We start from the raw sequence: 327,782 nt of genomic DNA, 5'->3' as shown, positions 1-327,782 counted from the left end.
GGCCCGGCCTCTTCGCGGGTGAACCCGCTCCTACAAGGCGACGCGGCCCGGTGTAGGAGCGGGTTCACCCGCGAAGAGGCCAGCACAGGCAATGCAAAGCTTCAGGGCCGCTCAGCTGCGGAGTGTTCCTCCGCCACCGGCGTCCCCCGCCCGGCTTCCTGATGCCACTGCAGGGCGATCAGGATCAGCGTAGGCACCCCCAGCAAAGCAGTGATCAGGAAGAAGTCGTGGTAGCCGAACTTCTCCACAATAACGCCCGAATACCCGCCGATCAGCCGCGGCAACAGCAGCATGATCGAACTGAGCAGCGCGTATTGGGTCGCCGAGAACTTCAGATTGGTCAGGCTTGACAGGTAGGCCACAAAGGCCGAGGTAGCCATGCCGGAGCTGAAGTTGTCCAGTGAGATGGTCACCACCAGCATTTCCAGGTTCGGCCCCATGTCAGCCAGCATCAGGAACAGGATGTTGGTGCCGGCAGAGGCTACGCCGCCGATAAACAGGATGGGCATGATGCCGAAACGTACGATCAGCAGACCGCCAACCCCGGCGCCGACCAAGGTCATGATCAGACCGAAGATCTTGCTGACGCTGGCAATCTGGTCCTTGGTGAAGCCCATGTCGATATAGAACACGTTGGCCATCACCCCCATCACCGTGTCCGACATGCGATAGGTGGCGATCAGGCCTAGCAGCAGCAGAGCCTGCCAGCGGTAGCGGGTGATGAAGTCGTTGATCGGGGTCAGCACGGGGGCCAGGCCGCGACGACCGAGGCTCGACAGGCAGGCCCAGGACAACAGCACGTAGAGGATCAGGCGCAGGAAGGCGCGGTCTTCCAGCAGCAGGTCAAGCGGCGTGGCATCACCGGAGATCACACTGGACCAGCCGGTATTGAACATCTGGGTGAAGCTGGCCGGTACCGAGACCAGCAGGATGATCAGCACGAACACCGAGGCCATCTGGTGCACCAGCCCGTAGCGCGCGGCCGACAGTTGGGTGCGCATGGGCACTGACGGTTCGCGCATGACCAAGGTGGTGAACAGGGCGGGCAGCATCATCACGCCGAACATCACGTAAGTACCGGCCCAGGCCTTGTGCAGGTAGCTGAAGCCGGTAGAGCCGAACCACTCGGCGAAGAACAGGGCACCGGCCGTGGCGAGCAAGGCAGCCACCCGATAGCCGGCCATGTAGCTGGCAGCAAGCGCGGCCTGGCGCTGGTCGTCGGCAATTTCCAGGCGGTAGGCGTCGACAGCGATGTCCTGGGTAGCCGAGGCGAAGGCCACCAGTACGGCCATGGCAATCAGCCAGGAGAGGTGTTGTTGCGGGTCGCACAGGCTCATGCCGACCAGCCCGATTACCACCAGCGCTTGCGACAACAGCAGCCACGAACGCCGGCGCCCGAGGCCGCCAAGCAACGGCAGACGCCATTGGTCGAGCAGCGGTGACCAGACCCACTTGAAGGCGTAGGCCAAGCCAATCAGGCTGGCATAACCGATGGTTTCACGGGCAACGCCGGCTTCGCGCAACCATACCGACAGGGTCGAGAACACCAGCATGTAGGGCAGGCCGGCGGCGAAACCGAGTAGCAAAAGTACCAAGGTTGACGGGCTGGCATAGGCAGCAAGCGCAGCGCGCCAGGTTTTACGGGGCATGGGCCAACATCTGCCTCAAGTTTTCGAAAACAAAGCGCGCACTCTAACCGCTGTGCTCCATTGGGCGCCAGCCATGGCGCGTCATATCCACACGATTGTTGCTTACATTCACACCTTCCTCGCGTAACCGCGCCCGTTGTTCATCGCCCGACGGCGTGCCCAGCGCCAGGCTCAGCCGGCCACCTGCGCCAAGCACCCGATGCCAAGGCAGGCGAGTGTCTGCAGGCAACTGCCCCAAGGTGCGCCCAACCCAGCGCGCCGCACGGCCAAGCCCAGCCAGTTCGGCCAGTTGGCCATAGCTCACCACCTTGCCGGGTGGCACTTGGCCAAGTACCGAATACAGCGCCGTTCGTCGGCCCTCGGCCGAATCAAGGGCGTGCTCATATCCATCAGACATCTCGCCCGCCTTGGGCTGCAGATGAAACCGGACCGGTGGTCCGGCAAATGAGAGTTGAACTCAACGGCATGCTCCCGGTCTGTCCTTGCTCTGGTCGTCGGTATCTGGATAATGCCCGGCTTTTTCGTCAAATCGAACCCTAGTCCGCAACCAAAGTCCGTTTATGAATTCTAGATTCTTGTTGTGCCTTCTTGCTGTTTCCCTGTGCGCCTCTCCGGTGTTCGCCGACACTGTGTGGATGAAGAACGGTGACCGGCTGAGTGGCAAGATCAAGGTCTTCGACGGCGGCAAGCTGCTGCTGGAAACCCCTTATGGCGGGTCAATCGCCCTGGACTGGAAACAGGTCCAGACGTTGGAAAGCGACCAGCAGATGCTGGTCAAACAGGACGCCTACAGCGGAGAGAAAGCCAAGTCGCTCAAGGCCGCCGAGCCAGGCAAGGTGACCTTGGCCAATGGCGATTCACCGAAGACGGTGGAGCTGGCCAGCATCGAGCAGATCATGAAGCCCAGGCCGCTGATCGAGGATTTCGTGTGGAAAGGCAATGTCGACGTGGCGCTGGACTACAAGCGCGCCGAGAACGACACCGACGATTACGACGTGGGCTTCAAGACCACTGCCCGCCATGGCCGTTGGCGGCACAACGCCGAGGGTGAGTACAACCGCGAGACCAAGAACGACATCACCACCACCAACAACTGGAGCGCCGAGTACGCTCTGGACCGCTTTATTACCGAGAAGTGGTTCTGGCAGGGGCGTGCGGAATACAAACGCGATCACATCGAAGACCTGGCCCGCCAGCGCACCGTGGGTACAGGCCCGGGTTACCAGTTCTGGGACGATGAGCTGGGTGCGTTCTCGCTGGGTTCACTGATCAACCGCACTGATTTCGAGTATCGGGACGGCGGAAAGGATAATTTCTATTCTGCGGCCGTGAAGTGGGATTACACCCGCTACCTGATCGGCAAGAACGTGCAGCTGTTCACCAACGGCGAGTTCGCCAAGCCGCTGGGTGGCGTGGCCGACTATTCGCTGGATGCCGAGGTTGGCCTGCGCTACAAGGTCACCGAGTGGGCTTCGCTCAACCTCAAGGCAGAGAAGGATATCATCACGGGCACGCGTGAGAGTGACCTGGACAAGACACGCTATACCGCGGGCTTTGGCGTTACCTGGTAAGGCGTCTGGATGCAGGTCAGTGGCACAGGCAGCGGATAATGCTTATCTTGTCCCCAACCCGTCCGCCAGGAGCCGCCCTCAAGTGAGTACCAACGCCATCCGCCCCGCCCGGGAACTGCTGCTCAAGGAATACCGCGGCGTGCTTTCGACACATTCCAGGTCGATGCCTGGCTACCCCTTCGGTTCGGTCGTGCCGTACTGCCTGGACGCCCAGGGCAAGCCGCTGATCCTGATCAGCCGCATTGCCCAGCACACCCACAACCTGCTGAAGGACCCCAAGTGTTCGCTGCTGGTGGGTGAGCGCGAGGCCGAGGATGTGCAGGCGGTAGGGCGCCTGACGGTGATGGCCGAAGCGCACAAGCTGGTCGACGAGGCCGTCATCGAGGCCGCCGCCGAACGCTATTACCGCTATTTCCCGGACGCGGCCAACTACCACAAGGCCCACGACTTCGATTTCTGGGTGCTGCAACCGGTGCGCCACCGCTACATCGGCGGTTTCGGTGCGATCCACTGGCTTGACCATGTTACCTTGGCCAACCCGTTCGCCGGCAAGGCCGAGGGGAGCATGATCGAACACATGAACAGCGATCACGCCAATGCCATTGCCCACTACGTCGAACTGGCCGGGTTGCCACAGCATGTAACGGCGCAGATGGTCGGGGTAGACAGCGAAGGCATGCACCTGCGCATCGGCCAGGCAGTGCACTGGTTGCCTTTCCCGACAACTTGCAACACGCCGACACAAGTCCGCGAGGCCTTGGTTTTGCTGGCTCGCGCTGACAAATGGCCGGTTGTGATGCAAACCGAGGGTTGAAATCCGGAGCGCAGGCATCCATCTGAGGTCTTATTGGAAGGTTATCTTCCGTCGAGGAACCCTTGATGCGTGCTTTTCTACTGCTGTTTCTGATTTTTCCTGTGCTGGAGCTGTTCGTCTTCGTGAAGGTCAGCGCGGCAATCGGTTTCTTTCCGGCGTTGCTGCTGATCATCGCCGGCTCCGCCTTGGGTGTGCTGGTCATGCGGGTAGCCGGCTTGGCTACCGCATTGCGCGCCCGTGAAAGCCTGCAGCGCGGTGAATTGCCCGCCGAGGACATGTTCCAGGGCATGATGCTGGCCGTGGGTGGTGGCCTGTTGCTGCTGCCAGGCTTCATCAGCGACGTGTTGGGTGTGCTGTGCCTGTTGCCGTTCACCCGCCGCCTGGCTGCGCGCAAGATGCGCGAGCGTGCCGAGGCCCAGGCCATGCGCCAGCGTGCGTTCCAGGATGACCCCTTCCAGGCGCAGCCGCGAGATGGCGGCCACCGCCCGAACGTGATCGAAGGCGAGTACGAGCGCCGCGACAAGTAAAAAGGACCGGGGCCGCGCAAGCGGCCCCGGTTTTTTTCGGCCTGATGAAAAATTTTCTATCTCGAGCCTTGTAATTGAATATGGCGGCCTCATGTATGTGGTCACCGCAAGGTTTCTGGTGGCAACACCAGACATTACACAGGTGGTTCGCTCACAGCGGGCCGCCCCCGGCAACGCCGGACAGCATCAAAACCGCCGGTGTCGAACCGGCCGATGAAAACCACAATTTGGGAGAGATCGACAATGAAACTTCGTCCTCTGCATGACCGCGTAGTCATCCGTCGCAGCGAAGAAGAATCGAAAACCGCTGGCGGTATCGTCCTGCCGGGTTCGGCCGCTGAAAAACCAAACCGCGGCGAAGTTGTAGCCGTCGGCACCGGTCGCGTCCTGGACAACGGCGAAGTTCGCGCGCTGGCCGTGAAAGTGGGTGACAAAGTGGTTTTCGGCCCGTACTCGGGCAGCAACACCGTGAAAGTCGATGGCGAAGACCTGCTGGTCATGGCCGAGAACGAAATCCTCGCCGTTGTCGAAGGCTGATTTCCCCCCCGACTTCCCGTTACTCCAAAGTTTTTCAAGGATTAAACGATCATGGCTGCTAAAGACGTAAAATTTGGTGATTCCGCTCGTAAGAAAATGCTGGTTGGTGTCAACGTTCTGGCTGACGCGGTAAAAGCGACCCTGGGCCCGAAAGGCCGTAACGTGGTACTGGCCAAGAGCTTCGGCGCGCCGACCATCACCAAGGACGGCGTTTCCGTCGCCAAAGAAATCGAGCTGAAAGACGCTTTCGAAAACATGGGCGCCCAGCTGGTCAAGGAAGTTGCTTCCAAGGCCAACGACGCTGCCGGTGACGGCACCACCACCGCTACCGTTCTGGCTCAGGCCATCGTCAACGAAGGCCTGAAAGCCGTCGCTGCCGGCATGAACCCGATGGACCTGAAGCGCGGTATCGACAAGGCAACTGCTGCCGTCGTTGCCGAGCTGAAGAACCTGTCCAAGCCATGCGCCGACTCCAAGGCCATCGCCCAGGTAGGTACCATCTCTGCCAACTCCGATAGCTCCATCGGTGAAATCATTGCCGAAGCCATGGAAAAAGTCGGTAAAGAAGGCGTGATCACCGTTGAGGAAGGCTCGGGCCTGGAAAACGAACTGTCCGTCGTAGAAGGCATGCAGTTCGACCGCGGCTACCTGTCGCCGTACTTCGTCAACAAGCCGGACACCATGGTTGCCGAGCTGGAAAGCCCGCTGCTGCTGCTGGTCGACAAGAAAATCTCCAACATCCGTGAGCTGCTGCCAGTTCTGGAAGCCGTTGCCAAGGCCGGCCGCCCACTGCTGATCGTTGCCGAGGACGTTGAAGGTGAAGCGCTGGCTACCCTGGTAGTCAACAACATGCGCGGCATCGTCAAGGTTGCTGCAGTCAAGGCTCCGGGCTTCGGCGATCGCCGCAAGGCCATGCTGCAGGACATCGCCGTCCTGACTGGCGGCCAGGTCATCTCCGAAGAAATCGGCCTGTCCCTGGAAACCGCTACTCTGGAGCACCTGGGTAACGCCAAGCGCGTCATCCTGTCCAAGGAAAACACCACCATCATCGACGGTGCTGGTGCTGATACCGAGATCGAAGCACGCGTCAAGCAGATCCGTGCCCAGATCGAAGAAACTTCCTCGGACTACGACCGTGAGAAGCTGCAAGAGCGTCTGGCCAAGCTGGCTGGCGGTGTTGCCGTGATCAAGGTGGGTGCCGGCACTGAAGTTGAAATGAAAGAGAAGAAAGCCCGCGTTGAAGACGCCCTGCACGCTACCCGTGCAGCCGTTGAAGAAGGCGTGGTGCCTGGCGGTGGTGTTGCCCTGGTTCGCGCCCTGGCAGCCATCATCGACCTGAAAGGCGACAACGAAGACCAGAACGTCGGTATCGCGCTGCTGCGTCGCGCTGTTGAATCCCCGCTGCGCCAGATCACTGCCAACGCCGGTGATGAGCCAAGCGTGGTTGCTGACAAGGTCAAGCAAGGTTCGGGCAACTTCGGCTACAACGCCGCTACCGGTGAATACGGCGACATGATCGAGATGGGTATCCTGGACCCAGCCAAGGTTACTCGCTCGGCGCTGCAAGCTGCTGCTTCGATCGGCGGTCTGATGATCACCACCGAAGCCATGGTTGCCGACCTGCCGGAAGACAAGCCAGCTGCTGGCATGCCTGATATGGGCGGCATGGGTGGCATGGGCGGCATGATGTAAGCCAGCCTTACCCCCTGCACCATCAAAAAGCCCCGGCTCGCGAGAACCGGGGCTTTTTTTATTGCTGTCGGGGCCTCTTCGCAGCACAAGGCTGCGCTTGAGCCTTGTGCTGTGAAAGAGTGGATCAACCGACCAGCGGATCACCGACGTGCAGAATCTTCATGCCGTTGGTGCCACCGATGGTGTGGTAGCTGTCACCCTTGGTCAGGATCACCCAGTCACCTTGCTCCACTAGGCCACGTTTGAGCAGCTCGTCGACCGCCGCCTGGCTCACCTTGTCGGCCGGCAGCGCGGCCGGGTCGAAGGCAATCGGGTACACGCCACGGAACATCGAGGCGCGCGCCTGGGTGGCGCGGCGCGGCGACAGGGCGAAGATCGGTACATGCGAGCGCAGGCGCGACATGATCAGCGGGGTGTAGCCGCTTTCGGTCAGGGCGATGATCGCCTTTACGCCCGGGAAGTGGTTGGCAGTGTACATGGCCGCCAAGGCGATGCTTTCGTCGCAGCGCTCGAAGGTGGTGTGCAGGCGATGGCTGGACTTCTGGCTGGTCGGGTGCTTTTCGGCACCCAGGCAGATGCGTGCCATGGCCTGGACCGCTTCGATCGGGTAGGAACCGGCGGCGCTTTCGGCCGACAGCATCACCGCATCGGTGTTGTCCAGCACGGCGTTGGCCACGTCGGACACTTCAGCGCGGGTCGGCATCGGGTTCTGGATCATCGACTCCATCATCTGGGTCGCCACGATGACTGCCTTGTTGTTGCGGCGGGCGTGCTGGATGATCTTCTTCTGGATGGCGATCAGCTCGGCGTCGCCGATTTCCACGCCCAGGTCACCACGAGCAACCATCACCGCGTCGGAGGCGGCGATCAGCTTGTCGAGGGTCTCGTCATCGGCAACTGCTTCGGCGCGTTCGATCTTGGCCACCAGCCAGGCGCTGCCGCCGGCTTCGTCACGCAGCTTGCGCGCGTATTCCATGTCGCTGGCGTCACGCGGGAAGGACACGGCCAGGTAGTCCAGGTCCATTTCCGCAGCCAACTTGATGTCGGCCTTGTCTTTTTCGGTCAGGGCCGGTGCGGTCAGGCCACCACCTTTACGGTTGATGCCTTTGTGGTCCGACAGCGGGCCACCGATGATCACCACGCAGTGCAGGGCGTCTGCCGTGGCGGTTTCGACGCGCATGACCACACGGCCATCGTCGAGCAGCAGTTCGTCACCAACGCCGCAGTCCTTGACCAGGTCGGGGTAGTCGATACCGACGATGTCCTGGTTGCCTTCGGTCAGCGGGTGGGCGGTGGAGAAGGTGAACTTGTCACCGATCTTCAGTTCGATGCGCTTGTTGGCGAACTTGGCGATGCGGATCTTCGGACCCTGCAGGTCGCCCAGCAGTGCAACATGGCGGCCGTTCTTGGCGGCGATGTCACGAATCAGGCGCGCGCGGGCCTTGTGCTCGTCCGGCGTGCCGTGGGAGAAGTTCAGACGTGCCACGTCCAGGCCGGCGAGGATCAGTTGTTCGATCACTTCCGGCGAGTTGCTGGCGGGGCCAAGGGTGGCGACGATTTTGGTGCGGCGGATGCTCATGCACAGACTCCTATAGTGAAGCGCAGCGAAAGGCTACTCCTGAATCTCGCTGTAGTCATTGTTCCGTTGCACTACCTACGCCCAGGGCAGGGTGGCATTTGAACGGCGCAGGGTATCCTTGCAAAAGGGTGTGAAGATTTGCAGGCAAACGCCGATACACTGGCATCAAAGGAGATCCCCATGCGAGCCCTGATCGTTTTAGCCCTGGCCGCCAGCGCCGTCGGCTGCACCCGCTGGTCCATGGACCACCACTTGAACAATGCTTACCGCGCTTACGACCGCGGCGATTGCGCGCGGGTCATGCTCGAACTGTCGCAGGTTGATCGCACCAGCCGGGCCCGGCCGTTCATCCATCCCGAAGTGTCACTGCTGCGCGGCCAGTGCCTGGAGCGTCAGGCGTTGTACGTGGACGCGGCGCAGACCTATCAGTACCTGATCCAGCAATACCCAGGCAACGAATATGCCTATCGCGCCCGAGCGCGTCTGCAGACACTGGAAAAACTCGGCCATTTGCGCGGTGCAGAAACGGCCGTGGCCAACCCGGTGACGACCGTACCTTGGCGCTAACACAAAGGTGTGGTTTATTTCACGAGATTTGCTGCGCGTGCTGCGCTAATCTGTAACTCAGTTGTTACAACAACCGCCAGTACCTTGTATTCCTGGCATCAGGTACGGAATACACCCGCGATCATGTTCAACAAGCGCAACATCGAACGTCATCAGCTACCTTGTGTCCTCAAGGTGTTCAACCGCTTTACCGGTCAGGAGATCGGTCAGCTAGGCAATGCCTCTGAAAATGGTCTGATGGTCATCAGCCAGCTACCCGTGCTGGTCGGGCCCGATTACGAGCTGCAGCTGCGTATGCCCCTGCATGGCGGCGGGCACCAGTTCGTCAACCTCACTGCCAGTTGCCTGTGGTGCCGCGAGGACCAGACGCCTGGGCACTACGATTCGGGCTTCATGCTGTTGCAGTCTCCGCGCGAGTACGATGATTTCGTCCGTTCGTTGCGCGATTATTTCAGTTTCCGCCCCGCCAACGCGCCCGTCTGAACGTTCGTTCTTCACAATCGCGCTAGAATCGGGTCGACCTCGATACAGGACGACCCCGTGACCTCCAGCATTTTCTGGCACGACTATGAAACCACCGGCATCAACCCGCGCTGCGATCGGCCGCTGCAGGTGGCCGGCGTGCGCACTGACTTCGACCTCAACGAGATCGACGAGCCGATCAGCCTTTATTGCCGGCCGTCGGACGACATCCTGCCGCACCCGGCGGCCTGCCTGGTGACAGGTATCACGCCGCAGCTGCTGGCGGAGCAGGGCCTGTGCGAAGCCGAGTTCATGACTCGTGTGCATGCCCAGCTGGCGCAACCGGGCACCTGTGGTGCCGGCTACAACACCCTGCGCTTCGACGATGAAGTGACCCGCTACAGCCTTTACCGCAACTTTTTCGATCCGTATGCCCGTGAATGGCAGGGAGGCAATAGCCGCTGGGACCTGATTGATATTGTGCGCACCGCCTATGCCCTGCGACCGGAAGGCATTCAATGGCCACAACAGGACGGGCGCACCAGCCTGCGTCTGGAGCTGCTGAGCAAGGCCAATGGCATTGACCACGGGCATGCCCACGAAGCGCTTTCCGACGTGCGGGCAACCATTGCCCTGGCCCGCCTGATTCGGCAGAAACAACCCAAGTTATATGACTGGCTGTTTCAGTTGCGCAGCAAGCATAAAGTGATGGAGCAGATCCGTTTGTTGCAGCCACTGGTGCATATATCCGGGCGTTTTTCGGCGGCGCGCAATTACCTGGGGGTCGTATTGCCATTGGCCTGGCACCCGCGTAATCGCAATGCACTGATTGTCTGCGACCTGCATCAGGAAACCCTACCGTTACTGCGGGAAAGTGCTGAAGTTTTACGTCAGCGCTTGTACACCCGGCATGATGAATTGGCTGAAGGTGAATTACCGGTACCGCTCAAATTGGTGCAGATCAATCGTTGCCCGGTAGTGGCGCCGCTGTCGGTATTGCGCCCGGTCGATCAACAACGATTGGGCCTGGACTTGACGTTGTTACAGTCGCGCGGCGAACAATTGGCCAGTCAGCAGGGGCAATGGCAGGAAAAGCTGGAACACATCTATGGCAAGGACGAGTTCGCCCCGAGTGAGGACCCGGAACAGCAGTTGTATGATGGTTTTATAGGTGACCGCGACCGGCGCTTATGCGAGCAAGTGCGTGCGCTGGAACCGGCGCAGTTGAGCCATGGCCACTGGATGTTCGATGATTCGCGTTTGCCGGAGCTGTTTTTCCGCTATCGGGCACGTAACTTCCCTGAAACCTTGACCCGCGAAGAGCGGCAACGTTGGTATGGCTTCTGCCAGCAACGCCTGAGCGACCCGCAGTGGGGCGCGCCGAATACCTTGGGCGACTTCGAACGAGCACGCCAGCAAGCCTGGGAGGGCGCCGACGAGGCGGGCAGGCGGGTGTTGGAGGCCTGGCAAATGCATGCTCGACAATTGCAGGAAAACTATTCAATCGGCTGATGGCTGGTAAACAAAAACGCCGGCAATGTGCCGGCGTTTTTGTTGTGCGAAGCAAGAGGGCGTATGCGGATAATCAGTCCAGCAGGGTTGCCCAGCTTTCAACCACGTCGCCGCCCCAAGTGGCTTTCCACTCTTTCAGGGTCTTGTGGTTGCCGCCTTTGGTTTCGATCACTTCACCGTTGTGCGGGTTCTTGTATTGCTTGACCTTGCGCGCACGCTTGGTGCCGGTAGTCTTGACCGAACCACGAGGTGCCTTGCTCAGTTTCGACTCTGGGTCGAGCAGGGCAATCACGTCGCGCAGCGACTTGGAGTACTCGCCCATCAGTGTGCGCAGTTTGCCTTCGAACTCCAGTTCTTTCTTCAGCTTGTCATCCTGCGACAGATTGGCCAGGCGGGCCTGAAGTTCCTTGATGGCTTCTTCGGTAGCGCGGTACTCGTTGATCAGGGACATGGAGTGTTCCTTAATGCGTGTTCAGAAATGTGTGGGCCAATAATAGACAGGCAATACTCGCAAGTAAACATAAGAATGGGCAATTAACTGTTAATTAAGCTGTGACAGCATTTCTCTACGTGAACAAAATTTTACATACGGCCCAGGCGATTCGTCATGTCTGTCAGACAGCGCCCTTGCAGCGTTTCGCGCCTGCATATGCCATCGCGGCAGCGATCAATACTGCGTTTTTTCTGGCGGACCGCTAGAATAGGCGCCTTTGCGAAGTTCTGGAGTCTCATTCATGCGCACCTATCGTCTGGTGATCGCCTGCCCCGACCGTGTAGGCATCGTGGCGAAAGTCAGTAATTTCCTGGCCTTGTACAATGGCTGGATCAACGAAGCCAGCCACCACTCCGATGAGCAGAGCGGTTGGTTCTTCATGCGTCATGAAATCCGCGCTGAGTCGCTGCCGTTCGGTATCGAAGCTTTCCGTGAGGCGTTTGCGCCGATCGCTGAAGAGTTCTCCATGACTTGGCGCATTACCGACTCGGCACAGAAAAAACGTGTGGTGTTGATGGCCAGCCGCGAGTCGCACTGCCTGGCAGACCTGCTGCACCGCTGGCACACCGATGAACTGGACTGCGAGATCCCTTGCGTGATTTCCAACCACAACGACCTGCGCAGCATGGTCGAGTGGCACGGTATTCCGTTCTTCCATGTACCGGTCGACCCTAAGGACAAGGCCCCGGCCTTTGCCGAAGTGTCGCGTCTGGTGCAGGAGCATGCCGCCGACGTCGTGGTACTGGCCCGCTACATGCAGATCCTGCCGCCACAACTGTGCCAGGACTATGCCGAGAAGGTGATCAACATCCATCACAGCTTCCTGCCGTCGTTCGTCGGCGCCAAGCCATACCACCAGGCCGCCCTGCGTGGGGTGAAGCTGATCGGCGCGACGTGCCATTACGTCACCGAAGAGCTGGACGCCGGCCCGATCATCGAGCAGGATGTGGTGCGAGTCAGCCATGCCGACAGCATCGAGGACATGGTCCGCTTTGGCCGTGATGTGGAGAAGATGGTGCTGGCCCGTGGCCTGCGTTATCACCTGGAAGACCGCGTGCTGGTGCATGGTAACAAGACGGTGGTGTTCGACTGACGCCATCGGGCTTGCTGTGAGATTCTGGGTTGCTGTGCAGCCCCGTCGCGACAGGGGCGCAAAGCGCCCCGGCAATCTTGGGTGAAACGCTAATGGCCAGGCAACGCAACAACCCCGCCGCCTCACCTCCACCGACCCTTGGCGAAGGCTGCCTGGCCCGCTACGACCCTGAAGCCCTGGATGACACGGATGGCACCGACTTCCCCGGCGCCGCCGAACTCTGGCAGCAGCTCAACCCGCCTGACGCCGCCAGCGTTCCAGCAGCGGACGCCCCAGCAGGCAGACAAACACCGGCCCCCCAGCCAGCAGATAAAAGTAGTAAGTAACCGCCCGCCATATCAGGATTGCCGCAGCGGCGGTCGAACTGCCCACCAAGGGTGTCAACAGGCTGGCCGACGTCAGCTCGGCGGCCCCGGCCCCACCAGGCAGCAGGCTGAATTGGCCGGCGCTGAGCGACAGCATCTGCACCAGGAAGCTGGGAATCCACTGCAGGTCTACCCCCAAGCCTCGCAGCACCAGGTACAGCACGCTGTAGCGCAGCCCCCAGTGGGCGCAGGTCAGGGTGAACACCAGGCTCAGCGTGCGCTTGGGCAGGCGCCAGGTCTGCGCCAGTGCTGCGACGAAGTGCAGCAGTTTGCGCGCCCAGCGACGTTTGCGCGGGTGGCCCATCCCCATGCGCTGCAACAGCCTGCCGTTCATGCGCATTATCGGGCGCCGGTAGCGCAACAGCCCGATCACCCCGGCCAACGCTGTGCACAGCAGTAACGCACTGCCAAGCAACATGCTTTCCTGACTGCGACCCAGGCTGTGGAACAGCGCGTAGCCGGCAATTGCCAGCATTGCGCAGAAGAAGAACACCAGGTCGTTCAACTGGTCCATGGCAAAGACGGCGCCGCTGCGCGCCGGGCAGATGCGGTCTCGCGCCAGCAGGGCCATCAGGGTAAGCGGCCCACCACTACCGCCAGGGGTGGTGCAGATGGCAAACTCGGTGGCCATGACAACGCCCAGGCTGCGAGCATGGCTCAACTGTTTCGCCTGCTCACCCAGCAACAGGCGCAGGCGCAGCGCATTGATGACCCAGCACAACAGAATCATGCCTAGCAGCATGATCATCAGGTGCGGGTCGAACCGGCTCAGCCTCGGCAGCAGTTCGCTACCACCCAGCAACGCTGGCACCAGTGCTGCACCCAGCAATGCCAGCGCCAGCCAGGCCCAGCGCTTCATGCGGCCCCCTGGCGCTCCAGCCAGGCGGATTTGGTCAGCGGTTCACGGCCCTCCTTGAGCAGTTTTTCCAGCGTGCGCAGCCAATAGTCGCGGGATGAGCGATGACGCATGTCTACAGGGTGCAGTCCCATGCGCAACGTGCTTGCACCCCGCCAGCGCTGGCATTGCCAGTCGCAGAGCGTGCGGGACAGTTTGCGACGCCATGCGCTCCGGGCGCTCCAGACCAGGCCTGGCGCATCAATGGCCGTAAAGTCCGGCAAGCGGTACAGATGCTGCGGTGTGCTGGTGTATTTCAGTGGCAGGCGGCACAGCGCTTGCCGTGTGCCCTGGCTCATGAGCCAGGCTGGTGCGACAAACCCTGCCACCGGCCAACCTTGGCCCTCGAACAGTGCCAGGCCCTCCTGTAGGCGGGCCAGCGCTTCGGCCTCATCAAGGCTGTAGAACTCGCCTTCATGCGTATAGATGCGCCGCATGAAGTAGTCGACGGGGCTGCGCGGTGTGGGTCCTTCGTCAGCATGGGCATAGCCATGAAGTGCCAGCTCGTCGCCTTTGGCCAGGCGTGCATCCAGGAGGCGGCAGAACGTAGGTGCCCGGTGCAGCGGATTACGCCGATGGAAGTCCGGGACCACCAGCCATGTCATTGGCACGTTGCCCAGCGCGTCCACGGCCTCTACGAACGGTTCATAGTCCGGCCAGGTTTCCGGGGCAACATCATGCAACACCAGCATGAGGCTGCGCTGGCTCGTGGAGGGCTCAAGCATGGGCGCGCACCTGTGGCTGGTGGCCGAGCACGGCCTGGTAGTGCTGCAGCAGGCCAGCCACCACGTTGTCCCATGAATAATGTTGCTCTACATGGTGACGGGCCTGCACACCGAGCTCGCGTACACCTGCCTCGAACGCCTCGCGCACGGCTGACGCCATGGCCCGACCATCGTTGGGCATGCACAGGCGGCCGCACTGTTCGTTGATGATTTCAGGGAACGCACCGGCGCGCACGGCCACCACGGGCGTGGCGCTGGCCATCGCTTCGAGAATGACCAGGCCGAATGTTTCCTGGTCGCCAGCATGCACCAGCAAGTCGGCGCTGGCCATCAGCCGGGCCACCTCTGCAGCCGGGCAGAAGTGATCGATGACGCTGACGTTGTGCGGCACGCTGGCCGGCATGTTCGAGCCTACCAGTAACAGGTGGTAGGGGGCGCCGAGTTGCTGCATGCAGTCAAGCAGCACCGGCAGGTTCTTTTCCCGCGAGCCGCGGCCGGCAAAGATCAACAGGCGGCTGGTGTCGGCAATGCCCAGTTCGGCACGTACATGTGGGTCGCGCCGGGCGGGGTGGAAAGTGGCAAGGTCAACGCCCAGTGGCTGCACATGGACATCGCGCACGCCCAAACGGCGTAATTTGTCGGCCATCACCTGGCTGGGGGCCAGTACCCGGTCAAAATTGCCGTATAGCTTGCTGACGTAGGCCTCGACATTGGGGGCGAACCAGTTGCCCATGCGGTTGCTGACGAGTAACGGCAGGTCGGAATGGTAGAAACCGATCACTGGTACGTCGAGTTGGCGCCGTGCTTCCAGCGCCGCCCAGGCGGTCAGGTAGGGGTCGCCGACTTCGATCAGGTCGGGCTTGAGCGTGCGCAGTGTGTTGCACCAGGGGGCCAGGCGTACCGGAAAGCGGTAGCCTTTGCCAAACGGCAAGGGCGGCGCAGGCACCTGGTAGATGCCATCGGCGTGTTGGGCGCTGGCACCGGGAATCAACAGGCTGTGGCGTACGCCATGAATGGCGTCGAGACGGTGATGTTTGGCATCAAGATAGGTACGTACGCCACCGCTGGCCGGGGCGTAGAACATGGTGATGTCGGCGATGTGCACGATCAGCATCCCTCCGGGATCGTCTTCGGGTCTGTCATCCAGCGTCGAATTGCCGGCGATGACACGCCTAAAGATGGACCTATCAGAAGGATAGTTTGTTCGATCAGTTTGAGAGGGGGAAATGCGCAGTGCCTGGCGCAGCAAGAAGGCTGCGCCAGGCGAAGGTGTAGCAGCTATCAGATACGGAAGCTGCCCACCAGGTGCTTCAGGCGGCCAGCCTGCTGCTCGAGGTCGGAGCACGCGCGCAGGGTCGCTTGCAGGTTCTCCACGCCTTCCTGGTTGAGCATGTTGATCTCGCTGATGTCCATGTTGATCGCCTCGACCACGGCGGTCTGCTCCTCGGTGGCAGTGGCCACTGACTGGTTCATGCCATCGATCTCGCCAATGCGCACGGTAACGCTGTCCAGTCGCTCACCCGCCTGGTTGGCGATCTGCATGCTGTCCTGGCTGTGGCGCTGGCTCTGGTCCATGGTATCGACCGACTCGCGGGCACCGACCTGCAGCTCTTCGATCATGGTTTGCACTTGCTGCGCCGATTCCTGGGTGCGGTGCGCGAGGTTGCGCACCTCGTCGGCGACCACGGCAAAGCCACGCCCGGCCTCACCGGCGCGGGCTGCCTCGATGGCAGCATTCAGCGCCAGCAGGTTGGTCTGCTGGGAAATGCTGGTGATCACTTCGAGGATCTGGCCGATATTCACGGTCTTGCTGTTCAGTGTTTCGATGTGCGCGCTGGATGTAACGATCAGGTCGGACAGGCGGTTCATCGCGGCAATGTTGCGCTCGACCACTTGCTGGCCTTCTTCTGCCAGCAGGCGCGCGGAGGTTGCGTGCTGCGAAGCCTGGGCGGCGTTGCCGGCAATTTCCTGAGCTGCAGCTCCCAGTTCGTTGATGGCGGCAGCGACACTGTTGGTGCGGTTCGACTGCTCGTCGGAGTTGGTCATCGACGAGTTCGAAGCACTGATCACCCGCAGGGCCACTTCGTTGACCTGTTCGGTGGCCGAGGACACTTCTCGAATGCTGCTGTGAATGCGTTCGACGAAGCGGTTGAAGGCGTTGCCGAGGACACCGAACTCGTCGTGGTTGTGGATGTGCAGGCGCTTGGTAAGGTCGCCTTCACCTTCGGCAATGTCTTCCATGGCGCGGGTCATGGTGTGCAGCGGTTGCATCAACACGCGGATCAGCAAGCCGAGCAGGCCGATGATGATCACCACCGCCACTACCGTGGCGATCACCGCAGAGGTGCGGAAGGTGCTGAGCATCGAGAAGGCCTTGTCCTTGTCCACCGAAAGACCGATGTACCAGTTCGCCGACGGCAGGCCGGTGATCGGGCTGAAGGTCAGCAGGCGGGTCTGGCCATCGCTTTGCACTTCGGTCAGCTCACCGGTCAGTTTCGGCGTGTGCTGCGGGAACAGGTCCGACAACGACTTCATGACCAGATCTTTATCGGGGTGCACCAGGATCTTGCCCTGGTCGTTGACCAGGAAGGCGTACCCCATGCCGCCGAAGTTCAGCGAGTTGATGATCTGCACCAGGCCGTCCAGGGCCAGGTCGCCGCCGACCACGCCAACGCTGCTGGAGACCTTGTTGAGGATGCCAATGACCATCTTGTTGGTGGTCATATCGATGTAAGGTTCGGTCAGGGTCGCGCCGCTGGCGTTCATGCCGTCCTTGTACCAAGGGCGGGTGCGCGGGTCGTAGCCGTCGGGCATCTTCGCGTCCGGGCGCACGCTGAAACCGCCGTCGACTTTGCCCAGGTAGACCGTGAGGAAGCTGGAGGTCAGCGCATTCTGGCCCATCAGGGTTTCGGCGCTGGCCGGGTCCTGGGCAATGTTCTGCGCCAGGTTCTCCACCAGTTTTATCCGGCCCTCGAACAGGTTGCGAATATTGGTCGACGTGGAGGTGCCCATTTCAGCCAGATAGTTTTCCAGGTCCTCGCGAATCGCATTACGCTGGAGGTAATCGTTGTAGAGGGTGAAAAGGCTGAAGGCGAGGATCACGATCAGTGATGCCGCCAAAAGAATCTTGTGGCTGAAACGAAGGCTTTTGTTCATGGGCGTAATCGGTTCCGCTAAGGTTCTATATCAGGCGTTCGCACGAGTGGAGCCGTAGGTTGTGCAACATCCCGAGAAGTCCCCTTTCGGTTGTTCCTCTCTATTAAGGCGAATATCACCCACAGGTATCGGCCGAATTAAGCTAAAGCTTGAGCAGAGGATTAAAAAGATGTCGGAATATTCGACCATCGTTGTAGGAGCGGGGCCGGATGGCCAGCCAGTCGGGCAAGCGATGCGCCTGGCCAACCGCCACGGTCTGGTGGCTGGCGCAACCGGTACCGGCAAGACCGTCACCCTGCAGCACTTGGCGGAGGTGTTCAGCGACGCAGGGGTGGCGGTGTTCGCCGCCGATGTCAAAGGCGACCTCTGTGGTTTGGGGGCTGCCGGTGCGCCACAGGGTAAGGTGGCTGAGCGTATCGCCGGCATGCCGTGGCTGGGGCATACGCCCCGGGCCTATCCGGTGAGCTTGTGGGATATCGAGGGGCAGTCTGGCCACCCGCTGCGCACCACCCTCAGTGAAATGGGGCCGTTGCTGCTGGGCAACTTGCTGGAACTGACCGACAGCCAGCAGGCTGCGCTATATGCAGCATTCAAGGTGGCCGACCGCGAAGGCCTGCTGCTGCTGGACCTCAAAGACCTCAAAGCCCTGCTGGCGCATCTGAAGGACAACCCGCAGCTGCTCGGCGAAGACAGCGCGCTGATGACCACGGCTTCCACCCAGGCCTTGTTGCGCCGGCTCGCTACTTTGGAGCAGCAGGGCGCCGAGGCACTGTTCGGCGAGCCGGCATTGCAACTGGAGGATCTGCTGCGCACTGATCCGGATGGCCGTGGGCGTATCCACCTGCTCGATGCCAGCCGATTGGTGCACGAAGCACCTAAGGTATACGCGACGTTTCTGTTGTGGCTGCTGGCCGAACTGTTCGAGCAGTTGCCCGAGCGCGGTGATGCCGACAAGCCGGTGCTGGCGCTGTTCTTCGATGAAGCACACTTGCTGTTCAACGGCACGCCCAAGGCCTTGCAGGACCGTCTTGAGCAAGTGGTCCGGCTGATCCGCTCCAAGGGAGTGGGGGTCTATTTCGTTACCCAATCGCCGGGAGACTTGCCCGACGCGGTGCTGGCCCAGTTGGGCTTGCGCATTCAGCACGGCTTGCGGGCGTTCACTGCCAAGGAGCAGAAGTCGCTGCGGGCGGTAGCCGATGGTTTCCGCCCCAACCCGGCGTTCGACACCCTGGCAGTGCTGACCGAACTGGGTATTGGCGAAGCGCTGGTGGGTACATTGGAGGAAAAGGGGACGCCGGCCATCGTGCAGAGGGTGTTGGTTGCACCGCCGCAGTCGCGTATAGGGCCGCTGAGCGCGACTGAGCGCAGTGCGCTGATTGCCGCTTCGCCATTGGCGGGGCGCTATGACAAACCGGTGGACCGTGAGTCTGCCTATGAAATGCTGAGCCAGCGTAAGGGCGAGCCAGTGGAACCGGCGCCACAACCGAAGGCGGATGAAGAGAGTTTTGCCGACAAGGCTGGCGAATTCTTGCAGAGTGCAGCGGGGCAGGCGATCAAGTCGGCAGTGCGCCAGGCAGCTAACCAGTTGGGGCGGCAGTTGGTGCGCGGGTTGATGGGATCGTTGTTAGGGAGCAAGAAAAGGTAGTCTTCCTGCGCCGCCCCATGCCTTCAGGAGCGCAAGGCTGCTTCGGCAAAGAACAGGGCGGCACAGGAGCAACGGCTATGAAAAAGGCGCCCGGAGGCGCCTTCATTCATCGCGGTGTCACTCAGCCAATGGCTTTGGACGCCAGCCAGAACAGGCCGGCCGCCAGGCCCATCGAGGCAGGCAGGGTCAGGACCCATGCCAGCAGGATGGTCTTCACAGTACCGCCTTGCAGGCCACTTTTGTTGGCGACCATGGTGCCGGCCACGCCGGACGACAGCACATGGGTAGTCGACACCGGCAGGGAGAATACGTTGGCCATGCCGATGGCGCAGGCTGCGGTGATCTGGGCCGACATGCCTTGTGCATAGGTCATGCCTTGCTTGCCGATCTTCTCGCCTACGGTCAACACGACGCGCTTCCAGCCAACCATGGTGCCCAGGCCAAGGGCCAGGGCAACGGCCACGATCACCCAGAACGGGGCGTATTCGGTAGTGGCGGTGAGGTCTTTGCGCAGTTTTTCAAGGTCGGACTTTTCACGAGCATCCAGGCCTGGCAGCTTGCCAACCTTCTTCGCGGTGTCATCCAGGCACAACAGGTAGCGGCGTACTTCAACGCGCTTATCGGCATCGAGGCTGTGGTAGTCCGTCACGCCCTTCAGCGAGGTCTGCAGCGCAGCGATGGTCGGCTCGGTCTGCTGAGGGTTGCAGCTGAACTGCTCCGGCAGGTCGCTGGCCTTGGCCTTGCCCAGTGCCAGGAACTCGCCCAGGGTGGCGGCGTTGCGCTGGTAGAACTGGCTCATGTGCAGCGTGGCGTCGCGAGTACGCTCGATCTGGTAGGTAGTGCTGTTCAGGTCGAGTACGAACTTGGCCGGGACAATACCGATCAGCACCAGCATGATCAGGCCGATGCCTTTCTGGCCGTCGTTGGAGCCGTGCACGAAGCTCACACCCATGGCGGAAACCACCAGGACCAGACGGTTCCAGAAGGGCGGGTGCTTCTTGTCGTCGAGCTTGCGGCGCTGTTCCGGGGTCTTGTGCATCTTCGACAGCGGGCGCCACCATTTCAGGCCGATCAGCACCAGGGCAGCAACGGCGAAGCCGGCCATTGGCGAGACCACCAGCGACATGGCGATATCGATCGCTTTCTGCCAGTTGACGCCGTCGCCCAGCGGAATGTCGTTGATCAGGGCGTTGGCCAGGCCGACGCCGAGAATGGAGCCGATCAGCGTGTGCGAACTGGAGGCGGGGATGCCAAAGTACCAAGTGCCCAGGTTCCAGGTGATGGCCGCGGCCAGCAACGAGAAGACCATGGCCAGGCCGTGTCCGGTGTTCACATTGATCAGCAGCTCTACCGGCAACAGGTGCACGATGGCATAGGCCACCCCTACACCGCCGAGCAGAACGCCAAGGAAGTTGAACACGCCGGAGAAGAACACGGCGAGGTGCGGTGGCATGGCTTTGGTATAGATGACGGTAGCTACCGCGTTGGCGGTGTCATGAAAGCCATTGATGAACTCGAAGGCGAGTACGAAGGTCAAGGCGAGCAGCAGGCTCACCAACACCCAGGCATCCAGTCCGCTGAATAAATCGATCATGAAGGTTGTCTGGCGGGTCATAGGGGGGCGGGATTATGCCAGAAAACCTTTGCAATCGATGCACTTGCAACAGACAGATGACAGCCTTCATGGTGCAAGCGTGTCGTGCAGAGGGGGGCGTTTAGTGGGGTAAATGGCGGCTAAAAGTCGAAAATCATGGCGAAAAATGGCCTAAATGTTGAGAAATGTCCATTTTGCAGAATTTCAAACGGCCGTATGAAATTTGTGTAATTCCATTTCATCATCGGCCAGACAGTAAAGATCGACCTCGCCCGGGCTGACCGGGCGACGACGCGCAGGGGCCCCGAGACTCAGGGGTTGTCGCTGCGCAGTTCTTTTTCGATGCGTTCCAGTTCCTGGCTGAAGGCCTGGTCGCGAACGCTGGCACGCTTGCGCCAGGGTTTGCGTTCCGGATCCGGTTGTGCGGCGTAAGTGGTGACTTCGCCACCATAAACATCCTTGTAACGTTCAGCCTGGCGCTCGAGTTCCGCGCGCAGTTCATCTTTCGTCACGTGCAGTACCTGAAAAAAAGTGTAATGACTGTTGTCATGCATTGTGCCACATGCATATTGCCTTGCTGGCCGCAACGGCTTGATAAAGCGGAAGGTTCTATGACCACGGTAAGCGGAGGGCCTGCGCAATCGATTATAGCAACCGATAATTCGCCGAACATCGTTAATTTACTCAACCCTGACATCATCTGGCGTAACTAGCAGGATGTGCCCGCGAACAGTTGGGACCTTTCGTACAAGTTTGAAAGGATTGACAGATAGAAGTTCGCTGCATTGTCAGGGCAGGGCGTAATGAAAAACGGCCTCGCCCGAAAAGGCGAGGCCGTTGCCTGGGGACTTCTACGGTGGGTACCTGACCAGTCTCTCCAAAGAAGCCACAAGTGGCATGGGAAAGGTATAAGCAAACGTGTCGGCGGTCAATTGCGATTATCGGCCGTTTGTTCGATAATCGCACGAACCGGTGTTTTTTTTGAGGTGTGCGATGAGTGACGAAACCCTGGACAATGATTCCGGCAGTGCGGAAGTGGCGCGACCTGCTTCGGCTGCCATGGCGCCGCCGATCGTGGCTTCCCCGGCCAAGCGCATCCAGGCCTTTACCGGTGACCCTGACTTCATGACCTCTCTGGCACGTGGCCTGGCCGTGATCCAGGCATTCCAGGAGCGCAAGCGTCACCTGACCATCGCCCAGATCAGCCACCGTACCGAAATCCCTCGCGCAGCCGTGCGCCGGTGCCTGCACACGTTGATCAAGCTGGGTTACGCCACCACCGACGGGCGTACCTATTCGCTGCTGCCCAAAGTGCTGACCCTGGGGCATGCCTACCTGTCGTCGACGCCGCTGGCAATTTCTGCCCAGCCGTACCTGGATCGCATCAGCGACCAGTTGCATGAGGCGGCCAACATGGCCACCCTCGAAGGTGACGACATCCTTTATATAGCCCGCTCGGCCACGGTCGAGCGGCTGATCTCGGTCGATCTGTCGGTGGGTGGGCGCCTGCCGGCCTATTGCACGTCGATGGGGCGCATTCTGCTGGCGGCCATGGACGACACCAGCCTGCGTGAGTACCTGGAACGTGCCGACCTCAAGGCGCGCACCAGCCGTACCCTGAATGACCCTGAGTCGTTGTTTGCCTGCATCCAGCAGGTGCGCGCCCAAGGCTGGTGCGTGGTGGACCAGGAACTGGAACAGGGGCTGCGATCGATTGCAGTGCCGGTGTACGACGCTTCGGGGCAGGTGTTGGCTGCGTTGAATGTAAGTACCCATGTCGGGCGGGTGACCCGCAGTGAGCTGGAGCAGCGGTTCTTGCCGATTTTGCTGGCAGCCAGCCGGGACCTTTGCCATCAGTTGTTTGGTTGAGACCGCAGGGAGCACTTTGCGGCCCCGGATCAGAACAGGCAAAACCGTTTCTTGTGCGATAAACGCACAGTGTCGTGCCGGGTGAATTGCGTCACCCCGGCCCGCTGATTAATGTCTCTCGCAACGGTCGGCTAGCCGACCGAACAAGAAAAACACAAGAGGCACTTACGCATGAATACTGTCATCTCGCTGCTGCGGCCGCACCCGCATGCAGTACCGTTGTATCCAGGCTGACCCAGGCCATATACCCCAATCATCGCCCTTGTACCGGTTGCCCGCGTGCAATGGCCTGACTGTGCCCCACATTCTGGATAACAATAATGAACCAAGCGCAAACCAACGTCGGCAAAAGCCTCGACGTTCAGTCGTTCATCAATCAGCAGCCGCTGTCCCGCTATCAGTGGCGGGTCGTGCTGCTGTGCTTCCTGATCGTCTTCCTCGATGGCCTGGACACCGCTGCCATGGGTTTCATCGCCCCGGCACTGTCGCAAGAGTGGGGGATCGATCGCGCCAGCCTTGGGCCGGTCATGAGTGCCGCGTTGATCGGCATGGTATTTGGCGCCCTGGGGTCCGGGCCGCTGGCTGACCGTTTTGGCCGCAAAGGCGTGCTGGTGGTGGCCGTGCTGGTGTTCGGTGGCTTCAGCCTGGCCTCGGCCTATGCCTCCAACGTCGACCAGTTGCTGGTGCTGCGTTTTCTGACTGGTCTGGGGCTGGGTGCAGGCATGCCCAACGCCACCACGCTGTTGTCCGAATACACCCCGGAGCGCCTCAAGTCGCTGCTGGTGACCAGCATGTTCTGTGGCTTCAACCTGGGCATGGCGGGTGGTGGCTTCATTTCCGCCAAGATGATCCCGGCCTACGGCTGGCACAGCCTGCTGGTCATCGGTGGCGTGCTGCCGTTGCTGCTGGCGCTGGTGCTGATGGTCTGGCTGCCGGAGTCGGCGCGGTTCCTGGTGGTGCGCAACCGCGGCACCGACAAGGTGCGCAAGACCTTGTCGCCAATCGCGCCGCAAGTGGTGGCCGAGGCAGGCAGTTTCAGCGTGCCGGAGCAAAAGGCGGTGGCTGCACGCAACGTGTTCGCGGTGATCTTCTCTGGCACGTACGGTTTGGGTACCGTGCTGCTGTGGCTGACCTATTTCATGGGTCTGGTGATTGTCTACCTCTTGACCAGCTGGCTGCCAACCCTGATGCGTGACAGTGGTGCGAGCATGGAACAAGCCGCATTCATTGGCGCGCTGTTCCAGTTTGGCGGAGTGCTAAGTGCAGTCGGCGTGGGTTGGGCCATGGACCGTTTCAATCCGCACAAGGTGATCGGCATTTTCTATCTGCTGGCCGGGGTGTTCGCCTACGCAGTGGGGCAGAGCCTGGGCAACATCACCGTGTTAGCCACGCTGGTACTCGTCGCCGGTATGTGCGTGAACGGTGCGCAGTCGGCAATGCCATCGCTGGCGGCACGCTTCTATCCCACCCAGGGCCGGGCCACGGGTGTATCGTGGATGCTGGGTATTGGCCGCTTTGGTGCGATTCTCGGGGCCTGGAGTGGCGCCACGCTGCTGGGCCTGGGCTGGAACTTCGAACAGGTGCTGACGGCGTTGCTGGTGCCGGCGGCGCTGGCGACCGTGGGTGTGGTCGTCAAGGGGCTGGTCAGCCACGCTGACGCGACCTGAGGGCAAGGGCCGCGTTGCGGCCCATTTGCAGCACAAGGCTGCTCCGGCAGAGCGGCGTTGTGCTGCGATCAGGGCGCACAGCTGCCCTGGATAGCCGCGCAACAAATGGTTCGTTAATCGCACAGATAGTCGATTATCGGATTGTAAGGTACCTACCAGTCTCCTTAATCTGGGTTCACCGAAGCACCCTGACCAGGAGCCTCCAAATGCCACGCGCAGACCATTTCCGAACCCACCCCAATCGAGCTGTCCACCATGTGTGACCTCGACGCCCGTACCGCCGCGGCCCATGGCCAGCTGGCAGGAGAAGCCTGATGCACGACGTATTCATCTGTGATGCCATCCGTACCCCGATCGGCCGCTTCGGCGGCGCCCTGGCCAGCGTACGGGCCGACGACCTGGCAGCCGTGCCGCTGAAGGCGCTGGTAGAGCGCAACCCAGGCGTGCAGTGGGACCAGGTAGACGAAGTGTTCTTTGGTTGCGCCAACCAGGCCGGTGAAGACAACCGCAACGTCGCCCGCATGGCGTTGCTGCTGGCCGGCCTGCCGGAAAGCATCCCGGGCGTCACCCTGAACCGCCTGTGTGCATCGGGCATGGATGCCATCGGCACCGCTTTCCGCGCCATCGCCAGCGGCGAGATGGAACTGGTGATTGCGGGTGGCGTCGAGTCGATGTCGCGCGCTCCGTTCGTCATGGGCAAGGCTGAAAGCGCCTATTCGCGCAACATGAAGCTGGAAGACACCACCATTGGCTGGCGTTTCATCAACCCGCTGATGAAGAGCCAGTATGGTGTGGATTCAATGCCGGAAACCGCCGACAACGTGGCTGACGACTATCAGGTTTCGCGTGCTGACCAGGACGCGTTCGCCCTGCGCAGTCAGCAGAAGGCTGCCGCTGCGCAGGCTGCCGGCTTCTTCGCCGAAGAAATTGTGCCGGTGCGTATCGTTCACAAGAAGGGCGAAATCATCGTCGAACGTGACGAACACCTGCGCCCGGAAACCACGCTGGAGGCGCTGACCAAGCTCAAACCGGTCAACGGCCCGGACAAGACGGTCACCGCCGGCAACGCCTCGGGCGTGAACGACGGTGCTGCGGCGATGATCCTGGCCTCGGCCGCAGCGGTGAAGAAACACGGCCTGACCCCGCGTGCCCGCGTTCTGGGCATGGCCAGCGGCGGCGTTGCTCCACGTGTCATGGGCATTGGCCCGGTGCCGGCGGTGCGCAAGCTGACCGAGCGTCTGGGGGTGGCGGTAAGTGATTTCGACGTGATCGAGCTTAACGAAGCGTTTGCCAGCCAAGGCCTGGCAGTGCTACGTGAACTGGGTGTCGCTGACGATGCGCCACAGGTAAACCCTAATGGCGGCGCCATTGCCCTGGGCCACCCGCTGGGCATGAGCGGTGCGCGCCTGGTGCTGACTGCGCTGCACCAGTTGGAGAAGAGTGGTGGGCGTAAAGGCCTGGCGACCATGTGTGTGGGTGTCGGCCAAGGTCTGGCGCTGGCCATCGAGCGGGTTTGACCTGTACCGGCCTCTTCGCGTGCAAGCCAGCTCCCACAGGGATCCACGCAATCCCCTGTGGGGGCTGGCTTGCCCACGAAGAGGCCTGTCCTGTGAGACATAAGGCCAATTGCCAGCCAGATAGCGGAACGAGTGTGTTACCAGGTATGTCTAGATTTACCTGGTACCCACCAGGAGTAAAACCCTCATGACCTCAACCTATTACACCGGCGAAGAGCGCAGCTCGCGCATCTTCGCTATTGTCGGTGCCTCGTCAGGCAACCTGGTGGAATGGTTCGATTTCTACGTCTACGCCTTCTGCGCGATCTACTTCGCCCCAGCCTTCTTCCCCTCCGACGACCCCACCGTGCAACTGTTGAACACGGCGGGTGTATTTGCCGCAGGCTTCCTGATGCGCCCCATTGGTGGCTGGATCTTCGGCCGTCTCGCCGACCGTCATGGTCGCAAGAATTCCCTGATGATCTCGGTGCTGATGATGTGCTTCGGCTCCCTGATGATCGCCTGCCTGCCCACCTATGCCAGCATCGGCACCTGGGCCCCGGCGCTGCTATTGCTGGCCCGGCTGATCCAGGGCCTGTCGGTAGGAGGCGAATACGGCACCACGGCCACCTACATGAGTGAAGTGGCCCTGCGTGGGCAGCGTGGTTTCTTTGCTTCGTTCCAGTACGTCACCCTGATCGGCGGCCAGTTGCTGGCGGTACTGGTCGTGGTGATCCTGCAACAGCTGCTGACTGAAGATGAACTGCGGGCCTGGGGCTGGCGCATTCCCTTCGTGGTGGGGGCCATCGCCGCCCTGATCTCGCTGATGCTACGCCGTTCGCTGCACGAGACCAGTAGCGCCGAAGCCCGTAATGACAAGGATGCAGGTTCGATCGGTGGCCTGTTCCGCAATCACGCAGCGGCGTTCATCACGGTGCTTGGCTACACCGCTGGTGGCTCGCTGATTTTCTATACTTTCACCACCTATATGCAGAAGTACCTGGTCAACACTGCGGGCATGACAGCCAAGAACGCCAGCTACGTGATGACCGGGGCGTTGTTTCTGTTCATGGTGGTGCAGCCGTTCTTCGGCATGTTGTCCGACCGCATCGGTCGGCGCAATTCGATGCTGCTGTTCGGTGCGCTGGGTACCCTGTGCACAGTGCCGCTGCTGATGGCACTGAAAACCGTGACCAGCCCGATCATGGCCTTCGTGCTGATCAGCCTGGCCCTGTGTATCGTCAGTTTCTACACCTCGATCAGCGGTCTGGTGAAGGCTGAGATGTTCCCGCCACAGGTGCGGGCACTGGGTGTGGGCCTGGCCTATGCGGTGGCCAACGCAGCATTCGGCGGTTCGGCCGAGTATGTGGCCTTGGGCCTGAAAAGCCTCGGGATGGAAAACACTTTCTACTGGTACGTGACGGCGATGATGGCGATTGCCTTCCTGTTCAGCCTGCGCCTGCCGAAGCAGGCGGCGTATCTGCACCATGATGATTAAGGACGCTGCATGAGCAACCAACTGTTCGACGCCTATTTCACCGCGCCGGCCATGCGCGAGATTTTCTCCGACCGTGGCCGCCTGCAGGGCATGCTGGATTTCGAAGCAGCGCTTGCCCGTGCCGAAGCCTCTACCGGTTTGGTCCCGCACAGCGCGGTGGCGGCCATCGAGGCGGCCTGCCAGGCCGAGCGCTATGACGTTGGCGCGCTGGCCAATGCCATTGCCACCGCGGGTAACTCGGCAATTCCGTTGGTGAAAGCGTTGGGCAAGGTGATCGCCACTGGCGTGCCTGAAGCTGAGCGCTATGTGCACCTCGGGGCCACCAGCCAGGATGCGATGGACACCGGTCTGGTTCTGCAGTTGCGCGATGCTCTGGACTTGATCGAGGCCGACCTCGGCAAGCTGGCTGATACCCTGTCGCAGCAGGCGTTGAAGCATGCCGATACGCCACTGGTGGGGCGTACCTGGTTGCAGCATGCTACCCCGGTGACCCTGGGCATGAAGCTGGCCGGTGTACTGGGCGCTTTGACCCGCCACCGTCAGCGCCTGCAGGAATTGCGCCCGCGCCTGCTGGTCCTGCAATTCGGCGGTGCCTCGGGCAGCCTGGCGGCCTTGGGCAGCAAGGCGATGCCGGTGGCCGAAGCGCTGGCCGAACAGCTCAAGCTGTCCCTGCCCGAACAGCCCTGGCACACCCAGCGTGACCGCCTGGTGGAGTTTGCCTCGGTACTGGGCCTGGTTGCCGGCAGCCTGGGTAAGTTCGGTCGCGATATCAGCCTGCTGATGCAAACCGAGGCGGGGGAGGTGTTTGAGCCTTCTGCGCCGGGTAAAGGTGGTTCTTCGACCATGCCACACAAGCGCAATCCGGTGGGGGCCGCCGTATTGATCGGTGCCGCAACCCGCGTGCCGGGTCTGCTGTCGACGCTGTTCGCGGCCATGCCCCAGGAGCACGAACGCAGCCTGGGCCTATGGCATGCCGAGTGGGAAACCCTGCCGGATATCTGCTGCCTGGTCTCTGGCGCCCTGCGCCAGGCTCAAATGATTGCCGAGGGCATGGAGGTGGATGCCGCGCGCATGCGCCGTAACCTCGACCTGACACAAGGTCTGGTGCTGGCCGAAGCGGTGAGCATCGTCCTTGCCCAGCGGCTGGGGCGCGACCGTGCCCACCACCTGCTGGAACAATGCTGCCAGCGCGCGGTGGCCGAACAGCGGCACTTGCGTGCCGTGCTGGGTGACGAACCGCAGGTCAGCGCCGAGCTGTCTGGCGAAGAACTCGATCGCCTGCTCGACCCTGCCCATTATCTGGGCCAGGCCCGCGTCTGGGTGGCGCGCGCCGTATCCGAACATCAACGTTTTACTGCCTGAAGGAGACTGCTGTGGCGCACTTGCAACTGGCCGATGGCGTTTTGAATTACCAGATCGATGGCCCGGAAGACGCCCCGGTGCTGGTCCTGTCCAACTCGCTGGGTACCGACCTGGGCATGTGGGACACCCAGATTCCGCTCTGGAGCCAGCACTTCCGGGTGCTGCGCTACGACACCCGCGGTCACGGTGCATCGCTGGTCACTGAAGGCCCTTACAGCATCGAACAGCTGGGCCGAGACGTGCTGGCCCTGCTCGATGGTCTGGACATCCAGAAAGCTCACTTCGTCGGCCTGTCGATGGGTGGCCTGATCGGCCAGTGGCTGGGCATCAATGCAGGTGAGCGCCTGCGCAGCCTGACCCTGTGCAACACGGCCGCCAAGATCGCCAACGACGAGGTGTGGAACACCCGTATCGACACTGTGCTCAAAGGTGGCCAGCAGGCCATGGTCGACCTGCGCGATGCCTCCATCGCCCGCTGGTTCACCCCAGGTTTTGCCCAGGCACAGTCGGAGCAAGCTCAGCGTATCTGCCAGATGCTGGCGCAAACCAGCCCGCAAGGCTATGCCGGCAACTGCGCAGCGGTACGTGACGCTGATTATCGTGAGCAACTGGGCCGCATCCAGGTGCCCGCGCTGATCGTTGCCGGTACTGAAGACGTAGTGACCACCCCTGTGCATGGCCGCTTCATGCAGGCCGGTATCCAAGGTGCCGAGTACGTCGACTTCCCGGCGGCGCACCTGTCCAACGTCGAGGTTGGCGAGGCCTTCAGCCGCCGCGTGCTCGATTTCCTGCTGGCTCACTGAGGACAACGCCATGGACGAGAAACAACGTTACGACGCTGGCATGCAAGTGCGCCGCGCAGTGCTGGGCGATGCCCATGTGGACCGCAGCCTGGAGAAGCTCAACGACTTCAATGGCGAGTTTCAGGAAATGATCACCCGCCACGCCTGGGGTGACATCTGGACCCGCCCGGGGCTGCCGCGTCATACCCGCAGCCTGATCACCATCGCCATGCTGATCGGCATGAACCGCAACGACGAGCTGAAGCTGCACCTGCGTGCGGCGGCCAACAATGGCGTGACCCGCGACGAGATCAAGGAAGTGCTGATGCAGAGCGCGATCTACTGCGGCATTCCGGCGGCCAATGCCACGTTCCACCTGGCTGAGTCGGTGTGGGATGAACTTGGCGTAGAGTCGCGCCAGTAAATCGTGTTCGCGGGCAAGCTCCTTGCCACAGGTCCTGCATAACCCTGCAGACCTGTGGCAGGGAGCTTGCCCGCAATGGCCCTTACACCGACGCCTTTTTCTCCCGCATGGCAACCGGGCCGGCTTTGGTTTCCACGGCATGCTTCAGTGTCGGGCGCAGGCCCAGCATGAACGCAGCTTCCGCCACCACGAACAATGGCCCGATGATCAGGCCGCTCACATCGTCGACAAATGCCGGTTTGCGGCCTTCGTAGTAGTGGCCGATGAACTGGATGATCCAGCCCACCACGAACGCCCCCAGCCCGGCGCCGAGCCATAGTGTTGTCGACTGCACTGCCAGCGCCTCACCGACCCACAGGCACAGGCCCAGCAACAGCCCCATCACCAGCCCGAAGCGCAGGTCCAGGCGCAGGTAGAACCACACCGACGCCGCCGCTGCCAGCAGGGCGGGGGACAGCCAGATGCCAGCTATCTCCCAGCCTGGACGTGACAGCAGGATGGTGACTGCCAGCACGATCATGGGGATGCCGATGAAGTGGGTGAAGATGTTGCGCGGGTCGCGGTGATAGTTGGCGTATTGGCTCAGGTGGTCGACGAGGGTTTTCATTGTTGTGCCTCCCTGTTCAGCTTGGTTTCACCTGTAGCGGATAGTGATCAGGATAGCCTGCAGTCGCCACTATCATCATCTCAGCGAATGGCGGCAGCTCGCACTGGCAAATTCATGGCAGGGTTTTATTCAGCTGTAGCAAATCATGCCCTCAAAGAAGGTGCATGAATGTTTATAGCTTTAGGTCACTTGAGGGGCATCTGGCCTCTTCGCGTGTTCATCCGCGAAGAGGCCATTCGATTCACAGAAGGTTCAGCGGGTAACTCACAATCAAGCGATTCTCATCGAACGCGTTGGTGCTGAAGTCGCGACGCATGGTCGAGTTGCGCCATTTCACCGACAGGTCCTTGAAGCTGCCCGACTGCACCACATAGGCCAGCTCTGTTTCCCGCGCCCATTCCTTGCCATCGTCCACGCTGCCCGCGGTGACGTTTTCACCCTTGATATAACGGTTCATCAGGGTCAGGCCGGGTACGCCGACGGCGGCGAAGTTGAAGTCATGGCGAACCTGCCAGGAACGCTCCTTGGCATTGTCGAAGCTTGAATTGTAACTGTCGTTGGCCAGGCTACCGCCACTGGTGCCATTGACCCGCATCCAGGCGTCATCGCCGCTGACCTTCTGCAGGCCAACGTAAAAAGTGTGGCCTTGGTAGCGCGCTGAAAGCAGGGCGGAGGCGGTGCGGTTGTCCAGCTTGCCGGCACGTTCGGCGCCATCTTCCTTGCCGATGAAGTAGCCCAGGTTGGCGCCCAGCGTCCAGTCGCCCAGCGGCTGGCTGTGCGTCAGGTTGAGGTACTGCTGGCGGTAGATGTCCTTGAGCTGGGCATCCCACAGGCCGATCATGGTGCGCTTGTCGTTGAAGCTGTACTCACCGCCGCCAAAGTTGAAACGGTCGGAGGTGAAGGCAGCTTTGCCGTTGAGCGACATGTCTTCCATGCTGGCATCGTTGCGCGGGCTATTGCCGCGGAACTGGCCGGCGTACAGGGTCAGGCCGGCGATTTCCCTGGAGGTCAGTTGACCACCGCGGAAGGTTTGCGGCAACGAGCGACCATCGTCTGAACGCAGGATTGGCAGTACCGGCATCCATTCACCGACTTTCAGCTCGGTTTCGGACAGCTTGGCTTTCAGCGCCACACCCAGCCTGCCGAAGTCATCGGCCGGGCGCCCGTCGTCATGCACAGGTAGCAAGTGAGTGTTGGTGGTGCCTCTGCCGCCGTCGAGCTTGACCGAGTACAGCCCCAGTACGTCCACGCCGAAGCCGACCGTACCCTGGGTGAAACCGGAGCGGGCATCAAGGATGAAGCTTTGCGTCCATTCCTCGGCCTTGCCCTGTGGGTGGGCCGGGTCGACGAAGTTGCGGTTGATGTAGAAGTTGCGCAGGTTGAGGTTGGCCTTGGCGTCCTCGATGAAACCACCTTCGTTGGCGGCGAACACGGGGAGGGCGCAGGACATGGCCAGCAGGCCGGGCAGCAGCTGGCGTGCGGGTAGCGAAATGCTCATCTGTCGTGAATCTCTTGTTTTTATGGTCGAGCCAGTGCACTGCGGGATCGGGCCTGCAGGTGCGGGTGTTTTTTGATGAACTTGGGCAACGTTGCGTGGGGGGGATGGTGCGGGGTTGTGCGGGGGTGAGGCAATTCGCCGCAAACGGAACGGGGCGATAATCGAACGGAATGTTCTGGTTGGTTAATAAGTCTCCTGTGCTGGCCTCTTCGCGGGTAAACCCGCTCCTACAACGGCTTGCGCCCAACCACCGATATGTGTCCACCACCGATCAGTGTAGGAGCGGGTTCACCCGCGAATACGGTGGTGGCTGCGACGGTGAATCACCAGGGGATACTGGCCGGCACAGGCAGTAAAAAAGCAAAGCCCACCGCTAAGGGTGGGCTTGTGCTGTAACAAGGCCGATCAGCCTTTCGGTGTTTCCACCGATGCTTGCTGGTTGGCCTGCCCGGTCTGCTCGTACCAGCCACCGCCGAGCGCCTTGTACAGGTTGACCTCGCTGGTCAGCTGCGACAGGCGGTCTCCGATCAGTGCTTGCTGGGCACTGAACAGGTTGCGTTGGGCGTCGAGGAAGGTCAGGTTGCTGTCAATCCCGATGCGGTAGCGGCGTTCGGCCAGGCGGTAGTAGTCCTGGTTTGCCTGCACCAGGTCGCGCTGGGCTTGCAACTGCTCGTCGAAGGTCTTGCGCGCCGCCAGGCCATCGGAGACTTCCTGGAAGGCCGTCTGGATGGTTTTTTCGTACTTGGCGACGTTGATGTCCTTCTGGATTTTCGAGTAGTCCAGGCTGGCTTTCAGGCTGCCGGCGTTGAAGATCGGCAGGTTGATCTGCGGCTGGAACAGCCAGGTGCCCTGGCCGCCCGCGAACAGGTGGCCCATGTCGGGGCTCAGGCTGCCGGCGTTGGCGGTCAGGCTGATGCTCGGGAAGAACGCTGCGCGGGCTGCGCCAATGTTGGCGTTGGCGGCCTTGAGCAGGTGCTCGGCTTCCTGAATGTCCGGGCGACGCTGGAGGATATCCGATGGCAGGCCGGCCGGTACTTCGGCCAGTTGGTCGTCATCGAGCGCCAGCGGCTTGGCCAGGTCGGCAGGAATGCCGGTACCCAGCAGCACAGTCAGGCTGTTGACGTCCTGGGCGACCAGGCGCTGGTACTGCGAGTACTTGACCCGGGCGCCTTCCACGGCGGTGCGCGCCTGGCTGACGTCCAGGGCCGAGGCCACGCCGACTTCATTGCTGCGACGGGTGAGGTTGTAGCTTTCCTCGTAGGTCTTCAGCGTTTCTTCGGTCAGCTTGAACAGGGCCTGGTCGGCCTGCCAGGTGTAGTAGGCGTTGGCCACGCTGGCTACCAGGGCGATCTGCGTGGAACGACGCGCCTGCTCGCTGGAGAGGTAGGTTTCCAGGGCCTGCTCGGTCAGGCTGCGCACGCGGCCGAACAGGTCCAGCTCGTAGGCGCTGACGCCCAAAGTGGCCGAGTACTGGCTGGTGATGCCAGATTCACCTGTTTGCGACATGTTCGCCGGGACACGCTGGCGGCTGCCGCTGCCGGTGGCCGAAACCGCCGGGAACAGGTCGGCGCGCTGAATGCGGTATTGCGCACGGTAGGCGTCGAGGTTCAGCGCCGCAACGCGCAGGTCGCGGTTATTGACCAGCGCGGTCTGGATCAGCTGTTGCAGCGCTGGGTCGTGGAAGAACTGACGCCAGCCCTGTTCAGCAGCGGCGACATCCGCCGATTGCGTCGGCGAATAGGCAGGGCCTTGTGGCCACTGCGCAGCCACCGGCGCTTCCGGGGTCTGGTAGTCAGGGATCAGCGAGCAGCCGCCAAGAATGAAAGCGGTTACCGCCAGGGACAACAAAGACTTGGTCATTGCCCAGCCTCATAACGTGGATTTTCAGGGGTGACGTCTTTTTCCGGCTCTTTGCTGCCGAACAGCGACGACACTGCGACGAAGAACAGTGGTACCCAGAAGATAGCCAGCACGGTCGCACTGATCATGCCGCCGATCACGCCAGTACCGATGGCGTGCTGGCTGCCGGCGCCGGCGCCGCTGGCGATGGTCAACGGCACCACGCCCAGGATGAACGCCAGCGAGGTCATGATGATCGGGCGCAGACGCATGCGGCACGCTTCGATCGCTGAGTCGTACAGGCTACGGCCTTGTTCGTGCAGCTCCTTGGCGAACTCGACGATCAGAATGGCGTTTTTCGCCGCAAGACCGATGGTGGTCAACAGGCCAACCAGGAAGTACACGTCGTTGGACAGGCCGCGCAGGCTGGCGGCGATCAGTGCACCGATGATACCCAACGGTACTACCAGCACCACGGCGATCGGGATCGACCAGCTTTCGTACAGGGCTGCCAGGCACAGGAACACGAACAGTACCGAGAGAGCGAACAGCGCCGGCATCTGCGAGCCGGAGAGTTTTTCCTCGTAGGACATGCCGGTCCAGGAGAAGCCGATACCGCTTGGCAGCTCGCCAGCAATGCGCTCGACCTCGGCCATGGCTTCACCGGTACTGTAGCCAGGCGCCGGTGCACCGAGGATCTCCATCGCTTCGACACCGTTGTAACGCGACAGCTTTGGCGAGCCGTAGGTCCATTCGCCTTTGGCGAAGGAGGAGAACGGCACCATCTCGCCTGCGCCGTTGCGCACGTACCATTTTTGCAGGTCTTCCGGGCTCATCCGCGCGCTTGGTTCGCCCTGGATGTACACCTTCTTGACCCGGCCACGGTCGATGAAGTCGTTGACGTAGCTGGCGCCCAGCGCAATCGACAGGGTGTTGTTGATGTCGGCAATGGTCACGCCCAAGGCGCTGGCACGTTCGTCATCAATGGTCAGCTGGTACTGCGGTTCATCGTTCAGGCCGTTCGGTCGCACGGCGCTGAGGATCTTGCTCTGCGCGGCTTTGGCCAGGAACTGGTTGCGCGCCTCCATCAACTTCTCGTGGCCGACACCGCCGCGGTCCTGAAGGAACACGTCGAAGCCGGTGGCGTTACCCAGTTCAAGCACCGCTGGCGGGGCGAAGGCGAACACCATTGCATCGCGGAAGGTGAAGAAGTGCTGCTGGGCACGCTGTGCCAGGGCGAACACGCTGTTCTCCTTCGAGCGTTCATCCCATGGTTTGAGCATGATGAATGCCATGCCCGAGCTCTGGCCGCGGCCTGCGAAGTTGAAACCGTTGACGGTGAATACCGACGATACGGTATCGGCTTCGTCCTTGAGCAGGTATTCGCGCATCTGGTCGACCACAGCCTGTGTACGCTCGGCGCTGGAGCCGGCCGGGGTCTGCACCTGGGCGAACAGTACGCCCTGGTCTTCTTCCGGGAGGAACGCGGTAGGGATGCGGGCGAACAGCCAGATCATGCCGACCACGATCAGCGCATAGGCCAGCAGGAATGGCACCTTGTTGCGCAGGATGGTGCCTACACTGCGCTCGTAGCCATTGACGCTGCGGTCGAAGTTGCGGTTGAACCAGCCGAAGAACCCGCCTTTGGCGGTGTGGTGCTCGCCCTTCTTCAGCGGCTTGAGCATGGTAGCGCAGAGCGCCGGGGTGAAGATAAGCGCAACCAGCACCGACAGGCCCATGGCCGAGACGATGGTGATGGAGAACTGCCGGTAGATCACACCCGTGGAGCCGCCGAAGAACGCCATGGGCAGCAGTACGGCCGAGAGCACCAGGGCGATACCCACCAAGGCACCCTGGATCTGTTCCATCGAGCGCTTGGTAGCCTCCTTGGGCGGCAAGCCTTCCTCGGACATTACCCGCTCGACGTTCTCCACCACGACGATGGCGTCATCCACCAGCAAGCCGATGGCCAGGACCATGGCGAACATGGTCAGGGTGTTGATGCTGAAGCCCGCGGCGGCAAGGATGCCGAAGGTACCCAGCAATACGACCGGTACGGTCATGGTGGTGATGATGGTGGCGCGGAAGTTCTGCAGGAACAGGTACATCACCAGGAACACCAGAACCACGGCTTCGATCAGGGTGTGGATCACGCCGCTGATCGATTCGGTGACCACTGGGGTGGTGTCATACGGGAATACCGCTTTCACTCCAGGCGGGAAGAACGGTTCCAGGTCGGCGATGGTCTGGCGCAGTGCCTTGGCGGTGTCCAGGGCGTTGGCGCCGGTTGCCAGTTTTACCGCCAGGCCGGAAGCCGGCTTGCCGTTGAACTGGGCGCTGACTGCGTAGTTTTCACCCCCCAGGCCCACTTGGGCGACGTCACCCAGACGCACCTGTGAACCGTCTTTGTTGACCTTCAGCAGGATATTCTCGAACTGCTCGGCGGTTTGCAGGCGGGTCTTGCCGATGATGGTGGCGTTCAGCTGGGTGCCCGGCAGGGCTGGCAGGCCGCCGAGCTGGCCGGAGGACACCTGCACGTTCTGTGCGGCCACGGCGGTCTTGACGTCGACCGGGGTCAGCTGGAACTTGTTCAGCTTGGCCGGATCGAGCCAGATACGCATGGCGTACTGCGCACCGAACACCTGGAAGTCACCCACACCCGCAGTACGCGAGATCGGGTCCTGCATGTTCGAGACGATGTAGTTGGCCAGGTCGTCCTTGGTCATGCTGCCGTCTTCGGAGACCAGGCCGATCACCAGCAGGAAGTTCTTCACTGCTTTGGTGACGCGGATACCTTGCTGCTGCACTTCCTGCGGCAGCAGTGGGGTGGCCAGGTTCAGCTTGTTCTGTACCTGTACCTGCGCGGTGTCGGGGTTGGTGCCCTGTTCGAAGGTGGCGGTAATGGTCATGCTGCCGTCGGAGTTACTTTCCGACGACACATAACGCAGGTTGTCGATACCGTTGAGCTGCTGCTCGATCACCTGCACCACGGTGTCCTGCACGGTTTGCGCCGAGGCGCCCGGGTAGGTCACGGCGATGGCGATGGCCGGCGGCGCGATACTGGGGTACTGGTTGATCGGCAACTTCAGGATCGACAAGGCCCCGACCAGCATGATCACCAACGCGATCACCCAGGCGAAGATCGGGCGATCGATAAAGAACTTCGACATGGTTTACTCCGCTTTGGCGTCTGCTTTCGCCGCGTTGGCCTGAACAGGGCCGGCCGGCTTCTTGACGTTGGTGGCTTCGCTGACCTTCACCTCGACGCCCGGGCGCACGTACTGCAGCCCTTCGGTGATCAGGCGGTCACCCGGGTTGAGGCCTTCCTCGATCAGCCAGTCGCTACCCAAGGTGCGGCTCGCCTTGAGCTGGCGCAGTTCGACCTTGTTCTCCTGGTTGACCACCAGGGCGGTTGGTGCGCCCTTGAGGTCGCGGGTCACGCCTTGTTGCGGTGCCAGGATGGCGTTGGCGTTGACACCGGCCTTGAGCCGCGCATGCACGAACATGCCTGGCAGCAGGGTGTGATCGGGGTTGGGGAACAGGGCGCGCAGGGTCACAGAGCCTGTGGTCTCGTCGACCGCGACTTCGGAGAATTCCAGGCGGCCTTCCTGTTTGAACAGGCTGCCGTCCTCCAGCACCAACTGAACCGAGGCGGCGTTGTTGCCAGCCTTCTGCAACTGACCGCTTTCCAGGTCACGGCGCAACTTGAGCAGCTCGGCGGTGGACTGGGTAACGTCGACATAAATAGGGTCGAGCTGCTGGATGGTGGCCATGGCATCGGTCTGACCATTGCTCACCAGTGCACCTTCGGTGAACGAAGAACGGCCGATACGGCCGCTGATCGGCGCCAGAACCTTGGTGTAGCGCAGGTCGATCTGTGCGCTCTTGAGCGAAGCCTCGGCCTGCAATCGTTTGGCATTGGCGTCGTCATATTCCTGTTTGGAGACGGCCTGTTCGTCAATCAGTTGCTTGTAGCGTTCGGCCAGCGAGCGTGTAGCCAGCAGGTTGGCCTTGGCATTGGCCAGGGTGGCTTCGTACACGGCAGGGTCGATCTGATACAACTGCTGGCCTTCCTTGACCTCACTGCCTTCCTTGAACAGGCGCTTGAGGATGATGCCGTTGACCTGCGGGCGCACTTCGGCGACGCGGTAGGCACTGGTACGCCCCGGCAATTCCGAGGTGAGGGTGAAGGCTTGCGGCTGGATGGTCACGACGCCGACCTGAGGAGCCTGCGCCGCTGGCGCTGCTTCTTCTTTCTTACAGCCACTGAGCAGTGTTGCCAGGGCGACGGCGGAAACCAGAGCGGTAACGGCTGGCTTGAATTGCATGAGGATCCTCGGGTCGCTGGAGCAGGGAGACGCTCAAGAGTAATGGAAGAGATCTTGATCTGGAAAAAATGCTATCCGGTGGATAAATAGCTTGCTAAGAAATATACTTACATTCATGGTTGTTTGTAAATACTGCTGGGCTGTACTCCGGTACTGCCTCAGCGTTTGATTAGCTCATCCGAGAGGCCCCTGCAGAGGTTCCCCGGAGCGTTTCCCGCACGCGCTGCGCGTTCGGGCCAGATGAGGTTGTACTGCCATGGTCCGTAGAACCAAAGAAGAAGCCCAGGAAACCCGCGCCCAGATCATCGAGGCGGCGGAAAGGGCTTTCTACAAGCGCGGGGTTGCGCGAACCACCCTGGCCGACATCGCCGAACTGGCGGGTGTGACGCGGGGGGCGATCTACTGGCACTTCAATAACAAGGCCGAGCTGGTGCAGGCGTTGCTCGACAGCCTGCACGAGACCCATGACCATTTGGCGCGCGCTAGCGAAAGCGAGGATGAAGTCGACCCGCTTGGCTGCATGCGCAAGCTGCTGTTGCAGGTGTTCAACGAGCTGGTGCTCGATGCCCGAACCCGTCGTATCAATGAAATCCTGCATCACAAGTGCGAGTTCACCGATGATATGTGTGAAATTCGCCAGCAGCGCCAGTGTGCGGTGCTGGATTGCCACAAGGGCATCACCCTGGCGCTGGCCAATGCCGTACGCCGGGGCCAGTTGCCTGGCGAGCTGGATGTCGAGCGCGCGGCGGTGGCCCTGTTTGCCTATGTCGATGGCCTGATCGGGCGCTGGCTCTTGCTGCCTGACAGTGTCGATTTGTTGGGTGATGTCGAAAAATGGGTCGACACCGGGCTGGATATGCTGCGCTTGAGCCCGGCTCTGCGCAAATGACACTTTGTGAAGGATTGTGAGGGAGTGTTTCCCGTTTGTGTTAAGGGGGGATTAAGGGCGCGGCTGCCTTGCGGCTGTGCGCAGCACAAGGCGGCTCTTGCAGCGATTGCGCAACTTTCAGCGGCCGCGCAATTGCCGGTCGGGTAGAGCGAATGCCGCAAACAGGCCCAGCACCGCGACAAGCGCACTCCCCATCAACAGTTGTCTGAACGTCTCCAGCAACCGTCCCTGAGTCACCAGGTCCACCTCTGCGGCCTTCAAGCTCCCCAGCAACGGATTGACCGACAGTTCGAAACCACCCTGATGCAGCAGTGCCAGCAACAGGCTGGACATGCACGCCACGCCCATGGCTCCGCCCAGCGAACGGAACAGGTTGGTGGTGCTGGTGGCCACGCCGATGTCCTTGCTGGCCACCGCGCTTTGTGTGCCCACCAGCGAGGTCGGGAATTGCAGCCCGCAGGCTATGCCGGTCAGCAGCATGAACAGCGCAGCGAGCAACGCGGATTGCGGCGGAGTCAGTGCCATCGCGAAAATGGCCACTGGCATCAGCAGTGCACCGGCCAGGATCTGCGGCTTGTAGCGCCCGGTCCGGCTGGTCATGCGGCCTCCTGTGAAGGCGCCCATGGGCAGCCCCATGGCCAGCGGCAGCAGGTGCAGGGCGGCGCTGTCGGCACCGGCGCCGGTGATGCCTTGGTAACGCAAGGGCATGAGCATGGTCAGGGAAATGGACTGGAAACTGGCGAAAAAGATCACTGCCCAGCACAGCACTGCCACTCGGTTGCTGAACAGGCTGAGCGGCAGCAGCGGCTCCGGGCAGCGCCGTTCGTGGGCGATGAAAAGCGTGAGGCCAAGCAGGGCGCAGCCGAACAGCGCCAGCACGGCCGGGTCGGCCCAGGTGTGGCCCTGGCCCACCATGGTAATGCCCAGCAGCAGGCTGCCAAGGCCGAGAATCAATAGCATGGCGCCAAGGTAGTCCACCTGTGCCTCGCGACGCTGCACCGGCATGCTGCCGAGCGCACGGCGTATGGCCCACAAGGCGACCAGCCCCAGCGGCAGGTTGATCCAGAACACCCAGCGCCACGACAGGTACTCGGTCAACCAGCCGCCCAGCACTGGCCCAGCCACGCTGGCCGCGGCGTACATGCTGCTGAAGTAGCCCTGGTAGCGGCCGCGTTCGCGTGGGGGCACGAAGTCGCCAATGATTGCCTGGCTCACCGAGACCATGCCGCCTGCGCCGATACCCTGCAGTACCCGGGCCAGCACCAGTTGCGGCATGTCCTGGGCCATGGCGCAGGCAATGGAGGCCAGGGTGAACAGGCTGATGCCGGTGAGGATCATCCGGCGCCGGCCATAAAGGTCGCCCAGTTTGCCGTAGATCGGCACGGCCACGGTCATTGCCACCATGTACCCGGAAATGACCCAGGCCAGCATGCCGACATCGCTGAACTGTGCCGAGATGGCGGGCAGCGAGACGGCGACGATGGTCTGGTCCAGAGCGCCAAGGAAGATGGCGAGCATGAGGGCGGTGAGCACGTTGCGCAGGGAGGTGGGGGGCAGGGCGGCGGTCACGGGAATACCTTGTTTTGTCTATGGCAGCCTCTTCGCGGGCAAGCCTGCTCTCACAGAAGCCCCCGAATTGTACCCTGAGTTAGGTAGCTTCCTATGTACTATCTGCATCCCCTATGCAATATCGGCATTGGCGCATTCATCCAGTGCTGCATGGCTGCGTGATATCGTTGGTATGCCACAGAGGCTGAAATCCGGGGCTTGCACCAGCTTGGTGCAACATATTGCCGCAGGTTTTTCAGTCCACTGTCTCCCACACCTTTTATTCCTCTGCCTGCATGTCGAGCATGACCGCCCAGATGGCGACGGTTGGAACAGGTCAGGTAGACCCGATTACAGGGGTCGGTAGTTACCGTTCAAATTTCAACATTATTGCGGAGTGATCATGCCCAAGGCTTCCCACCAAGATCTGCGTTTTGCCTTCCGCGAGCTGCTCGCTTCAGGTTCCTGTTTCCACACTGCCTCGGTGTTCGACCCGATGTCGGCACGCATTGCCGCAGACCTGGGCTTCGAAGTCGGTATCCTCGGCGGTTCGGTCGCCTCGTTGCAGGTGTTGGCTGCTCCGGACTTCGCTCTGATCACCCTCAGCGAGTTCGTCGAGCAGGCCACCCGCATTGGTCGGGTCGCGCAACTGCCGGTACTGGCCGACGCCGACCACGGCTATGGCAACGCACTGAACGTGATGCGCACGGTGACCGAACTGGAGCGCGCCGGTGTGGCCGCGCTGACCATCGAGGACACCCTGCTGCCTGCCCAGTTCGGGCGCAAGTCTACCGACCTGATCCCGGTCGAGGAGGGGGTTGGCAAGATCCGCGCGGCGCTGGAGGCACGAGTCGATTCGTCCCTGTCGATCATTGCCCGTACCAACGCGGGCGTACTCAGCACCGAAGAAATCATCGTGCGTACCCAGAGCTACCAGAAGGCGGGCGCTGATGGTATTTGCATGGTAGGGGTCAAGGACTTCGAGCAGCTCGAGCAGATTGCCGAGCACCTGACGGTGCCGCTGATGCTGGTCACCTATGGCAACCCGAACCTGCGCGATGACGAACGCCTGGCGCGTCTGGGCGTGCGCATCGTGGTCGATGGCCATGCGGCTTACTTTGCCGCGATCAAGGCCACTTACGACTGCCTGCGGCTGCAGCGTGGCCGGCAGAACAAGTCGGAAAACCTCAGTGCCACCGAACTCTCGCACACCTACACCCAGCCTGAAGACTACATTCGCTGGGCCAAGGAATACATGAGCGTCGAAGAGTGATCGGCAGGGCGCCGTCCATTCAACGGACGGCGCTCAAGGTTGCACTCCACAGTCGGCCATTGAGTCGCCTGCTTCGCGGGCATGCCCGCTCCCACTGGTACCGCACAGATCCCAAGGCATGTGCATACCTGTGGGCGACCCCGCGAAAGGGCTGTCACAGGCTGGCCTGGCCCTCCAGCCAGTCCAGTAATTCGAGCAACCCCGGCGGCAAGCTTCTGGCCTGGCTCACCAGGTAATACCCCTTGCCCGTCAGCACCTTCAGCGCAAACGGCATGCACAACCGCCCACCGCGCAGGTCATCGCCAATCAGCGACCAGTCACCGATCGCCACCCCTGTGCCCTGCGAAGCCATGGCCATCGCCATGTCCAGTGTCTCGAAATGCTGTTTGGGTCCATGTGTGGCCAGCGTCACTCCAGCCGCCTGCAACCACAACCGCCAGTCGTGTTCATCCCGCGAGGGGTGCAGCAGCATGTGCCTGGCCAGGTCTTCCACCTGCTGCAACGGCACTGGCCCTTCACGCAGTGACGGTGCGCACACCGGGGTCAGTTGCTCATCGAACAGTTTGCGCACGTGTAGCCCGTGGTTTGGCGCATTGCCATAGACCACCGCTGCATCGAAGCCCTCGCGACGCAAATCCACCCCGTGCTGCACGGTCGTGGTCAGCTCAACCGGCACATCCGGGCGCAGTGCCTGCCATTCCATCAGGCGCGGCAGCAGCCAACGCATCACACAGGTGGGGGCCTTGAGCTGCAGGGTGGTGCTGTGCTCGCCCACTTCGCGCACCCCTTGTTCGATCAGCGCGAACACCTGCTGCACCCGCGGCAGCCAGTCCAGGCCTTCACGGGTCAGGCTTAACCCGCGTGCCTCGCGCTTGAACAGGGCATAACCCAGGTGTTCTTCGAGGGATGCAATCTGGCGGCTGACAGCGCCTTGGGTGATGTGCAACTGCTGCCCGGCGCGGGTGAAGTTGCACTGCTGGGCGGTGACCAGAAACGTGTGCAGGGCAGGCAGGGGCGGGAGGCGTTTCATTGCAGTAAGCCATGATCACAGGACATGGCTAGTATGTGTTTTTTTACATTGTGGCGATAGCCGTGGCTTGGGTCCAATAAGGGCATACCCCAACACGATTCATGGTGATCCCTGATGGCAACCTGCGGCGAAGTACTGGTCAAACTCCTTGAAGGCTATGGCGTCGATCATGTCTTCGGCATCCCCGGTGTACATACCGTGGAGCTCTATCGTGGCCTGGCGGGCTCTTCCATTCGCCACATCACCCCACGTCATGAGCAAGGTGCCGGGTTCATGGCTGACGGCTATGCGCGCACCCGCGGCAAACCCGGGGTGTGCTTCATTATCACCGGGCCGGGCATGACCAATATCACCACTGCCATGGGCCAGGCCTATGCCGACTCGATCCCGATGCTGGTGATTTCCAGCGTGCAGTCCCGTGACCAGTTGGGCGGTGGCCGTGGCAAGCTGCACGAGCTGCCCAACCAAGCGGCGCTGGTATCGGGTGTGGCAGCGTTTTCCCACACTTTGATGAGTGCAGCCGACTTGCCGCAAGTGCTGGCCCGGGCATTTGCCGTGTTCGACAGTGCCCGGCCGCGTCCGGTACATATCGAAATCCCGCTCGATGTGCTGGTTGAACCGGCCGACTTCCTGCTGCCGGGACGCCCTGTACGGGGTAGTCGGGCAGGGGCTGCACCTCAGGCCGTGGCGCAGATGGCTGAGCGACTGGCCAGTGCACGTCGGCCGCTGATTCTGGCCGGTGGCGGGGCGTTGGCTGCGGGCGCTGCGCTGGCACGCCTGGCCGAACACCTTCAGGCCCCGGTGGCGCTGACCATCAATGCCAAAGGCTTGCTGCCTGCCAGCCACCCATTGCAGATCGGCTCGACCCAGTCGTTACCGGCCACACGGGCGCTGGTGGCCGAGGCTGACGTGGTGCTGGCGATCGGCACCGAACTGGCCGAAACCGATTATGACGTGACCTTCAAGGGAGGCTTCGAGATCCCGGGCAGTCTGCTGCGCATTGACATCGACCCGGACCAGACCGTGCGCAATTATCTGCCGGAGCTGGCGCTGGTAGCCGATGCCGAGCTGGCTGCCGAAGCGCTGCTCGGTGCCCTGCAAGCCCAGCCGCAGCCAGTGTACGAAAGCACTTGGGGCGTGGCCCGCGTGGCCAATCTGCGCAAGGTCCTGGCGGCAGACTGGGACCAGCCCACCCTGAGCCAGACGCGCTTGCTGAGCGCCATACTAGAGCGCCTGCCGAATGCGATTCTGGTGGGCGACTCGACCCAACCTGTGTACACCGGCAACCTGACACTTGACATGGAGCAGCCACGCCGCTGGTTCAACGCCTCGACCGGTTACGGCACTTTGGGTTACGCGTTGCCAGCAGCCATGGGCGCCTGGTTGGGCAGTGCCGAGCAGGCCGTCGAACGCGCCCCGGCGGTGTGCCTGATTGGTGATGGTGGTTTGCAGTTCACCCTGCCGGAACTGGCCAGTGCAGTGGAGGCGCAGGTCCCGCTGATCGTACTGCTGTGGAATAACCAGGGGTACGAGGAAATCAAGAAATACATGGTCAATCGGGCGATCGAGCCGGTCGGGGTGGATATCCATACCCCGGATTTCATCGGCGTGGCGCGGGCGTTGGGCGCGGCAGCAGAGAACGTGGCCGATATCGCCCAATTGCAGGCCGCGCTCGGGCAAGCGGTGGAGCGCACGGGGCCGACCTTGATTCAGGTGGATCAGAATCAGTGGCAGGCCGCGGTGTTGGGTTGAAGCATTGCGATTGCCTGTATCGGCCTCTCGCGCCTGCAGGCAGCGCGCAATTTTCGCATCTGTGCAAAAACCTGTAGGAGCGGGTTTACCCGCGAAAGCGCCGGTGCAGGCGAATGTTGAGCTTCAGACCGCAGTAGCCCGCAACCGAGCCACATCACGAATCGGCGGCGCGCCGTAAAGCCGGCTGTATTCACGGCTGAACTGCGACGGGCTTTCATAACCCACCCGATAAGCCGCCACCGCCGCCTCCAGCCCGTCGTTCAACATCAGTCGCCGGGCTTCCTGCAGGCGCAGTTGCTTCTGGTACTGCAATGGGCTCATCGAGGTCACCGCCTTGAAGCGGTGGTGCAAGGTCGAGGTGCTGAGGTTGACCTCACGTGCCAGGTCCTCGATACGCAGCGGCTGTTGGAAGTTGTTGTTGAGCCAGGTGATGGCCTGGCAAACCCGATGGGTCTGGCTGTTGGCCAAGGCAATTTCATACAGCCGGTAACCCTGCGGCCCACGCAGCAGGCGGTAGAGAATCTCGCGGCGGAACAGCGGCGCCAGCATTGCGATATCGCGGGGGGTGTCAAGCAGGCGCAGCAACCGCAGCAGGGCATCGAGCAATGCGGCATCTGTCCTTTCCACGTACAAACCACGGCCGGAAGGTCGATTGGGTACCAGCATCGGTCCGCTCTCGGCGATCAGTTGGCTGATCTCGGCCGGGTCCAGGTCCATGCGCAGGCCCAGGCTTGGGTTCTCGGGGCTGGCATCCAGCCTCACGGCACTGAGCGGCAAGGTCACCGAAACGACCATGTAATGCAGTGGGTCGTAGGCGTACTGCTCGTCACCCAGGAACAGGCTTTTGCTGCCTTGGGCAAGGATGCACAGGGCAGGCTGCGCCAGGGTGGGCACAGAACGCACATTTTCGGTGTAGCGCACCAGGTGCAGGTCATCGATGGCCGATGCCGGGCCATGGGGCTCGCCCGCGTGGCGGTTGATCAGCTCGGCCAGCTCCAGGCGCTGCAGTTCCAGGGTCGGTTCGGTGGACGTGGCGGTGGTCATGATGGCTTTCCTCTGCTGACCGACGCAGCATAGGTTTGGGCAAAGACGGGCGCTAGTCGAAAGCTGCATGTCGATTGCCTGATCCTGCCGCGCTGCAGGATCAGGCAATCGACGTGCAGTAATGGCCTAACGCGCCGCGCGGGTGAGCGCCTAACCTTGGCAGCCTGGCTTTTCCGTCCGCCTGCTTCAAGGAGATTGTGCAATGACCCTTAACCAACCGGTCACCCACCTTGCTTTCATCCGTGCCAGCAGCGGGCGCTCGGCAGAGCTGGGCGCGCGCCTGCGTGACCTGCTTGAGCCCTCGCGGCGTACACCGGGTTGCCTGAGTTTTACCGTGCAGCGTTCGCAGGCTGATGCTGACCTGTGGTTGCTCAGCGGAAGCTGGCAGGACCAGCAGGCGATGAGTGGTTACTTTGCTTCGCCGACACTGGAGGTGTTCGGTGAGCTGGTGCAGGCCCAGGTGGTCAGCAGCCTGGACTTGCATACCTTCGATTGAGCGTGGATGAGGTAAAGTGACGCCCTTGTTCAATCACGCGGACAGCAACATGGCACGTAGGGAATTCACTCATTTCGAAGCGGTATCGGCGATGGTGCCGGTGGAAGGTGGCGGCTACAACGCAGCCATCGCGGTCAAAGCCTTGGGTATGGGCGGCGCACCGCGCTTTCACAAGGTTCTCGACGGGCAGGTGTTCAAGGGCGCCGTGGCCGCCGACGAAGCGGCCACCGCCGAGCTGCAACGCCTGCAGGGCGTCAGCGAAGAGGGTGAGCTGGTCTGGTGATCAGGCCGGTGGCCGGGCCATCTTGAACAGGTTGCCCAGCTCGAAATAATCCGCCGGGCCACCCCCCCGCAGAATAGGCTCGGCGGCAGCGGTATCGTAGATGCCGTTGTTCAGCAGGTGTTCGGCAATGTGCACCGCCACCACTTCCCCGAGGATAAGCCAGCTGGGCACCTGTTCCTGGTCGGCGCGCTTGAGCTGGACGATCTGGCTGACCTTGCACTCGAAGGCTACCGGCGTTTCACCCACGCGCGGCACCTTGACGATGCTCGACGGTGCGGCAGTGAGGCCGCTCAATTCGAATTCGTTTACTTCGGCAGCAACCGGTGCGCAGCTCAGGTTCATTTGCTCGGCCAGGGGGCGGGTGGCCAGGTTCCAGACGAACTCACCGGTCTGCTCGATGTTGTTCAGGCTGTCTTTGCGCCCGACGCTGCAGAAACCGATGATCGGCGGGATGTAGTTGAACGCATTGAAGAAGCTGTAAGGCGCCAGGTTCAGGCGGCCTTCGCGGTCCTGAGAGGAGATCCAGCCGATCGGGCGGGGACCGACGATGGCATTGAACGGGTCGTGCGGCAGGCCGTGGCCTTTGGCGGGTTCGTAGTAATACATCTGTGCTGGCCTTGTTGGCCCTACCTCCTGGTGGACAAGGTGCCTAGTGTGCCAAGCCTGAGCTCGCGTGCAAATGATCAAGCCCGGCCGAAGCCGGGCTGGGTGCTCGCAATCAGGTATCAGCTGATGCGGTGCGCGTTGGTGCGGTTGAAGCCATCTTCGGCAAAACGTTGGCCGCCGGTGCGATCAAAGCCGTCTTCGGCGAAGCGTTGGCCGCCGGTGCGATCGAAGCCGTCTTCGGCGAAGCGTTGGCCGCCGGTGCGATCGAAGCCGTCTTCAGCGTAGCTGGCGGGCTGGGTTTGAGCCGCGGCAAAGGTGTGAGCGTCGGTCCGGTCGAAGCCATCTTCGGCGAAGGCGCCAGCTGCGAAAACCGAGAGGGCCAGGGTAAGGATCAGTTTGTTTTTCATGGTCGTTGCTCCAGGGGTTTGTGAGTTGTTTGTTTCTATGGTTTTAATCCTACGCCGAATAATTTGATTAAAAAGAGCAAAAAACAGCGCTTAATAATCTATTTATTCGATGTGTTTGGGCGCGTATGTCGTGCTTCAGGCCGCAAGCCTGGCTAGGGAGCGTCCTTGCGGGCGCCAACGTTCTGCCAGCCATTGCAGCTTGATGAGGTGGAATTAATAGGGCGTTAAGAAGGAAAAGTCTGAATAGAAAAGGGGCGCTCCATGCAATGGAGCGCCCCTTTTAGTACTGCCAGGCCAGCGTTACTCAGTGGTAATCCGCGAGTGCTGCTTGGTGTCCTTCATGGTCGCGTAGACCAGCAGCGAGCAGGCGATACAGGCGGTGACGTACCAGTAGAAGCCGCTCTCCATCCCAGCGCTCTTGAACCACAGGGCCACATATTCGGCGGTGCCACCGAAGATCGACACGGTCAGGGCATACGGCAGGCCCACGCCCAGGGCGCGAATCTCGGTAGGGAACAGCTCGGCTTTGACCACGGCGTTGATCGAGGTATAGCCGCTTACGATGATCAGCGCTGCCATGATCAGGAAGAACGCACCCCACCAGCTCTGGATGGTGTGCAGGGTGCTGAGGATAGGGACGGTGAACAGGGTGCCGAGCACACCGAAGGCGATCAGGATTGGACGGCGGCCGATCTTGTCGGAGAGACCACCGATCACCGGCTGCAGGCACATGAACAGGAACAGCGTGGCGGCCGAGATGGTGGTCGAGTCACTGATGCTCATGCCTACGGTGTTGACCAGGTACTTCTGCATGTAGGTGGTGTAGGTGTAGAAGGCCAGGGTACCGCCCATGGTCAGACCGACGACGGTCATCAGTTCCTTGGGGTGACGCAGCAGGGTGCGCATCAGGCTTTCCTTGGCCTTTTCCTTCTTGGTGAACGAGGCGGTTTCTTCCATGCCGCGACGCAGGTACAGGGCCACCACCGCGCACAGCGCACCGATCACGAACGGCACGCGCCAGCCCCAGGCGTACAACTGCTCGGTGGTCAGGGTCTGTTGCAGGACGATCAGTACCGCCAGGGCGATGAGCTGGCCGGAGATCAGGGTCACGTACTGGAAGCTGGAGAAGAAACCACGGCGCTCCTTGCTGGCCATTTCGCTGAGGTAGGTGGCCGAGGTGCCGTATTCACCACCCACCGACAGGCCCTGCAGCAGGCGCGCGATGACCAGCAGGACAGGTGCGGCGACGCCGATGGTTTCGTAACCCGGGGTCAGGGCGATGACCAGCGAGCCGGCGCACATGAGCAGGACCGACGCCATCAGCGCGGCCTTGCGGCCCTTGCGGTCGGCGTACAGGCCCATCAGCCAGCCACCGATCGGGCGCATGAGGAAGCCCACGGCGAAGATCGCGGCGGTATTGAGCAGTTGTGCGGTGGAGTCGCCGGCCGGGAAGAAGGCCTTGGCGAAGTACAGCGAGAATGCGGCGTAGACGTACCAGTCGTACCATTCGACCATGTTGCCGATGGACCCGCTGAAAATCGACTTCAAGCGGCTGGCGGTGGTTTTTTCTGCGGCAGGCGCGGTGGCCGCCCCGGCGGGCAGGGAGGTGGCGTTATCCATCAGGGATACCTTCTCGTTGTTTTTGTGGAGCGCGCCGTGGCGCAGCTTGCCAAGGCAATTGCAGAAGGTGTGCCAAATGGGTGCGGGCTGATTCATTTGAGGGCATCAAATACCCCAAGCCGGCACAGTAGTGGGCCTTGCGCCGCCCTATGCAGGCGCGGGCCTGACCGCGAAGGGCTGCAAAGCAGTCCGAAATCTCGATGTGATGAGCAGTTTTTCGCCTACCAGGTCCTGGTCATAAGCGGATTTCCGCTCATGCCTGCCCAATAAAATCCTCGCGCACCAGCCCATGCCGTTGCATCTTCTCGTTAAGCGTGCGCCGCGGCAGTTGCAACGCCTCCATCACCGACTTGATCTCGCCCCCATGCTGACGCAAGGCCGCACGCAGGCATTGCGCCTCGAATGCTTCCATTTGCTCGCCCAGCGACTGCCCGGCAGGTGCAACCTCGATGTTTGGCGAACCCAGCCCCAACGCATGCCGCTCCGCCGCATTGGCCAGCTCACGCACGTTGCCAGGCCAGTCATGTGACAGCAGCTGCGCCAGCTGTGCACCCGATAGCGGCGGGGCAGCGCGACCAAGCTTTTCACCGGCAGCACGGGCAAAGTGTTCGAACAGCAGCGGAATATCCTCCCGCCGCTCGCGCAGCGGTGCCAGGCGCAATTCGGCCACATTCAGGCGGTAGGCCAGGTCTTCGCGGAAGCGCCCGGCACGAGCCTCCCCGAGCAGGTCGGGCTTGGTCGCCGCAATGATGCGCAGGTCCACGCTGATGCTCTGGTTGGCCCCCAGGCGCTCCAACTTCTGCTCCTGAATCACCCGCAACAGCTTGGCTTGTTGGGCCAGTGGCATGCTCTCGATTTCGTCGAGGAACACGGTGCCACCGTTGGCGTACTCCAGCTTGCCGATCCGTTTACCCTGGGCGCCCGTGAAGGCACCGCTCTCATGGCCGAACAGTTCGGCCTCGAACAGCGATTCGGGGATGGCCGCGCAGTTAAGGGCTACAAAGGGCTTGGCGGCGCGAGGACCAAAGTCGTGCAGGCAGCGGGCCACCCGCTCCTTGCCACTGCCGGTTTCACCGCGGATCAGTACGTTTACCGGCAGGCTGGCCAGGTCCAGGACTTGCCGGCGCAGCTGTTGCAGGCCCTGGGACATGCCCAGCAGCGTGACTTCCAGGCGTGACTTGAGGTCGGCCTGCTCGTGGAGCCGGCGGTTCTCCAGCACCAGCTGGCGCTTTTCCAGGGCGCGATGCAGGCTGCCCAGCAAGTCTTGCGGCGTGAAGGGTTTTTCCAGGAAGTCATAGGCCCCGCTGCGCATGGCTTCTACCGCCATCGGTACATCACCGTGACCGGTCAGCAGAATCACGGGCAGGTCGGGGTCGTTCGCTTGCAGGCGTTCGAGCAATTGCAGGCCATCCATACCCGGCATGCGTACATCGCTGATGATCACCCCAGGGAAGTGCTGCGGCAGGTGCGCCAGGCACTCTTCGGCGCGAGCGAACAACTGCACGCTGAAGCCTGACAGGCTCAGCCATTGCTCGACAGCAGTGCGGATACTGGCTTCATCATCGACGACGATCACCGAATTCAACATACAGGCTCCAGGTCACGGGGCAGGGTAAGGCTCAGGCGCGCGCCGCCAGGCAGGTTTTCGGCCCGCAGCTGGCCGCCGGCCTCATGGACGATGCCGTAAGAAATGGCCAGGCCCAGCCCTAGCCCTTCCCCCACCGGTTTGGTGGTGAAGAACGGGTCGAAGACCTTGGGCAGGTCGGCTTCGGCAATGCCGCCACCCGAGTCGAGCACGCTCAGGCGCCATAGCTCTCCGTCGGGTTCGATGCGGATCTCCAGGCGTTTGTAGCGCTTGTCGATCATCGCGTCGAGTGCATTGTGCAGGAGGTTTATCAGCACCTGCTCCAGGCGTATGGCATCGCCGCGTACCCAGGCCGGGCGTGCCAGGTACAGAGCCACCTCCACTTCCTCGCTGCGAATGCGCGCTTCCAGCAGGTGCAAGGCCTGATCGACCACGGTTGCCAGGTCGAGGCGTTCGCGCAGGCCCATCGGGCTGTTGCGGGCAAAGGTTTTCAGGTGGCTGGTCAGTGCTGCCATGCGCGTGAGCATCTGTTCCAGCGGCTCCAGCGCTTGCCGTGCTTCGTCGTGGCGACCATGGTCAAGCAGCAGGCGCAGGGTCTCCAGCTGCATACGTTGGGTGGTCAGCGGTTGGTTGATTTCGTGGGCCATGGCCGCCGACATCTGCCCGAGTGCGGCCAGCTTGGCTGATTGCACCAGGCCTTCCTGGGCAGTGCGCAGCTCGCGGGTGCGCTCCTCGACCTGGCGTTCGAGTTCTTGCCGGCTGCGCTGGCGCAGGCGTGCCAGGCGCAGGCGTTGGCTGACGAAAAGGACGGCGAACACCAGGCTCAGCCAGACGGCGGCGGCGCCAAGCGCGGCATTACGGCCGTCGGCAGCGACCTGCGGTTTGCGCAGCAGGTGCAAGGTCCAGTTTTCGCCTTCCAGCGGCAGGCTTTCCCACAAGTACTCGGTGCTACCCTCGGGGCCTTGCACGCGGCTAAGGGTGCTGTAGGGGGCAAACCGCGTCAGCACCTGATGCTGGAGCGGCACCAGCGGTTGCTTGTCGTACTGACGGGTTTCGGCCAGCTCGGCACGGTCGGCACCACTGAGCGGCTGAAGCTCGCGGTAGCGCCAGCCATCCTGGTTTGCAATGAAAGTAATACCGCGGGCGTCGCTGACCAACAGGATATCGTTGCCCTGTCGCCACTCGCGTTCCAGCTCGGGGAATTCCAGCTTCACCACCATGGCGCCAAGGAAGCGGCCGTGCTCGTCGTTCACCGCGCTGGCGAGAAAGTAGCCCGGCACGCCACTGGTCACGCCCACGGCATAGAAGCGGCCACTGCCCTGGCTGCGGGTTTGCTTGAAGTAGGGACGGAAACCGTAGTTGGAGCCGACGTAGCTGCTGGGCAGCCGCCAATTGCTGGCGGCAATGGCCAGGCCGGTGCGGTCGAGCAGTTCGAGGGTGGAGGAATTGGCGGCGCCATTGATGCGTTCGAGCTTGTGGTTCAGGGCGTTCTGAACGCCTTCATCGATCGGGCCGCGCAAGGCTGCGATCAGCTCCGGGTCCAGCGCCAGCACGGCGGGGAGGGCGCGGTAGCGCTCGATCAGGGTGTGCAGTGCGTTGGCGTACAGGCCCAGTTGCTGGCTGGCACGCTTGGCGTCGTCTTCCATGGCCTGGCGCTTGGCCTGGTGCATGGCCCAGCCGGCGCTGAGTGCGGTACCCAGCACGATCAGCAGGGTGATCAGCCCCAGACGCAGGGCGCGAAAGGAAAAGGGCATTGGGGGCGGATCCGGTGGTGGGATATCGGGGCCGGCCTCTTCGCGGGTAAACCCGCTCCTACAGGTACTCTGCAGCACCTGCAGGAGCGGGTTTAGCCGCGAAAAGGCCGGAACAGGCGGCCATTTTCAGTCAAAGCAATTCGAAGCTCTGCTGCTGCACCGCCTGGGAATCCAGCCCTACCTGGACATTGAACTCCCCAGGTTCGGCAACCCGCTGCAACTGGCCATTGTAGAACTTCAGGTCGTCCTCGCTGATGCGGAAGGTCAACGTGCGGGTTTCACCTGGTTCAAGCATCAGCTTCTGGAAGTTTTTCAGCTCTTTCACCGGGCGGCTCATCGACGCCGACACATCCTGCAGGTACAACTGCACCACCGTCTCGCCTGCAACCTTGCCGGTGTTCTTGACCGTTACCTTGGCTTCCAGCGTATCGCCGCGCTTGAGATCCTTGCCCGACAGCTTCAGGCCCGACAGCTCGAAGCTGCTGTAGCTCAAGCCATAGCCGAACGGGTAGAGCGGCCCGTTGGGTTCTTCGAAGTATTGCGAGGTGTAGTTGCCCGGCTTGCCCGGCGTGAACGGCCGGCCGATGCGGGTGTGGTTGTAGTACATCGGGATCTGCCCCACCGACCGTGGGAAGGTAATGGCCAGCTTGCCGGAGGGGTTGTAGTCGCCAAACAGCACGTCGGCGATGGCATTGCCGCCTTCGGTGCCGGCGAACCAGGTTTCCAGGATGGCGTCGGCCTGCTCGCGCTCCCAGCTGATCGACAGCGGACGGCCGTTCATCAGCACCAGCACCAGCGGTTTGCCGGTGGCCTTGAGCGCCTTGATCAGCTCGCGCTGGCTGGCCGGGATCTCCAGGGTGGTACGGCTCGACGACTCATGGGACATGCCGCGGGACTCGCCAACTACAGCGACCACGACGTCGGATTGCTTCGCCGCCTTGACTGCTTCATCGATCAGCACGGCAGGCGGGCGTGGGTCGTCGACGATTTCCGGGGCATCGAAGTTGAGGAAGTTCAGGTAATCGAGGATCGCCTTGTCGCCCGTGACGTTGGAACCTTTGGCGTAGACCAGCTTGGCCTTGCCGTCCACGGCGCGGCGCAAGCCCTCGCGCACGGTCACCGAGTGAACGGGCTTACCGTCGGCGGCCCAGCTGCCCATCATGTCGATCGGGGCATCGGCCAGCGGGCCGACCAAGGCAATGGTGCCGGCCTTTTTCAGCGGCAGGGTCTGGTTGCGGTTTTCCAGCAGCACCAGGCTGCGGCGTGCCACGTCACGCGCAGCTTCGCGGTGCAGGCGGTCGTTGCCGTAGTAGTCTTTCAGGTCGGTTTCGGCCTTGCCGATGCGCACGTAGGGGTCTTTGAACAGGCCCATGTCGTACTTGGCACCAAGCACCTCACGCACCGCCTGGTTCAGTTCGCGCTGGCTCACTTCGCCGGACTTCAGCAGGCCCGGCAGCTCCTCGCCGTACAGGGTATCGTTCATGCTCATGTCGATGCCGGCCTTGATCGCCAGCTTGGCGGCTTCACGGCCATCACGGGCGACGCCGTGGCGAATCAGCTCCTGGATGGCGCCGTGGTCGCTGATGGTCACGCCCTTGAAGCCCCACTCCTTGCGCAGCAAGTCGTTCATCAGCCAGGTGTTGGAGGTGGCTGGTACGCCGTTGATCGAGTTCAGCGCGACCATCACGCCACCGGCGCCCGCATCGAGCGCGGCGCGATAGGGTGGCAGGTAGTCGTTGTACATTTTCGGCAGGCTCATATCGACCGTGTTGTAGTCGCGCCCGCCTTCCACTGCGCCGTACAAGGCGAAATGCTTGACGATGGCCATGATGCTGTCGGGGTTGGCCGGGCTGCTGCCCTGGAACGAGCGCACCATTACCTGGCCGATTTTCGAAGTCAGGTAGGTGTCTTCGCCGAAACCTTCACTGGTGCGGCCCCAGCGCGGGTCACGGGCGATATCCACCATTGGCGCGAACGTCATGTCCAGGGCGTCGGCCGAGGCTTCGATCGCCGCGGTGCGGCCGACCTTGGCGACGGCCTCCATGTCCCAGGTGGCGGCCATGCCCAGGCCGATCGGGAAGATGGTGCGCTCGCCGTGGACGGTGTCGTAGGCGAAGAACATCGGGATTTTCAGGCGGCTGCGCATGGCCGCGTCCTGCATCGGTCGGTTTTCGGGGGCTGTGCGAGAGTTGAAGGTGCCACCGATGCGGCCGGCGGCGATTTCCTCGCGGATCTTCTCGCGGGGCATTTCCGGGCCGATGCTGATCAGGCGCAACTGGCCGATTTTCTCGGCTTCGGTCATCTGGCTGATCAGATGCTCGATGAATGCCTGCTTGTCCTGCAGGGGCGGCGCGGAGGGGGCGGCGAGGGCCGCCTGACTGGCAAGGCCCATGGCCAGGCCCAGCAAAGACAGTTTCATCATCAATTCCGTTATGGGGCCGCTGCCGTATCCACCGTGATACGTGCGCGACCGAAGTTTTCAGGCGGCTATTGTTGTACGATTTGCGGGCAATTCTTCCAGCGGCGGATTATGCCTGAATATATCGCCTGCGGATGAAGCCCCGAATGCCGGGATAACAACTATAAGAACGCTCAAGAGACCGACGGCATGACGCCCTTCGACGAATACCATCAGCGGCAGATTGCCGAAGCCATAGCCCGTGCCGAACGGCGTACCGATGCCGAACTGGTGACGGTGCTGGCCCGCCGTGCCGACGACTACGCCTATTGGCCGTTGCTCTGCGCCGCTGTGCTGGCGCTGTCCGTACCGGGTCTGTTGCACTGGCTGCTGGCTTGGCCCAGCGTGCGTGGTGTGCTGCTGGGCAACGTGCTGTTGTTCGTCGGTCTGTGCCTGCTGCTGCGCAACGCGCGCCTGGCCGACTGGCTGATCCCCCGTGCCTTGCGCCGCTGGCGAGCCTCACGCCTGGCCCGCCAGCAGTTTCGCGAGCAGAACCTGCAGCGCACAGCAGGCGCCACGGGCGTGCTGATTTTCGTCAGCGAGGCGGAGCGGCATGTGGAAATCTTGGTCGATCGGGGTATCGAACACTGCCTGGATGCCGAGGCCCGCGCGGCCATCGGTGCCCGCTTTGCCGAGCAGGTGCGCCAGGGCCGGACCTTGCAGGGCTTTGTCGAGTGCATCGAGGCGTGTGGCGAGCTGCTTAGCCGGCACGTGCCGCCAACCCATGCCCGCAACGAGTTGCCCAACCGCTTGGTGATTCTCGACTGAAGGAGCACCAGCGTTTCTGGAGAGCGCTCCCACAGGGTGCTTGGGGCACGTTAGAATAGGCGTTCCGCTACCCAAGGCCCCCTTTTTCATGCCCGCCAGTACTTCTGCCTCTTCCGCGCCGGATGCGCGCGCTCAGTTTCTCGACCTGCTGAACGCCGCCCTGCACGGCGAAACCCTGGTCAAACTGGTGCTGGCGCGCCATGTCGGTGCCGACCAGACCTTGCAACGGATCATTGCCAAGCCGCTGCAGGTCAAGGGCCAGCCGTGCCTGTCGCTGGTCTACCGCCACCAGACCCGTGACATCACCCGCAACCTGCCGCTGGACCAGGCTCAGGTGCTGGTTTCCGAACTGCTGCCGGACAGCTTCCGCAATGCTCACCTGTTCGATGTTGACGGCGAAGTGCAGCTGACCTTCAGCAAGAAGGGCAAACCGATGCTCCAGCGCCACGGTGCCCAGGCGCCGCGCGTGGCCGACGCGGGCAGTGGGCATGACCGCGAGAAGAAGCGTTATCTGGAGCTGTCGCGGCCGTTTCTGCGCGACCTCGGTGTGACCGATGCACAAGGCGCACTGATCCCGTCCATGTCGCGCAAGTGGAAGCAGATCAACAAATTCATCGAGGTGTTCGACCACGCCCTGGCCAGCGCCCCGGTGCCGGCCGAGCAGGCACTGCGGGTGGCCGACTTCGGCTCGGGCAAGGGCTACCTGACCTTTGCCATGCACGATTACCTGCGCAACAGCCTGGGCCGCGACGCACAGGTGACTGGCGTGGAACTGCGCCAGGACATGGTCGACCTGTGCAACACCGCAGCCGCACGCCTGGACCACCCGGGCCTGGAGTTCCAGTGTGGTGACGTACGCAGCGTGGTGCCTGAGGCCATCGAGGTGATGATCGCCTTGCATGCCTGTGACATCGCCACCGACTACGCCATCCACACCGGCATCCGCTGCAACGCCGCAATCATCATGTGCTCGCCGTGCTGCCACAAACAGATCCGCCCGCAACTGCACAGCCCGGGGTTGCTGCAACCCATGCTGCAGTACGGCCTGCATCTGGGCCAGCAGGCCGAAATGCTCACCGACAGCCTGCGCGCGCTGTATCTGGAAGCCTGTGGCTATGAAACCAAGGTGTTCGAGTTCATCTCGCTGGAGCACACCAACAAGAACAAGATGATTCTTGCGGTGAAGCGGCGCCAAGCGGGGGATAACGGGGCGTTGCTGGAGAAGATTGCCCAGCTCAAGGCGTTCTATGGGGTGCAGGAGCATTGCCTGGAAACATTGTTGCGGGCGGATGGGTTGCTCTGACGCCACCCACCGGCATGCCTGCAGGGGACGCTGTCAGCGCCGAGCTGAGGGCACTTCGACAGCCAATGCTGCCTGCCCCAGCGGATGGGTGCTGGCATCGAAGAAATGCAGCGTCGTCCCCGGCAAATCCCCGAAACGATCTGCAAAATGCTGCTTCTGATTGATCACCGAAGCCTCGCCTAGCGGCCGAATGGCAATGGAGAGCTGTTGCGGACGGGCTTGGCGCACTGCGTCGAGCAGGTGCCGGTCACTGCTGTCCAGGTGCTGCCCGAACAGGCATAGCCCCTGGCTTTCCCTTGCCAGCTGCCCCAGGCACCAGCTCAGATAGTCCGAGTTGCGGATCGCGCGCAGTTTCTCGTCGCTGCGGTCTTCGTTGACGAACAGCGGTACTTCACCCGGGATGTTCACGGCAAACCCATCGAGCAGTTCGGCACTTTCAGCGCTGCGCTGGCGGGTGGTGCCGTCGGGCAGCTTGAGCAGGTGCAGGCCGCCGTGCAGGTGCAGCACCCGGGTGCCTTCGCTGCCGGTGCGTCGAACGTCGAAATAGCCTTGTTCGTCGAACAGTTCGGCGAAGCCATTCGGGGCGTGCTGCACGGCCCATGGCAGCAGCAGGTCGTAGTTGCTGGTGTAGACGCTTCGATAGCCGCGCAGCGCCTGATTGAGGGTTGTCAGTGTCGCCTTCGGCATCAGCGGCCAGGGCAGATGCACCGTGCGCACGGCGTGGATCAACGCTTCCTTGATCGAGTAGTAGCGGTTCAGCGGCGCGGTGGAGTTGATGGCCAGGGCGGCATTGGTACGCACGGTGGTGTTGAGGGCGCTGAGCACCGGCTCGAACAGTTCCGTGGCCAGGGACTTGAACAATGCCTGGTCACTGACCGCCAGGCCTTTCTTGCGGCCCGCGCGTTGCGCTTGCTCGAACAGCGAGAAGTAGCCGAACGGCTTCCATACTGCGCGGCTGGCGCCGTTGCCCAGCAGCAGGGCGTCGCAGGGGTGGCGGGCGGCGAGTTCTGGCCAGGGGGTAAGGGTGGCATCGAGTGCGGGCATGCTGGGTCCGTTGGGTGGTGCGGGGAACGGGGCGACTTTAGCATGTCATGCGAGGTGTGCGAGGGTTGGTGTCAAGGCGATGGTTTTGGGTTGTCTGTGCTGGCCCTTTCGCGGGTAAACCCGCTCCTACAAGTCCATGTAGGAGCGGGTTTACCCGCGAAAGGGCCAGCACAGTCGCAGCACGTTGAACAGGATGAAAGCCGCTCAACCCTGTTCTGTCACTTGCACACTGCGGTTTCGGTTGCGCCACACGCGGTACGCGCGAATTCCCGCGCGGACCGAGCCGAATAGCAGTTTGTCTTCCATGTCCCGCGCCATCCCCGAGCGCACCAGCATGCGCAGGAAGGTGCCTCGGGCGCGGGCGATGGCGAAGAAGATGCCTTGGGCCGCCAGGGTGTCGCGGACTTCGCGCAGGGCGGCCATGCCGCTGACATCGATGCTGGTTACCGCTTCGGCATCGAACAGCACGGCTTTAGGCTGGTCCTGGCTTTGCACGGCTTCCAGCAGGCGCATCTTGAAGTAGTCGGCATTGAAGAACAGGATGGCGTCGTCGAAGCGGTACACCACCAGGCCAGGCACGGTGCGGGCGTCCTTGAACTTGCGGATGTCCACCTGGCCTTCGGTGCCCGGCAGCCAGCCCAGTACGGCATCGGTGGGCTGGTAGATGCTGTAAAGCAGGCGCAGGATCGCCAGGGTCACGGCAAACACGATGCCGGGCAGCACGCCCAGGCCCAGTACGCCCGCCGTGGTCAGCAGGCACAGCCAGAACTCGAAGCGGCTAAGGCGCCGGATGTGCCCCAGCGACTTGATGTCGATCAGCCCCCAGCCAGCCATCAGCAACACGGCGCCCAGCGCAGCCTGCGGGATCCACGCCATGGGCGCGGTGAAGAACAGCAGAATCAGGGCGATGACCAGTGCAGCGATGATGCCCACCAGCTGGCTTTTGCCACCAACCATGTCGTTGACTGCCGTGCGCGAGTCGGCGCCGCTGATGGCAAAACCCTGGGAAACCCCGGCCGCCAGGTTGCTCACGCCCAGGGCGACGAATTCGTGGTTGGCGTTGATCGCATAGCCATGCCGGGCGGCAAAGCTGCGTGCGGTAAGCATGGCGCTACAGAAGCTGACGGTGGCGATACCCAGGGCGTCGCGCAGCAGGCTCTTCATTTCTGCCAGGTTGCTGTGTGGCCAGGCCAGTTGCGGGATGCCTGCAGGTACCGGCCCAAGGACGGCGACGCCGAAGCGGTCGAGGCCGAACAGGCCAACCAGCAGCATGAACAGCGCCACTACCGTGAGGGCGGCGGGCAGGCGCGGGTAGCGCCGTGGCAGCCAGATGAGCAGGCCCAGGGCGGCCAGGCCGATGATCAATGTGACCCAGTGAATTTCCCCCAGGCGCTGGAAGAAGTTGATCAGGCTGAGGATGAAACCGTCGCCCTCGATCTTGAAGCCCACCACCTTGGACAGCTGCCCGGCGATCAGGCTCAGGCCGATACCGTTGAGGTAGCCGATCAGGATCGGCCGCGAGAAAAAGCTGGCGATGAACCCGGCCCGCGCCAGGCCGGCGGCAATCAGCATCACGCCGACCAGCACGGTGACGATCACCGACAGTTCAGCGATGCGCTGCGGGTCGCCCATGGCCAGCGGTGCCACGGCACCGGCGATCATCGCGCAGGTGGCGGCGTCGGGGCCGACCATCAACTGGCGCGAGCTACCGATCAGCGCGTAGACGATCATCGGTAGCACACAGGCGTACAGGCCATATTGCGGCGGCAGCCCGACGATCTGCGCATAGGCAATGGCAATGGGAATCTGGATCGCGGCTACCGACAGGCCAGCTTGCAGGTCGGCGTGGAACCATTCACGGCGGTAGTGCAGCAGGTTGGCAAGGCCCGGTAGCCAGCGGGAGAGAAACATGCGTTGTCCTTTCGAATGGTTTCACGAATCCATTGAGCATATCCGCCACAAGCCGTTTCGCTTGCACGTGCTGAGGCCCGATGCGCATTGAAGCGGATCGGCGGGTAAATGGCCATGGGCCAGATCACGGGAGGGGGGAAAACGAAAAAAGGAGCCAAGGCTCCTTTTGACTGCGATGACGTTGCTGGAACGCCATGCGGGAATGCGATGTGGAGCGGGTAGAGGGAATCGAACCCTCAACTAAAGCTTGGGAAGCTTTCGTTTTGCCACTAAACTATACCCGCATCTGAGCTCGACTTTTTACCAGAACCTTCAGCGAATTAGAAGCCCAAGTTATAAAAAAGCTTGTCGGCGCCCCATGGCTTGCGGGTATTTGCTACAAGGCGCCGAGCCGCTCAGATGGCAAATGCATGCTGCCCCTGTTGCACAGGTTGGTAACGGTGACGGGGTTCACGCACGGTTGGCTTGAGGAACCCCAGCATGACACTGCGGGTGTTCTCGCAGGCGGTCTTGTTCTCCATGTCCAGGAAGTGGCCCGCGTCGCGGATCACGCTGAACTGGCTTCTGCCCACATGCTTGCTGAACTGCCGCGCATCCTCGACTGTGGTGTACTCGTCGCGTTCGCCGTTGATGAACAGTACCGGGATGTTGATATTGCGCGCGCCTTGCAGCGCTCGTTCCAGGTCGTGCTCCAGCACCTGGTTGATGTGGAAGTGCATCTGTGCGTACTCGTGGCTGTCCAGGCTGCTCACATGGCGGTAGTTGAAGCGCTTGAACAGCGACGGCAAGTGCTTGCCGATGGTGTCATTGACCAGGTTGCCGACCTGATAACGGTCGCAGGCGGCCAGGTACTGGCAGCCACGGTCCAGATAGTCGCGCATCGGCTCGTTGATCACTGGCGAGAACGAACTCACCACTGCCTTCTTCACGTACCGCGGCTGGTGCGCCAGCGCCAGCAGCGTGCTTGCGCCACCCCACGAAAAAGACATCACGTGGTCTGCCTGGAAGTGCTCGATCAGCTCAAGGAGGATATGCGCCTCGGTCTCCTTGCTGATCAGCCGTTCCTGACGGTTGTGCGGTTTGGACTTGCCGGCATACGGCTGGTCGAACAGTACCACGTTGAACTGTGGGTGCAGGTTACGTACCGTCTGGGCGAAAGAGGCCGTGGTGGCCAGCGAGCCGTTGATCAGGATGATCGTGTTTTCGGCCGCATCCGCGCGATAGAACTCCGTGTAAACCCGATACTGACCTTGGATATCAAGTACAGCGATTTCTGGCCTCATGTCATCGACTCCTGGCGCAAAAAGGGTATTCGCGTCACCTAGGGTGCACGTGCTTTATGACAGGTAGGCATTTGCCTGAAGATAAAACCGGGGGCCCTGTGTCGATCCTTGGCACTTGCGTCGACGGTATTTTTTTTGGCGGGCAATTTGCCGTGCCCCAAGGCATCTAGGCCTTGGGTGGCCGACAAAAAGTGTCATCGACCGCGGGTGTGACCTGGTAGTCACATGCAGACTGACGATTTGGATTCAAGCAGTGGGTTGGGGATCGCGCAAGTGCCGTTCGGTAAGTAATGTGACTTTTGTCGCTGAGCGGTCGTATGACGAGCCGGGCTGTCTGTTGCGGCCTAGACAGTGGCTATCTCATTGGCCGTCAGTTCACGGTACTCTCCCGGCGCCAACCCCGGATCCAGCCGGATCGCCCCCATGCTTTCCCGGTGCAGCCCCACCACTTTGTTGTTGAAATGCCCGAACATGCGCTTGACCTGGTGATAGCGCCCTTCGACGATCGCCAGCCGGGCCTGGTGGGGGCCGAGGATATCCAGCTGGGCAGGCTGGGTGGTGAGGTCTTCGAAGGCGAAATAGAAACCCTCGCGAAACTTGGCCACATAGTGCTCGCCAATCTCGTCCTCGGTGTCCACCAGATAATGCTTGGGCAGTTTGGTGGCAGGCTGGGTCAGGCGCCGTGACCACTGGCCATCGTTGGTCAGGATCATCAGCCCGGTGGTGTTGAAGTCCAGGCGCCCGGCGATGTGCAGGTCATCTCGCAACGCCGTTGGCAGCAGGTCGAGAACAGTACGGTGTTGCGGGTCGTGGGTGGCGCTTACGCAGCCAGTGGGCTTGTACAGCATCAGGTAGCGGGCCGGGCGGCCGGCCTGCAGCAGTTGCTCGTCCAGCTCTACGCGGCTGAACTCACGTACTTCGGTCAGCGGGTCGCTGACGATCTGGCCGTCCACCCGCACGCGGCGTTGCGCCAGCATCAGGCGAACTTGCTGGCGGTTGTAGCTGGGCAGGTTGGCGAGGAAACGATCAAGGCGCATGGAAACGATCAGTGGGCAGCGGATGGACGGAGCTGTTCTTCAATGGCGGCGCAGCGCGGGCACAGACAGGCCTTGTTGCGCAGCTCGGCGGGCAGCGCCTGGAGCACGGCCGGGTCGATGGTCACGCTGTAGCACCAACAAGCCTGGGTGGCACGGCGTGGGTCGGCCAGGCTGCACTGGTTGAGGGCACCGCAAGCGGGGCAATGTTGCTTGTCATTCATGGCGGGTTTCACTGCAGACGCGGTTGCGGCCAGCCTGCTTGGCACGATAAAGCGCGCGGTCGGCGCGGGTCAGCAGGGCGTGCAGGGTATCCCCCGGTTGCAGGCTGCTCAGGCCGATGCTGGTGGTCAGCCGCAGCGGCTTGTTGTCGTAACTGAAGGTCAGCTGCTCGGTGCGTCGGCGGATCTTTTCCGCCACCTCGATGGCCTGGCGGCCTTCAGCTTCGCGCAGTAGCACGATGAATTCCTCACCGCCCCAGCGGCACAGTATATCTGACTGACGCAGGCTGCCTTGCAACACATTGGCGAATTGGCGTAGCACTTCGTCACCTGCCAGGTGGCCGTGGGTGTCGTTCAGCGCCTTGAAGTGGTCCAGATCGATCAGCAAGGCCACCAGTGGGCTGCTGTCGCGCCGGGCTTCGCGCAACGCCTGGGCGGCGAGCAGGTCGAAGCTGCGCCGGTTGTGCAAGCCGGTGAGGCTGTCGAGCGTGGCCAAGGCTTCGGTGCTGGCCTGGTGGCGGCGGACCATGGCATGCACCAGTGCCAGCACCACCAGGGTGATCATCGTACAGATCGCCAGGTTCAGGTACAGGGCCTGGCGAATGCGGTCGAGGACGCCGGTTTCGCGTTTGTCCACCAGCAGGTACCAGTTCAGTTCGGGGAGGTGACGCACGTTGAGAAAGTGGCTGTGGTTTTCGCTGTCATGGTACTCGTGGCTGCCTTCGCCTGGCACCCACTGCTCGGCCAGCAGGGCCTTCAGCTCAGGGTTTTCCTTAAGTGGCTGGCCGACTTGCAAGCCATGCGGGCCGCCCCCGGAGCCGGTCAACAGCACCTTGCCTTTGGCATCCGTGAATAGCACCGCGCGCTGGTAGCGGCGTTGGTACTGATCGATCAGCTCGACCACCGACGATACGCTCAGGCCTACGCCTGCCGCACCGATGAAGCGCTGCTGGTAGTCGTGCACCTGGTAGTTGATGAACACAGTCAGGCTGTCCTGGTTGGCCATGTCCAGGTCGACGTTGATCTCATAAGGGGCCTTGAGTTCACGCAGACGGAAATACCAGGCATCACGCCAGGTGCCCGGTTCGACATGCTTGAGCACACCTTTGGCCTGGTAGTAGGTCAGCGTGCGATCGGACACGAAAAAGGACGTGAATATGTCCTGCTTGCCCATGACCTCGCCCAGGTAGCGCGTCATGCGTTCGGTATCCTGCTCGCCGGACAGCACCCAGTCGCGCAGGAAGGTGTCCTGGGCCATCATCGAAGCGATCAGCACCGGGCGGATCAGGTCTTTCTGGATTTCCGAGTAGACAGTGTCGGAGGTCAGCGGCAATTCGGTATTGATGATGCTGTCGCGGATGGCGCTGCGCGAGGAGAAGTAACTGAGCAGCGAAGTGGCCAGGAAGCCGCAGGCCAGTAACACGAGCAGGGTAACGATCAGCGAGCGCTGCGAGAACAGAGCGGAACGTAAGGGCATGATCTTCCCATGATGTGTGCCGAGCCGCTTATTCTATTGAGATGGCGGGCAAATGACTGCAAGTTTTCAGGGTTATTTCACCTGTATCAAGTTATTGCAGGAATGGCACTGCACCTGCGCGCCACTGTCTTATTCAGTGTCGATCTACACATCTTGCATCGATGCTCGCCAGCGCCGCTGTTCGGGCACTCCAGCGGTCCAGGAGGCCGCCATGTCCTATCGAATCCTGTTGATCACCCTGCTGGGGCTGATGACTTCGGCCTGTGCCCCGTACCATGACCGCGGAGGCTATTACCGTTCGGACTACTATTCTACCGACCGCTATGTGGCGCCGGGGTATTACCGCCATGACCGGTACTATGTGGCGCCTGCGCCGCGCTACTACTATCAGCCTGCTCCCCGCTACTACAATCGGTCGGCCCCTGTGCCCCATTACCGGCCCTATTCGCGGCCGGGGATGAACCAGTGGCATGGCAACCCGCGCCATGACTATGGCAATCGCCAGCGGCAAGACTACCGGCAGGACCGGGATCGCCATGACTATCGCAATGGCAGCCAGCGTTACCGGCAGGGCGATCGGCACTCCAATCGGCAGGTGGACGACCGCGGTCGCTGGGACGGGCGGCGCGGGCAGGGGCGAGGAGGAAACTGGCAGCGCTAGCTGAGCGGAGGCGGGGGCTGAAAAGAAGCCCCCGGATCAGCAAGCTAACCCACATCCGCCAATGGGTGCCGCCCTTCCCACGCCTTGGCAAAATGCGCCTCGACTACCGCCGCCGGCACTTGCGCCACATCAGGCCAGTGCCAGCGCGGCTGGTTGTCTTTGTCCAGCAGGCGAGCGCGCACGCCTTCACTGAATTCAGGGTGGCGGCAACAGTTCAAGCTCATGCTGTATTCCATCTGGAACACTTGCGCCAACGACAGGTACCGCGCCCGGCGGATCTGCTCCCAGACCAGATGCGCCGTCAGCGGGCAACCCTCGTGCAGGCGTTGGCCGGCATCTGCCAGCAATGGGTCGTCATGCTGCTTGAGCCTTTCCAGTGCGCGCCAGGCTGAGGCAGCATCAGCCACGTCGAGTAACTGATCGATCTCATGCCGTCGCGGCAGCCACTGGGCATCCGGCAGCTCGGCCCAGGCACGATGCTGTTCGGCCTTGAGCAGGCTGTTCAGTTGTATGGCGGTCTGCTCCTGCCAGTTGAGTTGCAGTAACTCCTCGATCAAGGCCTCTTGCTGGTGCTCGCCCAGGAAACGGTCAGCCAGGCCCAGGTCAAGGGCATCGCGGGCGTTGATTGGCGCACCTGTCAGGCCGAAGAACAAACCCAGCTTGCCCGGCAGCCGGGTCAGGAACCAACTGGCGCCTACGTCAGGGTACAGGCCGATGCTGATTTCCGGCATGGCCAGCCGGCTGCTGGGGGTCACGATGCGTACATTGGCGCCTTGCAGCAGCCCCATGCCGCCACCCAGCACATGCCCATGCCCCCAGCACAGTAACGGCTTGGGGTAGGTGTGCAGGGCAAAGTCCAGGCGGTATTCGGCGGCGAAGAAGGAGGCCGCCAGCGGCGGAACGCTACCGGGGTGGTCGCGGCAGGCTTGCGCCAGCGCACGTACATCGCCGCCTGCGCAAAAGGCTTTTGCCCCGTTGCCGCGCAGCAGCACGCAGACGATACCCGGGTCGCGGGCCCAGGCATGCAGCTGTTCGCCCAGCACCTCGATCATCGGCAGGTTCAGGGCATTGAGCGCCTTGGGCGCATCCAGTGTGGCGATGCCGATGCGGGCGCCATCGACGCCGGTGAGTACCTCGCAGTGAATGGTCATGGACTACCTCTCGCAAGTCATCGCTCAAGTATGGCTTGCCTGGCCGATCATGCCTGTCGTCGGTCGGATCGTTTGACAAGCGCGAAGGGCTTACCTAGTGTCGCGCCATTGTTTATGGAAGGCCCCATGACTGACGACGATCGCATCAAACTCGAACCCAGCTGGAAGGCCGCATTGCGCGGTGAATTCGACCAGCCTTACATGCATCAACTGCGCGAGTTCCTGCGTGGCGAGTACGCTGCCGGCAAGGAGATCTACCCGCCAGGGCCGCTGATCTTCAATGCGCTCAACTCGACGCCGCTGGACCAGGTGAAGGTGGTCATCCTCGGTCAGGACCCGTATCACGGGCCGGGGCAGGCACATGGCTTGTGCTTCTCGGTGCAACCGGGCGTGGCCACACCGCCGTCGCTGGTCAATATCTACAAGGAATTGCAGCGCGACCTGAACATCCCGATCCCCAGCCACGGCTACCTCCAGAGCTGGGCGGAACAAGGCGTTCTATTGCTCAACACGACCATGACCGTCGAGCGCGCCAATGCCGCGTCGCATGCCAAGAAAGGCTGGGAATTGTTTACCGACCGGGTCATCCAGGTGGTCAGTGAGCAATGCCCGAACGTGGTATTCCTGCTATGGGGGGCTCATGCGCAGAGCAAGCAGAAGCTGATCGACGGTACCAAGCACCTGGTATTGAAGTCGGTCCATCCTTCACCGCTGTCGGCGTATCGCGGGTTCATCGGTTGCGGGCATTTCAGTCGTGCCAACAGCTTCCTCGAGCAGCGGGGGCTCGGGCCCATCAACTGGGCACTGCCCCCACTGTGAGAAACCGCGGGTGGGGTACGCAATCGCTCAGGGCGTCATGCTGATGCGCGGCTCGCTGCGCTGGCCAATTGCAATACCCCGCTCATGGTTCTGGCGCACATACTCCACCAAGGCTTCCAGGTCGGAAATGCCGGTGTCCTGACGTCGCCTTCCTTCTTTGAACGTGGCCAAGCCACCGCCACCATCGGCCAGGAACAGGTTGCTGACTACGCGATAATGGGTCAACGGCTCAAGGGGTTTGCCGTGCAGACGTACACTCCCGTCGACCACACGGCTGCCGACAGGCCGTGAACCGTCCCATTCATAATGGAAACCCTTCGATACCTGCAGCGGGTTGAAACTGCCCCTGTTCCATTGAAGGTTGAGCAGTTCGGTAATCTGCCTGCCTGTCAATTCCTGAACTACCAGAGGGTTATTGAACGGTTGTACGGCGAATAATTGTTCGTAGGTCAGGTCGCTATCGGCAGGCTGGATAAGATCACTGCGCAGCCCACCCAGGTTGAGAAAGGCAATCTGTGGCTGAAACGCTTGGGTCATGGCCAATTGGGCATCCGTGACCAGGTTTCCCAAGGTTGTTTCACCGGCGGCATTTTCTTCGCGGTCAAGTTCTGTCGTCGAGATGCGTCCTATGGGTTCGAGCAGTTTTTCCCCGGACCGCTGACGCACTTCCTCCAGCAGACTGGCCAACTTGGCGTTCGGCAGGTAGTTCTGCGGGTCAGCAGGAATATTGCGGGCAGTGATGTTTGTGACGTGATGGGTGCCTGGCGTTACCTGCAACTTCAACTGAGTCAGGAAGTGGCCGTACTTGCCAGCCTGAGTGATGCTCAGGTCACCCACCTTGCATTGATAGCTGGCATGCGAGTGACCGCTGATGACGGCATCTACCGCAGGATCCAGCCGCTTCGCCACGTCGACGATCGCACCACCCAGCTGGCTGCAATCCTGTGTGTCGAACGGCTCGGCGGTATCCCCTCCTTGGTGCATGATCGCAATGATTGCATTGACACCTTTGGCTTTGAGCTCCGGAATCACGTCATTGATGGCTTGCGCTTCATCTGTGGCTTTGAGCCCTGCGAATGCTCTGGCCGAAACCACTTTTTCCATGTTGCGCGGTACTGCACCGACGAACGCTATCTTGACCCCTTTTACCTGCTCAATGTGATAGGCCGGTAGCAAGCGCTTGCCCGTAGTGGTATCGATCAGGTTGGACGCTATGTAAGGGAAGCCACTTCCAGGATAATTGCCGCGAAACTTGCAAGCCTTTTCAGGGCGTGTTGACTCGCACCCTCCGTGGATCTGACGAAGGAACTCGGCCTTGCCTGCATCCAGTTCGTGGTTTCCGGATGCGCTGACAATCATGCCCATCGCGCTCAGGGCCTCAAGCACAGGCTCGTCAGCCCAGAGTGCAGAAATGGCGGGGCTGCCCCCTATCAAGTCGCCAGCCCCGATGAACAGCAGATCGGGGTCCTGGGTTCGCAGTTCATCGAGCATGGCGCCGAGTGTGGCGATGCCGCCGTAGGTCAGGCGGGTAGCGCCTTGCGCGCCGGCGTAGTCTTGGGGGGTGGGTTCCAGGTAGCCGTGAAGATCATTGATGGCCACGACGTTGATCTGGACGGGGGCAGGTGACTCTGCGGCAAGACTGCCTGCGCTGATGGCAAGGCATGCCCAGGCAATAGCCGAGCGACAGTTGCAAGAAAGACGGACTTTCATCATTACCTCTTGAATGCCGGGAAGTTTGGGTTTGCTGGCGATCAGGGCAGCAAACCGACTCTATTCACCCGGGCATTGGGCAAGTGGTAACTATCTATCTTCAGGGAGATTGCAGCTTGAATGCCTGTTGTCCCACCACCGGAAAAGCGGTTCTGCAAGAAACAACACCAAAATCAGGCGCATCACCTGCAGCGCCGTCACCAGCGGCACCGACAATTGCAACGTTTCGGCCGTGAGGCTCATTTCGGCGATCCCGCCAGGCATCATCCCCAGTGTCAGTGAGCGCAAGTCCAGTGCAGTCATCATGCTCAGTAGCCACGCGGCACTGGCGGCAATCGCCATGCACAATGCCGTGGCCATCAAGGTGCGCCCCAGGAACGACGGTGCGCGGCGGAAGAACGCGCGGTTGAAGTGGCAGGCCAGGCCGCTGCCGATGAGCCACTGGCCGATCTGGCTGGCGCCATTGGGCAGGGCGATCTGCAGGTTGCCGGCCAGGCTGACCGTAGCCGCTACCAGCAATGGCCCGAACAGCCATGGGTTGGGCTGGCGCAAGCGCTGCCAAAGCAAGGCAACGGCAACGCCCAAGGGCGCAATCAGTGCCAGCCAGCCCCAGCTCACGCTACCGGTGTGGTTCAGTGGTACCCCGTCACCCAGCAAGAACTTGAACAGCGCCGGCACGCACAGCACCACTGCCAGCACACGCAAGCTCTGCGCTGCTGCCACCTGGCTGAGTACCGCGCCATTGCGCGCCCCAAGGTTGACCATTTCTCCCGAACCGCCTGGCATGCTGGCAAAGAACGCGGTGGCACGGTCTTCGCCGGCTCGCCGCAGCAGCCATACGCTGATCACGCTGGACAGGGTGGTGAACAACGCGCCGAAGAGGATCAGCGCGAAATGGCTGGCCACTTGCTCGATCACCGCTGGCGTGAAGTGCAGGCCAATACCGATGCCGATGATCCACTGCCCGCACTTGCGGCCGTTGGGGATTTCCGAAAGTTGCCAGGGCGTCAGGCAGCGCACCAGGATGATCGCCAGCAATGAACCGACCATCCATGGCAAAGGCCAGCCGACCTTGCTGGCGGCAAAACCGCCAGCAAGGCCGACCAACCCGGTCGCGACGAACCATGGCAACGACCGATCAGGCATCGGCCAAGGCCCGGCGCTGCAGGCTGCGTTTGCGCCAGATGCGCAGCAGCGGCAGGGCGAGCATTGCCACAACCAGCGCCCAGATGCCCATGCTGATTGGGCTCGACCAGAGGATGCCCAGTTCACCGTTGGAGATCGACAGCGCCCGGCGCAGGTTCTGCTCCATCAGCCCGCCGAGGATGAAGCCCAGCAGAATCGGCGACAGAGGGAAGTCCAGCTTGCGCATGATGTAGCCCATGATGCCGATGCCGACCATGAGGAACAGGTCGAAGGTAGTGGCATGCACGGCGTACACGCCGATCGCGGTGATGATGGCGATCACAGGCACCAGCGCCCAGTTAGGCACGGCGAGGATGCGGGTGAAGATGCGGATCATCGGGATGTTGAGGACCACCAGCATGATGTTGGCGACGAACAGCGAGGCAATCAGGCCCCAGACGATATCTGGCTGCTGCTCGAACAGCAGTGGGCCAGGGGTGATGTTGTACAGGGTCAGGGCGCCGATCATCACCGCCGTGGTGCCGGAGCCGGGTACGCCCAAGGTCAGCATCGGTACCAGGGCGCCACAGCAGGACGCACCAATGGCAGTTTCCGGCGCTGCCAGGCCACGGGCATCGCCCTTGCCGAACTTGCCGCTTTCACCCGCCAGCCGCTTCTCGGTCATGTAGGCCACGGCGCTGGCCAGCGTTGCACCGGCGCCGGGTAGAACACCCATGATGAAGCCGAGCAGGCCGCAACGGATGTTGACCAGGAACACCGAGGCCGCTTCCTTGAAGTTGAACAGCATGCGGCCGGTGGCCTTGACCGCCTGGTGGCCATGGTGGGTCTTTTCCAGCAGCAGGAGGATTTCGCTGATGGAGAACAGGCCCAGCACGAGCACCACGAACTGAATGCCGTCGGCCAGGTGCACGCTGTCACCGGTGAAACGGTACACGCCGCTGTTGGCGTCGATGCCGACCGCCGACAGGAACAGGCCGATGAGTGCGGCAATGAAGGTTTTCAGTGGCTTGTCACCGGCCATGCCACCCAGCGCGACGATGGCGAACACCATCAGCACAAAGTACTCCGCGGGGCCGAAGGCGATGGCCCATTTCGCCAGCAGCGGGGCGAACAGCACCATGCCGCAGGTGGCGATGAAGGCGCCGATGAACGAACTCCAGGCCGACAGCGACAGGGCAACACCGGCCAGACCCTGGCGGGCCATCGGGTAACCATCGAGGGTGGTCATGACGGTCGAGGCTTCGCCCGGGATGTTCAGCAGGATCGAGCTGATACGCCCGCCATATTCACAGCCCAGGTACACCGCGGCCAGCAGGATCAGCGCCGATTCCGGCGGCAGCCCGAGGGCAAAGGCGATGGGGATCAGCAGGGCCACGCCGTTGATCGGGCCCAGGCCCGGCAGCAAGCCGACCACGGTGCCGATCAAGGTGCCGGAGAGGGCGGTGACCAGGTTGTAGGGGGACAGGGCGATGCCGAAGCCCTGGCCCAGGTAGCTCAAGGTATCCATGTGTCAGTTCTCCAGTACGCTCAGCAGGCCAAGGGGCAGGGGCACGTCCATCACGCGGTCGAACAGCCAGTAGAGGAAAATGCTCATGCCGACCACCACGATGGCGCTGCGCAGTCCGCGGCCACCGTACAGCCGGGCCATGGGCAGGCCGACCAGGACAGCGCTGAGGATGAAACCGAGGGCTTCGAAGGTGGCGGCGAAGACGAGCAGCAGGCCGACACAGGCGGTGATCTTGATCAGGGTCTCGCGATCCAGTTCTGGTTCGTCATCCTTGCGCACGATGGGCGTTGGGCGGAACACCAGGTACAGCAGGCCCAGCCCCATCAGGCCGAGCACCAGCAGCGGGTAGGCGCGCGGGCCCACCGGTTCATAGGAAAATGCAGCCTGGTAGGGCCAGGCCATGACGGCCAGGGCGGCACACACCGCAAGCAGGGCCAGGGCGAAAATGCGTTGAAGGATCATTGGGGAATCCTCGATTGTGGGCGCGGGTAAACCCGCACCCACAAGGGCTATGAAAGGTCGTGGAAGGCTTACTGGATCAGGCCGAATTCCTTGGCCAGTGCCTTGTAGTCAGCCACTTGCTTCTTCACATAGCCGTCCAGCTCTTCGCCGGTCATGGCGAACGGGAACAGCTCGCGCTGGTCTCGCAGCTTGGCGAAGTCCTCTGAGGCCAGCATCTTGTCGAACGAGGCCTTCCACCAGGCGTAATCCTCGTCGCTCACCTTTGGCCCCAGGTAGAAACCACGCACCACCGGCCAGACGATGTCGTAGCCCTGCTCCTTGGCCGTCGGGATGTCTTTCATTTCCGGCTCGTCCAGGCGGTTTTCCGAGAACACTGCGAGGAGGCGCATGTTGCCGCTCTGGATGTGCGGCATGGAGTCGGAAATGTCGGTAGAGCCGACCTGAATGTGACCACCCAGCAGTGCCGTGGCGATTTCGCCACCGCCTTCCAGGGCCACGTAGCGCAGGTCGCGCGGGTTGATGCCTGCGGCCTTGGCGATCAACGCGGTCTGCATCCAGTCCTGGCTGCCTACGGTACCGCCGGAACCGATCACGACCTTGCTCGGATCTTTCTTCAGCGCTGCGACCAGGTCATCAAGGGTCTTGTAGGGCGAGTCGCTCTTCACCGCGATGGCACCGTAGCTGGTGCCGACGGCAGCCAGCCATTTCACCGCATTCTCGTCGAAACGGCCGAACTTGCCCTGGGCCAGGTTAAGCAGCGAGCCGCTGGACCAGGCCACCAGCGTGCCGGCGTCTGCCGGGCGCTGGGCGACCACGGCGTTGTAGGCTACCGCGCCGACACCGCCGGGCATGTAGGTGACGCGCATTGGCTTGCTGAGGATCTTTTCTTGCACCAGTGCGCTTTGCACCAGCTTGCAGGTCAGGTCAAAGCCACCACCGGGTGAGGCGGGTGCGATGCATTCGGGGCGTTTCGGTTCTGCAGCGAGGGCGTTGCCGGCCAACAGCAGGCAGCCGGTAGCGAGGACGAGGCGGCGCAGTGAAAAGGTCATCGTCGATCTCCGTGAGCGTTGTTGTTATCGGATTACCGCTATGGGGTTACCACAGCGCCACGCTGTAGCTGACCAACAGCCTCACTTCATCCGCGTCACGGGCGAAGTTGGAGCGGAAGGTGGCGTTGCGCAGGCGCACGGCGACGTTCTTCAACGGGCCGCTTTGTACCACGTACTTCAGTTCGGTGTTGCGTTCCCACTCTTTGCCTTCGCCACCGGCAGCCCGGCTGACGTTGTCACCGCTGACGTAACGGGTCATGAAGGTCAGGCCCGGTACGCCGAGCGCGGCGAAGTTGTAGTCGTAGCGCGCCTGCCAGGAGCGTTCGTCGGCACCGGCGAAGTCGTTGATCTGGACGAAGTTGACCAGGTACGGGTTGGCGCCATCCACATACGGGAAGGCGCTTTCGCCAGACAGCTGCTGCCAGGCAGCGCTGACCTTGTGCCCGCCCAGGGCATAGCTGAGCATGCCGTTGAAGGTGGTGTTGTCGATGTTGCCGGCCTTGGCGGCGCCAGCGTCGTCACTTATCGCAAGGCGCAGGTCGGCACCCAAGGTGCCCGGGCCCCAGGGTTGGGTGGCGACCATGCCGATGAAGTGCTGGCGGTAAATATCGTCGAGCTGGGCGAAGTGGTAGCTGCCGGTGATGCGGTCGGTGAACTGGTAGTCGAGCCCGCCCAGAGCCAGGTTGTCAGCGCTGAAAGTGCCACCGAAGCGGCCGTTCTTGTTGTTCAGCGTCAGGTCTTCCCAGTTGGTGTCGTTGCGGTCCTTGGCTTTGTCTATGCGGCCACCGGTGAAGGTCAGGCCCTTGATCTCCTTGGAGGTGAGCAGGCCACCCTCGAAGGTTTGCGGCAGGATACGCCCATCGTTGGGCTGCAGCGTCGGCAGGTCGGGGATCAGGGAGCCGATCTTGAGTTCAGTCTGGGAGATCTTCACCTTGCCGGTCAGGCCCAGCTTGGAGTACTCGTCGGCAGCCTTGCCGTCATCGTGGGTCGGCAGCAGGCCGCTGTTGGCACGGTCCGGGCTGGAGTCGAGCTTGATGCCGAGCATGCCCAATGCGTCCAGGCCAAAGCCCACGGTGCCATCGGTGTAGCCAGACTCGAAATTGAGCATGAAGCCCTGGGCCCATTCATCGCGCTTGGATTGCTGCGCGCTGGTGCCGTCGCGGAAGTCGCGATTGAAGTACATGTTGCGGGTTTCGAAGGTGGCCGTGCTGTCTTCAAAGAAGGCGGCCTGGCTCATCGGGGCGACACCGGCAAGCGCGAGGGCGCTGGCGATGGCCGAAGGGCGTGCGATAAAGGAACGGGTAGGCGCGAACGCCTGCGGCTGCGATGACAGCATCGTCGATGACTCCGTTTATTGTTCTTATTCGTCGCACCTTGCTGGTGCTTTTTTCGGCGCGAAGGGCGACCGTGGTGCGATGCTAGGCAACGAACCTTTCGCTAACCTTTCAGCGTGAAAGGTTTGTCACGAGGGGCTTCACAGGCGTGGTGACAGCGGTACACTCCGCGCCACCGTCCCACCCGAGCAGGGAGAATCCGATGCGTGTACTGCTGGTCGAAGACCACCTGCAACTGGCCGAAAGCGTGGCCCAGGCCTTGAAAAGCCATGGTCTGACCGTAGATGTGCTGCATGACGGCGTGGCGGCCGACCTGGCGTTGGCCAGTGAGGAATACGCTGTGGCAGTGCTGGATGTCGGCCTGCCGCGCATGGACGGCTTTGAGGTGCTGGCGCGTCTGCGAGGACGTGGCAAGACTTTGCCGGTGCTGATGCTGACTGCGCGCAGCGACGTCAAGGACCGGGTCCATGGCCTGAACCTGGGCGCCGACGATTATCTGGCCAAGCCGTTTGAGCTGACCGAGCTGGAAGCGCGGGTCAAGGCCTTGCTGCGTCGTAGTGTGCTCGGTGGCGAGCGCCAGCAACGCTGTGGGCCGTTGGTGTATGACCTGGACACCCGGCGCTTCACCCTCGGTGACGACAACCTGGCGCTGACTTCGCGCGAGCAGAGTGTGCTGGAAGCGCTGATCGCTCGTCCGGGCCGGGTGATGAGCAAGGAGCAGCTGGCTGCCCAGGTGTTTGGCCTGGACGAAGAAGCCAGCCCTGACGCCATCGAAATCTACATTCACCGGCTGCGCAAGAAGCTCGACGGGCACCCTGTGGCCATCGTCACTTTCCGCGGTCTGGGCTATTTGCTCGAGCACCGCGATGCGTGACAACGGCAGCCTGCGCGGGCGCTTGCTGGGTAATTTGGCACTGTTGCTGGTGGTGCTGATGCTGGCCAGCGGCCTTAGCGCCTACTGGAATGGCCGCGAGGCCGCCGACACCGCCTACGACCGCACCCTGCTGGCTTCGGCGAGGACCATCGCCGCGGGCCTGTCGCAGCGTGATGGTTCGTTGAGCGCGGATGTGCCTTACGTGGCGTTGGACACATTCGCCTATGACAGTGCGGGGCGCATTTACTATCAGGTGCTGGATATCAAGCAAAGGCTGATTTCTGGCTACGAGAACCTGCCGCCACCGCCGCCTGGCACGCCGCGCACCGATGACTATCCGGCATTGGCGCGTTTCTACAACGCCACTTACCTTGGCCAGGACGTTCGTGTGGTCAGCCTGCTTAAGCCGGTAAGCGAGCCGAACATGAACGGCATGGCAGAAATCCGCGTAGCCGAAACCGAGGAAGCGCGGGTGCGTATGGCCCGAGGGTTGATGGCCGATACCCTGCTGCGTCTGGGCATGCTGGCACTGGCGGCGTTGGTGATGGTGTGGTTTGCCGTGAGCGCCGCGTTGCGGCCTTTGGAGCGCCTGCGCACAGCGGTGGAAGAACGCCAGCCGGACGACTTGCGAGCGTTGCCGGTGGTACAGGTACAGCGTGAACTGAGCCCGTTGGTGCGCGCCTTGAACCACTTTACCGAGCGCTTGCGCGGCCAGTTCGAGCGCCAGGCGCAGTTCATTGCCGACGCGGCCCACGAACTGCGTACGCCGCTGGCGGCATTGAAGGCGCGGGTCGAGCTGGGCTTGCGCTCGGCCGAGCCGCAGGAGTGGCGGCAGACCTTGGAGTCTGCAGCCCAGGGTACCGACAGGCTGACCCATCTGGCCAACCAGTTGTTATCGTTGGCGCGGGTCGAGAATGGCGCACGGGCAATCGCTGAAGGCGGTGCGCAGCGTCTGGACTTGAGCCAGTTGGCCCGCGAGCTGGGCATGGCCATGGCGCCTTTGGCGCACAAGCGCGGGGTGGCGCTGGCGCTGGAGGCCGAGGCGCCGGTATGGCTGAAAGGGGAGCCGACGTTGCTCAACGAGTTGTTGAGCAACCTGGTGGACAATGCCTTGGCGCATACGCCAGCGGGTGGCAATGTGATTTTGCGGGTAATGGCGCCGGCAGTGCTGGAAGTGGAAGACGACGGGCCAGGTATTCCCGAGGCCGAGCGCGAACGGGTGTTCGAGCGCTTCTACCGGCGAAGTGCGCAGGGCAGTGGATTAGGGCTGGCGATCGTTGGCGAGATCTGTCGGGCGCACCTGGCTCAGGTGAGCCTGCATGATGGCGAGAAGGGCGGGTTGCGGGTACGGGTGAGTTTTATAGCGGATTGATGGCTTGCCTGTGTCGGCCCTTTCGCGGGCTCACCTGCGAAAGGGCCCTGGCAGGCTGTTACAGCTCAGCGCAACATGCTCCGCGCCTCTAGCAGTTCATCGACCTCCAGCTCGGTGCCAAACGGCAGCCCCAGATGGCGGTAAGCCGGTAGCGCAGCCAATGGCCGGTGGCGCCCGCGCTGGCTGATGCAGCGGGCGATCTGCACGATGTCGATGTAATCGATCTTGTCCGTCTGGCGGTCCAGGTCATGAACCTGGCTTGGCAGGTGGACCAACTGCTCCGGAAACTCCCAGGCCTTGAGGATCTTGTCCCCCAGCACCGGCTGGAGTTGCTCGATCACGTAATGCAGGCAAACCGGGTCGGACAACAGTTCGTTGTGCTCTTCGGCATAGATGAGTACCGGCAGCGCGCCAATCTGGTTGACCAGCCCACCCAAGGTGGCCTGGTCAGGCTTGAGGGGTGTAAAGCGGCGGCAGATTTCGTAGCTGATGCCCGCCACTTCCAGGCTACTGGCCCAGATATCGCGCAGTTTCTGCTCGACTGCGGACGAGCGGGCATGGAAAATCTGCTCGATCACCAGGCCGATGGCCAGGTTGCAGCTGTAGTTGATGCCTAGCCGCGTGATGGCGGTATGCAGGTCGGTAACCTCGACCGCAGCACGCAGCAGTGGGCTGTTGACGACCTTGATCAGGCGCGCTGAAAGGGCCGCGTCGCGACCGATCACCTTGCTCAGGGCCGCTACGCTGATCTCGCTGTCTTCCGCTGCTTCGCGGATGCTCAAGGCAACCTCGGGCAGGGTTGGCAGGACCAGGTCATCCTTTTCGATGGCGTCGAGCAATTGTGCTTGAACCAACTCGGCCAGCTTGTTCATGGGCATGTCTACCGCAGTGGTGGTGCGGCCCCGCCACAAGGGTGGGGCAGGCTGGTCAGCGCTGGATTTCCCGGTCGCGGTCCAGTTCGTAAGGCAGGGTCAGTACCTGCAGGCGCGGGCCTTCGAGGCTGCCCAGGTGCAGGTTGCCGTCTTCCACCGCCTCGGCGCTGAGCACCGCGAGCAGTTCGCAGCCCGCGCCGTTGCCGGCAGCAATGACCACTTCACCGACCGACGAACCATGGGTGGGCGAGAAAATCTCGGCGCCCGGGGCCGGAATGGCCTGCTGGTCCAGTGCCAGGCGGTACTGGCGGCGTTTGAGTTTGCCCAGGTACTGCATGCGGGCGACGATTTCCTGGCCGGTGTAGCAGCCTTTCTTGAAGCTGACGCCGTCGACAGCCTGCAGGTTGATCATCTGCGGAATGAACAGCTCACGGGTCGGGCCCATGACCTGGCCGATACCTGCGCGAATCTGCCCCAGCAGCCAGTCGTTGATACTGCCTTCGGGCAGCGCTGCGGCAAGGGCCTGGCGTACAGGCTCGGCTTCAGTTGCCGGCACCCACAGTTCAACCCGGCCAGCGGATGCGGTGATGGCGATCAGCCTATCATGGCGCACGGTGCTACCGGCGGCTGCGGGCACGACAAGCCCCAGCGCCTGCAGTGCAGAGTCGCCACCTTGCAGGCCGAAGCGTACCCAGGCTGTGCTTTCGTCGGTCAGCGTGGCCTTGGAGAACACGGCGTACTTTTTCAGGTCGGCCAGTTGTGCGTCGAGCAGTTCGCTGGCCATGGCCAGCAGGTAGCCGTTGCCTTCGGGCACTATACGGAAGCTCGACTGCATGCGTCCCTTGACCATGCAGCGGGCGCCGAGGCTGGCGTATTCCTGGCTGAGGTAGTTGATGTTGCAGGTCAGCTGGCCTTGCAGGAACTTGCCTGCATCGGAGCCGCGGACGGCGAGGATGCCCTCGTGGGACAGGGGGCAGAAGAAAGCGGAATCGGCCATGGGTCATCGCGGTGGCTAAAGACTGGCGGCCATCATAGAACGCCGGTAACAAAATAGGTAGGTGACTAGACCAACGCCCGGTGTCGCTTCGCGCGCCTGGCTGTATACTGGCGGCCCATTCGAGGAGGGCCCCATGGTCGAACAAACTGAACTCAACCGGCTTTTCTGGCACAGCCGCCGCGGCATGCTGGAACTGGACGTACTGCTGGTGCCTTTCACCCAGGAAGTCTACCCCACCCTCAATGAGACCGACCGTGAACTGTACGTGCGTCTCTTGAGCTGCGAGGATCAGGACATGTTCGGCTGGTTCATGGAGCGCACCGAGTCCGAAGACCCGGAACTGCAGCGCATGGTCCGCATCATTCTGGACCGTGTCCAGCCCAAGTGAGTGCTTCGAGTGCCGCTGGCAAGGCTCGCGCCTGCTGCTGGCGGTCTACCTGGCTTGTCAGGTTCTGGCGTGGCTTGCCGTGTGGGCGAGCCCGCTGCCCGGGTGGTTGGCCTTATCGGTTGTCGCCGCCTGCTCGGCCCACGCTTGCTGGGCCATTCCCCGACGTATTCTGCTGACCCATGACCATGCTGTTGTCGGCCTGCGCCGTGATGTGCGGGGCTGGCAGGTGCTCAGCCGTGCCCGTGGCTGGCAGCGGGTTCGGTTGTGCCGGGACAGCGTGGCGTTGCCACGGCTGGTGGTTTTGCGCTTTGAGCGGGTGGGGCGTTGGCTGGGACAAAGCCAGTGCATACCTCAGGATGCGCTAGGGGCTGACGAGCATCGGCGCTTGCGGGTGCGGTTGAAGTTCAGCCGGCGGCGCTGGGCCGAGGTGAGCCGGGCATAGATCAAGACCGGGTCAGCTTCTTCGCGGGCTCGCCCGCTCCCACAGGTACCGCGCAATGCTGCAAGGCAGTCAAATTCCTGTGGCAGCGGGCGAGCCCACGAAGGCCGCGACGCCGTTTTCAGAGCGGGCTGAGGATGGTGTCCTTGGCCTCGTCCAGCATCCCCGGATAATCCAGTGTGTAATGCAACCCACGGCTTTCCTTGCGCTGCATGGCTGACAGGATCATCAGCTCGGCCACCTGCGCCAGGTTGCGCAGCTCGATCAGGTCACGGCTGACCTTGTAGTTGCTGTAGAACTCGTCGATTTCATCCAGCAGCAGGCGAATGCGGTGCTGGGCCCGCTGCAGGCGCTTGCTGGTGCGTACGATGCCGACGTAGTCCCACATGAAGCGCCGCAGTTCGTCCCAGTTGTGCGCAATGATCACATCCTCGTCCGAGTCGGTCACCTGGCTGGCGTCCCAGCCGGGCAAGGCCTTGGGCAGGGCCACTTGCTCCAGGTGCGCCTGGATGTCGGCAGCGGCGGCGCGACCATAGACAAAACATTCCAGCAGCGAGTTGCTGGCCATGCGGTTGGCGCCGTGCAGGCCGGTGAAACTGGTTTCGCCGATGGCATACAGGCCAGGCACGTCGGTGTGGCCGCAGTCGTCGACCATCACCCCGCCGCAGGTGTAATGCGCCGCAGGCACCACCGGTATCGGCTGACGGGTGATATCGATGCCAAAGGCCAGGCAGCGCTCGTACACCGTGGGGAAGTGGCTCTTGACGAAATCAGCAGGCTTGTGAGTGATGTCCAGGTATACGCAGTCCACGCCCAGGCGCTTCATCTCGTGGTCGATGGCGCGGGCCACGATGTCCCGGGGGGCCAGCTCTTCGCGCGGGTCGAAGCGCGGCATGAAACGTTCGCCGTTGGGCAGGCGCAGCAGGGCGCCTTCGCCGCGCAGGGCTTCGGTGATCAGGAAGCTCTTGGCCTGCGGGTGATACAGGCAGGTGGGGTGGAACTGGTTGAATTCCAGGTTCGCCACCCGGCAGCCGGCCCGCCAGGCCATGGCGATACCGTCGCCGCAGGCACCATCCGGGTTGCTGGTATAGAGGTAGACCTTGGCCGCACCGCCAGTGGCCAGCACGGTGAAGCGCGCGCCGAACGTGTCTACCTCACCGGTGTTGCGGTCGAGCACGTAGGCGCCCAGGCAGCGTTCGCCGGGTAGGCCCAGACGGCGTTCGGTGATCAGGTCGACCGCCACCCGCTGCTCCAGCAGCTGGATGTTCGGGCGCTGGCGAGCCTGTTCCAGCAGCGTGGTGAAAATTGCCGCGCCGGTAGCGTCGGCGGCGTGGATGATGCGCCGGTGGCTATGGCCCCCTTCACGGGTGAGGTGGAACTCGAAGCCACCATCGTCGACGCTGTAGTGCTCATCGCGGGTGAAGGGCACGCCTTGCTCGATCAGCCACTGGATCGCTTCGCGGCTGTGCTCGACGGTAAAGCGCACCGCGTCTTCATGGCACAGCCCGCCGCCAGCATTGAGGGTGTCCTCGACATGCGACTGCACAGTATCGGTATTGTCCAGCACGGCAGCGACGCCGCCCTGGGCCCAGAAGGTCGAGCCATTGGCCAGGTCGCCCTTGCTCAACACGGCAACGCGAAGGTGGTTGGGGAGGTTAAGTGCCAGGCTGAGACCGGCGGCACCGCTGCCGATCACCAGGACATCATGTTGGAATTGTTGGCTCATGTCGGGACACTAGTAATCTTTGGGAGGGGCACGGCACAATGGTCACGCGCGGATGGCATTGTGAAACTATCGTTAAACGTGGTCGGATGCCTTTATAGCAGCCCCAGGTGGCCAATTTCCATGCTGCCTGCCAGGTTGCGATAACCTTTGTGGGAACTTTCCGACATGGCCGGAAATCCTATGAAGGCTGCCCGCACGCCACAATTTGCCGCGGCGACGCAGGGCGGCAGGCCTTTCCGGGCTTTACCCCTGCGTATTTGAAACCTGATTATCGACGTAGCCGGCCGTGACCGCGCCGCGTCTTCCGTGCAAGCCGACCAAGGGCTGCAGGAAACTTGCTTGGAGGGGAGAACTTTTGCGCAAAGCCCGAGTCTATGGTTGCAAGCCTGAACGATGGCTGATGCAACGCTCCTTCGAGTTCACTGAGGAGTGTTCATGCTAACCCAGGAAGAGGATCAGCAACTTGTCGAGCGCGTTCAGCGCGGCGACAGGCGAGCTTTCGATCTGTTGGTGCTGAAGTATCAGCACAAGATTCTCGGGTTGATCGTGCGGTTTGTCCACGATACCCACGAGGCCCAGGATGTAGCACAGGAAGCCTTCATCAAGGCCTATCGTGCGCTTGGCAACTTCCGCGGCGACAGTGCGTTCTATACGTGGCTGTACCGCATCGCCATCAACACGGCGAAGAACTACCTGGTGTCCCGTGGAAGACGGCCGCCAGACAGTGATGTGAGCTCCGAGGATGCGGAGTTTTACGACGGCGATCATGGCCTCAAGGATCTCGAGTCACCAGAGCGCTCGTTGTTGCGGGATGAAATCGAAGGCACCGTCCATCGCACCATCCAGCAACTGCCCGAAGACCTGCGTACGGCATTGACGCTACGCGAGTTCGACGGGCTGAGTTATGAAGACATTGCCAGTGTCATGCAATGTCCGGTGGGTACCGTGCGCTCTCGAATCTTCCGCGCTCGGGAGGCCATAGATAAAGCCCTGCAGCCGTTGTTGCAGGAAACCTGAGACAGCGGCGACAGCGCCAAGAGAGGAACCGCCATGAGTCGTGAAGCTTTGCAGGAATCGCTGTCCGCGGTGATGGATAACGAAGCGGATGAACTGGAATTGCGTCGGGTGTTGAACGCCGTCGACGAAGCCGAAACCCGTGCCACCTGGTCGCGTTACCAGGTTGCCCGTGCAGCCATGCACAAGGAGCTGCTGCTGCCTAATCTGGATATCGCCTCGGCGGTGTCTGCTGCACTGGCCGACGAAGCCGTGCCAACCAAGGTCAAGAAAGGCCCCTGGCGCAGCATTGGCCGTCTGGCGGTAGCGGCCTCGGTTACCGTGGCGGTGCTGGCTGGTGTACGTATGTACAACCAGGACGAGATCACTGGGGCTGAGCTTGCTGCCCAGCAGCCAGTCCAGCAAGGCCTGAGTGTGCCACAAGCGCAAGGCCCGGCCGTTTTGGCAGGCTATAGTGAGAGCAGTGAGCAACCGACCGGGCCAATGGCCAATGGCGTGCTGCAGAACCAGGCCGGCTGGGATCAGCGTCTGCCAGGCTACCTGCGCCAGCATGCCCAGGAATCTGCGCTCAAGGGCACTGAAACCGCATTGCCGTATGCCCGCGCCGCCAGCCTGGAAAACCGTTAAGTAAGGAGGATCATGCGCGCGCTACCTCTCCTGTCGCTGCTGATTGGCAGCTGCATGACGGTGCCAGCATTGGCGGCCAATTCTTCGCCTGAGGCGAGTGAGTGGCTGAACAAGCTGGCACAGGCCGAGCAAAAACAGAGCTATCAAGGTTCGTTCGTCTACGAACGCAATGGCAGTTTCTCCTCTCACGACATCTGGCACAGGGTCGAGGACGGCAAAGTCAGCGAGCGGCTGTTGCAGCTTGATGGCACCGCCCAGGAAATCGTGCGCGTGGATGGCAAGGTGGAGTGCGTCAGTGGGGCCTTGGCCAGCGGTGTCATGGCGCCGCCGGACACCGCACCGCGTGTGCTTGATCCGCTGAAACTGATGGGCTGGTACGATTTGAGTGTGGCAGGCAAGTCGCGGGTCGCCGGGCGCGATGCCGTGATTATCACGCTCACTCCACGCGATCAGCACCGCTATGCTTTCGAATTGCATCTGGACCGTCACTCGGGCTTGCCGCTGCGTTCGTTGATGCTCAACGACAAGGGGCAGTTGCTGGAACGCTTCCAGATGACCCGTCTCGATATCGATGACATCCCCAGCGACGCAGACCTGCGTCCAGGTGCTGCTTGCAAGCCAGTGCAGCACCTGGCGGCCGGGAGCAATGATAGCGCCGCGGGTTGGCGTTCGGACTGGCTGCCACCCGGTTTCGAGCTGGTCAACAGCTCGGTACGCCGCGATCCCAAGCGCAACAGTTCGGTCAGCAGCCTGATGTACGACGACGGCCTGGCGCGTTTTTCGGTATTCATCGAGCAAGTGAGCGATGATGGCGGCACCGACATGCGCACCCAGTTAGGCCCGACTTCGGCGGTTTCGCGTCGCCTGAATACACCAAAGGGCAAAGTGATGGTGACCGTGGTTGGCGAAATCCCGCTGGGTACGGCAGAGCGCGTCGCCCTGTCGATGCGCCCCCAGGATGCCCAGGCGCGCCAGTAATGGCACGTTTTTGCGGGTTGAGCCAAGGTGGGCGGTCATGCGGCTGAAATGAAATTAAAGCATTGTCATTTGCAATCTATCGGCAAATTTTCTATAGGTCAGGCTTTGAAGAGCCTGGCCTTTTCTGCTTTGTGCAGGGGTCTTTCTAAACTACCGCTCGTTGTGACGGGAGTCGTATGTCAATACCACGCTTGAAATCCTACCTAATAATGTTCGCTGCTGTGCTGATGCTCGGCCAGGTACTCACCGCCCAGGCCGAGGAAGCTCTGCCGGACTTCACCACCCTGGTGGAGCAGGCTTCGCCGGCGGTGGTCAACATCAGTACCAAGCAGAAGCTGCCTGACCGCCGGATCGCGGCAGGTCAGATGCCGGACCTGGAAGGCCTGCCGCCGATGTTCCGTGAATTCTTCGAGCGCAACATGCCACAGCAGCCGCGCTCGCCGCGCGGCGACCGCCAGCGCGAGGCGCAGTCGCTGGGCTCGGGCTTCATCATTTCCAGTGATGGCTATGTGCTCACCAATAACCATGTGGTGGCCGATGCCGATGAGATCATCGTCCGCCTGTCGGACCGCAGCGAGCTGAAGGCCAAGCTGGTTGGCACCGATCCGCGTACCGACGTGGCGCTGCTGAAGGTCGACGGCAAGAACCTGCCGATCGTGAAGCTGGGGGATTCCGAAAAGCTCAAGGTGGGCGAGTGGGTACTGGCCATCGGTTCCCCGTTCGGCTTCGACCATTCGGTGACCAAAGGTATTGTCAGCGCCAAGGGCCGGACCCTGCCCAATGACACCTACGTACCGTTCATCCAGACCGACGTTGCCATCAACCCGGGTAACTCCGGCGGCCCGCTGTTCAACATGAAAGGCGAAGTGGTGGGTATCAACTCGCAAATCTTCACCCGTTCTGGCGGTTTCATGGGCCTGTCGTTCGCCATCCCGATCGATGTGGCGATCGATGTCTCCAACCAGTTGAAGAAAGACGGCAAGGTCAGCCGCGGCTGGCTGGGCGTGGTGATTCAGGAGGTCAACAAGGACCTGGCTGAATCGTTCGGCCTGGACAAGCCGGCGGGTGCCCTGGTGGCCCAGGTGTTGGAAGACGGCCCGGCGGCCAAAGGCGGCCTGCAGGTGGGCGACGTGATCCTCAGCATGAATGGCCAGCCAATCGTCATGTCGGCCGATCTGCCGCACCTGGTTGGCAGCCTCAAGGATGGCGAGAAGGCCAAGCTGGAAATCATCCGCAATGGCAAACGCCAGACCCTGAACATAAGCGTTGGCGCACTGCCGGACGACGATGTCGACATCGGCACCGGTGCCGACGGCAGCGCTGAGCGTAGCAGCAACCGCCTGGGTGTATCGGTCGCCGACCTGACCGCCGAGCAGAAAAAGTCGCTGGAGCTCAAAGGTGGCGTGGTCATCAAGGAAGTGCAGGATGGCCCGGCAGCCATGATCGGCTTGCGCCCGGGTGATGTCATCAGCCATCTGAACAACCAGGCCATCGGTTCGGCCAAGGAATTCACCGAAATCGCCAAGGAACTGCCGAAGAACCGTTCTGTGTCGATGCGCGTGCTGCGTCAGGGCCGCGCCAGCTTCATCACCTTCAAGCTCGCTGAATAAGCGGTTTCGCAAGGCGAAAGGGCAGCTTCGGCTGCCCTTTTTCATGAATATTCACAATTGCGGGAATGATTGCTGTGTACAGTCGGACAGAGGAATCTCCCATAACCCAGCAGCTTAAGGTACAATTCCCGGCTATTTTTCGGCGGGCGTCCGGCTCGCAGCCTTTTCGAGTGTTGACCCGTGAGTGATTTGAGTCATATCCGCAATTTCTCCATCATCGCCCACATCGACCATGGCAAGTCGACGCTGGCTGACCGTTTCATCCAGATGTGCGGCGGCCTGACGGCGCGCGAGATGGAAGCCCAGGTGCTCGATTCCATGGACCTGGAGCGTGAGCGCGGTATCACCATCAAGGCCCACAGCGTCACGCTTCACTACAAGGCGCAGGACGGCAAGATCTACCAGCTGAACTTCATCGATACCCCCGGCCACGTCGACTTCACCTACGAAGTCTCGCGCTCGCTGGCGGCCTGTGAGGGGGCGCTGCTGGTGGTCGACGCCGGCCAGGGCGTGGAAGCCCAGTCCGTAGCCAACTGCTACACCGCTATTGAGCAGGGCCTGGAGGTCATGCCGGTCCTGAACAAGATGGACCTGCCCCAGGCCGACCCTGACCGTGTCAAGGACGAGATCGAGAAGATCATCGGTATCGACGCCACCGACGCCGTAGCCTGCAGCGCCAAGAGCGGCATGGGCGTGGACGAGGTGCTCGAGCGCCTGGTGCACACCATCCCCGCGCCGAAAGGCGAGATCGATGCACCGCTGCAAGCCCTGATCATCGACTCCTGGTTCGACAACTACCTGGGTGTGGTCTCGCTGGTGCGCGTGCGCCAGGGCCGCGTCAAGAAAGGCGACAAGATCCTGGTCAAGTCCACCGGCAAGGTGCACCTGGTCGACAGCGTCGGTGTCTTCACCCCGAAACATACCCAGACTGCCGATCTGAAAGCCGGTGAAGTAGGCTTCATCATCGCCAGCATCAAGGACATTCACGGCGCCCCGGTTGGCGACACCCTGACCCTGTCCTCGACCCCTGAGGTCGAAGTGTTGCCAGGCTTCAAGAAAATCCAGCCGCAGGTCTACGCCGGCCTGTTCCCGGTCAGCTCCGACGACTTCGAGGATTTCCGCGACGCTTTGCAGAAGCTGACCCTGAACGACTCCTCGCTGCAGTACATGCCGGAAAGCTCCGACGCGCTGGGCTTTGGCTTCCGTTGCGGTTTCCTGGGCATGTTGCACATGGAGATCATCCAGGAGCGCCTGGAGCGCGAGTACGACCTGGACCTGATCACCACCGCACCAAGCGTGATCTACGAGCTGGAGTTGAAAACCGGCGAAACCATCGTCGTCGACAACCCGTCCAAGCTGCCGGACGTCTCGGCTGTAGCCGACTTCCGCGAGCCGATCGTCACCGCGACCATCCTGGTCCCGCAAGAGCACCTGGGCAACGTCATCACCCTGTGCATCGAGAAGCGTGGCGTACAGCGCGACATGCAGTTCCTCGGCAGCCAGGTGCAGGTGCGTTACGACATGCCGATGAACGAAGTGGTGCTCGACTTCTTCGACCGTCTCAAATCCACCAGCCGCGGCTATGCTTCGCTGGACTACCATTTCGACCGCTACCAGTCGGCCAACCTGGTCAAGCTGGATGTACTGATCAACGGCGACAAGGTCGATGCCCTGGCATTGATCGTGCACCGCGACAACGCGGCCTACAAAGGCCGTGCGTTGACCGAGAAGATGAAGGAACTGATCCCTCGGCAGATGTTCGACGTAGCGATCCAGGCAGCCATTGGCGGCCAGATCATTGCGCGGACAACCGTCAAGGCGCTCAGAAAGAACGTACTGGCCAAGTGCTACGGCGGTGACGTCAGCCGTAAGAAAAAGCTGCTGGAGAAGCAGAAGGCCGGTAAGAAACGCATGAAACAGGTGGGCAATGTGGAAATTCCACAAGAAGCCTTCCTCGCCGTGCTCAGGTTGGATAGCTAGGTCCTATGTCGCTAAATTTCCCGCTGTTGTTAGTCATCGCCGTCTTCATCTGCGGTCTGCTGGGCTTGATCGACCTGCTGTTCCTGGCTCCGCGCCGGCGTGCGGCAATCGCCAACTATCAAGGCAGCGTCAGCCAGCCTGAGATGGCGGTGGTCGAACGGCTGAACAAGGAGCCGTTGCTGGTCGAGTACGGCAAGTCGTTCTTCCCGGTGCTGTTCATCGTGCTGGTGCTGCGTTCGTTCCTGGTCGAGCCGTTCCAGATCCCTTCGGGATCGATGAAGCCGACCCTGGAAGTGGGCGACTTCATCCTGGTGAACAAGTTCTCGTACGGCATTCGCCTGCCGGTGATCGACAAGAAGGTCATTGCGGTCGGTGACCCGCAACGCGGGGATGTGATGGTGTTCCGCTACCCGAGCGACCCGAATGTCAACTACATCAAGCGTGTGGTCGGCCTGCCGGGTGACGTGGTCCGCTACACCAACGACAAGCGGCTGTTCGTCAACGGTCAGTCCGTTGCCGAACAACTGGTGGGCAGCGAGCCGGGTACCCTGGGCAGCGCTCAGCTGTACAAGGAAAAGCTCGGCGAGACCGAGCACCTGATCCGCAAGGAAATGAGCCGTTATCGCATGCCGCCGGACCAGCAGTGGACCGTGCCAGCGGGCCATTACTTCATGATGGGCGACAACCGCGACAACTCCAACGATAGCCGTTTCTGGGATGACCCAAACATTCCCAAGGAACTGCACGGCATGGTTCCGGACCGGAACATTGTCGGCAAGGCCTTCGCGGTGTGGATGAGCTGGCCAGAGCCCAAGCTCAGCCACTTGCCCAACCTGTCGCGGGTTGGCCTGATCCATTGATACCCATCGGCGCTGTCCAGCAGGCAGCGCCGAATGCATTTCTGACATAGGCTGTGTTCTCAGGGATCGGGAGATTCGCCGCAGATCGATCGGCGGACCACAGCCAAACAGTCTTTCAGGATGTTGATTTGAACAACGCGTTGAACAACGATCGGGTGGCCGCATGAGTGCTTCCCTTGCCGGTCTGGAGCGAAAGCTCGGTTACACCTTCAAGAACCAGGACCAGATGCTCCTGGCGCTGACCCATCGCAGTTACGCCGGGCGCAACAATGAGCGCCTGGAGTTCCTCGGTGACGCCATTCTCAACTTCGTTGCCGGTGAAGCGCTGTTCGAGCGTTTTCCGCAGGCCCGTGAAGGCCAGTTGTCGCGGCTGCGTGCGCGGCTGGTCAAGGGTGAGACCCTGGCCCGTCTGGCCCGTGGATTTGACCTGGGCGATTACCTGCGCCTGGGTTCCGGAGAACTCAAGAGCGGCGGCTTTCGCCGCGAGTCGATCCTGGCCGACGCCCTGGAGGCACTGATTGGTGCCATCTATCTGGACGCTGACATGGACACCGCCCGGGAGCGCATCTTGGCCTGGCTGGCCGATGAGTTTGAAGGCCTGACACTGGTCGACACCAATAAAGATCCGAAAACCCGCCTGCAAGAGTTCCTGCAGTCGCGCAGCTGTGAGCTGCCGCGTTACGAAGTAGTGGATATCCAGGGTGAACCACACTGCCGGACCTTCTTCGTCGAATGCGAAGTGGTACTGCTGAACAACAAGAGCCGTGGTCAGGGCGTTAGCCGGCGTATTGCCGAGCAAGTCGCCGCCGCGTCTGCACTGATCGCCCTGGGCGTGGAGAATGGCAATGACTGATAGCAACCCGACCCGCTGCGGCTACGTAGCCATTGTCGGCCGCCCCAACGTCGGCAAGTCGACCCTGCTCAACCACATCCTCGGTCAGAAGCTGGCGATTACCTCGCGCAAGCCCCAGACCACCCGCCACAACATGCTCGGCATCAAGACCGAAGGTGATGTGCAGGCGATCTATGTCGATACCCCGGGGATGCACAAGGCCAACGACAAGGCGCTGAACCGCTACATGAACCGCAACGCCTCGGCAGCCCTCAAGGACGTCGACGTGGTTATCTTCGTGGTCGACCGTACCAAGTGGACCGACGAGGACCAGCTGGTTCTGGAGCGCGTGCAGTATGTGACCGGCCCGCTGATCATCGCAGTCAACAAGACCGACCGCATGGAAGAGAAAGCCGAGCTGATCCCGCACCTGCAGTGGCTCCAAGAGCAACTGCCGAACGCCGAGGTGATGCCGATTTCCGCGCAGCAGGGGCACAACCTTGAAGCGCTGGAAGCACAGATCGCCAAGCACCTGCCCGAGAACGATCATTTCTTCCCCGAAGACCAGATCACCGACCGTAGCAGCCGCTTCCTCGCCGCTGAACTGGTACGCGAGAAAATCATGCGCCAGTTGGGTGCGGAGCTGCCGTACCAGATCACCGTCGAAATCGAGGAATTCAAGCAGCAGGGTCATGTGCTGCACATTCACGCGCTGATCCTGGTTGAGCGCGACGGCCAGAAGAAAATCATCATTGGTGACAAGGGCGAGCGCATCAAGCGCATCGGGTCCGAGGCGCGCAAGGACATGGAAGTGCTGTTCGATTCCAAGGTCATGCTCAACCTGTGGGTCAAGGTGAAGGGCGGCTGGTCCGACGACGAGCGTGCACTGCGTTCGCTGGGCTACGGCGACCTGTAATTACCTGACCGGTCGGTTATTGCTGTGGGAGCGGGCGTGCCCGCGAATGCGATAGTGAGTTCACTGACGCTTTCGCGGGCACGCCCGCTCCCACACGTACATCAGGCCCCAGAGATAGTGCATGGACCAACCCACCCCCCAGCCAGCCTACGTACTGCATAGCCGTGCCTACAAGGAAACCAGCGCGCTGGTGGACTTTTTCACCCCGCAGGGCCGCATGCGTGCCGTGTTGCGTCGCGCACGGGGTAAGGGCGGCAGCCTGGTGCGACCGTTCGTGTCGCTGGAGGTGGAGCTGCGTGGGCGCGGCGAGTTGAAGAATGTCGGCCGTATGGACAGCACCGGCATCGCCGCCTGGCTACACGGCGATGCCCTGTTCAGCGGGTTGTACCTCAATGAGCTGCTGATGCGCCTGCTGCCTGCCGAAGCGCCGTTCCCGGCCCTGTTCGAGCACTACGCCTTGACCTTGCAGGCACTGAGCGCCGGGCGCCCGCTGGAACCCCTGCTGCGCTCGTTCGAATGGCGGCTGCTGGACGAACTCGGTTATGCGTTTTCCTTGCACCATGACGTCGACGAGCAGCCCATTGCCGCCGATGGCCTGTACCGCTTGCGCGTCGATGCCGGCCTGGAGCGGGTAGAGCTGGCGCAGCCCGGTTTGTTCCGTGGCACCGAACTGCTGGCCCTGGCCCAAACCGACTGGGACGCCCCTGGCGCCTTGCTTGCCGCGAAGCGGCTGATGCGCCAGGCACTGGCGGTTCACCTGGGGGCAAAACCGTTGGTCAGCCGGGAACTGTTTCGCAAGCGCTGATCAGGACGTATGCTGTTGGGCTCAATCTTCAGGAGAGCCTTTCGTGACTCACAGCAACCGCATGCTTCTTGGCGTAAACATCGACCACGTGGCGACCCTGCGCCAGGCCCGTGGCACGCGCTACCCTGACCCGGTCAAGGCAGCCCTGGACGCCGAGGAAGCAGGCGCCGATGGCATCACCGTGCACCTGCGTGAAGACCGCCGGCACATCCAGGAGCGTGATGTCTTGCTGCTCAAGGATGTGCTGCAAACCCGCATGAACTTCGAGATGGGCGTCACCGAAGAGATGATGGCCTTTGCCGAGAAGATTCGCCCGGCGCACATCTGCCTGGTTCCCGAAACCCGTCAGGAGCTGACCACCGAAGGCGGCCTGGATGTGGCGGGGCAGGAAGCGCGGATCAAGGCTGCAGTGGAACGGCTGGCGCGTACCGGTGCCGAGGTGTCGCTGTTCATCGACGCCGACGAGCGGCAGATCGAGGCCTCGCGTCGGGTTGGCGCACCGGCCATCGAGCTTCACACCGGCCGTTATGCCGATGCAGAAACCCCTACCGAAGTGGCTGAAGAGCTCAAGCGGATCGTCGATGGTGTGGCGTTTGGCGTGGGGCAGGGGCTGATCGTCAATGCGGGTCACGGGCTGCACTACCACAACGTCGAGGCGGTGGCGGCGATCAAGGGTATCAATGAGCTTAACATTGGCCATGCACTGGTGGCGCATGCCCTGTTTGTCGGCTTCAAGGCTGCTGTGGCTGAAATGAAGGCGCTGATCGTGGCGGCTTCGCGCTGATTGTTGGTCACCTGTACCGGCCTCTTCGCGGGCTTGCCCGCTCCCACAGGGGCTGCACAGCCTCAAGGCCTGCGGGGTATCTGTGGGAGCGGGCAAGCCCGCGAAGAGGCCGGTACAGGCGGCCGATCACTCGGCAGGAAACACCAAGGTAAACCGGGTAGGCCCCAGGGGGCAGCTGCTGACCTCGACCCGCCCGCCATGCAACTGCATGATCGACTTCACGATCGCCAACCCCAGCCCGGTCCCGCCCTCCAGCCGCGAACGCCCCGAACCTACCCGGTAAAACCGCTCGAACAAGCGCGACTGTTGCTCTGCCGCCACCCCCGGCCCCTGGTTCTCCACGGATAGCCGTACTTCGCTGCCCGAGCGTTCGATGCGCAGAGCTATGGGTTTACCCTCCGGACTGTGCCGTATGGCGTTGCTCAACAGGTTCGACAGTGCCCGCTGAAACATCAGCCGGTCTCCCTGCGCTGTTCCCCAGCCTTGAACGCTTAGCTCAATTTCTTTCAGCTCGGCACTGTAGGCAAACAGCTCGACAACCCGCGCTGCCTCGTCGGCCAGCGCCAAGGGCTTCAATGCGACCTGCGTATGCGGCTGGCTGACTTGGGCAAGAAACAGCATGTCGTTGATGATGCGGTTGAGCCGGGTCAGCTCTTCGATACTGTCTTCCAGCACTTCCCGATAGTTGGCGTTGTCCCGCTCACGGGCCAGTGTCACCTGCGCCTTGCCCATCAGGTTGCCCAAGGGTGTGCGCAGTTCATGGGCCAGGTCGTCAGAGAACTGCGACAACTGCCTGACACCTTGGTCGAGGCGGTCGAGCATCACGTTGATACTGCCGGCCAGTTCCGCCAGTTCCTGTGGCAAGCAGGTAGCGGGCAGGCGATGCTGCAGGTCCTGGGCCGACACCTGCCCGGCAATGCGCCGGAAGTGCCGCAACGGTTTCAGGCCGCGCTGCATCAGCCACCATGCCCCCGCACCAATCAAAACCAGTAGCAGTGGCAATGCGAGCAACGTGGAGTGCAGGTAGGCTTGCAGCAGGGCGTTGTCGTCGGCGCGGTTGAGCGACATCATCACCTTGACGGGGGTGTTGTCGCGCAGGTGCATCAGCCGGGTAACGGTGAGGATCTGGTTACCGCCGCTGTCACGCCAGGCGTGAAAGGCCAGGCGCGCATCGGTGTGCAGTTCACCGACCCGCGATTCCAGGGCCGGGCCAAGGCTGAGCAGGTGGGGGTGGCGGCCGTCGAGGGCCAGTACACTGAGGCTCAGGTTGTCATGCCCCATCACCAGGTCCAGCAGTGGATGAGCGCGGCTGCCCAGATCCTCGCTGCGCAGGTCGACACGCAGGTTGTGCTCGACCTGAAGCATCTTGCGCGCCAAATCCTTGCGCGCGCGGCTGTCCAGTTCGTGATCCAGGGCAAACACGGCCAGGCAGGCCAGCAGCAGCACCAATGCGGCGCCCATCACTGTCACGCTCAGGCCCAGGCGTAACGACAGGCTGGCGTTTTTCAAAGGCGAGCCTCAAGTACGTAGCCCACACCACGCAGGGTATGGATCAGCTTGTTGTCGAACGGGTCGTCGATCTTCGCCCGCAGGCGCCGGATCGAGACCTCGACCACGTTGGTGTCGCAATCGAAGTTCATGTCCCACACCAGTGAGATGATCTGCGTGCGCGACAACACTTCGCCAGTCTGGCGCATTAGCAGGTGCAGCAGGGCGAACTCCTTGGCGGTCAGGTCGATGCGTTGCCCGGCGCGGTAGGCGCGGTGGCGGCCGGGGTCCAGTTCCAGGTCAGCGACGCGCAGGGTGCTGGGTTGCAGTTGCTGGTCGTTGCGGCGCAGCAGGCTGCGGATGCGCGCCAGTAGCTCAGGAAACTCAAAAGGCTTGAGCAGGTAGTCATCCGCGCCCAGGTCCAGGCCTCTTACCCGATCGGCCAAGCGACCGTGGGCGGTAAGCATCATGATGCGGGTGGCCGATTCGGCACGTAGCCGCTGCAGCACGGTCCAGCCATCGATTTCGGGCAAGTTGACGTCGAGGATGATCAGGTCATAGGCCTGTTGGCGGGCCAGGTGCAGGCCGTCGGTGCCTGTGCGGGCGCAGTCGACCACGTAACCGTTTTCGCGCAGGCCTTGTTGCAGGTAGTCGGCGGTACGCAGCTCGTCCTCGATGATCAGTAGGCGCATTGGGGGCTCGGTGTGTTGAAAGGGGGCGATTCTTGACCCTGTAGTGACATCAGGGTCAAGGGCCCCCATGTTACGGCATGAAAAAAGGCCTGCGATGCAGATAACGGATTTGTAATTCTGCTGTTATCTGGCGGTCTGTTCGGGCCTCTTCGCGGGTAAACCCGTTCCTGTAGGAGCGGGTTTACCCGCGAAGAGGCCCGAAAAGTCCACACAAGGCCACATTGCAGGACTGTAATCCCCGCCTCACCTTGCCGTTAGCCAGCCCTCGCTAGGATGGCCGTGTCCGATCGGTTATTACGAGGCAAACACGATGAACCTGACCAAATACCTGCTGTTGGCCACCCTTGCCCTGGGCAGCGCCAGTGTTTATGCCGAGGGCGGTGCGGAGCGCTCCAGGCAGTTCTGGCAAGCCTTCCGCGAAGACCAGCAGCGACTGCACGGCGACAAGCAACAGGCTGTTGCAGAGCGCGAGCGCAATGCGCAAGAGAAGGCGCGTGAGGTGGCCAAGGATTGAGGTAACAACACCTGCGCCGCGACGGCTCCTCGCCGCAGGTGTATTCAGGCGCCCGTGCGGGCGCCTTTTTTATTTGCGCGCCAGCAGGGTGGCGCGGCGTGGGGCTGGCAGGCCTTCGACGGTCTTGCTGTGGTCGTTCGGGTCGAGGAAGTCGCTCAGCGACTGGTAGCGCATCCATTCGGTGCTGCGCTGTTCCTCGACGCTGGTCACGCTTACGTCGACGCAGCGCACATCGCTGAAGCCGGCACGGCGCAACCAGCGTGCCAGCGCCGGTACCGACGGCAGGTACCAGACATTGCGCATCTGTGCGTAGCGGTCCTCAGGCACCAGCACCTGGTTTTCGTCGCCCTCGATAACCAGCGTTTCCAGTACTAGCTCGCCACCTTTGACCAGGCAGTCCTTGAGCGCCAGCAGGTGCTCGATGGGCGAGCGGCGGTGATAGAACACGCCCATGGAAAACACGGTGTCGAAACCTTCCAGGTTGGCGGGCAGGTCTTCCAGGGCGAATGGCAGGTGCCAGGCCGGCAACTCCGGCAGGTACTGCTGCACGGCCTGGAACTGGCAGAAGAACAGCCAGTTGGGGTCGACCCCGATCACCATGTCCGCGCCGGCACCGAGCATGCGCCACTGGTAGTAGCCATTGCCACAGCCCACGTCGAGTACGCGCTTGCCCTTGAGGTCCAGGTGCGGGCCAACCCGCGACCACTTCCAGTCCGAACGCCATTCGGTGTCAACGTGCACGCCAAACAGGTCGAACGGCCCTTTGCGCCAAGGCGACAGGCCCATCAATGCCTGGCGCATCTGCGCGCGGGTGGCGTCGTCGCACTCGCAATCCAGACGTAACCCGTTGACCAGGTCGATCTCACTGGGTTGCAGGGCGGGCAGGGCTTCCAGCGCCCCGCGCCAGCGGTCGAGGTCACCGTGGCCCTTTTCCAGCTTGGCGTCCAGTTGCGCTTGCAGGCCTTGCGACCAGGAAGCCAGAGGCGTGCCCGCCAGGCGGCGGACGAGGGGAGACAGATCGATCATGGCAGGGCTATCAACGAGGCGAAGTTAAGGCATTGGAACCAAGGCACCACTTTCGAGAAGCCGGCTGCGCGCAGGCGTTCCTGGTGGGCTTCGAGTGTATCGGGCTTCATCACGTTCTCGATGGCGCTGCGCTTCTGGGCGATCTCCAGTTCGCTGTAGCCATTGGCCCGTTTGAAATCCAGGTGCAGCTCATTGAGCAGGTCCTGCTCTTGCTCATCGGCGAAGCGCAGCTTCTCCGAGAGAATCAGCGCGCCGCCGGGCAGCAGCGCCTGGCGGATTCGCCCGAGCAGTTCAAGGCGCTGGTCAGGGGCGATGAACTGCAGGGTGAAGTTCATCGCCACTACCGAGGCGGGCTCGAAGGGCAGGGCAAGGATATCGGCCTCCAGCACGTGCACTGGCAGCAACTCCTGGAACATCGAATCTTGTGCAGTGAGGTACTGGCGGCAGCGCTCGACCATGGCGGCGGAGTTATCCACCGCGATTACCCTGCAGCCGTCGCTGCGTACATGACGACGCAGCGACTGGGTAACGGCACCCAGCGATGCGCCCAGGTCGTACAGCGCGGTGCCTGGCTGGGCGAACCGAGCGGCCAGTACGCCGAGGTTCTCGACGATGGTTGGGTAACCGGGCACCGAGCGCTTGATCATGTCCGGGAACACACGCACGACGTCTTCGTTGAAGACGAAGTCGGGCACCTGCTCCAGGGGTTGGGAGAAAAGGCGGTCGGGTTGTTTGCTCACGGCGAATCCAGGCGGCTGGTGATAGGCAGGGGGCGCATTCTAGCCAAACCGCAGCCTGGATGCATGGTTGGCTGACCAGCGCTTTGCGTTCAATTGACCCGAATGGCGCAATCGAAGGTCTGCACCGGGCGCACTTCCGGGGCCCAGGGTTGCTGGTAGACCAATACCAGGTTCCCTTCGCCAGTCGCGCGGGCCTGGAAGCGCCAGGTCGACATGCCCGAGCTGCCGACGATACCGGTGTCTTCAGGCGCGCTGTAAACCTCGGGACCAAGGCTTTGCAACACGTTGGGCGCCGGGTTCTGTACCAGCCAGCGGTAGCCGGTGGTGGGGTTGCTGGGCAGGGTAAGCGTGAGGATCTGGCCGACCTGCAGGCGCTTGGGGCATTCGCTTTCGGCGTCCAGGTCAACGGGCTGTGACGGTTGTTGCGCGCAAGCAGAAAGCAGGGCAAAGCTCAGGGGAACGAGCAGACGAGGAGAGGTCATGGTGGCTCCGAAGGCTGGCGATGGCCTGAGGATAACCGATGATCGAGGAAATTTGTGTTGCCTGTGCCGGCCCTTTCGCGGGCAAGCCCGCCCCTGCAAGGGTTCGCTATCCCTGTAGGAGCGGGCTTGCCCGCGAAGAGGCCGGTGCAGGCTAGAACAGCACTTTGGCCACGTCGGCAAAGCGTTTGGCGAAGTGAACTGTCAGGCCTTCGCGCAGGTACTCCGGCAGTTCTTCGAAGTCGCCGCGGTTAGGCTCAGGCAGGATCAGTTCGAAAATCTTCTGTCGCCGCGCCGCAATCACCTTCTCGCGCACGCCGCCAATCGGCAGTACCTGGCCGGTGAGGGTGAGCTCGCCAGTCATGGCGACACCTTTTTTGGCAGGCTGGTCGCGGGCCAGTGAAAGCAAAGCGCTGGCCATTGTGATGCCGGCACTCGGGCCGTCCTTGGGCGTGGCGCCTTCGGGTACGTGCAAGTGGATGAATGCTTCGTTGAAGAAACCTGTATCACCGCCAAATTGCTTGAGGTTGGAGCTGATGTAGCTGTAGGCAATTTCGGCAGACTCCTTCATCACGTCACCCAGCTTGCCGGTCAGCTTGAAGCCGCGGTTGTGGGTGTGGATGCGGGTCGCCTCGATCGGCAGTGTGGCACCGCCCATGCTGGTCCAGGCCAGGCCGGTGATCACGCCTTTGCCAGCCAGAACCTGTTCGCTGCGGAACACCGGCATGCCGAGTGCTGTTTCCAGGTCTTTGGTACCGATCTTCAGCTTGGCTTCGGGGTTCTCCAGCAGCTTGACCACAGCCTTGCGCACCAGTTTGCCCAGTTGCTTCTCCAACTGGCGCACGCCGGCTTCGCGGGCATAGCCGTCGATCACCATGCGCAGCGCGCTGTCGCTGATGCTGAGGCTGGTCTTGGAAACGCCGGCCTTTTCCAGCTGCTTGGGCCACAGGTGGCGCTTGGCGATGGTCAGTTTTTCTTCGGTGATATAGCCGGACAGGCGGATCACTTCCATGCGGTCGAGCAACGGCCCGGGTATTGAATCAAGGGTGTTGGCAGTGCACACGAACAGCACCTTGGACAGGTCCAGGCGCAGGTCGAGGTAGTGGTCGAGGAAGTCAACGTTCTGCTCGGGGTCGAGGGTTTCCAGCAACGCTGATGCCGGGTCACCCTGGTAGCTCTGGCCCATCTTGTCAATTTCGTCGAGCATGATCACCGGGTTCATCACTTCGACGTCTTTCAAGGCCTGCACCAGCTTGCCGGGCTGGGCGCCGATGTAGGTGCGGCGGTGGCCCTTGATCTCGGCTTCGTCACGCATGCCGCCGACGCTGAAGCGGTAGAACGGCCGGCCGAGCGATTCGGCGATGGACTTGCCGATGCTGGTCTTGCCCACCCCGGGCGGGCCCACCAACAGCACGATCGAGCCGCTGATTTCGCCTTTCCAGGCGCCCACGGCGAGGAACTCGAGGATGCGCTCCTTGATGTCGTCGAGGCCGGAGTGATACTGGTCGAGGACTTTGCGCGCATGCTTGAGGTCGAGCTTGTCTTTGCCGTACACGCCCCACGGCAGGGCGGTGGCCCATTCCAGATAGTTGCGGGTGACGGCGTATTCGGGCGAGCCGGTTTCCAGGATGGCCAGTTTGCCCATCTCTTCATCGATGCGCTTGCGTGCCTGCGGTGGCAGGGTCTTGCCTTCCAGACGCTGTTCGAACTGTTCGAGGTCGGCGCTGCGGTCGTCCTTGGTCAGCCCCAGCTCCTGCTGGATGACCTTGAGTTGTTCCTTGAGGAAGAACTCGCGCTGGTGCTCGCCGATCTGCCGGTTGACCTCGGCCGAAATCTCGTTCTGCAAGCGTGCGACTTCCACCTCTTTGCGCAGCATTGGCAGTACTTTTTCCATGCGTTTGAGCATGGGGACGCAGTCGAGCACTTCCTGCAACTGGTTGCCGGTGGCCGAGGTGAGCGCGGCGGCGAAGTCGGTGAGCGGCGAAGGGTCGTTGGGGCTGAAGCGGTTGAGGTAGTTCTTCAGCTCTTCGCTATACAGCGGGTTGAGCGGCAGCAGCTCTTTGATCGCGTTGATCAGTGCCATGCCGTAGGCTTTGACCTCGTCGGTCGGCTCGGCGGGCTGGCGCGGGTATTCGACTTCGACCAGGTAGGGCGGGCGGTGGTGCTTGAGCCAGTTGCGGATACGCACCCGGGACAGGCCCTGGGCGACGAACTGCAATTTGCCGTTTTCGCGGCTGGCATGGTGCACCTTGACCAGCGTGCCGTACCGCGGCAATGCCGAGGTGTCGAAGTGGCGGTGGTCTTCTGGCGGGGTGTCCATGAAGAACAGCGCCAGGCAGTGGTCCGGTGACTTGGCCACCAGGTCGAGCGTTTCGGCCCAGGGCTCTTCATTGACGATGACCGGCAGTACCTGGGCCGGGAAGAACGGGCGGTTGTGGATCGGGATGACGTAGACCTTGTCCGGCAGCTGCTGACCGGGCAGGGCGAGGGCGTGGCCGGCTTCGGCCTGGAGGGTGTGTTCGACTTCGCTGTGTTCGTCAGGGTGTTCGGGGAAATCCTGCTGGTCGCTCATGGGGCACCTGCGTGAATGACTATGGTGCTTAGATGGGGCGGGGAGGGATGGGTTTCAATGGTTCGGGCGCAGCCTTGTGTCGCGATTGGGCTGCGCAGCAGCCCCAGAATCCATCCAGCATTCTAGATCGTTGGGGCAGCTGCGCGACCCAATCGCGACACAAGGCCGCTCCCACAGGGTTGAGCCTGCGGGAGCGGTGTAGCTTACTCAGCTAATTTGTAAGCGATGATGTAATCGCCCATCTTGGTGCCCAGCGAGCCATGGCCGCCGGCAGTCACCAGCACGTACTGCTTGCCGTCCTTGCCGGTGTAGCTCATCGGCGTGGCCTGGCCACCCGCTGGCAGGCGCGCTTTCCACAACTCCTTGCCGTTGTTCACGTCATAGGCGCGCAGGTACTGGTCGAGCGTGCCGCTGAGGAAGCCGACGCCACCGGCGGTGACGATCGAGCCACCCATGCTCGGCACGCCAACCGGCAGGCCGATCGGCAGCGGGGTGCTGTCGCGGGTGGTGCCGTTCTTGTGTTTCCACACCACCTTGTTGGTGAACAGGTCGATGGCGGCGACGTAGCCCCAGGCGGGTGCCTGGCACGGTACGCCGAGCGGCGACATGAACGGGTGCATGATCACTGCATACGGTGCGCCGGTGTTCGGCTGCACGCCGCTGGTCTCGCTTTCGCGCTTGCTGCCTTCGGCAACCTGCTCACGCGGGACCATCTTCGACACGAAGGCCATGTAGTTGGGCGAGGTGAACAGCAGCTGGCGCACCGGGTCTACCGACACGCTGCCCCAGTTGAATACACCGACGTTGCCGGGGTAGACCAACGAGCCTTGCTCGGATGGCGGGGTGTACTGGCCTTCGTAGCGCAGCTCGCGGAACTGGATGCGGCACAGCATCTGGTCGAAAGGCGTGGCGCCCCACATGGCCTGTTCGGTCAGCTCTGGGCCGAGCAGGTTGAGGTCGGAGCGGGCCTGGGTTGGCGAGGTGTGATCGCCTTCCACTGCACCTTGTGGGGTGGGGATCTCGCGGATCGGCACGATTGGCGTGCCGTCGCGGCGGTCGAGCACGTACAGGCTGCCTTGCTTGGTCGGTACGATGATCGCCGGTTTCACACCATCGTCGGTTTTCAGGTGTACCAGGGTCGGCTGGCTGCCGACGTCCATGTCCCACAGGTCGTGATGGGTGAACTGGTAGTTCCAGCGTGCCTTGCCGGTGGCCAGGTCAAGTGCGACCACGCCGGCGCTGTACTTCTCGGCGCCCGGGGTGCGGTCGGCGCCCCACTGGTCCGGGGTCTGGTTGCCCAGCGGCAGGTAGATCATGCCAAGGTCTTCGTCGACGCTGGCGATCGACCACATGTTGGCCGAGTTGCGGCTATACATTTTGCCGGCAGCCAATGGCTTGGTGTCGTCCGGGTTGTTGCTGTCCCAGTTCCACACCAGGTGGCCGTCGTGCACATCGTAGGCGCGGATCACCCCGGACGGCTCATTGGTCGACTCGTTGTCGGTGACGTGGCCACCGATGATCACCAGGTCACGGGTAATCGCAGCAGGCGAGGTGGAGTAATAGCCGCCGGCAGTGAACGGGCCAATGCCGGTGGTGAGGTCGATCACGCCCTGGTTGGCGAAGCCTTCGCAGACCTTGCCGTTGTCGGCGTTGATGGCGATCAGGCGGGCATCTGCGGTAGGCAGGTAGAGGCGACGTGGGCAGGCTTGGGCCACGGCCTGGCCTGCGTCGGTAATTTTCGGCGCCGGGCTGCCGTCGCGGCTGACGTAGCGGTTTTCGTCATAGTACGAGACGCCACGGCACGTCATGTGGGCAAAGCCCTTGAAGGTGCCGGTCGGGCTCTTGACCTGCGGGTCGTAGCGCCAGATTTCCGCGCCAGTGTCCGGGTCCAGCGCCAGCAGGCGGCTGTGCGCGGTGCAGGCGTACAGCATGCCGTTGACCTTCAGCGGGGTGTTCTGGTTGGTCAGCTCCACCGGGTCGTTTTCGGTTGGCAGATCACCGGTGCGAATGCGCCAGGCTTCTTCCAGGCGGTAGGCGTTCTGCGGGGTGATCTGGCGCAGCGGCGAGTAGCGGTCGCCATGCTCGGTACGGCCGTAGGCCTGCCATTCGCCGTCGGGCATGGCCGGGGCGGCGCTGGCCATTTCGCTGCTGTCGCGGCCCAGTTCGCCGAACACTTCACCGGGATGGGTGAACTGGCTGGCCAGCGCGCAAGCGCCCGAAGCGACCACCGCCACGCTGAGCAGTGCAGTGTTGGCTTTGCTGGCTGGGCCGATCAGCGGGCGACGTGCCCACGGTAGCAGCAGCACTACGCCGATGGCGAACCAGATGGCCAGCCGTGGCACCAGTTGCCACCAGTCCAGGCCTACTTCGAGCAGGGCCCAAACGGTGCTGCCGAGCAGCACCAGGCCATACAGGCCCAGGGCGATCCGGCGTTGGGCCAGCAGCAGGATGCCCGACAGGGCAAAGCCGATACCGGCGATCAGGTAGTACAGCGATCCGCCTAGCTGGCTCAGCTTGATACCGCCGGCCAGCAGGGCCAGGCCCATCAGCAACAGCAGCGCGCCAACCAGGCGCGGTAGCCAGCGGCTTCCTTGGTTCGCACCTTCAGTGCTCATCGTAGGTTCTCCGTCAGGTCAAAAAAGGGGTTAGAAACTGCTCTGGATCTTCAGGCCGCCGATCAGGGCGCCATCGACCTGCGACACCCCGCCCGGGTGGCGGATGTATTGCAGGTTGGGGCGTACCGTGAGCCAGTCGGCCAAATGGATGCCGTAGTACAGCTCGGCGCTGTACTCGGTGTCCTGCACTGGCAGGAAGCCCGGGTTGTCGTAGTCGTAGAGGCCGGCGGCCTGGTTGGCCAGGCGGGCGTTCTTGCGATAGGCAGGGTTGACGTGCACGCGGGCCAGGGCGAAACCGATGTCGTCCTTGGCGCGGGCATCGAAGGGCCCTTTGAATACCAGTCCTGCCTGCACATAGTTGTCGATGGCATTGGTCTTCTTGTCATGCACCGTGGCGTTGGCGAACACGCTCAAGCCGCGCGACTGGTCGGACGCCAGCGAGGTGACCTGCTGCTGGGCGCCGATCCACAAGCCGTGCTTGCTCGAGCTGCTGCGGTAGGCGGCGCCGCTGATGGCGGCCGGCTGACCGTTGCTGTCCTTGAGAACATCTTGTGCCTTGGCATTACTGTAGTAGTAGCCGGCACGATATTCCCCTTTCAAACCTTGGATACGTGGGGTCCATACCAGTTCGAACGGCATTACCGCACCTTGGGTGCCGCTGCCGCTGAGCTTGAAACCATTGCCAGATTCGAGGTTGGAAGGGTTCTGCTCGAAGACGCCGACCTGTGCGTACAGCTCAGGGGAAAGGTTGTAGCGCACGCGCAGGGCCCACTGGCTGACTGGCCAGTTGTACCAGATGCCACCCACCCAGTTGCCCACCTGCGAGCCGCAGAAGGCCAGGTTCTGGAAGTCGCAAGGGAAGCTGTTGAAGTCTTCGCCTTCACCGAAGCGGCCGAATTTCACATCCAGCGCACCATCGAAGTACTTCTGCTTGATCCACATCTGCGTCAGCCGCCAGGTTTCGCCTCGGCCCCAGACTTCCTGGGCGGAGGTGAAGCCGCCGACACGCGGGTCGTTGATGCGGTCGTTGCTGATGTTGTCGCCGTGGCGCTCGGTGATGGTCAGCTGGAGTTCGGTGTCGTGCCAGCCGAGGATCTTGTCCAGGTCCAGGTGGCTGCCAAAGGTGAACTGGTCGCTGTAGCGCGCGGTGCGGTCGTGGTCGTAGCCGCCGTGCAGGTTGCTGCCCATCTCGCCGGTATAGCCAAGGGTGAAGTCGTAGCCTTTTTCCAGCAGTTCGCTGCGGGTTCCACCCCAGTCGCCGAGCATCCACGGAGAGTCGCTGGCGAACATTTCGCTGGCGCTGGCGGGGGTTGCCAAGGCACTGAGGGCGAGGCCGATGTAACAGGTTTTAGGCAGTTGGAGCATGAGATAGCGCTATCTTTTGATTATTGAAAAAACGGCAAGCGCATCGAAGGGCGGGCCCCTCAATGGATATGGCGACAAGATTGTTCGATGAAGCGTTTCAGCTTGCGGCGGGGAGGATATAGGGGAAACTATAAGAAAAAAAGACAAATTGTCGCAGATGACTGTTGCTGAACGGGCAACAGTCGTCATTAATCGAGGCAGGTGTAGGAGCGGGTTCACCCGCGAATGCGCCGGTTGCCCTGCCATCGTATTCGCGGGTGAACCCGTTCCTACACCGATCTTCGTCGCTTGTGGTTCAGAAGGTGGTACGCAACCCGACTTCCACACTGCGCCCCGGCGCTGGTGCGATATCGCGCAGGATCGAACTGGCGTAGCGCACGGTCTGGTCGGTCAGGTTTTCGCCGCGCACAAACGCCAACCACTGGCTTTGACCAATGTCGAAGCGGTAGCCAACGCTCGCGCCCAAGGTGGTGTAGCCATCGGTGCTGGTTTCGTTGGCGGGTTTGCGGTGCTGCGACGCAGCGTGCTGCACGTCTACTCGCGCCTGCCAGCGGTCCAGCTCCCAGACCAGGCCGCTGTTCAGGCGTAGCGGGGCGATACGGGGCAGGGGCTCGCCACTGTCGAGGTTCTTGGCCCGGGTATAGTCACCGGACAGCTCCAGCGCGAAGCTGCCGTAACGATTCTCGGCCAGCTGCCAGCGGTCCTGGGCCTCGATGCCGTAGAAGCGCGCCCGCACGCCTTGGTACTGGTATTCCGGGAAGCCTTCATGGTCATGATCGTGATCGTGGTCATCCTCGTCATGGTCATGCCCGCCCTCGCGGGTGTTGCCGGTACCAATCAGGCCGATGTAGTTGCGGAAGTGGTTGTAGAACACCCCGACACTGCCTTTATGGGTGCCATTGTCGAAGCGTAGCGCCAGGTCGGCGGAAATGGCCTTTTCCTTGTTCAAACTGGCGTCGCCGACTTCAAAGGCGCCAGTGGCTACGTGCGCGCCATTGGCGTACAGCTCGTAAAAGGTCGGGGCACGCTCGGTGTAGCCGAAGTTAGCGGCCAGCGACCAGATGGGGTCGAGCTGGTACACAGCCCCCGACGACAGGCTGAAGGCGTTGAAGCTGCTGGCGCTGTCGGCGTCGACGAAGTTCTCGTTGCCTTTGGCGTCAGGATCTACGCGGGTGTGCTCCAGGCGCGCACCCAGGCTCAGGTTCAGGCGCTCGTTGGCTTGCCACTGCTCGAGCATGAACAGTGCCACGCTGTCGGTATCGGTATGCGGGACGAAGGCTTCCTCGCCGAGGGCCGAAAACTCGTTACGGCTGACCTGGGCCCCAATGACCCCTTCCACTGGTCCGAGCGGTTGGTGGCGGGCTTCGATACGCGCTTCGTAGCCTTTGTTCTTGAAGGTGGTATGGACCTCGCCTTCTTCGATTTCTTTGTGCTCGTAGTCGGTGTAGCCGGCATCTACCTTGACCGAGCTGAATGGGCCGTCCAGATCGCGCAGTTCGGAGGCGAAGGCGTAGTGATCCTGTTTCATGTCCAGGCGTACGCCGGACTCGGCCACCGAGCCATAGTTGCTGTCGTAGCCGCTGTACGACAGGCCGGCGTAACCGTGGTCCCAGTGGTAGGCACCACCGATTGCGCCGCCGTCCTGGCGACCGTCGCTGTTTTCCAGGCGGTGTTTGCTGCCGGGCTCGTCGGCATCGCGCACCTTGGCGCTGCGGGCGTAGCCAGGGATGCGCAGATCGTTGAACTGGCGACTGTTGGCGTCCAGGTGCAGGGCGAAGGCACCGTTACCGGCCTCTAGCTTGCCGGCACTGCTGCGGGTGGTGTCGGCACCGCCGTAACGCAGTTCACCGGCACCGTGAATGCCCTCGATCGGCGAGTCCGGGATGCGGTTGTCGAAGGTGTTGACCACCCCGCCAATGGCGTTGCCTCCGTAAAGCAGGGCGGCCGGGCCACGGACGATTTCGACGCGCTCGACGGTTACCGGGTCCAGCGGCACGGCATGATCGTAGGACAGTGACGAGGCATCCAGGGCGCCGACGCCATTGCGCAGGATGCGGATGCGGTCGCCATCCAGGCCGCGGATCACCGGGCGGCTGGCGCCAGGGCCAAACCAGGTAGAAGCGACACCGGGCTGCTTGTTCAGGGTTTCACCCAGGCTGCCGTGCTGCTGTTGCAGCAGGTTCTCGTCTTCGAGCACGGTGCTGGGGACGGCCAGTTGGCGGTTACCCAACGGGTTGGCGGTGATGACCTGTGGTTCGAGTTCTACGGCCTGGCTGGGGGATGCAGCCAGCCAGAGTGCGACGGCAAGGGGGGAGAGGCGAAGCGGTGTGTACAGCATGGGGATGAGGCGTTCCTTGGCAGATGCTCTTTAGTGTTACAACATAACATAACTATTCCATCACAGAGGTTTTGCCTCTGACCAGCGATTTTTCTGTCGACTCGACTGATCCCGCCCACCACTACACTCGTGTAAGGTGCGCATCTTTCCTACGGAGCACAGCATGAGCACGGCCCAACACAACGCGCTGCACGGCAAGACCCTTGAACAGATCCTCACCGAGCTGGTGGCGCATTACCAATGGCCTGGCCTGGCCGAGCGTATCGATGTGCGCTGCTTCAAGAGCAACCCGACCATCAAGTCGAGCCTGACGTTCCTGCGCAAAACACCGTGGGCGCGGGAAAAGGTCGAGCAGCTGTACGTGAAGCTGCAGCGCCAGGCCTGACATGTCGCGTCGCCCCTGGCTGACCGGCATGGCTGTGCTGGGCTGGTTCGGCCTGGCCGTGCAGGTGAACCTGGTGCTGCTGGCGCGTTGGCAAGAGCAGGCCAGCCTGATTGGCGGCCTGATCAATGTGTTCGGCTACTTCACCGTGCTTACCAATACCCTGGTGGCGACGGTGCTCAGCTATGCCGCGTTCGGTCGGGAAGGTCGTGGCAAACGCTTTTTCCTGTCGCCCTCGGTAAGCTCTGCAGTGGCCGTCAGTATCGTGCTGGTGGCGCTGGCCTACAGCGTGCTGCTGCGCCATTTGTGGCAACCACAGGGTTGGCAATGGCTGGCGGACGAGTTGCTGCACGACGTGATGCCGGTGCTGTATGCCTTGTACTGGTGGTGCGAAGTGCCCAAGGGCAGTTTGCGGCTATGGCATTTGCTGGTATGGGCGGTGTACCCGGCGGTCTACTTTGGTTATGCGCTGTGGCGGGGGAGCGAGATTGGCGTGTATGCCTACCCGTTTATCGATGTGGCGAGCCTGGGGTATGGGCAGGTGATGCTCAATGCGCTCGGGGTGCTGGCGGGTTTCTGGGGGATAGGGCTGGTGTTGCTTGGGCTGGATCGGTGGCGGGGGCTGCACAGACTGGCTTGACCTGTGCCGGCCTCTTCGCGGGCAAGCCCGCTCCCGCAGAGAAATCACAAGCCCAGGGGCTGTGGTATTCGCTGTGGAAGCGGGAGACACGCGGCCGGGGTGTCAGCAGCAGGGCACAAGATTTCTGACATCCCCAAATGGCCTGGGCCGCGATGGCGTCTTAGTGCTTCTTGCCCTGCATGCTCGAAACCCATTGCTCGCTGCGACTATGCCCACTGGTCCTCAACACGCCCAGGTCCAGCGCATTTTCGCCATCCGCCGCCATTTTGCTTTTGGCTATCTCGGCGATTGCCGTGCCCAGATCCACCGGTGAGTTGGACGCATCCAGCGACAGGTCTCGGCGATAGTCATTACCGCTTAGCGTTTCCTGGGTGACCGAGTTGGCGTCGAGCCTCACGTCACCCTTGGCCGACTGCAAGCGTGCCCCCACCAGATGAGCGTTGCCACCGACCTGCAGGTCTATGCCGTCGCTGCTTTTAAGCGTGGTCTGACGCGCCACGTTGTCGCGCTGTGCATGCGACACGTCGAGGCTGACGGTCGGCGAGAACCCTGGGTCTGCCTTGCTCAGGGCCGAACCGGCCGTTTTCTCGACCTTGCCTCCCAGCGGGCCAGCCACCGATTTGGCCGCGTTGACATAGCCCTGCGGGTTTTTCTCCTGGCTTAGCCTGACATCGCCCTTCACGCTCAGGGTGTCGACGCTGTCCTTGAGGCTGGCGATGCGCAGGTCACCGTCGATTGTGCCGCCAATATGCCCTGCATCCAGGGTGGCACTCTCGATGCGGGTATCGCCACGGCTTTGCAGGTCGATGCGCTCGGCGCGCAGGTCACTGGTATTCCAGGTGAGGTTGTCGCGCTTGTCGAGCTCAACCTTGAGCCGGCCATGCAGACCGCGGGTGTCCAACGCGCCCTTGGCCATGTTGAAACCGGCGCCGGCCGAGATGTCGAGGTTGTCGCGTCGCTCCTGGCTGGAAGAGGCTTCAACCAGCATGCCGCCATTCGAGGCGTCGAGGGTTATCTGTTCGGCCGAGGCCTGCAGACCTTGCAGGTGCAGGGCGATGTCCTCGCGGGCGCTGCTGCTCAGGGTCAGTGTGCCGTTGCTGGCAAACTGGGCATCGACCGCCTGCCGTGCTTGTTCGTCTTGCTTGCCGTGGCTGAAGTGGCCGCCGATGGCTCCCCCCTTGGTCTGGCCAGCCTTGGCCGCCAGCTCCATGCCGCCACCCAGGTTGCTGCCTGCGGCTTGCTGGGTATTGCTGGCCGCCTTGACCTGCAACTGGCCGCCACTTTGCACCTGTATGTCGCCGGCCTTGGCCTCGCGGCTACCAATGCGCGTGCCTTCGAGCAACAGGTCGCCTGTGCTGGTCAGCTTTACCTCGCCCTTGGCGTCGATTTGTGCCACTTGAGCCTTGCCCTGCGTGCTCAGCTTCTGGCCATGCTCCAGATAACCCCGGCCATCGACACCGGTGCTGCCCGGGCGGTTGCCGACTTTGGCCCAGGCATTGCCATCGAGCTGGCGTGACTGCTGTTCGGCCTGGTCGGTCGCCTGGGGAAAGGCCAGCGACCCGGCACTGTGCATGACCACGCTGCCTTCACCGCCATCGATGTGGGCCCCTTCGTAGCGGCCATCGCTGCCCAGCTGTACCTGAATACCCTGTTGCCCGTAAAGGCTACCGGGCACAGCGCTGCTGGCAATATCCTTTTTATCCAGCGAACCCCCTTTGCCGGCGGCGCGAACATTCAGGTCCTCGCCGGTGCTGGTGTCCAGGCGCGCGTCGCCACCATAGGCCAGACGTTGAACGGTGGTTTCCTGGGTATTTTCGGCGGCGTTCATCTGGTGTTGCTGCGCCTCAATCTTCAGCGAGCCGGCATTGGCCCGCCAGGCTGTGCCCTGGTCGGCCAGTGTCTCAGCCTTGACCTCGACCTTTGCTGCGGACAACTCGCTGACCTGAGCAATGCCACGGCGCTGGTTTTCCAGGCGCTTGAGGTGTTCGACCGTCATGTCGGCACCCACGCTGGGCGGCGCCATGGCGTCTTCGGGTGAGGCTTGCTGGAAGCGCGGGGCTTCCTCACCCAGCACCAGGCGCTCGATAGGGCGGGTCAGGTCGCGGTATTCGATGCTGGCGCCCAGGCTACCCGACCAGTCGTCACGGGTTTGTTCATGTTCATGGGTATCCTGCACCGCACGGTTGTCGATGCGTTCGGCGGTCACCTGCAGGGTGTTGCCGGCCTCGACGTGCGCGGCCTCGGTGAGCAGTGAATCACTGCGCAATTTCAGATCGCCGCTGGCCTGCAACTCGCTGCGCTGCACCTTGCTTTCGCGTTCGGCTTGCACCTCGCGATTGTGATGGCCTTCGAACAAACTGCCCAGACGGTCGATGCCACCGGTTACCGTCAACCCGCCACCGCTTTCGGTGGTGCTGGTGGCTGTGTCACGGTCGTTGCGGGTCGCCCCCAGTGTCACTTCCCGCGCCTGCACATCGAGGTCGCCGGCAGTGGCCTGGACCTTGCTGCCGTTGACCTGCAGGTGCGCGCCGCTGCTCATGCCCACCGAGGCGCCTTTGAGCTCACTGGCAACCTGGGTGGTCGCGCGCTGCTTGCCGGTGGTGGTAACGACCTCATAGGCCACGCCAGCCGCATACTGGCGGGACTCGGGCTTGCCATCCTCGGCTTCCTGGGTCTGTCTGGCGCTGGCCGTGAAACCCCGTTGTTGGTCGCGGGTTTCGCGTTCATCGACCGATTGCGCACTGCCAATCAGCAGGTCGCCTTTGGCCTCGACTTGCAGGTGCTTGCCAGCTTCGACCTTGGCGCCCTGGATGCGCATCTCTTCGGCGCTGGCCAGGCGCAGGTTGCTGGTCGAGCTGACGTCGCTGACCAGTACCTGCTGTTTGCGGTCCGTGCTTTCGTGCTTGCTGCCGATCAGGCCGAACAGCTTACTGTCGCTGGTGCGCTGGGTGGAGGTCGTGCTGCCATGGTCTGCCTCGATGGCCAGCGAGCCGTTCTCGCTGTAGAGCACCGCGTCCTGTTTGCCGAACACGGTGCTGCCTTTGATGGCAACCTGGTCGGCTCTCACGGTGAGCTCGCCATCGCTGGTTACCGTGCTGCCCGCGACGACCTGGCCCTCGGTGTCGTTACCTTTGCGGTCACCAAAGAATGTGCCGGACACCAGGTCGCCTCGGTAGTCGCGTTGGGTGCCGTGTTCCTGCAGGGTGGTGGTGCCGATGTCTGCCTGTTTTGCCTGGATAGCCAGATCGCCGCGGCTGTGCAGGCTGCTGCCCTGCACGTTGAGGTTGTCGCTTGCCTTTATCGACATGTGCCCGGCGCTCAGGGTACTGCCCTTTGCGGTTTCCTTGAGCTGGTTGCTATCGCTGTCACCGCGCCATAAGTCCTTGCGATGACGCACCTGCTGTTCGATGCGCTTGCTGTCGATGCCGGCGATGATGTCCAGGCCGGCACCGCTGTCGACCGTCAGCTCGTTACCGGCGTCCAGCTTCGCTGCGGTCATGCGCATGTCGTCGCCGGACTGCAGCAGCACGCTGTCAGTGCCCAGCAATTGACTGCCCTGTTGCTGTTGGTGGGTGGTGGTGGTTTTGCTGTTGTAGGTTTCGCGGGTGACGAACCAGAACTTCTTGTTCCAGCTATCACTGTCGTGCTTGATGTGCTCGATTGTCTTGGCATCCAGTGTGAGCTTCTTGCCGGCCCTTGCTTCGATTCGCTGGGCCTGGCCGTCAACCGTTTCAAGCATCAGGTCATCGGCAGCGGTGAGTTTCAGTAGGCCACGCTCGCTGCGCAGCTCGGTCGGGCGGTCGCCAGTGCCGCTGACATGCAGGCCCCCGGCCGAGCTGATGTCGACCCCCTCGGTGCCCAGAATCTGCGAGGCCCCCACACGCACACCCGCGCCTTCGGCAGTACTTACCACACGGATACGCCCGGCGCGCATGGCGCCGAACAGGCTGGCGTCAATGCTCGAAGAGGGGCTGGGCAGGTGTTCGACCACCTCGCCGCTGCGGCTGTCGATACGGTTGCGACCGACGGTGATGTCGAGCGTTTCGCTGGCCATGAGCAGGCCTTTGCTGTCTACGCGCGGTGCGATCAGTTCGAGCGCGCCACCGGCATTGTCCTGACCACGCTCCAGTACCTGCAGGGTGCCACTGGCAGTGAGCGTATCGAGGTACCTGAGTTGCTGTTCCTCGAATTGCGGTGTGCCCACCACGAAGCCCGCGCGGGTGGTATTGATGAAACTGCCGCCATTGAGGGTGATGCCATTGGGGTTGGCCAGTATGTAGTCGGCCGGGCGCCCGAAGATTTCCTGTGGCCCCTCGATCAGCGAGGCGTTGCGGCTGACCACTTCGTTAAGAATGGTCGAGGCGGCCTGGCCCTGAAACTGCGGGTTGGCCGCCAGGGCACCGGCCAGTTGCGATTGCCCGGCTGCGGTGGCGTTGTTCAGCACCAGGCCTGGGGTGCCAACGTTGTAGTCGATGAACTGGTTATGTGACAGCCCCCTGGCGTTGGGCGGCACGATGTCGATGACCGGCACCCCGTGGCCGTTGTGGATGACCGGGGTACCCCCGGGGCCGCTGGCTGCTTCGAGCCCAGTCTGAGCCAGTGCGGCGCTGGGCCCGAACACAGCGAAGAAGATTGCCCAGCGCAAGGTATCCGGGCGAACAGGCGGTAACTGCGAGAGTGTTTGCATTTTCTCGTTCTCTTTGTTGTGGGTGAATCAGATGTTCAGGGTCCAGTCCAGCACCCAGAAGCCGGGCTCCAGCCGCGGGCGGGGCAGGTCGCTGGTGTACAAGGCGCGTTGGTAGTCCAGGCGCAAGCGGCTGCCGGGCAGGCTCAGTTCCAACCCTGCGGCGGCCCCGGCCAGGCGCTGTGACGGTTTGCCTTCGGCGGTACGAACCCAGCCCTGGTCCAGGCCGATGTAGGGGCGTATCTCGAAGGGGTGGGCCCAGGTCAGTGGCAGCGCTTGGCTGAACGTATTGCGCCAGACGGCGCTGCTGGCACCGGAGTAAGTGTGCAGACGAAAGCCACGGACAGCCGAATCGTCGCTGACCAGCAGTTGTTCGACGGCAGGTAACGGGTCGCTGCTGTACTGCATGGCCAGCTCGCTCTGCCAGCGCCAAGGGCTGGGTGCCGGACCTTGACGCAGGTGCAGCAGGTTGGCGCGGTACTTGCGAAAGTCCGGGCGCAGGCGTTGAGCACCTAGTGGCGAACGGTCGGCACCCAATGCGTCAATGCCTTGGGCAACGCCGAAGTAGCCGTTCCACAAGCCACTCTCGAGCCACAGCAGGTTGATGCCGGCCTCTACCGTGGTCAGCGTCGGGCTCTGCTGGACGATAACCGCGCCTGCGCTGCGGTTGACCAGTTGCTTGCGGTCCAGCCGGGCGCTGGCGCTGAGCATGCCTTGCTGGTTGCGCCACAATACCCGCTCGATACTCAGGCCCTGATAGCTGCTGCTGCCGTCGGCAGCCTTGTCGCTGTAGGGGAGGGGGGCTTGATAACTTAGCTGGCTGGCGCTGAGGGCAAAGGTCCAGGCGCCATAGGGGATGCTGTAGTACAGCGATATGCCTTGGCTTTGGCCGGGCGTATCGAGCACCGTACGGGTCAACGACAGGCGCAGCTCATCATTGAGGCCAAGCGGGCTGTCCAGGCCAATACCGAGGTTGAGGCGGTGGCGGCCGGTCAGCTCGCTGCCCCGGTTGTCGAAGCGGCTGTCCAGGTGCCAGCGTGAACCAACCTTGCCTGGCTGCACGACCGCGCGGGTGCCGCCCTGCAGTTCGCCGGGCAGCAGGGTGGCGCCCAGCTCATAGGCGCGTAGGCGGTTGAGCTGGTCCAGGCCTTGCTCAAGGTCGGGCAGGTACAGTGGCTGCCCGAGCAGGCCAGGGAAGGCGCTGGAGAGGGACAACGGCAAGTCGGGGCCTGCCAGTTCGATGGTTTCGACAAAACCTTCGACAATGACGATGTCCAGCGGCATGCCCTCTTCTGGGGGCTGCCGCAGGTAGGGTCGGCTGGTTGGGTAGCCGGCTTGAACATAGCGTTGGGTGATGGCTTTGAGCAGCCGGTTGATGTCGGCGATGCCCATGCAGGCAGGTGTGAAAGCACGGAGCGTCGGCGCCAGTGCCGAGCTCGAAAGCCGGTGCATGCCAGCCACGCGCACGCCATCGACTGCCCAGCAGTGATCGTCGTGCGGGCGGCGGGAAGTGGTGGTGTTGGTCGGTTCAACCGGGGCGGGTATACGCTGCCAGCGTTCCAGCCGCTGCTGTTGCTCCAGCTGCCGCAGCCCCTGCTGTTGATCGCGCAGCTGCTGGCTGGCAGGGTCGTCGGCCAGCACCTGGGGGATGGACAGCAAGCCAGAAAGGCAACCGGCCGACAGCCAATGGGCGATGCGGTGAATCAGGCACGGCATTGAAGCACCCCGCAAATGATGTACGGTTTTCGTACTCGTCTGCGTGGATGCTAAAAATTAAGTCATTCGCCTGGATGCAGTACCCTGCCTAAGCACCTGTAAGGCAGGTTCTCGCAAAACGGTGGGAAGGTTCCTACAACCTTTACCGGAAGGCTCTATATCAAGGCCGGATCTCGATCAGCGTTCCATCCCGTACCAGATCCCACACTTCCTGCATGTCGCGGTTGCGCATGGCGATGCAACCATCCGTCCAGTCCAGGGTATGGAAGTACCATTCCGGGTATTCATCGTTGATCGGCGTGCCGTGAATCATGATCATGCTGCCGGCATTCACCCCTGCCCGGGTCGCGCGGGCGGCATCGCTGATGTTCGGATAGTTGATGTGCATGGCCAGGTTGAAGCGGTCGCTCTGCTTGCGCCAGTCCAGCCAGTACAAGCCCTCTGGGGTTTTCTTGTCGCCTTCGCGTTCCTTGGCACCCTTGGGCTGCTTGCCCAGCGAGATGCGGTAGGTTTTCAGCGGCTCGCCACGGCTGATCAGCTGCAGCCGGCGCTCGGACTTGATCACCAGCACCTTGTCGATCAACGGTTGCATGGCTTGCTGCGAAGGCGATGGGGATTGCGCTGCCGGCACGGGCTTGCGGATGATGGTTTCGGTGAAGGCCGCCTGGGACACCGAGGTAACGCAAAGGCAGAAGAAGGCAAGCAACCAGCGCATGGAACAGTATCCCTGAAGGCTTTTAGGTGTGTGGCGACACGTTCATCGGCGGCAGGTATTCATGGCCTATGGGGTAGTGCTGGCCGATGCGGTCGCGATAGTAGCATTCTAGTGTGCGGGTGACGGTGCGGAAAGCCAGCTCGTCCCACGGTATCTCATGTTCTTCGAACAGGCGTACCTCCAGGCTTTCCACACCGACGGCAAAGTCCAGGTCCGCCAACTCGGCGCGAAAGAACACATGCACCTGGCTGATGTGCGGTAGATCGAACAGCTGGTACAGGGATGTCGGCCCGACCCGGGCGCAGGCTTCCTCGACGGTTTCGCGACGCGCGGCCTGGTCGAGGGTTTCGCCGTTTTCCATGAAACCGGCGGGCAGGGTCCAGAAGCCCCGGCGCGGTTCGATGGCGCGGCGGCACAGCAACACCTGGCTACCCCAGGTCGGCAGCACACCGGCCACGATGTTGGGGTTCTGGTAGTGGATGGTCTGGCAAGAGCCGCAGACGTACCGCAGGCGGCTGTCGCCCTCGGGGATCTGCTGAGTGACCGGTTGGCCGCACGCGCTGCAGAATTTCATGTGTGGTTCCTTATGTTCAAGGCTATCTTGGCGCGGCCACCGTGCCGCCGCAAGCGCTGGGGCTTGGGTGCTTCGCGGCTTTGGTGCATCATGCAACACAGGACCTGGATACGAGCGTGCGCAATGCTGGACGAGCTACTTCGCCGAATGAGCAACCACCAACCCGCGTCATTGGAAACCGACAGACGGTTCCCTGAAGCGGCGGTCCTCTTGCCCATTACCCGCAGCGAAGCGCCCGAACTGGTTTTGACCCTGCGCGCCAAGGGTCTGTCTACCCACGGTGGTGAAGTGGCCTTTCCCGGTGGCCGTCGGGACCCGGAAGACCCGGACCTGGTGTTTACTGCCCTGCGCGAGGCTGAAGAAGAAATAGGCCTGCCCCCTGGCCTGGTGGAGGTGATTGGCCCGCTCAGTCCACTGATCTCGCTACATGGCCTGAAAGTGACGCCATTCGTCGGGCTTATTCCCGACTTCGTCGAATATCGCGCCAATGATGCCGAGATTGCGGCAGTGTTCACCGTGCCGCTGGAGTTCTTCCGCCAGGACCCGCGTGACCATACCCACCGTATCGATTACCAGGGCCGTAGCTGGTTCGTGCCAAGCTATCGCTATGGCGAATACAAGATCTGGGGGTTGTCGGCGATCATGATCGTCGAGTTGGTCAACCTGCTGTTCGATGCCGGTATCAGCCTGCATCAGCCGCCGGAGCGTTACATCAAAAATTGAGCGGGGCCTGACCCGCCGTCTGCGTCGCAGCCTGAGGAATAAGCATGAAATATCGCCTGGGTGACCTGCGGGTCGAGAGCCACCCCACCAGTTGGACCGCACCCAACGCCACGCTCATTGGCAGCGTGCGCCTGCAAGCCAATGCCAGTGTGTGGTTTGGCGCGGTGTTGCGCGGGGATAACGAGCTGATCGATATCGGCGAAGGCAGCAACGTGCAGGATGGCACGGTGATGCACACTGACATGGGCTCGCCACTGACGTTGGGCAAGGGCGTGACCGTTGGCCACAACGCCATGTTGCATGGCTGCACGGTGGGCGACTTCAGCCTGGTCGGTATCAACGCAGTGATCCTCAATGGTGCGCGCATCGGCAAACACTGCATCATCGGCGCCAACGCACTGATTGCCGAGGGCAAGGAAATCCCGGATGGTTCGCTGGTGATGGGCTCGCCGGGCAAGGTGGTACGCGAACTGACCGAGCAGCAGAAGCGCATGCTTGAAGCCAGTGCCGCACATTACGTGCACAATGCCCAGCGCTATGCGCGGGATCTGGTGGTTGATGATGAGTGAAGTGGTCGAGCGGCCGGTGGCTTCGCCGTGTGTGAGCATTTGTGCGCTGGACGAGCAGGATATCTGCACCGGCTGCCAGCGTACCGTGGCGGAGATTGGTCGCTGGGGGCGGATGGGCAATGATGAGCGTCGGGCGGTGCTCAAGCGTTGCCATGAACGGGCAGTAGAAGCCGGCCTCATCTTGCAGGCCTGACGCGAACCTGTGGGGGCGGGCGTGCCGGCGAACACCGGCGAAGCCGGTGCCATGCACCGCAGTGGCAGCTTCGCGGGCACGCCCGCTCCCACAGGTACAGCGTCAGCCTTTCGGGCCTCACAACATCTGTGGGAGCGGGTTTACCCGCGAACGGCCCAGCGGTAATCTGTGCGGCTTGCCCACAGACTGCCCGCCATGTTCTATCTGATTGCCTACATCAGCAGCGTAGTACTGATCAACTACGCTTTCTCCAGTGCCCCGCACCTGGACATCATCTGGTCCGCCTGGGGCGGCCTGGTGTTTATCCTGCGCGACATGGTACAGACCCGTTTCGGTCATGGCGCCCTGTTCGCCATGCTGGTGGCACTGGTGCTGTCCTACGTCACTTCGGAGCCGGCGATCGCGCTGGCCAGCGCCAGCGCATTTTTCATTTCCGAACTGATTGACTGGCTGGTGTTCAGCATCACCCGTCGGCCGTTGCGCGACCGCCTGTGGCTCAGCTCGGCGCTGAGCATCCCGGTGGATACCTTCATTTTCTTCGGCATGATCGGCGCTCTGACCCCGGCAGTGATCGGCACCGCGATGGCCTCGAAGTTCGCCGGTGTAACGGCGGTGTGGCTGGCCATGGCATTTCGTGCCCGGCGGGCCGCCGTCGCCGGTTGATGGTGTAGAATAGCGGTCCTTTTTCAGCGGGTGGCGCCTAGCCTGGTGCGGCCCCGGATGCCTTCGAGGACCTGAAATGACCCGTATCGGAACCCCATTGTCGCCTACCGCGACCCGTGTACTGCTCTGCGGCTGTGGCGAGCTGGGCAAGGAAGTGGTAATCGAACTGCAGCGCCTGGGCGTCGAAGTAATCGCCGTCGACCGGTACGCCAATGCTCCGGCAATGCAGGTGGCGCACCGCAGCCATGTGATCAATATGCTCGATGGCGTTGCCCTGCGCGCGGTGATCGAAGCCGAGAAGCCGCATTACATCGTTCCGGAAATCGAAGCCATCGCCACCGCCACCCTGGTCGAGCTGGAAAACGAAGGTTTCACCGTGGTGCCGACCGCCCGCGCCACCCAGTTGACCATGAACCGCGAAGGCATCCGCCGCCTGGCTGCCGAAGAGCTGGACCTGCCAACCTCGCCGTACCACTTCGCCGACACCTATGAAGACTACGCCAAGGCCGTAGCCGACCTGGGTTACCCGTGCGTGGTCAAACCGGTGATGAGCTCGTCGGGCAAGGGCCAGAGCCTGCTGCGCAGCGATGCTGACCTGCAGACGTCGTGGGACTATGCCCAGGAAGGCGGCCGCGCTGGCAAGGGCCGGGTGATCGTCGAGGGTTTCATCGACTTCGAATATGAAATCACCCTGCTGACCGTGCGCCACGTGGGCGGCACCACCTTCCTCGAGCCCGTCGGCCACCGTCAGGAGAAGGGCGATTACCAGGAGTCCTGGCAGCCACAGGCCATGAGCCCGAAGGCGTTGGCCGAATCGCAGCGCGTGGCCAAGGCGGTCACCGATGCCCTCGGCGGTCGCGGCCTGTTTGGTGTAGAACTGTTCGTGAAGGGCGACCAGGTGTGGTTCAGTGAAGTGTCGCCGCGCCCGCATGACACCGGTCTGGTCACCCTGATTTCCCAGGACCTGTCGCAATTTGCCCTGCATGCCCGCGCCATTCTCGGCCTGCCGATTCCGGTGGTGCGTCAGTTCGGCCCGTCGGCCTCGGCAGTGATCTTGCCCGAAGGCCAGTCCCAACAGGCCAGCTTCGCCAACCTGGGCGCAGCGCTGAGCGAGCCGGATACCGCCATTCGCCTGTTCGGCAAGCCGGAAATCAATGGCACCCGCCGCATGGGTGTGTGCCTGGCGCGTGACGAATCGGTCGAACTGGCGCGGGCCAAGGCGACCCGTGCTTCGCAGGCGGTCAAGGTCGAGTTCTGATCCGAGAGTGCTGGGGCCGCAAAGCGGCCCCAGTGGCTTACAGCGCGGTATTGCGCGTCTCTTTCAGGCACAGCACGGCAATCAGGCTGATCACCGCCGCTACCGACACATAGCCCCCCACCCAGCTCAACCCGCCCATGCTCACCAGCTTCTGGGCAAAGAACGGAGCCGCCGAGGCGCCGACGATACCGCCCAGGTTATACGCCGCCGAGGCACCGGTATACCGCACGTGAGTCGGGAACAGCTCTGGCAGCAGTGCCCCCATCGGCGCAAAGGTCACGCCCATCAGGAACAGCTCGATGGCCAGGAACAGCGCCACACCCGTGGTCGATCCCGAAGTCAGCAGTGGCTCCATGGTAAAGCCCGACGCTATCGCCAGCAGGCCGCCGACGATCAGTACCGGCTTGCGCCCGTAACGGTCACTGAGCCAGGCCGACAATGGTGTGGCCAGGGCCATGAACACCACCGCGAAGCACAGCAGGCCAAGGAACGTTTCGCGGCTGTAGCCCAGTGTGGTCACGCCGTAGCTCAACGAGAACACCGTGGAAATGTAGAACAGTGCATAGCACACCACCATGGCCGCAGCGCCCAGCAGGGTTGGCAGCCAGTATTTGGAGAACAGGTCGACCACCGGCATTTTCACCCGCTCGTGGCGGGCAACGGCCTTGGCAAACACCGGGCTCTCTTCGAGCTTCAGGCGCACATACAGACCAACCAGTACCAGTGCGGCGCTGAGCAGGAACGGAATGCGCCAGCCCCACTCGCGGAACTGCTCGTCGCTGAGCACCAGGGCCAGAGTCAGGAACAGGCCGTTGGCAGCCAGGAAACCGATTGAAGGGCCCAACTGTGGGAACATGCCGAACCAGGCACGCTTGCCTTCCGGAGCGTTTTCGGTGGCCAGCAGGGCCGCTCCACCCCATTCGCCGCCCAGGCCCAGGCCTTGGCCAAAGCGCAGCAGGCAGAGAATGATCGGCGCCCACACGCCAATGCTGTCATAGCCCGGCAGCACGCCGATGGCGGTGGTGGATACGCCCATCAGCAGCAGCGAGGCAACCAGCGTCGACTTGCGGCCGATGCGGTCGCCAAAATGGCCGAACAATGCCGAGCCCAGTGGGCGGGCGAGGAAGGCGATACCGAAGGTGAGGAAGGCGGCCAGCATTTGCGCGGTGCCCGACCCGGACGGGAAGAACACCGGGCCGATCACCAGGGCTGCGGCGGTGGCGTAGACATAGAAATCATAGAACTCGATGGCGGTGCCGATGAAGCTGGCAGTGGCTACCCGCGCAGGCGAGTTGACTGGCGCGGCAGGCGCTTGGGCGTAAGTACTGCTTGTCATTGAGTAAGTCCCTGACAGTCTGGTCCGGCTCCATGGGCTTGGCCCGCGATGGCTTGCCATGTAAAAGGCACGGTTACGCGGACGCCGGAGCGTTTCGTTGTGTGCGCCCGACTGACGATGGCCCAAGGGGGGGTAGGGGCGGGGCGGGTACTGTTCGGGGTATTGACGCAGGACCGCAGGGCGTATCAGTGGAGCGGACTGGCCGTGGAGCGCCGGGTGCGGGTAGCAGGCGTGACGGCGGGGCTGGGTAAGCGTGACCCGAGTATAGCTATCGGGTCACGGTCCACACCAGTACCTTGCTGGCACAATTGTCCTCTGTTTCAAGGATTTCCAGGCGATAGCGGCCTATCTTCAGGCAAACAGCGCTTTCCGGGATGCTTTCCAGCGCTTCGGTCACCAGCCCGTTGAGGGTTTTCGGCCCGCCGTCGCAGGGTAGGTGCCAGCCCAGGGTGCGGTTGATTTCGCGTAACGAAGCGGTGCCATCGATGACGAAGGTGCCATCGGGCTGCGGGTGGACATGCGGGTTATCCAGGCTTTGCTCGTCCTCGAACTCGCCGACGATCTCTTCGAGAATGTCTTCCAGGGTGACGATACCCAGTACTTCGCCGTACTCGTCCACTACCACGCCCAAGCGGCGTTGTTGCTTGTGGAAGTTCAACAACTGCATTTGCAGGGGCGTGCTTTCCGGTACGAAATAGGGCTCGTAGCAGGCGCCGTGCAGCGCTTCGAGGGTCAGCCCGGCCTTGGGCAAGAGGTGGCTGATCAGCTTGGTGTTGAGGATCGCTTCGACCTGGTTGATATCGTTGTGGTAGACCGGCAGGCGGGTGTGGCGGCTGACGATCAACTGCTCGATGATGCGCTCGATCGGCTCGTCGAGGTTGATGCCATCCACTTCGTTGCGCGGCACCAGGATGTCGTTGACGGTGATCTTGTCCAGCGATTGCAGGCCGTCGAGCAGGCCATGGCGAGGCGCTTCGTGCTGTTCATCCTCATCGAAGTCATCGCTATCCTGCGTGTGCAGGGCCACCGCTGTGGGCTGTGCACGGAACGGGCGCAAAATCAGCTTGGCGGTGCCGTCCAGCAGGCAGGCCAGTGGCTGCAGCAGTGCGAGGGGCACTTTCAGCAGGCTGGCGCCAAGGCTCACGAACGCCTGCGGGTTACGCCGGGCCAGGCGTCGCGGCAGGTATTCGGCAAAAACCAGCAAGGCAAGGGTGGCGGCCAGGCCTGCCAGCCAGAAGCCGTGCTCGCCACTCTGGCGCTGGCCGACCAGGCAGGCCAGCCCCAGTACCAGCAGCTTGCCCAGGCTGGCGCACAGCACCAAGGCCTGGGCTGGCAGTACGGGCTGGCCGTCTTCGCCGGCGCGCAGTGCGCCATTGAGCTGCAGGCGGGCAGCATCCACTGCGGTGAACAGCGCTGACCACAAAAGGGCCAGTGCCAGAGTGCCGAATAGCGGTGCGTACGGCAGGGTATCCATGGGCGGCCGTCAGATATGCAAGATGAATTCGCGAACCAGCTTGCTGCCGAAATAGGCCAGCATCAGCAGGCAGAAACCGGCCAGTGTCCAGCGGATGGCCATGTGGCCTCGCCAACCCAGGCGGGTGCGGCCCCACAGCAGCACGCTGAACACCACCCAGGCGACACAGGCCAGCAAGGTCTTGTGCACCAGGTGCTGGGCGAACAGGTTGTCGAGGAACAGCCAGCCGGAGATCAGCGACAGCGACAGCAGGCACCAGCCGGCCCAGAGGAAGCCGAACAGCAGGCTTTCCATGGTTTGCAGTGGCGGGAAGTTACGGATCAGCCCGGACGGGTGCTTGTTCTTCAATTGGCGGTCCTGCAGCAGCAACAGCAGCGACTGGAACACCGCGATGGTGAACAGCCCGTAGGCCAGGATCGACAACAGGATGTGCGCAAGGATGCCGGGTTCTTCGTTGATCAGCGGTACCGTGCCGGGTGGTGCGAACTGGGCCAGCAGCGCGGTCACCGCACCCAGCGGGAACAGTAGCACCAACAGGTTTTCCACGGGTATGCGCAGGCAGGCCAGCAGGGTCAGGGAGATGACGGCCACGGCGATCAGGCTGGCGGCGCTGAAGAAGTCCAGGCTCAGGCCCAGCGGGGTGATCAGCTGGAAGAACAGTGCGCCGGCCTGGGCCAGGACCGCGATGACACCCAGCAGGCCAAGCAGGCGCTTGTCGGCCTTGCGGCCCTGGGACAGGTATGAGCCCTGGTAGATGGCCGCCGCTATATATAGGCCGGCAGCGATCAGGTTGGGGATGAGGCTGGGAGAGGAGACCATAAGTCCTGGTTGGCGAGCCTTAAAGAGACGGAGTTTGGCATAGATTCCGCTGATCAAGGAAGACTGAAGGCTTGTGTCAGGGCATTCGCGGGCACGCCCGCTTCCGCAGGTATGGCGCAGGCCTGCAAGCAGTGAGGATCCTGTGGGAGCGGGCGGGCCCGCGAAGAGGCCAGCACAGCCACCGAATATCTACCAAGGTGTGCGTCGCCGCTGCACTTCGCTATAATCGCCGCCTTGCTGTGCCCGGCGGGTGGGTAGTTCCCCCCTGGCACCTGACAAACCTCGGCTTTACTGGGCCTGAAAGGATCACCATGTTCGAAAACCTGACCGACCGCCTGTCACAGACGCTGCGCCATGTCACCGGCAAGGCCAAGCTGACCGAAGACAACATCAAGGACACGCTGCGCGAAGTGCGCATGGCCCTGCTCGAGGCCGACGTCGCCCTGCCGGTAGTCAAGGATTTCGTCAACAGCGTCAAGGATCGTGCGGTCGGTACCGAGGTGTCGCGCAGCCTGACCCCGGGCCAGGCCTTCGTGAAGATCGTCCAGGCCGAGCTGGAAAGCCTGATGGGCGCGGCCAACGAAGACCTCGCACTGAACGCCGCCCCGCCTGCTGTCGTACTGATGGCGGGCCTGCAGGGCGCCGGTAAGACCACCACCGCCGGCAAGCTTGCGCGCTTCCTTAAAGAGCGCAAGAAAAAGAGTGTGATGGTGGTATCTGCCGACGTCTATCGCCCTGCGGCGATCAAGCAGTTGGAAACACTGGCCAACGATATTGGCGTCACCTTCTTCCCGTCCGATATCAGCCAGAAACCGGTGGCCATCGCCGAAGCTGCCATCCGTGAAGCCAAGCTGAAGTTCATCGACGTGGTCATCGTCGACACCGCCGGCCGTCTGCACATCGACGCCGACATGATGGACGAGATCAAGGCGCTGCACGCGGCCGTCAAACCGGTCGAGACGCTGTTCGTGGTCGACGCCATGACCGGCCAGGACGCCGCCAACACCGCCAAGGCGTTTGGCGAGGCGCTGCCGCTGACCGGTGTGGTGCTGACCAAGGTCGACGGTGACGCCCGTGGCGGTGCCGCGCTGTCGGTCCGTGCAATCACCGGCAAGCCGATCAAGTTCATCGGTATGGGTGAGAAGACCGAGGCACTCGAGCCGTTCCACCCCGACCGCGTCGCTTCGCGCATCCTCGGCATGGGCGACGTGCTCAGCCTGATCGAGCAGGCCGAGCAGACCATCGACAAGGCCAAGGCCGACAAGCTGGCCAAGAAGCTGAAGAAGGGCAAGGGCTTCGACCTCGAAGACTTCCGCGACCAGTTGCAGCAAATGAAGAACATGGGCGGCCTCGGCGGCCTGATGGACAAGCTGCCGAGCATCGGTGGGGTCAACCTCTCACAAATGGGCAACGCCCAAGGCGCGGCCGAAAAGCAGTTCAAGCAGATGGAAGCGATCATCAACTCCATGACCCCGGCCGAGCGCCGTGACCCTGACCTGATCAGCGGTTCGCGCAAGCGCCGTATTGCATTGGGTTCCGGTACCCAGGTGCAGGACATCGGGCGGCTGATCAAGCAGCACAAGCAGATGCAGAAGATGATGAAGAAGTTTTCTGCCAAAGGCGGCATGGCCAAGATGATGCGCGGCCTCGGTGGGATGCTGCCAGGTGGCGGCATGCCAAAGCTGTAACCCCTGATCCGGGTGCCTGCCTTTTGTCTGGCAAGCGCCCAGAATCCCCGCTGTAGCGGGGCAACGGCCGCGAATTTCGCGGCGCAACCGGCAAATCTGGACGGCAGGGCGAGGTCTTGCCGAAAAAGTCATTTGCAAATGTCCGTGTATTCCCCGAGAATATGCGGCCTTTTGGGCACCCGTGTGCCTATTTGGCATTCAGATTTGCAGTACCAGCTGCTGTATCAACTGCAGCACCGACTATAGGAACGATGTTCACATGGTAACCATTCGTCTGGCCCGTGGCGGCTCGAAAAAGCGCCCATTCTACCACCTGACCGTGACCAACTCGCGTAACGCCCGTGACGGCCGTTTCGTTGAGCGCGTAGGTTTCTTCAACCCGATCGCTGCTGGCGCCGAAGTCAAGCTGTCGGTCAACCAAGAGCGCGTCACCTACTGGCTGAGCCAGGGTGCACAGCCGTCTGAGCGTGTTGCTCAGCTGCTGAAGGAAGCTGCCAAGGCCGCTGCCTGAATAGTATGAACGCGACGCCAGAAAAGGCTGACGACCTCATCGTCGTTGGCAAGATTTTTTCGGTTCACGGCGTTCGCGGCGAGGTGAAGGTGTATTCCTTTACCGATCCGATTGAAAACCTGTTGGATTATCCGCGCTGGACGCTTCGGCACGAAGGCAAGGTAAAGCAGGTCGAGCTGGTCAGCGGTCGTGGCTCCCAAAAGGGCCTGGTCGTGAAGCTGAAAGGTCTCGAGGATCGTGATGAAGCCCGTCTTCTGAGCGGTTACGAAATCTGCATCCCGCGGAGCCTTTTGCCCAACCTGGCTGCCGACGAGTACTACTGGTACCAGTTGGTAGGTCTGAAGGTCATCAACCAGGACGAACAACTGTTCGGCAAGGTCGATCACCTGTTGGAGACCGGTGCGAACGATGTAATGGTGGTCAAGCCCTGCGCAGGCAGCCTGGATGATCGCGAGCGTCTGTTGCCCTATACGGAGCAATGTGTGCTGGCAATCGACCTCGAAGCAGGCGTGATGCGGGTCGAATGGGACGCGGACTTCTAAACGATGGGTAACCTTCGCGTAGACGTCATCACGTTGTTCCCCGAGATGTTCTCGGCCATCACGGAGTACGGCATTACCAGCCGCGCGGTGAAACAGGGGTTGCTTCAGGTGACTTGCTGGAACCCGCGGGACTACACCACAGATCGTCACCACACGGTAGATGATCGGCCGTTTGGCGGTGGTCCGGGCATGGTGATGAAAATCAAGCCTCTGGAAGACGCCCTGGTTAGCGCCAGGCAGGCGACCGGAGCAGCGGCGAAGGTGATCTACCTTTCGCCACAAGGCCGCAAGCTGACTCAGCAGGCGGTCAAAGGCCTGGCCGAACAGGAATCGTTGATCCTGATCGCCGGTCGTTATGAAGGCATCGACGAGCGCTTTATCGAGGCTCATGTCGATGAGGAGTGGTCGATTGGCGACTATGTGCTTTCCGGTGGCGAGCTGCCGGCCATGGTACTGATCGATGCGGTTACGCGGCTGCTGCCCGGAGCTTTAGGGCATGTGGACTCGGCGGAAGAAGATTCCTTCACCGACGGTCTGCTCGATTGCCCGCACTACACCCGGCCTGAGGTGTATGCGGATCAGCGTGTTCCCGACGTGTTGCTAAGTGGCAACCATGCACACATCCGGCGTTGGAGGATGAAGCAGTCCCTTGGTAGGACCTTCGAACGACGCGCCGATCTTCTGGAAAGTCGCTCGCTTTCTGGAGAAGAGAAGAAGCTGCTCGAGGAATATCTCCGCGAGCGGGACGATAGTTAAACGTATCGATGGTGGATCGCGTATCCATCTTAGGAGCACAGCATGACCAACAAGATCATCCAGCAGCTCGAAGCCGAGCAGATGAGCAAGGAAATCCCGACCTTCGCACCAGGCGACACCGTTGTCGTTCAGGTTAAAGTGAAGGAAGGTGAGCGTTCCCGTCTGCAGGCGTTCGAAGGCGTCGTTATCGCCAAGCGTAACCGCGGTCTGAACAGCGCCTTCACCGTGCGCAAGATCTCCAGCGGCGTTGGCGTAGAGCGTACCTTCCAGACCTACAGCCCGCAAATCGACAGCCTGGCCGTGAAACGTCGTGGTGACGTGCGTAAAGCCAAGCTGTACTACCTGCGCGACCTGTCCGGCAAAGCCGCTCGCATCAAGGAAAAACTGTCCTGAGTGCAGTTTGCCCGGTGGCCGAGGCCGCCTAGCGAGAAAGAAGCAGCCTTCGGGCTGCTTTTTTGCGTTTTGAATCCCCGAAAATGTGAATGCCATGACGACCCGAGACCAGGAAATCCAGCGCCGCACCGAACTGTCGGTGACCCGCGTGACCAAGGCGGTGTTCCCCAATACCACCAACCACCACAACACCCTGTTCGGCGGCACCGCCCTGGCCTGGATGGACGAAGTGTCGTTCATCGCTGCCACGCGCTTTTGTCGCCTGCCGCTGGTGACCGTGTCTACCGACCGCATCGATTTCAAGCACCCGATTCCGGCGGGCTCGATCGTCGAGCTGGTGGGTACGGTGATCAAGGTCGGCAATACCAGCTTGCAGGTGCAGGTGGATGTGTTTGTCGAGAACATGTACCTGGATGGCCGTGACCGGGCGATCCATGGGGTGTTCAGCTTCGTCGCCATCGACGAGGACAAGCGCCCGGTGCCCGTGCTTCCAGGCGCCTGAGTATCACGGCTCCGGTGCTCGCTCGATCAATGCCACCAAGGTCCATCCCGGTTGCGGCTGCAACGGGTTGTCAGGGCTGGCTACATGGACCCAGCCATGATCATCGCGCGCGAACAGCAAGTGTGCACGCTCGCCATGCAGCGCCTGGTAGGCGTCCCAGCCAAAGCCTTCGGTCAGGTTGGTACTGTACAGCTCGGCGCCCTGATGCATGCGGTTGGCCAGTTGCAGATAGGTCATCGGCTTGGCCCCCAATAGATGCCCGCGGTGCTCTTCGGCCGCCCGATGCTTGTCGCTACGTTGTTTTTCCAGGCCACTGGCAAGCACGAACAGCCGGCTGTGCCCGAAATCATGACGGAACCTGGCGCAGGCCAAGGCATTGATTTCGCCGGCAGGAGAGAGGCCCAGCAAGTGCCCGAGGCCGACCAGGTCCAGATGGGCGTCGGCATGCTGCGAGGCCGGGTTGCCAAAATAGGTCGTGAGCCCGTCCATACGCGCGGCGCGGATGTTTTCCCAGCTGGAGTCCGTCAGCAAAACCCGGCAGCCCAATTGCTGGAGGGTTTTGGCGATGGCCCGGGCCGGCTCGTTGGCACCGACGATGAGAAACCCGCTGGGAGCCGGTTCGGCAACCTTGAGCAAGCGTGCCAGCGACCTGGCTGTGGCGCTTTGCAGTACTACCGTGCCGATGATTACCGCGAAGGTCAACGGTACCAGCAGCAAGGCATCCTGGTGGCCGGCCTGGTGCAGACGGATGGCAAAAATGGCTGAAACGGCTGCGGCAACGATGCCGCGTGGAGCAATCCAGGCCAGCAGCGCGCGCTCCCGCCAGTTGAGTGTCGAGCCCAATGTGGCCAGCCAGACGCTGAGCGGGCGTGCCAGCAGTTGGATCACCAGCAACAGTGCCAGGACGGCAGGGCCAAGGCCTAGCAGGGCATGCAGGTCAAGGCGTGCAGCCAGCAGGATGAACAGGCCGGAAATCAGCAGCACACTGAGGTTTTCCTTGAAGTGCAGGATCTGTCGCACATCAACCCCGCGCATGTTGGCCAGCCACATCCCCATCACGGTCACTGCCAGCAGCCCGGACTCGTGCATGATCTGGTTGGCGGCGATGAAAATACCCAGTACCGCCGCCAGTGACGCGAGGTTGTGCAGGTATTCTGGTAGCCACTGTTCGCGCATGATTTGCCCCAGCAGCCAGCCCCCAGCCGCGCCCAGAGCGGTACCGCAGAAGAGCACACCGGCGAAGGTGATAAGGCTCTGGCTCAGGCCGTTACCCTCGGCGCTGGCGATGATGAAGCTGTATACCACCACAGCGAGCAGCGCGCCGATCGGGTCGATCATGATCCCTTCCCAGCGCAGGATGTTCGCGATCGCTGCCTTTGGCCGCACCACGCGCAGCATGGGCACGATCACCGTTGGGCCGGTCACCAGGGTCAGGGTGCCGAAGAGAATCGCCAGCGGCCAGTCGAACCCGAGCAGCCAGTGGGTTGCCAGTGCAATCACCAGCCAGGTGACCAGTGCGCCCACCGTGACCAGGCGATGCACCACGCTGCCGATCTCGCGCCACTGGGACAGGTGCAGGGTCAGGCTGCCTTCGAACAGAATCAGCGCCACCGCCAGCGACACCAGCGGCATCAGCAATGGGCCGAACAGCGCCTCGGGGTCGAGCCATCCCAGCGCTGGGCCGGCAAGGATCCCGGCCAACAACAGAAACAGAATCGCCGGCAGCTTCAGGCGCCAGGCCAGCCACTGGCAGGCGAGCGCTGCGGCGCCGATGCCGCCCATGCTCAGAAGGATCTGCTGTTCGTTCATGCGGGCTCCCTATGCCGGCGTTGTTATGAAAGACTAAGCGCCATTTCGTCGTTTGCCACCGAGATTTCATGCCCGCCCTCGACCACCCCTTGATCGACCAGTTCCTTGACGCCTTATGGCTGGAAAAAGGCCTGTCCGACAACACCCGCGTGTCCTACCGTAGCGACCTGGCCCTGTTCAATGGCTGGTTGCAGGAGCGTTCGGTATCGCTGCCAGACGCCGGCCGCGACCTGATCCTCGATCACCTGGCCTGGCGCCTGGATCAAGGTTACAAGCCACGTTCCACGGCGCGTTTCCTGTCTGGTTTGCGCGGTTTCTTCCGTTACCTGCTGCGGGAAAAGCTGGTGGCGATCGACCCGACCCTGCAGGTCGACATGCCGCAATTGGGCAAGCCGCTACCCAAGTCGCTGTCTGAAGCCGACGTCGAAGCCTTGCTGCAGGCTCCGGACCTGGGCGAAGCCATTGGCCAGCGCGACCGTGCCATGCTCGAAGTGCTCTACGCTTGCGGCCTTCGGGTCACCGAACTGGTCAGCCTGACCCTCGACCAGGTCAACCTGCGCCAGGGTGTGCTGCGGGTGATGGGCAAGGGCAGCAAGGAACGCCTGGTGCCTATGGGGGAAGAGGCGGTAGTGTGGCTGGAGCGCTACCAGCGCGATGGGCGCGCCGAACTGCTCAATGGCCGTCCCAGCGATGTGCTGTTCCCCAGCCAGCGCGGCGAGCAGATGACCCGCCAGACCTTCTGGCACCGTATCAAGCACCACGCACGGGTTGCCGGCATCGACAAGCCGCTGTCGCCACACACCCTGCGGCATGCCTTCGCCACCCACCTGCTCAACCATGGTGCCGACTTGCGTGTGGTGCAGATGCTGCTGGGGCACAGTGACCTGTCGACCACGCAGATCTATACCCACGTCGCCAAGGCCCGGCTGCAGCAGTTGCACGCCCAGCACCATCCGCGTGGATGAATGTTACTCATGTTCCGCCGACCGGTCCTTGCGAGCCCCTTCACTGGCAGCGTGATGTGGTAGGCTTGAGCGGTTTGCACCACGGGCCGCACGGTCACCGCGTATTTTCCGCAGGTGGCGCCCTCCGGCCCCTGTCCGCCTTCAGGAGTTCCCATGCGCGTGACCCAGTTTTTCGCCGCCGCCGCGTTGGCGCTGGCCAGTACCTTTGCCGTTGCCGCGGCAACCGATAGCAACGCCGGTGCGGAGCAGGCCATCCGTAAATCGTTGCAGAACCTCGAACTGGAAGTGCCCGTGGAAAGCGTGGCCAGCAGCCCGCTCAATGGCCTGTATGAAGTCAAGCTGCAGGGCGGGCGCGTGCTGTACGCCAGCGCCGACGGTCAGTTCGTGATGCAGGGCTACCTGTTCCAGATCCAGGACGGCAAGCCGGTCAATCTCACCGAGAAAGCCGAACGCCAAGGTATCGCCAAACTCATCAACGGCATTCCAGCCGCCGAGATGGTGGTTTATCCTGCCAAGGGCGAGACCAAGTCGCACATCACCGTGTTCACCGACACCACCTGCCCGTACTGCCACAAGCTGCACGCCGAAGTGCCCGAGTTGAACCGTCGCGGTATCGAAGTGCGCTATGTCGCCTTCCCGCGCCAGGGCCTCGGTTCGTCGGGTGACCAGCAGTTGCAGGCGGTGTGGTGCTCCAGTGACCGCCGTGGGGCGATGGACAAAATGGTCGAAGGTAAAGAAATCAAGGCCGCCAAGTGCACCAACCCGGTCAGCAAGCAGTTCCAGCTGGGTCAGTCGATCGGGGTCAACGGCACGCCGGCCATTGTTCTTGAAAGCGGCCAGGTCATTCCTGGCTACCAGCCGGCACCGCAGGTCGCCAAGCTGGCACTTGCCAAGTAATTCAGTTCAGTACGCCGTCGTCATGGGGTGACGGCAAGTTTCACGGTCGGCAAACGTGTCGGCCGTTCAATGGGGAGTTCACAGTGAAACCGGTCAAAGTAGGCATCTGTGGGTTGGGGACCGTCGGTGGCGGAACCTTCAATGTACTTCAGCGCAACGCCGAGGAGATTGCCCGCCGTGCCGGGCGCGGTATTGAAGTGGCACAGATCGCCATGCGCTCGCAGAACCCGAACTGCCAGATTACCGGTACCCCCATTACCGCTGACGTGTTCGAAGTTGCAAGCAACCCGGAGATCGACATTGTCATCGAGCTGATCGGTGGCTATACCATCGCCCGCGACCTGGTGCTGAAGGCCATCGAAAACGGCAAGCACGTGGTCACCGCCAACAAGGCGCTGATTGCCGTGCATGGCAACGAAATCTTCGCCAAAGCCCGCGAGAAGGGTGTGATTGTCGCGTTCGAGGCGGCCGTAGCCGGTGGCATCCCGGTGATCAAGGCCATTCGCGAAGGCCTGTCGGCCAACCGCATCAACTGGCTGGCTGGCATCATCAACGGCACCGGCAACTTCATCCTCACCGAAATGCGTGAGAAGGGCCGTGCCTTCCCGGACGTGCTGGCCGAAGCTCAGGCGCTGGGCTACGCAGAAGCCGACCCGACCTTTGACGTAGAAGGCATCGACGCTGCGCACAAGCTGACGATCCTGGCGTCCATCGCGTTCGGTATCCCGCTGCAGTTCGACAAGGCCTACACCGAAGGTATCACCCAGCTGACAACGGCAGACGTGAACTACGCCGAGGCCCTGGGCTACCGCATCAAGCACCTGGGCGTGGCGCGTCGCACCGCCGAAGGTATCGAGCTGCGCGTGCACCCGACGCTGATCCCGGCCGACCGCCTGATCGCCAACGTCAACGGCGTGATGAACGCTGTCATGGTCAACGGTGATGCTGCAGGCTCCACCCTGTACTACGGTGCCGGCGCGGGTATGGAGCCTACCGCTTCGTCAGTGGTCGGCGACCTGGTCGACGTGGTCCGTGCCATGACCTCCGACCCGGAAAACCGCGTGCCGCACCTGGCCTTCCAGCCAGACTCGCTGTCGGCCCACCCGATCCTGCCGATCGAAGCCTGCGAAAGCGCCTACTACCTGCGCATCCAGGCCAAGGATCACCCGGGCGTACTGGCCCAGGTCGCCAGCATCCTCTCGGAGCGTGGTATCAACATCGAGTCGATCATGCAGAAGGAAGCCGAGGAACAGGATGGCCTGGTGCCAATGATCCTGGTGACCCATGGCGTGGTCGAGCAGCGTATCAATGATGCCATCGTCGCTCTGGAAGCCCTGCAGGACGTGGTCGGCAAGGTTGTGCGCATTCGCGTCGAACAGCTCAACTAACAAGTATTTGCCGACGGGCCGCCTGCGCGGCCCCGGCCCCAGCATCGAAGGTTTGCACCCATGCGCTATATCAGTACCCGCGGCCAGGCACCGGCCCTCAATTTCGAAGACGTGCTGCTGGCTGGCCTGGCCAGCGACGGCGGCCTCTACGTGCCGGAAAACCTGCCACGCTTCACCCAGGAAGAAATCGCCTCGTGGGCAGGCCTGCCTTACCACGAGCTGGCCTTCCGCGTGATGCGCCCGTTCGTCGAAGGCAGCATCGCCGACGCCGACTTCAAGAAGATCCTCGAAGAAACCTACGGCGAGTTCGCCCACGCCGCGGTCGCCCCGTTGCGTCAACTGAACAGCAACGAGTGGGTGCTGGAACTGTTCCACGGCCCGACCCTGGCGTTCAAGGACTTTGCCCTGCAGTTGCTCGGCCGCCTGCTGGACCATGTGCTGGCCAAGCGCAACGAGCGCGTGGTCATCATCGGTGCCACCAGCGGTGATACCGGTTCCGCCGCAATCGAAGGCTGCCGCCGTTGCGACAACGTCGACATCTTCATCCTGCACCCGCACCAGCGTGTGTCGGAAGTGCAGCGCCGCCAGATGACTACCATCTTTGGCGACAACATCCACAACATCGCCATCGAAGGCAACTTCGACGATTGCCAGGAAATGGTCAAGGCCAGTTTCGCCGACCAGTCGTTCCTCAAGGGCACCCGCCTGGTCGCCGTCAACTCGATCAACTGGGCGCGGATCATGGCCCAGATCGTCTACTACTTCCATGCAGCCCTGCAGCTGGGTGGCCCGGCGCGCTCGGTGGCGTTCTCGGTACCAACCGGCAACTTCGGCGACATCTTCGCCGGCTACCTGGCGCGCAACATGGGCCTGCCGGTCAGCCAATTGATCGTCGCCACCAACCGCAACGACATCCTGCACCGCTTCATGAGCGGCAACCAGTACGTCAAGGAAACCCTGCACGCCACCCTGTCGCCGTCGATGGACATCATGGTCTCGTCCAACTTCGAGCGCCTGCTGTTCGACCTGCATGGCCGCAACGGCGGTGCGATTGCCGAGCTGATGGCCAACTTCAAGCAAGGTGGCGGCTTCAGCGTCGAGCAAGACCGCTGGACCGAAGCCCGCAAACTGTTCGACTCGCTGGCTGTCAGCGACGAGCAAACCTGCGAGACCATCGCAGAAGTGTTCGCCGCCACCGGTGAAGTTCTCGACCCGCATACCGCAATCGGCGTCAAGGCTGCCCGCGAGTGCCGCCGCAGCCTGGACACGCCAATGGTGGTGTTGGGTACCGCGCACCCGGTCAAGTTCCCGGAAGCGGTGGAGAAGGCCGGTGTGGGCAAGGCGCTGGAGCTACCCGCACACCTCAGCGACCTGTTCAGCCGTGAAGAGCGTTGCACGGTACTGGCCAATGACCTGAAGGCTGTACAGGGCTTTGTCAGCCAGCACGGCAACCGCGGCAAGCCGCTGTAATAGCATTGCGTTTGGGGCTGCAGAGCGGCCCCGACGTCTCAGCCTTTTCCCTCAGGCCTATCAGAAACATCCTATTCGGCCCGCCGAGCTTCAAGCATAAATTAGCCGGTCCTCCCACCAGGAGCGGCTCATGCACCAGCCCTATGTGTTGATCCACCAGGCTCGCCCATCCCACCAGATCCTCTTGCATCAGGCCCTCAACGGCCAAGGCGTCTTCAACGTACGCATCAGCGAGAGCATCGCTGACCTCGACGCCTGCCTCTGTGCTGAGCGTCGCCCCGACCTGCTGATCCTCGACCACGCCATGCCAGCCCGGGCCGGCCTTGCCCTATTCGCCCAGCGGCAGCGAGCGCGCGCATTGCTGTTCGTCGGGCAGCCTGCCCCAACGCGTCAAAACCTTGCCCAAGAGGCCAGAAAGCGCGGCATGTGGGTGCTCGACGAGTTGCCCTGGCCGCTGTCGATGCCACGCCTGCAGCATGCCTTGCAAACACTGCAGGTGCGCCCAGGGTCGCGTATTCAAACTGTCACGCCAGCCCCGCATGCTCACTGAAGCGGGCGCGGTTTGACGAACTTTATGCGGCGCCTGCTGGTCAGTCACTTTAGGTCCCACCACGCAGCGAGTGATCCGGATGGAAAGAATCTGCAGCCTGCTCAACGAAGCCCTGACGCCCTATCAGACCCACCTCGGCATCGCCGATCCCGGCGGTAATCGCCAACTGACCGTTCACGATCCCCTCTCAGGTATTACCTTGCAGCGCACGGTCAGCGAGCGCCAATTGCAAGAGCAACGCCTGCTGATCGACCTCGTGGACGGCTTGCACCGAGACCTGCAGATAGCTGAGGGGCGGTTGCAGCCTTGTGTGATCGCGGCATTGCAGCATCGTCAGCAACCGCAGGGAACCTTTGCCTGAGTGGCTTATCAGACAGTGTAGGGGCAGCCAGCCAGTGCTTTGCTCCAGCGCTGGCAAGGCTGTCACGGGAAGTCCTCAAGGGCTTTCGCTTGGCCCCGGGCGTCTTCCCCAGCGCCCGGGGTTTCTTTTTCCGGGCGGGCACTTACCCCCAAGGCTGCTCCTGCAACGACGGTGCGTGCCGGGTGGGCTTATCTGTCCTCAAAGAAAAGACTGCTGTCCTTCAGGTAGTCTTCCCGCAATGCCATGTCCAGCCAGCGGGCATACAACCCTGGCAACACATCCCGGCGCAGGGCAGGCAGCAACTGGTCGATGTGTGCAACTGCCGCACGCCCCCGTTCGTTATCTGAACATCCCACATGCAGAAACTGGTAGCGCTTCACGCCCTGCACAGTATGAAACTGGTAGTCAGCCAGTGACCCGCCTTGTTGTTGGATCAGGTAGCGCACCTCAGGCCAGTAGCCGAGCACCAGGCGCAGGCGCCCCAGCTGCTGCATCTGCAGCAGGTTGGCGGTGGCCTCGTTGCCGTAGTGCCGGCTGAGCGTGCTTTCGGGCAACTGGCGCAGGATGCTGTCAATTTGCGTACCGTAGCTGCGCTCGGCGACAACCCCCAGCTTCAGCGGGGCCTTGCTCAGCAGGCCATGCAGGTCCACCTGCTGGCCGTCGAGGTAGGGTGCCACCAGCGCCTGGTTTTCCTTGCGCAACACCAGGCCACCGCTGAGCGCGCCCAGCGATGGGACGGAAAAATGCACATACCCGGCCCGTTTCGGGGTCCACAGCACGGTTGGGTCGCAGGTGAAGGTGTCACGGTCTTGCAGCATCTGGAGGCTGCGGGCGCGGTTGACCCGCACGATGCTGTGTTCGTACTCGGGCATCTGCCTGATCAGCAGCGGTAACAACTGATCGATCACCCCCCGGCCTTCTTCCGGGCCATCAAAAATGGTGAACGGTGGCAGGTCACGCACCAGCCAGAAGAGGTGCTCCTTGGCGTTCGCTGGCTGCAACAGCAACGCAGGCAACAGCCCGCAGAGCAGGACCAGATGGCGTAGGCAGCGGGTCGCGTACATGGAACCGGTAGCGCCAGGGTCAGACCGTGCCCGCTGCGCGCAGGCTGGCGATGGCCGCTGCGTCGTAGCCCAGGCTGCCGAGGAGCGCATCGGTATGCTCGCCCAAGGCCGGGCCGACCCATTCGCTAGAGCCGGGCGTTTCCGACAGCTTGGGCACGATGCCGGGCATGTGGAATGGCTTGCCATCCGGCAGCTTGGCCTGCAGGAACATCTCGCGCGCCAGGTACTGGGGGTCGTTGAACATGTCTTCGGCCGAATAGATACGGCTGGCCGGCACTTCGGCGGTGGTCAGCACCTGCATCAGTTGCTCCAGTGGCAGGCTGTTGGCCCAGCGGTCGATTACCCCGTACAGCTCGTCACGACGCAGGTCGCGGCCGTCGTTGCTGGCCAGGGTCGGGTCATTGGCCAGGTCGTCACGACCGATGGCCTGCATGAAGCGCTTGAAGATCGCATCACCGTTGGCGCCGATCTGCACATGCTTGCCGTCGGCGCTTGTGTGGATGGAGGAGGGCGTGATGCCTGGCATGATGTTGCCGGTGCGTTCGCGGATAAAACCGAACACATCGAACTCCGGGACCATGCTCTCCATCATGGCAAAGATCGCCTCGTACAGGGCCACGTCCACCACCTGGCCCTGGCCGCCATTGACTTCCCGGTGGCGCAGCGCCATTAGCGCGCCGATCACCCCCCACAGGGCAGCAATCGAGTCACCGATGGAAATCCCCGTGCGCACCGGCGGGCGGTCATCGAAACCGGTGATGTAGCGCAGGCCGCCCATCGACTCGCCTACGGCACCGAAGCCTGGCTGGTCTTTCATCGGCCCGGTCTGGCCAAAGCCCGACAGGCGCACCATCACCAGGCGCGGGTTCAGCGCATGCAGTACATCCCACCCCAGGCCGAGTTTCTCCAGCACACCCGGGCGGAAGTTTTCGATCAGGATGTCGGCCTCGGCCAGCAGGCGCTTGAGGATATCGCGGCCCTCAGGGTGCTTGAGGTTGAGGGTGAGGGACTGTTTGTTGCGGGCCTGCACGAACCACCACAGCGAGGTGCCCTCGTACAGCTTGCGCCACTTGCGCAGCGGGTCGCCGCCGTCGGGCGATTCGACCTTGACCACTTCAGCGCCGAATTCGGCACAGATACGCGAGGCGAACGGCCCGGCGATCAGGGTACCGAGTTCGACAACTTTAAGGCCGGCGAGGGGTTTGCTGGGCGTCGACATGGGGTATCCGTGGCAGTTGGGCAGAGCCGTGGTTTTATCACACGTCGGTTTCGCCGGGTACTGCTGCGGGGCATGGAAGGTGCGGATGGGTTAGACTGTGCCACTTTCTTTTGCACGAAGCCCGTCGACCATGGCCCAGCCGTCCACCACCTACAAGTTCGAATTGAATCTCACCGACCTTGATCGCAACGTCTACGAAAGCGTCAAACAGACTATCGCTCGGCACCCTTCGGAAACCGAAGAGCGCATGGCCGTTCGTTTGTTGGCGTACGCGCTCTGGTACAACGAGAACTTGTCGTTTGGCCGCGGCCTGTCGGATGTCGATGAACCGGCGCTGTGGGAAAAGAGCCTGGACGATCGCGTGCTGCACTGGATTGAAGTTGGTCAGCCCGATGCCGATCGCCTGACCTGGTGCTCGCGTCGTACCGAACGCACCAGCTTGCTGGCTTACGGCAGCCTGCGAGTGTGGGAGGGTAAAGTGGTGAGCGCGGTAAAGAACCTGAAAAACCTGAGCATTGCCGCTGTGCCGCAGGAGGTGCTGGAAACCCTGGCGACCGACATGCCGCGTAGCATCAAGTGGGACGTGATGATCAGTGAAGGTACGGTATTCGTGACTGACGACCGTGGCCAGCATGAAGTCCAACTGCAGTGGCTGCTCGGCGAGCGTGGTTGAAGCAACCCATGCGTATCGAACCTCGCCCGCTGCCGCCGACCCTGCCATTTCTGGGTAACCTGCCACCCTTGCTGACCCGCCTTTACGCCGCGCGCGGCGTGCAGAGCGAGGCCGAGCTGGACAAAAGCCTGGCACGCCTGCTGCCGTACCAGCAGCTCAAGGGCATCGAGGCCGGTGTGGACCTGCTGGTCGAAGCCATCGACCAGCGCCAGCGCATCCTCATCGTCGGCGACTTCGATGCCGACGGTGCCACCGCCAGCACCGTCGGGGTGCTGGGCCTGCGCCTGCTGGGTGCGACCCATGTCGATTACCTGGTGCCCAACCGCTTCGAGTACGGCTACGGCCTGACCCCGGAAATCGTCGAGGTGGCGCTGCAGCGTCAGCCGCAGTTGCTGATTACCGTGGACAACGGCATTTCCAGTGTCGACGGGGTGGCGGCGGCCAAGGCCGCCGGGCTCAAGGTGCTGGTCACCGACCACCACCTGCCGGGCGAGCAGTTGCCCGACGCCGATGCCATCATCAACCCCAACCAGCCGGGCTGCAGCTTTCCAAGCAAGTCACTGGCCGGAGTAGGGGTGATCTTCTATGTGTTGATGGCCCTGCGCGCTCGCTTGCGCAGCCTTGGGCGCTACGAGGCGCAGCCACAGCCGAACATTGGCGAGCTGCTCGATCTGGTGGCGCTGGGCAGTGTTGCTGACGTGGTGCCGCTGGATGCCAACAACCGCATCCTGGTGCACCAAGGCCTCGAGCGCATCCGCGCCGGCCGCGCCCGGCCCGGCCTCAAGGCCATCCTTGAGGTGGCGCGGCGCGATCACCGGCGCATCACCTCGACCGACCTCGGTTTCATCCTCGGCCCGCGGTTGAACGCTGCGGGGCGGCTGGACGACATGAGCCTGGGCATCGAATGCCTGCTGTGTGAAGACGCGGCGCTGGCCCAGGACATGGCCCAGCAGCTGGACGACCTGAACCAGGACCGCAAGTCCATCGAGCAGGGCATGCAGCGCGAAGCCCTGGCCCAACTCAAGGACCTGCCGGTCGAGTCGATGCCGTATGGGTTGTGCCTGTTCGATGCCGACTGGCACCAGGGCGTGATCGGTATTCTGGCTTCGCGCTTGAAGGAGCGTTACCACCGGCCGACCATCGCCTTCGCCGATGCTGGTGATGGCATGCTCAAAGGCTCGGCGCGTTCGGTGCCGGGCTTCCATATTCGCGATGCGCTGGATGCCGTGGCGGCGCGCCATCCGCAGTTGATCAGCAAGTTCGGCGGCCACGCCATGGCGGCAGGGTTATCGTTGCCCGAGGCCAATTTCCCGGCATTTGCCGAGGCGTTCGATGAAGAGGTGCGGCGTCAACTGCGCGAAGAAGACCTGACCGGCCGGCTGTTATCCGACGGTAGCCTGGCGGTCGAGGAATTCCACCTCGACCTGGCCAAGGCCCTGCGCCACGCCGGGCCTTGGGGCCAGCACTTCCCGGAGCCGCTGTTCCATGGCGTGTTCCAGTTGGTGGAGCAGCGTGTGGTTGGCGAACGGCACCTGAAAGTGGTGCTCAAGAGCGAATGTGGCTCGGTGCGGCTGGATGGCATTGCCTTCGGCATTGACCGCGAAGTGTGGCCAAACCCGACGGTGCGCTGGGTGGAGTTGGCGTACAAGCTGGATGTGAACGAGTTTCGCGGTAATGAGAGTGTGCAGTTGATGATTGCGCATATGGAGCCGCGCTGAGTTTAGCGTCAGGTGCCTGCCTTGGATCTTGCGCTGGGGCACAAATCGAGCGCAGCCCGCGCGGCGCTCGATCTCCCAGGTGCTGCTCAGGTTCAGTTGCACTCCTTTCTGGGGCGGTAGTAGATCGCCGCTGCCGCAATCAAGATGCTGATGCCGCTAAATGAGAAAATGATAACTGCTAGTGTGGTCTCCCGGTTTCTTACATTGGTGACATGTGCCGCCATTGCAGAATCATAAAGAACCATTCCATTAGGAGCGATTAAGCGCTGAGCCGTTGCAGCGCTTTTAGAGGTTGCTATGTCAACAAAGAGTGGCGTATTTAGGTCCAGGCTCGCTGCATCATAGTATATTTTGTCTGCATAAAGATGAACGTTGTGGTGCTTTCCATTTGAAGTTTTAAACTTGATGCTGAACGTATAAAGAGATTTGTCGCTATCCCAGGTTTCAGGCTTGGAGGTGAGAAAGGCTGGAACTCGCGACCATAACTCTTCATTGGTGTTTTTGTGTTCGCGCCACATGAATGTGAAGCTGGTGCCTAGGGTGAGATTTATAAGTCCGCCTATTAATAGCGCTTTGGCTTGTTTGTGAGGCGGGAGTTCACGTATGAGTTTTAGCGATTGCTGCCAGATATTCATATCGGCTCGTTACGGCGTGGAGGGTTTTACAGGTTGGCTAGAAGTACTGATCCTGCTGCGCGCTGCTACAGCATATGTAGTTATCTTGATTGTCCTGGTTGTCGTCAATAGGTACGGTAATTGATAGTGCTTGGTCGGGTGGCTTTATACCATCTATACTTTCTATGCTTATAGTCAGTGTTGCGTCAGGGGCAGGTATGTCAGGGGTAGATGTCACCGCTACTGAGTTGCTGCTGGAGTTTCCGCTAAGGGGAGGCGGTTGCGTTGAATTGAAAGTCTCGCTCCCTGTTGGGGCGGTGTGAGCCTGGCTGCTATCTGGAAAACTTAGTGGTTCGGTGCCTAGGGATATTTCTGAAGAGTCAGGGTTCCAGTTAACGGTTGTGATCATTCCCTGGTGGGTGGAAAGTATCTGGTCAGGTGAAGCGAGTGTGAAGTCAGGCGCAATCCGTGGCGCGGTAAAACCAGTAAGGTCACCTTGACTCAGCAGGCTGGTAAAGAGTGGAGCCATCTTGTCGTAAGCTGCTTTAGCCAGGTCAGAATTGAAGATGCTATAGAGTGTGGCGGTTACGCCCACGACTGTGGCCCCTCCAGCAATTAAAGGTGCTCCGGCCAGAATGGCGAACGAGGCCACGATGCCTGCGACGTTGCTTGCCAAACTTATGACATCTCCGCTCTTAATTTCCGCGCCCTCTTTGAGGTCTGCCGCGACTTTCAGGAAGGTCACGGTGCCAGAAAGGGTATTGGTAACAATGTTAATGAAGGGTACAGCACCTATCGGGAGGTGAGTGACGGAGACTACTGAGGCTATCGCCGTAGTTGTCTGTGCTGTTTGGATGACTAGTGAAAATCCGGTTTTATCTGTGTTGAATTGGTCGTGGATTGCTGCTGCTCCCCCAGTTTGATTGATGGGTTTTGCCGTTTTATCTATTACTGCTACTATCAGTTCGGCGCGTGTGCTCATTGTTTAATATCCTTATTCATGGTCTTAAAAGCGATAGTGATTCGCAATTTGTCGCAGTCAACGGTGGGCGCTCTGGCTCTGTGCGGTATGTGTCCGTCGAAAATCGCTATGCGTCCCGGCTTTGGTTGTATGGCAGCGATGGTGTCATTCTTCTGCTGATCGAATAGAATCAGTTCGCCGCCCCATGTGGTTTCCCACTGGGCATTGCAGAAGAGGACTGCGGTTTTTCCTGGTTCAATTGATTTGTTATCTCTATGAATAGGACTGTCTTGGCCGAAAGTCTGGCCGTTTGCGTAAACACCCAGCAGCAAACAGTCACGCATGTGAGCAAGCTGCGTGCGCCTCCAAATATCAAGTAGAAAGCCCCAATGGCTGTCGCTGGCCAGTTCATGCTCGCAGCACTCCAGTGAGGTACGTTTGCTACCGGCTATGAAGATGTGCCAGCAAGGACGTGCGAGGGGAATTGTATTAATGGGCCAGCCATATCTCCATATTGCACCCGAAAATGAATTTGTGAGTAAATTTTGCTCGTGTTCAGTAATGAACTTATCTAATACTTTCGGTTTTTCTGTAAAGGGGATATCCGTCATTGACTCAACTCGCGAGCGTGGAGGTCGGGTTTGTGCGAACTGTGTGATTGGCTTCATTGGTCGCCGTGACGTGATGGACAATAGTATTTGAGAGGCAGAACAGCGATAGGAGGAGGGAGATGTTGCTTGAGAAGAATTTCCCAAGAGAACGTAGAACTTTAAGTAATAGGCTGTAGGATTTTTCTAAGATGCCCGGTAGGCCGGGTGGAAAGGGTTGTCGTGGGTGGTACTACCCTAGCGCTTAAAGGGCGGTCGACTTTTGCTGATTACAGTCAGACCGCGGAATGAAGGAGGTTTCAGTCACCCAACGGTTTATGCGTCATGCCCAGCTCGGCATCATCCATCAGTGCCTTGGCCATGGCACTCAGGTAATGGGATGCCCAGATCATCATCGGTTTTTCATCCATCAGACCGATGATGGTCAGCTCTCTTACATAGCCCATCAACTCCGATGCCTGCTCGCGGGCATCCCGGCAGGGAATGCCTGGCTCGATGCGGAACAGGGGATGGGTCTGGTGTTCGCCTTGGAAGAAGGTGGTTTTGCCGACAGTGAATTGGGTGTCGTCTGTGGTCATCGATTCCTCTCCTGAAATTTCCTGATTGCCTGTTCTGGCCTCTTCGCGGAGGTTCGACGCCTCGATGAACCCGCTCCCACAGGTCAGGCGCAAGCCTTGGAGCCTGTGATGACCCTGTGGGAGCGGGTTCATCGAGGCGTCGAACCGCCGCGAAGAGGCCAGCAAATCTAACCTCAATGAAGGCTGGTACTCCGCTCCAAGGCGAGTGACAGCGCATCCGCCTGACCCCAGGCAATCTGCATGGCACGCAGCCCATTCACCAGCGATTCCCGGGTGCGGTCATCTTCGATGGCATCGAGGGTTCGGTGGCAATGGTTATAGGCGAGCATCAGGTAATGGGTGATCTTCACCACATGATCGATGGGCACGATGCCATCGCTGACGGCGTTGGTGAGGGTCTTGTCGGAGGGAAGGTCGAAATGATGGGGTGGGTCGGGGACGATCTTTTTCATAGCAATTCCTTGAAGATTTAAGGAGTTGCCACCGCCGTTTCCACACGAAGGGCGGCAACTGTACACGGGGTGGAAAACCGGTCTTCAAGGAACCCCGGTAGGCCATACGGCCTCCCGTGTACAGCTGCCATTACGACAGGCACTTGAAGATTGACCGGGTTTCCACACCCGCATCGCTGATGCTTTCAGCGACACGAAAAGCCTAAAGGGCGGTGTTTCCAGGAACAATCAGACGCGAGTCGACAGGGTCTGTAGGATATTTTCCTCAGCTAGGCATCGCCAGCTCATATGTGTAGGAAACGTCTGATACATGCGTCGGACCATTCGGAAATCCCGGGGCCGTACTAAGGCCATTAAGTGCCTGCCTTGATTCTTGCAGGAGCGCCGCCCGCGCGGCGCATCGCGGATAAATCCGCTCCTACAGTTTGTTTCGGGCCAGTCACTCCTGTGAGGCCACCGCTGTTCGCCTTGTTTGTTCCCTTCGATATCGAGGTGGGCACCACTGCTTTTCATCGGTCTTCAGCCATGCATCAAGGCGGTCCCTGTTGGCGGCACAGGAGTGATTGGCCCGAAACAGATGTAGGAGCGGATTTATCCGCGATGCGCCGCGCGGGCGGCGCTCGATCTCACAGGCGCTGCAAACCTTTCGGCGAACCCCTCGCCATCCCACAGAACCTTCCCCCCCACCAATCTGGTCTAGTCTCATTAATGACCGGCACCGGGCCAGGGATGTGCACTTGAGTGTCCAGGCCGGATCACCATTGGAGTCCTTGGGAGGTGCCCTCATGAGCCTGCTGCTCGAGCCTTACACCCTGCGTCAGCTGACCTTGCCCAACCGCATCGCCGTGTCACCAATGTGCCAGTATTCCGCCGTCGATGGCTTGGCCAACGACTGGCATCTCGTCCATTTAGGCAGCCGCGCCGTAGGTGGCGCGGGCCTGGTGATTACCGAAGCTGTGGCGGTTACCGCCGATGGCCGCATCACCGCCGAAGACCTTGGCCTGTGGGACGACGCGCAGATCGCCCCGTTACAACGCATCACCCGCTTCATCACCGCCCAGGGCGCCGTGGCTGGCATTCAGCTGGCTCACGCCGGGCGCAAAGCCAGTACCTACCGCCCGTGGCTTGGCAAACCAGGCAGCGTCAAACTGGAGGAGGGCGGCTGGCAGCCGGTGGGGCCATCGAGGATCGCCTTCGATCCGCAGCACACGCCTCCACGCGAGTTGAGCCAGGACGAGATCCAGGATGTAATCGCCGCTTTCGTCGCCTCGACCGAACGCGCCTTGAAGGCTGGATTCAAGGTGGTGGAAATCCACGCTGCCCATGGCTACCTGCTGCACCAGTTCCTGTCACCGCTGAGCAACCAGCGCCGTGACGAATATGGCGGTAGCTTTGAAAACCGTATCCGCCTGACCCTGCAGGTGGTCGAGGCCGTGCGCAAGGCCTTGCCTGCCGAATTGCCGCTGTTCGTGCGGGTATCGGCTACCGATTGGGTAGAGGATGGCTGGAATCCGGATGAAACCGTCGAACTGGCACGCCGCCTGCGGGAGTTGGGCGTGGATCTGATCGATGTCTCTTCAGGCGGCACCTCGGTCAACGCCGAGATCCCTACCGGCCCCGGCTACCAGACCCGCTTTGCCGAGCGCGTGCGCAAGGAATCGGAAATTGCCACCGGCACCGTGGGCATGATCACCGAACCGGCCCAGGCCGAGCACATCCTGCGCACCGGCCAGGCCGATATCATCTTCCTCGCCCGCGAACTTTTGCGCGATCCGTACTGGCCACTGCATGCCGACGACGACCTGGGCGGCAACAAGGCCACTTGGCCGGCGCAATACCAGCGCGCGACCAGCCGCGCCAACCCGATTCACGAGTCCGATTTGCGCGACTGACCCAAGCCTTGCGCGGCCCTTGCAGGAGCGGCCCTGTGTCCCGGCAACAGTTGCCGGGGCTGCCGCGCAGCCCATCGCGATACAAGGCCGCTCTTGCAACGCCGGCGTTGGTAGCTGGGTTCAGCTATAGGTAGCCTTGCTGAGAATATCGCTCACCCATTGATTGATGCTCTTTTCGGCCAGCTCTGCCTGGGCCGCCACACTGGCGTGAAGGGTAGGCTCAAGGCGTAGGCTGAGCTTGCCGGAGTACGTTTTCTGCGGTTCCCGCCCGAGGCGTTGGCAAGTCTCAAGATAATCGTCAACGGCTTCTTCAAATGCCTGGCGCAACTCACTGATCGATTCGCCATGAAAACCAATCACGTCACGAACACCGGCGACATGGCCGATCAGCAACTGGTCTTCGTCGCTGTATTCGATACGAGCGGCGTAGCCGCGGTAAGTCATTACATTCATGGTAATACTCCTGCCTGCTCAAGGAACTGGCGGGCGTCTCTGAGTTGATAGGGCTTGGCGTGCCTGTCCGGATGAGGGCGGTGGAAGGTTGCCACTGCTCCATTGAGTTCAAAGCGAACCCGCGATCCTCTTCCTTCTATGACCCTGGCACCCAGCGATACCAATAGAGACTCCACTCGCGCCCACTCCAGTGTTCTGGGCACCGGCCTTTCAAGTAATGCTTCAAGTGTGGCTTTCTGATGATTATTCATGGTATCAGATTATGATACCAAGCATGAGGGCTCAATGGATGTGCAGTAGGAGGGAGTGGATCGGGGTTGAAGGAAAATTCTGAGGCGTTGACCGAGGGGCATTCAAGACCCTCGGTCAACGCGAGCACTTAGTGCTTGATCATCACATGGCGCACACAGGTGTAGTCCTCCAGCCCATACATCGACATGTCCTTGCCATACCCCGAATGCTTCTGCCCGCCATGGGGCATTTCGCTGACCAGCATGAAGTGGGTGTTCACCCAGGTGCAGCCGTACTGCAAGCGCGCCGCCAGGCGGTGGGCGCGGCCGGTGTCGCGGGTCCATACCGATGAGGCCAGGCCGTAATCGGAGTCGTTGGCCCATTCCAGCGCCTGCGCTTCATCGGTGAAGCGGGTGATCGAAATCACCGGGCCAAACACTTCGTTGCGCACGATCTCGTCATCCTGAAGGGCATCGGCCAGTACGGTAGGTTCGAAGAAATAGCCATCGCCCTCAATTGCCTTGCCACCGGTAACCAGACGAATGTGCGGCTGGGCGATGGCCCGCTGCACCAACCCGGCAACCTTGTCGCGGTGCTGGGCACTGATAAGCGGCCCCAGTTCGGTTTCTTCAGACTCCTGCAGGCCCGGTTTGAGGCTGGCTACGGCTTTACCCAGGCGCTCGACGAAGCGCTCGTAGATCCCGTCCTGCACATACAGGCGGCAGGCTGCGGTGCAGTCCTGGCCGGCGTTGTAAAAGCCGAAGGTGCGGATGCCGTCGATAGCGGCATCGATGTCAGCGTCATCGAACACCAGCACCGGCGCTTTGCCGCCCAATTCCATGTGCATGCGTTTCACGCTGTCGGCGGTGGCGCTGATGATGTGCGCGCCGGTGGGGATCGAGCCGGTCAGCGATACCATGCGCACCTTGGGGTGGGTAATCAACGGGTTGCCGACCGTCTGGCCGCGGCCGAAGAGAATGTTCAGCACGCCCGGCGGGAGCAGGTCCTGGGCCAGCTCGCCCAGGCGCAGGGCCGTCAGCGGCGTCAGTTCGGACGGCTTTATCACCACCGTGTTGCCGGCAGCCAGGGCCGGGGCGATCTTCCAGGCCAGCATCATCAGCGGGTAGTTCCACGGCGCGATGGAAGCCACCACGCCCAACGGGTCGCGGCGAATCATCGACGTGTGGCCCGGTAGGTACTCGCCTGCCGCCGAGCCGCCCAGGCAGCGCGCCGCACCGGCAAAGTAGCGGAACACGTCGGCAATCGCCGGGATCTCATCGTTCAGTGCAGCGCTCAGGGGCTTGCCGCAATTTTGCGATTCCAGCCGGGCCAGTTCATCGCCATGGGCTTCGATGGCGTCGGCCAGCGCCAGCAATGCTTGCGAACGTTCTTTAGGGCTGGTTTGCGACCAGCTGTCGAAGGCCTGGTCGGCAGCGCGTACGGCGCTGTCCACCTGTGCCTCAGTGGCTTCGTTGATCTGCGCCAGGGCAGTGCCCAGCGCCGGGTTGAGCACGGTCCAGGCCGGGCCTTGGCCAGCGACCAGTTGGCCATTGATCAGCATCTGCGTTTGCATCGGGGGCTCCTCCAGGGTCATTTGCCACCGCCCGCGACGCTATCGCCGCCACGGGTCAGGTAATAGGCGCCAAGAATCGGCAGCATGGTCACCAGCATCACCAGCATGGCGACAACGTTGGTCACGGGTACGTCGCGCGGGCGGCTGAGCTGGTTGAGCAGCCAGATCGGCAGGGTGCGCTCGTGGCCGGCGGTGAACGTGGTGACGATGATTTCATCGAACGACAAGGCAAAGGCCAGCATGCCGCCCGCCAGTAGTGCCGAGCCGAGGTTGGGCAGGACGATGTAGCGGAAGGTCTGCCAACCGTCGGCGCCGAGGTCCATCGAGGCTTCGATCATGCTTTGCGAGGTACGCCGCAGGCGGGCGATCACGTTGTTGTAGACGATCACCACGCAGAACGTGGCGTGGCCGACTACGATGGTGAACACCCCGGGCTCTATCCCTAACGTCTTGAACGCCGAGAGCAGGGCGAGACCGGTGATGATGCCTGGCAGGGCGATGGGCAGGATCAGCACCAGCGAAATGCTCTCCTTGCCGAAAAAACTGCGCCGGTACAGCGCCGCCGAGGCCAGCGTACCGAGCACCAGTGCGATCAATGTGGCCAGGCAAGCCACCTGCAGCGAAAGCTTGATTGCCTCAAGGACATCGGGCCGGGCGAAGGCGACGTCGATCCACTTCAGGGTAAAGCCCTTGGGCGGGAAGCTGAACGCGGCGTCTTCGGTGTTGAAGGCGTACAGAAAGATGATCAGGATCGGGAAGTGCAGGAACAGCAACCCGCCCCAGGCCGCCAGGCGCAGCCCCGCAGACGCTTTTTCAGAGTGCATCGAAAGCCCCCAGGCGTTTGACGATGGCCAGGTACACCGCGATCAGCACGATGGGCACCAAGGTGAACGCGGCGGCCATCGGCATGTTGCCGATCGCCCCTTGCTGGGCATAGACCATGCTGCCGATGAAGTAGCCGGGCGGGCCGACCAGTTGCGGCACGATGAAGTCGCCCAGGGTGAGCGAGAAGGTGAAGATCGAGCCGGCGGCGATACCGGGGATCGACAGCGGCAGGATCACTTGCACGAAGGTTTGCCCTGGCCGGGCGCCCAGGTCCGCCGAAGCCTGCAGCAACGACGGTGGCAAGCGCTCCAGCGAGGCCTGGATTGGCAGGATCATGAACGGCAGCCAGATGTACACGAACACCAGGAAGCGCCCCAGGTGCGAAGTCGACAGCGTGCTGCCGCCCACGCCCGGCACGGCCAGCACCGCTTGTAGCAGGCCATCCAGGTGCAGCTGGTGGACGAACCATTGGGTCACGCCGCCCTTGGCCAATAGCAGGGTCCAGGCATAGGTCTTGACGATATAGCTGGCCCACATCGGCATCATCACCGCGATGTAGAAAAACGCCTTGGTCTTGCCGCTGGTGTAGCGCGCCATGTAATAGGCGATGGGGAAGGCCAGTACCGCGCTGGCCAGCGACACCGCTGCCGCCATGCCCAGGGTGCGCAGGATGATGTCGAAGTTCGACGGGTTGAACAGCGCGGCGAAGTTGCCCAGGGTCAGGTCCGGGGTCACCGCCATGGTGAAATCGTCGAAGGTATAGAAACCCTGCCACAGCAGGTTCAGCAACGAGCCCAGGTAAATCGCGCCGAACCAGGTCAGCGGCGGGATCAACAGCAGTGCCAGGTAGAGGTTGGGGCGCCGGTACAGCAGGCTGGACAGGCTGCGCAGTGTGCTCATCTCAGCAGGCCTCGGTTTCCTGCAGCACCGTCATGGCCTCGCGGGGCCAGTGTACCTGCAGCCGTTGCCCGGGCTGCCAGCTCTGCACCTGCTTCTGCCAGCGGTCATTGGCCTGGCTGACTGCCAGCAGTTGGCCGTTGTCCAGTTGCAGTTCGTAGCGGGTGGCGCTGCCTTGGTACTGGACATCACGCAGCACGCCGCTGACCTGTACCTCATGGCTGGTCACTACCGGGTCGCCCAGGCGAATGTGCTCGGGGCGGATGGAGAAGGGCGCAAGGCTGCCGTTGAGCTGCATGGCCAGCTCGCCACGCACCACGTTGGACGTGCCGACGAATTCAGCGACGAAGGTTGTGCTGGGCTTCATGTACAGGTTGCGCGGGGTGTCGACCTGTTCGATACGACCGCGGTTGAACACCGCGACCCGGTCGGACATCGACAGCGCTTCGGTCTGGTCGTGGGTGACGAAGATGAAGGTGATGCCCAGTTGGCGTTGCAGCTTTTTCAGCTCGCCTTGCATCTGTTCGCGCAATTTCAGGTCCAGCGCGCCCAGTGGCTCATCCAGCAGCAGCACCCGCGGCCGGTTGACCAGCGCCCGGGCCAGGGCCACGCGCTGACGCTGGCCGCCAGACAGCTGTGCCGGCTTACGCGCGCCATAGCCAGCCAGGGCCACCATGGCCAGGGCTTCTTCGGCACGGCTGTGGCGTTCGGCCTTGCCCACGCCTTTTACCTTCAGGCCATAGGCGATGTTGTCCAGCACGTTCATGTGCGGGAACAGCGCATAGTCCTGGAACACTGTGTTGACGTCACGTTGGTAGGGCGGCATGCCTGCGGCCTCGATCCCTTGGATGCGGATCGACCCGCTGGAGGGTTGCTCGAAGCCTGCGATCAGGCGCAGGCAGGTGGTCTTGCCTGAGCCGGAAGGGCCGAGCATGGAAAAGAACTCGCCATCGATGATGTCGATGCTGACCTGGTCGACGGCCTTGACCTCGCCAAAGGTGCGGGAAACCTGGGTGAACTGGACGGCTAGGGGCATGCTGGGCTCCGGACAACAAGGGTTCTCCTGTGCCGGCCTCTTCGCGGGTGAACCCGCTCCTACGGGAGACGCGCCACCCTTACAGGCGGTGAAGAACCTGTGGGAGCGGGCTTGCCCGCGAAGAGGCCAGCACAGGCATTCAGACAACCTCAGCGACCACCCATGATCGCAATGTAGTCCTGGGTCCAGCGGCTGTACGGCACGAACTTGCCCCCTTGAGCCTGCGGCGTTTTCCAGAAGGCGATCTTGTCGAAGTTGTCGAAACCGTTGGCCTTGCAGCCCTCTGCCCCCAGCAGCTCGCTGGCGGTGCACGCCGCCGGCACAGCCGGCAACGAGCCGAACCAGGCTGCCACATCGCCTTGCACCTTAGGTTGCAAAGACCAGTCCATCCATTTGTAGGCGCAGTTGGGGTGCTTGGCCTCGGCGTGCAACATGGTGGTGTCAGCCCAGCCGGTTGCGCCCTCCTTGGGGATGGTCGAGGCAACTGGCTGGTTCTCGGCCTTGAGGCCATTGACCATGTAGCCCCAGGAACTGGAGGCAACCACGCCTTCATTTTTCACATCGCTCATCTGGACCGTGGCGTCATGCCAATAGCGGTGGATCAGCGGTTGTTGCTGGCGCAGCAGTTCCAGCACGGCCTTGTATTGCTCCTCGTTCAGTTCGTAAGGGTCCTTGATACCCAGTTCGGGCTTGGCCGACTTGAGGTACAGCGCTGCATCGGCGATGTAGATCGGCCCGTCATAGGCTTGCACGCGGCCCTTGTTCGGCTTGCCGTCGGGCAGGTTCTGCGGCTCGAACACCACGCTCCAGCTGGTCGGTGCCTGCTTGAAGGTGTTGGTGTTGTACAGCAGCACGTTTGGCCCCCACTGGTACGGCGTGCCGTACACCTGCTTGTCGACCACATACCAGTCACCGTTCTGCAGGCGCGGGTCGATGGTCTTCCAATTCGAGATCAGGGCGGTGTTGATCGGCTGCACGCGTTTGCCTGCGATCAGCCGCAACGATGCATCGCCCGAGGCGGTGACCAGGTCATAGCCGCCCTTGGCCATCAGGCTGACCATCTCGTCCGAGGTGGCGGCAGTTTTCACACTGACCTTGCAGCCGGTTTCCTTTTCGAAGCCGGTTACCCAGTCGTAGGCCTTGTCGCTTTCACCGCGCTCGATGTAGCCGGGCCAGGCGATGATGTCCAGGCGCCCCTCGCCGGCCCCGAGGGCCTTGGGCGGTTCGGCGGCCTGCAGGCTGGCGCTGGCCAGCATGGCGCAGGTGGTGGCGCCGAGCAATGCGGTCTTGTGCACTGACATGGTGTTCCCTCTTCTTGGCGATCCTGTTCTGGCAGTCATGAGGCAAGCAGTGAAGCAATCGTTATAAGCGTAGTGCGTGGGTGCGAGGTATTGGCGATATCGAGTCTAGTTGGCTTTTTGCCAGCTAATGCAACATCCGGAAGCAAATCCCTTCATGGCGTGTGCTCCGCCAAGCCTTACTCTGGCGTTTGAATCTTCTTACGTGGAGACGCGCGAATGAATACCCGGGGCTTGCTTGATCAACTCCTCAAATCTGGCCAGCAATTGCTCGAGAAGCAGGGAGGCGCCACCAAGCCTGGCAGCGCGTCAGGCGGGCTTGGCGGGCTATTGTCCGGAGCAGGGGGCGGCCTGTTGGGTGGAGGCGCTCTTGGCCTGTTGCTGGGTAGCAAGAAGGCCCGCAAGTACGGTGGCAAAGCCCTGACATACGGTGGCCTCGCCGCGCTGGGGGTGCTGGCCTATAAAGCTTACGGCAACTGGCAGGCAAACCAGCGGGTGGCCGCCGCCGAGCCTCAAACCATCGACCGCCTGCCGCCAGCCCAGGCCGAGCAGCACAGCCAGGCAGTACTGCGCGCGCTGGTGGCGGCCGCCAAGTCCGATGGGCATATCGACGAGCGCGAACGGGCGCTGATCGAGGGCGAGTTCACGCGCCTGGACAGCGACCGCGAATTGCAGCACTGGCTGCATGCCGAGCTGAACAAGCCGCTGGACCCGGCCGAAGTGGCCCGCGCGGCGCAAACGCCGGAGATGGCTGCCGAGATGTATCTGGCCAGCGTGATGATGGTCGATGAGGATAACTTCATGGAGCGTGCCTACCTGGATGAGCTGGCCCGCCAGCTGCGGCTGGGCCCGGGCTTGCGCCAGGCGCTGGAGACCCAGGTGAGGGAGGCCGTTGCGCAGTAGCAGCGTTTGTCACGACATTTTCTGCGTTCGTCAAGCCGAGCGCCGAAAATGTCACGACAAGCACTTGCCAGCTTTTACCCAATCCGCGCATTTCGCCCGATAAACCGTAAGACCTCTGGGCTATACTTCGGCGATTTTTCCCGCTCGTTGTGAATTCCTGAGGGCTGAATGTGAAGAACTGGACCTTGCGCCAACGGATCCTGGCAAGTTTCGCCGTGATCATCGCCATCATGCTGCTGATGATCGTGGCCGCCTACTCGCGGTTGGTGACTATCGAAACCGCCGAAGAGGCGGTGGGGACCGACAGCATTCCCGGCGTCTACTACAGCTCGATGATCCGCAGCGCCTGGGTCGACAGCTACGTCACCAGCCAGCAACTGGTGGGCCTGTCCAACCATCGTGAAATCACTTCGGCCGACCTGGAGCTGTTCAGAAACTTCGATAACCGGCTGAAGCAGTTCATGGCCAGCTACCAGGGCACCATCCGGGACAAGGACGACCAGGCCCGATTTGACAGCTTCGTGCAACTGGAAGAAAACTACCTCAAGATCGTCAACCAGGTGCTGGATACGTACGGCCAGCGCAACTATGACGAGGCCCAACGTTTGATAAACGAGGTCCTCACCCCGGCCTGGATGGAGGGGCGTGAGCACCTGAACGAGGTGATCGAGAACAATCGGGCCTCTGCCGGTGCCGCCACCAATGAGATCGTCGACGCCGTCAGCACGGCCAAGGGCAGCATGGTGGTTTCACTGTTGTTGGCAATCATCGCTGCCGGCATCTGCGGCCTGCTGCTGCTACGTGCTATCACGGCGCCCATGCAGCGTATCGTGCATGCCCTCGACAAACTGCGCTCGGGTGATTTGAGCATGCGCCTGAGCCTGGACCGCAAGGACGAATTCGGCGCCATCGAAAGCGGCTTCAACGAAATGGCCGAGGCACTGGCCAACCTGGTGGCCCAGGCCCAACGTTCGTCGGTGCAGGTGACCACTTCGGTCACCGAGATTGCCGCCACGTCCAAGCAGCAGCAGGCCACCGCCACCGAAACGGCCGCCACCACCACCGAAATCGGCGCCACCTCGCGGGAAATCGCCGCCACTTCGCGGGACCTGGTGCGCACCATGACCGAAGTGACTACGGCTGCTGATCAGGCATCCAGTCTGGCAGGCTCCGGGCAGCAGGGCCTGGCACGCATGGAAGAGACCATGCATCAGGTGATGGGCGCTGCCGACCTGGTCAATGCCAAGCTCGGTATCCTCAACGAGAAAGCCAGCAACATCACCCAGATGGTGGTAACCATCGTCAAGGTTGCCGACCAGACCAATCTGCTGTCGCTCAACGCCGCCATCGAAGCGGAAAAGGCCGGCGAATATGGCCGCGGCTTTGCCGTGGTTGCTACCGAAGTGCGCCGCCTGGCCGACCAGACCGCCGTGGCCACCTACGACATCGAGCAGATGGTGCGCGAGATCCAGTCGGCAGTGTCGGCCGGTGTCATGGGGATGGACAAGTTCTCCGAAGAAGTGCGCCGCGGCATGTTCGAGGTGCAGCAGGTGGGCGAGCAACTCAGCCAGATCATTCACCAGGTGCAGGCCTTGGCGCCGCGCGTATTGATGGTCAACGAAGGCATGCAGGCCCAGGCCACCGGTGCCGAGCAGATCAACCAGGCGCTGGCCCAGCTCAGCGATGCCAGCACCCAGACTGTCGAGTCGTTGCGCCAGGCCAGCTATGCCATCGATGAGCTGAGCCAGGTGGCCGCGGGCCTGCGTGGCGGCGTGTCGCGCTTCAAAGTCTGACCGCGATGAACGACTTGCAACTGCGCAGCGCGGGGGCGGAGAACACCAAAGGGGTGTTGTACCTGCAGTTTCGCATCAGAGAGCAGCGGTTTGCCCTGAGCGTGCACGAGGTGGTCGAAGTGCTGCCCCGTCAGCCACTCAAGCCGATCGCCCAGGCTCCCGCCTGGGTCGCGGGTATCCTCGCCCATCGTGGCCAGTTGGTACCGGTGATCGACCTTGCCGCACTGAGCTTCGGCCAGCCGGCGGTGCAACGCACCAGCACCCGCTTGGTGCTGGTGCGCTACCGAGGCAGCCTGCAGCTGGGCCTGATCCTGGAGCAGGCCACCGAAACCCTGCGTTGCCAACCCGACGAGTTCCAGCCCTATGGGGTGGACACAGGCGAAGCGCCTTATCTGGGCCCAGTGCGCGAGGATGCCCAGGGCCTGCTGCAGCGCATCGAAGTCAATGACCTGCTGCCCGACACCGTGCACGCATTGCTGTACACGCAATACCCGACAGGGATGCCCACATGAACGAACAGCGTTTCTTCCGCTTCTTGCGCGAGCGTATTGGCCTGGATGTGGAGTCGGTGGGTGCGCCCATGGTCGAACGCGCGCTGCGTCAACGTTGCGTGGCTGCGGGCGCGATGGACCTGGACGATTACTGGCTGCGCCTGCAGCAGTCGGCAGATGAGCAACAGGCGCTGATCGAAGCGGTGATCGTCCCGGAAACCTGGTTTTTCCGTTACCCCGAATCCTTCACTGCGCTGGCCAGCCTGGCCCATAAACGGCTTGCTCAACTGGCTGGCGCGCGCCCGCTGCGATTACTCAGCCTGCCATGTTCTACCGGCGAGGAGCCCTATTCGCTGGCCATGGCCTTGTTTGACGCCGGGATGGGGCCAGGGGCATTCCTTGTCGATGGAATGGACATCAGCCCCAGCTCGGTAGCCAAGGCCGGGCAGGCGGTATATGGGCGCAATGCGTTCCGGGGTAGCGAACTGGGCTTTCGCGAGCGCTACTTCGATGCTCAGGGCGAAGGCCACCGCCTGCATGAACGGGTACGCCAGCAAGTCAGCCTGCGGGTGGGCAATGTGCTTGATCCGGCGCTGGCCAGCCGCGATGGCCTGTATGACTTCGTGTTCTGTCGCAATCTGTTGATCTATTTCGACGTCCCGACTCAACAGCGTGTGTTCGAAGTGCTCAAGCGCTTGCTGCATCCGCAGGGTGTGCTGTTCATCGGCCCGGCTGAAGGCAGTTTGTTGGCGCGCATGGGCATGCGTCCATTGGGAATCGCCCAGTCGTTTGCCTATGTGCGTCACGAAGGCGACAGCCCCCCCTTGGCGGCGGCACCTGCCCAACCCGCCAAGCGTACGTTCACCAGCTTGCCGGCACCGGGTTTTTCGCAGCCCAGTGTGCCGTTGTCTCGTCCTCTGCGTGTGCTGCCGGTGGCGGCCAGGCCAGCGCCAGTCCGCGAGCACAGGCACGAGGGGGCCAGCGAGTTGCTGGCCGACATTGCCCGGCTGGCCAATGCCGGCGCCAGCGAGCAGGCCCGTAGCGCATGCCAGCGCTACCTGAGCCAGTACCCGCCGTCGGCACAGGTGTACTACTGGCTGGGTTTGCTCAGTGATACCGAAGGCGATGCGCAGCAGGCGCTGAACCACTATCGCAAGGCCCTGTACCTGGATCCACAGCACCCCGAGGCGCTGGTGCACCTGGCCGCCTTGCTGGCGGCCCAGGGTGACATGGCCGGCGCTCGGCGCCTTCAGGCGCGCGCGGCGCGGGCTGGCCGGGAGTCTGAACGATGAACAGTGAATCCGCGATGCAGTTGCTCGCCGAGGATGACGCGCACATCGACGACTGTTGGAACCGCATTGGTGTGCGCGGCGACAAGCAGTGCCCACTGCTGGAGCGGCATGTTCATTGCCGCAATTGCGAGGTGTATGCCGCTGCGGCCACGCGTTTGCTCGACCGTTATGCGCTGACGCAGGACCACCAGGCTGCAGCGGTGCAGCCGGACGAGGAAAACACCGGCCATTCCATGCTGCTGTTCCGTCTGGGCGAAGAATGGCTGGCGCTGGCTACCGCTTGCCTGGTCGAGATCGCCCCCTTGCAGGCGGTGCATTCTTTGCCGCACCAGCGCTCGCGGCTGCTGCATGGGGTTGCCAATGTGCGCGGCGCGTTGGTGCCGTGCCTGTCACTGGCTGACTTGCTGGGGGTGCAGGGCGGCGCCCCCGAGCAACGCAGCGTACGGGCGATGCCACGTATGCTGATTCTGGCCGCCGAAGGTGGGCCGGTGGTGATGGCTGTCGAGGAAATCGACGGTATTCACCGGCTCGACCCGCAGTTGCTGGGCAGTGGCCGGGACGCCACACGCTTTACCGCCGCAGTCCTGCAGTGGCGCGGCCGCAGCGTACGGGTTCTGGACGATCAACACTTACTGTCTGCCCTGCAGCGGAGCCTGTCATGACCCCAGAGCAAATGCGCGACGCATCGTTGCTCGAACTGTTCAGCCTGGAGGCCGAGGCGCAGACCCAAGTGCTCAGCGCTGGCCTGATGGCACTGGAACGCAACCCCACCCAAGCCGACCAGCTCGAGGCGTGCATGCGCGCAGCGCACTCGCTCAAGGGGGCAGCGCGCATTGTCGGGGTGGATGCTGGCGTCAGTGTCGCCCACGTCATGGAGGATTGCCTGGTAGCGGCTCAGGAAGGCGGACTGCGGCTGACCGCCGAGCATATTGACGCGTTGTTGCAAGGTACCGACCTGCTGATGCGTATTGCCACACCCGGCGATGCCGGGGCGCAGGCGACCTTGCCGGTGTTTCTTGCGCAAATGGCCAGCCTGCTCGACGCGGGCGCTTCCGCCATGCCTGCAGTGCCGCTGGCTGCACCCGTGCTGCCGGAGCCGCCGCCGGCAACCCTGCCGCCTGCACCCTTGCCATTGCCAGCCCAGGTGCCGGAACCAGAGCCCGAACCAGCCCTGCGGCGCAAGGCTGGCAAGCGCGCTGGCGAAGGTGCCGAGCGGGTTCTGCGTGTCACCGCCGACCGCCTCAATAGCCTGCTTGACCTGTCCAGCAAGTCGCTGGTGGAAACCCAGCGGCTCAAACCGTACCTGGCTACCCTGCAGCGCCTCAAACGCATGCACGGCCAAGGCATGCAGGCACTTGACGGCTTGCGCATGCAACTGGAAGACAGTGGTCAGGGCAGCGAGGTGCTCGAAGCCTTGGCACAGACCCAGCGCCTGCTGGCAGAGACCCAGCAGATTCTGCAGCAGCAGGCGGCCGATCTGGATGAGTTCGGCTGGCAGGCCAGTCAGCGTGCACAGTTGTTGTATGACACTGCCCTGGCCTGCCGGATGCGGCCGTTTGCCGACGTGCTGACCGGGCAAAGCCGCATGGTCCGCGACCTGGGCCGTTCGCTGGGCAAACCGGTGCGGCTGGTGGTGGAAGGAGAGAAGACTCAGGTCGACCGCGATGTGCTGGAAAAGCTCGAAGCCCCGCTGACCCACTTGTTGCGCAATGCCGTCGACCACGGTATCGAATTGCCCGAGCGGCGCTTGCTGGCGGGCAAGCCGGACGAGGGGGTGATCCGACTGCGGGCTTCGCACCAGGCGGGCATGCTCAGCCTGGAACTGATCGACGATGGCGCCGGTATCGACCTGGAGCGCCTGCGCAGCAGCATCGTCGAGCGCGCCCTGTCGCCTGCTGATACGGTGGCGCGGATGAGTGAGGCGGAACTGTTGACGTTCCTGTTCCTGCCTGGTTTCAGCTTGCGTGACAAGGTTACCGAAGTGTCCGGGCGCGGTGTGGGGCTGGATGCGGTGCAGCACTTGATCCGCGAGCTGCGCGGCTCGATCGAGTTGACCCAGGTGGCAGGGCAGGGCTGCCGCTTCCATCTGCAGGTGCCGCTGACCCTCTCGGTCGTTCGCAGTCTGGTGGTCGAGGTGGGTGGTGAGGCTTACGCCTTCCCGCTGGCCCATATCGAACGCACGCTGGAAGTGACCGCCGAGCAGATCGTGCAGATCGAAGGGCGGCAGCATTTCTGGCACGAAGGCCGGCATATTGGCCTGGTGGCGGCCAGCCAGTTGCTCAATCGACCGGCCGGGCAAAGCGACGAAACCAGCCTGCGGGTAGTGGTGATTCGTGAGCGCGAGCAACTGTACGGCGTGGCCGTGGAGCGGTTGGTGGGGGAGCGGGTGCTGGTCGTGATGCCACTCGACCCGCGCCTGGGGAAAGTGCAGGACATTTCCTCCGGTGCCTTGCTCGATGATGGCTCGGTGGTCCTGATTGTCGATGTCGAAGACTTGCTTCGCTCGGTGGAAAAACTGCTCAGTACCGGCAGCCTGGAGCGTATCGAACGCGGCAGCAGCGGAGCCCGTGGTGTGGTTCGCAAACGCATCCTGGTGGTCGACGACTCGCTGACCGTGCGTGAACTGCAGCGCAAGCTGCTGGGCAACCGTGGCTACGACGTGGCGGTGGCGGTGGATGGCATGGATGGCTGGAACGCCCTGCGCAGCGAGGACTTCGACCTGCTGATCACCGACATCGACATGCCGCGCATGGACGGTATCGAGCTGGTTACCTTGGTGCGCCGCGACCAGCGCCTGCAGTCGTTGCCGGTGATGGTGGTGTCCTATAAAGACCGTGAGGAAGACCGACGGCGAGGCCTGGATGCCGGCGCCGACTACTATTTGGCAAAGGCCAGTTTCCACGACGATGCGTTGCTGGATGCTGTGGTGGAGCTGATCGGAGGTGCTCAGGGATGAAGATCGCCATCGTCAATGACATGCCCCTGGCCGTCGAAGCGTTGCGCCGTGCGGTCGCCCTGGAGCCCGCGCACCAGATCGTGTGGGTAGCCAGCAACGGTGCCGAGGCGGTGCAGCGTTGCACCGAGTTGTTGCCGGACCTGATACTCATGGACCTGATCATGCCGGTGATGGACGGTGTCGAGGCGACCCGACGGATCATGGCCGAAACCCCGTGCGCCATTGTCATCGTCACGGTCGACCGTAAGCAGAACGTACACCGGGTATTCGAGGCCATGGGCCATGGCGCCCTCGATGTGGTCGACACCCCTGCGCTGGGGGCTGGCGATGCCCGCGAAGCGGCGGCGCCATTGCTGCGCAAGATTCTCAATATCGGCTGGCTGGTCGGCCAGCAGCGTACACCTGCCGCAAGGTCGGTGGCGGCACCACTGCGCGAGGCTTCCCAGCGCCGCGGGTTGGTGGCAATCGGGTCTTCGGCGGGGGGGCCAGCAGCACTGGAAGTGTTGCTCAAGGGCTTGCCGGTCGCGTTTCCGGCGGCCATCGTGCTGGTCCAGCATGTGGACCAGGTGTTTGCCGCAGGCATGGCCGAATGGCTCAGCAGCGCAGCAGGCCTGCCGGTGCGACTGGCCCGTGAAGGCGAACCGCCGCGGCCAGGGCAGGTACTCCTGGCCGGTACCAACCACCACATTCGCCTGCTACAGAGCGGCCAACTGGCCTACACTGCCGAACCTGTGAATGAAATCTACCGGCCCTCGATCGATGTGTTCTTCGAGAGCGTGGCACGTTACTGGAATGGTGAAGCCGTGGGCGTGTTGCTCACCGGCATGGGCCGCGACGGTGCCCAGGGCCTGAAGCTGATGCGTCAGCAGGGCTTTCTGACCATTGCCCAGGACCAAGCCAGCAGCGCGGTGTATGGCATGCCCAAGGCTGCTGCGGCTATTGATGCCGCCGTGGAAATCCGCCCGCTGGAACGCATTGCCGGGCGCCTGACTGAATTTTTCGCAAAATGACGAAATGTATTGAATCACGCCGCCAGGCCGGTAGTGATCGGGTGAACAATGATGAATGATTTACCGATCGAAGGTTTCGCGACCACCAACGAGAACTCGGCGATGGTGCTGTTGGTTGACGATCAGGCAATGATCGGCGAAGCGGTGCGGCGTGGCTTGGCCGATGAAGACAACATCGACTTCCACTTCTGTGCCGACCCGCACCAGGCGGTGGCCCAGGCCATGCGCATCAAGCCCACGGTCATTCTTCAAGACCTGATCATGCCAGGCCTGGACGGCTTGACCCTGGTGCGCGAGTACCGCAACAACCCGGTGACCCAGGACATCCCGATCATCGTCCTGTCGACCAAGGAAGACCCGTTGGTCAAGAGTGCGGCATTTGCTGCCGGGGCCAACGATTACCTGGTCAAGCTGCCTGACACCATCGAGCTTGTGGCGCGCATTCGCTACCACTCGCGCTCCTACCTGACACTGTTGCAGCGCGACGAGGCCTACCGTGCCTTGCGCGTCAGCCAGCAGCAGTTGCTGGATTCCAACCTGATGCTGCAGCGGCTGATGAACTCCGATGGCCTGACTGGGCTGTCCAACCGCCGCCACTTCGATGAATACCTGGAGCTGGAGTGGCGGCGGGCGATGCGTGAACAGCAGCAGTTGTCTTTGCTGATGATCGACGTGGACTTCTTCAAAGTCTACAACGACAGCTTTGGCCACCTGGCCGGCGACGAGGCCTTGCGCCAGGTGGCCGAAGCCATTCGCGGCTCGTGTTCGCGGCCGACCGACCTTCCGGCGCGCTATGGCGGTGAAGAGTTCGCCCTGGTGCTGCCCAACACCTCGCCAGGCGGGGCGCGGCTGGTGGCCGAGAAGCTGCGCCAGACCGTGCTGGGCCTGGGTATCCCGCATACTGCGCCAACGGCTGATGCATTTTTGACCGTAAGCATCGGCCTGGCCACCCAGACGCCTGCTATCGGCAGCCACTGCCGGCAGCTGATTTCGGCGGCCGACAAAGGTCTTTACCTGGCCAAGAACGGTGGGCGTAACCAAGTCGGCATCGCCTAAGCACTTGGAGAGGGCGCGGCCGCTCTCACATGAGACCGCGCAGGTTGCCCTAAATACATACGACCGCCCGGCGGGTCTGCCGCCATGCTGCGGACTCGGTTATACTCGCGGGCTTTTCACCGAATTCGCACGAGTAGCCCGCCCATGGAAATCCAACCGATCCTGAACACCATCAAGGACCTCACCGAGCGTTCCCAGTCAATTCGGGGGTATCTTTGACTACGATCACAAGCATGACCGCCTGATCGAAGTCAACCGCGAGCTGGAAGACCCCAACGTCTGGAACAAGCCTGAGTACGCCCAGGCACTGGGCCGCGAGCGTGCCATGCTGGCCCAGGTCGTCGAGACCCTGGACAAACTGTCCAACGGCCTGGGTGACTGCCAGGACCTGCTCGACATGGCCGTCGAAGAAAATGACGAAGGCGCCGTCGGCGACGTCGTGACCGAGCTGGAAAGCCTGGAAGAAAACCTGGCCCAGCTTGAGTTCCGTCGCATGTTCAGCGGCGAGATGGACATGAACAACGCCTACCTGGACATCCAGGCCGGTTCCGGTGGTACCGAAGCGCAGGACTGGGCCAACATCCTGCTGCGCATGTACCTGCGCTGGGCCGACAAGCGTGGTTTCGACGCCACCATCATCGAGCTTTCCGAAGGTGAAGTGGCCGGTATCAAAGGTGCAACCGTGCACATCAAGGGCGAGTACGCCTTCGGCTGGCTGCGCACCGAAATCGGTGTGCACCGCTTGGTGCGCAAGAGCCCGTTCGACTCCGGTGCCCGTCGCCACACGTCGTTCTCGGCGGTATTCGTATCGCCCGAGATCGACGACAAGGTCGAAATCGAGATCAACCCGTCCGACCTGCGCATCGACACCTACCGCTCCTCCGGTGCCGGTGGTCAGCACGTGAACACCACCGACTCGGCGGTCCGTATCACCCACGTGCCGACCAACACCGTGGTGGCTTGCCAGAACGAACGTTCCCAGCACGCCAACAAGGACACCGCCATGAAAATGTTGCGGGCCAAGTTGTACGAGCTGGAAATGCAGAAGCGCAATGCCGCCTCGCAGGCGCTGGAAGACAGCAAGTCGGACATCGGCTGGGGTCACCAGATTCGCTCCTACGTACTGGATGACTCGCGCATCAAGGACTTGCGTACCGGTGTCGAGCGTAGCGATTGCCAGAAAGTCCTGGACGGCGACCTCGACCAGTATCTGGAAGCGAGCCTCAAGCAGGGCCTGTAATTCGCACCCCCATGCCGCGCTACCTGGCCAGCCGCCGGTAGCGCGTGCCCTGCCCGGAACGGGCAACGAATACCTGATGGAAAGAATGACGACATGAGCGACCTCAAGACCGAATCGCAAGACCTGCAACAGGAAGAAAACGCCCTGATCGCCCTGCGCAAGGAAAAACTTGCCGCCGAGCGTGCCAAGGGCAATGCCTTCCCCAACGACTTCCGTCGCGACAGCTACTGCAACGACCTGCAGAAGCAGTATGCGGACAAGACCAAGGAAGAGCTGGAAGCAGCCGCGATCCCGGTCAAGGTCGCCGGCCGCATCATGCTCAACCGTGGTTCGTTCATGGTTATCCAGGACATGACTGGCCGTATTCAGGTCTACGTCAACCGCAAGACCCTGCCGGAAGAAACCCTGGCCGCGGTCAAGACCTGGGACCTGGGCGACATCATCAGCGCCGAAGGCACCCTGGCCCGTTCCGGCAAGGGCGACCTGTACGTCGAGATGACCAACGTACGCCTGCTGACCAAGTCGCTGCGCCCGCTGCCCGACAAGCACCACGGCCTGACCGACACCGAGCAGCGCTACCGCCAGCGCTACGTCGACCTGATGGTCAACGAAGAAACCCGCCACACCTTCCGTGTGCGTTCGCAAGTGATCTCGCACATCCGCAAGTTCCTCATCGAGCGTGACTTCCTCGAAGTCGAGACGCCGATGCTGCAGACCATTCCGGGCGGCGCCGCTGCCAAGCCGTTCGAAACCCACCACAATGCCCTGGACATGGCCATGTTCCTGCGTATCGCGCCGGAGCTGTACCTCAAGCGTCTGGTGGTTGGTGGTTTTGAGAAAGTGTTCGAGATCAACCGCAACTTCCGTAACGAAGGCGTTTCGACTCGTCACAACCCTGAATTCACCATGCTCGAGTTCTACCAGGCCTATGCCGACTACCGTGACAACATGGACCTCACCGAGGAACTGTTCCGCGAGCTGGCGCAACTGGTATTGGGTTCTACGGACGTGCCGTACGGCGACAAGGTATTCCACTTCGGCGAGCCGTTCGCACGCCTGTCGGTGTTCGACTCGATCCTCAAGTACAACCCGGAGCTGACCGCTGCCGACCTGCAGGACGTCGACCGCGCCCGCGAGATTGCCAGGAAGGCCGGCGCCAAGGTGCTGGGCCATGAAGGCCTGGGCAAGCTGCAGGTGATGATTTTCGAAGAGCTGGTCGAGCACAAGCTGGAACAGCCGCACTTCATTACCGAGTACCCGTTCGAAGTGTCGCCGCTGGCCCGTCGCAACGACGACAACCCGGCCGTTACCGACCGTTTCGAGCTGTTCATCGGTGGCCGCGAAATCGCCAACGCCTACTCCGAGCTCAACGATGCCGAAGATCAGGCCGAGCGCTTCCTGGCCCAGGTGGCCGAGAAGGACGCAGGTGACGATGAAGCCATGCATTATGACGCCGACTTCGTTCGTGCGCTGGAGTACGGCATGCCGCCGACCGCCGGTGAAGGCATCGGCATCGACCGCCTGGTGATGCTGCTGACCAACTCGCCGTCGATCCGCGACGTCATCCTGTTCCCGCACATGCGTCCGCAGGCCTGAGTGAGCTGAACGAGCCGCCTTTCGAGGCGGCTTTTTCTTGCCTGAAGCTTTATGTTGTCAGGGCTGGCCCCTTCGCGGGTGAACCCGCTCCTACAAAGGCCTCAGCAGGCCCTTGCAGGAGCGGGTTTACCCGCGAAGAGGCCGGTACTGACGAAACACTGCCCATGAGGTATCCCCCGTGACACCCGCCATGCCTGACCAAGGCGCCGCCGGCATCGCCACCGCCGTCGCCGAAAGCGTGCAATACCAAGGCCGCAAGACTGCCCGCCAAGGCAGCGAACAGCGTCGCCAGTTGATTCTCGATGCCGCCATGCGCATTGTCGTGCGCGATGGCGTGCGCGGTGTGCGCCACCGGGCAGTGGCCGCCGAGGCCGGCGTGCCATTGTCGGCCACCACCTACTACTTCAAGGATATCGAGGACCTGCTCACCGATACCTTTGCCCAGTACGTCGAGCGCAGTGCGGCCTACATGGCCAAGCTGTGGGCCAACACCGAGGTGGTGTTGCGCCAGTTGCTGGCACAGGGCGATGGCAGCCCGCAGTCACGTGCGCGGCTGGCTGACGACGTGGCGCGCATGACCGCCGACTACGTTCAGCGGCAACTGCTGAACCGCCGTGACTTCCTGATGGCCGAACAGGCCTTCCGCCAGGAGGCGTTATTGTGCCCACGGCTGGCAGAGCTGGTGTGCGCCCATGAACAGATCCTGCTGCACGGCACCCGGCAATTGCTGCAGGTAGTAGGCTCGCGGCAGCCGGAGCAGGACGCACAGATGTTGACGGCGATTATCGAGCAGTTGGAATATCAAGGCCTGCTCAAGGATGCGAATGCGCAAGCCGATGGGCAGATGCTCGCTATGCTTACCCGATACCTGCAGCTGGTGCTGGCATCGGCCTGAGGCGAGAACGACCTTCTCAAGGAGAACCTGATGAAAGCCTGGCGTGTGGTGTTGTTGACTTTGTCATTCCTGCTGCTGGGCGGTTGTCTGGTGACCTTCCATGAGCCCTTGCCCAGCAACCAGGCAGCGCCCAAGGCCCTGCTCGGCAAGTGGAGCAGCAAGGACGCCTGGGGGGAGCCGCTGAAACTGGTGATCAGCCGTAGCGGTGGCGACGCCTACAAGGCGGTGGCCACGGCCAAGGGCAAGGCCCCTGAAGAATACGTGTTCACCGTGTCGCGTCACGGCAACCGCTGGTACTTGTCGGCCGGCGTGCCCAAGCGCCTGGGCGGCAATTTCCTGATTGGCGGCTTCGATATCGTCGATGGCAAGGAACTGGTGGTCTACAACCTGGATGTCGAGCAGGTGCAGCAGGCGGTGGACAAGAAGGAACTGAGCGGTCGTAGTACCGAAGTGCCGGAGGACAACGGCGACGGCGTGCTGATCGACAGCCCGGCGGCGCGGGTGCTGGCCTACCTGGACGACCCGGCCAACTCCGACCTGTTCGTCGAAGTGGCGCGGTTCCAGCGCTCGGGCAAATGACCGTGTTGGCGTCTTCGCGGGCTTGCCCGCTCCCACAGGTATTTCACAGGTATCTGATCCTGTGGTGTCCCTGTGGGAGCGGGCAAGCCCGCGAAGAGGCCGGTACAGGTTTCGTGTACTAGAAAGGAGTCCCCGTTGGACGAATACCAGCAAACCATCCGCGCCCTGTCCGACCGCATCGTCGCGGCCCAGACGCCTATCCGGGTCCTGGACGCGGTGAAGTGGGACGACAACATCCGCTTGGGCTTTCTCAAGGCCAAGGGCAAGGAGCCGCCGGCGGTTGATCGCGCCTACTACCAATCGCGCCCGCTGTCGTTCGACTCCAGCGCGGTCAAGGCCGAGTTCCAGGGCATCGAGCGCGACATCATTCGCCAGTTGGGCCAGTTCAACCCGGTCGGGCAGATCATGAAGCGCATGTGCCGCGAGTACCGCATGGTGGTGCGCATGCTCGAGGCGCGCGGCACCGAGGATTTCGGCCTGATCTCCCAGGAGCTGTACGGCGCCGCCTCGGATGCCTTCCACGCTGGTGACCCGACACTGGCCGACCTTGGGCTGATGCTGTCGGATTACCTGAACAACATCGATGGCCGTGGTGACCTCAAGGATGAGCCAAAGAACCTCACCGCCAAGGAGGCCGTGGAGATCCTCCAGCACCGGCTGAACAGAGTGTTCGGCGAGGCCGAGGGAACCATTCGTGTGTTCGAGTCAGACGGCATCGTCGCTGACGCCGCAGCCGGTGCCGACTACATCAAGGTGCGTGCCGATGCCATGTTCAACACCCGCGATGTGCGCGCCCTGGAGGTGCACGAAGGGTTGGTGCACGTCGGGACCACGCTCAATGGCCTGAACCAGCCGATCTGCACCTTCCTGGCCAAGGGCCCGCCCTCGTCGACGGTAACCCAGGAGGGCCTGGCCATCCTCATGGAGGTGATCGCCTTTGCCTCCTACCCCAGCCGCCTGCGCAAGCTCACCAACCGCACCCGAGCCATCCATATGGTCGAGGAGGGCGCAGACTTCATGCAGGTCTACGGTTTCTTCCGCGAGCAGGGCTTCGAGATGGCGCAGAGCTACAGCAACGCCAGCCGGGTGTTCCGCGGGTCGGTGCCCAACGGCTTGCCATTCACCAAGGACTTGTCCTACCTCAAGGGCTTCATCATGGTTTACAACTACATTCAGTTGGCCGTGAAGAAGGGCAAACTGGAACAGATCCCGTTGCTGTTCTGTGGCAAAACCACCCTGGAAGACATGCGCACCCTGCGCCAACTTGTCGAGGAGGGGCTGGTCGAGCCGCCCAAGTACCTGCCCGAACAGTTCCGCGACCTTAACGCGCTGTCGGCCTGGATGTGTTTCTCCAACTTCCTCAACCACCTGAGCCTGGACCGTATTGAAGCCGACTACGCGAACATTCTCTGAGCACTGCCGTCTGCTGGTCCTGGGCCTGGTCCTGCTGAGCCTTGGGGGCTGCAGCAGCCTGCTGTTCTACCCCGAGCGTGGTCAGGCCTTCACCCCTGAGCGGGCCAAGCTGGAATACCGCGACGTCACGCTGACCACTGCTGATGGCATCCGCCTTCACGGTTGGTGGCTGCCGGCCAAGGCCGGGGTGGAGGTCAAGGGCACGGTGCTGCACCTGCACGGCAACGGCGGTAACCTGCCTGGGCATCTGGGGGGCAGCTACTGGCTGCCGGAGCGGGGCTACCAGGTGTTGATGATCGATTACCGCGGCTATGGCTTGTCTCAGGGCCAGCCAAGCCTGCCGCAAGTGTACGAGGACATTGCCGCAGCCATGGCCTGGCTGGAGCAGGCCCCCGAGGTCAGGGGCAAGCCGCTGGTACTGCTGGGGCAGAGCCTGGGTGGTGCCATGGCCATTCATTACCTGGCGGCACACCCGGAGCAGCGCCAGCGCTTCAGCGCCCTGGTGTTCGATGGCGTGCCGGCCAGTTACCGCGCGGTGGGGCGCTTTGCTCTGAGCACCTCCTGGATGACCTGGCCACTGCAGGTTCCGCTGTCGTGGCTGGTGCCGGACGGCGACAGCGCGATCCACTCGATCGAGCGACTGAGCAGCCCGCCCAAGCTGTTTTTCCACAGCATCGACGACAACCTGGTCCCGATGGACAACGGCATCCGCCTGTATCAGCACGCGCCACCCCCTCGGGTGCTGCAACTGACCCGAGGTGGGCACGTACAGACCTTCGCCGACCCTACCTGGCGCCAGGTGATGCTGCGGTTCCTCGATGACCCCAGCCATTTCAACGGCCTGCGGCGGCTAGCCGAAGTGCCCAATTACCCTGACGAGAAGAACAAGCAATGAGTGAAGAACGCAACGCCATCCCGCTGATCCTGACCGGCGTCGGCAGCATCATCGTGACGGTGGGGGCCTTGTGGTACTACGGTTACCTGCATTTCGCCAAGCCCGAAGATGCCCTGCTGCTGCAGGATTTCACCATGCTCAAGACCATCCCCGGCGAGGACTACAAGGTATCGCTGGACCCGGCGCCGCAAGTGGCCCAGTGCGTCGACGGCGTGCTGGTGCTGTTCGACACCCAGCAGAAAGGCCTGACCGGCGTGCTGGTGGACAACCGCAAGCGTGCGGTGCGCTGCATGGGCGAAGAAACACCACAGCAGGTGCAGTGAGCCATTATCCCTGCTGCCTGTTCTGGCCTCTTCGCGGGCACGCCCGCTCCCACAGGGTCGCGCAAAACTCGAGACTGGCGCCGTACCTGTGGGAGCGGGCGTGCCCGCGAAGAGGCCAGAACAGGCAAAAGAAAGCCCCGCGTCGATCGCGGGGCTTGTCATTTCAGCTAACCAGCCTTACTGCTGAGCCTGGCTCACCGAGCGCGGTGCCACCGGCTGGTTGTCGTTGGAGATGGTCACCTCCACCCGACGGTTCTGCGCACGGCCCGAGTTGCTCGAGTTGTCCGCTACCGGGTACGCCTTGCCATAGCCCTGGGAAACGATTCGCGCCGGATCTACCCCGGCACGTACCAGTGCCATGCGCACGCTGTTGGCGCGGCGCTCGGACAGTGTCTGGTTGTAGTTGGCCGAGCCGACGCTGTCGGTGTAGCCCTCGACGATCACCTTGCGTTCCGGGTTTTCCTGTAGGAACCGCGCCAGCTTGGTGATGTTCGGGTAAGCGCTGCTCTTGAGTTCGGCCTTGTTGAAGTCGAACAGTACATCGCCGAAGGTCACCAGCGTTCCGCGGTCGGTCTGCTTGGCGTTGAGGCTGTCCTGCAGCTTGGCGATCTGCGCGTCGCGGGCATCCAGTTTGGCCTGGGCGCGCTGGGCCGAGGCGTTCTTCAGCTCGGCTTCGGCGGTGCGCAGGGCAATGGTCTGCTTGGCCACTTCGACGCGCTGGTTGGTCAGGTAGGCCAGTTGGTCGACTTTCTTCTCGTCTTCACGGTCCATGTACGCCTTGTCGGCCTTGTTCAGCCAGTCCTGGGCGTCCTTGGTCTCCAGTGCCGCGACCTTGCTCGCTTGCGGGTTGCTCTGCAGCGAAGAGAAGTTGGTGCGGGCCGCTTCCAGATTGGCATTCGGATCGTGCGAGCAGGCAGCAAGACCGACGCTCAGGGCCAGCAGGGCGGGAATCATGACGTGTTTGCGCATAGTGTTCATCCTTTGATCGTGTGCGAAGGCTAAGGTTGGCGGGGCAGGGCTCACTGAACGCTGCGCAGGCCTTCCTCACGTACGTCCTGAACGCCCTGGCGGGCATCCTGCACGGCCTTCTGGGCTTTGGCTGCCTGGGCCTTGCGTTCGGCGAGGCGGGCATCCCACTCGGCCTGTTGGGCCAGGCGCTTGGCCTCGTCGTACTTCTTGTCGTGCATGGCGATTTCGGCTTGCTTGAACTTGTCCTGAGCCGCTTTCATTTCCACGGCGGCGAACTCTGTACCGCCGGCGCTGACGGCGGAGTTCACGGCGGACTGGGTAACGGCATACTGCTCGGTGGGCGGATTGCCCGCACAGCCGGCCAGGACCAGGCTACTGCCCAGTGCCAGCGCGGCCAGCTTGAACCCGCGCACATGAGTGGATGACAGTTTGCTAGTGCGGGTCTTCATGGTGGTCAGCTCCATTGGATCACTCCTGATAACGACGATGTCCGTAGCAGTCCATCGCTCAATCCCTGACAAAACCGCGCGCTTCAGCTCAACGGTGCACGAGGGCAGTGTGCAGGGTTTTAGCGTGATGGCTATTGGCTCCGACTCGGACGTTTTTCGAATAGTTCAGAAAAAAGCGCCGGAATCGGATAACTATTTCTGACTGATCGGTCAGTGCGAATTGCCTGGAACTTTCCCAGGCTGGAGCTGTATTCCGGGCCTTCAGCAGGCCCGGAACGCAGGAGCGCAGGATTATTTGTCGCTGTCGACTGTAGCGTTGCTCAAGTTGTGCAGGTGCTGGCGGGACAGGGAGAGAAAGCGCGGCGTAGGACCGACGTCCTCGTACAGCGGGTCGCCTTCTTCGTCGGTAGCGATGACCTGGCGTCCCTGCACATAGGGGAAGCTGGCCTCCAATTCTTCAAGGGCGGCTGCGACCAGTTCGCCGAGCAGTTCTTCGGCCGTGCGTTTGGGGTACATGTCGATCAGCGCGGCCAGGCGCGCTTCTGACTCCAGGTCCAGGTGCAGGACATGGCCGGTACGGCTAAGGGTACCGGCGGCATTCTGTTCCCAGTGCTGGGCGAGTTCACGGATTTTCATGATGACCTCTGTTGACGCCTGGAAAGGCTGCACTGCATGGGAGTGCTGTGCTTTCACTTTAGTTTGGTTTGGCCGATCACGGCTTGCCATCGTCGCCCGGCTGTGGGCACTCTTGGGGGATACCGCCCCCCCCTGTAGGAGCGGGTTTACCCGCGAACACCGGCAACGCCGGTGCCAGGCACCGCCTTGGGTTGTTCACGGGTTAACCCGCGCTTGCACAGGGCGCGCTGAGGCTGATAGGGATGCAACGGAGAGAGCGCCAATGACCGATATCGATGTGCGTTTGCGTGAAGATGTCCATGTGTTGGGTGAACTGCTTGGCGAAACCATTCGCCAGCAGCATGGCGATGCGTTCCTGCAGAAAATCGAGGACATCCGCCACAGTGCCAAGGCCGACCGCCGCGGCCCTGGTGAGCAACTGAGTTCAACCCTGGCGGACCTGGCCGAAGAAGACCTGCTGCCTGTAGCGAGGGCCTTCAACCAGTTCCTCAACCTGGCCAACATGGCCGAGCAGTACCAGTTGATCCGCCGCCGCGACGCTGACCAACCCGAACCTTTCGAAGCGCGGGTACTGCCCGAGCTGCTGGGGCGCCTGAAGCAGGCCGGCCACAGCAACGACGCCCTGGCCCGGCAACTGGCCAAGCTCGATATCCAGTTGGTGCTCACCGCACACCCCACCGAAGTGGCCCGCCGCACACTGATCCAGAAGTACGACGCGATCGCCGGCCAACTGGCCGCACAGGACCATCGTGACCTGACCCCGGCAGAACGCCAGCAAGTGCGCGAACGCCTGCGCCGGCTGATCGCCGAGGCCTGGCATACCGAAGAAATCCGCCGCACCCGGCCTACGCCGGTAGACGAAGCCAAGTGGGGTTTCGCAGTGATCGAGCATTCGCTGTGGCACGCCATCCCCAGCCACCTGCGCAAGGTCGACAAGGCCCTGCTGGAGGCCACTGGCCTGCGCCTGCCGCTGGAGGCCGCGCCGATCCGCTTTGCCTCGTGGATGGGGGGGGACCGGGATGGCAACCCCAATGTGACCGCTGCCGTCACCCGCGAAGTGCTGCTGCTGGCGCGCTGGATGGCCGCCGACCTGTTCCTGCGCGACATCGATGCACTGGCCGCCGAGTTGTCCATGCAGCAGGCCAGCGACGCCCTGCACAAACAGGTCGGCGACAGTGCCGAACCCTACCGCGCAGTGCTCAAGCGACTGCGCGACCGCCTGCGTGCGACACGCGCATGGGCGCATTCGGCCTTGACCAGCAACCAACCAGCCGGTGCCGACGTGCTGGTGGACAACCGCGACCTGATCGCGCCACTGGAGCTGTGCTACCAGTCGCTGCACGAATGCGGCATGGGCGTGATCGCCGAAGGCCCGCTGCTTGACTGCTTGCGTCGCGCGGTTACCTTCGGCCTGTTTCTGGGCCGCCTGGACGTGCGCCAGGACGCTGCCCGTCACCGTGATGCGCTGACCGAGATTACCGACTACCTGGGCCTGGGGCGTTACGCTGACTGGGATGAGGAGCAACGCATCGCGTTCCTCCAGGCCGAGCTGAAAAACCGCCGGCCCCTGCTACCTGCGCATTTCAAGCCGCAAGCGGACACCGCCGAAGTGCTGGCGACCTGCAGGGAAGTGGCCGCTGCACCGGCCGCCTCGCTGGGGTCTTACGTCATCTCCATGGCGGGGGCCGCCTCGGATGTACTGGCGGTACAACTGTTGCTCAAAGAAGCCGGCCTGACCCGCCCCATGCGTGTGGTGCCACTGTTCGAGACCCTGGCCGACCTCGACAACGCCGGCCCGGTCATGCAGCGCCTGCTTGGCCTGCCGGGCTACCGTGCGGGCCTGCGCGGCCCGCAGGAAGTGATGATTGGTTACTCCGATTCGGCCAAGGACGCCGGCACCACGGCTGCTGCCTGGGCGCAGTACCGGGCTCAGGAAAACCTGGTGCGTATCTGTGCCGAGCATCAGGTCGAGCTGCTGCTGTTCCACGGCCGTGGCGGTACGGTCGGGCGAGGCGGTGGCCCGGCCCATGCCGCGATCCTGTCGCAGCCACCGGGTTCGGTGGCGGGGCGTTTCCGCACCACCGAGCAGGGTGAAATGATTCGCTTCAAGTTCGGCTTGCCGGGCATCGCCGAGCAAAACCTCAACCTGTACCTGGCTGCCGTGCTTGAAGCCACGCTGTTGCCACCGCCGCCCCCGCAGCCGGCCTGGCGTGAGGTGATGGACCAGTTGGCTGCCGATGGTGTCCAGGCCTACCGCGGCGTGGTGCGGGATAATCCCGATTTCGTCGAGTACTTCCGCCAGTCGACGCCAGAACAGGAGCTGGGGCGCCTGCCGCTGGGCAGCCGCCCGGCCAAGCGTCGCGCCGGGGGCATCGAAAGCCTGCGCGCCATCCCGTGGATCTTCGGCTGGACCCAGACCCGGCTGATGCTGCCGGCCTGGCTGGGCTGGGAAACCGCGCTGACGAATGCCTTGGCCCGGGGACAGGGTGAGTTGCTGGCGCAGATGCGAGAGCAATGGCCGTTCTTCCGCACCCGCATCGACATGCTGGAAATGGTGCTGGCCAAGGCCGATGCGCAAATTGCCGAGGCCTACGACGAACGTCTGGTGCAACCGCACTTGCTCCCTTTAGGTGCGCACCTGCGCGACCTATTGTCGCAGTCATGCCAGGTGGTGTTGGGCCTGACCGGGCAGCCGGTGCTACTGGCGCACAGCCCCGAGACACTGGAATTCATTAGCCTGCGCAATACCTATCTGGACCCGTTGCACCGCCTGCAGGCAGAGCTGCTGGCTCGCTCGCGCAGCCGCGAAGCCGCTCTGGACAGCCCGTTGGAGCAGGCCTTGCTGGTGACCGTGGCGGGTATTGCCGCTGGGCTGCGCAACACCGGCTAAGGGCAAGCCCGGGTCGTGTCTGGCGAGTGCCATACAGGCCCGGCACAATGACGGGGAGGGTGGTTGCGCCGGGCGCAACCGCCTGCCCGGTCAGCCGCAAGTGGCGCATTCCTGCAACTTTGGGACGCTTGTCTGGCTGCCGGGCGCTGTGTATCTTGAGCAGCCTTCTGACCGATTTATGGTCATACCCGATTTTCCGGACTTGGCCCTGGTCGCCGAATCCATTGAATTTCATAAAAAAATTTGAGGAGCACAAGATGCGCGTAATTCTGCTGGGAGCTCCCGGGGCCGGTAAAGGTACTCAGGCAAAGTTCATCACCGAAAAGTTCGGTATTCCACAGATCTCCACCGGTGACATGCTGCGTGCCGCCGTCAAGGCCGGCACCCCGCTGGGCCTGGAGCTGAAGAAAGTCATGGATGCAGGCCAGCTGGTCTCCGACGAGTTGATCATCAGCCTGGTGAAGGAGCGCATCGCTCAGCCTGATTGCGCCAACGGTTGCCTGTTCGACGGCTTCCCACGCACCATCCCGCAAGCCGAAGCCATGGTCGCTGCCGGTGTCGACATTGATGCCGTGGTTGAAATTGCCGTGGACGACGAAGAAATCGTCGGCCGCATGGCGGGCCGCCGCGTGCACCTGGCCTCGGGCCGTACCTACCACATTCAGTACAACCCGCCGAAAGTGGAAGGCAAGGACGACGAGACCGGTGAAGACCTGATCCAGCGTGACGACGACAAAGAAGAAACCGTTCGCCATCGCCTGTCGGTCTACCACAGCCAGACCAAACCGCTGGTGGATTTCTACCAGAAGCTGTCGGCTGCCAATGGCGGCAAGCCGAAGTACAGCCACATCGAAGGTGTCGGCTCGGTTGAAGCCATCACCGCCAAGGTCCTGGCAGCCCTGAGCTGAACCGGCGCCTGACGCACCTCGACAACGGCCCGCTTGCGGGCCGTTGTCGTTTGTAGGCCGCACAGCGGCCCCCTCGGGACACAACGCCGCTGCTGCTCTATACTGCCGCTCTTTTTCATTCGCACCTGGATACCCGTTCGATGACCACCCTGCTGGCCCTGGATACCGCCACCGAAGCCTGTTCCGTCGCGCTGCTGCATGACGGCAAGGTAACCAGCCACTACGAGGTGATCCCGCGCATGCATGCCCAGAAGCTGCTGCCGATGATCAAGCAACTGCTGGCCGACGCTGGCGTGGCACTGAATGCGCTGGATGCCATTGCCTTTGGCCGCGGCCCGGGCGCGTTCACTGGCGTGCGTATTGCCATCGGTGTGGTGCAAGGCCTGGCCTTTGCCCTCGAACGCCCGGTGCTGCCGGTGTCCAACCTGGCCGCACTGGCCCAGGGTGCATTGCGCGAGCATGGTGTGCAGCAGGTGGCAGCGGCCATTGATGCACGCATGGATGAAGTGTACTGGGGTTGCTACCAGGCCACGGCGGGCGAAATGCGCCTGGTCGGCCGTGAAGCCGTGTTGCCGCCCGAGCAGGTGGCGCTGCCGGCAGGCAGCAATGGCGAGTGGTTCGGTGCCGGTACCGGATGGGGCTATGCCGAGCGCCTGGCGGTTCAGGTGGCCGCGAGCAACCCTGGCGCCTTGCCCAATGCCCTGGACGTCCTCAGCCTGGCCACCTTCGCCTGGGCGCGTGGCGAGGCAATCGTCGCCGAGCAGGCGCAGCCGGTTTATCTGCGCGATAATGTAGCCACGCCCAAGAAGCACTGAGTGCTGTTCGTCGGTTATCGCCGAACACACTAAAACCTTTTGCGCGATCTGTGGTCCAGTTATCACTCAAGCATTAGCGACGGAACCCTGATGCTGCTAAATTGCCATCATTGGTCCTGAGTGCTCATGCCATGCGTATCGACGGTTTCTCATCGCAGTCCTACCCGCTCAAGCGCACCTCGCGCAAAGCAGCGGTGCGTGACCAGGCCATCGACGATGCCGAGGTAATCGAGGAGGCAGAAGCCGCCCCGCAGGAAACCACCGCCCGCCGCCCTGGCGGTGGCCTGCCAGCCCGCCAGCAGGACATGGTTTTCCCTCGTGCCCGTGACCGCCGCACCGCCACCGCACTGGCCAGCTACCTGAGCACTGCCGGTTTTACCGACTGGGACATGGAAGTACTGGGGCTCGACCTGTACATTTGATGGATGAATCCGTCACCACTGCCTTACTTTCTCGGTTGCCCGTCGTGGAGCGAAAACGCCTGGCGCGACTACCTGTACCCCGCCGACGCCAGCAGTAATCAAATGCTTGGCTTCTACAGCCAGGTCTTCAACGCCGTCGAAGGCAACACCACTTTCTATGCACGTCCCGCGCCCGGTACCATTGCCCGCTGGGCGCAAGTCATGCCCGAGCACTTTCGCTTCACTGCCAAGTTTCCGCGGGATGTCAGCCATGAGGGCGACCTGCGTGACCAGCTTGAGCCTGCCTTCGACTTCACCCGGCTGATGGCCCCGCTGGGCCAGCGCGTGTCACCCTACTGGCTGCAGTTGCCGGCCCAGTTTGGCCCGGCGCGCCTGGGTGAGCTTTGTCACTTCCTCGATCAGATCGCCGTGCCCGTGGCCGTGGAAGTGCGCAACCAGGCCTTTTTTGCCAAGGGTGAGGAAGAACGCCTGCTCAATCGCCTGCTGCACGAACGCGGCGTGGAGCGCATCTGCCTCGACCCGCGCGCGCTGTTCAGTTGCACCTCGCGCGACCCTGCCGTGCTGCATGCGCAGTCGAAGAAGCCCAGGGTGCCACCGCGTCCGGCAGCCTTCAGCCAGCACCCTCAGGTTCGCTTCATCGGCCATCCGGAACTGGAGGCCAACCACACCTTCCTCGGCCCTTGGGTAGAAAAAGTCGCCGCCTGGATCGAAGAAGGCCGCAATCCCTATATCTTCCTGCACACCTCGGACAATCGCCTGGCTGCGGCGCTGGCCCAGCGTTTCCATCAGCGGCTGATGGCACGGCTGCCGGGCCTGGCACCTTTGCCGGAATTGCCGCGCGCCCCTGAGGTCGAACAATTAGGGCTACTCTGACCTTTCCCTGACTGCCGGAGGTTGAACCATGGATGTGCAAACCCTGCGAGCTGAGGCCTTCAAGGCTTTACACGAGCGCGACGGCGCGTTCGTCATCCCCAACCCGTGGGATGCCGGCTCCGCCAAGTTGCTCGCCAGCCTGGGTTTCGAGGCACTGGCCACTACCAGTGCAGGCCTGGCCTTCAGCCTGGGCCGGCCAGACGCCGAAGGCGCCTTGAGCCTGGACGATACGCTGGACAATGCCGGCGAGATCGTCGATGCCACCGCGCTGCCGGTGGCCGCCGATCTGGAAAACGGTTTTGGCGATTTGCCCGAAGACTGTGCCCAGACCATTCTGCGTGCCGCCGAAGTCGGCCTGGTAGGCGGCTCCATCGAAGATGCCAGTGGCCGCAGTGATGCGCCCATCTATGACTTCGGGCTGGCCGTGGAGCGCGTGCGCGCCGCTGTGCAGGCGGCGCGTGGCCTGCCATTTCCGTTCACCTTGTGCGCCCGGGCAGAAAACCTGCTGCACGGGCGCATGGACCTCGATGACACGATCTTGCGCCTGCAAGCCTACGCCGAAGCCGGTGCCGACGTGCTCTACGCCCCGGGGCTGCGTACCGTGGAGGAAGTCCGTGCCGTGGTGCAGGCAGTCGCACCGCGCCCTGTGAATGTGCTGATGGGCATGGCGGGCGTGCAGCTCAACGTCAACCAGTTGCAGGACCTGGGCGTGCGTCGCATCAGTGTGGGCTCCTCGCTGGCCCGTGCTGCACTCGGGGCCTTTCACCGAGCCGCGCTGGAAATTCGCGATGAGGGCACGTTCGGCTACGGTGAGCAGGCCATGCCGTTTGCCCAACTGAACGACCTGTTCCGCCGCTGATGCGGGCATTGCTGGCGATATTGGCCGGCCTGCTGACGGTGGCCGGCCTGGCCTGGCACTTCGGCTGGCGCCTGCCTGCCCTGTGGAACCCCTGGGCGCCGCTGGACGTGCGCCAGCCGCCCAACCTGCTGACCCCCTACAAACTGTCGCGCCTGCGCAATGACCCGGCGCTGTGCCGGCAGGCGCTGGAAACCAGCCACCTGCGTTACCGGGCACAAGCCGACAGCCCGGCGTCGGCCAACTGCCCGCTGCAGAACGTCTGGCGCATCGAGGGCGGCCAGGCGCGGCTGAGCAGCAGCTTTCTGGCCAGTTGCCCGCTGGCGGTGGCCTATGCACTGTTCGAGAACCATGGCTTGCAGCCGGCGGCGCAGGAAGTGTTTGGGCAATCGGTGACGCAGGTCGATCACCTGGGCAGCTTTGCCTGCCGCAATGTCTACCATCGCAAGCAGGGCCGATTGAGCCAGCACGCCACGGCCAATGCGCTGGACATCAGCGGATTTCGCCTGAAGGACGGCCGGCGCATTATTCTGGCGCGTGACTGGCAGGCAGGTGGACAGAAGGCGGAATTCCTGCACCGGGTGCAGCGGGCAGCTTGCGAGAGCTTCAGCACGGTACTGGGGCCGGACTACAACGCTGCGCACCGCAACCACTTCCATCTGGACATGGGGCGCTGGCAGATCTGTCGTTAGCTTCAGGCGTACGCGCGCACGTTGTTCAGCACCACTGGGCGCGCCCAGTGGATGTCGAACTCCAGGTCATTCTGCTGCTTGGCCAGGGTGGCTTCGTCGAACGGCTCGGGTGCCGGGTCCAGCAGGTTGGTCTCGAGCTCGGCAATGGGCAGGAACAATAACCGTGGTGTGGGGCCCGGGCCAGGCTCGGCAATGGGCTGGCCCTGGCTCATTACCACCGGACGCAGCCAGCTGTTGTTGATGTCGAGCTGACGCTGCTGCTCGATCAGTTCAATGGCGCTGAACGGCTCGGGCGCGGGTGGCAGCAGCTTGGCCTCGAGCTCGGCCTTGGGCAGGAAAAGCGGCTCGGGCGGTGCCACCACGGTGTCTTGCACCGGGCAGGCGCGCTGGGCGTCGATCAGGGCCAGGGCACGGGCCCCGCCGATGGGTTCGCCGCTGTCCTGATCGTACTGCACGAACGACTGGCTGACGCCGTCTACGGGCTCTTCCTGCTGCTCGGCCATGGCCCGGGCAAAGAAATCCTGCCACAGGTGGCTGACGCCCCCGAGTGCCTGGGTGTTGTGCTGACTGTAGTTGCCGACAGGCGACAAATAGGTCAAGCCGATGGGAAGAGTATCTGACATGGCAGTCGTGCGCGCTGTGCTCTGGCAGAATAGCGGGATATTGCCTGTATCGGCCGTGGTTGCCGATTCATTAAGGGCTTGGTTTGATTTTTCGGGTGTGAACGATGGAAGAGCAAGGCACGGGTATCAGGGTCGAGACAATGACAGCTGAGTATGCGCAACAGGCCAGGGCGTGGGCTGAACGCCTGGGCCTGCCGCTGCAGGACGATACCGCCGGCTTCGCTGTGCAGGTGGGCGCCGACGGCTTGCAGATTCAGCAACTGGGCCCGCAGGCGCCCGGGCCGGTGCGCGTGGACTTCGTCGAAGGCCAGGCTGCGCATCGCCGCCAGTTTGGCGGTGGCAACGGGCAGATGATCGCCAAGGCCGTGGGCATTGCCCAAGGTATCCGGCCGCAGGTGCTGGATGCCACGGCGGGGCTGGGCAAGGACGCGTTCGTGCTGGCCAGCCTTGGCTGCCAGATGACCCTGATCGAGCGCCAGCCGCTCATTGCCGCGCTGCTGGAGGACGGCCTGGCGCGGGCGCGAGCGGACGAAGAAGTGGGCCCGATTGTCGGGCGCATGCGCCTGCTGACCGGCAACGCCATCGAGCGCATGCGCGCCTGGGAAGGGGAGGCGCCGCAGGTGATCTACCTCGACCCGATGTTCCCGCACCGCGACAAGAGCGCCCTGGTGAAAAAGGAAATGCGCGTGTTCCGGCCTTTGGTGGGCGATGACCTGGATGCCCCGGCGCTGCTCGAAGCCGCCCTGGCGCTGGCCAGCCACCGGGTGGTGGTGAAGCGCCCGCGCAAGGCACCGATCATCGACGGGCCGAAGCCCAGCCACAGCCTGGAAGGCAAGTCGAGCCGCTATGACATTTATCCGAAGAAGGCGTTGAAGGCCTAGTCTCCACGCAGGCGCCTCAGGCGTTCTTTCAACTCTTGGTCTACAAAGTCTTCCGGGATTGAAGGGTCAATGGTTGAAGGGCCGCCAAGTATATCTTCAGCGGTTTTACGGCTAGGGCCGGAGTAGACTGGAATTTCACCATGTAGCTCTTGAGTAAGTGTAAAGTTAAAACGACCGTTCTGGTCAGCTGACAACTTTTTCAATGTTGCGTGTTGCCGATCAAGCGTGCTTAATTCTTGGAGCACATTTTCCGTTGTATGAGGAGCGTCATATTTAAGTCCAAGTTCTAGTTTTTTTTCAGATCTGAGTTGGCGCTTGCTGATGGATTTTGAGAGCTTATTGTATTCATTTCTAGATAGGTTAGGTCTGCGCTCATCCAGACGTGGAGCCAGCTTCTTGTATGAGTAGCCACCATTTAACTTTTTGTACAGCCTTCCGAAAAATCTGCCGCTAGGGTCCACTCTGTTGATGGGGTCGTTACCGCAATAGGCATAGGCATTGAGACCACCTTTTCCGAACGGGGAAAAGCTGTCCGCACTGTGAAAGCGCATCAGTCTTGAATTGAACAGACGGTGACCATTACCTAGCAAGTAACCTATGGCAGAGGGTAACCAACTCTGGCCTGTGAATCGAGATAGTAAGGGGTTGGTAGGCGGGCAATTGTCATTGCCGTAAGGGCTGTAGTTAATGTTCCTCTGGCTTTTCGAGCCAATGCTGACTGTTGACTCTTGTGCGTCGGTGGCCAATAGACGTACTTGTGGAGGGGTATTTGTCGTTTCGCTTAGATTCCGGTTATTGGCGCTGAGCAATGTCTGGTGAGTACTCCCTGTATGCCAGGTTGAAAGCTTATTATCCTTATAGAAAAAAATCAGTGTGTGCGCTGGCATGGTGATGCGTTCATGTTAATGAGTTAGATATGAACCTACCGGGAGTTTTTCTGTTTGGCTACTGGCAGAAATGCTAGGTAGGGGCATTGGTTAAACAGGTTCGGCTGATTGGCGAATATGGCCCGTTGTGCGCCTCTATCGCGACACAAGGCCCCCTACAATGGCCTGTGTCCAACATCGATCAGTGTGTAGGAGCGGGTTTACCCGCGAATATGGTGGCGGCAGCAACGGTGAACGGCTGGTAGAAATTGGCCGGCAGACCCGGCCCTTTCGCGGGTAAACCCGCTCCTACAGGGAGACGTGATAGGTGTTTTCAGGGTGGAAAGCCCGCAAGAATACTTCTACCACCTCTCGCACATGCGCCTCGGCCTCATCTCCCTCCAGCGGCCCCGCACAACCCAGCAGCAAGCGGTAATCTGGCGCCCCCTTGACCAGGCAGAAGAAGTGCTCCGCCGCCCTCAATGGGTTGTCGATGCGCAGCAGCCCGCGCTCGTGGGCCCCGCGCAGCAGGGCTTCCATCCCGGCCAGCACGCGCTTGGGCCCGGCCTCGTAGAAGTACTCGCCAAAACTCGGGTCCAGGCTGCCCTGGGCCATGATCAGGCGGCTGAGCTTGATCGCTTCGTCACTGCTGATAAGCGCCTGGAAGTTGCGGGCAATGGTCAGCAGCACTTCTTCCACCGGTACCCCCTCGGGATACTCGAACAGCAGGTCAGGCAACTGGATCTGGCAGGTGGCCATGACCGCCGAGCAGAACAGGGTCTGCTTGTCGGTGAAGTGGCTGTACACGGTGAGCTTTGAAACACCTGCCGCCGCAGCGACCGCATCCATGCTGGTGTTGGCGTAGCCAAGGCTGAGGAACAGCGTCTTGGCCGCTTCGAGGATCGCCTCGCGCTTGGCCAGGTCCTTGGGCCGGCCTGGGCCGATGGGTGCGTCGTTGGACATTGTGGTCTGCATCTGGTTGAAGGATCACCATCTTAACGGGTCAGGCGCCATCCGGCGAAAGCCAGGCTGCATTACCTGCTCACCGCACGCTTGAAAAACCAGCGCACACCCTTCCCGCCATCCTTTCGCTGACTTAATATACCCGTCAGTACAAATATTAAATGTGCACTCCGCGAAAGGATTCATCATGTTGCGCCATGCCTTGTCCATCGCTCTGCCCGCCGCTGCTGCCCTGCTTCTGGCGGCGTGTGGCCAGGAAGCCGCCCCACCCGCAGCACCGCGCCCGGCACTGGTGGTTCAGCCACAGCCGGCCGAAGCCGCTGCCGACAGTTACCCCGGTGAGGTGCGTGCGCGTTTCGAACCGGAGCTTGCCTTCCGCATTGGCGGCAAGGTCAGCAACCGTTTGGTCGAGGAAGGGCAGCGGGTCAAGGCCGACCAGCCGCTGGCCGAACTGGACCCGCAGGACGTGCATCTGCAGCTGGAAGCCAACCGCGCCCGGGTGGCCGCTGCGCAGGCCAATCTGTCGCTGGTGCGCGCCGAGCGCGACCGCTACCAGAAGCTGCTGGAGCGGCAGATGGTCAGCCATTCCCTGTACGACAATGCCGAAAACCTCTACCGCGCAGGCCTTGCCCGTCTGAAGCAGGCCAAAGCCGAGTTCGATGTGGCTGGCAACCAGGCCGAATATGCCGTATTGCGTGCGCCGCAGGCCGGGGTGATCGCCAAGCGCCAGGTTGAAGTGGGCCAGGTGGTCGCCGCCGGGCAGACCGTGTTTACCCTCGCCGCCGATGGCGAGCGAGAAGTGGTCATCGGCCTGCCGGAACAGCAGTTCGCTCGCTTCGCTGTGGGTCAACCGGTGAGCGTGGAGCTGTGGTCGCACCCGCAGGCACGTTTCCAGGGGCGCATTCGCGAGCTGTCACCGGCTGCCGACCCGCGCTCGCGCACGTTCGCGGCGCGCGTCGCCTTTACCACGGCCGCCGTTCCGGCTGAGTTGGGCCAGAGCGCCCGGGTGTTCATCGCCAAGGATGGGCTGATCCCGCTGTCGGTACCGCTGTCGGCAGTGACTGCGGAAAACGGTCAGGCCTATGTCTGGCGGGTGAACAAGGAAAGCCGCCTGGAGCGGGCGACCGTGCGGCTGGGGGCATATGGCAGCGACAGTGTGCCGGTGCTCGAAGGCCTGGACCCGGGTGACTGGGTGGTTGCCGCTGGTGGCCATGTACTGCGCGAGGGCCAGGAGGTACGCCCCGTGGACCGCAGCAACCGTGTAGTGAACCTGGCGGCCAAGGAGTAAGTCCCGATGGGTTTCAACCTTTCTGCCTGGGCGCTGCGCAACCGCCAGATCGTCCTGTTCCTGATGATCCTGCTGGCCGCCATTGGCGCCATGTCGTACACCAAGCTTGGCCAGAGCGAGGACCCGCCATTCACCTTCAAGGCTATGGTCATCCGCACCCTGTGGCCAGGCGCCAGCGCCGAAGAAGTGTCGCGCCAGGTGACCGAGCGCATCGAGAAGAAGCTGATGGAAACCGGCGAGTACGAAAAGATTGTCTCGTTCTCTCGCCCCGGTGAATCGCAGGTCACTTTCATGGCCCGCGACTCGCTGCATTCCCAAGACATCCCTGAGCTGTGGTACCAGATTCGCAAGAAGGTTGCGGACATTCGTCATACCTTGCCACCGGAGATCCAGGGCCCGTTCTTCAATGACGAGTTCGGCACTACCTTCGGCAATATCTATGCGCTGACTGGTGAGGGTTTCGATTATGCGCTGCTCAAGGACTACGCCGACCGTATCCAGATCCAGCTGCAGCGGGTCAAGGATGTGGGCAAGGTCGAGCTGATCGGCCTGCAGGACGAGAAAGTCTGGATCGAGCTGTCCAACCTCAAGCTGGCGACCCTCGGGGTGCCCCTGGAAGCTGTGCAGAAGGCGTTGCAAGAGCAGAACGCGGTGAGCACCGCCGGTTTCTTCGAGACGCCCAGCGAGCGCCTGCATCTGCGGGTGAGCGGGCGTTTCGACAGCGTCGAGCAGATCCGCCAGTTCCCCATTCGCGTGGGTGATCGCACCTTCCGGATTGGCGATGTCGCCGAGGTGCACCGTGGCTTCAACGACCCACCCGCACCACGCATGCGCTTCATGGGCGAGGATGCCATTGGCCTGGCAGTGTCGATGAAAGACGGTGGCGACATCCTGGTGCTGGGCAAGGCCCTGGAAGGCGAGTTCGAGCGCCTGGCGCACAGCCTGCCGGCCGGCATGGAGCTGCGCAAGGTCTCGGATCAACCGGCGGCGGTGAAGGCTGGCGTGGGGGAGTTCGTCCAGGTGCTGGTCGAGGCGCTGGTCATTGTGCTGTTGGTGAGCTTCTTCTCGCTGGGCCTGCGCACCGGCCTGGTGGTGGCGCTGGCCATTCCGCTGGTGTTGGCCATGACCTTTGCCGCCATGCATTACTTCGGCATCGGCCTGCACAAGATTTCCCTCGGCGCACTGGTGCTGGCCCTGGGCTTGCTGGTGGATGACGCGATCATTGCCGTGGAGATGATGGCGATCAAGATGGAGCAGGGCTACGACCGGCTCAAGGCGGCCAGCTATGCCTGGACAAGTACGGCCTTCCCGATGCTCACCGGTACGCTGATCACGGCAGCAGGCTTTCTGCCGATTGCCACCGCGGCCTCCAGCACGGGCGAATACACCCGGTCGATCTTCCAGGTGGTAACCATCGCTCTGCTGACCTCGTGGGTGGTGGCCGTGGTGTTCGTGCCTTATCTGGGCGAGCGCCTGTTACCCGACCTGGCCAAGCTGCATGCCGCGCGGCATGGCAAGGACGGCCATGCGCCAGACCCATACGCCACCCCGTTCTACCAGCGCGTGCGACGGCTGGTGGAGTGGTGCGTACGGCGGCGCAAGACGGTAATCCTGCTGACCATCGCTGCCTTTGTCGGCAGCATCCTGCTGTTCCGCTTCGTACCCCAGCAGTTCTTCCCGGCTTCCGGGCGCCCGGAGCTGATGGTTGACCTGAAGCTGGCCGAAGGCGCCTCGCTGGCCAATACCGCCGAGCGGGTCAAGCAGCTGGAGGCGCTGCTCAAGCAGCAGGACGGTATCGACAACTACGTGGCCTATGTGGGCACCGGTTCGCCGCGCTTCTACCTGCCGTTGGACCAGCAACTGCCGGCAGCCAGCTTTGCCCAGTTCGTGGTGCTGGCCAAGTCGATGGAAGACCGCGAGCGCCTGCGCAGTTGGCTGATCAGCACTGTGGACCAGCAGTTCCCCGACCTGCGTGCCCGGGTCACGCGCCTGGAAAACGGCCCGCCCGTGGGCTACCCGGTGCAGTTCCGGGTCACTGGCGAGCATATCGAGAAGGCCCGTGCACTGGCCCGTGAAGTGGCTGACAAAGTGCGCGAGAACCCGCATGTGGTGAACGTGCATCTGGACTGGGAGGAACCCAGCAAGGCGGTGTTCCTCGAAATCGACCAGGACCGCGCCCGGGCGCTGGGTGTGAGCACCGCGCACCTGGCGAGCTTCCTGCAAAGCTCGCTGATCGGCACCACGGTCAGCCAGTACCGCGAGGACAACGAGCTGATCGAGATCCTGCTGCGCGGCACCCCCCAGGAACGCAGTGAGCTGGGCAACCTGGGTAGCCTGGCGTTGCCCACCGACAATGGCCGGAGCGTGGCGCTGTCGCAGGTGGCGACCCTGGAGTACGGCTTTGAAGAAGGCATCATCTGGCACCGCAACCGCTTGCCGACGGTGACCGTGCGTGCCGATATCTACGACCAGGAGCAGCCGGCGACGCTGGTGAAGCAGATTCTGCCGACCCTGCAGGACATCCGCGCCAAGCTGCCCGATGGCTACCTGCTGGAGGTGGGCGGCACGGTGGAGGACTCCGAACGGGGGCAGAAATCGGTGAATGCCGGCATGCCACTGTTCGTCGTGGTAGTCCTGAGTTTGCTGATGATCCAGCTGCGCAGTTTTTCGCGCACGGTGATGGTGTTCCTCACCGCGCCGCTGGGGCTGATTGGTGTGACCCTGTTCCTGCTGGTGTTCCGTCAGCCGTTCGGCTTTGTCGCCATGCTTGGCACCATTGCCTTGGCGGGGATGATCATGCGCAACTCGGTGATCCTGGTGGACCAGATCGAGCAGGACATCGCAGCGGGGATGGAGCGCTGGCAGGCGATCATCGAAGCCACCGTGCGGCGCTTCCGGCCGATTGTGCTGACCGCGCTGGCGGCGGTGCTGGCCATGATCCCGTTGTCGCGTAGTGTGTTCTACGGGCCGATGGCGGTGGCGATCATGGGCGGGTTGATCGTGGCCACGGTGCTTACACTGCTGTTCCTGCCGGCGTTGTATGCGGCGTGGTTCAGGGTGAAGAAGGGCTGAAGGCCGCAGGGGGAGGGCTTGGCCCTCCCTTCGCGGGTGAACCCGCTCCTACGACGGCCTGTGTCCAACCCCGCCGCCGTGTAGGAGCGGGTTTACCCGCGAATACGGTGGCGGCAGCAACGGTGAGCGGCTGGTGAAAATTGGCCAGCAGGCCCGGCCCTTTCGCGGGTGAACCCGCTCCTACAGCGCGCCGAAGACCTTCTTGGCCAGGCTGGTAGCCGCGGCTGCCGGGTTCTGGCGAATGCTCTGCTCCTGTTTGCCGATCATCTCGAACAGGCCATCCAGTGCCTTCTCGGTCACGTAGTTCTCGATATTGGCGTCATCCTTGACCAGCCCCAGGCCTTTGGCCTGGGCAGCGAAGGCATTGTACTGCTGGGCCACGCCGACCTTGTCGGTGGCCTGCTTGACGATTGGCAGGAACTTGGCGCGGATCTGCTCGCGGCTGCTCTTGTTCAGGTACTGGGTGGCCGAGTCGTCACCGCCGCTGAGAATGCCCTTGGCATCGGTCACGCTCATGTTCTTCACGGCATCCACCAAAATCGCCTGGGCCTGCGGCACGGCAGCCTCGGCGGCCTTGTTCATGCTGGTTTCCAGGGCTTCGACCTGTTCACCCTTGCCGAACATTTTCATCGCCTTGGCAGCTTTGCCCAGATTGCCTGGCAGCTCGATGCGCACGTCCGGGTTGTTGCTGAAGCCGCCTGGGGCACTCAGTTGCTTGACGGCCAGTTGCGCACCTTGGGTCAGGGCGTCCTTCAGGCCGCCGGTGGCGTCTTTCTGGCTGAGGTCGCCCAGCGACAGGGCCAGGGCACTGGCCGACAGCAGCAGGCCGGCGCACAGGGTGGTGAAGCGCAGGGAAGTGCGGATCATGAAGCTTTCCTTGTAAACGGATGAGGACGGGTATCAGCGAACCTGGTCTACCTTGATGCGTACCGATTGCGGGTCACTGCCATCGAGCGCGACACCGTGGTGTTCGGTATTGATGAACAGCAACTTGCCATTCAGCTCGATGCGCGCGCTCACCGCGTAGCGGTGGCCAGGCTTGACCTGCGCGGGGTCATAAGTGAGATGGAAGGGCAGCGGCACGTTGCCTTTGACCGGGCCGGCCTGGCGCGCCAGTGTCACGGCAGGGGCGTCCATCAGCGACACATCCTGCAGTTCCACGCTCAGGGTGGCGGCAGGCGGCAGGGCAATACGCTGCAGGTAGAAGACTTCTCCGTCCAGACTGGCCTGGTTGTGTGGCGGTTGACTGGAACAGGCTGCAAGCAGGGATGCGCAACACAGCATAAAGAGTTTTTTCATGGAATCTCCGGTGTCCTTGGAGCTGGCTTGTGGCCAACCCCAGGGACTTTAGCGGATTTTACCGACCGATGAACCGTTAGAGGGTCGAAGTTTCCAGCCCGTCCTCCCGGTGCAGGGCCACCTGGCGGATCGACAGACGCAGCTCGGCCGACAGCACACGCTTGGCCACGCCCTCGGCCAGCTCGCCGAGCTTGTCGTGATAACCCAGCTTGCCTTGCGCGTCGGCGTGCAGCACGCCTTGCTGAAGCAGGGTCTGGATGAAGTGGCGGAACAGCGTCTTGTCGAAGAACTCCGGCGCGTTCAGGCCATGCAGGATCGACAGGCGCTGGGCCATCATCACGCACAAGTCTTCCAGCGCTTCGGCGCTCAGGCTGTTCTGCCCGCTGTTGATCAGCAGCGAGGTGGCCATGTAGAAGCGCTGCAGGGTCTGGGTGATGGTGCGGGCAAGCAGGGTCAGCAACACGAACTGCCGCGAGCTGGGCGCCGGGCGCACGTACAGGTCGTTGTCCTGGCGCAGCAGGCCCTGTTCCACCAACGCGACCAGCCATTGGTCGATGACCTCGTCCAGCTGTTCTGGTGTCCAGCGCAGGAACAGTTCGGCCTGCAGGTAGGGGTAAAGCGCGTGCACATACTGGCCCAGCAGTTGGCGGCTCATGCGTGAACTGCTGAGGAAGAAGCTGGCCAGCAGCGCCGGCAGGGCGAAGATGTGCAGCACGTTGTTGCGGTAATAGGTCATCAGTACCGCATTGCCTTCATCCAGATAGAGGATGCGGCCCAGGGCGTCCTTCTGCTCGGCCACCAGGTTCATGCTGCGTACATGTTCGATCAATGCCTGGCCGTCGCCCTCGGGCAGGGTGGTGTGCGGCGAGTAGGGCACTTGGCGCAGGAGCGCCAGGTACAGGTCGAGTACGCGGGTCAGGGCGCGTTCGTCCAGGGCAAGGCGGCTGGTGGACAGCAGTGCCAGGGCCACCAGGTTGACCGGGTTGATGGCGGCTGCCTCGTTGAGGTGACGGGCCACGGTTTCTCCCAGGCGAGCGGTGGTAGCGTTGAGCCAGTCCGGACGGTACTGCGGACCGTGATCCTGGTCACGCCAGCCGGGCTGCTGCTGGTCGAGGAAACCAGCCAGGCGGATGGGTTCGCCGAAGTTGACGTAGACCTGGCCAAAGCGCTGCTTGAGTGCGCCGAACACCTTGAAGATGTCGAACACCGACTCCTTCTTCTTGCTGGCGCCGCGCAGTTCGCCCAGGTAGGTACGGCCTTCGAGCACGCGCTCGTAGCCGATGTACACCGGCACGAACACGATTGGTGTACGCGACGAACGCAGGAAGCTGCGCAGGGTAATGGCCAGCATCCCGGTGCGCGGCTGCAACATGCGCCCGGTGCGCGAGCGGCCGCCTTCGACGAAGTACTCGACCGGGAAACCCTTGGTGTACAGCGTGTGCAGATACTCGTTGAACACTGCCGTGTAAAGCGGGTTGCCCTTGAACGTGCGGCGCATGAAGAAGGCGCCGCCACGGCGTAGCAGGTTACCCACCACCGGCATGTTGAGGTTGATGCCCGCCGCCACGTGCGGCGGGGTGAGGCCGTTGCGGAACAGCAGGTACGACAGCAGCAGGTAGTCGATGTGGCTGCGGTGGCACGGCACGTAGATCACTTCATGGCCAGGGGCGATACCCTGTACCTGTTCGATGTGGTTGACCTTGATGCCGTCGTAGATCTTGTTCCAGAACCAGCTGAGCACCACTTCGAGGAAGCGGATGGCGGTGTAAGTGTAGTCCGAGGCTATCTCGTTGCCGTAGCGCAGTGCCTGGGCCTCGGCTTTGGCCAGCGGCAGGTTCTCGCGCTGCGCTTCGTCGGCAATCGCCTGGCGCACTTGCGGAGCATGGACCAGGCCTTTGACCAGGGTGCGCCGGTGCGAGATGTCCGGGCCGATGACAGCAGTCTTGAGGTTGCGAAAGTGCACGCGCATCAGGCGCTGGGCCATGCGCACGGTGCGCTCGTGGCCTTTGTTGTGCTGCACCAGTTCGCGCAGGTGGATTGGCGCGGAGAATTGTACCCGGGTCTTGCGCCCCAGGATCAGTACGGTCAGCAGCCGGCGCAGGCGCCCGGTTACCGCCCAGCTGTCGGCGAACAGCAGCTTCCAGGGGCTGGACTCGCTGGCCGGGGTCTGGCCCCAGAACACGCTGACAGGAATGATCTGCGCATCTTCTTCGGCATGCTGTCTGACGGCAGCCACCAGGCGCTCGAGCGTGGGCGGGGCGCCACTTTTGTCCTGCCGGCCGAGCCAGTCCGGGTCGGGGGTCAGGTAGAAGAACGCGGCGGGTTCCTGCAGTGGGCCGACGGCTACCGGCAGCACCGGGCGCGGCAGCCCCGCCTTGGTGCACTCGTGGTCGAGCACGGCCAGGTCGGTGAGCGCGGGCGAGGGCAGCGCATAGAACACCGGCCGACTGCGGTCCAGGTTGAGGGTCATGGAAGACTGGTTGATGGTCTCGGAGCGCACCCACAGGTACAACAGGCGACGCAGGCCGCCGAAGATCAGGCGGCGCAGGGGGGAACGGGTCATGGGGTGTGTGCCCTGGGTGTGATTATCAGGTGAGTATCCTGCTATTTAGTCTGCCGTATCGGCGTAAGTTCAGCAAAATTCGGCCAACAGCGGGGCCGTCATCAATTTTTTTTGTTCTGTGTCATATACTCGGCCTGCCACTTGCAGGATATTTCGGCAAGCGGCGTTGGCATGGGGCAGGTGACCTCATGCCTGCAAGGCGATCTTCACAATAAAAATCCGGAGTAGTTCAGATGTCGTCTCGTGAGACTGGGAATGTAAAGTGGTTCAACGATGCCAAGGGTTACGGCTTCATTCAGCGCGAAGGTGGTGCAGATGTGTTCGTCCACTATCGGGCGATTCGCGGTGAGGGGCATCGTACCCTGGTCGAAGGGCAGCGGGTGGAGTACGCCTGCGTGCAGGGCCAGAAAGGCCTGCAAGCCGAAGACGTAGTGGGCCTCTGAGCCTCTGGTTTCAAGCCGTAGGAGCGGGCTTGCCCGCGAAGCAGCCACCACGGTGGCTGCCACGGGCATGGCCCGTGTTCGCGGGTAAACCCGCTCCTACAGAAACGAGCAAGGCTGCCGTTTCATGATGTACGCCAGGTGATTTCCTCCTCACCGTCGGCGCTGATGCGGACCCAGCGGTCGGCATCTTCTTCCCCGTCTTCCTCAACCCAGCCACCCGGCGCACAGCGCACTTCCACACCCAGCGCGGCAAATGCAGCCCTGGCGCAGGCAACGTCATCGGCCCACGGCGTCTGGTCGCTTTCCAGGTACAGGCTGTTCCATTTCCCTACAGCCTTGGGTAACCAAGTGACCGGAATGTTACCGGCATGGCATTTGAAGGTCTGGCCTTTCTGCTTCCATTCAGTGCACGGGCCGATTGCCTGGGCAAGCCACTCGGCAATCTGCTTGTGGTCGACGTCGGCGTCCTTCAGGTAGATCTCGATATCAGGTTGACGCATAAGGGCTCCGGTGTGCTCAGTCTTGGCGCACGAAATAGTCATAACGCATGGAAACCGTGACCTCGAACGGCTCGGGCTGGTCGATCACCCGGGCACGTTTTTCGGCGCTGGCGCGCCAGCCGTGTGGGGTCATGGCCAGCAGGTCGGCGCGGGCCTTGGGCGCGGCCAGGCTCAGGCGGAACTCGAGGGTTTCGCTGTGGGCATGGGCCATGCCTTCAGGGACCAGGGCCAGGTGCTTGTCGTCGGCGTAAGGGCGTACTTCATCGTAGAGCACTTCACGCAGTTCCATCAGATGGCCGCTGGTCGGGCCGACCCGCATCAGGCCGCCGCCGGGGCTGAGCAAACGCTTGGCCTCGGCCCAGTCCAGCGGGCTGAAAACGCTGGCGATGAACTGGTAGCTGGCGTCGGTCAGCGGTACGCGGGCCATGCTGGCGACCATCCAGGTGACCGCCGGTGCTCGGCGGCAGGCACGCTTGACCGCTTCGCGGGAGATGTCCAGCGCATAGCCGTCGGCGGCCGGCAAGGCCTGGGCGACCTGTGCGGTGTAGTAACCCTCGCCGCAGCCGATGTCCAGCCAGGCGCCAGGCTGGCGCTCGGCGGCCAGCTCGGCCAGGCGGCGGGCGACTGGCGCGTAATGGCCGGCGTCGAGAAAGTCGCGGCGTGCCTCGACCATGGCCTGGTTGTCACCGGGGTCGCGGCTGTTCTTGTGCTGCACCGGCAGCAGGTTCAGGTAACCCTGGCGGGCGCGGTCGAAGCGGTGGCCAGCCGGGCACACCACACCATTGTCGAGCCGGCTCAGCGGCGCCTGGCAAAGCGGGCAGGCAAGCATCAGGCGAGCAACCGGACCAGGGTCTGGTAGTAGATTTCGGTCAGCAGATCGAGGTCGCTGGCAAGGATCCGCTCGTCAACCTGGTGGATGGTGGCGTTGACCGGGCCGAGTTCGACTACCTGGGTGCCCATGGTTGCGATGAAACGGCCATCGGAGGTGCCGCCGCTGGTGGAGGGCTGGGTTTCGCGACCGGTGACGCCCTTGATGCTGGCCGCCACGGCGTCGAGCAGCTCGCCTGGTTCGGTCAGGAATGGCAGGCCCGACAGTGCCCAATCGACCGACCAGTCCAGTTCATGCTTGTCGAGAATCGCCGACACTCGGGCCTGCAGGCCTTCGACGGTGGACTCGGTAGAGAAGCGGAAGTTGAACAGCGCGGTCAGCTCGCCCGGGACCACGTTGGTGGCGCCGGTGCCGGAATTGACGTTGGAGATCTGGAAGCTGGTTGGCGGGAAAAACGCGTTGCCTTCGTCCCAGTGCTCGGCAGCCAGTTCCGCCAGGGCCGGGGCGGCCAGGTGGATCGGGTTGCGCGCCAGGTGCGGATAGGCCACATGGCCCTGCTTGCCGCGTATGGTCAGCTTGGCGCCCAGTGAACCACGGCGGCCGTTCTTGACCACGTCGCCCAGCAAGGTGGTGCTGGACGGTTCGCCGACGATGCACCAGTCCAGGCGCTCGTTGCGCGCTTTCAGGCGCTCGACTACCGCCTTGGTGCCGTGGTGGGCCGGGCCTTCCTCGTCGCTGGTGATCAGAAACGCGACCTTGCCGCGATGGTTCGGGTAGTCCTGCACAAAGCGCTCGCTGGCGATGACCATGGACGCCAGGCTGCCCTTCATGTCGGCGGCGCCACGACCGCAGAGCATGCCGTCGGCGTCGATCAGCGCCTCGAACGGTTCATGCTGCCATTGCTGGACCGGGCCGGTGGGCACCACGTCGGTGTGGCCGGCAAAGCACAGCACCGGGCCTTCCTGGTTGCCGTGGGTGGCCCAGAAGTTGTCGACGTCTTCGATGCGCATCGGCTCCAGCTGGAAACCAACGGCGCCCAGACGGTTCATCATCTGCGCCTGGCAATCGGCATCGACGGGGGTGACCGAGGGACGACGGATCAGGTCGCAGGCCAGTTGAAGGGTAGGCGAGAGCTCGGCAGGGGCCGTCATGGGGGACTCCGGGGCAAGGCAAGGCGGGGAAATCTGAGGGGCGTTATCTTATATCAAATGGTTTCGGGCAGCACGGCCCATTCGCGGTCGTGCCCGCGAATGGGCTGCACAGGTCAGCCCAGGCAACTTCAAGCCTGCTGCGCTTCGGCAGCCTTTTCTGCGGGCTTGGGCAGCGACGACAGGAACGCCATCACCAGCGCTGCCACATATGGCAACGACTGCACCAGCAACATCGCCACCCAGAAGCGCATGTCCGAGCTCGGCAGCCCCTGCACCAGGTAGATGCCCAGCGCCGCGCCCCACAGCAGCACCATGATGAACAGCTCTTCACGCGCTTCGGAAATTGCCACCAGCAACCCATGGCTGTCAGCATTCTTCGGCGTGCGGAAGAACGGCATGCTGCTGGTGAAGAAGCCATACAGGACCGCCTTGGCGATGGTGTGCGACAGTGCCAGCCCGGCCAGTGCAGCTGCGAAGGCATCCTTGAGGTTCACCCCCACCGCTCGGCGGTACAGGAAGACGATCTTGCCGACTTTGAAGAAGAACAGCGCCAGCGGCGGGATGGCGAAGATCATCAGTGGCGGGTCGACCCGATGCGGCACGATGATCATCGCCGCCGACCACAACAGCGCGCCGATGGTGAAGAAGATGTTCATGCCATCGGCGATCCACGGTAGCCAGCCGGCCAGGAAGTGGTAGCGCTGGCCACGGGTCAGCTGGCTGCCTTTGCCGCGCAGCAGCGCACCGGCGTGGTGCTTGATGATCTGGATGGCGCCGTAGGCCCAGCGGAAGCGTTGCTTCTTGAAGTCGATGAAGGTGTCGGGCATCAGGCCCTTGCCGTAGCTGTTGTGGGCGTAGGCGGCGGACAGGCCTTTCTCGAACACGCGCAGCCCCAGCTCGGCATCCTCGCAGATGCACCATTCGGCCCAGCCCAGTTCTTCCAGCACACTGCGCCGGGTCATGGTCATGGTGCCGTGCTGGATGATCGCGTCACGGTCGTTGCGGGTGACCATGCCGATGTGGAAGAAGCCCTTGTATTCGCTGTAGCACAGCTTCTTGAAGGCACTCTCGTGCTGGTCGCGGTAATCCTGCGGTGACTGCACCACGGCAATTTTCGGATCGGCGAAGTGCGGCACCATGTGCTTGAGCCAGTTGCGGTCGACGCAGTAGTCCGAGTCGATTACCGCGATCACTTCGGCGTCCTTGGCCGTGTGCGGGATCAGGTAATTCAGTGCACCGCCCTTGAAGCCGGCCAGAGGCGCGACGTGGAAGAACTTGAAGCGCTCGCCAAGCTTCTCGCAGTGGGCCATGAGCGGCTCCCACACGGCCGGGTCCTTGGTGTTGTTGTCGATCACCAGTACTTCGTAGTCGGGGTAGTCCAGGGCGGCCAGGGCGTCGAGGGTTTGTTTCACCATCTCAGGTGGCTCGTTGTAGCACGGCACGTGCACCGACACCTTGGGCCGGTAGGCACTGTCGGCCTGCACGGGCAGGAATTCGCGGCGGCGCTTGTGTATCCAGACCGCCTCGGCCAGCTCGTGGGCTTCGGTGAGCAACACGATGAACACGCCCAGCGCGCCGAGGGCCAGCAGCACGCCCACGGTCAGGCTGAACCAGGTGCTGTATTGCTGGCTGTAGTCATAGGCGATCCACACCAGTACCGACCCGCACAGGAAGGTGATGAACGTCAGGAAGGTACGGCCACGCTGGCGCAGGGCCGAGCCATCGATGAACAGCACCATCAGGGCGATCATTGCCAGCACCACCGACGCCACTGCCAGGGCCCGCCACTGCGGGATCGCCACCACGGGGCCGTCGAAGTTGAACTTCTGCTGGCGCTCGGCGTTGTAGACGCCCCAGTAGGCGCCTACCGAGCCTTCGTCGCTGGCCTTCCAGGGTTGGTCATAGGCTTCAATGACAAAGTAGTTGTAGCCACGGCGGTTGAGGGTATTGACCAGGGTGCGCAAGTAGATGGCCTGGTCGGCCTGTGTGGCATCGGCACCACCGCGCATGCGGCCGTTGCTCGGCCAGCCGACTTCCGACAGCAGCAGGGGTTTGCGCGGGAACTGGTGCTTCAGTTCACGGGCGCGGTCGAGGACGAACTCGACCGAGTCCTTCATTGGCACGAACTCCCAGTAGGGCAGGATGTGCGCGGCAATCAGGTCGACGTGCCTGGCCAGCTCAGGATGTTCCTTCCAGATGTGCCATTGTTCACTGGTGGTCACAGGCACCTTCACGGCTGCGCGTACCTGGTCCAGGTATTTGATCAGGTTTTCCGGTGTGACTTCTTCACGGAACAGCGCCTCGTTGCCGACCACCACCCGCACCACGCTGCGCGAGGTATTGGCCAGCTGGATGGCCGTGGCGATCTCGCGCTCGTTGCGCTCCAGGTCCGGGCTGATCCATATCCCCAGCGTCACCCGCAGGCCGAACTCTTCGGCCAGGCGCGGGATGTCGGCCTGAGTGCCCTCCACGGTGTAGATACGGATGCTGTCGGTCAGTTTGCTCAGTTGCTCCAGGTCCTGGCGCAGTTCTTCGTCAGTGGGGTACTGACCCTTCTGCGGGCTTTCGCCCAGGCGGAACGGCGAATACGAAAAGCCAGAAATCTGTTCTGGCCAGGCGGGGGCGAAGACCGGGCGGTTGATCAGTGCCCAGAACCCGGTGAACAGTGCGGCGATGGCCAGCACCACTACCAGGTTCAGGCCGAATTTACGTGAAGACATCGTCGTCCATTCGTGGCGAAGTGATAGGACATTAAAGCAGTGTTGGTAGTCTCTTTCCTAACGATGCAGGCCTTGGGGCTGCTGGCATATAATGCGTGCCGGTTTTTTGGGGTATGAACATGAGCACAGAAGATCCACGCTTTGCCGGCGTTGCCCGGTTGTATGGCGACCAAGGGCTGCAGCGGCTGGGCCAGGCCCATGTGGGCGTGGTCGGTATCGGCGGGGTGGGCTCGTGGGTGGCCGAAGCGCTGGCCCGCAGCGGCGTGGGCGAAATCACCCTGTTCGACCTGGACGATGTCTGTGTCAGCAACACCAACCGCCAGACCCATGCGCTGGAAGGGCAGGTGGGGCGGCCCAAGGTCGAGGTCATGGCCGAGCGCCTGCGGGCGATCAACCCCGGGTGCACGGTGCATGCGGTGGCCGACTTCGTCACCCGCGAGACCATGGCCGAATACATCACCGAGCACCTCGACTGCGTGATCGACTGCATCGACAGCGTCATGGCCAAGGCGGCGCTGATCGCCTGGTGTCGGCGGCGCAAGATTGCCATTGTCACTACCGGTGGCGCGGGTGGCCAGATCGACCCGACGCAGATCCAGATCGCCGACCTGAACAAGACCTTCAACGACCCGTTGGCGTCACGGGTGCGTTCCACCCTGCGCCGCGACTACAACTTTTCGCGTAACGTCAGCCGCAACTATGGCGTGCCGTGCGTGTTCTCCAGCGAACAGCTGCGTTACCCCAAGGGTGATGGCAGCGTTTGCTTGCAGAAAAGCTTCGTGGGTGAGGGCGTGCGCCTGGACTGCTCGGGTGGCTTTGGTGCAGTGATGATGGTGACCGCGACCTTTGGCATGGTAGCGGCGAGCAAGGCGATCGAGAAGCTGGTGGCTGGAGCGCGCCGGCCGTCGGAACGGGTCAAGCCTGAATAGACCGCGTGGGCGTCTTCGCGGGCCCGCCCGGTCCCACAGGTACTGCATCTCTCTCAAGCATGACGCCGTACCTGTGGGAGCGGGCAGGCCCGCGAAGAAACCGGCGCCGATTCAGCGGTTGGACGCCAACTCCGCCATCCGCTGCAACACCGCATGCAGCCCATTGCTGCGCGACGGCGACAATTGGCGTTCCAGCCCGAGCTGGGTAAACCACTCGCGCAGATCAATCCCGGCCAGCTCCTCACTGGCCAGTCCCTGCACCCGCACCAGCAACAGCGCCAGCAGCCCACGCAACAAGCGGGCATCGCTGCTGGCCTTGAACCGCCATACTCCCTCGATCTGCTCGGCCACCAGCCACACCAGGCTCTCGCAGCCATGCACCCGGTTGGCCTCGGTCCTTTCGGCATCAGCCAGCGGCTCCAGGCGGTCACCCCACTGCATCAGCAACCGAGCACGCTGTTCCCAGCCTTTGCCCTGTTGAAAAGCTACCAGCGCTTGATGCGCCTGTTCCGGCAGGCTCATCGCAACAGCTCCAGGCCTTGATCCAGCGCGTCGAAGAAATGTTGCAAGTCATCGCTGTCGTTGTACAAACCCAGCGACACCCGTATCGCGCCCTCTAGCCCCATCCCCTTCAGCAGTGGCATGGCACAGTGGTGACCGGCACGCACGGCAATGCCCTGTTCAGTCAGCAGATGAGCGATATCGGCGTTGTGCACGCCCTCGATGACGAAACTGGCCAGGGCCGTCTGCGGTGCACCCAACACCCGCACACCTTCGCGGTCGCCCAGGCCACGCAGCAGGTGCTGGTGCAGGTTGGCTTCATGCGCTGCGACCGCATGGGCATCGAGGCTGGCCAGGTAGTCCAGTGTTGCGCCCAGGCCTATCACTCCGGCAATGGGCGGCGTACCCGCCTCGAATCCCAGGGGCGCGGGGCGGAAGCTGGCGCTGTGGTATTCGGCCAACTGCACCATCTCGCCACCGAACTGCCAGTGGCGCAACAGCTCCAGGGCCTGGGCGCGACCATAGAGCACGCCGACGCCGTCTGGACCGTACAGCTTGTGGCTGGAAAACACATAGAAGTCGCAGCCCAGTTGCTGCATGTCATGGCGACCATGCACCACGCCTTGGGCACCATCGACCACAGTCAGCGCGCCCTGGGCGCGGGCATGGGCCAGTAGCGCTGGTAGCGGCTGCCAGGTACCCAGCACGTTGGACAGCTGGCTGACGGCGAGCACCCGGGTGCGCGGGCCGATCAGTTGCAGTGCCTGTTCCTGGTCGATACGGCCATGGGCATCCAGCGGCAGCACCACCAGGCGCAGGTTGCGCCGGTGCGCCAGCTGTTGCCAGGGCAGCAGGTTGGCATGGTGCTCCAGGGCACTGACGGCAATTTCGTCACCGGCTTCGAGGCGGTGCTCCAGGCCATAGGCCAGCAGGTTCAGCGCCGAGGTAGCACCGTGGGTGAACACGATCTGCCGCGAGTCTGCGGCATTGAGCCAGGCGGCGACCTTGTCGCGGCTGGTTTCGAAGGCCTGGGTCGCCAGCGCGCCGGGCAAATGTTGGGCGCGGTGCACGTTGGCCGCGCCATGGCCGTAGTAATGGCTCAGGGCGTCGAGCAGGGCTTGCGGCTTCTGGGTGGTGGCTGCGCTGTCCAGGTATGTCTGGTGCTGCCGTTGCAGGGCGGCGATGGCGGGAAAGTCGGCACGCCAGGGAGAGGGCTGAAACATGTTTGCGAGGCCTGGAATGAAAATCGGGTCTGGTGCATTGGCGCCAGACCCGATCTTAACACCTCAAACCCGGCAAGGTTCTCAGTTGTGAGCGTGCAGCGCTTCGTTCAGCTCGATGGCCGACTTGTGGGTCTTGCACTCAACTGCGCCGTTGAGCGAGTTGCGACGGAACAGAAGGTCGGTCTGGCCGGCCAGATCGCGGGCCTTGACCACTTTGACCAGCTCGTTGTTCTCGTCCAGCAGGTTCACCTTGGTGCCTGCGGTGATATACAGGCCGGCTTCGACGGTGTTGCGGTCGCCCAGCGGAATACCGATGCCTGCGTTGGCGCCGATCAGGCAGCCCTCGCCAACCTTGATGACGATGTTGCCGCCACCGGACAGGGTGCCCATGGTCGAGCAGCCGCCGCCCAGGTCCGAACCTTTGCCAACGAATACGCCAGCGGAAACGCGGCCTTCGATCATGCCCGGGCCTTCGGTGCCAGCATTAAAGTTGACGAAGCCTTCGTGCATGATGGTGGTGCCTTCGCCGATGTAGGCACCCAGGCGCACACGGGCGGTGTCGGCGATACGCACGCCGGCCGGTACCACGTAGTCGGTCATTTTCGGGAACTTGTCCACCGAGAACACTTCCAGCAGCTCGCCCTTCAGGCGTGCTTCCAGTTGCAGCTCGGCCAGCTCGCCCAGGTCGACTGCGCCCTGGTTGGTCCAGGCCACGTTCGGCAGCAGCGGGAAGATGCCGGCCAGGCTTACGCCATGCGGTTTGACCAGTCGGTGCGACAGCAGGTGCAGCTTGAGGTAGGCCTCTGGAGTCGAGCTCAGAGCGGCGTCTTCGGCCAGCAGGGTGGCGACCAGCGGCTTGTGGCTCTCTGCCAGGCGGGTCAGCAGGGCGGCCTGGGCGGCGTCCACGCCTTTTACGGCTTCGGCCAGTTGCGCGGCCTGGGCGTTGCTGAAGGCGATGGCCTGGTTGCCACCTTCGTAACCGAGAACAGGGGCGACTGCAGCAACCAGTTCGGCGCTCGGGTTGAGCAGCGGTTGTGCGTAGAACACTTCCAGCCAGGCGCCCTGGCGGTTCTGGGAGCCGACACCGAAGGCCAGGCTGAACAGGGTATTGGACATGTGATTACCTCGTGCGAAATAGGGTGGGGGCTCAGGCCAGGGCAGCGGCGTACAGGTCGGGCTTGAACCCGACCAGGGTACGCGCGCCAAGGTCGAGCACCGGGCGTTTGATCATCGACGGCTGGGCCAGCATCAGCTCGACGGCCTTGGCCTGGTCGAGGTCTGCCTTGCTGGCGTCGTCCAGCTTGCGGAAGGTGGTGCCGGCACGATTGAGGATGACTTCCCAGCCGTGTTCGGCGCACCAGCGGTTCAGGCTGTCACGGTCGATGCCTTGGGTTTTGTAATCATGGAATTCGTAGGCGATGGCGTTGTCTTCGAGCCAGGTACGCGCCTTTTTCATGGTGTCACAGGCTTTGATGCCGTAGAGCGTGTAGGTCATTGTGTACATTGGGGTTACAAGTCGCCCCAATCTCTCCGTTTTCCGATGTCAGTCGCGGGATTATGCGGGAACGATCCTCGCGGCGCCACGCCCGTGGCGCCCCTGTTTATTGATCAGGATGTGTTCAAGCGACCAGGCGCTGGACCGACCCGATGATCTCATCGCCGTGTTGCTGTTCGGCTGTGCGCAGGTCGAAGGCCGTCTGCAGGTTGAGCCAGAACTCAGGGGTGGTGTCCAGGCAGATGGACAGACGCAGTGCCATGTCGGCGGATACACCGCCCCGTTCGCGCAGGATGTTGTTGACGGTTGGCGTTGCTACACCCAACGCCCTGGCCAGAGCCGCGGCGCTGAAGCCCATTTCCTTCTGGAAGTCCTCCCGCAGGATTTCACCCGGATGGATTGGACGCATACCGTTCTTGAGCATGATGCACCTCAGTGGTAATCGACAATTTCAACGTTAACTGGCCCGTGTTCTGTCCAGGTGAAGCACAACCGCCATTGGTCATTTACACGGATACTGTGTTGGCCGGCGCGGTTGCCGCTCAGTGACTCGAGGCGATTGCCAGGTGGCGACCTAAGGTCTCGCAACTCTGTTGCGGCATCGAGCATGGCCAGTTTGCGCTCCGCGACTGACTTGATATCTGACCAACGCCGTGTCTTTCCCGTTGTGAAGAGCGCTTCCGTGTCGGCACAGCTAAAGCTTCGAATCATGAGCCTGAATGCTTAACGTTATTCGTTAATGTCGATTATACGACGGGATCGCTGTAGTTCAAGTCTTCAATAACGGGGCACGCCACTCGCAAGCTCCGGTCACATCTGCTGGGTATCATCATGTTACATATTCACCCGTCACCTGCGACTATCGTGCAGCGGCCCCGAACCGTCGGTCGCCGCTAACATATTGTTCCAATGGCGATGTCTCGCCTTGATATAGTTTCTGGTTCACAAAGGAAGCTTTCCCGGATGCAGTCCGCCTACACCGTTCTCATCCTGCTGACGCTGGTCAGCCTGTCGAAGCTGGTCGGCCGTGTGATTCCGCTGCCATTGCCGCTGGTACAGATTGCCGCCGGTGCCTTGCTGGCGTGGCCGACGCTGGGCCTGCATGTAGCCCTTGACCCCGAATTGTTCCTGTTCCTGTTCCTGCCTCCGCTGCTGTTCGCCGACGGCTGGCGCATCCCCAAGCGTGAGTTATGGCGCATTCGTGGCCCGGTAGTGGCGCTGGCCGTGGGGCTGGTGTTGTTCACCGTGGTCGGCGCCGGTTACTTCATCCACTGGTTGTTGCCGAGCATCCCGTTGCCGGTGGCCTTCGCCCTGGCCGCAGTGCTTTCGCCGACCGACGCCGTGGCCGTTTCGGCCATTGCCCAGGACCGCCTGCCCACTCCCCTGATGCACATGCTGCAGGGCGAGGCGCTGATGAACGACGCGTCGGGCCTGGTAACCTTCAAGTTCGCCTTGGCGGCGGCGATCACCGGGGTGTTTTCGTTGGCTGACGCCGGCTTCAGCTTCGTGTTGGTCGCACTGGGCGGCCTTGCGGTGGGCGTGATACTGAGCTGGTTGATCGGTCGCCTGCGCATGTGGATGATCACCCGGGGCTGGGACGATCCGGCTACCCATGTGGTCTTCATGCTGCTGCTGCCGTTCGCCGCCTACGTGCTGGCCGAGCGTGTGGGTGTTTCGGGCATTCTCTCGGCGGTGGCGGCCGGCATGATGCAGAGCTGGCTCGACCTGCTGCCGCGTCAGACCAGTACCCGCCTGCTCAACCGCAGTGTGTGGTCGTTGCTGGAGTTTGCCTTCAATGGCCTGATCTTCCTGTTGTTGGGCTTGCAGTTGCCAAACATCATCAAGGCTGTGGTCAGCCACGAAGCGACCCTCTGGCCGACATTGGCCTACCGCTGCCTGGACGTGGTGGCGATCTTTGCCGCACTGATTCTGTTGCGGTTCATCTGGGTCCAGAGTATCTGGCGCTCGATCGGTGTGGTCCGTCGCTGGCGCGGCAAGCCGGCACTGGTGCTGATGCCTACGGCGCGTTCCTGCTGGTTGCTGACCTTGGGTGGTGTGCGCGGCGCTGTCACCCTGGCGGGTGTCATGTCGATCCCGTTGCTGATAGGGGCTGGTACAGCTTTCCCGGAGCGTGACCTGCTTATCTTCATTGCTGCGGGGGTAATACTGCTGTCGTTGATCAGTGCCTGCCTTGCCCTGCCGCTGTTACTGCGAGGGGTGACCAAGAGCCCTGACGAGCGCTTGCACCAAGAGGTGCAGGAAGCCTGGCGGCGCACAGCCGAGGCGGCGATTCATGCCTTGGAGGCAGAAGAGGTGATCGACAGCAACGCACCGCAGGATGCTGCGCAGGCAACCTTGGCGACCGAGTTGAAGGCGCGCTTGATGGCTGAATACCGGGATGAGCTGGAAAGCTACGACGACAGTGCCGAAGCCAAGGCCCTGGCCGCACAGATGGACTTGCTGGAGCGGCGTTTACGCTTGCGTGCCCTGAGGGCCCAGCGGCTGGAACTGTACAACCTGCATCGTCAGCACCTGGTGGGCGATGAGGTGGTGCGGCAAGTACTGGGTGAGCTGGATATGAGTGAGGCGAACCTGGGTTCAGTCAAGTAGACCCTATCAAGGCCCTTCGCGGGCGTGCCCGCGAAGGGGTTGATCAGCGGTTTTGCAGGAAGGCGCGAATCCGCTCCGCCGCCTCGATGCATTCGGCCAGTGGCGCAACCAGTGCCATGCGCACGCGCCCGGCACCCGGGTTCACCCCGTCCACTTCACGCGACAGGTACGACCCCGGTACCACGGTCACATGCTGGGCTTCGAACAGGTCACGGGTGAACTCGGCATCGTCGCCCGGTACCTTGGCCCACAGGTAGAAACTGCCGTCCGGGCGTTGCACGTCCAGTACCGGCTGCAGAATATCCAGCACGGCATCGTACTTGGCCCGGTATTGGTCGCGGTTGTCGCGCACATGCGCCTCGTCCTGCCAGGCGGCGATGCTGGCCAGTTGGGTTTGTACCGGCATCGCGCAGCCGTGGTAGGTGCGGTACAGCAGAAACGGCTTGATGATCCGGGCATCGCCGGCGACGAAGCCCGAGCGCAGCCCTGGCAGGTTGGAGCGCTTGGACAGGCTGTGGAACACCACGCAGCGCGCAAAATCGCTACGGCCTAGCTCGGCGCATGCCGTCAACAGGCCTGGCGGTGGCGCGTCTTCGTCGAAGTACAGCTCGCTGTAGCACTCGTCGGCGGCGATCACGAAGTCGTGCTCGTCAGCCAGGGCAATCAGCTTCTTCAGGGTGTTCATCGGCACCAGCGCACCCGTAGGGTTGCCCGGCGAGCACAGGAACAGGATCTGGCAACGCTTCCACACTTCGGCCGGTACGGCGTCGAAGTCCGGGTTGAAACCGTTGTTCTCCAGGCACGGCAGGTAGTGCGGGGTGGCGCCGGCCAGCAGCGCTGCGCCTTCGTAGATCTGGTAGAACGGGTTGGGGCTGATCACCAGGCCGTCATCGGCGCGGTTGACCACGGCCTGGGTGAAGGCGAACAGCGCTTCACGGGTGCCGTTGACCGGCAGGATGTGGCGGTCGGCGTCCAGCCAGCCGGCTGGCACACCAAAGCGTCGTTCGCACCACTGGCCGATGGCCTGGCGCAGGGCTGGCAGACCGATCGTGCTGGGGTAGACCGCCAGCTTGTCGAGGTTGTCGGCCATGGCCTGGGCGACGAACGCCGGCGATTCGTGCTTCGGCTCACCGATCGACAGGGCGATGGCGCGTTTGTCCGCCGCGGGCTTCACGCTGCCCAGCAGGGCACGAAGCTTTTCGAACGGATAGGGCTGAAGCTGGGTCAAGGCATGGTTCATCGGCGCGAGGTCTCGTCAATCGTCTAATCGTTAAATGGTCACGCGGGTCTGGCTGGTGTCGCTACCTTGGCCGGCCTGCAGTTGCTGCACGATGGCTTCCTGCAGGCGGCTGCACAGTTGCGGGTCTGACAGCGGCTGGTTGTCGGCATCGGTAATGAAGAACACGTCTTCAACCCGCTCGCCGAGGGTGGCGATCTTGGCGTTTTGCAGCGACAGGTCGAACTCCAGGAAGATCCGCCCCAGTCGGGCCAGCAGGCCCGGGCGGTCTGGCGCGGTGATTTCGAGGATGGTCACCGGCCGCTGGGCATCGTTGAGGATGGTCACTTGCGGCGGGAAGTCGAAGTGCTTGAGCTGCCGCGGCACCCGGCGCTGGATGATGGTCGGGTAGTCCTCGGGGTTGCGCAGCGCTTCGGTCAGGCCGTCGCGAATCTGCTTGACCCTCTGCGGGTTGTCGCCGATCGAGCCACCGTCGTTGTCCAGCACAATGTAGGTGTCGAGGGTGAACTGGCTGCTCGACGTGATGATCCGTGCGTCGTGGATGTTCAGGTTCAACTGTGACATGGCCGCCACCGTCACGGCGAAGAAATCGTGCTGGTCGGGGGCATAGATGAAGATCTGCGTGCCGCCTTCGAACTCGCGCTGGGTGGTTTCCTTGATCAGCACCAGCGGCCCGCCGTCGGCCGGTTGCTGCAGGATCGCATCCGTGTGCCAGGCCACGTCGGCGGCTGTGTGCTTGAGGAAATAGTCATCGCCCAGTTGCGCCCATAGCTGCTCGACGTCGTCCGGGTCGGTGCCCTCGCGCACCAGGATATCCAGCGCTGACGACTGGGTCTGGCGAATCTGCTCTTCGCGGTCCAGCGGGTTTTCCAGGCCGCGGCGCAGGGCGCGCTTGGTCTCGGTATACAGCTGGCGCAGCAGGCTGGCCCGCCACGAGTTCCACAGGCTCGGGTTGGTGGCGTTGATGTCGGCCACGGTCAGCACGTACAGGTAGTCAAGGCGCGTCTCGTCGCCCACGTGCAGGGCAAAGTCGTTGATCACCTGTGGGTCGGACAAGTCCTTGCGCTGGGCGGTAGTCGACATCACCAGGTGGTTCTGCACCAGCCAGACGATCAGGCGGCTGTCCCAGGCCGGCAACTGGTGCCGTTCGCAGAACTTCTGCGCGTCCACCGCACCGATTTCCGAGTGGTCGCCCTGGCGACCCTTGCCGATGTCGTGGTACAGGCCGGCCAGGTAGATCAACTCGGGTTTGGGCAGGCGCCCCATGAGCTTGCTGGCCAGCGGGAATTTCTCGGACACCGGCGTGTATTGCAGCTTGCGCAGGTGCTTGATGAGGTTGAGGGTGTGCGCGTCGACCGTATAGATGTGGAACAGGTCATGCTGCATCTGCCCGACGATCAGGCCGAACTCTGGCAGGTAGCGGCCAAGAATGCCGTAGCGGTTCATCCGGCGCAGGTTGCGGTGGATGCCGATTTCGCACTTGAACAGCTCGATGAACAGGCTGGTATTGCGGATATCAGTGCGGAACGTGTCATCGATCAGGTGGCGGTGTTCGCGCAGCAAGCGCACGGTATCGGCACGCACCCCCTTGATCTCGGGGTGTTGGGCCATCAGTACGAAAATTTCCAGCATGGCGAACGGCGTGCGCTTGAACACGTTCGGGTTGGCGGCCTCTATATAGCCGTCATGCAGGCGGAACCGCGCGTTCAGCGGCTGGGTGCTGCCACTCTCCTCGTCGGCGAGGATAACTTCTTCGAAGTGCTGGATGATCAGGTCGCACAGCTGGCTGATGCTCATCACCACCCGGTAGTACTGCTGCATGAACTGTTCGATCGCCCGCTTGGGGTTTTCATCGCTGTAGCCCAGCAGCGTGGCGATGCTGCGCTGGTGGTCGAACAGCAGGCGGTCTTCGGCGCGTCCGGCCAGCATGTGCAGGGCATAACGGACTTTCCAGAGGAAGTCCTGGGACGAAGCCAGCAGTTCATTCTCGCTTTCCAGCAAGAAGCCTTCGCCGGCCAGTGCATGCAGGTTGAGCGTCCCGTACTGGCGGCGGGCCACCCAAAGGACCGTCTGGATGTCACGCAGGCCGCCTGGCGAACCCTTGACGTTGGGTTCGAGGTTGTACTCCGTGTCGTTGTACTTGTGGTGGCGGGCCTTGAGTTCGGCGCGCTTGGCCAGGAAGAATTCCTTGCTCGGCCACATTTGCGCGGTGCTGGTGACTTCCAGCATGCGCTGGCGCAAGGCCTCGGGGCCGGCGATGGTGCGGCTTTCCATCAGGTTGGTGATTACCGTCAGGTCGGCGCGGGCCTGTTCGGCGCACTCGTCGACGGTGCGCACGCTCTGGCCGACTTCCAGGCCAATGTCCCACAGCAAGGTCAGAAAGCGCTCAATGGCGTCGCGGTACTGTTCGTGCTCGGCCGCGCCCAGCAGAATCAGCAGGTCGATGTCCGAGTGCGGGTGCAGTTCACCGCGCCCGTAGCCGCCCACCGCAACCAGGGCAATGCCGCTCTGGTCGCCCCAGTCGAACTGGTTCCACGCCTGTTGCAGGATATTGTCGACGAGCCAGGCGCGGGCCTCGATCAGCGGGCGGATGTCGCTGCCGGCGCTAAAACGTTTGTCGAGCACCTCGCCGGCCAGGCGGATGGCTTTCTTGAAGGCGGCGATGGGGCTCGCCTTGAGGGCCAGTTCCGCCTGGAACTGGCCACGGTCGAACAGCTCGGGGTCCACCTGGGGCATCGCGTCACGTTCCTGTCGTGGGGTGGCCTGTCGGGGTGCGGTCAGGCCGAAGTGCGCGGGATGGTGTCGTCCTTGCGCAGGGTGAAGATTTCGTAGCCGGTCGCGGTCACCACCAGGGTGTGTTCCCACTGGGCCGAGAGCTTGCGGTCCTTGGTGATGGCGGTCCAGCCGTCGCCCAGCACCTTGGTGTCGGCCTTGCCCTGGTTGATCATCGGCTCGATGGTGAAGGTCATGCCTTCCTTCAGCTCCATGCCCGTGCCAGCGCGGCCGTAGTGGAGGATCTGTGGCTCTTCGTGGAACACCTTGCCAATGCCATGACCGCAGAACTCGCGCACCACCGAGAAACCGTTCTTTTCCGCGTGCTTCTGGATCACTTCACCGATGTCGCCCAGGCGGCAGCCCGGCTTGACCAGTTCGATGGCCTTGTACATGCATTCCTGGGTGACCTTGGACAGGCGCTCGGCCCAGACCGGCACGTTACCGACGTGGAACATGCGGCTGGTGTCGCCGTGGTAGCCGTCCTTGATCACGGTGATATCGATATTGAGCGTGTCACCGTCCTTGAGCGGCTTGTCGTTGGGGATGCCGTGGCAGACCACATGGTTGATCGAGGTGCAGATCGACTTCGGGTAGCCCTTGTAGTTGAGCGGTGCCGGAATGGCCTGCTGGACGTTGACGATATAGTCGTGGCACAGGCGGTCGAGCTCTTCGGTGGTGACACCGGGCTTGACGTGCTCTTCGATCATTTCCAGCACTTCGGCGGCCAGGCGGCCAGCGATGCGCATCTTCTCGATGTCTTCTGCGGTCTTGATGGTGACGGTCATTACAGGCTCTCTACGGCGCCGTGCACGGCGCGAACAAACGGGAAAGGCCGGATTCTAGCAGAGCAGGGCGCCGATCGGTCGGGATAAAGGCGGCCATGCTGTTGTCTACAGCTGGCATTCTGGCGCGAAAGCCGGGGTGCTGCAAAAAGTGCTGACAGACGCAACAGTATCCGGGTTCCGTTCGCTCGCGGTCTGTGGTATAAAATGCGCCGCTTTCGGGGACGACCCCGTCAGCACTTAACCCACACACGTGTCGACACGATGACCTGGGTGCCCCGAGTTGCAGAATTCGCGGGTTGGTCATTGGGATACGTGGAGGCCCAACCCGACTTATCAAGGAACTATCATGTCCCAAGTCAACATGCGCGATATGCTGAAGGCCGGTGTGCACTTCGGCCACCAGACCCGTTACTGGAACCCGAAAATGGGCAAGTACATTTTCGGCGCGCGTAACAAGATCCACATCGTCAACCTGGAAAAAACCCTGCCAATGTTCAACGACGCTCTGTCGTTCGTAGAGCGCCTGGCCCAGGGCAAGAACAAGATCCTGTTCGTCGGCACCAAGCGTTCCGCCGGCAAGATCGTTGCCGAGCAAGCAGCTCGTTGCGGTTCGCCGTACGTTGACCACCGTTGGTTGGGCGGCATGCTGACCAACTACAAGACCATCCGCGCTTCGATCAAGCGTCTGCGCGACCTGGAAACCCAGGCCGAAGACGGCACTTTCGCCAAGCTGACCAAGAAAGAAGCCCTGATGCGCTCCCGCGACCTGGAAAAACTGGATCGCAGCCTGGGTGGCATCAAGGACATGGGCGGTCTGCCAGACGCTCTGTTCGTTATCGACGTTGATCACGAGCGCATCGCGATCACCGAAGCCAACAAGCTGGGTATCCCGGTTATCGGCGTTGTCGATACCAACAGCAGCCCGGAAGGTGTTGACTACATCATCCCAGGTAACGATGACGCCATTCGCGCTATCGAGCTGTACATGACTTCGATGGCTGACGCAGTCATTCGCGGCCGCAACAACGTTGCCGGCGGCACCGAAGTTTACGCTGAAGAAGCGGCTGCACCTGCTGCTGAGTAATAGGCGCTAGCGTCTACTTGGCACGCAAAAAGGGGGCTTTGCCCCCTTTTTGCCACCTTGAAATCCTGCTGTCAGCATCGGCCCCGCATCATGGGCCTGCTGAAATGAAAGCAGCGGATTTGCAGAATTGAACGCCCGTGATTGACGGGTGGAATGGTTGAAAAACTTTCCAAGAGGATTTTGAAATGGCAGCAATTACTGCAGCGCTGGTAAAAGAACTGCGCGAGCGTACCGGCGAAGGCATGATGGATTGCAAAAAGGCCCTGGAAAAGGCCGGCGGCGACATCGAGAAAGCCATTGACGACATGCGTGCCTCGGGCGCCATCAAGGCCGCCAAAAAGGCTGGCAACGTCGCTGCTGAAGGCGCTATCGCCGTCAAGACCGACGGTACATCCGCCGTCCTGCTGGAAGTGAACTCGCAGACCGACTTCCTGGCCCTGCAAGACGACTTCAAGAACTTCGTGGCCGAAAGCCTCGAAGAAGCCTTCGCCCAGAAGCTGACCGACGCCGCTCCGCTGATCGCCTCGCGTGAAGCTGCTCGTGAAGCCCTGGTTGCCAAGTGCGGCGAGAACGTCAACATCCGTCGCCTAGTGCGCGTTGAGGGTGACGTTGTCGGTGCCTACCTGCACGGCAACAAGATCGGCGCTGTCGTCGTTCTGAAAGGCGGTGACGTGGAGCTGGCGAAGAACATCGCCATGCACGTCGCAGCTTCGAACCCTGAGTTCCTGGATTCGTCGGAAATCTCCGCCGAGGCCATCGAGCGCGAGAAGAATGTCTTCCTGCAGCTGAACGCCGACAAGATCGCCGGCAAGCCGGAAAACATCGTTGAGAACATGATCAACGGTCGTATCACCAAGTTCAAGGCAGAAGCCTCGCTGAAAGAGCAAGCTTTCGTCATGAACCCGGAAGTCAAGGTTGGCGAGCTGGCCAAGAAAGCCGGTGCTGAAATCGTTTCCTTCACCTACTTCAAGGTAGGCGAAGGCATCGAGAAGCCAGTCGACGACTTCGCTGCTGAAGTTGCCGCTCAGGTAGCTGCTGCCAAGCAGTAAGACAGCCCCGTCTGTCGCCCCAAAGAGGCTGCCCGCTCACGCGCGCAGCCTCTTTGTCAAAACGGGGAGGGGTTTATACGACTCCCTCTTCGCTGGCACCGAAGCGGTGCCACGCTACAGTTAGCAGGCTGCAAACAGCCCGCACGAATTTTCTAAAAGTACGCCGCAGGAGAGACTCGCAATGGCTCAGCAGGTGAGTGGTCGCCAACCTCGCTATAAACGCATTTTGCTCAAACTTAGCGGCGAGGCCCTGATGGGGTCGGAAGACTTCGGGATCGACCCGAAAGTGCTGGATCGCATGGCGCTTGAAGTTGGCCAGCTGGTAGGGATCGGTGTACAGGTCGGCCTGGTCATCGGTGGCGGCAACCTGTTCCGCGGCGCCGCGCTCAGCGCAGCCGGCATGGACCGCGTCACGGGTGACCACATGGGCATGCTTGCTACCGTGATGAACGGCCTGGCCATGCGCGATGCGCTGGAGCGCTCGAACATCCCGGCGCTGGTCATGTCGGCCATTTCAATGGTGGGTGTCACCGATCATTACGATCGCCGCAAAGCTATTCGTCACCTCAACTCCGGGGATGTGGTAATTTTCTCCGCCGGTACCGGCAACCCGTTCTTCACCACCGACTCCGCGGCCTGCCTGCGCGCCATCGAAATCGATGCCGACGTGGTGCTGAAGGCGACCAAGGTCGATGGCGTGTACACTGCCGATCCATTCAAGGACCCGCATGCCGAGAAATTCGATCACCTGACCTACGATGAGGTTCTGGATCGCAAGCTGGGTGTGATGGACCTGACCGCAATCTGCCTGTGCCGTGACCACAAGATGCCATTGCGGGTATTCAACATGAACAAGCCTGGCGCCCTGCTGAACATCGTGGTGGGTGGCGCTGAAGGCACACTGATCGAGGAAGGCCAAGCATGATCAACGACATCAAGAAAGACGCGCAGGAGCGCATGGGCAAGTCCATCGAAGCCCTGTCCCGCAACCTGGCTGCAATCCGCACCGGTCGCGCTCACCCAAGCATCCTGGACAGCGTCAAGGTTACCGCCTGGGGTAGCGAAATGCCGCTGAACCAGGTCGCCGCGATCACCGTCGAAGATGCGCGCACCCTGAAGATCGTCGCTCACGACAAGAACCTCAGCGCTGCCATCGAAAAGGCCATCCTTACCTCCGATCTGGGCCTTAACCCGTCCAGCGCCGGTACCACCATCCGAGTACCGATGCCGGCCCTGACCGAGGAAACCCGCAAGGGCTACACCAAGCAGGCCAGCGGTGTTGCCGAGGATGCCAAGGTAGCCGTGCGCAACGTGCGCCGCGACGCCCTGGCTGACCTGAAAAAACTGACCAAGGACAAGGAAATCAGCGAAGACGAAGAACGTCGCGCCGCTGACGAGATCCAGAAGCTGACCGACAAGTTCGTCGCCGAAGTGGATGCTGCCTTCAAAGCCAAGGAAAAGGACCTGATGGCCGTTTAAGGCCGGGGTTTTTTAATGGAAAAGACCAAGCCAGCGGCGCCGTCCTCGGTGCCGCGTCATGTCGCGATCATCATGGATGGCAACAACCGCTGGGCGAAAAAACGCCTGCTGCCCGGCGTGGCCGGGCACAAGGCGGGTGTGGATGCCGTTCGCGCGGTCATCGAAGTCTGTGCCAAGTCCGGGGTCGAGGTGCTGACCCTGTTCGCCTTCTCCAGCGAGAACTGGCAGCGCCCTGCCGAAGAGGTCGGGGCGCTGATGGAGCTGTTCTTCTCGGCGCTGCGCCGTGAGGCCAAGCGCCTTGACGAGAACAATATCAGCCTGCGCATCATCGGCGACCGTTCGCGTTTTCATCCTGAGCTGCAGGCCGCCATGCGCGAGGCCGAGGCAGTGACCGCTGGCAACAACCGCTTCATTCTGCAGATAGCAGCCAACTACGGTGGCCAGTGGGACATTGCCCAGGCTGCCCAGCGGTTGGCGCGGGAAGTGCAGGCCGGGCACCTGCGCCCGGAAGACATCACCCCGGGTCTGCTGCAGACCTGTCTGGCAACCGGCGAGCTGCCGTTGCCGGATCTTTGCATTCGCACCGGTGGCGAGCATCGCATCAGCAATTTCCTGCTGTGGCAACTGGCCTATGCCGAGTTGTACTTCTCCGACCTCTACTGGCCGGACTTCAAACACGAGGCCATGCGCAATGCCCTGGCCGATTTCGCTTCGCGCCAGCGCCGCTTCGGTAAGACCAGCGAGCAGGTCGAGGCTGGAGCTCGTGCTTAATGCTTAAACAACGCATCATTACTGCGCTGATCCTGTTGCCGGTCGCGCTGGGCGGTTTCTTCCTGCTCAATGGCGGGGACTTCGCCCTGTTCATCGGATTCGTAGTGACCCTCGGTGCCTGGGAGTGGGCGCGCCTTGCCGGGCTGATGGCCCAGCCGCTGCGCATTGCCTATGCAGCGGTGGTCGCCGGAGCGCTGATGCTGCTGTACATCCTTCCGGAGCTGGCGCCCTGGGTGCTGGGCGCTGCGGTTATCTGGTGGGGGCTGGCTACCTGGCTGGTGCTTACCTATCCGCGCAGCAGCGAGCTGTGGGTCAGTGCTGCCTGTCGGCTGTTGATCGGCCTGCTGGTGCTGTTGCCGGCCTGGCAGGGACTGGTGCTCCTCAAGCACTGGCCCCTGGGGAACTGGCTGATCCTGTCCGTCATGGTGCTGGTGTGGGCCGCCGACATCGGTGCGTACTTCTCTGGCCGGGCGTTCGGCAAGCGCAAGCTGGCCCCGCAGGTCAGCCCGGGCAAGAGCTGGGAAGGTGTGTATGGTGGGCTGGCAGTCAGCCTGTTGATCACCCTGGGTGTCGGCATCAGTCGCGACTGGGGCTTTGGTCAGATCCTGCTGGGCCTGCTGGGCGCTGCGTTGCTGGTGATGTCCTCGGTGGTCGGTGACCTGACCGAGAGCATGTTCAAGCGTCGCTCCGGCATCAAGGACAGCAGCAATCTGCTACCTGGGCACGGTGGTGTGCTCGACCGCATCGACAGCCTGACAGCGGCAATTCCGATCTTCGCGGTGCTGTTGTGGGCTGCCGAATGGGGTGTGATGTGAGTCGCCCGCAACGTATTACCGTGCTCGGGGCGACCGGCTCCATCGGCCTGAGCACGCTGGATGTGATTGCGCGCCATCCCGACCGTTATCAAGCGTTTGCCCTCACCGGCTATTCGCGCGTCGACGAACTGTTGGCGCTATGTGTGCGTCATCGTCCGGCATTCGCTGTGGTGCCGAGCACCGAGGCGGCGGTGAGGTTGCGTGCAAGTCTGGCTGCAGTTGGTTGTACCACCGAGGTGCTGGAGGGCGAGGCAGGGCTTTGCCAGGTGGCGTCGGCCGCTGAAGTGGATGCGGTGATGGCAGCCATTGTCGGTGCTGCCGGCTTGCGCCCCACGCTGGCGGCCGTCGAGGCAGGCAAGAAGGTGTTGCTGGCCAACAAGGAAGCACTGGTAATGTCGGGCGCGCTGTTCATGGAGGCGGTGCGGCAAAAGGGTGCCGTGCTGCTGCCGATCGACAGCGAACACAACGCTATCTTCCAGTGCATGCCAGGCGACTACGCCCGTGGCCTGAGCGCCGTCGGTGTGCGTCGGATCCTGCTTACCGCTTCCGGCGGGCCATTCCGCCAGACGCCGGTCGAGGCGCTGCTGGACGTGACCCCGGAGCAAGCCTGTGCGCACCCTAACTGGTCCATGGGGCGCAAGATCTCCGTGGATTCGGCCAGCATGATGAACAAAGGCCTCGAGTTGATCGAGGCCTGCTGGTTGTTCGATGCCGCGCCGTCCAAGGTTGAGGTGGTGGTGCACCCGCAAAGCGTGATCCACTCGCTGGTCGACTACGTGGACGGTTCGGTGCTCGCGCAGTTGGGCAACCCGGACATGCGTACGCCGATCGCCAACGCGTTGGCTTGGCCGGAACGGATCGATTCCGGGGTCGCCCCCCTGGACCTGTTCGCCATCGCCCGTCTGGATTTCCAGGCGCCCGACGAACAACGCTTCCCTTGCCTGCGCCTTGCGCGGCAGGCTGCCGAGGCTGGCAACAGTGCGCCAGCGGTGCTCAATGCAGCCAACGAAGTGGCGGTCCAGGCATTTCTTGAACGGCGCATCCGCTTCCCGGAGATCGCGGGTATGATCGAACAGGTACTCGACCAGGAACCCGTCGTACCGCTGCCGTCGCTGGATGCGGTATTTGCCGCCGATCAGCGTGCCCGGGAGCTTTCCCGAGAGTGGCTGAGGCGTCACGGCCGCTGATGCAGGCCCGCCAAGGTTCGTGAGGGGGCTGGGGGATGCCAGCCCGCTGAACATCATTCGGAGATGGACATGACAGCGCTCTACATGATTATCGGCACCCTCGTGGCTCTGGGTGTGCTGGTCACTTTCCACGAATTCGGTCACTTCTGGGTGGCGCGCCGCTGCGGCGTCAAGGTGCTGCGTTTTTCGGTGGGTTTCGGCACGCCGCTGCTGCGGTGGCATGACCGCCACGGCACCGAGTTCGTTGTTGCGGCCATTCCTCTGGGTGGCTACGTCAAGATGCTCGACGAGCGCGAAGGCGATGTGCCGCCAGCGCTGGCCGGGCAGTCGTTCAACCGCAAGTCGGTGCGCCAGCGTATTGCGATTGTCGCGGCAGGCCCGATCGCCAATTTTCTGCTCGCTATCCTGTTTTTCTGGGTACTGGCGATGCTGGGTACCCAGCAAATCCGCCCGGTTATCGGTGCGGTCGACAGTGGCAGCCTGGCAGCATCGGCCGGGCTGACCGCGGGTCAGGAAATCGTCTCTGTCGACGGTAAGCCGACCAACGGTTGGTCGGCGGTCAACCTGCAGTTGGTTCGTCGTCTGGGTGAGAGCGGTACCTTGCAGATTGGCGTGCGCGATGAGGGTGCCAGCGCCGAGCGCCAGTTGCAGGTCAAGCTGGACAGCTGGCTCAAGGGCGCCGACGAGCCGGACCCGATTCAATCCCTGGGGCTGCGCCCCTGGCGCCCGGCGATCACCCCGGTGCTGGCCGAGATCGACCCGAAGGGGCCGGCTGCCGCTGCTGGCCTGAAAACCGGTGACAAGCTGCTGGCTCTGGATGATGTGGCGGTGACCGAATGGCAGCAGGTTGTCGACCGCGTGCGCGCCCGCCCTGATGCCAAGGTAGTGGTGCGAGTGGAGCGCGATGGAGCTGCCCTGGAGCTGCCGGTGACCCTGGCCCGCAAGGGTGAGGGCAAGGCAGTCGGTGGCTATCTTGGTGCTGGCGTCAAAGGTGGCGAATGGCCTGCCAACATGCTCCGCGAAGTCAGCTACGGCCCGCTGGATGCGGTGGGTGAGAGCTTGTCGCGTACCTGGAGCATGAGCGTCCTGACCCTTGAATCGCTGAAGAAAATGCTGTTCGGGGAGCTCTCGGTAAAAAACTTGAGTGGACCGATAACCATTGCTAAAGTGGCGGGCGCTTCAGCCCAGTCCGGCGTGGGGGATTTCCTGAATTTCCTGGCCTACCTGAGCATAAGCCTGGGGGTTCTTAACCTGCTGCCCATACCCGTACTGGATGGGGGGCATTTGCTGTTTTACCTGGTCGAGTGGGCGCGCGGTCGTCCGCTGTCGGATCGGGTGCAAGGTTGGGGGGTTCAGATCGGTATCAGTTTGGTCATAGGGGTGATGTTGCTCGCCCTGATCAACGATCTGGGTCGACTATAAAGCTTCGCTCAATTGCGAACCTGCCGTTTTGTGACGGCAGGTTGTTTATTGCCAGTTGGAATAAAAGGACTTCATGAAACGTCTGCTGCTAACTGCGGTCATGTCCGCACTGATGATCGCTGAAGTTCACGCCGAGTCCTTCACCATCTCCGATATTCGCGTCAACGGCCTGCAGCGGGTTTCCGCCGGCAGTGTGTTCGGTGCCTTGCCGCTGAACGTTGGTGACCAGGCCGACGACCGCCGCCTGGTGGACTCGACTCGTTCCTTGTTCAAGACCGGGTTCTTCCAGGACATCAGGTTGAGCCGTGATGGCAATGTGCTGATCATCAACGTGGTCGAGCGCCCGTCGGTGTCGAGCATCGAGATTGAAGGCAACAAGGCGATCAGTACCGAAGACCTGATGAAGGGCCTGAAGCAATCGGGCCTGGCCGAAGGCGAGATCTTCCAGCGTGCCACCCTCGAAGGCGTGCGTAACGAGCTGCAGCGCCAGTACGTGGCCCAGGGGCGCTACTCGGCCGAGGTAGACGCCGAAGTGGTGCCGCAGCCGCGCAACCGCGTGGCGCTGAAGATCAAGATCAACGAAGGCACCGTCGCCGCCATCCAGCACATCAACGTCGTTGGCAACAACGTATTCGATGATGAGACCCTGGGGCAGCTGTTCGAGCTGAAGACCACCAACTGGCTGTCGTTCTTCAAGAACGACGACAAGTACGCCCGTGAAAAACTCTCCGGTGACCTGGAGCGTCTGCGTTCCTATTACCTGGACCGCGGCTACATCAACATGGACATCGCCTCCACCCAGGTGTCCATCACGCCGGACAAGAAGCACGTCTACATCACCGTCAACATCAACGAAGGCGAGAAATACACCGTTCGCGACGTGAAGCTGTCCGGCGACCTCAAGGTGCCGGAAGACCAGGTCAAGTCGCTGCTGCTGGTGCAGCCGGGCCAGGTATTCTCGCGCAAGGTGATGACCAGCACATCCGAGCTGATCACCCGTCGCTTGGGTAACGAAGGCTACACCTTTGCCAACGTCAACGGTGTGCCACAGCCGAACGACCAGGACCACACGGTCGACATCATGTTCGTGGTCGACCCGGGCAAGCGTGCCTACGTCAACCGCATCAACTACCGCGGCAACACCAAGACCGAAGACGAAGTGCTGCGCCGCGAAATGCGCCAGATGGAAGGTGGCTGGGCTTCGACCTACCTGATCGACCAGTCCAAGACCCGTCTGGAGCGGCTGGGTTACTTCAAGGAAGTCAACGTCGAGACCCCTCAGGTGCCTGGCACCGACGACCAGGTGGACGTGAACTACAGCGTTGAAGAGCAGGCCTCCGGTTCGATCACCGCCAGCGTCGGTTTCGCCCAGAGCGCCGGCCTGATCCTCGGTGGATCGATCAGCCAGAGCAACTTCCTCGGTACCGGTAACAAAGTGTCCGTCGGCCTGACCCGCTCGGAATACCAGACCCGCTACAACTTCGGCTTCGTTGATCCCTACTTCACTGCCGATGGCGTCAGCCTGGGCTATAACGCCTTCTACCGCAGCACCGATTACGACGACCTCGACGTCGACGTTGCCAGCTATGCGGTGGACAGCTACGGTGCGGGCGTCAGCCTGGGCTATCCGATCAGCGAGACCTCGCGCCTGACCTACGGCCTGAGCGTGCAGCAGGACAAGATCAAGACCGGCAAGTACACCGTTGACGAGATCTTCGACTTCCTCGAGCAGGAAGGTGACAACTTCCTGAACTTCAAGGCCTCGATCGGCTGGTCCGAGTCGACCCTGAACAAAGGCGTGTTGGCCACCCGTGGCCACTCGCAAAGCCTGACCCTGGAGTCCACTGTTCCGGGCAGCGACCTGTCGTTCTTCAAACTTGACTACCGTGGCCAGCTGTTCAAGCCGATCACCAGCGACTACACCCTGCGCCTGCATACCGAGCTGGGCTATGGCGATGGTTACGGCAGCACCTCCGGCCTGCCGTTCTACGAGAACTACTTCGCGGGTGGTTTCAACTCTGTCCGTGGCTTCAAGGACAGCAGTCTGGGCCCGCGCAGTACCCCGAGCATCGGTGAGGCCGCGGGTGGCAAGCCAGGCACCATCGCCGACCCGGATCAGGATCCGTTGCCGTTTGGTGGTAACGTGCTGGTGCAAGGCGGTGCCGAGCTGCTGTTCCCGCTGCCGTTCGTCAAGGACCAGCGTTCACTGCGCACCTCCGTGTTCTGGGACGTGGGTAACGTGTTCGACACCAATTGCGGCAACAAACCTGATTGCGAGAAGGTCGGGTTCTCGGGCATGGCCAGTTCGGTCGGCTTGGGCGTGACCTGGATTACCGCACTGGGCCCGCTGAGCTTCAGCCTGGCAATGCCGGTCAAGAAGCCGGACGATGCCGATACCCAGGTGTTCCAATTCTCTCTGGGCCAGACCTTCTAAGGTCGGCCCTTGCTTAATGACAACGGTTTATCCAGGAGTGCATCGTGCGTAAATTGGCTCAATTGGCCGTAGTGGCCGCGGCGCTGGTCGCCACCCCGGCTTTCGCCGAAATGAAGGTTGCCGTCCTGAACTACCAGATGGCCCTGCTCGAGTCGGATGCCGCCAAGAAGTATGCGGTTGATGCCGAGAAGAAATTCGGTCCGCAACTGACCAAGCTGAAAAACCTGGAAAGCAGTGCCAAGGGCATCCAGGACCGCCTGATCAAGGGCGGCGACAAGATGCAGCAGCAGGAGCGTGAGCGCTTGGAGCTCGAGTTCAAGCAAAAGGCCCGGGACTTCCAGTTCCAGTCCAAGGAATTGAACGAAGCGAAGGCCGTTGCTGATCGCGACATGCTCAAGCAACTGAAGCCGAAGCTGGATGGTGCTGTCGAGGCAGTGATCAAGAAGGGCGGCTACGACCTGGTCCTCGAGCGTGGTGCGGTCATCGATGTCAAACCTCAGTATGACATCACCCGCCAAGTCATCGAGCGCATGAACCAAGCCCGTTGATATGAGTGTGACCATGACGTTAGGCCAGCTGGCCGAGGCACTCGGAGCCACCCTCAAAGGGCCCGAGACGCTGCAGATTACCGGGCTGGCCACCTTGCAGGAGGCTGGCCCCGGTCAGTTGAGCTTCCTCGCCAACCCGCAGTACCGCAAATTCCTGGACGACAGCCAGGCGGCCGCAGTGCTGCTCAAGGCGGCGGATGCCGACGGCTTTGCCGGCAATGCACTGATCGTCGCCGATCCGTACCTGGCCTACGCACGCATTTCCCACCTGTTCGACCCCAAACCCAAGGCTGTGGCGGGTGTTCATCCCAGCGCCGTGGTGGCTGAGGACGCGCAGGTGGATGCCAGTGCCAGCATCGGGCCGTTCGCGGTCATCGAAAGCGGTGCGCGTATCGCGGCCAATGTCACTGTGGGTGCACACTGCGTGGTCGGCGCGCGTTGCGTGATCGGCGAGGGTGGTTGGCTGGCACCGCGGGTCACCCTGTACCATGACGTGACCATCGGCAAGCGCGTGGTCATTCAGTCGGGGGCGGTGATTGGCGGTGAAGGTTTCGGCTTTGCCAACGAGAAGGGTGTGTGGCGCAAGATCGCCCAGATCGGTGGCGTGACCATCGGTGATGACGTGGAAATCGGCGTCAACACTGCTGTCGACCGCGGTGCTTTGTCTGACACGCGGATCGCTGACGGGGTCAAGCTCGACAACCAGATCCAGATCGCCCATAACGTGCAGATCGGCGAGCACACGGCCATGGCCGCTTGCGTCGGGATTTCCGGTAGCACGCGCATTGGCAAGCACTGCACCATTGCCGGCGGTGTCGGCATGGTCGGCCATATCGATGTCTGTGATAACGTTTTCGTGTCCGGGATGACCATGGTAACCCGTTCGATCACCGAACCGGGTGCCTATTCTTCCGGCACTGCCATGCAGCCGCTGGCTGACTGGCGCAAGAGCGCCGCGCGTATCCGCCACCTGGACGACATGGCCAAGCGTCTCCAGCAGCTGGAAAAACGCGTCGATACCGTGACCTCAGGTGGCCTGCCGACATCAGAAGGCTGATACCATTCCCTGAGCAAGAGTGAACAGTCGCTAGCTGGCTCCTCTTTGGATTGCAAAAGGAGCGTGTGGTCAGCACCTGCGCTCCCTATTCTTATTACAGGCTTCCCCACCGAAATGATGGACATCAACGAGATTCGCGAATACCTGCCTCACCGCTACCCGTTCCTGCTGGTAGATCGGGTGACGGATCTGGACTTCGAGGCCCAGAGCATTCGTGCCTACAAGAATGTCAGCATCAACGAGCCGTTTTTCAATGGCCACTTCCCGGCACACCCGATCATGCCGGGTGTCCTGATCATCGAAGCCATGGCCCAGGCGGCCGGCATCCTTGGTTTCAAGATGCTCGATGCCAAGCCGGCCGATGGCACCCTGTACTACTTTGTCGGTTCCGACAAACTGCGTTTCCGTCAGCCGGTTCTGCCGGGTGACCAGCTTGTGCTGGAAGCCAAGTTCCTCAGCCGTAAAAGCATGATCTGGAAGTTCGAGTGCCGCGCCCTGGTCGACGGCAAGCCGGTCTGCTCGGCAGAAATCACCTGCGCGGAACGCTCCCTATGAATTCGATTGATCCTCGGGCCATTATCGATCCGTCGGCCAGGCTGGCCGACGGCGTCGAGGTCGGCCCTTGGTCGATCGTTGGCCCTGATGTAGAAATCGGGGAGGGCACCGTTATCGGCCCGCATGTTGTGCTCAAAGGCCCGACCCGCATCGGCAAGCACAACCGTATCTTCCAGTTCTCTTCCATCGGTGAAGACACCCCGGACCTGAAGTACAAGGGTGAGCCGACGCGCCTGGTGATCGGCGATCACAATGTCATTCGCGAAGGGGTGACCATCCACCGCGGTACTGTTCAGGACCGCGCGGAAACCACCGTGGGTGACCATAACCTGATCATGGCCTATGCCCACATTGGCCACGACAGTGTCATCGGCAACCACTGCATCCTGGTCAACAATACGGCGCTGGCAGGTCATGTGCATGTGGGTGACTGGGCGATCCTGTCCGGTTACACCCTGGTTCACCAGTACTGCCACATTGGCGCCCACGCGTTTTCCGGTATGGGCACGGCGATTGGCAAGGACGTTCCGGCCTTCGTGACCGTGTTCGGCAGCCCGGCCGAAGCCCGCAGTATGAACTTCGAGGGCATGCGCCGCCGCGGTTTCAGCGACGAGGTGATCCATGTGCTGCGTCGTTGCTACAAGATTGTCTACCGTCAGGGCCTGACCGTAGAAGACGCGCTCAAGGAGCTGGCCGAACCCGCTGCGCAACACCCCGAGGTCGAGCTGTTCCGTCAGTCGATCCTGAGCTCCGCTCGCGGCATCACACGCTGATATGGCCCAGCTTTGCGTAGCGCTGGTCGCCGGTGAGGCCAGTGGCGATATTCTTGGTTCAGGCTTGATGCGTGCCCTGAAGGCGCGCCACCCCGACGTACGTTTCATCGGGGTTGGCGGCCCTTTGATGGAGGCCGAAGGCCTGCAATCCTATTTCCCCATGGAACGTCTCGCCGTCATGGGGCTGGTCGAGGTGTTGGGGCGCCTGCGCGAGCTGCTCAAGCGCCGCAAGTTGCTGATCCAGACCCTGATCGAAGAAAAGCCCGACGTATTCATCGGCATCGACGCCCCTGACTTCACCCTCAATATCGAGCTGAAGCTGCGTCAGGCCGGGATCAAGACCGTCCACTATGTCAGCCCGTCAGTGTGGGCCTGGCGGCAGAAGCGCGTGCTGAAGATTCGCGAAGGCTGCGACCTGATGCTGACGCTGCTGCCGTTCGAGGCGCGGTTCTACGAAGAGCAGGGTGTGCCAGTGCGTTTTGTCGGCCACCCGCTGGCAGACACCATCCCGCTTGAAACCGACCGCCCGGCCGCGCGCGCCGCGCTGGGCCTGGGCGAGGGGCCTGTGGTGGCGCTGATGCCGGGCAGCCGGGGTGGCGAAGTAGGGCGCCTGGGTACGCTGTTCCTTGACGCTGCCGAGCGCCTCTGCCAGCAGGTGCCGGGTGTACGCTTCGTATTGCCCTGCGCCAACGCCACGCGACGCGCTCAGGTCGAACAGATGCTTGAAGGGCGCCAACTGCCGCTGACCCTGCTCGATGGCCAGTCGCACCAAGCCCTGGCGGCCTGTGACGCGGTGCTGATCGCCTCGGGCACCGCTACCCTCGAGGCGCTGCTGTACAAGCGGCCGATGGTGGTGGCGTACCGCCTGGCGCCGTTGACCTACTGGATTCTCAAGCGTCTGGTGAAAAGCCCTTACGTGTCATTGCCAAATCTGCTGGCCCAACGAGAACTGGTGCCCGAGCTACTGCAGGACGACGCTACCAGCGAAGCGCTGGCCAACACCTTGGCGCCACTGGTGCGCGATGGAAGCCAGCAGACCGAACGTTTCGACGCAATTCACCGTACCTTGCGCCGTGATGCCTCCAATCAGGCCGCCGAGGCGGTACTGGCCCTGCTCAAGGACCGCTGACATGCAAATTGGACTGGACTTCAACCTGGTAGAAGACCTGGTCGCCGGCGTTGACGAAGTAGGCCGTGGTCCGCTGTGTGGCGCGGTGGTCACGGCGGCGGTGATTCTTGATCCTGCGCGGCCGATTCTCGGTCTGAACGACTCGAAGAAGCTCACCGAAGCCAAGCGTGAGGCGCTGTTCGACGAGATCTGCGAAAAGGCCTTGAGCTTCTGCATCGCCCGCGCCGAAGTCGAGGAGATCGACAGCCTGAACATCCTGCAGGCCACCATGCTGGCCATGCAGCGGGCAGTGGAGGGCCTGCATATTACGCCGAAACTGGCCCTGATCGATGGCAATCGCTGCCCGAAGCTGGCTGTGCCGGCAGCACCGGTGGTCAAGGGGGATAGCCAGGTGCCGGCCATTGCAGCGGCATCGATCCTGGCCAAGGTGACCCGTGATCGGGAGATGAGCGCCTTCGAACTGATCTACCCGGGGTATGGCATTGGCGGGCACAAGGGCTACCCGACCCCGGTGCATCTCGAGGCCTTGGCGCGCCTTGGGCCTACGCCCATTCATCGGCGATCCTTCGCCCCTGTGCGGGCGGCCTGGGAAGCGCGCGAAGGCGTCACCGATTCCCTGATCTGACCTATTGGGGCCGCTTTGCGGCCCTTCGCGGGCACGCCCGCTCCCACAGGATTCATCGGTCTGAGCAGCGGGGCCGTACCTGTGGGAGCGGGCGTGCCCGCGAAGGGCTGCAAAGCAGCCCCAAAAAAAGCCCCTAGTTAGGCTACAATCCCGCCCTTGTCGTTAAGCACTGCTACAGGATCTTCCATGTCGGTTTCCTTCGTTCACCTGCGCGTCCACTCTGAATTCTCGCTGGTTGACGGCCTGGTGCGGATCAAGCCGCTGGCCAAGGCACTGACCGGGATGAACATGCCGGCGGTCGCCATCACCGATCAGAGCAACATGTGCTCGCTGGTGAAGTTCTACAAGACTGCCATGGGCGCCGGTATCAAACCGATCTGCGGTGCCGACCTGTGGCTGGCCGGCGCCGACCCGGAAGCCCCCCTGTCGCGCATCTGCTTCCTGGCCATGGACCCCAAGGGCTATCGCAACCTTACCGAACTGATCTCGCGCGGCTGGACCGATGGCCAGCGCAATGGCCTGGTCATCCTCCAGCGTGAATGGATCGCGCCGGCCAGCGAGGGCCTGATTGCCCTGTCCGCGGGTAAGGAAGGCGACATCGGCATGGCCTTGCTGGCTGGGCGGCAAGATGAAGCCGAAGCGCTACTTCAAGACTGGATGGGCATGTTCCCCGAGCGCTTCTACGTTGAAGTGCAGCGCACCAATCGGGCACGCGACGAAGAATACGTGCACGCGGCGGTGGCGTTGGCCGACAAGCTTGGCGCCCCGCTGGTGGCTACCAACGACGTGCGTTTCATCAAGCAAACGGACTTCGACGCCCACGAAACCCGCGTATGCATTGGCGAGGGATGGACCCTCGACGACCCGCGCCGTCCGCGTTGCTACAGCGACCAGCAGTACCTGAAGTCGGCCGAGGAAATGGCCGAGCTGTTCAGTGACCTGCCCGACGCCATCGCCAACACCGTCGAGATCGCCAAGCGCTGCAACATCCAGGTGCAGCTGGGCAAGTACTTCCTGCCTGACTTCCCCACGCCCAACGGCATGGGCATCGACGACTACCTGCGGCATGTGTCCCACGAAGGCCTGGAAGAGCGCCTGGCGGTGCTGTGGCCGAAAGAGACCACGCCCAATTATGAAGAAAAGCGTCAGGTCTACCTGGATCGCCTGAAGTTTGAACTGGACATCATCATCCAGATGGGCTTCCCCGGTTACTTCCTGATTGTTATGGACTTCATCAAGTGGGCCAAGAACAACGATGTACCGGTTGGCCCGGGCCGCGGCTCGGGTGCTGGCTCGCTGGTGGCCTATGTACTGAAGATCACCGACCTCGACCCGCTGGCCTACGACCTGCTGTTCGAGCGCTTCCTCAACCCTGAACGTGTTTCCATGCCCGACTTCGACGTCGACTTCTGCATGGACGGCCGTGACCGGGTGATCGACTACGTAGCCGAGGCCTACGGCCGTAATGCGGTGAGCCAGATCATCACCTTCGGTACCATGGCCGCCAAGGCGGTGGTGCGTGACGTGGCGCGGGTGCAAGGCAAATCCTATGGCCTGGCCGACCGCCTGTCGAAGATGATCCCCTTCGAAGTGGGCATGACCCTGGAGAAGGCCTACGAGCAGGAAGAGATCCTGCGTGACTTCCTCAAGGGCGACGAAGACGCCCGTGAAATCTGGGACATGGCCCTGAAGCTGGAGGGTGTGACCCGGGGCACCGGCAAGCACGCCGGTGGTGTGGTTATCGCACCGACCAAGCTCACCGACTTTTCGCCGATCGCCTGTGATGAAGAGGGTGGTGGCCTGGTAACCCAGTTCGACAAGGATGACGTCGAGGCCGCCGGCTTGGTGAAGTTCGACTTCCTCGGCCTGCGTACCTTGACCATCATCAAGTGGGCGATGGAGATCATCAACCGCGAGCAGGCCAAGAAGAACCTGCCTGACCTCAATATCGACTTCATTCCGCTGGACGATCGCAAGACCTACGAGCTGCTGCAGAAGGCCGAAACCACGGCGGTGTTCCAGCTTGAATCGCGGGGCATGAAGGAGCTGATCAAGAAGCTCAAGCCCGACTGCCTGGAAGACCTGATCGCACTGGTTGCGCTGTTCCGCCCGGGCCCGCTGCAATCGGGCATGGTGGACGACTTCATCAACCGCAAGCACGGCCGCGCCGAACTGGCCTACCCGCACTCCGACTACCAGTATGAAGGCCTCAAGCCAGTACTGGCGCCGACCTACGGCATCATCCTGTACCAGGAACAGGTGATGCAGATCGCCCAGGTGATGGCAGGTTATACCCTGGGTGGTGCCGACATGCTGCGCCGGGCCATGGGTAAGAAAAAGCCCGAGGAAATGGCCAAGCAGCGCGGTGGTTTCATCGAAGGTTGCGTAGCCAACAATATCGATGCGGACCTCGCCGGTAACATCTTCGACCTGGTAGAAAAGTTCGCCGGCTACGGCTTCAACAAATCCCACTCCGCTGCCTATGGCCTGGTGTCGTACCAGACCGCCTGGCTGAAAACCCACTACCCGGCGCCGTTCATGGCTGCGGTCCTGTCGGCGGATATGCACAACACCGACAAGGTGGTGGTGCTGGTGGAGGAGGTGCGCAGCATGAAGCTGCGCCTCGACGCGCCGGACGTGAACTTCTCGGACTTCAAGTTCACCGTCAACAACGACGGCCGGATCGTCTACGGCCTTGGCGCCATCAAGGGTGTCGGCGAAGGCCCGGTGGAGGCGATTGTCGAAGCCCGTGCCCAAGGCGGTCCGTTCAAGGACCTGTTCGATTTCTGTGAACGCATCGACCTCAAGCGGGTCAACAAGCGTACCCTTGATGCGCTGGTGCGCAGTGGCGCGCTGGACCGCCTTGGCCCGCACTTCCATGACGAGATCAAGGCCTACCACGCCAATATCGACATCAACCGGGCAACCTTGCTGTCGGCGCTGGGCGAGGCCATCAAGGCAGCCGAGCAGGCTGCGCACACCGCTGACAGTGGCCATGTCGACCTGTTCGGCGGCATGTTCGACGCGGCAGATGTCGACGTCTACGCCAACCATCGCAAGGTGCGCGAGCTCACCCTCAAGGAGCGTCTGAAGGGAGAGAAAGACACCCTGGGCCTGTACCTGACCGGCCACCCGATCGACGAGTACGAGGCCGAGATTCGCCGCTTCGCCCGCCAGCGCATCGTCGACCTCAAGCCGTCGCGCGAAACCCAGACCATCGCCGGCATGATCATTGCCCTGCGGGTGATGAAGAACAAGAAGGGCGACAAGATGGGCTTCGTCACCCTGGATGACCGTTCCGGGCGGATCGAGGCATCGCTGTTTGCCGATGCCTTCATGGCGGCACAGTCCTTGCTGCAGACCGATGCCATGGTGGTGGTGGAAGGCGAGGTCAGCAATGACGACTTCTCCGGGGGCTTGCGCCTGCGGGTGAAGCAGGTGATGACCATGGAAGACGCGCGCACCAAGCTGGCTGAGAGCCTGCGCCTGAAGGTGGCGCACGACGCACTGAAAGGCGACCGGCTGAAGTGGCTGGGCGAGCTGATCACCCGCCATCGTGGTGCTTGCCCGATCACGCTGGAGTACACCGGCAGCGACGCCAAGGCCATGCTGCAGTTTGGCGAGCAGTGGGCGATCGACCCGGCCGATGGGCTGATTCAGGCGCTGCGTGACCAGTTCGGGCGTGAGAACGTCTTCCTGCAATATCGTTGAACCGACAAAAATTTAATCTCGACCTGAATGCGCCTGATCCCTTAAGGTATGGCGCCAAACGGATCAACCGGCCGGCCGCCTGGCCGTAGACCCAAGACGGATGACTATGAACCCGAATTTCCTCGATTTCGAACAGCCGATTGCCGACCTGCAAGCCAAGATCGAAGGCCTGCGCCTGGTGGGTAACGACAACTCGCTGAACATCAGCGATGAAATTGCCCGTCTGCAAGACAAGAGCAACACCCTGACCGAAAGCATCTTCGGCAACCTGACCAGCTGGCAGATCGCCCGCCTGGCCCGTCACCCGCGTCGTCCATACACCCTGGACTACCTGGAGCACATCTTCACCGAGTTCGAAGAGCTGCACGGGGACCGTCACTTCTCTGACGACGCCGCCATCGTGGGTGGTACTGCGCGCCTGGACGGCAAACCGGTGATGGTCATTGGCCATCAGAAGGGCCGTGAAGTGCGCGAGAAAGTGCGTCGCAACTTCGGCATGCCGCGCCCGGAAGGCTACCGCAAGGCCTGTCGCCTGATGGAAATGGCCGAACGCTTCAAGATGCCGATCCTGACCTTCATCGACACGCCGGGCGCCTACCCGGGCATCGACGCCGAAGAACGTAATCAGAGTGAAGCCATTGCCTGGAACCTGCGGGTCATGGCACGCCTGAAAACCCCGATCATCGCGACCGTGATTGGTGAGGGTGGTTCCGGTGGGGCACTGGCCATTGGCGTGTGCGACCAACTGAACATGCTGCAGTACTCCACCTACTCGGTTATCTCGCCGGAAGGGTGTGCGTCGATTCTGTGGAAAACCGCCGACAAGGCAGCAGACGCGGCCGAGGCCATGGGCATCACCGCCGAGCGCCTGAAGAGCCTGAACATTGTCGACAAGGTCATCCAGGAGCCGCTGGGCGGCGCCCACCGTGATCCGGCCCAGATGTCCGAAAGCATCCGTGCCGATCTGGTGCAGCAGCTGGACATGCTCGGCAAGTTCGACAGCGACGCGCTGCTGGCCCGTCGTTACGAGCGCCTGATGAGCTACGGTCTCTGATAGCGCGCTGAAGGGCACCGGCTTTGCCGGTGTTCGCGGGTAAACCCGCTCCTACAGGTATTGCGCTGCCCTTGAGGCTTGCGCCGTGCATGTGGGAGCGGGCTTGCCCGCGAATGCTTTCTTGAATCGAGCGAGGGCTAGATGATCAACCTCACTCCTTGGCTCAACGCCCCCGCCTGGCACGTCGCCTTCTCCGGCGGACTCGATTCCACCGTCCTCCTGCACCTGCTGGCTGATTATGCCCGCAATCACGTTTCCCCCCCGCTGCGTGCCATTCATGTCCACCATGGCCTGCAGTCCGCTGCTGACGCCTGGCCTGCTCATTGCCAAGCCGTCTGCGACAATCTTGGCATCGAACTCCACGTCATTCACGTCCAGGTCAGCCCCGGCGCCAGCCTGGAGCAGGCGGCCCGAGATGCCCGCTATGCCGCCTTCAGGCAAGTGCTCGGCCCAGGCGACATCCTGTTCACCGGCCAGCACCGCGACGACCAGGCCGAGACTCTGCTGTTCCGCCTGTTGCGCGGCGCCGGCCTGCGCGGCCTGGCAGCCATGCCGGTGCAGCGGGCATTAGGGCAGGGCAGCCTGGTCAGGCCGTTGCTGGGTTGTTCGCGGCAGCAGTTGCAGGACTACGGCAAAGCCCAAGGGTTGGTCTGGATCGAAGACCCGTCAAACGCCGACACACAATTCGCCCGCAACTACCTGCGTGGCGAAGTGATGCCGCACTTGCAGCAACGTTGGCCTCAGGCCAGCCAGAACTTCGCCCGTGCAGCAGAGCATCTGGGTGAGGCGCTGGGTTTGCTGGACGAACTGGCCCAGGAGGATCTGGCGCTTGCGCGTAAGGGGGCGCCCATCGCCTGGCCGGGGCTGGATTCCCTCGGCCTGGCCACCCTGGTAGCGCTATCGCCAGCCCGTCAGCGCAATGCCTTGCAGTACTGGCTAAGCCAGCGCACCCGTTTGCCCGATACCCGGCACTGGGCCGGCTGGGCAGACCTGCGCGATGCCGCCGCCGATGCCCGGCCAGTCTGGCGGCTTGCCGATGGGCGGTTGGTGCGTAGCCACGGGCGCATCTGGTGGTTGAGCGGTGATTGGCTACAGCAACCCGCTGGCTCGCTGGCCTGGCCCGACCCTGATGGGCCGCTGCGGTTGCCGGGCAATGGTTGCGTGCGTCTTGTCGGCGCAGCCGTGCCGGGCGGGTTGCGCATTGCCTACCGTCAGGGTGGTGAAATGCTGGAGGTTCCCGGCCGAGGCCGGCGTGACCTCAAGCGCCTGTTAAACGAGCAGCAAGTGCCGCATTTCCTGCGCTCGCGCCTGCCCTTGCTATATAGCGACGATTGCCTGCTGGCGGTGGCCAACCTGCCCGGGCTGGTGAGGGCGGATTGCCAACTGCACTGGCAGTTACCGACGAACGCGCAAGGTTTGAGCTGAAGGGTACATTCCGGTAGACTACCCTCCCTTCTTGATACAACTTCTGTGGGTTCCGCGAAAACACAGGGGTTGCCGATTACCAAGCAGTTTTTTGCCGAGCTGATTCTGGAAATGACGAGCGAACGCCATGCCGGGTATACCCTGGCTGTACAGACGCGGCAGTTTTTCGAGATGCACTGTGATTGACGCAGGTGATCGGGGGCTTCGGCCTTCCTTCGCTTTCTCCGGCGGCGCTGGCCGCCTTAACGCAGACTTCTAGGGTTTTTCATGACGCGCTACATATTCGTCACGGGCGGTGTTGTTTCTTCATTGGGGAAAGGCATTGCCTCGGCTTCCCTGGCGGCCATCCTGGAAGCGCGGGGCCTGAAGGTCACCATGCTCAAGCTGGATCCGTACATCAACGTCGACCCGGGCACCATGAGCCCGTTCCAGCACGGTGAAGTGTTCGTCACCCACGATGGCGCCGAGACCGACCTCGACCTGGGGCACTACGAGCGGTTCATCCGCACCACCATGACCCAGAACAACAACTTCACCACCGGCCGTATCTACGAGCACGTGCTGCGCAAAGAGCGTCGTGGTGATTATCTGGGCGCGACCATCCAGGTCATCCCGCACATCACCGACGAAATCAAGCGTCGCATCATCAAGGGTGCCGGCGATGCCGACGTGGCCCTGGTGGAGATCGGCGGTACCGTGGGTGATATCGAGTCGCAGCCGTTCCTCGAGGCGATTCGCCAGTTGCGCGTCGAAGTGGGCTCCAAGCGTGCCATGCTGATGCACCTGACCCTGGTCCCGTACATCGCCACCGCTGGCGAAACCAAGACCAAGCCGACCCAGCACTCGGTCAAGGAGCTGCGCTCCATCGGCCTGCAGCCTGACGTGCTGATCTGCCGCTCCGACCACCCGGTCGATGCTTCGTCGCGTCGCAAGATCGCGCTGTTCACCAACGTTGAAGAGCGTGCGGTGATTTCGCTGGAAGACGTCGACACCATCTACAAGATCCCGGGCGTACTGCATGCTCAGGGCCTGGACGACTTCGTCGTCGAGCGCTTCGGCCTGCAGTGCAATGGCGCCGACCTGTCCGAGTGGGACAAGGTGGTCGATGCCAAGCTCAACCCGGAGCACGAAGTGACCATCGCCATGGTCGGCAAGTACATGGAGCTGCTGGATGCGTACAAGTCGCTGATCGAAGCGATGAGCCACGCCGGCATCACCAACCGGACCAAGGTCAACCTGCGTTACATCGACTCGGAAGACATCGAGAACCAGGGCACCAGCCTGCTCGAAGGCGCCGATGCCATCCTGGTACCGGGCGGTTTCGGCCTGCGCGGTGTGGAAGGCAAGATCACTGCGGTGCAATACGCCCGTGAGAACAAGGTGCCGTACCTGGGTATCTGCCTGGGCATGCAGGTGGCCGTCATCGAATTCGCCCGTAACGTGATGGGCTGGAAAGACGCCAACTCCACCGAGTTCGACCGTAACAGCGGCCACCCAGTGGTCGGCCTGATCACCGAGTGGGCCGATGCCACCGGTGCCGTCGAGACCCGCGACGAGGCTTCCGACCTGGGCGGCACCATGCGCCTGGGCGCACAGGACTGCCAGCTGGCTGCCGGTTCCAAGGTGCACGACTGCTACGGCAAGGATGTGATCACCGAGCGTCACCGTCACCGCTACGAAGTGAACAACAACCTGCTGCCACAACTGGTGGAAGCTGGTCTGGTGGTTTCCGGCCGTTCCGAAGACGGCGCGCTGGTGGAAGTGGTCGAGTCCAAGGACCACCCATGGTTCGTCGCTTGCCAGTTCCACCCGGAGTTCACCTCCACCCCGCGTGACGGCCACCCGCTGTTCAGCGGCTTCGTCAAGGCAGCCCTGGCTCAGAAGAACAAGGCCTGATCGATGACCCAGAAGATCATTCGCGTCGGTAACATCGAGATCGCCAACGACAAGCCGTTCGTCCTGTTCGGCGGCATGAACGTTCTGGAATCCCGTGATCTGGCGATGAAGGTCTGCGAAGAGTACGTGCGGGTTACCGAGAAGCTCGGTATCCCGTATGTGTTCAAGGCCAGCTTCGACAAGGCCAACCGTTCGTCGGTGACGTCCTATCGTGGCCCTGGCATGGACGAGGGGCTGAAGATCTTCGAAGAGATCAAGCGCACCTTCAACGTGCCGGTGATCACCGACGTGCACGAGCCTTACCAGGCCGAGCCCGTCGCCAAGGTATGCGACATCATCCAGCTGCCGGCTTTCCTGTCGCGGCAGACTGACCTGGTGGTGGCCATGGCCAAGACCGGCGTGGTGATCAATATCAAGAAGGCTCAGTTCCTCGCACCTCAGGAAATGAAACACATCCTGGCCAAGTGCGAGGAGGCCGGTAACGACCAGTTGATACTCTGCGAGCGTGGTTCGAGCTTCGGCTACAACAACCTGGTGGTCGACATGCTGGGCTTCGGCATCATGAAGCAGTTCGAATACCCGGTGTTCTTCGACGTTACCCACGCCCTGCAGATGCCGGGTGGTCGCGCCGATTCCGCCGGCGGCCGTCGTGCCCAGGTTACCGACCTGGCCAAGGCCGGCATGAGTCAGGGCCTGGCCGGGCTTTTCCTCGAAGCCCACCCCGATCCGGACAACGCCAAGTGCGATGGCCCATGCGCCCTGCGCCTGGATAAACTGGAGCCGTTTCTGGTCCAGCTCAAGCAATTGGACGACCTGGTGAAAAGTTTTCCGACGGTAGAAACCGCGTAAAGCTCATTTCTCGGGTAAAGTACCGCCCGATCCACCCCTGACCAGTCGGTCAGGGGCTCCCTTCATCAGGCCTGCCCAAAGCAAGTTCGCCCGATGAACGGCAAGAATTTCCTAAGCTAAGTTGTTTTCGTCAAATTCTGGAGTGCTTACAACAATGGCAAAAATCGTCGACATCAAAGGTCGTGAAGTTCTCGATTCGCGTGGCAACCCCACTGTGGAAGCCGATGTACTGCTCGACAACGGTATCATCGGCAGCGCTTGCGCGCCGTCCGGTGCTTCTACCGGCTCGCGCGAAGCGCTGGAGCTGCGTGATGGCGACAAGAGCCGTTACATGGGCAAGGGCGTGCTGAAGGCCGTCGCCAACATCAACGGCCCGATCCGCGACCTGCTGCTGGGCAAGGATCCTTCCGACCAGAAGGCTCTGGACCGCGCCATGATCGAACTGGACGGTACCGAGAACAAGGCCAAGCTGGGCGCCAACGCCATCCTGGCTGTTTCCCTGGCTGCCGCCAAAGCTGCTGCCCAGGACCAGGACCTGCCGCTGTACGCGCACATCGCCAACCTGAACGGCACCCCGGGCCAGTACTCGATGCCGGTTCCGATGATGAACATCATCAACGGTGGTGAGCACGCCGACAACAACGTCGACATCCAGGAGTTCATGGTTCAGCCGGTTGGCGCCAAGACCTTCTCTGACGGCCTGCGCATGGGTACCGAAATCTTCCACCACCTCAAGGCCGTACTGAAGGCCCGTGGCCTGAACACCGCCGTAGGTGATGAAGGTGGTTTCGCCCCTAACCTGGCGTCCAACGAAGACGCCCTGGGCGCCATCGCCGAAGCTGTCGAAAAAGCCGGCTACAAGCTGGGCACCGACGTGACCCTGGCCCTGGACTGCGCGGCTTCGGAATTCTACGAAGACGGCAAGTACAACCTGTCCGGCGAAGGCAAGTCGTTCGACGCCGAAGGCTTCGCCGACTACCTGAAAGGCCTGACCGAGCGTTTCCCGATCATTTCGATCGAAGACGGCCTGGACGAGTCCGACTGGGCTGGCTGGAAAATCCTCACTGACAAGATCGGTGAAAAAGTCCAGTTGGTCGGTGACGACCTGTTCGTGACGAACACCAAGATCCTCAAGGAAGGCATCGAGAAGGGCATTGGTAACTCGATCCTGATCAAGTTCAACCAGATCGGCTCGCTGACCGAAACCCTGGAAGCCATCCAGATGGCCAAGGCTGCTGGTTACACTGCAGTGATCTCGCACCGTTCCGGTGAAACCGAGGACTCGACCATCGCCGACCTGGCTGTGGGTACTGCTGCTGGCCAGATCAAGACCGGTTCGCTGTGCCGTTCCGACCGCGTTTCCAAGTACAACCAACTGCTGCGCATCGAAGAGCAACTGGGTGCCAAAGCGGTTTACCGCGGTCGTGCCGAGTTTCGCGGCTAAGCAAGAGATGGTAAAAAGGCAGCAGCCGAAGTTGTAGGAACGTTCGTACTGAACTTTCCTACGTACTAATGGGTTTCTGTCGACGAAGCCTGGCCTCGGCCAGGCTTCGTGCTATTCGAGGCCCCGAAGTGAAAAGTACGCGGCAGCCTTTTTAACCTGGATAACGTGATGCGCAGTCCCTATTGGTTGTTCCTCGTTCTGCTCTTGCTGTTGGGTGGCCTGCAGTACCGCCTGTGGGTGGGTAACGGCAGCCTGGCGCAAGTGACCGAACTGAAGCAGCAGATTGCCGATCAGCATGCCGAAAACGAGCGTTTGCTCGAGCGTAATCGTGTGCTCGATGCTGAAGTGCTAGAGCTGAAAAAAGGCATGGAGACCGTTGAAGAACGGGCCCGCCATGAATTGGGGATGGTCAAAGAGGGCGAAACCCTCTTCCAGTTGCCACAGAAATGATCGATACCTTGCCGGCCTTCTGGGCCGTGATTCCTGCGGCGGGTGTAGGTGCCCGCATGGCTGCCGACCGCCCCAAGCAATACCTGGAGCTGGCTGGGCAGACCCTTCTCGAGCACAGCCTCGACTGTTTTCTAGGCCACCCGGCGCTTAAAGGCGTGGTGGTCAGCATTGCCGAAGATGACCCTTACTGGCCTGGCTTGCGCTACGCCAGCGACCCACGCATCCAGTGTGCGGCGGGCGGGCGTGAACGAGCTGACTCGGTGCTTAACGCCTTGTTGATGCTGCATGCCCAGGGGGCGGCTGAAAGCGACTGGGTACTGGTGCACGATGCCGCGCGGCCGAACCTGGCGCGCGGCGACCTGGACAAGCTGTTGTCGGAGCTGGCGGACGACCCGGTGGGTGGACTGCTGGCGGTGCCGGCGCGCGATACCCTCAAGCGCGCCGACAGCCATGGCCGGGTGAGTGCTACCGTGGACCGCAGCACGATCTGGCAGGCGTACACACCACAGATGTTTCGCCTTGGGGCGTTGCACCGGGCGCTGGCCGAGTGCCTGGTGTCGGATGTGGTGGTGACCGACGAGGCTTCTGCCATCGAATGGTCCGGTCAGGCGCCGCGGCTGGTGGAAGGGCGCAGTGACAACATAAAGGTGACCCGGCCCGAAGATCTCGAATGGTTGCGCCAGCGCTGGGCGGGTAAACGCTGAGCGTTCGCCTGTGCCGGTCTCTTCGCGGGTAAACCCGCTCCTACCACGGTGGTGGACACACATCGGGCGTTGGACACAGGCCGTCGTAGGAGCGGGTTTACCCGCGAAGAGGCCAGTACATGCAGCACATCCCGTCAGCCGAAACGATATTCCGGCAACCCTGCCAACCCCTCCTTCAGGTAATCCACCAGCCGCCGTACCTTCGGCGACAGGTGCCTCTGCTGCGGATACAGCGCCCATACCGCCGTATTCGGCGGCTGGTGCGCCTCCAGCAGCGACACCAGCGCACCGCTATTGAGGTGTTCCAGCACGTAGTAATCCGGCAACTGGCATAACCCTATCCCTTGTAACGCCGCATCCAGCACTGCCTGGCCACTGTTGCAGCGCCAGTTGCCCTGTACCCGCTGGCTGATCTCACGGCCATCCTGCTGTAATGCCCACAAGTCCGAACTCCCCACCAGGCAATTGTGCCGCGCCAGCTCCGACAGGCTGTGCGGCCGGCCATAACGCTCAAGATAGGCCGGCGAGGCGCACAGGTACATGCGCCTTGGCGCCAGGCGGGTAGCCACCAAGCGAGAGTCGGCCAGGCGACCCAGGCGGATGGCCAGGTCCATGCCTTCATGCAGCAGGTCGAGGGTGTGGTTGCTCAGCTCCACATCCACGCGCAGCTGCGGGTACAGCGCCATGAATCGCGTCACCAGTGGCACGATGAAGCGCTCGCCGTAGGCCACAGCGCAGGTCATGCGCAGCAAGCCCTTGGGCTCGCTGGCCAGGTCGCCCATGGCGCGCAGCGCTTCCTCACGGCCATCCTGCAAGCGTTGGCAATGCTGCAGGAAGGTCTGCCCAGCTTCGCTCAGGGTGACCCGGCGGGTACTGCGGTACAGCAAGCGCGTTTGCAGGCGTTCTTCCAGCCGGGCGATCTGCCGGCTGATGTGCGATGAGGAAACCCCCAGGCGTTCGGCGGCGGCAGTGAACTGGCCCGATTCGGCCACGGCGACGAATTCGTCGATGCCTTCCCATCGGCTGCTCATCGATTATCCCTATATGGCAATAATGTTTTGTCTTTGGCCTGATTATTCATCAAAAGGCGCTGAATTACACTGCAAGACTGAATCGACCCACTGTCTGGAGACCTTTGATGATCAAGTCCCGTGCTGCCGTAGCCTTCGAAGCCAAGAAACCCCTGGAAATCGTCGAAGTCGACGTGGCCATGCCAAAGGCCGGTGAAGTGCTGCTGCGCGTGGTCGCCAGCGGTGTCTGCCACACCGATGCCTATACCCTGTCCGGTGCTGACCCGGAGGGTATCTTCCCATCGATCCTCGGCCACGAAGGTGGTGCAATCGTCGAAGCGGTAGGCGAGGGGGTCACCTCGGTCGCTGTAGGTGACCACGTCATCCCGCTGTACACCCCGGAATGCGGCAAGTGCAAGTTCTGCCTCTCGGGCAAGACCAACCTGTGTCAGGCCATCCGCGCCACCCAGGGCAAGGGCCTGATGCCGGACGGCACCACGCGCTTCTCGTACAAGGGCCAGGAGCTGTTCCACTACATGGGTACCTCGACCTTCTCCGAATACACTGTGCTGCCGGAAATTTCCGTGGCCAAGATCCAGAAAGAAGCACCACTGGAGAAGGTCTGCCTGCTGGGCTGCGGCGTCACCACCGGTATCGGCGCGGTGCTCAACACTGCCAAGGTCAAGCCGGGTGATACCGTGGCCATCTTCGGCCTCGGTGGCATCGGCCTGTCGGCCGTGATCGGTGCGGTCAAGGCCAAGGCCTCGCGTATCATCGCCATCGACATCAACCCGGCCAAGTTCGAAATCGCCCGCCAGCTGGGTGCCACCGATTGCGTCAACCCGAAAGACTACGATCGCCCGATCCAGGAAGTGATCGTCGACCTCACCGATGGCGGCGTGGACTTCTCCTTCGAGTGCATCGGCAACGTTCAACTGATGCGCGCCGCCCTGGAATGCTGCCACAAGGGCTGGGGTGAGTCGGTCATCATCGGTGTGGCCGGTGCCGGCCAGGAAATTTCCACGCGTCCGTTCCAGCTGGTGACCGGTCGGGTTTGGCGTGGTTCGGCGTTCGGCGGCGTGCGTGGCCGCAGCGAGCTGCCGAGCTACGTGGAAATGTCCGAGAAAGGTGAGATCCCGCTGGACACCTTCATCACCCACACGATGGGTCTGGAAGACATCAACAAGGCCTTCGACCTGATGCATGAAGGCAAGAGCATCCGTAGCGTGATCCACTTCTGAGGTTTGCCATGAGCCTGGATAACATCTCCTGCCAGAAGAGCTTCGGCGGCTGGCACAAGCGTTACCGGCATCACTCCAAGGTGCTGGGTTGCGACATGGTGTTCGCTGTGTACCTGCCGCCGCAGGCCGAGCAGGACGAAAAGCTGCCGGTACTGTACTGGCTCAGCGGCCTCACCTGCACCGACGAGAACTTCATGCAGAAGGCCGGCGCCCAGCGTCTGGCCGCCGAGCTGGGGCTGATCATCGTTGCTCCCGACACCAGTCCGCGTGGCGAGCAGGTGCCGGGCGATCCGGACGGCGCCTGGGACTTCGGCCTGGGGGCGGGCTTCTACCTCAACGCTACCCAGCAACCCTGGGCCCAGCACTACCGCATGCATGACTATGTGGTGGAGGAGTTGCCAGCCCTGATCGAGGCACATTTCCCGGCGTCGGGCGAGCGCAGCATCAGCGGCCACTCCATGGGGGGCCATGGCGCGCTGGTGTGCGCCTTGCGCAACCCGGGGCGCTACCGCTCGGTGTCGGCATTCTCGCCGATCAGCAATCCGATGGATTGTCCGTGGGGCGAGAAGGCCTTCAGCCGCTACCTGGGTGAAGACCGTGGGCGCTGGCGTGAGTGGGATGCCAGCGTGCTGCTGGCTGAAACCCCTGCTGGCCAATGCCCGCCGTTGCTGGTGGACCAGGGCGACCGTGACGACTTCCTCGAGAAGCAACTCAAGCCTGAAGCACTGGAACAGGCGGCACGCAAAGGTGGCCATGAAATGACCCTGCGTATGCAGCCGGGCTATGACCATAGCTACTACTTCATTGCCAGCTTCATCGAGGAGCACCTACGCCATCATGCGGTGGCACTGGGGCGCGTGTAACACCCTGGTCCAAAAGCCGCCAAACCCGCTGCAAAGCAGGTAGAATCACGCCCTGACTCTTTCAGGGCGTTTTCTTATGCGTATTGGCCACGGCTACGATGTGCACCGTTTCTGCGACGGTGATTTCATTACCTTGGGCGGGGTGCGCATCCCGCACAAATACGGCCTGCTGGCCCATTCCGACGGTGACGTGCTGCTGCACGCCCTGAGCGATGCCTTGCTTGGCGCTGCGGCACTGGGCGACATCGGCAAGCACTTCCCTGACACTGACCCGCAGTTCAAGGGGGCTGACAGCCGCGCGCTGCTGCGCCATGTAGTCGGCATCGTCAAGGCCAAGGGCTGGAAGGTCGGCAACGTTGACGCCACCATCGTCGCCCAGGCACCGAAAATGGCCCCACACATCGAAACCATGCGCCAGCTGATCGCCGAAGACCTGCAGGTCGAGCTCGACCAGGTCAATGTCAAGGCCACCACCACAGAGAAGCTGGGCTTTACCGGTCGCGAGGAGGGCATTGCCGTGCATTCGGTCGCCCTGCTGCTGCCAGCATGACCGAACTGGAACTGCTGGGCCCGCGCGCATCGGGTGAATCCCTGGGTACCGCCGTCCTCAAAGCGGTTGCCGAAGACTTTCAGGTTGACGAAGTCCTGGATATCCCGCTATCGGGCCAGGGCGAGCACCTGTGGCTGTGGGTCGAGAAGCGTGATCTGAACACTGAAGAAGCTGCCCGGCGCCTCGCCCGCGCCGCTGGCGTGCCGGTGCGCAGCATCAGCTACGCCGGCCTCAAGGACCGCCAGGCGCTGACCCGCCAGTGGTTCAGCCTGCACCTGCCGGGCAAGGCCGACCCGGATCTGTCGCGAGCCGAGGATGCCAGCCTGCGTGTGCTCAAGCAGGTGCGTCACCAGCGCAAACTGCAGCGCGGGGCGCATTCGGCCAACGGTTTCACCTTGCGCCTGACGGCCTTGGCTGCCGATCACCAGGCGGTTGATGCGCGTCTGGAACAGCTCAGGCGGCAAGGTGTGCCCAACTATTTCGGCACCCAGCGCTTCGGGCACGGCGGTGGCAACGTCCATGACGCCCTCGATTGGGCCGTACGCAAGGCTTTGCCTGAACAGCGCAACGTGCGTTCGCGGCTGCTTTCGGCCGGGCGCAGCTACCTGTTCAATCAGGTGCTGGCTGCGCGTGTCGCTGACGGTAGCTGGGCCCGAGCCCAGGTCGGGGACCTGCTGGCGTTCACCGACAGCCGCAGTTTCTTCCCGGCGGGTGAGGCGGAATGTGGCGACCCGCGCCTGGCGATTCTCGACCTGCATCCGACCGGCCCGATGTGGGGGGAGGGCGCTTCGCCTGCTGGCGCTGCGCCTGCCCAGCTGGAAAACGCTATCGGCTCAAGTCAGCCAGCACTTTGCCAGTGGTTGGCCCAGGCGGGCATGGATCACGAACGACGAATTCTGCGGCTCCCTATTGGCGGCCTGACGTGGCATTATCCCGAGCCTGATATCCTGCAACTGGAATTCGTCCTGCCGGCCGGATGCTTCGCCACCGTGGTGGTGCGTGAAGTCGTGGATCTGGTGTCGGCAGGGCAGACGGACAGCCCATGCGTATTCTGATTTCGAATGACGACGGTGTTACCGCACCTGGCATCGCCGCGCTGCATGCTGCGCTGGTGGATTATGCCGAGTGCGCGGTGATCGCCCCGGATCAAGACAAGAGCGGCGCCAGCAGTTCGCTGACGCTGGACCGGCCACTGCATCCGCAGACCCTGGCCAATGGCTTCATCAGCCTCAATGGCACGCCGACCGATTGCGTGCACCTGGGGCTCAATGGGCTGTTGCCGCAGACGCCGGACATGGTCGTATCGGGGATCAACCTCGGTGCCAACCTGGGCGATGACGTGCTGTATTCTGGTACGGTCGCTGCGGCGCTGGAAGGCCGCTTCCTCGGTGGAACCTCGCTGGCGTTCTCGCTGTTGTCGCGCCAGCCGGACAACCTGCCGACCGCGGCCTATATCGCCCGCCGCCTGGTCGAGGCACAGTCGCGCCTGGCGTTGCCGCCACGCACCGTACTCAACATCAATATTCCCAACTTGCCGCTGGAGCACATCCGTGGCATCCAGCTCACCCGTCTCGGTCACCGGGCGCGGGCGGCGGCGCCAACCAAGGTAGTCAACCCGCGTGGCAAGGAAGGCTACTGGATTGCCGTGGCCGGTGATGCCGAGGATGGCGGGCCGGGCACCGACTTCCACGCGGTGATGCAAGGCTACGTATCGATTACCCCGCTGCAACTCGATCGCACCTTCAATGATGCCTTCGAGCAGCTCGATGGTTGGCTGGAGGGCCTGCTCTGATGCGTGAGGACGATATGCTGCGGCGTGGCATCGGCATGACCTCTCAGCGTACCCGGGAGCGGCTGATCCAGCGCTTGTGCGAGGAGGGTGTTTCGAACCCCAAGGTGCTCGACGTGATCCGGCGTACGCCGCGCCACCTGTTCGTTGACGAGGCGCTGGCGCATCGGGCTTACGAAGACACCGCGCTGCCGATCGGCCACAACCAGACCATCTCCCAGCCGTTCATGGTTGCTCACATGAGCGAGCTGTTGCTCGAGGCCGGGCCACTGGACAAGGTGCTGGAGATTGGCACCGGCTCGGGTTACCAGACGGCTATCCTGGCCCAGCTGGTCGAGCGGGTGTTCTCGGTAGAGCGCATCAAGGTACTGCAGGATCGGGCCAAAGAGCGCCTGGTGGAACTGAACCTGCGCAACGTGGTATTCCGCTGGGGCGACGGTTGCGAGGGGTGGCCGGCACTTGCGCCGTACAATGGCATCATCGTCACCGCCGTGGCGCCGGAGGTGCCACAGGCACTGCTCGACCAGCTGGCACCCGGTGGGCGCATGGTCATCCCGGTAGGGCCGGCCGGCGAAACGCAGCAACTGATGCTGATCGTACGCGAGGAGCATGGTTTCTCCCGTCGCGTGCTGGGGGCTGTGCGTTTCGTGCCGCTGCTCAATGGTCCGCTGGCCTGAGGTCTGTTGAACTGAGCTGTGCAGGCATGAGGCGCGGTGTATTTTTGTGCCGGTGGCGAATTCTTGTCGCTTCGCCCTGTCTATCAGGCGGTGCGAAGCGCTAACGCAAAGCGTGCACCGGGGTTTTGCGCTCGTCTTTCGTAGCCGTCTGCCAATACCGGCTGGCTTGGTTATAATTGCAACAATATTGCATTTCTTGTCTTCATATCGATTTTCGGCACCATGAGGGGAGCGCGGGTGGGTCACACAGTCATTCGGCAGCGCAAGGACGGCTCGGGTTTCAAGCTTCTGGTGATTGCATTGGCCATGGGCGCGCTTCTGGTGGGTTGCTCAAGCACCGGCAGCAACAGCGCGCGGGTGGTCGACCGCAACAACACCGTTCCCAAGCGTCCGGCAGTGACTTCCGGGCAATATATCGTCAAGCCAGGCGACACCCTGTTCTCCATCGCCTTCCGTTATGGTTGGGACTACAAGGAGCTGGCTGCACGCAATGGCATCCGGGCGCCTTATACCATTCGCCCGGGCCAGGCGATTCGATTCAGCAGCGGCTCCGGCAGCCGCACCACGGTGGTGTCCAGCCCGTCCTCGTCAAGCCGCACTACGGTCACGCGGCGGCCTGTGGGCACTCCTGCCACGGCGCCTGCCAGCACCCGTAAACCGGTCACGCCGGCCTCTTCGGGCAATGCGCCAGCGGTTGCCAGTGTGCCGGCTGCGGAGCGTGCCGTAGGCGGTTGGGCCTGGCCGGCCAACGGCGTGCTGATTGGAAAATTCGCTTCAAACGGTAGTTTGAATAAAGGCATTGATATCGCCGGTGATTTGGGACAGCCTGTTTTTGCTGCGTCTGATGGTGCAGTGGTCTACGCCGGAAGTGGTTTGAGGGGCTACGGCGAGCTGATCATCATCAAGCACAGCGACACCTACGTCAGTGCCTACGGTCATAACCGCAGGCTGTTGGTTCGGGAGGGGCAGCAGGTCAAGGCAGGGCAGTCGATTGCTGAAATGGGGTCTACGGGCACAGATCGGGTGAAGCTGCATTTCGAGATTCGCCGCCAGGGCAAACCCGTCGATCCGCTCCAGTTCCTGCCACGTCGTTGATCGTTGTACCCAGCCTGTTCCTGTGATGTAGAGGGGACAGGCTCAAGCGCTGCCAGGGATAAAGGTGCCGCTCGAGTCTGAGTTCGAACTCAGCAAAGGATTATAACAATGGCTCTCAGTAAAGAAGTGCCGGAGTTTGACATCGATGATGACGTCCTCCTGATGGAGACGGGTATCGTTTTGGAAACGGATGTGGTGTCAGACGAACCTGCTGTATCTTCGGTTCGGACGAGGGCCAAGTCGGGCTCTTCGCTCAAGCAACACAAGTACATCGATTACAGCCGGGCGCTCGATGCCACCCAGTTGTATCTCAACGAGATCGGTTTCTCGCCGCTGCTTTCGCCGGAAGAAGAAGTGCATTTTGCGCGCTTGTCGCAAAAGGGTGACCCTGCCGGCCGCAAGCGCATGATCGAAAGCAACCTGCGCCTGGTTGTCAAAATTGCCCGTCGTTACGTGAACCGTGGCCTGTCGTTACTCGACCTGATCGAGGAAGGCAACCTGGGGTTGATCCGTGCGGTCGAAAAGTTCGACCCGGAGCGTGGTTTCCGTTTCTCGACCTATGCGACCTGGTGGATTCGCCAGACCATCGAACGGGCGATCATGAACCAGACCCGCACCATTCGCCTGCCGATCCACGTGGTCAAGGAACTGAACGTCTACCTGCGCGCCGCGCGCGAGCTGACCCAGAAACTCGACCACGAACCTTCACCAGAAGAAATCGCCACGCTGCTGGAGAAGCCGGTCACCGAGGTCAAGCGCATGCTGGGCCTGAATGAGCGGGTGTCGTCGGTGGATGTGTCGCTTGGCCCGGACTCGGACAAGACCCTGCTTGATACGCTGACCGACGACCGTCCGACTGATCCGTGCGAATTGCTGCAGGATGACGACCTGTCGCAGAGCATCGATCAGTGGCTGGGTGAGCTGACCGACAAGCAGCGCGAGGTGGTGGTGCGTCGCTTTGGCCTGCGTGGGCATGAAAGCAGTACCCTTGAGGATGTTGGCCTGGAAATAGGCCTGACCCGGGAACGGGTGCGGCAGATTCAGGTAGAGGGGCTCAAGCGTTTGCGCGAGATCCTTGAGAAGAATGGCCTGTCCAGTGAGTCCTTGTTCCAGTAGCGAAGGTCTGTGTCACTCAAAACGCCCCGATGACCTCGGGGCGTTTTCGTCTGTAGCGGAAAAGCTCGAGAGCGGCGGGGCGCACTTCAGGGCAGAACAGATACCCAATGTGTATTCCGCTACCCCGGTAACATTGCATGTAAGCCTTTTCTTACTCGTTTTGTAAGCTATCTATGCAAGCCTCAGTAGACCATTGTCGTTTCCTGGCTCTGTTTTTTTACAACTCATTGAAAATCATGATTTATTCGCCGCTGACCATATGTGTCGTCGGAAATACCCTGTGAGGTCTCGCGCTTGCCCGCCCGGCTCAACCCGCTAGTATTCGAACTGTGCACAGGGACATGCACAGGCTTTCAGGATGAAGGCCAAGGACATCGCAAGAAGCGATTTCATCAGGATGATGTTTGGGACAAGCAGGGACTACGGAAAAAATGTGGGCGGGTCAAACCGCCCCTTTTTTTTGCACGTAGGAAAACAAAAAAGGCCCCGAAGGGCCTTTTTCGCGTCTGGGCGCTATCAGCGCTCCAGGTCGGCAATCTTGCCGGTCTTGCCATCCCATTCTTCAGCGTCCGGCAGGGCATCCTTACGCTCGGTGATATTAGGCCAGATTTCCGCCAGCTCGGCGTTCAGCTCGATGAAGTTTTCCATGCCCGAAGGCACTTCGTCTTCCGAGAAGATGGCTTGCGCTGGGCACTCCGGCTCGCACAGGGCGCAGTCGATGCACTCGTCCGGGTGGATGACCAGGAAGTTCGGGCCTTCGTAGAAGCAGTCCACCGGACAGACTTCCACGCAGTCGGTGTATTTGCATTTGATGCAGTTGTCGGTGACGACGAAGGTCATTTCTAATTCTCTCCTCAGGCGACGGCGGCGGCCCTTCCTCTCAGGGCCGCGCGGTTTACGGGCATGTGGCTGCAGGCCAGGCTAATAACCTGCAGCACCAGCAAACCGCGGCGGATTCTACCAGCTTGTAATGGGCGCCGTTATAACAGGTTCTTTAGTTGATATAGCATTTCGATAGCTTGACGCGGGGTCATGTCGTCCAGTTGCAGCTTGCCCAGCTTCTCGATGGCTGGATGTGGCAGGCTGGCGAACAGGTCGCTCTGGTGCGGTACCTGCGGCGCATCCTTGGCTTTTGCGGCCGGGGGCTGCTCGTGCGGCAGGCTGGTGGTTTCCAGGCGCCCCAGGTGTTCGCGGGCACGCTGGATGACCGCCGTGGGGACGCCGGCCAGTTGCGCCACGGCCAGGCCGTAGCTCTGGCTGGCAGGGCCGGGCAACACATGGTGCAGGAACACGATGCGTTCGTTGTGCTCGGTGGCGTTCAGGTGCACGTTGGCCACCAGCGGCTCGCTCTCCGGCAGCACGGTCAGTTCGAAGTAGTGCGTGGCGAACAGTGTGTAGGCACGCAGTTGGGCCAGGCGCTCGGCGGCGGCCCAGGCCAGCGACAGGCCGTCAAAGGTACTGGTGCCGCGGCCCACTTCGTCCATCAGCACCAGGCTGCGGTCGGTGGCGTTGTGCAGGATGTTGGCGGTTTCGCTCATCTCGACCATGAAGGTCGAGCGCCCGCCTGCCAGGTCGTCACTGGAGCCGATGCGCGTGAAGATGCGGTCGACCAGCGACAGCTCGCAACTCGCCGCAGGGACGAAGCTGCCGATGTGCGCCAGCAGCACGATCAGGGCGGTCTGGCGCATGTAGGTGGACTTACCGCCCATGTTCGGGCCGGTGATGATCAGCATGCGCGTGCTGTTGTCCAGGCCCAGGTCGTTGGCCACGAACGGTGTGGTCAGTACCTGCTCCACCACCGGGTGGCGGCCTTGCTCGATGCGTAGGCACGGTTCGTCGACAAAGCGCGGGCAGTTAAGGTCGAGGTTCAGCGCCCGCTCGGCCAGGTTGCTGAGCACATCCAGTTCGGCCAGCGCGGCTGCGCTGTCCTGCAGGGGTGCCAGGTGGCTGATCAAGGTTTCCAGCAGGGCGTCGTAGAGCATCTTTTCGCGGGCCAGGGCGCGGCTTTTGGCCGACAATGCCTTGTCCTCGAACGCCTTCAGCTCCGGGGTGATGAAGCGCTCGGCGCCTTTGAGTGTCTGGCGGCGGATGTAGTCGCCCGGGGCCTGCTCGGCCTGCTTGGTCGGCAGTTCGATGAAGTAGCCGTGTACACGGTTGTAGCCGACCTTGAGGTTGGCAAGGCCGGTACGGGCCTTTTCCCGGGCTTCCAGGTCGATCAGGAACTGGCCGGCGTTCTCGCTGATTGCCAGCAGCTCGTCCAGTTCGTTGTCATAGCCGGCCTTCAGTACACCGCCGTCGCGGATCACCGCCGGCGGGTTGTCGATGATCGCCCGCTCCAGCAGGCTGGCCAGCTCCGGATAGGTACCGGTAATCGCCGCCAGGCGCGCCAGGTGCGGCGCTTCGAGCTCGGTCATGGCGTTCTGCAACTCTGGCAACGCGCCCAGCGCATCGCGCAGGCGTGCCAGGTCGCGCGGGCGAGCATTGCGCAGGCCAATACGGGCGAGGATCCGCTCGATATCGCCAATTTCCTTCAACTGCGGCTGCAGCTTTTCGAAGCGGTAGCTGTCGAGCAGGCAGCGGATCGAGTCCTGGCGTGCTTGCAGCACCTTGAGGTCGCGCAGTGGGCGGTTCAGCCAGCGGCTCAGCAGGCGGCTGGCCATGGCGGTCTGGCAGCGGTCGATTACCGATTGCAGGGTGTTGTCGCGCCCACCGGCCAGGTTGATGTCCAGCTCCAGGTTGCGCCGGCTGGCACCATCGAGGATGACCGTATCATCCAGGCGCTCGTGGCGCAGGCTGCGCAAGTGCGGCAGGGCGGTGCGCTGGGTTTCCTTGGCGTAGGTCAGCAGGCAGCCGGCGGCACCGATGGCCAGGGTCAGCTTGTCGCAGCCGAAGCCCTTGAGGTCCTTGGTCGCGAACTGCTGGCACAGGGCCTTGCGTGCCGAGTCGCGGTCGAAGTCCCACGGTGCGCGGCGGCGGGCGCCTGGGCGTTTCTCCGCAGGCAGGTCCCGTGGCCAGTCGTCGGGGATCAACAGCTCGACCGGGTTCAGGCGCTCGAGTTCGGCCAGCAGGTTTTCCCAGCCCTTGATCTCCTGCACGCTGAAATTGCCGCTGGTGATGTCCAGTACCGCCAGGCCGAACAGGCGCTCGTCACCGAGCAGTGCGGCAATCAGGTTGTCGCGGCGCTCGTCGAGCAGTGCCTCGTCACTGACCGTGCCCGGGGTGATGATGCGCACCACCTGGCGTTCCACCGGGCCCTTGCTGGTGGCCGGGTCGCCGATCTGCTCACAGATCACCACCGACTCGCCGAGCTTGACCAGCTTGGCCAGGTAACCTTCCAGCGAATGGAACGGAATCCCGCACATGGGGATGGACTGGCCGGCCGACTGACCGCGGGCGGTCAGGGTGATATCCAGCAGTTTCGCGGCCTTTTTCGCATCTTCGTAGAAGATTTCGTAGAAGTCGCCCATGCGGTAGAACATCAGCTGGTCCGGGTGCTGGTTCTTCAGCTTCCAGTACTGCTGCATCATCGGGGTGTGTGCGGAAAGATCTGACATTCAGGGCCTTACAGGGGGGATCTGGTTGGCGATGGTAAACCCGTAATGGTACAGGCTTTTTCGTTGCGATGCAGGCGCGTGCTTTGGGGCATGCGCGCAGTCTGGCGGGCAATGGTGGAGCTGCACCGCGTAACCCTCTAGAATGCGCGCCCCTCGATGAATGCCCCTAGCCGTGACCTGCACGATGAATGTGTCCAGCCCTGTCCCTTATGTATCGCAACAGCTGATCTACCTCCTTTATGGCGAGCGCCGGATCTACCAGTTGGAGGCAAAACTCAGCATCCTTACCGCCCTGGCCCGTTGCAGGTCGGCTGAGCTGCCGGTGATCCGTGTGCTTACCGACCAGCCACAGGCTTTTGCCGGCTGGCCGGTGGAAGTGATCGCACTGGACGAGCAGACCCTGCAGGCCTGGGCCGGCTACGGCGGCTACACCCACCGGCGCAAGGCCTGTGCCATTGCCCTGGCCGGTCAGTGGGCGGACAAGACCGTGTTCATCGATACCGATACGGTATTTCTGCAGTCGCCGCAAAAGCTGTTCAGCCAGGTCGATGCCGGGCAGTTCTTGGTCGACGAGGTGGAAATGAGCTGGGCCGAGGCCTCCCGCAGCAGTTATTACCGCAGTTTCACCGAAGGACTTGCGGAGTCGGGCGAAGCACCGGCCGATGACTTGCGGCTGTGTAACAGCGGTGTCATGGGCTTTACCCGCGACAACGTAGGCACCGCCGAGCGCGCCATCTGCCGGATCGACACCTGGACGCCGTATGCCCGTGACCTGCATACGATCGAGCAGATCGCCTTTTCCTTCGAACTGGATGGCGCGCAGATCAACGAGGCGCGCGGCGTGATCAGCCATTACTTTGCGATGAAGCAGTACGTGCATGCCATTCTAGAAATCTTCTTTGCCCGGCATGGCGAGCATTTTCATCCGAAGATGCCAGGTCTGGCCCTGAAGGTGCCGGCGCATCGCCCGGAGCCCTCGTGGTTGACTAGGCTCTCGGTGAAATGGAGCCTCAAGCATGTGCCCCGGGAACTGCGTGGCATCGGCCGCAAGTTGCTCTATGGCAGTGTGATGAGTGGTGATGATTACCAGCGCGCGTGCAAGGTGGTCTGGTGGCGTTCGGCAATTGAGGACATGCGCAAGCTGGGCGGCTTCGACTGTAGCCGGGAGTGGCCTGAGGGGCTGCCGCGGTTGGGGCAGCGTGACGAACTGGCGTTCAGCGAAATCGCCCGGGCCAGCCTGAAAGTTCCTGAGCCAGAGTCCGAAGCAGGGTGATAGGGTAGAGAGCCGCCCTCAAGGAGCACCCTACATGGACCCGATCACCACGCTCGCCACCCGTCTGGGTGAACACCTGCGCCGATTCAATGCGCAGGTGACGACCGCCGAATCATGCACCGGTGGTGGCATTGCCGAAGCCATCACCCGCATACCTGGCAGCTCGGCCTGGTTCGAAGCCGGTTACGTCACCTATTCCAATGCCCAGAAAACCCGCCAGCTGGGGGTACCTGAAGCGTTGTTCGGTCAGGTGGGGGCAGTCAGCCAGGAAGTGGTCGAAGCCATGGTCCGCGGAGCTCAGGCCACCAGTGGCGCACGCTTCGCCGTGGCGGTGAGTGGTGTGGCCGGGCCGGACGGCGGCTCGCCAGCCAAACCGGTGGGCACCGTGTGGCTGGCCTGGGGTGACGGCGACCGGGTGTTCAGCGAACGCCGGCAGTTCGACGGTGACCGCGAGGCGGTGCGCCGACAGACGGTGATCGCCGCGTTAGACGGCTTGTTACAGCTTGGTGCCGAGTAAATCGACGACAGGGGTTTGCGCGGGCGTCTGCCTGTGGAATAATACTGGCTACTTATACAGGTATTCCGGCCGTCAGGGCCAAGTCGAACACGTGAGGATTTCAATGGACGACAACAAGAAGCGCGCCTTGGCTGCGGCCCTGGGTCAGATCGAACGCCAATTCGGTAAAGGCGCGGTCATGCGCATGGGTGACCATGAGCGTCAAGGCATTCCTGCCATTTCCACGGGCTCGCTGGGCCTGGATATCGCCCTGGGTATCGGCGGTCTGCCAAAAGGCCGTATCGTCGAGATCTACGGCCCGGAATCGTCGGGTAAGACCACGCTGACGCTGTCTGTCATCGCTGAAGCGCAGAAGAACGGTGCCACCTGTGCCTTCGTCGACGCCGAGCATGCCCTTGACCCTGAGTACGCCGGCAAGCTGGGCGTCAACGTCGATGACCTGTTGGTTTCGCAGCCGGACACCGGTGAACAGGCCCTTGAAATCACCGACATGCTGGTGCGCTCCAACGCGGTCGACGTGATCATTGTCGACTCCGTGGCCGCGTTGGTGCCGAAGGCCGAGATCGAAGGCGAGATGGGTGACATGCATGTGGGCCTGCAGGCCCGCCTGATGTCCCAGGCGCTGCGCAAGATCACCGGTAACATCAAGAATGCCAACTGCCTGGTCATCTTCATCAACCAGATCCGTATGAAGATCGGTGTGATGTTCGGCAGCCCGGAAACCACGACCGGTGGTAACGCCCTGAAGTTCTATGCTTCGGTCCGTCTGGACATCCGCCGTACCGGCGCGGTCAAGGAAGGCGACGAGGTGGTCGGCAGCGAAACCCGCGTCAAGATCGTCAAGAACAAGGTCTCGCCTCCGTTCCGTCAGGCTGAGTTCCAGATTCTTTACGGAAAAGGTATCTACCGTAACGGCGAGATCATTGACCTGGGGGTATCTCAAGGTCTGGTCGAGAAGTCCGGTGCCTGGTACGCCTATCAGGGCAACAAGATCGGTCAAGGCAAAGCCAACGCTGCCAAATACCTGGCTGAGAACCCGGCTATTGGTGCCGAGATCGAGAAGCAGATTCGTGACAAGTTGCTGAAAGCGGGCGCTGTTGCTGAAGCCGGCAAAGCTGCTGCTGCCGAAGCTGATGCCGATGACATGGCCGGCGCTGACGCCGGTTATTGATTGCGCAGTAGATAGCCGAATATGTCCGCCGTACTCGATACCCCCGTCGCCATCCGGCGGACAGCCATGGACCTGCTCGCACGACGTGAGCACGGTCGAGTCGAGCTGACGCGCAAGTTGCGTCAGCGCGGCGCTTCTGACGAGTTGATCGAGCCTGAACTCGATCGGCTCGCCGAAGAAGGGCTGCTTAGTGAAGCCCGCTACCTTGAGAGTTTCATCCGTTATCGTTCCGGCTCTGGCTATGGCCCTGCGCGTATTCGCGAAGAGCTGTGTCAGCGTGGTTTGGCGCGTGCAGACATCGACCAGGCCCTGCGTGAAAGCGAGGTGAATTGGGGCGAGCGTATGCGAGACGTGTGGCAGCGCAAGTTTGCTGGGCAGCGCCCGCAAGATCCGCGCAGCCGTGCTCAGCAGACCCGGTTCCTGGCTTACCGTGGGTTCCCCATGGACATTATCGGCCGTCTGCTCAACGGGCGTGATCTCGACGATTATTGACGCTCGGTATGTGCCCGTAGCGGATAATCTGTTTTGCCAAATTCCCCAGGCTGCCTCCATTCCATTGTAGGAGCGGGTTCACCCGCGAATACGGTGGCGGCTGCGACGGTGAATGGCCGGGGAGATTGGCTGGCAGGCCCGGCCCTTTCGCGGGTGAACCCGCTCCTACAACGGTCTATGCCCAACCATCGACCAGGTGTTGCCCCAGCAGGTATCACGCGAGCTGTTACAGAAAAGCATCAACTCACTTTCAGCGCCTGCCTGGCCCTCTGCGTGGTATGCATCGGCTCCGGCTTGGCCCAGTTCTCCGGCAGGTTGATGAAATCCACCAACTCACGCAAGCGGCCCTGATCCCGGCCGTTGAAGGCGAATGACAGGCGGGTCAGGTGGCTGTAATTGCCAACTTCGTGCTCGGCGCTGCTATCCGCTTGCTGGTGATATTTGCCACTCAGGCGCAAATCGGCAAAACCTTCCTGAATGTCATACAGCGCCGCTTCGCTGAGCGGGTGATGCATGCGAATCACGAACTGGCTCTTCAACCAGCGGCTGGAATGGTAGTTGCTGTAGAACTGGTTGATCTCCTCAACGGCCTCGTCGGCACTGTGCACCAGGCGCACCAGTTTCAGGTCGCTGGGCAGGATGTAGCGGTTTTCTTCGAGCTGGCGGCTGATGAAGTCCAGGCAGTCGTGCCAGAAGCTTCCGCCCGGCGAATCCAGTAGCACAACCGGCACCAGTGGGCTCTTGCCGGTCTGGATCAAGGTCAGTACCTCCAGCGCTTCATCCAGGGTGCCGAAGCCGCCAGGGCACAACACCAGGCCATCGGCCTCCTTGACGAAGAACAATTTGCGGATGAAGAAAAAGTGGAACGGCAGTAGTTTGTCGGTACCGTTCACCGTCGGGTTGGCATGTTGTTCGAAGGGTAAGGTGATGTTGAAGCCCAGACTGTGCTCGCTGCCGGCCCCTTCGTGGGCAGCCGCCATGATGCCGCCGCCGGCACCGGTGATGACCATCAGGTCGGAGCGCGCCAGAGTGGCGCCCAGCTCGCGGGCCAGGGCGTACATCGGATGTTCCTGCGGGGTGCGTGCCGAGCCGAACACGGTCACTTTGCGTCGGTCCTTGTAGCGCTGCAGGGTGCGGAACGACTGGTCCAGTTCGCGCAGGGCCTGCAGGGTGATCTTGGCGCTCCAGCGGTCGCTGTCGTCATGGGCCATGCGCAGGATGGTCAGCATCATGTCGCGGTAGAGCGGCAGGTTGGGGCTGTTGGGGGCAACCAGTTGCAGTTGTGCTTCGATATTGCTCAGGTCGATATTGTTGTCGCGGAAGTGGCTGAACAGCAGTTCATTCGAATGGTAAGGCATGCGACGTCTCCTTCTGCACCAATACCTCTGACCTCAATCTAGACCCTTGCGCCCGATCGTGCCGAGGTGTTCGGCACAGCCGCCTGTCGGCCTGCGGCCATCGGCAGCACGGGTTTGGTTAACTGGTAGAGCGAAATGTGTCGATGCAGGAGGTGGCGGTATGCGTCGCTTGGTCATCGAAGTGGACCGGCAGCTCTACCAGCAGCTGGAGAGCGCCGCCCAGGTGCATCACCTGAGCCTTGAAGCCGAGTGCCGCCGCAGGCTGTCGGGGCTGGAGTGCCGGTCGCGATACTTGCAGGCGCTGTTGGCGGAGATGCGCGCCGATGCCGCTGAAGGTCGCTGGCGCGCTCATGAGGACGAGAAAGCGTAGCCTTGACGCTATGCTTATTTCTTCTTGTTGCCGGCCAGGCAGCTGGCGTTGTCGAAGGCTTGGTCCATGACTGGCTGGTTGGTTTTGTAGACCGTGAAGCGGTAGACCATGACCGCGCCCTTGGACATCAGGTTGCGGAAGCCGTTGTTGCGGCACACGCTGTCGCCGAGCTGGCTACGCACTTGCTCAGGGTTGGCCTGCATGCGCTCTGCGTGGCTCTGGCGTACGCTCAGATGGTTGACCAGCGCCTTGCCTTCAACGGTGTACCCCTGATCGAGGATGTCCTCGTTAATTGCGCGCGGGGTGCCGACGCTGCTCTCTTTGGCGACCTTCTGCAGCAGGGTGTTCAGGTCGTAATCCTGCTTGGATGCCGCCTGGGCTGCCAGAGGCAGGGCGAGCAGCAGGCTCAGGGCGGGGGCAATAAGGCGCAGCATGAATCTCTCCTGGTTCGATGACTGGCGCTTTGACATGCGCGGGCCGACGGCGTTCCGTGAAATTGCGCGCGGCGAGGTCCGGCACGGTAAAAAACCGATTATAAGGAGCGCTTTGCCGGCTGCACAGCAATTGCCACCTGTTCTGGTAGACTGGCAGCCTTGTTTTCTCCGAGTCATCCTTGTGCCCATTTCCAATCTGTCCAGAGGCCTGCCGGCATGAGCCATGCGGTAGCGCGTCTGCGCGCCGAACGCCTGGCCCGCAGCAACAAGCCTTTCATCGCCCGTGGCTCGCGTGCCGAGCGTTGCCCGGATTGCCGGGTCATTGCTACCCATTGCCTGTGTGCCTGGAAGCCTAGGGTGCAGGCTGACGCGGGTGTGTGCCTGCTGATGCACGACACCGAGCCGCTGAAACCCACCAACACCGGCTGGTTGATTGCCGACCTGATTGAAGACACCTGGGCCTTCGGCTGGTTGCGCACCGCGGTTGACGAGCGCCTGCTGGCCTTGCTCGATGACCCGAGCTGGCAGCCCTATATCGTTTTTCCGGGCGAGTTCGTTGCCCAGGAGCGGGTGGTCAGCGAGGTGGTGCGCGAGCCGGGCAAGCGTCCACTGTTCATCCTGCTGGATGCCACCTGGACCGAAGCGCGCAAGATGTTCCGCAAAAGCCCGTACCTGGACCGCTTCCCGGTGTTGAGCCTGCAAGCCGAGCAGATGTCGCGCTACTGCCTGCGGCGCTCCAAGCGCGATGATCATTTCTGTACGGCAGAAGTTGCGGCCATGTGCCTGGACCTTGCTGGCGACAGCCAGGCCTCGCAGGCGCTGGACGCCTATCTGGATGTGTTCAGCCTGCATTACCTGAGCGGCAAGCGGCGGCTGCCACTTGACGAGCAGGACGACACCCACCAGCGTTTGCATACCTTCCTATAGTCCAAGGGGCACAACCCCTGCTTTGGTTCATAATGACTGAGCTGGCAGCCAGGGTGGGCGAGACGGCAGGGCGATTGGCTTGATCACCCTTGAACGTGCTCGGCATCCTTGGCGCCGTTTCCCGCCGGGCGCTTCCCTTCCTCTCGAGTGCCTGGCACAGAACAGGATCCTTAGATCGATGGCCACATACGAAATCCTGATTGCCGATGACCACCCACTGTTCCGTGGCGCCCTGCGCCAGGCCGTTACCCTCGGGCTTGGCTCCGATGTGCGTCTGGTCGAAGTTGCGAGCATTGCCGAACTGGAAACCCGCCTGAGCGAAAAAGCCGACTGGGACCTGGTGCTGCTGGACTTGAACATGCCGGGTGCCTACGGTTTTTCCGGTCTGGTGCTGCTACGCGGGCAGTACCCGCAGATCCCCGTGGTGATGGTTTCGGCACAGGAAGAGGCCGCCGTGGTGGTCAAGTCCCGCGAGTTCGGCGCCAGTGGTTTCATTCCCAAGTCCAGCACCCTGGAAGTGATCCAGGATGCGGTGCGCAAGGTGCTTGACGGTGAGGTCTGGTGGCCGCCGCAGGCGTTCGAAAAGGTCGATGTTTCGGCCGAGGCCAAGGCCGCCAGCGAAGGCTTGGCCAGCCTCACGCCGCAGCAGTTCCGCGTACTGACCATGGTTTGTGAAGGCTTGCTGAACAAGCAGATCGCCTATGAGCTGAGCGTGTCGGAAGCGACCATCAAGGCCCACGTTACCGCGATCTTCCGCAAGCTGGGTGTGCGTACCCGGACCCAGGCTGCGTTGCTGCTGCAACAACTGGAATCGGTTGCCAGCAACTGAGTGCGCGTGGCTTCACGCTTTTTTGACCCGAGCCGGTCTAGTCTGCTGGCCTTTCTGCTGTGAAGTGACTTACATGACCTCGCCATTCAAGGGCCAGACCGGCCTCAAACGCATCTTGAACGCCGCTGGCTACTCGCTGGACGGCCTGCGAGCCGCCTTCAAGGGCGAGGCCGCATTCCGCCAGTTGGTGCTGCTCAATGTGCTGCTGATCCCGATCGCCTTGTGGTTGCCGGTCAGCCGCGCCGAACGGGCAATCATGATTGTGGTTTGCCTGCTGGGGCTGATCGTCGAGCTGTTCAACTCGGCGGTGGAGGCGGCCATCGATCGCATTTCGCTGGAGCGCCACCCTCTGTCGAAAAACGCCAAGGACATGGGCAGCGCCGCACAGCTGGTGGCACTGACCATGGTGGCGTTGGTGTGGGGGGTGATCCTGCTTTAAGCGATCGGCGGCAGCACGATTTCATCGCTGCGGGTAAAGCCCGCAGTGAAGTTGCGGCATAGCTCGAGAAACTCACGCATGGCCGAGGTCTGGTACTTTTGTTTGTGCCAGATGAAGTAGAACTGGCGCAGCAGGTCCAGTTCCGGGGTTTCCACAGGTACCAGGCTGCCACGGCGGAAGGCGTCACGCAGGGCCAGACGTGAAATGCAACCGATGCCCAGGCCCGACTCCACCGCCCGCTTGATCGCTTCGGTGTGCTCCAGCTCCAGGCGAATATTCAGGTTGGCGCGGTGATGGCGCATGGCCTGGTCGAAGGTCAGGCGCGTGCCTGAGCCTTGTTCGCGCAGGATCCATGCCTCTTGCGAAAGGCTTTCGATATCGGCGCGGCCCAGTTTCGCCAGTGGGTGCTGTGGCGCACAGAACACCACCAGTTCGTCCTCGACCCACGGCTGAACCTCCAGGTCGGGGTGATTGCAGTCGCCTTCGATTAGACCCAGATCAATTTCGTAGTGCGCGACCTGTTGCACGATATGCGCAGTATTTTGAACATGCAGTTTTACCTGGCTTTCCGGGTGTGTCTGCATGTAGTTGCCGATCAGCAGGGTGGCCAGGTAGTTGCCGATGGTCAGTGTGGCGCCGACCGCCAGCGAGCCGAAACCGGATTTGCCGTTGAGCAAGTCTTCGATTTCCTTGGCCTGGTCAAGCAGGGCTACTGCTTGTGGCAGCAGTTGATGGCCCAGGGCATTGAGGGCCAGGCGTTTGCCGGCACGGTCGAACAGCTGGCAGCTCGATTGGCGCTCCAGCTCGGTGATAGAGGTGCTGGCAGCCGACTGCGACAGCGCCAACAGGCTGGCGGCCCGAGAGACGCTTTGGTGCTGGGCGACAGCAACGAAGACTTGCATTTGACGGAGTGTGAATCGCATATCGATATAACCGATAACACATATCTTGATAATCCAGTTAACAGATATTGTCGCTGCCCCTAAACTATTGCGCAACTGTGCGCTTTGCGCGCGCGTTTTTCTTCAGGAGCCCCATCGATGAGCAACATGAACCACGAACGTGTCCTCAGTGTGCACCACTGGAACGACACCCTGTTCAGCTTCAAGTGCACCCGCGACCCGGGCCTGCGCTTCGAGAACGGTCAGTTCGTGATGATCGGCCTGCAGCAGGACAACGGCCGTCCGCTCATGCGTGCCTACTCCATCGCTTCGCCGAACTGGGAAGAGCACCTTGAATTCTTCAGCATCAAGGTACCGGACGGCCCGCTGACCTCGCAGCTGCAACACCTGAAGGAAGGCGATGAGATCATCATCAGCAAGAAGCCTACCGGTACCCTGGTACTCGACGACCTGAACCCTGGCAAGCACCTGTACCTGCTGAGCACCGGTACTGGCTTGGCGCCGTTCATGAGCGTCATCCAGGATCCGGAAACCTACGAGCGCTTTGAAAAAGTGATCCTGGTCCATGGCGTGCGCTACGTGAACGAAGTCGCCTACCGCGAGTTCATCACCGAGCACCTGCCGCAGAACGAGTTCTTCGGTGAGTCGGTTCGCGACAAGCTGATCTACTACCCGACCGTGACCCGTGAGCCGTTCGAAAATCAGGGCCGTCTGACCGACCTGATGCGCAGCGGCAAGCTGTTCAGTGACATCGGCCTGCCGCCGATCAACCCGCAAGACGACCGCGCGATGATCTGTGGCAGCCCGAGCATGCTCGACGAGACCAGTGAAGTGCTGGACAGCTTCGGCCTGAAGATCTCCCCGCGCATGCGCGAACCGGGTGACTACCTGATCGAGCGAGCTTTCGTCGAGAAGTAAGGCGCAGATTGGTTCAGGAAGGCGACTCTCGGGTCGCCTTTCTTATGCCTGGGATTTGTGCATTGCCTGTTCCGGCCCTTTCGCGGGTAAACCCGCTCCTACAGGTGCAGCGCACGTCTCGGGAATTGTACGAACGCTGTAGGAGCGGGCTTGCCCGCGAAGGGGCCGGTGCTGGCAAACCCGGTCTATTCGACCCGCGTCTCGCCGCTGTACACCAGGACTTCCCGGCACCGCTTGCACAGGTATCGTCGCCCCTGGTGCACCAGCCTGTGCCGCTGCGCGGTAAACGGGAAGTCGCTTTTCGGGCACGGGCAGCGGTAGATGTAGCGGGTCACTGCACGCCGTTGCACGTCATAGTTGTGGCAACGATTGGGCGGCAGCTCATACACCCCGCGCATGATCAATTGCCACTCTTCACCGTGGGCCTGGATACGGTCGCCAAACAGTTGGTGGGCAACCAGGTGCGCCACTTCATGGGCCACGGTCTGGCGCAGGAAGTCTTCCTGGTTTTCGCGGTAGAGCTGCAGGTTGAAGCGCAGCAGATTTTCGTGCAGGTGGGCGACGCCGGCTTTTTGCCCGCGCAGTTTGAAGCTGACCTCCGGGCGCGGGAAGCGGCGTTTGAAAAAGGCTTCGGCTTGCTGGTAACAGGTTTCGACGCGTTGTTTGAGCTGCTCGGGCATGGCGGGGCGGTTCTCCTGACCAGGCATTATGCCGCAAGCGCAGGTGGCTTGCCGAGTCACCGGTCAGCGCACAGCCAGAAGCCGCCTTGCGGCGGCCCCTGGTTGATGCCCCAGTGTTGGTTCAGTCTGTTCTAGTTGGTGTAGACGGGCCCCACGCCCAGTCCCCAGATAATGACGGTAGCCGCCATGATTGCCACCAGTACCACCAAGCCTACTGCCAGCACCGAGCTGGAGAACAGGAAGCCTTCATCCGATGGTATGTTCATGAACGTCGGCAAGCCGACATACAGCAGGTATACCGTGTAGCAGATGGCGGCTGTGCCGATCAGCATGCCCAGCCACAGGTGCGGGTAAAGCGCCGCCAGGCCGCCGATGAACAAGGGGGTGGCGGTGTAGGTGGCAAAAGCGATGCATTGCGCCATGGACGGGTTGGCATCGTAGGTGCGGGCCATCCAGTGGATGAACGCGCCCATTACCGCCACCCCGGCGAGCATGGCCAGGTATGACATGATGCTCATCCAGACAGCGCTTTCCATGGTCAGCATCACTGCCGGTCGGTCACCGATCACCCAGCCCACCTGGGTAGTGCCGATAAACGCCGAAACGGCCGGAATCGCCGCGAGGATCAGGGTGTGCGTCAGGTACATGTGGCTGATGGTTTCTTCTTCGCCACGAATCTCCCGCCATTCCTGATCGGGATGGGTAAACAGCCCCACAACGTGATGAATCATGCCGATCACTCCTCTCAATGTTGCCAAACGCCCCCCAATATGGAGCGCAAGCGGCCCGAGGCCCTAACACCGATGCAAGCGGTAATGTGGCCTTATGTGGCAGTATAGGAAGCCGTTACCCACATAAACCGCGCTTTTTAGAGCAAATTGCGCTGTAAGCGGTGCTGTTGATTACATTGAAGTCTTTATCGGAATGCCTACAGCGATGCTGCGTTTGTGCGTAAAATAGCCGGCTTTTGTCACACCTCGCGGATCCAAGCGCTATGGGCACCCTCTCGGTCAACCAGAACAAACTGCAAAAACGCCTGCGTCGTCTCGCTGGCGAAGCCATCACCGACTACAACATGATCGAGGATGGCGACAAGGTCATGGTCTGCCTGTCCGGCGGCAAGGACAGCTACACCATGCTCGACGTTCTGTTGCACCTGCAGAAGGTGGCACCGATCACGTTCGAGATCGTGGCGGTGAACATGGACCAGAAACAGCCGGGCTTCCCTGAGCACGTATTGCCGGCCTACCTCAAGGAACTGGGTGTCGAGTACCACATCGTCGAGAAGGATACCTACTCGGTGGTAAAGGAGCTGGTACCCGAAGGCAAGACCACTTGCTCGCTGTGTTCTCGACTGCGCCGCGGTACCCTGTACACCTTTGCCGACGAAATTGGCGCTACCAAGATGGCGCTGGGGCATCACCGCGACGACATCGTCGAAACCTTCTTCCTCAACATGTTCTTCAACGGCGCGCTCAAGGGCATGCCGCCGAAGCTGCGCGCCGACGACGGCCGCAACGTGGTGATCCGCCCGCTGGCCTACTGCAGCGAGAAGGACATCCAGGCCTACTCGGACATGAAGGAATTCCCGATCATCCCGTGCAACCTGTGCGGCTCGCAGGAAAACCTGCAGCGCCAGGTGGTCAAGGACATGCTGGTGGAGTGGGAACGCAAGCACCCGGGCCGTACCGAGAGCATCTTCCGTGCCCTGCAGAACGTGGCACCGTCGCAGCTGGCCGACCGGAACCTGTTTGACTTCACCAGCCTTAAGATCGACGAAAACGCTACTCCGCGTTTCCTCGACGTGCTGAACATCTGAGCCCATGCGCGATTACCAGTGGTTGCATGAGTACTGCCTGAACCGCTTTGGCTCGGCCCAGGCGCTGGAGGCTTTCCTGCCGCAGCCGCGCACGCCAGCGCAACTGCGCGACATCACTGATGACCGCTACCTGTCGACACTGGCCCTGCGGGTGTTTCGCGCGGGGCTAAAGCACAGCCTGGTGGATGCCAAGTGGCCGGCGTTCGAGCAGGTATTCTTCGGCTTCGACCCGGAGAAAGTGGTGCTGATGGGCGCCGAGCACCTGGAGCGGTTGATGCAGGATGAGCGCATCATTCGCCACCTGGGCAAGCTCAAGAGCGTGCCGCGCAATGCGCAAATGGTGCTGGATATCGCCAAGGCGCATGGCAGTTTTGCTGCATTCATCGCCGACTGGCCAGTGACCGACATTGTCGGCTTGTGGAAGTACCTGGCCAAGCACGGCAACCAATTGGGCGGGTTGTCGGCGCCACGCTTCTTGCGCATGGTCGGCAAGGACACGTTCATCCCGACCGATGACATGGCGGCGGCATTGATTGCGCAGAAGGTTATCGACAAGCAGCCGACCAGCCAGCGTGACCTGGCTTTGGTGCAGCAGGCGTTCAACCAGTGGCATGCAGAGAGCGGGCGGCCGCTGTGCCAGTTGTCAGTGATGCTGGCGCATACCGTCAATCATTGAGTCTTGTGTTGCTCCCATTCGCGGGCACGCCCGCTCCCACAGGGGCTGCACAGGCTTTAAGGGCGGTGCGAATTCTGTGGGGGCGGGGGCCCGCAAAAAATCTAACTGCCTTCGCCTGCCATGCGCCGCTCATGCTGGAACTTCCAGCGCACGTACAGTAGCCCGGCAATGAACAGCCCCAGGCTCACCAGCACTTCAAGCCAGCCGAATACCGCCCGGGCCGGGTCGAACGCCGCCAGCACGCCCTTGATGAAATAGATATTCACCACGAAGCAGGTCCAGGCATGCGCCCGGGCGCTGCCTTTGAGCATGCCTGGCAGCAGCAACAGCAACGGCACCAATTCGATCGCCAGGATCACCTCGACCCGGGCCCCGTGCAGGTTGGCGAACCACAGGTTGTTCACCACCAGCAGGGCGATCAGGCCGAAGAAGCATGCCAGGCTGAATGCCCGCGTCAGGCGCAGGCGTGGTACCAGCCATTGCAGCGGTGGCAATACCTTGGGCTTTCTAGCCACGCGCCGCCTCCAAGGCCTTGGCCGTGGTCGCCAGGCGTTGGCCCAGGGCGCGGCACAGGGTGATTTCGTGGGGGTCGAGTTCGCGCTTGCCATCGGCACCTGCGTGGTGGCTGGCGCCATAAGGCGTGCCGCCGCCGCGGGTCTCGAGCAGTGCCGACTCGCTGTAGGGCAGGCCCATCACCAACATGCCGTGGTGCATCAGTGGCAGCATCATCGACAGCAAAGTCGTTTCCTGGCCGCCGTGCAGGCTGGCGGTGGAGGTGAACACGCCAGCCGGTTTGCCGACCAGCTCACCGCCTAGCCAAAGGCTGCTGGTGCCATCCAGGAAGTACTTGAGTGGCGCAGCCATGTTGCCGAACCGGGTCGGGCTGCCCAGTACCAGGCCTGCGCAGTGGCGCAGGTCATCAAGGGTGGCGTACAGCGCGCCACTGGCTGGAATATCCGGGGCCACCGCTTCGCATTCGGTGGAAATCGCGGGCACCGTGCGCAGGCGCGCCTCCATGCCGGCCAGCTCGATACCGCGGGCGATGTGCCGGGCCATTTCGCTGGTCGCTCCATGGCGGCTGTAATACAGCACCAGGATGTAGGGCGCGCTCACGGCAGGATCTCCAGCACTTTTTCTGGCGGACGACCGACCACGGCCTTGTCACCGACAACCAGGATCGGCCGCTCGATCAGTTTGGGGTGCTGGGCCATGGCCTCGATCAGTTGCGCGTCGGTCAGTGCCGGGTCGGCCAGGTTCAGTGTTTTATATTCGTCCTCGCCGCTGCGCAGCAATTGGCGCGGGGCGATGCCCAGCTTGCCGAGCAAGGCCTTGAGGGTGGCAGCGTCGGGCGGGGTTTCCAGGTAGCGCACGATGGTCGGGGCCAGGCCGCGGGCTTCGAGCAGTTCAAGGGCGCCGCGGGATTTCGAGCAGCGCGGGTTATGATAGAGCGTGAGGTCAGTCATGTCGGGTCGCATCCAGCTGGGTGTGGCGGCTATTCTAACCGCAGCGACTGACCAATTTGCTTTAAAACTCGAGAAGGATTGACCCATGGCAAGGCGTTTGGCAGCAGTACTGGCCATCACCGCGAGCCTGTTGCTCGGTGGTTGCGGTGCCGATTATGGCGTGGACCAACACGGTAATACGGTTAAGGCCGAACAGATCGAAGGGCACTGGCTGGTGCTCAACTACTGGGCTGAGTGGTGCGGGCCGTGCCGTACCGAAATCCCGGAACTGAACGCAGCGGCCAAGCAGTGGGCGGCTGATGGCGTCAAGGTGGTGGGGGTGAACTTCGATGGCCTGCAGGGGCAGGACCTGAAGCAGGCTGCCGAAACCCTGGGCATCGGTTTCACCGTGCTGGCCCAGGACCCGGCCGAGCGCTATGACCTGCCGCGTAGCGAGGCCTTGCCGGTGACCTACATCATCGACGACAAGGGCAAGGTGCGTGAGCAGTTGATGGGCGAGCAGACCCTGGAAGGGTTGCAGGCCAAGATCAAGGCCCTGAAAGGCGCCTGATGCATTCGGGGCCGTTCTGCAGCCCTTCGCGGGCACGCCCGCTCCTACAGGGGGACGCGATAAACTGTGGGAGCGGGCGCGCCCGCGAAGGGCCGCAAAGCGGCCCCGGCGATCCTCAGCCTTCCTCGGGCCAGAAGCGCAGCGGCTTGCCTTCGGCCGGCCAGAAGCGTATCTGCTCCACCGGTGACACATCCCAACGCTCTACCGTTTCCAGCGCCTGCAGGAAGCGCTTTTCCTGTTCCATCAGCGCGGGTGCGCACAGCTTGCGGGTCTTGCCGACCTTGCCGAAGCTGAGGTGCTCGCCATCGAGCGTGTAAGGCGCAAACCAGTGGTTGCAGCCGCCGTTGCCATAGGCACGGCCGTCGCTGGCCAGTGTCAGGGTCAGGTGGCTGTAGTCGATCAGTGGTCGTTCGCCAATCCACTCCAGCACGTAGCTGCGCTCCTGCTGCAGCTTGGAAGGTTCTGTGGCGCAGCCGAGCAGGCCGGTTGCAATCAGCACGCCGGTCAGCAGATTCTTCACTCGGCGCTCTCCTGGCAACGTGGGCACAGGTGTTTTTCGCCACGGCTGGCCCAGCCCAGCTCTGCGATACGGGCACTGGCAGCCGGTTGACGAGCTGCCTTGCCGAGCTTGGCGTCTACCGCGAACTCGAAGCCCAGCACCGCATCGCAGCGATCGCATTCGACCTGCCAGGTGAGGATTTCCAGCTCGTTGAACACCGGGCCGCTCGCCACGGCAACCCACTGGCCGCGTGGGTTGATCAGGTGGCGCACGCTTTCCACGGTCAGGCGCATGGACAAATCCTTGCTGCCCTTGAGCGTGACCAGCAGGCTGTCGCCTTTATGCATCGAGCCGCCGTTGCCGGTGACCTGATAGCGGCCTGGCACCAACGCACGGCACTCGATCAGGGTGTGTTGCGGGTTGAAAAGGGTGTAGCGAAAATCGTGTTCGACCATGGGTCCTCCAGAAATGCCGCGTATCCTAGCACTAACCCATTACCAGATTCTGTGGATTGCCTGCCGCCCAGCGGTTGATGTTGTCCAGTGTGGTCGCGGCAATGGCATCCAGCGCCTCGCGGGTGAGGAAAGCCTGGTGGGCGGTGATGATCACGTTGGGGAAGGTCAGCAGCCGAGCTAGCACATCGTCTTGCAAGGGCAGGTCGGAGCGGTCCTCGAAGAACAGTTGGGCTTCTTCTTCGTAGACGTCCAGGCCCAGGTAGCCAAGCTGGCCGCTCTTCAGTGCGTCGATCAGCGCAGGGGTGTCGACCAGCGCACCGCGACCGGTGTTGATCAGCATGGCGCCGGGCTGCAACTGGGCCAGGCTTTGCGCATTGATCAGGTGGCGAGTGTGCTCGGTCAGTGGGCAGTGCAGGCTGATGATGCGGGCTTCGCGCAATAGCTCGGGCAGGGGCATGTAGCGGGCGCCAAGGGCCAGCAGCTCTGGGTTGGGGTAGGGGTCGTACGCCAGCAGCTTGCAGCCGAAACCGGCCATGATGCGGGCAAAGGCGGCACCGATCTGGCCGGTACCGACCACCCCGACGGTTTTGCCGTGCAGATCGAAACCGGTCAGCCCGTGCAAGGTGAAGTCGCCTTCGCGAGTGCGGTTGTAGGCCCGATGCAGACGCCGGTTGAGTGCCAGGATGAGCGCCACGGCATGCTCGGCAACGGCGTGTGGCGAGTAGGCCGGCACACGCACCACGGCCAGGCCCAAGCGCTGGGCGGCGGCCAGGTCGACGTGGTTGTAGCCGGCCGAGCGCAGCGCGATCAACCGCGTGCCAGCTGCGGCCAGGCGCTGCAGCACCGGTTCGCCGAGTTCATCATTGATGAAGGCGCAGACCACCTCAAAGCCATCTGCCAGGGCGGCGGTGTCGAGGGTCAGGCGGGCGGGCTGGAAATGCAGCTCCAGGGTGGTGCCGCGGGCAGCCTCGGTGAAGCTTTCCTGGTCGTAGTGCTGGCTGCTGAACAACAGGGCGCGCATGGTGGAACTCCTTTGCAATGCATGTTTTGGGTGGGGCGCTGCCTGTCAAGGCATACCCAGCGAGGCCCAGATCCACTCAAGCGCTCAATCTGGCCTGTGCCGCCAGCCGGCTGATCGCGCTGTCCAGTTCATCCAGGGCCTGCTGCGCCTGCGGATTGTCCTGCTTCAGCAAGGTTTCGCTGCGTTGGCACGCTGCCCTTAATTGCGGCACGCCGCAATAGCGTGAGGCACCGTTCAGACGGTGTACTTGCTCGATCAGGCCATTGCGGTCATCGGCTGCGCGGGCGGCGCGTATGGCTTCACGGTCCGTATCCAGCGACGCCAGCAGCATGCTCAGCATGTCAGCCGCCAGATCTGCCTTGCCAGCGGCCAGGCGCAGGCCCTCTTCGGGGTCGAGTACCTTCAGTTCGTCGCCGTTGGTCAGCAACTCGGCCTGCGCCTGCTGCGGTGTGCCCAGGCTCAGGCCGGTCCACTTCATCACCACCTGGGCCAGTTGCCGTTCGCTGATCGGTTTGGTCAGGTAGTCGTCCATGCCGCTGTGCAATAACGCACGTTTTTCGTTGGCCATGGCATGGGCCGTGAGGGCGACGATCGGCAGCGGATTGCCGCTTTGGGTGTTCTCCCACAGGCGGATCTGTTCAGTACAGGCGCGGCCGTCCATGCCGGGCATCTGCACATCCATCAGCACCAGGTCGAACAGCTCGCCCTGCACGGCCTGTACCGCCGCATGGCCATTGTTGACGGCCAGTACCTCGGCACCCAAGTCTTCGAGCAGGGTTTTCACCAGCAGCAGGTTGGCGGCATTGTCGTCGACGCAGAGTATTTTCGGTCGGCGCTGGCCATTGGGGTTATTTGCATCGGCCAGCGGTCGACGTGGTTGCACCAGTTCCAGCAAGAGACGCCGCAGCTTGCGGGTGCAGGTCGGCTTGGACAGCAATTGGCCATGGCCGTTAGGCAGGTATGGGTGGTAAAGCGCCTGCTCGGTGGTCGGGCACAGCACCACGCACTGGCAGTGGTAACGCTCGAGCTGCTGGTGATAATGGCCCAGTTGCTCGGGCGACAGGTTGCCTAGGTTGGCCCCGAGCACCGCGAACTCGAACGGCAGGCCGGCCTGGCTGGCGGCCTGCACCCCCTGCAGCAACTGGTCATAGGAGCCGAAAAGGCTCACGCTGAGGCCGCAGTCTTGCAACTGGTGCTCCAACGCCTGGCGTGCCAGTTCGTGGCCATCGACAATGGCGGCACGGCGGCCCAGCAATGGCTGCGGTGGCAGTTCTTCAGCATCGTCATGCGCCTTGGGCAGGTTGAGGCTGATCCAGAACTGCGAACCTTCGCCCGGGGTACTGTCGACGCCGATCTCGCCGCCCATCTGTTCGATCAGGCGCTTGGAAATCACCAGCCCTAGACCGGTGCCGCCGGGCTGGCGGGCCAGTGAGTTGTCAGCCTGGCTGAAGGCCTGGAACAGTGTGCGCACATCCTGTGGTGACAGGCCGATGCCGGTGTCCTGCACGCTGATGCGCAACTGCGCGCAGTCTTCGTGCTCGTCTTCCAGCATGGCGCGCACGACGATGGTGCCTTCGCGGGTGAACTTGATGGCATTGCTGACCAGGTTGGTGAGGATCTGCTTGAGCCGCAACGGGTCGCCAACCAGCGAAGCAGGTGTGTCACGGTAGATCAGGCTCAGCAATTCCAGCTGCTTGGCGTGGGCGGCCGGAGCGAGGATGGTCAGGGTGTCCTGGATCAGGTCACGCAGGTTGAACGGTATGCTGTCGAGCACCAGCTTGCCGGCTTCGATCTTGGAGAAATCGAGGATCTCGTTGATGATTCCCAGCAAGTTGTCAGCAGACTTCTCGATGGTGTTCAGGTAGTCGAGCTGGCGGGGTGTCATCTCGCTTTTTTGCAGCAGGTGGGTAAAACCGAGGATGCCGTTGAGCGGGGTGCGGATTTCGTGGCTCATGTTGGCCAGGAACTCCGACTTGATGCGGCTGGCCTCAAGTGCCTCTTTGCGCGCCATGTCCAGCTCGATGTTCTGGATTTCGATGGTTTCCAGGTTCTGGCGCACGTCTTCGGTGGCCTGGTCGATGCTGTGCTGCAGTTCTTCGTGGGCGTTTTGCAGGGTTTCGGCCATGCGGTTGATGCCGTGGGCCAGTTCGTCCAGCTCATGGCTGCCCAGGGTCGGCAGGCGTTCCTCGAGGTGCCCGTCCTTGAGCTGGTTGACCGCGTGCTTGATGCGCTCGATAGGGTCGTTGATGGTGCGGCTCATGCGCAGCGCCAGCAGGCCACTGAGTGCCAGGCAAGCGAGGATCAGCAACAGGCTGGTGAACAGGTTGCGGTAGCCGCGCAGCAGTGTGCCGTCGTGCGACAACTCGATCTCTACCCAGCCCAGCAGGCGATCGGCTTCGGCGGGCACGGCGTCGGTGGCCAGGTCACGGTGGTGGCCGAACACTGGCATCAGGTAGCGGGTGGCGTCGTTGCCACTGCGCTGCAGGAGTTGGGTGCCGGTACCGCCGCTGGGCGGCAGGTTGAGCATGCTCGGGCCTGCGTGTGCCAGGCGCGTGCGGTCTGGGGCCAGGAACGCAACTGCGCGCACATCGGCCTGCTCCAGGGTTTGTGCGGCAATTCTCTCCAGTTGCGCAGGCGCGAGCCGGGCCATGGCGGGTGCGGCCAGTGGCGCCAGTTGTTCGGCGATCATTTTGCCGCGCTGCAACAGCTGGGTGCGCAGGTCGTTCTGTTGCAGCCAGGTGAAATAGCTACCCAGCACCAGGGCCATCAAGCCGGCCGGCAGCAGTGCCAGCAGCAAGACCCGACTGCGGATTCCCAAACGATCGAGCACAATCGCCTCCTCTGATGTGCCTGGATGCCGTCAAGTGGTAACGGCCAAGCCGCGAAGTTACTCCGCCTGCGGCACCATTGCATCTCTTTAGTATGTGTCATGCGCTGTTGCCGGGGTATTGGTCGCAACGCGGTTGCCTGGCACGTGGCGAATGCTCAATAATCGCTCAATTGAGAATTAATGGCAGTTGCCAATGAATCCTGTAGCTATTTACAACTCCAATATCCTTGCCATCGAGGACGACCCGGTTCTTGGTGCCTATCTGCAAGAGGAATTGCAGCGCGGGGGCTTCCAGGTCACCTGGTGCCGCAATGGCCTGGAGGGCCTGGAAACGGCTGGCCGCCAGGCTTTCGATGTTGTGCTCATGGACATCCTGCTGCCCGGGCTTGATGGGCTGGACGCCTTGGCGCAGTTGCGCAGGCGCAGCGCCACGCCGGTAATCCTGATGTCGGCGCTGGGAGCCGAGGCCGACCGTATCAGCGGCTTTCAGCGCGGTGCTGACGATTACCTGCCCAAGCCATTCAGCATGGCCGAGTTGCAGGTGCGCATCGAGGCGATTCTACGCCGCGTGGCCCTGGAGCGGCGGCATCAAGGCCCGCTGGAGCAAGCCAACTGCGGCGAACTGCAGTTCGACGAGGGGTTGTGTGACGTGTGCCTGGATAATCGCCTGGCAGGTCTGACCCCCAGCGAATACCGCGTGCTGGACATCCTCAACCGCAACCTCGACGAGGTCCTCAGCAAGCCGTTCCTGTACCAGCAGGTGTTGCAGCGCGGCTATTCACGGCACGACCGCAGCCTGGACATGCACGTCAGCCAGATCCGCCGCAAGCTCAAGGGCATCGGTTATCACGAACGGCAGATCCGCACCGTGTGGGGCAAGGGTTACGTGCTCAGTGCCGGCGAGGCAGAGTGAACCATGCTCGACCGCCATTCGCTGTTCTGGAAGCTGGCCATCTTGCTGGTGGGCTTCTGCCTGCTGATGATCGGCCTCAGTTATACCTGGGGCCGGCACATGGAAACCCAGAACGCCTTCCTCTCGCAGCCGGCACGGCAGACGTTGCTGGGCTATGCCGCCGAAGCTGAAAAGGCCTGGCGCAGCGGCGGTCGGGCAGGGCTGGACCAATGGGTGGCGGCCATGCATCAGCGCGAACGGGGCTGGGTTGGCGTGCTCGACATCAACCTGCGGCCGCTCGACAACGCCACACTCAACCCGCAGATCATGCAGCGTCTGACGCGCCTGCGCGGTGTCGATTGGCCCATGAGTCGGCGCAGCGTCGACCAGCCGTGGGTGCGCATACCGTTCCCGGGGGCGCCGGAGCAGGGCATGCTGGTGATCGAACTGCCGCAGCGCTTCAATCCGGGCCAGCACCGCGTGCTGTGGCGCATCGTCACCAATGGCATTATCCCGGGGCTGTTCACCTTGCTGTTGTGTGTAGGCCTGTACCGCATGTTGATCGTGCCGCTCAATCAACTTCGCGAGCAGGCCAATGCCTGGCGGGCCGATCAGCTGTCGGCCCGCCTGGACTCGCGCACCATCGCCCGGCATGACGAGTTGGGCGAACTGGCGCGTGCCTTTGACCAGATGGCCGAGCGGCTGCAAGGCACGGTGGCTATGCAGCAGCAGTTGCTGCGCGACCTGTCCCACGAAATGCGTACGCCGCTGAGCCGGCTGCGGGTGGCCTGCGATGGTGAAACCGACCTGCAGCGTCTGCGTGATCGCCTGATCCGTGAAGTGGACTGCATGCAGCAACTGGTCGAAGACACCCTGCAACTGGCCTGGCAGGACGCCGAGCGTGCGCCGATGAACCTGGAGCCGATCGAGGTCCACGCCTTGTGGGAGTTGCTGGCCGAAAATGCCAGCTACGAGAGCGGCTGGTCGCCTGCGCAATTGCGCTGCGAAGTGCCGGCCGACTGCTGGGTGCAGGGCAACCTCAACCACCTGGCTCAGGCGCTGGAGAACATGTTGCGCAATGCCATTCGTCACTCGCCGGCCGAGGGGGTAGTGCGGCTGGGAGGCCAGCGCGAAGGCGGTTATTGGTGGCTGTGGTTGGAGGATGAAGGTGGCGGTGTGGCTGAAGAGGACCTGGAGCGGATCTTCGCGCCGTTCTCGCGGCTGGACGGTTCTCGGCCGGGGGATGGGGGCTTCGGTCTGGGCTTGAGCATCGCCCGCAGTGCCATTCAGCGCCAGGGCGGGACCTTGTGGGCGCAGAATGGCAAACGCGGGTTGCGCTTGTGGATGAAGTTGCCGTTGCATGTGCCGGCCTCTTCGCGGGTAAACCCGCTCCTACAGGCTAGCGGATCCCCGTAGGAGCGGGTTTACCCGCGAAGAGGCCGGCACATGTCACACCGTTATAGCTTGTAGCTATATGCACTACAGATTGCGTGATATGGCCGCGAAGGGTTTGCCGGTATGATAGGCACCCCGCCGTCCGGATTGCGAAATACGCCCATGACCTTGCAGTACCCAACCATCGCCGATTGCGTCGGCAATACGCCACTGGTTCGCCTGCAGCGCATCGCTGGCGAAACCAGCAATACCCTCCTGCTCAAGCTCGAAGGTAACAATCCCGCCGGCTCGGTGAAGGACCGCCCGGCACTGTCGATGATCGCTCGCGCCGAACTGCGTGGCCAGATCAAGCCAGGCGATACCCTGATCGAAGCCACCTCAGGCAACACGGGCATCGCCCTGGCGATGGCGGCGGCGATCAAGGGCTACAAGATGATCCTGATCATGCCCGACAACTCCACCGCCGAGCGCAAGGCCGCCATGACGGCCTATGGCGCCGAGCTGATCCTTGTGACCAAGGAGGAGGGTATGGAAGGCGCCCGTGACCTGGCCGAGAAGCTGCAGGCCGAAGGCCGTGGCCTGGTGCTCGACCAGTTCGCCAACGGCGACAATCCGATCGCCCACTACAACAGTACCGGCCCGGAGATCTGGCAGCAGACCCAGGGCACCATTACCCATTTCGTCAGCTCCATGGGTACCACCGGTACCATCATGGGCTGCTCGCAGTACCTCAAGGAACAGAACCCTGCGGTGCAGATCATCGGCCTGCAACCGATGGAGGGCTCGGCCATTCCGGGCATTCGCCGCTGGCCCGAGGAATACCTGCCGAAAATCTTCGACGCCACCCGCGTCGACCGCGTGGTCGACATGTCGCAGCAGGAAGCCGAAGACACCACCCGTCGCCTTGCGCGTGAAGAGGGCATTTTCTGCGGCGTGTCTTCTGGTGGTGCGGTCGCGGCCATGTTGCGTCTGTCCCGCGAAGTGGAAAATGCCGTGATGGTTGCGATCATTTGCGACCGCGGCGACCGTTATCTGTCCACTGGCCTGTTTGACCCACGCTAAATGTCCAAGAAAAAAAGCAACAGCGGCCTGCGCTTCCAGCCGGCCGGCGGCAATCGCACCCCCCAGGTTCCCGTGGGCAAGAAGCAACGGCTGGACATCGAGCGCCTGGCCGGTGACGGCCGTGGCATCGCCTTCCTCGACGGGCGTACCTGGTTCGTCAGCGGCGCCTTGGCCGGTGAGGTCGTGGAGGCACGCGTGCTCAATGCCCGTGGCAAAGTGGTCGAAGCCCGCCTGGAGCGGTTGCTGCAGGCCGGGCCCGAGCGCCGTGAGGCGCCATGTCGCTACTACGACCGCTGCGGTGGCTGCAACCTGCAGCACCTGCCGCACGAAGCGCAACTGGCGCTGAAGCAGCGCACCCTCGCCGAGCAGTTGCAGCGGGTGGCCGGCGTGCAACCCGAGGAATGGGCAACACCCCTGAGCGGGCCGGAATTCGGCTACCGGCGCCGGGCCCGTGTGGCCGTGCGCTGGGACGTCAAGGCGCGTCAACTGGAGGTGGGGTTCCGCGCCGAAGCCAGCCAGGACATCATTGCCATCGACGATTGTGCCGTGCTGGTACAGCCCTTGCAGTCGATTCTGCGCCACTTGCCGACGGTGCTGCGCTCGTTGAGCAAACCGCAGGCGCTTGGCCATGTGGAGCTGTTCAGTGGCACCGCCGAGGCGGTTCTGGTGCGCCACGTCATGCCGTTGCCGGCTGAGGACCAGGCCAGGCTGCAAGCGTTCTGCGAGCAGGCCAATGCCCAGCTGTGGCTGCAAGGCGAAGGGGAGCCGGCGCCCGTGGACCCTGCTGCGCAGTTGGGCTTTGCCCTGGCACCCTGGCAGCTGGAGCTGGCCTGGCGCCCGGGTGATTTCGTGCAGGTGAATGCCCAGGTCAATACCGCGATGATCGAGCAGGCCTTGGCCTGGCTCGCGCCAAAGGCCGACGAGCGTGTGCTGGACTTGTTCTGCGGTCTGGGCAATTTTGCCCTGCCGCTGGCCCGCCAGGCGCGTGAGGTGGTGGCAGTGGAAGGTGTACAGGCCATGGTCGATCGGGCCGCGGCCAATGCCCGGAACAACAATGTGCATAATGCACGGTTTTTTCAGGCCGATTTATCGCAGCCTTTGGCAGGCACCGGATGGGCCGCCGAAGGCTTTTCTGCGGTACTCTTGGATCCACCGCGCGACGGTGCTTTCGAGGTGGTGCAAGGCATCGCCCGCCTCAAGGCCAGAAGGCTGGTCTACGTATCGTGCAACCCGGCCACGCTGGCGAGAGACGCCCAAGTGCTGGTCGGCCAGGGGTACCGGTTAAAAAGGGCCGGGATTCTCGACATGTTTCCTCAGACGGCGCATGTCGAGGCCATGGCGTTATTCGAAGCGGGCTAGCTGACTGGCCCCTTGGTGCGGTTGCCACGGAATGGCGGCCGCACGGTGATCGCCAGCACATCCGTATGGTGTGCTGCATGGAAAGGTAAAACAAAGATGGTACAGGTGAGAGTGCACCAGCCGGTCAACACTGACGGCAGTATCAATCTCGAAGCATGGTTGGACCATGTGGTAAGCGTCGATTCGGCACTGGATCGCGCAGCGCTGAAAGAAGCCTGCGAGTTTGCGCATGAGGTAGAGAAAAAGGGCAACCCGGCCAAGCATTCCTGGGCGGATGGTACGTCCAGCTTCCAGGCTGGCCTGGAAATCGCCGAAATTCTGGCTGACCTCAAGCTCGACCAGGACTCCCTGGTGGCTGCGGTCATCTACCGTTCGGTGCGCGAGGGCAAGGTCACCCTCGCCGAGGTCAGCCAGTGTTTTGGCCCGGTGGTCTCCAAGCTGATCGACGGCGTGCTGCGCATGGCCGCCATCAGTGCCAGCCTCAGCCCGCGACAGTCGCTGGTGCTGGGTTCGCAGGCGCAGGTCGAAAACCTGCGCAAGATGCTGGTGGCCATGGTCGACGACGTGCGCGTGGCACTGATCAAGCTGGCCGAACGCACGTGCGCAATCCGTGCGGTCAAGTCCGCCGACGACGAGAAACGCCTGCGCGTCGCGCGTGAAGTGTTCGACATCTATGCGCCGCTCGCGCACCGCCTGGGTATCGGTCACATCAAGTGGGAGCTGGAAGACCTCTCCTTCCGCTACCTGGAGCCCGACCAGTACAAGCAGATCGCCAAGCTGTTGCATGAGCGGCGGCTGGACCGCGAGCGCTTCATCAGCGACGTGATGACCCAGCTGCAGAACGAGTTGCTTGCCACTGGCGTAAATGCCGACATCAGCGGTCGGGCGAAACATATCTATTCGATCTGGCGCAAGATGCAGCGCAAAGGCCTGGAGTTCAGCCAGATCTACGACGTGCGAGCGGTGCGCGTACTGGTGCCGGAAATCCGCGACTGCTACACCGCGCTGGGCATCGTGCACACCTTGTGGCGGCATATTCCCAAGGAGTTCGACGACTACATCGCCAACCCCAAGGAGAACGGCTACCGCTCATTGCACACCGCGGTAATCGGCCCCGAGGGCAAGGTGCTGGAGGTGCAGATCCGCACCCACGGCATGCACGAAGAGGCCGAGCTTGGGGTATGCGCCCACTGGCGCTACAAGGGCACGGACGTCAAGCCCAGCTCCAACCACTACGAAGAGAAGATCTCCTGGTTGCGCCAGGTGCTGGAATGGCACGAAGAGCTGGGCGACATCGGTGGCCTGGCCGAGCAGTTGCGGGTCGATATCGAGCCTGACCGGGTTTATGTGTTCACCCCCGACGGCCACGCCATCGACCTGCCCAAGGGGGCCACGCCACTGGACTTCGCCTATCGCGTGCACACCGAGATCGGCCACAACTGCCGCGGCGCCAAGATCAATGGCCGTATCGTGCCGTTGAACTACAGCCTGCAGACTGGCGAGCAGGTGGAGATTATCACCAGTAAGCACGGCAACCCCAGCCGAGACTGGTTGAACTCCAACCTGGGCTACGTCACCACCTCGCGGGCGCGGGCCAAGATCGTCCACTGGTTCAAGCTGCAGGCTCGCGACCAGAACGTTGCCGCCGGCAAGACCTTGCTTGAGCGCGAGCTCAGTCGTCTGGGCCTGCCGCAGGTTGATTTCGAGCGCTTGGCCGAGAAGACCAACGTCAAGACTGCCGAAGACATGTTTGCCGCGCTCGGTGCTGGCGACTTGCGCCTGGCTCATCTGGTCAACGCTGCCCAGCAGTTGCTGGAGCCCGAGCGTATCGAGCAGATCGAACTGGTGCCGCGCAAGCCTACCGGTCCGCGTACCGGCAAGCGTGGCGACATCCAGATCCAGGGTGTCGGCAATCTGTTGACACAAATGGCCGGCTGCTGCCAGCCGCTACCGGGCGATGCCATTGTCGGTTACATCACCCAGGGCCGTGGCGTGAGCATTCATCGCCAGGACTGTGCCTCGGTACTGCAGCTGGCGGGCAGGGAGCCAGAGCGCATGATCCAGGTGAGCTGGGGGCCGATCCCGGTGCAGACCTACCCGGTCGACATCGTCATCCGTGCCTACGACCGCCCGGGTCTGCTGCGCGATGTGTCGCAGGTGCTGCTGAACGAAAAGATCAACGTGCTGGCGGTGAATACCCGATCGAACAAGGAAGACAACACCGCGCTGATGTCGCTGACCATCGAGATCCCCGGCCTGGACGCACTGGGGCGCCTGCTGGGGCGGATCTCGCAGTTGCCGAACATCATCGAAACGCGGCGTAATCGTACCCCTTGAGACCGTGGCGCCAGCTTCGCGGGCTTGCCCGCTCCCACAGGATGGATGCAGGTTTGGAAATCTGCACCGTACCTGTGGGAGCGGGCAAACCCGCGAAGCAGCCACCACCGAAGGACCTGCCTGTATGACCTACACCCTTGACGACCTGCTGCATCTCATGGCCCGCCTGCGCGACCCGCAGTACGGCTGCCCGTGGGACCTGAAGCAGAACTACGCCAGCATCGTCCCGCACACCCTCGAAGAGGCCTACGAGGTCGCCGACGCCATCGAACGCGGCGATTTCGAGCACCTGCAAGGTGAGCTGGGCGACTTGCTGTTCCAGGTGGTCTATTACAGCCAGCTGGCCCGGGAGGAGGGGCGTTTCGAGTTCGATGGCGTGGTCGACAGCATCACCCGCAAGCTTATCCGCCGCCACCCGCATGTATTCCCCACTGGCGAGCTGTACGCGCCGGTGGATACCCCCGCCTTGAGCGATGCCCAGGTCAAGTCGCGGTGGGAAGAAATCAAGGCCGAAGAGCGCGCGGAAAAAAGCCAGCCTGAACAGCTTTCGCTACTCGACGACGTTCCGGCAGCCTTGCCGGCGCTGTCGCGGGCAGCCAAACTGCAAAAGCGCGCGGCCACGGTCGGTTTCGACTGGCCAGCGGCCTTGCCGGTGCTGGACAAGGTCCGCGAAGAGCTTGATGAAGTGCTGCAGGCCATGGCCGACGGTGATGTCGATGCCCTTGAAGATGAAATGGGTGACCTGCTGTTCGCCACCGTCAACCTGGCACGCCACCTCCAGCAGGACCCGGAGCACGCCTTGCGCCGCGCCAATCGCAAGTTCGAACGACGCTTCCGTTTTATCGAACAGGCATTGCGCGACAGTGGCCGCCCCATTGAAGATTGTGACCTTGACGAGCTGGATGCCCTTTGGGGGGAAGCCAAACGTCAGGAAAAGAACCTGCCCAGCTGCGGCTGAGCTGTTGCATAAGTGAGTGAATATTCATGAGCCTTTCCCTTCGCGACCAATTGCTCAAAGCCGGTCTGGTCAACCAGAAACAGGTCTCGCAGACCAACAAAGCTGAAAAGAAACAAAAGCGCATGGAGCACAAAGGCCAGGTCGAAGTCGACGACAGCCAGCAGCGCATGGCCAAGGAAGCCATGGCTGAAAAAGCCAGGCGTGACCAGGAACTGAACCGCCAGCAGCAGGAAAAGGCCGAGCAGAAGGCCCGTGCCGCGCAGGTCAAGCAACTGATCGAGGCCACTCGCCTGCCCAAGCTGAACACCGAGGATTACTACAACTTCGTCGACGACAAGAAGGTCAAGCGCATTGCCGTCAACGCCCTCATGCGTACCAAGCTGAGTAATGGCGCGCTGGCCGTGGTAGCCCATGCCGGCGGCTACGAGGTTATCCCCCGTGAGGCCGCATTGAAGATCCAGGAGCGCGACCCTGGCCGTATTCTGCTGCTCAATACCCATGTCGAGGAAGCGGACGAAGACGACCCGTACGCGGCTTACAAGATCCCTGATGATCTGATGTGGTAAACAGAAAAAACCCGCCTTGGCGGTGACGCGGTTCATTCAACTTCGCCAGGGCCGCGTTGCGGCCCTTTCGCGACGCAAGGTCGCTCCTGCGGCTATCGTGAGAAGTGTGTTGGTTCGCCGCTCGCTGAACCGGCGCGATCAGTCAGCTGTGCTATTGCCTTGGTTCCTTCCGTTCGTCGGACATTTCCTAGGGTTTTGGCACAGCGGCTAGCCTCCAGCTTAGCGTCAGGGATAGCGCTGAACATTCGGTCCAGGAAGGGCCAGTACGCCTCGTCGTCCCGACGCTTTATCTGCTGAGGAGACGATAATGAAAATAACCCTGAAACGGTTGGCGTGCCTGGGTGCAAGTTTCACCAGCGCGTTCGCCATGGCCGATGCGGCCAGTCCGCCGGTGCTGTCACCTGCGGTTCCCTTCGACGTCACCGCCAATCCCCCTTTCACCCTGGACAACCTGCAACACGATTTCGACGTGCTGTCGTGGCAGACCTTCGTCGCCCTGAACTGGCCCGCCAACGCCGACGGCAGCGCCAACACCTCGGCGCAGATCGGCGCACCCGGCAAGACGGTGTGGGAGTCGTGGAAAGAGAGCTACGAGATCTTCCTGCCCAAGGGACAGAAACCCGTTGCCTGGGATCAGCAGGCACCCGTGCCCGCAGCCTGCCAAGGCAAGGGTGACTTGCCGGTGCTGCAGCAGATGGGCAAGGTCGCCGGCGTGCTCGATGAGTTCATCCAGCCGTTCAAGACCGGCCCGTTGGTCGACCAAAGCGGCACCTACACGCGCAACGCGATCATGGTCAACAAGCCGATGTTCGATGACATCGTCAACAATGGCCTGTACAGCAAGGAAGGCCAGCAAGCGTTCCTGAGCAAGGCTGACAACCGCATCGCTTTCGCCTGTGGTTCGCAGAAGGCCCAGCGGGTCGGTGCGATCATGGTCAAGTCGGCCTGGAAAGTGCTCGATGGCAGCGACAACCCGCAGGAGTTCCACGCCGTCGACGCGCTGGTCTACACCCCCGGCAACGCCGACCCGAACAAGGGGGCGCTGATCCCCGAGTCGTGCAATGCGCAGAAGGTCGGGCTGGTAGGCCTGCACATCGTGCACAAGACCGAAGGTGCACCACAGTGGGTATGGTCGACGTTCGAGCACGTGCGCAACGTGCCGGAAAAGACCACGCCCATGAACGAGCGCAAGGGGCCCTACCTGTTCTACGACGCCCAGGCCAGCGACCGCCCGGTGAACGAGCCGCCCGCGCAACCGTGGGACCCGTCGAAGAAGGCCATCCCCTCGCAGATCGTGCGTGAAATTCCCATCACCGCCGCCACCCAACAGCTCAACGCACAGTGGCAAGGTGCGCTCAAGGGCACGGTGTGGGCCAACTACCACCTGATCAGCACCCAGTGGCCCACCGCCCCGGCCGATGACTGCCAGGTGCCGTCACCGACCAACCCGTTAGGTACGCCTGCGCCGAACTTCCTGGCCAACGCCACCCTGGAGACCTACAACCAGGGCACCACCCCGCAGGCCTCGTCCAGCTGCATGGAGTGCCACAACAACGCGACCACTCGCGTGACCCAGTCACCGCGCACCAGCTTCGCCGATTTCACTTTCCTGCTTGAACGTGCCCAATCCACCGGCGCCAAGGAGTGATGCCATGAGCGACCAGAACCTGCAAAACTTCATCGGCTTGTCCGCCGTGCTCACTGGCCTGTCGGCCAAGCTGCTGGCACCTTCCGTCGACCCGATCAATCTGCCGCCGGTGTTCTTCGCCACCGCCCAGCAAGGCATGGGCCTCGAGGCGTTCAGCAGCCTGCTGGAGCTGTACGCCAGCATCCAGAGCCAGCCGCCCGCGCAAATCGCCAGCGCCGTGCTCGATAACGCGAACCCGCAAATCGCCCAGGGCGCCCGCTCGATCATGAAGCTGTGGCTGCTCGGCAGTTGGTACCAACCCTACGACTTGGGCAACGCGCGCACGGGTGACACGCGCGTGGTCTCCGACCAGGCCTACAAGGAGAGCTGGGCGTGGAAGATCGCCCAATCCCATCCCATGGGCTACAGCCAGTTCCACTTCGGATACTGGGGAGAGCAGCCACCGACCCTCAAGCAATTCACCGGAGTCGACGCCAAGGAAGGGCAGCAGCCATGAGCAATGTACAAACCCAGAACATCGAAACCGCCGATGTGATCGTGGTGGGCGCCGGCATGGCCGGCAGTGTCATGGCCTACCAGTTGGGCCTGGCCGGGTTGAAAGTGCTGGTGCTCGAATCGGGCCCGGCCATTCCGCCCAATCGCAGCGAGTACCTGGAGCGCTTCTACACCGCGGTGCTCAAAGCGCCCGAATCGCCGTACCCACCTGAACAGAGCGAGCAGACCCCGGCCACGCAGTTCGCGCCACGGGCGACCATCCAGGACCTGATCACCGCGGGTAGCCAAGACCCGGACAAGGTGCAGAAAAGCTACCTGGTGCAGAAGGGACCGCAACTGTTCGCCAGCACTTACGAGCGGGTAGGTGGCGGCACCATGTGGCACTGGATGGGCACGGCCCTGCGCCTGTTGCCCAACGACTTTCGCATGCGCACTGCGTACAACGTCGGGGTCGACTGGCCGATCAGTTACGACGATCTGCAGACCGCCTATTGCCGCGCCGAAGAGGAGATGGGCGTGTCCGCCGATGTCGCCTCGCAGACTTACCTGGGCGTGACGTTCCCGCATGGCTACAAATACAGCATGCATGGCATCCCGCCGTCGCTGGTCGACCAAGGCCTGGGCGAGAACGTCACGGGCACGGTATACCAGAGCCCGGAGAAGGGGCCCGACGGCAAGCCGTACCCAGGTGTCACCCTCAATGTCCGGCAGACCCCGGCCGGGCGCAACTCGCAGAATGATAACGGCCGTCGGGTGTGCGCAGGCAACACCAGTTGCACACCGATCTGCCCGATCCAGGCCAAGTACGATGCCACCGTGACCATGGCCAAGGCACTGGATACCGGCAACGTGCGCATCTTCTACCAGACCGTGGCAAGCCAGGTGCAGGTCGATGCCAATGGGGTCACGGGAATCGACTTCATCCAGTATCAGAACAACGGCACGCGCCAGAACGGCACGGCCCAGGGCAAGCGCTACGTGATTGCCGCCCACGCGATCGAAACACCGAAGCTGCTGCTCAACTCCATCGGCCCGAACAGCCCTAAAGGGGTCGCCAACAGCAGCGGCCAGGTCGGCCAGGCGTTGGCTGACCATCCGGTGTACCTGGCCTGGGGCCTGATGCCCGAAGGCAAGCCGCTGTTCCCGTTCCGTGGGCCATTGTCCACCTCGGGGATCGAGGACATGCGCGATGGCCCGTTCCGCAGCCAGCGGGCTGCCTGGCGTATCGAAATCGGCAACGAGGGCTGGAACTGGTCGGTGAACGACCCCTACACCTCGGTCTGCGATTTCATCGACGGGACCAACCACGGCGGCGCTAACCCCAACAAGCTGGCATTGTCCGGCCAGGCGCTGGTGCAGCAGCTCAACAGCGTGCTGACCCGCCAATTCCGTCTGGGCTTCTTGGTCGAGCAGGTGGAGAAAGACCCCGACAAAGCGCTGTGCCGGGTGGAGAGGAGCACGGAGTTCACCGACGGCCTGGGCCTGCCTCGGCCACAGATCACCTACGAACTGTCCGACTACACCAAGGAGGGTTTCAAGCAGGCGCGCCTGGCCGCCACGCACATCATCACCGAGCTGATGGGCGCCACCGAACTGACCGACCTGAACCCTAAGCTCGAGCCCGGCTCGCAAACGGTGTTCGAGTACGGCGGCGAGAACTACGCGTTCTACGGCGCTGGCCACCTGATGGGCACTTACCGCATGGGATCGGACCGCACCAAGTCGGTGGTGGACAAGGACCAGCGCAGCTGGGACCACCCCAACCTGTTCCTGGTCGGCGACGGTGTGTTCCCCACCACCGGCACCGCCAACCCGACCTTGACCATCACCGCGTTGACCTTCCAGGCCGCCGATGTGGTGGCCAGCGACCTGCTCAAGCGTACCGTACAGGTGCAGGCCAACCAGGCATGGCAGGGCACGGGCATGCAGATCAATGGTCAGAGCTGGCAGTTGGCGGTCTGTACGGGCGGGCAGTGGACGGCGAACCCGGCCACCGGCATGGTTGGCGCGGCGGGCAACCCAAGGTTGATCGCCAAGCCCGGCTATGCCTTGCCTGGTCAACCGGAAGGGGCGTTGATCGGGCGTATCGGCAACAGCGGCGTGCCGTTCCTGGTCGGCAACCAGATGCAATTGCCGCGTGGCCAGCAGGGAGAGTTGCAATTGTGCATCAATGACGACTTGGACGGCCGTTACGGGGCTGGCCTGAGCGATAACCTGGGCAGCCTGTCGGTGGAGGTGCGTTTCGGGTCGGTGTAGACCCTGTCATGGCAACCCCACAAGGCTCCGGCACTGCCGCAGTATTGTGGGGTTGTTCTTCGAGCCCAGGTGAATCAGGGATTCGCGGCAATGCGCTGGGTCATTGTGTAGCGCGCTGGTTTTCCAGGTCTTCAAGCTCAACGCGGTATTGGTGCGCTTCGTGTTCGTTATGGAACATGCCCACCAGTTGGCCTTGTTGGTACACATCCCAGATCCGCACGCCAGCGGCCAGGCCTTCGTGGGACATTTTCGATTCGTCGCGTTCGGTTACTTGGACAGTCATCGTTAAACTCCACTTCTTCAAGATGGCTGCGACAGTGTGTCGCACGTCTTCTTTATAGAGTTTGTTAGCAGACTAAGTAAATAAAACAGGCATGAAACAAGTTTCATGAAGCTGGGAGGTGTGCTGCCTCGATGGGCTTCTTCGCAGCAAAGAAAAGCCCCGCACTGGGCAGGGCTTCAGGTGTTGCAGGCAGTGCCGGATCAGTTGCCCTTCACCGGCTTGCCATCGACCGTGCCATCCTGCAGCACGATCACGTACTCCTTGCCATCGGTCTCTACCTGGCGCAATTGCACCAGCAGGTAATCCCAGTTCTTGGCAAACCATAGCTCGGTGATGCGCTTGCTCTGGCTTGGATCGCGCACGCGCTCGACCTTCACTGCATCGACCTGGCCGGTCTTGGTGGTGACCTTTTCGGTGCCCAGCACGCGGAAGTCGTAGGTGTCGATTTCGTCGCCGTCGACCACCTGGTAGGTCATGCTTTTCTTGCCCGCGGCCACGTCGTGCTGCAGGGCCAGCTGGTAGGACGACTTGTCCAGTACGCCGCGGTTCAGTGGCAGGCTGACGGCATCGCCACGGTCGCTGCCGGTGACCTTCTTGGTGCTCCAGTCGAAGTCCAGGTCGACCTTCTTGGCCTTGCCCAGGCCGCCGCGCTCGAAGTGGTACTTCTGCGGCAGCAGGGTGTCGTTTTCCATGCGCAGGGTGCTTTGCTCGGTCAGGCTGGCGATCATCATGGAAGCCTTGAAATTAAGGTCCCAGGTACCGTTGGCATTTTTGACCAGGCTGCGCTCGGCGGTGCCGCTCATGGGCAGCTGTTTCCAGTCGGCCGTGTAGCTGGCCGAGAAGGGCTTCAGATCAGCTGCCTGGAGGGGCAGGGCGAGCACGGCGAGAGCCAAGAGCAGGGCGCGACGCATAAATTCTCCTAGGATCGAATCAAGTGACCGCTGGCCGCCAGTGGCTGGCCGTCCAGTAATGCACCCTGTTCGCCAAGACGCAAGCGCCCTTCAGCGAACCAGCGCACCGCCAGTGGGTAGATCAGGTGTTCCTGATGGTGTACCCGCTGTGCCAGGCTTTCGACGGTGTCATCAGACGCCACCGGTACCACAGCCTGTACGACCAGTGGGCCGCCATCGAGTTCCTCAGTCACGAAGTGTACGCTGCAGCCATGCTCGGCGTCGCCAGCTTCCAACGCCCGGCGATGAGTATGCAGGCCCTTGTACTTGGGCAGCAGCGATGGGTGGATGTTGAGCAGGCGGCCCTGATAGTGGCGCACGAAGCCGCCACTGAGGATGCGCATGAAGCCGGCCAGCACCACCAGGTCCGGGGCAAAGCCGTCGATGCGCGCCATCAGCGCGGCATCGAAGGCTTCACGGCCGTTGAACTGGGTGTGGTCGAGCACGACGCTGTCGATGCCGGCCGCTGCGGCGCGTTGCAGGCCGTAGGCATCGGCGCGGTTGGAGACCACCGCGCGGATATGCACCGGGCTGTCCTGCCCTTGGCAGCTGTCGATCAGGGCTTGCAGGTTGCTGCCGGAGCCCGACAGCAGTACCACTACATTGCAGGCATTGCTCGGCATCAGTGTGCCTTGAGGTTCTGCAGCTCGACCTGGGCAGCGCCTTCGGCGGCTTCGGCGATGTGGCCGATTACCCATGGCTGCTCACCGGCGGCGCGCAGTTCGTTCAGGGCGGCTTCGACCTGGTCCTGGGCCACGCAGATGACCATGCCCACACCGCAGTTCAGTACGCGGTGCATTTCGTGCTCGTCGACGTTGCCTTTTTCCTGCAGGAAGTCGAACACCGCCGGGCGCTGCCAGCTGGCCACGTCAACCACGGCCTGGGCGTTTTTCGGCAGTACGCGCGGGATGTTGTCCAACAGGCCGCCGCCGGTGATGTGGGCCATGGCCTTGACTGCGCCAGTGTTCTTGATCAGCTGCAGCAGCGGCTTGACGTAGATGCGGGTCGGCGCCATCAGCAGGTCGGTCAGCGGCTTGCCGTCCAGCTGGGTGTTCTCGATATCGGTAGCCGAGACTTCGAGGATCTTGCGGATCAGCGAGTAGCCGTTGGAGTGCGGGCCCGAGGACGGCAGGGCGATCAGCGCGTCGCCGGTGGCAACCTTGGAGCCGTCGATGATTTCGGCCTTTTCCACCACACCTACGCAGAAACCGGCCAGGTCGTAGTCTTCACCTTCGTACATGCCAGGCATTTCGGCGGTTTCACCACCGACCAGCGAGCAGCCGGCCAGTTCGCAACCGGCGCCGATGCCGGTGACCACGGTGGCGGCCACGTCAACGTTCAGCTTGCCAGTGGCGTAGTAGTCGAGGAAGAACAGCGGCTCGGCGCCGCAGACGACCAGGTCGTTGACACACATGGCGACCAGGTCCTGGCCAATGCTGTCGTGCTTGTTCAGGTTAAGTGCCAGGCGCAGCTTGGTACCGACGCCGTCGGTGCCGGAGACCAGCACCGGCTGCTTGTAGCCGGCCGGGATCTCGCAGAGGGCGCCGAAGCCACCCAGGCCACCCATGACTTCAGGGCGTGCGGTGCGTTTTGCCACGCCCTTGATGCGTTCGACCAGTGCTTCGCCGGCGTCGATGTCTACACCGGCGTCCTTGTAGCTCAGGGAGGGTTGCTTGCTCATTGATCCAGGCCTTTAGGAGGGAGGGATTCTTAAAAACGACCATGACGGCCAAGGCCGGCTGGTAAGCGGCGGCTGCCTGAAACGTCAGTAGTCTGTGAAGGCGCGCGATTTTATCAGGGTTGCCGTGCAGCGGCCATCCTCAGGCCGACGGGCAGGGCATGAAAAAGATAATTAGTTGGGACGTTCGCCTTGAGGGAACAGCCATGCGCCGCGCGGGCGGTGCGCGATCTCACCGGCGCTGCGCCGCTCAACGCGAACACCGGTAGGCCCTACAACACCCGCAAGCAATCTTTCACGCCCCGCGGCTGGTTACCTGGCGCCCCCGTGTATAAGGTATAGGCATTGCGGTAACTGGACAGGAATCCTCCATGCGTTTGTTCAATATTCTGGCAGCCGGTTGCCTGGCCCTGATCTCGGCCACTGCCCTGGCTGAAAATGTCTCAGGCCTTTATCAGGTGCGCGAACCGGTCTCCGGGCCGGGCGCTGAAGCCCGTACCGCGGCCACCGTCAAAGCCCTGGACACGCTGGTGCTGCGTCTGACCGGTGACTCAAAGGCAGTGCAAAGCCCTGCGTTGGCCGAGCTGCGCAAGGACCCTCGGCAAATCATCAACCAGGTGGGCAGCGAAGCCGGCCCGCCCGAGTCGATAGTGGTCGAGTTCGACCCTGGTAGTACCGAGCGGGCCTTGCGCAAGGCTGGCCTGGCGCTATGGGGCAGTAATCGGCCTTCGATACTGGGGTGGTGGTTGAACGACACTGTTGAGGGCAGCAACCTGGTCGGTGATGGCCAGGTCAGTGCCCAACCCCTGCGCCGCGCCGCCCAGCACCGCGGTCTGCCGCTGCGCTTGCCGCTGGCCGACTTGCAGGAGCAACTGGTTGCCAATGCCAGGCAGATCGAAGGCAGCGACCCGGCGCAGTTGCGCGAAGCATCCGAGCGCTACGGTGCTGATGCTTTGCTGGCGGTACATGCCCAGGAAGCCGACGGCAAGTGGCAGGGCAAGTGGCAGCTGTGGCTGGGCGACCAGCGTGAGCAGGGCAATGCCGAGGGTGCCGACCCGACAGCCTTGGCTGACGCGGTGATGCTGGCGGTAAGCAGCCGCCTGGCGCCGCGCTACGTTACCCGGCCGGGTGCCGGCCGCCAATTGCAGGTGCAAGTGCAGGGCATGAACCTGCAGCGCTACGCCGAACTGGCCCGCGTGCTGGAGCCCTATGGCCCACGCTTGCAGGCGGCCGAAGGCACGACCTTGACCTACGGGGTCACTGGCAATCGTGATCAGCTGCGTGCCCAGCTTGGCCTGGCCAAACTGCAGGAGGTGCCGGTAGAGCAGGCACCGGCAGTGCCAGCCACGCCAGCACCGGCAGTGGACGCCGCTGCCGGGCAGCCCGCGCCTGCGCAGCCAGCACCCACGCCGTTCGACGGCTTGCGTTTTCGCTGGTAAGGGGCGCTTGCCGTGACTGACATGCGTCGCTGGATCTGGCTGGGTGTTGCGCTGCTGATCGCTGTGCTGCTTTATAGCCTGCACAATATTCTTACGCCGTTCCTGGTTGGCATCATGCTGGCCTACCTGGCCGACCCGCTGGTCGATCGCCTCGAGCGCCTGGGGCTATCGCGTACCTGGGGTGTAGTGGTGGTGTTCGGCCTGTTCACCCTGGTGCTATTGGCCTTGTTGCTGGTGCTTGTGCCGATGCTGGCCAAGCAGTTGGTGCGCCTTTACGAATTGGCGCCGCAGGTGCTCGACTGGCTTGAGCATGTAGCGCTGCCGTGGGTACAGGGCCGCCTTGGCCTGGCCGATGGTTTCTGGAAATTCGACAAGATCAAGGCCGCCATCGGCGCGCACATGGGGCAGACCACCGATATCGTCAGCATGCTGCTGTCCCAGGCTACCGCCTCAGGCCTGGCGTTGGTGGCCTGGCTGGCCAACATGGTGCTGATCCCGGTAGTGGGCTTCTATCTGCTGCGCGATTGGGACCTGATGATGGGCAAGCTGCGCAGCCTGCTGCCGCGCCAGCGCGAGTCGCAAGTGATGGGCCTGGCAGGTGAATGCCATGAAGTGCTGGGCGCATTCGTGCGCGGGCAACTGATGGTGATGCTGGCCCTGGGCATCATCTATTCAGCCGGCCTTATGCTGGTGGGGCTCGAGCTCGGTCTGCTGATCGGCATGCTTGCAGGTCTTGCGGCCATCGTGCCATACATGGGCTTCATCATTGGCATTGGTGCCGCGCTGGTGGCCGGCCTGTTCCAGTTCGGTGGCGACCTGTACCCGATGCTGGGCATCGTTGCGGTGTTCATGGTCGGGCAGGCGCTGGAGGGTATGGTACTGACCCCGCTGCTGGTGGGCGATCGCATCGGCCTGCACCCGGTTGCGGTCATCTTTGCCATCCTCGCGGGTGGTGAACTGTTCGGCTTTACCGGCGTGCTGCTGGCGCTGCCGGTGGCGGCGGTGATCATGGTGCTGCTGCGGCATGTGCATGCTCTGTACAAGGAATCGGACATGTACGCCGGAAATATCGACCCGGAGCTTTGAACGCCACGCGTTTTGTCTTGAGCCTTTTCGCGCCCCGCATCCGCAGGTCGCTTGCAAAACGCAACTTGTTGATTTTGCTTGCCCTATCCGCAGTCGAGATTGTGCGCCCCGCGTTGCAGGTATAGACTTTGCACATTGTTCACCAAAGGCCCCCCGCGGTCCTGCCGACCGCCCGCGAGCATGAAACCACCGATCCAGTTGCCCCTGGGTGTGCGCCTGCGCGATGACGCCACCTTCATCAACTACTATCCGGGCGCCAATGCTGCGGCATTGGGTTACGTCGAGCGGTTATGCGAAGCCGACGCCGGCTGGACCGAGAGCCTTATCTACCTGTGGGGCAAACAAGGTGTTGGCCGTTCCCATCTGCTGCAGGCCGCCACCCATCGCTTCCAGCAACGTGGCGAACCTGCTGTCTACCTGCCACTGGCGCAACTGCTCGATCGCGGCGTAGAACTGCTCGACTACCTGGCCCAGTACGAACTGGTGTGCATCGACGATTTGCATGTGATCGCCGGCAAGGCTGATTGGGAAGAGGCCATGTTCCACCTGTTCAACCGCCTGCGCGACAGCGGCCGCCGCTTGCTGCTGGCAGCCTCGGCATCACCGCGCGAGCTGCCGATCAAGCTGCCGGACCTGAAGTCGCGCTTGACCCTGGCCCTGGTGTTCCAGATGCGCGGCCTGTCTGATGAAGACAAGCTGCGCGCGTTGCAGCTGCGTGCTTCGCGCCGTGGCCTGCACCTGACCGACGAAGTCGGCCATTTCATCCTCACCCGCGGGGCGCGGAGCATGAGCGCGTTGTTCGACTTGCTCGAGCGCCTCGATCAGGCGTCGCTGCAGGCACAACGCAAGCTCACCATTCCTTTTCTCAAGGAAACCCTCGGCTGGTAACCCCCTGAAAACACTGGGCCAGAGCGGTGGCGCAAAAAAGTCACATCTTTTTCGATAAAATTTGCAAATGGCCATGATAGAGGGCATAGTCTCACCCTTCTAAAGGATTACAGACACGGTCGTGCCCATGCTGAAGCGCTTCGCACCCCTCGTGCCACTCGCACTCGTGACCCTTCTTTTTGGCTGCGCGGCCCAAGGCCCGGTATCTCAGCCTCAGGATCACACCCCGGTCACCGCACAATCGGCTATCAAGGCCAAAGCCTCTTCCTCGGCGGTATTCGGTGAGCCGGAAGAGCTGGCCACCGAAGATGACCTTTCGTCTTTCTCCGGCAGCAAGCCTTACCAACTGCCCGTTCTGGCTGACAGCATTCTCGAGCGCGGTATGTCGTTGATCGGCACTCGCTACCGCTTCGGTGGTACCTCGGAAAAATCCGGCTTCGACTGCAGTGGCTTCATCGGTTACCTGTTCCGCGAAGAGGCGGGCATGACGCTGCCGCGTTCCACGCGAGAAATGATCAAGGTCGATGCGCCGAAAGTGGCCCGCAACAAACTCAAGCCAGGTGATTTGCTGTTCTTCAGCACCAATGGCCGCGGCCGGGTGAGCCATGCCGGTATCTACCTGGGTGACAACCAGTTCATCCACTCCAGCAGCCGCCGCAGCGGCGGTGTACGCATCGACAACCTCGGTGATCGCTACTGGAGCAAGACCTTCATCGAAGCCAAGCGAGCCTTGGCCATGGCGCCGACCAACATCGCGCGCAACTGATATCAAAATGATGTACCGTGCCGCGGCGGTGATGCTTTGAAAAAAAAGCACACCGCCGTGCGCATTTACAGAAAGCGTCTAATCTAAATTCTCAACTCTTTTCGGCTGCAGCGCAGCGGTCTCAGACAGGATGTTCTGGCCATGATAAAAATGGCGCGCTTCGCATTTCTCTCCTTGGCAGCCTTGCTGGCTGCATGTTCCAGCCGTGCGCCTGCGCCGGCCCCTGTGGTACAGCCACAGGTTACCTATAGCCAGCCCAATCCTTCGCCGGTTGCCGATGACGTGCTGATTCGTGCCATTGGTCTGGTTGGCACGCCTTATCGTTGGGGTGGCAATACGCCGGACTCCGGCTTCGACTGCAGCGGCCTGATCAAATACGTGTACCGTGATGCTGCAGGCATCAGTCTGCCGCGCTCGACGCGAGAGATGATCGTCATGCGCGCACCGACGGTGGATGCCAGTTCACTGCAGTCCGGTGACCTGGTGTTCTTCGCCACCAATGGTGGCTCGCAGGTCAGCCATGCGGGCATCTATGTAGGGGACGGGCGCTTCGTGCATGCACCGTCCACCGGTGGCACCGTGCGCCTGGACTACCTGTCAAACAGCTACTGGGCCAAGGCCTACCTGCAGGCCAAGCGGGTGATTCCTCAAGGACATCTGGCGCAGAATCCCTGATATCGATACCTGTATCGGCCCCGCTGAGCTCGGGACCGATACAGGCTGCCGAGATTCAGGGGGCTTTGCTCACCCGCCAGATCACATTGCCGACATCGTCGGCCACCAGTATCCCGCCTTGACCGTCCTGGATCACGCCCACCGGCCGACCCATCGCCTTGCCTTCTTTATCGAGAAAGCCCGTTAGCAGGTCTATGGGGCGGCCCGCAGGTTTGCCTGATCCGTCGAAGGGCACGAACAGCACTTTGTAGCCACTGTGTGGTTTGCGGTTCCACGACCCGTGCTGGCCCACCAATGCCCCTTGTTCGAAAGGCGGCGGCAACACGCCGGGTCCGATGAATGCCAGCCCCAAGGATGCAGTATGCGGGCCGACCGCATAGTCCGGCACCAGTGCCTCGGCCACCTTTTGCGGGGCCTGCGGGTGTACTCGTTGGTCTACGTGTTGCCCATAGTAACTGTAGGGCCAGCCATAGAAGCCGCCGTCTTTCACCGAGGTGATATAGTCCGGCACCAGGTCGCTGCCGAGTTCGTCACGCTCGTTGACCGCTGTCCACAACACTTCGCTGTGCGGCTCCCAGGCCAGTCCGTTGGGGTTGCGCAAGCCGGTGGCGAACAGCCGGTGCTTGCCGCTGGCGGGGTCTATCTCCCAGATCGCGGCACGCCCTTGCTCCTTGTCCATGCCGTTTTCCCCCACGTTGCTATTCGAGCCAACCGTCACGTAGAGCTTCCTGCCATCAGGGCTTGCGATCACATTCTTGGTCCAGTGGTGGTTCAGAGGGCCGCCGGGTAGCTCGGTCACCGGGTGGCCTTCATCGTCAATCTGTAGGGCGCCAGATTCATAGTGAAAGCGCAGCAGCCTGTCTGTTTCCGCCACGTACAAGTTCTTGCCCACCAGTGTCATGCCGAAGGGGGAGTTGAGGCCTTTGATGAAAACGCTGCGGACTTCTGCCACGCCATCCTGATCGGCATCGCGCAGCAGGGTGATACGGTTGGCACTGGGTACGGTAGCGCCGGCACGTTTCATCGCCTTGCCCATGACCCAGCCGCGAATGCCCTTGCCATCTTCGGGTTTGGCCGGCGCGTTGGTCTCGGCCACCAGCACATCGCCGTTGGGTAGCAAATAGAGCCAGCGTGGGTGATCGAGGCTTTTGGCGAACGCTGCGACTTGGGTGCCAGATGCTGCGGTCGGCTTCATACCCTTGGGCCAGCCGACTGCGGGGGCGATATTTACGGTGGGGATCAAGGTCGTGACAGGGGCAGGCAGCTTGGGCGTTGGTCCGCTGCCCTCGCGCACGTCCAGCAGCGCCGTCTCGCCGCAGCCTGCCAGGCTGGCTGCGATTAACCAAGGCATGAGGCTTTTCATAGGCGGCGTCCTCCAAAGAAGGCCTGTTGAACTGAGAGGGGGCTGGGGTCGTCGGGTTCCCCTCGGCGCCCCCGTCGATCCAGCAGTCTCTGAGAGGCTTGTTCTTGCTCTTGCCTCGACTTTTGCATCTAAGTGCACGGTAGTTCAGGCAACGCAGATTGCTACTTCGGAAGGCCAGGCGCAGCGCAGGGGCCGGACGTTCAGAGCGGGTCAGGCATACTTTGGCGGCGTCACCCGCTTCGATTGACGCTCCCGGTACAACCCTCTAACCTTCGCGGCGTGTTTCAGGTGCCCTGCCAGCCCCGACTGGGCAGGGTGAAACTGGGAAGCCGGTGGGTGCCAGCATGGCGCGATTCCGGCGCTGCCCCCGCAACGGTGGATGAGTAAAAGGCCGCGCAGGGCCACTGGATGCCAGCATCCGGGAAGGCGCGCAGGCCAGGGCCGAGGCCCACTCACAAGCCCGGAGACCGGCCTGATACTGCCAACGGCATCACGGAGGGTGATGCGCGGTGCACCGTGGCATCCTGCCATGGCCTCTGCGCGCTCTCCGTTTGCCTGCCTATTACCTGTCGCCGCGCATTGCCGTGGTGCCAGCCAGCGGAGAACCCTGATGAGCGAATCCACCGAACGCGACGAACGCCACCTGGCGCGCATGCAGCGCAAGAAGGCGGTCATCGACGAACGCATCGCCAATTCCCCTAACGAATGTGGCCTGCTGCTGGTGCTGACCGGCAACGGCAAGGGCAAGAGCAGTTCGGCCTTCGGCATGCTCGCGCGCGCCTTGGGCCACGGCATGCAATGCGGTGTGGTGCAGTTCATCAAAGGGCGCAACAGCACCGGCGAGGAGCTGTTCTTCCGTCGCTTCCCCGAACAGGTGCGCTACCACGTGATGGGCGAGGGCTTTACCTGGGAAACCCAGGACCGCCAGCGTGACATCGCTGCCGCGCAAGCCGCCTGGGCGGTGTCGCGCCAGTTGCTGCAGGACCCAGGTGTGCAATTCGTGGTGCTGGACGAGCTCAACATCGCGCTCAAGCATGGTTACCTCGACCTGGACCAGGTACTGTCCGACATTCAGGCCCGCCCGCCCATGCAGCATGTGATTGTCACTGGCCGCGCTGCGAAACCCGAGATGATCGAACTGGCTGATACCGTGACCGAAATGGGTATGCTCAAGCATGCCTTCCAGGCTGGTATCCGCGCGCAGAAAGGCGTCGAACTGTGAGTCGATCGCGCCACTGCCCCGCCGTGTTGATCGCGGCACCGGCCTCTGGCCAGGGCAAGACAACCGTCACTGCTGCCCTGGCCCGCCTGCACCGCAACCTCGGGCGCAAGGTGCGGGTGTTCAAGTGCGGGCCCGACTTTCTTGACCCGATGATTCTCGAACGGGCCAGTGGCGCGCCGGTGTATCAGCTGGATCTGTGGATGATCGGTGCGGAGGAAAGCCGTCGTCTGCTGTGGGAAGCAGCCGGCGAAGCTGACCTGATCCTCATCGAAGGGGTGATGGGGCTGTTCGACGGCACCCCTTCGAGCGCCGACCTGGCGCGCCACTTTGGCGTGCCGGTGCTGGCGGTGATCGACGGCACAGCCATGGCCCAGACCTTCGGCGCCCTGGCTCTGGGCTTGGCGCGGTACCAGGCCGACCTGCCGTTCGCCGGCGTGCTGGCCAATCGGGTCGGTAGCCTGCGCCATGCGCAACTGCTGGAAGGCAGCCTGACCGAAGGCTTGCGCTGGTATGGCGGCTTGTCCCGCGAGCGCGGCATCGAGCTGCCTAGCCGCCACCTGGGCCTGGTGCAGGCCAGCGAGCTGAATGACCTGGACACCCGGCTGGACGCTGCTGCCGAAGCGCTGGGCGCCAGTTGCGATGCGGCGTTGCCGCCGCCAGTAAGCTTTGCCGAACCCGAACCGCAAGCCTGCGTTGCCTCACTGGCCGATGTGCGCATTGGCGTGGCGCGGGACGAAGCGTTCGCCTTCACGTATGGCGCTAACCTCGACCTGCTGCGCAACCTTGGTGCCAGGCTGGTGTTCTTCTCGCCGCTGCACGACCGCGAACTGCCGGCAGTAGACAGCCTGTATCTGCCGGGTGGTTATCCAGAGCTGCATCACCATGCGCTGGCCGCCAACGCACCGATGTGCGAAGCGATCCGCGCCCACCACGCGCAGGGCAAGCCATTGCTGGCCGAGTGCGGCGGCATGCTGTACCTGCTCGATGCCTTGACTGACGTGGCCGGTGAACGTGCCGAACTGCTCGGCCTGCTGCCGGGCGAGGCGACCATGCAGAAGCGCCTGGCCGCCCTGGCGCTGCAGGCGGTGGAGCTGCCGGAAGGGACCTTGCGCGGTCACACCTATCACCATTCGCTGACCAGTACTGCGCTGGAGCCGATTGCCCGCGGTCTGAGCCCCAACGGCGGGCGTGGCAACGAGGCGGTTTATCGTCTGGGCCGGCTGACGGCCTCCTACGTGCACTTCTATTTCCCTTCCTGCCCGGATGCGGCGGCGGCGCTGTTGCGACCATGAATGATCACGCCTATAGCGACGCCGAGCGCGCCGCAATCTACCGGGCCATCGGCGAGCGCCGCGACATGCGCCATTTCGCTGGTGGCCAGGTAGCGCCCGAGCTGCTTGGTCGCTTGCTGGCCGCCGCGCATCAGGCGCCCAGTGTCGGGCTTATGCAACCGTGGCGATTTATCCGTATCACCCGGCGTGACCTGCGCGGGCGCATCCAGGCCTTGGTGGAGGCGGAGCGGATACGCACGGCCGAGGCATTGGGCGAGCGATCCGATGCCTTCATGAAGCTGAAGGTGGAGGGCATAAACGATTGTGCCGAGCTGCTGGTGGCGGCCTTGATGGACAACCGCGAACCACACATCTTCGGCCGCCGCACCCTGCCGGAGATGGACCTGGCCTCGCTGGCCTGTGCCATCCAGAACCTGTGGCTGGCCGCGCGTGGCGAAGGGCTGGGTATGGGCTGGGTGTCGCTGTTCGACCCGCAGGCGCTGGCCACGTTGCTGGGCATGCCCGGCGGTGCCAAGCCGGTGGCGGTTCTGTGCCTTGGGCCGGTCGCCGAGTTCTATCCGGTGCCGATGTTGGTGCAGGAAAGCTGGGCCGAAGAGCGGCCCCTGAGTGAAATGCTTTACGAAAACCAATGGGGAGAGCGTCAATGAGCGTGGCCTTGCTGACCGTGGCCGGGGTGGCCCTGGACGCCTTGCTGGGCGAACCACAGCGCCGCCACCCCTTGGTGGCCTTCGGCAACATGGCCGGCAACCTTGAGCGCCGTCTGAATGCAGGCGGGCGTGGCTGGCGCAGCCACGGCGTGAGTGCGTGGTTCCTGGCGGTGGTGCCGCTGACCCTGGTGGCACTGATCCTTTCGTGGCTGCCGTATATCGGCTGGCTGGTTGACGTGCTGGCGCTTTACTGCGCCGTGGGGCTGCGCAGCATGGGCGAGCATGTGCTGCCGGTGGCCAACGCTTTGCGCCAGGGCGATCTGGCGGAGGCGCGGCGCCGGGTTGGCTACCTGGTCAGCCGCGAAACGCGCGAACTGGACGAGCCAGCGGTGGCCCGAGCGGCCACCGAGTCGGTGCTGGAGAACGGCAGCGATGCAGTGTTCGCCGCGTTGTTCTGGTTTGTGGTGGCCGGTGCGCCCGGCGTGGTGCTGTACCGCCTTAGCAACACGCTGGATGCCATGTGGGGCTACCGTAACGAACGTTTCGAGCGCTTTGGCTGGTGCGCGGCGCGCATCGACGATGTGCTCAACTATATACCTGCAAGGCTGGTGGCCCTGACGTATGCCCTGTTGGGCAAAACCCGTCTGGCCCTGGCCTGCTGGCGCCAGCAGGGTCCGCTGTGGGACAGCCCCAACGCCGGGCCGGTGATGGCTGCTGGCGCCGGTGCGCTGGGCGTGGCGCTGGGTGGCCCGGCGGTGTACCACGGCGAACTGCATGAGCGGCCGCGCCTGGGCGAGGGGCCAGTGGCTGATGCCGATGCCATCGAGCGCGGCTGGCAACTGGTGCAGCGCGGCGTGTGGCTGTGGCTGCTGGTGATTTGCCTGGGGGCCTATATCAATGCTTGAACATGGTGGTCGCCTGCTTCGCGCGGTGCAGCAATACGGTATCCCCCGTGAGCAGTGGCTCGACCTGTCCAGCGGCATTGCGCCCTGGCCATTCCCGATCCCGCCGATTCCCGTCGACGCCTGGGCCCGTCTGCCGGAAACCGAGGACGGCCTGGAGGACGCCGCGCGCGCGTATTACGGCGCCCGCCAGTTGCTGCCGGTCGCCGGCTCCCAGGCCGCGATCCAGGCCTTGCCGCTGCTGCGTACAGCCGCCCGGGTAGGCGTGCTGACGCCGTGCTATGCCGAACACCCCTATGCCTGGCAACGGGCGGGGCACCAACTGCTGGCGCTGGATGAGGCGCAAGTTGAGGCTGCGCTCGACGGCCTCGACGTGCTGGTGCTGGTGAACCCCAACAACCCGACCGGCCACCGGGTATCGCGCGAACGTCTGCTGGCTTGGCATGCTCGCCTGGCTGCCCGCGGTGGCTGGCTGCTGGTCGACGAAGCATTCATGGATAACACCCCGGCGGACAGCGTGGTGGACTGCGCCGAACGCCCGGGACTGATCGTGCTGCGCTCGTTTGGCAAGTTCTTCGGCCTGGCCGGTGTGCGCCTGGGCTTCGTTGCCGCCGAACGCAGCTTGCTGCTGCGCCTGGCCGAGCTGCTCGGACCCTGGACGGTCAATGGCCCGACCCGGGTACTGGCCCAGGCCAGTCTGGCTGATCAAGCTGCCCAGCGTGCGCAGGCCGAACGCTGTGCTGCTGCCAGCCAGCGGCTTGCGCACATGTTGCGCAGGGCCGGCCTGGCACCCAGCGGCGGCTGCGACCTGTTCCAGTACGTGCGTAGCGAGCACGCTGCGCGACTGCATGAATTTCTCGCCCGGCGCGGCATCCTTGTACGGTTGTTCGAACAGCCAGCGGCTGTGCGCCTGGGGTTGCCTGCCTGCGCCGCGGACGAACAGCGCCTGGCCCACGCCTTGGCGGCTTATCAAAAGGAAACGGCATGACGACCCTCATGGTGCAAGGCACCACCTCCGACGCAGGCAAGAGCACACTGGTGACCGCGTTGTGCCGCTGGCTGTTGCGTCAGGGTGTCGCTGTGGTGCCATTCAAGCCACAGAACATGGCGCTGAACAGCGCGGTGACGGCTGATGGCGGTGAAATCGGCCGTGCCCAGGCGGTGCAGGCCCAGGCCTGCCGGCTACAGCCGCACACCGACATGAACCCGGTGCTGCTCAAGCCCAACAGCGACACCGGCGCCCAGGTCATCATCCACGGTCGCGCGGTCACCAGCATGAATGCAGTGGCCTACCACGACTACAAGACCACGGCCATGCAGGCTGTGCTGGCTTCTCACCAGCGCCTGAGTGCCGCGTACCCGGTGGTCATGGTCGAGGGCGCGGGCTCGCCGGCTGAGATCAACCTGCGTGCCGGCGATATCGCCAACATGGGCTTTGCCGAAGCGGTGGACTGCCCGGTGATCCTGGTGGCCGACATCAACCGCGGTGGAGTGTTCGCCCATCTGGTGGGCACGCTGGAATTGCTGTCGACCAGTGAGCAGGCACGGATCAAAGGCTTTGTCATCAACCGCTTCCGTGGTGATATTGCCCTGCTGCAGCCAGGGTTGGACTGGCTGGAACAACGCACCGGCAAACCGGTGCTGGGCGTCCTGCCTTACGTTACTGACCTGCACCTGGAAGCCGAAGACGGCATCGATGTGCGCCAGGGCGTCAAGCACGCGCGTGTGCTCAAGGTGATCGTGCCAGTGCTGCCGCGTATCAGTAACCACACCGACTTCGACCCGCTGCGCCTGCACCCGCAGGTGGACTTGCAGTTCATCGGCCCGGGCCAGCCGATTCCGGCGGCCGACCTCATCATCTTGCCGGGCTCCAAGAGCGTACGCGGCGACCTGGCACAACTGCGCGAGCGCGGTTGGGACAAGGCTATCGAGCGGCACCTGCGTTATGGCGGCAAGCTGATCGGTATCTGCGGTGGTCTGCAGATGCTGGGGCGCGAAGTGCATGACCCGCTGGGGCTGGAGGGGGCCGCAGGCTCAAGCCAGGGGCTCGGCCTGCTCGACTATGCCACGGTGCTCGAAGCCGAGAAGCAACTGCGCAATGTTGCCGGGACGCTGAGCCTTGAAGCGGCAACGGTAACCGGTTATGAAATTCATGCTGGCGTGACCACCGGGCCTGCTCTGGAGCAACCCGCGGTCCAACTGGCTGATGGCCGCCATGATGGAGCAGTCAGTGCCGATGGCCAGATCCTCGCCACCTACCTGCATGGCCTGTTCGAAGGCAGCCAGTCGTGTGCCGCGCTATTGCGCTGGGCCGGGCTGGAGGATGTGCAGGTTATCGACTACGAAGCGTTGCGCGAACACGACATCGAGCGCCTGGCCGATCTGGTGGAAAAGCACCTGGACACCGCACAATTGCGTCAGCTGTGTGGGGTGGCCTGATATGCGTAACCTGATCCTCGGTGGTGCCCGGTCTGGCAAAAGCCGCCTGGCTGAACAGTTGGCCAGTGCCAGCGGCTTGCCGGTGACCTACATCGCCACCAGCCAGCCGCTGGATGGTGAAATGAATGAACGCGTGTTGCTGCATCGCCAGCGTCGGCCGGATGACTGGGGGTTGATCGAAGAGCCCTTGGCCCTGGCTGCGGTACTGCGCTCCGAGGCGGCCGAAGGGCGCTGCCTGCTGGTGGATTGCCTGACCCTGTGGCTGACCAATTTGTTGATGCTGGACGACGACCAGCGCCTGGCCGAGGAGCGTGATGCCCTGTTGGCGTGCCTGGAGCAGTTACCTGGCACCCTTATCCTGGTCAGTAACGAAACCGGCCTGGGCGTCGTACCCATGGGCGAGCTGACCCGGCGCTATGTCGACCTGGCCGGCTGGCTGCACCAGGCCGTGGCCGAACGCTGTCAGCGTGTCGTGTTGACCGTGGCCGGCCTGCCCTTAATCCTCAAAGGACCTGCACTATGACCCAAGCCTGGTGGCGTGACGCCTGCCAACCCCTCGACAACGCCGCCATGGACCAGGCCCGCGCCCGTCAGCAGCAACTGACCAAACCTGCTGGCTCGCTTGGCCAACTTGAAGAGCTGGCCATTCAGTTGGCTGGCCTTCAGGGGCTTGAGCGGCCAACGCTGGATAAGGTAGCCATCAGCATTTTTGCCGGTGACCACGGCGTGGTCGAAGAGGGCATCTCGGCCTATCCGCAGGCGGTGACCGGGCAGATGCTATGTAACTTCGTCGGCGGGGGCGCGGCGATCAGTGTGCTGGCGCGGCAGCTGCAGGCCAGCCTGGACGTGGTCGACCTGGGCACCATTGACGCGCAGCTGGAGCTGCCCGGCGTGCGCCATCTGCGCCTGGGCACCGGTACTGCCAACTTTGCCCGCCAACCCGCGATGACCGCAAACCAGCTGCAAGCGGCTTTGCAGGCCGGCCGCGACAGTGCCCAGCGCGCTGCCGAACAGGGCGCACAGCTGTTCATCGGTGGTGAGATGGGCATTGGTAACACCACCGCCGCCGCAGCCTTGGCCAGTGTTCTGCTAGGGTGCCCGGCGTCGGCGCTGAGCGGCCCAGGCACCGGCCTGGACAACGCCGGGGTGCAGCACAAGGCGGAAGTCATCGAGAGGGCGCTGCGCCTGCATGGCTTGCGCGCTGAAGACCCGTTGCAGGCACTGGCTTGTGTTGGCGGTTTCGAGATCGCGGCGTTGGCCGGTGCCTACCTCGGTTGCGCGCAGGCGGGTGTCGCGGTGCTGGTGGATGGCTTTATCTGCAGTGTCGCTGCGCTCGTGGCAGTGCGCCTCAACCCGCAGTGTCGGGCCTGGTTGTTGTTCGCTCACCAGGGCGCTGAGCCCGGCCACAAGACCTTGCTTGCTGCGCTGCAGGCCGAACCCTTGCTGGCCTTGGGCTTGCGTCTGGGTGAGGGCAGTGGCGCTGCCCTGGCGGTGCCGCTGTTGCGCCTGGCCTGTGCGCTGCATGGGCAGATGGCGACCTTTGTCGAGGCCGCGGTGGCGGACCGCCCGGCATGATCCTCGACTTGCTGCGCCATGGTGAAACGGAACAGGGCGGCCTGCGTGGCAGCCTTGATGATGCCTTGACCGACAAGGGCTGGGTGCAGATGCGCCGCGCCGTGGCCGACGCCGGTCCATGGCAGGTGCTGGTCAGCTCGCCGCTGCAGCGCTGCGGGCGTTTTGCCGATGAGCTGGGTGCGCAATTGAAACTGCCAGTGCAGCGTGAGCCTGCCCTGCAGGAACTGCACTTCGGTGATTGGGAGGGCCAAACTGCGGCGCAGATCATGGAGCACCAGGCCGATGCACTGGGGCGTTTCTGGGCCGACCCTTACGCCTTCACACCGCCCAATGGCGAACCGGTCGAGGCATTTGCCGAACGGGTGCTGGCGGCGGTCGAGCGTTTGCGCCTGCAACATGCCGGCAAGCGCGTGCTGCTGGTGACCCATGGCGGCGTGATGCGGCTGTTACTGGCCCGTGCCCGTGGCTTGCCCAGGGCGCAGTTACTGCAGGTCGAGGTTGGCCATGGGGCATTGATGCGGCTGGTGCCGGGTGACGACGGGCAACTGGTCGAGGCACCCTGAGATGTTACCGTTCTGGATCGCCTTGCAGTTTCTCAGCAGCCTGCCGGTGAGCCTGCCGGGCATGCCGGCACCGAGTGAGGTGGGGCGTTCGCTGCTGTATTACCCGCTGGTTGGGCTGCTGTTCGGCTTGCTGCTGTGGTTGGCCAGCCATCTGCTACAGGGCACGCCGCCGCCGCTGCACGCGGCTTTGCTGCTGACGTTGTGGGTACTGCTCAGTGGTGCCTTGCACCTGGATGGCCTGGCGGACAGTGCCGACGCTTGGCTAGGTGGTTTCGGCGACCGTGAACGCACCTTGCTGATCATGAAAGACCCGCGCAGTGGGCCGATAGCCGTGGTCACCCTGGTCTTGGTGTTGCTGCTGAAGTTTTGCGCATTGTGGGTGCTGGTCGGGCAGGGCGTCGGGGCGCAATTGCTGCTGGCGCCGTTGATTGGGCGGGCGGCGATGTTGGGCCTGTTCCTGGGCACACCTTATGTGCGATCTGGCGGGTTGGGCCAGGCGTTGGCCGAACATTTGCCCCGGCGCGCGGCGGGGTGGGTGTTGCTGGTTTGTATGCTGTTCTGCCTGTTCCTTGGCGGATGGAGCGTACTGCTGGCGCTGGCGGTGTTTGTCTGGTTGCGGCATCTGATGTGCCGGCGCCTGGGTGGGACCACCGGTGATACCGCGGGTGCGTTGCTGGAGTTGCTGGAGCTGGCCGTCCTGCTCGGGTTGGCGCTGGGGGGTTGAGCGCTTGGCCCGGACCGTACTTCCGGGGCTGCTTTGCAGTGCTTTCGCGAAAGGCCTCATAGGTGGAGGCGGGGCAGTAACTTCCAGCAACGGTCCGGTAGCGCCTGCATCTCCCTTGTCGGCGTATCCTCAGCCTCCCTTCATGCAACCAGGTAGGCTTCCCGTGCGTCACTGGATCTTTGCCAGTCTATTGGTCCTGTCCACCCTCCCAGCCACTGCTGCAGATCTCATGGCGTTCTGGGACACCCCACGCCACGGCGGCAACAGTTTCAACCGGCTGCCACCCGATCAGGCCTACTTCGATGCCCTGAGGGGGTACGGCGCTACCTGGGTGCGGCTGTCGTACGACAAATGGCAACCGGTGAAACGTGATTTCCTCCTCGGCAGCGCCGATACCTATGAAGGCCTGCCCGAAGCCGACCTGGCTGTGCTGCGTGCCACCCTCGACCGGGCACACCAGGCGGGGCTCAAGGTGGTCATCGCGCCACTCTCGCTACCGGGTATGCGCTGGTCGCAAAATAACCAGGGCCAGTTCGATGATCGCCTGTGGCAAGACAAACGCTACTGGTCCCAGGCTGCGGCCTTCTGGCGAGATATGGCGCGCGAACTGAAGCGCCATCCGGCCATCGCCGCCTACAACCTGATCAATGAGCCAGCACCGGAGAAACAGAGCAGCCTGGCTGAACATGCCAAACGTGGGCAGATGCAGCAGTGGTATGCGCAAGAGCAGGGAGGTACGCGCGATCTGCCCTTGCTGTACCGGCAACTGATAGCGGCCATTCGCGAAGAAGACGCTGATACGCCGATCATGGTCGATGCCGGCTGGTATGCGGGTGCAGACGCGTTCGGCTACTGGCCAGCCCCGCTGGAAGACGCGCGAGTGCTGTACAGCGTGCACATGTATGAGCCCTATGCCGCTACCAGTGCGCCGAACATGGCGCGCAAGCATCCCATCGCCTATCCAGGCCCCGTACCTTTTGCCGGGCAGACCCAGCTGTGGGATGGGCAACGCGTCGAACGCTACCTGCGCCAGCCGCTGGCATGGGCCGAAGCCATGGGGCTGCCGCGTTCTCGCCTGGTGGTGGGAGAGTTTGGCTGCATGCGCAGGTTGCCGGGTTGTCGGCAGTATCTTGAAGATGTACTCGTCGTGCTGGATCGCAACCGGTTGCACTGGGCGTTCTATAGCTTCCGTGAAGACAACTGGGATGGCATGGACTACGAACTGGGCACGGCGAAGGTGCCGTGGCGCTACTGGCAGGCGGCCGAGCAGGGCGCGCCAGACCCCCTGGCGCGCAAGGCCACGGTTGAGTTCGAGCCGATCCGCAGGCGCTTGAACCCGGACTGACGCTTCTCACCCCTTGTGAAACTTCTTGCAACAGTCAGTATGCGGGTATATACACGTATCCATGCTGACCAGTGAATGCATCTGTACCCACCTGCGTCGTGCCGCCCGCGGGGTGAGCCGGCATTACGACGAAGCCCTTGCCGGCTTCGGGGTCAATGTCGCCCAGTTTTCCCTGCTGCGTCACCTGCAACGGCTCGACCGACCCAGCATCACAGTCCTGGCTGAAGCCATGGGACTCGAGCGCAGTACCCTGGGCCGTAATCTGCGTGTGCTGGAGGCGGATGGGCTGGTAGCACTGGGCGATGGCGACGACCAGCGTAACCGCGTGGTGCTGTTGACCGCAGCGGGTAAGCAACTGTTGCACGTTGCCCACCCAGCTTGGGAGCAGGCGCAGAAAGAGCTGGTTGAACGGCTCGGGGTGGGGCAGCGGGATGAGCTGGTGCGACTGCTGAAACAACTGGCCTGACTCGATACGACTATAAGCGGGTATATACCCGCAAAACCTTGCGATGAGCGGGAGATAACGAAAATGACTTCGGTGTGGCGAACCAGCGGATGGGTATTGGTGGGGGCGGCCTTGATACTGGCGCTATCTTTGGGCGTACGACACGGCTTCGGCCTGTTCCTGGCGCCGATGAGTGCTGATTTTGGCTGGGGGCGTGAGGTGTTTGCCTTCGCCATTGCCCTGCAGAACCTGATCTGGGGGCTGGCGCAGCCGTTCGCTGGCGCCTTGGCCGACCGGCTTGGCGCGGCGCGGGTGGTCATCATCGGCGGTATTCTCTATGCCGTCGGCTTGATCCTGATGGGCATGGCTGATTCGGCCTGGTCGTTATCGCTGAGTGCGGGCTTGCTGATCGGCATTGGCCTGTCCGGCACGTCGTTCTCGGTCATCCTCGGTGTGGTCGGGCGTGCTGTGCCGGCCGAAAAACGCAGCATGGCCATGGGGATCGCCAGCGCCGCCGGGTCATTCGGCCAGTTCGCCATGTTGCCGGGCACCCTTGGTCTGATTCAGTGGCTGGGCTGGTCGGCAGCGTTGCTGGTGCTGGGGCTGATGGTGGCGTTCATCGTGCCTTTCGTCGGCCTGCTGCGCGATCGCCCGTTACCCAGTCACGGTGCCGAGCAGACCCTGGGCCAGGCGCTGCGCGAGGCGTGCACGCACTCCGGCTTCTGGTTGCTGGCGCTGGGCTTTTTTGTCTGTGGCTTCCAGGTCGTGTTCATTGGCGTGCACCTGCCGGCCTACCTGGTTGACCAGCACCTGGCTGCGACCACCGGTACGACAGTGCTGGCGCTGGTCGGCCTGTTCAACATCGTCGGAACCTTCACCGCTGGCTGGTTGGGCGGGCGCATGTCCAAGCCGCGCCTGCTGACCGGTTTGTACCTGCTGCGCGCGGTGGTGATCGTGCTGTTCCTGTGGGCGCCGGTGAGCGAGTTCAGTGCTTATCTGTTCGGTATTGCCATGGGCCTGCTGTGGTTGTCCACGGTACCGTTGACCAATGGTACCGTGGCCACCGTGTTCGGGGTGCGTAACCTGTCCATGCTGGGCGGTATCGTGTTCCTGTTCCATCAGTTGGGCGCGTTCCTGGGGGGGTGGCTGGGTGGGGTGGTGTATGACCGCACCGGTAGCTACGACTTGGTTTGGCAGATATCCATCCTGCTCAGCTTGCTGGCTGCTGCCCTTAACTGGCCGGTGCGCGAACGCCCGGTTGCACGCCTTCAGGCCCAGGCAGCATGAACCGCTACCTGCTCCGCGGGCTGTTGGCGGTTGCCGCTCTGTTGCTGTTGGCACTGGTGTGGTGGGGCTGGCATCAGGGAGGGATGGCGCTGATGCAACTGGGCATGAGTGTGTGTTAGGCGCTACCCTGCAAGCTCAAGGGTTGTCATGCGGGAGAAACGAGTCATGCGTGCACATTGGTTGACGGTGCCGGTGCTGGCCCTGCTTGCCAGTACATCGAGCTGGGCAGCGGATTGCCCGGCGTTGTTGCAGGGCAGCCTGCCGGAATTGCGCGGCAAGGGGCAGGTCGAGCTGTGCGAACGCTTTGCCGGCAAGCCGCTCGTGGTGGTGAACACTGCCAGTTATTGCGGTTTTGCCCCGCAGTTCGAGGGGCTTGAGGCGACGTACAAGGAATATCACGAGCAAGGGCTGGAAATGCTCGGCGTGCCGTCCAATGACTTCAAGCAGGAAGACGCCGACAGTGAGAAGACTGCCAAGGTTTGCTATGCCAACTACGGCGTCACCTTCACCATGACCAAGACGCAGGCGGTGCGGGGCAAGGATGCGATACCGCTGTTCGCGGAGCTGGCCAGCCAGAGCAGTGCGCCGAAGTGGAATTTCTACAAGTATGTTGTCGATCGCAAGGGCAAGGTGATTGGTAACTTCTCCAGCCTGACCAAACCGGATGATCCCGCATTCCGCGCCGCTATCGAAAAGGCCATCGCCTCACAGCAGTAACCAGGCTGATCTTGCTGCGACTTCTGCTTCTAAGTGCGAGGCAGTTCAGGCGATGCAGATTGCGACTTCAGGAGGCCGAGCGCAGGCCTCCTGAAGTCGTGAAGATCAAGATCAAAAACAGGAAGTGGCTGGCTGCAGGCCACTTCACCGTGCATGCACGGTAATCGCCACCAGCCGCATCACCACCGGCCGGACCACCAGCACACACACAAATGCCACCGGCATCGCCAGCTGATAGGCCTTGAGCACATTGCCCAGATACTCCGGGGTAATCCCGGCATTGGCAGCCGTGATCACAAAGCACATCAACAGCGCCATGATCGACGACATGAAGAACGCGAAAACGTAGGGGGTAGCGACCGGGTGTAATTTGCGTCGACCGCGCGACCGGGAAAGGTTGCTCATGCGAACTCCTGAAAGCTGAGTGGAAGCGCAGATTAGCAACGTGCACGCCTGCAGCTGTAGACCCGCAGCATTGAGTTCTTTATAAAGAAATCATTACGAATCCAAGAGCTCACCATGGACCTGCTCAACGCCATCCGCTGCTTCATCAAGGTGGTCGAGGCCGGTAGCATTGCCGCTGGCGCCCGTAACATCGGCCTTAGCCCGGCAGCCGTCAGCCAGAATCTGGCGCGGCTGGAAGGCCACCTGCAAGTGCGCCTGCTCAGCCGAACCACACGCAGCATGGCCATGACGCCCTCTGGTGCTCAGTATTACGAGCGTGTAAAGCACATCGAGCGTGATCTGGTCCTGGCCGAACAGGCAGTGACAACACCCGACAGCGAACCTCAGGGGCGGTTGTGCATTGCCTCGACCTCTGCCTTCGGGCGCCATGTGCTGGCACCGTTGATACCTGCTTTCAGTGCCCGCTACCCCTTACTTTCGATAGAGTTGGTAACGACTGATCGTCGGGTCAACCATGCCCGTGAAGACGTTGACGTGAGCCTGCGCATTGCGCCGCAGCTCGAAGACCAGTTGCTGGCCCGGCGCATCGCCCGCATTCCGTTCATTTGTTGTGCCTCACCTGGCTACCTGCAAAGTGCTGGCGTACCTGGCACGCCCGAGGCCTTGCGCGGGCACCGTTGCCTTGTGTTTCGCTACCCGGTGGATGGCCGCTTCCTGCGCTGGGGCTTCATACGGGACGGCCTGCGTTTCGAAGCGGAATTCGGCAATGTATTGATCAGCGACGATATCGATGCCCTGACCCAGATGGCCCTGCACGATGGTGGCATCACCCGCCTGGCCGAGTTCATTGTGCGGCCACACCTGGCCTCGGGCGCCTTGGTGCCGCTGTTCGAATACTGCGACAGCAGCCAGGCTTACGCCCAGACCGAGCCCATGGACATCTACCTGTGCCTGGCCGATCGCTTTGCCATGACCACCAAGGTGCGCGTTTTCATGGACTATCTGCGCGAGTGCCTGGGCGACAGCTGGCAAGTGCAGGCATGAAAAAAAACCGCCACGAAGGCGGTTTTCATGTGACGCGCAAGAATCAGAAGCGGTAGGTGAGGGATGCACCGATACCGTGAGCGCTGTTCTCGTACTTGGCCTGGTAGCTGCCTTTGGTCGCGCTGACCTGATTGACCTTGGTGTCCTCCTCCCACAGGTAGGAGTAGGCGACGTCAATGGTCATGTCGTCGTTCGGGCTCCAGCCGGCACCCAGGCTGAACACCTTGCGGTCGCCAGTCGGGATGCGCGGCGAACGATCGTGGTTGTTGGTTGGCGACTGGTCGACGGTGAAGCCGGTACGCAGTACCCACTCCTTGTTGACCTTGTAGGATGCACCAATGGCGTGAGCCCAGGTGTCATGCCAGTTCTGCTCTTCGGTGATGGTCTGGAACGCCGAACCTGCCAGTGGCGCCGGCACATCGTTCTGCACGGTGATGTCTTCCAGGCGGCTCCAGCGCGTCCAGGTGCTGCCTGCGTACAGGGTCCATTGGTCGTCCAGTTCATGGGTAACCGAAAGGTCGACGGATTCAGGCGTCTTGATCTTCAGGCTGGCCTCAAACTTGTTGCCGTTGAATGGCCCGATCAGCGGGGTGCTGACACGGGTCTTGCCCTCGAGCTTGTAGTCGACCATCGAGTGATAGGTAAGACCGACACGGGTGCGGTCGGTGGCCTGGACCAGAATACCGATGTTGTAGCCAACGGCGGTATCGTCGCCCTTGATCTTCACTTCGCCGTCGTTACGGCCCGGGGTGAACGGGTTGATCAGGCTCGAGCCCAGTTCCCCTTCGATGCGGTTGATGGTCGGGCCAAAACCGATCGAGACCTTGTCGTTGAAGGCATAGCTGACAGTCGGCTGGAAGGTGACAACCTGTACGTGGCTCTTCTTGCCCCAGTAGCGCGCGGCATCATCGCTGCCGTAGTCGGTTACCAGGCCGAACGGTACGTAGACACCGAAACCGACGCTCCAGTGGTCATCGATCGGCTTGACGTAGTAACCCATGGGTACGCCAACGACAGGCACCATGTCACCATCGGTTTCCCCCCCGAGGTTGCTGCCTGGGCCCGATATGTCGGTCTTGGCGATGACGGCAGCGCCGCCCACGGTGAACTGTTCGCGCTTGAGGCGGGACATGCCGGCCGGGTTGCCGAATACGGTACTGGCATCTTCGGCAGAAGAAGAACGTCCCGCGAAACCTGTCCCCATGCTGCTGATGCTCTGTTCGTTGAGCGCGAAGCCGCTGGCGAGCAGTTGGCTGGAAGCAAGCGCAACGGCTACGCCGAGGGAGGTTTTGAGCATTACTTTTTTCATTATTAGAAAACTCCTTGGGATCTCCGGGGCGAAAAGCTACCAACAAATCACGCGCCGCGCTATAGGCTCAATCGCAGGAGTTAGAGCGGTTTTGTAGGACAATCCGACCAAAATTCCCTTTTTTCCGGTATAGTTGTAGGACGCGTCTCAAGATGCCTGTGGCAATTTCTGATCTATGCAGGCATGCCAGGCGTGGGTGAAGTCGCGCAGGCGACCCTGGGGGTTGAAAATCTGTCGCCAGATCCGCGCCAGTGCCAGTAGATCGTCCGCCGCAGGCAATGGTGTGGCCTGCTCTTCGATGAGCATCCAGGCAATGGCAGTGGAATAGCGCAGGTTGACGGTGAGCTCCAGGTGCGGGCCACCAAGGAAGGCGTGCTGGCTGGCCAGGCCGCGAATCAGGCTGGCTAGGTCGGGATCACGGGCCAGGTATTCGTCCCAGAGCGCCTGGTGACGTTGCTCGCCGATACGGTAAAGGCCGTGCCCGCGCCGGTCATGCAGGGCTGAGCCGAGGGCTGACTGACTGGCGGCGATGCCCAGTAACAAAGCTTCGGCGCTGGCGCAGTGACGGTTCAGGTAGACCAGGGTGGGTCGGATCACATACTGACACAATTCATTCGCCGCAATACCCATGATGCCCTCGAGCAGGTAAGGGCCGGACGGGCGCTGGAGCTTGGCAGCTGGTGAATGATCAGGCCCGCCGGGAGCGGAAAGCACCGCTCGAGTTGAAGTGTAGTGTGATAATCGTGGTGTAAAGAGCTGTTTTTAAATCGATTACTGCCTGATGCTCCGGGCCATATGCCCTAAGGCAATTACGCCAGGAGCGTTCAGGCAGTCTTGCGATTGGATGATTCAGCGCTTGAATACCCCGGCATTCGCCGGTCACGCGGTAAGCGACTGACGAGTCCTGGCGATCACCGCCTGCAGCGGTTCGCTGCGGCTGTACTGTTCGTGGTACAGGCGTTCGGTGTGGCAGGCAACGCCGTGTTCGTCTACCAAGGTAAAGCTGAAGCTGCCCTTGCGTGGGGCAACGATAAGGCACTTCAACGGCGAGAAGGCCTGGGAGAGGGTGCCAATGGCAGCCTGAATCTGATGATGAGTTTGCATATTGTTGGAGGTTCCTGCTTTAAACACGGGGATAAGATCCGTGCATGATAGAAACGTTCCAGTGACGCCTTTATTAAGGGACGAACGAACCTGACTGGAACAGGGCAGCCAGAGGGGGCGCAATCAAATGTAGGCGCTTGGGCTGACTGGTAGGTACTTCGGAAGGCAGGCAGCACGCCGAGGCCAAGGTTCTAGGCCGTCGAGGTGGGATCCTGATCAATCTGTCATGTGATTCATGCTTGCGCAGCGCAGTGCTGGCGAGTGAATCATTGAATGGGCCGGTCCTTGTTTCAGCAGAACTGCTCTTGGGGGGAACGAGTCTGCAAGGACGCTTGCGGCCAAAATTGACTTTCAGCTTGGTACTAACGAGGGGCACCTTACCGGAAGTGCAGGTGTTTGGCAAGCAGTATGTATGTTCAAGTGAGCCGCGCAGTATGGCGCGAATTCTCGCTGCTGTGAAGAGGGGGTAAATGGCCTTTATGCGGGCCGATGTGTCCTTTTCGTGCACGGAAATGAAGGTTTATGGTGCACTTGTTCACATTCGGGGCAGCGCTTGTAACGGCTTGATAACACCACCCGGCAGCCTCGCCAATGCCTTGACTGCGTGGTTAAGTCAATGAAAAAAAACACTATTTTTAGCTGGTGAAAAAATCGTCAGTTTGACCAAAGCCCCCAATTCACGGGGGTTTGAGGGGTGTGATAGGGGGTTGTCCACCGAGTTATCCACAGGAACTGTGGATTGTCCCGAGCGCTTGCTCTAGCACGGGCGTGCCAGCAACGGGATGAACTGTCCGACAATCCCCATGCTCCAAAAGACCGGTTGGTCATCCTCCTGGAAACGTCAAGAAAAGATCATTGAATTTTTTTTCAATACTCCAGAAATCGACAGGCCAGGGCGAAAAAAAAAGAGTAGAGTGGCGCGCTTTTCGAGTTACCAAAACCTGTTGCTCATGAAGTTTCGCGGTAAACACCTCGCCAGCCCCGTTGCATCGACACTTGCACCTCCCGCCAAACGCTTTTCCCTGAAAGTGGCCCTGTGGTTGCTCGATAGCCCGCGCCTGGGCGATAAACCTCAGGTCAAGCACCTGGCCGGGCGCCTGTTGAAGCAGCCGGCGCGCCAAGGTGTGGTTGTGGCGCAGAGCCGCCTGGGGCAGATGCTGTGCCGCGACTGTGGCAATGCCCGCGACCGGCGTATTGGCCATGAGCTGCTGCGTCAGGCAGCCCGCGCAGGGGATCGTCGGGCGCAGTTGGAGTACGCTCGGCTGTGTCGGCAAAACGAGCCGGAGCAGGCGCGCTATTGGCTTGAGCTTGCCGCAGGGCAGGGCTCGCAGGAAGCGCGGCGGTTGCTGCGACAGTGGTTTCCTGCCTGAGCTTCGTTGCCTGTGCGGGCCCTTTTGCGAGCAATCCCCGATGTGTGTCCATCACCGTGGTAGGAGCGGGTTTACCCGCGAATACGGTAGCGGCGGCAACGGTGAACGGCGGGTGGAAATTGGCCAGCAGGGCCGGCCTCTTCGCGGGTAAAACCGCTCCTACGGCGGCCTGTGTTCAACCCCCGATGCGTGTGTAGGAGCGGGTTTACCCGCGAATACGGTGGCGGCGGCGACGGTGAACGGCGGGTGGAGATTGGCCAGCAGGGCCGGCCTCTTCGCGGGTGAACCCGCTCCTACGGGCGACCGTGCGGGCTTTTCCTTCAGGCTTGCGCAGCGGGCAGGCCCGCGAAGAGGCCGATGCAGGCAACACGCCAGTCAGGCTGATAAGCTGCACTCAATTTGCATCAGAGCGTTCGGGGTTAGCATGACAGTGGATCTGGCCAGCATTCTGCTGGGCTTGGTGGCAGGGGCAATACCCTGTCTGGTGTGGGTCATGCAGGTGCAGCGCCGCCAGGGCGCACGGCAAGGTGAGCAGGCCTTGCTCGAAGAGCGCCTCAACGCTGCCCAGCTGGCCCAGGCCGGCCTGCAGGCGCAACTGGACGCCAGCCGCGACGAGGTCAGCGACCTCAGTGAGGCCAATGCCGTCAAACAGGCCCAGTTGGCTGCTCAAGGCCGTGAGCTGGAGCTGCTGCAGATCGACCGCGACAATGCCCGCGACGCCGCCCACGCCTGGAGCCTTGAGCGCGCCAACCGCGAAGCCGAACTGCGCCGCCTGGAAGCGCAAACCGCGCGCCTGGACGCAGAACTGCGTGAACAGCAGGAAAGCCACCAGCAACGCCTGGAAGACCTGCAGGAGGCCCGTGACACCTTGCGCGCCCAGTTCGCCGACATGGCCACCAAAATCTTCGACGAACGCGAACAGCGCTTCGCCCAGACCAGTCAGCAACACCTGGGCCAGTTGCTCGACCCGCTCAAGGAGCGCATCCATGCCTTCGAAAAACGCGTGGAGGAAAGCTACCAACAAGAGGCCCGCGAGCGCTTCTCGCTGGGCAAGGAGCTGGAGCGCCTGCAACAGCTCAACCTGCGTCTGTCCGACGAAGCCACCAACCTTACCCAGGCCTTGAAGGGCCAGAAGACCCAGGGCAACTGGGGTGAGCTGATTCTCGAACGCGTGCTGGAACATGCCGGCCTGGAAAAGGGGCGCGAATACCAGACCCAGGTCAGCCTGAAAAGCGCCGACGGCGAGCGTTTCCAGCCGGATGTGCTGATCATGCTGCCCGGCAACAAGCAGGTGGTGGTGGACGCCAAGGTCAGCCTCACGGCGTACCAGCAGTTCGTTGCCGGCAACGACGAAGCTGCGCTCAAGCAGCATGTGCAGTCGCTGCGCAGCCACGTCAAAGGCCTGTCGAGCAAGGACTACAGCCGCCTCGAAGGCCTGCACAGCCTGGATTTCGTGTTGTTGTTCGTGCCCATCGAGGCGGCCTTTTCAGCGGCCCTGCAGGCCGAGCCGAACCTGTTCCAGGAGGCCTTCGACCGGCAGATCGTGATTGTCAGCCCTACCACGTTGCTGGCGACCCTGCGGGTCATCGACAGCCTGTGGAAGCAGGAACGTCAAGGGCAGAACGCCCGCGAAATTGCCGAGCGCGCCGGCTGGCTCTACGACAAGTTCGTGCTGTTCATCCAGGATCTGGATGAGCTGGGCAACCGCTTGCAGCAGGTGGACAAGGCTTATGCCGCAGCGCGCAACAAGCTGTGCGAAGGGCGTGGCAACCTGGTCAGCCGCAGCGAGCAGCTGAAGCTTCTGGGCGCCCGTGCCAGCAAGAGCTTGCCGGCAGACTTGCTGGAGCGGGCGCTGTCCGACGAGGCGCTGCCCGAGGTAGCGGTTACTGAGCCAGGCTCAGATGGCGATTGAGCAGGGCGCGCAAGGCCGCCGGCTTGACCGGCTTGGCCAGGTAGTCCAGGCCTGATGCGTGTACCCGTGCGATGGTTTCCTTGCTGCCGTCGGCGCTGATCACCACACCGGGTACCGGCTCACCCAGCCGTGCTCGAAGCCAGCCCATCAGCCCGGTGCCGGTCTCGCCGTCGTCCAGGTGGTAGTCCACCAATGCCAGGTGCGGGCGCATGCCCTTGGCCAGCAGGGCTTCGCATTCGGCCTGGTTGCGCGCGGTCCATACCTGGCAACCCCAGCGGCTCAGCAAGCTGTTCATGCCGATCAGGATGCTGTCTTCGTTGTCCACGCAAAGCACTTGCAGCCCGGCCAGAGGCTGGCCGCCCTGTTGTTCCACCGGGGCGCTTGGCGCTGCGGCGGCCTGGCGGGCAATCGGTACGCTGACGCGGAACACCGTGCCCTTGCCCGGCCATGAGCGCACCTCCAGCGGGTGCCCCAGCACCCGGCACAGGCCGTCTGCGATCGCCAGGCCCAGGCCTAGCCCCTTCTCGGCACGGGTCTGGTGGCTGTCCAGGCGCTTGAACTCCTGAAAGATCACTTGCAGCTTGTCGTCAGCAATGCCCGGGCCACGGTCCCAGACCTCTAGCCACAAACGCTCGCCCTGCCGGCGCGCGCCCAGCAGGATCGGGCTCTTGCCGTAGCGCAGGGCATTGGTGAGGAAGTTCTGCAGCACCCGGCGTAGCAGTTTCATGTCGCTGTCCACCCGCAGGCGGCTGCCGCGCAGGCGGAACTCCAGGCCCTTCTCGGCCGCCAGCAGCTTGAACTCGGCGCCCAGGGTGTCGAACAGTTCGTTGAGGGCGAAGGGTTTGGCATCCGGGGTGATCTTGCCGTTTTCCAGGCGCGAGATGTCCAGCAGGTCGCTGATCAGCTCTTCAGCCGAGCGCAGCGAACTGTCCATGTGCTGTACCAGCTGCCGGGCCTCTTCGTTCATGCCCTCGGCCTGTTGCGACAATGCGGCAGAGAAAAGTCGTGCGGCGTTCAAAGGTTGCATCAGGTCATGGCTGACGGCGGCCAGGAAGCGGGTCTTGGAGTTGCTCACCGCTTCGGCCTGGCTCTTGGCTTCGGACAGCGCCTGGTTCAACTGCGAAAGCTCTTGGGTACGCTCTGCCACGCGTTGCTCAAGGCGTTCGTTGGCATCGCGCAGTGCCTGCTCGGCCTCGCGGAACGGGGTGATGTCGGTGAAGCTCATGACAAAGCCGCCGCCCGGCATCGGGTTGCCGATCAGCTCGATCACCCGGCCATTGGGGAACAGTCGCTCGGAGGAGTGCGCGCGGCCCTGGCGCATCCAGTGCAGCCGCCGCGCCACATGCACCTGTGCTTCGCCAGGGCCGCACAGGCCGCGCTCGGCGTTGTAGCGGATGATGTCGGCAATCGGTCGCCCAACGCTGATCAGTCCGTCCGGGTAGTTGAACAGTTCCAGGTAGCGGCGGTTCCAGGCCACCAGGTGCAAGTTCTGGTCGACCACGCTGATGCCTTGGTTGATGTTCTCGATGGCGCCTTGCAGCAGGGCGCGGTTGAACTGCAGCACCTCACTGGCTTCGTCAGCGATGCGCACCACGTCTTCCAGCTGCATGTCGCGGCCTTCGATGGCCGCCTTGACCACCGCGCGGGTCGACGAGGTACCGAGTACGCCGGCCAGCAGGCGCTCGGTGTGCTCGATCCAGTCGCCGTCGGCGTTCTGGTTAGGGTTGAAGCCCTTGCCCTGGCGGTAGGCAAAGCGGATGAAGCTCTGCCGTGCGCGCTCTTCACCGACAAAGCGCGAGGCCAGGGTCAGCAGGTCGTCGATCTGCACCGCCAGCAGCGGTTTGCTGCTGGGTCGCGCGCTGGTCTGCTGGCCAATGAACCGGCCGGCCTGCCAATGCTCGGAAACCCGTGTGCGCGACAATACCGAAACCCAGGCGAACAGGGTGAAGTTGCCCGCCAGTGACAGCACTACGCCTTGGGTCAGTGGACTGATCGGCAGGTTCAGCGGGTTGCCGTGCAGCCATGCCAGGCCAGGGAACAATTGCAACGACCAGCCCAGGCTGTGCGCGGCAATCGGCAGCACCAGGGTGTAGAACCACAGGAAAATGCCAGCGGCCAGGCCGGCGAACACGCCGCGACGGTTGGCCTGCTTCCAGTACAGCGCGCCAAGCATGGCCGGGGAGAGCTGGGTCACGGCGGCAAAGGCAATCTGGCCGATGGTCGCCAGGCTGGCGGTGGAGCCCAGCAGGCGGTAGCTGACATAGGCCAGGAGCAAGATCACCACGATGGTTACCCGGCGAACCGAAAGCATCCAGTGACGGAACGCTTCGAAAGGCCGCTCGGCGTTATTGCGGCGCAGCAGCCAGGGCAGCAGCATGTCGTTGGACACCATGGTCGACAGCGCCACGGCCTCGACGATCACCATGCCGGTAGCCGCCGAGGCACCGCCGATGAACGCCAGCAGGGCCAGGCTTGGGTGCGCCTCGGCCAGCGGCAGGCTGATGACGAACGAGTCGGAGATCACCGTGCCTGGCAGCAGCATCTGTCCGGCCAGGGCAATCGGCACCACGAACAGCGCGGCCAATGCCAGGTACATCGGGAATACCCAGCGCGCCAGGCGCAAGTCCTGCGGTTCGATGTTCTCCACCACGGTAACGTGGAACTGCCGGGGCAGGCAGATGATTGCCATCATTGCCACGGCGGTTTGCACCACCATGGACGGCCAATTGATGGTTTCTTTCCAATAGTCCTGCAAGTGGATCGACTGGCGGGCCTGGCTGAACAGGTCGTCGAAACCGTCATACAGGTTGAAAACGATGAAGATGCCCACGGCAAGGAACGCCAGCAGCTTGATCAGCGATTCGAAGGCAATCGCCAGGACCATACCGCGGTGGTGCTCGGTCACATCCAGGCTGCGGGTACCGAAGACGATGGCGAACAGCGCCAGTACCAGCGACACCACCAGCGCAGTGTCCTGCACGCGGGTGCCGGTGGCATCGGCGTTGGCGCCGATCAGCAGGTTCACGCCCAGTACGATGCCCTTGAGCTGCAAGGCGATGTACGGCAGCACGCCGACCAGGCAGATCAGCGCCACCACCACTGCCAGGGTCTGCGACTTGCCGTAGCGCGCGGCGATGAAGTCGGCGATCGAGGTGATGTTCTGCTGCTTGCTGATCAGCACCATCTTCTGCAGCACCCAAGGGGCGAAGATCAGCAGCAGTACCGGGCCCAGGTAGATTGGCAGGAACGCCCAAAGCTGTTCGGCGGCCTGGCCGACCGCGCCGAAGAAGGTCCAGCTGGTGCAGTACACGGCCAGCGACAGGCTGTACACCCAGGCACGCAGCTTTGGCGGCAATGGCGTGCTGCGGCGGTCGCCATAGAAGGCGATGGCGAACATGATGGCCATATAGGCCAGGGCGACCACGGCGATCAGCCCGCTGGACAACGACATGAAGACTCCGAAGCAAAAAGGTAACGCGGTCCCGATCAATCAGTCTGGCACGCAAGTGCCGCTTCGTCAGCGCAGACGATGGTTGTAGGAGCGGGTTCACCCGCGAATAGGCCGGAGCAGGCCACATCAACCCCTGCGGGTACCCAACCCGTAGAACACCCCTGCCAGTATCACCGACAACACCAGCAGGTAGAAGACCGCCCCCGGCCACAGGTGTACCAGTGCGAACCCCACCATCACCGGCCCCAGCGCTGCCCCCAGGTTGGACAGGTTTTGCGCGCCGTAATACACCCCGCGCAAGTGCTCCGGTGCGATCAGGTCGATAAACATGTACTCGGCCGGAATCACGATGATTTCGCCCAGCGTGAACACCAGCATCGCCAGGCACCAGGCCAGTACCGAGCCCGCCAGCGCAAAACCCAGCAAGCCGGCGATGAACAGGCCCATGCCGGCCAACAGCCACGGCATCAGGCGCTGGCGGCTGATACGCCGGCCAATCAGGTACTGCAAGGCAATGACCGTCACGGCGTTGGTGGTGACCAGATAGCCGATCAGCCGTGCGGCTTCGGCCGGGTTGCTGGTGACCACCAGGTACTGGGACAGGTAGGCGGTGAACTGGCCGAACACCACCGCGCTCAGCACCCCACCCAAGGTAAAGCACACCAGCCGATGATCCCGCGCCAGCCCCAGCGCCACTTGGCCGAAACCGGCCGCGGGTTTGTCCGGTACGCTCGCCTGCAGGCTGCGATCGCCAAGGCGCCAATAAGCCAGGCACATGGCCAGGCCAAGCGTGGCAGAAGCGATGAACGGCACATGATCGTTCAGTTCAAGCATGGCCACGCCCAGCAACGGGCCGGCGGCGTAGCCGACGTTGCTGAGGGCGTACTTGATGGCGAATACCTCCGCCCGCTCATCCACCGGCAGTAACGCGCAGAAGCCTGCCTTGGCGGCGATGTCGACCACTGCCAGGGCCAGGTTGATCAACACCAGACAAAAGAAGAACGGCAGCGCCGAACGGCTGGCGACCGCGCCGACGAAGGCCAGGGCGAACAGCAGGGTACTGGCGCTGACCAACGTGTGGTTGCGCAAGGTGTCGACCAGATGGCCACCATACAGACTCAATAGTGAGGCGATGATCAGCGCGCCACCGATCAGCAGACCGATCTGGCTGATCGGCAGCTGGAAATTGTCGGCCAGGTAAACCACCAGGTAGGGCAGGGTGAGGGCGCGGGCGACGGTAAGCGTGAAGGTGGTGGTGAGCAGCAGGCGAACGGTGTGCGGGTAGCGTTTTATGGCGGCGAGCATTGCCACGTCCTTGTTGTGGGGGTGCCGAGCACAAGCATAAGCCACATGCGGTCCCCTCGGCAGCACCGGCCACGTTCGAGTGAATGTGGGGAGTTCTCGGGCTGCTTCACAGCCCTTGCAATTTATGTCTCGAAGAGGAGTGGCCACCTGGCCCTGTCGTAGGGTTATCGCTCAAGTCATCGAGCGCGCGTGCTGGGGAAAAGGGGGAACATCTGTTCTGCGCTAGAGCGAGGCCCACTCTTCACGATACTGAACCAGAAAATCCACAAAAGCGCGCACCCTCTGCGGGACATGACGACCGTGGGGGTACAACAAGGTGTACGGCCTCGACCGCCCGCCAAACGGCGTCAATACTTCGACGAGTCGCCCGTCAGCCAGCTCTTGTTCCACGATGAACTTGTAGGTCTGGAACAATCCGGCACCATTTTTTGCGAGTGTGACTCCACCCAATACGTCGTCGGAACAGGAATAGCTTCCAGCGGTGAACACCTCACGGTCTCGGCCGTTCTCTCGGAACAGCCAAGAGATACGCCTACCGCTACTCGGAAGCTCGAATTGGATGCATTCATGCTGGTCCAGGTCCTCCAGTGCCTGCGGTGCCCCGACCTTCTCCAGGTAGGGCGGAGACGCTACGACAACCAGCTTTGCATCTTCCAGCAATCTGGCAATCATCGTGGAATCAGGTTGAGCCCGTACTCGAATCGCCAGGTCGTATCCTTCCGCAACGAAGTCGATATTTCGATTACCGAGGTGGATATCAACGGTCACCTCAGGGTATAGGTCGCGAAATTTAGGAAGCAACGGCAGGATCCGGTGGTGCCCATACGTCGTGGGCAGGCTGATACGAAGACGCCCTGACGGAGTTGCTTGAGCGCCCATGACTGCCTGCTGGGCCTCCACCAGTTGCGTGAGCGCCTGGCTGCACTGCTCGAAAAAATCCTTTCCTGCATCGGTCAATCGAATGCTTCGGGTTGTTCTTGCGAACAGCCGAGAGCCCAGCCTTTTTTCCAAGCGAAGGATCGACCTGCTTACTGCGGCCGGAGTAACACCAGCGAGCTGAGCAGCGGCAGAAAAGCTGCCCGCTTCCGCAGACAGGCAAAACAGCTCGATACTTCCCAGCTGCAGATCGTCAAAATGCCGCTTCATAGGGCTTGCACCGTATAGGGCCTAGCAGGAGGCTGAGCGTCGGACTCTGCGGTAGAGTCGCGCACCGGCATGGAAAAGTACAACTGGCGTCGAGGTCGTCTCGTGGGTAATCCCGGCCAGATAGTACAGTGAATCTGCCCATCACCCGTACGGGCCGGTGATGAGCATACTGTCGATCAATGGCCTGCGCTCTGACCGCCGTCGACGTGCAGGATCTCGCCGGTGACAAATGAAGCGCTGTCCAGGTAGAGGATCGCTTGAACGATGTCGTTGATCTCACCCATGTGGCCGACGGGATGCAGCTTGCCCAGGGCATCGTGAGTTTCGGCGCCGTGCATCGGAGTTTTGATGATGCCAGGCGACACGGCGTTAGCGCGGATGCCTCGCTTGGCAAATTCAATGGCGATCGATTTGGTGGCAGCGTTGATGCCACCTTTGGTGAGCGATGCCATTACCGACGGAACGCCGTCGATAGCATGATCAACCAGGCTGGTGGTGACGCTGACCACATGCCCGCTACCACGCTTCACCATTTCCGCGATGGCGAGCTGGGAGATGTAGAAGAAGCCACTCATATTGGTCGCAACGACTTGCGCATAGTCTTCCTTGGTATAGCTGGTGAATGGCTTGGCGACGAAAATCCCGGCGTTGTTGACGAGAGTATCGATGCGCCCGAAGCGGGCCACTGCGTCGCGCACCACTCGTTCCGCAGTGGCCGGATCCGCAATATCACCGGCAACAGTCAGGATGTCTGGGTCGGTCGATGGTTGAATGGAGCGTGAGGTCGCTACCACCTTGTGGCCGAGGGCTCGGAACCCGTTCACCACCCCAGCACCGATGCCTTGAGATGCGCCAGTTACGATGATTACCTTTTGAGAGTCGCTCATGATGTGTTCTCTACAATGGATTAAGTTTAATTGTCTGCCTCATGATTGTGATGGCGACAATTGTTTTCGGTACTCGGTTGTTGTAATGCCGGAGTAACCCCAATTGTCGGTGTCGACTTCTTCGATTACGATGTGCGTCAACTTCGGATCTTTATGAAGCACGCGCTCCATCGTTTCATTGATTTCTTTTATCACCTGAGCCTTTTGTTCCCGGGTTACACCATCACGAGTGATGCGGACGCTGATGAATGGCATTGTAAGTTCCTCTATCAAGTGTGCATTGGGTGATGAGCAGCTGATGGAGAAACTCTAGGAACTCAGAGCGAATTGATAAATATGCCGTGAGTTACATCACTTGTGACTTCGTGTATCAAATCACGCGGTGCCATGGCTTGCTGTGCGTGTTGGCGGTCAGTGCACAGCCGTGGCAGCCTTGGCTACCCGTTTTCCAAAGCGCTGTGCGGTCAGGTAGTCGCCTACGCCGAAGAGACACTGACCGTCGAAGCGGCCGACGCGGTGCATGGCCGCTTGCTGCAGCTGCCGGCCGACAGCCCGGTGGTAGTGATCGAGCGCCTGGCCCGAGACTACGCTGGCAAACCTCTGGAATGGCGCCGCTCGCTTGGCCAGGCCTGAGCCGATACTTGCCAGTCAGCGCATTTCCCATGCAGATTTGTGGCCCGGCGCGCTTGGCGAGCCTCCAATTGAAAAGCCCTCAGGACCAAGGACGATGAGTCACTCTTCGCAATTCACCTTGCTCGGCAAGCGGCGTTTCCTGCCGTTTTTCATCACTCAGTCGCTGGGTGCCTTCAACGACAACCTGTTCAAGCAGTCGCTGATCCTGGCGATTTTGTTCAAGCTCAGCCTGGGCGATGGTGACCGATCGATCTGGGTCAACTTGTGCGCCTTGCTGTTCATCCTGCCGTTTTTCCTGTTTTCGGCACTGGGTGGGCAGTTTGGCGAGAAGTTCGCCAAGGATGCGCTGATCCGTGCAATCAAACTGGCCGAAATCGTGATCATGGCGGTTGGTGCGCTAGGCTTTGTCACCAACCATCTGGCGCTGATGCTGGTGGCGCTGTTCGGTATGGGGACCCAATCGGCGCTGTTCGGCCCGGTGAAGTACTCGATCCTTCCGCAGGCCCTGCGCGAGGAAGAGCTGGTAGGCGGTAATGGGCTGGTGGAAACCGGCACCTTCCTCGCCATCCTAGTCGGCACCATCGGCGCCGGGGTGATGATGTCGGCCGACAGCTACGCAACGGTGGTGGCCGGTGGCGTGGTCGGCACGGCTGTGCTCGGCTACCTCGCCAGCCGCTGGATCCCACGGGCGGCTGCCGCCTCGCCACAAATGCCGCTGGACTGGAACATCCTCAAGCAGTCGTGGGTGATCTTGCGCATGGGCCTGAGCCAGCCGCCGGCGGTGTCGCGCTCGATCGTCGGCAACTCGTGGTTCTGGTTTGTCGGCGCCATCTACCTCACGCAGATCCCGGCCTATGCCAAGGATTGGCTGCACGGTGACGGCACGGTGGTGACCTTGGTGCTGACACTGTTCTCGGTGGGCATCGCCCTGGGCTCGCTGCTGTGCGAGCGGCTCAGCGGACGCAAGGTGGAAATCGGCCTGGTGCCGTTCGGCTCCTTCGGCCTGACCCTGTTCGGCCTGCTGTGGTGGTGGCACTCTGGTGATGTGCCGGCTGCAGCAGCGCCGCACGACTGGCTGGCATTGCTGGGCATGAGCCAGGCGTGGTGGATCTTGCTGTCGATCGTTGGCCTGGGGGTGTTCGGCGGCTTCTACATCGTGCCGCTGTATGCGTTGATCCAGGCCCGCACGGCCGAGGACGAGCGCGCCAGGGTGATCGCTGCCAACAACATCCTCAATGCCTTGTTCATGGTAGTGTCGGCGGTGCTCACCATCATCCTGCTAGGCTTGGCCGAACTGAGCATTCCGCAGCTTTTCCTGGTGGTGTCGCTGCTCAATATCGCGGTCAACACCTACATCTTCAGGATCGTCCCCGAGTTCACCATGCGCTTCCTGATCTGGTTGCTCAGCCATTCGATGTACCGCGTGCAGCACCGAGACCTTGAGCGCATCCCCGATGAGGGTGCAGCGTTGCTGGTGTGCAACCACGTGTCGTTCGTCGATGCGTTGCTGCTGGGCGGGGCTATCCGCCGGCCGATCCGCTTTGTCATGTACTACAAGATCTACAACCTGCCGGTGCTCAACTTCGTGTTTCGTACCGCCGGTGCCATCCCGATTGCCGGGCGTAACGAAGACCAGGCGACGTACGAGCGGGCCTTCGCGCGGATTGCCGAGTACCTGGCTGATGGTGAACTGGTGTGCATCTTCCCGGAAGGCAAGCTGACGGGCGATGGCGAAATCGATGTCTTCAAGGGTGGGGTCAGCCGCATCCTCGAAGAAACGCCGGTACCGGTGATTCCGCTGGCCTTGCAGGGGTTGTGGGGAAGCTTCTTCAGCCGTGACCCGGCCAAAGGTTTCTTCAAGCGCCTGTGGTCGCGGGTGACCATCGTGGCGGGCGCCGCCGTCCCGGTGGAAGCGGCGCAGCCCGAGGTGTTGCGCGAACAGGTCAGCCGCCTGCGCGGCCACCTGCGATAGGGGTTAGCTGGCGCTGACTTTCAGGCCGACAAGGCCGCAGACGATCAGCGCCACACTGACCAGCCGCACCAGGGCCATGGACTCGCCGAACAGAATGATCCCGGCGATGACCGTACCGACTGCGCCTACGCCGGTCCAGATGGCATAGGCGGTGCCCAGCGGCAACTCCTTCATGGCCAGGCCCAGCAGGCCCAGGCTGATGACCATGGCGCCGACGGTAAGGACAGTGGGGAGCGGTCGAGTGAAACCGTCGGTGTATTTGAGGCCGACGGCCCAGCCGACCTCGAACAGGCCGGCGAAAAACAGGATGATCCAGGACATGAGTGTGTCTCCATCGTTTGAATGATGGGGCCGTCCCCGGAGTGGTCACGCGGTGCGTCGTGAGGTCGTCCTCACAGTGGGCACCATGGTGCCTGTCTGCGGCCTTCCGGGCAAGTCCGCGCCTGCTGGCCAATTTCCCCCCGCCGTTTACCGTTGCCGCCACCACCGTATTCGCGGGTAAACCCGCTCCTACACCTATCGGGGGTGGACACACATTGGTGATTGGGCGCAGGCCGTCGTGTAGGAGCGGGTTCACCCGCGAAAGGGCCGGCCCTGCTGGCCAATCTCCACCCGCCGTTCACCATTGCCGCCGCCACCGCATTCGCGGGTGCTGGTGGAAACGATCCAAGCCAGCACCCGCATCTCATACCCGTCAGACCCCTTGCGGAATCTCTTCCCCACCCAGTGCCTCGAACAGCGCTGGCAGGAATTCGGCAAAGGTCATCATCATCAGCTGGAAGCTGGCGTCGAACTGCTGTGCAGCCTCATCGCCACCGTCCTGCTCGGCCTGCTCCTGCAGCAGTTCTTCGAACTTCAGGCGCTTGATGACCATCTTGTCGTCGAGAACGAACGACAGCTTGTCTTGCCAGGCCAGTGCCAGCTGGGTCACCACCTTGCCAGTGCTCAGGTGCAGCTGAATCTCTTCGCCGGTCAGGTCCTGGCGCTTGCAGCGCACGATACCGCCATCTTCGGCGGTGTCGCGCAGTTCGCACTCGTCCAGCACATAGAAACCTTCGGCCGCTTGCTGCGATTTGACCCAGTCGGTCATGGTAGCCACCGGCGCAATCTTCACCGTGGCCGGGCGCACCGGCAGCGAGCCCATCACTTCACGCAGGGTCGACAGCAGGTCTTCGGCCCGTTTGGCGCTGGCCGAGTTGACCAGGATCACGCCCAGGCGCGGGGCAATGGCAGCGAAGATCATCGAGCGGCGGATGAATGCACGCGGCAGGAACGCCTGGATGATTTCGTCCTTGATCTGGTCGCGCTCCTTTTTATAGACCTTGCGCATTTGCTCGGTCTCGATCTCTTCGACCTTTTCCTTGACCGCGTCGTTGACCACGCTGCTCGGCAGGATGCGTTCTTCCTTGCGCGCGGCAATCAGCAGGTACTCGCCGCTGACATGCACCAGGGGAGCGTCTTCGCCTTTGCCGAACGGCGCGACGAAACCATAGGTGGTCAGCTCCTGGCTGGCGCAGGGGCGGGCCGGCTTGCTGGCCAGGGCGGCTTCCAGCGCTTCAGGCTCGAACGGAACTTCCTGGGTCAGGCGGTAGGTCAGCAGGTTCTTGAACCACATGAGGGGCAATCTCTCCTTAATGCATAAGGCGGGCATTATTCTCCGAGCGGTGAATTGAGGCCAGCCCTGTCAGAGGGCCAGCAGTGGCTTATGCATGAAAGAATCGCCCGACAACGCTAGGTCTTTGAAAGGGCAGAGGTTTTTTTTGCAAAAAGTTTAAAAAGTGCTTGCCAGGGTGCGGGGCGCTCCGTAGAATGCGCGCCACACCGAGACGAAGGGTGATTAGCTCAGCCGGGAGAGCATCTGCCTTACAAGCAGAGGGTCGGCGGTTCGATCCCGTCATCACCCACCACTCGATGTATAGCGCAGCGGTAGTTCAGTCGGTTAGAATACCGGCCTGTCACGCCGGGGGTCGCGGGTTCGAGTCCCGTCCGCTGCGCCATATTCCACTTCCAGGGCCCACTGAACACCCGGAAGTAAAAAAGAAAGCGACCTTAGGGTCGCTTTTTTTATTTCTGCTTCATGCAATCGTCTCCGCCCCTCTGCAACAAGGGGCTAGCTGCGGCACTCTTCTTCCCGCAGCGTCAGCACCTCAAACCCGTCCTCGGTCACCGCCACGGTATGCTCCCACTGCGCCGACAGGCTGTGGTCACGGGTAATCACCGTCCAGCCATCCTTCAGCGTGCGCGTCCCACGCCCACCCTGGTTGATCATCGGCTCGATGGTAAACACCATGCCCGGCTTCAGCTTCATGCCCATACCACGTTGGCCAATGTGCAGCACCTCTGGCGCTTCATGCATCTGCTGGCCAATACCGTGCCCGCAATACTCGCGCACCACGCTGTAACCCGCCGCCTCGGCATGGGCTTGCACGGCATGACCGATATCGCCCAGCGTGGCTCCGGGGCGCACCTGCTCGATGCCTTTCCACAGCGCGTCATAGGTAGTGTCGACCAATCGCCGGGCTTCTTCGCTGATCTTGCCGATGCCATACATCTTCGACGAATCGGCAATGTAGCCGCCCTGTTCCAGAGTGATGTCGACGTTGATGATCGCGCCTTCCTTGAGCACCTCATCGACCTTGGGGATGCCGTGGCATACCACGTGGTCCACCGACGTATTGAGCGAGTAAGGGAAACCGTACTGGCCTTTGCTTGCCGGCCGTGCCTTGAGCGTATCGACGATGAACGCCTCAGCGCGGTCGTTGATCTGCATCGTGGTCACACCGGGGCGGATGAAGCTGTCGAGTTCGGCGAACACCTGGGCCAGTAACTGGCCGGCGCGGCGCATCAGGTCGAGTTGGGCGGGGGTCTTGAGGATCACCTGGGACATGGGGGGAGGGTAGTTGCTCATGCTGGAAATTGCCCCAGCATAGCGCCAGCGGATACCGGCTTGCCACCGCATGGTGCGCAACCTGTGCAGGCCTCTTCGCGGGCACGCCCGCTCCCACAGGTACGGCGCCGCCCTCAGGCCTTGCGATATCCCTGTGGGAGCGGGCATGCCCGCGAAAGGGCCGGTATAGCTGGCCCATAAATTGCTGATCTACCCTCATCCCGGGCTGTCAACGTCGACAGCCCTCACCACTTCACGACAAAGGCGCCGTGTTGCCCCGCTTGCATAAGCATGCCGGGGCAGCCGGCGCCTTTTTGCGTTTTCCACAGGAGCCCGCCCATGGCCAACAGCGAAGTACGCAGCGTCTGCCCCTACTGCGGCGTGGGCTGCGGCATCGTCATGAGCGTTGCCGATGGCAAGGTCGGCAAGATCAGCGGCGACAAGCTGCACCCGAGCAACTTTGGCCGCCTATGCACCAAAGGCCTCACCGCACACCTGCCACTGAGTGCCAGCGGGCGCATGGCCGACGCCTACCTGCGCCAGCAACGCAGCCAGCCGCCAGTGCGCACCAGCATGGACCAGGCCATCGCCGCCACCGCCGAGCGTCTGCGCGGCATCATCGACCAGCACGGCCCGGATGCCGTGGCGCTGTACGTGTCCGGGCAAATGTCGCTGGAGGCCCAGTACCTGGCCAACAAGCTGGCCAAGGGCTTTATCCGTACGCGCCACATCGAGTCCAACTCGCGCCTGTGCATGGCCAGCGCCAGCAGTGGCTACAAGCTTTCGCTTGGCGCCGATGGCCCACCTGGCAGTTACCAGGACTTCGAGCACGCCGACGTATTTCTGGTGATCGGCGCCAACATGGCCGACTGCCACCCGATCCTGTTCCTGCGCCTGCTTGACCGGGTCAAGGCCGGCGCCAGGCTGATCGTCGTCGACCCGCGGCGCAGCGCCACCGCCGACAAGGCCGACCTGTTTCTGCAGGTGCGCCCCGGCAGTGACATGGCCTTGCTCAACGGCCTTTTGCACCTGCTGCATCGCAACGATCACACCAACCCCGATTTCATCGCCCGCCACACTGAAGGCTGGGACGAACTGCCGACCTTCCTCGACGACTACACGCCCGAGCGCGTAGCCGCCATCACCGGCCTGGCCGAGGCCGATATCATCAAGGCCGCCGAATGGATCGGCAGCGCCAACAACTGGATGAGCTGCTGGACCATGGGCTTGAACCAGAGCATTCACGGCACCTGGCACAGCAACGCCATCTGTAACCTGCACTTGGCCACGGGTGCCATCTGCCGCCCCGGTAGCGGCCCGTTCTCGCTGACCGGCCAGCCCAATGCCATGGGCGGCCGCGACATGGGCTACATGGGCCCCGGCTTGCCAGGCCAGCGCTCAGCGTTGGTGGAAGATGACCGCGCGTTCGTCGAACGACAATGGCAACTGCCACCCGGCAGCCTGCGCAGCGAGGGCGGCGAGGGTACGGTGGCGCTGTTCGGGCAGATGAAAACCGGTGAAGTGAAAGCCTGCTGGGTCATCTGCAGCAACCCGGTGGCCAGTGTCGCCAACCGCCAGCAAGTGATCGACGGCCTGCGCAAGGCCGAACTGGTCATTACCCAGGACGCCTTCCTTGACACCGAAACCAACCGTTACGCCGACATCCTGCTGCCGGCCGCGCTGTGGGCCGAAGGCGAGGGCGTGATGATCAACAGCGAGCGCAACCTGACCCTGATGCCCCGCGCTGTCGAGCCGCCCGGGCAAAGTTTGCCGGACTGGCAGATCATTGCCCGCGTGGCGTGTGCCATGGGCTATGCCGACGCCTTCGACTACCCCAATGCCGAAGCGGTGTATGAGGAAATACGCCGCTTCCACAACCCCTCAACCGGTTATGACCTGCGCGGTATCGGCTATGCCGAATTGCGTACGCAGCCGCGCCAGTGGCCCTGTGCGCCGGGCAGCCAACAGCAGCGCAGCCCGCTGCGCTACCTCAACGACGGCAGCAGCCAGGCGCTCCTGCTCGATGCCCAAGGAGGGCGGCCGGCACTGGCTTTCCCCACCGCCAGTGGCAAGGCGCGCTTCTTTGCGCGGCCCTGGTTACCGGCAGCGGAATTGCCGGACGATAAATACCCCATGGTGCTGAACACTGGCCGTGTGCAGCACCAATGGCACACGTTGACCAAGACCGGCAAGGTGCCGGCACTAAACAAGCTGGAGCCCGGCCCCTACCTTGAGATTCATCCCGAGGATGCTGCCCGGCTGGGTGTTGCTGAAAAGGACCAGGTGGCCGTTCGCTCGCGTCGAGGGCACGCCGTGTTGCCAGCGCGCATCAGTGACCGGGTCATGCCGGGCAACTGCTTTGCGCCGTTTCACTGGAATGACCTGATCGGTGAGCAATTGGCGATCAACGCCGCGACCTGCGATGCGGTCGACCCGCTGTCGCTGCAGCCTGCCTTCAAACACTGCGCCGTAGCCCTGGAGCGGGTCGCAGGCGAGCGCATCGACGCCCTTGATCTGAACACTGCCACTGTAGAGCCTGTCCGCATGCCGACCGCCACCCTGTCCCGCCTGCTTGGCCTGCACACTCTGCCGGTTCCGGTGCTGGCCGAAGAAGAGCGTCATTACCTGCAAGGTTTCCTGCTGGGCCTGGACCAGGCCCGCGCCGAGGGCGTACCCCGCCTGCCGGCCAGTGCGCCGCTGGCTGCCAGCCGTCGTTTGTTTGTCGACGGTTTGCTGGCCGGGCTGTTCGCCCAGCCTGCAACTGCGCCCATCTCGGCACAGGCCGCGCCATGGCATCAGGTGCTGTGGGCCTCGCAGACCGGCACTGGTGAGCAACTGGCCGAACGCTGTGCCGCGCGCCTGCGCGATGCTGGTCTGAACGTGCAACTCAGCTGCCTGGAGGCGGTCAGCCCAAGCCAGCTGCAGGGCGTTGCCAGTGTGGTATTGATCGCCAGCACCTTTGGCGATGGCGACGCGCCCGACAGCGGCGCGGCATTCTGGCAGGCCTTGCAGGGTGAGGAGGGCGCTCACTGCGCCGGGCTGCCCTATGCCGTACTGGCCTTGGGCGACTCCAGTTACGACCAGTTCTGCGGCTTTGGCCGCAAGCTCGACCAGCGCCTGGCCGAGCTGGGAGGGCGGCGCCTACTGCAACGGGTGGACTGCGAGCCAGACTTCGACGATGCCTTTGCCGGCTGGCTCGAAGCACTATTGCCTGCACTGGGCAGTGCTGCGGCACCACCACCGGTGAGTGAACCTGCACCCTTGGCGGCCTATAGCAAGCAGCAACCCTGGATGGCCACTGTGCTGGAAAACCGCCTGCTCAATGGCCCCGGCGCCAGCAAGGAAACCCGTCAGCTGGTCTTCGACTTGGGCAGCAGCGGCTTCAGTTATGCGGCCGGCGATGCCCTGGGCGTATGGCCGCGCAACTGCCCGGCCCTGGTAGAAGAGCTGCTGACGCTGATGCAGCTCGATGGCCAGGCGATGGTCGAACTTAAAGGTCATTGCGCCATGCCATTGGCCGAAGCCCTGCAAACACACTTGGAAATTGCCAAGGTCACTGCGCAACAACTGCAGGTATTTGCCAGCAACGCGCCTGACCTGCAGCGCTTGCTGCAGCCTGAATGCAAGGCCGAGCTGCAAGATTGGCTGTGGGGCCGGCAACTGGTCGATGTGCTGCGCGCCTTCCCCCAGCAGTTGCGGCTGGCCAGCTGGCTGGAACTGCTCAAGCCATTGCAGCCGCGGCTCTATTCGATCAGCTCCAGCCCGCTGGCGCACCCAGGCCAGGTGCATCTGACGGTATCGACGGTGCGTTATGGCGAACGTAAAGGCGTGTGCTCAAGCTTCCTTGCCGACCGTGCGCAGGTGCAGAAAGTGGAGATCTTCCCGCAGGTGTCGAAGCACTTTCGCTTGCCCGAGGACGACAACGTGCCGGTGATCATGGTGGGCCCTGGTACCGGCATTGCACCGTTCCGGGCGTTCCTCGAGGAGCGAGAGGCACGGGGGGCAAAAGGCGACAACTGGCTGTTCTTCGGCGAGCAGTACGCAGCGACCGATTTCTATTACCAGGAGCAGTTGCAGGCCTGGCAAGCAGCGGGGCACCTGCGGCTGGACACGGCGTTCTCGCGGGACCAGGTCGAGAAGATCTATGTGCAACAGCGCATGCTCGAGCAGGGTGCGCTGCTGTGGCAATGGCTGGAGGCGGGGGCGTATTTCTATGTGTGTGGCGATGCCCAGCGCATGGCCAAGGATGTGGATGCGGCGTTGCGGGTGATCGTCGCCGAGCATGGCCGGATGGATGCGGCGGCGGCTGCGGCTTATGTCGAAGGCTTGAGCAAGGCCAGGCGTTATCGGCGCGATGTGTACTGAAGTGCTCCAAGATGGGGTGTTGTGCACCTTGAATGTGCATTGGCTGGGCGGGCCCAGCGCAAGTGTAGGAGCGGGTTTACCCGCGAAGAGGCCGACACAGGCAACCCAGGCAAGCCACGCATCCCAGACAACCCGATTGGCACGCTCCCTGCTTAACCTCGGATACAACAAAGCCCACTGATCAACGGCGATCAACCCGGGCCCCCTACCGTGATGAATACAGGCAAAGGCGCCTGGAGCTTCGGCTCCAGGCGCTTTTTTTTTGATCGAGGATCGGCTTATGAAGGCAACAGCGAGCAGCGGGCAACGAGAGCAACTGGTCATCGTCGGCAACGGCATGGTCGGCCACCATTGCGTCGAACAACTGGTCAGTCGCGGCGCCCTGCAGCGCTTCGAGCTGCGGGTATTCGGCGAAGAGCGCCAACGCGCGTATGACCGCGTGCACCTGTCCGAATACTTCGGCGGCAGCTGTGCCGAAACCCTGGCCCTGTGTGAGCACGATTTCTACGACGCCAATGGCGTGCACCTGCACCTGGGTGAAGCCGTGCTGGAGATCGACCGCGAGCGCCGCGAAGTCGTCACTGCCGAAGGTCGCTATGGCTACGACCAACTGGTGCTGGCCACCGGCTCCTATCCCTTCGTGCCGCCGATCGAAGGCTCCAGCGGCAATGCCCGCCTGGTCTACCGCACCCTGGACGACCTCGATGGCATTCGTGCTGCCGCAGCCGGTGCCCGCCGAGGGGTGGTGGTCGGCGGTGGCCTGCTTGGTCTGGAAGCGGCCAACGCCCTCAAGTCGCTGGGGCTGGAAGCCCACGTGGTGGAATTCGCCCCACGGCTGATGCCGGTACAGCTGGACGGCGAGGGCGGTGCCGCGTTGAAGGCGCAGATCGAAGCACTGGGTGTGGGGGTGCACCTGTCGTGCGCCACCCAGTCGGTCAGTGCCGGTGAAACCTACCGCTACCGCATGAACTTCGACGGCGGTGAGTACCTGGAAACCGACCTGATCGTGTTCTCCGCCGGTATCCGCCCACAGGATGCACTGGGCCGGGGCTGCGGCCTGGACATCGCCGCGCGCGGTGGCGTGGTCATCGACAACCACTGCCGCAGCAGCGACCCACGCATCTTCGCCATCGGCGAGTGCGCCTCGTGGAACGGCAGCGTGTTCGGCCTGGTCGCCCCGGGCTACAGCATGGCGCGCAACCTGGCCGGGCTGTTGATGGGCGAGACGGCAGTGGCGTTCACCGGCGCCGACATGTCGACCAAGCTCAAGCTGCTGGGTGTGGATGTCGGTTCGATCGGCGATGCCCACGGTGCCACGCCGGGCGCGCGCAGCTATCGCTTCATCGATGAAGCCAACAGCGCTTACCGCCGTTTGGTGGTGGATGCCAGCGGCAAGCACGTGCTCGGCGCGGTGCTGGTCGGCGACAACAGCTATTACGACACCCTGTTGCAGTATGCCCAGAACGGCATCGCCCTGCCGGCCGACCCGGCAGCGCTCATCTTGCCGCAAGGCGGTGGTGCGCCGGCCCTGGGCGCCGATGCGCTGCCCGACAGTGCGACCATCTGCTCCTGCCACAACGTCAGCAAGGGGGCGGTGTGCGCCGCGATCGACAGCGGCTGCAGCGACCTCGCTGCGGTCAAGGGCTGGACCAAGGCCGCGACCGGCTGCGGCGGTTGCGCGGCCCTGCTCAAGCAAGTCTTCGAGCACGAGCTGACGGCCCGCGGCGTGGCGGTGGACAAGAGCCTGTGCGAGCACTTTGCCTACACCCGGCAGGAGCTGTACGGGTTGGTGCGGGTGGAGGGTATCCGCACCTTCAGCGAACTGCTCGAGCGCCATGGCAAGGGCCATCTGGGGTGTGACATCTGCAAGCCGGCGGTGGGCAACATTCTCGCCTCGTGCTGGAACCAGCCGATCATGGACCCGGCGCTGGTGCCGCTGCAGGACACCAACGACACCTTCATGGCCAACATGCAGAAAAACGGCACCTATTCGGTGGTGCCGCGCATTCCCGGCGGTGAAATAACCCCCGACAAGCTCATTGTCATCGGCCAGGTGGCCAAGAAATACGACCTGTACACCAAGATCACCGGTGGCCAGCGCATCGACCTGTTTGGCGCCCAGTTGCACGAGCTGCCGCTGATCTGGGGCGAACTGATCGAGGCCGGTTTCGAAACCGGCCACGCCTACGGCAAGTCGACCCGCACGGTAAAGTCGTGCGTGGGCAGTACCTGGTGCCGTTATGGCGTGCAGGACAGTGTCGCCATGGCCCTGCGCCTGGAAGATCGCTACAAGGGCCTGCGCAGCCCCCACAAGCTCAAGTTCGCGGTATCGGGTTGCACCCGTGAATGCGCCGAGGCGCAGAGCAAGGACATCGGCGTTATCGCCACCGACAAGGGCTGGAACCTGTACGTGTGCGGCAACGGCGGCATGCGCCCGCGGCATGCCGAGCTGTTCGCCACTGACCTGGACGACGAAACCCTGATACGCCTGATCGACCGCGTGCTGATGTTCTACATCCGCACGGCCGACAAGCTGCAGCGCACCTCGGTGTGGCGTGAAAACCTGGAAGGCGGGCTGGACTACCTGAAGCAGGTGATCATCGACGACAACCTGGGCCTGGCCAGCGAGCTGGAAGCACAGATGCAGCATGTGGTCGACCAGTATGAATGCGAATGGGCCAATGCCCTCAACGACCCGGAGAAGCTCAAGCGCTTCCGCACCTTCGTAAACGACCGACGCGCCGACCCGGACGTGCACTTCGTGCGCGAACGCGAGCAACGCCGGCCCGCGGCACCACTGCACCTGATCCCAACTGTCGAGGAGGCTGTCTGATGAACCTGGCCAATGCTGCTGTGAACACGCAGGAAAACTGGCAGACGGTGTGCCAGGCACAAGATCTGGTGGCCGACTCCGGGGTCGTGGTTTGGGTCGATGGGGCCCAGGTGGCGTTGTTCTACCTGCCGGGGCAGGCGCAGCCGCTGTACGCGGTGGAAAACCGCGACCCGCGCTCCGGCGCCAACATCATCGGCCGCGGGCTGGTGGGTAGCGTGCAAGGTGAGTTGGTGGTGGCCGCGCCGCTCTACAAGCAGCACTTCAGCCTGCTGAGCGGGGAGTGCCTGGAGGATAGCGCGCAGCGGTTGCGGGTATGGCCGGTACGGATGAAGGGTGAGGCGGTGGAGCTGGCTTTGGCCTGACAACCCTTTGCTGCCTGTGCCGGCCTCTTCGCGGGCAAGCCCGCTCCCACAGAGTCTGCACCGCCTTCAAATACGGCGCTGCACCTGTGGGGCCATCGGCAGGGGAACTGCTCAATGGCAGCCCCCGGTGGGCGAACTGGCGCGGCTTTGTTGAATTGCCGACGAAGCCTGCTTTTCTCGGTATTTCCGCCAGATCCTCGGACTGCCGCTCGGTTCATCCCGCCGCCAGCAGCGCGACCCGGATACGCCGCAAGTAGCGATGCGGTAAGCTTGCTGCCATGAACCTCGACACCCGCATCAAATACCGCCACCTGCTGTGCTTCCTGGAGATTGCCCGGCAGGGCAGCCTGGCCAGGGCGGCCGATATCCTGTCGATCAGCCAGCCGGCGATTTCCAAGACCCTCAAGGAGCTTGAGGACCTGCTCGAGGCGCGCCTGTTCGAGCGCAGCCGGCAGGGTGTCGAGCTGACCCCGGCTGGCACCCGCTTCATGCGTTACGCCGGGCCCAGTGTGCAGGCACTGCGCGATGGTGTCAGCAGCTTGCGTGGCGAGGCGAGGGCGCCGTCGCAGGTGCGCATCGGCGTGCTGTCCACGGTCGAAGGCCTGCTCATGCCCGAGGTGCTGTGCCGCCTGCATCAGCGCCATGAAGCGCTGGTGATCAGCGTGGTCACCGGGGTCAGCGCGCAGTTGCTTGGCCAGCTTCACCTGGGGGAGCTGGAACTGGTGGTGGGGCGCATGACCGACAGTCCGCAAATCCAGGGGTTGTCGTTCGAGCACCTGTACAGCGAGTCGATGAGCCTGGTGGTGCGCCCGGGTCACCCGCTGCTGGCCAGTACGCCCGTGGAGCGAGGGCAGGTGGGGCGTTACCCGCTGGTGCTGCCGCCGGCCGGCACCACCATCCGCCAGCACGCCGACAGCCTGTTCGTGCAATGCGGCATCCAGATGCCGGCGCAGCGCCTGGAAACCCTGTCGCTGGCCCTGAGCCGGCGCTACCTGCTGGGCAGCGATGGCCTCTGGGTGGCGCCGCGTGATGCTGTGCTGCTCGACCTGCGCCGTGGCGAACTGGTCGAGCTTGACCTGGGTGTGCGTGAGCCGGGAGGGTCGGTGGGGATTTGCCGCAATGCCGCCTTGCCGATGAGTTTGCCGGCGCAGTGGGTGGGTGAGGTGCTGCGGGAGGTGGCGGGGGAATATCGGGAGGGGCGTTATCCTTGAGGTTTTCGGTGGCCTGCCTGCCCTGGGGTTTCCGACCTCAGAACCCGCAGAAATAAAAGGCCACAAAAAACCGGCAAACCCGGCACAAAGGGTCAATACTGGCCAATGGCTGTAAAGCCTTCGATGAAGAAGCTTTTAACGACTGAACTTCCTTACGAAAACCCGCTCCTATGCCGGTAGCCATTGGTCATGGCCGCCTGCTAAGCTCGCGGCTTTACCCTGATTGCCCTTATGGCGCATGAACAAGGAAATAGCATGAAACAGCATCGTTTGGCGGCTGCGGTTGCCCTGGTAGGCCTGGTACTGGCTGGCTGCGATCAACAAGCCAGCAGCCCCGAGCTGAAGACTCCGGCGCAGAAAGCCTCCTACGGTATCGGCCTGAACATGGGCAAGAGCCTGGCTCAGGAAGGCATGGAAGACCTTGATTCGAAAGCAGTCGCCCTCGGCATCGAAGACGCCGTTAGCAAGAAAGAACAACGCATCAAGGACGAAGAGCTGGTAGAGGCCTTCACCGCATTGCAGAAACGCGCCGAGGAGCGCCTGGCCAAGGCCAGCGAAGAAGCCGCCTCCGCCGGCAAGAAGTTCCTCGAAGAAAACGCCAAGAAGCCAGGCGTGGTCACCACTGCCTCGGGCCTGCAGTATGAAGTGGTCAAGAAGGCCGACGGCCCGCAGCCCAAGCCGACTGACGTGGTCACTGTCCACTACGAAGGCAAGCTGATCGACGGCAAGGTATTCGACAGCTCCGTCGAACGTGGCAGCCCGATCGACCTGCCGGTCAGCGGTGTGATCCCTGGTTGGGTCGAAGGTTTGCAGCTGATGCACGTCGGCGAGAAGTACAAGTTGTTCATCCCGGCTGAACTGGCCTATGGCGCACAAAGCCCAAGCCCGCTGATCCCGGCCAACTCGGTACTGGTGTTCGATCTGGAACTGATCGCCATCAAGGACCCGGCCCAGTTGCAAGGCGCCGAGCCGCAAGCAGAAGCGCCTGAAGAAGCACCTGCCAAGTAACATTGGCTGGTTGTCGAAAACGCCCCACATTGATGGGGCGTTTTCGTTTGTGCCGATTGGACGAACCTGCGACAGCTGATACTGTCCGAGGAAATGCAACGTGAAGAAGTAGGATGTTTCTGATGCAAATCGTTTGCGGCGTAGGTGGCCATGGCGTGAAACGACTGTGTAAAAAACGCCCGATCTGACCCGGCCCCTTGCCAGGCAGGCACCTGAGGTCGGAAACATCGCCCTGTTCACAAGGTTATCCACAATAAATGTGGATAACCTTTTCCTCTCGGAGGCTCCATGAGCGCACCCTGGAATTTTGCTCGTTTCCTGCCTTTGGCCGAGCGCCTGCTCAGCCGCGGGCGGTTGCCGGCCTTGCTGTTCGCGGTGGCGCGCAAAGGCCCGCGCCTGGGGCAACTGCGTGAAGATGTGAAGCTGCTGCAGTCGCTGTGCCTGGCCTGGTGGAGGGGTGAGTACCGCGCCATCAGCCCCAAGGCGCTGGTCACTGTCGTGGCTGGTCTGCTGTATTTCGTCAGCCCCATCGATGCTATCCCGGACTGGTTGCTGGGGGTGGGTTTCCTCGATGACATCGCGGTGCTGGGCTGGGTGCTGAAAACCGTGGCCGACGAGTTGGCGCGTTTCAAGGCCTGGCGCGATAACCAGGCACCCGAACGGCTGCGCGCGGTCGAGCGCCTGCCGGCTACCCCGGAAGCACTGCGGCTGGAGCGCAACAGCTAATCAAACTGGCCTGAATATCACCTCAACTGCACAGACCTCGGAGTTGGTAATATAATTGGCATAAGGGTTATGCCTACGGATTACATGCTGTAATCCTTTTTAAAGGGGTTTGTAATGGGTATTCAGGTCATCAGCCGGGACGGTCAACCCGAGTACGCCGTCGTTCCCTGGGAGCAATACCAGGCGTTGCTCAAGGCTGCAGGGCAGGCACCTGCCGAGGCGGTTTCCGGTGAGGCGCAGGGCGTTGTTGCCAGTGCTCCCCTGCCAGCCTTCAACGAAGTCGCCCAGATTCGCCAGGCCAAGGGCATTGCCCCTGAGCAACTGGCGCGCAATGTCGGGGTGAGCCCGGCGTATCTGGCCATGATCGAATCGGGTGAGCGCCAGCCAGATGCTGCCATCCGCCGCGCCCTGGCCTGGCATCTGGGGGTGGCTGGCTGGAGCGAGCCATCATGAGCCAGGTCAGGATCAGCCGTCAGCACTGGGATAACCTGCTGGGTGAGCTTGACCTGGCCCGTCGTCAACGTCACTTGCTGACATACCGAGCACTGATCGAGCGCTTGCAGTTGCCCAGCCCGGCCATGCAGACGCTGACTGCCGCGCTGGAATACCTGGCGGTGCTGGATGCCCGTGCCGAGCAGCCATTACGCAGTTCGCTGGTGATCAGCCAAGGCGCCAGCCGTTTGCCGCGTACTGGCTTCTTTGAGTGTGTCGAGCGCCTGGGGCGGTTTACCGGGCCGGTCGATGGCATGGAGGCCGCCTCGTGGCATGCCTCTGAGGTGGTTCGGGTGTTCGAGTACAGCTATCCCGAAACGGCCTGAAGCGTTACCCATTCCAGCCTGTTCGCTACAGGTGGTGACCCTGAGCGAGAGGGCCGGGCCTGCTGGCCAATTTCCATCCACCGTTCACCGTTGCCGCCGCTACCGTATTCGCGGGTAAACCCGCTCCTACGCAGATCGGTGGTGGACACGCATCTGGGGTCGGACTCAGGCCGTCGTGTAGGAGCGGGTTCACCCGCGAAGAGGCCGGCCCTGCTGGCCAATATCCACCCGCCGTTCACCGTTGCCGCCGCCACCGTATTCGCGGGTAAACCCGCTCCTACGCAGATCGGAGGTGGACACGCATCTGGGGTCGGACTCAGGCCGTCGTGTAGGAGCGGGTTCACCCGCGAAGAGGCCGGCCCTGCTGGCCAATATCCACCCGCCGTTCACCGTTGCCGCCGCCACCGTATTCGCGGGTAAACCCGCTCCTACGCAGATCGGAGGTGGACACGCATCTGGGGTCGGACTCAGGCCGTCGTGTAGGAGCGGGTTCACCCGCGAAGAGGCCGGCCCTGCTGGCCAATATCCACCCGCCGTTCACCGTTGCCGCCGCCACCGTATTCGCGGGTAAACCCGCTCCTACGCAGATCGGAGGTGGACACGCATCTGGGGTCGGACTCAGGCCGTCGTGTAGGAGCGGGTTCACCCGCGA

General features: G+C 62.4%; 301 protein-coding genes, 3 tRNA genes, 5 pseudogenes and 1 riboswitch. Of the genes and pseudogenes, 182 read left to right on the top strand and 127 right to left on the bottom strand.

Going from position 1 to position 327,782, the window contains the following annotated elements:
* Window positions 1-101 precede the first annotated feature (101 nt).
* Complete coding sequence (locus ACYCCG_RS05655) at window positions 102-1,649, bottom strand: AmpG family muropeptide MFS transporter (RefSeq protein ID WP_176682625.1); 1,548 nt, start codon at window positions 1,647-1,649, stop codon at window positions 102-104.
* Between the two features lie 43 nt (window positions 1,650-1,692).
* Window positions 1,693-2,046 carry an MGMT family protein gene (locus ACYCCG_RS05650; RefSeq protein WP_176682626.1) on the bottom strand — a complete coding sequence of 118 codons (354 nt, stop codon included), beginning with the start codon at window positions 2,044-2,046 and terminating at the stop codon, window positions 1,693-1,695.
* Between the two features lie 163 nt (window positions 2,047-2,209).
* Between ACYCCG_RS05650 and ACYCCG_RS05645 the strand changes: the two genes are divergently transcribed.
* From ACYCCG_RS05645 to groL, 5 genes are all read left to right on the top strand, one after another.
* Entirely contained in the window at window positions 2,210-3,220 is a 1,011-nt protein-coding gene (locus ACYCCG_RS05645) for a DUF481 domain-containing protein (RefSeq protein WP_339443002.1), read from the top strand.
* 82 nt (window positions 3,221-3,302) lie between these two features.
* Entirely contained in the window at window positions 3,303-4,034 is a 732-nt protein-coding gene (locus ACYCCG_RS05640) for a HugZ family pyridoxamine 5'-phosphate oxidase (RefSeq protein ID WP_459669677.1), read from the top strand.
* Between the two features lie 65 nt (window positions 4,035-4,099).
* On the top strand, window positions 4,100-4,561 hold the full coding sequence (locus ACYCCG_RS05635) for an FxsA family protein (protein WP_003251903.1): 462 nt from the start codon (window positions 4,100-4,102) through the stop codon (window positions 4,559-4,561).
* A 243-nt stretch (window positions 4,562-4,804) separates the two neighbouring features.
* Window positions 4,805-5,098 carry a co-chaperone GroES gene (locus ACYCCG_RS05630; protein WP_003251905.1) on the top strand — a complete coding sequence of 98 codons (294 nt, stop codon included), beginning with the start codon at window positions 4,805-4,807 and terminating at the stop codon, window positions 5,096-5,098.
* Between the two features lie 51 nt (window positions 5,099-5,149).
* Window positions 5,150-6,790: a chaperonin GroEL gene (groL, locus tag ACYCCG_RS05625; protein WP_176682629.1), complete on the top strand. Its 1,641-nt coding sequence runs from the start codon at window positions 5,150-5,152 to the stop codon at window positions 6,788-6,790.
* Window positions 6,791-6,914: 124 nt separating this feature from the next.
* Here groL and pyk read toward each other — a convergent pair whose 3' ends face one another.
* Entirely contained in the window at window positions 6,915-8,369 is a 1,455-nt protein-coding gene (gene pyk, locus ACYCCG_RS05620; protein ID WP_021785800.1) for a pyruvate kinase, read from the bottom strand.
* A 180-nt stretch (window positions 8,370-8,549) separates the two neighbouring features.
* Between pyk and ACYCCG_RS05615 the strand changes: the two genes are divergently transcribed.
* From ACYCCG_RS05615 to sbcB, 3 genes are all read left to right on the top strand, one after another.
* Window positions 8,550-8,936, top strand: coding sequence for a tol-pal system YbgF family protein (locus tag ACYCCG_RS05615; protein ID WP_003251914.1), 387 nt, complete (start codon window positions 8,550-8,552; stop codon window positions 8,934-8,936).
* 123 nt (window positions 8,937-9,059) lie between these two features.
* A complete protein-coding gene (locus ACYCCG_RS05610; RefSeq protein ID WP_176682631.1) occupies window positions 9,060-9,419 on the top strand; it encodes a PilZ domain-containing protein in 360 nt (119 codons plus the stop codon).
* Window positions 9,420-9,476: 57 nt separating this feature from the next.
* Window positions 9,477-10,910 carry an exodeoxyribonuclease I gene (sbcB, locus tag ACYCCG_RS05605; protein ID WP_209963702.1) on the top strand — a complete coding sequence of 478 codons (1,434 nt, stop codon included), beginning with the start codon at window positions 9,477-9,479 and terminating at the stop codon, window positions 10,908-10,910.
* A 73-nt stretch (window positions 10,911-10,983) separates the two neighbouring features.
* Here sbcB and mvaT read toward each other — a convergent pair whose 3' ends face one another.
* Window positions 10,984-11,361 (bottom strand): histone-like nucleoid-structuring protein MvaT, encoded by a 378-nt coding sequence (gene mvaT / locus ACYCCG_RS05600; RefSeq protein WP_176682633.1) that lies wholly within the window; start codon window positions 11,359-11,361, stop codon window positions 10,984-10,986.
* A 283-nt stretch (window positions 11,362-11,644) separates the two neighbouring features.
* Between mvaT and purU the strand changes: the two genes are divergently transcribed.
* Together purU and ACYCCG_RS05590 are read left to right on the top strand one after the other, a co-directional pair.
* On the top strand, window positions 11,645-12,496 hold the full coding sequence (gene purU / locus ACYCCG_RS05595) for a formyltetrahydrofolate deformylase (protein WP_023378897.1): 852 nt from the start codon (window positions 11,645-11,647) through the stop codon (window positions 12,494-12,496).
* A gap of 92 nt (window positions 12,497-12,588) precedes the next feature.
* The gene (locus ACYCCG_RS05590; protein WP_245354948.1) at window positions 12,589-12,822 is read left to right on the top strand and encodes a hypothetical protein; all 234 of its coding nucleotides are present in this window, start codon (window positions 12,589-12,591) and stop codon (window positions 12,820-12,822) included.
* Here ACYCCG_RS05590 and ACYCCG_RS05585 read toward each other — a convergent pair.
* The 5 genes and pseudogenes from ACYCCG_RS05585 to ACYCCG_RS05565 form a co-directional block, all read right to left on the bottom strand.
* Window positions 12,728-13,720 (bottom strand): lysylphosphatidylglycerol synthase transmembrane domain-containing protein, encoded by a 993-nt coding sequence (locus tag ACYCCG_RS05585; RefSeq protein WP_209963704.1) that lies wholly within the window; start codon window positions 13,718-13,720, stop codon window positions 12,728-12,730. The genes ACYCCG_RS05590 and ACYCCG_RS05585 overlap by 95 nt on opposite strands.
* Complete coding sequence (locus ACYCCG_RS05580) at window positions 13,717-14,481, bottom strand: DUF2334 domain-containing protein (protein WP_459669670.1); 765 nt, start codon at window positions 14,479-14,481, stop codon at window positions 13,717-13,719. The genes ACYCCG_RS05585 and ACYCCG_RS05580 overlap by 4 nt, the downstream gene beginning before the upstream one ends.
* Window positions 14,474-15,595: a glycosyltransferase family 4 protein gene (locus ACYCCG_RS05575; protein WP_209963709.1), complete on the bottom strand. Its 1,122-nt coding sequence runs from the start codon at window positions 15,593-15,595 to the stop codon at window positions 14,474-14,476. The genes ACYCCG_RS05580 and ACYCCG_RS05575 overlap by 8 nt, the downstream gene beginning before the upstream one ends.
* Before the next feature lie 167 nt (window positions 15,596-15,762).
* A pseudogene (locus ACYCCG_RS05570) lies at window positions 15,763-16,359 on the bottom strand (methyl-accepting chemotaxis protein); the annotation flags it as partial.
* Window positions 16,360-16,620: 261 nt separating this feature from the next.
* Window positions 16,621-17,637, bottom strand: a pseudogene (locus ACYCCG_RS05565) (cache domain-containing protein); the annotation flags it as partial.
* A 169-nt stretch (window positions 17,638-17,806) separates the two neighbouring features.
* Between ACYCCG_RS05565 and ACYCCG_RS05560 the strand changes: the two are divergent.
* Window positions 17,807-19,282, top strand: coding sequence for a helicase HerA-like domain-containing protein (locus tag ACYCCG_RS05560; protein WP_176682638.1), 1,476 nt, complete (start codon window positions 17,807-17,809; stop codon window positions 19,280-19,282).
* Window positions 19,283-19,403: 121 nt separating this feature from the next.
* On the opposite strand, the gene ACYCCG_RS05555 is transcribed toward ACYCCG_RS05560, so the two are convergent.
* On the bottom strand, window positions 19,404-20,876 hold the full coding sequence (locus ACYCCG_RS05555) for an inorganic phosphate transporter (RefSeq protein WP_252459893.1): 1,473 nt from the start codon (window positions 20,874-20,876) through the stop codon (window positions 19,404-19,406).
* Window positions 20,877-21,187: 311 nt separating this feature from the next.
* On the bottom strand, window positions 21,188-21,388 hold the full coding sequence (locus ACYCCG_RS05550) for a hypothetical protein (protein WP_003251937.1): 201 nt from the start codon (window positions 21,386-21,388) through the stop codon (window positions 21,188-21,190).
* Window positions 21,389-21,869: 481 nt separating this feature from the next.
* On the opposite strand from ACYCCG_RS05550, the gene pcaR reads away from it, so the two are divergent.
* The 8 genes and pseudogenes from pcaR to pcaC all read left to right on the top strand — a co-directional run bounded on the left by pcaR (window position 21,870) and on the right by pcaC (window position 29,974).
* The gene (gene pcaR, locus ACYCCG_RS05545) at window positions 21,870-22,745 is read left to right on the top strand and encodes a pca regulon transcriptional regulator PcaR (protein ID WP_404701500.1); all 876 of its coding nucleotides are present in this window, start codon (window positions 21,870-21,872) and stop codon (window positions 22,743-22,745) included.
* Window positions 22,746-23,065: 320 nt separating this feature from the next.
* Window positions 23,066-24,412: an aromatic acid/H+ symport family MFS transporter gene (locus ACYCCG_RS05540; protein WP_459669668.1), complete on the top strand. Its 1,347-nt coding sequence runs from the start codon at window positions 23,066-23,068 to the stop codon at window positions 24,410-24,412.
* Between the two features lie 219 nt (window positions 24,413-24,631).
* Window positions 24,632-24,727 (top strand): annotated as a pseudogene (locus ACYCCG_RS05535) (CoA-transferase subunit beta); the annotation flags it as partial.
* A complete protein-coding gene (pcaF, locus tag ACYCCG_RS05530; RefSeq protein ID WP_176682793.1) occupies window positions 24,724-25,929 on the top strand; it encodes a 3-oxoadipyl-CoA thiolase in 1,206 nt (401 codons plus the stop codon). The pseudogene ACYCCG_RS05535 and the gene pcaF, both read left to right, overlap by 4 nt.
* Before the next feature lie 187 nt (window positions 25,930-26,116).
* Window positions 26,117-27,406 (top strand): MFS family transporter, encoded by a 1,290-nt coding sequence (locus ACYCCG_RS05525; RefSeq protein WP_176682640.1) that lies wholly within the window; start codon window positions 26,117-26,119, stop codon window positions 27,404-27,406.
* A 9-nt stretch (window positions 27,407-27,415) separates the two neighbouring features.
* Window positions 27,416-28,768, top strand: a complete 1,353-nt coding sequence (locus ACYCCG_RS05520) for a 3-carboxy-cis,cis-muconate cycloisomerase (RefSeq protein ID WP_392460430.1) — start codon at window positions 27,416-27,418, stop codon at window positions 28,766-28,768.
* A gap of 11 nt (window positions 28,769-28,779) precedes the next feature.
* The gene (gene pcaD, locus ACYCCG_RS05515; protein WP_459669666.1) at window positions 28,780-29,571 is read left to right on the top strand and encodes a 3-oxoadipate enol-lactonase; all 792 of its coding nucleotides are present in this window, start codon (window positions 28,780-28,782) and stop codon (window positions 29,569-29,571) included.
* Between the two features lie 10 nt (window positions 29,572-29,581).
* Entirely contained in the window at window positions 29,582-29,974 is a 393-nt protein-coding gene (pcaC, locus tag ACYCCG_RS05510; protein ID WP_010952489.1) for a 4-carboxymuconolactone decarboxylase, read from the top strand.
* A gap of 82 nt (window positions 29,975-30,056) precedes the next feature.
* On the opposite strand, the gene ACYCCG_RS05505 is transcribed toward pcaC, so the two are convergent.
* The 5 genes from ACYCCG_RS05505 to ttgA form a co-directional block, all read right to left on the bottom strand.
* Window positions 30,057-30,581, bottom strand: a complete 525-nt coding sequence (locus ACYCCG_RS05505; RefSeq protein ID WP_459669664.1) for an Mpo1 family 2-hydroxy fatty acid dioxygenase — start codon at window positions 30,579-30,581, stop codon at window positions 30,057-30,059.
* Window positions 30,582-30,822: 241 nt separating this feature from the next.
* The gene (locus tag ACYCCG_RS05500) at window positions 30,823-32,079 is read right to left on the bottom strand and encodes an OprD family porin (RefSeq protein WP_209963727.1); all 1,257 of its coding nucleotides are present in this window, start codon (window positions 32,077-32,079) and stop codon (window positions 30,823-30,825) included.
* Window positions 32,080-32,484: 405 nt separating this feature from the next.
* Window positions 32,485-33,939, bottom strand: coding sequence for an AdeC/AdeK/OprM family multidrug efflux complex outer membrane factor (locus ACYCCG_RS05495; protein ID WP_339442998.1), 1,455 nt, complete (start codon window positions 33,937-33,939; stop codon window positions 32,485-32,487).
* A complete protein-coding gene (gene ttgB, locus ACYCCG_RS05490; RefSeq protein WP_459669661.1) occupies window positions 33,936-37,088 on the bottom strand; it encodes a multidrug efflux RND transporter permease subunit TtgB in 3,153 nt (1,050 codons plus the stop codon). The genes ACYCCG_RS05495 and ttgB overlap by 4 nt, the downstream gene beginning before the upstream one ends.
* 3 nt (window positions 37,089-37,091) lie before the next feature.
* Window positions 37,092-38,246 carry a toluene efflux RND transporter periplasmic adaptor subunit TtgA gene (gene ttgA, locus ACYCCG_RS05485; protein ID WP_267273654.1) on the bottom strand — a complete coding sequence of 385 codons (1,155 nt, stop codon included), beginning with the start codon at window positions 38,244-38,246 and terminating at the stop codon, window positions 37,092-37,094.
* A 256-nt stretch (window positions 38,247-38,502) separates the two neighbouring features.
* Here ttgA and ttgR point away from each other — a divergent pair, with 256 nt between their 5' ends.
* The gene (ttgR, locus tag ACYCCG_RS05480; RefSeq protein ID WP_209963730.1) at window positions 38,503-39,135 is read left to right on the top strand and encodes a TetR family transcriptional regulator; all 633 of its coding nucleotides are present in this window, start codon (window positions 38,503-38,505) and stop codon (window positions 39,133-39,135) included.
* A gap of 117 nt (window positions 39,136-39,252) precedes the next feature.
* Here ttgR and ACYCCG_RS05475 read toward each other — a convergent pair whose 3' ends face one another.
* Window positions 39,253-40,704 carry a DHA2 family efflux MFS transporter permease subunit gene (locus tag ACYCCG_RS05475; RefSeq protein ID WP_176682648.1) on the bottom strand — a complete coding sequence of 484 codons (1,452 nt, stop codon included), beginning with the start codon at window positions 40,702-40,704 and terminating at the stop codon, window positions 39,253-39,255.
* A gap of 382 nt (window positions 40,705-41,086) precedes the next feature.
* Here ACYCCG_RS05475 and ACYCCG_RS05470 point away from each other — a divergent pair, with 382 nt between their 5' ends.
* A complete protein-coding gene (locus tag ACYCCG_RS05470) occupies window positions 41,087-41,956 on the top strand; it encodes an isocitrate lyase/PEP mutase family protein (RefSeq protein WP_103463020.1) in 870 nt (289 codons plus the stop codon).
* 154 nt (window positions 41,957-42,110) lie between these two features.
* On the opposite strand, the gene ACYCCG_RS05465 is transcribed toward ACYCCG_RS05470, so the two are convergent.
* Window positions 42,111-42,986: a LysR substrate-binding domain-containing protein gene (locus ACYCCG_RS05465; protein ID WP_209963733.1), complete on the bottom strand. Its 876-nt coding sequence runs from the start codon at window positions 42,984-42,986 to the stop codon at window positions 42,111-42,113.
* A 114-nt stretch (window positions 42,987-43,100) separates the two neighbouring features.
* Here ACYCCG_RS05465 and ACYCCG_RS05460 point away from each other — a divergent pair, with 114 nt between their 5' ends.
* A complete protein-coding gene (locus tag ACYCCG_RS05460) occupies window positions 43,101-44,738 on the top strand; it encodes a 5-guanidino-2-oxopentanoate decarboxylase (RefSeq protein WP_339442996.1) in 1,638 nt (545 codons plus the stop codon).
* 123 nt (window positions 44,739-44,861) lie between these two features.
* Here ACYCCG_RS05460 and ACYCCG_RS05455 read toward each other — a convergent pair whose 3' ends face one another.
* Entirely contained in the window at window positions 44,862-45,782 is a 921-nt protein-coding gene (locus ACYCCG_RS05455) for an AraC family transcriptional regulator (protein WP_176682652.1), read from the bottom strand.
* A gap of 202 nt (window positions 45,783-45,984) precedes the next feature.
* Here ACYCCG_RS05455 and ACYCCG_RS05450 point away from each other — a divergent pair, with 202 nt between their 5' ends.
* Window positions 45,985-46,278 carry a putative quinol monooxygenase gene (locus ACYCCG_RS05450; protein WP_209963738.1) on the top strand — a complete coding sequence of 98 codons (294 nt, stop codon included), beginning with the start codon at window positions 45,985-45,987 and terminating at the stop codon, window positions 46,276-46,278.
* Window positions 46,279-46,294: 16 nt separating this feature from the next.
* Window positions 46,295-46,561 (top strand): hypothetical protein, encoded by a 267-nt coding sequence (locus ACYCCG_RS05445; RefSeq protein WP_014859143.1) that lies wholly within the window; start codon window positions 46,295-46,297, stop codon window positions 46,559-46,561.
* Here the strand turns inward: ACYCCG_RS05445 and ACYCCG_RS05440 are convergent, their stop codons facing one another.
* The 6 genes from ACYCCG_RS05440 to bglX form a co-directional block, all read right to left on the bottom strand.
* Entirely contained in the window at window positions 46,562-47,167 is a 606-nt protein-coding gene (locus tag ACYCCG_RS05440; RefSeq protein WP_010952506.1) for a flavin reductase family protein, read from the bottom strand.
* Window positions 47,168-47,286: 119 nt separating this feature from the next.
* Complete coding sequence (locus ACYCCG_RS05435) at window positions 47,287-47,574, bottom strand: hypothetical protein (RefSeq protein ID WP_459669656.1); 288 nt, start codon at window positions 47,572-47,574, stop codon at window positions 47,287-47,289.
* 300 nt (window positions 47,575-47,874) lie between these two features.
* Window positions 47,875-49,194, bottom strand: a complete 1,320-nt coding sequence (locus ACYCCG_RS05430; protein WP_176682656.1) for an MFS transporter — start codon at window positions 49,192-49,194, stop codon at window positions 47,875-47,877.
* Between the two features lie 253 nt (window positions 49,195-49,447).
* On the bottom strand, window positions 49,448-50,782 hold the full coding sequence (locus tag ACYCCG_RS05425) for a sigma-54-dependent transcriptional regulator (RefSeq protein WP_459669655.1): 1,335 nt from the start codon (window positions 50,780-50,782) through the stop codon (window positions 49,448-49,450).
* A complete protein-coding gene (locus ACYCCG_RS05420; RefSeq protein ID WP_176682658.1) occupies window positions 50,776-52,533 on the bottom strand; it encodes a sensor histidine kinase in 1,758 nt (585 codons plus the stop codon). The genes ACYCCG_RS05425 and ACYCCG_RS05420 overlap by 7 nt, the downstream gene beginning before the upstream one ends.
* Window positions 52,534-52,663: 130 nt before the next feature.
* Window positions 52,664-54,955: a beta-glucosidase BglX gene (bglX, locus tag ACYCCG_RS05415; protein WP_459669653.1), complete on the bottom strand. Its 2,292-nt coding sequence runs from the start codon at window positions 54,953-54,955 to the stop codon at window positions 52,664-52,666.
* Window positions 54,956-55,141: 186 nt separating this feature from the next.
* On the opposite strand from bglX, the gene ACYCCG_RS05410 reads away from it, so the two are divergent.
* Window positions 55,142-55,759 (top strand): TPM domain-containing protein, encoded by a 618-nt coding sequence (locus tag ACYCCG_RS05410; RefSeq protein WP_209963747.1) that lies wholly within the window; start codon window positions 55,142-55,144, stop codon window positions 55,757-55,759.
* 88 nt (window positions 55,760-55,847) lie between these two features.
* Window positions 55,848-57,062, top strand: coding sequence for a class I SAM-dependent methyltransferase (locus ACYCCG_RS05405; RefSeq protein ID WP_209963751.1), 1,215 nt, complete (start codon window positions 55,848-55,850; stop codon window positions 57,060-57,062).
* 33 nt (window positions 57,063-57,095) lie between these two features.
* Here the strand turns inward: ACYCCG_RS05405 and ACYCCG_RS05400 are convergent, their stop codons facing one another.
* From ACYCCG_RS05400 to ACYCCG_RS05370, 7 genes are all read right to left on the bottom strand, one after another.
* A complete protein-coding gene (locus ACYCCG_RS05400) occupies window positions 57,096-58,106 on the bottom strand; it encodes a DUF4917 family protein (protein ID WP_339533718.1) in 1,011 nt (336 codons plus the stop codon).
* 204 nt (window positions 58,107-58,310) lie between these two features.
* Complete coding sequence (locus tag ACYCCG_RS05395; RefSeq protein WP_176682663.1) at window positions 58,311-60,017, bottom strand: SulP family inorganic anion transporter; 1,707 nt, start codon at window positions 60,015-60,017, stop codon at window positions 58,311-58,313.
* A gap of 210 nt (window positions 60,018-60,227) precedes the next feature.
* A tRNA-Gly gene (locus ACYCCG_RS05390) sits at window positions 60,228-60,301 on the bottom strand.
* 111 nt (window positions 60,302-60,412) lie between these two features.
* Window positions 60,413-61,300, bottom strand: a complete 888-nt coding sequence (phaG, locus tag ACYCCG_RS05385) for a (R)-3-hydroxydecanoyl-ACP:CoA transacylase (protein WP_176682664.1) — start codon at window positions 61,298-61,300, stop codon at window positions 60,413-60,415.
* Between the two features lie 344 nt (window positions 61,301-61,644).
* A complete protein-coding gene (locus tag ACYCCG_RS05380) occupies window positions 61,645-62,337 on the bottom strand; it encodes a pseudouridine synthase (RefSeq protein ID WP_176682665.1) in 693 nt (230 codons plus the stop codon).
* A gap of 8 nt (window positions 62,338-62,345) precedes the next feature.
* Window positions 62,346-62,558 (bottom strand): cysteine-rich CWC family protein, encoded by a 213-nt coding sequence (locus tag ACYCCG_RS05375; RefSeq protein WP_176682666.1) that lies wholly within the window; start codon window positions 62,556-62,558, stop codon window positions 62,346-62,348.
* Window positions 62,551-64,032 carry a sensor domain-containing diguanylate cyclase gene (locus ACYCCG_RS05370; protein ID WP_339442991.1) on the bottom strand — a complete coding sequence of 494 codons (1,482 nt, stop codon included), beginning with the start codon at window positions 64,030-64,032 and terminating at the stop codon, window positions 62,551-62,553. Before ACYCCG_RS05370 ends, ACYCCG_RS05375 begins: the two co-directional genes overlap by 8 nt.
* 211 nt (window positions 64,033-64,243) lie before the next feature.
* Here ACYCCG_RS05370 and ACYCCG_RS05365 point away from each other — a divergent pair, with 211 nt between their 5' ends.
* Window positions 64,244-64,693, top strand: a complete 450-nt coding sequence (locus ACYCCG_RS05365) for a hypothetical protein (protein ID WP_176682668.1) — start codon at window positions 64,244-64,246, stop codon at window positions 64,691-64,693.
* 44 nt (window positions 64,694-64,737) lie between these two features.
* On the opposite strand, the gene ACYCCG_RS05360 is transcribed toward ACYCCG_RS05365, so the two are convergent.
* A complete protein-coding gene (locus ACYCCG_RS05360; RefSeq protein ID WP_459669647.1) occupies window positions 64,738-65,844 on the bottom strand; it encodes an enoyl-CoA hydratase/isomerase family protein in 1,107 nt (368 codons plus the stop codon).
* A gap of 126 nt (window positions 65,845-65,970) precedes the next feature.
* On the opposite strand from ACYCCG_RS05360, the gene ung reads away from it, so the two are divergent.
* Window positions 65,971-66,663: a uracil-DNA glycosylase gene (gene ung / locus ACYCCG_RS05355; RefSeq protein ID WP_176682670.1), complete on the top strand. Its 693-nt coding sequence runs from the start codon at window positions 65,971-65,973 to the stop codon at window positions 66,661-66,663.
* 27 nt (window positions 66,664-66,690) lie between these two features.
* Here ung and ACYCCG_RS05350 read toward each other — a convergent pair whose 3' ends face one another.
* The 6 genes from ACYCCG_RS05350 to ACYCCG_RS05325 form a co-directional block, all read right to left on the bottom strand.
* Window positions 66,691-68,373 (bottom strand): bifunctional metallophosphatase/5'-nucleotidase, encoded by a 1,683-nt coding sequence (locus ACYCCG_RS05350; protein ID WP_459669645.1) that lies wholly within the window; start codon window positions 68,371-68,373, stop codon window positions 66,691-66,693.
* Between the two features lie 90 nt (window positions 68,374-68,463).
* Window positions 68,464-69,519 carry an AbrB family transcriptional regulator gene (locus ACYCCG_RS05345; RefSeq protein WP_459669643.1) on the bottom strand — a complete coding sequence of 352 codons (1,056 nt, stop codon included), beginning with the start codon at window positions 69,517-69,519 and terminating at the stop codon, window positions 68,464-68,466.
* The gene (locus tag ACYCCG_RS05340) at window positions 69,512-71,026 is read right to left on the bottom strand and encodes a tripartite tricarboxylate transporter permease (protein WP_103463003.1); all 1,515 of its coding nucleotides are present in this window, start codon (window positions 71,024-71,026) and stop codon (window positions 69,512-69,514) included. The genes ACYCCG_RS05345 and ACYCCG_RS05340 overlap by 8 nt, the downstream gene beginning before the upstream one ends.
* 3 nt (window positions 71,027-71,029) lie before the next feature.
* Complete coding sequence (locus tag ACYCCG_RS05335; protein WP_176682673.1) at window positions 71,030-71,488, bottom strand: tripartite tricarboxylate transporter TctB family protein; 459 nt, start codon at window positions 71,486-71,488, stop codon at window positions 71,030-71,032.
* Between the two features lie 68 nt (window positions 71,489-71,556).
* Window positions 71,557-72,537, bottom strand: a complete 981-nt coding sequence (locus tag ACYCCG_RS05330) for a Bug family tripartite tricarboxylate transporter substrate binding protein (protein ID WP_021785748.1) — start codon at window positions 72,535-72,537, stop codon at window positions 71,557-71,559.
* 46 nt (window positions 72,538-72,583) lie between these two features.
* Window positions 72,584-73,873 (bottom strand): OprD family porin, encoded by a 1,290-nt coding sequence (locus tag ACYCCG_RS05325; RefSeq protein WP_459669639.1) that lies wholly within the window; start codon window positions 73,871-73,873, stop codon window positions 72,584-72,586.
* Window positions 73,874-74,073: 200 nt separating this feature from the next.
* On the opposite strand from ACYCCG_RS05325, the gene ACYCCG_RS05320 reads away from it, so the two are divergent.
* Together ACYCCG_RS05320 and ACYCCG_RS05315 are read left to right on the top strand one after the other, a co-directional pair.
* On the top strand, window positions 74,074-74,745 hold the full coding sequence (locus ACYCCG_RS05320) for a response regulator (RefSeq protein ID WP_021785746.1): 672 nt from the start codon (window positions 74,074-74,076) through the stop codon (window positions 74,743-74,745).
* A complete protein-coding gene (locus tag ACYCCG_RS05315) occupies window positions 74,738-76,117 on the top strand; it encodes a sensor histidine kinase (protein ID WP_176682676.1) in 1,380 nt (459 codons plus the stop codon). Before ACYCCG_RS05320 ends, ACYCCG_RS05315 begins: the two co-directional genes overlap by 8 nt.
* Window positions 76,118-76,182: 65 nt before the next feature.
* On the opposite strand, the gene ACYCCG_RS05310 is transcribed toward ACYCCG_RS05315, so the two are convergent.
* Window positions 76,183-76,989, bottom strand: coding sequence for an HDOD domain-containing protein (locus tag ACYCCG_RS05310; protein WP_176682677.1), 807 nt, complete (start codon window positions 76,987-76,989; stop codon window positions 76,183-76,185).
* Window positions 76,990-77,044: 55 nt separating this feature from the next.
* A complete protein-coding gene (ygfZ, locus tag ACYCCG_RS05305; RefSeq protein WP_209963772.1) occupies window positions 77,045-77,986 on the bottom strand; it encodes a CAF17-like 4Fe-4S cluster assembly/insertion protein YgfZ in 942 nt (313 codons plus the stop codon).
* A 133-nt stretch (window positions 77,987-78,119) separates the two neighbouring features.
* Between ygfZ and ACYCCG_RS05300 the strand changes: the two genes are divergently transcribed.
* Both ACYCCG_RS05300 and ACYCCG_RS05295 read left to right on the top strand, forming a co-directional pair.
* Window positions 78,120-78,374, top strand: a complete 255-nt coding sequence (locus ACYCCG_RS05300) for an FAD assembly factor SdhE (RefSeq protein ID WP_003252043.1) — start codon at window positions 78,120-78,122, stop codon at window positions 78,372-78,374.
* A complete protein-coding gene (locus ACYCCG_RS05295) occupies window positions 78,358-78,816 on the top strand; it encodes a protein YgfX (protein ID WP_176682679.1) in 459 nt (152 codons plus the stop codon). Before ACYCCG_RS05300 ends, ACYCCG_RS05295 begins: the two co-directional genes overlap by 17 nt.
* Window positions 78,817-78,934: 118 nt before the next feature.
* Here ACYCCG_RS05295 and nadB read toward each other — a convergent pair whose 3' ends face one another.
* Window positions 78,935-80,539 (bottom strand): L-aspartate oxidase, encoded by a 1,605-nt coding sequence (gene nadB, locus ACYCCG_RS05290; RefSeq protein WP_176682680.1) that lies wholly within the window; start codon window positions 80,537-80,539, stop codon window positions 78,935-78,937.
* Between the two features lie 435 nt (window positions 80,540-80,974).
* Between nadB and rpoE the strand changes: the two genes are divergently transcribed.
* The 10 genes from rpoE (at window position 80,975) to pdxJ (ending at window position 90,945) form a co-directional block, all read left to right on the top strand.
* A complete protein-coding gene (gene rpoE, locus ACYCCG_RS05285) occupies window positions 80,975-81,556 on the top strand; it encodes an RNA polymerase sigma factor RpoE (RefSeq protein WP_003252049.1) in 582 nt (193 codons plus the stop codon).
* A gap of 33 nt (window positions 81,557-81,589) precedes the next feature.
* The gene (locus ACYCCG_RS05280; protein ID WP_401097990.1) at window positions 81,590-82,180 is read left to right on the top strand and encodes a sigma-E factor negative regulatory protein; all 591 of its coding nucleotides are present in this window, start codon (window positions 81,590-81,592) and stop codon (window positions 82,178-82,180) included.
* A gap of 12 nt (window positions 82,181-82,192) precedes the next feature.
* On the top strand, window positions 82,193-83,158 hold the full coding sequence (locus ACYCCG_RS05275) for a MucB/RseB C-terminal domain-containing protein (protein ID WP_209963781.1): 966 nt from the start codon (window positions 82,193-82,195) through the stop codon (window positions 83,156-83,158).
* Window positions 83,159-83,367: 209 nt separating this feature from the next.
* Window positions 83,368-84,768 (top strand): DegQ family serine endoprotease, encoded by a 1,401-nt coding sequence (locus ACYCCG_RS05270; RefSeq protein ID WP_422630956.1) that lies wholly within the window; start codon window positions 83,368-83,370, stop codon window positions 84,766-84,768.
* 180 nt (window positions 84,769-84,948) lie between these two features.
* Window positions 84,949-86,748: a translation elongation factor 4 gene (gene lepA, locus ACYCCG_RS05265; RefSeq protein WP_176682684.1), complete on the top strand. Its 1,800-nt coding sequence runs from the start codon at window positions 84,949-84,951 to the stop codon at window positions 86,746-86,748.
* Window positions 86,749-86,753: 5 nt separating this feature from the next.
* Window positions 86,754-87,608: a signal peptidase I gene (gene lepB / locus ACYCCG_RS05260; RefSeq protein WP_176682685.1), complete on the top strand. Its 855-nt coding sequence runs from the start codon at window positions 86,754-86,756 to the stop codon at window positions 87,606-87,608.
* Window positions 87,609-87,771: 163 nt separating this feature from the next.
* Window positions 87,772-88,461, top strand: coding sequence for a ribonuclease III (gene rnc, locus ACYCCG_RS05255; protein ID WP_003252059.1), 690 nt, complete (start codon window positions 87,772-87,774; stop codon window positions 88,459-88,461).
* A complete protein-coding gene (gene era, locus ACYCCG_RS05250; RefSeq protein ID WP_003252061.1) occupies window positions 88,454-89,356 on the top strand; it encodes a GTPase Era in 903 nt (300 codons plus the stop codon). The genes rnc and era overlap by 8 nt, the downstream gene beginning before the upstream one ends.
* 121 nt (window positions 89,357-89,477) lie before the next feature.
* Window positions 89,478-90,161 carry a DNA repair protein RecO gene (recO, locus tag ACYCCG_RS05245; RefSeq protein ID WP_176682686.1) on the top strand — a complete coding sequence of 228 codons (684 nt, stop codon included), beginning with the start codon at window positions 89,478-89,480 and terminating at the stop codon, window positions 90,159-90,161.
* 61 nt (window positions 90,162-90,222) lie between these two features.
* Window positions 90,223-90,945, top strand: a complete 723-nt coding sequence (pdxJ, locus tag ACYCCG_RS05240; RefSeq protein WP_218115272.1) for a pyridoxine 5'-phosphate synthase — start codon at window positions 90,223-90,225, stop codon at window positions 90,943-90,945.
* A gap of 126 nt (window positions 90,946-91,071) precedes the next feature.
* Here pdxJ and ACYCCG_RS05235 read toward each other — a convergent pair whose 3' ends face one another.
* Together ACYCCG_RS05235 and ACYCCG_RS05230 are read right to left on the bottom strand one after the other, a co-directional pair.
* Window positions 91,072-92,454: a heavy metal sensor histidine kinase gene (locus ACYCCG_RS05235; RefSeq protein ID WP_339442985.1), complete on the bottom strand. Its 1,383-nt coding sequence runs from the start codon at window positions 92,452-92,454 to the stop codon at window positions 91,072-91,074.
* Window positions 92,451-93,125, bottom strand: coding sequence for a heavy metal response regulator transcription factor (locus ACYCCG_RS05230; RefSeq protein ID WP_176682688.1), 675 nt, complete (start codon window positions 93,123-93,125; stop codon window positions 92,451-92,453). The genes ACYCCG_RS05235 and ACYCCG_RS05230 overlap by 4 nt, the downstream gene beginning before the upstream one ends.
* Before the next feature lie 310 nt (window positions 93,126-93,435).
* On the opposite strand from ACYCCG_RS05230, the gene ACYCCG_RS05225 reads away from it, so the two are divergent.
* Window positions 93,436-93,639: a hypothetical protein gene (locus ACYCCG_RS05225; RefSeq protein WP_176682689.1), complete on the top strand. Its 204-nt coding sequence runs from the start codon at window positions 93,436-93,438 to the stop codon at window positions 93,637-93,639.
* Between the two features lie 69 nt (window positions 93,640-93,708).
* On the opposite strand, the gene cmoB is transcribed toward ACYCCG_RS05225, so the two are convergent.
* From cmoB to ACYCCG_RS05190, 7 genes are all read right to left on the bottom strand, one after another.
* The gene (cmoB, locus tag ACYCCG_RS05220) at window positions 93,709-94,665 is read right to left on the bottom strand and encodes a tRNA 5-methoxyuridine(34)/uridine 5-oxyacetic acid(34) synthase CmoB (protein ID WP_176682690.1); all 957 of its coding nucleotides are present in this window, start codon (window positions 94,663-94,665) and stop codon (window positions 93,709-93,711) included.
* Window positions 94,662-95,405, bottom strand: coding sequence for a carboxy-S-adenosyl-L-methionine synthase CmoA (gene cmoA / locus ACYCCG_RS05215; RefSeq protein ID WP_021785730.1), 744 nt, complete (start codon window positions 95,403-95,405; stop codon window positions 94,662-94,664). The genes cmoB and cmoA overlap by 4 nt, the downstream gene beginning before the upstream one ends.
* Window positions 95,406-95,494: 89 nt before the next feature.
* On the bottom strand, window positions 95,495-95,887 hold the full coding sequence (locus tag ACYCCG_RS05210; protein WP_103462995.1) for a protease inhibitor I42 family protein: 393 nt from the start codon (window positions 95,885-95,887) through the stop codon (window positions 95,495-95,497).
* A gap of 151 nt (window positions 95,888-96,038) precedes the next feature.
* Window positions 96,039-98,456, bottom strand: coding sequence for an endopeptidase La (gene lon / locus ACYCCG_RS05205; RefSeq protein ID WP_209963795.1), 2,418 nt, complete (start codon window positions 98,454-98,456; stop codon window positions 96,039-96,041).
* 203 nt (window positions 98,457-98,659) lie between these two features.
* Window positions 98,660-101,071, bottom strand: coding sequence for a glucose/quinate/shikimate family membrane-bound PQQ-dependent dehydrogenase (locus tag ACYCCG_RS05200; RefSeq protein ID WP_339442983.1), 2,412 nt, complete (start codon window positions 101,069-101,071; stop codon window positions 98,660-98,662).
* A 30-nt stretch (window positions 101,072-101,101) separates the two neighbouring features.
* Window positions 101,102-102,436: a carbohydrate porin gene (locus ACYCCG_RS05195; protein ID WP_209963804.1), complete on the bottom strand. Its 1,335-nt coding sequence runs from the start codon at window positions 102,434-102,436 to the stop codon at window positions 101,102-101,104.
* Between the two features lie 295 nt (window positions 102,437-102,731).
* Window positions 102,732-104,774, bottom strand: coding sequence for a TonB-dependent receptor (locus ACYCCG_RS05190; RefSeq protein ID WP_209963806.1), 2,043 nt, complete (start codon window positions 104,772-104,774; stop codon window positions 102,732-102,734).
* Window positions 104,775-104,937: 163 nt separating this feature from the next.
* Between ACYCCG_RS05190 and ACYCCG_RS05185 the strand changes: the two genes are divergently transcribed.
* Window positions 104,938-105,159 carry a VF530 family protein gene (locus tag ACYCCG_RS05185; RefSeq protein WP_021785724.1) on the top strand — a complete coding sequence of 74 codons (222 nt, stop codon included), beginning with the start codon at window positions 104,938-104,940 and terminating at the stop codon, window positions 105,157-105,159.
* Between the two features lies 1 nt (window position 105,160).
* Window positions 105,161-105,796: a Pr6Pr family membrane protein gene (locus ACYCCG_RS05180; RefSeq protein WP_209963811.1), complete on the top strand. Its 636-nt coding sequence runs from the start codon at window positions 105,161-105,163 to the stop codon at window positions 105,794-105,796.
* A gap of 160 nt (window positions 105,797-105,956) precedes the next feature.
* Here the strand turns inward: ACYCCG_RS05180 and ACYCCG_RS05175 are convergent, their stop codons facing one another.
* The 4 genes from ACYCCG_RS05175 to ACYCCG_RS05160 all read right to left on the bottom strand — a co-directional run bounded on the left by ACYCCG_RS05175 (window position 105,957) and on the right by ACYCCG_RS05160 (window position 113,485).
* Window positions 105,957-110,483 (bottom strand): hemagglutinin repeat-containing protein, encoded by a 4,527-nt coding sequence (locus ACYCCG_RS05175; RefSeq protein WP_459669623.1) that lies wholly within the window; start codon window positions 110,481-110,483, stop codon window positions 105,957-105,959.
* A 27-nt stretch (window positions 110,484-110,510) separates the two neighbouring features.
* The gene (locus tag ACYCCG_RS05170; RefSeq protein WP_459669621.1) at window positions 110,511-112,196 is read right to left on the bottom strand and encodes a ShlB/FhaC/HecB family hemolysin secretion/activation protein; all 1,686 of its coding nucleotides are present in this window, start codon (window positions 112,194-112,196) and stop codon (window positions 110,511-110,513) included.
* 160 nt (window positions 112,197-112,356) lie between these two features.
* The gene (locus tag ACYCCG_RS05165) at window positions 112,357-112,911 is read right to left on the bottom strand and encodes a L,D-transpeptidase family protein (protein ID WP_176682698.1); all 555 of its coding nucleotides are present in this window, start codon (window positions 112,909-112,911) and stop codon (window positions 112,357-112,359) included.
* Window positions 112,912-112,933: 22 nt separating this feature from the next.
* Window positions 112,934-113,485, bottom strand: a complete 552-nt coding sequence (locus ACYCCG_RS05160; RefSeq protein ID WP_021785719.1) for an NUDIX hydrolase — start codon at window positions 113,483-113,485, stop codon at window positions 112,934-112,936.
* A 123-nt stretch (window positions 113,486-113,608) separates the two neighbouring features.
* On the opposite strand from ACYCCG_RS05160, the gene ACYCCG_RS05155 reads away from it, so the two are divergent.
* The 5 genes from ACYCCG_RS05155 (at window position 113,609) to purT (ending at window position 116,891) form a co-directional block, all read left to right on the top strand.
* Complete coding sequence (locus ACYCCG_RS05155; protein WP_176682699.1) at window positions 113,609-114,208, top strand: CoA pyrophosphatase; 600 nt, start codon at window positions 113,609-113,611, stop codon at window positions 114,206-114,208.
* Between the two features lie 44 nt (window positions 114,209-114,252).
* The gene (locus tag ACYCCG_RS05150; protein ID WP_103443794.1) at window positions 114,253-114,777 is read left to right on the top strand and encodes a gamma carbonic anhydrase family protein; all 525 of its coding nucleotides are present in this window, start codon (window positions 114,253-114,255) and stop codon (window positions 114,775-114,777) included.
* Between the two features lies 1 nt (window position 114,778).
* Window positions 114,779-114,970 carry a DUF1289 domain-containing protein gene (locus ACYCCG_RS05145; RefSeq protein WP_459669681.1) on the top strand — a complete coding sequence of 64 codons (192 nt, stop codon included), beginning with the start codon at window positions 114,779-114,781 and terminating at the stop codon, window positions 114,968-114,970.
* A gap of 195 nt (window positions 114,971-115,165) precedes the next feature.
* Complete coding sequence (locus tag ACYCCG_RS05140; protein WP_021785715.1) at window positions 115,166-115,633, top strand: VUT family protein; 468 nt, start codon at window positions 115,166-115,168, stop codon at window positions 115,631-115,633.
* Between the two features lie 76 nt (window positions 115,634-115,709).
* Window positions 115,710-116,891, top strand: coding sequence for a formate-dependent phosphoribosylglycinamide formyltransferase (purT, locus tag ACYCCG_RS05135; RefSeq protein WP_459669618.1), 1,182 nt, complete (start codon window positions 115,710-115,712; stop codon window positions 116,889-116,891).
* Between the two features lie 37 nt (window positions 116,892-116,928).
* Here the strand turns inward: purT and ACYCCG_RS05130 are convergent, their stop codons facing one another.
* From ACYCCG_RS05130 to ACYCCG_RS05120, 3 genes are all read right to left on the bottom strand, one after another.
* Window positions 116,929-118,227, bottom strand: coding sequence for an MFS transporter (locus ACYCCG_RS05130; RefSeq protein ID WP_021785713.1), 1,299 nt, complete (start codon window positions 118,225-118,227; stop codon window positions 116,929-116,931).
* A 268-nt stretch (window positions 118,228-118,495) separates the two neighbouring features.
* Complete coding sequence (locus ACYCCG_RS05125) at window positions 118,496-119,701, bottom strand: transporter associated domain-containing protein (RefSeq protein WP_176682702.1); 1,206 nt, start codon at window positions 119,699-119,701, stop codon at window positions 118,496-118,498.
* A gap of 9 nt (window positions 119,702-119,710) precedes the next feature.
* A complete protein-coding gene (locus tag ACYCCG_RS05120; protein WP_176682703.1) occupies window positions 119,711-120,520 on the bottom strand; it encodes a cytochrome C assembly family protein in 810 nt (269 codons plus the stop codon).
* A gap of 311 nt (window positions 120,521-120,831) precedes the next feature.
* Between ACYCCG_RS05120 and ffh the strand changes: the two genes are divergently transcribed.
* The 6 genes from ffh (at window position 120,832) to ACYCCG_RS05090 (ending at window position 124,912) form a co-directional block, all read left to right on the top strand.
* Window positions 120,832-122,208: a signal recognition particle protein gene (ffh, locus tag ACYCCG_RS05115; RefSeq protein ID WP_176682704.1), complete on the top strand. Its 1,377-nt coding sequence runs from the start codon at window positions 120,832-120,834 to the stop codon at window positions 122,206-122,208.
* 259 nt (window positions 122,209-122,467) lie between these two features.
* Complete coding sequence (rpsP, locus tag ACYCCG_RS05110) at window positions 122,468-122,719, top strand: 30S ribosomal protein S16 (RefSeq protein WP_003252142.1); 252 nt, start codon at window positions 122,468-122,470, stop codon at window positions 122,717-122,719.
* Between the two features lie 5 nt (window positions 122,720-122,724).
* Complete coding sequence (gene rimM, locus ACYCCG_RS05105; RefSeq protein ID WP_084850792.1) at window positions 122,725-123,261, top strand: ribosome maturation factor RimM; 537 nt, start codon at window positions 122,725-122,727, stop codon at window positions 123,259-123,261.
* Between the two features lie 3 nt (window positions 123,262-123,264).
* Window positions 123,265-124,017: a tRNA (guanosine(37)-N1)-methyltransferase TrmD gene (gene trmD / locus ACYCCG_RS05100; RefSeq protein WP_003252146.1), complete on the top strand. Its 753-nt coding sequence runs from the start codon at window positions 123,265-123,267 to the stop codon at window positions 124,015-124,017.
* A gap of 42 nt (window positions 124,018-124,059) precedes the next feature.
* Window positions 124,060-124,410 (top strand): 50S ribosomal protein L19, encoded by a 351-nt coding sequence (rplS, locus tag ACYCCG_RS05095; RefSeq protein ID WP_003252148.1) that lies wholly within the window; start codon window positions 124,060-124,062, stop codon window positions 124,408-124,410.
* A gap of 94 nt (window positions 124,411-124,504) precedes the next feature.
* Window positions 124,505-124,912 (top strand): acyl-CoA thioesterase, encoded by a 408-nt coding sequence (locus ACYCCG_RS05090; protein WP_014592194.1) that lies wholly within the window; start codon window positions 124,505-124,507, stop codon window positions 124,910-124,912.
* Between the two features lie 3 nt (window positions 124,913-124,915).
* Here ACYCCG_RS05090 and ACYCCG_RS05085 read toward each other — a convergent pair whose 3' ends face one another.
* Complete coding sequence (locus ACYCCG_RS05085) at window positions 124,916-126,721, bottom strand: cation:proton antiporter (protein WP_274147750.1); 1,806 nt, start codon at window positions 126,719-126,721, stop codon at window positions 124,916-124,918.
* Between the two features lie 68 nt (window positions 126,722-126,789).
* Between ACYCCG_RS05085 and xerD the strand changes: the two genes are divergently transcribed.
* From xerD to ACYCCG_RS05055, 6 genes are all read left to right on the top strand, one after another.
* Window positions 126,790-127,686 (top strand): site-specific tyrosine recombinase XerD, encoded by an 897-nt coding sequence (xerD, locus tag ACYCCG_RS05080; RefSeq protein ID WP_176682707.1) that lies wholly within the window; start codon window positions 126,790-126,792, stop codon window positions 127,684-127,686.
* 153 nt (window positions 127,687-127,839) lie between these two features.
* Entirely contained in the window at window positions 127,840-128,583 is a 744-nt protein-coding gene (locus ACYCCG_RS05075; RefSeq protein ID WP_104962463.1) for a thioredoxin fold domain-containing protein, read from the top strand.
* 83 nt (window positions 128,584-128,666) lie between these two features.
* Window positions 128,667-129,971 carry a homoserine dehydrogenase gene (locus ACYCCG_RS05070; protein ID WP_003252157.1) on the top strand — a complete coding sequence of 435 codons (1,305 nt, stop codon included), beginning with the start codon at window positions 128,667-128,669 and terminating at the stop codon, window positions 129,969-129,971.
* Between the two features lie 60 nt (window positions 129,972-130,031).
* Window positions 130,032-131,441 (top strand): threonine synthase, encoded by a 1,410-nt coding sequence (gene thrC, locus ACYCCG_RS05065; RefSeq protein ID WP_010952565.1) that lies wholly within the window; start codon window positions 130,032-130,034, stop codon window positions 131,439-131,441.
* A 130-nt stretch (window positions 131,442-131,571) separates the two neighbouring features.
* Window positions 131,572-131,991 carry an ANTAR domain-containing protein gene (locus ACYCCG_RS05060; protein WP_209963843.1) on the top strand — a complete coding sequence of 140 codons (420 nt, stop codon included), beginning with the start codon at window positions 131,572-131,574 and terminating at the stop codon, window positions 131,989-131,991.
* A 79-nt stretch (window positions 131,992-132,070) separates the two neighbouring features.
* Window positions 132,071-132,352: a DUF3509 domain-containing protein gene (locus tag ACYCCG_RS05055; RefSeq protein WP_459669609.1), complete on the top strand. Its 282-nt coding sequence runs from the start codon at window positions 132,071-132,073 to the stop codon at window positions 132,350-132,352.
* A 188-nt stretch (window positions 132,353-132,540) separates the two neighbouring features.
* Here ACYCCG_RS05055 and ACYCCG_RS05050 read toward each other — a convergent pair whose 3' ends face one another.
* Together ACYCCG_RS05050 and ACYCCG_RS05045 are read right to left on the bottom strand one after the other, a co-directional pair.
* Window positions 132,541-133,416 (bottom strand): TIGR02285 family protein, encoded by an 876-nt coding sequence (locus tag ACYCCG_RS05050; RefSeq protein WP_459669607.1) that lies wholly within the window; start codon window positions 133,414-133,416, stop codon window positions 132,541-132,543.
* A gap of 19 nt (window positions 133,417-133,435) precedes the next feature.
* The gene (locus ACYCCG_RS05045; protein WP_209963849.1) at window positions 133,436-134,635 is read right to left on the bottom strand and encodes a CaiB/BaiF CoA transferase family protein; all 1,200 of its coding nucleotides are present in this window, start codon (window positions 134,633-134,635) and stop codon (window positions 133,436-133,438) included.
* Window positions 134,636-134,765: 130 nt separating this feature from the next.
* Here ACYCCG_RS05045 and ACYCCG_RS05040 point away from each other — a divergent pair, with 130 nt between their 5' ends.
* Together ACYCCG_RS05040 and recJ are read left to right on the top strand one after the other, a co-directional pair.
* Window positions 134,766-135,308: a YaeQ family protein gene (locus ACYCCG_RS05040; protein ID WP_003252169.1), complete on the top strand. Its 543-nt coding sequence runs from the start codon at window positions 134,766-134,768 to the stop codon at window positions 135,306-135,308.
* A gap of 8 nt (window positions 135,309-135,316) precedes the next feature.
* Window positions 135,317-137,026 carry a single-stranded-DNA-specific exonuclease RecJ gene (recJ, locus tag ACYCCG_RS05035; protein ID WP_459669604.1) on the top strand — a complete coding sequence of 570 codons (1,710 nt, stop codon included), beginning with the start codon at window positions 135,317-135,319 and terminating at the stop codon, window positions 137,024-137,026.
* A 92-nt stretch (window positions 137,027-137,118) separates the two neighbouring features.
* On the opposite strand, the gene ACYCCG_RS05030 is transcribed toward recJ, so the two are convergent.
* The 5 genes from ACYCCG_RS05030 to ACYCCG_RS05010 all read right to left on the bottom strand — a co-directional run bounded on the left by ACYCCG_RS05030 (window position 137,119) and on the right by ACYCCG_RS05010 (window position 140,239).
* Complete coding sequence (locus ACYCCG_RS05030; RefSeq protein ID WP_103469423.1) at window positions 137,119-137,661, bottom strand: hypothetical protein; 543 nt, start codon at window positions 137,659-137,661, stop codon at window positions 137,119-137,121.
* Between the two features lie 37 nt (window positions 137,662-137,698).
* A complete protein-coding gene (locus ACYCCG_RS05025) occupies window positions 137,699-138,622 on the bottom strand; it encodes a hypothetical protein (protein ID WP_252459450.1) in 924 nt (307 codons plus the stop codon).
* Window positions 138,619-139,212: a 2OG-Fe(II) oxygenase gene (locus ACYCCG_RS05020; protein ID WP_172402836.1), complete on the bottom strand. Its 594-nt coding sequence runs from the start codon at window positions 139,210-139,212 to the stop codon at window positions 138,619-138,621. The genes ACYCCG_RS05025 and ACYCCG_RS05020 overlap by 4 nt, the downstream gene beginning before the upstream one ends.
* 296 nt (window positions 139,213-139,508) lie before the next feature.
* Complete coding sequence (locus ACYCCG_RS05015) at window positions 139,509-139,787, bottom strand: DUF3077 domain-containing protein (protein WP_047604476.1); 279 nt, start codon at window positions 139,785-139,787, stop codon at window positions 139,509-139,511.
* Window positions 139,788-139,960: 173 nt separating this feature from the next.
* Window positions 139,961-140,239: a hypothetical protein gene (locus tag ACYCCG_RS05010; RefSeq protein WP_209963856.1), complete on the bottom strand. Its 279-nt coding sequence runs from the start codon at window positions 140,237-140,239 to the stop codon at window positions 139,961-139,963.
* Between the two features lie 785 nt (window positions 140,240-141,024).
* Here ACYCCG_RS05010 and ACYCCG_RS05005 point away from each other — a divergent pair.
* Window positions 141,025-142,131, top strand: coding sequence for an NADH:flavin oxidoreductase/NADH oxidase (locus tag ACYCCG_RS05005; RefSeq protein WP_209963859.1), 1,107 nt, complete (start codon window positions 141,025-141,027; stop codon window positions 142,129-142,131).
* Window positions 142,132-142,251: 120 nt separating this feature from the next.
* On the opposite strand, the gene ACYCCG_RS05000 is transcribed toward ACYCCG_RS05005, so the two are convergent.
* From ACYCCG_RS05000 to ydcS, 7 genes are all read right to left on the bottom strand, one after another.
* Window positions 142,252-142,584, bottom strand: coding sequence for a type II toxin-antitoxin system HicB family antitoxin (locus ACYCCG_RS05000; protein WP_176682715.1), 333 nt, complete (start codon window positions 142,582-142,584; stop codon window positions 142,252-142,254).
* Window positions 142,581-142,835, bottom strand: a complete 255-nt coding sequence (locus ACYCCG_RS04995; RefSeq protein WP_209963865.1) for a type II toxin-antitoxin system HicA family toxin — start codon at window positions 142,833-142,835, stop codon at window positions 142,581-142,583. The genes ACYCCG_RS05000 and ACYCCG_RS04995 overlap by 4 nt, the downstream gene beginning before the upstream one ends.
* A 128-nt stretch (window positions 142,836-142,963) precedes the next feature.
* A complete protein-coding gene (locus ACYCCG_RS04990; RefSeq protein WP_459669599.1) occupies window positions 142,964-144,388 on the bottom strand; it encodes a gamma-aminobutyraldehyde dehydrogenase in 1,425 nt (474 codons plus the stop codon).
* Between the two features lie 17 nt (window positions 144,389-144,405).
* A complete protein-coding gene (locus ACYCCG_RS04985; protein WP_176682718.1) occupies window positions 144,406-145,212 on the bottom strand; it encodes an ABC transporter permease in 807 nt (268 codons plus the stop codon).
* Entirely contained in the window at window positions 145,202-146,113 is a 912-nt protein-coding gene (locus tag ACYCCG_RS04980; RefSeq protein WP_209963871.1) for an ABC transporter permease, read from the bottom strand. Before ACYCCG_RS04980 ends, ACYCCG_RS04985 begins: the two co-directional genes overlap by 11 nt.
* A gap of 1 nt (window position 146,114) precedes the next feature.
* The gene (locus ACYCCG_RS04975; protein ID WP_459669595.1) at window positions 146,115-147,146 is read right to left on the bottom strand and encodes an ABC transporter ATP-binding protein; all 1,032 of its coding nucleotides are present in this window, start codon (window positions 147,144-147,146) and stop codon (window positions 146,115-146,117) included.
* A gap of 149 nt (window positions 147,147-147,295) precedes the next feature.
* Complete coding sequence (ydcS, locus tag ACYCCG_RS04970) at window positions 147,296-148,447, bottom strand: putative ABC transporter substrate-binding protein YdcS (RefSeq protein WP_339442973.1); 1,152 nt, start codon at window positions 148,445-148,447, stop codon at window positions 147,296-147,298.
* Between the two features lie 216 nt (window positions 148,448-148,663).
* Between ydcS and ACYCCG_RS04965 the strand changes: the two genes are divergently transcribed.
* The 15 genes from ACYCCG_RS04965 to ACYCCG_RS04895 all read left to right on the top strand — a co-directional run bounded on the left by ACYCCG_RS04965 (window position 148,664) and on the right by ACYCCG_RS04895 (window position 164,886).
* Window positions 148,664-149,347: a tellurite resistance TerB family protein gene (locus ACYCCG_RS04965; protein ID WP_459669593.1), complete on the top strand. Its 684-nt coding sequence runs from the start codon at window positions 148,664-148,666 to the stop codon at window positions 149,345-149,347.
* Window positions 149,348-149,517: 170 nt separating this feature from the next.
* Window positions 149,518-151,140, top strand: coding sequence for a methyl-accepting chemotaxis protein (locus tag ACYCCG_RS04960; RefSeq protein ID WP_209963879.1), 1,623 nt, complete (start codon window positions 149,518-149,520; stop codon window positions 151,138-151,140).
* Between the two features lie 5 nt (window positions 151,141-151,145).
* Window positions 151,146-151,652: a chemotaxis protein CheW gene (locus ACYCCG_RS04955; protein WP_209963883.1), complete on the top strand. Its 507-nt coding sequence runs from the start codon at window positions 151,146-151,148 to the stop codon at window positions 151,650-151,652.
* Window positions 151,649-152,923: a CheR family methyltransferase gene (locus ACYCCG_RS04950; protein WP_176682724.1), complete on the top strand. Its 1,275-nt coding sequence runs from the start codon at window positions 151,649-151,651 to the stop codon at window positions 152,921-152,923. Before ACYCCG_RS04955 ends, ACYCCG_RS04950 begins: the two co-directional genes overlap by 4 nt.
* The gene (locus tag ACYCCG_RS04945) at window positions 152,920-153,585 is read left to right on the top strand and encodes a chemotaxis protein CheW (RefSeq protein WP_209963886.1); all 666 of its coding nucleotides are present in this window, start codon (window positions 152,920-152,922) and stop codon (window positions 153,583-153,585) included. The genes ACYCCG_RS04950 and ACYCCG_RS04945 overlap by 4 nt, the downstream gene beginning before the upstream one ends.
* Window positions 153,582-155,879, top strand: a complete 2,298-nt coding sequence (locus ACYCCG_RS04940) for a response regulator (protein WP_459669588.1) — start codon at window positions 153,582-153,584, stop codon at window positions 155,877-155,879. Before ACYCCG_RS04945 ends, ACYCCG_RS04940 begins: the two co-directional genes overlap by 4 nt.
* The gene (gene wspF / locus ACYCCG_RS04935; RefSeq protein ID WP_392514124.1) at window positions 155,876-156,889 is read left to right on the top strand and encodes a Wsp signal transduction system protein-glutamate methylesterase WspF; all 1,014 of its coding nucleotides are present in this window, start codon (window positions 155,876-155,878) and stop codon (window positions 156,887-156,889) included. The genes ACYCCG_RS04940 and wspF overlap by 4 nt, the downstream gene beginning before the upstream one ends.
* 51 nt (window positions 156,890-156,940) lie before the next feature.
* The gene (gene wspR / locus ACYCCG_RS04930; protein ID WP_176682728.1) at window positions 156,941-157,945 is read left to right on the top strand and encodes a Wsp signal transduction system regulator diguanylate cyclase WspR; all 1,005 of its coding nucleotides are present in this window, start codon (window positions 156,941-156,943) and stop codon (window positions 157,943-157,945) included.
* Window positions 157,946-158,089: 144 nt separating this feature from the next.
* Window positions 158,090-159,185, top strand: a protein-coding gene (gene prfB / locus ACYCCG_RS04925) for a peptide chain release factor 2 (protein WP_061405587.1) whose coding sequence is annotated in 2 segments (ribosomal slippage) — window positions 158,090-158,161 and window positions 158,163-159,185 — 1,095 coding nt in all. Because the reading frame shifts where the segments join, the coding sequence is not laid out codon by codon here.
* Window positions 159,186-159,278: 93 nt separating this feature from the next.
* The gene (gene lysS, locus ACYCCG_RS04920) at window positions 159,279-160,781 is read left to right on the top strand and encodes a lysine--tRNA ligase (protein ID WP_209963893.1); all 1,503 of its coding nucleotides are present in this window, start codon (window positions 159,279-159,281) and stop codon (window positions 160,779-160,781) included.
* A 190-nt stretch (window positions 160,782-160,971) separates the two neighbouring features.
* On the top strand, window positions 160,972-161,676 hold the full coding sequence (locus ACYCCG_RS04915) for a TetR/AcrR family transcriptional regulator (RefSeq protein WP_209963896.1): 705 nt from the start codon (window positions 160,972-160,974) through the stop codon (window positions 161,674-161,676).
* A 30-nt stretch (window positions 161,677-161,706) separates the two neighbouring features.
* A complete protein-coding gene (locus ACYCCG_RS04910) occupies window positions 161,707-162,255 on the top strand; it encodes a hypothetical protein (RefSeq protein WP_014592169.1) in 549 nt (182 codons plus the stop codon).
* Window positions 162,256-162,390: 135 nt separating this feature from the next.
* On the top strand, window positions 162,391-163,668 hold the full coding sequence (locus tag ACYCCG_RS04905; RefSeq protein ID WP_339534144.1) for a flavohemoglobin expression-modulating QEGLA motif protein: 1,278 nt from the start codon (window positions 162,391-162,393) through the stop codon (window positions 163,666-163,668).
* Window positions 163,640-164,563 carry an alpha/beta hydrolase gene (locus tag ACYCCG_RS04900; RefSeq protein ID WP_339534142.1) on the top strand — a complete coding sequence of 308 codons (924 nt, stop codon included), beginning with the start codon at window positions 163,640-163,642 and terminating at the stop codon, window positions 164,561-164,563. Before ACYCCG_RS04905 ends, ACYCCG_RS04900 begins: the two co-directional genes overlap by 29 nt.
* A complete protein-coding gene (locus ACYCCG_RS04895; protein WP_003252219.1) occupies window positions 164,560-164,886 on the top strand; it encodes a hypothetical protein in 327 nt (108 codons plus the stop codon). Before ACYCCG_RS04900 ends, ACYCCG_RS04895 begins: the two co-directional genes overlap by 4 nt.
* A gap of 177 nt (window positions 164,887-165,063) precedes the next feature.
* On the opposite strand, the gene ACYCCG_RS04890 is transcribed toward ACYCCG_RS04895, so the two are convergent.
* From ACYCCG_RS04890 to ACYCCG_RS04880, 3 genes are all read right to left on the bottom strand, one after another.
* Entirely contained in the window at window positions 165,064-165,855 is a 792-nt protein-coding gene (locus ACYCCG_RS04890) for an OmpA family protein (protein ID WP_176682731.1), read from the bottom strand.
* A 50-nt stretch (window positions 165,856-165,905) separates the two neighbouring features.
* Window positions 165,906-166,319: a DUF4398 domain-containing protein gene (locus ACYCCG_RS04885; protein WP_020190164.1), complete on the bottom strand. Its 414-nt coding sequence runs from the start codon at window positions 166,317-166,319 to the stop codon at window positions 165,906-165,908.
* A 276-nt stretch (window positions 166,320-166,595) separates the two neighbouring features.
* Window positions 166,596-166,940, bottom strand: a complete 345-nt coding sequence (locus tag ACYCCG_RS04880; RefSeq protein WP_021785939.1) for a hypothetical protein — start codon at window positions 166,938-166,940, stop codon at window positions 166,596-166,598.
* Between the two features lie 262 nt (window positions 166,941-167,202).
* On the opposite strand from ACYCCG_RS04880, the gene ppc reads away from it, so the two are divergent.
* From ppc to ACYCCG_RS04845, 7 genes are all read left to right on the top strand, one after another.
* Window positions 167,203-169,830 carry a phosphoenolpyruvate carboxylase gene (gene ppc, locus ACYCCG_RS04875; protein WP_209963905.1) on the top strand — a complete coding sequence of 876 codons (2,628 nt, stop codon included), beginning with the start codon at window positions 167,203-167,205 and terminating at the stop codon, window positions 169,828-169,830.
* Window positions 169,831-170,087: 257 nt separating this feature from the next.
* On the top strand, window positions 170,088-170,738 hold the full coding sequence (gene adk, locus ACYCCG_RS04870; protein WP_004575467.1) for an adenylate kinase: 651 nt from the start codon (window positions 170,088-170,090) through the stop codon (window positions 170,736-170,738).
* Between the two features lie 140 nt (window positions 170,739-170,878).
* Complete coding sequence (gene tsaB, locus ACYCCG_RS04865; RefSeq protein WP_003252230.1) at window positions 170,879-171,553, top strand: tRNA (adenosine(37)-N6)-threonylcarbamoyltransferase complex dimerization subunit type 1 TsaB; 675 nt, start codon at window positions 170,879-170,881, stop codon at window positions 171,551-171,553.
* A gap of 131 nt (window positions 171,554-171,684) precedes the next feature.
* Window positions 171,685-171,975, top strand: a complete 291-nt coding sequence (locus tag ACYCCG_RS04860; protein ID WP_084850406.1) for a hypothetical protein — start codon at window positions 171,685-171,687, stop codon at window positions 171,973-171,975.
* A 3-nt stretch (window positions 171,976-171,978) separates the two neighbouring features.
* Complete coding sequence (locus ACYCCG_RS04855) at window positions 171,979-172,848, top strand: DUF72 domain-containing protein (RefSeq protein WP_459669579.1); 870 nt, start codon at window positions 171,979-171,981, stop codon at window positions 172,846-172,848.
* 28 nt (window positions 172,849-172,876) lie between these two features.
* On the top strand, window positions 172,877-173,707 hold the full coding sequence (locus ACYCCG_RS04850) for an isocitrate lyase/PEP mutase family protein (protein WP_339442967.1): 831 nt from the start codon (window positions 172,877-172,879) through the stop codon (window positions 173,705-173,707).
* Entirely contained in the window at window positions 173,707-174,396 is a 690-nt protein-coding gene (locus tag ACYCCG_RS04845; protein WP_274147770.1) for an extensin-like domain-containing protein, read from the top strand. The genes ACYCCG_RS04850 and ACYCCG_RS04845 overlap by 1 nt, the downstream gene beginning before the upstream one ends.
* 2 nt (window positions 174,397-174,398) lie before the next feature.
* Here ACYCCG_RS04845 and ACYCCG_RS04840 read toward each other — a convergent pair whose 3' ends face one another.
* Window positions 174,399-175,019, bottom strand: a complete 621-nt coding sequence (locus tag ACYCCG_RS04840; RefSeq protein ID WP_459669577.1) for an energy transducer TonB — start codon at window positions 175,017-175,019, stop codon at window positions 174,399-174,401.
* Between the two features lie 104 nt (window positions 175,020-175,123).
* On the opposite strand from ACYCCG_RS04840, the gene ACYCCG_RS04835 reads away from it, so the two are divergent.
* Window positions 175,124-175,900, top strand: a complete 777-nt coding sequence (locus ACYCCG_RS04835) for a class I SAM-dependent methyltransferase (protein ID WP_459669575.1) — start codon at window positions 175,124-175,126, stop codon at window positions 175,898-175,900.
* Here ACYCCG_RS04835 and ACYCCG_RS04830 read toward each other — a convergent pair.
* Complete coding sequence (locus ACYCCG_RS04830; protein WP_339442966.1) at window positions 175,897-176,787, bottom strand: RHS repeat-associated core domain-containing protein; 891 nt, start codon at window positions 176,785-176,787, stop codon at window positions 175,897-175,899. The genes ACYCCG_RS04835 and ACYCCG_RS04830 overlap by 4 nt on opposite strands.
* A 288-nt stretch (window positions 176,788-177,075) precedes the next feature.
* Window positions 177,076-177,741: a TetR/AcrR family transcriptional regulator gene (locus ACYCCG_RS04825; RefSeq protein ID WP_209963928.1), complete on the bottom strand. Its 666-nt coding sequence runs from the start codon at window positions 177,739-177,741 to the stop codon at window positions 177,076-177,078.
* A 175-nt stretch (window positions 177,742-177,916) separates the two neighbouring features.
* On the opposite strand from ACYCCG_RS04825, the gene ACYCCG_RS04820 reads away from it, so the two are divergent.
* Entirely contained in the window at window positions 177,917-179,017 is a 1,101-nt protein-coding gene (locus tag ACYCCG_RS04820) for an efflux RND transporter periplasmic adaptor subunit (RefSeq protein WP_209963930.1), read from the top strand.
* A 6-nt stretch (window positions 179,018-179,023) separates the two neighbouring features.
* On the top strand, window positions 179,024-182,089 hold the full coding sequence (locus ACYCCG_RS04815; RefSeq protein ID WP_209963933.1) for an efflux RND transporter permease subunit: 3,066 nt from the start codon (window positions 179,024-179,026) through the stop codon (window positions 182,087-182,089).
* Window positions 182,090-182,269: 180 nt separating this feature from the next.
* Here ACYCCG_RS04815 and ACYCCG_RS04810 read toward each other — a convergent pair whose 3' ends face one another.
* The 3 genes from ACYCCG_RS04810 to plsB all read right to left on the bottom strand — a co-directional run bounded on the left by ACYCCG_RS04810 (window position 182,270) and on the right by plsB (window position 185,951).
* Window positions 182,270-182,956, bottom strand: coding sequence for a DUF4197 domain-containing protein (locus ACYCCG_RS04810; RefSeq protein WP_274147774.1), 687 nt, complete (start codon window positions 182,954-182,956; stop codon window positions 182,270-182,272).
* A gap of 33 nt (window positions 182,957-182,989) precedes the next feature.
* A complete protein-coding gene (locus tag ACYCCG_RS04805; protein WP_176682744.1) occupies window positions 182,990-183,388 on the bottom strand; it encodes a YbaY family lipoprotein in 399 nt (132 codons plus the stop codon).
* Window positions 183,389-183,464: 76 nt separating this feature from the next.
* Window positions 183,465-185,951, bottom strand: a complete 2,487-nt coding sequence (gene plsB / locus ACYCCG_RS04800; protein WP_209963940.1) for a glycerol-3-phosphate 1-O-acyltransferase PlsB — start codon at window positions 185,949-185,951, stop codon at window positions 183,465-183,467.
* A gap of 233 nt (window positions 185,952-186,184) precedes the next feature.
* Here plsB and ACYCCG_RS04795 point away from each other — a divergent pair, with 233 nt between their 5' ends.
* Entirely contained in the window at window positions 186,185-186,394 is a 210-nt protein-coding gene (locus ACYCCG_RS04795; protein WP_003252255.1) for a cold-shock protein, read from the top strand.
* A gap of 122 nt (window positions 186,395-186,516) precedes the next feature.
* Here ACYCCG_RS04795 and ACYCCG_RS04790 read toward each other — a convergent pair whose 3' ends face one another.
* The 4 genes from ACYCCG_RS04790 to ACYCCG_RS04775 all read right to left on the bottom strand — a co-directional run bounded on the left by ACYCCG_RS04790 (window position 186,517) and on the right by ACYCCG_RS04775 (window position 191,594).
* The gene (locus ACYCCG_RS04790; protein WP_176682746.1) at window positions 186,517-186,894 is read right to left on the bottom strand and encodes a hypothetical protein; all 378 of its coding nucleotides are present in this window, start codon (window positions 186,892-186,894) and stop codon (window positions 186,517-186,519) included.
* 16 nt (window positions 186,895-186,910) lie between these two features.
* Window positions 186,911-187,723: a putative RNA methyltransferase gene (locus ACYCCG_RS04785; protein WP_459669570.1), complete on the bottom strand. Its 813-nt coding sequence runs from the start codon at window positions 187,721-187,723 to the stop codon at window positions 186,911-186,913.
* The gene (gene dapE, locus ACYCCG_RS04780) at window positions 187,723-188,874 is read right to left on the bottom strand and encodes a succinyl-diaminopimelate desuccinylase (RefSeq protein ID WP_209963949.1); all 1,152 of its coding nucleotides are present in this window, start codon (window positions 188,872-188,874) and stop codon (window positions 187,723-187,725) included. The genes ACYCCG_RS04785 and dapE overlap by 1 nt, the downstream gene beginning before the upstream one ends.
* A 128-nt stretch (window positions 188,875-189,002) precedes the next feature.
* A complete protein-coding gene (locus tag ACYCCG_RS04775; RefSeq protein ID WP_459669567.1) occupies window positions 189,003-191,594 on the bottom strand; it encodes a glycosyltransferase in 2,592 nt (863 codons plus the stop codon).
* 119 nt (window positions 191,595-191,713) lie between these two features.
* Between ACYCCG_RS04775 and tcdA the strand changes: the two genes are divergently transcribed.
* Window positions 191,714-192,523 carry a tRNA cyclic N6-threonylcarbamoyladenosine(37) synthase TcdA gene (gene tcdA / locus ACYCCG_RS04770; RefSeq protein WP_339443469.1) on the top strand — a complete coding sequence of 270 codons (810 nt, stop codon included), beginning with the start codon at window positions 191,714-191,716 and terminating at the stop codon, window positions 192,521-192,523.
* A 111-nt stretch (window positions 192,524-192,634) separates the two neighbouring features.
* Here the strand turns inward: tcdA and ACYCCG_RS04765 are convergent, their stop codons facing one another.
* The 6 genes from ACYCCG_RS04765 to graT all read right to left on the bottom strand — a co-directional run bounded on the left by ACYCCG_RS04765 (window position 192,635) and on the right by graT (window position 196,453).
* Window positions 192,635-193,045, bottom strand: coding sequence for a SufE family protein (locus ACYCCG_RS04765; RefSeq protein WP_176682750.1), 411 nt, complete (start codon window positions 193,043-193,045; stop codon window positions 192,635-192,637).
* The gene (locus tag ACYCCG_RS04760) at window positions 193,042-194,247 is read right to left on the bottom strand and encodes a cysteine desulfurase (protein ID WP_176682751.1); all 1,206 of its coding nucleotides are present in this window, start codon (window positions 194,245-194,247) and stop codon (window positions 193,042-193,044) included. The genes ACYCCG_RS04765 and ACYCCG_RS04760 overlap by 4 nt, the downstream gene beginning before the upstream one ends.
* 81 nt (window positions 194,248-194,328) lie before the next feature.
* Window positions 194,329-195,363, bottom strand: coding sequence for a 2,3,4,5-tetrahydropyridine-2,6-dicarboxylate N-succinyltransferase (gene dapD, locus ACYCCG_RS04755; RefSeq protein WP_019437665.1), 1,035 nt, complete (start codon window positions 195,361-195,363; stop codon window positions 194,329-194,331).
* Between the two features lie 31 nt (window positions 195,364-195,394).
* A complete protein-coding gene (locus ACYCCG_RS04750; RefSeq protein WP_180689362.1) occupies window positions 195,395-195,742 on the bottom strand; it encodes an ArsC family reductase in 348 nt (115 codons plus the stop codon).
* A gap of 124 nt (window positions 195,743-195,866) precedes the next feature.
* Window positions 195,867-196,166 (bottom strand): type II toxin-antitoxin system antitoxin GraA, encoded by a 300-nt coding sequence (gene graA, locus ACYCCG_RS04745; protein ID WP_003252274.1) that lies wholly within the window; start codon window positions 196,164-196,166, stop codon window positions 195,867-195,869.
* Window positions 196,167-196,174: 8 nt separating this feature from the next.
* On the bottom strand, window positions 196,175-196,453 hold the full coding sequence (gene graT, locus ACYCCG_RS04740; RefSeq protein WP_176682753.1) for a type II toxin-antitoxin system toxin GraT: 279 nt from the start codon (window positions 196,451-196,453) through the stop codon (window positions 196,175-196,177).
* Window positions 196,454-196,705: 252 nt separating this feature from the next.
* Here graT and ACYCCG_RS04735 point away from each other — a divergent pair, with 252 nt between their 5' ends.
* A complete protein-coding gene (locus ACYCCG_RS04735) occupies window positions 196,706-198,352 on the top strand; it encodes a Na+/H+ antiporter (protein WP_209963960.1) in 1,647 nt (548 codons plus the stop codon).
* A gap of 43 nt (window positions 198,353-198,395) precedes the next feature.
* Here ACYCCG_RS04735 and dapC read toward each other — a convergent pair whose 3' ends face one another.
* The 3 genes from dapC to map (ACYCCG_RS04720) are packed head-to-tail and all read right to left on the bottom strand — an operon-like array spanning window position 198,396 to window position 203,149.
* Complete coding sequence (gene dapC, locus ACYCCG_RS04730; protein ID WP_339443475.1) at window positions 198,396-199,592, bottom strand: succinyldiaminopimelate transaminase; 1,197 nt, start codon at window positions 199,590-199,592, stop codon at window positions 198,396-198,398.
* A gap of 30 nt (window positions 199,593-199,622) precedes the next feature.
* The gene (locus ACYCCG_RS04725; RefSeq protein ID WP_176682756.1) at window positions 199,623-202,325 is read right to left on the bottom strand and encodes a [protein-PII] uridylyltransferase; all 2,703 of its coding nucleotides are present in this window, start codon (window positions 202,323-202,325) and stop codon (window positions 199,623-199,625) included.
* 41 nt (window positions 202,326-202,366) lie between these two features.
* Window positions 202,367-203,149 carry a type I methionyl aminopeptidase gene (gene map / locus ACYCCG_RS04720; protein ID WP_459669562.1) on the bottom strand — a complete coding sequence of 261 codons (783 nt, stop codon included), beginning with the start codon at window positions 203,147-203,149 and terminating at the stop codon, window positions 202,367-202,369.
* A gap of 346 nt (window positions 203,150-203,495) precedes the next feature.
* Here map (ACYCCG_RS04720) and rpsB point away from each other — a divergent pair, with 346 nt between their 5' ends.
* The 23 genes from rpsB to ispD all read left to right on the top strand — a co-directional run bounded on the left by rpsB (window position 203,496) and on the right by ispD (window position 229,610).
* The gene (rpsB, locus tag ACYCCG_RS04715; protein WP_003252287.1) at window positions 203,496-204,233 is read left to right on the top strand and encodes a 30S ribosomal protein S2; all 738 of its coding nucleotides are present in this window, start codon (window positions 203,496-203,498) and stop codon (window positions 204,231-204,233) included.
* Window positions 204,234-204,418: 185 nt separating this feature from the next.
* The gene (gene tsf, locus ACYCCG_RS04710; protein ID WP_003252290.1) at window positions 204,419-205,282 is read left to right on the top strand and encodes a translation elongation factor Ts; all 864 of its coding nucleotides are present in this window, start codon (window positions 204,419-204,421) and stop codon (window positions 205,280-205,282) included.
* A gap of 181 nt (window positions 205,283-205,463) precedes the next feature.
* On the top strand, window positions 205,464-206,207 hold the full coding sequence (gene pyrH / locus ACYCCG_RS04705) for a UMP kinase (RefSeq protein ID WP_003252294.1): 744 nt from the start codon (window positions 205,464-205,466) through the stop codon (window positions 206,205-206,207).
* The gene (gene frr / locus ACYCCG_RS04700; RefSeq protein WP_003252296.1) at window positions 206,204-206,761 is read left to right on the top strand and encodes a ribosome recycling factor; all 558 of its coding nucleotides are present in this window, start codon (window positions 206,204-206,206) and stop codon (window positions 206,759-206,761) included. The genes pyrH and frr overlap by 4 nt, the downstream gene beginning before the upstream one ends.
* Before the next feature lie 15 nt (window positions 206,762-206,776).
* Complete coding sequence (gene uppS, locus ACYCCG_RS04695) at window positions 206,777-207,532, top strand: polyprenyl diphosphate synthase (protein ID WP_003252299.1); 756 nt, start codon at window positions 206,777-206,779, stop codon at window positions 207,530-207,532.
* The gene (locus ACYCCG_RS04690) at window positions 207,532-208,347 is read left to right on the top strand and encodes a phosphatidate cytidylyltransferase (protein WP_339443478.1); all 816 of its coding nucleotides are present in this window, start codon (window positions 207,532-207,534) and stop codon (window positions 208,345-208,347) included. The genes uppS and ACYCCG_RS04690 overlap by 1 nt, the downstream gene beginning before the upstream one ends.
* Window positions 208,344-209,534 (top strand): 1-deoxy-D-xylulose-5-phosphate reductoisomerase, encoded by a 1,191-nt coding sequence (ispC, locus tag ACYCCG_RS04685; RefSeq protein ID WP_209963973.1) that lies wholly within the window; start codon window positions 208,344-208,346, stop codon window positions 209,532-209,534. Before ACYCCG_RS04690 ends, ispC begins: the two co-directional genes overlap by 4 nt.
* Before the next feature lie 69 nt (window positions 209,535-209,603).
* Window positions 209,604-210,956, top strand: a complete 1,353-nt coding sequence (gene rseP / locus ACYCCG_RS04680) for an RIP metalloprotease RseP (RefSeq protein WP_176682759.1) — start codon at window positions 209,604-209,606, stop codon at window positions 210,954-210,956.
* 73 nt (window positions 210,957-211,029) lie between these two features.
* The gene (gene bamA / locus ACYCCG_RS04675) at window positions 211,030-213,390 is read left to right on the top strand and encodes an outer membrane protein assembly factor BamA (RefSeq protein ID WP_209963976.1); all 2,361 of its coding nucleotides are present in this window, start codon (window positions 211,030-211,032) and stop codon (window positions 213,388-213,390) included.
* A 44-nt stretch (window positions 213,391-213,434) separates the two neighbouring features.
* Complete coding sequence (locus ACYCCG_RS04670) at window positions 213,435-213,938, top strand: OmpH/Skp family outer membrane protein (protein ID WP_209963978.1); 504 nt, start codon at window positions 213,435-213,437, stop codon at window positions 213,936-213,938.
* 1 nt (window position 213,939) lies between these two features.
* Entirely contained in the window at window positions 213,940-214,995 is a 1,056-nt protein-coding gene (lpxD, locus tag ACYCCG_RS04665; protein ID WP_209963981.1) for a UDP-3-O-(3-hydroxymyristoyl)glucosamine N-acyltransferase, read from the top strand.
* 114 nt (window positions 214,996-215,109) lie between these two features.
* Window positions 215,110-215,550, top strand: coding sequence for a 3-hydroxyacyl-ACP dehydratase FabZ (fabZ, locus tag ACYCCG_RS04660; protein WP_003252314.1), 441 nt, complete (start codon window positions 215,110-215,112; stop codon window positions 215,548-215,550).
* The gene (lpxA, locus tag ACYCCG_RS04655) at window positions 215,547-216,323 is read left to right on the top strand and encodes an acyl-ACP--UDP-N-acetylglucosamine O-acyltransferase (RefSeq protein ID WP_021785907.1); all 777 of its coding nucleotides are present in this window, start codon (window positions 215,547-215,549) and stop codon (window positions 216,321-216,323) included. The genes fabZ and lpxA overlap by 4 nt, the downstream gene beginning before the upstream one ends.
* A 1-nt stretch (window position 216,324) precedes the next feature.
* Window positions 216,325-217,452 carry a lipid-A-disaccharide synthase gene (gene lpxB / locus ACYCCG_RS04650; RefSeq protein WP_209963985.1) on the top strand — a complete coding sequence of 376 codons (1,128 nt, stop codon included), beginning with the start codon at window positions 216,325-216,327 and terminating at the stop codon, window positions 217,450-217,452.
* A gap of 1 nt (window position 217,453) precedes the next feature.
* Entirely contained in the window at window positions 217,454-218,077 is a 624-nt protein-coding gene (rnhB, locus tag ACYCCG_RS04645) for a ribonuclease HII (protein ID WP_176682765.1), read from the top strand.
* 186 nt (window positions 218,078-218,263) lie between these two features.
* Window positions 218,264-221,788: a DNA polymerase III subunit alpha gene (dnaE, locus tag ACYCCG_RS04640; RefSeq protein WP_209963988.1), complete on the top strand. Its 3,525-nt coding sequence runs from the start codon at window positions 218,264-218,266 to the stop codon at window positions 221,786-221,788.
* 106 nt (window positions 221,789-221,894) lie between these two features.
* Entirely contained in the window at window positions 221,895-222,842 is a 948-nt protein-coding gene (locus tag ACYCCG_RS04635; protein ID WP_252460183.1) for an acetyl-CoA carboxylase carboxyltransferase subunit alpha, read from the top strand.
* Window positions 222,843-222,983: 141 nt separating this feature from the next.
* Complete coding sequence (tilS, locus tag ACYCCG_RS04630) at window positions 222,984-224,267, top strand: tRNA lysidine(34) synthetase TilS (protein ID WP_459669555.1); 1,284 nt, start codon at window positions 222,984-222,986, stop codon at window positions 224,265-224,267.
* A 267-nt stretch (window positions 224,268-224,534) separates the two neighbouring features.
* Window positions 224,535-226,163: a CTP synthase gene (locus tag ACYCCG_RS04625; protein WP_003252329.1), complete on the top strand. Its 1,629-nt coding sequence runs from the start codon at window positions 224,535-224,537 to the stop codon at window positions 226,161-226,163.
* Window positions 226,164-226,166: 3 nt separating this feature from the next.
* Complete coding sequence (gene kdsA / locus ACYCCG_RS04620; RefSeq protein ID WP_176682768.1) at window positions 226,167-227,012, top strand: 3-deoxy-8-phosphooctulonate synthase; 846 nt, start codon at window positions 226,167-226,169, stop codon at window positions 227,010-227,012.
* 154 nt (window positions 227,013-227,166) lie between these two features.
* The gene (gene eno / locus ACYCCG_RS04615; protein ID WP_176682769.1) at window positions 227,167-228,456 is read left to right on the top strand and encodes a phosphopyruvate hydratase; all 1,290 of its coding nucleotides are present in this window, start codon (window positions 227,167-227,169) and stop codon (window positions 228,454-228,456) included.
* A 168-nt stretch (window positions 228,457-228,624) separates the two neighbouring features.
* Window positions 228,625-228,906: a cell division protein FtsB gene (gene ftsB / locus ACYCCG_RS04610; protein ID WP_004576849.1), complete on the top strand. Its 282-nt coding sequence runs from the start codon at window positions 228,625-228,627 to the stop codon at window positions 228,904-228,906.
* Window positions 228,903-229,610 carry a 2-C-methyl-D-erythritol 4-phosphate cytidylyltransferase gene (gene ispD / locus ACYCCG_RS04605; RefSeq protein WP_176682770.1) on the top strand — a complete coding sequence of 236 codons (708 nt, stop codon included), beginning with the start codon at window positions 228,903-228,905 and terminating at the stop codon, window positions 229,608-229,610. The genes ftsB and ispD overlap by 4 nt, the downstream gene beginning before the upstream one ends.
* Window positions 229,611-229,744: 134 nt before the next feature.
* Here ispD and ACYCCG_RS04600 read toward each other — a convergent pair whose 3' ends face one another.
* Window positions 229,745-230,641 (bottom strand): LysR substrate-binding domain-containing protein, encoded by an 897-nt coding sequence (locus ACYCCG_RS04600; protein WP_021785896.1) that lies wholly within the window; start codon window positions 230,639-230,641, stop codon window positions 229,745-229,747.
* Between the two features lie 107 nt (window positions 230,642-230,748).
* On the opposite strand from ACYCCG_RS04600, the gene ACYCCG_RS04595 reads away from it, so the two are divergent.
* The 8 genes from ACYCCG_RS04595 (at window position 230,749) to rpoS (ending at window position 237,951) form a co-directional block, all read left to right on the top strand.
* Entirely contained in the window at window positions 230,749-231,861 is a 1,113-nt protein-coding gene (locus ACYCCG_RS04595) for an S-(hydroxymethyl)glutathione dehydrogenase/class III alcohol dehydrogenase (RefSeq protein WP_021785895.1), read from the top strand.
* An 8-nt stretch (window positions 231,862-231,869) separates the two neighbouring features.
* Window positions 231,870-232,724: an S-formylglutathione hydrolase gene (gene fghA / locus ACYCCG_RS04590; protein WP_459669552.1), complete on the top strand. Its 855-nt coding sequence runs from the start codon at window positions 231,870-231,872 to the stop codon at window positions 232,722-232,724.
* A 76-nt stretch (window positions 232,725-232,800) separates the two neighbouring features.
* The gene (gene ispF / locus ACYCCG_RS04585; protein ID WP_003252342.1) at window positions 232,801-233,274 is read left to right on the top strand and encodes a 2-C-methyl-D-erythritol 2,4-cyclodiphosphate synthase; all 474 of its coding nucleotides are present in this window, start codon (window positions 232,801-232,803) and stop codon (window positions 233,272-233,274) included.
* Window positions 233,271-234,329 (top strand): tRNA pseudouridine(13) synthase TruD, encoded by a 1,059-nt coding sequence (gene truD, locus ACYCCG_RS04580; protein WP_176682771.1) that lies wholly within the window; start codon window positions 233,271-233,273, stop codon window positions 234,327-234,329. Before ispF ends, truD begins: the two co-directional genes overlap by 4 nt.
* Entirely contained in the window at window positions 234,317-235,066 is a 750-nt protein-coding gene (gene surE / locus ACYCCG_RS04575; protein WP_176682772.1) for a 5'/3'-nucleotidase SurE, read from the top strand. Before truD ends, surE begins: the two co-directional genes overlap by 13 nt.
* Window positions 235,067-235,101: 35 nt before the next feature.
* Window positions 235,102-235,740 (top strand): protein-L-isoaspartate(D-aspartate) O-methyltransferase, encoded by a 639-nt coding sequence (locus ACYCCG_RS04570; RefSeq protein WP_176682794.1) that lies wholly within the window; start codon window positions 235,102-235,104, stop codon window positions 235,738-235,740.
* 237 nt (window positions 235,741-235,977) lie between these two features.
* Complete coding sequence (locus tag ACYCCG_RS04565) at window positions 235,978-236,835, top strand: peptidoglycan DD-metalloendopeptidase family protein (RefSeq protein ID WP_209963999.1); 858 nt, start codon at window positions 235,978-235,980, stop codon at window positions 236,833-236,835.
* Window positions 236,836-236,943: 108 nt separating this feature from the next.
* A complete protein-coding gene (gene rpoS / locus ACYCCG_RS04560) occupies window positions 236,944-237,951 on the top strand; it encodes an RNA polymerase sigma factor RpoS (protein WP_021785876.1) in 1,008 nt (335 codons plus the stop codon).
* Window positions 237,952-238,467: 516 nt separating this feature from the next.
* On the opposite strand, the gene fdxA is transcribed toward rpoS, so the two are convergent.
* Window positions 238,468-238,791 (bottom strand): ferredoxin FdxA, encoded by a 324-nt coding sequence (fdxA, locus tag ACYCCG_RS04555; RefSeq protein ID WP_027595821.1) that lies wholly within the window; start codon window positions 238,789-238,791, stop codon window positions 238,468-238,470.
* 140 nt (window positions 238,792-238,931) lie between these two features.
* Complete coding sequence (gene mutS, locus ACYCCG_RS04550) at window positions 238,932-241,505, bottom strand: DNA mismatch repair protein MutS (RefSeq protein WP_176682773.1); 2,574 nt, start codon at window positions 241,503-241,505, stop codon at window positions 238,932-238,934.
* 184 nt (window positions 241,506-241,689) lie between these two features.
* Between mutS and ACYCCG_RS04545 the strand changes: the two genes are divergently transcribed.
* From ACYCCG_RS04545 to recX, 4 genes are all read left to right on the top strand, one after another.
* The gene (locus ACYCCG_RS04545) at window positions 241,690-242,778 is read left to right on the top strand and encodes a hypothetical protein (RefSeq protein WP_209964002.1); all 1,089 of its coding nucleotides are present in this window, start codon (window positions 241,690-241,692) and stop codon (window positions 242,776-242,778) included.
* 34 nt (window positions 242,779-242,812) lie between these two features.
* Window positions 242,813-243,295, top strand: coding sequence for a CinA family protein (locus ACYCCG_RS04540; RefSeq protein ID WP_209964005.1), 483 nt, complete (start codon window positions 242,813-242,815; stop codon window positions 243,293-243,295).
* 103 nt (window positions 243,296-243,398) lie between these two features.
* A complete protein-coding gene (gene recA, locus ACYCCG_RS04535; RefSeq protein WP_176682775.1) occupies window positions 243,399-244,466 on the top strand; it encodes a recombinase RecA in 1,068 nt (355 codons plus the stop codon).
* Between the two features lie 21 nt (window positions 244,467-244,487).
* Window positions 244,488-244,958: a recombination regulator RecX gene (recX, locus tag ACYCCG_RS04530; protein ID WP_392514976.1), complete on the top strand. Its 471-nt coding sequence runs from the start codon at window positions 244,488-244,490 to the stop codon at window positions 244,956-244,958.
* A 239-nt stretch (window positions 244,959-245,197) separates the two neighbouring features.
* Here the strand turns inward: recX and ACYCCG_RS04525 are convergent, their stop codons facing one another.
* Entirely contained in the window at window positions 245,198-246,316 is a 1,119-nt protein-coding gene (locus ACYCCG_RS04525) for an LOG family protein (RefSeq protein WP_176682777.1), read from the bottom strand.
* Window positions 246,317-246,476: 160 nt separating this feature from the next.
* Here ACYCCG_RS04525 and ACYCCG_RS04520 point away from each other — a divergent pair, with 160 nt between their 5' ends.
* Entirely contained in the window at window positions 246,477-246,686 is a 210-nt protein-coding gene (locus ACYCCG_RS04520) for a hypothetical protein (protein WP_209964013.1), read from the top strand.
* A 14-nt stretch (window positions 246,687-246,700) separates the two neighbouring features.
* Here the strand turns inward: ACYCCG_RS04520 and ACYCCG_RS04515 are convergent, their stop codons facing one another.
* The gene (locus ACYCCG_RS04515; protein WP_021785869.1) at window positions 246,701-247,120 is read right to left on the bottom strand and encodes a quorum-sensing-regulated virulence factor family protein; all 420 of its coding nucleotides are present in this window, start codon (window positions 247,118-247,120) and stop codon (window positions 246,701-246,703) included.
* A gap of 216 nt (window positions 247,121-247,336) precedes the next feature.
* On the opposite strand from ACYCCG_RS04515, the gene ACYCCG_RS04510 reads away from it, so the two are divergent.
* From ACYCCG_RS04510 to ACYCCG_RS04500, 3 genes are all read left to right on the top strand, one after another.
* Window positions 247,337-248,047 carry a tRNA-uridine aminocarboxypropyltransferase gene (locus tag ACYCCG_RS04510; RefSeq protein ID WP_459669547.1) on the top strand — a complete coding sequence of 237 codons (711 nt, stop codon included), beginning with the start codon at window positions 247,337-247,339 and terminating at the stop codon, window positions 248,045-248,047.
* A gap of 178 nt (window positions 248,048-248,225) precedes the next feature.
* The gene (erdR, locus tag ACYCCG_RS04505) at window positions 248,226-248,876 is read left to right on the top strand and encodes a response regulator transcription factor ErdR (protein WP_010952699.1); all 651 of its coding nucleotides are present in this window, start codon (window positions 248,226-248,228) and stop codon (window positions 248,874-248,876) included.
* Between the two features lie 73 nt (window positions 248,877-248,949).
* On the top strand, window positions 248,950-249,315 hold the full coding sequence (locus tag ACYCCG_RS04500; RefSeq protein WP_176682780.1) for a diacylglycerol kinase: 366 nt from the start codon (window positions 248,950-248,952) through the stop codon (window positions 249,313-249,315).
* Here ACYCCG_RS04500 and finR read toward each other — a convergent pair.
* The gene (finR, locus tag ACYCCG_RS04495) at window positions 249,312-250,238 is read right to left on the bottom strand and encodes a LysR family transcriptional regulator FinR (protein WP_003252379.1); all 927 of its coding nucleotides are present in this window, start codon (window positions 250,236-250,238) and stop codon (window positions 249,312-249,314) included. The genes ACYCCG_RS04500 and finR overlap by 4 nt on opposite strands.
* 117 nt (window positions 250,239-250,355) lie before the next feature.
* Between finR and fpr the strand changes: the two genes are divergently transcribed.
* Window positions 250,356-251,135, top strand: a complete 780-nt coding sequence (fpr, locus tag ACYCCG_RS04490) for a ferredoxin-NADP reductase (RefSeq protein WP_003252381.1) — start codon at window positions 250,356-250,358, stop codon at window positions 251,133-251,135.
* 185 nt (window positions 251,136-251,320) lie between these two features.
* Here the strand turns inward: fpr and ACYCCG_RS04485 are convergent, their stop codons facing one another.
* Together ACYCCG_RS04485 and ACYCCG_RS04480 are read right to left on the bottom strand one after the other, a co-directional pair.
* The gene (locus ACYCCG_RS04485; RefSeq protein WP_209964017.1) at window positions 251,321-251,815 is read right to left on the bottom strand and encodes a SprT family zinc-dependent metalloprotease; all 495 of its coding nucleotides are present in this window, start codon (window positions 251,813-251,815) and stop codon (window positions 251,321-251,323) included.
* Between the two features lie 131 nt (window positions 251,816-251,946).
* A complete protein-coding gene (locus tag ACYCCG_RS04480; RefSeq protein ID WP_103443838.1) occupies window positions 251,947-252,546 on the bottom strand; it encodes a Yip1 family protein in 600 nt (199 codons plus the stop codon).
* 263 nt (window positions 252,547-252,809) lie between these two features.
* Here ACYCCG_RS04480 and ttcA point away from each other — a divergent pair, with 263 nt between their 5' ends.
* Both ttcA and ACYCCG_RS04470 read left to right on the top strand, forming a co-directional pair.
* The gene (ttcA, locus tag ACYCCG_RS04475; protein WP_014592121.1) at window positions 252,810-253,634 is read left to right on the top strand and encodes a tRNA 2-thiocytidine(32) synthetase TtcA; all 825 of its coding nucleotides are present in this window, start codon (window positions 252,810-252,812) and stop codon (window positions 253,632-253,634) included.
* 4 nt (window positions 253,635-253,638) lie between these two features.
* Window positions 253,639-254,310 carry a DNA-3-methyladenine glycosylase I gene (locus tag ACYCCG_RS04470; protein ID WP_209964019.1) on the top strand — a complete coding sequence of 224 codons (672 nt, stop codon included), beginning with the start codon at window positions 253,639-253,641 and terminating at the stop codon, window positions 254,308-254,310.
* A gap of 101 nt (window positions 254,311-254,411) precedes the next feature.
* Here the strand turns inward: ACYCCG_RS04470 and ACYCCG_RS04465 are convergent, their stop codons facing one another.
* From ACYCCG_RS04465 to arsC, 3 genes are read right to left on the bottom strand one after another with little or no spacing between them, the layout of a single operon-like run.
* Window positions 254,412-254,825, bottom strand: coding sequence for a DUF2069 domain-containing protein (locus tag ACYCCG_RS04465; RefSeq protein ID WP_176682783.1), 414 nt, complete (start codon window positions 254,823-254,825; stop codon window positions 254,412-254,414).
* The gene (gene wrbA / locus ACYCCG_RS04460; protein ID WP_014592118.1) at window positions 254,818-255,423 is read right to left on the bottom strand and encodes an NAD(P)H:quinone oxidoreductase; all 606 of its coding nucleotides are present in this window, start codon (window positions 255,421-255,423) and stop codon (window positions 254,818-254,820) included. The genes ACYCCG_RS04465 and wrbA overlap by 8 nt, the downstream gene beginning before the upstream one ends.
* A complete protein-coding gene (gene arsC, locus ACYCCG_RS04455; RefSeq protein ID WP_339443486.1) occupies window positions 255,420-255,773 on the bottom strand; it encodes an arsenate reductase (glutaredoxin) in 354 nt (117 codons plus the stop codon). Before arsC ends, wrbA begins: the two co-directional genes overlap by 4 nt.
* Before the next feature lie 85 nt (window positions 255,774-255,858).
* On the opposite strand from arsC, the gene ACYCCG_RS04450 reads away from it, so the two are divergent.
* On the top strand, window positions 255,859-256,323 hold the full coding sequence (locus ACYCCG_RS04450) for a peroxiredoxin family protein (protein WP_010952706.1): 465 nt from the start codon (window positions 255,859-255,861) through the stop codon (window positions 256,321-256,323).
* Between the two features lie 115 nt (window positions 256,324-256,438).
* Here the strand turns inward: ACYCCG_RS04450 and ACYCCG_RS04445 are convergent, their stop codons facing one another.
* From ACYCCG_RS04445 to ACYCCG_RS04430, 4 genes are all read right to left on the bottom strand, one after another.
* Window positions 256,439-256,843: an META domain-containing protein gene (locus ACYCCG_RS04445; protein ID WP_021782541.1), complete on the bottom strand. Its 405-nt coding sequence runs from the start codon at window positions 256,841-256,843 to the stop codon at window positions 256,439-256,441.
* Complete coding sequence (locus ACYCCG_RS04440) at window positions 256,840-257,277, bottom strand: hypothetical protein (protein ID WP_176685503.1); 438 nt, start codon at window positions 257,275-257,277, stop codon at window positions 256,840-256,842. The genes ACYCCG_RS04445 and ACYCCG_RS04440 overlap by 4 nt, the downstream gene beginning before the upstream one ends.
* A 31-nt stretch (window positions 257,278-257,308) precedes the next feature.
* A complete protein-coding gene (locus tag ACYCCG_RS04435; protein WP_176685502.1) occupies window positions 257,309-258,298 on the bottom strand; it encodes a 2-hydroxyacid dehydrogenase in 990 nt (329 codons plus the stop codon).
* 76 nt (window positions 258,299-258,374) lie between these two features.
* Window positions 258,375-261,128 (bottom strand): response regulator, encoded by a 2,754-nt coding sequence (locus ACYCCG_RS04430; RefSeq protein ID WP_176685501.1) that lies wholly within the window; start codon window positions 261,126-261,128, stop codon window positions 258,375-258,377.
* A gap of 193 nt (window positions 261,129-261,321) precedes the next feature.
* Between ACYCCG_RS04430 and ACYCCG_RS04425 the strand changes: the two genes are divergently transcribed.
* The 10 genes from ACYCCG_RS04425 (at window position 261,322) to ACYCCG_RS04380 (ending at window position 274,096) form a co-directional block, all read left to right on the top strand.
* Entirely contained in the window at window positions 261,322-262,041 is a 720-nt protein-coding gene (locus tag ACYCCG_RS04425) for a response regulator transcription factor (RefSeq protein WP_176685500.1), read from the top strand.
* A 3-nt stretch (window positions 262,042-262,044) separates the two neighbouring features.
* Complete coding sequence (locus ACYCCG_RS04420; protein WP_176685499.1) at window positions 262,045-263,436, top strand: sensor histidine kinase; 1,392 nt, start codon at window positions 262,045-262,047, stop codon at window positions 263,434-263,436.
* A gap of 141 nt (window positions 263,437-263,577) precedes the next feature.
* Entirely contained in the window at window positions 263,578-264,477 is a 900-nt protein-coding gene (gene cysM / locus ACYCCG_RS04415; RefSeq protein ID WP_010952713.1) for a cysteine synthase CysM, read from the top strand.
* On the top strand, window positions 264,478-265,836 hold the full coding sequence (rlmD, locus tag ACYCCG_RS04410; protein WP_339443490.1) for a 23S rRNA (uracil(1939)-C(5))-methyltransferase RlmD: 1,359 nt from the start codon (window positions 264,478-264,480) through the stop codon (window positions 265,834-265,836).
* 96 nt (window positions 265,837-265,932) lie between these two features.
* Entirely contained in the window at window positions 265,933-268,173 is a 2,241-nt protein-coding gene (relA, locus tag ACYCCG_RS04405; protein WP_176685497.1) for a GTP diphosphokinase, read from the top strand.
* A 124-nt stretch (window positions 268,174-268,297) separates the two neighbouring features.
* Window positions 268,298-269,131 (top strand): nucleoside triphosphate pyrophosphohydrolase, encoded by an 834-nt coding sequence (gene mazG / locus ACYCCG_RS04400; protein ID WP_392545886.1) that lies wholly within the window; start codon window positions 268,298-268,300, stop codon window positions 269,129-269,131.
* A gap of 26 nt (window positions 269,132-269,157) precedes the next feature.
* Window positions 269,158-269,697, top strand: a complete 540-nt coding sequence (locus ACYCCG_RS04395) for a DUF2058 domain-containing protein (protein ID WP_209964025.1) — start codon at window positions 269,158-269,160, stop codon at window positions 269,695-269,697.
* 307 nt (window positions 269,698-270,004) lie between these two features.
* A complete protein-coding gene (locus ACYCCG_RS04390; protein ID WP_459669537.1) occupies window positions 270,005-271,345 on the top strand; it encodes a cytochrome C in 1,341 nt (446 codons plus the stop codon).
* Window positions 271,346-271,349: 4 nt separating this feature from the next.
* Window positions 271,350-271,841, top strand: a complete 492-nt coding sequence (locus ACYCCG_RS04385) for a sorbitol dehydrogenase (RefSeq protein WP_104962419.1) — start codon at window positions 271,350-271,352, stop codon at window positions 271,839-271,841.
* Window positions 271,838-274,096: a GMC oxidoreductase gene (locus tag ACYCCG_RS04380; RefSeq protein ID WP_459669535.1), complete on the top strand. Its 2,259-nt coding sequence runs from the start codon at window positions 271,838-271,840 to the stop codon at window positions 274,094-274,096. The genes ACYCCG_RS04385 and ACYCCG_RS04380 overlap by 4 nt, the downstream gene beginning before the upstream one ends.
* Window positions 274,097-274,196: 100 nt before the next feature.
* Here the strand turns inward: ACYCCG_RS04380 and ACYCCG_RS04375 are convergent, their stop codons facing one another.
* The 4 genes from ACYCCG_RS04375 to purM form a co-directional block, all read right to left on the bottom strand.
* On the bottom strand, window positions 274,197-274,379 hold the full coding sequence (locus ACYCCG_RS04375) for a hypothetical protein (protein WP_021782528.1): 183 nt from the start codon (window positions 274,377-274,379) through the stop codon (window positions 274,197-274,199).
* 200 nt (window positions 274,380-274,579) lie between these two features.
* A complete protein-coding gene (locus ACYCCG_RS04370) occupies window positions 274,580-275,290 on the bottom strand; it encodes a DUF3108 domain-containing protein (RefSeq protein ID WP_176685492.1) in 711 nt (236 codons plus the stop codon).
* A gap of 8 nt (window positions 275,291-275,298) precedes the next feature.
* Window positions 275,299-275,952: a phosphoribosylglycinamide formyltransferase gene (gene purN / locus ACYCCG_RS04365; RefSeq protein ID WP_339443493.1), complete on the bottom strand. Its 654-nt coding sequence runs from the start codon at window positions 275,950-275,952 to the stop codon at window positions 275,299-275,301.
* Entirely contained in the window at window positions 275,952-277,010 is a 1,059-nt protein-coding gene (purM, locus tag ACYCCG_RS04360; RefSeq protein WP_003252437.1) for a phosphoribosylformylglycinamidine cyclo-ligase, read from the bottom strand. The genes purN and purM overlap by 1 nt, the downstream gene beginning before the upstream one ends.
* Window positions 277,011-277,378: 368 nt before the next feature.
* Between purM and ACYCCG_RS04355 the strand changes: the two genes are divergently transcribed.
* From ACYCCG_RS04355 to ACYCCG_RS04335, 5 genes are all read left to right on the top strand, one after another.
* Window positions 277,379-278,446, top strand: a complete 1,068-nt coding sequence (locus ACYCCG_RS04355) for a DUF2066 domain-containing protein (protein WP_459669531.1) — start codon at window positions 277,379-277,381, stop codon at window positions 278,444-278,446.
* A 12-nt stretch (window positions 278,447-278,458) separates the two neighbouring features.
* Window positions 278,459-279,532 (top strand): AI-2E family transporter, encoded by a 1,074-nt coding sequence (locus ACYCCG_RS04350; RefSeq protein WP_401097873.1) that lies wholly within the window; start codon window positions 278,459-278,461, stop codon window positions 279,530-279,532.
* Between the two features lie 180 nt (window positions 279,533-279,712).
* Window positions 279,713-280,420 (top strand): DnaA regulatory inactivator Hda, encoded by a 708-nt coding sequence (gene hda / locus ACYCCG_RS04345; RefSeq protein WP_003252443.1) that lies wholly within the window; start codon window positions 279,713-279,715, stop codon window positions 280,418-280,420.
* Window positions 280,421-280,547: 127 nt separating this feature from the next.
* Entirely contained in the window at window positions 280,548-281,186 is a 639-nt protein-coding gene (locus ACYCCG_RS04340; RefSeq protein ID WP_209964040.1) for a C40 family peptidase, read from the top strand.
* A gap of 141 nt (window positions 281,187-281,327) precedes the next feature.
* Window positions 281,328-281,861, top strand: a complete 534-nt coding sequence (locus ACYCCG_RS04335; protein ID WP_209964043.1) for a C40 family peptidase — start codon at window positions 281,328-281,330, stop codon at window positions 281,859-281,861.
* Between the two features lie 55 nt (window positions 281,862-281,916).
* Here ACYCCG_RS04335 and ACYCCG_RS04330 read toward each other — a convergent pair whose 3' ends face one another.
* Window positions 281,917-283,224, bottom strand: a complete 1,308-nt coding sequence (locus ACYCCG_RS04330; protein ID WP_459669527.1) for a PQQ-dependent sugar dehydrogenase — start codon at window positions 283,222-283,224, stop codon at window positions 281,917-281,919.
* A 269-nt stretch (window positions 283,225-283,493) separates the two neighbouring features.
* Window positions 283,494-283,714, top strand: a riboswitch (cobalamin riboswitch).
* 120 nt (window positions 283,715-283,834) lie between these two features.
* Between ACYCCG_RS04330 and cobO the strand changes: the two genes are divergently transcribed.
* The 15 genes from cobO (at window position 283,835) to ACYCCG_RS04255 (ending at window position 296,382) form a co-directional block, all read left to right on the top strand.
* Window positions 283,835-284,446 carry a cob(I)yrinic acid a,c-diamide adenosyltransferase gene (gene cobO / locus ACYCCG_RS04325; protein WP_014754250.1) on the top strand — a complete coding sequence of 204 codons (612 nt, stop codon included), beginning with the start codon at window positions 283,835-283,837 and terminating at the stop codon, window positions 284,444-284,446.
* Complete coding sequence (locus ACYCCG_RS04320) at window positions 284,443-285,738, top strand: cobyrinate a,c-diamide synthase (protein ID WP_339443498.1); 1,296 nt, start codon at window positions 284,443-284,445, stop codon at window positions 285,736-285,738. The genes cobO and ACYCCG_RS04320 overlap by 4 nt, the downstream gene beginning before the upstream one ends.
* Complete coding sequence (gene bluB, locus ACYCCG_RS04315) at window positions 285,735-286,385, top strand: 5,6-dimethylbenzimidazole synthase (protein WP_339443499.1); 651 nt, start codon at window positions 285,735-285,737, stop codon at window positions 286,383-286,385. The genes ACYCCG_RS04320 and bluB overlap by 4 nt, the downstream gene beginning before the upstream one ends.
* Window positions 286,382-287,290, top strand: a complete 909-nt coding sequence (gene cbiB, locus ACYCCG_RS04310; protein ID WP_459669524.1) for an adenosylcobinamide-phosphate synthase CbiB — start codon at window positions 286,382-286,384, stop codon at window positions 287,288-287,290. Before bluB ends, cbiB begins: the two co-directional genes overlap by 4 nt.
* A complete protein-coding gene (cobD, locus tag ACYCCG_RS04305; RefSeq protein WP_392460830.1) occupies window positions 287,283-288,275 on the top strand; it encodes a threonine-phosphate decarboxylase CobD in 993 nt (330 codons plus the stop codon). The genes cbiB and cobD overlap by 8 nt, the downstream gene beginning before the upstream one ends.
* On the top strand, window positions 288,272-289,726 hold the full coding sequence (locus ACYCCG_RS04300) for a cobyric acid synthase (protein WP_209964053.1): 1,455 nt from the start codon (window positions 288,272-288,274) through the stop codon (window positions 289,724-289,726). Before cobD ends, ACYCCG_RS04300 begins: the two co-directional genes overlap by 4 nt.
* A 1-nt stretch (window position 289,727) precedes the next feature.
* Window positions 289,728-290,249, top strand: coding sequence for a bifunctional adenosylcobinamide kinase/adenosylcobinamide-phosphate guanylyltransferase (gene cobU / locus ACYCCG_RS04295; protein WP_209964055.1), 522 nt, complete (start codon window positions 289,728-289,730; stop codon window positions 290,247-290,249).
* Window positions 290,246-291,301, top strand: a complete 1,056-nt coding sequence (gene cobT, locus ACYCCG_RS04290) for a nicotinate-nucleotide--dimethylbenzimidazole phosphoribosyltransferase (protein ID WP_209964059.1) — start codon at window positions 290,246-290,248, stop codon at window positions 291,299-291,301. The genes cobU and cobT overlap by 4 nt, the downstream gene beginning before the upstream one ends.
* On the top strand, window positions 291,298-291,864 hold the full coding sequence (locus tag ACYCCG_RS04285) for a histidine phosphatase family protein (protein WP_209964062.1): 567 nt from the start codon (window positions 291,298-291,300) through the stop codon (window positions 291,862-291,864). The genes cobT and ACYCCG_RS04285 overlap by 4 nt, the downstream gene beginning before the upstream one ends.
* 1 nt (window position 291,865) lies before the next feature.
* Entirely contained in the window at window positions 291,866-292,588 is a 723-nt protein-coding gene (locus tag ACYCCG_RS04280; RefSeq protein WP_209964068.1) for an adenosylcobinamide-GDP ribazoletransferase, read from the top strand.
* Window positions 292,589-292,817: 229 nt separating this feature from the next.
* The gene (locus tag ACYCCG_RS04275; protein WP_339443502.1) at window positions 292,818-293,933 is read left to right on the top strand and encodes a glycoside hydrolase family 5 protein; all 1,116 of its coding nucleotides are present in this window, start codon (window positions 292,818-292,820) and stop codon (window positions 293,931-293,933) included.
* Window positions 293,934-293,994: 61 nt separating this feature from the next.
* A complete protein-coding gene (locus ACYCCG_RS04270) occupies window positions 293,995-294,399 on the top strand; it encodes a MarR family winged helix-turn-helix transcriptional regulator (RefSeq protein WP_084850372.1) in 405 nt (134 codons plus the stop codon).
* Between the two features lie 63 nt (window positions 294,400-294,462).
* The gene (locus ACYCCG_RS04265; protein ID WP_218115526.1) at window positions 294,463-295,665 is read left to right on the top strand and encodes an MFS transporter; all 1,203 of its coding nucleotides are present in this window, start codon (window positions 294,463-294,465) and stop codon (window positions 295,663-295,665) included.
* Window positions 295,662-295,784 carry a hypothetical protein gene (locus tag ACYCCG_RS04260; RefSeq protein ID WP_256122397.1) on the top strand — a complete coding sequence of 41 codons (123 nt, stop codon included), beginning with the start codon at window positions 295,662-295,664 and terminating at the stop codon, window positions 295,782-295,784. Before ACYCCG_RS04265 ends, ACYCCG_RS04260 begins: the two co-directional genes overlap by 4 nt.
* Before the next feature lie 46 nt (window positions 295,785-295,830).
* Entirely contained in the window at window positions 295,831-296,382 is a 552-nt protein-coding gene (locus tag ACYCCG_RS04255) for a glutathione peroxidase (protein WP_014592086.1), read from the top strand.
* A 144-nt stretch (window positions 296,383-296,526) separates the two neighbouring features.
* Here the strand turns inward: ACYCCG_RS04255 and ACYCCG_RS04250 are convergent, their stop codons facing one another.
* Complete coding sequence (locus tag ACYCCG_RS04250) at window positions 296,527-296,787, bottom strand: DUF2798 domain-containing protein (protein ID WP_176685477.1); 261 nt, start codon at window positions 296,785-296,787, stop codon at window positions 296,527-296,529.
* Window positions 296,788-296,901: 114 nt separating this feature from the next.
* Between ACYCCG_RS04250 and ACYCCG_RS04245 the strand changes: the two genes are divergently transcribed.
* Window positions 296,902-297,831 carry a LysR family transcriptional regulator gene (locus ACYCCG_RS04245; RefSeq protein WP_459669519.1) on the top strand — a complete coding sequence of 310 codons (930 nt, stop codon included), beginning with the start codon at window positions 296,902-296,904 and terminating at the stop codon, window positions 297,829-297,831.
* Window positions 297,832-297,874: 43 nt separating this feature from the next.
* On the opposite strand, the gene ACYCCG_RS04240 is transcribed toward ACYCCG_RS04245, so the two are convergent.
* From ACYCCG_RS04240 to ACYCCG_RS04230, 3 genes are all read right to left on the bottom strand, one after another.
* Window positions 297,875-299,140: an OmpP1/FadL family transporter gene (locus tag ACYCCG_RS04240; RefSeq protein WP_459669517.1), complete on the bottom strand. Its 1,266-nt coding sequence runs from the start codon at window positions 299,138-299,140 to the stop codon at window positions 297,875-297,877.
* Between the two features lie 147 nt (window positions 299,141-299,287).
* The gene (locus ACYCCG_RS04235; protein ID WP_176685474.1) at window positions 299,288-299,770 is read right to left on the bottom strand and encodes a hypothetical protein; all 483 of its coding nucleotides are present in this window, start codon (window positions 299,768-299,770) and stop codon (window positions 299,288-299,290) included.
* Between the two features lie 249 nt (window positions 299,771-300,019).
* Window positions 300,020-300,244 carry a hypothetical protein gene (locus tag ACYCCG_RS04230; protein ID WP_176685473.1) on the bottom strand — a complete coding sequence of 75 codons (225 nt, stop codon included), beginning with the start codon at window positions 300,242-300,244 and terminating at the stop codon, window positions 300,020-300,022.
* Between the two features lie 950 nt (window positions 300,245-301,194).
* On the opposite strand from ACYCCG_RS04230, the gene ACYCCG_RS04225 reads away from it, so the two are divergent.
* The gene (locus ACYCCG_RS04225; protein WP_176685472.1) at window positions 301,195-301,614 is read left to right on the top strand and encodes a tetratricopeptide repeat protein; all 420 of its coding nucleotides are present in this window, start codon (window positions 301,195-301,197) and stop codon (window positions 301,612-301,614) included.
* Between the two features lie 538 nt (window positions 301,615-302,152).
* Window positions 302,153-303,526 carry a DNA recombination protein RmuC gene (locus ACYCCG_RS04220; RefSeq protein ID WP_176685504.1) on the top strand — a complete coding sequence of 458 codons (1,374 nt, stop codon included), beginning with the start codon at window positions 302,153-302,155 and terminating at the stop codon, window positions 303,524-303,526.
* On the opposite strand, the gene ACYCCG_RS04215 is transcribed toward ACYCCG_RS04220, so the two are convergent.
* From ACYCCG_RS04215 to ACYCCG_RS04195, 5 genes are all read right to left on the bottom strand, one after another.
* A complete protein-coding gene (locus tag ACYCCG_RS04215; protein ID WP_392515247.1) occupies window positions 303,498-306,977 on the bottom strand; it encodes a hybrid sensor histidine kinase/response regulator in 3,480 nt (1,159 codons plus the stop codon). The genes ACYCCG_RS04220 and ACYCCG_RS04215 overlap by 29 nt on opposite strands.
* A 126-nt stretch (window positions 306,978-307,103) precedes the next feature.
* On the bottom strand, window positions 307,104-308,282 hold the full coding sequence (locus tag ACYCCG_RS04210) for an MFS transporter (RefSeq protein WP_209964080.1): 1,179 nt from the start codon (window positions 308,280-308,282) through the stop codon (window positions 307,104-307,106).
* 222 nt (window positions 308,283-308,504) lie between these two features.
* Complete coding sequence (locus ACYCCG_RS04205; RefSeq protein ID WP_176685469.1) at window positions 308,505-309,428, bottom strand: LysR family transcriptional regulator; 924 nt, start codon at window positions 309,426-309,428, stop codon at window positions 308,505-308,507.
* Between the two features lie 176 nt (window positions 309,429-309,604).
* A complete protein-coding gene (locus ACYCCG_RS04200; RefSeq protein WP_339444629.1) occupies window positions 309,605-310,315 on the bottom strand; it encodes an SDR family NAD(P)-dependent oxidoreductase in 711 nt (236 codons plus the stop codon).
* A 39-nt stretch (window positions 310,316-310,354) separates the two neighbouring features.
* A complete protein-coding gene (locus ACYCCG_RS04195; RefSeq protein WP_176685467.1) occupies window positions 310,355-310,570 on the bottom strand; it encodes a tautomerase family protein in 216 nt (71 codons plus the stop codon).
* A gap of 159 nt (window positions 310,571-310,729) precedes the next feature.
* Between ACYCCG_RS04195 and ACYCCG_RS04190 the strand changes: the two are divergent.
* Together ACYCCG_RS04190 and ACYCCG_RS04185 are read left to right on the top strand one after the other, a co-directional pair.
* Window positions 310,730-310,948: pseudogene (locus ACYCCG_RS04190) on the top strand (UTRA domain-containing protein); the annotation flags it as partial.
* A gap of 94 nt (window positions 310,949-311,042) precedes the next feature.
* Window positions 311,043-312,920, top strand: a complete 1,878-nt coding sequence (locus ACYCCG_RS04185; RefSeq protein WP_176685466.1) for a 1-acyl-sn-glycerol-3-phosphate acyltransferase — start codon at window positions 311,043-311,045, stop codon at window positions 312,918-312,920.
* A gap of 3 nt (window positions 312,921-312,923) precedes the next feature.
* Here the strand turns inward: ACYCCG_RS04185 and sugE are convergent, their stop codons facing one another.
* Entirely contained in the window at window positions 312,924-313,241 is a 318-nt protein-coding gene (sugE, locus tag ACYCCG_RS04180; RefSeq protein WP_010952753.1) for a quaternary ammonium compound efflux SMR transporter SugE, read from the bottom strand.
* Window positions 313,242-313,614: 373 nt separating this feature from the next.
* A complete protein-coding gene (gene rdgC / locus ACYCCG_RS04175) occupies window positions 313,615-314,535 on the bottom strand; it encodes a recombination-associated protein RdgC (protein WP_209964092.1) in 921 nt (306 codons plus the stop codon).
* A gap of 216 nt (window positions 314,536-314,751) precedes the next feature.
* Here rdgC and ACYCCG_RS04170 point away from each other — a divergent pair.
* Together ACYCCG_RS04170 and ACYCCG_RS04165 are read left to right on the top strand one after the other, a co-directional pair.
* Window positions 314,752-314,827 (top strand) — tRNA-Val (locus tag ACYCCG_RS04170).
* A gap of 13 nt (window positions 314,828-314,840) precedes the next feature.
* A tRNA-Asp gene (locus ACYCCG_RS04165) sits at window positions 314,841-314,917 on the top strand.
* A 113-nt stretch (window positions 314,918-315,030) separates the two neighbouring features.
* Here ACYCCG_RS04165 and map (ACYCCG_RS04160) read toward each other — a convergent pair.
* Window positions 315,031-315,879: a type I methionyl aminopeptidase gene (gene map / locus ACYCCG_RS04160; RefSeq protein ID WP_209964095.1), complete on the bottom strand. Its 849-nt coding sequence runs from the start codon at window positions 315,877-315,879 to the stop codon at window positions 315,031-315,033.
* A gap of 267 nt (window positions 315,880-316,146) precedes the next feature.
* Between map (ACYCCG_RS04160) and ACYCCG_RS04155 the strand changes: the two genes are divergently transcribed.
* From ACYCCG_RS04155 to ACYCCG_RS04115, 9 genes and pseudogenes are all read left to right on the top strand, one after another.
* Window positions 316,147-320,172 carry a molybdopterin-dependent oxidoreductase gene (locus ACYCCG_RS04155; RefSeq protein WP_459669512.1) on the top strand — a complete coding sequence of 1,342 codons (4,026 nt, stop codon included), beginning with the start codon at window positions 316,147-316,149 and terminating at the stop codon, window positions 320,170-320,172.
* 280 nt (window positions 320,173-320,452) lie between these two features.
* The gene (nirB, locus tag ACYCCG_RS04150) at window positions 320,453-323,005 is read left to right on the top strand and encodes a nitrite reductase large subunit NirB (protein WP_459669510.1); all 2,553 of its coding nucleotides are present in this window, start codon (window positions 320,453-320,455) and stop codon (window positions 323,003-323,005) included.
* Window positions 323,005-323,367 (top strand): nitrite reductase small subunit NirD, encoded by a 363-nt coding sequence (nirD, locus tag ACYCCG_RS04145; protein WP_209964104.1) that lies wholly within the window; start codon window positions 323,005-323,007, stop codon window positions 323,365-323,367. Before nirB ends, nirD begins: the two co-directional genes overlap by 1 nt.
* Window positions 323,368-323,474: 107 nt before the next feature.
* Window positions 323,475-323,635 (top strand): annotated as a pseudogene (locus ACYCCG_RS04140) (AraC family transcriptional regulator); the annotation flags it as partial.
* A 10-nt stretch (window positions 323,636-323,645) separates the two neighbouring features.
* Complete coding sequence (gene pcaQ, locus ACYCCG_RS04135) at window positions 323,646-324,578, top strand: pca operon transcription factor PcaQ (RefSeq protein ID WP_209964107.1); 933 nt, start codon at window positions 323,646-323,648, stop codon at window positions 324,576-324,578.
* 255 nt (window positions 324,579-324,833) lie between these two features.
* Window positions 324,834-325,586, top strand: a complete 753-nt coding sequence (locus ACYCCG_RS04130) for an FKBP-type peptidyl-prolyl cis-trans isomerase (protein ID WP_010952765.1) — start codon at window positions 324,834-324,836, stop codon at window positions 325,584-325,586.
* A gap of 288 nt (window positions 325,587-325,874) precedes the next feature.
* Window positions 325,875-326,312, top strand: coding sequence for a YkvA family protein (locus ACYCCG_RS04125; protein WP_176685013.1), 438 nt, complete (start codon window positions 325,875-325,877; stop codon window positions 326,310-326,312).
* A 114-nt stretch (window positions 326,313-326,426) separates the two neighbouring features.
* Window positions 326,427-326,765, top strand: coding sequence for a helix-turn-helix domain-containing protein (locus tag ACYCCG_RS04120; RefSeq protein WP_176685014.1), 339 nt, complete (start codon window positions 326,427-326,429; stop codon window positions 326,763-326,765).
* Window positions 326,762-327,130 (top strand): hypothetical protein, encoded by a 369-nt coding sequence (locus ACYCCG_RS04115; RefSeq protein ID WP_003252539.1) that lies wholly within the window; start codon window positions 326,762-326,764, stop codon window positions 327,128-327,130. Before ACYCCG_RS04120 ends, ACYCCG_RS04115 begins: the two co-directional genes overlap by 4 nt.
* Window positions 327,131-327,782 lie beyond the last annotated feature (652 nt).

The sequence above is a fragment of the Pseudomonas sp. VEM90 genome (assembly GCF_054611535.1).
This window is presented reverse-complemented; position numbering and strand designations above follow the sequence as displayed.

What these genes read in the sequence shown, in the direction of transcription:
- ACYCCG_RS04790 (WP_176682746.1), bottom strand. Translation starts at nt 186,894, where the DNA reads ATGCGTCAACCTGATATCGAGATCTACCTGAAGGACGCCGACGTCGAC.
- mutS (WP_176682773.1), bottom strand. Translation starts at nt 241,505, where the DNA reads ATGTCAGATCTTTCCGCACACACCCCGATGATGCAGCAGTACTGGAAG.
- nadB (WP_176682680.1), bottom strand. Translation starts at nt 80,539, where the DNA reads ATGAGCCAACAATTCCAACATGATGTCCTGGTGATCGGCAGCGGTGCC.
- ACYCCG_RS04510 (WP_459669547.1), top strand. Translation starts at nt 247,337, where the DNA reads ATGAGCCATGCGGTAGCGCGTCTGCGCGCCGAACGCCTGGCCCGCAGC.
- ACYCCG_RS04155 (WP_459669512.1), top strand. Translation starts at nt 316,147, where the DNA reads ATGGCCAACAGCGAAGTACGCAGCGTCTGCCCCTACTGCGGCGTGGGC.
- ACYCCG_RS05075 (WP_104962463.1), top strand. Translation starts at nt 127,840, where the DNA reads ATGCGCGTGACCCAGTTTTTCGCCGCCGCCGCGTTGGCGCTGGCCAGT.
- lpxD (WP_209963981.1), top strand. Translation starts at nt 213,940, where the DNA reads ATGAGTGTGACCATGACGTTAGGCCAGCTGGCCGAGGCACTCGGAGCC.
- ACYCCG_RS04230 (WP_176685473.1), bottom strand. Translation starts at nt 300,244, where the DNA reads ATGCAAACTCATCATCAGATTCAGGCTGCCATTGGCACCCTCTCCCAG.
- ACYCCG_RS05345 (WP_459669643.1), bottom strand. Translation starts at nt 69,519, where the DNA reads ATGCCTGATCGGTCGTTGCCATGGTTCGTCGCGACCGGGTTGGTCGGC.
- purN (WP_339443493.1), bottom strand. Translation starts at nt 275,952, where the DNA reads ATGCCGAGCAATGCCTGCAATGTAGTGGTACTGCTGTCGGGCTCCGGC.
- ACYCCG_RS04275 (WP_339443502.1), top strand. Translation starts at nt 292,818, where the DNA reads ATGGCGTTCTGGGACACCCCACGCCACGGCGGCAACAGTTTCAACCGG.
- ACYCCG_RS05195 (WP_209963804.1), bottom strand. Translation starts at nt 102,436, where the DNA reads ATGCTCCAACTGCCTAAAACCTGTTACATCGGCCTCGCCCTCAGTGCC.
- ftsB (WP_004576849.1), top strand. Translation starts at nt 228,625, where the DNA reads ATGCGCAGTCCCTATTGGTTGTTCCTCGTTCTGCTCTTGCTGTTGGGT.
- rnhB (WP_176682765.1), top strand. Translation starts at nt 217,454, where the DNA reads ATGCAAATTGGACTGGACTTCAACCTGGTAGAAGACCTGGTCGCCGGC.
- ACYCCG_RS05270 (WP_422630956.1), top strand. Translation starts at nt 83,368, where the DNA reads ATGTTCGCTGCTGTGCTGATGCTCGGCCAGGTACTCACCGCCCAGGCC.
- ACYCCG_RS04385 (WP_104962419.1), top strand. Translation starts at nt 271,350, where the DNA reads ATGAGCGACCAGAACCTGCAAAACTTCATCGGCTTGTCCGCCGTGCTC.
- ACYCCG_RS05015 (WP_047604476.1), bottom strand. Translation starts at nt 139,787, where the DNA reads ATGACCACAGACGACACCCAATTCACTGTCGGCAAAACCACCTTCTTC.
- ACYCCG_RS04260 (WP_256122397.1), top strand. Translation starts at nt 295,662, where the DNA reads ATGAACCGCTACCTGCTCCGCGGGCTGTTGGCGGTTGCCGCTCTGTTG.
- rseP (WP_176682759.1), top strand. Translation starts at nt 209,604, where the DNA reads ATGACAGCGCTCTACATGATTATCGGCACCCTCGTGGCTCTGGGTGTG.
- mvaT (WP_176682633.1), bottom strand. Translation starts at nt 11,361, where the DNA reads ATGTCCCTGATCAACGAGTACCGCGCTACCGAAGAAGCCATCAAGGAA.
- ACYCCG_RS04250 (WP_176685477.1), bottom strand. Translation starts at nt 296,787, where the DNA reads ATGAGCAACCTTTCCCGGTCGCGCGGTCGACGCAAATTACACCCGGTC.
- ACYCCG_RS05555 (WP_252459893.1), bottom strand. Translation starts at nt 20,876, where the DNA reads ATGATCGATTTATTCAGCGGACTGGATGCCTGGGTGTTGGTGAGCCTG.
- phaG (WP_176682664.1), bottom strand. Translation starts at nt 61,300, where the DNA reads ATGAGGCCAGAAATCGCTGTACTTGATATCCAAGGTCAGTATCGGGTT.
- tsf (WP_003252290.1), top strand. Translation starts at nt 204,419, where the DNA reads ATGGCAGCAATTACTGCAGCGCTGGTAAAAGAACTGCGCGAGCGTACC.
- wspR (WP_176682728.1), top strand. Translation starts at nt 156,941, where the DNA reads ATGAATGATTTACCGATCGAAGGTTTCGCGACCACCAACGAGAACTCG.
- ACYCCG_RS04500 (WP_176682780.1), top strand. Translation starts at nt 248,950, where the DNA reads ATGACCTCGCCATTCAAGGGCCAGACCGGCCTCAAACGCATCTTGAAC.
- ACYCCG_RS04125 (WP_176685013.1), top strand. Translation starts at nt 325,875, where the DNA reads ATGAGCGCACCCTGGAATTTTGCTCGTTTCCTGCCTTTGGCCGAGCGC.
- ACYCCG_RS04540 (WP_209964005.1), top strand. Translation starts at nt 242,813, where the DNA reads ATGGACCCGATCACCACGCTCGCCACCCGTCTGGGTGAACACCTGCGC.
- ffh (WP_176682704.1), top strand. Translation starts at nt 120,832, where the DNA reads ATGTTCGAAAACCTGACCGACCGCCTGTCACAGACGCTGCGCCATGTC.
- recX (WP_392514976.1), top strand. Translation starts at nt 244,488, where the DNA reads ATGTCCGCCGTACTCGATACCCCCGTCGCCATCCGGCGGACAGCCATG.
- ACYCCG_RS04200 (WP_339444629.1), bottom strand. Translation starts at nt 310,315, where the DNA reads ATGAGCGACTCTCAAAAGGTAATCATCGTAACTGGCGCATCTCAAGGC.
- ACYCCG_RS04205 (WP_176685469.1), bottom strand. Translation starts at nt 309,428, where the DNA reads ATGAAGCGGCATTTTGACGATCTGCAGCTGGGAAGTATCGAGCTGTTT.
- ACYCCG_RS05340 (WP_103463003.1), bottom strand. Translation starts at nt 71,026, where the DNA reads ATGGATACCTTGAGCTACCTGGGCCAGGGCTTCGGCATCGCCCTGTCC.
- ACYCCG_RS04300 (WP_209964053.1), top strand. Translation starts at nt 288,272, where the DNA reads ATGACGACCCTCATGGTGCAAGGCACCACCTCCGACGCAGGCAAGAGC.
- ACYCCG_RS04115 (WP_003252539.1), top strand. Translation starts at nt 326,762, where the DNA reads ATGAGCCAGGTCAGGATCAGCCGTCAGCACTGGGATAACCTGCTGGGT.
- ACYCCG_RS05005 (WP_209963859.1), top strand. Translation starts at nt 141,025, where the DNA reads ATGAGCCTGCTGCTCGAGCCTTACACCCTGCGTCAGCTGACCTTGCCC.
- purM (WP_003252437.1), bottom strand. Translation starts at nt 277,010, where the DNA reads ATGAGCAAGCAACCCTCCCTGAGCTACAAGGACGCCGGTGTAGACATC.
- relA (WP_176685497.1), top strand. Translation starts at nt 265,933, where the DNA reads ATGGTACAGGTGAGAGTGCACCAGCCGGTCAACACTGACGGCAGTATC.
- ispD (WP_176682770.1), top strand. Translation starts at nt 228,903, where the DNA reads ATGATCGATACCTTGCCGGCCTTCTGGGCCGTGATTCCTGCGGCGGGT.
- ACYCCG_RS04265 (WP_218115526.1), top strand. Translation starts at nt 294,463, where the DNA reads ATGACTTCGGTGTGGCGAACCAGCGGATGGGTATTGGTGGGGGCGGCC.
- ACYCCG_RS05060 (WP_209963843.1), top strand. Translation starts at nt 131,572, where the DNA reads ATGCACCAGCCCTATGTGTTGATCCACCAGGCTCGCCCATCCCACCAG.
- ACYCCG_RS04895 (WP_003252219.1), top strand. Translation starts at nt 164,560, where the DNA reads ATGAGTGAAGAACGCAACGCCATCCCGCTGATCCTGACCGGCGTCGGC.
- groL (WP_176682629.1), top strand. Translation starts at nt 5,150, where the DNA reads ATGGCTGCTAAAGACGTAAAATTTGGTGATTCCGCTCGTAAGAAAATG.
- ACYCCG_RS04855 (WP_459669579.1), top strand. Translation starts at nt 171,979, where the DNA reads ATGAATCCGTCACCACTGCCTTACTTTCTCGGTTGCCCGTCGTGGAGC.
- ACYCCG_RS04775 (WP_459669567.1), bottom strand. Translation starts at nt 191,594, where the DNA reads ATGTCTTCACGTAAATTCGGCCTGAACCTGGTAGTGGTGCTGGCCATC.
- truD (WP_176682771.1), top strand. Translation starts at nt 233,271, where the DNA reads ATGACCGAACTGGAACTGCTGGGCCCGCGCGCATCGGGTGAATCCCTG.
- dnaE (WP_209963988.1), top strand. Translation starts at nt 218,264, where the DNA reads ATGTCGGTTTCCTTCGTTCACCTGCGCGTCCACTCTGAATTCTCGCTG.
- ACYCCG_RS04525 (WP_176682777.1), bottom strand. Translation starts at nt 246,316, where the DNA reads ATGCCTTACCATTCGAATGAACTGCTGTTCAGCCACTTCCGCGACAAC.
- lepB (WP_176682685.1), top strand. Translation starts at nt 86,754, where the DNA reads ATGTCGCTAAATTTCCCGCTGTTGTTAGTCATCGCCGTCTTCATCTGC.
- ACYCCG_RS04355 (WP_459669531.1), top strand. Translation starts at nt 277,379, where the DNA reads ATGCGTTTGTTCAATATTCTGGCAGCCGGTTGCCTGGCCCTGATCTCG.
- recO (WP_176682686.1), top strand. Translation starts at nt 89,478, where the DNA reads ATGGACCAACCCACCCCCCAGCCAGCCTACGTACTGCATAGCCGTGCC.
- ACYCCG_RS04420 (WP_176685499.1), top strand. Translation starts at nt 262,045, where the DNA reads ATGCTCGACCGCCATTCGCTGTTCTGGAAGCTGGCCATCTTGCTGGTG.
- recA (WP_176682775.1), top strand. Translation starts at nt 243,399, where the DNA reads ATGGACGACAACAAGAAGCGCGCCTTGGCTGCGGCCCTGGGTCAGATC.
- ACYCCG_RS05435 (WP_459669656.1), bottom strand. Translation starts at nt 47,574, where the DNA reads ATGAAAAACAAACTGATCCTTACCCTGGCCCTCTCGGTTTTCGCAGCT.
- ACYCCG_RS04280 (WP_209964068.1), top strand. Translation starts at nt 291,866, where the DNA reads ATGTTACCGTTCTGGATCGCCTTGCAGTTTCTCAGCAGCCTGCCGGTG.
- ACYCCG_RS05325 (WP_459669639.1), bottom strand. Translation starts at nt 73,873, where the DNA reads ATGCTGTCATCGCAGCCGCAGGCGTTCGCGCCTACCCGTTCCTTTATC.
- ACYCCG_RS05610 (WP_176682631.1), top strand. Translation starts at nt 9,060, where the DNA reads ATGTTCAACAAGCGCAACATCGAACGTCATCAGCTACCTTGTGTCCTC.
- ACYCCG_RS04390 (WP_459669537.1), top strand. Translation starts at nt 270,005, where the DNA reads ATGAAAATAACCCTGAAACGGTTGGCGTGCCTGGGTGCAAGTTTCACC.
- ACYCCG_RS04795 (WP_003252255.1), top strand. Translation starts at nt 186,185, where the DNA reads ATGTCGTCTCGTGAGACTGGGAATGTAAAGTGGTTCAACGATGCCAAG.
- bamA (WP_209963976.1), top strand. Translation starts at nt 211,030, where the DNA reads ATGAAACGTCTGCTGCTAACTGCGGTCATGTCCGCACTGATGATCGCT.
- nirD (WP_209964104.1), top strand. Translation starts at nt 323,005, where the DNA reads ATGAACCTGGCCAATGCTGCTGTGAACACGCAGGAAAACTGGCAGACG.
- pyrH (WP_003252294.1), top strand. Translation starts at nt 205,464, where the DNA reads ATGGCTCAGCAGGTGAGTGGTCGCCAACCTCGCTATAAACGCATTTTG.
- ACYCCG_RS04990 (WP_459669599.1), bottom strand. Translation starts at nt 144,388, where the DNA reads ATGCAAACGCAGATGCTGATCAATGGCCAACTGGTCGCTGGCCAAGGC.
- ACYCCG_RS05200 (WP_339442983.1), bottom strand. Translation starts at nt 101,071, where the DNA reads ATGAGCACTGAAGGTGCGAACCAAGGAAGCCGCTGGCTACCGCGCCTG.
- ACYCCG_RS04815 (WP_209963933.1), top strand. Translation starts at nt 179,024, where the DNA reads ATGGGTTTCAACCTTTCTGCCTGGGCGCTGCGCAACCGCCAGATCGTC.
- ACYCCG_RS05580 (WP_459669670.1), bottom strand. Translation starts at nt 14,481, where the DNA reads ATGCTTGAGCCCTCCACGAGCCAGCGCAGCCTCATGCTGGTGTTGCAT.
- ACYCCG_RS04470 (WP_209964019.1), top strand. Translation starts at nt 253,639, where the DNA reads ATGCGCGATTACCAGTGGTTGCATGAGTACTGCCTGAACCGCTTTGGC.
- mazG (WP_392545886.1), top strand. Translation starts at nt 268,298, where the DNA reads ATGACCTACACCCTTGACGACCTGCTGCATCTCATGGCCCGCCTGCGC.
- era (WP_003252061.1), top strand. Translation starts at nt 88,454, where the DNA reads ATGACTGATAGCAACCCGACCCGCTGCGGCTACGTAGCCATTGTCGGC.
- ACYCCG_RS04985 (WP_176682718.1), bottom strand. Translation starts at nt 145,212, where the DNA reads ATGCACTCTGAAAAAGCGTCTGCGGGGCTGCGCCTGGCGGCCTGGGGC.
- graA (WP_003252274.1), bottom strand. Translation starts at nt 196,166, where the DNA reads ATGCTCAAGAACGGTATGCGTCCAATCCATCCGGGTGAAATCCTGCGG.
- ttcA (WP_014592121.1), top strand. Translation starts at nt 252,810, where the DNA reads ATGGGCACCCTCTCGGTCAACCAGAACAAACTGCAAAAACGCCTGCGT.
- surE (WP_176682772.1), top strand. Translation starts at nt 234,317, where the DNA reads ATGCGTATTCTGATTTCGAATGACGACGGTGTTACCGCACCTGGCATC.
- recJ (WP_459669604.1), top strand. Translation starts at nt 135,317, where the DNA reads ATGCGTATCGAACCTCGCCCGCTGCCGCCGACCCTGCCATTTCTGGGT.
- nirB (WP_459669510.1), top strand. Translation starts at nt 320,453, where the DNA reads ATGAAGGCAACAGCGAGCAGCGGGCAACGAGAGCAACTGGTCATCGTC.
- ACYCCG_RS05500 (WP_209963727.1), bottom strand. Translation starts at nt 32,079, where the DNA reads ATGAGCATTTCGCTACCCGCACGCCAGCTGCTGCCCGGCCTGCTGGCC.
- ACYCCG_RS05190 (WP_209963806.1), bottom strand. Translation starts at nt 104,774, where the DNA reads ATGCTGTACACACCGCTTCGCCTCTCCCCCCTTGCCGTCGCACTCTGG.
- ACYCCG_RS05000 (WP_176682715.1), bottom strand. Translation starts at nt 142,584, where the DNA reads ATGAATGTAATGACTTACCGCGGCTACGCCGCTCGTATCGAATACAGC.
- ACYCCG_RS04485 (WP_209964017.1), bottom strand. Translation starts at nt 251,815, where the DNA reads ATGCCCGAGCAGCTCAAACAACGCGTCGAAACCTGTTACCAGCAAGCC.
- cobO (WP_014754250.1), top strand. Translation starts at nt 283,835, where the DNA reads ATGAGCGAATCCACCGAACGCGACGAACGCCACCTGGCGCGCATGCAG.
- rpoS (WP_021785876.1), top strand. Translation starts at nt 236,944, where the DNA reads ATGGCTCTCAGTAAAGAAGTGCCGGAGTTTGACATCGATGATGACGTC.
- ACYCCG_RS04330 (WP_459669527.1), bottom strand. Translation starts at nt 283,224, where the DNA reads ATGAAAAGCCTCATGCCTTGGTTAATCGCAGCCAGCCTGGCAGGCTGC.
- ACYCCG_RS04370 (WP_176685492.1), bottom strand. Translation starts at nt 275,290, where the DNA reads ATGCGTCGCGCCCTGCTCTTGGCTCTCGCCGTGCTCGCCCTGCCCCTC.
- ACYCCG_RS04890 (WP_176682731.1), bottom strand. Translation starts at nt 165,855, where the DNA reads ATGCGCAAACACGTCATGATTCCCGCCCTGCTGGCCCTGAGCGTCGGT.
- ACYCCG_RS04915 (WP_209963896.1), top strand. Translation starts at nt 160,972, where the DNA reads ATGCCTGACCAAGGCGCCGCCGGCATCGCCACCGCCGTCGCCGAAAGC.
- ACYCCG_RS04515 (WP_021785869.1), bottom strand. Translation starts at nt 247,120, where the DNA reads ATGCTGCGCCTTATTGCCCCCGCCCTGAGCCTGCTGCTCGCCCTGCCT.
- adk (WP_004575467.1), top strand. Translation starts at nt 170,088, where the DNA reads ATGCGCGTAATTCTGCTGGGAGCTCCCGGGGCCGGTAAAGGTACTCAG.
- ACYCCG_RS04805 (WP_176682744.1), bottom strand. Translation starts at nt 183,388, where the DNA reads ATGAAAAAACTCTTTATGCTGTGTTGCGCATCCCTGCTTGCAGCCTGT.
- map (WP_209964095.1), bottom strand. Translation starts at nt 315,879, where the DNA reads ATGCGGTGGCAAGCCGGTATCCGCTGGCGCTATGCTGGGGCAATTTCC.
- ACYCCG_RS04625 (WP_003252329.1), top strand. Translation starts at nt 224,535, where the DNA reads ATGACGCGCTACATATTCGTCACGGGCGGTGTTGTTTCTTCATTGGGG.
- ACYCCG_RS04980 (WP_209963871.1), bottom strand. Translation starts at nt 146,113, where the DNA reads ATGAGCACACTGCGCAGCCTGTCCAGCCTGCTGTACCGGCGCCCCAAC.
- purT (WP_459669618.1), top strand. Translation starts at nt 115,710, where the DNA reads ATGACCCGTATCGGAACCCCATTGTCGCCTACCGCGACCCGTGTACTG.
- map (WP_459669562.1), bottom strand. Translation starts at nt 203,149, where the DNA reads ATGACCGTCACCATCAAGACCGCAGAAGACATCGAGAAGATGCGCATC.
- ACYCCG_RS04225 (WP_176685472.1), top strand. Translation starts at nt 301,195, where the DNA reads ATGAAGTTTCGCGGTAAACACCTCGCCAGCCCCGTTGCATCGACACTT.
- ACYCCG_RS05540 (WP_459669668.1), top strand. Translation starts at nt 23,066, where the DNA reads ATGAACCAAGCGCAAACCAACGTCGGCAAAAGCCTCGACGTTCAGTCG.
- cobU (WP_209964055.1), top strand. Translation starts at nt 289,728, where the DNA reads ATGCGTAACCTGATCCTCGGTGGTGCCCGGTCTGGCAAAAGCCGCCTG.
- rpsB (WP_003252287.1), top strand. Translation starts at nt 203,496, where the DNA reads ATGTCCCAAGTCAACATGCGCGATATGCTGAAGGCCGGTGTGCACTTC.
- ACYCCG_RS05430 (WP_176682656.1), bottom strand. Translation starts at nt 49,194, where the DNA reads ATGGATAACGCCACCTCCCTGCCCGCCGGGGCGGCCACCGCGCCTGCC.
- ACYCCG_RS04850 (WP_339442967.1), top strand. Translation starts at nt 172,877, where the DNA reads ATGGATGTGCAAACCCTGCGAGCTGAGGCCTTCAAGGCTTTACACGAG.
- ACYCCG_RS05465 (WP_209963733.1), bottom strand. Translation starts at nt 42,986, where the DNA reads ATGAAACGCCTCCCGCCCCTGCCTGCCCTGCACACGTTTCTGGTCACC.
- ACYCCG_RS04185 (WP_176685466.1), top strand. Translation starts at nt 311,043, where the DNA reads ATGAGTCACTCTTCGCAATTCACCTTGCTCGGCAAGCGGCGTTTCCTG.
- ACYCCG_RS05410 (WP_209963747.1), top strand. Translation starts at nt 55,142, where the DNA reads ATGACGCCCTTCGACGAATACCATCAGCGGCAGATTGCCGAAGCCATA.
- ACYCCG_RS04520 (WP_209964013.1), top strand. Translation starts at nt 246,477, where the DNA reads ATGCGTCGCTTGGTCATCGAAGTGGACCGGCAGCTCTACCAGCAGCTG.
- ACYCCG_RS05380 (WP_176682665.1), bottom strand. Translation starts at nt 62,337, where the DNA reads ATGCGCCTTGATCGTTTCCTCGCCAACCTGCCCAGCTACAACCGCCAG.
- cobD (WP_392460830.1), top strand. Translation starts at nt 287,283, where the DNA reads ATGCTTGAACATGGTGGTCGCCTGCTTCGCGCGGTGCAGCAATACGGT.
- ACYCCG_RS04270 (WP_084850372.1), top strand. Translation starts at nt 293,995, where the DNA reads ATGCTGACCAGTGAATGCATCTGTACCCACCTGCGTCGTGCCGCCCGC.
- cobT (WP_209964059.1), top strand. Translation starts at nt 290,246, where the DNA reads ATGACCCAAGCCTGGTGGCGTGACGCCTGCCAACCCCTCGACAACGCC.
- ACYCCG_RS04955 (WP_209963883.1), top strand. Translation starts at nt 151,146, where the DNA reads ATGAACGACTTGCAACTGCGCAGCGCGGGGGCGGAGAACACCAAAGGG.
- pyk (WP_021785800.1), bottom strand. Translation starts at nt 8,369, where the DNA reads ATGAGCATCCGCCGCACCAAAATCGTCGCCACCCTTGGCCCCGCCAGC.
- ACYCCG_RS04255 (WP_014592086.1), top strand. Translation starts at nt 295,831, where the DNA reads ATGCGTGCACATTGGTTGACGGTGCCGGTGCTGGCCCTGCTTGCCAGT.
- dapD (WP_019437665.1), bottom strand. Translation starts at nt 195,363, where the DNA reads ATGTCCAATACCCTGTTCAGCCTGGCCTTCGGTGTCGGCTCCCAGAAC.
- ACYCCG_RS05495 (WP_339442998.1), bottom strand. Translation starts at nt 33,939, where the DNA reads ATGACCAAGTCTTTGTTGTCCCTGGCGGTAACCGCTTTCATTCTTGGC.
- ACYCCG_RS04950 (WP_176682724.1), top strand. Translation starts at nt 151,649, where the DNA reads ATGAACGAACAGCGTTTCTTCCGCTTCTTGCGCGAGCGTATTGGCCTG.
- ACYCCG_RS04810 (WP_274147774.1), bottom strand. Translation starts at nt 182,956, where the DNA reads ATGATCCGCACTTCCCTGCGCTTCACCACCCTGTGCGCCGGCCTGCTG.
- ACYCCG_RS05085 (WP_274147750.1), bottom strand. Translation starts at nt 126,721, where the DNA reads ATGAACGAACAGCAGATCCTTCTGAGCATGGGCGGCATCGGCGCCGCA.
- ACYCCG_RS05165 (WP_176682698.1), bottom strand. Translation starts at nt 112,911, where the DNA reads ATGCGCTGGTTGCTTGCCTTCTTCTGCCTTTGCGTTACCTCGGTGTCC.
- ygfZ (WP_209963772.1), bottom strand. Translation starts at nt 77,986, where the DNA reads ATGGCCGATTCCGCTTTCTTCTGCCCCCTGTCCCACGAGGGCATCCTC.
- rpsP (WP_003252142.1), top strand. Translation starts at nt 122,468, where the DNA reads ATGGTAACCATTCGTCTGGCCCGTGGCGGCTCGAAAAAGCGCCCATTC.
- trmD (WP_003252146.1), top strand. Translation starts at nt 123,265, where the DNA reads ATGGGTAACCTTCGCGTAGACGTCATCACGTTGTTCCCCGAGATGTTC.
- pdxJ (WP_218115272.1), top strand. Translation starts at nt 90,223, where the DNA reads ATGCTTCTTGGCGTAAACATCGACCACGTGGCGACCCTGCGCCAGGCC.
- eno (WP_176682769.1), top strand. Translation starts at nt 227,167, where the DNA reads ATGGCAAAAATCGTCGACATCAAAGGTCGTGAAGTTCTCGATTCGCGT.
- ACYCCG_RS04215 (WP_392515247.1), bottom strand. Translation starts at nt 306,977, where the DNA reads ATGTCGTTGTCCAGCGGGCTGATCGCCGTGGTCGCCCTGGCCTATATG.
- ppc (WP_209963905.1), top strand. Translation starts at nt 167,203, where the DNA reads ATGACCGATATCGATGTGCGTTTGCGTGAAGATGTCCATGTGTTGGGT.
- ACYCCG_RS04725 (WP_176682756.1), bottom strand. Translation starts at nt 202,325, where the DNA reads ATGCCCCAGGTGGACCCCGAGCTGTTCGACCGTGGCCAGTTCCAGGCG.
- ACYCCG_RS05375 (WP_176682666.1), bottom strand. Translation starts at nt 62,558, where the DNA reads ATGAATGACAAGCAACATTGCCCCGCTTGCGGTGCCCTCAACCAGTGC.
- ACYCCG_RS04995 (WP_209963865.1), bottom strand. Translation starts at nt 142,835, where the DNA reads ATGAATAATCATCAGAAAGCCACACTTGAAGCATTACTTGAAAGGCCG.
- ACYCCG_RS04825 (WP_209963928.1), bottom strand. Translation starts at nt 177,741, where the DNA reads ATGCAGACCACAATGTCCAACGACGCACCCATCGGCCCAGGCCGGCCC.
- ACYCCG_RS04965 (WP_459669593.1), top strand. Translation starts at nt 148,664, where the DNA reads ATGAATACCCGGGGCTTGCTTGATCAACTCCTCAAATCTGGCCAGCAA.
- ACYCCG_RS05585 (WP_209963704.1), bottom strand. Translation starts at nt 13,720, where the DNA reads ATGAAGCGCTGGGCCTGGCTGGCGCTGGCATTGCTGGGTGCAGCACTG.
- ACYCCG_RS05360 (WP_459669647.1), bottom strand. Translation starts at nt 65,844, where the DNA reads ATGACCATTCACTGCGAGGTACTCACCGGCGTCGATGGCGCCCGCATC.
- ACYCCG_RS05420 (WP_176682658.1), bottom strand. Translation starts at nt 52,533, where the DNA reads ATGCCCTTTTCCTTTCGCGCCCTGCGTCTGGGGCTGATCACCCTGCTG.
- ACYCCG_RS05590 (WP_245354948.1), top strand. Translation starts at nt 12,589, where the DNA reads ATGGCCAGGCAACGCAACAACCCCGCCGCCTCACCTCCACCGACCCTT.
- ACYCCG_RS04885 (WP_020190164.1), bottom strand. Translation starts at nt 166,319, where the DNA reads ATGGAGCTGACCACCATGAAGACCCGCACTAGCAAACTGTCATCCACT.
- ACYCCG_RS04545 (WP_209964002.1), top strand. Translation starts at nt 241,690, where the DNA reads ATGAATGTGTCCAGCCCTGTCCCTTATGTATCGCAACAGCTGATCTAC.
- ACYCCG_RS04760 (WP_176682751.1), bottom strand. Translation starts at nt 194,247, where the DNA reads ATGTTTCAGCCCTCTCCCTGGCGTGCCGACTTTCCCGCCATCGCCGCC.
- frr (WP_003252296.1), top strand. Translation starts at nt 206,204, where the DNA reads ATGATCAACGACATCAAGAAAGACGCGCAGGAGCGCATGGGCAAGTCC.
- ACYCCG_RS05400 (WP_339533718.1), bottom strand. Translation starts at nt 58,106, where the DNA reads ATGCCCGCACTCGATGCCACCCTTACCCCCTGGCCAGAACTCGCCGCC.
- ACYCCG_RS05225 (WP_176682689.1), top strand. Translation starts at nt 93,436, where the DNA reads ATGAACCTGACCAAATACCTGCTGTTGGCCACCCTTGCCCTGGGCAGC.
- bluB (WP_339443499.1), top strand. Translation starts at nt 285,735, where the DNA reads ATGAATGATCACGCCTATAGCGACGCCGAGCGCGCCGCAATCTACCGG.
- ACYCCG_RS04940 (WP_459669588.1), top strand. Translation starts at nt 153,582, where the DNA reads ATGACCCCAGAGCAAATGCGCGACGCATCGTTGCTCGAACTGTTCAGC.
- ACYCCG_RS05120 (WP_176682703.1), bottom strand. Translation starts at nt 120,520, where the DNA reads ATGGTCTCCTCTCCCAGCCTCATCCCCAACCTGATCGCTGCCGGCCTA.
- rpoE (WP_003252049.1), top strand. Translation starts at nt 80,975, where the DNA reads ATGCTAACCCAGGAAGAGGATCAGCAACTTGTCGAGCGCGTTCAGCGC.
- uppS (WP_003252299.1), top strand. Translation starts at nt 206,777, where the DNA reads ATGGAAAAGACCAAGCCAGCGGCGCCGTCCTCGGTGCCGCGTCATGTC.
- ACYCCG_RS04600 (WP_021785896.1), bottom strand. Translation starts at nt 230,641, where the DNA reads ATGAGCAGCCGATGGGAAGGCATCGACGAATTCGTCGCCGTGGCCGAA.
- ACYCCG_RS05520 (WP_392460430.1), top strand. Translation starts at nt 27,416, where the DNA reads ATGAGCAACCAACTGTTCGACGCCTATTTCACCGCGCCGGCCATGCGC.
- ACYCCG_RS04235 (WP_176685474.1), bottom strand. Translation starts at nt 299,770, where the DNA reads ATGGGTATTGCGGCGAATGAATTGTGTCAGTATGTGATCCGACCCACC.
- ACYCCG_RS05650 (WP_176682626.1), bottom strand. Translation starts at nt 2,046, where the DNA reads ATGTCTGATGGATATGAGCACGCCCTTGATTCGGCCGAGGGCCGACGA.
- ACYCCG_RS05460 (WP_339442996.1), top strand. Translation starts at nt 43,101, where the DNA reads ATGGCAACCTGCGGCGAAGTACTGGTCAAACTCCTTGAAGGCTATGGC.
- ACYCCG_RS05450 (WP_209963738.1), top strand. Translation starts at nt 45,985, where the DNA reads ATGACCCTTAACCAACCGGTCACCCACCTTGCTTTCATCCGTGCCAGC.
- ACYCCG_RS04750 (WP_180689362.1), bottom strand. Translation starts at nt 195,742, where the DNA reads ATGACCTACACGCTCTACGGCATCAAAGCCTGTGACACCATGAAAAAG.
- lpxB (WP_209963985.1), top strand. Translation starts at nt 216,325, where the DNA reads ATGGCCCAGCTTTGCGTAGCGCTGGTCGCCGGTGAGGCCAGTGGCGAT.
- ACYCCG_RS05180 (WP_209963811.1), top strand. Translation starts at nt 105,161, where the DNA reads ATGTCGCGTCGCCCCTGGCTGACCGGCATGGCTGTGCTGGGCTGGTTC.
- rplS (WP_003252148.1), top strand. Translation starts at nt 124,060, where the DNA reads ATGACCAACAAGATCATCCAGCAGCTCGAAGCCGAGCAGATGAGCAAG.
- purU (WP_023378897.1), top strand. Translation starts at nt 11,645, where the DNA reads ATGCGCACCTATCGTCTGGTGATCGCCTGCCCCGACCGTGTAGGCATC.
- ACYCCG_RS04210 (WP_209964080.1), bottom strand. Translation starts at nt 308,282, where the DNA reads ATGCTCGCCGCCATAAAACGCTACCCGCACACCGTTCGCCTGCTGCTC.
- ACYCCG_RS05505 (WP_459669664.1), bottom strand. Translation starts at nt 30,581, where the DNA reads ATGAAAACCCTCGTCGACCACCTGAGCCAATACGCCAACTATCACCGC.
- ACYCCG_RS05655 (WP_176682625.1), bottom strand. Translation starts at nt 1,649, where the DNA reads ATGCCCCGTAAAACCTGGCGCGCTGCGCTTGCTGCCTATGCCAGCCCG.
- fpr (WP_003252381.1), top strand. Translation starts at nt 250,356, where the DNA reads ATGAGCAACATGAACCACGAACGTGTCCTCAGTGTGCACCACTGGAAC.
- sugE (WP_010952753.1), bottom strand. Translation starts at nt 313,241, where the DNA reads ATGTCCTGGATCATCCTGTTTTTCGCCGGCCTGTTCGAGGTCGGCTGG.
- pcaC (WP_010952489.1), top strand. Translation starts at nt 29,582, where the DNA reads ATGGACGAGAAACAACGTTACGACGCTGGCATGCAAGTGCGCCGCGCA.
- ACYCCG_RS05090 (WP_014592194.1), top strand. Translation starts at nt 124,505, where the DNA reads ATGACGACCCGAGACCAGGAAATCCAGCGCCGCACCGAACTGTCGGTG.
- ACYCCG_RS04830 (WP_339442966.1), bottom strand. Translation starts at nt 176,787, where the DNA reads ATGCCAGCGCACACACTGATTTTTTTCTATAAGGATAATAAGCTTTCA.
- lpxA (WP_021785907.1), top strand. Translation starts at nt 215,547, where the DNA reads ATGAATTCGATTGATCCTCGGGCCATTATCGATCCGTCGGCCAGGCTG.
- ACYCCG_RS05230 (WP_176682688.1), bottom strand. Translation starts at nt 93,125, where the DNA reads ATGCGCCTACTGATCATCGAGGACGAGCTGCGTACCGCCGACTACCTG.
- ACYCCG_RS05020 (WP_172402836.1), bottom strand. Translation starts at nt 139,212, where the DNA reads ATGACGGATATCCCCTTTACAGAAAAACCGAAAGTATTAGATAAGTTC.
- ACYCCG_RS04120 (WP_176685014.1), top strand. Translation starts at nt 326,427, where the DNA reads ATGGGTATTCAGGTCATCAGCCGGGACGGTCAACCCGAGTACGCCGTC.
- ACYCCG_RS05645 (WP_339443002.1), top strand. Translation starts at nt 2,210, where the DNA reads ATGAATTCTAGATTCTTGTTGTGCCTTCTTGCTGTTTCCCTGTGCGCC.
- thrC (WP_010952565.1), top strand. Translation starts at nt 130,032, where the DNA reads ATGCGCTATATCAGTACCCGCGGCCAGGCACCGGCCCTCAATTTCGAA.
- kdsA (WP_176682768.1), top strand. Translation starts at nt 226,167, where the DNA reads ATGACCCAGAAGATCATTCGCGTCGGTAACATCGAGATCGCCAACGAC.
- ACYCCG_RS05280 (WP_401097990.1), top strand. Translation starts at nt 81,590, where the DNA reads ATGAGTCGTGAAGCTTTGCAGGAATCGCTGTCCGCGGTGATGGATAAC.
- ACYCCG_RS05045 (WP_209963849.1), bottom strand. Translation starts at nt 134,635, where the DNA reads ATGTCGACGCCCAGCAAACCCCTCGCCGGCCTTAAAGTTGTCGAACTC.
- rnc (WP_003252059.1), top strand. Translation starts at nt 87,772, where the DNA reads ATGAGTGCTTCCCTTGCCGGTCTGGAGCGAAAGCTCGGTTACACCTTC.
- ACYCCG_RS04245 (WP_459669519.1), top strand. Translation starts at nt 296,902, where the DNA reads ATGGACCTGCTCAACGCCATCCGCTGCTTCATCAAGGTGGTCGAGGCC.
- bglX (WP_459669653.1), bottom strand. Translation starts at nt 54,955, where the DNA reads ATGATGAAACTGTCTTTGCTGGGCCTGGCCATGGGCCTTGCCAGTCAG.
- ACYCCG_RS05315 (WP_176682676.1), top strand. Translation starts at nt 74,738, where the DNA reads ATGCGTGACAACGGCAGCCTGCGCGGGCGCTTGCTGGGTAATTTGGCA.
- ACYCCG_RS04435 (WP_176685502.1), bottom strand. Translation starts at nt 258,298, where the DNA reads ATGCGCGCCCTGTTGTTCAGCAGCCAGCACTACGACCAGGAAAGCTTC.
- ACYCCG_RS04380 (WP_459669535.1), top strand. Translation starts at nt 271,838, where the DNA reads ATGAGCAATGTACAAACCCAGAACATCGAAACCGCCGATGTGATCGTG.
- ACYCCG_RS04785 (WP_459669570.1), bottom strand. Translation starts at nt 187,723, where the DNA reads ATGCTTGCCTGCCCGCTTTGCCAGGCGCCGCTGAGCCGGCTCGACAAT.
- cmoB (WP_176682690.1), bottom strand. Translation starts at nt 94,665, where the DNA reads ATGATCGATCTGTCTCCCCTCGTCCGCCGCCTGGCGGGCACGCCTCTG.
- ung (WP_176682670.1), top strand. Translation starts at nt 65,971, where the DNA reads ATGACTGACGACGATCGCATCAAACTCGAACCCAGCTGGAAGGCCGCA.
- ACYCCG_RS04480 (WP_103443838.1), bottom strand. Translation starts at nt 252,546, where the DNA reads ATGATTCATCACGTTGTGGGGCTGTTTACCCATCCCGATCAGGAATGG.
- ttgB (WP_459669661.1), bottom strand. Translation starts at nt 37,088, where the DNA reads ATGTCGAAGTTCTTTATCGATCGCCCGATCTTCGCCTGGGTGATCGCG.
- lon (WP_209963795.1), bottom strand. Translation starts at nt 98,456, where the DNA reads ATGAGCGACCAGCAGGATTTCCCCGAACACCCTGACGAACACAGCGAA.
- cysM (WP_010952713.1), top strand. Translation starts at nt 263,578, where the DNA reads ATGACCTTGCAGTACCCAACCATCGCCGATTGCGTCGGCAATACGCCA.
- ACYCCG_RS04340 (WP_209964040.1), top strand. Translation starts at nt 280,548, where the DNA reads ATGCTGAAGCGCTTCGCACCCCTCGTGCCACTCGCACTCGTGACCCTT.
- ACYCCG_RS05030 (WP_103469423.1), bottom strand. Translation starts at nt 137,661, where the DNA reads ATGAATATCTGGCAGCAATCGCTAAAACTCATACGTGAACTCCCGCCT.
- ttgA (WP_267273654.1), bottom strand. Translation starts at nt 38,246, where the DNA reads ATGCAATTCAAGCCAGCCGTTACCGCTCTGGTTTCCGCCGTCGCCCTG.
- ACYCCG_RS05150 (WP_103443794.1), top strand. Translation starts at nt 114,253, where the DNA reads ATGAAATATCGCCTGGGTGACCTGCGGGTCGAGAGCCACCCCACCAGT.
- ACYCCG_RS05040 (WP_003252169.1), top strand. Translation starts at nt 134,766, where the DNA reads ATGGCCCAGCCGTCCACCACCTACAAGTTCGAATTGAATCTCACCGAC.
- ACYCCG_RS05455 (WP_176682652.1), bottom strand. Translation starts at nt 45,782, where the DNA reads ATGACCACCGCCACGTCCACCGAACCGACCCTGGAACTGCAGCGCCTG.
- ACYCCG_RS05365 (WP_176682668.1), top strand. Translation starts at nt 64,244, where the DNA reads ATGTCCTATCGAATCCTGTTGATCACCCTGCTGGGGCTGATGACTTCG.
- fdxA (WP_027595821.1), bottom strand. Translation starts at nt 238,791, where the DNA reads ATGACCTTCGTCGTCACCGACAACTGCATCAAATGCAAATACACCGAC.
- ACYCCG_RS04835 (WP_459669575.1), top strand. Translation starts at nt 175,124, where the DNA reads ATGGAAGAGCAAGGCACGGGTATCAGGGTCGAGACAATGACAGCTGAG.
- ACYCCG_RS04595 (WP_021785895.1), top strand. Translation starts at nt 230,749, where the DNA reads ATGATCAAGTCCCGTGCTGCCGTAGCCTTCGAAGCCAAGAAACCCCTG.
- ACYCCG_RS04945 (WP_209963886.1), top strand. Translation starts at nt 152,920, where the DNA reads ATGAACAGTGAATCCGCGATGCAGTTGCTCGCCGAGGATGACGCGCAC.
- ACYCCG_RS04570 (WP_176682794.1), top strand. Translation starts at nt 235,102, where the DNA reads ATGACCTCTCAGCGTACCCGGGAGCGGCTGATCCAGCGCTTGTGCGAG.
- ACYCCG_RS04860 (WP_084850406.1), top strand. Translation starts at nt 171,685, where the DNA reads ATGCGTATCGACGGTTTCTCATCGCAGTCCTACCCGCTCAAGCGCACC.
- ACYCCG_RS05335 (WP_176682673.1), bottom strand. Translation starts at nt 71,488, where the DNA reads ATGATCCTTCAACGCATTTTCGCCCTGGCCCTGCTTGCGGTGTGTGCC.
- ACYCCG_RS05405 (WP_209963751.1), top strand. Translation starts at nt 55,848, where the DNA reads ATGCCCGCCAGTACTTCTGCCTCTTCCGCGCCGGATGCGCGCGCTCAG.
- ACYCCG_RS05275 (WP_209963781.1), top strand. Translation starts at nt 82,193, where the DNA reads ATGCGCGCGCTACCTCTCCTGTCGCTGCTGATTGGCAGCTGCATGACG.
- ACYCCG_RS04285 (WP_209964062.1), top strand. Translation starts at nt 291,298, where the DNA reads ATGATCCTCGACTTGCTGCGCCATGGTGAAACGGAACAGGGCGGCCTG.
- xerD (WP_176682707.1), top strand. Translation starts at nt 126,790, where the DNA reads ATGCCCGCCCTCGACCACCCCTTGATCGACCAGTTCCTTGACGCCTTA.
- ACYCCG_RS05155 (WP_176682699.1), top strand. Translation starts at nt 113,609, where the DNA reads ATGCTGGACGAGCTACTTCGCCGAATGAGCAACCACCAACCCGCGTCA.
- ACYCCG_RS05170 (WP_459669621.1), bottom strand. Translation starts at nt 112,196, where the DNA reads ATGCCGTGCCTGATTCACCGCATCGCCCATTGGCTGTCGGCCGGTTGC.
- ACYCCG_RS05175 (WP_459669623.1), bottom strand. Translation starts at nt 110,483, where the DNA reads ATGCAAACACTCTCGCAGTTACCGCCTGTTCGCCCGGATACCTTGCGC.
- ACYCCG_RS05210 (WP_103462995.1), bottom strand. Translation starts at nt 95,887, where the DNA reads ATGACCTCTCCTCGTCTGCTCGTTCCCCTGAGCTTTGCCCTGCTTTCT.
- ACYCCG_RS05010 (WP_209963856.1), bottom strand. Translation starts at nt 140,239, where the DNA reads ATGAAAAAGATCGTCCCCGACCCACCCCATCATTTCGACCTTCCCTCC.
- ACYCCG_RS05350 (WP_459669645.1), bottom strand. Translation starts at nt 68,373, where the DNA reads ATGAAAGTCCGTCTTTCTTGCAACTGTCGCTCGGCTATTGCCTGGGCA.
- ACYCCG_RS04375 (WP_021782528.1), bottom strand. Translation starts at nt 274,379, where the DNA reads ATGACTGTCCAAGTAACCGAACGCGACGAATCGAAAATGTCCCACGAA.
- ACYCCG_RS05310 (WP_176682677.1), bottom strand. Translation starts at nt 76,989, where the DNA reads ATGAACAAGCTGGCCGAGTTGGTTCAAGCACAATTGCTCGACGCCATC.
- ACYCCG_RS05300 (WP_003252043.1), top strand. Translation starts at nt 78,120, where the DNA reads ATGGTCGAACAAACTGAACTCAACCGGCTTTTCTGGCACAGCCGCCGC.
- ACYCCG_RS04335 (WP_209964043.1), top strand. Translation starts at nt 281,328, where the DNA reads ATGATAAAAATGGCGCGCTTCGCATTTCTCTCCTTGGCAGCCTTGCTG.
- fabZ (WP_003252314.1), top strand. Translation starts at nt 215,110, where the DNA reads ATGATGGACATCAACGAGATTCGCGAATACCTGCCTCACCGCTACCCG.
- ACYCCG_RS04130 (WP_010952765.1), top strand. Translation starts at nt 324,834, where the DNA reads ATGAAACAGCATCGTTTGGCGGCTGCGGTTGCCCTGGTAGGCCTGGTA.
- ACYCCG_RS04195 (WP_176685467.1), bottom strand. Translation starts at nt 310,570, where the DNA reads ATGCCATTCATCAGCGTCCGCATCACTCGTGATGGTGTAACCCGGGAA.
- ACYCCG_RS05140 (WP_021785715.1), top strand. Translation starts at nt 115,166, where the DNA reads ATGTTCTATCTGATTGCCTACATCAGCAGCGTAGTACTGATCAACTAC.
- ACYCCG_RS04240 (WP_459669517.1), bottom strand. Translation starts at nt 299,140, where the DNA reads ATGAAAAAAGTAATGCTCAAAACCTCCCTCGGCGTAGCCGTTGCGCTT.
- rimM (WP_084850792.1), top strand. Translation starts at nt 122,725, where the DNA reads ATGAACGCGACGCCAGAAAAGGCTGACGACCTCATCGTCGTTGGCAAG.
- tsaB (WP_003252230.1), top strand. Translation starts at nt 170,879, where the DNA reads ATGACCACCCTGCTGGCCCTGGATACCGCCACCGAAGCCTGTTCCGTC.
- ACYCCG_RS05185 (WP_021785724.1), top strand. Translation starts at nt 104,938, where the DNA reads ATGAGCACGGCCCAACACAACGCGCTGCACGGCAAGACCCTTGAACAG.
- rdgC (WP_209964092.1), bottom strand. Translation starts at nt 314,535, where the DNA reads ATGTGGTTCAAGAACCTGCTGACCTACCGCCTGACCCAGGAAGTTCCG.
- ACYCCG_RS05050 (WP_459669607.1), bottom strand. Translation starts at nt 133,416, where the DNA reads ATGTACGCGACCCGCTGCCTACGCCATCTGGTCCTGCTCTGCGGGCTG.
- rlmD (WP_339443490.1), top strand. Translation starts at nt 264,478, where the DNA reads ATGTCCAAGAAAAAAAGCAACAGCGGCCTGCGCTTCCAGCCGGCCGGC.
- dapE (WP_209963949.1), bottom strand. Translation starts at nt 188,874, where the DNA reads ATGACGGCCCCTGCCGAGCTCTCGCCTACCCTTCAACTGGCCTGCGAC.
- ACYCCG_RS05395 (WP_176682663.1), bottom strand. Translation starts at nt 60,017, where the DNA reads ATGTTTCTCTCCCGCTGGCTACCGGGCCTTGCCAACCTGCTGCACTAC.
- graT (WP_176682753.1), bottom strand. Translation starts at nt 196,453, where the DNA reads ATGATTCGAAGCTTTAGCTGTGCCGACACGGAAGCGCTCTTCACAACG.
- lysS (WP_209963893.1), top strand. Translation starts at nt 159,279, where the DNA reads ATGAGCGACCTCAAGACCGAATCGCAAGACCTGCAACAGGAAGAAAAC.
- ACYCCG_RS05615 (WP_003251914.1), top strand. Translation starts at nt 8,550, where the DNA reads ATGCGAGCCCTGATCGTTTTAGCCCTGGCCGCCAGCGCCGTCGGCTGC.
- ACYCCG_RS05560 (WP_176682638.1), top strand. Translation starts at nt 17,807, where the DNA reads ATGTCGGAATATTCGACCATCGTTGTAGGAGCGGGGCCGGATGGCCAG.
- ACYCCG_RS04880 (WP_021785939.1), bottom strand. Translation starts at nt 166,940, where the DNA reads ATGAAAATCCGTGAACTCGCCCAGCACTGGGAACAGAATGCCGCCGGT.
- plsB (WP_209963940.1), bottom strand. Translation starts at nt 185,951, where the DNA reads ATGACCCGTTCCCCCCTGCGCCGCCTGATCTTCGGCGGCCTGCGTCGC.
- ACYCCG_RS04635 (WP_252460183.1), top strand. Translation starts at nt 221,895, where the DNA reads ATGAACCCGAATTTCCTCGATTTCGAACAGCCGATTGCCGACCTGCAA.
- pcaR (WP_404701500.1), top strand. Translation starts at nt 21,870, where the DNA reads ATGAGTGACGAAACCCTGGACAATGATTCCGGCAGTGCGGAAGTGGCG.
- pcaQ (WP_209964107.1), top strand. Translation starts at nt 323,646, where the DNA reads ATGAACCTCGACACCCGCATCAAATACCGCCACCTGCTGTGCTTCCTG.
- ACYCCG_RS04735 (WP_209963960.1), top strand. Translation starts at nt 196,706, where the DNA reads ATGCAGTCCGCCTACACCGTTCTCATCCTGCTGACGCTGGTCAGCCTG.
- finR (WP_003252379.1), bottom strand. Translation starts at nt 250,238, where the DNA reads ATGCGATTCACACTCCGTCAAATGCAAGTCTTCGTTGCTGTCGCCCAG.
- ydcS (WP_339442973.1), bottom strand. Translation starts at nt 148,447, where the DNA reads ATGTCAGTGCACAAGACCGCATTGCTCGGCGCCACCACCTGCGCCATG.
- ACYCCG_RS05330 (WP_021785748.1), bottom strand. Translation starts at nt 72,537, where the DNA reads ATGACCTTTTCACTGCGCCGCCTCGTCCTCGCTACCGGCTGCCTGCTG.
- ACYCCG_RS05160 (WP_021785719.1), bottom strand. Translation starts at nt 113,485, where the DNA reads ATGAAATTCTGCAGCGCGTGCGGCCAACCGGTCACTCAGCAGATCCCC.
- ACYCCG_RS04395 (WP_209964025.1), top strand. Translation starts at nt 269,158, where the DNA reads ATGAGCCTTTCCCTTCGCGACCAATTGCTCAAAGCCGGTCTGGTCAAC.
- ACYCCG_RS04425 (WP_176685500.1), top strand. Translation starts at nt 261,322, where the DNA reads ATGAATCCTGTAGCTATTTACAACTCCAATATCCTTGCCATCGAGGAC.
- ACYCCG_RS05575 (WP_209963709.1), bottom strand. Translation starts at nt 15,595, where the DNA reads ATGCTGATCGTGCACATCGCCGACATCACCATGTTCTACGCCCCGGCC.
- tcdA (WP_339443469.1), top strand. Translation starts at nt 191,714, where the DNA reads ATGAGCACAGAAGATCCACGCTTTGCCGGCGTTGCCCGGTTGTATGGC.
- ACYCCG_RS05320 (WP_021785746.1), top strand. Translation starts at nt 74,074, where the DNA reads ATGCGTGTACTGCTGGTCGAAGACCACCTGCAACTGGCCGAAAGCGTG.
- ACYCCG_RS05635 (WP_003251903.1), top strand. Translation starts at nt 4,100, where the DNA reads ATGCGTGCTTTTCTACTGCTGTTTCTGATTTTTCCTGTGCTGGAGCTG.
- ACYCCG_RS05370 (WP_339442991.1), bottom strand. Translation starts at nt 64,032, where the DNA reads ATGCCCTTACGTTCCGCTCTGTTCTCGCAGCGCTCGCTGATCGTTACC.
- ACYCCG_RS04765 (WP_176682750.1), bottom strand. Translation starts at nt 193,045, where the DNA reads ATGAGCCTGCCGGAACAGGCGCATCAAGCGCTGGTAGCTTTTCAACAG.
- ACYCCG_RS05425 (WP_459669655.1), bottom strand. Translation starts at nt 50,782, where the DNA reads ATGTTGAATTCGGTGATCGTCGTCGATGATGAAGCCAGTATCCGCACT.
- ACYCCG_RS05125 (WP_176682702.1), bottom strand. Translation starts at nt 119,701, where the DNA reads ATGGATACCCTGCCGTACGCACCGCTATTCGGCACTCTGGCACTGGCC.
- ACYCCG_RS04910 (WP_014592169.1), top strand. Translation starts at nt 161,707, where the DNA reads ATGAAAGCCTGGCGTGTGGTGTTGTTGACTTTGTCATTCCTGCTGCTG.
- ACYCCG_RS05055 (WP_459669609.1), top strand. Translation starts at nt 132,071, where the DNA reads ATGGAAAGAATCTGCAGCCTGCTCAACGAAGCCCTGACGCCCTATCAG.
- hda (WP_003252443.1), top strand. Translation starts at nt 279,713, where the DNA reads ATGAAACCACCGATCCAGTTGCCCCTGGGTGTGCGCCTGCGCGATGAC.
- ACYCCG_RS04975 (WP_459669595.1), bottom strand. Translation starts at nt 147,146, where the DNA reads ATGCCCCTAGCCGTCCAGTTCACCCAGGTTTCCCGCACCTTTGGCGAG.
- ACYCCG_RS05440 (WP_010952506.1), bottom strand. Translation starts at nt 47,167, where the DNA reads ATGTATTACTACGAACCCGCCAAAGGCCACGGCCTGCCGCACGACCCG.
- ACYCCG_RS05470 (WP_103463020.1), top strand. Translation starts at nt 41,087, where the DNA reads ATGCCCAAGGCTTCCCACCAAGATCTGCGTTTTGCCTTCCGCGAGCTG.
- ACYCCG_RS04440 (WP_176685503.1), bottom strand. Translation starts at nt 257,277, where the DNA reads ATGGTCGAACACGATTTTCGCTACACCCTTTTCAACCCGCAACACACC.
- ACYCCG_RS04450 (WP_010952706.1), top strand. Translation starts at nt 255,859, where the DNA reads ATGGCAAGGCGTTTGGCAGCAGTACTGGCCATCACCGCGAGCCTGTTG.
- ttgR (WP_209963730.1), top strand. Translation starts at nt 38,503, where the DNA reads ATGGTCCGTAGAACCAAAGAAGAAGCCCAGGAAACCCGCGCCCAGATC.
- ACYCCG_RS04840 (WP_459669577.1), bottom strand. Translation starts at nt 175,019, where the DNA reads ATGTCAGATACTCTTCCCATCGGCTTGACCTATTTGTCGCCTGTCGGC.
- ACYCCG_RS05525 (WP_176682640.1), top strand. Translation starts at nt 26,117, where the DNA reads ATGACCTCAACCTATTACACCGGCGAAGAGCGCAGCTCGCGCATCTTC.
- arsC (WP_339443486.1), bottom strand. Translation starts at nt 255,773, where the DNA reads ATGACTGACCTCACGCTCTATCATAACCCGCGCTGCTCGAAATCCCGC.
- ACYCCG_RS05130 (WP_021785713.1), bottom strand. Translation starts at nt 118,227, where the DNA reads ATGACAAGCAGTACTTACGCCCAAGCGCCTGCCGCGCCAGTCAACTCG.
- fghA (WP_459669552.1), top strand. Translation starts at nt 231,870, where the DNA reads ATGAGCCTGGATAACATCTCCTGCCAGAAGAGCTTCGGCGGCTGGCAC.
- dapC (WP_339443475.1), bottom strand. Translation starts at nt 199,592, where the DNA reads ATGAACCATGCCTTGACCCAGCTTCAGCCCTATCCGTTCGAAAAGCTT.
- ACYCCG_RS04820 (WP_209963930.1), top strand. Translation starts at nt 177,917, where the DNA reads ATGTTGCGCCATGCCTTGTCCATCGCTCTGCCCGCCGCTGCTGCCCTG.
- ACYCCG_RS05630 (WP_003251905.1), top strand. Translation starts at nt 4,805, where the DNA reads ATGAAACTTCGTCCTCTGCATGACCGCGTAGTCATCCGTCGCAGCGAA.
- ACYCCG_RS04690 (WP_339443478.1), top strand. Translation starts at nt 207,532, where the DNA reads ATGCTTAAACAACGCATCATTACTGCGCTGATCCTGTTGCCGGTCGCG.
- ACYCCG_RS05025 (WP_252459450.1), bottom strand. Translation starts at nt 138,622, where the DNA reads ATGAGCACACGCGCCGAACTGATAGTAGCAGTAATAGATAAAACGGCA.
- wspF (WP_392514124.1), top strand. Translation starts at nt 155,876, where the DNA reads ATGAAGATCGCCATCGTCAATGACATGCCCCTGGCCGTCGAAGCGTTG.
- ACYCCG_RS04845 (WP_274147770.1), top strand. Translation starts at nt 173,707, where the DNA reads ATGCGGGCATTGCTGGCGATATTGGCCGGCCTGCTGACGGTGGCCGGC.
- erdR (WP_010952699.1), top strand. Translation starts at nt 248,226, where the DNA reads ATGGCCACATACGAAATCCTGATTGCCGATGACCACCCACTGTTCCGT.
- tilS (WP_459669555.1), top strand. Translation starts at nt 222,984, where the DNA reads ATGATCAACCTCACTCCTTGGCTCAACGCCCCCGCCTGGCACGTCGCC.
- ispF (WP_003252342.1), top strand. Translation starts at nt 232,801, where the DNA reads ATGCGTATTGGCCACGGCTACGATGTGCACCGTTTCTGCGACGGTGAT.
- cbiB (WP_459669524.1), top strand. Translation starts at nt 286,382, where the DNA reads ATGAGCGTGGCCTTGCTGACCGTGGCCGGGGTGGCCCTGGACGCCTTG.